Source organism: Stenotrophomonas sp. ZAC14D1_NAIMI4_1, assembly GCF_003086775.1.
Lineage (GTDB): Bacteria > Pseudomonadota > Gammaproteobacteria > Xanthomonadales > Xanthomonadaceae > Stenotrophomonas.
The window spans coordinates 584,407-1,039,833 of sequence record NZ_CP026001.1 but is presented as its reverse complement, the minus strand read 5'-3'; the positions used below and the strand labels follow the sequence as shown (position 1 = coordinate 1,039,833).

Sequence of the window (455,427 nt, the reverse complement as noted above, 5' to 3'; positions counted from 1 at the left end):
AGCCCTGCTGCTGTCTACCGCCGTCACCCTGGCCCTGGCCATGCCGTTGGCCCAGGCCCAGGAGAAGCTGCCGGACATCGGCTCGTCGGCCGGCGAGCTGCTGACCCCGGCACGGCAGGCCGAGTACGGCGCGATGATGCTGCGCGAGCTGCGCAACTACGGCTACCTGCTGGACGACCCGCTGGTCAACGACTGGCTGCAGACCATGGGTACCCGCCTGGGTTCCAACAGCGACCAGCCCCGCCAGCCCTATACGTTCTTCATCATGAAGGACCGCCAGATAAACGCCTTCGCGACCCTGGGCGGCTACATCGGGGTCAACGCCGGCCTGGTGCTGACCGCCGAGCGCGAGGACGAGGTGGCAGCGGTGCTGTCCCACGAAATCGCCCACGTCACCCAGCAGCACGTGCTGCGCGGGGTCGAGCGCGCCCAGCGCGACCAGATCCCGATCCTGCTGGGCATGCTGGCGGCAGTGGTTGCCGCCCAGGCCAGCAACAGCACCTCCTCCGGCAACGCGACCATGGCCGCGATCAGCTCGGGCATGGGCCTGATGCAGCAGCGGCAGATCAATTACACCCGCTCCAACGAATCGGAGGCCGACCGGCTGGGCATCCGCACCCTGTCCCGCAGCGGCTACGACGTGGACGCCATGGCCGGCTTCTTCGAGCGGATGTCGGCGGCCATGCGCGGCAACGACGGCGGCTACCAGGCCCCGGACTTCCTGCAGACCCACCCGGTCAACACCACCCGCATCAGCGAGGCCAAGGCGCGCGCCCAGCAGATGAAGAAGGACACGGTGCTGCTGACCACCAGCACCCCCACCGGCGAGCGCAAGGAGCGGGTGAACCCGGCCGACCCCAGCCTGGGCGAGCCGCTGCTGCGTGGCAGCAACCCGCTGCTGCCCAGCACCGTGCTGCGCCTGCCGATCGGCCAGCTCAGCCGCGGCGCCAGCGGTGATTTCGACTGGGCCCGCGAGCGCCTGCGGGTTCTCAGCGCCGACACCACGCCGGACCTGGAGCGCGAATACGCCGACCTGGCCCGGCGCCAGAAGGACGGCCTGACCGACGCCCAGCGCTATGGCCAGGCCCTGGCCGCCATGCGCGGCGGCCGCAGCGGCGCCAACCAGGCCCGTCAGGCCTTGGCCAGCCTGCTGCAGACCCATCCGGACAGCCTGTTCGTGGCCCTGGCCCTGGGTGAAGCCGAATCCCGTGCCGGCCAGCCGGTCCAGGCCAACGCGCGGTTCGAACAGATGCTGCGCGAGCACCCCAACAGCCGCCCGGTGGCGCTGACCTATGCCGAGATCCTGAATGAACAGGGCGGTCGCGAGGCCGGCCAGCGCGCGCAGGCGATGCTGCGGCCGCTGCTGTCGCAAAGCGGTAACGATCCGGTATTCCAGCAGCGTTACGCCCGCGCCAGCGAGCTGGCCGGGGACAGCGTGCGGGCCAGCGAGGCCTATGCCGAGGCGGCCTTCCTCGGTGGCCGCCCGGAGCAGGCGCTGATGCAGCTGCAGGCGCTCAAGCGCAATCCCGAGCTGGACTATGTCGGCCGCGCGCGGGTGGACGCCCGCATCGAGACGATCACCCCGACCGTACTGGAGCTGCGCCGCCAGGGTGTGCAGGACCCGGAGCTGGACCGGCGCTGAGCGCCGCATGACCGGGGCATGGCAATCAGCGCCGATCCCGGCCAGGTAGTCACAAACATGTCATCAAACCGTAGTCTACTGGCACCACTCCAGTAACCGAGCCCTACGGTGTCCTCGTGCAGAAACGCATCCTGATCGTCGATGACGAGCCCGCGATCCGCGAAATGGTCGCCTTCGCCCTCCGCAAGGGCGATTACGAACCTGTCCACGCCGGCGATGCCCGCGAGGCCCAGACCGCGATCGCCGACCGCGTCCCCGACCTGATCCTGCTGGACTGGATGCTGCCCGGCACCAGTGGCCTGGACCTGGCCCGCCGCTGGCGCAAGGAAACTCTGACCCGCGAAGTGCCGATCATCATGCTGACCGCGCGTGGCGAAGAGAATGATCGCGTCGGCGGCCTCGAAGCCGGTGTCGACGACTATGTGGTCAAGCCCTTCTCGGCACGCGAACTGCTGGCCCGCATCCGCGCGGTCATGCGCCGCGCCCGTGACGATGACGAGGACGGCAGCGTGGCGGTCGGCCCGATCCGCATCGACGGCGCCGCCCACCGCGTGTTCGCCAACGACCAGCCGGTGCCGATCGGCCCGACCGAATACCGCCTGCTGCACTTCTTCATGACCCATCCCGAGCGCGTCTACACCCGCGCCCAGCTGCTGGACCATGTGTGGGGCGGCAGCGTGTACGTGGAAGAACGCACCATCGACGTGCACATCCGCCGCCTGCGCAAGACGCTGGAACCGTTCAATGCCGAGAACATGGTGCAGACCGTGCGCGGCGCCGGTTACCGCTTCTCCACCGCAACCTGAGCCTCGTCGTGCCGGCACCGCGCACCTGCCGGTGCCGGTGTCGGCAACTCTGCTATAACCCTCGGTTCACCGCGTGAACCGCCGCCTCCAACGACGAGACCGCAATGCCCCGCCACATCCGCTCCGCCTGGTTGAAGACGCTGGCCTCCGTGGCAGCGGTATTGGTGCTGGCCGGCGTGGTCGGGTGGTTCAGTGGGCACCTGTGGCTGTGCATCGCGCTGGCCGCACTGGGCACGCTGACCTGGCATTACTGGCGCCTGCGCTGCGTGCTGCGCCGGCTGACCGCGCGCCAGCGCTGGGAAACCGCCGAGGAAGGGTCCGGCGTGTGGAACGAGCTGGACCGCCTGCTGTACCGCAACCAGGTGGAAATGCGCGTGCGCAAGCGCCGCCTGCTGGACATGCTGCGCAGTTACCGCGCCGCTGCTGCGGCCCTGCCCGATGCAGTGGTGGTGCTGGACCGCAACAGCCAGCGCGTGCAGTGGTTCAACGAAGCGGCCACCGCCCTGCTCGGCCTGCATCATCCCGGCGATCTGGGTGAAGCCCTGGTCGAACGCCTGCAGCCGATGCCGCTGGCGCACTGGCTGGCCGGCGGCCGCAATGCCGAACCGATCCTGGACGTGCCCTCGCCGGTGGATCCGGCAATCCGGCTGAACCTGCGCCTGATTCCGTATTCCTCCGATTACTGGCTGCTGATCGCCCGCGACGTCAGCAAGCTGCTGCGCCTGGAACAGGTGCGCCGCGACTTCGTCGCCAACGTGTCCCACGAACTGCGCACCCCGCTCACCGTGGTGCACGGCTACCTGGACATGATGGATCCGGAAGACTTCCCCGGCACCGGCCCGATGCTGGAAGAAATGCGCAAGCAGAGCCAGCGCATGGCCCAGCTGGTGGAAGACCTGCTGACCCTGTCGCGGCTGGAATCGCAGGAACACAGCGAAGCGGAGACCGTGGCGATGCAGCCGATGCTGGCCACCCTGCGCCGCGAAGCCGAAGCGCACAGCCAGGGCCGGCACCAGATCAGCATCGACGACCTGGCCGGCGTGGACCTGCTGGGCTCCACCAAAGAACTGCACAGCGCGTTTTCCAACCTGGTCACCAACGCGGTGCGCTACACCCCGGCCGATGGCCGCATCGCCGTGGAGTTCCGCCGCGAAGGCGACGGCGTCGTGCTGGCCGTGCGTGACAGCGGCTACGGCATTCCCGCCACCCACCTGCCGCGCCTGACCGAACGTTTCTACCGGGTGTCCAGCAGCCGCTCGCGCGAGAGCGGTGGCACCGGACTGGGCCTGTCCATCGTCAAGCACATCCTCGGCCTGCACCACGCACGGCTGGAGATCGAAAGCGAAGTGGGCAAGGGCTCGGTGTTCTCCTGTCATTTCGATGCCGACCACGTGCGCCCGCGCGAGTCCGCCCCCCTGACCTCCATCGAAGAATGAAGCCATGAGCAGCCTCGGATCCCTCCCCCTCCCCGTGAGCCCGGACAACGATCCACTGCGTGACCCGGCGCTCTACATCAACCGCGAACTGTCCCAGCTGGATTTCAACTTCCGCGTGCTGGCACAGGCGATGGATCCGCAGGTGCCGCTGCTGGAGCGCCTGCGCTTCATGTGCATCTCCTGCACCAACCTGGACGAGTTCTTCGAGATCCGCGCCGCCGCCGTGCGCCACGCGCAGGAATTCGGCCTGCCGCCGGCCCCGGACGGCATGAGCCCGCAGGCCATCCTCAACGCCATCCACGACCGCGCCGCCGAACTGGTGGACCAGCAGTACCGCTGCTGGAACGAGACGCTGCGCCCGGCGCTGGCCGAGGCCGGCATCGGCGTGCTCGGCCGCCATTCGTGGAACCACCGCCAGAAGCGCTGGCTGCGCGCGTACTTCCGCAACGAGATCATGCCGGTGCTGTCGCCGCTGGGCCTGGACCCGGTGCATCCGTTTCCGAAGATCCTCAACAAGTCGCTGAACATCGTCGTCGTGCTGAAGGGCACCGATGCGTTCGGCCGCGCCGGCCACCTGGCCATCGTGCGTGCGCCACGTTCGCTGCCGCGCATCATCCAGCTGCCGGAAAGCCTGGGCGGCGGGCAGAACTTCGTGTTCCTGTCCTCGGTGCTGTCGGCCTTCGTCGACGAGCTGTTCCCGGGCATGGAAGTCCAGGGCGCCTACCAGTTCCGCGTCACCCGCAATTCCGAGCTGGTGGTGGACGAGGAAGAAGTGGAGAACCTGGCCCTGGCCCTGCGCGATGAACTGGTCGACCGCGGCTACCGGCCGGCGGTGCGCCTGGAGATCGCCGAGGACACGCCGAAGGACATCGTGCGCACCCTGCTGCAGAACTTCGGCCTGACCGAAAACGCGGTGTACCGCATCGATGGCCCGGTCAACCTCAACCGCATCATCCAGCTGTACGACCTGGTGCCGCAGCCGGACCTGAAGTACCCGCCGATGAACCCGCGCACCCTGCGCGACAGCGACGGCATCTTCGAGATCACCCGCCGCCAGGACCTGCTGCTGCACCATCCCTTCGATGCCTTCACCGCCGTGCTGGACCTGATCAAGCAGGCGGCGGTGGACCCGAACGTGCTGGCCATCAAGCAGACCCTGTACCGCACCGGCAAGGATTCGCTGATCGTCGATGCGCTCATCCAGGCCGCACGCAACGGCAAGGACGTGACGGTGGTGGTCGAGCTGCGCGCGCGCTTCGACGAAGAAGCCAACCTGGGCCTGGCCGACCGCCTGCAGGAAGCCGGCGTGCAGGTGGTGTATGGCGTGGTCGGGTTCAAGACCCACGCCAAGATGCTGCTGATCGTGCGCCGCGAGGGCCGCAAGCTGCGCCGCTACGTGCACCTGGGCACCGGCAACTACCACAGCGGCACCGCCCGCGCATACACCGACATCAGCCTGATCACCGCCGATGCGGACATCGGCAATGACGTGCACCTGCTGTTCCAGCAGCTGTCCGGGCTGGCCTCGAAGATGAAGCTCAAGCGCCTGCTGCAGTCGCCCTTCACCCTGCACACCGGCATCCTCGCGCGCATTGAACGCGAGACGCGCATCGCCGCTGCCGGCCGCCCGGCGCGCATCATCGCCAAGATGAACGCACTGAACGAGCCGCAGGTGATCCGCGCGCTGTACGCCGCCTCGCAGGCCGGGGTGCAGATCGACCTGATCATCCGCGGCGCCTGTACCCTGCGCCCGGGCGTGCCGGGCGTCTCGGACAACATCCGCGTGCGCTCGATCGTCGGCCGCTTCCTGGAACACAGCCGCGTGTACTGGTTCGGCAACGACGGTGCGCCGGAGCTGTACTGCGCCAGCGCCGACTGGCTGGAACGCAACCTGCTGCGCCGGGTCGAGACCTGCTTCCCGATCCTCGACCCGGATCTGGCCAAGCGCGTGTACCGCGAAGTGCTGCAGAACTACCTGGACGACAACCTCAACGCCTGGGAGCTGGATGCCGAGGGCATCTACCACAAGCGCACCCCGGCCCACGACGAAGCGCCGCATTCGGCCCAGATGGCGTTGATGCAGGGCCTGTAAGCTGCCCCGGTGGGTCCCGACCGTTGGTCGGGACTCGATCGTCGCCGGCCAGCGGCCGGCACTACCGCACTCCCCCTACAAAATGTGAAGGCGATGCGGTGACGAGCACACCGCCCCTTCGGCTAACATTCGTCCATGCCGCATACCACCACGACTCCGCCCGCATTGCAGGATGGCGACCTGCTGGCCGCCATCGACCTTGGCTCCAACAGCTTCCACATGGTCATCGCGCGCTACACGCTCGGCCAGTTGCGGGTCATCGACCGCCTGCGCGAAACGGTACGCATGGCCGATGGCCTGGATGGCAAGGGCGGCCTGTCCACCGCCGCACGGCAGCGTGCGCTGGAATGCCTGGCCCGCTTCGGCCAGCGCATCCGCAACGTGCCCCCGCACCGCGTGCGCGCCCTGGCCACCAACACCGTGCGCCAGCTGCGTTCGCCGCAATCCTTCCTGGTGCCGGCTGAAACCGCGCTGGGCCACGCCATCGAAGTGGTCAGCGGCCGTGAAGAAGCGCGACTGATCTACCTCGGCGTGGCCCATGCACAGCCGCCCAAGGCCGACCAGCGCCGCCTGGTGATCGACATCGGTGGCGGCTCCACCGAATTCATCATCGGCAAGGGCATGCAGACGCTGGAGCGCGAAAGCCTGCAGGCCGGCTGCATTGCCAGCACGCGCCGCTTCTTCCCCGGCGGCAAGCTCAGCCGCAAGCGCTGGAAGGACGCACTGGCCGAGATCGGCCGTGAGTTCCAGCCGTTTGCCAGCAAGTACCGCGCGCTGGGCTGGCAGGAAGCCCTTGGCTCATCCGGCACGCACAAGGCCATCAGCGAAATCTGCGCCACGATGAAGCTGAGCAAGGGCGCGATCACCGCCGAGGCCCTGCCGCAGCTGCGCGACGAACTGCTGAAGGCCAAGAAGATCGACGACATCGTGCTGCCCGGCCTGTCCGCCGACCGCCGCCCGATCATCGCCGGTGGCATCCTGGTGCTGGAAGCCGCCTTCCAGGCCCTGGGCCTGGAGAAGCTGCTGGTCAGCAAGGCAGCCATGCGCGAAGGCATCCTGTATGACATCGTCGGCCGCGCCGGCGAGAACGACCCGCGCGACGAGTCGGTGGCGGCGCTGACCCAGCGCTATGGCATCGACACCGTGCAGGCCGACCGCGTGCAGGACACCGCCCTGTCCCTGCTGGAGCAGGTGCAGGAGCGCTGGAAACTGGATGCCGACGATGCCCGCATGCTCGGCTGGGCCGCGCGCCTGCACGAGCTGGGCCTGATGATCGCCCACAGCGGTTACCACGTGCACGGCAGCTATGTGCTGGAGAACTCCGACATCGCCGGTTTCTCGCGGCAGGAACAGCAGATGCTGGCCGCACTGGTGCGCAGCCATCGGCGCAGCGTGGGCAAGTCGGCCTTCGATGCCCTGCCCGAGCGCCTGCTGCTGACCGCGCGCCGCCTGACCGCCCTGCTGCGGCTGGCCGTGCTGCTCAACCGCGCGCATGAAGACGCGCCGCTGCCGGCGCTGGAACTGACCGCCGACGACACCCGCCTGTCGCTGATCGTGCCGCAGGCGTTCATCGACCCGCGGCCGCTGCTGCGCGCCGACCTGATCGGCGAGACCGAGGGCCTGGCCGGGCTGGGCATCCAGTTCCGCCCCTTCGTGGCCTGATCCGCGCTGCCGGGAGACCCCCGGCCAGCTGCCGCTGCCTGCCCTGACGACGGCCCCTGACGGGGCCGTCTTCGCGTGCGCGTTTGCGCATTCTAAAAAATGAACGGGCGTTCAGGCTCCGGCACTGTGCCGAATCTGGCCATTTCACCGTGACGCTAAGGCCTTGCTTTTATTAAATTTAGATGAAATTCAGTCGACAACTTTCGACATATTTTGCTGCAAGCCCTTTACATCCGGTTAACGAACGAGAATAAATCGAAGTCGTCGGCTCAATCGCTTTGATGCGAGCCGACATTTGCCGGGGCTCCTTTGGCCCTGCACCCGAAGCTTCTGAGAGAGAGAGACGCGATGACTTCACGCACCACCGTGCTGGGCAAGGCGATCCGCCACGCCCTGATCGTCGGCACCGCAACGATTGCGCTGCCTGCATTCGCCCAGGACGGCGCCCCTACGACCCTGGACCGCATCGAAATCACTGGCTCGCGCATCCGCCAGGTCGACGTGGAGAACGCGAACCCGGTGCTGGCCATCTCGCGCACCGATATCGAGCGCCAGGGCTTCAGCTCGGTGTCGGACATCCTGCAGAACGTCACCGCCATGGGCAGCCCTGCGATCAGCCGCGCCAATGTGCTCAGCGCGGGCGAAAATGCGGGTGGTACCTACATCGACATGCGCAACCTGGGCGCTCAGCGCACCCTGGTGCTGGTCAACGGCAAGCGCTTGGGCATCAGCACCTCCGGCTACCAGGACGTGTCGACCCTGCCGGTGTCGGCGGTGGAGCGCATCGAAGTCCTGAAGGATGGCGCCTCGGCCATCTACGGTTCGGACGCCATGGCCGGCGTGGTCAACATCATTACCCGCCATGACGCAAACGGCGTGACCGCCAACGTCTACCACGGCCAGTACAGCCAGGGTGACGGCGCCCGTGACCGCTTCGACGTGGTCGCCGGTTGGTCCAACGACCGTGCCTCGATCACCATTTCTGCGGAGCATTCCGAAGAAAAGGCCGTGTGGGCCAAGGACCGCGGGTTCAGCGCCTTCGGCAATACCGACCGCCACCCGACCGAAGCCTGGACCACGGTCAGCCAGTACGGCCAGATCACCGGCCTGAAGGGCCCGGGTTGTGCCGCTGCAGGTTGTGGCTACTCGCTCAACCGCGGCAGCGATCCGCTGAACCCGGCCAACTACCACATCACCAACGCCAGTGCCCCCGACGGCGACGTCAGCAACACCAACGAGCAGATGCACCTGAACTATCCGCTGAAGCGGGACTCGGTGTTCGTCGATGGCCGCGTGAACATCACCGATTCGATCCACTTCAGCACGCAGCTGGGCTACAACAAGCGTGATTCCAGCCGCCAGATCGCCGGCTATCCGCTGCAGTCGTCCACCGCTGGTATCGGTGCGATGTCGGTCAACAGCTACTTCAACCCGTTCGGCAGCCAGCACAACTATGCCACCCCGACCGCCGTGGCGTGGAACCACCGCACCTGGGAAGTGCCGCGCGTCAGCGACAGCTCGCTGAAGACCTATCGCGCCGTGGCCGCCTTCGGTGGCTCGTTCGATATCGGCGAACGCTACTTCGACTGGGAAGTGGGCTACCAGTACAACAAGAACGAGCTGCGCCAGCACGCTACCGGCAACCTGCACAAGCAGCGCGTCAAGGATGCCGTCGGCCCGTCGTACTACAACGCGGCCACCGGCAAGGTCGAATGCGGTACTGCCGCTGCACCGATCGCCAACTGCATGGTCTGGAATCCGCTGATCGCCGCAGGCGTGGTTGATCCTTACGGTCTGACCGGCAACCAGGCCCTGATCGACTACCTGATGCCGGCTGAGAATTCCACCGGCAAGACCGTTGGCAAGAACTTCTTCGCCTCCATCGCCGGCAGCATCGTCACTCTGCCGGCCGGTGACCTGGGCTTTGCGTTCGGCCTGGAAAACCGCAAGGAAACCGGTGAGTTCATTCCCGACGCGCTGGCCCAGACCGGCGCCACCACCAACCTGGCCGCTGGCCCGACCGGTGGCGGTTACAAGGTGAAGGAAGCCTACCTGGAGCTCAACGTCCCGGTCCTGGCGGACCTGCCGGGCGCCAAGGAACTGAGCTTCAACGCCGCCACGCGCTTCTCCGACTACGACACCTTCGGCAACACGCTGAACAGCAAGTTCGGCTTCAAGTGGCGTCCGATCGACCAGCTGCTGATCCGCGGCACCTGGGCGGAGGGCTTCCGCGCCCCGACCATCAACGATCTGTACGGCGGCGGTTCGGAAACCTTCACCACCGGCTACGCCGATCCCTGCGATACCGTCTACGGCCCGTCCAAGGACAGCGCAGCAGTACGCGCACGTTGCGCTCGCGACATCGCCAACGCCGATACCTACCGCCAGCTGAAGCAGGGCCTGGTACCGATCACCAGCAGCACTGACCAGACGCCGGTGCCGTTCACCAACGGCTCGAACCCGAACCTCCAGCCGGAGACCTCCAAGAGCAAGACGCTGGGCGTTGTGTGGAGCCCGCAGTTCATCCAGAACTTCAACGTCTCGCTGGACTGGTGGAAGATCCGCATCGACAACACCATCATCGCCGACAGCCCGAACCAGATCCTGATCGACTGCTACGAGCAGGGCATCGACGCCCGCTGCCTGCAGTTCACTCGTGATCCGGCGCTGGGCATCGTCAACAAGCTGACCTACGGCAATCGCAACGCCGGTTTCCTGGAAACCGAAGGTTACGACATGGACCTGACCCATCGTCTGGCAACCGACTCGATGGGTACCTTCTCCACCAACTGGTCGACCACCTACGTCAGCTCCAACGTATTCCGCTCGACCAACGACGGCAAAGTGGTGCCGACGCCGATCAACGGCATCGCCACCAACAGCGTCAGCGGTTTCCGCGTCCGCTCGAACCTGACCTTGGGCTGGGATCTGGGCGACTTCGGTATCAGCTGGACCGCGCGTTACTACTCCGGCGTGAAGGAACAGTGCCTGGATGTGGGCAAGCACGCAGACGAATGCTCCGATCCGGGCGTGCGCGCCCCCTGGTACCCGGGTTCGCGCAACTACAACGAGCGCGGCTCGGTCACCTTCCACGACGTGCAGTTCCGTTACAACCTGCCGTGGGATGCCACCGTTTCGGTCGGTGCCAACAATGTGTTCGAGAAGTACGGCCCGAACATGTACAGCAAGCCGAACTCGGTGTTCTCCTACTACGGTGGCTACGACATCGGCCGCTTTGTGTACATGAAGTACCAGCAGCGCTTCTGATCCATCGCGCCGCCGCATCTGTTGAACAACCACGGCCCTTCGGGGCCGTGGTTTTTTTTGTCGCTAATGAACAGAAGGCGGCCGCGCCAAGGCGATGGCGTGGCGTCTTCCGGCGCTCTCTCGTTCTGCACCGCAACGCACACAAGTTCTTGAACCTCCGCAGGTAACGCGGAATACGACAGCGCCGATGCAGCCACCGGTCGCTTTCTGCCTTTACGGAATTTGAACGCTGCGCGTTAGTGGCGTGCCGTCGCGATGAACGTCGTGGCGGCCGGACAAGCCCGCGCTTCGGGCGTCCGTTTCCGCACATCAGAGAGAGAAACCGCATGACGCCGAGCACCTCCCCGTTGGGTTGGGCGATCCGCTGCGCGCTGGCCACCGCCGGCACCGCGGCCGCCCTGCCCGCACTGGCGCAGGATTCCGCCGCCACGGCCGGACTGGCCCAGAATTCCACCGCCCCGACCACGCTGGACCGCATCGAGATCACCGGTTCGCGCATCCGCCAGGTCGATCTGGAAACCGCACAGCCCGTATTGACCATCAGCCGCGCCGACATCGAACGGCAGGGCTTCAACTCGGTGGCCGATATCCTGCAGAACCTGACCGCGATGGGCAGCCCCGCCGCCAGCCGCGCCAGCCCGTTGTCAGCGGGCGAGTCGGCCGGCGGCAGCTTCGTGGACATGCGCGGGCTGGGCGCGCAGCGCACCCTGGTGCTGGTCAACGGCAAGCGCATGGGCATGACCACCGGCGGCCTGCAGGACATTTCCACCCTGCCCGCCGCCGCCGTCGAACGCATGGAAGTGCTCAAGGATGGCGCATCGGCCATCTACGGGTCCGATGCGATGGCCGGCGTGGTCAACATCATCACCCGCCGCAACGTCGAAGGCATCAGCGCCAGCGTCTACCAGGGCCAGTACAGCCAGGGCGATGGTGCCCGCACGCAGTACGACGTGGTGGGCGGCTGGTCCAACGACCGCGCCTCGATCAGCTTCGCTGCCGAACACGTCGAGGAGAAAGGCGTCTGGGCGCGCGACCGCTGGTTCAGCGCCTACACCAACACCGACCGCCATCCTGCCGATGGCTGGACCACGGTGGGCCAGTGGGGCCGCATCACCGGCTTCAATGGCCCGGGTTGCAGCAGCAGCCGTGGCTGCAGCTACTCGCTGGATCGTGGCGTGGCGCCGGGTGGCCCCGGAAGCGTCCACCTGAGCGACGACACACCGTTCACCGGCGATGTCAGCAACAGCAACGAACAGATGCACGTGCAGACGCCGATCAAGCGTGACTCGATCTTCGTCGACGGCCGCGTCGCGCTGACCGACTCGCTGCACTTCAACACCCAGCTGGCCTACAACCGACGCGAGACGACCCGGCAGATCGCCGGCTATCCGTTCCAGTCCGGCGCCGCGGGCATCAACCCGATGTCGAAGGACAGCTGGTTCAATCCGTTTGGCAGCCACCACGGTTACCAGGCTCCCAGCGACGTGAACTGGAACCGGCGCCTCTGGGAAGTCCCGCGCGTGAGCGTCAGCGACCTCACCACCTGGCAGGGCGTAGCCGCCTTCGAGGGCAGCTTCGAGCTGGGCGCGCACGGCTTCGACTGGGAAGCGGGCTACCAGTACAACCGCAGCGAACTGACCCAGCGCGCGACCGGCAATCTGCACAAACAGCGCGTCGAAGACGCCACCGGCCCTTCGTTCTACAACGCTGCCACCGGCAAGGTCGAATGCGGCACACCCGGTGCGCCGATCGCAGGCTGCATACCGTGGAACCCACTGGTGCCCTATGGCCAGCACGACCCCAACGGCCTGACCGGCAATCCGGCACTGATGGACTGGCTGTTCCCCGAGGAGATCAGCCGCGGCCGCACCACCAGCCGCAACCTGTTCGCCACGTTGAGTGGCACCGTGCTGGCCCTGCCGGCCGGCGACCTCGGCATGGCCGTGGGTGTGGAGAGCCGCCGCGAGGATGGCCGTTTCATTCCCGACCCGCTGGCCCAGACCGGCGCCACCACCAACCTCGCTGCAGGGCCGACCGGCGGCGGCTACCGCGTGGACGAAGCGTACCTGGAGCTGAGCGTGCCGCTGCTGCGCGACCTGCCCGCGGCGCACGAACTCACCGTCAACGCGGCCACGCGCTATTCGGACTACAGCACCTTCGGCGATACCCTCAACAGCAAGTTCGGCTTCACCTGGAGGCCGATCGAACAGGTCCTGCTGCGCGGCACCTGGGCGCAGGGCTTCCGGTCGCCCACCATCGCCAACCTCTATGGCGGCGGCTCGCAGACCTTCACCACGGGCTTCCGCGACCCCTGCGATACCGTGTACGGCGCGGCGGCCAGCAGCCCGGAGGTGCGTGCGCGCTGCGCGGCCGACATCGCCAATGCCGACAGCTACCGCCAGCTGGGCCAGGGCAACGTGCCCATTGAAAGCAGCAGTGGCCAGACCCCGCTGCCGTTCACCAATGGCTCCAACCCCGACCTGCAGCCGGAAACCGCAACCAGCCGCACCCTGGGCGTGGTCTGGAGCCCGGGCTTCGCGCCCGGCCTGAACATCGCGCTGGACTGGTGGAAGATCCGCATCGACGACACCATCGTGGCCGACCATCCCAACGACATGCTGCGCGACTGCTATGAACTGGGCATCGCCGAGCGCTGCGCCGGCTTCACCCGCGACCCGGCGCTGGGCATCGTCAACCAGCTGAAGTACGGCGTGCGCAACAGCGGCTTCCGCGAAACGCAAGGCTATGACCTGGAACTGAGCCATCGCTGGGAAACCGACTGGGGCACCCTGCGCACCGACTGGAAGAGCACCTACGTGGTGTCGTCGCTGGAACGCAGCACCAATGACGCCGGCGTGGTGCCAACACCCGGCAACGGCCTGGCCGGCGCAGGCGGGATCGGCTTCCGCACCCGCTCCAACCTGTCGCTGGACTGGGAGCGTGGCAATTTCGGCATCAACTGGGGCGTGCGCTACTACTCGGCAGTGAAGGAACAGTGCTTCAGCCCGCGCCTGCATGCCGACGAATGCTCGCACCCGGGCCAGCAGGCCCCGTGGTACAGCGGCGTGCGCAACTACAACCGCCGCGGCTCGACCACCTTCCACGATGTGCAGGTGCGCTACAGCCTGCCGTGGGATGCCACGGTATCGCTGGGTGCGAACAACGTGTTCGAGAAGTACGGCCCGATCATGTACACCCAGCCGAGCGCGAACTTCTCCTACTACGGCGGCTACGACATCGGCCGCTTCATCTACATGAAGTACCAGCAGCGCTTCTGATCCACGGCACGGCCCTTCGGGGCCGTGCTTCTGCGTACGGCGCGGCCGTCATCCGACGGTCGCAAAGCGGTAACAGGCACTACATGGGCAGGCCCGAGCATGCCGGAAAACCGGAGGCCCGCCATGCGCCATGCCATTGTCACCGAGACCTATCCGCCGGAAGTCAACGGCGTCGCACTCACCGTGCAGGGCCTGGAACTGGGACTGCGTGCGGCCGGCCATGAGGTCGACCTGATCCGTCCACGACAGGCCAGTGAAGCACTGGAATCGGCGCCCGGCACGCTGCTGGTGCCGGGCGCCGCCCTGCCCCGCTACCCGGGCCTGCGCTTCGGCCTGCCCGCGCCGATCCGCCTGGGCCGCCACTGGCAGAAGCAGCGCCCTGACGCGGTGTACATCGCCACCGAAGGCCCGCTGGGCTGGTCGGCGCTGCGCACCGCCCGCCGCCTCGGCATTCCGGTGGCGACCGGCTTCCACACCCGCTTCGACGAGTACCTGCCCGACTACGGTGTGGCCTGGCTGCAGACGGCAGCGATGCGCTGGATGCGCCGCTTCCACAACCAGGCCGATGCCACCCTGGTGCCGACCCGCGAACTGCAGCACTTCCTCACCGACCAGGGCTTCGAGCGCGTGCGCCTGCTGGCGCGCGCGGTGGACAGCCAGCAGTTCGATCCCAGCCGGCGCGATCCCGCATTGCGCGAGGAATGGGGCGTGGACGGCAACGGACTGGTCGCCATCTACGTGGGCCGCATCGCCGCCGAGAAGAACCTCGGACTGGCGGTGAAGGCCTTCCGCCGCCTGCAGCAGGTGCGGCCGAAGGCACGCTTCGTGTGGGTCGGCGACGGCCCGGCACGGGAGAAGCTGGCCCACGAGAATCCCGATTTCATTTTCTGCGGCATCCAGCGCGGCGACGCCCTGGCCCGCCATTTCGCCAGCGGCGACCTGTTCCTGTTCCCCAGCCGCAGCGAGACGTTCGGCAACGTGACCCTTGAAAGCATGGCCTGCGGCCTGGCCACCGTGGCCTTCGACTACGGCGCTGCGCGCGAGTACCTGCGCAACGGCGAGAACGGGGCCGCCGTGGACACCGACGAACAGTTCATCGAAGCGGCCGTGCAGCTGGCCAGCGACGATGCGCTGCGCCGCGAGCTGGGCAGCAACGCCGCCCGCGCGATGAAGCGCCTGCACCCGCAGCAGGTGGTGGCCGAATTCGAAACGCTGCTGGCCGAACTGGCCCAGGCACGGAGGACCGGACATGCGCACAACGCCGCTTGAAGGACTGGCTGGCCGCGAAGCGCGGCTGTGCCGGCGGGCCAACCACTACTGCCGGCGCCGCCGCGTGCGTCGCCTGTTCTCGATCATCAGCCGCCTGGGTGATGGCGTCTTCTGGTACGTGCTGATGGGGGCGCTGGTACTCGTCGATGGTTTCGACGGCCTGCGCGCATCGGTGCACATGGCCGCCACCGGCCTGGCCGCACTGCTGCTCTACAAGGGCCTGAAGCGCTGGACCCGGCGCCCGCGGCCGTATGCGGCCGACCTGCGCATCCGCGCCTGGGTGGCACCGCTGGACGAGTTCAGCTTCCCCTCCGGCCACACCCTGCATGCGGTGTCCTTCACCATCGTGGCGCTGGCGTACTACCCGTGGCTGGCACCGCTGCTGGTGCCGTTCACCTTCGGTGTCGGCCTGTCGCGCGTGGTGCTGGGCCTGCACTACCCCAGCGACGTGCTGGCGGCCACTGGCATCGCCGCGCTGCTGGCCTCGGCCAGCCTGGCCTGGCTGCCGCTGCCGGTGTGACGCGGTTGCGCCCGCCGGCCATGCCCGGCGAGCCGATGCCCTAGAATGCCTGCATGACGACGCTGTTCATTTCCGATCTGCACCTGGACCCCAGCCGTCCAGCCATCACCGACCTGTTCCTGCGCTTCCTGCGCGAGGACGCGCCCGGCGCGGACGCGCTGTACATCCTCGGCGATCTGTTCGAAGCCTGGATTGGCGATGACACGCCCTCGCCGGCCGCCGATGCGGTGGCCGATGCGCTGAAGGTGCTGTCCGACAGCGGCGTGCCGGTGTTCTTCATGCGCGGCAACCGCGATTTCCTGCTGGGCGAGGACTATGCGCGCCGTGCGGGCCTGCGCATCCTGCCCGACCCCTGCGTGATCGAGCTGTACGGCCGCCCGGTGATGCTGCAGCACGGCGACCTGCTGTGCACCGACGACATCCCCTACCAGCAGTTCCGCGCGCAGACCCGCGACCCGGTGTTCCAGGCCCAGTTCCTGTCGCAGCCTTTGGCCGCACGCATTGCGTTCGCGCAGAAGGCGCGCGATGCCAGCCAGGCACGCCAGTCGGAAATGAAACAGGGTGACCGCGCGCAGTTCGAGACGGTGACCGACGTGGCCCCGGCCGAAGTCGAGGCCACCTTCGTGCGCCACGGCGTGGACACGATGATCCACGGCCACACCCACCGCCCGGCCATCCACACGCTGCAGGCCGGTGGCCGCAGCTGCACCCGCATCGTGCTGGGCGACTGGTACGAACAGGGTTCGGTGCTGCGCGTGGATGCCGACGGCTGGCGCCTGGATTCGCTCAAGCGCGAATGACGGATTGCCGGGTGCCAACCAAGGTTGGCATCTACCAGAGCGCGCAGGCCGGTAGACGCCGACCCTGGTCGGCGGGTGCCATCCGGTAACCGCCTCAGCGGAAGCCGGCCACCGTGTGCTTGGTGGTGACCAGCACGCGCTGGTTGTCGGCTGAACTGGCAATGCCCATCGGGATGCCGTTGTAGCTGATGTTCGGGTTGGACCAGTAGTTCAGGCGCGGGCAACCGCGGGTGCAGTCATAGGCCATGATCGTGCGCCAGCCGGTACCGGTGGCCGGCTCGTAGCGGTAGCCGTGGCCGAAGGCATACGGCGAGGTGCTCGGATCGTTGGCGATGTCATGCCGGGCACTCTGCAGGTGGCCGATCTCGTGCGCGAAGGAGTAGTACCCGGTCGCACAATCCCAGTACACCGCGGCGAACGCCGTGGCCGCCGTCGAGCCGATGCCCGATGCCAGGCCGCAGTAGCTGGAGTTGTTGATCAGCAGGACGCCGACATCGGCCGTCGTGCTGTTGCGGCTGGCATGGATGCTGTCCATGTAGCCGTCACTGGTCGTGCGGAAGCGGGCCAGGTCGGTGGTGAAGTTGCCCGACTCGGTATAGCTGGTGGTTTCATACCCGGCCAGCTGCATGGTGATGCCGACGTTGCTGTTGGCATACCCCTGGTTGGATTCGGCCACCGCCAACTGCACCAGCGATTGCATGTTGCCGCCGTAGGCCGCCACGGCGGCATTGGTGGCCACCACCAGCACGCGGATGGTCGCGGGCGTGCCCGACGATGCCTGGGCGATGCCGATGCGATCCTGGTCCGCCATCGGAATCTTCGGCAGCTGGTTGTAGTCGGCCGGGTGGTCGGCAGGCATCCGCGTTTCATCCACTGCCACCAGGATGTGGCGATCACCCAGCGGGCGCAGCCGGTACAGCTTGCCGTCCTTGCGGATCGAGCCGGTGAGCGTGTTGCCCGAGCGCACCACGATCAGTGAATTGCCCGGATCGTCCTGGCCATTGGAGGTCGCCTTCTGCAGGCGGTCCGACGGCGCGCGGATCTGCCCGTACCAGATGCTGCCACCGTCAGGCAGCGCCTCGACCCTGCTGCGGATCGCCTGCACCTGCTGCCCCAGCAGTTCGAATTCCAGCTGCGGCTGCGCGGTGGCGGCCGCGTCGATGCGCACTTCCTGTACGGTGGCAGTGGACGGCGTGGACAGCAGCCGGGCCAGTGCGGGATCGCTGCCGGCCGAAGCACGGCTGAGGATGGTCACCGGTTCAAACAACGGCGCGGCACTGGCCGCCGCCGCCACCGAAAGGCCCAACAACACGCCAACCGCCGTTCTACCCATCGATCTGGACATCATTCTGGTCGCTCCTGGAAGTGAGGTGGACAGCCTTGATGCATCACGACCCGGTTTGCCGGGTCTGGCCATTCGGCCTGTCCAGCCCATGTGAATTCAATAGAGGACAGGCGTCAGCATCCGGATCTGTGATCCACGGCCTCGACGTTCAGGCAGGTCAAAAACGCCAGTACACTTCGCCAACACATGGCGTTCGCGCCACCGTGACGCGGCCACGACGGGGAACGCACATGGCACCAGGACAGCACCAGGCAGATGCGGACGCCGATCCCGGCGTGCTGCGCATCGGCCTGTTCTTCGACGGCACCCGCAACAACGCGCACAACCTCGCGCGCGGCCGGCCGCAGTCGCCGCAGCCACGCCCTGCCCTGCTGCGCGCCGACGATGACTCGACTTACCAGAGCCGGCTGACCAGCAGCTACGACAACGGCACCACCAACATCACGCGGCTGTACCAGTTGTACCCGGACAGCCGGCGCACGCCCGGCGTCGGTGCGTCGCTGGCGATCTACATCGAGGGTGTAGGCACCCGCGATGACGCCGAGGACGACCTGATCGGCCTGGCCTTCGGCGTGGGTGCCAGCGGCGTGCGCGCCAAGGTCCAGCGCGCGCTGCAGGTGCTGCTGCCGGCGGCCCTGGCCGCGCTTGCCGCGCAGCGGCGTACCCCGCTGCACAGCGTGCAGGTGGACCTGTTCGGCTACTCGCGTGGCGCAGCGGCCGCACGCGATGTCGCCAACCAGCTGCACGGCTGGGATGGCGCGCGCTGGCGACAGCTGCTGCAGCAGGCGGGCCTCGTGTGCGCGGTGGATTTCGCGGTACAGCGCCCGGCGCTGCGCTTCATCGGCCTGTTCGACACCGTGGTGGCGGTCAGCGGTGGCCGTGCCGATGAGCGGCCACAGCTGGCCCTGCCTGCCGGCATCGCCGGCCGCGTGGTGCAGCTGGTGGCCCGCGATGAACACCGCCAGCACTATCCGCTGACCACGGTGGCACCGACGCACGCCGAGATCGTGCTGCCCGGCGCGCATGCCAACATCGGCGGCGGCTACGACCAGACCGAGGAAGGGCCGAAACTGCTGAGCCGGCCGCACCGGCAGCAGCTGCGACGCCCACCGGTGCCCGACTATCAGACACCCTCACTGGCGCAGCTGCAGGCGACCACGGTGTACGCCGAAGCGCAGGCCGATGCCGAACGCTGGCGGCAGCAGCTGGGCCTGGACGAGAAAGATGTGTGGGTGGATGTCTGGCACCAGTGGCAGCAGCAGCGCCGTGCCGGCAGCCGCAGCGTATTGCTGAGCCCCGTGCTGTACGTGACCGCAGCGGTGGTGCTGCGCCGGCCCATCGACTGGCGCTACCAGCTGATCGGCCTGCAGGTGATGCAGCGGCAGGCCAGCGAAGCCGGCGTGCAGTGGACGGCCGCGGCGGCCGACGTGGCGGACTGGGCGCTGCCTGCCAACCTGCAGCCGATCGCACGGCGCTTGCTGGAGGGACAGGCACTGACCCCCACCCAGGAAGCACTGCTGCGCCGCCGCTACCTGATGCAGTCGGCGCACTGGAACTTCGATGCACTGGGCGACACCGCGCTGACCTATGCGGCCGATGCCGGCGTGAGCGAGTTGCCGTACCGGCCCGGGCCCGGCCTGTTCTACATCAACCGGCCGACGGTGGACGGCAAGCGCGTGGTGTTGCCCAACGCGTGACGCGCATCCACGCATGGCGTGGATGGCGCCAGCGGCGTGATCAGCCCGCCTGTTCGATCAGGTTGGCCAACTCGTCGGCGTCGAAGCCTGCCAGCAGGCGCGCTTCCAGATTGAACGGACCGTGCAGGTAGCCGCCGGCATATTCCAGCAGCAGTTCCTTGAAGCGTGCGCGCGGCTCGACGCCGGCGCGTTCGCAGTACCAGCGGTACCAGCGCGATCCGGCAGCAACATGCGCGACTTCCTCGCGCAGGATCACTTCCAGCACATCGGCGGTTTCAGCGTCGCCGACATTGCGCAGCTTCTCGATCATGCCGGGCGTCACGTCCAGCCCACGCGCTTCCAGTACCCGCGGCACCAGCGCCATGCGCGCCAGGCCGTCATGCGCGGTCTTCTCGCACATCTCCCACAGGCCGTTGTGCGCGGGGAAATCGGCGTACTCGTGGCCATGCACCTGCAGCCGCTCGCGCAGCAGCAGGAAGTGCCGCGACTCATCGTCGGCGCAGCTCACCCAGTCGGCATGGAACGCTGCGGGCAGGCCGCGGAAGCGATACACCGCATCCCAGGCCAGGTCGATCGCGTTCAGTTCGATGTGGGCAATGGCGTGGATGAAGGCGGCGCGGCCTTCCACCCCGCCCAGCCCACGCCGCGGCACCTGCCGCGGGTGCACCAGCACCAGCCGCGCGGGGCGGCCGGGCATGCGGATCGCTTCAGGCGGCGGCGCGTCGGCGGCCACCTTCAGGCGCCCGGCGCGGAACGCCGCCGCGTAGGCCTGGGTCAGCGCCACCTTGCGCAGCGGGTCGGCTTCGGCCAGGCACTGCTGCGCAGCGCGCAGCAGGTCGCCACCGACGTCGGGGACATCGACCACGGCTGTGCCTCAGGCGCGGCGCTTGTGCTTGGCGTCGTCCGAACGCAGCTGCTGGATGCGCTCGAAGTAGCCCGGCTCGATGCCCGTCGGGTAATGGCCGTTGAAGCAGGACGAATCGAAATTGCGCAGCGCCGGATTACCCTCGCTCACCGCCGCTTCCATGTCCTCGATGTCCTGGTAGATCAGCCAGTCGCAGCCCAGGTGGGCTTCGATCTCTTCCACCGTGCGGTTGTGCGCCACCAGCTCCTCGGCCGCCGGCATGTCGATGCCGTAGATGTTCGGGAAGCGCACCGGCGGCGCGGCGCTGGCCAGGTAGACCTTGCGCGCGCCCGCATCGCGGGCCATCTGCACGATCTGCTGGCTGGTGGTGCCGCGCACGATCGAGTCGTCCACCAGCAGCACCACGCGGTTGCGGAACTCCAGGTGGATCGGGTTGAGCTTGCGGCGCACCGACTTCACCCGCTCACCCTGCCCCGGCATGATGAAGGTGCGGCCGATGTAGCGGTTCTTGATGAAGCCTTCGCGGTACTTCACGCCGAGCACGTTGGAGATTTCCAGCGCGGCATCGCGCGAGGTGTCCGGGATCGGGATGATGGTGTCGATGTCGTGGTCCGGGCGCAGGCGCAGGATCTTCTCGCCCAGCTTGATGCCCATGCGCATGCGCGCCTTGTGCACCGAGACGTTGTCGATCATCGAATCCGGGCGTGCGAAGTACACGTATTCGAAGATGCACGGGGTGTGCTCGGCCGGCTCGGCGCAGATTTCCGAGAACAGTTCGCCGCGTGCGGTGATCACCAGCGCTTCGCCCGGCTGCACGTCGCGCACGCGCTGGAAGCCCAGCACGTCCAGCGCCGCCGATTCGGACGCCACGATGTATTCGTCGCCTTCGGCGTGGCTGCGCTTGCCCAGCACCAGCGGGCGGATGCCATGCGGGTCGCGGAAGGCGACCAGGCCCAGGCCCAGCACCACGCTGACCACCGCATAGCCGCCCTTGCAGCGGCGGTGCACGCCGGCCACGGCACGGATCGCCGCTTCCGGGCTGAGCTGGCGCTGCTGTTCCAGTTCGTAGGCAAACACGTTCAGCAGCACTTCGCTGTCCGAATCGGTGTTGACGTTGCGGCGGTCCTGCTCGAACACCTGGCGGCGCAGGTCTTCGGTGTTGATCAGGTTGCCGTTGTGGGCCAGCGCGATGCCGTAGGGCGAATTGACGTAGAACGGCTGCGCTTCGTCCATGCCTTCCGAACCCGCGGTCGGGTAACGCACGTGGGCGATGCCGATGTTGCCTTCCAGGGTGGACATGGTGCGGGCGTCGAACACGTCGCGGACCAGGCCGGTGGCCTTCTGCACCCGCAGGCGGCTGCCGCTGGCGGTGGCGATGCCTGCCGCGTCCTGGCCGCGATGCTGGAGGACGGTCAAGCCGTCATACAACTGCCCGGCGACGTTCTGGTTGCCGACGATTCCGACGATGCCACACATGGTGCGAGGTCTCCGCTGGGCCGTGCCCAGTTACAAGGAAGGTGGCCGTACCTGGCCTGGGGTTCCGCCCGCAGCGGGCGCGGGCCGTGCCGGACGCTCGGGCGCCGGCTCGATGCTGCTGGGCAGTGCCGAAGCCGCGACGGGCTCCTGCTGTGCGTCCACGGGCCGCGGCCATCCGCCGCCCGCCACTACCTCGTTGAGTACGCCATTATCGCCTGTGATGACCGGCTTGCCCAACACCTGCACAGCAGATGGGGCGTTTTCCGGCAGGGGCAAGGGCAGATGGTCGGGCAGCAGACCATCCAGTGGCAGGCCCTCCCCCCAAGCCGGCAGCTGCGCCTGCATCCAGGCGACGGCCGGCTGCAGCAGAGGCCGCAGCTGCGACTGCTGCCACGACGGCTCGCCCGGCAACGCAGTGAAGCCCGCCAGCAGCAGGAGCACGCTGGCCAGCAGCAGCCCGCGCAGCAGGCCCAGCGCGCCGCCGAGCAGGCGATCCACGCCGCCCAGCAGGGTCAGCTTGATGGCAGCCTTGAGCAGCAGGCCCAGCAGGCCGACCACCACCACCGTTGCGATGAAGACGCCCAGGTAACCGGCCAGGTAGTGGCCACTGCCGGGCGGCTGCGGCGCGGCCCAGGCGTGTGCGGCCTCACTGCCGAAGGTGAAGGCCGCCCAGGCGGCAAGCAGCCAGGACAGCAGGGCGACGACGGTGCCGATGAAGCCACGCATCAGGCCGAACAGCACCGAGGCGGCAATCAGCACGCCCAGCACGATGTCGATCACGTCGCCCCCTCCTGCTTACGGCGGGCGATCGGCCGGATCATGGGTGTGGTCGGACCATGCCGGCCACGCCGACCTTGGCGGCGACCTGCGCCTTCAGCTGCTCGGCGTCGGCGCGGTTGGCCACCGGCCCGACGCGCACGCGATGCAGGGTGCCCTTCTCGGTGCGGACCTGCTCGACGAAGGCGCTGAAACCGGCAGCACGGACCTTGTCGCGCAGCGCATTGGCATCGTTGGCCTGGCCGAATGCACCCAGCTGCACGGCAAAGCCGATGCCGCTGGCAGCCGGGGCTGCCGGCGTGGCCGGGGCCTCGGGCTTGCTGGCCGTTGCTTCCGGCTTCGGCTGCGGCTTGGCCGGTTCAGGCTTGGGCTGCGGCTTGGGGGCTTCCGGCTTGGGGGCCGGCGGCGTGGCGGCGGCCGGGGTGCTGGCCGGCAGGCTTTCGCTGCGTACCGGGTTGGCGGCAGCCGACGGCGACGGTGCAGCAACCGGCGTGCTGGCGCTCGGCGCGGCCGGGGTGGCAGCCACGGCCGAAGACGGCGCGGTGCTGGCATCCAGGGTGATGACTTCTGCCTTGACGTCACCGCGGACCTTCACCGCCTGCAGGCGCGCGGCTTCGGCCTGCGCGCGGTCGGCATACGGCCCCACGCGCACGCGCCAGGCCGGGCGGCCATTGATGGAGGCGGTTTCGGTGAAGCCCGGCAGCTGCGAACGCTTCAGGTAGGCGATGACCGCATCGGCGTCGGCCTGGCTGCCGTAGGCACCGAAGGTGACGGCGTAGTTGCCGGCGGCGACGGCCGGCGAGGTATCCACGGTGGGCGGGGTCGCCGGCGCTGCGGCGTCCTCGACCGGCTTGGCCTGGCCGCTCTGCAGGCCGGTGGCGCCACCGGTCGGGGCGACCAGCGGCAGTTCACGGGTTTCGAACTGGCCATCGGCCGGCGCGTCGGGCGCGGCGATGGGCACATTGGCCACGCCGCTGTCCGGGGCAGGCCCCTTGACCAGCATCGGCAGGAAAATCACGGCCAAGGCCACCAGGACGATGGCACCAATCAGACGCTGTTTCAGGGGCGTATCCACGTGAGGCAGGCGACAGGCTGGAGATGGGTCGATTATACGGGTGCCGGGACGAACGGCGTCGGCGCTGGCTGAACGTGGATCAGGGGTGGTCCTGCAGCCACTGCAGCGCTGCCGCTGCGGTGTGGAACGAACCGAACACCAGCACCCGGTCGCCGCGCTCGGCCTGGGCCAACGCCTGCTGCAGCACCTGCTCGACGCTGTCGGCCAGCGCGGCCGTCGCGGCCGGGGTATCGGCCAGGCGGGCCTGCAGCTGCTGCGCGGTCTGCCCACGCGGGCCTTCCAGCCCGGCCAGGGTCCACTGCGCGACGCTGTCCTGCAGCGCCTGCACCACGCCTGCGGCGTCCTTGTCCTGCAGCGCCGCGTACACCGCCAGGGTGCGGCCGGGCGCCACTTCGGCGTTCAGCGCGCGGGCCAGCTGGCCCGCGGCCTGCGGGTTGTGGCCGACGTCCACGCGGATCTGCACGCCATCACGCTCGAAGGCCTGCATGCGGCCGGCGATGCGCGCGGCGGCGATGCCGGCGGCCCAGGCCGCACGCGGCACCGGCCGGTCCAGCGCGCGCAGTGCGGCGATGGCAGCACCGGCATTGGCCAGCTGGATCGGAGCGGCCAGCGACGGGGTCGGCAGTTCCATGCGCAGGCCGACATCGCGCCAGCGCCAGCGCTGGGCATCGATCGGCTCATAGAAATAGTCGCTGCCGCCGCGGATGGCGTTGGCACCCAGCCGATAGGCCCGGTCCAGCACGCTGGACGGCGGGTCGGTCTCGCCCAGGATCACCGGCTTCCAGCCGCGGATGATGCCGGCCTTCTCGGCGCCGATCGCCTCGCGGTCCTCGCCCAGCCACTCGGCATGGTCGATGTCCACGGTGGTGATGACCGAAACGTCGGCATCGATGATGTTGACCGCATCCAGGCGGCCGCCCAGGCCCACTTCGAGCACCGCCAGGTCCAGACCCGCATCGGCAAACAGCTGCAGCGCAGCCAGGGTGCCGTACTCGAAATAGGTCAGGGTGATTCCACCGCGCGCGGCTTCAACCGTATTGAACGCCGCGACCAGCGCGGCGTCCTCCACGTCCTGGCCATCGATGCGCACCCGCTCGTTGTAGCGCAGCAGGTGCGGCGAGGTGTACGCGCCGACCTTCCAGCCGGCCGCACGGCCGATGGCCTCGATGAACGCCACCGTGGAACCCTTGCCGTTGGTGCCACCGACCACAATGGTGCGCTTGGCCGGCGCGCCCAGGCCCATCGCGGTGGCCACGGCGCGCACGCGCTCCAGGCCCATGTCGATGGTCGCCGAGTGCTGGCGTTCGATGTAGTCCAGCCAGTCGGCCAGGGTGGTCGGGGTGTTCGTCACGGCAGGGGTTCCAGCAGAAGCAGGTGGTTCGGGATCAGAGCGCGCGGTGCTTGGCTTCGCCGAAGAACGGCGTGTGGTGGGCGCAGTCGTTCAGGCGCACCACCTCCAGGCTGTCCAGGTCGGCGCCTTCGAGCAGGTTCAGGGTGGTCGGGGCCTGGCGGAAGGTCCACAGGCGGGAAATCGGCAGGCCCAGCACCTTGCACAGAATCACCCGGTTGACCGCGTCATGGGCGACCACCAGCAGGGTGTCATGCTCGCCGAGGCCTTCGGCGGCACGGGCCAGGCCGCGCCAGCTGCGCTCGAGCACCAGGCGCAGCGATTCGCCGCCGGGCATCAGCACGGTATCGGGTTCCTCGCGCCAGGCCTTCAGGCGCGACGGGTCTTTTTCGTTGATCTCGCTGGCCAGCAGGCCTTCCCACTCACCGTGGGCGATTTCCTGCAGGTCCGATTCGGTCTGCAGCATGCCGGCGCGGTCGGCGCCGAGGGCGAGCTGGGCGGTCAGCTGGGCGCGCGACAGCGGCGACGCCACGGCACGGGTGATGTCCACCGAAGCGAGACGGGCGCCCAGGGCCTGGGCCTGGGCTTCGCCGATGGGCGAAAGCGGGATGTCGATCTGGCCCTGGTAGCGGCCTTCGGCGTTCCACGGCGTTTCGCCGTGACGGGCAAGCAGGATGCGCATGCGAACAAGGGGTCCTGGGGGGAGGAGGTTTCCGCGTTTCGTTCACATCCTGTGAAGTACGCGGAACAGGGATGATACCTGTTCGGCGGACCCGGCCGGTCGGGGCATGAAAAAACCCCGCGACCGGGGTCGCGGGGTTTCAGGTTGCAGACGGTTACCGCCAGCGTTGCCGGCCAGCGGCCGGCACTACCTTATTTAGCCAGGTTCAGTTCCTTCAGCAGCTGCGGCGCCGGCGCCACTTCCTGCATGATCCACTGCATGTAACGGCTGTCCACGGCGATCATGCGGGTCATCACCGGGTCGAACACCCAGTTGGAGCTGACCGATTCCCAGTTGCCGTCGAAGGCCAGGCCGACCAGCTTGCCGTGCGCGTCCAGCACCGGCGAACCGGAGTTGCCGCCGGTGATGTCCAGGTTGGACAGGAAGTTCACCGGCACCGAACCGATGCGCTTGTCTTCCAGGCCGCCGTAACGCTTGGCCTTGACCGCATCCAGCAGCGCCTTCGGCGAATCGAACGGGTCTTCGCCGGTTTCCTTGGCCGCCACGCCTTCCAGGGTGGTGAACGGGGTGTACTGCACGCCGTCCTTGCCATACCCCATGACGTTGCCGAAGGTGATGCGCAGCGACAGGTTGGCGTCCGGGTAGACGAACTCGCCCTTGCTCTTCTTGTAGTCGGCCACGGCCTGCAGGTACAGCGGACGCGCGGTCAGCGATTCGCCTTCGCGGATCTTGCGCTGTTCTTCCTGCTTCAGCAGCGCCGGCATGACGGCCACCGCGTACTGGATCGCCGGATCGGTGCTGGCTTCGAAGGCGGCGCGGTCGGCGTTGAACCACTTCAGGCGCGTGTCGAGGTTGCCCAGCTGGGTGCCCGACAGCTTGCCCACCAGCGACTTCACGGCGGCCTCGTTGCTGCCACCCAGCCAGGTGTTCAGCACTTCGTTGTCACGCTGCGCGGCCGGCAGGGCCACGTACTGGTCCAGCCAGTAGGTCTGCAGCTGCTGGTCCATCTTCGCCACGTAGCGGCGGTCCATCTGCTTCAGGCCACCTTCGATGGTGGTCAGGTCGCGCTGCTGGTAGCCCGCTTCGCGCTCGGCATCCGGCTTGGCGCGCTCGATCGACAGGCGGTACAGGGTGATGGCGGCGCTGACCGCCGAGGTGTTGTTGAACTGCGACACGAACAGGTCGCGCTCGCGCGTGGCCTTGCTGGTGTCCAGGTGCTGGAGCAGCTGCGCGTGCGCGGCGAGGGCCGGCTTGCCGGCGGTGCCCTGCTTCTTCAGCCAGGCCAGCACGGCCGCTTCCTCGGCCTGCTTCTGGCCAGCGGCATCGATGCGCTTGAAGCCTTCCAGCTGGCCCAGGTAGTTCTTGGCCACGTTGTTCATGCTGGCAGCGGTGGCGGCGTACTTCACCTTCACGTCCGGGTCGGCCTTGCCGGCCTCGTCGATCATCTTCAGCACCGCGTTGTAATGGCGGGCGATGGTCGGGTAGGTGAAGCTGGCGGTCTCGTTGAACTCACCGGCCAGGGCGTAGCGGTTGGTGCGGCCCGGGTAACCGGCCACCATCACGAAGTCGTCGGCGCCCAGCGGCTGGTCGGCGAACTTCAGGAAGTGCTTGGGCTGGTAGGGCACGTTGTCGGCCGAGAACGCCGCCGGCTTGCCGTCCTTGCCGACGTAGGCGCGGTAGAACGAGAAATCGCCGGTGTGGCGCGGCCACATCCAGTTGTCGATGTCGCCGCCGAACTTGCCGACGCTGCCCGGGGGCGCGTAGACCAGGCGCACGTCCTTGATTTCCATGTTGCGGAACAGGCGGTAGGTGTTGCCGCCGCTGAACGAGTACAGGCGGCAGCGGAAGCCGGCGTCGGCTTCACAGGCGGCCACCTGGGCCTTGTCGAAGGCATCCAGGGCGCGGCTGCGGGCCAGCGGATCCTTGCCGGCGGCGGCGATGGCGGCCTTGGCCTGGGCCGTGACGTCGGTGATCTGGTCGAGCACGAACACGCGGGCGTTCGGGCCGGCGCTCAGTTCGTCCTTTTGGGTCGGCGCGTTGAAGCCGTCCTTGATCAGGTTCTTCTGCGCGGTCGAATTGAGCTGGATGGCGCCGTAGGCACAGTGGTGGTTGGTGACCACCAGACCCTGCGGGGAGACGAAGCTGGCGGTGCAGCCACCCAGCGCAACCACCGCACCCATCGGGTCGCCGGTCAGGTCGGCCAGCTGTTCAGGGGACAGCTTCAGGCCGGCCTTCTGCAGCGGGCCGGCGATCTCCGGCAGCTGCTGCGGCACCCACATGCCTTCGGCGGCATGGGCGACCTGGACCAGCCCGAGGCTGGCGACGACGGAGAATGCAAGCAGGTTCGAGCGCATCGAGCGGCCCCTGGTGAAAGAACCGCCGAGTGTAGCCCAGCCCCCTGCCCCGCCCCGATGCCCGGAAGTCATGGGCCGCGCCACTGCTTCCGCCGGGCATGGCCCGGCGCTACCGGGGGGCCCAATGCACCCGCAGCGCAACATGGGAATTCCACGCAGCCCTCTATAATCCGCGTTTTCCCCCAGATGAGTTCCACCCGATGGCGCAGCAAACGATGAAGGCCCTGGTCAAGCGCGAAGCAGCCAAGGGCATCTGGCTCGAAGAGGTTCCGGTGCCGACCCCGGGCCCGAACGAGGTCCTGATCAAGCTGGAAAAGACCGCCATCTGCGGTACCGACCTGCACATCTACCTGTGGGACGACTGGAGCCAGCGCACCATCAAGCCGGGCCTGACCATCGGCCACGAGTTCGTGGGCCGCATCGCCGAACTCGGCTCGGCCGTCACCGGCTATGAAGTCGGCCAGCGCGTCTCGGCCGAAGGCCACATCGTCTGCGGCCACTGCCGCAACTGCCGCGGTGGCCGCCCGCACCTGTGCCCGAACACCGTCGGCATCGGCGTCAACGTCAACGGCGCCTTCGCCGAATACATGGTGATGCCGGCCAGCAACCTGTGGCCGATCCCCGACCAGATCCCCTCCGAGCTGGCCGCCTTCTTCGACCCGTACGGCAATGCCGCGCACTGCGCGCTGGAATTTGACGTCATCGGCGAGGACGTGCTGATCACCGGCGCAGGCCCGATCGGCATCATCGCCGCGGGCATCTGCAAGCACATCGGCGCACGCAACGTGGTCGTCACCGACGTCAACGACTTCCGCCTGAAGCTGGCCGCCGACATGGGGGCCACCCGCGTGGTCAACGTCGCCAACCAGTCGCTGAAGGACGTGATGAAGGAACTGCACATGGAGGGCTTCGACGTGGGCCTGGAAATGAGCGGCAACCCGCGCGCCTTCAACGACATGCTCGACTGCATGTACCACGGCGGCAAGATCGCCATGCTGGGCATCATGCCCAGGGGCGCCGGCTGCGACTGGGACAAGATCATCTTCAAGGGCCTGACCGTGCAGGGCATCTACGGCCGCAAGATGTACGAGACCTGGTACAAGATGACCCAGCTGGTGCTGTCCGGCTTCCCGCTGGGCAAGGTGATGACCCACCAGCTGCCGATCGACGATTTCCAGAAGGGCTTCGACCTGATGGAAGAAGGCAAGGCCGGCAAGGTCGTCCTGAGCTGGAACTGATCCGGCACACGGTAGCGCCGGGCCACGCCCGGCGTTGCAGGAATGAAAAAGGCGCCCATCGGGCGCCTTTTTCTTGGGCAACAGCAGCGCCGGATCAGTTACCGATCGCGACGGTGAACACGACGCGGTTGTCGGCCAGCTTGCCGTTGTTGTCGCGGCCTGCGCCATCGGTGCCGTGGTAGGCCACGCCCAGGTTGAACATGCCGAACTGACGGGATACGCCGACGTTGAAATCGGTGTAATCCTTGCCGTAATCCGTTTCAAGCGTGGTGCGGCCGACGTTGGCGCTCAGCGTGAAGTCCTGCGGCAGGCCCCACTCCCCGCCAACGGCGTAGTACCAGCTCTTGGTATCCGAACCGGAAAGGTCGTTGGTGTAGGCCACGGTAAGCTTGTACTGCTCAGCAAACGTGGTGGTCGTGATCAACTCGTTGTAGTTCAGTTCGCTGGCACCGGGATAGGTGTAGCGGTTGAGCAGCACGTCGAAGTTGACCTTGTCGCTGACGTCGATGCCGTAGCCGATCAGGTAGTCCAGCTCGACGTTCGGGTCGCCCGGCCCGAAATCGACACCCGATCCCCACACACCGGCGTAAAGGCCAACCGGGCTGGTATAGGTGAAGCCGGCCTGCAGGGTGGGATCTTCATCAGTCTGGGAGACGCCACGGAACACGTAGTCGGACACGCCGGTCACGTTCCAGCTGTACGGCGATGCGGCCTCATCCTGGGCACTGGCGGCGAAGGGGGCGAGACAGAGGGCGGCGGCGAGGGCGAGGCAGCTGCGGGCAGGCTTCATGTGCATCTCCGGATGGCGGTGGCGGGGGGAGGCGGGTGGCGCGGCCGGCGGCATCGCTACCGGTTCACGGTTTTTTAACCTGTTTGATATTGCGATGCAACATGTGCCGGCCATGGCGATGGCCCGCTGCGGACGGCTGCCGGCCACCGTTGCCCGGTAGAATCAGCGGTTTCCCGTGCTGAGCCGTGCCCACGCCATGACCGAGACCTCCTCTGCCCTGACCCGCCACTACGCCGAGGAACTGGACGCCATCCGCGCCCAGGGCCTGTTCAAGTCCGAGCGGATCATCACCAGCCCGCAGTCGGCCGAGATCACCCTCGACGATGGCCGCACCGTGCTCAACTTCTGCGCCAACAACTACCTGGGCCTGGCCGACCACCCGGACCTGATCCAGGCGGCCAAGGACGCCCTGGATACCCACGGCTTCGGCATGGCCTCGGTGCGCTTCATCTGCGGCACCCAGGACCTGCACAAGCAGCTGGAAAAGCAGATCGCCGACTTCTTCGGCAAGCAGGACACCATCCTGTATGCGGCCTGCTTCGATGCCAACGGCGGCCTGTTCGAGCCGCTGCTCGGCGAGAACGACGCGATCATTTCCGACGCACTGAACCATGCCTCGATCATCGATGGCGTGCGCCTGTGCAAGGCCAAGCGCTTCCGCTACGCCAACTGCGACATGGCCGATCTGGAAGCGCAGCTGCAGGCCGCTGACGCCGCCGGCTGCAAGACCAAGCTGATCACCACCGACGGCGTGTTCTCGATGGACGGCTTCATCGCCCCGCTGGACGAGATCACCGCGCTGGCGAAGAAGTACAACGCCCTGGTGCACATCGACGAATGCCACGCCACCGGCTTCCTCGGTGCCAGCGGCCGCGGCTCGGCCGAAGTGAAGGGCGTGCTGGAGAAGATCGACATCATCACCGGCACCCTGGGCAAGGCCATGGGCGGCGCCCTGGGCGGCTTCACCTGCGCCAGCGCCGAAGTGATCGAGCTGCTGCGCCAGCGCTCGCGCCCGTACCTGTTCTCCAACTCGCTGCCGCCGCACGTGGTCGCCGCCGGCATCAAGGCTTTCGAAATGCTGGCCGCCGCCGATGACCTGCGCGACACCCTGGTGGAAAACACCCGCTACTTCCGCGAGAAGATGGTTGCCGCCGGTTTCGACGTGAAGCCGGGTGTGCACCCGATCAGCCCGGTGATGCTGTACGACGCACCGCTGGCACAGAAGTTCGCCCAGCGCCTGCTGGAAGAAGGCATCTACGCGATCGGCTTCTTCTTCCCGGTCGTGCCCAAGGGCCAGGCACGCATCCGTACCCAGATCAGCGCCGCACACACGCGCGAACACCTGGACCGCGCCATCGATGCGTTCACCCGCATCGGCCTGGAACTGGGCGTGATCAAGAGCTGATCAGAACCGGGGGCGGATCGCCACAGGGTAGCGCCGGGCCATGCCCGGCGGTTTCCCGATGTCCGCGCTACGCGCTCGCCGGGCACGGCCCGGCGCTACCGGCGTGACGCGCAACGCGCGTCACTTCTTCTTTTTCTTCTTGTCCTTGGGCTCGTCCTTGCTGGCCACCACCACCGGCTTGGCGGCCGCGTCCTGCGCATTGCCCTTGGCCACGCGGATGCCGTTGGCCTTCATCCAGGCATCGAACTCATCGGCGGTCATCTTGTGGTCGCCGTCGCTCATCATGAAGCGGTAACTGCCGCGGCCGTCCAGTTCCGGGGTTTTCACTTCCACCACCGGCGTTTCCACCGGGACTTCGGCCTTGGCCACTTTCTTGTGGCCACTGCAGGCGGCCAGCAGCGCAAGCGGCAGCAACAGGCCGGCGCAGCGCAGGGTTCGGTCGAGGGTCGGGTACATGGGCACGCTCCGTTCAAGTAAATCGAAAACCAGGCGCCCCCTACGCCTGGAACGGTGGCCGGCGGCTGCCGGCCGTGGGCCGGACATCAGCCCGGTGCAGCGGCCCCCAGCCGCTGCTGGTCGCTGACCTCCAGCACCCGCCACTGGCCCTTGCCGAGATCGCCGAGCGCCAGCCCGCCGATCGCAACCCGGACCAGGCGCAGCACCTGCAGGTCGAAGGCCGCCAGCAGGCGGCGGATATGGCGGTTGCGTCCCTCTTCGAGGACCACCTCCAGCCATGCGGTCTTGTCGCCGCTGCGCAGCACGCGCACGGCCCGGGCGACCAGGAACTCGCCCTCGTCGTCGATGCCGGCCTGCAGCGCGGCCAGCGTGGCCTCGTCCGGCAGGCGGTCGATCTGTACGTGGTAGGTCTTGTCCGGCCCGGTCTGCGGGTCGGTGAGGCGCGCGGCCCACTGCGGGTCGTTGCTGAACAGCAGCAGGCCCTCGCTGGCCTTGTCCAGCCGCCCGACGGGTGCGATCCAGGGCAGCCCGGCGCCATCGAAGCAGCGGTAGACGGTATCGCGGCCGCGCTCGTCCTGCGCGGTGGTCACCACGCCGCGCGGCTTGTTGAGCATCAGGTACAGGCGCTTCGGCGCGCCCAGCGGCTGGCCGTCCACTTCAATCGGCGGTGCCGGCTGCGCGATCGGGAATTCGGGATCGCGGACGATGCGCCCGGACACCCGCACGCGGCCATCGGCGATCCAGCGTGCGGCTTCGGTACGCGAGCAGACGCCCGCCTTGGACAGCACGCGCGCCAGACCATGGCGGACACCGGCGGGTGCGGCAGCGGGCTTCGCACGCCCACGCGGGGCGTGGGAGCGGGCGGCGGGGGTGGCAGGAGGGCGGCGCGTGCGCAAGCCTCTGCTCCCCGCGCGGCTTACTTCTTTTCGCCCGGCTTGGTCTCAGCCGGTGCTTCGGTGGTGGCCGGGACGGCAGCGGCAGCCGGCGCCGGGCGCGCCTTGACCACGCGCACGCCACGCGCCTTCATCCAGGCGTCGAACTCTTCAGCGGTCATGCGCTTGCCGTTCTGGCTCATGTCGAAGCGCCACGGCGTGTTGTCGAACTCGGTCTGCGGCTTGTAGGCGGCCGGATCGTTGGGCTTCACCGCCGGTGCGCTGGGGATGGCCTTGGCGATGTTCTGGCAACCATCGATGCGCAGGCGCTGCAGCACCTGGTCCAGCGACTGCGAGGGATCGTAGCTGCTGCCCAGCACGCCGGCAGACATGCCCAGCTGGGTACCGCGGATGTACAGCTCATCGGCCACCGGCGCGATGGCCGTGGCCGGCAGGGGCAGCGGCGAGGCGCTGGTGTTGACCGAGCAATCGACCGCCGCGTGGGCGACGGGAACCAGGGCCAGCGCCAGGACGGCGGCCGATGCAGAGCGCAGCATGAGGGGCATCCACGAAAGGAAGTGACGCGGCGAGTTTAGCAATGCCGCGACAGCTTTCAAGCGCCACTTTCAATGAATACGGCAACTCATTGGTTTTGCGAGCAAAATACCGACGAACGGTTGCCGGCAGCGGGAGCGAGCCGCGTTCCAGGGCCCACAAACAACAAGACCCGGCCGAAGCCGGGTCCTGCTGTGTCTTACTGGCAGAGCGTCAGAACTTAGTTCTGGACGTTCAGCTCGGTACGACGGTTCTTGGCGCGACCTTCCGGGTTGTCCGAACCATCCGGGTTGGTGTTCGGGGCAATCGGACGGCTCTCGCCGTAGCCGATCGGGCCCTGCAGACGGCCAGCGTCCACACCGTTCTGGGTCAGGTAGTTGTACACGGCGGTGGCGCGACGCTCGGACAGCTTCTGGTTGTAAGCGTCGGTACCCTTCGAGTCGGTGTGACCGGCGACTTCAACGCGCAGGTCCGGGTAACGCTTCAGGATTTCCGAAGCTTCCGACAGGATGGCCACAGCGTCCGGACGCAGGTTCGACTTGTCGAAGTCGAAGTTCACGCCCTTCAGGTCGATCGACACCGGCACCGGGCAACCGTCCGGACCGATGGTCTGGCCCGGCTGCGAGTTCGGGCACTTGTCGTCGCAGTTGTTGACGCCGTCACCGTCGTCATCCAGGTCAGCGCAGCTCGGGGCAACCGGAGCCGGAGCCGGGGCAACAGCAGCCACCGGGGCCGGGCCCAGCGGGATCACGACGCCGACCGAAGCCAGCACGTCGCCGAACCAGTCTTCGTTCGGAGCAGCAACGCTCTGGTCGTCGAAGACAGCGCGGTAGGCCACTTCGGCGCGGACAGCAACGCGCTTTTCGAAGGTGGTCTGCAGGCCGAAGCCCAGCTTGGCAGCGGCATTGCCGTCCTTACGCTCACGCGGGCCGTTCAGGCTGTTGGCAGCGTACTCTTCTTCCGACTTCTGGTAGCCCAGGCCACCGACGATGTACGGGTTCCAGCCGCGGCCTTCCTTGATGAAGTGGCGACGCAGGTCGAACGAGATGCCGTACTGCGACCAGTTCAGATCCTGGTTGGCATCGAAATTCGGGTTCTGGTAGTTCAGCTCACCGTCCAGCGACCACTCCGGGCTGATGAACTTACCCAGGCCCAGGGTGACGAACGGAGCATCGTTGGTCAGGCGGTCGCTGTCCTGGAAGTTGAAGCCGGCCGAACCGGTCAGGTACCAGCGGTCATCGAACTCCTGCGCGGACGCAGCCTGGGCGAAAGCCAGACCACCCAGCAGCGCGGCAGTAAGGATCTTCTTGTTCATTGAGTACAGCTCCTATTTCGGGGGTATGAAACCGGTAGAGGCATGGGCCAGCACTACTGCGTCGATGTTCGACAGCCGATTCAGCACGCCACCGCCGCGAACATTATGCTCAGGCGGGTGAAGGTCATGTTAACAGTCCCGTAACATGTGAAGCGTCGCACCCGACCAGCCACCGGTCCGACATTGAAACCCTATACAGGATCATGAAAATCCGCAAGACCCCCGTGCGACAAGGGTTTGGAGGGGATTAAGGGGAGTAAGCGACGGGTTTGCCGGAGTGCTGCATCGGGAGATTCAGCGCGCGCCCATTGTCGTGAGGAACCAAATGAGGCGGGCACATACTTCGCTGGCCAAGGGGTGAATGCCCCGGCGTCGAGCGATTTTCTTCTTTCCCGCCCCGGCCTTTGCAGCGTCGTGAACCGCAGCTCCGGGTTAACGCCATTCACGTCACTGGCCGCGTTGCCGCTGTACACGTGCATTGCTCCGCATCTGTATCTATAACAACGGCCAAAGCAGGACTACGGTGGGAACAGATTCCCCCTCCCCCCGGAACCCCCATGCCCACCGCCCTCCCCCTGCGCCTGCTCCAGCTTGTCACCGGCCTGTTCCTGTATGGATTCGGCATCGCCCTGATGGTGCGTGCGGCCATCGGCGTGGCGCCGTGGGACGTGCTTTCACAGGGGATTACCCTGCATTCGCCGCTTTCGTTCGGCCTGGTCACCAACCTGGTCGGCCTGGTGGTGCTGCTGTTGTGGTGGCCGCTGCGGCAGAAGCCTGGCGTGGGCACCGTGCTCAATGTGCTGCTGATCGGTCCGTCCGCGCAGTTCGGCCTGTGGTTGCTGCCACCGGCAGCCGGCCTGGCCTGGCAGTTGCTGCTGTTCTGCGCCGGCCTGCTGCTGATCGCACTGGCCACCGGCCTGTACATCGGCGCACGCCTCGGCCCCGGCCCACGCGACGGGCTGATGACCGGCCTGCACGCGCGCACCGGCCGGCCGATCTGGCAGGTCCGCACCCTCATCGAAGGCAGTGCCCTGGCGGTGGGCTGGTGGCTGGGCGGCAACATCGGCCTGGGCACGTTGGCCTTCGCCGTGCTGATCGGCCCGCTGTGCGGCCTGACGTTGGGCTGGTTCGGCATCGGCCGCCCGGTGGGGGGTAGCGCCGGGCCACGCCCGGCGAGCGCGCAGCGCGGCCACGGATGACCGCGCCGCCGGGCATGGCCCGGCGCTACCCGACGCTGCGGCAGCCCTTGCCCCGGCCGAAGTTTCGCGGCACCCTGCGCGCTTCCGTACGCAAGCGTATCGACCATGTCGCCAGCCAACGAAACCGCCTATCCGCACCTGTTCTCCCCGCTGGACCTGGGCTTTACCCAGCTGCGCAACCGGGTGCTGATGGGCTCGATGCACACCGGCCTGGAAGATCGCGCGCGCGACTTCCCGCGCCTGGCCGCCTATTTCGCCGAACGCGCCGAAGGTGGCGTCGGCCTGATCGTCACCGGTGGCTTCGCCCCGAATGTGGTTGGCTGGCTGAAGCCGTTCGGCGGCAAGCTGTCGTGGCCCTGGAAAGTGCGCCCGCACAAGCAGCTCACCGCCGCCGCGCACCAGCACGGCGCAAAGATCTGCCTGCAGCTGCTGCATGCCGGCCGCTATGCCTATCACCCGCTGTCGGTGGCGCCGTCCAAGCTGAAGGCGCCGATCAACCCGTTCACTCCGCGCGCGCTGTCGGCCAGCGGCGTCGAACGCCATATCGCCGATTACGCCCGCAGCGCGAAGCTGGCCCGCGAGGCCGGCTACGACGGCGTCGAAGTGATGGGCTCGGAGGGTTACCTCATCAACGAGTTCATCGCCCCGCGCACCAACACGCGCACCGATGCCTGGGGCGGCGACGCGCGCCAGCGCATGCGCTTCGCGGTGGAGATCGTGCGCCGCATCCGTGAGGCCTGCGGCCCGGACTTCATCATCATCTACCGGCTCTCGCTGGTCGACCTGGTCGATGACGGCAGCAACTGGGAAGAAATCGTGCAGCAGGCACAGGCCATCGAAGCCGCCGGCGCGACGATCATCAATTCCGGCATCGGCTGGCACGAGGCGCGCATCCCGACCATCGCCACCTCGGTGCCACGCGCAGCCTTCGCCGGGGTCACCGCCAAGCTCAAGCCGCACGTGAAGGTGCCGCTGGTCGCCACCAACCGCATCAACATGCCCGAAGTGGCCGAGCGCATCCTGGCCGGTGGTGGCGCCGACATGGTGTCGCTGGCCCGCCCGCTGCTGGCCGACCCACAGTGGCCGAACAAGGCCCGTGCCGGCCGCGCCGAGGCGATCAACACGTGCATCGCCTGCAACCAGGCCTGCCTGGACCACGTGTTCGAGAACAAGCTGGCCAGCTGCCTGGTCAACCCGCGTGCCGCGCACGAGACCGAGCTGGTCTACCACCCCACCACCGCGCCGAAGAAGATCGCGGTGGTCGGCGCCGGCCCGGCCGGCCTGGCCTGCGCCACGGTGGCCGCCGAGCGTGGCCACCAGGTCACCCTGTTCGATGCCGGCGCGGAGATCGGCGGCCAGTTCAACGTGGCCAAGCGCATCCCGGGCAAGGAGGAATTCCACGAGACCCTGCGCTACTTCCGCCACAAGCTGCAGGAAACCGGCGTGCAGCTGCGCCTGGATACCCGCGCCGATGCGGCTGCGCTGGCCGGCTTCGACGAGGTGGTGCTGGCCACCGGCATCACCCCGCGCAAGGTCGATTTCCCCGGTGCCGACCACGCCAAGGTGGTCACCTACCTGGACGTGCTGCTGGGGCGGGTCGACGTCGGCCCCAACGCGGCGATCATCGGTGCCGGCGGCATCGGCTTCGATGTCGGCGAGTTCCTCAGCCATGCGGGCCCCTCGCCCTCGCTGGACCCGCAGCGCTGGATGGCCGAATGGGGCGTGGACCGCCATTTCGAGGCCCGCGGCGCGCTGGCCAGCCCGCAGGTGGAAGCCTCGCCGCGCCGGCTGTGGCTGCTGCAGCGAAGCGCCGGCAAGCCCGGTGCGCGCCTGGGCAAGACCACCGGCTGGATCCACCGCGCCACGCTGAAGGCCAAGGGCGTGCGCATGCTCGGCGGCGTGGAGTACCTGGGCGTGGATGACGATGGCCTGCGCATCCGTGTGGATGGCAGTGAGCAGCTGCTGCCGGTCGACCATGTGGTGGTCTGCGCCGGACAGGAACCGAACCGCGCACTGCAGGCCGAACTGCAGGCCGCCGGCATCGCCGCGCAGCTGATCGGCGGCGCCGATGTGGCTGCGGAACTGGATGCAAAACGTGCGATCGATCAGGGCAGCCGGGTGGCCGCTGCCCTGTAGTCCGGGCCTGAATGGGGGGCGGAATGTGATTTTCGTCCCTCCGCCCGAACCTGAATGTCAAGCAAGCCGATTCAGGATGCGTTGGGTAATCCCCCCCTACCTTGCGCCGACTTTCTGCTCACCAGCCAGTTCCCGGTGAGCCGGCGCGGCCCCCTCGATCGGATGATCGTTTCTTTTGGGGCCGCCCACGGGGCGGCCCCGATGGCCGCCTCCCCATGACGCCAAGTCGTATCCCGGCCCGCAGCCCCCGCTGCTGGAACCCCGGGCTGCGGCCCACACGGAGCAAGGAGTTATATGAAACTGGCCTGGATTCTCTGGCTGTCGCAGTTGTTGCCGCAGCCGGCCGCTGATTCATTGTGTTTGAGCACCACCGTTTACCTGGAAGCCCGCGACCAGACCCTGCGCGGCCAGCAGGCCGTCGCCGAAGTCGCATTGCGCCGCCTCGACAGCGGCCTGTGGGGCGATTCGATGTGCCAGGTGGTCACCGCGCGCAAGCAGTTCGCCCCGACCATCGTCTCCCCCGGCACCCAGCTGGGCAACGACGCGGCCTGGAGCGAAGCGATGAACGTGGCCTTCGACGCCGAGCGCAACTGGGCGCTGCCGGCCGGCGAACGCCGCGAGATCGTCCCCGGTGCCAGCCACTTCGCCGCGCTGTCCATTGCCAGCCCGAACTGGCGCAATGCCTACCAGGTGGCGACCATCGGCGACCACACCTTCTATAAGGTGCAGAACCTCAAGCCTCGCCAGTCGTAACGATCTGTTGCCGGCGGCAGCGTTGCCGCACGCCGGCAGGCTCTGGGATAGTGGGCGTTTCCCGCCACACCCGCCTGGAGTCCCCATGAAGCTGTACAGCAAGCCTGGTGCCTGTTCCACCGCCGACCACATCGCCCTGCAGTGGACCGGCCAGCCCTATGAAGTGGAACTGCTGGACAAGGACACCCTGAAGGGTCCGGACTTCCTCAAGATCAACCCGGCCGGCGCGGTGCCTGCGCTGGTCGATGGCGATTTCATCCTGCTGCAGAACGCAGCCATCATGGGCTACATCGCCGACAGCTTCCCGCAGGCCGGCCTGGGCGGCGATGGCAGCGCACAGCAGCGCGCCGAAGCCACCCGCTGGCTGTCCTTCGTCAATTCGGACGTGCACCCGGCGTTCTCGCCGCTGTTCGGGCCGGCCAAGTTCATCGCCGATGAAGGCCAGTTCGACGCCATCCGCGCCGCCGCGCGCAAGCGCCTGCGCGGCCTGTTCGAAACCGCCGACAAGCAGCTGGCCGACAAGCCGTGGCTGGCCGGCTTCCGCAGCTTCGCCGATCCCTACTTCTACATCACCCTGCGCTGGGCTGCGGCCGCCAAGGTCGACCTGGTCGGCCTGGACAACGTGGCTGCGTTCAAGACCCGCATGGAAGCCGACGCGGGCGTGCAGGCCGTGCTGAAGGCCGAAGGCCTGGCCTGAGGCCTGGACGGGGCCAGACGCGGGGTCGGATCCGTCTGCGCAGCAGACGGCTCTGACCCCGATGACCACGGGTCAATCAGTCGAGCAAGCTCGACTCTACGCATCTGCCGCGTTCGTCGCGCTCAGCCGATCTCGCGGATGACGGCACCCTTGCCGTCGCGCAGCTGGGTCGGCACCACCTCGATGCGCAGCCTTGACCCCACCGGGTACAGGCCGCGTTCGGCCGGCACGGCTGCCATCGCCTGCAGCCCCGCCTCATCCAGCAGCCAGCGCGCGCTGTCGCCTTCAACCTCTTCAACGCTGTCGCCATCGGCCGGGACGAACGTCCACTGCCGCTCACGGCTGACCAGCTCCAGCGGCTTGCCATGGCGCAGGCGCAGGCCGAGCAGCTCGGACACGCTTGGCACCTGGCCAGCGCCCAGCACCAGCGTGGTCACGCCCGCCTCCTGCCGCCACCCCAGGGTCTCGATGAACAGCATGCCGGTGGTCGAGCCTTCACGCTCACTGCCCTCCCGTGCCTGCGCGGCCAACGCGGGATCATCGAGCAGGTTGCCGCGGTGCAGGTCGGTGATCCACAGCGGCATCGCCGGCTGCAGGGCCTGCAGCACGCCGCGGGTCGACCAGCGCCGGATCGCCTCCATTTCTTCATCGGTCAAGCCGACCAGCTGCAGGAACTGCAGGTGCCCGTTGGCGGTATCGCGCGCCGGCAGCTGCGGATCGGCGATGAAGGCCAGATGGCAGAGCCGGGTGTCCGTCTCCAGCGCGATCGGGCCGTTGGCATCGAGATGGTGGCCATCTTCGAACACGTTGCCGCTGCCGAACACATAGCGCGCCAGGTTCTGCAGCAGGTTCAACGGCCACACCGGCGGCGTGCTGCCGGCATGCTCGCCGGCGCTGGCCGCCAGGCGGAAGGTCAGCTCGAAGCCGTAACCGCTGGTGTCGGCATCACTGCTTTCCTTCGCATACAGCTCGGAGAAGCCGTAGGTGATGTAGTGCCAGTGCGGCACGGGGGCGTCGGCCCAGTACACGCTGATGCCGTCCAGCGGATCCTGGCCACCCAGCGTGTAGGGCAATGCAGTGCCGTAGTGGCGCGGCTCCTGGCCGGCATACAGCGGTGCCAGCGCCGCATTGATGGCGTCCCAACCGGGCGTGTCGGTGGTGTCGTGTTCGTCCTGCACGCAGGCATCCTCGAGGGCAGTGGAATCCACCGCCCACTTTACCCGCCACGTCAGGCCTGCACGACCTCGCCCGCCGCCGGCGACAGCAGCACCTGGGTTTCCTGCCACCAGCGCTGGGCCAGTGCCGGGCTGCGTGCCTTCGCCACCGCGTCCAGCAGTTCCGGGCACAGCCGCTCCAGCGACAGCGCATCCTTGCAGCGCTCGATCTTCAGCTGCATGAAGTAGCCCTTCAGGCCCAGATGGCGGCGTACTGCCTCGCTCATCGCCTCGTACAACTGCTGGTACAGCGCCGGGTCCTGTTCGCGGCCGCTGCTGAGGGCACGCGCGGCCACCGGCTCGACCGCGCCGCCGACCACTTCGATCAGCTCAAGTGCCGCCAGTTGCTGCAGCGCATCCGGCGGCGCGCGCAGGCCTTCGAGCAGGCCACGCAGTTCGTTGTCATCGCGGCGGCCATCGACCATCAACAGGATTGAACGCAATCCCGCCGGCAGGCGCCGGCCGCGGTCTTCGATTTCCTGGCGGCCAGCGGCCGTCTTGGCGTGCAGCAGTGCCATGCATCCCCCCAATCCTTGATGCGCTTCATCTGCGCGCCCGGGCGGGCGCGCCCCCTTTGGTCGCCATCGTCAGCGCCGGCGCAGCTTCCCCGAAGCGCAGGCTCTGTTGCAGATCGATGACAGGCCGAGCTTAGCGCATGTCTGGCGGATGGGTAGCGCCAGGCCATGCCTGGCGGCTTTTCCGCGCTTCGCGCTCGCCGGGCATGGCCCGGCGCTACCAGACCGCTTACCGCCCCAGCGCGCGGCGGATTTCTTCCAACGCCCCGGGGTCATCCAGGGTCGACAGGTCGCCCGGGTCGCGCTGCTCGGCCAGCGCCTGCAGCGAGCGCCGCAGCAGCTTGCCCGAGCGGGTCTTGGGCAGCGCGTTGACCACGTGCACGTGTGCCGGCCGGGCCACCGCACCGAGCGAGGCGGTCACCGCCGCCATCATCTCGGCCACTACCGGCGCCGGGTCCTCGCCGTTGAGCCCCTGCTTGAGGGTCACGAACACCAGTGGCACCTGCCCCTTCAGCTCGTCCTTGACCCCGATCACCGCCGCTTCGGCCACGCGCGGGTGGCCGGAGATCGCTTCCTCGATCTCGCGCGTGCCCAGGCGGTGCCCGGCCACGTTGATCACATCATCGGTGCGGCCGAGGATGAAGGTGTAGCCGTCGTCATCGCGGATGGCCCAGTCCAGCGAGCTGTACAGCAGTTCCTTGAAGTGGCTGAAGTAGCTCTGCATGAAACGCGCATCGTCGTTCCACACCGTGCTCATGCAGCCCGGCGGCAGCGGCGGGGTCACCACCAGCACGCCCTTCTGCCCGGCCGCGACTTCCTCGCCGGTGTTCTCGTCGATCACCTTCATGCGATAGCCGAGGTTGGGGAAGCCCGGCGAACCGAAGCGAACGGGCTTCATGTCCAGCCCCGGCAACAACGTCAGCGCCGGCCAGCCGGTTTCGGTCTGCCAGTAGTTGTCGATGATCGGCTTGCCCAGCGCCTCGCTGATCCAGTGCGCGGTGGGTTCATCCAACGGCTCGCCCGCCAGGAACAGGTACTTCAGCGCGTCGAGGTCGTGGCGATGGATGAAGTCGGCATCGTGCTTCTTCAGCACGCGGATGGCGGTGGGCGAGGAGAACATCGTGCGCACGTTGTACTGCTCGCACAGCGCCCACCAGATGCCCGGGTCCGGGTTGGTCGGCAGCCCTTCATAGAGCAGCGAGGTGCAGCCACCGATCAGCGGCCCATACACGTTGTAGGAATGGCCGACGGCCCAGCCCACGTCCGAGGTGGAGAACATCACCTGGCCCGGCTGGCAGTCGAACACCGTCTGCATCGACTGCGCCATCGCCACGGCATAGCCGCCCACGTCGCGCTGCACGCCCTTGGGCTTGCCGGTGGTGCCGGAGGTATAGAGCAGGTAGCTGGGTTCGCTGGACTCGAGCCACTTCACCGGCACGTCCACTTCACCCACCTGCCCGCGCAGTGCGGCGTAGTCGACATCGCGGCCGGGCACGTGCGGCTCGGCCGGATCCAGGCCGCGCGAAACGATCAGCACGTGCGGCGGCGGGCTGGTCGCCTCGGCGCAGGCAGCGTCCACCATGGCCTTGTACGGGATGACCTTGCCACCGCGCATGCCGGCATCGGCGGCGATCAGCAGCTTCGGTTTGGCATCGTCAATGCGCAGCGCCAGGTTGTGCGCGGCGAAGCCACCGAACACCACCGAATGCACCGCGCCGATGCGCGCGCACGCCAGCATGGCGAACACGGCTTCGGCCATGTTGGGCATGTAGATGACCACGCGGTCACCATGGCCCACGCCCAGGCGCTGCAGCACCGCGGCGAAGTCGTTCACCTCGCGGTACAGCTGGCGGTAGGTGATTTCGCGGGTGACGTTGGTTTCGGTGGAGACCGCCACCAGCGCGAGCTGGTCGGGCCGATCAACGAGGTGGCGGTCGACGGCGTTGTAGCAGAGGTTGGTTTCGCCCCCGACATACCAGCGGCGGAACGGCGGATTGCTGTAGTCCAGCACCTGCTTCGGCGGCACATGCCAGTAGATGCGCTTGGCTTCCTCGCCCCAGAACGCCTCCGGCTCGTCGATCGAGCGGCGGTAGGTTTCCTCGTAATTCATGACGCAGCCCTCCCAGACAAAGTCATGCATTCGAGGATAGTCCCGCGCTGGCACGCGGGCCGCCCTACCTTGGTAGGGGGTGGGGTTTTTCATGCAGGGCTGCCGCCCTGCACCTGCAGAAGCAACGTCAACGTCAAAAGCGGGGCTGCTGAGGGATGGCGGGGTGGGTCCGGTCGAGGGGGACGCTGCAAGTACGTCCCTGTAAGCTCGGTCGCCGCATCCATGCGGCTCACGCCCCCTCAACCGGACCCACCCCGCCTTCGACAGTTCTCCGCGATCTGTCGGGACGGCGCTCTGCTCTGGTGGGTGCCGACCGTTGGTCGGCACGGGGTCGGATATCGATGTCTGACCGATGTGTCGACCAACGGTCGACACCTACCAGCAGCCTGTCGGAGTCGACACAGTAGAGCCACGCCATGCGTGGATGATTTGTTCGATATCTGACAGATGTGCCGACCAACGGTCGGCACCCACCAACAGCCGCGGAAATCTGTCGGGGGTGGGGCGGTGTGGGTGGGCAGGACCGCAGGCGCCATGGATGGCGCCTACGAGCCCCCATGGACGGGTTTACGGCGTGTCCTGCCCACCCACACCGCCCCGCCCAACCAGCAGAAAACAGCACCGCTTTTGACGTTGACGTTGACGTTGCTTCGGCAGGTGCAGGGCGCAGCCCTGCCGAACCCCTTAGAACGGAGCCGCAGACTCGAACGCCAGCGCGGCACCCGTCACCGGATGGGTGAACGCCAGCGCACACGCATGCAGGTACACCCGCTGCGCCGGCGTGGCCCCATACAGCACATCACCCACGATGGGATGACCAAGACTGGCCATGTGCAGCCGCAGCTGATGGCTGCGCCCGGTCACCGGCTCCAGCGCCACGCGCGTGCGCTGCGCCTGCACATCGCGGGCGAGCACGCGCCACCGCGTCAGCGCCGGCTTGCCACGTTCGTGGTCGACCTGCTGCTTCGGCCGGTTCGGCCAGTCCACGATCAACGGCAGGTCCACCGCGCCGGCCTCTGCCTCCAGCAGCCCCTGCACCACCGCCTCGTAGCGCTTGCTCACCTGGCGTTGCTCGAACTGCATCGACAGCGCCGCCTGCATCGCCTTGCCGCGCGCATGCAGCAGCAGGCCCGACGTCACCTGGTCCAGACGGTGCACGGTCAGCGCATCCGGGTACAGCGCCTGCAGACGCGCCACCACGCAGTCCTGGTTCTCCTCGCTGCGGCCGGGCACGGACAGCAGGCCGGCCGGCTTCTCGGCCACCAGCAGTGCGTCGTCGATGTAATGCAGGTGGATCATCAGGTTTCCTGGCCCTCAAACAGCAACGGGGAAGCCTGAGCTTCCCCGTTGCCTGGTACCGACCAACGGTCGGCACCTACCTTCTGGATCACGTACCGACCAACGGCCGGTACCTACCGGACAACGCCGGTATCAGCCCAGCAGGTGGGCGACGCCGGAGCGCTCTTCTTCCAGCTCGGCCAGGGTCTTGTCGATGTACTTCTGGCTGAAGTCGTCGATCGGCAGATCCTTGACCAGGGTGTACTTGCCGTTTTCGGTGGTCACGGCGAAGCCGAAGATCACGCCTTCCGGAATGCCGTAGGAACCGTCGGACGGCACGCCCATGGTGACCCACTTGCCGTTGCTGCCCAGCACCCAGTCACGCACGTGGTCGATGGCAGCGTTGGCGGCCGAAGCAGCCGAGGACGAGCCACGGGCTTCGATGATCGCCGCGCCGCGCTTGCCCACGGTCGGGATGAAGGTGTTGGCGTTCCATTCCTGGTCGTTGATCGCATCGGCGATGGAAGCACCATCGGCGGTGGCGAAACGGTAGTCCGGGTACATGGTCGGGCTGTGGTTGCCCCACACGACCAGCTTCTCCATGCCACCGACCGGCTTGCCGAGCTTGGTCGACAGCTGGCTCAGCGCGCGGTTGTGGTCCAGGCGCAGCATGGCGGTGAAGTTTTCCGGCTTCAGGTCCGGGGCCGACTTCATGGCGATGTAGGCATTGGTGTTGGCCGGGTTGCCGACCACCAGCACCTTCACGTCACGGCTGGCGACCTTGTTCAGCGCCGCGCCCTGGGCGGTGAAGATCTTGGCGTTTTCCAGCAGCAGGTCCTTGCGCTCCATGCCCGGGCCGCGCGGACGCGCGCCGACCAGCAGGGCGATGTCGGCATCCTTGAAGGCCACTTCGGCGTCGTCGGTGCCGACCATGCCGGCCAGCAGCGGGAAGGCGCAGTCTTCCAGCTCCATCATCACGCCCTTCAGGGCGGCCTGGGCCTTGTCGACCGGCAGTTCCAGCAGCTGCAGGATGACCGGCTGGTCCTTGCCCAGCATTTCGCCGGAGGCGATGCGGAACAGCAGGGCGTAACCGATCTGGCCGGCAGCGCCGGTCACGGCAACACGAACGGGTGCTTTCATGGGGGTTTCCTCTTGCTTGCAAGCGTTGGATGGAACGCCGCGGGCGTGGCACGCAGGCCTGGCGGGCGGCGGGGAACAGGGAAACGGCCACCGAAGGGTGGCCGTTTCGAAGGGGGATCAGGCGGCGAGGATCTTGTTCCACTCGGCGACGCGGTCGGCCTGTGCGGCCAGCGCGGCGTCGACGTCGCCTTCCAGGGTGATCGAATGGATCACGTCGCCCTGCTTGACCGAATCGACGATGGCCTGGCCTTCCAGGACCTTGCCGAAGACGGTGTGGCGGCCGTCCAGCCAGTCGGTCTTGATGTGGGTGATGAAGAACTGGCTGCCATTGGTGTTCGGGCCGGCGTTGGCCATCGACAGCGAGCCGACCTCGTGCTTCACGCCGTTCTTCTCGTCCTCGAACTTGTAGCCCGGGCCGCCGGTGCCACGACCCTGCGGGCAGCCGCCCTGGATCATGAAGTCGGCGATCACGCGGTGGAAGATCAGGCCGTCATAGAAGCCCTGCTTGACCAGGTTGACGAAGTTGGCAACCGTCAGCGGCGCCTTGTCGGCGAACAGCTCGACCTTGATCGGGCCCTGGGTGGTGTCGAAAGTGGCGATGAGGGACATGAAGATCCTTGATGCAGATGGGGTTGCGTCTAGCCACCTAGTTTACACCCGGCTCGTGGCAGCGGCGCCTTCGACCATGGGCCAACGGGACCGGTCCCGCCGGCCGGGGGGCGCCGTTCAGCCAGCCAGGGCAGGCCCCTGAATGGGCCTCTGCCCGGGCCTGAAATCAAGGTTTTCGCGAATCGTCAACTTCGACGTATAATGTTGGACTTCTTTTTCCAAATCCGGCGCCGACTGGCCCCCTTTCGTATGTCCATCGAAAACCTTCGCAACATCGCCATCGTCGCCCACGTCGACCATGGCAAGACCACCCTGGTCGACCAGCTGCTGAAGCAGTCCGGCACCCTGTCCGAGCGTACCGTCCTCGCCGAGCGCGTGATGGACAGCAACGACCAGGAAAAGGAACGCGGCATCACCATCCTGGCCAAGAACACCGCCATCACCTGGGAAGACAAGAAGACCGGCATCAAGAACCGGATCAACATCGTCGACACCCCGGGGCACGCCGACTTCGGCGGCGAGGTCGAGCGCGTGCTGTCGATGGTCGACACCGTGCTGATCCTGGTCGACGCCATGGACGGCCCGATGCCGCAGACCCGCTTCGTCACCCAGAAGGCCTTCGCGATGGGCTTCAAGCCGATCGTCGTGGTCAACAAGGTTGACCGTCCGGGCTCGCGTCCGGAGTGGGTCATCGACCAGGTCTTCGACCTGTTCGACAAGCTCGGCGCCACCAACGAGCAGCTGGACTTCCCGATCGTCTACGCCTCGGCCCTGAACGGCTACGCCGGCCTGGAAGACACCGTGCGCGACGGCGACATGACCCCGCTGTACGAAGCGATCATGCAGCACGCGCCGAAGCCGGAAGTCGATCCGGAAGGCGCCTTCCAGATGCGCATCAGCCAGCTGGACTACAACAACTTCGTGGGCGTCATCGGCATCGGCCGCATCCAGCGCGGCACCCTGAAGAAGAACATGCAGGTCGCGGTCATCGACCGTGAAGGCAAGAAGCGCAACGGCAAGGTCGCGCAGGTGCTGGGCTTCCTGGGCCTGGAGCGCATCGAGCAGGACACCGCCGAAGCCGGTGACATCGTCGCCATCTCCGGTATTCCGGAGCTGACCATCTCCGACACCCTGTGCCACCCGGATACCCCGGAAGCGCTGCCGGCACTGACCGTCGACGAGCCGACCATCTCGATGACCTTCCAGGTCAACAACTCGCCGTTCGCCGGCAACAAGGACCTGTCCGGCGGCAAGTTCCTGACCAGCCGCCAGATCAAGGACCGCCTGGACCGTGAAAAGGTCCACAACGTGGCCCTGAAGGTCGAACAGCTGGAAGACGCCGACAAGTTCCTGGTCTCCGGCCGTGGCGAACTGCACCTGTCGGTGCTGATCGAGAACATGCGTCGCGAAGGCTACGAGCTGGCCGTGTCGCGCCCGGAAGTCATCATCAAGGAAATCGACGGCCAGATGATGGAGCCGATCGAACAGCTGGTGGTGGACATCGAAGAAATCCACCAGGGCGGCGTGATGGAAAAGCTGGGCACCCGCAAGGGCCAGCTGAAGAACATGGAGCCGGACGGCAAGGGCCGCGTGCGCCTGGAATACTCGATCCCGGCCCGTGGCCTGATCGGTTTCCAGAACGAGTTCAAGACCCTGACCCAGGGTTCGGGCCTGCTGTTCCACGTGTTCGACCATTACGGTCCGAAGGAACAGGGCGCGATTGCCAAGCGCATCAACGGCGTGATGATCGCCAATGCGCCGGGCACCACGCCGGCCTACTCGCTTGGCCCGCTGCAGGAACGCGGCAAGCTGTTCGCCGCTGAAGGCGACAACGTGTATGAAGGCCAGCTGGTCGGTATCCACTCCAAGGACAACGACCTGACCGTCAACGCGATCAAGACCAAGCCGCTGACCAACATGCGCGCTTCGGGCAAGGACGATGCGATCCAGCTGACCCCGGCGATCAAGTACTCGCTGGAACAGGCCCTGGACTTCATCGAGGACGACGAGCTGGTCGAGATCACCCCGAAGGAGATCCGCCTGCGCAAGAAGTTCCTGACCGAAAGCGACCGCAAGAAGGCTTCGCGCGGCGGCTGAGCCTGACCCGTGAGCCAGAACGGCTACAACCCGGATCCGCACCGGCATCCGGGTCTCCACGTCATCGCCCTGCTCGAAGCGAGCAAGGCGATGCTGGCGTTGTTGGCTGCGACCGGGCTGGAAATGCTCGGTCCGCAGCCGCTTCGCGATGGGGTCAATGCCCTGATCCGGCGTTTCAGCCTGGACCCGGATCACGGCACCCTGCCCTCGCTGCTGAACATGATCAGTCCCGATGCGGTGCACCTGGCCGCAGCGGCGATGATCGGCTACGGCCTGCTGCACCTGGTCGAAGCCTGGGGCCTGTGGAAGGCCAAGGCCTGGGCCTCCTGGCTCGGCTGCCTGACGGCCTCGATCTACCTGCCCTTCGACATCTACGCGGTGCTCCGCCATCCTGGCTGGGCGTCCTGGAGCGTGCTGGCGATCAACCTGATCGTCGTCTACGTCCTCGCCCGCGACCTGCGCAAGCGCCGCCACTGAGCAGCCGCTACACTGACGATTGGAGCCGACCCAGCCGTCCGATGCGCCCGTTCCTGCCTTCCCTGCTGACCTGCCTGATCGCGGCCCTGCCCGCGCTGCTTGCCGTGGGCTGCAGTCCGGCCACACCCGCGGCGCACGCCGCCGCACCCGGCAGCAGCAACGTGCCCTTCCCCTATGCCGAAACCGACGTGGCGGACCTGCAGGCACGGATGGTCAGCGGTGAACTGGACAGCGCCACCCTCACCGCCGCCTACCTCAAGCGCATTGCCGCCCTGGACCGCACCGGGCCGCGCCTGCGCGCGGTGCTGGAGCTGAACCCCGATGCCCTGAAGGAAGCGGCCGAGCGCGACCGCGAGCGCCGTGCAGGCCGCCTGCGCGGCCCGCTGCATGGCATCCCGGTGCTGCTGAAGGACAACATCAACGCCGCGCCCATGGCCACCACGGCCGGCTCGCTGGCGCTGCAGGGCTTCAAGCCCGGCGACGCCTACCTGGTGCGCCGCCTGCGCGAGGCCGGCGCGGTGGTGCTGGGCAAGACCAACCTCAGCGAATGGGCCAACTTCCGCGGCAACGACTCGATCTCCGGCTGGAGCGCCCGCGGCGGCCAGACCCGCAACCCCTACCGCCTCAGCCATTCGCCCTGCGGCTCCAGCAGCGGCAGCGCCGTGGCCGTGGCCGCCAACCTGGCCAGCGTGGCGATCGGCACCGAAACCGACGGCAGCATCGTCTGCCCGGCGGCCATCAATGGCGTGGTCGGGCTGAAGCCCACCGTCGGCCTGGTCAGCCGCGAGGGCATCATCCCGATCTCCTTCAGCCAGGACACCGCCGGGCCGATGACCCGCAGCGTGGCCGATGCGGCCGCCGTGCTGACCGCCATCGCCGGCCGCGATGATGCCGACCCGGCCACTGCTACCATGCCTGGCCGCGCCGTCTACGATTACACCGCGCGGTTGGACCCGCAGGGCCTGCGCGGCAAGCGCCTGGGCCTGCTGCAGACGCCGCTGCTGAAGTACCGTGGCATGTCGCCGCTGATGGACCACGCCGTGGCCGAGCTGCGCCGCGCCGGTGCAGTGGTGGTGCCGGTGGCCATGCCCAACCAGGGCGCCTGGGACGAGGCCGAGCGCACCGTCCTGCTGTACGAGTTCAAGGCCGGGCTGGAGCGCTACTTCGCCACCTACCAGGCCCCGATGCGCAGCCTGGCCGAGCTGATCGCCTTCAACCAGGCCCATGCGAAGCAGGAACTGGGGCTGTTCGGCCAGCAGCTGCTGCAGGAGGCCGAGGCCACCGCCGGGCTGGCCGACCCCGCCTACATCCGTGCACGCAGCGACGCGAGGCGCCTGGCGGGCCCTGAGGGCATCGACGCGGTGCTGGCGGCACACCAGCTCGATGGCCTGATCGCCCCGACCACCGGCATCGCCTGGCCGCTGCGCAGCAGCGGTGACGATTTCCCGGGCGAGAGCTACAGCGCCGCCGCCGTGGCCGGCTACCCCAGCCTGAGCGTGCCGATGGGGCAGATCGACGGCCTGCCCGCCGGCCTGCTGTTCATGGGCACCGCCTGGAGCGAGCCGAAGCTGATCGAGATGGCCTACGCCTACGAACAGCGCACCCGCGCGCGGCAGCCGCCACGGTTTGCCACCGACGCCCTGATCGACGCAGGCGACCCGTAATCATCTGGTAGCGCCGGGCCATGCCCGGCGGACGGAACGTGCCGCTGCGCTCGCCGGGGATGGCCCGGCGCTACCGTTCGGGTTCCGGCTCCCCCGGCACGATCGCCGCCTCACCATCCTCCGCGCCCGGCGAACGCACGTCCGCCGTGCGCGCACGCGGCCCGCGCGGCATGTCCAGCTCATCCTCGTGCTGCAGGCGCGCACGCACCTGCGGCAGCGACTGCGGATGTTCGCGGGCGAGGAAATCCAGCATCCGTTCGCGCACCAGGCAGCGCAGGTCAAAGGCATCGCCGGAGCTGCGCGCACTCACCAGCAGGCGCACCTGGATCGCGCGTTCGCTGGTGTCGGTCACCTGGGTCACGCACACGCGGCCATCCCACAGCGCCTCGCCACGGCAGATGCGCTCCAGCTCGGCACGGATCGCCGCGATGGGCGCGCGGTAGTCCAGCCAGAAGAACGCGGTGCCGAGCAGGTCGGCGCTGCGTCGCGTCCAGTTCTGGAAGGGGTTTTCGATGAACCAGGTCAACGGCACCACCATCCGCCGCTCATCCCAGATACGCACCACCACGTAGCTGCTGCCGATCTCCTCGATGCGCCCCCACTCGCCCTCCACGATCACCACGTCATCGAGGCGGATCGGCTGGGTCACGGCGATCTGCAGGCCGGCGATCAGGTTGCCGAACACCGGCTTGGCCGCGATACCGGCCACCAGGCCGATCAACCCGGCCGACGCCAGCAGCGCCGAACCGATCTTCGCCACCATATCGAACTGCAGCAGCACCAGCGAGGCGCCGAGGACGATGATGCCGCCCATGATCACCCGGCTGAGCACACGGGTCTGGGTCTGGATGCGGCGCGCTTCCAGGTTGTCGGCCACGTCGATCGGGTTGCTGCGCAGGATGGCGCGCTCGATGGCACTGACACCGCGTACCAGCAGCCAGATGAAACACGCCACCAGGCTGATATGCAGCACCCGTTGCAGATTGCCCAGCAGCGGATCCTGCAATGGCGTCGCCTGCAGCGCGGGAATCAGCAGCAGCAGCGGCAATGCCGTGGCCAGTGGCAGGCCGAGCACACGACCGATGCGCGCACGGCGCCGATCACGCCCTTTCAGCCGGTGATAGATCCACAGGATCACCCAGGCACCGATGCCGCCGATCACCAGCGCCAGTCCCAACGGCCACGCATAGGCCTGCATGTGCTGCCAATGCACGCTTGCCACCTCCACTCGAACACGCGAATGGACAGGGTCGCGCATGGCGGATGACTGTTTTGTATGCAGGGTTGGCACCCTGCACCCGCAAACGTCAACGTCAACGTCAACGTCAAAGGCGGGTTTACTGAAGGATGGCGGGGTGGATCCGGTTGAGGGGGACGCCGTAAACCCATCCATGGGGGCTTGGTCGCGGCATCCATGCCGCTCACACCCCCTCAACCGGACCCACCCCGCCTTCGACAGTTTTCCGCGATCTGTCGGAACGGCGTTCTGCTTTCGTGGGTGCCGACCGTTGGTCGGCACGGGGTCGGAGAGAATTTTGAATATCGATATCTGACAGATGTGCCGACCAACGGTCGGCACCCACCAACAGCGGCGAACGGTAGATCCACGCCATGCGTGGATGAATTCATTCGATATCTGACAGATGTGCCGACCAACGGTCGGCACCCACCAACAGATCGCAGGGATCTGTCAGAGGTGGGGCGGTGTGGGTGGGCAGGACCGTTGGCGCCATGGATGGCGCCATCGAGCCCCCATGGGTGAGGGCGCTTTGCTTGCGAAGCACTGCTTCGCAAGCGCCCGAACGCACAGCCGCCAGCGGCTGGGCCGGACCCCGGAGGGGGGGTTACGGCGTGTCCTGACCACCCACACCGCCCCGCCAACCCACGGAATGCCCGCTTTTGCTGTTGAGGTTGCCGGCCAGCGGCCGGCACTACCGCAGGTGCAGGACTGCAAGCCCTGCGGAAAAAACCTACCTCGCCTGCTCCTGCTTGCGCACGATCGCCATCGCGATCTCCAGCGACTGCTCATAGTTCAACCGCGGGTCCACCGTCGAGCGATACGCACGCTCCAGGTCACGCTCGGTCAACTCGCGCGCACCACCGGTGCATTCGGTCACGTCCTCGCCGGTCAGCTCCAGGTGCACGCCACCCAGCCGCGTGCCCGCCGCAGCGTGCAGGTCGAAGGACATCTCCACTTCGCCCCGCACGTTGTCGAAGCGACGCGTCTTGAAGCCGTTGGCCGTGCTCTCGGTATTGCCGTGCATCGCATCGCACACCCACAGCACGCGACGACCATCGCGCTTCACCGCGTCCAGCAGTGGCGGCAGCTTCTCGGCAATCTGCGCCGCCCCCATGCGGTGGATGAAGCTCAGGCGGCCGGGTTCGTCATCCGGGTTCAGCACGTCGATCAACCGCAGCAATTGGTCCGGCTGCACCGACGGGCCCACCTTGATCGCGATCGGGTTGCGTACGCCACGCAGGTATTCCACGTGTGCGCCATCCAGCGCGGCAGTGCGCATGCCGATCCACGGGTAGTGCGTGCTCAGGTTCAACCAGCCCTGCTGGCGCGGCACCTGGCGGGTCAGGGCCTGCTCGTAGGGCAGCAGCAGCGCTTCGTGCGAGGTGTAGAAATCGATGCGGTTGAGGTTGTGCACGCGGGCCCCGGCCAGGGTCTCCATGAAGTGCACCGCGTCGCCGATCGAGGCCACCATCTTCTGGTACTCGGCGGCCAGCGGCGAATGCCGCACCCACTCCAGGTTCCAGTACTCGGGGTGGTGCAGGTCGGCGAAGCCACCATCGATCAATGCCCGAACGAAGTTCATCGTCATTGCCGAATGCGCGTGGGCCTGCAGCATCCGCTTCGGGTCCGGCAGGCGCGCAGCCTCGGTGAATGCCGGCGCGTTGATCACATCGCCGCGGTAGCTGGGCAGGGTCACGCCATCGCGGGTCTCGGTGTCGGCCGAACGCGGCTTGGCGTACTGGCCGGCGAAGCGGCCAACGCGGATCACCGGCTGGCGCAGGCCGTGCACCAGCACCAGGCTCATCTGCAGCAGCACCTTCAGGCGGTTGGAGATCGTGCCCGATTCGCAGTCGCTGAAATTCTCCGCGCAGTCACCGCCCTGCAGCAGGAAGCGCTTGCCCTCCTGCGCATCAGCCAGCTGCTGCTTCAGCGCCAGGATCTCCCACGAGGTCACCAGCGGCGGCAGCCGCTTCAGCTCATGCAGGGCCGCGTCCAGGGCAATCGGATCGGGATAGGTCGGCATCTGCAGGGCGGTCTTGCCACGCCAGCTCTCCGGCGACCAGCCAGCGCCAGCAGCGGTCGCAGCAGGATCAGAGACGGGCGGAACGGCGGACAGGCTCATTGCAGGATTCCGGGGGTGGGGGACGGTCATGGTCGCAGAGCAGGCCGCTGCCGCAAAGGCCCGGGCGACGCCTGCACATGGCTGAACGCCGGGGAAAGGTCAGCGCGAGCGGCCACAAACCGCATGCCCACAGCCCCCCGGACAGGCGCATGATTCGCTCCGCAGTGTTACGAAGTAACAATCCAGTCACCCCTATTGGCCCCTTCCACAGCCCATCCGCCATGAAGCCCTCCCTGCTCGCTACCGGCATCACTTTCGCCCTGGCCCTGGCCAGCCTGCCCAACCTCGCCCTGGCCGCCGATGCCGGCACCGACGCGGCGCCGGTGAAGGACCTCGATACGGTCACCGTCAGCGCCCAGCTCGACCAGGCGCGCAACGCGCTGTCGCCCGACATCGGCAGCAGCCAGTACCAGATCACCGCCGAGGACATCCAGAAGCAGCCACTGGGGGCGTCCGCGCCGCTCAGCCAGGTACTGCTGCAGGCGCCCGGCGTGGTCCAGGATTCCTACGGTGGCGTGCACGTGCGCGGCGACCACGCCAACCTGCAGTACCGCATCAACGGCGTGCTGCTGCCGGAATCGATCTCCGGCTTTGGCCAGACCCTGGATGCACGCACGATCAAGAGCATCCGGCTGATGGACGGTGCATTGCCGGCGCAGTTCGGCGAGCGCACCGCCGCAGTGGTCGACATCACCACCCGCAGTGGCGCCGAACTCGGCAATGGCGGCAGCGTCGGCATCACCACCGGCTCGTTCGGCAAGGTCAATCCGAATGCGTCCTGGTGGGGCTCGCAGGGGCGCTGGAGCTGGTTCCTGACCGGCAACTACGACCAGAACGAGGTCGGCCTGGAGAACCCGACCAGCTCGCGCAAGCCGGAGCATGACGATACCCACCAGGGCAAAGCCTTCGCCGACCTGACCTATCTGGTCAACGACACCACCCGCCTGAGCGTGTTCGCCGGCTTCGCCAACAACCGCTTCCAGATTCCGGTCAATCCGGGGCAGACGCCGCAGTTCGGCTACCTGGACACCACCACCTTCGATTCCAGCCAGCTGGATGAGACCCAGCGCGAAACTACCCGCTTCGGCATGCTGGTGCTGCAGGGCACGCTGGGCGAGACCGCCTACCAGGTCTCCGCCGGCCAGCGCTACAGCGATGTCGGCTTCAATCCCGACGTGGCCGGCGACATGGTGTTCAGTGGCGTCGCCTCGCAGGTCCAGCGCAGCAACCGCGCCAATACGCTGCAGGCGGATTTCTCCACGCCGCTGGGCGACAACCACACGCTGCGCTACGGCGTATACGGCAACCAGGAACGCGCGCGTGCCAGCAACAACAGCTGGGTGTTCCCGGTCGACGATGACGGCGCGCAGGCCAGCACCACGCCGCTGCAGATTGCCGACAACAGCGCGTTCAAGGCCACCACCCTGGCGGTCTACGTGCAGGACGAATGGAAGATCGGCGACGACTGGACGGTCAACTACGGCCTGCGCGGTGATCGCTACAAGGCCTTCGGCCAGACCGAGGGCCAGCTCAGCCCGCGCCTGGGCGTGGTCTGGACTGCCAGCGACAGCACCACCGTGCATGCCGGCTACTCGCGCTACTTCACCCCGCCGGCGAGCGAGCTGATCGCCACCAGCGACATCAGCCTGTATGACGGCACCACCAACGCACAGCCGTCCGGTGGCAACAACATCCCGCTGGCCGAGCGCAGCGACTACTACGACATCGGTGTCTCCCAGCAGGTCGGCGACCACCTGACCCTGGGCCTGGATGCCTACGACCGGCGCGTCTCGCGCCTGCAGGACGAAGGCCAGTTCGGCGCCGCCTACATCTACTCGACGTTCAACTACCGCCGCGGCCACATCCGTGGCCTGGAATTCAGCGCCGACTACAGCAACGGTCCCTTCAGCGCCTACTTCAATGCCGCCCTGAACAAGGCCATCGGCACCGACGTCATCACCAGCCAGTACAACCTCGACCCGGAAGCGCTGGCCTACGTGGCCGACCACTGGATCCACCTGGACCACGACCAGAAGCTGACCTCGTCGGGCGGTTTCAGCTATGCCTTCGCCGGCCACAACCGCGTCGGCGCGAACTACGTGTTCGGCAGCGGCCTGCGCTCGGATACCGACACCGTGCCCAACGGCGGCGAACTGCCGTCCTACCTGCAGGTGAACCTCAGCGCCGGCCACGACTTCAATGCCGACAGCGGGCATCCGCTGCACATGCAGGTAGCGTTGATCAATGCACTGGACCGCAGCTACCAGCTGCGTGACGGCGGCGGTGTGGGTGTGTTCGCCCCGCAGTGGGGCCCGCGCCGCGGTGCCTACCTGAGCCTGCAGCAGGACTTCTGATCGGGCGGGGGTCGGATCCCTTTCCGCAGGAAAGGGATCCGACCCCGCCGTGTTTTCAGCGCTTGACCTTGCGCAGCGACACCACCAGCGCCCACAGCGCCAGCAGGACGAACCACACGCCCGACCACATCGGCATGGTCATGCCCAGGAAGGTCCAGTCGATGTTGCCGCAGTTGCCGGTGCCGGTCAGCACGGTGCGGAACACTTCCAGCGGCCCCATGGTCTCGCTCAGGAACGCCAGCGGCGGGCCGCAGGTGGAACCCATCTCCGGCGGAAGCATCTGCACGTACACATGGCGTGCCGCGATGCCGAACCCGACAGCAGCGGCAATGAAGGCGAGGATGCCGTAGGTCGCGCGGCCCGGCCGGTTGGAGGGGCCGTGCAAGGCGCCGATCAGGAACAGCAGGCCCAGTGCAGCGAATGCCAGGCGCTGGAAGATGCACAGCGGACAAGGCTCCAGCCCCATCTTCAACTGCAGGAAGATGGCGAAGCCGAGCAGGCCCGCGCAGATCAGGAAGCCCAACAGGAACTGGGCGCGGAAGGGCCAGCGCAAAGGATTCATCGTGAACGCTCGAACGGATCAGGCGCCAAGCGTAACCGAGAGCGCCTCCCGTTCGAACCGCCACACGGCACGCCTGTCGGAACGGTGTGGGCCGGAGCGGAGCCCGGAAACGGAAACGCCGGGCATGGCCCGGCGCTACCAGAACGCAAAAGCCCGGCAGAAGCCGGGCTTTCGCTGTGTCGCGTTGGAGCGGTCCGATTACTCGGCCACTTCCTCAGCCACGGCCGGACGGTCGACCAGCTCGACGTAGGCCATCGGAGCGTTGTCGCCGGCGCGGAAGCCGCACTTCAGCAGACGCAGGTAGCCGCCCGGACGGTTCGCGTAGCGCGGGCCCAGGATGGTGAACAGGTTGCCCACGGCTTCGTTGTCACGCAGGCGGGCGAAGGCCAGACGGCGGTTGGCGACGGAGTCGACCTTGGCCAGGGTGATCAGCGGCTCGGCAACGCGGCGCAGTTCCTTGGCCTTCGGCAGGGTGGTCTTGATCAGCTCGTGCTTGAACAGCGAGGCGGCCATGTTCTTGAACATCGCTTCGCGGTGGGCGCTGGTGCGGTTGAACTTACGGCCAGACTTCATGTGACGCATGGTGATATTCCTTGGTTAATGATGAGACTGTGTGGATCGTTGTCGCCATCCTGGCGTTGCTGCGCGGACTGCGGTTGGTCCTGGCCATCCGTCCTGGACGACCTGCCCGCGAACCTGCGGTTCGTCGTGGCATGTATGTTGCGTTGAAGGCCCCACCGCGAACGGTGGAGCCTCCAGGCATTACCGATATCAGCCCAGCATGCCGTGGCTGGCGACGCCGGCCGGCGGCCAGTTCTCCAGCTTCATGCCGAGGGACAGGCCGCGCTGAGCCAGCACTTCCTTGATCTCGGTGAGCGACTTCTTGCCCAGGTTCGGGGTCTTCAGCAGCTCCACTTCGGTCTTCTGGATCAGATCGCCGATGTAGTAGATGCTTTCGGCCTTCAGGCAGTTGGCCGAACGCACGGTCAGCTCCAGATCGTCGATCGGGCGCAGCAGCACCGGATCCACGCCGTTGTTGGCCGGCTTGGCTGCACCGCGGTCGCGGTGGGTGAAGTCACCGAACACCGACAACTGGTCGCTGAGGATGTCGGCGGCGGTGCGCACGGCTTCCTCGGCGTCGATGGTGCCGTTGGTCTCGATATCGATGACCAGCTTGTCCAGGTCGGTACGCTGTTCGACACGAGCCGCTTCCACGGCATAGGCGACGCGGCGGACCGGCGAGAACGAGGCATCCAGGACCAGGCGGCCGATGGCACGGGTTTCTTCGTCCGGACGACGACGCGCGGCAGCCGGCTGGTAGCCGAAACCACGTTCGATCTTCAGACGCATGTTGATCGCCGTATCCTTGGTCAGGTGGCAGATCACATGATCGCTGTTCAGGATCTCCACATTGTGGTCGACCTTGATGTCAGCAGCAGTGACAACGCCCGGACCCTGCTTGGACAGGGACAGGGTGGCGCTGTCGCCGGAATGCATACGGATGGCCACGTCCTTCAGGTTCAGCAGGACTTCGAGCACGTCCTCCTGCAGACCTTCGACCGTGGTGTACTCGTGCAACACGCCGTCGATTTCGACTTCCGTGATGGCGAAGCCCGGGATGGACGACAGCAGCACGCGACGCAGGGCATTACCCAGCGTATGCCCGTAACCCCGCTCCAAAGGTTCGATAACGACCTTTGCACGGGTGTCGGTAAGGCGTTCGATCTGCGGACCGCGAGGACGCAGAACCTGGTTGGCGGTAACCGTCATGTTGCGGGTTCTCCTAGTGAACCCCCGGCCGTCGCCGGGGGCTCTCCAATGATGAATTACTTCGAATACAGCTCGACGATCAGCGCTTCGTTGATGTCCGCAGGCAGATCCGAACGATCCGGAACAGCCTTGAAGATGCCGGTGAACTTGCCGGAATCCACTTCAACCCACGACGGGCTCAGGTCATGCTGGGCGGCGACGGTCAGGGCTTCCTGGACGCGCAGCTGCTTGGCAGCCTTTTCAGACAGAGCGATGGCGTCGCCAGCCTTGACCTGGTACGAAGCCAGGTTGACCGACTTGCCATTCACGGTGACGCCGCGGTGCGACACCAGCTGACGGGCAGCCGGACGGGTCACGGCGAAGCCCATGCGGTAGACGACGTTGTCCAGGCGGGTTTCCAGCAGCTGCAGCAGGTTCTCGCCGGTGTTGCCCTTCTTGGTCGAGGCCTTCTTGTAGTAGTTGCGGAACTGACGCTCCAGCAGGCCGTAGATACGCTTGACCTTCTGCTTTTCACGCAGCTGGGTGGCGTAGTCGGACAGCTTGCCCTTACGGGCAGTGGCGCCGTGCTGGCCGGGCTTCTGCTCCAGCTTGCACTTGGAGTCCAGCGCACGCGCCGGGCTCTTCAGGGACAGGTCGGCGCCTTCGCGACGGGCGAGCTTACAGGTAGGACCGATATAACGAGCCATTTCTTATCGCTCCCTTTAGACGCGACGCTTCTTCGGCGGACGGCACCCGTTGTGCGGGATAGGCGTCACGTCGATGATGTTGGTGATCTTGTAGCCGACGTTGTTCAACGAACGCACGGCCGACTCACGGCCCGGACCCGGGCCCTTGATGCGGACTTCCAGCGACTTCACGCCGTAGTCCAGCGCAGCACGACCGGCCTTTTCGGCAGCCACCTGGGCAGCGAACGGGGTCGACTTGCGCGAACCGCGGAAGCCAGCGCCACCGGAGGTCGCCCACGACAGAGCGTTGCCCTGGCGGTCGGTGATGGTCACGATGGTGTTGTTGAACGAAGCGTGGACGTGGGCAACGCCGTCGGTGACGACGCGCTTGATCTTCTTCTTGGTCTTAGCAGCGGGCTTAGCCATTTATAGGTCCCTTACTTCCTGATCGCCTTGCGCGGGCCCTTGCGGGTGCGGGCGTTGGTACGGGTGCGCTGGCCACGCAGCGGCAGGCCGCGACGGTGACGCAGGCCGCGGTAGCAGCCCAGGTCCATCAGGCGCTTGATCGCGATGCCGATTTCACGGCGCAGATCGCCTTCCACGATGTACTTGCCGACTTCGGCGCGCAGGCGCTCGATTTCCGGCTCCGACAGATCGCGGATCTTGGTGGTCGAAGTAACGCCTGCGACTTCGCAGACCTTCTTCGAACGGGTACGGCCGATGCCGTAAATGCTTTGCAACCCGACCCAGACGTGCTTCTGGGCTGGCAGGTTGACGCCTGCAATACGCGCCATGACGCGGTTCTCCAGCTGAGTGATGGCCGACAGCGCGCCTCGGGCACGCCAATCCGGCAGGATGGATCAAAAAAGTGAACTAGCGATACTAACAAGGTTCCGGTTTACATGGAAGCCCGTGAAACATTGAAGTTTCATGGACCCGGCCTGGGGAGTGTGCCCAGGCTCCGGCGCCGGACAAGGTTGGACCTGGGTTTCCCCGGGGCCGCCCGCGCTACTCCAGCGCAGGACCACCTCGCCACACCCCCACCCGGAACCGCTGCGGGGGCCGCCCTTCGTTTGTGTGGCCAGAGTCCGCGAAGCGGAGGACCATCACGTCAGGAAGACGAAAGTATAACAGGCTTATCAGCCGCGGGCAAAACCGCCGCGGTTGCCGCCCTTCAGGTTGGCCTTCTTCAGCAGGCTCTCGTACTGGTGGGACATCAGGTGCGCCTGCACCTGGGCGATGAAGTCCATCACCACCACCACGACGATCAGCAGCGAAGTACCACCGAAGTAGAACGAGGCGTTCAGCTGCGTGCGCATCAGTTCCGGCAGCAGGCAGACGATCACCAGGTAAGCCGAACCGGCAGCGGTCAGGCGGGTCAGCACGCCGTCGATGTAATCGGCGGTGGCCTTGCCCGGACGGATGCCCGGAATCAGCGCGCCCGACTTCTTCAGGTTGTCGGCGGTTTCCTGCGAGTTGAACACCAGCGCGGTATAGAAGAACGCAAAACCGGTGATCAGCGCAGCGAACACGATCATGTGCAGCGGCTCGCCCGGGCCCAGTGCGTTGGCGACCTTCTGCAGGGTCTGGCCGACGGCGCTCTGGTTGGCGGCCTGGCCGGACCACATGGCCAGGGTGGCCGGGAAGGCCAGCAGGCTCGAGGCGAAGATCGCCGGGATGACGCCGGCCATGTTCAGCTTCAGCGGCAGGAACGAGGTCTGGTTCATGTACGCGTTGCGACCGCCCTGGCGGCGCGCGTAGTTGACCGTGATCCGGCGCTGGCCGCGCTCGACGAACACCACGAAGAAGGTGAAGGCGAGGACGACGATGGCGATCAGCAGCAGCTGGATGAACTGGATGTTGCCGTCGCGGTAGGCGTCGAAGGTGTGGATGACCGCACCCGGCAGGCCCGCCACGATACCGGCGAAGATGATCAGCGACACGCCGTTGCCGATGCCGCGCTCGGTGACCTGCTCACCGACCCACATCAGGAACATGGTGCCGGCGGTCAGCGCGACCACGGCGGTGAGCACGAAGCCCATGCCCGGTGCGTAGACGACCGCAGCGCCCGACGGTGCCACCTGGTTCTGCAGCGCCAGGGCGATCGAACCGCCCTGCACCACCGCCAGCAGCACGGCGCCGATGCGCGAATACTGGGTGATCTTGCGGCGGCCGGACTCACCTTCCTTCTGCATCGCCTTCAGGGCGGGGAAGATGTGGGTGGCCAGCTGCATCACGATCGATGCCGAGATGTACGGCATCACGTTGAGCGCGAAGATGCTCAAACGGTGCAGGGCGCCGCCCGAGAACATGTTGAACATGTCCACGATGCCGCCGCCCTGCTGTTGCATCATGGCAAGCATGGCATCGGGATTGACGCCCGGCACCGGCACATAACAGCCGATGCGATAGACGATCAAAGCCCCGACGACGAACAGCAAACGTTGGCGAAGTTCAGTGAACTTGCCCATTCCGCCCGCGAGGTTACCGATGCCAGCTTGCGCCATGATTTTCTTACTCCGTCACGCTGCCGCCGGCAGCTTCGATTGCAGCCTTGGCACCAGCCGTGGCAGCAATACCCTTCAGGGTGAACGCCTTGGTCACTTCGCCCTTGACGACGACCTTGGCCTTCTTTGCAGTGCTCGGGACCAGCTTGGCAGCACGCAGGGCAGCGAAGTCGATCTCGCCGGCCGGCAGCTTGTCCAGCGCGTACAGCAGCACTTCAGCGGTGTCCTTGGCGATCGGCGAACGGAAGCCGATCTTCGGCAGACGACGCTGCATGGGGGTCTGGCCGCCTTCGAAGCCAGCCTTGATCTTGCCGCCACCCTTACGGGCGAACGAACCCTTGTGGCCGCGGCCGGCAGTCTTGCCCAGGCCCGAGCCGATACCGCGACCGACGCGGGTGCGCTCGGTGCGGGCGCCCGGTGCCGGGCTCAGTTCATTGAGACGCAGAGTCATGATCGATTACTCCTCAACCTTGACGAGGTAGTGAACGGTGTTGATCAGACCGCGAACCTGCGGGCTGTCCTTCAGTTCACGGACATCGTTGAGCTTGTTCAGGCCCAGGGCACGCACCGACAGGCGGTGACGCGACTGGGTACCACGCAGGCCGCGCACCAGGCGCACCTTCACAGTCTTGTTGGACTCATTAGCCATGGTTGAGTTCCTCCACCTTCTTGCCGCGCTTGGCCGCGATGCGAGCCGGCGACTGCGCAGCAGACAGGCCCTTCACGGTGGCACGCACCAGGTTGATCGGGTTGCGCGAACCGGTGGCCTTGGCCAGCACGTTCTTCACGCCAACCGCTTCCAGCACGGCGCGCATGGCACCGCCGGCGATGACGCCGGTACCTTCGGAAGCCGGCTGCATGAACACGCGTGCTGCGCCGTGACCATCCTTGATGGTGTGCCACAGGGTACCGTTGTTCAGGTCAACGCTGACCAGGTTCTTGCGAGCCTGTTCCATCGACTTCTGGATGGCGACCGGCACTTCGCGCGCCTTGCCATAACCGAAACCGACCTTGCCTTCGCCGTCGCCGACCACGGTCAGGGCGGTGAAGGTGAACTGGCGGCCACCCTTGACGGTCTTGCTGACGCGGTTGACCGCGACCAGCTTTTCGATCATGCCGTCGTCGACTTTCTCTTCGCGGTTACGGTCGCGATCGCGACCCCGCTGCTGACGTTCTTCTGCCATCTTGATTCCTTGGTAGTTTGGGTATGTACGGCTCGAGGCCGCTTATGGTTGTGGAGTACCGCGTTGTTGCGGTGGGCCGCTACAGAAGAGCGACGCCGCCCCGCCTCACTCAGGCGGGCGAGCAGGCGGACAGGGGACCAGAAGTCCCCTGCCCTTATCCCTTAGAACTGCAGGCCGGCTTCGCGGGCGGCTTCTGCCAGGGCCTTGATGCGGCCGTGGTAGCGGTAGCCCGAACGATCGAAGGCAACCTTCTCGACGCCGGCGGCCTTGGCACGCTCAGCGACGATACGGCCGACCTTGGCGGCGGCATCGGCGTTCTTGCCGTTCTTCAGGCCTTCCATGATGTCGGTCTGGGTGGTGTTGGCTGCAGCCAGCACCTTGGAACCGTCAGCGGTGAAGACCTGGGCGTACAGGTGCTGGCCGGTGCGCAGCACCGACAGGCGGGCGACGCCGAGCTCACGGATGTGGGCGCGGGTCGACTTGGCGCGACGCAGGCGGGCGATGTTCTTGTTCATGATTTTTTTCCCTTGAAAGCGGAAGAGCCTGATTAGGCCTTCTTGGCTTCCTTACGGATGATGACTTCGTCGGAGTACTTCACGCCCTTGCCCTTGTACGGTTCCGGCTTGCGGAACGCACGGATCTTGGCGGCGACTTCACCGACGACCTGCTTGTCAGCGCCCTGAACCAGAATTTCGGTCTGGGTCGGGGTGGTGATGGTGATGCCTTCCGGCGCCACGAACACGATCGGGTGCGAGTAACCGAGCGACAGGCTCAGGTCCTTGCCCTGCATGGCAGCACGGTAACCCACGCCGACCAGCTCCAGCTTGCGCTCGAAGCCTTCGGAAACACCCTTGACCATGTTGGCCAGGATGGCGCGGACGGTGCCGGTCAGCGGGACCAGGTCAACGTTCTCGGCGCTCAGGGTGGCAACGCCGTTGTCGACGTTGATGGCAATGCCGGCCGGCTTCGGCAGCGACAGGGTGCCCTTCGGGCCCTTGACGGTGACGGAATCGGACTGGACGTTCAGTTCAACCTTACCCAGGGTGACGGGCTTCTTGGCTACGCGGGACATAGTATTACTCCTTTCGCCTTAGGCCACGAAGCACAGGACTTCGCCGCCGACGCCCAGCTGGCGCGCCTGCGCATCAGTCATGATGCCCTTGGAGGTGGAAATGATGGAGATACCCAGGCCATTCATGACCTTCGGCAGCTCGCTCTTGCCGCGGTACTGGCGCAGGCCCGAACGCGAGAAGCGCTTCAGGGTCGCGATGACCGGCTTGCCTTCGAAATACTTCAGCACGATTTCCAGCTCGGACTTGTTGTTTTCCAGCTGAGTCACGCGCAGGTCGGTGATGTAACCCTCGTCCTTCAGGACCTGGGCGATCGCAACCTTGATCTTGGACGACGGGGCTTTCACCGTCTGCTTGCCAACCGCGGCCGCATTCTTGATGCGGACCAGCAGGTCGGCGATGGGATCAGTCATGCTCATATGAGTACCTTTGAGTGCACCGATATCCGCTTTCGCGAAAATCTGTTGTCTCCTGGAAACGGGCCAGGTCCCTTGTTGCAGCAGGCCGATGGCCTGCCCTGCTACCCCGTTTGCACAGAGCAAGACGCGGGAGTATACGCCAAAAGAGCCCGGCTTGCGCCGGGCTCTTCGGTTTTTTTGCGTCGGGAAGGCTGAATGCCTCCCCTGCCCGGTTCAGGAACCCCCGAAGGGGCTCCTGATCACAGGGCCGGCTGGGATTACCAGCTGGCCTTGCGCAGACCCGGGACGTCGCCACGCATGGTGGCTTCGCGCAGCTTGTTACGGCCCAGGCCGAACTTGCTGTAGACGCCACGCGGACGACCCGACAGTTCGCAACGGTTGCGGTGGCGGCTCGGCGACGAATCGCGCGGCAGCTTGGCCAGCTTGGTTGCGGCGTCGATCTTCTCTTCGTAGGTCGCGTCCACGGAGGACACGATCTTCTTCAGAGCCGCACGCTTTTCAGCGTACTTCTTTGCCAGCTTTTCCCGCTTGATGTCGCGGTTGACCATGGAGGTCTTTGCCATTTCGGATTCCTCGACGGATCAGTTACGGAACGGGAACTTGAACGCTGCCAGCAGCGCCTTCGCTTCCGCATCGGTCTTCGCAGTGGTGGTGATGGCGATATCCATGCCGCGGATCGCGTCGACAGCGTCGAAGTCGATTTCCGGGAAGATGATCTGTTCCTTCACACCCATGTTGAAGTTGCCGCGACCGTCGAAGGAACGACCGGACACACCACGGAAGTCGCGCACGCGCGGCAGCGAGATGTTGATCAGGCGATCCAGGAACTCGTACATCTTGTGGCGACGCAGCGTGGTCTTGCAGCCGATCGGCCAACCATCACGGATCTTGAACGACGCAACCGACACACGCGACTTGGTGACAACCGGCTTCTGGCCGGAAATCTTGGTCATGTCGCCGACGGCGTTTTCCAGGATCTTCTTGTTGGTGGCCGCTTCGCCGACACCCATGTTCAGGGTGACCTTGACAAGCTTCGGCACTTCCATCGGATTGGTGTAACCGAACTGCTTCATCAGCGCCGGTACCACTTCTTCCTTGTAGAACTTTTCGAGACGGGAACTCATCTTCTCATTCCTCAGGCGTCAAGCGCCTCACCGCTGGAGCGGAACACACGCAGTTTGCGTCCATCCTCCAGCACCTTGAAGCCAACGCGTTCGCCCTTGCCCGAAGCCGGGTTCAGCACATTCACGTTGGAGATATGGATCGAAGCTTCGCGCTCGACCACGCCGCCGGCAACACCTGCCTGCGGGTTCGGCTTGGTGTGGCGCTTGACGATGTTCACGTTGCCGACGACCACACGGTCGCCGTCGACGCGGACGACTTCGCCCTGCTTGCCCTTGTCCTTGCCGGCGTTGACGACAACCTGGTCGCCCTTCTTGATACGGTTAGCCATGATTATCTCCTGTCGCTCACAGCACTTCGGGAGCGAGCGAGACGATCTTCATGAACTTCTCAGAGCGAAGTTCACGAGTCACCGGCCCGAAGATACGGGTGCCGATCGGCTCCTGCTTGTTGTTCAGCAGGACGGCAGCGTTGCCGTCGAAGCGGATCAGCGAACCGTCGGCGCGACGCACACCCTTGCGGGTACGCACCACGACGGCGTCATACACTTCACCCTTCTTGACCTTGCCGCGCGGAATCGCATCCTTCACGGTGACCTTGATGATGTCGCCGATGCCGGCGTAACGGCGCTTGGAACCACCCAGCACCTTGAAGCACATCACCTGCTTGGCACCCGAATTGTCCGCGACGTCAAGGTAGCTCTGCATCTGGATCATGATTCAGCTCCTTATTCAGCCGCGCGCGTGATGACTTCCACCACGCGCCAGTTCTTGGTCTTGGACATCGGAGCAATCTCGGTCACGCGGACGACATCGCCTTCCTTGCAGGCGTTGTCGGCATCGTGGGCGTGCAGCTTCGTCGAGCGCTTGATGTACTTGCCGTACAGCGCGTGCTTGACCTGACGCTCAACCAGGACGGTAACCGTCTTGTCCATCTTGTTGCTGACGACACGGCCTTCGACCGTGCGCAGCGCCTTGTTTTCGATATTGTCGCTCATAGCGGCCGTCCTTACTTCGTGCTGCCGAGCAGCGTCTTGACGCGAGCAATCTCACGACGGACGCGGCGGATATCGTGAGTCTTCGGCAGCTGGCCGGTGACCTGCTGCATACGGACAGAGAACTGTTCCTTACGCAGGTCGATCAGGTGGGCCTTCAGTTCGTCAGCCGACTTTTCACGGAGAGTTTTCAGTTCCATCAGCGCACCGTCCGGGTCACGAAAGTGGTGGTGACCGAGAGCTTGGCGGCGGCCAGGCGGAACGCCTCGCGTGCCACTTCCTCCGAGACACCCTCGATTTCATAGATCATGCGGCCGGGCTGGATCTGGGCCACCCAGTATTCCACGTTGCCCTTACCCGAACCCATTCGAACTTCGATGGGCTTCTTGGTGATGGGCTTGTCGGGGAACACACGGATCCACATCTTGCCGCCGCGCTTGACGTAGCGGCTGATCGAGCGGCGGGCCGCTTCGATCTGACGCGCGGTCAGCTGGCCGTGGGCGGTTGCCTTGAGGCCGTACTCGCCGAAGCTGACAGCGTTGGCGCTCCAGCTCAGGCCGTCGTTACGGCCCTTGTGCACCTTGCGGTACTTGGTTCGCTTGGGTTGCAACATTGTCGTTACCTCGCTTCACGAGCCGGGCGCTGACGGTCACCACGGTCGCCGCGATCGTGACGATCGTTGCGCGACGGGGTGTCGTCCTGCTTTTCCTGGCCAACCTGGGAGAAATCAAAGACCTCGCCCTTGTAGATCCAGACCTTGATGCCGATGATGCCGTAGGTCGTCTTGGCTTCAGCGAAGCCATAGTCGATGTCGGCACGCAGGGTGTGCAGCGGCACGCGGCCTTCGCGGTACCACTCCGAACGGGCGATTTCTGCACCGTTGAGGCGGCCACCCACGTTGACCTTGATGCCCAGGGCACCCAGGCGCATCGCGTTGCCGACCGAGCGCTTCATGGCGCGGCGGAACATGATGCGACGCTCCAGCTGCTGGGCGATCGACTCGGCAACGAGCTGAGCGTCCAGTTCCGGCTTGCGCACTTCGGTGACGTTGATGTGCGCCGGGACGCCCATCATCTCGCTCACTTCCTTGCGCAGCTTCTCGATGTCCTCACCGCGCTTGCCGATCACCACGCCCGGACGGGCGGTGTGGATCGTCACGCGAGCGGTCTTGGCCGGACGCTCGATCAGGATCTTGCTGATGCCGGCCTGAGCCAGCTTCTTGCGCAGCATTTCGCGCACTTTCAGGTCGGCTGCCAGGTAACCGGCGAACTCGGCCTTGTTGGCGTACCACTTGGAGTTCCAGTCCTTGGAAATGCCGAGGCGGATACCAATCGGATGAACTTTATGACCCATGGTCTTTTCCTTATCCGCTTACTTGGCGGCGCCCACAACCACAGTGATGTGGCTGGTGCGCTTGAGGATGCGGGTACCGCGGCCTTTCGCCCGCGCCATGAAACGCTTCAGGGTCGGACCTTCATCAACCATGATGGTCTGAACCTTCAGCTCGTCGACGTCGGCGCCCTGGTTGTTCTCGGCATTTGCAATAGCCGACTCCACCACCTTCTTGATCAGGTGGGCAGCCTTCTTGTCCGAGAACTTCAGCAGGTTGACCGCACGTTCGGCCGGCAGACCGCGCACCTGGTCAGCGACCAGACGAGCCTTCTGCGGGGAGATGCGCGCAGTGCGCAGGATGGCTTTCGCTTCCATTGTCATCTCTCCTTACTTACCCGACTTCTTGTCACCACCGTGACCCTTGAAGGTCCGGGTGATGGCAAATTCGCCGAGCTTGTGGCCGACCATGTTCTCGTTGACGAGAACCGGGATGTGGTTCTTGCCGTTATGCACGGCAATGGTGACGCCTACCATGTCAGGCAGGATCATCGAACGGCGCGACCAGGTCTTGATCGGCTTCTTGCTGCCCGCAGCGGCCTCCACCTTCTTGACGAGGTGGTGATCGACGAACGGGCCCTTCTTGAGTGAACGTGCCATGGTCGATTAGCCCCTACGATCGCGGACGATGAACTGCTGAGTGCGCTTGTTATGGCGCGTCTTGTAACCCTTGGTCGGGACACCCCACGGGGTGACCGGATGCGGATTACCCTGGCCGGCCTTGGCCTCACCACCACCGTGCGGGTGGTCAACCGGGTTCATGGCAGCACCACGAACGGTCGGGCGGACGCCGCGCCAACGCTTGGCACCGGCCTTGCCCAGCTTTTCCAGGCTGTGCTCGTCGTTGCCGACTTCACCGATGGTGGCGCAGCACTCGACCGGAACCTTACGCATTTCACCCGAGCGCAGGCGCAGGGTGGCGTAGATGCCTTCGCGGGCAACCAGCTGCACGGCCGCACCAGCGGCGCGGGCGATCTGAGCGCCCTTGCCGGGCTTCAGTTCGATGCAGTGGATGGTGGTACCGACCGGGATGTTGCGCAGCGGCAGGGTGTTGCCAGCCTTGATCGGGGCATCCGAACCAGCGATCACCTGATCACCAGCCTTCAGGCCCTTCGGGGCGATGATGTAGCGACGCTCGCCGTCGACGTAGCACAGCAGGGCGATGTGGGCGGTGCGGTTCGGATCGTATTCGATGCGTTCCACGCGCGCCGGGATGCCCAGCTTGTTGCGCTTGAAGTCGATGATGCGGTAGTGCTGCTTGGCACCACCACCGACGTGACGCACGGTGATGCGGCCATGGTGGTTACGACCACCCGAGCGGCTCTGCGACTCGACCAGTGCGGCGTGCGGAGCACCCTTGTGCAGGTCGGGGGTAACCACGCGCACGGCCGAACGGCGGCCGGGGGAAGTGGGCTTGAATTTCATCAATGGCATGGGATGTACCTCAGGCCTTGGCCGTTACATCGATCGACTGGCCGTCGGCCAGGCGAACGTAAGCCTTACGCCAATCGCCGCGGCGGCCAGCACGGTTACGGAAGGACTTGTTCTTGCCCTTGACGTTGACCACGTTGACAGCCTCGACCTTGACGCCGAACAGCTGCTCAACCGCGGCCTTTACATCGGCTTTGGTGGCTTCGTTCGAAACTTCGAAGGCATACTGGTTGGAGAGTTCCTGAATGCGAGCGGTCTTTTCGGAGACACGCGGGGCACGCAGCACGCTGAAGATTTTTTCGTTGCTGTTCATGCCAGCCACTCCTCGACCTTCTTGACCGCATCAGCGGTGATGACGACCGTGTCGGCACCGACCAGCGACACCGGGTCCAGACCCTGGACGTCACGCACCTGCACGTACGGCAGATTGCGGGCGGACAGGTACAGGTGCTCGGAGGCTTCTTCAGTGACGATCAGCGGGCGCTTGCCCACTTCCAGGCCGGCCAGCTTGGCGATCAGACCCTTCGTGTTGGTCACTTCGACATCGAAGGACTCCACGATGGTCAGACGGCCCTGACGGTTCAGCTCGGACAGGATCGCGCACATGGCGGCACGGTACTGCTTACGATTGACCTTCTGCTCGAAGCTGCGCGGCTTTGCCGCGAAGGTGACACCGCCGCCGACGAAGATCGGAGCCGTCAGTGCGCCATGACGCGCGCCGCCGCCCTTCTGCTTCTTCGACTTCTTGGTGGTACCTGCCACTTCGGAGCGAGTCTTCTGCGCCTTGGTGCCGGCGCGACCGGCGTTGCGGTAAGCAACGACGACCTGGTGGACCAGATCTTCGCTGAAATCGCGACCGAACACGGCGTCGGAGACCGAGACCTTGTTATTGCTACCCGTGATAACGAGTTCCATCGTCATCTCTCCTTATGCCTTGCTCGCCGGACGGACGATCACGTCGCCACCCGCCGCGCCCGGAACGGCGCCGCGAACCGCGATCAGACCGCGTTCGACGTCGACCTTGACAACTTCCAGGTTCTGGGTGCTCTGCTGCACGGAGCCCATGTGACCGGACATCTTCTTGCCCGGGAACACGCGACCCGGCGTCTGGCGCTGACCCAGCGAACCCGGCGCGCGATGCGACAGCGAGTTACCGTGGGTAGCGTCACCCATACGGAAGTTGTAGCGCTTGATGGTGCCCTGGAAGCCCTTACCCTTGGTGACACCCTGGACGTCGACGATCTGGCCGACTTCAAAGATGTCCGCCTTGACTTCGCCGCCAACGGCGAAATCGCCGAGCTGCGCGTCTTCAACGCGGAATTCCCACAGGCCACGACCCGCTTCCACCTTCGCCTTGGCGAAGTGGCCGGCTTCCGGCTTGTTGACCAGGGCAGCGCGACGAGCGCCGACGGTCACCTGCACGGCGCTGTAGCCGTCGGTTTCGACGGTCTTGATCTGCGCGATGCGGTTCGGGGTTGCTTCGATCAGGGTCACCGGGATGGAGCGGCCATCTTCGGTGAACACGCGGCTCATGCCAGCCTTGCGGCCCACGAAGCCCAACGAATACTTCTTCGTCATGGTCGTAGTCCTCAGGTCAGCTTGATCTGAACGTCGACGCCGGCAGCCAGTTCGAGCTTCATCAGCGCGTCCACGGTCTTGTCATTCGGGTCAACGATATCGAGCACGCGCTTGTGCGTGCGGGTCTCGTACTGGTCACGCGCGTCCTTGTCGACGTGCGGGGAAACGAGAATGGTGTAACGCTCGATCTTGGTCGGCAGCGGGATCGGGCCACGCACTTGCGCGCCGGTCCGCTTGGCCGTCTCAACGATCTCGCTGGCCGAACGGTCGATCAGACGATGATCGAACGCTTTCAGCCGGATCCGGATCTTTTGGTCCGCCATGGCGGTAGGTTCCTTCGTTAAAAGAGCGACAGACAAAGCCTCTGGGTTGCTTTGTCCCATGAAATCCCTGAATACGGACGGCCCGCACTCCTGCAGGCCGACAAGGTCAATCCGTAGACCTCAAAAACGTAGGCAGACCTAGAAACAGGCCTGCCCAGACGACGAAGCATAATGGCACGCAAGGCAGCTGTCAACAGTTTCCTGTTGACGCCGCCTGAATGGCATTGACCCTTCCTGGTCCGGGGAACACAAGGCACATCCTGTGCCTACTTTCCCGTTTGATACGCCCCGATGCCCTACCCAGGCAACATCGGGGCGCAGAGTGTAGCAGATTACTCGAGGATGCTGGCAACCACGCCGGCGCCGACGGTACGGCCACCTTCGCGGATTGCGAAGCGCAGGCCGGCGTCCATGGCGACCGGGTTGATCAGGGTGACAACCATCTTGATGTTGTCGCCCGGCATCACCATCTCGACGCCTTCCGGCAGCTCAACCGCACCGGTGATGTCGGTGGTACGGAAGTAGAACTGCGGACGGTAGCCCTTGAAGAACGGGGTGTGACGGCCGCCCTCGTCCTTCGACAGCACGTAGACTTCGGCGTCGAACTTGGTGTGCGGCTTGATCGAACCCGGCTTGGCCAGAACCTGGCCACGCTCGACGTCGTCACGCTTGGTGCCGCGCAGCAGCAGACCGGCGTTGTCGCCTGCCTGGCCCTGATCCAGCAGCTTGCGGAACATTTCGACGCCGGTCACGGTGGTCTTCTGCACCGGACGGATGCCGACGATTTCGATTTCTTCGCCGACCTTGATCACGCCGCGCTCGATACGACCGGTCACCACGGTGCCGCGGCCCGAGATCGAGAACACGTCTTCCACCGGCATCAGGAACGGCTTGTCGACGTCACGCTCCGGGGTCGGGATCCAGCTGTCGAGAGCTTCGACCAGCTTGATCACGGCCGGCACGCCGATGTCGCTCTGGTCGCCTTCCAGCGCCAGGCGGGCCGAACCCGAGATGATCGGGGTGTCGTCGCCCGGGAAGTCGTACTTGCTCAGCAGCTCGCGGACTTCCATTTCGACCAGTTCCAGCAGCTCGGCATCGTCAACCATGTCGGCCTTGTTCAGGAACACGACGATGTACGGCACGCCGACCTGACGCGACAGCAGGATGTGCTCGCGGGTCTGCGGCATCGGGCCGTCAGCGGCCGAGCAGACCAGGATCGCGCCGTCCATCTGGGCGGCACCGGTGATCATGTTCTTGACGTAGTCAGCATGGCCCGGGCAATCGACGTGGGCGTAGTGACGGGTGGTGGATTCGTATTCGACGTGCGCGGTCGAGATCGTGATACCACGAGCCTTCTCTTCCGGAGCGGCGTCGATCGCCGAGTAATCCTTGAACTCGCCGCCGAAGCGCTCGGCGCCGATCTTGGTCAGCGCGGCGGTCAGCGTGGTCTTGCCGTGATCGACGTGACCGATGGTGCCGACGTTGACGTGCGGCTTGGTGCGCTCGAACTTACCCTTTGCCATTGTTGTATCCCTTGATTGTCGTAAGTGTTTTCAGGAGAGGCTGAGCGAGGCTCAGCCCTTCTTCATGACGGCTTCGGCGATGTTGTTCGGCGCCGGCTCGTAATGGTCGAATTCCATGGTGAAGGTGGCGCGGCCCTGGGTCTGCGAACGCAGCGCAGTGGCGTAACCGAACATTTCACCCAGCGGGATCATCGCGTTGATGATCGAAGCGGAGCCGTCACCGGTGGTGTCGGAACCCTGCAGCACGCCGCGACGACGGCTCACGTCGCCCATCACGTCACCCTGGTAATCCTCCGGGGTCACGATCTCGACCTTCATGATCGGCTCCAGCAGCACCGGCTTGGCCTTGGCGAAGCCCTGCTTGAAGGCCATCGACGATGCCAGCTTGAACGCCATTTCCGAGGAGTCGACGTCGTGGTACGAACCGAAGACCAGCTTGACCTTCACGTCCACCACCGGGAAGCCAGCCAGCGGACCGCTGGTGATGGTTTCGCGCAGGCCCTTTTCGATCGAAGGAATGAATTCCTTCGGAATCACGCCGCCGGTGATGTCATTGACGAACAGGAAGTCGTCCTTGATCAGCGGAGCGATCTTCGCATCGGCGCGATCTTCAGCGGTGATCGGCGACAGCTCGATCACGACGTGACCGTACTGACCCTTACCACCGGACTGCTTGGCGTGCTTGTAGTCCGACTTGACGTCGGCCAGGGTGATGGTTTCGCGGTAGGCAACCTGCGGCGCGCCGACGTTGGCTTCAACGTTGAACTCGCGCTTCAGGCGGTCGACGATGATGTCCAGGTGCAGCTCACCCATGCCCGAGATGATGGTCTGGCCGGATTCTTCGTCGGTCTTGACGCGGAACGACGGATCTTCCTGCGCCAGGCGACCCAGGGCCAGACCCATCTTTTCCTGGTCCGACTTGGTCTTCGGCTCGACAGCCATCGAGATCACCGGTTCCGGGAACGTCATGCGCTCCAGGATGATCGGCTGGTCGATCGAGCACAGGGTGTCACCGGTGGTGGTGTCCTTCAGGCCCACGGCAGCGGCGATGTCACCGGCCAGAACTTCCTTGATTTCTTCGCGGTTGTTCGAATGCATCTGCAGGATGCGGCCGATGCGCTCCTTCTTGCCCTTCACCGAGTTCAGGACGGTGTCGCCACCGTTCAGGGTGCCCGAGTAGACACGGAAGAAGGTCAGCGCGCCGACGAACGGGTCGGTGATGATCTTGAAGGCCAGCGACGAGAACGGAGCCTTGTCGTCGGACTTGCGGGTCATGGCGACGTTTTCGTCATCCACGTCGGTACCGGTCACGTCCGGCACGTCGACCGGCGACGGCAGCAGCTGGATCACGCCGTCGAGCATGGCCTGCACGCCCTTGTTCTTGAACGCCGAACCGCAGTACATCGGGACGATTTCGGTGGCCAGGGTACGAGTACGCAGCGCGTTGATGATTTCGGCCTCGGCCAGCTCTTCGCCGCCCAGGTACTTTTCCATCAGCTCTTCGCTGGCTTCAGCCGCGGCTTCGATCATGAAGGTACGGGCTTCTTCAGCCTTTTCCTGCAGGTCGGCCGGGATGTCGCCGTATTCGAACTTCATGCCCTGCGAGGCTTCATCCCAATGGATGGCCTTCATCTTCAGCAGGTCGACGACGCCCTTGAAGCCGTCCTCGGCACCGATCGGCAGCTGCATCGGCACGGCGACAGCGCCGAGCTTGGCCTTCAGCTGGTCACGGACCTTGTAGAAGTTGGCGCCGGTGCGGTCCATCTTGTTGACGAACGCAATGCGCGGCACCTTGTAACGGTTGGCCTGGCGCCACACGGTTTCCGACTGCGGCTGCACGCCACCGACGGCACACAGCACGAACACCGCACCGTCGAGCACGCGCAGCGAACGCTCGACTTCGATGGTGAAGTCGACGTGCCCGGGGGTATCGATGATGTTGAAGCGGTGCTCCGGCAGGGACTTGTCCATGCCCTTCCAGAACGCGGTGGTGGCAGCGGACTGGATCGTGATGCCACGCTCCTGCTCCTGCTCCATCCAGTCCATGGTGGCGGCGCCGTCGTGCACTTCACCGATCTTGTGGCTCTTGCCGGTGTAGAACAGGATGCGCTCGGACGTGGTGGTCTTGCCGGCATCGATGTGAGCCATGATGCCGAAGTTACGGTAACGCTCGATGGGAGTGGAACGGGCCACGGGGAGCCTCTCAGATTTCTTGGATTTCGGATGGCCGAACGCCGCCTTGCGGCGGCCTTCGGATTGGCGCAGCCCTTCCGGGGCCGCGAGGCAGCACCGATGTGGTGCTGCCCTGCCTGTTTTACAAGGCCGTCAAACTCACCAGCGGTAGTGGGCGAAGGCCTTGTTGGCTTCGGCCATGCGGTGGGTTTCTTCGCGCTTCTTGATGGCGCCGCCACGGTTTTCCGAGGCGTCGATCAGTTCAGCAGCCAGCTTCTTCGGCATGGTGTTCTCACCACGCTTGCGCGCGGAGTCGATCAGCCAGCGCATGGCCAGAGCCATCTTGCGCGATGCACGCACTTCGACCGGCACCTGGTAGGTGGCACCACCGACACGGCGCGACTTGACTTCGACCGACGGAGCGACGTTGTCCAGAGCCTTCTGCACCAGCTCGATCGAGTTGGCGTTCTTCTCGGCGATGACGTCCATGGCACCGTACACGATCTTTTCAGCGACGGACTTCTTGCCGCTCAGCATGACCATGTTGATGAAACGGGCGATGGTTTCGCTTCCGTGCTTCGGATCCGGCAGGACGGAACGCTGCGGAGTATTACCCTTACGCGACATAGTGGTCTCTCCTTATGCCTTCGGACGCTTGGCGCCGTACTTGGAACGGGCCTGGCGACGCTTGGCAACGCCGGCGGCGTCGAGCGAGCCACGAACGGTGTGGTAACGCACACCCGGCAGATCCTTGACGCGACCGCCACGGATCAGGACCACGGAGTGCTCCTGCAGGTTGTGGCCTTCGCCGCCGATGTAGGAAATGACTTCTTCCTGGTTGGTCAGGCGGACCTTGGCAACCTTGCGGAGAGCCGAGTTCGGCTTCTTCGGGGTGGTGGTGTAAACGCGCGTGCAGACGCCACGGCGCTGCGGGCACTTGTCGAGCGCCGGCGAGGCACTCTTGTACGTAGTAGCTTGCCGCGGCTTGCGGACCAGCTGGTTGATCGTCGCCATCAGTAGGTTCTTCTGATTGGTGGCCGGAAATCCGGCCAGAGATGCGGAAATGTTAAAGCAGGCCAAAATTCTGGCCTGCTGAGACAGACGATTGTAGCAACCTGTCAGGAAAGCAGTCAAACGCCTCCTGTCAAGCCCGTTCCTGATCCTGGAACGTTACTGGGGAGCCTCCGTGCACCCCGTTCAGGTTGGCCGGGAGGATCGCGGACGATCCCCCCTGCCCTTTCCCAATGGCCGACCGGTGCAGTCGAGCAAGCTCGACTCTACCGGCCGGACCTGATACCTCATTCTTCGCCAGACGCCTGTTCAGCTTCGGCTTCAACGGCCGGAGCTTCGACGGCCGCCGGGGTGCCGGTCAGGGCCTGCATCTCCGAGTCGGTGAGACCCGAAGCGCCGCGGCGGCGGCTGCTGTGGTACGACAGACCGGTACCGGCCGGGATCAGACGGCCGACGATGACGTTTTCCTTCAGGCCGCGCAGGTTGTCCTTGGTGCCGCGGACGGCAGCTTCGGTCAGCACGCGGGTGGTTTCCTGGAACGAAGCGGCCGAGATGAACGATTCGGTCGCCAGCGATGCCTTGGTGATACCCAGCAGGACCGGATCGAAGTGCGCCGGCAGCTCGTTGCGGGTCGACAGGCGCGCATTCTCCTCGATTACGCGCTGGCGCTCCACCTGTTCGCCGTTCAGGAACTTGCTGCTGCCCTGGTCGGTGATCTCGACCTTGCGCAGCATCTGGCGGGTGATGACCTCGATGTGCTTGTCGTTGATCTTCACGCCCTGCAGGCGGTACACGTCCTGGATTTCCTTCACCAGGTAGGCAGCCAGCGGTTCGACACCCAGCAGGCGCAGGATGTCCTGCGGGCTCGGCTCGCCGTCCACGATGGTTTCACCCTTGGTGACATGCTCGCCTTCGAACACGATGACCTGGCGGTACTTCGGGATCAGCTCTTCGTGTTCCGAACCATCGGTGTCCTTGATGATCAGGCGCTGCTTGCCCTTGGTGTCCTTGCCGAAGCTGATGATGCCCGAACGCTCGGCCAGCACTGCCGGATCCTTCGGCTTGCGGGCTTCGAACAGATCGGCCACGCGCGGCAGACCACCGGTGATGTCGCGGGTCTTCGAGGCTTCCTGCGGGATCTTGGCGACCACGTCGCCCACGCCCACTGCGGCGCCGTCCTGCAGGTTGACGATCGAACGCGGCGGCAGCAGGTACTGCGCCGGCAGATCGGTGCCCGGGATGGACAGGTCGTTGCCCTTGGCGTCGACGATGCGCACGATCGGGCGCAGGTCCTTGGCCTGGGCACCACGACGCTTCGGATCGGTGATTTCGCGCGAGGCCAGGCCGGTCAGCTCATCGGTCTTCTCGATGACGGTGATGCCGTCGACGAAGTCGATGAAGCGGATGAAGCCGGCAACTTCCGACACGATCGGGTGGTTATGCGGATCCCAGTTGGCCACGGTCTGGCCAGCCTTGATCGCATCACCGTCCTTCGAGGTGATGGTCGCACCGTACGGCAGCTTGTAACGCTCACGCTCGCGGCCGTGGGCATCGAGCACCGAGATTTCGCCCGAACGCGACACTGCCACCAGCGAGCCGTTGGCGTGCTCGACCGACTTGAGGTTGCTGAACTTGACCGAGCCGGTGGTCTTGACGGTGATGTTGTCGACCGCAGCAGCTCGCGACGCCGCACCACCGATGTGGAACGTACGCATGGTCAGCTGGGTACCCGGCTCACCGATGGACTGGGCAGCGATGACGCCGACCGCTTCACCGATGTTGACCAGGTGGCCACGGGCCAGATCGCGGCCGTAGCAGCGACCGCAGACACCGAAGGCCGATTCGCACGAGATCGTCGAACGCACCTTGATGCTCTGCACGCCGGCATCTTCCAGCTTGGCCACCCAGGCTTCGTCGAGCAGGGTGTTGCGGGTGACGATCGGATCTTCGTCGTTGCCCGGCAGGAACACGTCCTCGGCAACCACGCGACCCAGCACGCGATCCTTCAGCGGCTCGACCACGTCGCCGCCTTCCACGATCGGGGTCATGATCAGGCCTTCGGTGGTACCGCAATCCACCTCGGTGATGACCACGTCCTGCGCGACGTCGACCAGACGACGGGTCAGGTAACCCGAGTTCGCGGTCTTCAGTGCGGTATCGGCCAGACCCTTACGGGCACCGTGGGTGGAGTTGAAGTACTCCTGCACGTTCAGGCCTTCGCGGAAGTTCGCCTTGATGGGCGTCTCGATGATCGAGCCATCCGGACGCGCCATCAGGCCACGCATACCGGCCAGCTGACGGATCTGCGCCTGCGAACCACGCGCACCGGAGTCGGCCATGATGTACAGCGAGTTCATCGACTTCTGGTCGATGGTCTCGCCCTTGGCATTGACGACCTTCTCGGTACCGATGGTGTCCATCATCGCCTTGGCGATGCGCTCATTGGTGCGCGACCAGATGTCGACCACCTTGTTGTAGCGCTCGCCGGCGGTGACCAGGCCCGACTGGTACTGCTCCTGGATTTCCAGCACTTCGGCTTCGGCCTCGGTGAGGATGCCCTTCTTCTCGTCCGGGATCAGCATGTCGTCGATGCCGATGGAGACGCCGGCGCGGGTCGCGTAAGCGAAGCCGGTGTACATCAGCTTGTCGGCGAACACGACCGTGTCCTTCAGGCCCAGCTGGCGGTAGCTGGAGTTGATCAGGCGGCTGATGTTCTTCTTGGTCAGCTCGGTGTTGGCCAGCGCGAACGGCAGGCCTTCCGGCAGGATTTCAGCCAGCAGGGCGCGACCGATCGTGGTGTCCACGATCGAGGTCTTGTTCTGCTTGTTGCCTTCTTCGTCGGTCACCACTTCGGTGATGCGGACCTTGACGCGTGCGTGCAGTTCCACCACGCGGTTGTCGTAGGCGCGCTTCACTTCGGCGATGTTGGCGAAGGCCATGCCCTCGCCCTTCTTGTTTTCCAGCGAGCGGGTCATGTAGTACAGACCCAGCACGACGTCCTGCGACGGCACGATGATCGGCTCGCCGTTGGCCGGCGACAGGATGTTGTTGGTCGACATCATCAGCGCACGCGCTTCCAGCTGGGCTTCCAGCGAGAGCGGCACGTGGACGGCCATCTGGTCACCGTCGAAGTCGGCGTTGAACGCGGTGCAGACCAGCGGGTGCAGCTGGATGGCCTTGCCTTCGATCAGCACCGGCTCGAACGCCTGGATGCCCAGGCGGTGCAGGGTCGGCGCACGGTTCAGCATGACCGGGTGTTCGCGGATGACCTCTTCCAGGATGTCCCAGACTTCGGCTTCTTCGCGCTCGACCAGCTTCTTGGCGGCCTTGATGGTGGTGGCCAGGCCACGACGCTGCAGCTTGGCGAAGACGAACGGCTTGAACAGCTCGAGCGCCATCTTCTTCGGCAGGCCGCACTGGTGCAGGCGCAGGTACGGACCGACCACGATGACCGAACGGCCCGAGTAGTCGACGCGCTTGCCCAGCAGGTTCTGGCGGAAGCGACCCTGCTTGCCCTTGATCATGTCGGCCAGCGACTTGAGCGGACGCTTGTTGGTGCCGGTGATGGCACGGCCGCGACGGCCGTTGTCCAGCAGCGCATCGACCGATTCCTGCAGCATGCGCTTTTCATTGCGCACGATGATGTCCGGCGCGCTCAGTTCGAGCAGGCGGCGCAGGCGGTTGTTGCGGTTGATGACGCGGCGGTACAGATCGTTCAGGTCGGAGGTCGCGAAGCGGCCGCCATCCAGCGGGACCAGCGGACGCAGGTCCGGCGGCAGCACCGGCAGCACGGTCATGACCATCCATTCCGGACGGTTGCCCGACTCCAGGAAGGCTTCGATCAGCTTGATGCGCTTGGTGAGGCGCTTGAGCTTGGTTTCCGAACCGGTTGCGGCGATTTCCTCGCGCAGGCGGGTCATTTCCGACTGCAGGTCGATGGTGCGCAGCAGTTCGTACACGGCCTCGGCGCCCATGGCGGCATCGAAGTCGTCACCGTGTTCCTGGCGGGCGGTCAGGTACTGTTCTTCGGTCAGCAGCTGGCGGCGCTCCAGGGCGGTCAGGCCCGGCTCGGTCACCACGTAGGCTTCGAAGTACAGCACGCGCTCGATGTCACGCAGGGTCATGTCCAGCATCAGGCCGATGCGCGACGGCAGCGACTTGAGGAACCAGATGTGCGCGACCGGCGAAGCCAGGTCGATGTGGCCCATGCGCTCGCGGCGCACCTTGGCCAGGGTCACTTCGGTGCCGCACTTCTCGCAGACCACGCCGCGGTGCTTCATGCGCTTGTACTTGCCGCACAGGCACTCGTAGTCCTTGACCGGCCCGAAGATGGCGGCGCAGAACAGGCCGTCACGCTCCGGCTTGAAGGTACGGTAGTTGATGGTTTCCGGCTTCTTCACTTCGCCGAAGGACCACGAACGGATCAGGTCCGGCGAGGCCAGCGCGATCTTGATCGCGTCGAAGTCCAGCGTCTGGCGCTGCTGGTTGAAGAGGTTGAGCAGGTCTTTCATGGTGTTCTCCAGAAGGAGGAATGCTGTGTCGATGGGCTTTCAGTTGACTGCCAGCGGCGCGGCGGCGGACCGCCGCGCCGGCATGGATCAGTTGTCTTCCAGTTCCATGTTGATGGCCAGCGAGCGGATTTCCTTCACGAGGACGTTGAAGGATTCCGGCATGCCCGCGACCATCTCGTGCTCACCGTCGACGATGTTCTTGTACATCTGGTTGCGGCCCTGCACGTCATCGGACTTCACCGTCAGCATTTCCTGCAGGGTGTAGGCCGCGCCGTAGGCTTCCAGCGCCCAGACTTCCATTTCACCGAAGCGCTGGCCGCCGAACTGCGCCTTGCCGCCCAGCGGCTGCTGGGTGACGAGCGAGTACGGACCGGTCGAACGGGCGTGCATCTTGTCGTCGACCAGGTGGTTCAGCTTCAGGTAGTGCATGTAACCCACGGTGGTGTGGCGATCGAACGCTTCACCGGTGCGGCCGTCATACAGCTGGGTCTGGCCACTGCTCGGCAGGTCGGCCAGTTCCAGCATGCGCTTGATTTCCGCTTCGGTGGCGCCGTCGAACACCGGGGTAGCCATCGGCACGCCGTCGGTGAGGTTACGGGCCAGGCGCAGCAGTTCCTCGTCGCTGAACTGCGACAGGTCGACACGGTTGGCCACGTTGGTGTCGTCGTGGTTGTAGATGTCGTCCAGGAACTTGCGCAGGTCGGCAACCGCAGCCTGGGCTTCCATCATCGCCTGGATCTTGCGACCCAGGCCCTTGGCTGCCCAGCCCAGGTGCACTTCCAGGATCTGGCCGATGTTCATGCGCGACGGCACGCCCAGCGGGTTCAGCACGATGTCCACGGTTTCACCCGAGGCCATGTAGGGCATGTCCTCGACCGGCACCACGTTGGAGACCACACCCTTGTTGCCGTGGCGGCCTGCCATCTTGTCGCCCGGCTGGATGCGGCGCTTCACGGCCAGGAAGACCTTGACCATCTTCAGCACGCCCGGGGCGAGGTCGTCGCCGGCGGTGATCTTGCCGCGCTTGTCGGCGAAGCGACGCTCGAATTCCTTCTCGTGCGCCTGGATCTGCTTCTGTGCGCGCTCGATGGCTTCCGAAGCGTCCTCGTCCTTCATGCGCAGGGCGAACCAGTCAGCCTTCTTCAGACCGTCCAGGTAAGCGTCGGAGATGACGTCGCCCTTCTTCAGGCCGGCACCACCGTTGACCACCTTGCCCACGATCTGCGAACGCAGACGCATGTAGATGGCGGCTTCCAGGATGCGGAACTGGTCGTCGAAGTCCTTCTTGACGCGCTTGATTTCAGACTCTTCGATCTGGCGGGCGCGCTTGTCCTTCTCGATGCCGTCGCGGGTGAAGACCTGCACGTCGATGACGGTGCCGTCCATGCCCGGCGGAACGCGCAGCGAGCTGTCCTTAACGTCCGAAGCCTTCTCGCCGAAGATCGCGCGCAGCAGCTTCTCTTCCGGGGTCAGCTGGCTTTCGCCCTTCGGGGTGACCTTGCCGACCATGATGTCGCCGGCACGGACTTCCGCACCGATGTACACCACGCCGCTTTCGTCCAGGCGGTTCAGCGCCTGCTCGGAAACGTTCGGGATGTCGGCGGAGATTTCCTCCGGCCCCAGCTTGGTGTCACGCGCGACGCAGGTCAGCTCTTCGATGTGGATCGTGGTGTAGCGATCCTCTTCCACCACGCGCTCGGAGAGCAGGATGGAGTCTTCGAAGTTGTAGCCGTTCCACGGCATGAACGCGATCAGCATGTTCTGGCCCAGGGCCAGTTCGCCGATGTCGGTGGACGGACCGTCGGCCAGCACGTCGCCGCGGGCGATGACGTCACCCACCTGGACCAGCGGGCGCTGGTTGATGCAGGTGTTCTGGTTCGAACGGGTGTACTTGACCAGGTTGTAGATGTCGACGCCGGCGTCGGTGGCACCGACGATTTCTTCCTCGACCACCTTGACCACGATGCGCGCGGCGTCGATCTGCACGATCTCGCCACCACGACGGGCGTTGACGGTCACACCGGAGTCACGCGCCACGGCGCGCTCGATGCCGGTACCGACCAGCGGCTTCTGCGCACGCAGGGTCGGCACGGCCTGACGCTGCATGTTCGCGCCCATCAGTGCGCGGTTTGCGTCATCGTGCTCCAGGAACGGAACCAGCGCGGCCGCGATCGACACGGTCTGCATCGGCGAGACGTCCATGAAGTGGACTTCCGCCGGCGGCTTCAGCAGCGATTCGCCCTGGAAACGGCAAGGAACGAACTGCTCGGTCAGCACGCTGTCGGCATTGGTCAGGGCGTTGGCCTGCGCAATGACGTACTCGTTTTCTTCAATGGCCGACAGGAACTCGACTTCGTCGTACACCTTGCCGTCCACGACCTTGCGGTACGGGGTCTCGAGGAAACCGTACTTGTTGGTGCGGGCGTACACGGCCAGCGAGTTGATCAGGCCGATGTTCGGGCCTTCCGGCGTTTCGATGGTGCAGACGCGGCCGTAATGGGTCGGGTGCACGTCGCGCACTTCGAAGCCGGCGCGCTCACGGGTCAGGCCGCCCGGGCCGAGGGCCGAGACGCGACGCTTGTGGGTCACTTCCGACAGCGGGTTGTTCTGATCCATGAACTGCGACAGCTGCGAGGAGCCGAAGAACTCCTTGATGGCAGCGGCGACCGGCTTGGCGTTGATCAGCTCCTGCGGGGTCAGACCTTCCGACTCGGCCATCGACAGGCGCTCCTTGACCGCGCGCTCGACGCGGACCAGGCCGACGCGGAACACGTTCTCGGCCATTTCGCCGACCGAACGCACGCGACGGTTGCCCAGGTGATCGATGTCATCGACCACGCCGCGACCGTTGCGGATCTCGGTCAGGACCTTGATCACGTCCAGGATGTCGGAGCTGTCGCCGTGGGCGCCGACCAGGCGCTTGGACTCTTCGTCGTTGCGCTCGCCGAAGTACTTGCTGTCATACAGCACGGCTTCGCCGGTGGTTTCCTTGCGGCCCACGCGACGGTTGAACTTCATGCGGCCGACCGCGGACAGGTCGTAGCGCTCGAAGGTGAAGAACAGGTTGTGGAACAGGTTCTGCGCGGCATCCTTGGTCGGCGGCTCGCCCGGACGCATCATGCGGTAGATTTCGACCAGGGCTTCCAGCTGGGTCTTGGTCGGATCGATGCGCAGGGTGTTGGACAGGTACGGGCCACGATCCAGGTCGTTCACCCACAGGGTGCCCACCGCATCGACGCCGGCCTTGCGGAAGTTCTGCAGCTGCTCGTCGCTGATCTCGTCGTTGGCCTGGGCCAGCAGTTCGCCGGTCGAGGCATCGACCACGTCGTGCGACAGGATGCGGCCGACGATGTAGTCGTCCGGCACGGCCAGGGCAGCGATGCCCGAGGCTTCCAGCTGCTTGATGTGGCGCGCGGTGATGCGCTTGCCGGCTTCCACGATGACCTTGTCGCCGTCGGCGAGGTCGAAGCCCAGGGTTTCGCCACGCAGGCGCTCCGGCACCAGCTCCAGCTGGACGCCTTCATCCGGGTTGATGTGGAAGGTGTTGATCTCGAAGAACTCGGCCAGCATCTCTTCGTTGCTGTAGCCAAGCGCGCGCAGCAGGATCGACACCGGCAGCTTGCGGCGACGGTCGATACGGGTGAACAGCGCGTCCTTCGGGTCGAACTCGAAGTCCAGCCAGGAACCGCGGTAAGGAATGATGCGGGCGCTGTACAGCAGCTTGCCCGAGCTGTGGGTCTTGCCACGGTCGTGGTCGAAGAACACGCCCGGCGAACGGTGCAGCTGCGAGACGATGACGCGCTCGGTGCCGTTGACGATGAAGGTGCCGTTCTCGGTCATCAGCGGGATTTCGCCCAGATAGACCTCCTGCTCCTTCACGTACTTGATGGCCTTGGTCGACGACTCGCGGTCGTAGATGACCAGGCGCACGGTCACGCGCAGCGGCGCGCCGTAGCTCATGCCACGCTGACGGCACTCACGCTCGTCGAAGACCGGCTCGCCCAGCTTGTAGCCGACGTATTCCAGGGCGGCATTGCCGCTGTAGCTGGCGATCGGGAAGACCGACTTCAGCGCAGCGTGCAGGCCGTAATCGGCGCGCTTGGCCGGATCGATGTTTTCCTGCAGGAAATCACGGTAGGAATCCACCTGGATGGCCAGCAGGAACGGCACTTCGAGGATCGAGCGCTGCTTGCCGAAATCCTTGCGGATACGCTTTTTTTCGGTGAACGAATAGGACGTCATGAGGTCTTCCACCTGTTTGTGCGGGTCGTGCGCCCACGACCCGAAGGGAACTTGAAATTGTCAGTTGGAAGTCGCTGGTATTGCCGGCACCAGCACGCCTTCTCTTGCTACTTCCAACTGCCAACTCGTCTGCATCTACTGCCCTGCCGCCGCGCGAGGCGCTGGCTGGCGAGGTTGTGACCGCAGCCCGTGTTGGGCTTTTTCTGCTTTTGAACCGGTAGAGTCGACTGTTAGTCGACTTCCTTCACAGCAGTCGACTAACAGTCGACTCTACAACACCGCAACAACGACCAAAGGCCGGGGGCTTACGCCCCCAGCCTTGGCTGCATCGCCGTGAATCGATGACGATGCAAGGGAAGTGCTTACTTGACTTCGACAGTCGCGCCAGCAGCTTCCAGGTCCTTCTTCATCTTCTCGGCTTCGTCCTTCGAAGCGTTGTCCTTCAGAACGCCGCCGGCTTCGGCCAGGTCCTTCGCTTCCTTCAGGCCCAGGCCGGTGATGGCGCGGACGGCCTTGATGACTTCGACCTTCTTGTCGCCAGCGGTCTTCAGGGTGACGACGAATTCGGTCTGCTCTTCAACAACGGCAGCCGGGCCAGCCACAGCAGCGGCGACCGGAGCAGCGGCGGAGACGCCGAACTTCTCTTCGATGGCCTTGACCAGCTCCATCACTTCCATCAGGGACTTCTCGGCGATGGCGTCGACGATCTGTTCGTTGGTAAGGGACATGATAATTACCTTTGGATGATTTTCTGGGATGAGGTTCCGCAAGGAACCACTAAATAGTCGAAACTCAGGCGGTCTCGGCGGCCGGTTCAGCAGCTTCAGCGGCTTCGCCACCGTTCTGCTTGTCACCGATAGCCTTGATGGCGCGGGCGAACATCGTGACCGGCTCGGCCAGGACGCGTGCCAGCATTGCCAGGGCCTGGTCGCGGGTCGGCAGCGATGCCAGAACCTCGACGTGGCTCGCCGGGAACACTTCACCACCGATGGCGACGACCTTAGCCTTCAGCTTGTCGTTGCCCTTGGCGGCTTCCTTGATCAGGCGACCGGCTGCGCCGGGCTCCTCGAGCGAGAACGCGTACAGCAGCGGACCAACCATCTGGTCCTGTGCGACTGCGAACTCGGTGCCTTCAACGGCACGCGAAGCCAGGGTGTTCTTGACAACCTTCAAGAAAACACCGGTTTCACGAGCCTGCTTGCGCATCGCGGTCATCTGGGCGACCGTGGTGCCAGCGTATTCGGCTGCGATCAAGGAGTGGGCCTTGGCGGCGACGTCTGCCAGCTCGGCGACTACTTCTTGCTTCTGGGACAGATTGAGAGCCATTGCACTCCTCCAATTGAACTCCGCTTACGGCTCCTGCCGTGTGCGGTCCTGTGCGGCATCCGTCCTGGACGCCGGGAACATCGGAATGATGTTCCGGGGGTGGGCCGTTCCAGACCTGGAGTGCAATCGGGGAAGATCCCAGACGTGCGTGAACCAGAAAAACTCCAGAAGGGCACCATCTACGCAGGTTGATTCCGAAGAATCGATTAAGCGGTCATTGCTGCTCCGGCGGCGACTCCCTGCCATATCGAGCTTCCGTGCCCGTCGCCGGTATTGCCACGACCGCGCCTGCGGTCTTTGACGGCTACCACCAGCGATGTACGGCTGGCGATGCCTTCAAATGTCACGGTCACGGTGCCCGAGGGTACCGTGACCGCTTGAAACAATTACTTCAGGGTCAGCGACGACTGGTCGACGGTGACGCCCGGGCCCATCGTCGAGCTGACCGAAACCTTCTGCAGGTAGGTGCCCTTCGAGGTGGCCGGCTTGGCCTTGATCAGGTCCAGCAGCAGCGCGGTCAGGTTCGACTTCAGCGCGTCTTCGGCGAAGTCGGCCTTGCCGATGGTGCAGTGGATGATACCGGCCTTGTCGGTGCGGTAACGGACCTGGCCCGACTTGGCGTTCTTCACGGCTTCACCCGGGTTCGGGGAAACGGTGCCGACCTTCGGGTTCGGCATCAGGCCGCGCGGGCCCAGCACGGTGCCCAGCTTACCGACGACGCGCATGGCGTCCGGGGTCGCGATGACGACGTCGTAGTTCAGATCGCCGGCCTGCATCTTCTCGGCCAGGTCGTCCATACCGACGGCTTCGGCGCCAGCGGCCAGGGCTTCGTCAGCCTTGGCACCGGCCGGAGCGAAGACAGCGACGCGGACCGACTTGCCGGTACCCGCCGGCAGCACGGTGGAGCCACGGACCTGCTGGTCGGACTTCTTCGCATCGACGCCCAGGCGCACAGCAACGTCGATCGACTCGACGAACTTGGCCTTGGTGGCGGTCTTCAGGATGTTGATCGCGTCTTCGAAGGCGTACGACTTGCCCGGGACAACGGCGGCCTTGATGGCCTTTTCGCGCTTGTTCTGTGCCATCTGATTAACCCTCCACCACGAGGCCCATGGAACGGGCAGAGCCAGCGATGGTACGCACGGCGGCGTCCAGATCGGCGGCAGTCAGATCCGGTTCCTTCGCCTTGGCGATCTCTTCCAGCTGCTTACGGGTGACCTTGCCGACCTTCTCGGTGTTCGGGCGCTTGGAGCCCGACGAGATGCCAGCGGCCTTCTTCAGCAGGGTGGTGGCCGGGGTGCTCTTGGTGATGAAGGTGAACGTACGGTCCGAGTAGGCCGTGATGATCACCGGAACCGGCAGACCCGGCTCGAGCTTCTGCGTGGCAGCGTTGAACGCCTTGCAGAATTCCATGATGTTCAGGCCGCGCTGACCCAGCGCAGGACCGACCGGCGGCGAGGGGTTGGCCTGACCGGCCTTCACCTGCAGCTTGATGTAACCGACAACTTTCTTTGCCATGAGTATGCTCTCCGGGTGCTAGCGCCTTGCGACAACAGGCTCCCCATCGGACCGGGAATCACGCGTCCCGGCATCGCGTTTTGAAATCATGCTGACGGCCACCTTGCGGCGGCCTCGTCCTGCTGGCTTCCCAGCGGGGAGCCGCGCACTATAACAGGTTTTTTCTTCACATGCCTGAAGCAGCACGTAAACGAATGAAACCGGGCTGAGCCCGGTTCCTGGTTCCGTAGCGTCGAGCTTGCTCGACTGATCTGCAAAGTCGAGCAAGCTCGACTCTACCGACAGGTCAGACGGCCTTTTCGACCTGGCCGAACTCGAGCTCGACCGGAGTGGCACGACCGAAGATCAGCACCGAGACGCGCAGACGGCTCTTCTCGTAGTTGACTTCTTCGACGACGCCATTGAAATCGTTGAACGGGCCGTCGGTGACGCGAACCATCTGGCCCGGCTCGAACAGCACCTTCGGACGCGGCTTCTCGACACCTTCCTGAACGCGATTCAGGATGGCTTCGGCCTCGGAATCGGCGATCGGCAGCGGACGATCGGCGGTGCCGCCGATGAAGCCCATGACGCGCGGGGTTTCCTTGACCAGGTGCCAGCTTTCGTTGTCGATGCGCGGGATGCCGGCTTCTTCGTGGGTCTCGATCTGGACCAGCACGTAACCCGGGAAGAACTTGCGCTCGGAACGACGCTTCTGGCCGGCACGCATCTCGACCACTTCTTCGGTCGGGACCAGGACATCGCCGAAGCGCTCTTCCATGCCATCACGGACGATGCGATCACGCAGGGCCTGCGCAACCGACTTCTCGAAGCCCGAATAGGCGTGAACGACGTACCAACGCTTCATGCAAATCTCCTTAGCGGGTCAGGAACAGCTGGACCAGCCGCTGAATGACGTAATCGAATCCACCCAGCAGCAAGCTGAGGATGATCACCACAACCATCACGACCCAGGTCATGCGGGTGGCTTCCTGGCGCGTCGGCCAGACCACCTTGCGCAGCTCGAAGCGCGACTCGGAGAGGAATTCGCGGGTATCACGACCCTTGCCGGTCAGCAGGAACACGCCGATACCACCGGCCAGACCCACGACGACGGCCAACGCACGCAGCTGACCCGTCCACGCGCCCAGCTGGGCAGCGCGACCAGAGTCAGCGGAGAACCAGAACCAGACGAACAGACCAGCCAGCACCAGCAGGGTGGCGAGGGCGTACTTGACGATATCCCCACCCTGGGTGGAGGTGTCCTTGGAGTGTTCGATCTTGCTATTCATCAGGCTATGTCTGCTTTAGCGGCCGAACCGCTGGATAAGGTGGGCAGATGGCACGCCAGGAGGGACTCGAACCCCCAACCTGCGGTTTTGGAGACCGCTGCTCTGCCAATTGAGCTACTGGCGTACAGATTGAAACTTGCCTTCCCTTAGACGGCGAAGGCGGACCGAGGTTCCCGGCCCGCCACTCGCGCGACCGGCAGCGCTATGCAACCGCCGGCTTTGCAGGCTTACTCGATGATGGTGGAGACCACACCGGCGCCGACAGTACGGCCACCTTCGCGGATTGCGAAGCGCAGGCCGGCGTCCATTGCGACCGGGTTGATCAGGGTGACAACCATCTTGATGTTGTCGCCCGGCATCACCATCTCGACGCCTTCCGGCAGCTCAACCGCACCGGTGATGTCGGTGGTACGGAAGTAGAACTGCGGACGGTAGCCCTTGAAGAACGGGGTGTGACGGCCGCCCTCGTCCTTCGACAGCACGTAGACTTCGGCGTCGAACTTGGTGTGCGGCTTGATCGAACCCGGCTTGGCCAGAACCTGGCCACGCTCGACGTCGTCACGCTTGGTGCCGCGCAGCAGCAGACCGGCGTTGTCACCTGCCTGACCCTGGTCCAGCAGCTTGCGGAACATTTCGACGCCGGTCACGGTGGTCTTCTGCACCGGACGGATGCCGACGATTTCGATTTCTTCGCCGACCTTGATCACGCCGCGCTCGATACGACCGGTCACCACGGTGCCGCGGCCCGAGATCGAGAACACGTCTTCCACCGGCATCAGGAACGGCTTGTCGACGTCACGCTCCGGGGTCGGGATCCAGCTGTCGAGAGCTTCGACCAGCTTGATCACGGCCGGCACGCCGATGTCGCTCTGGTCGCCTTCCAGCGCCAGGCGGGCCGAACCCGAGATGATCGGGGTGTCGTCGCCCGGGAAGTCGTACTTGCTCAGCAGCTCGCGGACTTCCATTTCGACCAGTTCCAGCAGCTCGGCATCGTCAACCATGTCGGCCTTGTTCAGGAACACGACGATGTACGGCACGCCGACCTGACGCGACAGCAGGATGTGCTCGCGGGTCTGCGGCATCGGGCCGTCAGCGGCCGAGCACACCAGGATCGCGCCGTCCATCTGGGCGGCACCGGTGATCATGTTCTTGACGTAGTCAGCGTGGCCCGGGCAATCGACGTGGGCGTAGTGACGGGTGGTGGATTCGTATTCGACGTGCGCGGTCGAGATCGTGATACCACGAGCCTTCTCTTCCGGAGCGGCGTCAATGGCCGAGTAGTCCTTGAACTCGCCACCGAAACGCTCGGCACCGATCTTGGTCAGTGCGGCGGTCAGCGTGGTCTTGCCGTGGTCGACGTGACCGATGGTGCCGACGTTGACGTGCGGCTTGGTGCGCTCGAACTTACCCTTGGCCATGGCTGCTTATCTCGAATTCGTCTGGTGTGGTGCTTAAGATGGTGCTCACAAAAGGAATCGAACCTTCGACCTCTTCCTTACCAAGGAAGTGCTCTACCGACTGAGCTATGTGAGCGAGTTTTGCATTATGGCATGAACTCGATAATATTCAAAGTTCATTCAATGGAGCGGGAGACGGGAATCGAACCCGCACCATCAGCTTGGAAGGCTGAGGTTCTACCATTGAACTACTCCCGCACCGGGAATGTGCCACAACGTGAATCTGGTGGAGGGAGGTGGATTCGAACCACCGAAGGCGTAAGCCAGCAGATTTACAGTCTGCCCCCGTTGGCCGCTTGGGTATCCCTCCTTACCACCCCATCCCGTTGCCGCCGAAGCGTTGCGGTGTGTGGTGGTGAGCCGCTTATTCTGCTGATGGGACGGGGGGCTGTCAACGCTTTTTTCCATTTTTTTCACACGTTGTCGCAAACCCATTGATACGCAACGTTATTGCCCTGGCAGCACCAGGGTCTCGTTGGCGAAAATTGCGACATGGGGTACGCCGTCGGCGCCGATCCAGCCCCGATACATGCCCTGCGTGTTGAACGGCGTGGCTGCTTTTCCGTCTGCGGACAGCACGATCGCCCCACCGTCGCCCCCCATCTTCGGGATGGTGTCGTTGATGACGCCCTTGCCAGCCTGCTCCGGCGTCTGTCCCTGGTAGCGCATGCGCGCGCAGATCTCGTGCGCGGCCGCGGTGCGGATGTAGTACTCGCCCCAACCGGTGCCCGACACCGCGCAACGCGCATCGGCCCAGGTACCGGCACCAATGATCGGCGAATCACCCACGCGCCCGTAGCGCTTGTTGGTCATGCCGCCGGTGGACGTGCCGGCCGCAAGATGGCCCTGCGCATCCAGTGCGACCGCACCGACGGTACCGAAGTGCTTTGCCGTCTCCAGATCGGCATGGGCCTGGCCGCTGGCCTCTTCCTTGAGCGCGCGCTGCAGCTGCTGCCAGCGCTTGTCGGTGCGGAAGTACGAGGGATCGACCAGGCTGACACCCTGCTCCACCGCGAATGCCTCGGCGCCCTGCCCGACCATCATCACGTGCGGCGATTTCTGCATGACCCGCTGCGCCAGCTGGATCGGGTTGCGCACGCGCTGCACGCCGGCCACCGCGCCGGCCGCCTGGGTGGCGCCATCCATCAGCGCGGCATCCAGTTCGTTGCGGCCGTCATGGGTGAATACCGCACCCTTGCCGGCATTGAAGGTCGGATCGTCCTCGAGCACGCTGATCGCGGCGGTCACTGCGGCCAGCGCGGGACGGCCGGCAGCCAGTTCGGCGTGGCCTTTCAACAGTGCAGCCTGAAGCGCGGCGCGCGCAGCCTTCTCTTCGGCCGGCGACAGATCCTTGCGCTCGACCCCTGCCCCGCCATGGATGACCAGCAGCGGTGAAGTGGACGGCGCTGCCTGCGCGAGCAGGGGCAGGGACAGCAGGGCGGACAGCGCCAGGCGCAGTTTCATCGGGTACGTCTCCAGGGAAATGGTTCGGTAGCGCCGGGCCATGCCCGGCGGAAGGTGCTTCGCGGCAAGGCCGCCGGCCCGCGGCCGGCACTACCGGCGGATGACTTCGATCTCGCCGTCGGTGATGTCGGCCATGGCCTGGTAGTCGACGTCGGCCTGGAAGTCATCCAGGCGCAGACGGCCCCCACTGGCGACCACGGTCACCGGCACCGCGTGGAACTGCAGCGGCTCGCCCTCCACCAGGCGGTCGGCGTCGCGGCCGGGACTGACCACCCAGACCTTGCCTTTGCCATCGGCGCTGTAGACCTGGGCCTGGCCGTCGGGCTCCACGCACAGGGCCGTGTCCTCGTCCACACCGATGCCGACCATGTCCGGATCACCACTCTCGCGGGCGGCGCGGGCAACGAACACGATCAGGCGGCCGAGGCGGTCGCGCTTGTCGAAGTGGGTGTCGGTGACCACGCGCTGCAGGTAGGGCATGTGCAGGAAGCCGCTGTCGAGGGTCACCGCACTGCCCATCGGGTCGGCCAGCGCGCCGGCCGAGGTGATGCTGCCGCCGTCCAGCGCGCCATAGGCATAGCCGCCGAGGATCGCCAGGCCGGCACTGGTGCCGGCAATCGGCTTGCCGGCCCGCACGTGTGCATTGAGGGCGCGATTGAGCGCCGTGCCCTTCCAGAAGCGGATGTAGCGCGACTGGTCGCCGCCGGCAATGAAGATGGCATCGGCGGCGGCCACCACGCGCAGCACCGCCGGATCGTCGGCACCGCGGCGGTTGTCGAACACCAGGGTCTGCACGGCGGTGGTACCGCCGATGTCGCGGTACAGGCGCTCCTGCAGTTCGTCGCGGCCCGATGCGCGCAGGATCAGCACGCGGCCGTTGCCGGCCTGGCGCAGCCACCACTGGAAGGCTTCGGGTACCCACTCGCCGCCCCCCATCAGCATCATCGCCGGCGCGCGCGGGCCGGGCCGGGGTGCATCCAGGTCGCCAATCTCGTAATAATCGAAGCCGGGGGACTGCAGGTCGCGGGGGTCCTGTGCTGATGCCAGCGGGGCCATCAGGGCCAGCACCATCCCCAGCAAGAGGCTTGAGCAGACGCGGCGGACAAGGGCGCTCATGGTTGATCTCCCTGAACAGAATCGGCTTGCAATCGTTTTCACTCTTTGCCAGATGAAAGACCTGTAGTCAAGAGCGTAAAAAAGGCGTTAAATGCGCGCGCCCATTCCGGATTGTGAATGGGGGACAGGGCCCCTCCTCTGCGGGCCGGCTTCATTCCCGAGATATTTCTCATGCGTAGACAGGCGATGGCGTGGTCGATCCAGCTGGCGTTGATGGGTGTTGCTGCCTCGGCAGCGGCCCAGAGCCCCGGCTCCTCTTCGGTGCAGCAACTTGATGCAGTCCAGGTAACCGGTTCGCGCATCCCGCGCGCGCAGGTGGAAGGCCCGGCACCGATCACGGTGATCAATGCCGAGGAGATCCGCTCCAGCGGCTTCACCACGGTGCCTGACGTGCTGCGTGCGATGACCCAGAACGGCGGCGAGACCCAGAGCCAGCAATCCTCCAGCGGCGCCGACTTCTCGCCGGGCGCACAGCAGGTCGACCTGCGCGGGCTGGGCCCGAACCACACCCTGGTGCTGGTCAACGGCCGCCGCATCGCCGATTTCCCGATGCCCTTCCAGGGCCGCAGCAACTTCACCGACGTGTCCAACATCCCGCTGGGCATGATCGACCGCATCGAAGTGCTGACCGGCAGCGCGTCGGCCATCTACGGCTCGGATGCGATCGCCGGCGTGGTCAACTTCATCCTGAAGAAGAAGGCCGACGGCACCACGGTCGACGTGCGCATGGGCACCACCAGCGAAGGCGGCGGCGAGTCGTTCGACATGAGCCTGTCCAGCGGCTTCAGCAAGGGCAACTTCAATGCGGTCTACAGCGTGGAGCTGCAGTCGCAGACGCCGCTGTGGGCCTACGAGCGCGACATCCAGGATTCGACCCAGGACGGGCCGACCGAAGGCTCGCGCATCGCGCGCCGCGCCTACCTGCGCACCGACTACAACGATGACTACCTGGACCCGGGCGCGGCCACCTGCGAAGCGCTGGCCGGGCAGAACCAGGGCAGCACCTACCATGCCTTCCGCCCGCGCTATGGCTACTACTGCGGCAGTGATGCGTCGATCGGCTACGGCACCATCCTCAGCAAGCGCCGCGGTGCCAACGGCTACGCCTCGCTGAGCTATGACTTCGACAACGGCCAGCAGTGGTTTGCCGACGTGCAGATGGGCTACCACACGCTGGCGCTGATGCGCGACGTCACTTCGTGGGGACGCATGGCGGCCGACGGCGACGAGTCGGGCTACTTCAACAACGAGGCCACCGGCGAGATCGAATTCTGGCAGCGCCAGTTCTCGCCCGAGGAAATGGGGGGCCTGCGCAACGCCATGGTGCGCAGCACGCAGAAGACCTTCAGCGTGACCACCGGCTTCAAGGGCAACCTGGCGGGCAACTGGGACTACGAAGCGGCGCTGAGCCATTCGCAGTACCAGTCGCGGATCAGCTGGCCGCAGATCATTGCCGCCAAGGCCAACGACCTGTTCCTGGGGCCGCAGCTGGGCGAGGACGATGATGGCTTCCCGATCTACAACGCCGACCCGTCGCGCCTGTACCGGCCGCTGACCCGCGCCGAGTACGAGTCGATCGCCGCGCGCACGACCTACACGCCGAAATCGCGCACCGAGACGGCCGCCCTCACCCTGACCAACGGCTCGCTGTTCGCGCTGCCCGGCGGCGACGCCGGTTTCGCCGCGACGGTGGAAGTGGGCCAGCAGGCCTATGCACTGAATCCCGACCCGCTGGCGACCGAGTACTACTACTACAGCTGGAAGGATTCGGACGGCAAGGGTTCGCGCAACCGCTGGGCGACCGCCGCCGAGCTGCGCCTGCCGCTGCACGACACGCTGAACCTGAGCGTGGCCGGCCGCTACGACCAGTACCGCTACTCGGGCCACACCATCGGCAAGGCGACCTGGAGCGGCGGCCTGGAATGGCGACCCGTGGACAGCCTGCTGGTGCGCGGCTCCTACGGCACCGCCTTCCGCGCGCCGGACCTGCACTACGTGTTCGCCGGCCCGGGCAACGACGAGACCACGGCAGAAGATCTGTACAGCTGCCGTGCCGACGACGCCGATGACTGCTCCGACTACGAGCGCAACGTGATCCGCAGCCGCAGCGGCAACCGCGAACTCGACCCGGAGACCAGCACCTCGTGGAGCGCAGGCTTCGTCTGGTCGCCGGCCGCCGGCCTGGACCTGTCGGTGGACTGGTTCGACATCGACATGCGCAAGCAGGTGCAGGACATGGACGTGCGCACGATCCTGGCCAGCGAAGCGAACTGCCGCCTGGGCGACGCCGACATCACCTCGCCCACCTGCGTGGACGCGCTGGCAAGGGTGACCCGCACTGCCGACGGCCGCCTGTACGGCGTGTACGTGAACCCGATCAACGTGGCGCGCGAGTCGACCTCGGGCATCGACGTGGGCCTGCGTTACCGCCTGCAGACCGGCGCTGGCGACTTCATCTTCAATGGCACCCATACGTGGGTGAAGAAGCATGATTTCCAGCGCTACCCGGGTGACCCCATCGAAGACCAGTTCGCGGTGAACAGCGCCTTCGACATCCCGCGCACCAAGACCAGCGTCAGCGTGACCTGGGAGAAGGACGCGTGGTCGGCGACCGTGTACGGCTCGCGCCTGGGCAAGCTGCCGAACTCGGACAGCTACGACCAGGTGTTCGACGAGGACAGCGGCGACAGCCCGTACATCAAGGCCACCTACCGCTACAACGCCTCGGTGCAGTACCGCTTCGACGACCACTCGCGCCTGTCGCTGTCGGTGGTCAACGTGTTCAACAAGATGCCGCCGAAGGACGCCACGTATACGGCCTACCCGTACTACGACGTGTCCTGGTTCGACAGCGTCGGCCGCACGATCAACCTGCAGTACACCCACAAGTTCGGCGGCAGCGCGCTGTAAGCGCAGGCGGCTCCGCAGCACGTGGACGACAGGGCCCGCCATTGGCGGGCCTTGTTGTCTGGGAACCTGGCTTTGGTAGATGCCCACCTTGGTGGGCACTGCTTTGCCGCGCGCCCACCAAGGTGGGCGACTACCAGAGCATAAGAAGCGATGGGAACCTGGCTCTGCGCGCCCGCCGGGTTTTCCACACGACGCGTGGAAAGCGATGGGAACTTGATGTGGACAAGTGGCCGCGAGCATTGCACCGCAGGCGTTTCCAGGCTTGGTGATTTTTTATCCACGCCTCCGGTTGTTTTCCACACCGTGCGTGGAAAGCGATGGGAACTTGATGTGGACAAGTGGGTGCGAGCGTTATGCCGCAGGCGTTTCCCAGCGTGGTGAAATTTTGTCCACGGCCGCGCGGGCCAGCTTCTGTAGAGCCGAGCCCATGCTCGGCTTCGGCGGGCATCAGCCGAGCATGGGCTCGGCGCTACAGTGGCAGGCTGGGTTTTCCACACCCCGCGTGGAAAGCGGTGGGGGTTTGGTGTGGACAAGTGCGTGCGAACATTGCGCTGCAGGCGTTTCGAAGCGTGGTCATTTTTTGTCCAACGCAGAAACCGATGCCGGAAACGCGAACGCCCCGCTCGAGGCGGGGCGCCCGGGGTCGATCCGTTGCCGCTGGATCAGACGTTGAAGCGGAAGTGCAGCACGTCGCCTTCCTGCACGCGGTATTCCTTGCCTTCCAGGCGCAGGCGACCGGCTTCCTTGGCACCTGCTTCGCCCTTGTACTTGATGAAGTCGTCATACGCGATGGTTTCGGCGCGGATGAAGCCCTTCTCGAAGTCGGTGTGGATGACCGCGGCGGCCTGCGGGGCGGTGGCGCCCTTGCGCACGGTCCACGCACGGACTTCCTTCACGCCAGCGGTGAAGTAGGTCTGCAGGCCCAGCAGGCTGTAGGCCGCATTGATCACGCGGTTCAGGCCCGGCTCGCTCAGGCCCAGGTCGGCCAGGAAGGTGTCGCGGTCTTCGTCGTCAAGCTGGGACAGCTCTTCTTCGATCGCGGCCGACACCGGCACCACCTGCGCGCCTTCGGCGGCGGCGTGGGCGCGCACGGCGTCCAGGTGCGGGTTGTTCTCGAAGCCGTCTTCCAGCACGTTGGCGATGTACATCACCGGCTTCAGGGTCAGCAGGAACAGGTCACGGACCAGCGCCTTTTCTTCCTCGTCCAGGCCAACCGAACGACCGGACTTGCCGTCGGCCAGGGCAGCCTGCAGCTTGGCCAGCACCGGCTTGCGCGCGGCCGCTTCCTTGTCGCCACCCTTGGCGGCGCGCTCGGCACGGTTCAGGGCCTTCTCGACGCTGTCCAGGTCGGCCAGGGCCAGCTCGGTATCGATGGTTTCGATGTCCGAGATCGGGTCGACCTTGTTGTTGACGTGGATGACGTCGGCATTCTCGAAGCAACGCACCACGTGGGTGATCGCATCGACTTCGCGGATGTGCGCCAGGAACTTGTTGCCCAGGCCTTCGCCGCTGGCTGCACCGGCCACCAGGCCGGCGATGTCGACGAACTCAACCGCGGTCGGGATGACCTTCTGCGGGTTGATGATCGCCGCCAGCTCACCCAGGCGCGGGTCCGGCACCGGCACGATGCCGACGTTCGGTTCGATGGTGCAGAACGGGAAGTTTGCCGCGGCGATGCCCGCCTTGGTCAGCGCGTTGAACAGGGTCGACTTGCCGACGTTGGGCAGGCCGACGATGCCGCATTTGATACCCATGGTGACAGCTCTCTGGGGTGAAAGTGATTGGGGAAACAGCGGCGTGGTCGCCGTTTTTCCAATCATTCTCCGTACCGACCAACGGTCGGTACCTACCGGTTATTTCGGGGTGTGCAGCCGCTTCATTGCTTCGTTGAAATCGCCCTGCACCGCCAGCGGCAGCACGTCGATGGCATCGTCGATGGCGCGTGCGATGAGCACGTCATCGTCCTTGGAGGGACGACCGAGCACCCAGCCCACTACGCGGTCCTTGTGGCCGGGATGGCCGATGCCCACGCGCAGGCGATGGAACTTGCCGTGCCCCAGCAGGCGCATGGTGTCGCGCAGGCCATTCTGGCCGCCATGGCCACCGTCGAACTTCAGCCGTACCGCACCGGGCGGCAGGTCCAGTTCGTCGTGTGCCAGCAGCGTTTCCTCCGGCTCGATCTTCCAGAACCGCTGCGCGGCGGTGACCGACTTGCCGCTGAGGTTCATGAAGGTGGCCGGCTTCAGCAGCCAGACGGTCTGCCCGGCGATCTCGACCTTGGCGGTCTCGCCGAACAGCTTGCTGTCCACGTTCCAGCGTGCACCGGCTTTTTCAGCCAGGGCCTCAACGAAATGAAACCCGGCATTGTGCCGGGTCCGGGCGTGTTCCGATCCGGGATTGCCCAGACCGACGATCAGTCGCAGTCCTGCCATGGTTCCTTCCAGAACGGTGCCTGCCCGGAAGCAGGCACCGCCACTGTATTACTCGGCAGCCGGTGCTTCAGCGTCGGCAGCGTCTTCCTTGCCGTGCTTGGCGGTGACGATGGCGTCGTCGTGGTCCTTGCCCAGCGCCAGGGCCGGGATTTCCACGCCCTTCGGCAGCTTGATGTTGGACAGGTACACCACGTCGCCAGCGTTCAGGCCGCCCAGGTCGACTTCGATCGACTCCGGCAGGTCCTTCGGCAGGCAGCTGATGGTCACTTCCTTCAGTTCGTGGGTGACCACGACGTCGGCAGCCTTGCCGGCCGGCGAGGTGTCTTCGTTGATGAAGTGCAGCGGGACCGAAGCGGTCAGGGCTTCGTTCTCGTTCACGCGCTGGAAGTCCAGGTGCATGATCAGCTGCTTGTACGGGTGGCGCTGCATGTCACGCAGCAGGACCTTCTGCACCTGGCCGTCCAGGTTCAGGTCCAGGATGGAGGCATAGAACCACTCGTTCTGCTGGGCCAGCCAGATTTCGTTGTGGTCCAGGCTGATGGCGACCGGCTCGGCGTTGCCGCCGTACACGATGGCCGGGATCACACCAGCGTGACGCAGGCGGCGGCTCGCACCCTTACGCTGCAGTTCACGCTTGGTGACCTTGATTTCATGGGTCTTCGACATTTTCGACTACTCAGGTTGTTGCCGCGCCTTGCGGCGTGGCGGTTGAAGATGCTTCCGCGACCAGAAGCACCCGGGGTGTGTCCCCGCCGTTTCCGGCAGGGACGAAAATCAATCGACGTACAGCGAGCTGACCGACTCGCCGAAGGCGATGCGGCGCATCGTTTCGGCCAGCATTTCCGCCACGCTCAGCTGGCGGATCTTGCTGCACACCCGCGCCGCGTCCTTCAGCGGGATGGTATCGGTCACCACCAGTTCGTCGAGCTGGGAATTGGTGATGTTGTCCACCGCCGGGCCCGACAGCACCGCGTGGGTGCAGTAGGCGGCGACCTTGAGCGCACCGCGCGCCTTGAGGGCAGCGGCAGCGGCGCACAGGGTGCCGGCGGTATCGACGATGTCATCGACCATGACGCAGGTCTTGCCTTCGACGTCACCGATGATGTTCATCACGGTGGAGACGTTGGCGCGCGGGCGGCGCTTGTCGATGATCGCCAGGTCGGCGTCATCCAGGCGCTTGGCCACCGCACGGGCGCGGACCACGCCGCCCACGTCCGGCGAAACGACGATCAGGTTCTCGGTGCCGTAGGCGCGCCAGATGTCGGCCAGCAGCAGCGGGGACGCATACACGTTGTCCACCGGGATATCGAAGAAGCCCTGGATCTGGTCGGCGTGCAGGTCGACGGTCAGCACGCGATCAGCGCCAGCGGTGCTGAACATCTTGGCCGCCAGCTTGGCGGTGATCGGCACGCGCGAGGAACGCATGCGGCGATCCTGGCGCGAGTAGCCGAAGTACGGCACCACGGCGGTCACGCTGGCCACCGATGCGCGCTTGAGCGCGTCGATCAGCACCAGCAGTTCCATCAGGTTCTCCGCGCTCGGCGCCGAGGTCGGCTGGATCACGAAGACGTCCTGCTTGCGGACGTTCTCTTCGATCTCGACCTGCACTTCACCGTCGGAGAAGTGCGAGACCAGCGCCTTGCCCGGGCGGACTCCCAGTTCCTTGCAGATGTTCTGCGCCAGACGTTTGTTGGCGTTGCCGGAAAAGACCAGCAGGTTCGGGGACTCTTGCATCATGATTGTCTCGGGCGGGGACGAGTGGCGGGGATCCGGTAGCGGCAAGGACCGCTGCGGCCCCTGCTGCTTACAACACCGCGACTGTTTCCACGTCCCGCGCAGTGATGCGCTGGATGGCGCGGACGCAGCCGCATTGGCAGGGGCGGGAGGATTCGAACCTCCGAATGCCAGGATCAAAACCTGGTGCCTTGGGCCTCTTGGCGACGCCCCTGCATTGATGAATCAGTGTTGCTCGAGTGCATCCAGCAGTGGCGAACGTGCAACGCCCGCGGCCACCCTTGCCCGCAACTCCTTCGGCAATTCCGCTCGCCCCTGCTCTGCGGCAGCCTGCGAATCGAACTCGACGAAACAACCACTTCCGGACCCGGTCAAACGTGCCTGGCCTATGCTGCTCAACGCGGCAAGCACCGCCTCTACGGCAGGCTCGCGACGGCGCAGCACCGGCTCGAACACGTTTCCGACCAGAGCGCCGGAAGCGAAGTCGCCTATTTTCGCCTTTGGGCAGTCGCGCGTCAAATCCGGGTCAGCGAACAGGGCCGGGGTCGGCACATGAACGCCCGGCTCGACGATGACGTACCAGGCCGGCGCCAGCGTGACCGGCTGCAGCCGCTCGCCCACGCCCTCGGCCCAGGCGTTGTGGCCGCGCACGAAGACCGGCACATCGGCGCCCAGGCGCAGGCCCAGCGCCGCCAGCGCGTCCTCGTCCAGGCCGGCCTGCCAGAGCCGGTTCAGGACCACCAGCACGGTGGCAGCGTCGGACGAGCCGCCACCGAAGCCACCACCCGCCGGAACGCGCTTTTCAACGATGATGTCAGCACCTTGGCCGACATTGGCAACGCTTTTAAGAAGCGAAGCCGCACGCACGGCGAGGTCGTCGGCTTCGGCAACGCCAGCCAGGCCGTCGCCCTGCCGCCGCACCTGGCCATCGGCGCGCAGGCGCAGGCCGATCCGGTCGCCCCAGTCCAGCAGGCGGAACACGGTCTGCAGCTCGTGGTAGCCATCGGCGCGACGGCCGGTGATGTGCAGGAACAGGTTCAGCTTGGCCGGGGCCGGCCACCAGGACCAGCCATCGGCGTCAATCTGCGCGGTCATGGCGCGTCGGTGCCCCACTGGTCGACCAGCAGGCGCACCTTGGCGTCCTCGCGGCTGGCCTCGATCCGCCGCGGCAGCGCCGGGCTTCCTTCCTGGGCCGGGTACCAGTCCAGGTACTGGATCAGCCAGCCGGCCTGCTGCATGCGCCGCGGGCGGCCCTCGGCATCCCGCTCCACGCTGCTTTCGCCGGACCCGCGCAGCACCAGGCCACGGGTCCAGTCGGACAGTTCATTGACCGGGATATCCCAGCCGGTGGCATCGAGCAGCAGCTGGCGCGCGTCATCGCCGGCGCGGGGGCCATCGCCCAGCCCGTCCAGGCGCGCCCCGCCCTGCACCGAATCACCCTGCAGGGTCCAGCTCTGGCGGGTGACCGGCGCACTCAGCTGGATGCGGTACTCGCTGCCCTGCTGGACCCAATCGATGCGGCCGCTGCCCCCGTTCTTTCCTTTGCTGACCGCGACGCGGCCCTGGAAGCTGTAATCGGGCTGGGCGCGCAGGGCCTGCACGCGGGCTTCCTCGGCGCGCTCGGCGGCCGGCGACACGGTGTAGACCACGTCCGGGGCCGGCGTCTTCTGCGTGCCCACGCTGGTACAGGCGCTCACCGCCAGGGTCACGGCCACCAGCAGCAGCGGCCGGATCATGGAAACACTCATGGATTGAATTTCTCGCGGGCGCGCAGCAGCGCGCGGTTTTCAGGGTCGAGCTTGGCCGCCTCCTCGAAGAAGTGGCGGGCCTCGTCGTGCTTGCCGAGCACCCACAGCACCTCGCCCACGTGGGCGGCGATCTCAGGGTCGCGGGACAGGGTCCAGGCCCGGCGCAGCTGCACCAGGGCTTCCTCGTTGCGGCCCAGGCGATACAGCACCCAGCCGTAGCTGTCGACGATGGCCGGGTTGTCCGGCTCGGCCACCCGCGCGCGGTCGATCAGTTCCAGGGCTTCCTGGTAGCGCTTGGTGCGGTCGGCCAGGGTGTAGCCCAGCGCGTTCAGCGCCGGCACGTTCTCCGGGTCGGTCACCAGCACCTTGCGCAGGTCGGCCTCGGCGCGGGCGATGTCGTCCCGGCGTTCCCAGGCCAGTGCACGGGCGTACAGCAGGGCGTTCTCGTCCGGGTAGGCGGCCAGGCCCCGGGCCAGCGCGTCCAGTTCGCCGGGCAGGTCATTGGCACGCTGGCGCAGCTCGGCTTCCAGCAGGTAGGCGTCGCGGCGCACGTCGTCATCCACGCTGGCATCGGACTGGATGGCGTGCACCTCGTCCAGCGCCAGCGACTGGCGGCCGGCCAGGCCCTGCGCATTGGCCGCGCGCAGGCGCGCCTCGCTCAGTTCGTCGCCGCCGGGAACGCTGTGGTACCAGTTGACCGCCTCGGGGTAGCGCTTGAGGTACTCGGCAATCTTGCCCAGCAGCAGGCGCTGCGCCGGATCAGGCTTGGCGGCCTGGCGCGACAGCTCGTTGTAGAGGCCCGACAGCGCCGCGGTGTCACCCTGCTTGGCCAGCAGCGAGGCACGCATGCCCCAGGTCTGCACGTTCTGCGGGCCCACGGCCAGCACCCGCTCGGCGGCGGCCGGCTGGCCCAGGCTGTCATAGGCGATGGCCACGGCGTTGCGCAGCTCGGGGTCCTGCCGGGTCTTCGGCTCAACGCCCTGCAACAGGGCCAGCGCCTGCGCGGTCTGACCGGCCTGCTGCAGCTGGCTGGCGCGCAGCAGGGCCACCCGCGGCTCGTCCGGGAAGCGCTTGACCACTTCGTCGATCATGCGCCGGGCCAGCTCGGGCTTTTCCATGCGCAGGGCCAGCCGGCCGAATTCCTGCCAGGCCTCGATCTTCGGCGGAATGGCGTTGGCATCGACCAGTTCGCCCAGCACCTGCGCCGGCACGGCCGGGTCGCGGCCACCGCCGATCAGGGCGGCCAGCGCGAACTTCCAGGCCGTTTCGTCGGGGTCGGCCAGCAGCGCCTGCAATTCGGTACGCGCGGCCTTCACGTTGCCCTGGCGCATCGCCAGTGCACCGGCGGCGCTGCGCATGGACAGCGAGCTGGGGGCGCGCTTCTCCCACAGGGCCAGGCCCTTGGCGGCGCTGGCGTCATCGTTGGCCAGCATGGAGATGCGGGTGGCCCGTTCGGCCAGCCCGGCATCGCCGGCGGTCTGCTCGGCCGCCTGCAGGTACCAGTGCGCGGCATCGGCCAGCTTGCCGGCCTGCAGGGCGAATTCACCGGCCATCACCGGTTCCAGGGCCAGTTCTTCGCTGGCCGGGACCCGCGCGGGGGCCTTGGCCGGCGCCGCCGCCAGCACCTGGCTGCAGGCCAGGGACAGCAGCAGAACACTGGGGATGCGAATCAATGCGGGCATCGTCGGCATCGGGGCCTTAAAATGTCGTCCAATGGCCAGCAGCTTATCGCAAGCAACTGAACAATGACCCTGTGGGTGCTCGGACTGAATCACCAGACCGCACCGGTGGAGCTGCGCGAACGCGCGGCCTTCGCCGGTGACGCGCTGCCGCGCGCGCTCGGTTCGCTGCGCGATACCCCGCAGATCGCCGAGGCGGTCCTGCTTTCCACCTGCAACCGCACCGAGCTGTACGCGGTGGCCGATTCGCCGCAGGCGCTGGACCAGTGGCTGCACAGCCAGGCCGGCGACCTGCAGGGCTACCTGTACAAGCATGCCGATGCCGATGCGGTGCGCCACCTGTTCCGGGTGGCCACCGGGCTCGATTCGATGGTGCTGGGCGAGCCGCAGATCCTGGGCCAGGTGAAGGACGCCTGGTCCACCGCGCGCGACCACGGCCTGCTCGGCCAGCGCCTGGACCGGCTGTTCCAGCAGACCTTCTCGGTGGCCAAGCGCGCACGTACCGATACCCAGGTGGGCGCCAACCCGGTGTCGGTCGCCTCTGCGGCCGTGCGCCTGGCGCAGAACGCGTTCGCCCGCCTGGATGATTCGACGGTGCTGCTGGTCGGCGCCGGCGAGACCATCGAGCTGGCTGCACGGCACCTGAGCGAAGGCAAGGTGCGCCGCCTGCTGATCGCCAACCGCACCCTGGCCCATGCGCAGGAACTGGCCACCCGCCATGGTGGCGTCGCCCTGCCGCTGACCGAACTGGAACGCCACCTGGCCGAAGCCGACGTGGTGTTCTCGGCCACTGCCGCACGCGAGCCGGTCATCCACCGCGAGATGGTGGCCAAGGCCCTGCGCGCGCGCCGGCACAAGCCGATGCTGCTGTTCGACCTGGCCGTGCCGCGCGACATCGAGGCCGAGGTCGGCACGCTCAACGATGCGTTCCTGTACACCGTGGACGACCTTGAGCGCGCAGTGGAAGACAACCGCCGCGGCCGCCGCGAAGCCGCCGCCGAGGCCGAAGCGATCATCGACCTGCAGGTGTCGCGTTTCGTCGAAACCCTGCAGGCCAGCGCCCACCAGGCCCCGCTGCGGCAGCTGCGCGCCTTCGGCGAGGCCACCCGCGCCGAACTGCTGGAACGTGCGCGGCAGCAGCTGGCCAATGGCAAGCCGGCCGACGAAGTGCTGGAACTGCTGGCCCATGGCCTGACCAACCGCCTGCTGCACCCGCCGACCGCCGCCCTGCGCGCGGCCGCGCTCAGTGGCGATGCCGACCTGACCCGCGCCGCCGAGCGCCTGTTCCCGGCCACGCCGGGCTACCGCCACCCACCCGTGAGACCCGATGACGCCGACCCTGCGCCGTAAGCTGGAAGCGCTGGCCGAGCGCCGCGAAGAACTGGAACGACTGCTCGCCGAACCCGACGTGGTCGCCGACAACACCCGTTTCCGCGATCTTTCGCGCGAATTCGCCCAACTTGAACCGGTCGCCACCGCACTGGCCGACGAAGCCCGCGCCAAGGCCGACCTGGCCGCCGCCGAAGGCATGCGTGCCGACCCTGACCTGCGTGAGCTGGCCGACGAGGAAATCGCCGCTGCCCAGGCCCGGCTGCAGGAACTGGAACAGGAACTGGCCCTGCTGCTGGTGCCGCGCGACCCGCGCGACGAGGGCAACCTGTTCCTGGAAGTGCGCGCCGGCACCGGCGGCGACGAAGCCGCGATCTTCGCCGGCGACCTGTTCCGCATGTACGCCCGCTATGCCGAGCGCCAGGGCTGGAAGGTGGAGATCGAATCGGACAACCCCGGCGAACATGGCGGCTACAAGGAAGTGGTGGCACGCGTGGTCGGCCGCGGCGCGTTCTCGCGCCTGAAGTTCGAATCGGGCACGCACCGCGTGCAGCGCGTGCCGGCCACCGAATCGCAGGGCCGCATCCACACCTCGGCCGCTACCGTGGCCATCATTCCCGAGGCCGACGAGGTGGATGACATCGTCATCAATCCGGCCGACCTGCGGGTGGACACCTTCCGTTCGTCCGGCGCCGGCGGCCAGCACGTCAACAAGACCGAATCGGCCATCCGCATCACCCACGTGCCGACCGGCGTGGTGGTGGAATGCCAGACCGAGCGCAGCCAGCACGCCAACCGCGACAAGGCGATGAAGCGCCTGAAGGCGCAGCTGCTGGATGCCGAGCGCCAGCGCCAGGACGCGGCGCAGGCCGAATCGCGGCGCCTGCAGGTGGGCAGCGGCGACCGCAGCCAGCGCATCCGCACCTACAACTTCCCGCAGGGACGGATCACCGACCACCGCGTGGAAGGCCTGACCCTGTACGACCTGCCCAACATCCTGTCCGGCGACCTCGACGCCCTGCTGCAGCGCCTGAGCCACGAGCACCAGGTGGATGCGCTGGCGCAGCTGTCGGCGGGCTGAGCCGATGTCGGCCTGGCAGCAACGGCAGCAACTGCAACAGGCGCTGGCACGCCAGCCCGGTGACTTCATCGCCTGGGTGATGCTGGCCGACCTGGAACTGGAAGCCGGCGACATCGCCGCCGGCGAACGCGCCGCGCGCCGCGCCCTGCAGCTGCGGCCGAACCATCCCGAGGCACTGGCCCGGCTGGGCCGGGTGGCCTGGATGGCCGGTGCCCACGCCGACGCGGCGACGCTGCTCGGCCAGGCCTCCGCGCTGGCACCGGAGCATCCGGGCATCGCCCTGTGGCTGGGCCATGCACTGGAAGATGCCGACGACGCCGAGGGCGCAGCGGCCGCCTACCGCCGCGCGCACGCGCTGCTGCCGGGCGAGCCGTACATCGCCGCGCAGCGCCTCGCCTGGCAGCGCCGCCTGTGTGACTGGCAGGACGTGGACGCGCTGGCCGCACAGGTACGCGCCGCGGTTGCCAGCGGCCAGGGCGTGGTCGAGCCCTTCGCTTTCCTCAGCGAGGATGCCAGCGCCGCCGAGCAGCTGGCCTGCGCGCGTGCGCGTGCCGCAGCGGTGGCCGCCGCCGTGCGCCCGCTGCCGGCCGTGCCCGTGCGTGCACGGGGCCCGCTGCGCATCGGCTTCCTCTCCAATGGATTCGGCGCGCACCCCACCGGCCTGCTGACCGTGGCACTGCTGGAACACCTGCAGGCGGACCCGGCGCTGCAGCTGCACCTGTTCGCGCTGAACCGCAATGACGGCAGCCGCATCCGCCAGCGCCTGCAGTCCGCGGCGCGGCTGCACGAGGTCGCCGGCCAACGCCATGCCGAGACCGCTGCGCAGATCCGTGCGCAGGACATCGACGTCCTGTTCGACCTGCGTGGCTGGGGCGGTGGCGGCACGCCGGAAGTGCTGGCCATGCGCCCTGCCCCGCTGCAGTTGAACTGGCTGGCCTACCCCGGCACGTCCGGCGCGCCGTGGCTGGATGCGGTGGTCGGCGATGCGTTTGCCCTGCCGCCGGCGCTGGAACCGCACTACAGCGAGCGCGTGCTGCGCCTGCCGCGCGCGTTCCAGCCGTCGGACAACACCCGCGTACTGCAGCCGGCGCCGACCCGGGCCGAGTGCGGCCTGCCCGAGCAGGGCGTGGTGTTCTGCTGCTTCAACAACAGCTACAAGCTGAACCCGCGCAGCGCCGGCCGTGCCTTCGCGGTGCTGCAGGCGGTGCCCGGCAGCGTGCTGTGGCTGCTGTCCGGCCCGGGCCAGGCCGATGCGCGCCTGCGTGCGGCCGCGCAGGCCGCCGGCGTGGACCCGGCACGGCTGGTGTTCATGGCGAAGCTGCCCCACCCGCAGTACCTGGCCCGCTACGCGCTGGCCGACCTGTTCCTGGACACGCATCCGTACAACGCGCACACCACCGCGTCGGATGCGCTGTGGGCCGGCTGCCCGGTACTGACCTGCCCCGGCGACACCTTCGCCGCGCGCGTGGCCGGCAGCCTCAACCATCATCTCGGCCTGGCGCACATGAACGTGGCCGATGATGCCGCTTTCATCGCCACCGCCAGCGCGCTGGGCAACGACCCGGCCACGTTGACCGCGCTGCGCGCCGAGCTGGCGCAGGCACGCGGGCGCAGCGGCGTGTTCGACATGGACGGCTTCGCCACCGATCTGTCCGCGTTGCTGCAGCGGCTGGCGGGCGAGCAGGGCTGGCTGGGCGCACAGTGAGCGACAGCACCGCCTTCGACCAGGTACTGCCCCTGCTGCAGGCCGCTCAACGCGAAACCATCGACGGGCTGCGACACAGCCCGGGCACGCCTGCCCTGCTGGAGCGCAAGCGGCAGCTGGATCGTGCGGTGGCCTGCCTGCAGCTGTGCGCACAGCACGCGATCGACGGGCGCGCGCAGGTGACGGTGCTGCCATGGGCAGGCGATGCGTTCGGCAGTTTTGGCGTGTTTGAACTGGACGAGGAAGGCCAGCCAGCCAATGGCCAGGTCATGCAGCTGGACGATGTACGGCTGGAACTGCTGCCGGGCGATCTGCTGGTACAGGGGACCGGCCGGCTGCCTGAGGAACCGGCGGAGTAAGGCCGGACGCCGGTCATCCCTCGTCGACACGCTCTGGGCGACCGCTGCGCTACGCTCGGGCTTCCTTCCAGCGTGGTGCAACGATGGGCAAGCTCAAGCGCAAGGAGTACGACGAACTGCTGCAGCCGCTGCAGCTGGAACTGACCGCGATGGCGCGCTGGGTGCAGCACAGCGGGCAACGCCTGCTGGTGCTGTTCGAGGGCCGCGATACCGCCGGCAAAGGCGGCGCGATCCAGGCGATCAGCCAACACCTCAACCCGCGCCAATGCCGTGTGGTGGCGCTGCCGAAGCCGACCGACCGTGAATCGACGCAATGGTATTTCCAGCGCTACGCCAGCCACCTGCCGGCGGCGGGCGAGATCGTGCTGATGGACCGCAGCTGGTACAACCGCGCTGGCGTGGAACGGGTGATGGGCTACTGCAGCGAGGCCGAGTACCAGCAGTTCCTGCACCAGGCGCCGGTGTTCGAGCAGTTGCTGGTGGACGACGGCATCCTGCTGTTCAAGTACTGGCTGTGCGTGGACCAGGCGCAGCAGGAAAAGCGTTTCGCCGAACGCCACAGCGATCCGCTGAAGGGCTGGAAACTGTCGCCGGTGGACCTGAAATCACGCAGCAAGTACAGCGCTTACACCGAGGCCCGCGAGGCGATGCTGCGGGCGACGCATCGCGAAGCGGCGCCGTGGACGCTGGTGGATTTCAACGACCAGCGGCTGGGGCGATTGTCGCTGGTGCGCAATCTGCTGGACCGGCTGCCGGATACGCGGGTGGATGAGCCGGTGCTGGATCTGCCGAAGCTGAAGGGCAAGCTGCATGTGGAGCACTACGACGTACTGCGGCCGATCGAGGATTTCCCGGTGCAGGATTAAGGGTGGTTCGGCAGGGCTGCGCCCTGCACCTGCAGAAGCATTCAAGCAACCGCAACGTCAAAAGCCAGAGCAGCATTCCGAGGGATGGCGGGGCACTGTGGGTGTGCGGGGACGCCGTAAACCCGTCCATGGGGGCTTGGTCGCCGCATCCATGCGGCTCACACCCCGCAAACCCACAGTGCCCCGCCTTCGACAGGTTCACGCAGCTGTTGGTGGGTGCCGACCGTTGGTCGGCACATCTGTCAGATATCGATATTTGGAATTGGATCGGAGCCCGGCTAGTAGATCCACGCCATGCGTGGATGAAATCTGTCAGATATCGAATGAATTCATCCACGCATGGCGTGGATCTACCCTGCCGACCAACGGTCGGCACCCACCAACAGCAGCGGGAATCGGCACCCACCAGAGCAGAACGCCGTTCCGACAGATCGCGGAAAACTGTCGAAGGCGGGGTGGGTCCGGTTGAGGGGGTGTGAGCGGCATGGATGCCGCGACCAAGCCCCCATGGATGGGTTTACGGCGTCCCCCTCAACCGGACCCACCCCGCCAACCCACGGAATGCAGGCCTTTGACGTTGACGTTGATTCTGCAGGTGCAGGGCTGCAAGCCCTGCAAACAAAAAAACCTACTTCGCAGCAGCGATCTGCTGTTCGATGTCAGCAGCGGTCACCGGCCCCAGGAACGTGTGCGCGACCTTGCCCTTCGGGTCGATCAGATGGGTCAACGGCAGGCCGCGCGGGATCGCGAAGTCGGCTGGCGGGTCGAACGGGTCGACCACCACGATCGGATAGGTCACCGGATGCTTGGCCAGGAACGCCTGCATCTCCGGCGTCTCGATGTCCTCGTAGGCCAAGCCCACCACCTCGACGTTGCTGCGCATCGCGTGCAACGCCGACAGCTCCGGCATCTCCTTGCGGCATGGCGCGCACCACGTCGCCCAGAAATTCACCACCACCCATTTGCCCCGGTGCGCGGCCAGGTCGTACTCGCTGCCGTCGATGGCCTTCATCTTCAACGCCGGGAACTCGGCCGTGGTGCGTTCGGCCGGGTTCTCGTCGGTACCTTCCGCAGCTGCCGGGGGCGCGGGCGCCGGTGCCTGGGCCGGCGGCGTGCTGCTGGACGGGGTCGGTTCCTGCGCGGGCTTGCAGGCAGCCAGGGCCAGCAGCAGGGCGAGCGGCAGGGCCTTCAACAAGGGCGTGCGGATCATGGTGTGTCTCCGGAATCAGGGTAGATGTCGCTGACACGGCGCTTGAGGCGCTCGCGCAGCGGCAGGCGAAGTTCGTCCAGGGCGGCCAGCGCAGCCTGGCCCAGGCTGTCATCGCGGTACGGCAGGTGCTGCTCGGACACCGGGATGCGCAACTGGGTGCATTCGTAGAGGTCGGCCAGGCTGACCTGGTCCAGGTCGCGCGCCAGCAGCCACTCGCCACGCTCGTCGCGGCGCAGCAGGCCGATGTCCTGCAGATTGCAGGCCAGATCCTGCAGCAGCGAATCGGTCAGCATCGGCTCCAGCCGCAGGATCTCATCGTCGGCCAGGCCGCGCCCCTTGCCGCGCGCGTAGTGGAAGCGCCCGAGCAGGCGCAGCAGGCCGTAGAACTCGAAGCCCTGCGGCAGGCGCAGCTCCACCGGCTGGTAGCGGAAGGCGGCCATCGACGAGGCCAGCGACGCGCCCAGCAGCACGGCCACCCAGCACAGGTAGATCCACAGCAGCAGGATCGGCACGAAGGCAACCGTGCCGTAGAGCTTCTGGTAGGACTGGAAGCTGCCCAGGTAGGCACCGATGCCCCACTTGATCAGCTCCAGCAGGACCGCCGCCAGCACCGCGCCAGGAATCGCATGCCGCCACTTCACCGTGTGGTGCGGTACCACGCGGAACATCAGCATGATGCAGACGAACTCGATCAGCACCGGCGCCAGCCGCAGCGACAGGTCGGCCAGCCAGCGTCCTTCCTGGGTGCCGAACAGCGGCATCGCGAACACCCGCGCCGACACTGCCAGCGAAGCGGCCGCGAGCATGGCGCCCAGGGTCAGCACGGTCCAGTAGACCAGGAAGCGGGTCAGCTTGGGCCGCGTGCTGCCCACCCGCCAGATCTGGTTGAAGGTTTCCTCGACGCTGTTGAGGGTGATCAGCAGCGAAACCACCAGGGCGATGAAGCCGGCGGCGGTGAGCTGGCCGGCACTGGCCGAGAACTGCCGCAGGTAGCCCTCCGCCGCGCGCGCGGCGCTGGGCACGAAGTTGGAGAACACGTAATCGCTGAGCTGGTCGCTCCAGCGGTCGAACACCGGGAATGCCGACAGCACCCCGAAGACCACGATCGCCAGCGGCACCAGCGCGAACACGGTGGTGTACGCCAGCGCCGCGGCCGCCTGGAACAGGCGGTCGTCGAGGAAGCGGCGCCAGAGGAAGCGACCGAAGCTGGCGGCCCGTGCGCGATCCCGCGCGCGCTCCATCCACAGGTTGAGCGTATCCAGAGGTTCCATCGGCGAAAGGGTACCCGATGCGGAATCGATGCAGGATAGCCATACTGGCATCCACACGATGAGGAGACCTGCACGCGATGGGCGAGATTCTGGTGCTTTACTACAGCCGGGGCGGTTCGGTGGCACGGCTGGCGCGCCAGATCGCGCGGGGCATCGGCGAAGTGCCGGGCATGACCGCGCGCCTGCGCACGGTGCCGCCGGTGGCCGCAGTGACCCAGACCGCGCAGCCGCCGGTACCCGATGACGGCGCGCCCTACGTGAGCGTGCAGGACCTGGCCGACTGCCAGGGCGTGCTGCTCGGCAGCCCGACGCGCTTCGGCAACATGGCCGCACCGGTCAAGCATTTCCTCGATGGCCTGGGCGCGGAGTGGGTCAACGGCACCCTGGCCGGCAAGCCTGCCGGTGTGTTCACCTCCACCGCCTCGATGCACGGCGGCCAGGAATCGACCCTGCTGTCGATGCAGGTGCCGCTGCTGCACCACGGCTGCCTGATCGTCGGTATTCCCTTCACCGAGCCGGCGCTGAGCCATACCACCAGCGGCGGCACGCCTTATGGCGCCAGCCATGTGGCCGGTGCAGCGGACGACCCACAGCCGACCGACGACGAGGCCGTCCTGGCCCGCGCGCTGGGCCGCCGGGTGGCCGACATCGCACAGCGGCTGGCCCGATGAATACCGCGCCGCGCACGGTCCTGCTGCTGGCCCTGCTGGGCCTGGCGGCGCTGTACGTGGGCTGGTTCATCAATGACAAGCACTGGCTGGCCACCCAACTGGTGTTCACCGCACCGCCACTGGCGCTGGCCATCGCCCTGCGCCTGGGCTGGCGCAAGGCCGGTTTCTGGGCCTCGGTGCTGGCCCTGGGCTGGTTCAGCCATGGCGTGATGAGTGCCTGGAGCCACCCGGAGACCCGCTGGCTGGCGCTGATCGAGACGGCCCTGGCCCTGCTGGTCATCTTCGCCGCCAGCCTGCCAGGGTTGCGCGCCCGCTTCAGCAAGCGACGCTGACGCTGCGGCCGCCGGGCCTTATCATCTGTGTTCCCGGCCCCGCGCCGCTGTACCTGTCCTGGTTTCGCGCATGCACATGATGGAAGAGCTCCTGGTCGTCACCACCGGTGGCACGATCGACAAGATCTACTTCGACGACAAGTCGGACTACCAGATCGGTGATCCGCAGATCGGCATGATCCTGCGGGAGCTCGGGGTGACCTTCCGCTTCAACGTGATTCCGATCCTGCGCAAGGATTCGCTGCACATCAACGACGACGACCGCGAGCTGATCCGCGCGACGATCGCCGCGCAGGCGACCCGGCACGTGCTGGTCACCCATGGCACTGATTCCATGGTGCAGACCGGCCAGGTGCTGGCGACGATTCCGGACAAGACCATCGTGATGACCGGTGCGCTGAGCCCGGCACGCTTCCGTGGCTCGGATGCGGAGTTCAACATCGGCTGCGCGATCGGTGCGGTGCAGTCGCTGCCGACCGGCGTGTACATCGCGATGAACGGCCGCATCTTCGATCCGCAGCATGTGCGGAAGAACGTGGCGGCGAACCGGTTCGAGTCGGTCTGACTTTTTACGGCGCGCTGTCGCGCGGCGGGATTCGGCGTTTCTGTTGCCGCTGGCTTGAGGGGGTGATCCCCCCGACGCAGGACACGCCGTGAACCCATCCATGGGGGCTCGATGGCGCCATCCTTGGCGCCAACGGTCCTGCGTCGGGGGGATCACCCCCTCCTGACAGGTCATCGCGCTCGGCCAGCAAGATCAAGGGCAGAGCGGAAGCCGGGACGTTCAAGATTCCGCCACCCCAGAAAAACACCCCGGCCGAAGCCGGGGCGTGCCCTTGGAGAGGGACTTGGGCTCAGTACTGGGCGTTGAGGCTGACGCCCGAGAAGGTGCTGTAACCCTTCACCCGGACATGCCAGGTGCCGGCGGCGGGGCTGTTGATGGTGCAGGTTTCGTTGTTGCCGCTCAGGTACGGGCGGCAGGTGTAGGTCGTGTCGGTCGGGGCGCTGCCCTGGCGCACGTACAGGTCGGCATCACCGCTGCCGCCGCTGATCGCTACGCGCAGCTGCGAGCGGCCGGCCGGCACCTGCACCGTGTAGCTGAGCGAAGCACCGCTGGAGGCCCCCAGGCCCGTCACCGGCACGTTGTTCTGCAGCACGCTGCCACCCGGGTTCGGGTTGCCGCCGCCGGTGCCGTTGATGGCCGCGGTGACCGCTGCATCGGCATCGATGATGCCTGCGCCGCAGCCGCCCGAGCAGGCGCCCGGCAAGGGACGTGCGGTGCTCTTGATGATGCTTTCCACCTGCGCCGGGCTCAGCGGCGAGGGGGCCACCGACTGCATCAGCGCGACCACGCCGGCCACGTGCGGCGCCGCCATCGAGGTGCCGTTGTAGGAGGCGTAGGTTGCGCTGGCCGGCACCGTGGTGCCGGTGTTGAGGGTGGAGAGGATGTTCGCGCCCGGTGCGGAGATGTCGATGCCGGTGCCGTAGTTGGAGAAGCTGGCCTTGGCGCCGGTCGAGGTGGTCGCAGCGACAGCCACGACGTTGGCGCAGTTGGCCGGTACCGAGGTGGAGACGTTGGCCGACTCGTTGCCGGCGGCCACCACCACGGTGGTGCCACGGCCGACCGCGCCGTTGATGGCGTTCTGGTAGGTGGTCGAGCAGCTGCCGCCGCCACCCAGCGACATGTTGATGACCTCCGCCGGGTTGGCGTTGGCCGGCACGCCGCTGACCGTGCCACCGGAGGCCCAGGTGATGGCGTCGACGATGTCCGAGGTGTAGCCGCCGCACTTGCCGAGCACGCGCACCGGCACGACCTTGGCGTTGTAGGCGGTACCGGCCACGCCGGTGCTGTTGTTGGTCACCGCGGCGATGGTGCCGGCCACATGGGTGCCGTGCCAGCTGGAGCTGGAGGCCGGATAGCCGGCGCCGCACTCGTTGGCGGCGTACCAGTCACCCTCGTCGTTCGGGTTGTTGTCGCGGCCGCCGCCATCGCGCGCCATCGCGGCATCGCTGATGAAGTCGTAGCCGGGCAGGATGTTGGCGTTCAGATCCGGGTGGCTGGTGATGCCGGTATCGATGACGGCCACGACCACGCCGGTGCCGGTGGCCTTGTCCCAGGCCGGGCGCACGTTGATCGAGGCGTTGGACGTGCCGAAGCCCCACTGCTCGCTCAGGCGGGCATCGTTCGGGGTCAGCGTGGCACGCATGATCTGGTCGACTTCCACGTACTCGACGTTCGGGTCGGCGGCGAGCTTGCGCATCAGCAGCTCGGATTCGGCCTGGTCCAGCGCGCGGTCGGAGCGCACCACGCTCGGACCGGTGGCCAGGCGGCGGATCTGCTGCAGGCCGAGCGCGCGCCCCTGGGCGCTGGGCAGGCCGGCGGCGGCCGTCTTCAGCGAGGAGGCCAGTGCGGTGGTGTTGGCCACCAGCTGGCTGCCGTCCTTGTACTTGACGATGAATTGCTGGTGCACCGGCGCGGACTTCAACCCGCTGAGCTGGACATCGCCAGCGAAGGCCGGGGCGGCCAGCAGCAGGGAGGTGACGACGGACGCACTGAGAACCACCCACGACCTGCGCAGACGCAGTTGCGAAACCTGGGACATCGGAATTTCCCTTTCTAGTGGTGTGAATGCCGGAATCGGCAGAAGCACCGGCCCGAGCGCGCGATGGAGGTGTGCACGCATGGCTCGAAGTCCGGTCAGTCAGCGGATTCCCCTGCGACCCGCCGTGCTGTTGACGCTAATGGCCCGAAACGGACTCCACAAGATTTTCAGCGTCTTTTCAGGAACATGAAATGTCTGATCTGAGACGTGATGGGTGTAGGGTTTGTGAAGGTGAAGGAACTTTCACCCGCCCTATACGGACATGAACGGGACTTTGGCTGTCCCACCATGTCTTTGCCGACATCGGCAGGCTGACTGCCGGGGATGGTTCCTGAAACGCAGAAAGCCCGTCACGGGGACGGGCTTTCCGGTAAAGCAGTCGAGCATGGCTCGACTCTACAGGGAGCGTAGCCGAGCGCGGGCTCGGCTCTACAGACCTGGTGCGGGCGGATCAGCCCAGCTTGACCAGCCAGTTGTGGCGGTCCGGCTGGCGGCCGTACTGGATGTCGGTCAGTTCCTTGCGCAGCGACATGGTCACTTCGCCGGCCGGAGCGTTGATGTCGCCCACCGAGAAGCCCTCGCCCTTGAGCTGGCCGATCGGGGTGACCACCGCTGCGGTACCGCAGGCGAACACTTCGGCGATGTCACCGGAGGCCACGCCGTTCTTCCACTCGTCGATGGTGACCTTGCGCTCTTCGACCTTCATGCCGCGGTCGCGGGCCAGCTGCAGGATGCTCTCGCGGGTGATGCCCTCGAGGATGCTGCCGGACAGTTCCGGGGTGACCAGGGTGCCGTCCTTGTAGACCAGGAAGACGTTCATGCCGCCCAGTTCTTCCAGGTACTTGCCTTCGACCGGATCGAGGAACAGCACCTGCGAGCAGCCCTGTGCCTGTGCCTTCTGCTGCGGCAGCAGCGAGGCTGCGTAGTTGCCACCGCACTTGGCCGCGCCGGTGCCGCCCTTGGCCGCACGTGCGTATTCGGTGGACAGCCAGATCGACACCGGGGCGACGCCCTTGGCGAAGTACGGGCCGGCCGGGCTGGCGATGACGTAGTAGCCGGCCTTGTGCGCGCCGCGCACGCCGAGGAAGGCTTCGTCGCCGATCATGAACGGACGGAAGTACAGGCTGGATTCGTCGGCCGACGGCACCCAGGCGCTGTCCAGCGCGATCAGCTGCTTCAGCGATTCGACGAAGATCTCCACCGGCAGTTCCGGCAGCGCCAGGCGCTGCGCCGAACGCTGCAGGCGGCGGCCATTGGCATCGGGGCGGAAGGTCCAGATCGAACCGTCGGCGTGGCGGTAGGCCTTGATGCCTTCGAAGATTTCCTGGCCGTAGTGCAGGACGGCCGCGGCCGGGTCCAGCTGCAGCGGGCCGTAGGCACGCACGTTGGCGTTGTGCCAGCCGGTGTCCTTGTCCCAGCGCACTTCCACCATGTGATCGGTGAAGTGCAGGCCGAAGCCCGGCTTCTCCAGGATCTGGGCGCGCTCTTCAGCGCTGCGCGGGTGGTCCGAACGGGTGACGGCGAAGCTGGGAATGGACTGGGACACCGGAGGATTCCTGTTCTGGTTGCGGGTAGTGCCGGGCCCGCCGGACAGCGGGCCATGGGTCAAAGCATGCCGGTTTCGAGCCGGGCGGCCTCGGACATCATGTGCTGGTTCCACGGCGGGTCGAACACCAGGTCGACGTCGGCCTGGGCCACGGTGGGGATCATCTCGAGCTTGCTGCGCACATCGTCGACCAGGATGTCGCCCATGCCGCAGCCAGGTGCGGTCAGGGTCATCTTCACGTCGATCTCGCGCTGGCCTTCGTCCAGGTGCTTGATCTCGACTTCGTAGACAAGGCCCAGTTCGACGATGTTGACCGGAATTTCCGGGTCGAAGCAGGTGCGCAGCTGCTGCCATACCAGCTGTTCCACCTGTTCATCGGTGGCATCGGCGGGCAGCTCCAGCGGGGCCGGCGCCTCCTTGCCGATGGCGTCGCCGTCCTTGCCGGCGATGCGGAACAGGTTGCCTTCGACGAACACCGAATAACTGCCGCCCAGTGCCTGGGTGATATAGCCATAGCTGCCGGCGGGCAGGGTCACGGTGTCGCCCTGCGGGACCATCACGGCCTCGCAATCGCGTTCGAAGTGGACAGGTTCGCTGCTACGGGAATACATGGGGACCGATATGGGGCCGCGGCCGAAGCCACGCAAGACGGCATTCTAGCCCAGCCGCCCTGCCCCCGCCGGTGCACTGCGGCAAACCACAGTATCCTGTGGGTGTCCTTCAGGGAGCTTCGATGTCCTCCAATGCCGCGCGTGCCAGGACCGTCACCTGGCTTTGGCCCTTCATGTTGCTGCTGGGCCTGGTTGTCGCCCCGATGGTCTGGGTGCTGGTGGCCTTGATGACCGGCCGCCAGGTCGGCTGGATGGCGGTGGTGACCGCCCTGGAACTCACGTTCATGCTGCGCCTGGGCACGCTGGGCCCGGGCCGGCTGCGCGTCGCGCTGGTGGTGCTGGGCACGGCGCTGGTGAGCGCGGTGGCCTACTGGTGCATCGCCAGCGTCTGGATGGGTGGCTCGATGGGGCTGAACCCGATGGATGCCGTGTTGCGGATGGGCCCGCACCTGGCCTGGACCCTGACCAGCCTGGCCAACGGCGCCATGGAATGGATCTGGCTGGCGGTGGGCGTGGTGGTCGGCGCCTGGCTGGCGCGCTGATCACACGGATGCCGGTAGCGCCGGGCATGGCCCGGCGCTACCGGTACAGCCTCAATGCCCGCCGTCGAGCGCCTTCAGTTCGCTCACCAGCGAGGCCGCGGCTTCGGCACCATCGCCGTACAGCATGCGCGTGTTGTCTGCGTAGAACAGCGCATTCTCGATGCCGGCAAAGCCGGTGCCCTTGCCGCGCTTGATCACCATCACGTTGCGGGCGTTGACCACATCCAGCACCGGCATGCCGTAGATCGGGCTGGCCGGGTCGGTGCGCGCCACCGGGTTGACCACATCATTGGCACCGATCACCAGCACCACGTCGGTGTTGGCGAACTCGGGGTTGATGTCGTCCATGTCGGCGATCAGGTCGTAGGGCACGCCGGCTTCGGCCAGCAGCACGTTCATGTGCCCGGGCATGCGCCCGGCCACCGGGTGGATGGCGAACTTCACCTTCACCCCGCGCTGGCCCAGCCGCTGCGCCAGTTCCCAGATCTTGTGCTGGGCCTGGGCGACGGCCATGCCGTAGCCCGGCACGATCACCACGCGCTCGGCGAAGGCCATCATCGCGGCCACGTCGGCTGCTTCGATCGGCTTCTGCGAACCGGTGATCGCCTGCGCTTCACCGCCGGCGCCGCCGCCGAAGTTGGAGAACAGCACGTTGCTGATCGGCCGGTTCATCGCCTTGGCCATCAGCCGGGTCAGCAGGATGCCGGCCGCGCCGACCATCATGCCGGCGATGATCAGTGCCTCGTTGCCCAGCACGTAGCCTTCGAAAGACACCGCCAGGCCGGTGAACGCGTTGTACAGCGAGATCACCACCGGCATGTCGGCACCGCCGATGGGCAGGGTCATCAGCACGCCCAGTGCCAGCGCCAGCACGAAGAAGGCGACGATGGACCAGGTGCTGAGCGTGCTGGCGGCGATGATCGCCAGGACCACCACGGCCAGCGCCACCAGCAGGTTCAGCGCCTGCTGGCCGGGCCAGGTCACGCGCTTGTCCAGGCGCCCGTCCAGCTTGGCCCAGGCGATGACCGAGCCGGACAGCGACACCGCACCGATGGCCGCGCCAACCACCGCCAGCAGCAGCACGGTGGCCGAAGGCTGGCGCGCGGCCAGGTCGGCCAGCGCCTGCGCACTCCAGTGGCTGGTATCGCGGTTGGCCAGGAAGGCATAGCGCAGCAGCTCCACTGCGCCGATGGCCGCAGCCGAGCCACCGCCCATGCCGTTGTAGAGGGCCACCATCTGCGGCATGTCGGTGATGGCGACCTTGCCGGCCGACCACCAGGCCAGGCCGGCGCCCAGCAGCAGCGCCACCAGGATCAGCGGCACGTTGTGCAGTTCGGGCAGGAAGAACGTGGCCACCGTGGCCAGCAGCATGCCCAGCCCGGCCCAGCGGATGCCACTGCGCGCGGTCAGCGGCGAGGCCATGCGCTGCAGGCCGAGCAGGAACAGGGTGGCGGCCACCAGGTAGCTGGCCTTGACCAGCCAATCGAGCAGTTCGACGGTGCTGATGTTCAAGCCTGCGGCTCCTTCGGTTCGTCCTTGCCGCCCTTGGGCGCGCTCGGCTTGAACATTTCCAGCATGCGCGCGGTGACCACGTAGCCACCGGCGGCGTTGCCGGCACCCAGCACCACGGCCAGGAAGCCCAGCGCCTTCTCCAGCGGTGTCTGTGCGTGGCCCAGCACCACCATCGCGCCGATCAGCACGATGCCGTGGATGAAGTTGGAACCCGACATCAGCGGGGTATGCAGGATGACCGGCACCCGCGAAATGATCACGTGACCGGCGATTGCGGCCAGCATGAAGATGTACAGCGCCACGAACCCGTCACTCATCGGCAACGCCTCCCGCTCTGTCTTCGTCGCCCCATCATAACCACGGGCTGAACCCCGCGCGCACCCCGGTCAACCAAAGCCGCGCTCACGCGTTGTCGATGGTGACCCCGAGCGAGGAACCGTACCCTGTGCTGGTGAGCAGCCCCCTCCCCCAGACCGACGATGCCGATGCCCTGCCGGCGTCGCTGGAAGCGTTCCTGGCCAGCGTCGGCCCGCGCGCCTTCCGTTTCGCCGAGGCCGGCCTGCGCCAGCGCGAGGATGCCCTGGACGCGGTGCAGGACGCCCTGCTGCGCATGCTGGACTACGCCGACAAGCCGGCCGCCGAATGGGCGCCGCTGTTCTGGAGCATCCTGCGCCGGCGGGTGATCGACCTGCAGCGCCGGCGCCGCTTCCGCCTGCCGTTCTGGCGCGACAACCACGATGCCGACGGCGCCGACATCGACTGGGCCGACCCCGGCCCGGACCCGGCGCAGGCACATGAGCAGCACCAGCAGTACCAGCAACTGGTGCAGGCGCTGCGCACGCTGCCCGCCCGCCAGCGCGAAGCCTTCACCCTGCGCGTCCTGCAGGACCTGGACGGGGCCACCACCGCCCGCGCCATGGGCTGCAGCGAAGGCGCGGTAAAGACCCATCTGGCACGCGCCCGACAGGCGCTGCAGGATTACCTGGAGAACCATCCGTGAACCGCTCCCTGCCTTCCGATGACGCCCTGCGCAACCTGCATGCGCAGTCGCTGCAGTCGCTGTCGCCGGCCACCCTGGCGCGGCTGCGCCAGGCCCGCCATGGCGCCCATGCGGCGCACCGGGGCCGCTGGCGCTGGTGGCTGGCCAGCGCGTGTTCGCTGGTGATGGCGCTGGGCATCGGCGTGCAGTTCACCGGCCCGGGCACGCACACGGGCCCGGCCCCGGCACCGACGCTTGCGGCGGTGGAAGACAACAGCGCGCTGTACGACGAGAATCCCGACATGTACCTGTGGCTGGGCGACACCGACCTGGCGATGGAGTGAGAACCATGCTGCGACGCCCCACCCTGCCCCTGCTGTTCGCCCTGGTCCTGCTGCCGGCTGCGCCGCTGCTGGCACAGACCACTGCGCCTGCCGCCACACCGGCCCCCGTGCTGCCCAACTGGGAACAGTTGAGCCCGGCCCAGCGCGAGGCGCTGCTGGCGCCGCTGCGCGACCGCTGGAACGGCGCCGATGCCGGACAACGCCAGCGCATGCTGTCGCACGGCCAGCGCTGGCAGTCGATGAGCCCGGAAGAACGCGACAAGGCTCGCCGTGGCCTGCGCCGTTTCGAGCACATGAGCCCGGAACAGCGCGAGCAGGCGCGCGCGCTGTTCGGCCAGATGCGCACGCTGAGCCCGGCCCAGCGCGATGCACTGCGCGAGCGCTGGTCGCAGATGACGCCGGAAGAACGCAAGGACTGGGTGCGCGAGAATCCGCCGCCGGCAAAGCCGCGGTAAAGGGGTAGCGCCGGGCCATGCCCGGCGGATCCTGCGCGGGCCGCTGCGCTCGCCGGGCATGGCCCGGCGCTACCGTTTCATGCCTGCCAGCGGGTCTTTGCCAGCAGTTCGTCTTCCCAATCAAACCCGAGCTGGCCACCCTGCACGAAAAGGGTGACGAAGTTGAGCAGGTTGCGCGCGTACATCTCGCTGGCCTGGGTGGCACCGCGGCTGGCCAGGTTCAAAGGGCCATCAATGGCCACGCCCTGGTGTTCGATGCACTGGCCCGGCTGGGTCAGGGCGCAGTTGCCGCCGCTCTCGGCGGCCAGGTCGACGATCACGCTGCCCACCGCCATGCCCTCGACCATTGCCGCGGTGACGATGGTGGGCGCCGGCCGGCCCGGCACCGCTGCGGTGCAGATCACCACGTCCACGCTGCGCAGGTGGTCGGCCAGGCGGCGCTGCTGCTCGGCGCGTTCCTCGTCGGTCAATGCACGCGCATAGCCGCCCTCGCCCGCCGCGCTGACCCCCAGGTCGAGGAAGCGCGCGCCCAGCGACTGGATCTGTTCGCGGGTTTCAGGCCGCACGTCGAAGCCTTCCACCTGCGCGCCCAGGCGGCGCACGGTGGCGATGGCCTGCAGGCCGGCCACGCCGGCGCCGATCACCAGCACCTTGGCCGGGCGCACGGTACCGGCCGCCGTCGTCAGCATCGGGAAGAAGCGCGGCGCACGCTCGGCGGCGATCAGCGCGGCCTTGTAGCCGGCCATGCCGGCCTGCGAACTGAGCACGTCCATGGCCTGCGCACGCGTGGTACGCGGCAGCTGCTGCAGCGGGAACAACAGCAGGCGGTCATCGCCGGCCAGCGCCGCCAGCGACGGGTCGCTGGCCGGAGTGAGCAGGCCGACCACGCTGGCACCGGGCTTGAGCTGGGCCAGCACCGCAGCCGGTGGCGCCTGCACGCACAGCAGGATGTCGATCTCGTTCCAGCGGCCAGCGTCGAAGGCACGCGCGCCCGCATCGTCGTAGGCCGCATCGGGGAAGCCTGCGGCCAGTCCGGCGCCGGCTTCGTACCAGACGGTGATGCCCAAGGCCCCGAGCTTGCGCGCCGTTTCCGGCGTCAGTGCCACGCGCCGTTCGCCCGGCACGGTCTCCTTCATCCCCAGCAACGCCACGGCCATGCAGGTCCCCGCTGATCGGTGAGTTTTCCCGATCCTAGCAGGCAGCCACCCCTCAGTGCAGGGTGGCGTTACCCGGGTCCAGGCGGTCGATCACGCCCTGCATGGCGCTGTCGAAGGCGCCATCGTCGACGTGGGCGCGCAGGCGGCCCAGCCGCACCATCACCGCCAGTTCTTCCGGCGACGCCACGCAGAAGCGCACGCCACGACGGTTGACGAACAGCAGGCGCGAGGAGATCGGGCTGATCCAGGACAGCTTGCCGGCCTGGACCTTGCCGTCCTTGTCGACGAAGTCCAGCCAGTTGCCGATTTCCATGCGGCGGAAGCGGTCGGCGTCGGCATTGTCGAAATCATCGGTCTCGACCTGCCCGGCCAGTTCCACCGCGCTGGCTTCGGGCACCGGTGCGGTCGGCAGCGCGACCTGCGGCAGTTCCGGCAGCGCGCGCTGCAGTTCCGGGCGCGATTCGGCGATGCCCTGCAGGGTGCCGTGCAGCGCATCGATGGCGGCCGAGGCCGCATCACCGTGCACGCCGACACTGGCAAACACCTTGGCCAGCACCGGCTGCCAGGCCTGCAGCCACGGCTTGCCGACGATGTGCCGGCGGGCCTCGGCCACTTCCTCCAGCAGGCCGTCGCCCAGGCTCAGCGCCTCGGCCACGGACGCCCCGTCCTCGCCCTCGCGCAGCAGCGCCAGGGTCAGGTGGTGCTGCCACGGCTGGCGCAGGAACTCGGCGATGGCCGGCGGCAGGGTGGCATCGCCGATGCGGCGGTCCAGCTCGGCGCCGGCACGGTTGCGGGCCATTTCCAGTTTTTCCTGGCCGCGCTGCGTTTCGGCGGCGCGGCGCTCGGCGATTTCCACGCGGCGGCGATGCTGCAGCAGGAAATCGCGGAATTCTTCTTCCAGGGTCAGGAAGATCGCCAGGTTCTCATTGAACTCGGCGACCAGGCGCTCGATGATCTCCTCGACCTTGGCCATCAGCATGCGCTCGGCCTGGCTTTCGCCGGTGTTGCCTTCGCAGGCCTCGGCCAGCGAATTGAGCAGCTTGCGGGCCGGATGGGTCTTCTGCACGAACATGCGGCGGTCGAGCATGGCGACCTTGACGAAGGGCACCACCAGGCGGCCGATCAGCTCGCGCGAGCGGCCTTCCAGTTCGCGTTCATCCAGCATCACGTCGAACAGCATGCCGACCAGGTCGATCGCATCCTCGTCCTGCGGGTCCAGCCGGGTCTGGCCGGGGTCCACGCCGAGGCGGGTGGCGTTGGACAGCACTTCGCTCTTCAGCCGCTGCGCCAGCGATTCACCGTCCTCGCCGATGGCCGCGCGCAGGGTCGCGCTGGGCGTGGCCTGCAGCAGCGACAGCACCGACATCATCTCGCGCTGGCTGAGCGGGCGGTGCTGGCCCACGGCCACCTGCGCGGCCGACGTCGCATCCTCGCGGACATGCCGGGTCTGCTGCAGCAGTTCGTGCAGTGCTTCCAGCAGCATGCCCTGCTGGCCGGAAAAGGCTTCGCCGGAACCACCGGGCGCACCGCCAGGCATTCCGTCTTCGCCGGCCAGGTGCTGCTGCATGTGGCCACGGCGCTCGGACCAGCGCGCGGCGAACCGCTGCGCCCAGGCCGGTGCGGCCTGCTCCTCATCGCTGAAATCGGTGTCGAAGCCCGGCGCCTGGCGCTGTTCGACCAGATCGTCCATCCCGTGCGGGGCCTGCTGCGCCGGGGCCGCCGACAGCGGCCGCCGCGGGGCGCCCATCTGCGGCATCACACCGGCTGCAGCCAACTGCTCGTCCAGCTTCTCGTAGATGCGACCCACCGGCGCGCGCATGTCGCGCTCGCACAGCTTGATCAGCACCAGGTGTACTTCCGGGGCCAGCTCGCACCCGGCGAACGCCTGGTGGATGGCCACGCCCAGATGCTCGGGGCTGACCGGATCGAGATCGGCGTCCAGCTCGATGCCGCCGGCCAGCCAGCCCAGGCGGCGCTCCAGGCGGGCCAGCACCGGCTTGAAATCGCGCAGCAGCACGGTGGCGAAGTTGCGCACCGCCAGCCGCGACTCCAGCACATGTTCAGGAATCAGGCTCAGGCCTTCCTCGGCCGGGCCGGACAGGGTGGCTTCGGCGGACAGCGGCTCGCCGGCGGCCAACGCGGCCCAGGCCTGGTCCAGGTGGGCGGCGAAGGCCGCCGTGATCTCGTCCCGGCGCCGACGCAGTTCACGCATGGCGTCCAGGAACAGCAACTGCGACGCGCCGGCATTGCCGGCACGGTCGAACAGGGCGTCGTCAAACCGCGCCAGCGCCGCGCCGAAGGCCTGGCACAGTGCGGGCAGGACAGCGTCCCGCGCAAGCTGGAGCTGGGCCGGGTCACGACCCGGCGATCCCATCCGAGTGGGCGCGCTCATCATTCGGGAAGGCTCCCCACCTTCTCTGGTACGACAGACATCATGGACATCGCGACGGCCGGTACACCCCATGTACCGGTACGTCGATGGTAGGCCGGCCAGCCCGTCACGGACAGTGAAACAGTCCTCACTTCAAACCTCACGACCGGCGGCCCGGCAAGACGGATATCCTAAGCCGTGCGGGGCCTGCGAGGCGAGGGGAAGCGCTCGCCGGTTGCCCGGCAGTGGCATGACGTTCATCACAGTTTGATATTCAGAGGGCAAACACGACGCAGACAGCGTCACCAACCGCCCCGACTATAATCTTCAGCCCGTGATGACCGGTTCAGACTCCATGCCCGACCCCGCTGCCCTGCTCGCCCTCGACGCCCGCCGTTCGGTGCCCTCGCGGCAGCTGGGCGAGCCCGGCCCGGACCCGGCCACCCTGCTGCGCATGCTGCAGTCGGCCGTCCGCGTACCCGACCACGGCAAACGCGTCCCGTTCCGCTTCCTGAAGATTGCCGGCGATGCCCGCCACGCGCTGGGTGACTTCCTGGTCGAACGCAGCCGGCAGCGCGATCCGCAGGCCGGCGAGGCGGTCCTGGAGAAGGACCGCCAGCGCTTCAGCCACGCCCCCCTGGTGATCGTGGTGGTGGCCAGCCCGCGCCCGGACCCGAAGGTGCCCGGGGAGGAACAGCTGATGACCGCCGGCTGCGTCTGCTTCGCCCTGCTGCAGGCCGCCCAGGCGCTGGGCTTCGGCGCGCAGTGGCTGACCGCGTGGATGGCCTTCGACCCCGCCGTGCATGCCCACCTGGGCCTGGCCGAGGGTGAAGGCATCGCCGGCTTCATCCATATCGGTACGCCGAAGGCCGAGGTACCCGAGCGCGAGCGCCCCGATGCGGCGGCCCTGCTGCAGGACTGGACCGGCCAGTGAGCGCCGTGAATGCCGTACCGCTGCCGCCGCCGCTGTACCTGGTGGATGCCAGCATCTATGTGTTCCGCGCCTGGCATTCGCTGCCGGACGAGTTCCAGGACAGCCAGGGCTGGCCGACCAATGCCGTGCACGGGTTCGCCCGCTTCCTGCTCGACCTGCTCGAGCGCGAGCGCCCCCGGCACATCGCCATCGCCTTCGACGAGGCGCTGGACAGCGGTTTCCGCCACCGCCTGTACGCGGCCTACAAGGCCAACCGCGACCCGGCGCCGGAAGCGCTGAAGCGCCAGTTCGTGCACTGCAAGGCGCTGTGCGCGGCGCTGGGCCTGGTGGTGCTGGCGCACCATGACTACGAGGCCGACGACCTGATCGGCAGTGCCCTGCACCAGCACCGGCACAGCCATCGCGGGCTGATCATTTCCGCCGACAAGGACCTGTCGCAGCTGCTGCTGGACCACGACGAACAGTGGGACTACGCACGCAACCAGCGCTGGGACGTGGCCGGGGTGAAGGCGCGGCACGGCGTGCATGCGCACCAGATCGCCGATTACCTGGCGCTGTGTGGCGATGCGGTGGACAACATTCCCGGCGTCAGCGGCGTCGGCGCCAAATCGGCCGCGGTACTGCTGGCCCATTTCGGCAGCATGGACGCGTTGTACGAACGCCTGGACGAAGTGCCCTTCCTGCGCCTGCGCGGTGCCGCACAGATGGCCGTGCGCCTGCGCGAGCAGCGCGATCACGCCCAGCTCTGGCGGCAGCTGACCACCATCGCGCTGGATGCGCCGCTGGAAGGCAGCCAGCCCGGCCTGCTGCGCCAGCCGGCCGACCCCGAACTGCTGGGCGGCCTGTGCCAGGCGCTGCGTTTCGGCCCGCTGACGCGCCGCCGCCTGTTCAGCGCCGCCGGCGTGAACGATCCCGGTTCGGCCTCTACGGCCGGCCCGGACAATCCCCTTCCCTCCTCCAGCGAGCCCGCATGAGCCAGAGAAACACCGAAGCCCCGCGCGTCGTCTACGAAGGCAAGTACCAGCGCATGGTCGTGCGCGGCAGCTGGGAATACAGCGAACGCACCCATGCCGGCGGCCTGGCGGCGATCATCATCGCCGTCACCCCCGAGGACAACGTGCTGTTCGTCGAGCAGTTCCGCGTGCCGCTGCAGTCGGCGACCATCGAGATGCCGGCCGGCCTGGTCGGCGACATCAACGCGGGCGAGTCCATCGAGGTCTCGGCCGTGCGCGAGCTGGAAGAAGAAACCGGCTGGACCGCCGAGCACGCCGAAGTGCTGATGATCGGCCCGACGTCTTCCGGCGCCAGCAGCGAGCAGATCGCCTTCGTCCGCGCCACCGGCCTGCGCCGCATCGGCGAAGGCGGCGGCGATGACAGCGAAGACATCACTGTGCATGAGATTCCGCGTGCACAGGCTGCCGCCTGGCTGGTGCAGAAGATGGGCGAAGGCTACGCGCTGGACGCCAAGCTCTGGGCCGGCCTGTGGATGATCGAGCACCACCTGGATGGACGCCCGCGTGGCTGACGCCGGCCTGTATGCAGTGCCGGCCCTGCTGGGCGCTGACGATCCTGCGATCTACACGATCCACCGCGCGCAGGGCGCATCACCGTTCCTGCTGCTGGCCGACCATGCCGGCCAGCAGGTGCCGCGCGCATTGAACGGCCTGGGCCTGCCGCAGGTAGAACTGGACCGCCACATCGGCTGGGACATCGGCATCGCCGGCACCACCCGTGCGCTGGCTGGGCTGCTGGATGCCTGGGCGATCGAACAGACCTATTCGCGGCTGCTGATCGACTGCAACCGGCCGCTGGCCTCGCCCACGCTGATCCCGGAAGTAAGTGACCACACTGTGGTGCCGGGCAACGCCGGACTGTCGACGGCACAGCGGCAGCAGCGCATCGACGCCATCCATGCGCCCTACCATGCGCGCATCGATGCCGAACTGGACGCGCGCCGCGATGGCGGCCGCCCCACCCTGCTGGTGATGATGCACAGCTTCACCCCGGCAATGAACGGCACGCCGCGGCCGTGGCACGCCGGCGTGCTGTACCACCAGGACACCCGCTTCGCCCAGGCGCTGCTGCAGGCACTGCGCGATGAGGGCGATCTGGTGGTGGGCGACAACGAGCCGTATTCGGTCAGCAGCACCAGCGACTACGCGGTGCCAGTGCATGGCGAAGGCCGTGGCCTGGTGCATGTGGAACTGGAGATCCGCCAGGACCTGATTGCCGATGTGGCCGGGCAGCAGGCCTGGGCCGAGCGCCTGGCGCGGATTTTCAGCGCGTTGCAGCCGGGGTTGCTGGCGGCCGGGTGACCTGCATCCACGCATGGCGTGGATCTACTACCGGGGTGACCGTCATCCACGCATGGCGTGAATCTACTGGGGTATCGCGAGTAGATCCACGCCATGCGTGGATGGTGTTGTTCAACGCAACACGGGCGCGTCCATCCACGCGAACGCCTTGAAGCCCTGCACCTGCACCGTCGCGCCGATGCCTTCGAATTCATCCTTGATGGCCTGCGCGCGGTTGCGATCCAGGCCCTGCCCCAGCAGCAGCGGCAACGCACGGCAGCGTGCCAGCGCTTCACCCACCGGTACCTCATGCAGGTGCGCCACGGCCTGCGCGGTGGCCTTCAGCTGATCGTCCGCGCAGGCCAGCAGCTGTAGATCGAACGAAGCAAAGATGCCTGCGCCAACACCGGCATCACGCGCCGCCGCCCGATCTGCAGCGGTCGCCTCACCCAGCGCCTCGTCGATGCCTTCCACTTCCTGGAACGCGTCGTACTCGTGGTAATGCACCAGTGCCTGCGCGTACTCGGCCAGGCTGGACAGGGGGCGCTGTCGCTTCTGCACCTCGAGCACGTCGGCGAAGGTCGCCGGTTCGAGGTAGGTAGACAGCCCCAGCGCGCGCGCATCGGCCGGCACCTCACTGTCATCGTCGAAGGCGGTTTCCTCGTCGGGTGGCAACCAGAAGCGTGCCTGCAGCAGGTCACCGTCAGTGGCATGCACCCAGCCGAAGGATTGATACACCGCATGGTCGTCGTTGCAGGCAGCGAACGCGTGCAGGGTCTGTTGCAGGTCGAGCAGTTCGATCATGCGTTGTTGGCCTGTCCATCGAGGGAACTGCAGTCTACTGGTGCCGGGCGCAGGCCCAGCGCGATGACCACGCCGAACAGGGCGAACAGCGCGGCGCCGTACTCGGCACGCACCAGCCCGGCCAGCGCGCCGGGCGAACCCGGAACGCCGGCGCCGGCATTGGCCACCATCACCAGCACCGCCAGGCCCAGCGCACCACCGATCTGCTGCGCGGTGGCGGCCATGCCCGAGGCCACGCCCTGCTGTGCGGCCGGCACGCCCTGCCCGGCCACGATCCACATCGATGTCCAGGTCATGCCCTGGCCGATGCTCAGCACCACCACGCCCGGCAACAGCGGCCAGAAGTTCGCGGCGTACGGCAGCGTTGCGGCCACCCAGGCGATGCCGACGGCACCGGCCAGCTGGCCGAGCACCAGCACCTTGCGTGCGCTCCAGCGCTTCAGCGCCCACTCGGCCAGCTGGATGCCCACGGTGCACACCGCGGTGGCCGGCAGGAACGCCAGACCGGCCTGCAGCGGACTCCAGCCGTAGCCATCCTGGAAATACAGCGCCATGAAGTAGTACTGCACGCCATAGCTGCTCATGAAGGCGAAGGTGAGGCCGAGCGCGGCACGCAGGCCGGGCAGGCGCAGCAGCGCGAACTGCATCAGCGGGTCGCGACTGCGCTGCTCGATCTGCACGAAGGCCACCAGCAGCAGCGCCGACAGCAGCAGGCACCCCAGCGTGGCCGGCGCGGTCCAGCCCCACTCCGGCCCCTGCACGAGGGTGGTCACCAGCAGGCTGCCACCGAGGGTGACGGTGATGCAGCCGGCCAGGTCGAACGAGCGACCCTGCGCGCGCGGGCCATCGGCCGGCAGCCATGCACCGGCGGCAACGGCGCAGGCGGTGGCCAGCGGCACGATCACCGCCAGCACGGCCGGCCAGCCGAACGCCTGGGTCAGCACGCCACCGAGCAGGGTGCCCAGCGCCAGGCCGACCGCGCTGGCCATGCTCCAGATCGCCAGCGCGCGGTTGCGCACGGGGCCTTCGGCATACAGCGTGTTGATCAGCGCCAGCGTGGCCGGGAACAGCAGCGCGGCACCGATGCCCTGCGCCGCGCGCGCGATGATCAGCAGGGTGGCGTTCGGCGCCAGCGCGCCCAGCAGCGAGGCCAGTGCGAACAGCAGCATGCCCAGCCGGTAGAAGCGGCGGCGGCCGATCAGGTCGGCGGCGCGGCCGCCCAGCAGCAGGCTGCCGCCGAAGGCCACGGTGTAGGCGCTGACCACCCACTGCAGCTGCTGCGCATTGATCTGCAGCGCGCGGCCCATGTCATGCAGGGCGACGAAGATGATGGTGGCGTCCAGGGCGATGATCAGCTGGGCGGTGGCCAGCAGTGTCAGCGCCCAGCGCGGGTACTTGAGTGGGGGCATCGGCGGCGGTGGATCGGTGGGGAGCGCAGTCTCATTGATGCGGCGCCATCAATAAACCCCCCGCGCGCCTATATCTGTCATGATTTTCGGCATGAATGGATCGTCATTGGACCTCAATGCCGTGCGCATGCTGGTGCAGGTGGCCGAGGCGCGCAGCTTCACCGTGGCCGCCGGGCAGCTGGGGCTGAGCCAGTCCGGGCTGTCGCGCGCGATCAGCCGGCTGGAGGCCACGCTGGGGGTGAAGCTGCTGCAGCGGAACACCCGCAACGTGGCGCTGACCCCGGATGGGCGCCAGTTCGTCGACCAGGTGGCGCCGCTGCTGTGCGGCTTCGAGGATGCCGAGCGCCAGCTGGCCGATCGCCCGTGCACGCCTTCGGGCACGCTGAAGATCAGTGCGCCGTCGATGTTCGGGCGCAAGGTGCTGGTGCCGCTGCTGGGGCCGTTGCTGCAGCAGCATCCGCAGCTGCAGGTGGAGGCCGTGCTCAGTGACCGCCTGGTCGACCTGGTCGAGGAAGGCTTCGATGCAGCGCTGCGCACCGGCGTCATCGCCGACCAGCGCATCGTGGCGCGGCCGTTGCGGCCGCTGCGCTGGGTGACCGTGGCCAGCCCGGCCTATCTGGCCCGCTGCGGCACGCCGGCCGACATCGCCGCGCTGCATGACCATGCCTGCCTGGCGGTGCGCAACCTGCGCAGTGGGCGCGTGGTTGACTGGCAGTTCCTGCAGGAAGGCCACCTGCGCGATTTCACGCCGGCCACGCGGATGGTGTTCGACAGCGGCGACCCGCTGGTGGAAGCGGCCATCGCCGGCATCGGCATCGTGCAGGTGATGGATTTCGCCGTGGCCGATGCGTTGGCCGATGGCCGCCTGCAGCACGTGCTGCAGCCGTATGAGGGCCGCAGCCGCGCCTTGTCGCTGATCTATCCGCCGTCGCGGCAGCATTCGCCGAAGCTGCAGGTGCTGGCCGACGCGCTGCTGGCCGGAGACTGGTAGATCCACGCCATGCGTGGATGGGGTTCCGGACCGGGGTCAGAGCCCTTTCCGCGGGAAAGGGATCCGACCCCTTGCCGGCCAGCGGCCGGCACTACCAGGCTGCAGTAGATCCACGCCATGCGTGGATGGGGTTCCGGACCGGGGTCAGAGCCCTTTCCGCGGGCAAGGGATCCGACCCCTTGCCGGCCAGCGGCCGGCATTACCGATCAGGCAAAACCATCGGTGGCGCGCACCAGCGCGTCCACGTTCTCCGCTTCAAACGCCGAGTGGCCCGAGGCCGGGGTGATTTCCAGCTTCGCCTTCGGCCAGGCCTTGGTCAGGTCCCAGGCGTTGGCCAGCGGGCAGACCACGTCGTAGCGGCCATGCACGATCACGCCGGGGATGTCGGCAATGCGGTGCGCGTCGCGCAGCAGCTGGTCTTCCACTTCGAAGAAGCCACCGTTGACGAAGTAGTGGTTCTCGATGCGGGCGAACGCCAGCGCGAAATGCGGGTCTTCGTGGCTGTTGATGAAGTCGTCATCCACGTGCAGGAAGCTGGTCGCGCCTTCCCACACCGCCCACGCCTTGGCCGCGTCCAGGCGGGTGGTTTCGTCTTCGCTGGTCAGGCGGCGGTGGAAGGCCGAGATCAGGTCGTGGCGCTCCACGGTCGGGATCGGCTTCAGGTAGTGCTCCCACGCATCGGGGAACAGGCGGTTGGCGCCTTCCTGGTAGAACCATTCCAGTTCCCAGCGGCGCAGCATGAAGATGCCGCGCAGGACCAGTTCGGTCACGCGCTGCGGATGCGTTTCGGCATAGGCCAGCGCCAAGGTCGAACCCCAGCTGCCACCGAACACCTGCCAGCGGTCCACCTTCAGGTGCTCGCGCAGCTTCTCGATATCGGCAACGAGATCCCAGGTGGTGTTGTCCACCAGGTCGGCGTGCGGGGTGGAACGGCCGGCGCCACGCTGGTCGAACAGGATGATGCGGTACTTGGACGGGTCGTGGAACTGGCGCATCTTGTCGCTGCAGCCGCCGCCCGGGCCACCGTGCAGCATCACCACCGGCTTGCCGTCCGGGTTGCCGCACTGTTCGAAGTACAGCGTGTGGCGGTCGTCCACCTGCAGGGTGCCGACGTCGTAGGGGGTGATGGCGGGATACAGCGTACGCATGCTTGCAGCTCCAGGGTGATGCCCTGCCGAGGCAGGAGAACCTCCATTCTAGGCCGGGCGCTGGCCCAGGGTGATGCGGTCGCGCTGCTCCAGGTCCCGTGCGGTCTGTACCTGCACGTAGCCGGCCAGTTCGAACAGCACGCGGATTGCTTCGCCCTGGTCCCAGCCGTGCTCGATCAGCAACCAGCCACCGGGCAGCAGATGGGCCTGCCCCCCGGCGACGATGCGGCGGATGTCATCCAGCCCATCGGCGCCCGAAGCCAGCGCGGTGGCCGGCTCGAAGCGCAGGTCGCCCTGCTGCAGGTGCGGGTCATCGCTGGCGATGTACGGCGGGTTGCTGGCAATCAGGTCGAAGCACTGGCCGTGCAGCGGCGCATACCAGTCGTGCCCGCCCTCGGCGAAGCGGACGTTGCCCAGTTCATGGCGGTCGGCATTGCGCGCGGCCATTGCCAAGGCGCCCGCGCTGGCATCGGTGGCCAATACCTGGGCCTGCGGGCGTTCGCTGGCCAGGGCCAGGGCGATCGCGCCGCTGCCGGTGCCGAGATCGGCCACCTGCAGGTCGTGCTCCAGCGGCAGGCGCTCCAGCGCCAGTTCCACCAGCAGCTCGGTTTCCGGGCGTGGAATCAGGGTGGAGGGGTCGACTTCCAGGTCCAGCGTCCAGAAGCCGCGGCGGCCGGTCAGATAGGCCACCGGCTCACCAGCGACGCGGCGTGCCAGCAGGGTTTCGAAGGCGGCCAGATCGCTGGCGGGCAGCGGATCGGTGGCGTGCGCGAACAGCCAGCTGCGCGGTCGCTGCAGCACGTGCAGCAGCAGCAGTTCGGCCTCGTGACGGGCATCGAGCCCGCCCAGGCGGGCGCTGGCCTCGGCCACGGCCTGGCGCAGGGAGGGTTCTGTTTTGAAGGACATGCCTCAATTGTAGAGTCGAGCTTGCTCGACTGCGCCGGCAAGGCAGTCGAGCGAAGCAGTCGAGCAAGCTCGACTCTACAAAAGCGGGAATCCATTCAGGTTCGGTGGGGCGGGATAAGGAGGGGCTATCGGGCCATCTTCACGGCCCGCAGCGATTTTCCTTGTCATACAACGACTTGCAGGATGGTGGCGGCGAGATTCATGGCAGGCTCATCGCATTTCAATAGACTCCATCTATCGAATAGATGAAATCAATGCATTGTTCTTATCGACAATGAATCGGTAACCTAGCTCCTGTCGATTCACCCACTCCCCTTCACCCAGAGGAAAAACGATGTCCCTCATCAACACCCAGATCCAGCCGTTCGAAGCCAACGCCTACCACAACGGCGAGTTCATCAAGGTTTCCGATGCCAGCCTGAAGGGCCAGTGGTCCGTCCTGATCTTCATGCCGGCCGCCTTCACCTTCAACTGCCCGACCGAGATCGAAGACGCCGCCGAGCACTACGCCGAGTTCAAGAAGGCCGGTGCCGAGGTCTACATCGTCACCACCGACACGCACTTCTCGCACAAGGTGTGGCACGAAACCTCGCCGGCCGTCGGCAAGGCCCAGTTCCCGCTGGTCGGCGACCCGACCCACAAGCTGACCCGCGCCTTCGGCGTGCACATTGAAGAAGAAGGCTTGGCCCTGCGCGGCACCTTCATCATCAACCCGGAAGGCGTGATCAAGACCCTGGAGATCCACTCCAACGAGATCGCCCGTGACGTGTCCGAGACCCTGCGCAAGCTGAAGGCTGCCCAGTTCACCGCCGCCAACCCGAACCAGGTCTGCCCGGCCAAGTGGAAGGAAGGCGAGAAGACCCTGACCCCGTCGCTGGACCTGGTCGGCAAGATCTGAAGCAGTACCGGCCTGCCGCGGCCCCACGCCGCGGCGCGCCCCTCATCCCCGTGCCGGTCCCCCCGCCGGCGTGGGGGTGAACCCAAGACAGCCGAGCAAGCAAGCCGCCGCTCGCCAGCCCCTTCCACAGCTGTCTCTGCTGCCTTGGGTTCACCCCTACCCCCTCGCTGGTCCGCTACCTTTTGCAGCGGTGCCACGCCCCCTGTTTGCCTGAAGCCAGGAGAAGACCATGTTGGACGCCAACCTGCAGTCGCAGCTGAAGACCTATCTGGAGCGCGTGACCCGCCCGATCCAGATCACCGCGCACGCTGATGACGGTGCCAAGTCGCAGGAAATGCTGGAACTGCTGCAGACCCTGGAAAGCCTGTCGGACAGGATCTCGCTGCAGGTCCTGCGCGACGGCCAGGGCCGCGTGCCGTCCTTCGACCTGGGCACCCCGGGCCAGGACATCCACCTGACCTTCGCCGGCCTGCCGATGGGCCACGAATTCACCTCGCTGGTGCTGGCCCTGCTGCAGGTGGGCGGCCACCCCTCCAAGGCCACCGCCGAGCTGATCGAGCAGGTGCAGAACCTGGAAGGCGACTACCGCTTCGAAACCTACTTCTCGCTGTCGTGCCAGAACTGCCCGGACGTGGTGCAGGCGCTGAACCTGGCCGCCGTGCTCAACCCGCGCATCCAGCACGTGGCCATCGACGGCGCGCTGTTCCAGGACGAAGTGGAGAAGCGCGAGATCATGTCCGTGCCCACCGTGTACCTCAACGGTGAAGTGTTCGACCAGGGCCGCATGACCCTCGAGCAGATCGTGGCCAAGCTGGACACCAACGCCGGCAAGCGCGAAGCGGAGAAGATCGCCGCCAAGGACGCCTTCGACGTGCTGGTGGTCGGCGGTGGCCCGGCCGGCGCTGCGGCCGCAATCTACGCCGCGCGCAAGGGCATCCGCACCGGCATCGCCGCCGAGCGTTTCGGTGGCCAGGTGCTGGACACCATGGCCATCGAGAACTTCATCTCGGTGAAGGAAACCGAGGGCCCGAAGCTGGCCACCGCGCTGGAACAGCACGTGCGCGAGTACGAGGTGGACATCATGGACCTGCAGCGCGCCAGCGCACTGGTGCCGGCCGGCGAAGACGGCCTGGTGCAGGTGCAGCTGGAAAACGGTGCGGTGCTGAAGTCGCGCTCGGTCATCCTGTCCACCGGCGCACGCTGGCGGCAGATGAACGTGCCGGGCGAAGACCAGTACCGCAACAAGGGCGTGGCCTACTGCCCGCACTGCGATGGCCCGCTGTTCAAGGGCAAGCGCGTGGCAGTGATCGGCGGCGGCAACTCCGGCGTGGAAGCGGCCATCGACCTTGCCGGCATCGTGTCGCATGTCACCTTGCTGGAGTTCGATTCCAGCCTGCGCGCCGATGAAGTGCTGCAGAAGAAGCTGCGCAGCCTGGGCAACGTGACCGTGCTGACCAGCGCGCAGACCACCGAAGTGCTCGGCGATGGCAGCCGCGTCACCGGCCTGGTCTACAAGGATCGCGTCGGTGGCGACGCGCACCGGGTGGAACTGGAAGGCATCTTCGTGCAGATCGGCCTGCTGCCCAACACCGAGTGGCTGAAGGACACCGTGGCACTGTCGCCGCGTGGCGAGATCGTCATTGATGACCGCGGGCAGACCAACCTGCCGGGCGTGTTCGCCGCAGGCGATTGCACCACGGTACCCTACAAGCAGATCATCATCGCCATGGGCGCCGGCTCCACCGCGGCACTGAGCGCCTTCGACCACCTGATCCGTTCGTCCGTGACCAAGGGCAGCGGCGCAGTGGCCGAGGCGGCCTGATCACGCGTTCCCAGGTCATCGGGGGCACCATTGCCTGCTGGGTAAGCCGGTCCGTTACCCCTGGGGTCTGAGGATGAACCTTCGCGATCTGAAATACCTGGTGGCCCTGGCCGATCACAAGCACTTCGGCCGGGCCGCCGCGTCCTGTTTCGTCAGCCAGCCCACGCTGTCCACCCAGATCCGCAAGCTGGAAGAAGAGCTGGGCGTGCCGCTGGTGGAACGCGCACCACGCAAGGTGATGCTGACCCCCGCCGGGCAGGAGGCGGCGATGCGTGCACGGGTGATCGTGTCCGAAGTGGAACAACTGAAGGAAGCGGCGCGACGCAGCCGCGATCCGGAAGCCGGTACGGTGCGCCTGGGGATCTTCCCGACCCTGGGCCCGTACCTGCTGCCGCATGTGATCCCGCGCATCCGCGACCGCTTCCCCGAGCTGGAACTGCTGCTGGTCGAGGAAAAGAGCGACGTGCTGCTGGAACGCCTGCGCGAGGGCAAGCTGGACGCCGCGCTGCTGGCGTTGCCGGTCATCGACGATCAGCTGCATGCCGAGTTCCTGTTCGAGGAACCCTTCCTGCTGGCCGTCTCCGGGCGCCACCCGCTGGCCCGCCGCGACCACCTGGACGTGCAGGAGCTGGCCACGCAGAAGCTGCTGCTGCTGGAAGACGGCCACTGCCTGCGTGACCAGGCGCTGGAAGTGTGCCGCCTGTTCGGTGCCAACGAGAAATCCGAATTCCGCGCCACCAGCCTGGAAACACTGCGGCAGATGGTCGCTGCCGACGTGGGCATCACCCTGCTGCCGAGCCTGTCGGTGCAGCCACCGGTGCCGCGCTCGAACAACATCCGCCTGCTCGACTTCACCGGCGAAGGACGCCCGAGCCGGCGCATCGCCATGGTCTGGCGGCGCAGCTCGGCCATGCATGGCTTCCTGCTGGAGCTGGCCGACCAGTTCAAGCGCCTGCCGCAGGCCCTGTTCACCCTGGATGCCGAGGGCGTGCCCGCCGGCGAAGCGCCGAACGTGTCCGGCCCGCTGCTGAACGGCTGAGCCGGGAGAACCGGCCCGCCGCTGCGGCGGGAGTCGATTCCGGCTGCATTTGTCCCCACAATACAGTCAGGCGGCGCCAGGTGGTGCCGCCTTTTGCATGGCTTTCAATCAAGGAGCACCACCATGAACACCGCCAGCGGCCTGCCGCCGTCCATCACTGTGTCGACCTTCGACATGGACCGCCTCGAGGCCATGCTTGATTCGCCTGCGCTGAGCCAGACGCCTGCCGCGCTCGCGCTTGCCGAAGAACTCAACCGGGCCACCGTGCTGGCGCCGGACCAGATTCCCGAAGGCATCGTCATGATGCATTCGCGCGTGGAGTGCGAAGATGAAGTGTCGGGCGAGACGCATGTCCTGACCCTGGTCTTCCCCCGCGAAGCCAACGTCGATGAAGGCAAGGTGTCCGTGCTGGCCCCGGTCGGCAGCGCCCTGCTTGGCCTGGCGATCGGCCAGAGCATCGATTGGAACGCGCCCGGCGGCCGCAAGCTGCGCCTGCGCGTGACTGCGGTCCACAACGACCGTCCCTGATTACCGCTGCGCATCGCGCGCGATTCGATTTCCCTGCACCAGGAGCCGTAATGAGTACCCCGTCCAAACTGTCCCAGCTGCGCGAACTGTCGGTGGTTGTCGCCGATACCGGTGACTACGACGCGATCAAGCGCCTGCAGCCGGTGGATTGCACCACCAACCCGACCCTGGTGAAGAAGGCGCTGGACCTGCCGGTCTATGCCGAGCTGATCGAACGCGAACTGGCCTGGGGCCGCCAGCAGGGCGGTGACCGCGAGGCGGTGGTGCACGCCGTGGCCGACCGCCTGACCATCGGCGTCGGCGCGCTGCTGAGCACCCTGGTGCCGGGCCGCGTGTCCACCGAAGTGGATGCCGACCAGGCCCACGACACCGCCGCCACCGTGGCCAAGGCCCGCCAGTTCATCCAGATGTACGCCGATGCCGGCGTGCCGCGCGAGAAGATCCTGATCAAGATCGCCGCGACCTGGGAAGGCGTGGAAGCCGCGCGCATCCTGCAGGCCGAAGGCATCGACTGCAACCTGACCCTGATCTTCAACCCGACCCAGGCCCTGGCGTGCAGCGAAGCCGGCGCGTTCCTGATCTCGCCGTTCGTCGGCCGCATCCTGGACTGGTACGTGGCCAACGGCCAGGCCCCGGCCAACATCGACGAAGACCCGGGCGTGAAGTTCGTGCGCGGCGTGTATGCCGAATTCAAGCGCCGCGGTTCGCCGACGGTGGTGATGGGCGCCTCGTTCCGTTCGACGGCGCAGATCGAAGCGCTGGCCGGCTGCGACCGCCTGACGATTTCGCCGGACCTGCTGGAGAAGCTGGACGCCGACCACGGCGAGCTGCCGCGCAAGCTGGTGGCCGGTGCGGCCGACGGCGTGGCCGTGGCCCCGATCGACGCGGCGAAGTTCGCGGCGGATCTGGCGGCGGACCCGATGGCGACCGAGAAGCTGGCGACGGGTATCGATGCGTTTGCCAAGGATCTGCAGGCGCTGCGCGAGCGGATCCGTTCGGAACTGTGATTGCGGCGAACGGCTGAGCCCCTCGTGGCGGGTCGGTTGGTCGCGAAGAGCAAAAGCCGCGCTGGGTCGGGCGGGTTGGGTTCGCGGGAGACGCCGTGAATCCATCCCTGGAGGCTTGGCCGCCGCATCCATGCGGCGGACACTCCCGCGAACCCAACCCGCCCGCCCTCTGACAGTTTCCGGTGGCCGCCCGCCACGGAAGAAAGAAGGAAGAGCAACAGCGGGTCGCGCGCTTCGCTTGCTCGCAGCCGAGCATGGCTCGGCTCTACAGGAAGCAGAAAAAGAAAAAGGACGCGGCGAAAGCCGCGTCCTTTTTCTTTTCCATCAGTTCGTCACCAACCAATGCTCTTGCCCACCGTCACCGGGAAACTGTCGAAGGCGGGACGGGGGCGGCTGGCAGGACCGCAGGCGCCATGGATGGCGCCTACGAGCCCCCATGGATGGGTTCACGGCGTGTCCTGCCAGCCGCCCCCGTCCCGCCCAACCATCAGCAACCCAGAGCCGCTTTGGCTTTTGACGTTGACGTTGACGTTGACGTTGCCCGCCGCAGGCGGACCACCGCGCGTCAGCGCGGCGCCTCCACATCCAGCCCGATCGGGCAGCTCACCCCGGTGCCACCAATACCGCAGTAGCCGTTCGGGTTCTTTGCCAGGTACTGCTGGTGGTAGTCCTCGGCGTAGTAGTACTCCGGTGCCGGGTACACGATCTCGGTGGTGATCGGCCCGTAACCGGCCGCGTCCAGCTGCGCCTGGTACGCCTCGCGGCTGGCCAGCGCGGCGGCATACTGCGCCTCGTCGGTGGCGTGGATCGCCGAACGGTACTGGGTGCCGGTGTCGTTGCCCTGGCGCATGCCCTGGGTCGGGTCGTGGCTTTCCCAGAACAGCTGCAGCAGCCGCTCCAGGCCCACCACCGCCGGATCGAACACCACCTGCACCACCTCGGTGTGGCCGGTCAGGCCCGAGCAGACCTCTTCGTAGGTCGGGTTCGGGGTAACGCCGCCGGCATAGCCCACCGACGTGCTATACACGCCCGGCTCGTTCCAGAACTTGCGCTCGGCGCCCCAGAAGCAGCCCAGCGCGAAGCGGACCTGCTGCAGGCCGGCGAAACGATCCTTCAGCGGGTGGCTGTTCACGAAGTGCTGGTTGCTGTGCAGCGGCAGCGGCTGGTCGCGGCCCGGCAGCGCCTCTTCCGGGCGCGGCAGGCGCTGCTTGAAGGCCCCGATGCCGAGGATGCCCTGGCTGATTCCCAACATGATGCGCTCCTACGCCGGCTGTCCGGCCCAATCGTCTGCGTCTGAAATGGGGTCGGACGGGCCCTGGCCCAAGTCCAGCGCGGCGATGATCTCCTCGGCCTGCGGCCGTGCCACGTCGGGGATGCCGACCCGCAGCACGCCGAACAGCGGCAGCTCGCCCATGCCGCCCAGCAGCTGCTCGCCGAACACGAAGGCCGGGATGCCGGCATCTTCCAGCGCGTGCTTGACCAGATGGGCGTCGAACAGATTGTCGGCCTTGTACACGATGTGCATGGGCGGCTCCTCGGGACAGGGGTCCAGCATACGCCCGCCCCGTCCCGGTAGCGCCGGGCCATGCCCGGCGGGTTGCCGCCGCGCTCGCCGGGCGTGGCCCGGCGCTACCGACCCGGACCCGGCAGCCCCGCCCCTGACGCGCTAAACTGTTGGTCTTTCTGCCTTTCTCTTTCGCCGACTCATGTCCGAGCACACCCCCGCCAGCCCCGAGACCCCCGCCGACAGCCACGAGAAGCGCGATTTCATCCGCCAGATCGTGCGCGAGGACCTGGCCAGCGGTAAGCACCAGGCGATCAAGACCCGCTTCCCGCCCGAGCCGAACGGCTACCTGCACATCGGCCACGCCAAGTCGATCTGCCTGAACTTCGGCCTGGCCGGTGAGTTCAGCGGTGTCTGCAACCTGCGCTTCGATGACACCAACCCGGCCAAGGAAGACCCCGAGTACGTGGCCGCCATCCAGGACGACGTGCGCTGGCTGGGCTTCACCTGGAACGAACTGCGCCACGCCTCGGATTACTTCCAGACCTATTACCTGGCCGCCGAGAAGCTGATCGAACAGGGCAAGGCCTACGTCTGCGACCTGTCGGCCGAGGAAGTGCGCGCCTACCGCGGCACCCTCACCGAGCCGGGCCGTCCGTCGCCGTGGCGCGACCGCAGCGTCGAGGAAAACCTGGACCTGTTCCGCCGCATGCGCGCCGGTGAGTTCCCCGATGGCGCGCGCACCGTGCGGGCCAAGATCGACATGGCCAGCGGCAACATCAACCTGCGCGATCCGGCCCTGTACCGCATCAAGCACGTCGAGCACCAGAACACCGGCAACGCGTGGCCGATCTACCCGATGTACGACTTCGCCCATGCGCTGGGCGATTCGATCGAAGGCATCACCCACTCGCTGTGCACGCTGGAATTCGAAGACCACCGCCCGCTGTACGACTGGTGCGTGGACAACGTCGATTTCGCCCATGACGATGCGCTGACCCAGCCGCTGGTCGACGCCGGCCTGCCGCGCGAAGCGGCCAAGCCGCGCCAGATCGAGTTCTCGCGCCTGAACATCAACTACACGGTGATGAGCAAGCGCAAGCTGATGGCGCTGGTCACCGAGCAGCTGGTGGACGGCTGGGAAGACCCGCGCATGCCGACCCTGCAGGGCCTGCGCCGTCGTGGCTACACCCCGGCCGCGATGCGCCTGTTCGCCGAACGCGTGGGCATCAGCAAGCAGAATTCGCTGATCGACTTCAGCGTGCTGGAAGGCGCGCTGCGCGAAGACCTGGACAGCGCCGCCGCGCGCCGCATGGCCGTCATCGATCCGGTGAAGCTGGTGCTGACCAACCTGGACGAAGGCCACGAAGAACAGCTGACCTTCAGCAACCACCCCAAGGACGAGAGCTTCGGCAGCCGCCAGGTGCCGTTCGCCCGCGAGGTGTGGATCGACCGCGAAGACTTCGCCGAAGTGCCGCCCAAGGGCTGGAAGCGCCTGGTGCCGGGTGGCGAAGTGCGCCTGCGTGGTGCCGGCATCATCCGCTGCGATGAAGTGGTCAAGGATGCCGACGGCACCATCACCGAGCTGCGCGGCTGGCTGGATCCGGAATCGCGCCCGGGCATGGAAGGCGCCAACCGCAAGGTCAAGGGCACCATCCACTGGGTCAGCGCCGTGCACGGCGTGCCGGCCGAGATCCGCCTGTACGACCGCCTGTTCTCGGTGCCGAACCCGGACGACGAGTCGGAAGGCAAGACCTACCGCGACTACCTCAACCCGGAATCGCGCCGCACCGTCACCGGCTATGTCGAGCCGGCCGCGGCCAGCGCCACCCCGGAGCAGTCGTTCCAGTTCGAGCGCACCGGCTACTTCGTCGCCGACCGCCGCGACCACACCGAGGCCAAGCCGGTGTTCAACCGCAGCGTGACCCTGCGCGACACCTGGTCGGCCTGAGGACCTGCGCGGGCGCCGGGAAGGCGCCCGCACACTGCCGGACATGATCACCGCCCTCTCCGCCCTGCTCTGGTTCATCTCGCAGCATCCGCTGCTGACGTTCTTCGCAGCGATGGTGCTGGCCGTGCTGGTCTCGTGGTGGCGGCGCTCATTCGGCTACGCCATCGTGGTGTTCCCGCTGGCGATGCTCAATGTCTTCCTCGGCAGCTTCCTCAACGCCACCTTCCTCAATGCGGTGGGCGAGCGCGGTGAAGCGGTGATCGTCCAGGCCGAGGAAACCAGCTCCACGCTCAACGAGCAGTACATCTGGCGCTATGAAGCGGTGCTGCACACCGCCGAGGGCCGCGATGTGGAGGTGGTGTTCCATACCAACACCGCCTCGCTGTGGCCGCTGGAAAACGCCATCCGCATTCCGGCGCGCGACCAGCCGTTCGTGGTGAAGTACACGCCGGGTTTCCCGCGCAACTTCGTCATCCTCACCAACGAATCACCGCACGGCATCGCCCAGGCCCGCGCACGTGCGCGCGAGCGCGTGGACGTGGCGGCGCGCAAGCTGCATTTCAGCCCGGGCAATGCCGATTTCCGCGCGGACTATCGCCGCGAGCTGGAAACCTGGCTGCGCGACCATGGCAACGATCCGCAGCAGCAATCCGACGCACGGCGGTATCGCGCCGAACTCGACGCTCTGTAACGCCAGCCCTGCCCGGCGGCTGCGCCCCACCCTGCAAACCAGGTGCCCCGATGACCACGACCGCGTCTCCCCTCCTGCCGCTGCTGCACCAGGTCCTGCTGGGCCGTGACATCGCCTGTACCGTCGATGGCCACGAACTGGTGCTGGACAGCGGCCTGCGCCTGAGCCCGCACGCGATAGGTGCCGATCCGCGCGACAACGGCGGCTGGCAGATCTCCTCGGTGATCGAGGCGCGCCATCCGGCGCTGTTCGCCGATGGCCTGTTCGAGTACCAGCACGCCGCCGGCGACAGCCAGGAGGAAGCCACGCTGTCCGGCTTCGAGAACTGGGTGCGGGTGGACCTGGCCACCCTGCAGGCCGCCATCGGCGCCGACGACGCGCCGGAACTGCAGATGCTGACCCTGCGCTACGGCGCCGAGGAAACCGGAACGCCGCTGGCACGCGCGGTGGTGCTGGGCCCGCTGGCGCACTACCGCAGCGAACCGGCCAACGACGCCGCTGCCTGCAGCGAGGGCGACCACGGCTCCTGCCCGTGCTGCCTGTTCACCCAGAGCGTGGACGCCTTCAACGAACTGCTGAAGACCCGCCAGTTCCTCGGCATCCGCCTGTTCGCCTCGCGCGATGCGGACGGCCAGTGCGAGGCCGATTGCCGGGTGAACGGCCATGACTTCCCCGCCGCCCTGCCCTTGCTGCGTGCCTACGCCGCGCGCTGGCCGCAGGCCGGGCTGGAGTTCCGCAAGCAGTACGTGGTGGTCCGCACCGACCTGGACGACTGAGCAGACACCCGCGGTGCACCCGGCTGCCGCTACACTGCGCGCCGGTTACCGAACCCGCTGCACCTCTTCCCTTCCACACGAGGCACCCCCGCGATGCTGTACGCGCAAGTCCACCTGACCCTTCCCGCCTGGATCCACGACCAGATCGACCTGGATCGTCGCTATCCCGGCGATGAGGCCAAGGTCGCGCTGGCCATCGAGCTGTCGCGGCTGAACATCGAACACGCCAGTGGCGGCCCGTTCGGCGCGGTGGTGTTCGGGCCGGAAGACAAGGTGATCGCCGCCGGCGTGAACCGGGTGATGCCGCATGCGACCTCGCTGGCGCATGCCGAAAACATGGCCTACATGTTGGCCCAGCAGCGCCTGCAGACCCCGCGCCTGAACGCCGTGCTGTCGCCGATCACCCTGGCCACCAGCTCGCAGCCGTGCTGCCAGTGCTACGGCGCCACCGTGTGGGCCGGCATCGACCGCCTGCTGATCGGCGCCAGTTCGGCCGATGTGGAAGCACTGACCCCATTTGATGAAGGCCCGCTGCCCGCCGACTGGGTGGGTGAGCTCAACAAGCGCGGCATTGAAGTCGTGCAGGGCCTGAACCGTGATGACGCCCGCAGCGTGCTGCGCGCCTATGGAGAGAGTGATGGCGCCCGTTACTGAGGCCGGCATCGGCCTGCTGTGCCTGTGCCGCCAGGGCTTCGAGCCCGAACTGGCCGGCGAACTGCAGTTCCGCGCCGGTGAAGCCGGTTTCGCCGGCTATTCGCGCACCCAGCGCAATGATGGCTACGTGTTGTTCATGTGCGACGAAGCCGCTGCGCTGGCACCGCGCCTGCGCTGGCGCGAACTGATCTTCGCCCGGCAGAAGCTGGTGGTGCTGGCCGAGCTGCCGCAGCTGGATCCGGCCGACCGCATCACCCCGATGCTGGAGGTGCTGGCCGATGCGCCGCGCTTCGGCGACCTGTGGGTGGAGCACCCCGATTCGGATGCCGGCAAGCCGCTGTCCGGGCTGGCCCGCGCCTTCGGCAATGCACTGCGCCCGGCGCTGCGCAAGGCCGGCAAGCTGACCGACAAGCCCAATGCGCGCCTGCCGCGCCTGCACGTGGTATTCGTCGACGGTACCCATGCCTTCGTGTGCGTGGCCGACCCGGCCGACAGCGCACCGTGGGCACTGGGCATTCCGCGCCTGAAGCTGCTGCCCGAAGCGCCCTCGCGCTCGGCGCTGAAGCTGGACGAAGCGCTGCTGACCCTGCTGACCCCGGAAGAACGCGAGGCACTGGCAAAGCCCGGCATGCGTGCCGCCGACCTCGGTGCCGCACCGGGTGGCTGGACCTGGGTGCTGACCCGCCAGCACATGCACGTGCTGAGCATCGACAACGGCCCGCTGCGCCAGCACGTGCTGGACACCGGCCTGGTCGAGCACCTGCGTGCCGATGGTTTCCACTGGCACCCGGATCAGCCGTTGGACTGGATGGTCTGCGACATGGTCGAGCAGCCGCGGCGCGTGGCCGAACGCATGGCCACCTGGTTCCGCGAAGGCTGGTGCAGGCACGCGATCTTCAACCTGAAGCTGCCGATGAAGAAGCGCTGGGACGAAACCCGCCTGTGCCTGGACCTGTTCCAGGAGCAGGCCGGCAAGCCGCTGGTGGTGCGTGCCAAGCAGCTCTACCACGACCGCGAAGAGATCACCGTACTGGCCTCGCCGCTGCGCTGAGGCGCGACGCCTGCCGGGCCTGGCCCGGCGCTACCAGGAATACGCCCGCATGCACTTCCGACTGATTCCACTCCTGATGGCCCTGCTGCCGGCCGTTGCATCGGCGCAGGTGGCCCTGCCTGCGCCGGCACAGAGTGCGCCGCTGCGCGACGACAGCGGCGTGGTGCGCCAGCAGTCGCTGGCCAGTGGCCGCGTCACCGGCAGCGTCGACATCGCCGTGCCGCTGGGCGAAACGCCGGTGACCGTGCGCTCGGTCAGCCCGGCCAGCGTGGTCGGCCAGTACCGCATCCACTTCGCCGCACTGGACGTGGACGGCGATGGCTTCATCAGCCGCGAAGAAGCACAGGCCAACCCCGCGCTGGCCGATGAATTCAATTCGCTGGATGTGAAACGCCGCGGCAAGCTGGACCGCACCGATCTGGCCGGTTGGCTGATCGACTGATCCGCCTTCGCGATGTTCATCCACGCATGGCGTGGATCTACTGACTTAATTCCAAATGTCCATCCACGCATGGCGTGGATCTACAGTGGTAGCGCCGGGCCACGCCCGGCGGCATCGGTGAACCGCGCGGCGCGCTCGCCGGGCATGGCCCGGCGCTACCCGCTTACACGCCAGCGGCGCGCTTCCAGAATGCCTGCACCAGCGGCGGCCACTTGCCGACGCAGCCCAGCGCGCGGCCGCGGGCCAGGGTCAGGTGCATCTCGTCGTTGGAGAACAGGCGGTTGATCGCATCGAAGCTGTAGGCGGCGATGTGATTGTCACTGCGACGCTCGCGCGCCCAGCGCTGCAGGCGCTGCGGCGACAGGCGCGGCTGGCCACGGCGCTCGGCCGACGGCGCCAGCCACTGCTGAAGGGCGGCGACATCGCGCAACCCCAGGTTCACGCCCTGCCCGGCCAGCGGGTGCACCACGTGGGCAGCATCGCCCAGCGCCAGCACGCGGCCGGCCACGTAGTGGCGGGCCAGCTGACGTCGCAGCGGGAACGCTGCACGCGGCGAGGCCAGGCGCAGCTCACCCAGGCGCGCGGCGAAGGCACGGGTCAGTTCACGGTTGAAGGCCGCTTCGTCCAGCGCCAGCACGCGTGCAGCCTCGTCCTCGGGCAGGGTCCAGACGATCGAGCTGCGGCGCTCGGCCACCGGCAGCAGGGCCAGCGGCCCGCCCGGCAGGAAGCGCTGCCAGGCCGTGGCCTGGTTCGGCAGCTCGCTGTCCACATAGGCCACCACGCCACGCTGGTGGTAATCGTGGCGCTCGACCTCGATCCCGGCCAGCTGGCGCAGGGTCGATTCGGCGCCATCAGCAGCCACGGCCAGTGCGGCATCCAGGCGACGGCCATCGTCCAGGCGCAGGCGCACGCCCTCGTCGTCCTGCTCCAGCGCTTCCACCCGTGCCGGGCAGTGCAGCTGCACGCCGGCCGCCGGCAGCGCCGCCCACAGGCGGTCCTGCAGCAGTCCGTTCTCGACGATGTAGCCCAGCTCGCGACGGCCGAAGCGATCGGCATCGAACAGCAGGTCCTCGCCACCGGCCGCATCCCACACCTGCATGCGCCGGTACGGCCAGGCACGGGCCTGGGCGATCGATGGCCACACGCCGAGGCGCTGCAGCAGCTGTACGTTGTCGGCCGCGAAGGCGAACACGCGCAGGTCCGGCTGCGCGGCCTGCCACGGCGGCGGCTCGCGGCCTTCGACCAGGGCGACCGACAGGCCGGCATCGGCCAGCGCCAGCGCACAGGCGGCACCGACCACGCCACCACCGACGATGGCCACGTCCAGGCGCATGCGGCGGCTCATGCGGCCTCCCCACGGCACAGGCGCGGTACATCACCGCGGAAGCCCATCGCACCGCCGACCAGCATCGACTGCACCGAGGCACGCTGTGCGGCCACCAGGCCCAGGCTGCGCAGCGGCCGCAGCAGCGGCGCCGGGTTGCTGGTCAGCCGCGCCAGGCCACCGGAGAACGCCACCGTCTGCCGGCGGTCCTCCTCGCGGCGGGCCACGTAGGCCTGCAGCAGGGCATCGCTGCCGGCATCGGCGGCGCCGTCTTCCAGCAGCTCGGCCAGGGTCAGCGCATCACGCAGGCCCAGGTTGAAGCCCTGCGCTCCCAGCGGATGGATGGTCTGCGCCGCATTGCCCAGCAGCACCGTGCGCTGTCCGGCCAGCGCGCGCGCCAGCACCTGGATGAGCGGGTAGGCACTGCGCGGGCCGGATTCGAGCAGGCGGCCGGCACGCCAGCCGAGCGCGTTCTGCAGGCGCTGCAGCCAGGCGGCATCGTCCAGCGCCATCACCGCCTCGGCCTGGTCGCGGGCCACGCCGTGCACGCAGCCGAAATGGCGGTCGCCGCGCGGCAGCAGGGCCGTCGGCCCGGTATCGGTGAAGCGCTCCCAGGCACTGCCATCGGGCGCGCGCTGGCTGCGCACGCGTGCGACGAACAGGGTCTGCTGGAAGTCATGGCGGTCGACCTCGATGCCCAGCGCGCCGCGCACGCCACTGGCGGTGCCATCGGCGCCGACCACCAGCCGTGCCTGCAGGACGCGCTCGCCGCTCTCGTCGGCCACGCGCACCTGGCGGTGGCCGTCGACCACCTCGCCCAGGCCAAGGAAGCGCATCGGCCGGTAACGGTGCAGGTGCGGCAGTTCCTGCAGGCGCGCTTCCAGCGCCTGGCCGAAATCGCGCGCCACCACCACCTGGCCGAACCAGGGCCGGTCGTAATCGGCCGCATCGAGCTGCACGCGGCCGAAATCGCCGGCCCGGCTGACATGGATGCGCCGGATCGGGCCGGGCGCCATCGCCAGCTTCTGCATCACCCCCAGCGCGGTCAACGCGTTGACGGTGGCGGCGGCGAAACTGAGGTTGCGCTGGTCGAACACCGCCGGCAGTTCGCCGGCCGGGCTGGCCTCGAGCAGGCCCACGTCCAGGCCCAGCCGGTCCAGGGCGATGGCCAGGCTGGCTCCCACCAGACCGCCACCGACGATCAGCACGTCATGTCGTTCACTCATGAGCCAATGATACGCGCTCGCTGCCGAACCCTGCGCCGACCCGCGCGGCGGGCTAGAATGAAAGCTGAATCCGCTCCGGGCCCGCTGCCATGTCCGACACCGCCAACCGCGCCTTCGTCCTTTCCGTGCTTGTGCTGTTGCTGGCGGCGACCCGGGTCAACCACTTCGCGGCCATCCCCGATGCGTCGTGGGCGGTGTTCTTCATCGGTGGTTTCTACCTGGCGCGCTGGACGCGCTGGGCGTTCCCGCTGCTGATGGTCTTCGCCGTACTGGTGGACTGGATCGTGATCCGCAGCAGCGGGCTGGATTTCTGGCAGCACTACTGCGTGTCGCCCGGTTACTGGCTGCTGCTGCCGGCGTACTTCTCGCTGTGGGCCGGTGGCCTGCTGCTGGGCCGCAACTACCACGGCGCGCACTGGTCGACGCTGGGCAAGGGCGTGCTGCTGCTGGTGGCCTCGGTGGCGCTGTGCCACCTGCTGGCGCAGGGCGGCTTCTACTGGACCACCCGCAACGTGGCCGAGCCGACCGTGGCCGGCTGGGCGCAGAACTACGCACAGTGGTTCGGCCCCTACCTGCGCACCACCGCCCTCTACGTGGCGCTGGCCGCGGCCCTGCAGCTGGCGGTCGAGCAGGTGCTGAAGCTGCAGCAGGCCCGCCGCGACATCCACCACTGAGCGATCGCATGGGCCACCGTCTTTCGCGCATCTATACCCGCACCGGCGATGACGGCAGCACCGGCCTCGGCGATGGCAGCCGGGTCGGCAAGGACGACCTGCGCGTGGCCTCGTACGGCACGGTGGACGAAGCCAATGCTGCCCTTGGCCTGCTGCTGGCCGCCGCACTCCCCGAAGACGTGCGCGCGCTGGTGGTCCATCTGCAGCACCAGTTGTTCGACCTGGGCGCCGAACTCTGCGTACCCGGCCACGCCGCCATCCACGCCGCCGACATCTCGGCGCTGGAACAGCAGCTGGACCACTACAACGCCGACCTGCCGATGCTGAAGGAATTCATCCTGCCGGCCGGCGGCGAAGCGGCCGCGCGCTGCCACCTGGCGCGCACCATCGTGCGCCGTGCCGAGCGTGAGACCGTCGCCCTGGCGCGGGTGGAAAGCGTGCGCAGCGAGGCGCTGCAATACCTCAACCGGCTGTCGGACCTGCTGTTCGTGCTGTCGCGGGTGCTGGCCCGCGCCGACGGCCACGGCGAGGCCCTGTGGCAGCCGCAGCACCGGCAGCGCTGATCCCCGATGCTGGTCTATACCCACCCCTCCTGCCTGCTGCACGATCCCGGCCCCGGCCATCCCGAATGCCCGCAGCGGCTGCAGGTGGTGCTCGATGCCCTGCACCAGGCCTTCCCCGGCCAGCTGGAATGGCGGCAGGCACCGCCCGCCAAGTTCGGTGAACTGAGCCGGGTACACGACAGCGCCCTGCTCGACTTCGTGCTGCAGCCGCAGACCACGCCGCTGCGCCAGCTGGACATGGACACCTGGACCTCGCCCGGCTCGGCCAGTGCCGCCGTGCACGCCGCCGGCGCCGGCGTTGCCGCGGTCGATGCGGTGATGCTGGGCGATGACCCATTGGCCTTCTGCGCGGTGCGCCCGCCCGGCCACCACGCCACCAGCAGTACGGCGATGGGCTTCTGCCTGCTCAACAACATCGCCGTGGCCGCCGCCTACGCCCGCGACCGGCACGGGCTGGAACGCATCGCGGTGGTGGACTTCGACGTCCACCACGGCAACGGCACCCAGGACATCTTCCAGCACGACGCCCGGGTGTCGTACTACAGCACCCACCAGGCCGGGCTGTTCCCCAATTCGGGCCTGCGCCGCGACCGTGGCGCCGGCAACCTGATGAACATCCTGCTGCCGCCGGGCAGTGGCGGTTTCCGCTTCCGCAACGTCTGGGCCGACGAGATGCTGCCGGCCATCGACGATTTCCGCCCGCAGCTGCTGCTGATCTCGGCCGGCTTCGACGCGCACCTGCGCGACCCGCAGGCCGACCTGATGCTGGAAACCGACGATTTCGCCTGGGTCACCGCCGAACTGCATGCACTGGCCCGCCGCCATGCAGCCGGCCGGGTGGTGTCCATGCTCGAGGGCGGCTACGACCTGCAGGCCCTGTCCGAATGCACCGTGGCCCATGTCCAGGCCCTGCTGGACGGGGCCGCCGGACCTCGGGCTGGATGAACCCGAACCGCCAGCAGGGGGGCGCCTTCATTGCCCCTATGCAGCGGATGGGGCAATCTACCGTCCGTTTTCGCCCGAATCCGAACCGCGTGCGCCGAGCCCTCCGCCTGCTTCCCCTGCCCCTGAGCATCGCCGTCTGCCTTCCCGCGATGGCCGATGACAAGCCGCTCAACTGGGGCCTGTGCCCGGCAACCGAGGTCATTCCCGCCTTCACCGATGCCCCCACCCCGGTGCCCGGGCAGGACAAGGCCGCCGCCAGCGCCGAGCGCGAGCAGCAGCCCACCGACATCGAGGGTGACCAGCTGCTGGGCACCACCACCGTGCCGCAGTACCAGGGCAACGTGGCGCTGCGCCGTGGCGACCAGTTCGTCGGTACCGACAAGCTCAGCTTCGACACCGAGAGCGGCAACTACATCGCCGACGGCAATGTCCGCTACCAGGACGCGTCGATCCGCATGATCGCCAAGCGTGCCGAAGGCAACCAGGAAAGCGACACCCACAAGATCACCGACATCCAGTACCAGCTGGTGTCGCGCCGTGGCAACGGCGATGCCGAATCGGTCGACCTGCAGGGCGCCGTCGGCCAGATGCACCGTTCGACCTACACCACCTGCGATCCCTCGCAGCCGGTGTGGAAGCTGTCGGCGCCGGAAATCGAAGTGGACAACGACGAAGGCTTCGGCACCGCGCGCAATGCCGTGCTGCGCATCGGCAAGGTGCCGGTGCTGTGGGCGCCGTACTTCAAGTTCCCGATCGATGACCGCCGCAAGACCGGCCTGCTGTTCCCGCAGCTGGGCATGTCCGGCCGCAACGGCTTCGACTACGCCCAGCCGATCTACCTGAACCTGGCGCCGAACTACGACGACACGCTGACACCGCGCTACATGAGCCGGCGCGGCCTGATGCTCGACAACGAGTTCCGCTACCTCTACAACGGCGGCCGCGGCGAGCTGCTGACCGCCTACATGCCCAACGACGAGCTGCGCGACCGCGACCGCGGCCGGGTGATGTTCAACGGTTACCACAACGTGGACAGCCACTGGCAGGCGCGCGCCAACCTGGCCTGGGTCAGTGACGAGCGCTATGTCGAGGACTTCGCCAACCGCCTGGTCGGCGTGACCGCGTCCAACCTGCAGAGCACCATCGGCCTGTACGGCACCGGCAAGGACTGGACCGCCGGCATCATGGCCGACCGCTGGCAGCTGACCGATTACACGCTGGACGAGCGCGCCCTGGCCTACAACCGCCAGCCGCGGCTGTATTTCAACTGGGACAAGTCGCTGCTGCCGTGGCTGGAGACCGGCGTCTACTCCGAAGCCGTGCGCTTCACCCACGACGACGTCAACTTCAAGTACGACGCCAGCGCCGGCGAAGACCTGCAGTACACCCGCAACGGCCAGACCCAGCGGATCTACGGCGGTTCGCGCCTGGACGTCAAGCCGTACGTGTCGTTCCCGATCAGCGGCGCGGCCTGGTACGTCACCCCGACGCTGGCCTACCGCTACACCGCCTACCAGCTTGACCGCGGCCTGGCCGACAGCATCCGCAGCAACGTGCTGGCCTCGCAGAACGTCGATACGAGCACGCTGACCGCCGATCAGCTGCGCGGCAACACCTCGCCGACCCGCGCCCTGCCGATCGCCAGCCTCGATGCCGGCCTGTTCTTCGACCGTGACACCACGATCGGCGGCAAGTCCTTCCTGCAGACCCTGGAGCCGCGCCTGTTCTACCTGCGCACGCCCTACCGCAACCAGGACGACCTGCCGATCTTCGATACCCGTGACTTCACCTTCAGCTGGGGCCAGCTGTTCCGCGATTCGCGCTATACCGGCGCCGACCGCCAGAACGACGCCAACCAGCTGACCGTGGCGCTGAGCACCCGCTTCATCGACCAGACCACGGGCAGGGAACGCTTCTCGGCCTCGATCGGCCAGATCCAGTACTTCGACGAGTCGCGGGTGACCGTGACCCCGGGCGGCGCCCCGGTGGAAAAGGGCAAGTCGGCCTGGATCGCCGATTCGAACTACATGATCAACGACCGCTGGACCCTGGGCGCCACCTACCAGTGGGACCCCAAGTACAAGCGCGAGGATCTGGCCAGCGTCCGTGCCCGTTACCTGATGCCCAACGACGGCGTGGTCAACCTGAGCTACCGCTACCGCATCAACGCCGGTGCGGCGGCCAACGCCACCAAGGAACAGCGCACCCTGCTGGAACAGGCCGACCTGTCGTTCCTGTACCCGCTGAACGAGCGCTGGAGCCTGGTGGGCCGCTATTACTACTCCATCCAGGACAGCAAGCCGCTGGAAATCATCGGTGGCGTGCAGTGGGACAGCTGCTGCCTGGCGGTCCGCGCCGTGGCCCGCCGCTACGTGCGCAACCGCGAAGGTGAACTGAACAATTCCATCCAGCTCGAGTTCGTGCTCAAGGGCCTGAGCTCGCTGGGCCAGGACACGGACCGCACTCTGCGCCGTGCTATCCTCGGCTACAACCGCGACGACCTCTATCTCGTGCCGCCCAGCAACACCGGGGCGACCCGGGACGACTACGATCCAAACCAGATCCCATGACCAAGAGCTTCCCCGTCCTACTCGCTTCGCTGCTGGCCGTGTCCAGCGTGTCCGCCCCCCTCCAGGTCATTGCCCAGGAGGCCCAGCCGCTGGACCGCATTGCAGCCATCGTCGATGAGGACGTGGTCCTGCAGAGTGAACTGCAGCGCGCGATCATCAACATCAAGGCCCAGTACGCCGGCCGCGAGAACCAGCTGCCGCCCGATGACGTGCTCAGCCGCCAGGTCCTCGAGCGCCTGGTGCTGGTCAAGCTGCAGGTCGCCCGCGCCCAGAGCAGCGGCATCCGCATCAGCGACCAGGAACTGAACCAGGCGATGAACTCGATCGCCCAGCAGAACGGTTCCAACCTGGACGCCCTGCGCCAGCGCCTGGCCAGCGACGGCATTGATTTCGCCGATTTCCGCTCTTCGGTGCGTGACGAGATCACCGTGCAGCGCCTGCGCCAGAGCTTTGCGCAGAGCCGCATCAGCGTCAGCGAGGGCGAGGTCGATGCTGCCCTGAAGCAGCAGGCCACCGCCGGCAACCAGTACCACCTGGCACACATCCTGGTGGCCCTGCCCGACGGCGCCACCGCCGAGCAGATCGCCACCGGCCAGAAGAAGGCCGACGGCGTGAAGGCGCTGCTGGACAAGGGCGAGCTGGACTTCAACGCTGCCGCCGTGCGCTATTCCGACAGCCCCAACGCGCTGGAAGGCGGCGACCTGGGCTGGCGTACCCTGGATGAAATCCCGGCTGCATTCGCCCAGATGATGGAGCAGATGAAGCCCGGCGACGTGGTCGGCCCGATCCGCGGCCCGAGCGGCTTCCAGCTGCTGAAGGTGGTGGAAGTGCGTGATGCCAACGCCGCCGCCGGCAACCACACCGTGACCGAGTACCACGGCCGCCACATCCTGGTGCGCGTGGACGACAACCAGACCGACGCGGCCGCCAAGGCCAAGATCGATACCCTGCGTGCCCGCATTGCCGGTGGTGCCGATTTCCAGGCCGTTGCCAAGGAATCCTCGGAAGACACCAACAGCAAGGGCCAGGGCGGCGATCTGGGCTGGTTCCCGGCCGATGCCTTCGGTCCGGCGTTCGGCCAGCAGGTCGAGGGCATCCAGGATGGCGGCGTCAGCCAGCCGTTCCGTACCGATGCCGGCTGGCATATCGTGCAGCGCGTTGCCACGCGCCAGACCGACGTGACCAGCGACAACCAGCGTGCCCAGGTCCGCGAGACCATCGGCCGCCGCAAGCTGGAAGACGAGTACAACCGTTTCCTGCAGGAACTGCGTGGCGAAGCCTACGTCAGCTTCCGCAGTGGCGACCGCGCGGAAAACACCGCCACGCCGCAGCAGCCCTGACCGATGCGCCCCGAGCTCGCTCTGGTACCGGGCGAGCCGGCGGGGATCGGCCCGGAGCTGTGCGTCCGCCTTGTCCAGCAGCCGCGTGATGATTGCCGGCTGCTGGCCTTCGCCGACCCGGATACCCTGCGCGCGGCTGCGGCCGCGCTGAAGCTGCCCCTGCAGCTGCTGCCCGAGGATGCCGAGGCCCGCCTGCCGGGCGATCTGCGCCTGCGTCCGCTGGCCAATGCCACCCCCAGCCATTTCGGCCAGACCGACCCCGCCAATGCGGGCGCGGTGATCGGCGCGTTGCTGGCCGCCGGCCAGGCCTGCCTCTCCGGCGAACTGCATGGCGTGGTCACCGGCCCGGTGCACAAGGCGGTCATCAACCAGGGTGGTATTGCCTACAGCGGCACCACCGAACTGCTGGCCGACCAGGCCGGGGTGAAGGTGGTGATGATGCTGGCCAACGACATCGTGCGCGTGGCCCTGGCCACCACCCACCTGCCGTTGCGCGAGGTGGCCGATGCCATCACCACGCCCAGCCTGGAACACACCCTGCGTACCGTGCATGCCGCACTGCGCCGCGAGTTCGGCCTGCCCGCGCCCCGTATCGCCGTGCTCGGCCTGAACCCGCATGCCGGCGAAGACGGCCACCTCGGCCGCGAGGAACTGGACCTGGTCATTCCCCTGCTGCAGCGCCTGCGCGCAGAGGGCATGGACCTGGTCGGGCCGCTGCCGGCCGATACCGCCTTCCTGCCGGCCAAGCTGGCCGGTTTCGACACCGTGCTGGCCATGTACCACGACCAGGGCCTGCCGGTGCTGAAGTATTCCGGCTTCGAACAGGCCGTGAACCTGACCCTGGGCCTGCCCTACCCGCGCGTGGCCGTCGACCACGGCACGGCGCTGGAGCTGGCCGGACGTGGCATCGCCGACCCCTCCAGCCTGCAGGCCGCAACGGCGCTGTGTGCGCGGCTGGCCCGGCAACGTACACTGGGCGCATGAATTCCCCGCATTCCCCCTCCGGCCCGGTGTTCACCGCCCCGGCCAAGAAGCAGCTTGGCCAGCATTTCCTGGCCGACCGCCACTACATCGACAAGATCGTGATGGCGGTCAATCCCAAGGACGGTGACCGCCTGGTCGAGATCGGCCCCGGCCAGGGCGCGATCACCCTGCCCCTGCTGCGCGTTCATCCGAAGCTGACGGTGATCGAGTTCGACCGCGACCTGATCGCGCCGCTGACCGCCGCCGCCGAACCGCTGGGCGATCTGACCATCGTCCAGGGCGACGTGCTGCGCGTGGATTTCACCGCGCTGGCCGCCGGCGAGCCGATCCGCCTGGTCGGCAACCTGCCCTACAACATCTCCTCGCCCATCCTGTTCCACGCGCTGGAGCACGCCGCGGTCGTCCGCGACATGCACTTCATGCTGCAGAAGGAAGTGGTGGACCGCATGGCCGCCGGCCCGGGCAGCAAGGTCTATGGCCGCCTCAGCGTGATGCTGCAGGCCTACTGCCAGGTCACCTCGCTGTTCGTGGTGCCGCCGGGCGCGTTCCGGCCGCCGCCGAAGGTCGATTCGGCCGTGGTGCGGCTGGTGCCGCGCGATCCGGCCAGCATCACCATCGCCGACCACAAGCGCTTTGCCGAGGTGGTCAAGGCCGCCTTCGGTCAACGCCGCAAGACCCTGCGCAATGCACTCAACAACGTCGTGACGGCCGAGCAGTTCGTGGCCGCCGGCGTGCGCCCCGATGCCCGTGCCGAACAGCTGGATGTGGCTGAATTCATCGCTTTGGCCAATGCCACCTGATTACACTGCCGGTATGGAAGACGCTGACGTTTACGCCATTACTGTCGAGGTTGCTCCACGCTTCCTCGACGATCAATCCGCGCCGGAGGACGGCCGGTATGCGTTCGCCTACACGATCCGCATCCACAACCAGGGGCGCGTTGCCGCACGCCTGGTCGCCCGCCACTGGCGCATCACCGATGCCAACGGTCGCGTCGAGCATGTCGATGGCGATGGGGTGATCGGCGAACAGCCGCGCCTGCGCCCGGGTGAAGACTTCCGTTACACCTCCGGTGTCATGCTCGGGACCGACCACGGGACCATGCAGGGTCACTACGACATGGTTGCCGATGACGGCACCGAATTCGCCGCGCCGGTCGCACCTTTCGTGCTGGCCGTGCCGCGTACCCTGCACTGACACGGAGGCCGGACGATGAGTGTATGGGCGATCGGCGACCTGCAGGGCTGCTACGACGTTACCCAGCGACTGCTGGAAAAGATCCGCTTCGACCCGGCGCAGGACACCCTGTGGTTCTGTGGCGACCTGGTGAACCGCGGCGGGCAGTCGCTGGAAACCCTGCGCCTGGTGCATTCGCTGCGCGAGCACAGCGTGGTGGTGCTGGGCAACCATGATCTTTCGCTGCTGGCTGTCGGTGCACGCACCGAAGAAGAGCAGCGCAAGGTCAACCCGGACCTGCTGCGCATCGTGCAGGCCGAGGACCGCGACGAACTGCTGGACTGGCTGCGCCTGCAGAAGCTGGTGCACGTGGACCGCGAGCTGGGCTGGATGATGGTGCATGCCGGCCTGGCGCCGAAGTGGACCACGCAGATGGCAGAGAAGCACGCCGCCGAGGTGGAAGTGCAGCTGCATGGCGCCGGCTACCGCAAGCTGTTCCGCAACATGTATGGCGACAAGCCGAGCTGGGCACCGAACCTGTCCGGCTACGACCGCTCGCGCGCGATCATCAACGTGCTCACCCGCATGCGCTACTGCACCCCGCGCGGGCGCATCGGCATCGAGGACAAGGGCACGCCGGGCACCCAGGAACAGGGGCTGTACCCCTGGTTCGAAGTGCCGGGCCGGGTCGAGCGCGACCTGAAGGTGGTCTGTGGCCACTGGTCGGCGCTGGGCCTGACCATCACCCAGGGCGTGCACGCCATCGACACCGGTGCGGTGTGGGGCGGCAAGCTCACCGCCATCCAGCTCGATACCGATGAACTGCGCGTGGTCCAGGTGCCCGGCCGTGATGTGCCGGCACCGGTGGCCAATGCACGCCCGCCGGCACGACCGGCGCATGAGCGGCCGGCCGCGGCTGCGCCGGGCAAGGAAAAAGAACCGGCTGCAGCACCCGCCAGCCGGGGCCGTCGTCGCCGCCGTCGCGGTGGCGGTAACGGTGGTGGCAGCGGCGGCGCCGGCCCTGGCAACGGAGCCCCGCCAACGGCATGAGCCAAGGACGATGCGCACCATGGACGGTGCTGCTGCTCGCACTGGCCTGTACCAGTGGTTGCCAGCCCGCGTCCCCGCCCCCGCCGCACGCCGATGCCCACGCCCCGGCCCTGGCTCCCCCACCGCCGCAGGCACCATCGCAGCCGCTCGTCGCCGCTGCACGCGCGCAGGTTGGCGTCACTACGCGCTATGACCCCGCTTACCAGGTGCTGGCCTATCCCGGCGGTGACGTGCCGGCCGATCGTGGCGTCTGCACCGATGTAGTGGTGCGCGCCCTGCGCAGCCAAGGCCTGGACCTGCAGGCGCGCGTGCATGAAGACATGCGCAGCGACTTCAGCGCGTACCCGGCGATCTGGGGCCTGGCACGGCCCGACAGCAACATCGACCACCGCCGCGTGCCCAACCTGATGCGCTGGTTCGAGCGGCAGGGCTGGCAGCAGCCGATCAGCGCCCTGCCCACCCACTACCACGCTGGCGACATCGTGGCCTGGAAGCTCACGGGCAATGGCCTGCTGCACGTCGGCATCGTGTCCGACCGCCGCCTGGCCGACGGCACCCCGTTGATCCTGCACAACATCGCCCGCGGCACCCGCGAGGAAGACCTGCTCTTCCAGCACGACATCATCGGCCACTACCGGATGCCCGGGACGTAACGTCGAGGCGGTTCCTGTAGAGCCGAGCCCATGCTCGGCTGCGGCATTGATGAGTCGAGCAGGGCTCGACTCTACATACGCACGTAGTGCGCGAAGCGGAACGCGTAGGCGTGGCGCGCATCGGCCGGATGCGGCTCACTGCTGGTTTCCCGCCAGACGCCCGGATCCACCTCGGGGAAATGGGTGTCGGCCGGCACCTCGGCATCCACCCAGGTGAGGTACAGATCGCTGGCCTGGTCCAGCAGCTGGCGGAAAATCTCGCCGCCGCCGATGATGCACAGCTCGCTGGCACCCTCGGCCGCCGCGATGGCCCTTGCTTCATCCAGCGAGGCCACCGCGCGCATGCCCTCGAACGGCACCTGGCCGCTGCGGGTCAGCACCAGGTTGGTCCGCCCCGGCAGCACGCGGCCGATCGACTCGGCGGTCCGGCGTCCCATCAGGATCGGTTTGCCCAGGGTGAGCGCCTTGAAGTGCTTGAAGTCGTCCGGCAGGTGCCAGGGCATGGCGTTGCCCTGGCCGATGCCACGATTGCGGTCCAGTGCCACGATCATCGAGAGCTTCATCGCACTCACACCGCCACCGGGGCCTTGATGGCCGGGTGCGGGTCGTAGCCGTCGATGCGGATGTCGTCAAACTGGAAGCCGAACAGATCGGTCACCTCCGGGTTCAGCCACAGCTTGGGCAGCGCGCGCGGTTCACGCGACAACTGCTCGCGCGCCTGCTCGTAGTGGTTCGAATACAGGTGCGCATCGCCCAGGGTGTGCACGAAGTCGCCCACGCCCAGGCCGGTGGCCTGCGCCACCATGTGGGTCAGCAGCGCGTAGCTGGCGATGTTGAACGGCACGCCCAGGAAGATGTCACCGCTGCGCTGGTACAGCTGGCAGCTGAGCTTGCCGTCCACCACGTAGAACTGGAACAGGTTGTGGCACGGCATCAGCGCCATCTGCGAAAGCTCGCCCACGTTCCAGGCGCTGACCACCAGCCGGCGCGAATCGGGGTTGCGCTTGATCTCGTCCACCAGCCACTGCATCTGGTCGATCTCGCGGCCATCGGCGGTGGCCCAGCTGCGCCACTGCTTGCCGTAGACCGGTCCGAGGTCGCCGTTCTCGTCGGCCCACTCGTCCCAGATGCGCACCTGGTTGTCCTTCAGGTAGCCGATGTTGGTATCGCCCTTCAGGAACCACAGCAGCTCGTGGATGATCGAGCGCAGGTGCAGCTTCTTGGTGGTGACCAGCGGGAAGCCTTCGTTGAGGTCGAAGCGCATCTGCCAGCCGAACACGCTGCGGGTACCGGTACCGGTGCGGTCACTCTTCTCCGCACCGTGCTCAAGCACATGCGAGAGCAGGTCCAGGTAGGGCTTCATGCCTTGCCCTCCGCGGCCACCAGCGGCTGCGGCTGCAGCACCGGCGCGCGGCGCGACAACGCCAGCAGCACCAGGCCGAAGGCGATGAGCGGCACGCACAGGATCTGGCCCTTGGTCAGCCAGCCGAAGGCCATGTAGATGCCGTTGTCCGGCATGCGCACGAACTCCACCGCGAAGCGGAAGATGCCGTACAGCAGCGCGAACAGGCCACCGATCAGGTAGCGGTGGCGCGGCTTGGCCGATACCACCCACAGCACCACGAACATCACCAGGCCTTCCAGTGCCGCTTCATACAGCTGCGAGGGATGGCGGGCGTACGGGTTCAGCGCGCCGCTGGCGAACTGCGCCTGCAGGGTGGCGGTGTCGAGCTGGTTCAGCGGTGCCGGCAGGCCGGACGGGAAGACCACGCCCCAGCTGCCATCGGTGTACTTGCCCCACAGCTCGGCGCCGATGAAGTTGCCGATGCGGCCGAAGCCCAGACCCAGCGGCACCAGCGGGGCCATGAAATCCATGGTGTCGAAGAAGTGCAGCGCGTGCTTGCGCGACCACCACCAGCAGGCCGCGATGACGCCCAGCAGGCCACCGTGGAAGCTCATGCCGCCATCCCACACCTTGAACAGCAGCAGCGGGTTGTGCAGGAAATCGCCCAGCGCATAGAACAGCATGTAGCCGATGCGCCCGCCCAGGACCACGCCGAGCATCGCGTAGAACAGCAGGTCGGAGAACCCGTTGGCATCGACGCCCGGCAGGCGGCCTTCGGCGATGCGCTTGCGGCCCAGCAGCCAGGCTGCAGTGAAGCCCAGCAGGTACATGATGCCGTACCAGTGCACCTTGATCGGCCCCAGCGAAAGGGCGATGGGGTCGATGTCGTGGAAATAGATCATGGAAGCTGCCTTGCGGGAGTACGGGTATTTTACGGCTCAACCCAGGATCTGCGGGGTGTCGGGCAGGCCGTCATCATCGGACCGCGTGGCGGCCGGAAAGTGCCCTTCCACCAGCGCGGAGACCTCGTCGATGGCGCTGCGCAGCGCCTCGACCGGGTTGGCCCCGCGCAGGCCCTCGCGCAGATGGGTGCAGATCCGCTGCCACTGCGCTGGGCTGACCCGGCCGTGCAGGCCGCGGTCGGCCACGATCTCGATGGCGTGGTCGGCCAGCAGCAGGTAAATCAGCACGCCGTTGTTGTGGTGGGTGTCCCAGGTGCGCAGCTGGGCGAAGGCCTGCTCGGCCGCCTGCCGCGGGGTCACGCCCCGCCACAGCGCGTGCAGCGGCAGGTCCGCCTCCACCGCGAACATCACCTGGCCGCCATGGCGTGCCTCGCCGGCGGCAATGGCCTCGGTGATGGCCCGCAGGGTGTCCGGCGGGAAAGCCCGCCGCACCGAGGGTGCCAGGAGATGGCGGCACAGGCGCCGGATCATCACCAGCCCCCCGAGGCGCCACCGCCACCGGAGCGGCCACCACCGCCGCCCCAGCCGCCGCCGCCACCAAAACCGCCACCACCGCCAAAGCCACCGCCCCCACCCCAGCTGCCGCCGCCCCAGCCGCCACCCCCGGCAAAACGCCCGGGATGGCCGGACAGCATCGCCACCACCAGACCGACAATGCCGGCCAGGCCGCTGGCCAGCACGGTGGAGGTGAAGATGAAAGCGGCCAGCGCCGCGCCACCGCCGCCCAGCAGGCCGCGCAGCGGGCGTGGCACCCGTGAGAACACCCCGCGCAGGATGCTGCCGGCGAACACGCCGATGAACAGCGCCAGGATCCAGGTGTCGCCACCACCCGGCTCGCGGCCACGATGGCCACTGACCGGCGCCGGCAGCGGCTCGCCGTCGACCAGCTTGACCAGCACGGCCGTGGCGTCGGTGATGCCGCCAGCGTAATCGCCGCTGCGGAAGCGCGGCACCAGGTATTCCTGGATGACCCGGTTGGCGATGGCATCGGGAATGGCGCCTTCCAGGCCGTAGCCCGGTTCGATGCGAACGCGGCGATCGTCCTTGGCCACCACCAGCAGCACGCCGTCATCCACGCCCTTGCGGCCGATCTGCCACTGGTCGAAGACGCGGGTGGTGTACTGGGCGATGTCCTCCGGCTGCGTGCTGGGCACCACCAGCACCTGCAGCTGGCTGCCTTTGCGCTGCTGCAGCGCCAGCGCCTGCTGTACCAGCGCCTGCTTCTGCGTGGCATCGAGGGTGCCGGTGGTGTCGACCACCGGCGAATCGAGCGCGGGAATCGGCGCCAGCTGCTGCGCCTGCGACGCCAGCGGCAGCCACAGCAGGAGCGCCAGCAGCACGGTGGCCAGGCGCATGACTCAGTGCGCCGGCTGCGGTGCCGGCTGCTGCGGCGCGTTGCCGAAATCGACCGCCGGCGCGTTGGAGATCTGCGCTTCGTTGTCGACGCTGAAGTTGGGCTTGGGCTGGTAGCCGAAGATCTTCGCGGTGACCAGCTGCGGGAACGAGCGGATGTAGGTGTTGTAGTCCTGCACCTGCTGGATGTAACGACCGCGGGCGACGGTGATGCGGTTTTCAGTGCCTTCCAGCTGGGCCTGCAGGTCGCGGAAGTTGGCATCGGACTTCAGCACCGGGTAGTTCTCGGTGACCACCAGCAGGCGCGACAGCGCGCTGCCCAGTTCGCCCTGTGCCTGCTGGAACTGCTTGAGCGAGGCTTCGTCATCGGCGTTGACGTTGATCTGGCCGACGCGCGAGCGGGCGTTGGTGACTTCAGTCAGCACGCGCTCTTCCTGGCTGGCGAAACCTTTGACGGTCTGCACCAGGTTGGGCACCAGGTCGGCGCGGCGCTTGTACTGGTTGAGCACTTCGGACCAGCTGGCCTTGACCGCTTCATCCTTCTGCTGGATGGCGTTGTAGCCGCAGCCGGAGAGCAGTGAGGCCAGCAGCAACAGGGGCAGGACGCGGGTGAACAGGCGCATGGCGGGAGTTCCGGGTGGACTGGCTGCCGAGCATGCCATGGTTCGCGTTAACGCCAGCGTGGAGGTCGGGGTTGGTCGGCCAACGGGCTGGGCCCCCTCCGCGGTGGGTGTGGGTGTGGGTGTGCTGGTTATGCGGGTTTGGTCGGGAGGGTGGGTTGGCTGGGGGACGCCGTGAATCCGTCCATGGAGGCTCGTGAGCGCCATCCATGGCGCTCGCGCCCCCAGCCAACCCACCCTCCCGACCATGGACGGTTTCCTGGCACCGCGGGAAAGATCAAAAAGAGCAAAAAGCAAAAGCCCATGCTCCAGGCATTCGTGCCGACCAACGGTCGGCACCCACCAACAGCCGAGTGGACCTGTCGGGGGTGGGGCGGTGTGGGCTTGCAGGACCGCAGGCGCCATGGATGGCGCCTACGAGCCCCCATGGACGGGTTTACGGCGTGTCCTGCAAGCCCACACCGCCCCGCCCAACCAGCAGAAAACCAGCACCGCTTTTGACGTTGACGTTGATTCTGCGGGTGCAGGGCTGCAAGCCCTGCCGGAACCCCACACCCCTCAGCAGGCCTCAGCCACCGGCGCGCGCGTCCGCCCCAGCCACGCCAGCAGCAACCCCGCCGTCGCCAGCAGACCACCGGCCACCGGAATCGCCGCATAGCCCAGCCCCGCGCTGATCACCGCACCACCCAGCGCGGCACCCACCGCATTGCCCAGGTTGAACGCACCCACGTTGATCGACGACGCCAGGCCCGGCGCCTCGCTGGCGGCCTGCATCACCCGGATCTGCAGCGGCGGCACGATGGCGAAGGTCGCCGCACCGAACAGCAGTACACCCAGTGCCGCAGTGGCGTGATGCATGAAGGCCAGCGGCAGCACGAACATCAGCACGGCCAGCGCCGCCAGCAGGATGCGCGTGGCACCGTCCAACGACCAGTCGGCCAAGCGCCCACCGATGCCGTTGCCGACGGTGAAGCCGATGCCGATCAGCGCCAGCGACATTGCGATGAACGCATTCGATGCACCCGTCAGCTCGGTCAGCACCGGCGCCACGTAGGTGTAGAGCGTGAACATGGCACCGGCGCCCAGCACCGTGGTCGCCATCGCCAGCAGCACCTGCGGCTGCAGGATCGCCTTCAGCTCGCGGCGCACGTCCGGCCGCGCGCCCGGCGCCGAGGCCGGCAGGGCCAGCGCAAGCGCGGTGATCGCCACCACGCCCAGCACCGCGGTGCCGGCAAACGCCAGGCGCCAGCCCAGCTGCTGGCCGACCCAGGTGGCCAGCGGCACGCCGCCGATGTTGGCGATGGTCAGGCCCATGAACATGGTCGCCACCGCAGCCGCCTGCTTTTCCTTCGGCACCAGGCTGGCCGCCACTACCGCACCGATGCCGAAGAAGGCACCGTGGTTGAGGCTGGTGACCAGGCGCGACAGCAACAGCAGGCCGTAATTGGGCGCCAGCGCGGACAGCAGGTTGCCGACGATGAAGATCGACATCAGCAGCATCAGCGCGGTGCGCCTTGAGAAGCGGCCCATCAGCAGGGTCATGATCGGCGCGCCGACCATCACGCCCACAGCGTACGCGGTGATCAGCATGCCGGCGGTGGGGATGCTGACACCCACGCCACTGGCGATGACGGGCAGCAGGCCCATCGGGGTGAACTCGGTGGTGCCGATGCCGAAGGCACCGACGGCCAGCGCAAGCAGGGCGGCTCTGGAATTCATGGGGTTCCTGTGGGGAGGAAACGGGAAGCTGCGTAGCCTGCGCGCTTTGCCGCCGCCGATTAAGCCTCGCCGCGGGAAAACAGTGTTGACCCCGGTTCACAGGTGGTGGCCGCATTCCGCCGGGCATGGCCCCACAACGCAGAACCCCCGGCAGTGCCGGGGGTCCTGGGTGGATCGTTTACCAGTTGCCGGCGCCCGGCACGTGGTGGTCGCGTGCGCGGCGGCGCATCAGCAGGTTCAGCCACTCCACCAGCACCGAGAAGCCCATCGCGGCGTAGATGTAGGGCTTGGGCACGTGCACGTCCAGGCCGTCCAGGATCAGCACCGCGCCGATCAGCAGGATGAAGGCCAGGGCCAGCATCTTCACCGTCGGGTTGGCATCGATGAAGCGGCCCAGCGGGTTGGCGGCCAGCAGCATCACCAGCACCGACAGCAGGATGGCGGCGACCATCACCGGGATGTGATCGGCGATGCCGACGGCGGTGATCACCGAATCCAGCGAGAACACGATGTCGATGACCGCGATCTGCGCGATGACGTAGCCGAACACGGCCGAGGCCTTGGTGGTGGTGGGGTCTTCATCCTCGCCACCGGTGATCAGCTCCTTGATCTCCATGTAGCCCTTGATGATCAGGAACAGGCCACCGACGATCAGCACCAGGTCGCGGATGGAGATGCCCATGCCGGCCACGGTGAACAGGTTGGCGGCCATGTGCGCCAGGTAGGCCAGCGATACCAGCAGGCCGATGCGGGTGATGCAGGCCACGGCGATGCCGAGCTTGCGGGCGAACGGGCGGCGCTCTTCCGGCAGCTTGCTGACGGCGATGGAGATGAACACCAGGTTGTCGATGCCGAGCACGATTTCCAGGGCGCTGAGGGTAAACAGGGTTACCCAGGCATTGGGGTCGGCGAGGAACTCAAAGGACATGGAAACTCTTCAGGACAGTGGGGGAATGGGGGTTCAGGCGTAAGCGCCGGCCAGCAGGTGGGGCACCACGACCAGCGCCCAGCACAGCAGCACGTTCATCATCAGCACGAAGACGGCCGCCGAGCCCATGTCCTTGGCGCGGCCGGCCAGCTCGTGGATCTCGGCGCCGTAGCGCTCGATGACCGCTTCGATGGCCGAATTGGCCAGTTCCATCGCCAGCACCAGCAGCATCGAGCCGATCATCAGCGCGCGCTCGACCGGGGTCTGGCCCAGCCACAGCGCCAGCGGGGTCAGCAGCACCAGCAGGTAGACCTCCAGCCGGAACGAGGACTCGTGCAGCCAGGCAGCACGCAGGCCCTGCCAGGACCAGCGGGCGGCCTGGAAGATGCGGCGCGGGCCGCGGGGCATGTGGCCGAACTGATCAGCCACGGGTGGAACATCCAGCAACAGGGGCGCGGCGCAGCGACCGCTCAGACGCACGGCAGGCAATCATGGGTGCACAGGAATGGGCAGACAGCCCCCATTTTGCCACAAGGGCGGCGGCGGCACCCCGCGCGGGCCGGCCAACGACCCGCCATCGGCAAGCGCAGCACCGCAGCGAACTCCTATGATGGGTGTCCCCTGCCCTTGCTGGAGCCCCTGATGTCCGTCGCCCGTACCTGCCTGCTGTCGCTTGGATTGCTGACCCTGGCCCCGCTGGCCCAGGCGTTGAGCCCGCCGGCCCCGCCGCGCGTACCCGAACAGGTGTCCAACGTGGCCTGGGAAGGCGACATGGCCAGCTTCCTCAAGGCCGACCAGAGCAACCCGCCGCCGCGCGGTGGCATCGAATTCATCGGCAGCTCCTCGATCCGCTTCTGGGAGAGCCTGGCCCAGGACTTCCCCGGCCAGCCGGTGTTCAACCGTGGCTTCGGAGGTTCGGAAGTGCGCGACAGCACCTGGTATGCCGGCCAGGTCGTGGTGCCGTATGCGCCGTGCAAGGTGTTCTTCTATGCCGGCGACAACGACCTCAACAGCGGCCGCAGCGCCACCCAGGTCCGCGATGACGTGGTGGCCTTCGTGCAGCGCGTGCATCGCGACCTGCCGAAGACCAAGGTGGAATACCTGTCGATCAAGCCCAGCCCGTCACGCGCGCACCTGCTGCCGGCGATCAACCAGGCCAACGCAATGATCAAGGCCGCCCTGGCCAAGCTGCCCAACACCGGCTACACCGACATCTACACCCCGATGCTGGGTGCCGATGGCCAGCCGGATGCGAAGCTGTTCCGCGAGGACATGCTGCACATGACCCCGGCCGGCTACGCGATCTGGACCAAGGCGGTGGCGCCGAAGGTGAAGTGCGATTGAGCAGGGCGTGACCCGGAATTCATCCACGCATGGCGTGGATCTACTGGTAGCGCCGGGCCATGCCCGGCGGCGCGGGTCAGCGGAAGATGACCGTCGCTTCGGTGCCCTTGCCCGGCTCGCTGGCCAGGGCGACCTTCCAGCCGAAGCGGTCGCACAGCCGGCGCACGATCGACAGGCCCAGGCCGGTGCCCTGCGGGCGGTCCGGCTCGGCGCGGTAGAACGGCTCGAACGCGCGGGCCAGCGCTTCGGCCGACATGCCGATGCCGGTATCCCGCACCACCACCCGGTCAGGCTCGACCTGCACGTCGATGCGGCCTTCGTCGGTGTAGTTGCAGGCGTTGCGCACCAGGTTGCTGACCACCACCTGCAGCACGCGCGGCGGGGCATGCAGCTGCACCGGGCCGGCACTGTGCAGGTGCACCGCCACCGGGCGGTTGCCCAGCAGTTCGTTGGCGTTGTCCACCTCGTAGCGGACGATGTCGTTGACATCGAACAGCTCGATCTGCGGTTCGATGTCGGCCTCGCGGGCCAGGATCAGGAACGCATCGATCACCGCTTCCATGTCCCGCCCGGCGCGCTGGATGCGCTGCAGGCTGCGGCGCAGGCGCGGTTCCAGGCTGTCATCGCCCAGCGCCATGTCGCTGGCCACGCGGATCACGGTGAGCGGCGTGCGCAGCTCGTGGCTGGCATCGCGGGTGAAGTTGCGTTCGCGGGCCACGTGGTCGGTGACCCGGTTGGCCAGTGAATGCAGCGCGGCCGCCAGTTGGCGGGTCTCGCCCTGCATGTCGGCGGGCAGCTTGTCCGGCTCCAGGTCGGCTGCTTCGGGGTGGCCAGGGTCCCAACGCGACACCCGGCGCGCCAGCCAGTTCACCGGCGACACCAGCCGCTTGGACGCACGGTAGGTCACCCAACTGGCGCCATACACCGCCAGCAGGGTCAGCAGCACCGGCACGATGCCGAACCAGAAGGCCAGCATTTCCGCGCGCGAGCGCAGGAACACCAGGTACAGGCGGCCTTCGGCCCGGGCATCGACCAGCACCAGCTGGTCATCGTCGGGCAGTTCGTGGAAACCGGGTTCAAGCGTGCGCAGGTTGGCCGGCAGCGACAGGCTGGAGCGCCCGCGCTCGAGCAGGTAGCCACGGATGTTCTGGGTATTGGGCGGCGGCTGCGCGGGCGAGGCCTCGTGCAGCGTCCAGTAGTAGGCCGCCTCTTCGCGCAGGGCGGCGCCCACCAGGCTGTGCTTGATCACCAGCGAGACCAGCCAGGCACCGAGCAGGATGCCCACGCTGGCCAGCACTGCCTGCAGGATGAAAGCGATACGGATCTTGCGCGGCAGGCCGTGCGGCATTGCGGGGTCCCGGTTGAAGCGCTGCGATTATAGGCAGCGCGACGTGCCGGCGACGTGCACGGGGGATGACCCCGCGTACGGCCGACGGCCCGTTCCCTGCCCCGCGACCCGGCCGGAGCCGGGGCGGGCCTGTTCCTGCGCCGGCACCCTTCAGGCCATCGGCTGGGCGATGTCGGCGATGCGGTAACCGGCACTCTGCACGGTGTGCAGCAGCGGACGGTCGAACGGCTTGTCGATGATCTTGCGCAGGTTGTACAGGTGGCTGCGCAGGGTGTCCGAATCCGGCAGCCCGTTGCCCCAGATCTCGCGCTCGATTTCCTGGCGGGTGACCACGCGGGGCGATTCCCGCATCAGGATGGTCAGCAGGCGCAGGCCGATGGGCGAGAGCTGCAGTTCGGTACCGGCGCGGGTGGCCCGCATGCTGACCGGATCGAGCACCAGGTCGGCGACCTTGAGCACTTCCGAACCCACCTGGCGACGTTCGCGGCGGATCAGCGCGCGCAGGCGGGCTTCCAGTTCCTGGATGGCGAACGGCTTGGTCAGGTAGTCATCGGCACCAAAACCCAGGCCGGTGAGCTTGTCGTCCAGCGTATCGCGCGCGGTCAGCATCAGCACCGGGGTCGACTTGCGTGCATCGTTGCGCAGGCGGCGGCACACTTCGATGCCATCCAGGCGCGGCAGCATCAGGTCCAGCACGACCACGTCGTAGCTGTTTTCAGCCGCCAGACGGTAGCCGTCCAGGCCATCCTGCGCATAGTCCACCTCGAAGCCACGGCCTTCCAGGTATTCGCCGATCATCTCGGAGATGTTGCGGTTGTCCTCGACCACCAGCACCAAGCCGGAAGTCTCCTTCGTCTGACGCATGTGAGTCCCTCTTTCTTCAGCTTTGTGAAACATGCCCGATCGACGGTGGACGCGATGTGAAGTTCCGTCAAGTCGCTGAAAAAAGATTCACAGCAGCGGCTTGAGCAGCGGCCAGACGTTGTCCAGCACCTTCGGCTGGGCCTGCGCGGTGGGGTGCAGGCCGTCGGCCTGCATCAGCCCCGGCTGCAGGGCCACGCCTTCCAGCAGGAACGGCAGCAGCGGCACCTGGTACTTGTCGGCCAGGGCGCGGTAGGCGGCGGCCAGGCGCTGGCGGTAGGCCGGGCCGTAGTTGGGCGGCACGTCGATGCCCAGCAGCAGCACCTTGGCCCCGGCAGCGCGGCTGGCCAGCAGCATCTTTTCCAGGTTGCCCTGCACCTGCGCCGGGGTCAGCCCACGCAGCGCGTCGTTGCCGCCCAGGGCAATGACCACCACGGTCGGCTTCTCCTTCGCCAGCAGGCCCGGCAGGCGGGTCAGCGCGCCAGCGGTGGTTTCCCCGCTCATGCTGGCGTTGACGATGCGCGGCGGGGTTTTCGACTGCTGCCTGACCCGCTTGTCCAGCAGGCTGACCCAGCCTGCGTCGGCCGGGATATTGTGGGCAGCACTGAGGCTGTCGCCGAGCACCAGCACCGTGCCGGCCGGACCTTTGGCACACGCCAGCCCGGACCACAGCAGCAACCCTAGCAGCAGCACCATCATCGTGCCGGCTTGCCGGCTCCACCCTGTAATGCGCATTGGAGTCTCCTCATCGACAGCCTGTCCCCCCGCAGCGCGTCCGTCGCCATCGCCGTCGACCAGGTCGGCAAATCCGTGCATGGCCCGGAGGGTGAAGTCCACATACTGGACAACATCACCCTCACGGTACATGAAGGCACCAGCGTGGCGATTGTCGGGGCCTCCGGTTCCGGCAAGACCACCCTGCTCGGCCTGCTGGCCGGGCTGGACCTGCCCAGCCGCGGCGGCATCACCCTGGCCGGGCAATCGCTGGGCGCGCTGGACGAGGAGGCCCGGGCGCAGCTGCGTGCGCGCGAAGTGGGCTTCGTGTTCCAGAGCTTCCACCTGCTGCCGGCGCTGACGGCGGCCGAAAACGTCGCACTGCCGCTGGAACTGGCCGGCCGCGAGGACCGCGCGCGGGTCGATGAAGTGCTGGCCCAGGTCGGCCTGTCGCACCGCGCCCGCCATTACCCACGGCAGCTGTCCGGTGGCGAACAGCAGCGCGTCGCCCTGGCCCGCGCCTTCGTCACCCGCCCGCGCATCCTGTTCGCCGATGAACCCACCGGTTCGCTGGACCAGGCCACCGGCCAGCACATCAGCGATCTGCTGTTCGAACTCAATGCCGGCAGCGGCACCACCCTGGTGCTGGTCACCCACGACCTGCGCCTGGCGCAGCGCTGCCAGTACATCCATCGCATCGACAATGGCCGCCTGCAGGCGGTCGAGTACGGGGCACAGGCATGAACCTGCTGCGGCACGCCTGGCGCGCGCTGCGCCGCGAAGCCCTGGCCGGTGACCTGCTGACGGTGTTCGCCGCACTGGTGCTGGGCGTGGCGGTGATGACCGCCGTGGGCACCCTGGTCAACCGGGTCAACCTGGCCCTGACCGGCAGCGCGGCCGAGATGCTGGGCGGCGACCTCGGCGTGGCCGGGCGCAGCGATCCGCCGGCGGTCTTTGCAGAGGAAGCGCAGCGGCGCGGGCTGGCGCACACGCGCATCGCCGGCTTCGGCAGCGTGCTGTTCAACGGCGATGCCAGCCAGATGGCCAGCATCAAGGCAGTGCAGGCCGGCTATCCGCTGCGCGGCACGCTGCGGGTGCGGGCCACGCCGGGCGGCGCGCTGATCGCCGATGCCGGCATGCCGCCGCAGGGCCAGACCTATGCCGACCCGCGCCTGTTGCAGGCACTGGGGCTGAAGGTGGGTGATGCGCTGGAATTCGGTGCGGGCACGCTGCGCGTGGCCGGCATCATCGAGGCCGAGCCGGACACCGGCGGCGACCTGCTGACCCTGTCCCCCACCCTGCTGATGAACCGCGCCGACGTGGACGGCACCGGCCTGCTCGGGCCCGGCAGCCGCATCAACTACCGGTTGATGGTGGCCGGTGCGCCCGCCCAGGTGGCCGCGTACCGGCAGTGGCTGCTGCCGCAGGTAAAGGGCATGCGCCTGCTCAGCGTGGACGACACCCAGCGTGGCGTGCGCCAGGCGTTTGATCTGGCCGGCCGCTTCCTCGGCCTCAGCGCGCTGCTGGCGGTGCTGCTGGCCGGCGTGGCTACGGCGCTGGCGGCCAACCGCTTCGCCCTGCGTCGCATCGACCAGGTGGCGATCCTGCGCTGCCTGGGTGCGCGCCAGCGCGACATCCTGGCCGGCCTGGCGCTGCAGCTGCTGATGCTGGCGGTGCCGGCCTGCGTGCTCGGCATCGGCCTGGGCATGGCCGCGCAGGAAGGCCTGGTGCAGGTGCTGGGCAGCCTGGTGCCGCAGCGCCTGCCGCTGCCCGAGGCCACCCCGGCGCTGACCGGCGCGGGCATCGGCCTGCTGCTGTTGTTCGGCTTCGGCCTGCCGCCGCTGCTGCGCCTGCGCGGGGTGCCGCCGATGCGCGTGCTCAACCGCTCCTTCGCCGCCCTGCCGCCAGCCTCGCTGCTGGCCTATGTGGCCGCGCTGGGGGCCAGCCTGCTGCTGGCGGTGCAGGTCACTGGCGATCTGAAGCTGGCCCTGTGGGTGCTGGGCGGCCTGGCGGCGCTGGCGCTGGCCGCCGGCGTGGTCGGCTTCCTGCTGCTGCAGCTGCTGCGCGGCCTGCAGCACCGCCTGCATGGCAACTGGCGGCTGGGCCTGGCCGCGCTGACCCGGCGCCGGATGCTGGCGGTGATGCAGCTGGTCGGGCTGTCGCTGTCGCTGTGCGCGCTGCTGCTGCTGGCCGTGACCGGCCCCGGCCTGCTGCAGCAATGGCGCGAGCGCCTGCCGGAGAACACGCCCAACTACTTCCTGATCAACATCCAGCCCGAACAGCGCGACGGCGTGCTGGCCGCGCTGCAGGGGCTGGGCGCGGCCGATGCCAGCGTTGAACCGATGGCCACCGGCCGCCTGATCGCGATCAACGGCAAGCCGCCGCTGCGCGTGGACCGCACCCCGGAACAGGACGGCACGCCGGCACAGGGCGACGCCCAGCGCGACGATGATGACGAGAACCGGCCGTTGAACTTCAGCTGGCGCAGCACCTTCCCGCCGGCCAACACGCTGGTCAACGGCACGTTCTGGAAGGCCGACAGCACCGCGCCGGAAGCCTCGGTGGAGATCGGCTGGGCCAAGCGCTACGGCGTGTATCCCGGCGACCGCATCACCATTGCCGTGGGCGAGCAGGAACGCGAGTTCACCGTGACCAGCGTGCGCAAGGCGGACTGGAACACCTTCCGCCCGAACTTCTTCGTGCTGCTCAACCCCAACGCGGTGGGCGATACGCCGCACAACCTGCTGTCGGCGTTCCATCTGCCGGCCGGCAAGGCGGCAGGCCTGGGTGCGCTGGTGCGCGAGCAACCCAACCTGTCGCTGCTGGACGTGGACGCGGTGATCTCGCAGGTGCGCGAGGTGATGAACCGCGTCGCGCAGGCGGTGCAGCTGGTGATGGTGTTCAGCCTGCTGGCCGGCGTGCTGGTGCTGCTGGCAGCGCTGCAGGCCACGGCCGGCGAGCGCCGCTACGACAGCGCGGTGCTGCGCACGCTGGGGGCCACGCGGCGGCAGCTGCGCGGTGCGGTGCTGGTGGAGTTCGGCGCGCTGGGTGCGCTGGCCGCGCTGCTGGCCGTGGGTGCGGCCGCCGGCATCGGCGTGGCGGTGTCGCAGAAGGTGTTCGAACTGCCGCTGCTGCCGCCCTGGCCTGGGCTGCTGCTGGGTGGGCTGGTCGGCATCGGCCTGAGCCTGCTGGCCGGCTGGTGGGGCACGCGGGCGATCCTGCACACCCCGCCGGCGCTGGCCCTGCGCGAGGCCTGACGCCGCCGTGACACGCTGCGGGTGGGGCCGGCTGTATGCTGCGCGCCCCACCTGATGAGATCGCCCGGATGCCCGGCACGTCGTTCGCCGCTTACCTGTACCCGGTGTTGCTGCTGCTCGGCAGCAACATCTTCATGACCTTCGCCTGGTACGGCCACCTGAAGTACAAGAGCGCGCCGCTGATGATGGTCATCATGGTCAGCTGGGGCATCGCCTTCTTCGAGTACTGCCTGCAGGTGCCGGGCAACCGGCTGGGCAGCGCGGTGTATTCGGCGCCGCAGCTGAAAGGCATGCAGGAAGTGATCACCCTGGTGGTGTTCGCGGTGTTCTCCGCGTTCTACCTGGGCCAGCCGTTGAAGTGGAACCACTACGCCGCGTTCGGGCTGATCGTGCTGGCGGCGTTCCTGATGTTCAAGGAATAAGCGCATCCACGCATGGCGTGGATCTACTGGCGGATGACGGCATCCACGCATGGCGTGGATCTACTGACGGATGACGGCATCCACGCATGGCGTGGATCTACTGGCGGATGACGGCATCCACGCATGGCGTGGATCTACTGACGGATGACGGCATCCACGCGTGGCGTGGATCTACTGGCGATCCGCCGGTAGATACACGCCCTGCGTGGATGCGGTTGCGGCCCGACGTTACTGGGCCTTTTCCACGTACTTGGCGAACACTTCGTCGATCTGCTTGTCCTTCACCTTCTTGCCCGACTGGATGTCGTCGGCCTGGGTGAACAGCGGGATGATCATCGCCATGCCATCCAGCTTGGTCTTCAGGTGTACGCCCGGGGCCTGGGTCAGGAAGCCGTCCCAGCGCTGGCGCACCTTGGCCCAGTAGCCGGCCGTCGCCTTCCAGTAGTCGCGCGCCGGGGTGAAGTCGACCTCGGTGGTCTTGATGTAGTCGTTGAAGCCGAACTCGCGGGCGATCTCCACCTGGCTGCCGTCGGCGTTGCGCTGCACCTTGGTGTTGAACTGCTCGTGGGTCCAGCCGTTCGGCGTGAGCGTGTGGCGGTTGACCACGGCCAGCGCGTTGTAGTCGCTGCGCTTGGTGTATTCGCGGCGCGGCAGGGGGCGCCAGCTGATGTCGCTGGTCCAGGTCGGCACGTTGTTGTCGTAGGTCCAGGTGCCGGTGCCGCAGTAGCGCGGGGCATCGCTCACTTCGTAGACGCACTGGGTCCAGGCGCCCGTGTTGGTGGCCGCTGCGATCGTGCGCACCTGCCAGGTCTGGTCGGCGCTGAACTCGAACCGGTTGGGGGCTTCATACACCCAGTCCTGGCGCCAGTGCTTGGTCACGTGGCCGCTCTTGGCGTCCACCAGCAGGTGCTGCAGGACAACGCGGCGCGGGCTGTCTTCAACCACGATCACCACTTCGTTGCCGGCACTGCGCATGGCTGGCGCACGCTCGTAGCCCGGCTTCAGCAGCACGGTTTCGTCGAAGGCGAAATCCACGGTGTACTCGCCCTGCATGGCCAGGATGCTGGCGTGGTCACGGGCGATATCGGAGGGCTGCGCGCTGGCTGCACCGCTTGCGGCGATCAGCACCATCACGCTGGCTGTCTGCAACTTCATCTGGAATTCCTTCGGGGTGTCACGTTCGAGGGGTGGCCATCCATGGCCGCATTCGATCCTTCAGGTTCGGGTTACAGGCGCACCAGCGGCAGCTCGCCCGGAATGCGGGCTGCGGGCCTGCGCGCGGCATCGGCGCAGCAGCAGTCATCGATGGACAGCTCGCCCTCGGCACCTTCCAGCCGCGCGATGCGGCGCGCCGTCGCGGCGCCCAGCGAGGACAGCGTGGACAGGCTGGCGGCCAGGGTGCGGCCTTCGTCGGCGGCATGCAGGCGCAGCGCGCACAGGCGCCAACGCTGGCCCCCGAGGTGGCCGGCCAGGCGCCGCCACAGGCGCTCGCCGACGCTGCCTTCGGCATCATGTTCCGGGCCCGGCGGCAGCGACGCCACCAGCCGGTCCCACGCCAGGAAATCGCTGTCCGGCAGCAGGTACAGCCGCCACACGCAGCGGCCGCGGCCGTCGAGGAAACACAGGCTTTCGCGCACCCCTTCACTGTCCACGCCCTGGCAGGCGTGCACCGAAACGGCCTGGCGCCAACCGCCCAGTTCGCTGCTGTCAGCGTGGTACAGGCACAGCACGGTGCCCAGCGCGGCCAGCTGCGCCGGCGTGGGCCAGGCCTGCAGCGCGTGGTGCGGCAGGAAGGACGACAGGCGACGTGCAGACAGGGCTCGGCTCATGGGATTCACCAGGAAACGGCAAGGCTGGCCGACAGGGTGCGGCCGGGGCTGGTATAGCGGTCCAGGACGGTGCTGCTGGCCGACAGGGTCGAACCCACGTTGGACCAGTCGATGTAGCGTTTGTCACCCAGGTTGAACACACCGACGTTGACGGTGGCACCCGGCGCGAAGTTCCAGTGCGCCATCAGGTCAGCCACGCCGTAGCCGGCCGGGCGGTAGGCGGTCGCGGTTGCAACGCGGTCCTTGCGCTTGACGAAGGTGCCGGCCAGTTCGACGCCCCAGGTGTCGGTGTCGTACATCAGGCCGACGGTGCCGCGCAGCGGGTCGATGGAATCCAGCGGCGTGTCTTCGGTCTTGTTGTCACCGCGCGACCAGGCCACTGCACTGCGCAGTGCCCAGCCCTGCAGCGCCGGGCTGACCTGGCCGAAATCCACGCCGGCCTTCAGTTCGGCACCGTAGATGCGCGCGTCGGCGATGTTGCGCGACTGGAACACCATCAGGCCCTGGTCGTTGGTGCCGACCAGCGACTGCGACTCGATGAAATCCTTGTAGTCGTTGTAGTAGCCGCTGAGGCTGACATACGCCACCGGCGCGACGAACCGCAGGCCCAGCTCCACGCCATCACTGGTTTCCGGCTTGAGGTCCGGGTTGGGAATGGCGGTGTAGCCGAAGGCGAAGTTGGTGAAGCCGAGATTGACGTCGTTGTACGGCGGCGAGCGGAAGCCGCGCGAATAGCCGGCAAACAGCGACCACGCATCGGTGAAGCGGTAGACCAGGCCGAACTTCGGCGACACGCTGGTCTTGCTCAGCTTGGACACGGGTACGCCGGGATTGTCTTCGGCGAAGATGCTGTCCACTTCCGGCTTCAGTTCGTAGCGGTCCACGCGCACGCCGGGCACCAGCGAGAGCCTGCCGTCGGCCAGGCGCATTTCATCCTGCGCGTACAGGCCCAGCTCGGTGGTCTTGCTGATCGGGAAATCGCGTACCGGGAATACATCCGGCAGCAGCGTGCTGGTGACCTGGCCGTTGGCCAGCATCTGGTAACCGTCGCGCTTCTGGCGGATGTCGGTGCGCGCGCCGTCCAAGCCGTAGGTCAGCGCGTGTTCGACGCTGCCGGTGCTGAACGCCTTGTTGAACTGCGCCTGCAGGCCCCACGCACGCTGGTCGAAGTTGAACTCGCGATGACGGCGGCTGCGGTTGGCGCGGCCTTCATCGGTGATCTGGGTGGTTTCGCTGTGCTGGGTGTACAGCTGCCAATGCAGGCTGTCGGCGAAGCCCTTGTCCAGCGCATCCATTTCATGGGCGAAGGACACCCGCGTGCGGTTCTGCGTGTCGCGCGCCTTCATGCTGGTCGTGGTGGTGTGGTCGATGGAAGAAAACACGTTGGTATCGGTGTTGTCTTCGTTGCCTTCCACGGTCAGCCGGAAACGCTGGTCTTCGCTGGGCGCATACACCAGCTTGGCCAGGCCGCTGCGACCGTCGCGATCCTGCGGGTTGGCGGCGGTGCGGGTGTTGTCGAGGCTGCGGATGTCACCCTGGTTGCCGGTTTCCTGGCCCTGGCGATGGTTGATGTTGACCATGCCGCTCCAGTGTTCGCCGCCCCAGGCACCGGTGACGCCGCCCAGCAGGCCCTTCCACTCGCCGTCATAGCCGAACTTCAGGCCGGCGTAGCTGCCCTTGCCGTCCTTCAGGTAGTCGGCCGGGTCTTTGGTGACGAAGGCCACCACGCCGCCGAGGGCATCCGAGCCGTACAGGGAACTGGCCGGCCCGCGCACGATCTCCACGCGCTTGAGCGTGTCCAGATCGGTGAAGTTGCGGTTGGCGTTGGAGAACGAGCCGATGTTGAAGCTGGTCGGCATGGCGATGCCATCGGTCTGGATGCGCACGCGGTTGCCGTCCAGGCCACGGATGCGGATGCTGCCCAGGCCGAAGCGGGTGGCGCTGCGGCCGGCCGACAGACCGGGTTCGTAGCGGATCAGGTCCTTGATGTCGTGCACCAGCTGCCGGTCCATCTGCTCGCGGTCGATCACATCGACGGTGGCGGCCACGTCGCTGACCGCACGTTCGGTGCGGGTGGCGGTGACCTGCACCCGATCAAATTCGCGCGCTTCGGGCGCGGCATCGGCAGCAGCATGGGCGGACAGCGGCAAGGCCATCCACAGGGCAACGGACAGGGCAGTCGGGCGGGTCATCGGCGGTGATCGATCAGGCAGGGGGAGCCCCCGGCCACCGGCACGCCAGGCGTGCACGGACAGCCGAGGGGGAGAGAGCGGGAGCGGACGGGTCGCCCACCCTGCCGGCGCTGCCGGCAGGAGGGAGGGAGGCGGGCGACCAGACCGCGTTACTTGGTCAGGATCAGCTTGTCGTTGCTGGTGTGGCGCAGCCGGTAGAAACGGTCGCCGTGCTGGATCAGGATTTCGCGGCGGCCCTTCAGCAGGGCTTCGCTGTCGATCACTTCTTCCGGCGGAACGACACGCACCGGGCGGTCGCGCAGGGTCAGCGTTTCGGGGCGCAGCAGTACAGGTTGAGCATTCATGAGCATCTGGACTCGTGCGAGGGACGAGTTAGATGATAATGATTCTCAGTTGACAATCAACAACCATTCTCACTTCCATTGATGGGATTTATGATCGAATTCACGATTTCGATAGATCTCATCAATGGAAGGCGCGGATCGACGGACCGATCCGCGCGCCGTGGTGGTCAGGCGAAGACCGCTTCCACCCGCGCCCAGCCGGCATCGTCCACCTGCTGCAGCACGTCCAGCGCCTGCAGGTTCTGCAGCAGCTGGCTGACCCGGCTGGCGCCAAGGATCACGCTGGAGACATTGGGATTACGCAGGCACCAGGCGATGGCGAGGCTGGCCGGGGCATGGCCCAGCTCGGCGGCGACTTCGCTGAAGCGGCGCACCTGGGCCAGGCGCACGGCTGCGTTCTGGCCCAGCACCAGGTCCTGCAGCCAACCCATGCCCTCGCGGCCAAGCCGTGCGTCGGCCGGAATGCCCTGGTCATACTTGCCACTGAGCAGGCCCGAGGCCAGCGGCGAGAAGATGGTGGTGCCCAGCCCGGCGCTGGCGTACAGCGGGGCGTATTCCACTTCCACCCGCTCGCGGTGCAGCAGGTTGTACTGCGGCTGTTCCATCGACGGTGCCTGCCAGTTGTGGCGGGCGGCGATGTCCACCGCTTCCTCGATCTGCGTGGCCGACCACTCGGAGGTGCCCCAGTACAGCACCTTGCCCTGCCGGACCAGGGTGTCCATGGCATGCACGGTCTCGGCGATCGGCGCGTCCGGATCCGGGCGGTGGCAGTAATAAAGGTCCAGATAGTCCACGCGCAGGCGCTTGAGCGCGGCATGGCAGGCGTCGGTCACATGCTTGCGCGACAGGCCGCGCTGGGTCGGGCGCGGGTCCTTGGCGCTGCCGAAGAACACCTTGCTGGACACGCAGTAGCCGTCGCGCGGCAGGCGCAGGTCGGCAATCACATCGCCCATCACCTGCTCGGCGCGGCCGTTGGCATAGCCCTCGGCGTTGTCGAAGAAGTTGATGCCGTGATCCCAGGCGGCAGCGATCAGGTTGCGGGCCTCGTCACGCGGCACCTGGTCGCCGAAGGTCACCCAGGCGCCGAAGGACAGGGCGGACACCGGCAGGCCGGTAGAGCCGAGGCGACGATAGAGCATGCGATTCTCCTGTTGCAGGCCCGCATACGGGCCGGGATCGAACCCCATTCTACCCGGCCCCGGCGGCGGCAACCCCTTGCCGTTGCTGGCTTGTTCGCTGCCGATGGGCTCGCGCACGCTGCTTTTCCTTGCCCCAGCCCCGGCCCTGCACTAGGCTTCCCGTTTTTCGCGCGCCCCCGGGGGGAGCTCTCATGGTCGAAGGTTTGGGCAGGATCGGCTTCGGCCTTTTCGGGTTGGCGGTGCTGATCGGCATCACCTGGCTGTTTTCCAATAACAAGCGCGCGGTGGACTGGAAGCTGGTCATCACCGGCATCACCCTGCAGATCGCCTTCGCGGCGCTGGTGATCCTGGTGCCCGGCGGGCGCGACGTGTTCGATGCCCTGGGCAAGGGCTTCGTCAAGATCCTCAGCTTCGTCAACGAGGGCTCGGGCTTCATCTTCGGCTCGTTGATGGACACCAAGAACTACGGCTTCATCTTCGCCTTCCAGGTGCTGCCGACCATCATCTTCTTCTCGGCGCTGATGGGCGTGATGTACCACCTGAACGTCATGCAGGGCATCGTCCGCGTGATGGCGTGGTCGATCACCAAGGTGATGCGCGTGTCGGGTGCGGAAACCACCAGCGTCTGCGCCAGCGTCTTCATCGGCCAGACCGAGGCGCCGCTGACCGTGCGCCCGTACATCGCCAGGATGACCCAGTCCGAGCTGCTGACCATGATGATCGGCGGCATGGCCCACATCGCCGGCGGCGTGCTGGCGGCCTACGTGGGCATGCTGGGCGGCGGTGACCCGGTGCAGCAGGCCTTCTATGCCAAGCATCTGCTGGCTGCCAGCATCATGGCGGCCCCGGCCACCCTGGTCGTGGCCAAGCTGCTGATCCCGGAAACCGGCACCCCGCTCACCCGCGGCACGGTGAAGATGGAAGTGGAGAAGACCTCCAGCAACATCATCGACGCGGCTGCGGCCGGCGCCGGTGACGGCCTGAAGCTGGCGCTGAACATCGGCGCGATGCTGCTGGCCTTCATCGCCCTGATCGCCCTGCTGAACGCCCCGCTGACCTGGATCGGTGATGTCACCGGCCTGGCCGCCGCCATCGGCAAGCCGACCAACCTGTCGACCATCTTCGGCTACGTGCTGGCCCCGATCGCCTGGGTCATCGGCACCCCGTGGGCCGATGCCACCACCGTCGGTTCGCTGATCGGCCAGAAGGTCGTCATCAACGAATTCGTGGCCTACACCGAGCTGTCGCAGATCGTGAACGGCCAGGTCGCCGGCGTGTCGCTGTCCGACGAAGGCCGCCTGATCGCGACCTACGCCCTGTGCGGCTTCGCCAACTTCAGCTCGATCGCCATCCAGATCGGCGGCATCGGTGGCCTGGCCCCGGAACGTCGCCACGACCTGGCCAAGTTCGGCCTGCGCGCCGTGCTGGGCGGTACCATTGCCACCTTCATGACGGCCACCATCGCCGGCGTGCTGACGCACTTCAGTTGAACCCTTGTTTGAGAAGACATCCCCTATGAGCAGCAGTGTCGTTGTCGTCGGTTCCTTCAATGTCGATCACGTGTGGCGGTGCGAAGCGCTGCCGGCGCCGGGCGCGACCATTGCCGGCCGCTACAGCACCGGCCCGGGTGGCAAGGGCTTCAACCAGGCCGTGGCCGCCTGCCGTGCCGGCGCCGAGACGACGTTCGTGTGCGCGCTGGGCGATGACGCCGGTGGCGCGACGGCGCGTGACCTGGCCGCGCAGGACGGCTTCGCGCTGATCGCCGAGGCCAGCAGCGAGCCGACCGGCACCGCCGGCATCTACGTCGATGCCCGTGGCCGCAACACCATCGTCATCGGCCCGGGCGCCAACGCCGCGCTGAGCACCGGGTTCCTGGAGCAGCAGCAGGCCCTGCTGGCCGGTGCCAAGGTGGTGCTGGTGCAGCTGGAATCGCCGGTGCAGACGATTGAAGCGGCCCTGGCAGCAGCGCGCGAAGCCGGTGTCACCACCGTGCTGAACGCCGCCCCGGCCGACGCGCCGTCCAGCATCGGCCTGCTGAAGCTGGCCGATGTGCTGACCCCGAACGAGACCGAGTTCGCCTCCCTGCTCGGCCGCCATGTCGGTGAGCGCGTGGATGCCGACGACGTGGCCGCGCTGGACGGCGCCAGCCTGCACGCGCTGTGCCGCAAGCTGGTCGGCAACGGCACCGTGGTGGTCACCCTGGGTGCGGTGGGCGTGTTCGTTTCGCACGCCGACGAGAACCTGCGTGGCGACACCCAGCCGTACTACCGCGTGGGTGCCGAACAGGTGCAGGCGATCGACACCACCGGTGCCGGTGATGCCTTCAACGGCGCCCTGGCGGCCTCGATCGCCCAGGTGCCGGACGCGCCGTTCGCCCGCCACGTGCGTTTCGCCAACCAGTTCGCCGGCCGTTCCACCGAAAAGGAAGGCGCCGCTGCGGCGATGCCGCGCTTCACCCCGGCCGACGCTGAAGGCATCCGCTAGGCCACAAAGCAATTTCTGCTAGAAAAGCTCGCCCAGCCAAACTTAGAATTGCGAGCACTGGCACTGGCACTGGACCATTAAACAATAACTAGAGCGTTCATATGAAAGAGCAATGGAAAGTGCTCGTAGCTAAAGGCCAGTCATTTGGCGGCTGGGGTCGCCTGTTACTGAACTTCCTCTGGTTCTTGTTCATTGTTGTTTTCGTGGGGCAACTTGGCCCAGTACTGGTCATAGCTGCTGAAATTTGGAACGGCGGCTCCCTCTGCATTGCCCTGGACAAAAGGGCAGGCAACGGCGAGCTGATCCTCTGTTCGACCGCAATTCTGGCGGGCGCAACCTACTTCATCGTGAAGGAATACAACTCGATTCACGAATTGAGATCGGGTAGAGAGAAAAAGTCTATCGTCGTGCTGCTCGCAATCTTCTTTTGCTTGTGGGGCGTAATACTTGCGTCAACGCTTTTGATGCAGCAATCGTTCAATACGCCGCTCCAACGATGGGTTCACTGGACTGTCTATTGCTGCTCACTTCTTCTAGCTTTCATTCTGTGGGCAATTGAGTATCAGGCCGGCAGCGCACAGGAGGTGATTAGACAAATGGAAGAAGCTGCCATTGACATGACCGAGCAATCCGCTGCAGACAGGATCAGAAAGGTGGCACTGTGAGTACGGAAGCGAACGCGCGCACCTATCCTTGCGTCACCTATGCTCAACCTGGAGCTGTGTTTTACGCATGCTCGATACCTGCAAAAGACATCATTTATAGACTGGAAATCCGACGCCGCAGTGCAGACGGAATTAACGGAATCCAACGCGAAGAGGATCCACGGCGAATTTCTGATATCAAAAACTACTTGATATCACCCTCAGCCGTTTTGCCGACACCCGTGGTAGTCGCTGCGAACAGTGAAGACATCTCAGTAACCGATGGCAGCCTCACAATGTTGCGTGAAGGAGGCTCTGTAGGGCATATCCTGGATGGCCAGCATCGCATCCTAGGACTCCGAAACTCCAGCCCATCAGTTATCGAGAGCTTTGACCTGCTACTTGTGTTTGTTTTTGACATTGATCCCTACGCGCAAGCTACGATCTTTTCCACAATTAACAGCACGCAAAAGCAGGTGTCAAAATCGCTGATGTACGACCTCTTCTCGCTCGCGCCCGGGAGGAGCATTGGCAAGACTTGCCATGAGATCGTCAAATCACTCAACGAAGATCAGTCATCTCCATTCTTCAGACGTATAAAGATGCTTGGAAAGAGGAATGACGATCGCGAAACACTGTCTCAAGCAGCTTTCGTGGACTCGGTATCCAAGCTAATAACAGATCAGTCCGGAATATTCCGAGAGTACTTCGAAAGCAATGAAGATTGGGTAATCAGAAAGGTGGTACTAAATGCCTTCAATGCAATATCAAAGGCACAAGACAATGAACCAACAGCCTACCCGAGGGACTACTTCTTCAAGACAACTGGATTTGGCGGATTTATTCAAGCTCTTGGCCAAATATCAAAACAAGGCCAAGACCGCGAGGATCTGAGCGAAAAATATTTTTACACCATAATGTCAAATTTTTTTGCACACGATCCACGCCCTCCAGCAGGCGTGGGCAACTCGGCGATGATAGAGATCAGAAAACGAATTCTGCACGCTGCGGGGCTCAGCTAGGCTTCGATAAGCGACTACAAGCGGCTGCCGACGCGCACTTGACAACGGCTCCTTGGCCCACTCGATGGCTCAGGCGCGGGAGGCCCCGCTCGCCGGCCACGTGCGTTTCCCCAACCAATTCGCTGTCCGTTCCACAGAAAAGGAAGGCGCCGCAGAGACCATGGCGCGCTTCACCCCCGCCGACGTGTAGAGATCCACGCCGTGCGGGATAACGTGATCCGCGCCATGCGTGGATGGGAACCCCGGGCGGGCTAATGCCCGGGGTTTTTCGTTCCCAGGCCACACCCAGCCGCCCACCATGACCCGGCCGTGGGGGCGGCGGAACCGACCATCAAGCATCTGCTGATGCCGGTGTGGCATGAGGTCGGTCCAGATTGGCCTGAACAGGGCCCCTGCCGGCACCTTCGCGCCGCGCCCGGCGGCCTACAATGGGCGCATGCAGATCGGCCCGTACACCATTGCCCCCAACGTCGTGCTGGCGCCCATGGCCGGCGTCACCGACAAGCCCTTCCGCCTGCTGTGCAAACGGCTGGGTGCGGGTCTGGCCGCCTCGGAAATGACCATCAGCGACCCGCGCTTCTGGACCACGCGCAAGTCGATCCATCGCATGGACCACGAGGGCGAGCCGGCGCCGATCAGCGTGCAGATTGCCGGCACCGAGCCGCAGCAGCTGGCCGAGGCCGCGCGCTACAACGTCGACCATGGCGCGCAGATCATCGACATCAACATGGGCTGCCCGGCCAAGAAGGTGTGCAACGCCTGGGCCGGTTCGGCGCTGATGCGCGACGAGCAGCTGGTGGCGCGCATCCTTGAAGCCGTGGTCAACGCGGTGGACGTACCGGTCACGCTGAAGATCCGCACCGGCTGGGACTGCGACCACCGCAACGGGCCGGTGATCGCGCGCATCGCCGAGGACAGCGGCATCGCCGCGCTGGCCGTGCATGGCCGGACCCGCGACCAGCATTACACCGGCCAGGCCGAGTACGCCACGATCGGCGAGATCAAGGCCGCGCTGCGCATCCCGGTCATCGCCAACGGCGATATCGATTCGCCGCAGAAGGCTGCCCACGTGCTGCAGCAGACCGGCGTGGACGCGGTGATGATCGGCCGTTCCGCGCAGGGCCGGCCGTGGATCTTCCGCGAGGTGGCGCACTACCTGGCCACCGGCCAGGAACTGCCGCCGCCGTCGCTGGAGGAAGTGCGCGACATCCTGCTGGGCCACCTGCACGCGCTGCATGCCTTCTATGGTGAACCGCAGGGCGTGCGCATCGCCCGCAAGCACCTGGGCTGGTACGCCAAGGACCGCCCAGAGAACGCTGCCTTCCGCGCGGTGGTCAACCGCGCCGAGGACCCGGCCAGCCAGATCGCGCTGACCAGCGAGTACTTCAACCGCCTGATCGCCGGGGAACCGGCGATGCCTTCGGCCGCCTGACCGACCGGCCACCTCGTAACCTGCCCGACTGCCTTGATCCGTAGAGTCGAGCTTGCTCGACTCTACGCACCCTTCCCATCGATCCTGCTCGACGCCCCAAGAGTCCGCCACCATGACGCCGCCGATCTCTTCCCCGACCTACCTGCACGGCTTTTCCGGTACCGAACAGCAGCGCCTGATGACCCAGGCACGCCTGCTGGAATCGAGCATCTTCAGCCAGATCGACTACACCGGTGCGCGCCACCTGCTGGAAGTCGGCAGCGGCGTCGGCGCGCAGACCGGGATCCTGCTGCGCCGCTTCCCCGAGCTGCACGTGACCGGCGTGGACCTGAGCGAGGCGCAGCTGGCCACGGCGCGCGAGAACCTGGCGCGCACCCCGTGGTGCAGCGACCGCTACACCCTGCAGCAGGCCGATGCCGGCGAGCTGCCGTTCGAGGCCCGCAGCTTCGATTCGGCGTTCCTGTGCTGGGTGCTGGAACACGTGCCCTCCCCCGCCCGCGTGCTGAGCGAAGTGCGCCGCGTGCTGGCCCCGGGTTCGCCGGTCTACATCACCGAGGTGATGAACGCCTCGTTCCTGCTGGACCCGTACTCGCCGCACATCTGGCGCTACTGGATGGCCTTCAATGATTTCCAGCACGACCACGGTGGCGACCCGTTCGTCGGCGCCAAGCTGGGCAACCTGCTGCTGGCCGGCGGCTTCCGCGACGTGCATACCGAAATCAAGACCATCCACCTGGACAACCGCGAACCGGCACGCCGCAAGACCATGATCGCGTTCTGGGAGCAGCTGCTGCTGTCGGCCGCCGACCAGCTGCTGCAGGCCGGCGCCGTGGACGAGGAGACCGTGGACGGCATGCGCCGCGAGTTCCGCCTGGTGCAGAACGATCCGAACGCGGTGTTCTTCTATTCGTTCGTGCAGGGCCGCGCGACGGTGTATTGAGGCGCGGCCCGCGCGCGGCGCGGGTTCACGGATCGATGTGCAGGGTCGCTGTCGGCGGCGCCTGCCAGATCCGCTGCCACATCGCGGCCAGCCGCTGCCCGGCGTCGGCGCGCGCGGCGGGGCTGCTGTAGTCCATGCGCTGCTGCTGCGGCACGATCGCCCGCCACTGCCCGTCCACCTGCTCGGCCACCGCGAAATTGAAGGTGTAGTCCGGTTCCAGGCCCATGCGCAGGTCGCTCAGCACCAGCTGGCCATCCACCACCTGCGCACGCATGAAGCCGCGGTTGAACCACTGCAGCCGCTGCACCGCCGGGATCGCGGAGGCTTCGCGCAGCGCCTGCACGTTGGACGGGTAGCCTTCAAACCGCATCGGCCCCTGGTCGGCCACCAGCGAACGGTCACCCACCACGTAACCACTGGGTGTCATCGCCACCACCCGCCACAGCAGCGTGTTGAACGGCATCGGCACCGAGAAGCGCGGTGCATCGCCCAGGCCCATGGCGGCCAGGCTCTGCTGCGCGGCGCGGTCGACCTGTGCCTTGGCCACCAGGCCCCAGCCCAGGTAGGCGGTGCTGACCAGCAGCGATACCCCGAGCACCTTGCCCGCCCACGGCCGCGCACGCGCGAACCAGGCCACCACGCAGCCCAGCAGCAGCCACACGGTGTAGGCCGGGTCGATGATGAAGACGCTGGAGCCCATCGTCGGATGCGGCCGCAGCGGCCACCACAGCTGGGTGCCGTAGACGGTGAACGCGTCCAGCAGCGGATGGGTGACCAGCGCCAGCTGGATGGCCCAGAACCAGCGGACCGGCGCCTGCGCCACGCGGCCGTTGCCGAAGCGCTTGAACAGCCACCAGATCAGTGCCGCCACCCACGGCAGCACCAGCAGCGAATGGCTGAAGCTGCGGTGGTCGACCATGTTGGCCACCGGATCGGCCGCGGCGAAGCCCAGCCACAGGGCATCAAGGTCGGGCAGCGTGCCGAGCGCGGCACCGGCCAGCAGGGCCGCGCGGCGGTGGCCGGGCGGAGCGATGGCGGCAGCGACGGCACCACCGAGAACGATCTGGGTCAACGAGTCCATGGGCCGATGCTAGCGCGACGGCCGCGGTTTTGTGGAGGCGACTGTTGGTGGGGTCGGCTGTTGGTAGAGTCGACGGTTGGTAGAGTCGACTGTTAGTCGACTGTCAGTCGACTGCCGTGCATGGCGCGGGCGGAAGGCAGGAGCAGTCGACTAACAGTCGACTCTACAGAACCCGCCCGCCACACAACCGCGCGGGCATCACGCCGCCTGCGCCATGCGCGCGCCGGGCAGTTCCACCAGGGTCTGGCCGTGGTGGTCCAGCAGCCGCAGCGCGCCGTCGTGGTCTTCGGCCAGGGCGGTCAGGCTTTCCACCCAGTCGCCATCGTTGGCATAGACCAGGCCATCGCGCTCGACCAGCGCCGCGCGGTGGATGTGGCCGCAGATGATGCCGTCCAGCCCACGCCGGCGCACGTCCTCCAGGCCGGCCTGGACGAAGCGTTCGATGTAGCGCTCGGCGGTGCCGCTGCGCTTCTTCAGGAACTCGGACAGCGACCAGTAGCGCATGCCCAGCCGGCGCCGCACCGCGTTCAACGCCTGGTTTCCGGTGAGGATGCGGTAGTACAGCCAGTCACCGAAGCGTTCCTGCAGGCCACCGAAGTGGGTCACGCCATCGTAGTCGTCGCCGTGCGCCACCAGCAGCCGGCGCCCGTCCGCCGTCACGTGGATGGCACGGCGGCGCACCTGCATCGCCGGCAGCATCAGCCCGCAGACATGGCGCAGCGAGGCATCGTGGTTGCCGGGAATGTAGATGATCTCGGTGCCGGCGCGACGCAGTGCATGCAGCGCCTGGATGACCTCGCTGTGCGAGGCGCGCCAGTTGGCGCGGCGGTGCGCCATCCACCACAGGTCGATGATGTCGCCCACCAGGTACAGGCGCTCGCAGCGCAGCTGGCCGAGGAAGGTGGCCAGCTCGGCCGCATGGCAGTGGCGCGACCCGAGGTGCACATCGGAGACGAACACTGCGCGCCGGTGCGGCGACAGGTTCGCCAGCGCGCTCATGCCGGCATCCCCGCGTCGCGCAGGTAGCGTTTGCGCTTGTGCGGCCGGATCGCCTGCAGGTCCACTTCGATCAGGCCATCGATCGAATCGCTGAAATCCGGGTCGACGCCAAAAGCGAGGAAGCGCGCGCCACCGGGTTCGCACAGGTCGGTGTACTGCCGGTACAGCGTCGGTATGCCGGTGCCGAGCGCGGCCAGATTGGCTTTGAGCACGTCGAAGGCGGCGCCGGCATCGAGTTCACCGAAGCTGGGCGGTGCAGCGAAGTACTGGAACGGCTGGTTGGATTCGACCAGGCCGCTGCGGCCGCCGTAATAGCGCTGGTAGTAGGCCACCAGCTGTTCGCGTGCTTCGCGCGGCAGCGCGGCACTGATCGACACCGCGCCGAACAGGTAGCGGATGCCCGGCTGGCACTGCAGGTAGGCGCCGATGCCCTGCCACAGGTAATCCAGGCTGCGGCTGCCCCAGTAATCGGGCGCCACGAAGCTGCGGCCCAGTTCCAGGCCTTCGGCGATGCGGGTGATGGCATCGTCGGAATAGCGGAACAGCGAGGCGCTGTAGAGACCGGCCAGGCCACGGCGGGCCAGTGCCTGCGCGCCGCGCATGATGCGGTAGGCACCGGCGATGCGCTGCGCGCTGCCGTCCCAGATCACGATGTGCTGGTACTGCAGGTCGTAGTCGTCCAAGTCGCGGCTGCGGCCAGTGCCCTCGCCCACCTGGCGGAAGGTCAGCTCGCGCAGCCGGCCCAGTTCGCGCAGCAGGGCCGAATCGGCCGTGCAGCTGGCCAGCAGGATCTGCTTGCCGTCGCCGGTCTGGCCCAGCACGGTGGCCCGGGCGATATCGGCGGCCACCTGCGCCGGCGGCACCGGGGCAGCCAGCGGCTCGGGGCCGGCCGGCACGCTGCCGGCGCTGCTGTCGGCCGGGCCCAGCGCGTACAGCGCCCGGCGCACGGCCAGCAGCTGCGCGCCGGGGTCGCCCTGGCCCAGCTGCATCGGCTGGCCGATGCGCAGGCGCAGCGGGCGCCCGCGGCGGGCGAACATCTCACGGGCCAGCAGGGCGGTGCCGGCCGGCTTGAACAGGGTCGAGGCGCCGTAGAACAGCGCCGAGTTGCGTGCCTCCACCCGCACCGGCAGCACCGGTGCAGCGGCCGCGCGGGCGAAACGCACGAAGCCGCGCTGCCAGCGCCCATCGCGGATGCCCTGCAGCGACAACCGGGACACCTCGCCGGCCGGGAACACGATGACGCACTGCTCGGCGTCCAGCGCCTGTTCCACCGCGTGCAGGCTGCCACGCTGGACCTTGCCGCCGAGGATGCGCACCGGCAGCAGCAGATCCTGCAGGGGGCCGATGGCGCCCAGCAGATCGTTGGCGACGATGCGGACGTCGCGCCGCACCCGGCCGACCGCGTCCAGCAGGGCCAGTGCGTCCAGCGCGCCGGAGGGATGGTTGGCCACGATCAGCAGGCGGCCGGTGGCCGGGATACGGGCCAGATCCCGCGCATCGACCTGGTAGTCGCTTTCGAGGAACTCCAGCCCGGCGGCGACGAAATCGAAGCCGCGCAGGTTGGCGCTGCGCTGCAGGAAGGCCTCCACCCGGTCCAGCCGCGACCAGCGGCCGACGCTGCGCAACAGGGGCCGCGCCAGCCGCCCACGGGGGCCGTGGAACCAATCGGGGAAACGTTGCTGCAAGCGCTGCTCGAGTTCCTGCATGGCGTGGTCACTGATGCCCGGCGGCCGGATTGGCCGAGAGCCTGCGCCCGCCACGCGGCAGGCAGATGGCGGTTTGGCGGCAGAACGATGACGGCCCCGGCCGGGCGCCCGGATGGGCCCGCCGGGGCCCGGCGCCCACCCGGCAATGGTCACGCCAGTGGAACACTGCCTGCGCACCATGGCCCCCCAGGGCCCGCCAGGCCTTGTCGCGGTGGGCACAACACCTTAACCACCGGCAACCCATACGGGTTCACAATGCACAGGCGGCGCACCCCGTGTATGATGCGCGCCCATCTTTCCATCCGAATCAAGGGATATACCGCCTGATGTCCAGCTATCTCTTCACCTCCGAGTCGGTCTCCGAAGGCCATCCGGACAAGGTTGCCGACCAGATCTCCGATGCGGTGCTGGACGCGATCCTGACCCAGGACCAGCGCGCCCGCGTGGCCTGCGAGACCATGGTCAAGACCGGTGTTGCCATCGTGGCCGGTGAAATCACCACCAGCGCCTGGATCGACCTGGAAGCGCTGACCCGCAAGGTCATCACGGACATCGGCTACGACAGCTCCGACGTCGGCTTCGACGGCGCCACCTGCGGCGTGCTGAACCTGATCGGCAAGCAGTCGCCGCATATCGCCCAGGGCGTGGACCGCAAGAAGCCGGAAGAAATGGGCGCTGGCGACCAGGGCCTGATGTTCGGCTACGCCACCAACGAGACCGACAGCTTCATGCCGGCCGCGATCCACCTGTCGCACCGCCTGGTCGAACAGCAGGCCAAGATCCGCAAGAAGCGCAACTCGCCGCTGTCCTGGCTGCGCCCGGACGCCAAGAGCCAGGTCACCCTGCGCTATGAAAACGGCGTGGTTTCGGCCATCGACGCCGTGGTCCTGTCGACCCAGCACGCCCCGGGCATCAAGCAGAAGGACCTCATCGAGGCCGTCCGCGAAGAGATCATCAAGCCGGTGCTGCCGGCCAAGTGGCTGCACAAGGGCACCAAGTTCCACATCAACCCGACCGGCAAGTTCGAGATCGGTGGCCCGGTGGGCGACTGCGGCCTGACCGGCCGCAAGATCATCGTCGACACCTACGGCGGCTGGGCCCGTCACGGTGGTGGCGCCTTCTCCGGCAAGGACCCGTCCAAGGTCGACCGTTCGGCTGCCTACGCTGCCCGCTACGTCGCCAAGAACGTGGTTGCCGCCGGCCTGGCCGATCGTTGCGAAGTGCAGGTTTCCTACGCCATCGGCGTGGCTGAGCCGACCTCGATCTCGGTCACCACCTTCGGCACCGGCAAGATCAGCGACGACAAGATCGAGAAGCTGATCCGCAAGCACTTCGACCTGCGCCCGTACGGCATCATCAAGATGCTGGACCTGGTCCACCCGATGTACCAGCAGACCGCGGCCTACGGCCACTTCGGCCGCAAGCCGAAGGAGTTCAGCTACCTCAACGGCGAAGGCGAGACCGTCAACGCCACGGCCTTCTCCTGGGAGAAGACCGACCGCGCCGCCGCCCTGCGCGCCGATGCGAAGCTGAAGTAAAGCCTGCGGGTAGAGCCGACGGGTAGAGCCGACTGTTAGTCGGCTCACGTTGAAGAAGGGCCGCGCAAGCGGCCCTTCTGCTTCATGGTAGAGCCGGCCGCTGGCCGGCTTTTTCATGGCCTGTGGAGTGCAGCCCGCCAGCCGTCTTGCAAAGCAGTCCCTGCCACGCCAGCATGCAGCCCTCTATCAAGGAAGATGGCGCATGATTTCCCGACTGCTCGACCGCTGGTTCAAGGACAAGCCCACCCCCGAGGCATTTGCCGCGAAAGTCATCCAGACCGCGCGCCGGCTGGGCATCGACAAGCCGCTGGACTACCAGGCCGATCAGTTCCGCATCGTCTATGACGGCGGTTCGTTCTTCAACCTGCACAACGCCTACTCGGCCTACCTGGACGTGGAACGCGGCCGCCAGCGCGAGGTGCTGGAACGTTTCACCAGCATCCTGGGCATGGCAGACGAGGAACCGCTGCCGTTTGCCGAGATCCGCGACCGTCTGCGCCCGGTGATCCGCAACCGCAACCTGCTCGACCAGATCATCCTGCAGGAGATGGAAGAAAACGGCCTCGACGCGCGGGTGTCCCTGCAGTACCGCCCGCTCACCGGCGAATGCGTGGAACTGCTGGCCGTGGACTACGACCAGCACACCGCGACCCAGACCCGCGACCTGCCCGAGGACTGGGGCATCACCCTCGACCAGGCATTGGCGATCGCGCGCGACAACCTGCGCGCACTGGACGATGCGCCCTTCATCGAGATCGCCCCGGGGCTGTTCCGCTCCGCCTGGAGCGATGCCTATGACAGCAGCCGCGTGCTGCTGCCCGAACTGCTGCACCGCCTTCCCCTGGCAGGCCCGCCGGTGTTCATGATGCCGACCCGCGACGTGCTGCTGGTGGCCGGTGAACGTGATGAAGAAGCGCAGCAGGCGATGATTGCCCAGGCCAGCGAGGCCATGGACGATGGCCGGGTGATCAGCGGCGACATGCATCACTACGTGGAAGGCCAGCTGCAGCCCTTCACCCCGGCCAGCGAAGCACTGCAGCAGGCACTGCGCGCCCTGCGCCTGCAGCTGCACGCGGGGCTGTACGCCACCCAGAAGGAACAGCTGGACAAGGTGCATGAGCTGCACGCGCACGACGTGTTCGTGGCCAACTTCATCGTCGACGGCAGCAACCATATCTCCATCGGCTGCTGGTCCGAAGGCGTGGAAACCTCACTGCCGCAGACCGACTTCATCGCGCTGGTGGTGGAAGAGAGCGATACGCAGATGGTGGAGTGGCACGTGGCGATGCGCGAATTCGGCCACCTGCTGGAAGCCGATACCCGGCACATCCACCCGCCGCGCTACCTGACCCGCGGCTTCCCCGACGCGGACCTGCGCACGCGCGTGCAGCCCGCCTGACGCGTCCCGTGCCATGGGCGCGGCCGGGCACGCCCGGCCCGCGCCCGATACAATCGGCGCATGTCGACCGAACTGAAAACCCACCAGCTGTCCATGACCGTGCTGATGTCGCCGGACATGGCCAATTTCTCCGGCAAGGTCCACGGTGGCGCCATCCTGCGCCTGCTCGACCAGGTTGCCTACGCCTGCGCCAGCCGCTACGCGGGCAGCTACGTGGTTACCCTGTCGGTGGACCAGGTGATGTTCCGGCAGCCCATCGCGGTGGGCGAACTGGTCACCTTCCTGGCCTCGGTGAACTACACCGGCACCTCGTCGATGGAAATCGGCATCAAGGTGGTGGCCGAGGACATCCTCAAGCGCAGCGTGCGCCACGCCAACAGCTGCTTCTTCACCATGGTGGCCGTGGACGAGGAAGGCCGGCCGACGGCGGTGCCGCCGCTGCAGCCGGCCAGTTCGGATGAGAAACGCCGGCAGGCCGCCGCGCAGATCCGCCGCCAGCTGCGGCAGGAAATGGAACAGCGGCACCTGGAACTGCTGGCCTCGAACCCGCCGTCGCCGGAAGACTGACCGCGAACCCGGTAGTGCCGGCCGCTGGCCGGCAACCTCGCGCGCTGCCAGGCATCATGAGGGTGCCGGCCAGCGGCCGGCACTACTCTTCCTGTTCGGGCAGATAGGGCGACAGGAAAGACTCGATGTTCAACAGTGGATCGGCCTGCGCGAGTGCGGCCGACGCGTCCACCGACGACACCATGAACATGTAGTAGTCGTACCCGAAGTGAACTTCGGCGCTCTCGCCCACCAGCTTGCACCAGATGACGTTGCGCAGCGCATCGCGCGCCACCCGCTCGATGCCGTCCAGATCCAGCAGCTGGCCCTCGTGGTAGCCGCGTGAGTCACGCCGTTCAAGCGACTGGATGCTCAGTGACTCGACACCGATACCGACGCAGAAACGCCTGATAGCGTCCAGATAGGCATCCTCGACAACGAGGTAATCCTCGAGGCTCACCCGCTTGCCGACATCGCCGAAGTCCGTCCACTCTTCAGGCGATGAGCAGAGGTAGCCCTCGGGCATCCGCTGCCAGTACTTGGTGATACGCCAGGAATGCTTCATGGGGCGAGAGGATAACGGAACCGATATCGCGGTAGTGCCGGCCGCTGGCCGGCTATCTCGCACGTGCTGCCAGACATCATGAGGTTGCCGGCCAGCGGCCGGCACTACCCTTTCGAGCTCGCCGGGCATGGCCCGGCGCTACCGTGAATTGCCGGTTGGGTAGCGCCGGGCCATGCCCGGCGGATGCATCTCAGCCGGTGTTCTGCACGCCCTGCGAAACGCCGTTCACGCACGCCACCAGGGCGCGCAGCAGATCGTCATCCTCGCGCCCGCTGGCCCGCCAGCGCTGCAGCAGGTCCACCTGCAGCACGCTGATCGGATCCACGTAGGGATTGCGCAGGCGGATCGACAGCGCCAGCCGCGCGTCGTGGTCCAGCAGCGTCTGCTGGCCCATCAGCGCCAGCAGCCAGTGCCGGGTCAGCTCAAGCTCCTTCTGCACCTGCGGGAAGAAGCGCCTGTGCAGGTCGCCGGACAACTGCGAGAACTGTTCGGCAATGGTGATATCGCCCTTCGACAGCACCATCGCGATGTCGTCGAGGAAGGTGCGGAAGAACGGCCAGTCACGCGCCATCGCGCGCAGCGTCTGTTCGTGGCCGGCATCGACCGCGGCCTGCAGGCCACTGCCCACGCCGTACCAGCCGGGAATGACCGCACGCGCCTGGCTCCAGGCGAACACCCAGGGGATCGCGCGCAGGTTGCCCAGCGCCGCGTCCTGGCCCAGCCGGCGCGACGGCCGCGAGCCCAGCGTCATCCGCTCGATCACATCGATCGGCGTGGCCGTGCGGAAGTAGTCCATGAAGCCGGGCTGCCCAACGAAGGCACGATACACCTCGCTGCTGGCCGCAGACACCACATCCATCACCGGCCGCCAGTCGTCCTCGCGCGGCTCGGGGGCGCGTGGCCGCAGGCTGGCGCGCAGCACCGCGCCGGTGGCCTGTTCCAGCGAGCGCAGCGCCAGCGCGCGGATGCCGTACTTGCGATGGATCACCTCGCCCTGCTCGGTCACCCGCAGGCGCCCATCGATGCTGCCGCGCGGCGATGCATCCACGGCGTGGGTGGTCTTGCCGCCACCACGGCTGATCGAACCACCACGGCCATGGAAGAACGTCAGGCGGATGCCAGCCTCGGCGGCCACCTCCAGCAGTTCCACCTGCGCACGCTGCAGGCCCCAGCGCGATGCCGCGATGCCGCCATCCTTGCTGCTGTCCGAGTAGCCGAGCATCACCATCTGCACGTCGTCGCGTGCACGCAGGTGCGCGCGGTACACCGGGTCGTCCAACAGGTCGCGCAGCGTGGCAGTGCCGCGCTTGAGGTCATCCACGGTTTCAAACAGCGGTGCGATGTCGAGCGGCACCGCGCCATCGGCATCGACCAAGCCACCCCGCCGCGCCAGCGCCAGCACCGCCAGCACGTCGCCGCGGTCATGCGCCATGGAAATGATGTAGCTGCCCAGTGCATCCCCGCCATGCCGCGCACGCGCATCGGCCAGCGCCGCGAACACCGCATCCAGGCGCTGGTTGCCTTCGTCATCACTGCCGGGCAGTGCAGTTTCACCACTGGCATGCGGGCCCAGCAGGCGCGCACGGCCCAGCGCATCCAGTGCCTGCCATGCGTCATCGCCGCCCAGCACCGCGGCCAGTGCACGTGCATGCACGCTCGATTCCTGGCGCACGTCCAGCCGCGCCAGGTGGAAGCCGAAGGTCTTCACCCGCCACAGCAAGCGCTGCACCGCGAAGCCACCGGCGTGTTCGCCACGGTTGGCGCGCAGGCTGTCGAGGATCAGCTGCAGGTCGTCGATCAGTTCATCCGGGCCGGCATAAGCCCCTTCGCCATCGTCCAGCGTGGCCTGCAGGCGCGCGCGCATGCGGTCGTTGAGCAGGCGGTACGGCATGTCGGCGTGGCGCGGGCGCGACTGCACCTGTGGCAGCAGCTGCTGGTAGTGCGCCACGCGCGCCTGCAGTGCGTCGCTCACGCCCACCCGTTCGGTGGACTGGCTGAGCAGGCTGGCCAGCTGCAGCAGTTCCTTCTGGTAGCGCCCCAGCACGGCCTGCCGCTGTGCATCCAGCGTGTTGCGGATGGTGCTGGCATCCACGTTCGGGTTGCCGTCCATGTCCCCGCCCACCCAGGTACCGAAGCGCAGCAGGCGCGGCAGCGGCAGTTCCTCGCCATAGGTATCGCGCAGCGCCTGCTGCAGCGATTCGTACAGCACCGGAATCACCCGGTACAGCACCTGCACCAGGTAGAAGCCAACGTGCTCGCGTTCGTCGTCGACCGTGGGCCGCACCGGCGAGGAATCGGTGGTCTGCCACGACGCCGTGAGCGCCATGCGGAAACGCGCGGCATCGGCAGCAGCCTCGCCCGGCGTGCGCTGGCCATCCAGGTTGTCCACCAGGCTGGCCACCATCAACTGTTCTTTTTCCAGCAGCGCGCGGCGCACCGCTTCGGTGGGGTGCGCGGTGAACACCGGTTCGATGTCGATGCGCGGCAGCCACTGCGCCAGCTCGTCCAGGCCCACGCCCTGCGCCTTCAGGTGCTGCAGCGCATCCTGCAGGCCATCGGGCTGCGCAGCGGCAGTGCCCGCACGCTGGTAGTCGCGGCGGCGGCGGATGCGGTGCACGCGCTCGGCGATGTTGACTACCTGGAAGTACGTACTGAACGCACGCACCATGGTTTCGGCCTGCTGCGGCGTGCGCCCGGCCAGGCCATCGGCCAGCTCGGACAGCGGTGCCTGGTTCTCGCGCCGCGCGATGGCGCGGGTGCGCACGTCCTCGACATCATCGAGGAACGCGGCGGAAACCTGTTCGACCAGCAGGTCGCCGACCAGTGCGCCCAGCCGGCGCACATCATCGCGAAGCGGAAGATCGGGGGAAGCGAATTCGATGCTGCTGCGGTACTCGTTCATCGGCGACGCACGAACCTCGGGGCATGATCCGTCGCCAAGCCTACCCCAGTTCGAAGCCGTTGCTGCGTTGCAGAAATGGTTTCATCTGGTAGTGCCGGCCGCTGGCCGGCAACCTCAGGCTGCGTGGGTCCATGAGGTTGCCGGCCAGCGGCCGGCACTACCAGGTACGGTCAGCGCTTCTTCTTCGCCTTGCCCTGCTCGGCCGGGCCGATGGTCTGTTCCAGCCAGCGCTCGCTCTCGGCCAGCATGGTCATGATCGACTCGCGTGCGCGGTAGGCATGCGATTCGTTCGGCAGCATCACCAGCCGTGCCGTGCCGCCCAGGCCCTTCACCGCGGCGAACATGCGCTCGCTCTGCAGCGGGAACGTGCCGGAGTTGTTGTCGTCCACGCCGTGGATGAAGAGGATCGGATCCTTGATCCTGTCGGCGTAATTGAACGGCGCCATCTTCTGGTACACGTCCTGCGCCTGCCAGTAATTGCGCTCCTCGGCCTGGAAACCGAACGGGGTGAGCGTGCGGTTGTAGGCGCCGCTGCGGGCGATGCCGGCCTTGAACAGGCGGGTGTGCGCCAGCAGGTTGGCGGTCATGAACGCACCGTAGGAATGGCCACCGATGGCGATGTGCTCGCGGTCGGTCACGCCACGGCGCACCACTTCATCCACGGCGGCCTGTGCATTGGCCACCAGCTGTTCGATGTAGGTGTCGTTGGGCTCCTTGTCGCCCTCGCCGATGATCGGCATGGTCGGGCTGGCCAGCACTACGTAGCCCTTGGCCAGGAACGCCTGCGGCCCCCAGTAGCTGATCGCGTTGAAGCGGTACGGCGAGTCGGTCACCTGGCTGGCGGCCGCGGCGCTCTTGAACTCACCCGGGTAGGCCCACATCAGCAGCGGCCGCGGGCCATCGCGCTTGGGGTCGTAACCCGGCGGCAGCAGCAGCGTTGCGGTCAGGTCCACGCCATCGGCACGCTTGTAGCGGATCTGCTCCTTCTGCACGCCCTTCAGCTGCGGCAGCGGGTGTGCGAAGTGGGTCAGCGCGCGCGGTGCGGCATCGACCTGCGCCAGCGACTGCACGTAGAAGTTGCTCGGCGCGTCCGGGCTTTCGCGGGTCAGCAACAGCGATTCGCCTTCCTGGTCCAGCAGCGCGACCGGTGCCGAATACACCGGCGCCTGCGAATGGAACAGGCGGGTGGCCTTGCGGCTTTCGATGTCGAAGCGGTCGACGAACGGACGATCGCCTTCCGGCGAGGCACCCTGCCCATACAAGAAGATGCTGCGGCCATCGGCGGTGGTCTGCAGGCGGCTGCGGCCGTTGACGTCGCGCACCACGCCGGCGCGGCCCGGATCGTTGTAGCGGTCCTGCGCATCGCGGTCCCACAGCAGCTGCGGCGACTGCGCCGCATCGTCCGGGGCGATCCGCCAGGTCTTGGTGTTGCGCGTCTTCCACCACGATTCACTGAGCAGGGCCAGGTCGCCACGGCCCCAGGTGATGCCGGCAAAGCGGCTGCCCAGCTGGGCCAGGGTCACCGGCGGCTTCTCGAACGGCGCGGCCTGCATGAACACCGCATCGCGCACCTTCGCGTCGCGGTTCGGATCACCACCGTCCTGCGCTTCGGCCCAGACCAGGGTGGCCGGCGCATCGGCGCGCCAGCTGATGTCGCGCACGCCGGTCACTTCGGCATCATTGCCGGTCGGCAGGCCCTCCACCAGCGGGCGCGAGGCCACGCTGTGGGCCAGCTGGCCGTTGCGGTCGAGCACCTCGATGCGGCGCGGGAAGCTGCCCACCGGCACCACGTACGAATACGGGCGCTGCACGCGCTGGCTGAGCAGGTAGTTGCCATCCGGCGACACGCTCAGGCCCAGGTAGATGCCCGCCATGCCGATGGCACGCGCCTGCCCGTCCAGGCTGACCTGCATCGGCTGGGCGTTGGCGTAGTAGTCGAACAGCTTCGCATCGGCCTGGTTCTTCAGCAGATCCTGGTAGGTGCGGATGGACACCACGCCGGTGCTCTTGCCCGTCTGCTGCACGGCCGGGCCGGTGGGGATGCCATCGGCCGGCGGCGGGTCGCCCGCGTTGGCCACGCGGGTCATCACGATCAGGCCGCGGCTGTCGGGCAGCCACTGGTAGCCATCGCCGAACACGGTGTTCAGGTCGGTGCGGACGCGGCGTGCGCTGGCGCTGGCCACATCAACCAGCCACAGCTCGTTGGCACCGCTGGCGGCGTCGACCTGGTTGAAGGCCAGCCACTTCTGGTCGGGCGACCAGGCCAGGCCTGCAATCGACAGCTGCGGCGGCAGGCCGCTGATCTGCAGTTCCTTGCCGTCGGCCACGTTCATCAGCCACAGCTTCTCGCCGAAGCTGAAGCGGCTGTCGGAGAACGTGCGCGGGTTGATGCGGATGCCGGCCAGCTTCAGTTCCGGCTGGGCCACCACCTGGATCGACGGCAGCGACGGCATCTGCATCAGCGCGGCCACGTCGCGGCGCGGCGACAGGAACAGGCTGGGCGCACGCGGCGCATCAACCACCGCCTGCAGCGCGGCCGACGGCAGTTCATAGCCGGTCTCGCCCTTGGCCGCCGCCACCTGCGGGCTGTCGGCGGACCAGGCCTGCGGGACCACCGCCAGCAGGGCCATGGACAGGACCAGGCCGGTCCAGCGCCGGCTGCGGCGCGCGTGCTTGCTCATCGATCTTCCTGTTTTGTATGCGTGAAGACCCTCGACCTTAACAGGCACCGACCCGCGCCCCATCTGCCGATGGTTGGGTCGCTCCGGTTCCGCCCCGGGGCCGCGATATACTGGGCGTTCTCCCCTGCCGAGGGGCGCTGCGACCGGAACCCATGAGGCCCGGCCAGGCTCGGTAAGGTGGCTTTGTAACAACGGCGCCCGGCTAGATGCGAGTACCCGCTCGCCCACAACCGGAGCTACTGCATGAACGCTGTTGCCAAGACCTTCTCCACCGAAGGTGACTACAAGATCCGCGACATCACCCTGGCCGACTGGGGTCGCAAGGAACTGGACATCGCCGAGCACGAGATGCCGGGCCTGATGTCGATCCGCCGCAAGCACGCCACCAGCCTGCCGCTGAAGGGCGTGCGCGTGACCGGCTCGCTGCACATGACCATCCAGACCGCGGTTCTGATCGAGACCCTGAAGGACATCGGCGCCGACGTGCGCTGGGCCTCCTGCAACATCTTCTCGACCCAGGACCACGCCGCTGCGGCCATCGCCGCCACCGGCACCCCGGTGTTCGCCTGGAAGGGCGAAACCCTGGAAGAGTACTGGGACTGCACCCTGGACGCGCTGACCTTCACCCTGGCCGACGGCACCCTGACCGGCCCGGAGCTGGTGGTGGACGACGGCGGTGACGTGACCCTGCTGATCCACAAGGGCTACGAGCTGGAAAACGGCAGCGACTGGGTCAACACCGCCTCCTCCTCGCACGAAGAACAGGTCATCAAGAACCTGCTCAAGCGCGTGGCCACCGAGCGCCCGGGCTACTGGGGCCGCGTGGTGAAGGACTGGAAGGGCGTCTCCGAAGAGACCACCACCGGCGTGCACCGCCTGTACCAGCTGGCCCAGGCCGGCACCCTGCTGATCCCGGCGATCAACGTCAACGACTCGGTCACCAAGAGCAAGTTCGACAACCTGTACGGCTGCCGCGAGTCGCTGGCAGATGGCCTGAAGCGCGCGATGGACGTGATGCTGGCCGGCAAGGTGGCCGTGGTCTGCGGCTACGGCGACGTGGGCAAGGGCTGCGCCGCGTCGCTGCGTGCCTACGGCGCGCGCGTCATCGTCACCGAGATCGACCCGATCTGCGCCCTGCAGGCGGCGATGGAAGGCTATGAAGTCAACACCATCGAATCGACCCTGGGCCGTGCCGACCTGTACGTCACCACCACCGGCAACAAGGACATCATCCGCATCGAGCACCTGAGCGCGATGAAGGACCAGGCCATCGTCTGCAACATCGGCCACTTCGACAACGAGATCCAGGTCGATGCGCTGGTGGGCTTCAAGGGCGTGCAGCACGTCAACATCAAGCCGCAGGTGGACAAGTACATCTTCCCGAACGGCAATGCGATCTTCCTGCTGGCCGAAGGCCGCCTGGTGAACCTGGGCTGCGCCACCGGCCACCCGAGCTTCGTCATGTCCAACTCGTTCGCCAACCAGACCCTGGCCCAGATCGACCTGTGGGCCAACAAGGACAGCTACGAGAAGAAGGTCTACCTGCTGCCCAAGCACCTGGACGAAGAAGTGGCCCGCCTGCACCTGGAAAAGATCGGCGTGAAGCTGACCACCCTGACCCAGGAACAGGCCGACTACATCGGCGTGCCGGTGGAAGGCCCGTTCAAGCCGGACCACTACCGCTACTGATGCCATGCGGGGTGCCGGCCAGCGGCCGGCACTACCCGTGCACGCAGCACACGGAACGGGCGCCTTCGGGCGCCCGTTCTGCGTTGGCATTCGGTCATGCACCACGCATCCACGCATGGCGTGGATCTACTGGGGCCGGCAGTAGATCCACGCCATGCGTGGATGCGCTCCGGCAGGAGCCTCGGTCAAGGCAATGCGTCCCGCGCGCGCTACGATGCCCCCATGACCCCCGCCATCAACCTGCTCAAGCGCGAAAAGATCGCCCACACCGTGCGCAGCTACGTGCACGACGCGCATGCCGAATCCTACGGCGGCGAAGCCGTGGAGAAACTCGGCCTGGACCCGGCCCAGGTGTTCAAGACGCTGCTGGCCAGCACCGAAACCCACGAACTGCTGGTGGCGATCGTGCCGGTGGCCGGGCAGCTGGACCTGAAGGCGCTGGCCGAAGCCGCCGGCTGCAAGAAGTGCGAGATGGCCGCGGCCGATGCTGCCCAGCGCGCCACCGGCTACCTGGTCGGTGGCATCAGTCCGCTCGGGCAGAAGAAGCGCCTGCGCAGCTTCCTCGATGCCAGCGCGCAGTCACTGCCGGCGATGCACGTCAGCGCCGGTCGCCGCGGCCTGGAAGTGGAACTGGCGCCGGCCGACCTGTTGCGGCTCACCGCAGGGCACTACGCGCCCATCGGGAAGGCCCGCTGATGTCCGCCGCAGATGTCCTGCTGCAGGACCTGCTCAGTGGCGATGCCACGCGCATCCATGCCTCGGCAAGCCGGGTCGCGGTGACCTTCGATCACGCGCTGCTTGGTGCACTAGCGCCGCATGCGGACCGTATCGAACGTGCCTGCGCCGGGGTCACACTCGGCGGCGCACTGCTGGCCAACCAGGTGCATCCGCAGGCGGCACTGCAGCGCCTGCGTTACTGGCAGGCGCAGGCCGGCTGCCTGTGCGCGCTCACGCCGACGTATCTGTTCTTCGACCCGCGCAGGCTGATCGAACAGGGGCAGATGCGGTTGCTCTCGGTGGGCGAAGCCGAGGACGGTTTGGCCGAATGCCACCACGTCGCCTGCACGCAGTGCGGCCAGCACTGGGAAGCGACCGACCGCGAATACCATTACCCATGGTGGGAGTGGAAAGCCGCCTGACGGAAGAGCATCCACGCATGGCGTGGATCTACCGGGGCCGGAGACTTACGGCCGCCAGTTGGCGTTGTTCTCCCAGAACTGCACGGCGCGCTGGTAGGCCTCGCGGTCCAGCGGAACGCCGGAACCACCCTCCTCCACGCCCAGCGCATTGCGCATCATGGTGATCGGCGCCATCGGCACTTCTTCCGGCTCGGCGGTGTAGATGCATCCGACGATGCCCCAGTCCGCGTCGATCGGTGAGCCTTCCTTCGCCAGCTGTTCGGCGCTGTACAGGATCACCACCAGGTAATTCGCGCGCGGCGATTCCACGCCCTCGAACCAGCGCACCAGCACCGGCAGTTCCTCGCGGTTGCGCGCCTCGTAGCCGCTGTGCAGCAGGTGGCGGTTGGCCTCGGTGACCGGCACGGTCAGGCAGCGCGTGCCGGTCCAGTTCTCGTAAACGAACAGTTTGCAGAACGGCGCATAGCCGTCGAGCATCTTCAGCGGCGCATGCGCATTGAGGTGCGCCTGGAACTGCTCGGCGCTGATGTCCTGGATGGTGTTGGCGCGCGGCACGCGCGGGAACAGGCGGGGACGGGCGAATTCAGTGAGGACGATGGACATGGCGTGCACGGGCGGGAACAGGTCATCAGGGTAACGGTCGATGCGCTTGAAGTCTGCTTCACATTTGACGGCCACAGTGCGCGTACATCTCCCGGAGAGTCCTGCATGAACCGCTTCCACCGCCCTCTGCTGTCCGGCCTGTTGGCCCTCCTTCTCCCCGCTGCCTTGTCCCTCCCTTCCATATCTGCCGCATCACCGCGGGTGCTGCTCGTGGTCAGCAGCGAAGGCCGGGACCAGGGCAAGACCCGGCCGGGTTTCGAGATGGACGAATTCGCGCAGGCCTGGCTCATCCTCAAGCAGAACGGCTTCGACATCGACGTGGCAAGTCCGCGAGGTGGCGCCGTCGAGGCTGACAAGTACAACCCCTCCGAGGCTTTCAATGCCGCCGTCCTTGCCGATCCGCAGGCCATGGGCAAGTTGGCCGCAACCGTGCCCACCGCACAACTGCGTGCCAGCGACTACCAGGGCGTCCTGGTGATCGGCGGCAAGGGTGCCATGTTCGATCTTCCCGTCGATACGGCCCTGCACGCCACGATTGCCGGAATCTGGCAGCAGGGCGGGTTGGTCGCGGCGGTGTGCCATGGCCCGGCGGCGCTGGCAGGTGTTCGCCTTGCCGATGGCCGGGCAATGGTGGATGGCCGCGCCATGACCGGCTTCACAGAAGAGGAAGAAGCGCTGTTTGGCAAACGCTGGGCGAAGGAATTCGCGTTCCAGCTTGAACCGCGCATGCGCGAGCTGGGGGCACGCTGGCAGGAGGCACCGTTGATGATGCCGAAAGTGGTGGTCGATGGACGCCTGCTGACGGGCCAGAACCCGTTCTCGACCGCCGCGCTGGCCGATGCCTTCGTGCGCGCCAGCGGACGCGTGCCACTGGCGCGCCAGGCATGGCGCGACGAGCGCAGCATGGCGCTGGTGGAGCAGCACCTGCAGCAGCGCGATGGACGTGCGGCACGAGAACTGGCGCAGCGCCCCTCCGACCATCACGTTGAGTTGATCGGCATGCTGGGCTTCTACCAGCTGAAGGGCGCCAAGGATGCCAGCGCGATCACCGACGCGCTGTCCATCATGCAGTTGGCCAGCCCGCATATGGACGAACCGAGGCTGCAGGTCGCGATGGCAGAAGCCCACTGGCGCCTGGGCCGGACCGAACTGGCCCGTTCGCAGGTACTGGCTGTGCTGGAAAAGCAGCCCGGACTGGACGAAGCTAGCGCTCTCCTGGCCCGCATGCAGCCCTGACCATGGACGCCGAGCGTCTGCGCCTGCTGTTGATTGAAGACAACCTGCCGTTGGCATCGGCCATCATCGATATGCTGCAGGCGCATGGCCATCTGGTCGATTTCGCCGCTGACGGACACCTCGGGCTGCAGTTGGCGCTGGCATCACCGCCGGATGTACTGCTGCTCGATATCGGGTTGCCCGGCATCGATGGCACGACCGTCTGCCATCGGTTGCGCGAACGCAGCGATCGGCACGTCCCGGTGCTGATGCTGACCGCACGAGATGCGATCGGCGACAAGCTGCAGGGCTTCGCTGCGGGCGCAGATGACTATCTGGTCAAGCCCTTCGACGACGCCGAACTGCTCGCCCGCTGTCTCGCCCTCGCCCGCCGCCATCGCGTGGGTCAACCGAACCTCCTGCAGGTTGGACCGCTGAGCATCGACCGCCGCAGCGGCCAAGCCTGGCGTGCCGGAATACTGCTGGAACTGGCACAGGTTCCGCAGAGCATCCTGCTCGTACTGGCCGAGGCCTGGCCGCGAACGGTCACGCGCAGCGAGCTCGTTCAACGCCTGTGGGGTGATGAGGCGCCGCCTTCCGATCCGCTGCGATCGCACCTGTATCTGTTGCGGCAGGTACTGGACAAGCCGTTCGAAGGCGAGATGCTGCGCACCGTTCACGGTGTCGGCTTCCGTCTGGAAGCCTCGCCATGAGGCCGCGGCCAACCCAGCGCCTGCGCCGTCGACTGGTGATCACATTCACCGCCTTCGCGCTGTTCACCGCCATGGTGTTCGGCACCTATTCGCTGGTATTCATGTACGTGGTGGAAGACAGCATCTTCAACGCCCAGCTGGACCGTGAAGCGCGGGCCCAGCTTGCCCGCCACGCGCGCGAAGGGGACTGGGGGACGCCTGCCGACGCCGCCATCCAGCTGCATTACTCACCCTCGACCTTCCCCGACGATCTGCGCAGCGAGTTCGCAAAGGAACCCTGGCGCTCGGAGTTCGCAGGCGTCGATGGGCGACACTACCATCTCAAGCGGATCGATCCTCCGGCCGGCACCCCGCCTGCGTGGCTTGTGTCGGAAGTCAGCGCACAACTGGTGGTCCGACCGATCCGTGACCGGGTTGTAATGCTGCTGGCCGGTACGGCACTGCTGGTCTTGATCGCGGCGATTGCTCTTGGCATGTGGCTCGCCCATCGCAGCACGCGCTCGCTCTACGTGCTGGTCGAAGAGGTTGAAGCGCTGCAACCGGAACCCGGCCACGGCATGCACCTGGCAGCGCGTTTCGACGATGACGAGATTGGCGTACTCGCGCGTGCGCTCGATGGATTGTCCGCACGCGTCGCCGCCTTCGTCGCCCGCGAACAGGCGTTCACGCGCGATGCCAGCCACGAGCTGCGTACCCCCCTGAGCGTCATCTCCAGTGCGGCAGGCCAACTATCCAGCGAGCCAGCACTGTCCGAGCGTGGCCGCCAGCATGTGCAGCACATCCGCCTGTCGGCACTGCAGCTGCAGCAGGCGATCGCGGCGCTGCTGGCGCTGGCACGGGAAGAAACCGCCAGCCACGGTGCTCCGCCGGTCAAGCTGGTACCGCTGCTGGAACGGGTGATCATCGAGCAGTCTCCGTTGCTGGCCGAGCGGCCTGTCGAGGTAAGGCTGGACGTGCCCAACGGGGCCACGCTGCGTGCGCCCGAGGCTGCCCTGCGCGTAGTCCTGGCCAATCTGGTCGGCAATGCGTTCGCGCATACCGCGCAGGGAGAGGTCCTGATTGCATGGCAGGACGGTCACCTGCTGGTGCACAACACGGCGGGTACATCGCCCTTTCTGGGCAACTGGCCCGAACCGCGGCCCTTCGACAAACGAGATGGTAGTGAGGGCAACGGTCTGGGCCTGGACATCATGCGGCGACTCTGCAGCCACTACGGGCTCGAGCTGGTCATGCAGCATGGCGGCGATGGGGTAGTGGCCCGTTTGAGGGGGCAGTCCGCCGAGCTGTAGCATCAGCTACAACGCCATCCGCTCGCGCAACTCGCGCGCCTGCCGGCGTGAGACTTCCACCTCGCTGCCATCATCCAGCGCCAGGTCGTAGCCATCGCCCACGCTGGGGCTGACCGCGCGGATCCGCCGCAGGTTCACCAGCGTGTTGCGGTTGGCACGGAAGAACAGCTCCACCGGCAGGCGTGCTTCCAGCGCGCTCAGGCTGCGTGCCAGCAGCGCGTTCTGGTCGCGGAACCACAGGCGGGTGTAGTTGCCATCCACCACCAGCCGGCGGATCTCGCCCACGGCGACGAACCAGCACCGCTCGCCATCACGCACGAACACCTGGTCCTGCGCGCTCAAACTGCCACCTGCGGTCACCGGCGGCGCGGCAGGCACATCGCGCTGGCGCACGCGTTCCAGCGCTTCATGCAGGCGCGGCGCTTCCACCGGCTTGACCAGATAGTCCAGTGCATTGGTCTGGAAGGCGCGCACCGCATACGCATCGTAGGCGGTGACGAACACCACGGCCGGCGCCTGTTCCAGGCCATCAAGCACGTCGAAGCCGGTGCCGGACGGCATCTGCACATCCAGCAGCACCAGGTCGGGTTTCAGCCGTGCGATCGCCTCGCGCGCGGCCGGCACGTCATCGGCTTCGCCCACGCACTGCACCCACGGCAGCGCCGCCAGCAGCGTGCGCAGTTCCTGCCGCGCCAGGCGCGCGTCATCGACGATCAGGACACTCAGGTTCGTGCGCATTGCGGGATCTCCAGAAGGGCCTGCATGCGGCCGTCCAACGGTTGCAGATGGAAGCGGCCACCGCGGCCCAGCTGCGAACGCAGGTAGGCCAGGCCGACGCCATGCCCGGCGGTTGCGGCGGCATTGCCTGCGGCGGCCACACCCAGCGGATTGTCGACCTGCAGCCGCAGCAGGCCGCCGCTGCACTGCGCGCTGATACGTACCTCGCCACCGCCGGGACACACAGCGATGCCGTGCTTGATCGCATTTTCCACCAGCAGCTGCAGCGCCATCACCGGCAGGCGCGCCTGAGCGGCTTCGCCACTCACTTCGAAGTGCACCTGCAGGCGCTGTTCGTAGTGCACGGCTTCAACAGCCAGATAATCCTGCACCACGGCCAGTTCATCGGCCAGCACGGCCTCCTCGCTGCGTGCGTGCTCCAGCGCATGGCGCAGCGTGCGCGACAGATCGGTGACCATCTGCCGTGCGCGCTCGGGATCTTCGAGGATCAGCGCGCGCAGGTTGTTCAATGCGTTGAACATGAAGTGCGGGTTCAAGCGCGCGCGCAGCGCATCGCGCTCCAGCGCACTGCGTTCGGCTTCGGCACGCAGGCGCGCAAGTTCGGCCTGGCGCGCACTGCGCACGCCGTGCAGGCCGGCCCACAACGCGGTCCACAGCCCCAGCATCAGCACGGTGTTGAGCCAGTAGAGCAGGCGCGCCACCGGGCGGAAATCACCCGATCGGCCAGCAAAATCCACCCAACCCAGTGCCAGCGCCGGCTGCAGCACCGCCGTCAGCAGCAGTTGCGCCAGTGCTGCACCCAGCAACACCGCCAACGCCAGCCGCAGCACCAGCGCGCCCAGGTCCAGCCGCCACCAGTGGCGCCGCAGGGCCAGCGCGCGCACGCTGCCGCTGATGGCATACAACAGCACGCCCAGGCCGACGCTGATGAGCGTGCTCCCACTGCTGCTGCCGCCACCGAACGCGCCGGTCATGGCCAGGCTGACCACGCAGAACAGCGCCCAGCCGAGGGTGTTGATCAACCAGAAGCGCAGCGTGGAGGTCGATTCGGGCATGGCAATGGCCGGCGGGGACGGAAGGATCAGCGGTGGCTGTCGAGGAACGCCTGCACCTGCCCACGCAGCCATTGCGGATCATCCCACATCAGGAAGTGGTGGCCGGTCGCGCTCAGTTCGATGCGTACACCCGGCAGCGCGGCGTACTGCGACTGGAAGATCGCACGCGCCGACGCTTCGGTCGCACCCATTGCCTGGTAGGACGCCCAGGCGCCCAGCACCAGCGTGGGTGACTGGATACCGGCCACGTCGCTGCGCAGGTCGGTCACCAGCAGCGAGTACATCGCATCGGCGGTGGTGGCGCGATCGCTGTCGCGGCCCCAGCGCTTCAGTTGGGGCAGGCGCGCGGCACTGTTGGTCAGCGGGGCCAGCGCCGCTTCGGCCTGCGCCTGGTAGCTGGCCGGGTCCGCAGCCAGCATGGCCGTGCGCATCTGTTCGGCCAGCGGCTGCACGCTCTGTGCGGTCGCCTGCGGGTTCTGCATGCCCGCGTAGAACGGCAGCGCGTCGACGATGACCAGCGGCCCCAATGCGTCCGGTTCCTTCACCGCCATCTGCAGGGTCAGCACGCCGCCCAGGCTGTGGCCGATCACTGCCGGATGGTCCAGCTTCTGCTCATGCACATAGGCCAGCAGCTGGTCGCGCATGGCCGACAGGAAATCCGCCGGGCGCGGCGCGGCGGCGCGGGTACCGGCAAAGCCCGGCAGCTGCACCAGGTGGCACTGCACGCCCTTCAATGCCAGGCAGGTCTCACGCCAGACCTCGGCGCTGCTGTTCAAACCGGGGATCATCAACAACGGGCGGCCGTGGCCGACCACCTCGACCTGCAGCTTGCCGGTGCCGGTCGGCGCTGCCTCGGCAGCATGGGCGGCGCCCGAGCCGAGCACGGCCATCGCCATGCCCAGCATGGCCAGCCGGGCCAGGGCCTTCATCGCGTAGTACATCGCCAGGATCATCTTCATCGTGTGTTCCTTCCAGGGGCGGGTGCGTGGGGTGTGCGGCCAGCGTGGCCGCGATGGGCGCCGCCGGGGTGCAGTTCCGGAGCAACGGCCGCCACGCCGGGTGAACGGTCGCCACGCCCTGCCGCCTCTTCACGCCCTCATGCTTCACATCCATCTTGATGGAGAGATATACTCAACCGCACCCGCTGCCACCGCCCGTGCCATGACCGCCATCAGCTTCGAGTTCTACCCACCCAAGACCGATGAGCAGCGTGGCCAGCTGGACCGTACCGCCGCCCGCCTGAAGGCGTATGCCCCCGAGTACGTGTCCTGCACCTTCGGTGCCGGCGGCTCCACCCTCAGCTACACCTCCGAGACGGTGCGCCACCTCAACCAGCACCATCGCTTCGATGCGGCGCCGCACCTGTCCTGCGTCGGCGGCACCCGGCAGGAGATCCGCGAGCTGCTCAAGCTGTACCGCGCCATCGGCTGCCGGCGGCTGGTCGCGCTGCGCGGTGACCTGCCCTCGGGCATGGGCTTTCCGGGCGACATGCGCTACGCGGCCGAACTGATCGCCTTCATCCGCGCCGAGCATGGCGATGCATTCCGCATCGAGGTCGGCGCCTACCCGGAAACCCATCCGCAGGCGCCGGATGCACTGACCGACCTGAAGCACTTCAAGGCCAAGATCGATGCCGGCGCCGATGCGGCCATCACCCAGTACTTCTACAACGCCGACGCCTACTTCCACTTCGTCGACGAAGTGCAGCGGCTGGGCGTGCAGGTGCCGATCACCCCGGGCATCATGCCGATCGCCAACTTCAGCCAGCTGCGTCGCTTTTCCGAACAGTGCGGTGCCGAGATCCCGCGCTGGATCAGCCGCAGGATGCTGGCCTATGGCGACGACAGCGAATCGGTGCGTGCGTTTGGCGCCGAAGTGGTGGCCAGGCTGTGCCAGCGCCTGGTGGAAGGCGGCGCGCCAGGGCTGCACTTCTACACGCTGAACCTGGCCAAGCCGACGGTGTCGGTGTTGAAGCTGCTGAACGGCTGAAGGCACACTGCGCTGTCGCTTTCAACGCTACCCTGTCGGCATGAAAGCTGTCCTGTCCCTGCTGCTGGTGCTGCTGTCCGCGGCCAGCATCGATGCCCACGCCCAATCCACGCGCCTGAACCGCTGCACCGATGCGCAGGGCCAGAGCGTCTATACCGACCGCCCGTGTGACAGCGTAGGCGCACAGTCGCGGCGTCCGCCGCCGCCACCGGCCGGCAGCACCCTGCAGCGCGACAGCCTGGGGGCCAGCTGCCCGCGCCGCCTGAGCGAACTGGTGCAGGCCCTGCATGACGCGGTGAACACCCAGGACGTCAACCGGTTGTCCACGCTGTACCTGTGGAGCGCGGTGTCCGACGCCGGCGCGCAGCGCATCCTCGGCCAGCTGGAATCGGTGGTGCGACGCCCGCTGGTGGACGTGGTGCCGGTGTACCCACGGCAGGATGATGAGGTGCAACCGGATGAGGGCCAGAGCCCTGCTGCGCAGGAATCCGACCCGGAGCCGGCGGCGCCGCGGCATCCGGTCGGCCTGCGCCTGGAACAGACCCTGCCGGGCAGTGCGGCGCGCGCGGCGACGGTGCTGGGGCTGCGGCGACAGTACGGGTGTTTCTGGATCACGTTGTAGGGCCGCATCCACGCATGGCGTGGATCTACTGACAGCGGGCGGCCGACCCTGTGGTAGCGCCGGGCCATGCCCGGCGGAAGGCCAGAAGCGCCGCGCTACGCGCTCGCGGGGCATGGCCCCGCGCTACCGGGGTCAGGCTGGCCACAGCCCGCGGATCGCGGCGATGCCCTGCCCGCCGTGGCGACGGGCCTGGCTGACCTGGCCTGCATCCAGCCCGCCCAGCGCGTAGATCGGCAGCGACACCTGCGCCCGCAACGCGGCGAACGCCTCCCAGCCCAGCGGCGTGGCTCCGGGGTGGCTGGCCGTGGCCTGCACCGGGCCGAGGACCGCGAAATCGCAGCCCAGCCGCTGCGCTGCCTGCAGCTGCGCCAGGTCATGGCAGGAGGCCGCCACCAGCTGGCCCTCCGGCAGCGGTCGTTCCTGCAGGGCCAGCAGCTGTTCGCTGCCCAGGTGCACGCCGATGCCGAGCGCGCGGGCCAGTTCGATATCGCGGTTGAGCAGCCATTGCACGCCCTGCCGGTGCGCCTGCAGGGCCTGCTCGATCAGCACCTGCCGCTGCGGGTGCGCGGCCGGCAGGCGCAGCTGGATGCGCTGCTGGCCCGTGGCCACCGCCTGCTGCAGCTGGTCCTGCCAACGCTGCACGCCGCCCTCGCCTTCTTCCGGCGCCGGGGTGATCAGGTAGCGGTCGGGCTGGCGCAGCGCGGCCACCACGGGCAGGTCGGCCGGCGGCATTGAATAGCGGCCCAGCTTGTCCGGCGCCACCCAGGTGATGGCCTGGCCCTCGCGCCCGCGCGGGGTGCCCTTCCAGCTGCGGATGTGCCGCACCTCCAGGGTCAGGTGCTTGTCCGGGTAGTGCTGCGGCACGTCCATGATCCACTCGCCGATCTCGGCCTCGATGCCGAGCTCTTCGCGCAGCTCACGCACCAGCGCCTGCTCGGAACTCTCGCCGGCCTCGCGCTTGCCGCCGGGGAATTCCCACAGGCCGGCCATGTCGCGGTTCTCGGTACGGCGGTTGAGCAGCATGCGGCCACGGACGTCGGTGATGACGCCGGCCACGACATGGATCGATCGTTTCGGGGAAGGCATGGGGACAGGATGCCGAATCGACAGGGCGCCGCGCAATGGCGGCCGCCGGCCCGGCGCGGCCATCGCCCCGGCCACAACGAAGAAGCCCCGCATTCGCGGGGCTTCCTGGGGTCAGCTCAGCTGGCCGTGGCAGTGCTTGTACTTCTTGCCACTGCCGCAGGGGCACGGATCGTTGCGGCCGATCTTCGGCTCGTCACGCTGCAGCGGGCTCCCGCCCTGCTGGGCGGCTTCCACCTGTGCCGCTTCTTCGTCGGCGCTGTAGCTGCCGGCGTCCTGGTGCTGGAACTGCGACTGGCTCAGGCGGGCTTCCACCTGCTGCCGCTCGGCCGCTTCCAGCGCCTGCACTTCCTCGTCGCTGCGGATGCGCACGCGTGCCAGCAGGGTCACCACTTCGCGCTTGACGTTCTCCAGCATGTCCGAGAACAACTCGAAGGCTTCCTTCTTGTACTCCTGCTTGGGCTGCTTCTGCGCGTAACCACGCAGGTAGATGCCCTGGCGCAGGTAGTCCATGCGGGCCAGGTGTTCCTTCCAGCTCTGGTCGAGCACGGTCAGCATGACGTGCTTTTCCAGCGCGCGCATGGTTTCCTCGCCCACGCCGGCTTCCTTCTCGGCGAAGTGCTGGTTGACGCGCTCCAGCACCTTCGCAGCGATGCCTTCGGCGTCCAGTTCCTCGTGCGACTTGACCATGTCCACCAGCGACATCTGCAGGCCGAAGTCCGACTCCAGGGTCGCTTCCAGGCCACGCAGGTCCCACTGCTCGTCCACCGAGTTCGGCGGCACGAAGCGGGCGACCACGTCGAAGATCACGTCGTCACGGATGCCGTCGACGTTGTCCTTCACCGATTCGGCGTCCAGCAGCTCGTCGCGCTGGGCGTAGATCACCTTGCGCTGGTCGTTGTTGACGTCGTCGAAGTCCAGCAGGTTCTTGCGGATGTCGAAGTTGTGGGCCTCGACCTTGCGCTGCGCCTTTTCGATCTGGCGGCTGACCAGGCGGTCCTCGATGACGTCGTCTTCCTTCATGCCCATCATGCGCATGGCCTTCTGCACCCAGTCGGAGGCGAAGATGCGCATCAGGTTGTCTTCCAGCGACAGGTAGAAGCGGGACGAACCCGGGTCACCCTGGCGGCCGGAACGGCCACGCAGCTGGTTGTCGATACGGCGCGATTCGTGGCGCTCGGTGCCCACGATGTGCAGGCCGCCGGCGGCCTTCACCGCGTCATGGCGCTTCTGCCATTCGGCCTTGACCGCCGCCTTCTGCTCGTCGGTCGCGCCCTCGCCCAGCTCGTGGATTTCCGCTTCCAGCGAACCGCCCAGCACGATGTCGGTACCGCGGCCGGCCATGTTGGTGGCGATGGTCACGGCAGCCGGGCGACCGGCGTTGGCAACGATGGTCGCTTCGCGGTCATGCTGCTTGGCGTTGAGCACTTCGTGCTTCACGCCGGCCTTGCTCAGGTGCTCGGACAGCATTTCCGAGGTTTCGATCGAGGTGGTACCCACCAGCACCGGCTGGCCGCGCTTGGCACACTCTTCGATGTCGGCCAGCACCGCATTGAACTTGCCCTTGCGGTTGAGGAACACCTGGTCCGGGCTGTCCTTGCGGATGGTCGGGCGGTTGGTCGGGATGACCACCACTTCCAGGCCGTAGATGCTCTGGAATTCGAACGCTTCGGTATCGGCCGTACCGGTCATGCCGGACAGCTTCTTGTACATGCGGAACAGGTTCTGGAAGGTGATGCTCGCCAGCGTCTGGTTCTCGCGCTGGACCGGCACGCCTTCCTTCGCTTCCACCGCCTGGTGCAGGCCGTCGGACCAGCGGCGGCCGGCCAGGGTACGGCCGGTGAATTCGTCGACGATGACCACTTCGCCGTCGCGCACGATGTAATCCACGTCACGCTGGTAGATGGCGTGCGCGCGCAGGGCGGCGTTGAGGTGGTGGACCACGGTCAGGTTCTGCGGCGCGTACAGGCCTTCGGTCTCGCCGTCGAGGATGCCGGCTTCCACCAGCAGCTGCTCGGCGTGCTCCATGCCCGCTTCGGACAGGTGCACCTGCTTGCCCTTCTCGTCGACCCAGAAGTCGCCCTCGCCGTCTTCCACTTCCTGCTTGACCAGGTTCGGCACGACGCGGTTGACGCGGATGTACAGCTCCGGGGAATCATCGGCCGGGCCGGAGATGATCAGCGGGGTACGCGCTTCGTCAATCAGGATGGAGTCGACTTCGTCGACGATGGCGTAGTGCAGGCCGCGCTGGTAGCGGTCGGCCTTGGACAGCGCCATGTTGTCGCGCAGGTAGTCGAAACCGAATTCGTTGTTGGTGCCGTAGGTGATGTCCGAGGCATAGGCCTCGCGCTTGTCGCTGTGCGGCATGCCCGGGTAGACCACGCCCACGCTCAGGCCCAGCCAGTTGTACAGCTTGCCCATCTGCGCGGCATCGCGGCGGGCCAGGTAGTCGTTGACGGTGACCACGTGCACGCCCTTGCCTTCCAGCGCGTTCAGGTACACCGGCAGGGTCGCGACCAGGGTCTTGCCTTCACCGGTGCGCATTTCTGCGATCTTGCCCAGGTGAAGCACCATGCCGCCGATCAGCTGCACGTCGTAGTGGCGCATGCCCAGCACGCGGCGGCCGGCTTCGCGGCAGACCGCGAACGCTTCGGGCAGCACCTTGTCCAGGGCTTCACCCCCGGCGATGCGCTGCTTGAACTCCGGCGTCTTGGCCTGCAGCTGCTCGTCGGAAAGCTTCTCGATCTCCGGCTCCAGCGCATTGATCTTGGCGACGATGCGGTTGAGCTGGCGCAGCTGTCGTTCGTTACGACTGCCAAATACGCGGGTAAGCAGGCTGTTGATCATTGAAGGAACCGGGTTGGATGGACACAGCGGCCCGGCCTCCCCCCCGGGGATCCGATCGCCGCAAACGAAACAGGGCGCCTGGCGCCCTGTCGATGGCAACACCCATTGTAGCTTGGGACGGACACGAGGGGTTTCAACCCCGTGGGGTAGTGCCGGCCGCTGGCCGGCAACCTCGTTCGGTCACCCAAGGAATTGCCGGCCAGCGGCCGGCACTACCCAAAGCGGGTTCAACCGCGGCTGATGCGGCCGACCGGGGTATTGCCGCCGTCGCCGAGGAACTTGCGCGGGTTGACCACGTTGCCGTTCTCCCACACCTCGAAGTGCACGTGGGCACCGGTGGAGCGGCCGGTGGAACCGGCCTTGGCCACCTCCTGGCCGGCACGGACCAGGTCACCTACCTTCACCACCAGGCGCGAATTGTGCGCGTAGCGGGTGACATAGCCGTTGCCATGGTCGACGTCGACCACGTTGCCGTAGCCGCCCTTCACGCCGGAGAAGCTGACCACGCCATCGGCCACGGACATCACCGGGTCGCCGACGCGGGCGTGGAAGTCCATGCCCTTGTGGGTGGCGGCACCGCGGCCGAACGGGTCGGCACGGGTGCCGAAGCCGGAGGTGACGTAGCTGTTGCGGATCGGCATGCGCGAGGGCACGGCGTTCTGCTGCAGCTGGTGGTCGAACATCAGCGATTCCATCACCGACAATTGGCGGCCTGAAGCAGCGAAGCGCTGCTCCAGCACCTGTAAGTCGGCGTTGACGTCCTTGACCGGGATGTCCGCGGTCGGGCCGCCGGCATCGCCGTCACCCAGGCCGGGGGTCTCGTTGAAGTCGAACTCGCCGTCTTCCAGCTTGCCCATCTGGGTCAGGCGCTCGCCGAGGGCGTTCAGGCGGGTGGCCTGTGCCTGCAGCTCGCCCAGCCGGGCGGCCAGTGCGTTGACCTGGGTCTGCGCATCGCGCTGGACCTTGGCCAGTTCAGCTTCCTGGCGGTCGACCTTGGCCTGCAGGCGCGAGTCGTTCAGCGCGCTGGCGCCAAAGCCACCGGCAAGGCCGATAATGCAGCCTACCCCGAGCACGCTGCCCAGCAGGGCGCGGGGGCGGTCCTCGAAATAGAACCGCAAACGCGCGATCGGCGATTTGGCCTGCCCTTCACGCGTTTTGATTACGATCTTTTTGAATGCCATCAGTGAGTTTTCATGTCTGAGCCGAAATCCAGCGTTCGTCCCGCGACCAGGCCGAAACCGGCACTGGATGCAGTGATGGCGGACAAAAGCGGGAACCCTCTGCGTCGTGCCCTGTGGCTCGATGCGCTGGACCGTCAGTTGCGCCCCCAGTTACCGCCCGCGTTGCGCAACCGTTGCCGGCTGGCCAATGTGGACGGGGAACACCTCATTTTTCTCGTCGAATCACCGGTCTGGCATGCCAAGTTGCGGCTTGCCGAAGCCCAGTTGCTCGACGCGGCCCGGTCCATCGGGCTGAAGGCCACCAAGGTGACCATCAAGACTGCGTCTCCCACTCCCACGCGCTCCCCAGCGCACGACAACCGGAATGGCCCCCACGCAGTTTCAGCCGCCACGCACAAAGGGCTACGCGACGCCTTGGCGGCCCTGCAGGATGCCCCGGTCAAACCGAAGCAAGGGTCCTGAGGACAACGGAGCATCCTGCTCCGATCCCCGTCGCGCGTGTCACCGCAGCGTGAAACATTTTCGGGGGCCGGGTCGCATCCTAGCCGCCCCGGGTGGTCGAGTCGTTAGATTGTTGTTAAATAATCGTTATATTCAGGCTTCCAGACGGTCTGGTTCACAAAACCGTGATCCGGAGCCGACAGTCGCTTTACCCGCTGCGCCATTCAGCCAGCGGCGCCCGGAAACGACAACGCCGCCCTGGAAGGCGGCGTTTTCCTGTTTTATTTCAACAACCTGGAACGATCAGGCGTAGGCCGGGACGGCGTACACCACCGGATCTTCGGCGGTCGGCGACTCATAGGTCACCCACTCCCAGGCGGTGGCGTCGGCCATCAGCGCCCGCACCAGCTTGTTGTTGAGCGCGTGGCCGGACTTGAAGCCCTCGTAGGCACCCAGCACCTGGCCACCGGCCAGGTACAGGTCGCCGATCGCATCGAGGATCTTGTGGCGCACGAATTCGTCGGCGTAACGCAGGCCGTCTTCGTTGAGCACGCGGAACTCGTCGAGCACGATGGCGTTGTCCATCGAACCGCCCAGGCCGAGGTTGCGCTCGCGCATGTACTCCAGGTCGCGCATGAAGCCGAAGGTGCGCGCGCGGGAGATTTCCTTGGTGTAGGCCATCGTCGAGAACTCGATTTCCTGGCGCGACTGCTTGGCCGGGATCATCGGGTGGTCGAACTGGATGGTGAAGCCCAGCTTGTACCCCTCATACGGGGTGAAGCGGGCCACCTTGTCGCCCTCGGTCACCTCCACGGTCTTCAGCACGCGGATGAAACGCTTGGGCGCGTCCTGCTCCACGATGCCTGCCGACTGCAGCAGGAACACGAACGGGCCGGACGAACCGTCCATGATCGGCAGCTCGGCCGAGGACAGTTCGACGATGATGTTGTCCACACCCAGGCCGGCCAATGCCGACATCAGGTGTTCGACGGTCTGGATCTTGGCGTCGTTGCAGGTCAGGCCGGTGCACAGGGTCACTTCGGTGACCAGTTCGGCCTTGGCCGGCACTTCCACCACCGGGTCCAGGTCCACGCGCCGGAACACGATGCCATGGTTGACCGGTGCCGGGCGCAGGGTCATGTAGACCTTGTCACCGCTGTGCAGGCCAACGCCGGTGGCGCGGATCGTGTTCTTGAGGGTGCGTTGCTGGATCATGGGGGTAGACCGGAAGTGACACGCTAGATTAACACGCACGGTCCCATACCCCGGCTGAAACGCCTCTGCAGGCTGCCGGTGGGACACGCGTCAAGCAAGGCGGCCGGGCCCATCCTGGCCCGGCGCCCGCATTATCAGGACATGGTGGCGCAACCCGGGGGGGACAAGCCCCGGGCAGCTCCGCTTAGTCCGCCTGGCGGCGCAGGAAGGCCGGGATGTCCAGGTAATCGTTGGGCAGTTCAGCCGAAGCCGGGGCCGAGGAAGCCGGCGCCGACGGGGTCGAAGCGGCCACGCTGTCGCTGCTGGCACGACGCAGGCCCAGGCCCATGCCGCCGACGGCCTTGGACACGGCGTCGCCACCGTTGTCGAAGTCGCCGAACTCCGGCTGGCCGGTGGTCGCGTTGCGCACCAGCTTGATCGGTGCACGCTCGCCCGGGCGCTGGCTCTTGCTGGCCGAGACACGGTTCAGGCCGGTGGCCACCACGGTCACGCGCACTTCGTCCTGCATGTCCGGGTCGAGCACGGTACCCACCACCACGGTGGCGTCTTCGGAAGCGAAGCCATCGATGGTGCGGCCGATCTCGTCGAACTCGGCCATGGTGAAGTCGGCGCCGGCGGTGATGTTGACCAGGATGCCGTTGGCACCGGCCAGGTTGACGTCGTCCAGCAGCGGGTTCTGGATGGCGGCTTCGGCGGCGGCCTGGGCGCGGTCATCGCCGCGGGCGGTGCCGGTACCCATCATCGCCAGGCCCATTTCGGACATGACGGTGCGCACGTCGGCGAAGTCGACGTTGATCAGGCCCGGACGCACGATCAGGTCGGCGATGCCCTGCACGGCGCCCTGCAGCACGTCGTTGGCGGCACGGAAGGCCTGGATCATGGTGGCGTTGCGGCCCAGCACGGTGATCAGCTTTTCGTTCGGGATGGTGATCAGCGAGTCGCAGTGCTGGCTCAGTTCCTCGATGCCCTTCAGCGCCACCTGCATGCGGCGACGGCCTTCGAACGGGAACGGCTTGGTGACCACGGCCACGGTCAGGATGCCCATTTCCTTGGCCAGCTGCGCCACCACCGGTGCAGCACCGGTGCCGGTGCCGCCGCCCATGCCGGCGGTGATGAACACCATGTCCGCACCCTGCAGCGCGTCCATGATGCGCTCACGGTCTTCCAGCGCGGCCTGGCGGCCGACTTCCGGGTTCGCGCCTGCGCCCAGGCCCTTGGTCACGTTGGTACCCAGCTGCAGCTGCAGCTTGGCACCGCAATTCTTGATGGCCTGCGAGTCGGTGTTGGCGGTGATGAATTCCACGCCATCCACTGCCGAGTTGACCATGTGCGCCACGGCATTGCCGCCGCCGCCGCCCACGCCAACCACCTTGATCACCGCATTGGGTGCCATCTTTTCGATCAGTTCAAAATGCGCCATGTCCGTGTCCTCGTTGTATCCGCTTGTCGGTGGCATGGGCGTTCAGGCCTCCTGCCTTTGCGCGTCATGTTGCCGGTGCGGCTGTGTGGGTTGTGTGTTGCGTTGTTGCGTCGTGTTGCCGGTAATGCAACCGGGCGGACCCGGGTGGTGCAGGTTCCGCGTCAGAATTCGCCGCGGAACCAGGTCTTGAGTTTCTTGAACATGCTGCCCGCGCGTCCGGTCGGCAGCGACGGCCGGCGCGGATGCTCGTTCTGGCTGCCCATCAGCAGCAGGCCCACGCCGGTGGCATGCACCGGGTTGCCCACCACTTCGCCCAGGCCGGTGACGTGCTGCGGAATGCCCACGCGTACCGGCATCTGCAGCATTTCCTCGGCCAGTTCGACCACGCCTTCCATCTTCGAGGCGCCACCGGTCAGCACCAGGCCGGCGCGCACCAGTTCCTCGAAGCCGGAGCGGCGCAGTTCGGCCTGCACCATCTCGAAGATTTCCTCGTAGCGGCCCTGCACTGCCTGCGCCAGCGAATGGCGCGGCATGCGGCGCGGCGGGCGGTCGCCCACCGACGGCACCTGGATGCTTTCCTCGGCGGTGGCCAGCTGGGCCAGGGCGCAGGCGTAGCGCACCTTGATCTGCTCGGCTTCCGGGGTCGGCGTGCGCAGCATGTGCGCGATGTCGTTGGTCACGTGGTCGCCGGCGATCGGCAGCGAGGCGGTGTGGCAGATCGCGCCCTGCACGAACACGGCGATGTCGGTGGTGCCGGCGCCCATGTCCACCAGCACCACGCCCAGCTCCTTTTCGTCGGCGGTCAGCACCGCCACGCTGGAGGCGAGCGAGGACAGCACCAGGTCGTCCACCTGCAGGCCGCAGCGCTGCACGCACTTGCTGATGTTGGCTGCAGCGGACTGCGCGCAGACCACCAGGTGGGCGTGCACTTCCAGGCGCACGCCGGTCATGCCGACCGGGTTGCGGATGCCTTCCTGCGAGTCGTCCAGCACGTACTCGCGCGGGATCGCATGCAGGATCTTCTGGTCAGCCGGGATCGCCACCGCCTTGGCCGCATCGAGCACGCGATCCAGGTCGCCCCAGGTCACTTCGCCGTCGCGGATCGGCACGATGCCGGGCGAGTTCTTGCACTGCACGTGGTTGCCGGAAATGGAGGCGTACACCGAGCGGATCTCGCAGCCGGCCATCAGCTCGGCTTCTTCCACCGCGCGCTGGATCGACTGCACGGTCGATTCGATGTCCACCACCACGCCGCGCTTGAGGCCGCGCGACTCGTGCGAGCCGATGCCGATCACTTCGATCGGATTGCCCGGCGAATACTCGCCCACCAGCGCCACCACCTTGGAGGTGCCGATATCCAGGCCGACGATCAGCGATTTGTCACCCTTGCGATTCATGTCCTTTCCTGCGTTCTTCTGGCCGGGGTCGCGGGTGCGCCGGCCGGCGTGGCCGGCGTTCCCCAGCTCAGGGTGAAACCATTGGTGTATCGGAGGTCGGCGCGCTCGATCGGCGCAGCCTGGTTGGCCAGCTGCGGCAGCACGCGCACGAAGCGCTGCAGGCGCGAGCGGGCATCGTCACGGCCGACCACCACTTCGGTGCCATTGCTCAGCAGCAGCGACCAGCTGCCGCGCGCGTCCATGGTCAGGCGGCGCACGTCCACGCCGGCCGGTGCGAACAGCGCGCGTGCATCGTTGTACAGCTTCACCACTTCTTCGGTCTGGCTGTCCGGGCCATCCAGCTCGGGCAGCTGCAGGTCGGCCAGCTTCTTCGGCGTGGGGAACAGCTTGCCCTGCTCGGACAGCAGGCGGCCTTCGCCCCAGCGCGCGAACGGCTTGTGCTCGATCAGGGTCACTTCCAGCACGTCCGGCCACTGCTTTCGCACGCGCGCGCTTTCCACCCATGGCAGTTTTTCCAGGGCGTCCTGCGCGTCCTGCAGCTTGACCGCGAAGAAGCCGGCATGCGCGTACGGCAGCAGCACCTGCTGCAGTTGTTCCGGCGGTACCCGCTTGAACTCACCGTGCACGCGCAGCTTCGCCAGCGGCCAGCGCTCGGCGCCGACCCAGCCATTGACCACGGCCACCACCGGCAGTGCAACCACCGACAGGGCCAACAGCCAGACGAAGATGCGCAGCAGCGCGTTCATGCGTGCGTTGCCTCCAGGGTCTGTTCCAGCACGCGCCACACCAGTTCCTCGAAACCGATGCCAGCCTGCGCTGCAGCCTTGGGCACCAGCGAGTGGCTGGTCATGCCCGGCGCGGTGTTCACTTCCAGCAGGAAGAAGCGGCCACTGGCGCGGTCGCGCATCACGTCGACGCGACCCCAGCCACGGCAGCCGGCAGCACGGAACGCGGCCAGGGCGATGCGGCGGATCTCGTCTTCGTCGGCGCCGTCCAGGCCCGGGCACAGGTACTGGGTGTCCTCGGCGATGTACTTGGCGTTGTAGTCGTACCACTGGCCCTTTGGCACGATGCGGATCGACGGCAGCGCGACATCGCCCAGGATGGCCACGGTCAGCTCGTCGCCCACCACCATCTGTTCCATCAGCAGCTGGCCGTCGTAGCGCGCAGCCAGGGCCACCGCCTCGTCCAGGCCGGCCTCGTCGGTCACCCTGCTGATGCCCACGCTGGAACCTTCGTTGGCCGGCTTGACCACCACCGGCAGGCCGAGTTCGGCCGCGTTGGCGTGCACGTTCTCCGCGGTCACCTTGCGGTACTGCGGGGTCGGCAGGCCCAGCGACAGCCACACCTGCTTGGTGCGGATCTTGTCCATGCTCAGCGCCGAACCCAGCACGTCGGAACCGGTGTACGGCACGCCGAAGGCGTCCATCAGGCCCTGCACGATGCCGTCCTCACCGCCACCGTTGTGGCCGTGCAGGATGTTGAACACGCGGTCGATGCCGCCGGCGGCCAGCGCCGTGGCCAGCGCCGGGATGCCATCCACGGCAACCGCATCGACGCCGCGCGACTGCAGCGCTTCAAGTACGTTGCGGCCCGAATCCAGCGACACCTCGCGTTCGCTGGAACTGCCGCCCAGCAGCACCGCGACGCGGCCGAACACGGCCGGGTCGGTGGCGCGCAGCGGCGGGAAGGTCAGTGCGCTCACGCCTGGCCCTCCGCCTTGAAGCCTTCCACGGCGATGTGGCTGGCGACGGCGCCGATGTCGCCCGCCCCCATCATCAGCAGCAGGTCACCGTCCTGCAGCACGTCCGGCAGCACCGTTGCCAGCTCGGCCGCCTTGCCCACCACCACCGGTTCGCTGCGGCCACGCGCACGGATGGCGCGGGCCAGGGCGTGCGAATCGGCACCGGCAATCGGCTCTTCGCCGGCCGGGTAGACCTCGCTCAGCACCAGCGCATCGACGCTGGACAGCACGGCGGCAAACTTGTCGAACTGGTCACGGGTACGGCTGTAGCGGTGCGGCTGGAACGCCACCACCAGGCGCTTGTCGGTCCAGCCACCGCGGGCGGCGGCGAACACCGCTTCCAGCTCGCTGGGGTGGTGGCCGTAGTCGTCGATGATGCGCACCTTGGCGCCGCTGGCGGTGGTCACTTCGCCCAGGTCGTTGAAGCGGCGACCGACGCCGGCGAAGCTTTCCAGTGCACGCGCGATCGCGTCCGGGGCCACGCCCAGCTGCCAGCCGACCGCAGCGGCGGCCAGCGCGTTCAGCACGTTGTGCTTGCCCGGCAGGGCCAGCACCACTTCCTGGCTGGTGCCCTGCGGCAGGCGCAGGGTGAAGCGCATGCGCGAGCCTTCCTGCACCACGTTTTCGGCGCGCACGTCGGCCTGCGGGCTCATGCCGTAGCTCATCACGTGGCGCGGGGTCTTGGCCGCCAGTGCGGCCACTTCCGGGTCGTCGATGCACAGCACGGCCAGGCCGTAGAACGGCAGGCGCTGCAGGAACTCGGCGAACGCCGCCTGCACGCGGGCGAAATCGTTGCCGTAGTTTTCCAGGTGGTCGGCATCGATGTTCGTGATGATCGACATCAGCGGGTTCAGGCGCAGGAAGCTGCCGTCGCTTTCGTCGGCCTCGGCCACCAGCCACTGGCCACCACCGAGCTTGGCGTTGGCACCGGCGGCCAGCAGCTGGCCACCGATCACGAACGTCGGGTCCAGGCCACCTTCGCTCAGCACCGCAGCGGTCAGGCTGGTGGTGGTGGTCTTGCCGTGCGTGCCGGCCACGGCGATGCCACGGCGGAAGCGCATCAGCTCGGCCAGCATGGCCGCACGCGGCATGATCGGAATGCGCTGGCTGCGCGCTTCCATCAGTTCCGGGTTGTCTTCGCGGATGGCGCTGGACACCACCACGCAGTCGGTGCCCAGCACGTTGGCCGCCGAGTGGCCGCGCATGATGCGCGCACCCAGGCCGGCCAGGCGGCGGGTGGCCGCGTTGTCGGCGTTGTCCGAACCGGACACTTCATAGCCCAGCGTCAGCATCACTTCGGCGATGCCGCTCATGCCGGTACCGCCGATGCCGACGAAATGCACGCGCGGGAACGCGCGCACCAGGTCGTTGGTGTCGTGCAGGCGGCGGATCATGCGCGGCCTCGCGCGTGGCAGGCGCAGTGGCGGGCCTTCTTCATACAGCTTCCTCAAGAATGATATCGGCGATGCGCTCGGCGGCATCGACCTTGGCCAGGGCACGCGCGGCTTGCGCCATCTGCATGCGGCGGGCGGGATTTTCGGACAGTTCGCGCAGCAGTGCGGCAATGCCGTCGGCCAGCGTTCCATCCTGCTTCAGCAACACGGCCGCGTCGCGCTCGACCAGGTACTCCGCATTGCGGGTCTGGTGATCGTCGACGGCGGCGGGGAACGGCACCAGCACGCTGCCCACGCCCACCGCGCACAGCTCGGCCAGGGTGGACGCGCCCGCGCGGCACACCACCAGGTCAGCCCAGGCGAAGGCCTCGGCCATGTCGGCGATGAACGGGGTGATTTCAGCCTGCACGCCGGCCTTGGCATACGCCTCGACCGCTTCGGCATGCAGCTTCTCGCCGCTCTGGTGGCGCACCTGCACCGGCACGGCACTGCCCAGTGCAGCAATGGCCTGCGGCACGCCGGTGTTGAGTGCGCGCGCGCCCTGGCTGCCGCCCACCACCAGCAGCCGCAGCGGGCCCTGGCGATCGGCGAAGCGCTGTTCCGGCGGCGCGATGGCGGCGATTTCCGCGCGCACCGGGTTGCCCACGAACTCCTCGCCCTTGGCGAAGGTGCCCGGGAAACCGGTCAGCAGGCGGCGCGCGTAGCGGGCCAGGATGCGGTTGGTCATGCCCGGCGCACGGTTCTGTTCGTGTACCAGCAGCGGCAGGCCATGCAGGCGCGTGGCCATGCCACCGGGGCCGGAGGCGAAGCCACCGAAGGCGACCACGGCACGCGGCTGGCGCTTGCGGATGATCATGCCGGCCGCGCGCAGGGCGCGCATCAGCCGCCACGGCGCGCCCAGCAGGGCCAGCTTGCCCTTGCCGCGCAGGCCAGTGATGGCCAGCGTGTCGATCGGAATGTCGTGCTGCGGCACCAGGCGCGTTTCCATCGCACCGTCGGCCCCCATCCAGGTGACCGGCACGCCGCGCTGGCGCAGCACGCGGGCCACGGCCAGGCCGGGGAAGATGTGGCCACCGGTACCGCCGGCCAGGATCATCACCGGGCGGGCCTGGGTGGCCTGGGTGGAGGCGGTGCTCATGACAGCCTCCCGAAGGTCGGTTCGATGCGCGACTGCAGACGGCTGGTGCCACGTGCGGCGGCCGGTGCAGCGGCAGCCACCGGTTCGGCGCCCATCGGCGCGCTGGCGGCGGCCGGCGCGGCCGGCTCCGGCACGGGCGCGGCCACGGCGTCTTCGCCACCACCGATGCGCACGGCCTGGCGGCGCTCGGCGCGCTTCAGTTCATACGACACGCGCAGCAGCAGGCCCATCGCCACGCAGGTCATCAGCACCGACGAACCGCCCGACGAGATCAGCGGCAGGGTCAGGCCCTTGGTCGGCAGGATGCCCAGGTTCACGCCGATCGAGACGAAGGTCTGCATGCTGATCCACAGGCCGATGCCGAAGGCGATGTAGCCGGAGAAGTGGCGCTTCATTTCCACGCAGCGCATGCCCAGCCAGAAGGTGCGGCCGACCAGCAGCGCGTACAGGGCTACGATCACGCAGGTGCCCAGGAAGCCGAACTCCTCGGCGGTGACCGAGAAGATGAAGTCGGTATGCGCCTCGGGCAGGTAGTACAGCTTCTGCACCGAGTTGCCCAGGCCCACGCCGGTCCACTCGCCACGGCCCACGGCCATCAGCGCGTTGGACAGCTGGTAGCCGTCGCCCTGCTGGTCGGCCCACGGGTCCAGGAAGGAGGTGATGCGGCGCATGCGGTACGGCTCGATGATCGCCAGCGCGCTCATGCCGACCAGGCCGATGATCACCGGCATCGACATGCGCGGCATGTTGACGCCACCCAGCACCAGCATGCCGGCGGTGATCGCCAGCAGCAGGGTGGACGAACCGAAGTCCGGCTGCAGCAGCAGCAGCACCACCAGCGCACCGGCCACGCCCAGCGGCTTGAGCATCGCCGGCCAGGTTGCATTGACCTCGTCGCGGAAACGCACCAGGTAGCTGGACAGCCAGACGATGTAGAGGACCTTCACCGCTTCGACCGTCTGGAACTTGGAGATGCCCAGGTTGATCCAGCGGCGCGCGCCGTTGACGGTGCTGCCCAGGCCCGGCGTGAACACCGCCAGCAGCAGCACGAAGCAGCCCAGCAGCAGCAGCTGGTTGTACTGCTCGATCGACTTCAGCTCGGTGCGGGCGGCCACGACCGCCAGCACGATGCCCACTGCCAGGAAGATCAGGTGGCGGTTGAGGTAGTAGAACGGGCTGCTCATCAGCGCGATCGAGCTGGACGCCACCATGACCACGCCAATGCCCGTGAGCGCGATGATCGCGCCCAGCAGCCACTTGTCGTAGCTGCCTTCGATGGCTTCGAGGCGTGTTGCCTGGCGGGACAGGTCGTTCATTCTCAGCGCACCTTCAGGGTGGCAAGGCCGATCAGCACGAGCACGACCGAGATGATCCAGAAGCGCACGATCACGCGCGGCTCCGGCCAGCCCTTCAGCTCGAAGTGGTGGTGGATCGGCGCCATGCGGAACACGCGCTTGCCGGTCAGCTTGAACGAGGCCACCTGGATCATCACCGACAGGGTTTCGATGACGAACACGCCGCCCATGATCACCAGCACCAGCTCCTGGCGGGTGATGACCGCGATCGTGCCCAGCACCGCGCCCAGCGCCAGCGCGCCGATGTCGCCCATGAAGACCATGGCCGGGTAGGTGTTGAACCACAGGAAGCCCAGGCCCGCCCCGGCGATGGCCGCGCAGATGATGACCAGTTCACCGGCACCGGGGATCTGCGGGATCTGCAGGTAGTTGGCGAACACCACGTTGCCCGAGGCATAGGCGAACACGCCCAGGCCGCAGGCCACCAGCACGGTCGGCATGATCGCCAGGCCGTCCAGGCCGTCGGTCAGGTTGACCGCGTTGGAGAAGCCGACGATCCAGAAGTAGGCGATGGCCACGAAGCTGATGCCGGCCAGCGGCAGCGCGATCGACTTGAACATCGGGATGTAGAACGTCAGCGCCGCCGGCACGTCGGCGGTCTGCAGCAGGAAGATGCCCGCAGCCAGGCCGAAGATCGACTGCAGCAGGTACTTCCAGCGCGAGGCCAGGCCGTTCGGGTCACGGCGCACGATCTTGATCCAGTCGTCGTACCAGCCGATGGCGCCGAAGCACAGCATCACCGCCAGCACCAGCCACACGTAGCGGTTGCGCAGGTCGGCCCACATCAGCACCGACAGGGTGACGGTGAGCAGGATCAGCGAACCGCCCATGGTGGGCGTGCCGGCCTTGACGAAGTGGGTCTGCGGGCCGTCGGTACGGATCGGCTGGCCGCCCTTGAACTGGGCAAGCCGGCGGATCACCGCCGGGCCGAGCCACAGCGACAGGAACAGGGCCGTCAGCGCGGCAAGGATGGCGCGGAACGTCTGGTAGTTGAACAGCCCGAACAGGCTCTCCAACTGCTGCAACCATCGAGCCAGTTCATACAACATGCGGGGAATCCTCTCCTTGCGCCAGCAGCGCTTTGACAATCGTGTCCATGGCGCTGCCACGGGAACCCTTGACCAGGCAGCGCACGCCAGCGTGCAGCGCGTCCTTCAGCGCCTGCGACAGCGCGTCATGGGTGGGGAAATGACGGCCGCCTTCGCCGAAGGCGGTGGCGGCGGCGGCACTGAGCGGGCCCAGTGCGTACAGGCGCTTGAGACCGGCGGCGCGCGCACGCAGGCCGGCCTGCGCGTGCAGGGCTTCGGCATCCGGGCCCAGCTCGCGCATGTCGCCCAGCACCAGCCAGCCCTCTTCCGGGGCGGCGGCCAGGGCATCGATGGCGGCGGCCAGCGAACCGGGGTTGGCGTTGTAGCTGTCGTCAACCAGCACCGCACCGTTGTGCAGCTGATGGGCGATCTGGCGGCCGGGCACCGGCTGCGCGGCGGCCAGGCCCGACGCCACCAGGGCCAGGTCGATGCCCGCGGCCAGGGCCAGGCTGGCTGCGGCCAGCGCATTGCTGACGTTGTGCCGGCCCGGCAGGCCCAGCGCCACGCGGGCCTCGCCCATCGGAGTCGCCAGGGTGAACTGACTGCCCTGCGCACCACCGCGGATGTCGCGCGCGGTGACGTCGGCGCTGTGGTCCAGGCCGTAGCGCAGCACCTTGCAGCGCGCCGGGGTGCCGACGAAATGCTGTTCGAACCAGCGGCCGTAGGCATCATCGACATTGATGACGGCCACGCCATCGGCCGGCAGCGCGGCGTAGATCGCGCCCTTGGTCATCGCCACACCGAGCAGGCTGCCCATGCGTTCCAGATGGGCCGGGGCGATGTTGTTGACCAGCGCATAGCGCGGGCGGGCGATGTCGGTCAGGTAGGCGATGTCGCCCGGCTTGCCGGCACCCATCTCGTAGACGGCGTAGTCGGCATCTTCCGGTGCATCGATCACCGCCAGCGGCAGGCCGATCTCGTTGTTGCGGTTGCCCGGGTTGGCGTAGACCACTTTGTGCGCGTGCGTGGCCACCTGCTGCAGGATCGCCAGCAGCAGGCTCTTCACGCTGGTCTTGCCGTTGCTGCCGGTGATCGCGAACACCTCGGTGTCGCGGTCGCGCTGCATGCCGGCGGCAATCTTCGCCAGGGCCAGTTCGCTGTCGGCCACCAGCACCTGCGGCACGTCCAGCGGCAGCAGGCGCTCGACCAGCAGCGCGCTGGCACCACGCGCCTGCGCATCGGCGGCGAAATCATGGCCGTCGAAACGCTCGCCGCGCAGGGCCACGTACAGGGTGCCCGCGCCCAGGCTGCGGGTGTCATTGCTGACCGCATCGATGGCCACGTCGTCGCCGTGGATCTCGCCACCGGCCCAGTGCGCGATCAGCGAAAGCAGGGTGCGCTTCATGCGATGCCCTCCCCTGCCTGAGCAGGGCCCTCTTCCGCGTCCTGCGGCCGGGCCACTAGCGCATCCATGCGCGTCGCAAGTACACCGGCCTTGGCAGCCAGCGCGGCGGCCGACACTTCGGTGTCGTCGAAGTCGTGGCGCACGCCGTTGACTTCCTGATAGGGCTCGTGGCCCTTGCCGGCGATCAGGATGATGTCGCCCGCACCGGCACGCTTCACCGCCAGGCCGATCGCACGCGCGCGGCTGCGCTGCACGGTCACGGCGGAGGCATCGGTGAAGCCCGCGAGGATGTCGGCGACGATCACATCGCCATCCTCGCCACGCGGGTTGTCGTCGGTGACGATGACCTGGTTGGCCAGGCGCTCGGCAATGGCGGCCATCTGCGGGCGCTTGCCGGTATCGCGCTCGCCACCGCAGCCGAACACGCAGTACAGCGTGCCCTGCAGGTGGCCGTGCAGGCTGTCCAGTGCCTGTTCCAGCGCGTCGGGGGTGTGGGCGTAGTCGACCACCACGGTCGGCAGGCCATCTTCGCCGCCCAGGCGGTTCATGCGGCCACGGATCGGCTGCAGCGCCGACAGCACGTCGGCGATGCGCTCGACCGGTTCGCCCAGCGCATGCAGGCTGCCGGCCACGGCCAGCAGGTTGTCCACGTTGAAGCGGCCCAGCAGCGGCGACTGCACCGCAGCGCGCGCGCCATCGATGACCAGCTCGAAGCCGATGCCGCGACCGTCCAGCTGCAGGTTTTCCGCACGCACGCGGGCATCGGCGGCACCGCGCGAGCTCAGGCCGATGGCCTGCACGCTGGCCGGCAGGCCGGCAAACAGCTGGCGACCGAAGGCATCGTCCAGGTTCACCACCGCCGCCTTCAGGCCCGGGCGGTGGAACAGGCGCGCCTTGGCCGCGCCGTAGCTGGCCATGTCACCGTGGTAGTCCAGGTGGTCGCGGGTGAGGTTGGTGAACACCGCCACGTCGTAGTGCACGGCATCCACGCGGCCCTGGTCCAGCGCGTGCGAGCTGACTTCCATCGCCACCGCGCGCGCACCGTCGTTGCGCAGCTGCGCCAGAAGCGCATGCATCTGCAGCACCAGCGGGGTGGTGAAGCCGGTCGGCTCGATCGAACCATAAAGTCCGGCGCCCAACGTGCCGATACTTCCACTGGGCGTGCCGAGAAGGTGCCAGGCCTGGGCCAGCAGCTGCACGGTGGAGGTTTTGCCGTTGGTGCCGGTCACGCCCACCATCGTCATCGCGCGCGAGGGCGCACCATGGAACTGGTCGGCCATGGCGCCGAGGCGTGCGCGCAGGCCCGGCACGGCGATGGCATCGGCCGGTGCCGGCAGCTCGGCCGGAGCCGGCGGCTCGAACAGGATGGCGCTGGCACCGGCCGCACGCGCCTGTTCGACAAAGCCCAGGCCATGCGCGCCGAAACCGGCGATGGCGACGAAGGCGTTGCCGGGGCGCACGGCACGGCTGTCCAGCACCAGGCCGGTCAGGACGGGATCATTGCCCGCCAGGGCAACGTCCGGAAGCAACTGCGAAAGCAACATCGAAGGACTCATTGCGTGCCTCCCGCGGGCGGGGCCGGCACATGGTTCTGCGCGCTGGGCAGCGCGGCGTCGAATTCGGCGGCGGCATCGGCCGGCAGCGCAGCCTCGGCCGGCGGCGCCGGCAGGATGGAGGCCGAATGCCCCATCTTTCCCGACTGCTGGGCGGCCAGCCACGACTGCAGGTCGTCCAGCGGGACGTCCATCAGGCGCAGGGTGCCTTCCATCACGTTGTGGTACACCGGCGCCGAGACAAGGCCGCCATAGAACTTGCCGCCCTGCGGGTCGTTGATGACGATGACCGTGGCGAAGCGCGGGTTGGTGGCCGGCACCACGCCGGCGAACAGCGAGTTGTAGTGGCCACGCTCGTAGCCACCCGGGCCGGCCTTGCGCGCGGTGCCGGTCTTGCCGGCCACGTGGTAGCCGAGCACGGCCGCCTGCTTGGCGCCGCCCTGGGTCACCACCGTTTCCATCATCGACACGACCTGCTTGGCCACGCTCTCGTCGATGATCTGCTTGCCTTCGTTGCGCTGGCCCTTCACGAAGGTCGGGGCGATCAGCTTGCCGCCGTTGGCCAGCGCCGAGTAGGCGGTAGCGATCTGCAGCGGCGTCACGTTCAGGCCATAGCCGTAGGACATGGTGGTCTTGGTGGCGCCATCCCAGTTGCCCGGGCGGCGCACCACGCCACCGGATTCACCGGGAAAACCGCTGTGCGGCACCGAGCCGTAACCGAAGCGGCGCACGCCGTCATAGAAGGTCTGGTCGGTCATCTTCGCAGCGATCTTGGCCGCGCCGATGTTCGAGCTGCGGGTGATCACGCCGGTCACGTTGAGCACGCCGTTGTTGCGCGGCACGTCGCGGATGGTGAAGCGGGCCACCTGCATGTAGCCCGGGTTCGTATCGATGATGGTGTCCTTGGTCACCGCACCGGACTGCAGCGCGGTGGCGATGGTCAGCGGCTTCATCGTCGAACCCGGCTCGACCAGGTCGGTCACGGCGCGGTTGCGGCGCGTATCGGGCACGGCACCGTTGAGCGAATTCGGGTTGTAGGTCGGCAGGTTGACCATGGCCAGGATTTCGCCCGTGGCCACGTCCATGATCACCATCGAGCCACCGGCAGCCTTGTTGGCCACCAGCGCACTGCGCAGTTCCTTGAAGGCCAGGTACTGGATGCGGCGGTCGATGCTGAGGGTCAGGTCCTTGCCCGGCTCGGCGGCGCGCAGCAGGTCGCTCTCCACCGTCTCGCCCTTGCGGTTGCGGATCACCCGCTTGGCGCCGGCCTTGCCGCGCAGCCATTCGTCGAAGGCCAGTTCCAGCCCTTCCTGGCCGCGGTCATCGATATTGGTGAAGCCCAGCACGTGCGCCATCGCCTCACCCTGCGGGTAGAAGCGGCGGAACTCGCGCTGCGCGGCCACGCCCGGAATCTTCAGCGCGACCACTTTCTCTGCCTCGTCCGGATTGATCCGGCGGCGCAGGTACATGAATTCCTTGTCCGACTTCTGCGACAGGCGGCTGCTCAGCTCGTCCACCGACATGCCCACGGCCTGGGCCAGTTCGGGGATGCGGTCCGGCGCGCGCAGCAGGTCCTGCGGGTTCACCCAGATCGAAGCGACCGGGGTGGACACCGCCAGCGGCTCGCCGTTGCGGTCGGTGATCATGCCGCGCGAGGTCTTGATCGGCAGTTCGCGCAGGTAGCGCGCCTCGCCCTGGCGCTGGTAGAAATCGCTGTTGATGATCTGCACGTACGCCGCGCGACCAACCAGCGACACCGAGCACAGGCCGAGCGCCAGCGCGACCCAGCGCAGGCGCTGGCGCAGGTTGAAGGCGTTGCGTGGGCGGTTGCGGCCGGTCTTGCTCATGGGCGCACCACCACCACGTCGGCGGCTTCGGGGAACTTCATGCCCAGCTTCTCGCGGGCCACGCGGTCGACGCGGTTGGCTTCGGCCAAAGTGGCCTGTTCCAGCTGCAGGCGGCCGAATTCCAGGTTGATGTCATCACGCGTGCGCTCGGCACGCGACAGCTCGATGAACGTCTGCCGATGACGGTGACGCACGAACACGACGCCGATCGCCGAGGCCACGGTGCAGGCCAACAGGATGATCAGCAGCAGCCGGCTCATGCATCGGCCTCCCGCTTCTGTGCCACGCGCAGCACGGCGCTGCGGGCACGCGGGTTGGCGGCCAGCTCTTCATCGGTGGCCTTGATGGCACCGCCGATCAGATCCAGGGTCGGCACGAACGCCACGGCCTCGGGCAGGCGGCGGTTGGCCGGCGGCGCCTTGGCCAGGCGGTTCATGTACTGCTTGACGATGCGGTCTTCCAGCGAGTGGAAGCTGATCACCGCCAGGCGGCCACCGGGCTTGAGCCGTTCCACGGCCGCATCGAGCCCGGCTTCCAGATCGGCCAGCTCGCGGTTGATGTGGATGCGGATGGCCTGGAAGCTGCGCGTGGCCGGGTGGATCTTGTCCTTGCCACGCGGCATCACCGAAGCGATCAGCTCGGCCAGTTCGGCGGTGCGGGTAAACGGCTGCTTCTCGCGGCGGGCGACGATGGCACGGGCGATGCGGCGGCTCTGCCGCTCTTCGCCGTAGGTCCACAGCACATCGGCAATCTCGCGGTCTTCGACGCGGTTGATCCACTGCGCCGCGCTTTCGCCGCTGTCCGGGTCCATGCGCATGTCCAGCGGGCCGTCCTTGCCGAAGCTGAAACCCCGCTCGGCCACGTCCAGCTGCGGCGAGGACACGCCGAGGTCGAACAGCACGCCATCCAGGCCTTCGGCCGTCGCTTCCCACTGCAGCAGCTGGGCGAAGCTGCCACGGAAAATGGACACGCGCGGGTCCGGCGCGAAATCGCGCTCGGCTACGGCGATGGCTTCCGGATCCTTGTCCATGACCAGCAGGCGCCCCTCCGGGCCCAACTGGGTGAGCACGCCACGTGCATGACCGCCACGACCGAACGTGCCATCCAGATAACGTCCGTTTTCGATCACCCTCAGGCCGTCAATGACCTGGGTGTACAGGACCGGCAGGTGCACCGCCGGCGACTGCGACACCGGAAGGTGACCGGTCTGCGCTTCTGGGCGCATCCGGGCACCCCGGCTCACAACTTCAGGTCGAGCAACCCATCACCCAGATCCTCGTCAGACAATGTCTGCTGGATCAGGGCCCGATGCGCCTGCTCGCTCCACAATTCGAACTTGTCGCCCATACCGAGCAATACCGCCTTTTTTTCAATGCCCACCGCACCGCGGTGGCTGGCGGGAATGCTGATACGACCGTTGCCGTCCAGCTCGAGATGGGCGGCCGAACCGACCAGCTTCTGCTGCAACAGGCGCACGACACGCTGGGTGTTGGGCTTGGACATCACGTCGTCGCGGACCCGTTCCCATTCCGATTCGGCATACAGCCACAGGCAGCCGGCTTCGAACGGGTTGTAGGTAAGAACGAGACGGTTGTTGCTGGCACGCGCGACGAGGTCGCGGTAGGCGGTGGGAACCGCCATGCGTCCTTTATCGTCAACTGTGATGGCCGTCTCGCCCTGGAACACGACGCGTGCACCTTTCCTTCGCCCGGTGAAACATTGAACCACGAAAACCCACAAAACACCCGGATTTCCCTCTGATGCCCACCTTAGCAGCGGCCCTAGGGTTGTCAACAACTTTTCAGCGGGGAAATCGCCAGCCACATCAATGGCTTGCAGCAATGTTTAGAGAATTGTTCAAGGCTTATCCACAAGTTGCTGATCCGTCTCAATTTTTGAGATTGAACAGAAGTTCAGGGGTGTGGAGAGCGCGTGAAACATGGGCTGCGCATTCATCAAAAACGGGCTGAAAGCGGCGTCGCTCTGCGCAAACCGGGCACAATGACGCCATGTGCCTGCTTGCTCTTGGCTGGTTGCATCACCCGCGCTGGCGACTGGTGATGACCGGCAACCGCGATGAGTTCCACGCCCGCCCGACGGCGGCCCTGGCCCCCTGGCAGGACGAGCCGTCCATCATCGGCGGGCGCGACCTGCGTTCGGGCGGTGGCTGGGCCGGCGTCGGCGGTGCCGGCCGCATGGCCGTGGTCACCAACGTGCGTGACCCGCTGGCCGCCCAGGCCGGCCCTTCGCGCGGCGCGCTGGTGGCCGATTTCCTGCGCGGCCGCGACCCGGCCGCCGTGCACATGGACCGCCTGGCCGGCATCGCCGCGGCGTATGCCCCGTTCAACCTGTTGTTGGCCGATAGCGACAGCCTCGAGTACCTGGGCAACCATCCGGCCGAGCGCCAGACCCTGGGCCCGGGCGTGCACGGCATGTCCAACGGCGCACTGGACGCGCCCTGGCCGAAGACCCGCAGGTTGATGGACGCCCTCTCGGCGTGGCTGGAAGCAGATGGAGACCTGGCCCCGCTCTGGGCCGCCCTCGCCGACGAGCACCGCCCCGCCGACAGCGAGCTGCCCGACACCGGCATCGGCCTGGAGCGCGAGCGCTGGCTGAGCCCGGCCTTCATCCGCGGCGACGACTACGGCACGCGCGCCAGCACGGTGCTGCTGATCGATGCCGCGGGCCGTGGGCAGATGCACGAACGTCGCTTCGGCGCGCAGGGCGTGTTCCTGGGCGAAAGCCGCGTCGACTTCTGAATTGATCGCGCTTGCCCGGTAGATCCACGCCATGCGTGGATGGAATTGCCGATACGAGAAATGGAGGCGGAGCCGGCCGATAAGCCGGGTTCTGTCGTGGACAGTCATTCCTCTAGGCGTTACGTCACCGCAACGCTCAAGCAACCTACCCGGATCCAACGCGGGCCGCGCCAATGGATCCCTATTTGGTCTTGCTCCAGGTGGGGTTTGCCGTGCCGGTCTGTTACCAGACTCGCGGTGCGCTCTTACCGCACCATTTCACCCTTACCGGCCTTCCGAAGAAGACGTAGGCGGTATCTTTCTGTTGCACTTTCCGTCGGCTTGCGCCGCCCAGGCGTTACCTGGCACCTTGCCCTATGGAGCCCGGACTTTCCTCGGCACCCCCGAAGGGATGACGCGACTGTCTGGCCGGCTCCGCCAACGCGCATTCTAGCGCACGCACGCCTTTTCTGCCGTGCTGATCGCGGCGCCTGGTTCATCCATCCACGCATGGCGTGGATCTACTGGCGGATGCGTCAGTAGAGCCACGCCATGCGTGGCTGCGGCCATCCATCAACTGCCGTACAACGCCTTGCGCGGGGCTCCGGTCAGTTCGGCGGCCAGCTTGGCGGCGGTCGACGGCGGCAGGTGCTCGCTCAGCTTGGCATAGACGTGGCGGCCGTGCGCCAGCTGCGCCTCGGCATCGTCGCCGGCGCCCTGCACCATCACCACGAATTCGCCCTTGCGCTGGTTCTCGTCGGCTTCGACCTTGGCCAGCAGGCCGGCCAGATCGCCGTCCAGCACGGTCTCGAACAGCTTGGTCAGCTCGCGCGCCAGCACCGCCGGGCGCTCGGCGCCGAAGATCGCCGACATGTCCGCCAGCGATTCAACGATGCGGTGCGACGATTCGTAGAACACCATCGTGCGCACCTCGCCGGCCAGCGCCTGCAGGCGGTCGCGGCGGCCACTGGCCTTGGCGGGCAGGAAGCCCTCGAAGCTGAAGCGATCGCTGGGCAGGCCGGCCACGCTGAGCGCGGCGATGGCCGCACAGGCGCCGGGAATGGGGCTGACCTTGATGCCAGCCGCACGCGCGGCGCGCACCAGGCGGAAACCCGGGTCGCTGACCAGCGGCGTGCCGGCATCGCTGACCAGGGCCAGCGACTCGCCGGCCTGCAGGCGCGCCACCAGGCGCTGCGACAGCGCCTCTTCGTTGTGTTCGTGCAGGGCCACCAGCGGCTGCTGGATGCCGAAATGGGACAGCAGCTGGCCGCTGCGGCGGGTGTCTTCGGCACAGATGGCCGCCACCGAGCGCAGCACCTCCTGCGCGCGCGGGCTCAGATCGGCCAGGTTGCCGATCGGCGTGGCGACGACATACAGGGTTGGCACACTCATTTCAGCGGTACTCACGGGGCAAGGGTAGAATCCTAGCGTGTACCTGGCCAAGGCCGCTGCCCTCATCGCATGGACCCGATCATGAACAAGCCCGCCGCACGCATCTCCGCCCTGTCGTTGTCGCTGATGCTTCTGGCCGGTTGTGCCACCACCAGTCTTACCAGCGCCCCCGAATCGCCGGCCCAGAGCCAGGCGCTGGCGCTGATCGAACAAGGCAAGCCGCGCGACGCTGCCCTGCAGCTGGAAGCGCAGGCCGCCACCCTGCGCGGCGGTGCCCGCAGCAACACCCTGGCCGATGCGGCCTGGGCCTGGCACCTGGCCGGTGACAGCGCCCGCGCGCGCAGCCTGCTGGGCCAGCTGACCGCGCGCCAGCTGTCCGGCGCCAGCCTGCAGCGCTTCCAGCTGGCCAGCGCCGAGCTGGCCCTGGCCGACCAGCAGCCTGCACAGGTTCTGGTCCTGCTGAAGGACCCGGGCGACAACGTGCACCCCAGCCTGCGCACGCGCTGGCACCTGGCCCGCGCCGCCGCGCTGCAGGCCAGTGGTGACGGCTTCGCCGCTGCCGGTGAGCGCGCCCGCGCCCACGCCGGCCTGGCGGGCACCGCCCGCAGCGAGAACCAGACCGCCATCGCCGGCCTGCTCGGCACGCTGGACGACGCCAACCTGCGCAGCCGTGCCGCCGCGCTGCCGGCCAACGACCCGCTGTACAACTTCGCTGGCCGCGCGCTGATCGCCCGTGGCCTGCCGCTGCCGCGCCCGTTCGACCGCGAGGGCGCGGCCCAGTTCGATACCAGCAAGCGCCCGCCGGCCATGAGCGACGGCTACCGCCCGCCGGCGAAGATGGCCGTGCTGCTGCCGCTGAGCGGCCGCCTGGCCACCGCCGCACAGCCGGTGCGCGATGGCCTGCTGACCGCCTATTACGGTGAAAGCCGCCGCCGCCCGGACATCAACTTCTTCGATACCGCCGGTACGCCTGCCGGCGCGCTGGCGGCCTATGACAAGGCCGTGGCCTCCGGCGCCGACTTCGTGGTCGGCCCGCTGGGCCGCGACGAGGTGGATGCGGTGTATGGCCGCCAGCCGCTGCAGGTGCCGGTGCTGGCGCTGAACCGTGGCAAGGATGCGCCGCCGGCCGGCAGCGCAGGCTTCTCGCTGGCACCGGAAGACGATGGCATCGTGGCCGCCGAGTACCTGCGTGGCCGCGAGCGCAACCGCGCCCTGGTGATCAGCAGCAACGACGACACCGGCCGCCGCGCCGCTGCCGCCTTCGCCCAGCGTTTTGCCCAGCGCGGTGGCCAGGTGGCCGCCACGGTGGCCGTGGCTGAAGCCGTGGGCGATGTCAGCGCGCAGGTGCGCAATGCCGGCCAGATCGATGCGGTGTTCCTGGCGGTGCGTGCGCCGCAGGCACGGCTGCTGGCGCCGCAGCTGGCGCTGGCCGGTGCCGGTGGCGCCACCCGCGTCGGCACCAGCCAGCTGACCACCGGCAGCGGCAAGGCCGAGGAAGACGTGGCGCTGGACGGCATCATCTACCCGAACGAAGCCTGGAACGTGCGCAGCGTGTCCGGCGTGCCGTCGGCCGCACAGGTGGGCCAGACCCTGCCCAGTGCGCGCGGTGCCGCTGGCCGCCTGTTCGCCTTCGGTGCCGATGCGTGGAAGATCAGCGCCTATCTGGAAAAGCTGTCGAACGAAGGCGGCCTGGATGGCGCCACCGGTACGCTGTACCTGGACAGCAACGGCAACATCCTGCGCCAGCCGGCGTGGTCCACCTTCAGCGGTGGCCGCCCGATGCCGATCGTCGGTGGTCGCTGAGCACCTGCAACGGGGCTCGGCGGTGGAAGCCGCCGCCGAGCAGCACCTGCAACAGGCCGGGTTGCAGCCGCGCGCACGCAACGTGCGTTACCGCGGTGGCGAACTGGACCTGGTGATGGACGACGCGGGCACCGTGGTGTTCGTGGAGGTGCGTTACCGCGCGCGTTCGGATTTCGGCGGCGGCGCCGCCTCGGTGGATGCACGCAAATGCCGGCGCCTGGCGCACGCCGCGCTGCTGTATCTGCAGGATCACCCTGCCCTGGCCGATGCGCCCTGCCGGTTTGATGTGGTGGACGCCAGTGGCGATCCGCCGCAGCTGCGTTGGCTGCGTGATGCGTTCCGGCTGGATGATTGCTGATGGCTGCCCATTGCCGGCCAGCGGCCGGCACTACCCCGAGCGATTGCCGGCCAGCGGCCGGCACTACCACGGTGTGTGACTGATGCCGTCGATCATCACCCATGCCGCCGTGCCGCTGGCGCTGTGGTGCGCCGCTGACCGCGGCCGCATTCCGCCGCGCCTGCTGGCCGCTGGCGTGATCGCCGCCATGCTGCCCGATGCCGACGTGCTGGCCTTCGCCCTGCACATTCCCTATGCCGATGCGTTCGGCCACCGCGGCGCCAGCCATTCGCTGCTGTTTGCGCTGGTCGTGGCGGCCTTGGCGACGCTGTTGCTGAGCTTTGGTAGTCGCCGACCTTGGTCGGCGGTTCTGTGCCAACCAAGGTTGGCATCTACCACGGCGCGGCCAACCGCGGCATCGACCGTGCAGGCCGCGGTCTTCGTCCTGGTCTGCGCGGCCAGCCATCCGCTGCTGGATGCGATGACCTCGGGCGGGCTGGGCGTTGCCCTGGCCTGGCCGTGGAGCGAGCACCGCTTCTTCGCACCGTGGCGACCGATCCGCGTATCACCGTTTGCCCCGCAGTTCTTCAGCGCGCGTGGCCTGGCCACGTTGCTGTCCGAACTGCGCTGGGTGTGGCTGCCGCTGGCCACCGCCGTGGTCGCCTGGAAACTGATCCACCCTGCCCCTGCCGTTCCCCGGGAACCCTCATGAGTACTGCCCTGCCCGCCCCCCTCGTTGCCGAACTGTCCGCCCTGCTGGGCGCGGAGGGCTGGCGCATGGATGACACCGCGCTGGAGGCCAACGCGCAGGACAATTCCTGGCGCCGGCAGCGCCCGGAAGCCGTGGCCCTGCCGGCCGATATCGGGCAGGTGCAGGCCCTGGTGCGTGCGTGCCGCGCGCATGGCGTGGCGCTGGTGGCGCGCGGCGCGGGCACCGGCACCACCGGCGCGGCGGTGCCGCAGCCGGGCAGCATCGTGCTCTCGTTCACCCGCATGGACCGCATCATTGACATCCGTGCCGGTGACCGCTGCGCCGTGGTGCAGCCGGGCGTCCTGAACGGCACGCTGCAGCAGGCACTGGCACCGCATGGCCTGTTCTGGGCACCGGACCCCTCCAGTGCGGATATCTGCAGCATCGGTGGCAACCTGGCCTGCAACGCCGGCGGCCCGCGCGCGGTGAAGTACGGGACCAGCCGCGACAACGTGCTGGGGCTGGTGGCGGTCACCGGCGCCGGCGAAGTGATCCGCTGCGGCGGCGCCTACACCAAGGACGCCACCGGCTACGACCTGACCCATCTGCTGGTGGGCAGCGAAGGCACGCTGGCACTCATCGTGGAGGCCACCCTGAAGCTGACGCCGCTGCCGGTCAGCCAGGCCGGCCTGCGCGTGCTGTACCGCGATGCCGACGCCGCCGCTGCCGCCGTATCGCGGCTGATGTCGCAGCCGGTCGTGCCCACCCGCCTGGAATTCATGGATGCACGCAGCCTGGAGCTGCTGCGGTTGAATGGCGCCGATGTTCCCGAGGCCGGCGCGATGCTGCTGGTCGAAGCCGATGGCGACCACGACACTCTGCCCTACCTGCTGCAGGCGCTGGCCAGCGCCGCCGAAGGCGAGGGCATGATCGAACTGGACGTGGCGATGGAAGGCCGCGCGCGCGACCAGCTGTGGGCCGCCCGCAAGGCGCTGTCGCCCGCGCTGCGCAGTGTTGCCCCGGGCAAGATCAACGAAGACGTGGTGGTGCCGGTATCGCGCATTCCCGATCTGGTGGCCGGCGTGCAGGCACTGGCGCGCGACTACACGCTCACCATCGTCACCTTCGGCCACGCCGGCAACGGCAACCTGCACGTCAACATCCTCTACCACCCTGAGGATGCCGAGGAGAACGCACGCGCGCAGGCCGCGCTGCCGAAGATCTTCGAGCTGACGCTGGCACTGGGCGGCACACTGTCCGGCGAACATGGCATTGGCATCGCCAAGCGCGATTTCATGGCCCAGGCGTTCACCGCGGAGACGCTGGCGGCGATGCGTGCGATCAAGGCGGCGCTGGACCCGGATGGGATTCTCAACCCGGGCAAGGTGCTGCCGGCGGCATAAATGCCGCTGTAGAGTCGAGCTTGCTCGACTGTCGTCGGCCGCAGTCGAGCAAGCTCGACTCTACGAATAGCAGTTTGTCGCAATCGGCATGCGTTGACGCTCTTCGCCGAGACGCTGCAACGATTCGTATTTTTTCTACTTTGCAACTTTCCTCATTGGGCGCCAGGCGCTTGCGGCCAATCATGGGCGCGCCACCGACAACGGGTGGCACGGGACTCCAATCCCGTTCTGATCTGAAGGTTGTATACGTTTGTCTGCCGGCGTCGCGCATCCCGTGTGCGTGGCGTCGGCAGGCACTCTGTCCGCGCATCTATGGCGGGCGGTGCGTGGAGGGTTTCGGCCCGCCGGCTTCATTCAGATCACCGGTATTGGAGCCACGCATCGTCCGCCACCCTCGCGTTCCCGCGCGGGTGGCATCCCGGTTTCATGCACAAGGACGCCAAGATGACCGCAATCGAATATCCCTGTCTGTTCGCCACGCTGGGCGAAGCCGCCAAGCAGTTGCCCGATGATCTGGCACGCGCACTGGAACGCACGCTTGCCGCCACCCCTGCGGCGAATGACTCTGAGTACACGCCTGGCAGCATCACCGTACTGGACTGCCTGCAGCGCATCCGCCAGGGCGAAGCCGCCGATGGCCAGCCATGGCCGAGCGATGGCCATACACCCGGCCAATGCATGGCGCTGGCGGGCATTGATCGTGCCAATGCCGGGCAGACCTTCCTGCTGGAACTGCTGCACGCCATCGAACGCACCCGCGTGGATGGCGATGAAAACCCACAGATGGGCGATGCCGCGCGCGAGGGGATTCTGTTTGCCTGCCGCGCGTTGGCCGAGTACGTGGGCGTGCAGGTACGCGCGGCGTAGCGGGCGCCATCCTGCACCTGCACCTGCACCGCGACGCGGTAGCGCCGGGCCAAGCCCGGCGTGTCCCTGTATCAGGCGAAGTGCTGGTATCCGCCGCTGGCGGGTTCACCATCGACCTGCACGCCCTGCCCTTCGGTGATGCGGCCGACGCGGGTCAGCGGCACATCCAGCGATTCGGACAGGTACAGCAGCGCATCGCGCTGGTCGGCTGCAGCGGTGAAGCACAGTTCGTAATCGTCGCCGCCACGCAGCGCGCACTCACGCGCACCGTCGCGGCCCAGCAGGCCACGCAGTTCGGGCGAGATCGGCAGCACGTCGGCATCGATCTGTGCAGCAACGCCACTGCGCGCCGCGATATGGCCCAGATCGGCCACCAGGCCATCGGACAGATCCACGGCGGCATGCGCGAAGGCACGCAGGCGCAGGCCGAGGGTGACCCGCGGGGTGGGACGCAGCAGGCGCAGGCGCAGGGTTTCGTAGTCACCCAGCAGGGTGGCGGTGGCCACGTCCAGCGCGCCCTGCTGCCAGAGCTTCAGTGCACCGGCGGCGTCACCGATCGTGCCGCTCACCCAGACATCGTCACCCACCTGGGCGCGGTCGCGGCGCAGCGCCTGGCCGCGGCCAACCTGGCCCATCGCGGTCACCGTCAACGACAGCGGGCCGCGCGTGGTGTCGCCCCCCACGAGGGCCATGTCGTGCTGGTCGGCCAGGGCGAAGAAGCCTTCGGCGAAGGCGTCGATCCACTCTTCGCTGGTGTCCGGCAGGGACAGTGCCAGCGTGCACCACGCCGGGCGTGCGCCCATCGCGGCCAGGTCAGACAGATTGACCGCCAGGGTCTTCCAGCCGATGTCGTAGGCAGGGGTTTCCGCCGGGAAATGCACGCCGCTGTTGAGCGTATCGGCGGTGACGACCAGTTGTTCGTTGGCACGCGGCTGCAGCAGCGCGGCGTCATCGCCGATGCCGAGCAGGATGTCGTCGCGCTCGCTGGTGCGCGCGCGGATACGGTCGATGAGGGCGAATTCGGCCAGGGACATGGGGCGCTCCGGCGGGTTGCATGGATGGGCGGCGGGCGCGAATGCGGGCGGATCGTGCCGATCGGATGGAACCGCCGGGGTAGAGTCGACTGTCAGTCGACTGCTCTCCCGTCCGACACTACGACTGCTGATCGAAAGGCAGTCGACTGACAGTCGACTCTACCGAAGCAGATTCCCGCGCCGTTCAACGAACGATTCGGGACGCAGGGGGTCAGTGACCCGATTCGACCTTGCGCCATTCCACGGCGGCACGATCCAGCACGCCGTTGACGTAGGTGTGGCCATGCTCGGAACCGAAGCGCTTGGCCGATTCGATGGCTTCGTTGATGACCACGCGGTACGGCACGTCCAGGCGGAAGCGCAGCTCGTAGCCGGCCAGGCGCAGCACGGCGCGTTCGATGGCATCCACTTCTTCAATGCCACGGTCCAGGTACGGGCCGAGGGCTTCGTCGATGTCGCGGCGGTTGTCCAGCACGCCATGCACCAGCGCTTCGAAATAAGCCAGATCGGCGATTTCGCGGGCCTGTTCGTGGGCGAACTGGGCGATCAGCGACTGCGCGTTGCCGCCGGAGATCTGCCAGGCGTACAGCGCCTGCACGGCACGACGGCGGGCGCGCGAACGCAGCACCGGGTCGATGCCATCACGGCGGACGGGTTTACCGGAGGGCTTGCCCTGGGTGTTCTTGTTCATGGCAGTTGCTCCAGCAGGTTGACCATTTCCAATGCAGCGATTGCGACTTCTTCACCCTTGTTGCCATGGCTGCCACCGGCGCGGGCCTCGGCATCCTCGGCGCGTTCCACGGCCAGCACGCCGTTCAGCACCGGCACGCCGAAATCCAGCTGCACGCGCATCAGGCCTTCGGCGCAGCGGTCGGCCACGTGTTCGTAGTGGCGGGTATCGCCACGGATGACGCAGCCCAGGGTGAGGATGGCGGCGTGTTCATGGGCAGCGGCCAGGCGCGCGGCGACCAGCGGCAGTTCCCAGGCACCCGGCACGCGGATCACGTCGATGTTGGCTTCGGCAATGCCGTTGCCGGCCAGGCTCTGGCGGGCGCCAGCAACCAGGGTATCGGTGATGCGGGCGTTCCAGCGGCTGGCCAGGATGGCAAAGCGCGCCGACTCGGGGGTGCGAAGATCGCCTTCGTAGTGGCTCATATGCGGCTTGGGGGTTCGATTAGGGGGTGATTCTACCGCATGGTGTGCCGACCAACGGTCGGCACCTGCCAGGGGGCCGGGAGGATGTGCCGACCAACGGTCGGCACCCACCGTGGGTGCCGACCGTTGGTCGGCACGCCAAGCTGGCTTACAGGGTGACCGTCTCCACCACTTCCAGGCCGTAGCCGGCCAGGCCCACCTGGCGGCGGGGGGTACCCAGCACGCGCAGCTTGCCCAGGCCCAGGTCGGACAGGATCTGCGAGCCGGCACCGTTGCGGCGCCACTGGCCCACGTCCTTGTCCTTGCCCGGCACCACCGGCGCCGGCTGCTGGCGCAGGCGGGCCAGCAGGGCTTCGCCATCGCGCGGGGCCGACAGCACCACCATCACGCCCGCCCCTTCGGCGGCAATCGCACGCAGGGCATCGGTGGCGGCCACGCCGAAATCATCGCGGCGCCAGTGCAGCAGGTCGGCCAATGGGTTTTCCACCTGCACGCGCACCAGGGTCGGGGTGTCGGCCGCCGGGGTGCCACGCACCAGGGCGAAATGCAGGTCGTGGGCGATGCGGTCGCGGTAGGTGACCAGCTTGAACGGGCCGAATTCAGTGTCGATCTCGCGCTCGTCCACGCGTTCGACGGTCTTTTCGGTGGCCAGGCGGTAGGCGATGAGGTCGGCGATGGAACCCATCTTCAGGCCGTGCTCGCGGGCGAACACTTCCAGTTCCGGGCGGCGCGCCATGCTGCCGTCCGGGTTGAGGATCTCCACCAGCACGCCGGCCGGTTCCAGCCCGGCCAGCATGGCCAGGTCCACGCCGGCTTCGGTGTGGCCGGCACGGGTCAGCACGCCACCCGGCTGGGCGATCAGAGGGAAGATGTGGCCCGGCTGGTGCAGGTCGGCCGGCTTGGCGTTCGGCTTCACCGCAGTACGGATGGTGTGGGCGCGGTCGTGGGCGGAAATGCCCGTGGTCACGCCTTCGGCCGCCTCGATGCTGACGGTGAAATTGGTCTGGAACTGCGCGGTATTGGCCTGCACCATCGGCGCCAGGCCGAGGTCGGCGGCGCGGGTGCGGGTCAGCGGCAGGCACACCAGGCCACGGCCATGGGTGACCATGAAGTTGATGTCCGACGGCTTGACCAGCTCGGCGGCCATGATCAGGTCGCCTTCGTTCTCGCGGTCTTCGTCATCGACGATGACGACCATGCGGCCCTGGCGAATGTCTTCCAGGATGTCCGGGATCGGGGCGAAATTCATGCGCGTGCTCCTTCGCCCAACAGGCGTTCAACGTAACGGGCGACCAGGTCGATTTCCAGGTTCACCGCACTGCCCTCGCCGGTAGCGGAAAAGGCGGTGTTGGCCACGGTGTGCGGGATGAGGGCGACTTCAAAGCCTTCCTCGTCCACTTCGTTGACGGTGAGGCTGACGCCGTCCACGCAGATCGAGCCCTTCTTGGCGATGTAGCGGCGCAGGGCGGCCGGTGCGGCGAAACGCCAGCGCTGGGCACGTGCATCTTCGTGGATGGACAGGACCTGGCCGAGGCCATCGACGTGGCCGCTGACCAGGTGGCCGCCGAGGCGGTCGGTCGGGCGCATGGCGCGTTCGAGGTTGATGACCGCCCCCTCACCCAGCTGGCCCAGCGTGGTCAGGCCCAGGGTCTCGGTGGAGGCATCGGCCTGGAAGCTGCCGGCGTCGTATGCGATGACGGTGAGGCAGACGCCGTTGATGGCGATGCTCTCGCCCATCTGCACGTTGTCGAACGGCAGATTTCCGACGTTGAAGGTGAAGCGGACATCGCCGCCGATGGATTCGCGTGCGGCCAGACGGCCGACGCCTTCGATGATTCCAGTAAACAAGAAACGTTCTCCGCGGAAAGTGAGCGAAAAACGCCGCAAGGCAAACAGGCGGGCGCAGGGCCGCAAAGGCCCTGTGGCACCGTCTTCTTTCATCCGGACTATGACCGTCGGCTCCGGCATTGGACCGGATCTGCTGACCCCCGGCCGTGGGCCGGGGCGCTCGCGGGCTCGTGCTTGCGCACCTACCGCCGGTGGGGAATCGCACCCCGCCCTGAAGACGTTTGTGTACCGGCGAACCGGCCGGCCCAGTGTACCAGCCTGGGCTGAACGGGGTCGGACGCCTGCCGCCAGCTGTGACGTCCGTCGCTCGCAATTCGTAAAACTTTCATTAAACTCAAACCTCGGACGACATGAGGTCGCCACGGACCACCAACAGTGGTGGCCCGCCAATGGACTGCAATTCACAGGAATTTCCATGCGCAAGATCCTGATCGTGGCCGCACTGCTGGCCGCCGCCCCGTTCTCGGCCTCGGCCGACGGCCTCAGCTATACCTACGTCGAAGGCGGCTGGAGCCAGGTCAATACCAAGGATGATGGCTTCGACGACCCGAAGGTCGACGGCGGCTACGTGCGCGGTTCGTTCGCTCTGGCCGAGCAGGTGCATGTGTTCGGTGGCTGGAGCTACGGCAGCAAGACCTACCATTACTCGAACGCCAAACTGAAGCTGGAACTGAACCAGCCGGAGCTGGGCATCGGTTACCACATGCCCTTCAGCGACCGCGTGGACTACACCGCCGACATCGCCTGGGTCCGCCAGCAGGCTGAGGTCAAGGCGGACTTCGACGGTTTCGGTCGTATCACCGACAAGGACCACACCAATCTCGTGCGCGCCACGATGGGCCTGCGTGGCAAGCCCTCGGCCATGACCGAAGCCTGGATCAAGGCCGGTTACATGGATGGCGGCAACAACTTTGAAGGCACCTGGGTCGGCACCCTCGGTGGCCAGATCAACTTCACCAAGACCTGGGGTCTGGTGGGCGAGATCTCCGGCTACCGCGACGTCACCCAGTTCTCGGCCGGCGTGCGCGCCAGCTTCTGATTGCTCGATCCTCGTCGTGTAATCGAACGGGCCCCGCAAGGGGCCCGTTTTTTTTGCGACTGTCTTTTCAGACAAATTGCATGGCGTCCTGCGGGCTGCTGCCGCAGGCTGCTGTCCTTTCCCCTTCTGGATGGACGATGCTGGCCTACCGCCTCCCCCTGCTGCTGTGCCTGCCATTCGCCGCGCAGGCAACCGCTTCGGAAAAGCTGAGCCCCGAGCAGGCCTTTGACCTGTACGCGCAGGCTCTGCTGGAAGGTGATGCCCGCGCCGCTGAAGCGTTGACCCGCGCACTGCCCGCCGACGCCCTGTGGAATGCCACTGCCCTCCTGCGCCTGCCACGCCTCCTGCAGGACACGCACGAACAGGTATTCGACCAGTGGGAAGATGAAGTCGTCCCCGCCGTACTGGCCGAGGCGGTGGTGACCCAGATCGGCAGAACGTACGCCAGCAGCCACTGCCGGGCCGTGCCCGGGCAGACCATTGCCGAAGCTGCACCGGCCGGGCAGGCGCAGATCACGTTTACCTGCCAGGTCCCGGTATGGAATACCGGAAGCGGCCTGCTGGCCGACCCGGCCATCCAGCAGAAACTGCAGGACGACGAGGTGTTTGCTGCGTATCTGATCGCCTCGGAGCTGCGCATGGCGGAGCAGCAGACGATCACCGGCACCGCGCTGCTGGAAGGAAGCGCCGGGACGGGCTACTTCCCCGACGGCGACACGATCCGATTCCTTGCCCCGGTGCTGCTCTCGATCTTTCCGGAAACGCTGGCCGACACATTGCTGGAAAAGTAGCCGCGTGGCGGCATGGCGTGCACGCCCCTGCCATCGAATCTGCGTGCAGATGCGCTAGTCTTTCGCGCCTCTGCACTACCCACTGGAAACGGAACACCGTCATGAAGACTCCCCTGCGCACCCTGCTCGCCAGCGCCCTGCTGTGCGCCCCTGTGTTCGCCACCGCCGCGCCGGCGCTGACGCCCGAGCAATCACTGGACCTGTACGCACGCGTGCTGATTGAAGACGATGCCGCTGCCGCGCGCACGCTCAATGATGCCCTGCGCAGCGCCCACGACGGCAAGGACGCGGTCACGCCCACGCCGGGCGCACTGGCCAAGGCCCTGGCCGAACCGTGGATGGCGCTGCAGGCCAGTACCGGCGGCACGCCCGATGCCGCCGCGACCGAAGCGCTTTATGCAAAGGTGCTGAAGGCATCGACCTGCCGCGCCACCGGCAGCACCATCGAAGACAACGAGTACGTGGACGGCCAGAAGATCGCCTCGGTCGATTTCAGCTGCAAGGTGGTGGATCTGGAAAGCGTGCGCCCGCTGTTCGCCGCCAGCATGACCAGTGACGACCCTGCCGCCCGCAGCCGCTTCATCGATGCCTACACGCAGGCACTGAAGAGCGGCACGCAGCGCACGGTGACGGGCAGCCAGAAGCTGTACTCCGGCGCAGAGCAGGCGTACTGGTTCAGTGGCAGCTTCGATGAGCTGGTCACCCCGGTGCTGGAAGCACTCGCGCCGTTCCAGCTGTGGATGGAAGATGCCCAAGCCGCCAGCGCACCGAAGGTGACCGGCGTGCCCAGCTGCGACCTGTTGCTGCAGCAGCACCGCAGCTGCGTGGCGAAGATCGCGCCGGATCAGATCAGTGGCGTGGACGCGATGGCCGAAGAACTGAAGGCCAAGGCGCAGGTGCAATCGGCCGATGAAATGACGCAGGAGTGCAAGGCTCTGCGCCCGATCGCACAGATGATGTGGACCGACGAGTGCGCGTAAGGCGGTAACAGCGCGGACGCATCCATCCACGCCAGGCGTGGATGGATGTCACCGCATCAAGCGCGCAGCAGCAACCGCAGGTCGTCGCCCACCTGGCGCTGGTCGACCACGCGCAGGCGTCGCTGCTGGTCCATCGCCTCGATGCCCAAGCCGGCCAGCAGCGGGCGGCCGGTATCACCCAGCAGCGTCGGTGCCTGGTACAGCAACAGCTCATCGACCCAGCCGCCGCGCAGCAGCGCACCCGCCAGGGTGGCACCGGCTTCGGTATGCACTTCGTTGATGCCACGCTCGGCCAGCAGCGCCAGCACCGCCCCCAGATCCAGGCGGCCATCCACGCTCGGCACGCTGGCAAATTCGGCGTCGGCCGCATCCGGCGCGCTCACCGCGGCATCGTGCACGTACAACGTCGGCGCTCCACCCTCGCGCACGCGGCTGCATTCCAGCGAGCGCAGGCGCGAATCGAGCACGACGCGCAGCGGTGGCATCACCTCGGTATCGGCCAGGCGCACGGTCAGCATCGGGTCATCAGCCAGCACCGTGTCGGCGCCGGTCAGGATCGCACCAGCACGCGCACGCCAGTGCTGCACGTCTTCGCGCGCGGCCGGGCCGGTGATCCACTTGGAGCTACCATCGGCCATCGCGGTGCGACCGTCGAGGCTGGCGGCCAGCTTCACCCGCAACCACGGCCGATTGCGCTCCACACGCGACAGGAAACCCTTGTTGATCTCCCGCGCCTGCATCGCCATCAGTCCTTCGGCCACCTCGATGCCCGCCTCGCGCAGCAGGTTGAAGCCACCGCCATCGACCTTCGGGAACGGATCGCGCAGCGCCGCGACCACGCGCGACACACCCGCGTCGATCAATGCCAGCGCACACGGCGGCGTGCGCCCGTAGTGCGCGCACGGTTCAAGGGTGACGTAGGCGGTGGCGCCGCGCGCCTCGCTTCCTGCCTCGCGCAGCGCGAACACTTCGGCGTGCGGTCCACCGGCACGCTGGTGCCAGCCCTGCCCGACCACGCGTTCGCCATGGGCGATCACGCAGCCGACCATGGGATTGGGGCGGGTGGTGTAGGCCGCACGCTCGGCCAGACGCAATGCGTTGGCCATGTGCAGGTGGTCAAGGACGGTGAACGGAGTGCTCATGCGGCCATGGTAACGCCATCAGTGCCAACCAACGGTTGGCACCCACCGCCCATCAGGGCGTCAGCCTTTCTTCTTCTTCGTCAGGGCGATGACATCGCCCAGCAGCTGCAGCTGTTCGGTGCTGGCCGGCAGCTCACGTTCGAGCTTCTCGATTTCTTCGCGGAAATCGGCCACGTCCTCGAAGCTGCGGTAGACCGAGGCGAAGCGCACGTAGCCGACGTGGTCGAGCTTGCGCAGTTCGTTCATCACGAACTCGCCGACCTTGATCGAGGGCACTTCGCGTTCGCCGCTGATGCGCAGCTGGTGGACCACGGCGCGCACCGCTGCTTCGATCTTCTCTTCGGGCACGGCGCGCTTCTGCAGCGCGCGGTCGAAGCCGGCGCGCACCTTGCGCTGGTCGAAGGCCTCGCGGGTGCCATCACTCTTGACGATGGCCGGCAGCTTCAGCTCGACCGTTTCCAGGGTGCTGAAGCGTTCGTTGCAGGCCTCGCACTCACGCCGACGACGGATCGTCGCGCCGTCTTCGGAGACGCGCGAGTCGATGACCCGGGTATCGGCATGCTGGCAGAAGGGGCAATACATGGAACGCCTGGCTCAGGAAAGAACGTCATGCCATCGTCATGGCAGCGTCGCAAAGGTACCTGAGAAGCGCTTTTGCAGCAAATCCGGGCGGCGCTCAGCCTTGTGCGGCAAGGGGTTGCCGCCAGCGCAGCCAGGCCAGATGCGCCGCCGGCAGCAGCAGCGGCGGGCCCAACAGCAGCAGGCCGAAGCCCTCCATGCGTTCAGTGAGGCCGACCACCAGACCCAGTGCGGCGGCGGGCACCGCAGCCAGCGCGCCCAGCGCCAGCAACGCCCACCACAGCCGGCCCACCGCCTGCAGGCCAGGCCGGCCCTGCAGCAGGAAACCGGCGCCGATGTGCAACCAGGCAACGATGCCCAGCGCCCCGGCGGTGCCCCAGCACACCAGCAGCAGCCGGCTCAGCAGGCGGGTTTCCTGCATCAGGCCGGAGTACACGCCCACCAGGGCCACCGTGCCGCCCAGCAGCACGCCGGGCAGGCCGAACAGCAGGGCCTGCACGAGGTGCAGGCGCTTGTGCCAACGCTCATTCATGCGCTCATCCATGCGCGGTGCTCTCCTTCGATGCCGGGGTCAGAGCCCTTCCCTGCGGGAAGGGATCCGACCCCGCTCCCCGGTCAGCCGTAGACCGGGTACTTGCGGCACTGCGCGCTGACGGCGTCGCGCACGCGGGCGATGACGGCGTCATCGGCCGGGGCGTCGAGCACGTCGGCGATCCAGTTGGCCAGGTCCACGCAGTCCTGTTCGACATAGCCACGGGTGGTGACCGCCGGGGTGCCCAGGCGCAGGCCCGAGGTCACGAACGGCGAACGCGGGTCGTTCGGCACCGAGTTCTTGTTGACGGTGATGTGGGCCTTGCCCAGCGCGGCTTCCGCATCCTTGCCGGACACGTCCTTGCCGATCATGTCCACCAGCATCAGGTGGTTCTGGGTGCCGCCGGAGACGATCTTGTAGCCGCGCGCGATGAGCGTGTTGGCCATCGCCTGGGCGTTCTTCACCACCTGCTGCTGGTAAGCGGTGAAGCCCGGTTCCAGCGCTTCCTTGAACGCCACGGCCTTGGCGGCGATGACGTGCATCAGCGGGCCACCCTGGATGCCGGGGAACACCACCGACTGCAGCTTCTTGACCAGGTCTTCGTCGGCGCCCTTGGCGACGATGATGCCGCCGCGCGGGCCGCGCAGGGTCTTGTGGGTGGTCGAGGTGACCACGTGGGCGTGTTCCAGCGGGCTCGGGTAGACGCCGGCGGCGACCAGGCCGGCCACGTGGGCCATGTCCACGAACAGGTAGGCACCGACCTTGTCGGCGATGGCGCGGAAGCGCGCCCAGTCGATCACCTGCGAGTAGGCCGAGAAACCGGCCACGACCATCTTCGGCTTGTGCTCCAGGGCCAGGCGCTCGACTTCGTCGTAATCGATCAGGCCCTGGTCGTTCACACCGTACTGCACGGCGTTGAACAGCTTGCCCGAGGCGTTGACCTTGGCACCGTGGGTGAGGTGGCCGCCGTGGGCCAGGCTCATGCCGAGAATGGTGTCGCCCGGCTGCAGCAGGGCGAAGTACACGGCCTGGTTGGCCTGCGAACCGCTGTGCGGCTGCACGTTGGCGTAGTCCGCGCCGAACAGCTGCTTCAGGCGGTCGATCGCCAGCTGCTCGGCGATGTCCACGTATTCGCAGCCACCGTAGTAGCGCTTGCCCGGGTAGCCTTCGGCGTACTTGTTGGTCAGCTGGCTGCCCTGGGCCTCCATCACGGCCGGGCTGGTGTAGTTCTCGCTGGCGATCAGCTCGACGTGGTCTTCCTGACGCTGGGTTTCGGCGGCGATGGCCTTGGCCAGTTCGGGATCGTAGGTTTCGATGCGGACGTCACGCGGGAACATCGGTTACTCCGGCAGGCAGGGAAAAAGGGGAATGGCACAGCCCCTGATTGTAGCCCCGTGGCGGCCCGCCGGGGCCGGAATGGACGCGGGGCCGGATCCCCTGGCGGAGATCCGGCCCCGTATGGTTTTGCCTGTGGGCCTGGGGTCGGATCCCTTTCCTGTGGAAAGGGATCCGACCCCGACAGCAACCTGCTTAACGGCTGAGCACGTACTGGGCGATGACGCCGGTGGCGATGGCCACCAGAAGCATGTTGCCGCGGTCATCGCGGATCCAGTGGTGACCATACGGCGGGCGACGCAGGTGGTAGCGCGGGTAATCGTTCACCACGTAGATCGGGCCACGGTAGTAATCGCGGTAGCGGTGGCCGACCTGCCAGCCGTAGCCCGGGCCCGGGCGATAGCCGGGGCGGTAGACCACGCGCGGCGGCGGCGGCGCCGGATGGTAGTAGCGACGGTCATGGTCGCGGCGCCAGTCACGGCGTGCATCGCGGCGGTCGCGCTCGTAGTCGCGGCGCGCCTCGCGCACATCGTGGCGGTACTCGCGGCGATCGTCGCGGCGGTCTTCCCGCCATTCGCGGCGGTCACGGTGGTCGTTGTCGGCGAACGCCGGGGTGACGGCGCCCAGGGCCAGTACAGAGGCCATGGCCCCGGCCACGATGAAGTTGATGCGCATGACAGACCTCTGCTGGGTGGGTGGTAATGTCCATATTGCGCAGGCGATCTGAACCGTTTCCGGCTGGAAACGCTTCCCGTTGACGTATTGCACTCTGTATTCAGCCTTCGGCCAGCCCCGCGGGGCGCCGACAGGCGCGGCCGGGAACCGGTTCCGGCTATAATTGGGGGTATTCCATTCAGTCTGTGCCCGCTGTCGTCCGGGATCTTCCCGCTGACGGACGGGTGCAGGGCCGCGCCCCTACGGAGACCTCATGTCCTCGCAATACATCTACACCATGAACCGCGTGTCCAAGGTGGTCCCGCCCAAGCGGCAGATCATCAAGGACATCTCGCTGTCCTTCTTCCCGGGCGCGAAGATCGGCCTGCTGGGCCTGAACGGCGCCGGCAAGTCCACCGTGCTGAAGATCATGGCCGGCGTGGACACCGATTTCGAGGGCGAAGCCCGCCCGCAGGCCGGCATCAAGGTCGGCTACCTGGCGCAGGAACCGGAGCTGGACCCGACCAAGACCGTGCGTGAAGCAGTCGAGGAAGGCGTGGGCGAAGTGCTGCAGGCACAGGCTGCGCTGGACGCGGTCTACACGGCCTATGCCGAGGAAGGCGCCGACTTCGACGCCCTGGCCAAGGAACAGGAGCGCCTGGAGGCGATCCTCGCCGCTGGCGACGCGCATACCCTGGAAAACCAGCTGGACGTGGCCGCCGATGCGCTGCGCCTGCCGCCGTGGGATGCCGTGGTCGGCAAGCTGTCCGGTGGTGAAAAGCGCCGCGTGGCGCTGTGCCGCCTGCTGCTGCAGAAGCCGGACATGCTGCTGCTCGACGAACCGACCAACCACCTCGACGCCGAGTCGGTGGAATGGCTGGAACAGTTCCTGGCGCGTTACACCGGCACCGTCGTGGCGGTCACCCATGATCGCTACTTCCTGGACAACGCCGCCGAGTGGATCCTGGAACTGGACCGCGGCCGCGGCATTCCGTGGAAGGGCAACTACACCGACTGGCTGACCCAGAAGGACGAGCGCCTGAAGCAGGAAGACAACCAGGAAAAGGCTCGCCAGAAGGCAATCCAGAAGGAACTGGAGTGGTCGCGCCAGAACGCCAAGGGTGGCCGTACCAAGGGCAAGGCCCGTCTGGCCCGCCTGGAAGAGCTGCAGTCGGTCGATTACCAGAAGCGCAACGAGACCAATGAAATCTTCATCCCGCCGGGCGAGCGCCTGGGCAACGCGGTGATGGAGTTCAAGAACGTCTCCAAGAAGTTCGGCGACCGTCTGCTGTTCGACAACCTGAGCTTCCTGGTGCCGGCCGGCGCCATCGTCGGCATCATCGGCCCGAACGGTGCCGGTAAGTCGACCCTGTTCAAGATGATCACCGGCCAGGAAAAGCCGGACACCGGCGAGATCGTGGTCGGCCCGACCGTGAAGCTGTCCTACGTGGACCAGAGCCGCGACGCGCTGGAAGGCAACCACAACGTCTTCCAGGAAATCGCTGGCGGCCTGGACATCCTCAACATCAACGGTATCGAGATCCAGTCGCGCGCCTACATCGGCCGCTTCAACTTCAAGGGCCAGGACCAGCAGAAGATGGTCGGTTCGCTGTCCGGTGGTGAGCGTGGCCGCCTGCACATGGCCAAGACCCTGCTGCAGGGTGGCAACGTGCTGCTGCTCGATGAACCGTCCAACGACCTGGACATCGAAACCCTGCGTGCGCTGGAAGATGCGCTGCTGGAGTTCCCGGGCAACACCTTCGTCATTTCGCATGACCGCTGGTTCCTGGATCGCATCGCGACCCACATCCTGGCGTTCGAAGGCGACTCGCACGTGGAGTTCTTCCAGGGCAACTACCGCGAGTACGAAGAAGACAAGCGCCGCCGCATGGGCGACGACGCTGCGCCGAAGCGCCTGCGCTTCAAGGCGCTGAAATAAGGCAACCAGAAAGGCCGCGCTCGCGCGGCCTTTCTCTTTCGGTAGGTCACCACCGTTGATGGTGACTAAAGGCGTACCGACCAACGGTCGGTACCCACGTTCTGCATTTGGGTAGGTCACCACCGTTGGTGGTGACTCCTTATTGTTGTGAGAACCCCCATGTCCCTGTTCGAGCGCCTGTTCCAGCTGCAGCAGCACGGCACCACCGTGCGTACCGAGCTGCTGGCCGGTGTCACCACCTTCCTGACGATGTCCTACATCGTCTTCGTCAACCCGGAAATCCTGGGCACTACGGGCATGGATGCCGGCGCGGTGTTCGTGGCCACCTGCCTGGCTGCGGCACTGGGCTCGGCGGTGATGGCACTGGCGGCCAACTTCCCGGTGGGCATGGCCCCGGGCATGGGCCTGAACGCCTTCTTCGCCTTCACCGTGGTGGGTGCTGCGGGCCTGCCGTGGCAGCAGGCACTGGGCGCGGTGTTCATTTCCGGGCTGGTGTTCCTGGTGCTGTCGCTGACCGGCGTGCGCGCGTGGCTGGTGGCCGGCATCCCTTCATCGCTGCGCTCGGCCATCGTCGCCGGCATCGGCCTGTTCCTGGCAATCATCGCGCTGCAGAAATCCGGGGTGATCGTCGGCAACGAAGACACCCTGGTGGCCCTGGGCCCGCTGAACACCGCACCGCCGCTGCTGGCGCTGGGCGGCTTCCTGCTGATTGCCGTGCTGGAAGCGCGTCGCGTGCGCGGTGCGATCCTGATCGGCATCCTCGCCGTCACCGGCGCCGGCTGGGCACTGGGCGATGTGCAGTACCACGGCCTGGTCTCGCTGCCGCCGAGCCTGGCACCGACCTTCCTGCAGCTGGACCTGCCCGGCCTGCTGCACCACGACGGGGGCGCGCCGATCGCGGTGCTGCTGCAGGTGGTGCTGGTGTTCGTGCTGGTGGAAGTGTTCGATGCCACCGGCACGCTGTACGGCGTGGTGGGTCGCGCCGGCCTGCTGAAGCTGCCGGGTGCGCAGAAGCGCTTCGGCCGGGCGCTGCTGGCGGACAGCACCGCCATCGTGGCCGGTTCGCTGCTGGGCACCAGCAGCACCACCGCCTTCGCCGAGAGCGCCTCGGGCGTGCAGGTGGGTGCCCGCACCGGGCTGACCGCACTGGTGGTGTCGGCGCTGTTCCTGGCCGCACTGCTGTTCTCGCCGCTGGCGGCGATGGTGCCCGCCTATGCCACCTCGCCTGCCCTGCTGTTCGTGGCCGGCCTGATGCTGCGCGAACTGGTGGAAGTGGACTGGAGCGACCTGACCGAATCGGTGCCAGCCGCGCTGTGTGCGTTGGCGATGCCGTTCACCTATTCCATTGCCAACGGCCTGGCGTTCGGCTTCATCGCCTATGCCGCATTGAAGGCCGGTACCGGCCGCTGGCGTGAAGTGCACCCGGCGGTGTGGCTGGTGGCGACGCTGTTCGTGCTGCGTTACGCGTTGGAGTAACAGATCGCGGTTGCCGGCCAGCGGCCGGCACTACCGCAGACGGGCCATGCCCGGCGGCAGGTCAATTGTAGGTAATCGTGAACGTGGCGGTGCCGTTGGCTTCGCCCGGCCCCACCGTGCCGGCCTGGGTCTGGATGTAGCGCGCGCGCAGCGGCAGCGACATCGTCGAGCTGCCGGTCACCGTATCACCCAGCATCAGGCTGTCGCCGAAGCGGATCGTCTGCTCGTTGCTGCCATTGCGGCGCACGATCTGGATGCCGATGCGCGTGGCGCTGTTGCTGCCACTGGTGACGGCCAGCGTCCCGGGCTGGTTGCCACTGGCCGACGTGGCATCGAGCTGGATGCCGATGGTGCTCTGGTACTGCGCCACGTTGCTGCCCTGGCAGCGCAGGTTGATGTTGAAATCGCGATCCACGGCACGCGAGCCCACGCCGGTGAAGCTGTCGTTGGGCACGCTGCCGAAATCGACCACGATGTTGCGGCTGCCCGCATCCACTTCGCAGGTGGGGCTGACAACGGTGGTGCCCGACCCCTTGAAGGACGACGTCAGCACAGGGCGGCCAGCGCCATCACCGTCGAAGTAGTAATTGGTGAAGCGCCCGTTGGGCGCGATGATCCCCGACCCCGTCACCGCGGCAGTCTTGATCAGCTCGATCTTGAACTGGCCCGCGACCAGCGAGATGGTCGATCCGGCAGAGTAGGAGATCTGATGCGGGTAATAGGTCTGGATGGCGCCCGAGTCGCGGTACAGGCGGATGCCTACACCCTCCACGCCGGTCTGGTAGACATTGGAGTACCCGGGGGACAGCCGCTGCTGCGCGGCGTTGAAGTAGACGCCGACCGAGCGCCCACCCGCCCACCAGTCACAGCTGGCCACGCTGTTCCTTGCGATGATCGGCACGCTCAACTGCTTGATCACACCGCCCACGGGCGTGGTTGGCAGAATGACCACCTGCCCCATGTCCATTTCCACGTCCTGGGCAATGAAGCCTCGCGTATCGATTGAACACGCGGCCAGCGCCTGCCCCGACAGGCCCGTGCCGGCAGCCAGCAGCGCCATCACCAGGGTGCCACGGCGGAACGACATCAACGGCATAGGGCCTCCACGGTAGTCAGTCCGGCCGGGCCGGCGTCGGCGCTGGCGGGCGCCGTGTAATCGATCGTGCAGCGGGCATCCGCGTCGTCGCCCCACTCAACCTGCAGCTGGCCGCTGTCATCGGCGGTACGCACGTACACGCGGCCCCCCTGCCCGACCATGCCCACCGGCTGGCCCTGCGCATCCTTCACCTGTGCACCGAAGGGCAGCGTGCTGCCATCGGCGCCATGCGCCTGGATCAACAGCGCGCGACCCTGCCGGGTTTCGAAGCGCAGCAGGCTGATCGCACCGGCGTACGGGGCGATCGACTGGCTGCTGCCTTCCAGCTCGACGTCCAGCGACATGCCCTGCGGGTCGAGGGTGATCGTGTTGAGGCGGTACGGCGAAACATAGGGCACAACGGCATAGCCACGGCCATCGATGCGCAGGCCCGGCGCATTGGCCACGCGGGCGTCACGGGCACCGGCGGCCTGCACCAGCACCAGCGTGTCACCGCGCTGCGGCGAAAGGGTTACGCCACCGCCATGCACCACCAGGCTGCCCGTCGCGCCGACCGCCAACTGGCGGAATGCGCTGGAGTACCCGTAGGACGCGCTCGTCGCTGCATAGCGGCTGCGGTACTCGGCGTTGGCGATACCGGTGGTGCCACCCTCGCGGCTGTCCGACAGCGCGACGCCGTAGCTGAGTTCGTTGTCACTGCCGGCAGAGCCGGTGATGCCGATGCGGCTGGAGTCATAGCCCGAACGATCACGCACGCCCACGTCGGCGCTGAACGACATCGGCTGGCGGCGGCCCTGCCCCAGCGGCACGCTCATCGACAGCAGATACTGGGTGTCGGCAGTGCCGGCGAGTCCTTCTTCGGTACGGATGGCGGACACGCCGAAGTTCAACGAGCGCCAGGCGTTGTTGTAGCCCACCTGGTACTGCTTGCTGGTGCCGGGGCGGTCATAGAAGTCGCGCAGCGCACCGGTGACGTACAGCGAACCACCGCGCAGGCCAAGCGGCTGGTTGAGGGTCACCTGGAACTGGCTGCGCTGGCGGCCACGCACGCTGGGGTCGTTGCCGCGGCTGATGTCGTCGCGCACCATCAGTGCGTCCTGGAGGCTGTAGAACCCCCCGGTGGAATAGCGGTACGCGGCCAGGGTCAGGTTGGTGTTGGTCTCGCCGATCAGGTTGCTGTAGCTCAGGCGCACGCTGGCGCCGGATCGCTCACCCAGCGTATCCAGGCGTGTCCGCGCATGGGTAACATCGGCGGCGAACGCACCCACCGGGGTCGATACGCCCGCACCGTAGAGCAGCGAAACGTAGCCGGTGCTCAACGCACTGCCACCGTAGACCGTCACCCGGTTGTCGATGCCACGCTGCCAGGTACCCTGCAGCAGCCACGGATCATCGCGGAGCAGGTCGTTGCGCACCTGGCCAGCAGTGACTGCATAGCGCGAGACACCCGCGCGCAGCATCTGCGGCACCGAGCCGAACGGCACGCTGAAGGTGCGGCGGCGGCCATCGGCTTCGATGACCGACACTTCCAGGTCACCGCCGTAGCCGGTGGGGTACAGATCGTCGATGACGAAGCTGCCGGGCGACACGGTGGTGGAATAGATCAGCTGCTGGCTCTGCCGCACTTCCACCCGCGCGTTGGTTTCAGCGATGCCGCGCACGACCGGCGCGTAGCCGCGCAGCGAGTCGGGCAGCATGCGGTCATCGGTGGCCAGGCTGGCACCACGGTAGGCGATGGAGTCAAAGAGTTCGCCACTGGTGAACGCCTCGCCGACGGTCAGCATGCCGCGCACCTGCGCGATGCCTCGCTGGGCATAGGTGGCGATGCTCTGCCAATGGCGCCCGTTGCCATCGCTCCAGGTCAGGTTGGAATCATGCCGCAGCTGCCAGCCGCCCAGGTTGATGCCGGAGTTCAGGCCCAGATAGGCGGTGCGGTTGCGGCCACCGCCTTCGGTACGCGTCTGGCTGTCGACGGCATTGAAGGTGTAGCCGAGGAAGCCGGCGTTGATGCCACGGTCCCACAGCGCAGGATTGACGTAGCCGCGCGCGTGGCGGCGCAGGAACACCTGCGGGATGCTCAGGTCGTAGCGCAGGCTGCCACTGTCGAACGTGCCGAAGGCATTGGCCATGCGCTGCTGCACCGGCACGCAGGCATCGGCGGCCGTGGGCACGGCAGGGTCCTGCTGGGCCAGGACGGCCTCGCTGTCCACGCCGAATTCCTCCAGCATGGGCAGGCCCAGGCAGGCGTCGACCTTGCCTTGGGCATCGGCCTTGAACTCGACGTCACGACGCCCCTGCCAGGCACCGTTGACGTACACATCCACGCGGTAGCTGCCCGCGACCGTCGGATTGCCGTTGGCGAAGGCGGCAAGATCGACCTGGCCGGCCTTGCCGGACAGGAAACTGGAATTGAACTGGGCCTGCTCCGGGGGCGCGGCGGTCGCTGCGGTGCTCTGCGCCATCAATGCCTGCTCGCCCAGGTTTGCAGGCGCGGCCACAGCCCATCCAGGGCTTGCGGCCCCAGCGGCCAGCAGGCATACGGCCTGCCGGATCGACAATGTCAATCTGTTTCCAATCACACTGACATTCCTTGACGACGGCCGTGGTGCAGCCATGACGGGGCGCGCTGCCTGCATGCAGCCGTTCGATCAGTTCCCGCGGGCGAGATCGACGGTGCGCTCTACGCGCCCGCCAAAATCATTGATGGTGACGAAGCGCACCTGCGTGGTCGCTGCAGGCACGGTGAATTCGATGCTCTGGCCGGGTGCGGCCATTTTTCCCTTGTCCTCGACCACCTCGTCGCGGGTGCCTGCCAACGCATGCACTTCGGCCAGGGTGACGTGGTACGCACTCGGGTTTTCCACGCGCAGGCGGTCGCCCGAGCGGCTCCAGCGCAGCAGCGCGGGCGCTTCGTTGGCGGTACCGGGAAGGCCCTGCGGGCGGTAGAAGAGCTTGAGCCGCGAGCGGAATGCCACCTGCAGCATGTTCTGGTCGGCATCGCCCGTGCGGGCCGGCGAAGGCGGCACGTCCAGCACGTTGAACCAGAACACCGTTTCGCGGTCGGTCGGCAGCTTGGCACCGGTGAACATCACGCGCAGCGCCTGGCTGCGGCCCGGCTCGACGCGGCTGATCGGCGGCGTCAGCACGAACGGCGCATCGCTGCTGTCGGCGGTCTGGTTGGCATCGCCACTGTCGATCCAGGCCTGGACCAGGGACGGCGAATCGCCCACGTTGTCCACCTGCACGGTGACTTCGCGCGCCTGCCCGGGATAGATCACCCGCGTACCGTTGATGACCACGCCAGCCAGCGCCGTCTGGCACAGGGCGAGTGAGAACGCGGCCGTCAGCAGCGTCCGGGAAAGAAAGGCTTTCATCGGAGGAACTACCCGTGGGTGAAGGCAATGCCCCTGCCCGGTGCTGGCACCGGACAGGGACCAGGCAGCAACGATCAGTTGTAGATGATCGTGTACTTGACGCTGGTGCTGACTTCGCCAGCCGACGCTGCGCCGGTTGCGTAGTACTCGGCGTAGTAGTTCAGGTCGGCGGTGCCGGCGGTGCCGGTGTTCACCCACTGCGAGTTGGTCTGGGCCAGGCCGGAGCTGGCGGCCTTGATCGGCAGCACGTCGAAGTTGCTGCCCAGCAGCTGGACCTGCACGTTGCCTGCGCCATTGGCGGAGGTCGGGGTCTGGTTCAGCAGGCGGCCGGTCGCGAAATCAACGGTGGAACCCGGTTCGAAGTAGGTGGCGACGTTGCTGTTGGTGCCGCACTTGCTCAGGTTGATGGCGAACTGGGTGCGGCCGTTGGTGGCACCGACGGTGGCCAGCGAAGCCTTCGACACGGTCGGCAGGTTGACGGTGAAGTCCTTGCCGGCCGGGGTGGTGATCTGGCAGGTGACGTCGGTGACCTTGCCCTTGAAGGTGATCGTGCCATCGGCGGCGTTGGCGGCCAGCGGTGCGGCAGCAAGCAGGAGGACGGCGAACAGATTGATCTTGCGCATTTGCTTTCTAACCCTACTGAGGAATGTGGACGTAGAGGAGGAAGCAAGGAGCACTGCCGGGCATCAGACCCATCCTTGCGTCTCACCTGTGGCCGGACCCGCGATGACGCCATCCTTGGGGCCCGAGCCGACAGTATAGATCACAAATGTGATGCAGTTCACGCAATGAACGTGTCGCATCGCACATTGACGCCAAATATTTGGCGTGCTACCCGCCATGCCGCTGGCGCGTATCGAACGCACGTCACACTCCTGCGCAGCGGGGCTTTACGCGCGTGTCACAGCGCGAGGAGGAGGCTGTTTTCAAGGCAAAAATGCAATGTTTGACGCGCATCACTATTGCTCAGTGACGCGCCTTCCAGATCGAAACTCTGACCCTTAAAGACTGTTCCGGGCTGTCGTTAACAGACACATACCGAACCAGAGAACGTCATGAAGACCTCGATCCTGCTCTGCGTGGCCCTGATGGGCGTCAGTTCGCTGGCACATGCCGACGGCGGCACGATCCGCTTCAGCGGTCGCATCGTTGATCCGGGGTGCTCGGCGCGCGTGGACCAGCAGCAGCTGCGCCTGGAAGGCTGCCCGCTGTCGGCCAAGGGCGCGACGGTGGCATTGGTGGCGATGGAGGAGGGCCAGGGCGCGGTGCTGCGCGACGGCAAGCGCCAGGGCCAGCAGCTGGCCGTGGCTGCCCGCAGCCTGCGCGCGGGCGATCTGGTGTTTTCGGAAAGCTACCGCCTGGAAGCCCCGAAGCAGCAGCCGCTGCAGGGGGCTTATCTGGTGCGCGTCGACTACCCCTGAGCGTCGCCGCCCAGCGCAACCGGCCCCGGGCGATCAGCCCTGGGGCACTTCCGGCGGCAGTTCGAACACCTGGCGCAGGTAGCTGAGGTAGCCGGGGTCATCGCACATGCTCTTGCCGGGCGAATCGCTGAGCTTGGCCACAGGCTGGCCATTGCAGCGGACCATCTTGATGACGATGTTGAGCGGGGTCGGGCCCAGGTCGTTGGTCAGGTGCGTACCCACGCCGAACGCCACCTGGCAGCGGCCGCGGAAGTAGTCGTAAAGGCGCATCACCTTGGTGATGTCCAGGCCATCGCTGAAGACCAGCACCTTGCTGCGCGGATCGACGCGGCGCTGCTGGAAGTGGGCGAGCATGCGGTCGCCCCAGTCGAACGGGTCGCCCGAATCGTGGCGCACGCCGTCGAACAGCTTGCAGAAGTACATATCGAAATCGCGCAGGAACGCATCCAGGCCGACCACGTCGGACAGCGCGATGCCGAGGTCGCCGCGGTACTCGCGTGCCCACGATTCCAGCGCCGCCACCTGCGAATCCCGCAGGCGCGGGCCCAGGGCCTGGAAGGCCTGCAGGTATTCGTGAGCCATGGTGCCGTGCGGGGTCATGCCGTACAGGCGGGCGAAGTGCACGTTGCTGGTGCCGACCAGCTGCGGGCCGAGCGCATCGCGCAGCAGCGGCAGCAGGCGCGCATGCCAGTCGCGCGAGTAGCGGCGGCGGCTGCCGTAATCAGCGATGCGGCACTGTTCGAAGCCGGGGGTATCGCGCAGCAGCGCGGCTTTGGCCTGCAGGCGGCGTTCGCCCTCGGCGAAATCAGCCGTGGTGGTGTTGCGGAACCAGACCTCATTGATGATCGCCAGCAGCGGCACTTCGAACAGGATCGTGTGCAGCCACGGACCGGTGATGTCCAGGTCGATCTCGCCGGGCACGGTCTTGGACGGCTGCAGCTGGATGTACTTGCGATCGAGGTGGAACAGGCCAAGGAAATCGGCGAAGTCGGGCTTCACGAAGCGCAGGCCACGCATGTAGTCCAGCTCTTCGCTGGTGAAGCGCAGGCTGCACAGGTGGTCGATTTCTTCGTTGATCTGGTCGATGTAGCTCGCCAGGTCGATACCGGGGGTGCGGCACTTGAACCGGTACTGGACCAGGGCGCCGGGGTGCTGGTGCAGCACCGCCTGCATCATGGTGAACTTGTACAGGTCGGTGTCGAGCAGGGACTGGATGATGGCCATGGGCCAATTATGCGCCCGTTCGGGTGAATCGCGTTTCCCGGGCTCGGCTGCGGGTAGATCCACGCCATGCGTGGATGCCCTGCCCCGCCGTCAGAGCGACTTGCGCAGCAGCCTCGGCACCAGCATCAGCGCATGGGCCCAGATCGCGCCCCACACCATCACCCGCACCGGCGCCGAGCGCTGCTTCGCCTCGAACTTGCTGAAGTAGCGCCACAGCCCACGGTGCTTGTGCCATTCGACGAAGAACGGCCGCGAGCGACTGGATACCCCACGCACGTGGGTCACCCGCAGATCGTTGGCGATGGCGACCACGCCGCCGGCATCGCGTACGCGGCGGCACAGGTCGAGGTCTTCGGCGTGCAGGCGGTAGCCGGCATCCCAGCCACCGATACGGTCGAACAGCGCACGCGACATCAGCAGCAGCGCGCCGGACAGTGCCGGCACCCGCTGCAGCGCCTGCGCCGGGTCGCGCGGAATCGCCAGCCGCCCGCCGCGGCCAGGCGAACGCAGCATGGCCAGGAAGTCGGGATCGCGCCGGCGCACGGCCTCGTCGGCGAAGCCGTGCTCGTCCACCTGCTCCACGCCCAGCAGGCAATCCCCCAGTACCAGCGCGCGATCGCGCAGCGCCGCCAGGGTGTCCTCCTCCACCAGCAGGTCGGGATTGATGAATGCCAGCCACGGGCTGCTGGAATCGGCCACGCCCTGGTTGTTGGCGGCGGCAAAGCCGGGGTTGTCCGGGTTGCCGATGAAGCGTACCCGCGGGTCGTGGCTGGCATGGCGCTGCACGATTTCCAGCGTGTCATCCTGCGAACCGTTGTCCACCACCCGGATCTGGGCGACGTCCTGCGCCTGGCGCAGCCGCGACAGGCAGGCATCGATGGTGCTGCCGCTCTGGTAGGTGACGACGATGGCGGCAATGGCAGGGTTCAAGCAGGCGACTCCGGCGGCGTGGGCATGGCGAACAGGTCGCCCTGGTCACGCGGCATTATCGCCTGCCGCAACCGTTGCTGCAGGTCATCGCGCAGCGCATGCAGCGGATCGTGCATGAGGAAATCGGCCAGCCGCGGCATCCAGCCCGGCCAACGCGCGGCCAGGGCCTCCAGGTCGCCCTCGCGGCTCGCGGCCTCGCCGGCACGGCTGACGAAGGCGTTCTCGCACAGCACGTTGCGCCAGCCCAGCCCGGCCATGCGCAGGCTGAGATCGACCAGCGCAGCGTTCCAGCCAAGGTAGCTGTCGGTGTCGAGGCCACCGGCACGGCGGCGCGCGTTGCCGCGCACCAGCACCGCATGGGTCACCGCCGAGGGCAGTTCCGGGTGCAGGTTGGGCAGGGATGCACAGGTGTGGGCCAGCAGCGCGGGATCGGCCGGTTCCGGATTGATCTCGCCCAGCCGCGGCCACGCGGCGGTTTCACCTGCGTTGCACCAGGGCGTGGCGGTGGCGATGGCGGCATCGCGGGCGAAGGCGGCCTGCAGCTGCTGCAGCCAGCCCGGCGCAGGCACGCTGTCCGGGGCCAGCACGGCCACGTCCAGCCCCTCGCAGGCGCGCAGCATTTCATCGAGGTGGGCGACTTCGCCGAGCGGGCGCGCGCGGCGGGTGTATTCGGCCTGCAGCGGCGTCTGTGCCAGCCAATGCTCGACCACGGCCTGAGCGCGCGGCCCCGCCTGGGCGTCATCGGCCAGCCACACGGCGGTACCCGCTGCGGTGCCGGCATCAAGCGCGGCCAGGCAGCGGTCGAGCGCGGCATCGTCCACGCCCAGCGGCAACAACACGATCGCCCCCATCCCGCCTCCGTGGTTGTCGGTGGCGGTAGCGTAGCACCGGCAGGGCTGCGCCCTGCACCTGCGGTAGTGCCGGCCGCTGGCCGGCAACCTCAAGATCAAAAGCTGGCATTCCGTGGGATGGCGGGGTGGGTCCGGTTGAGGGGGACGCCGTAAACCCGTCCATGGGGGCTTGGTCGCGGCATCCATGCCGCTCACACCCCCTCAACCGGACCCACCCCGCCTTCGACAGTTTCCTGCGGCTGTTGGAACCTGCTGCTGTTGGTGGGTGCCGACCGTTGGTCGGCACGGATGAATTCATTCGATATCTGACAGAAAAATCGTGTCGACCAAGGTCGACACCTACCAACAGCCGCCGTTACCAGTAGATCCACGCCATGCGTGGATGAATTCATTCGATATCTGACAGATGTGCCGACCAACGGTCGGCACCCACCATCAGCCGCCGGCCAACTGTCGAAGGTGGGGCGGTGTCGGATTGCGGGGTGTCCGCCGCATGGATGCGGCGGCCAAGCCTACAGGGACGTACTTGCGGCGTCCCCGCAATCCGACACCGCCCCGCCACCCCACGGAATGCCGCTCTTGATCTTGCTTTGGCCTCTGCAGGTGCAGGGCTGCAAGCCCTGCCACAAAAAACCCCTACTTCTTGCGCTCGCGGGTGGGGAACGGCTCCATCGCGCGGAAGCGGTTGCTGTACTCGTCGGTCAGCGTGCGTGCTTCCTGCCCGTTGCGGACGATGGTCGGGGTCAGCAGCACGATCACTTCCGAACGCTTGTTCAACCGAGTCTTGTTGCCGAACAGACCGCCGACGATCGGCAGACGGCTCAGGCCCGGCACACCGCTGGAACCCTCCTCGTCGGAATTGGTGATCAGGCCGGCCAGCATGATCGTGTCGCCGCTCTGCAACGCCGCCTCAGTGGAAATCTTGCGGGTGTTGATCGGCGGGTTGCAGGTGGTCTTGGTCGGGTCGCAACCGGTCGGGATGGCACCGGCCGAGCTGACCTCCTGCACGATGTCCAGGAACACCACCCCATCGCGGGTGATGCGCGGGCGCACTTTGAGGATCACACCCGTGTCCAGATACTGCACCGTGCTGTAAGTGCTGTCGCTGATACCGGTGTTGACCGACACCGAGTTGATCGGAATCTTGGTGCCGACATTCAACTGCGCCTCGGCGTTGTTGCGCACGAAGATGGACGGGGTCTGCAGCAGGCGCAGGTTGGTCACCTTGTCCAGTGCACTGACCACCGCCGCGGCGTTCTTGCCGAGGAACGTCCAACCGGTCTCGCTGCCGGTGATGGCGCCGGCGAAGCTGCCCCAGATGTTGCGGCCCAGCGCGCTGGGCAGGGTGGCGCCGCCGGTGGAGCCGCTGAAATCCTGGCCCTGCACGGCGTTTTCAAAGAACCAGTTGACGCCGTACTTCAGGTCGCCGGTCAGATCGACTTCGGCCACCTGCGCTTCGATGTGCACCTGCAGCGGCATCACGTCCAGCTTCTCGATCACTTCGCGGATCGAGCGCCAGGCCTGCGGCGTGGCGCGCACCAGCAGTGCATTGGTTTCTTCCACCGCCGACACACCGACGGTGTCGCCTTCCACGTCCAGGCTGACGCTGATGTTGCCTTCCTGGCGCTGCGGCAGGTTCATCGTGCTGGTCATGCCGCCGTTGGCGTTGGACGTACCCGTACCGTTGTTGCTGCCGACATCGACGATGTCGCTGTTGCTGCTGTTGCCGCCACGGCTGTCCAGCTGCATCGGCATGGCGCCCGGGGCCAGCCCGGGCACCGAGCCGCGGTTGTTGCGGCTGTTGCTGCTGGCGAAGGCTTCGGCCAGGCGCTGGGCGAGGTCACGCGCCTTGATGTAGCGCAGCTCGTAGGAGAACAGCCGTGCGCTGCCACCGGCGGTGTCGATGCGGTCCAGCCACTGCTGGATCTGGTCCAGGTAGCGCACCTGCGGGGTGATCACCAGCACGGCGTTGGCGTTTTCCAGTGGCAGGAAGCGGAACATGCCGGCGCTGGGGGTCTTGCTGTCTTCGCCGAACACCTTCTCCAGATCGCTGGCGACCTGCTCGGCCTTGCCCGACTGGATCGGGAACACGCCCACCGACATGCCCGACAGCCAGTCGACGTCGAAGATCTCGACGGTGTGCAGGTAGTTTTCCAGCTCGGCGCGGGTGCCACCGAGGGTGATGACGTTGCGGCCGGTGTCGACGTTGACGATGGCGTTCGGCCGCGCATACGGCTCCAGCACCTTCTTCATCTCGCTGGCGGAAATGAACTGCAGCGGCACCACCCGCACTTCGAAGCCGCGGGCGCTGGAGGCCGGCGCGGTGCTGGGTGCGACGGTACCGGCCAGCGCCTGGTCGGCGGCGACGATGTTGTAGCGGCCACCGCTGTAGACCATGCGGGCGTTGTTCCAGCCCAGCACCATTTCCAGCAGGTTCAAGGCCTGTGCCGGCGACACCGGCTTGGGCGTGGCCAGGGTGACCGTGCCCTGCACGCCCGGGGCGATGACGTAGTTCTGCCCGAGCATGTCGCCGAGGATCGCCTTGACCACGGCGTGCACCGACTCGCCTTCGAAGTTGAAGGTGGCGCTGCCGCCGCTGGCCGAGTGCAGGGCCGGTGACGGCGCACGCGCCGCCTCGCGGTTGATCATCGTGCCGCTGCCACGGCGGATCACCGCCTGCGGTGTGCCGGCGGCGGCGTCACCTTCGACCACCTGCGGATCGGCGGAGGCGGCACCGGCCTCCGGCGGCGGCGTGGTGGCACTGCGATGGACATGCGGGCCGGACACGGTGGCGCAGCCAACCAGCAGCGTCAGGGCGAGGGACCAGGGCAGAAAACGCAGGTTCATGCATTCACTCTATCGGTTGGTGCCATCGCCCGGGGGCGGCGACGGTTGTTGCTGCTGTTGCTGCAGCTGACGGCGACGGGCCTGGATGCGTTCGCGGATGGCCTGCATCTGCGCTTCGCTGGGGCCGTTGTTGGCGGGGGCGGCCGGTGAAGGCGCGTTTGCCGAGGCGGCGGCGGCGCTGGCGACATCGGGGCCGGGCCGCGCATTGGATGCGGCAGCGGCGGCGGGGGGCGGTGGAGGCGGCGGCACGACACCGGCCGGCGGGACCGCACCATTGGCGCCACGCAGCACGGTCGGCGGTTCGCCCCCCTGCCCGTTGAAGGTGGCCAGTTCCAGCACCTGGCTGCCACTGGGGCCGATCACCGTGGCCTGGCGTGGTTCCAGCGCGACCAGCTGCCAGCCATCCACGGCTTCACCGTTCAGGCGCAGCCGCAGCGATCGATTCTGATCGGTGGTGAAGGTCGCCATGCTGAAGCTGTCGGTGAGCAGCACGCCGGTCAGGCGCAAGGCAGCACTGGCCGCCGGTTCGCTGCCGCCCAGCAGATAGGGCCGGGGCCGACGGTCTTCGGCGAACAGCGGGCGTTCGCCGATGGCGCTGAAGCTGTCGGCAGCGGACATGCGCTCGGCCGCCATCGGCGGCAGGGCGGGCAGTACGGCCTGCGCGGCGGCATCGCTGTCGGCGGCCGGCAGGCGGCTGCCCAGGCCGAAGCCGGTGGCCAGCCAGATCGCGCCGGCCCAGCCGGCCAGGGCCAGCAGGAAACCGGTGCGCAGCGTGATCGGGTCACGTTTCATCGGTGCCCTCCGCTTCCACCGGCGGCTCGGCCGGTGCAGCGCCGGCATCGGCAGCTGGCGTCGGCGTCGGTGCCGGCGCCGCGGATGCCGCTGCCGCTGGCGCGGCGGCATCACCACTGGCCGCGGGCAGCAGGTAGCCGGCCAGCTCGAACGACACATCCAGGCCCAGGCCCGATTCATTCGCCGATTGCTGGAAGCGCTGCGCGATCAGGTTGAGGTTGTCGACGAACAGGCGCGGGCTGCCCGTTTCCAGGCTGTGCAGCACGGTGGCCAGTTCGGCCACGCCACAGCGCAGGCGCACCTGCATGGCCACGCGCACGAACTCGGCGTCGCGGCGGTTGTCGGTGAGCGGCGTGCGGTTGCTGATGGTGCAGCTGCGGTTGCCCGGGCTGGCGTTGGCCACCGCGTCCTGCACGCGCGCGCCGAGGGCCGCGGCGGCCGCTTCGGCGGTCGCTTCGCGCAGGAACCCGGGGCGCTGCTGCAGGGCCTCGCGGGTCTGCTGCAGGCGCTGTTCGATCTGCGGCTCCTGCTGCAGCTGTGCCTGCACCCGCTGCTGGCGCTCGCGCAGTGCAGCCACGTCGGCATTGACGGCCAGCAGCGGCTGGGTGAACCACGGGTGCACCAGCAGCAGGTAGGCCAGGCCCAGCACCGCTACAAGCAGTGCCAGCGCCAGCCAGCGGTCACGGCGCGGGTTTGGCATCGGCATCGGCCGCCTCCCTGGCTGGGGCGGCGGGCGCGGCGGGCGTGGCCACCGGCAACGGCTGCAGTTCGGCGGTCAGGGTGAAGCGGTCACGGCCACTGCCGGCACCATCGGCCTGCAGCACGCCCGTCAGGTTGACCTTGCGCCACTGCGGCGCATCCTGCAGCAGCTGCACCAGCTGCGAGGCTTCGCTGCTGAGGCCTATCAGCTGCAGGTTGTTGTTTTCGATGGCCAGTTTTTCCAGGTAGGTGCCATTGGGCAGGCGCTGGGTCAGTTCGTTCCACAGCTCCACCGTGCTGGCGCGCTGGGCACGCTGTTTTTCGAGGAACGCGGCACCGTCCAGCAGCGCCTGCAGCTCGCTGCGTTCGCTGGCCACGCCACGCGCACTGCGGGCGCTGCGCTCTACTTCAGCGCGCAGCGCGTCGGCCGCCTCGCGGCGGTTGTCCAGCACCTGGGTGGCGGCCAGCACCAGCATCACCAGCGCGGCCAGGCCGAGCAGCAGGTTCCAGCGCCGTGTCGGGTCATGCCGTGGCTGGCGCTGGGCCTGCGGCAGCAGGTTGACCTGCAGCGGCTGGCCCTGCGCGTCGAGGGCGTCGACACCGGAGAGCGCATCGGCCCAGGCACCTACCTGGCCGCGCCAGGCATCGAGCTGGCGCAGCGGCCAGGCCACCAGTTCAACCTGCAGCAGGCCTTCGCCGGCACTGCCGCGTTCGCGTACGTCATAGCTGACCTGGCTGGATTCGAACGGCGTCTGCCGGTCGATCTCGTAGCCGACCACCGCGCGCAGGCGGTCGCCAGCGGCCATGGGCAGGCGCAGGTTGCGGCGCAGGACCTGCGCGTCGGCCAGCAGCCAGACCCGCGGCAGGCGGCGCAGGCGCGCGTCCAGTACCCGGTCCAGATCGGCCGGCTGGGTCGGCCATGGCAGGCTCGCCACCGGCTCCAGGCCCTGCCCGGCTTCGCGCCAGACCTGCAGCAGGTCACCCTGCCGCTGCAGCAGCAGGCGGGTCTGCGACCAGCCCAGCGCCCACTGCCAACGCGCCGGCACCCAGGCCAGCAGGGACTGCCGCCACCAGCGCAGGAAACGGCCCGCACCTGGGCCGATCCGCCCCTGTACCTGCCGCAGGCTGTCCTGCCATGCTGTCATCTTGCTGCCATTCCCTGCTCCCAGCGAAGCACCGTGTAGGTTCGTCCGGGCACACCGCCCGATCCATTGCGTACCACCGCCTGCAGAACCGACAAGCGACCGCTGCCGTCGATGGCACGGGACTCGATACTATAGGTGCCGCTGCCGCTGGCAAGCATTGACGGCATCGCTCCGGAACCTTCGTCACGCTCCAGCTGGGCGCGCTGCGCCAACACCTGTTCGGCATCCAGGCCCAACGCGGTCAACACCGGTGCACCTGCGACGCGCGGATCGGGACGCGCCTGCCGGCTGTAGAGCGTCAGGTACGGCAGCATCGCCGAGTACAGCGACGCACGCATGCCGAGCACGCGCTGCAGTTCACCCAGGGTCTCGAAACGCCTGTTGCGCGGGCCGTACGGCAGGCCCGCAGCGGCGTAATCGGGTGCCTCGGCACCGCCGCCCGGCTGCAGCAGGCTGTCTTCGTCGCGCCAGTCGATGATGGCGCCGGCCAGCTGCCGGGCCTGCTCGGGCGATTCGCCCATCGCCTGCAGGAACGCATCCAGCAGCGTCGCGTCGGCCAGGTTCAGGTTGATCTTGCCGTTCTCGTCCACCACCCGGATCTCGACGGGCACATCATCGTACTGCCAGCGGTAGGTACGCCCGTCCGCCTGCCAGGCCGGCCGCTGCGGGTCCGGGCGCAGGCGCAGCAGCGCGTACTCCATGCCGGCACGGGCGCGTTCCTGGCCGCGCGCATCATCGTCGAGCACCCGCTGCTGCAGGTGCTCCACGCGTGCGGTCAGCGCGAAGGCACCGACCAGCGCGGTCATCAGCGCGATCAGCCACAGCACCAGCACCAGGGCGGCCCCGCGCCGTGCGTTCATCGCGCGCCTCCCTGGCCGCCGGCGCGCGGTGCGACCACCAGCGGCGGCCACGCCGCGCCACGCTGCGGCACGACCTGCACTTCCACCAGCAGCGGCAGCCGCCGGGTGTCGTCCCAGCGCGGCAGCCAGTCGCTCATCTGCCCGTTGGCAGGATCAACGCCGCGGTAGCGCAGCGTCACGTCCTTCAAGCCGTCGGCGAGCACTTCGGGCGGGCGCGGCGGGGTTTCCGGCAGGCGTTCGCCTTCCTGCAGCAGCACCATGTCCAGCAGCAGCCGGCGCTGCCCGGGGGCGCCGTCCACCTGCAGGGTATGCAGGTACGGGCCACCGCGGCCGAGATAGCCGGGCAGATCAGCGACGAACTGCATGCCTTCGCCATCGCCCTGGAAATACACCGGTTCGCGGGTGGGATCGGGTACCTCGATCGGGCTGCGCATTGCACCGCCCAGCTGCCGCCGCAGCAGCGCCTGCACCGCGCGCATGCGCTCGCTGTCGGCGGCGATCTGTTCGCCACGCTGGCTGACCGCCATCGCCGCGCGCACGCTGGCGAACGCCAATGCGAGGCCACCGGCCAGCAGCACGGTGGCCAGCATCACTTCGACCAGGGTGAAACCGGCGGCGCGACGCTTCATCGTGCGCTCTCCAGGTCCGGCGGCAACAGGCGCAGGGTGCGCCACTGCAGTCGCTCGCGTTCGCCATCCCCCCAGCGCACCTGCAGCTGCAGTTCGGCCAGCCACGGCGCACCCGGCGACTGCGTCGGCGCGACATCGCCGGCACGCGGCTCGCTCCAGGGCTGCACCTGCAGCTGCCAGTGGTAACGGCCCTGTTCCCACTCACCGCTCTGGCTGCCGGCCTGCAGCGGCGCGTCGACACCGGCGCTGGCCAGCAGCGACTGCGCGTGCAGTACCGCGCGGGTGCGCAGCTCGGCCTCACGCACCTGGCGCGCGCCGCCGGACAGGCTGCCCAGCAGCAGGGTCAGGGCCAGGCCCAGCAGGGCGAAGGCCACGATCACTTCGAGCAGGGTGAAGCCACGCACCGACTGTTTCATTGCGCCCGCCATGGACCGGAACGGACCTCGCCGGTCAGCCAGCCGACATCGATGCGCCATTCGGCGGCACCGCGCTGCAGGCGGATGCGGCCGCCACTGGAGCCGCCATCGGGATGGAACTCGATCACGCCCTGCCCCGGCGCATCGCTGAGCTGCGCGGCGCCTTCAAACACCACCTGCACCGGTTCGGGCACCGTGCCCTGGCGCTGGTTGGCACCCTGCCAGCGATGCTCGGCCGGCTCGATCACGAAGCGCTGCGGCTCACCGCGTGCGATCGCCTGCGCACGCACCATGCGCAGCTGGTTGGCGATGTCCTTGCCGGCGCTGCGCAGCTGCATGCCGGCAAAGCCACGCGACAGGCCGGCGGCCGTGATCAGGCCGATGGCCGCGATAAGCGCGATCACCAGCAGCATCTCCAGCAGCGACATGCCGGTGGCGCGCCTGCCGTGCAGGCGCGGGCTGGGCAGCCGGCGCGGCAGGGACAGCCTCATGCGGGTTTACGGCTCGTAACGGATGTCAGCATCGACGCTGCTGCCGCCGGTCTTGCCGTCCTTGCCCAGGCTCACCAGGTCGTAGGCCTGGCCTTCGCCCGGCGCGCGGTATTCCAGCGCATGGCCCCACGGATCGTTGAGATCGGCGGCCTTGGCATACGGGCCCAGCCAGCCACCGACGCCGGCCGGTGCGGTCACCAGGTCATTGAGCGAACCGGGCAGCTTGCCGGTGTCGATCTGGTAGTTGTCGATCTTCGAGGCCACGGTCTGCACCTGGGCCTTGGCGATGTTCGCCTTGCCGCGGTCGGCGCCGCCGAGCACGCGGCTGGCGACCAGGGTCAGCACCGCACCGATCAGCACGATGACGATGATGATTTCCAGCAGGCTCATGCCGCTCTGGTGGCGTGCGCTGGCGAAGGACATGCGGATCGGTCGACGGGAAGCAAGCATGGTCGGTCCTTTCAGTTGCGGTGAGTCGGGGTTGCAGGGAAGGCCATCGTCAGCCGATGGCGTTGGTGAGGTCGTACAGCGGCACCAGCACGGCGACGATGACCGCGCCGACCACCGATGCCAGCACCAGGGTGATGGCCGGCACCATCGCCGCCAGCAGGCGGTCGATGCGGCGGGCGCTGTCCTGTTCAAACGTGTCGGCGGCCTTGAGCAGCATGGTATCGAGGGCGCCGGATTCCTCGCCGACCTGGATCATCTGCAGGGCCAGGCGCGGGAAGCGCTTGCCGCGCGACAGTGCCAGCGACAGGCCGGCACCGTTCTTCACTTCGTCGGCAGCGGTGTCCAGATCGGCGGCCAGCGCGCGGTTGCCCAGCACGTTGCGGGCGATGCCCAGTGCGCCCAGCAGCGGTACGCCGTTGCGCAGCAGCGTGCCCAGGGTTCGGGCCAGGCGTGCGGTTTCCAGTTCGCCCAGCAGGCGGCCGATGCCGCGCCGCTGCAGCAGCCAACCATCCAGCGCCAGGCGGAACGCCGGTTGCCGCAGCTGCCGTTCCAGCAGCAGGGTGAACACGCCCGGCACCACCAGCAGCAGGATCCACCAGTCGCGCACGAACAGGCCCAGCTGCAGCACCGCGTTGGTGAACCACGGCAGGGCCACGTCCAGGCTTTCGTACATCTGCGCGAACTGCGGCACCACGTAGCCGAGCAGGAACAGCAGGGCGCCACCGACCACCACCAGCAGGATGGCCGGGTAGACCAGTGCGTTGATGACCTTGCCCTGCAGCGCGCGGCTGCGTTCGAGGTAATCGGCCAGGCGCTGCAGGGTTTCGTGCAGGCTGCCTCCGGCCTCGCCGGCGCGCACCATGTTCACGTACAGGCGCGAGAACAGGCCGTGCTGGCGCTCCAGCGCCGTCGACAGCGGCGCACCGCCGCGCACCACGTCGCGTATGTCGGTGATCGCGCGCCGCGAACGTTCGTCCTCGGGCAGGCCGAGCAGGATCGACAAAGCGCGGTCCAGCGGCTGGCCGGCACCGAGCAGGGTCGACAGCTGCTGGGTGAACTGCAGCAGCGCCGCGCCCTGCAGGGGCCGCGGGCGGAACAGGCTGGCTAGGCTGCTGCCCCCTGCCGCGCCGCCTTCGGCCAGGCGCGTTTCCATCGGCAGATGGCCCTGGTCCTGCAGGCGTGCGATCAGCTCGGCCTCGCTGGCCGCTTCCATCTGCCCGTCGAAGACTTCACCGTGCGGGTTCAGTGCCTTGTAGCGGTACGTGGGCATGTCAGCGTCGATCTCCCGCGCGCATCAACCCTCCTCGGTCACGCGCAGGACTTCCTCGATGGTCGTCTGCCCGCTCAGGGCCTTGGACAGGCCGTCTTCGTACATGGTGCGCATGCCGGCCTCGCGGGCGATGCGTTCGATCTCGCCCATGCCGTCGCGCCGCATCACCGCGCGCCGCAGCGCGTCGTTCATCACCAGGAATTCCATGATGGTGGTGCGGCCCAGGTAACCGGTCGGTGCCAGTGCCGAGGGCTTCGGGCGGAACAGGTGGATCGGCCCCTGCGGCTGCAGGCGGCGCAGTTCGAATCGTTCGATCTCCTCCGGCGAGGCTTCGTAGCGCTCGGCGTGGGTGGGTTCCAGCCGGCGCACCAGGCGCTGGGCGAGGATGCCGTTGATGGTGGACGTGAGCAGGTAATCCTCCACGCCCATGTCGAGCAGGCGGGTGATGCCGCCGGCTGCGTTGTTGGTGTGCAGCGTGGACAGCACCAGGTGGCCGGTCAGCGCCGACTGGATGGCGATGCGCGCGGTTTCCAGATCGCGCATTTCGCCGATCATGATGATGTCCGGGTCCTGGCGGACGATGCTGCGCAGCGCGTTGGCGAAATCCAGGCCGATCTGCGGTTTGGCCTGGATCTGGTTGATGCCTTCGATCTGGTACTCGACCGGATCCTCGACCGTGATGATCTTGACGTCGGCGGTGTTGAGCTGGCTCAGCGCGGTGTACAGCGTGGTGGTCTTGCCCGAGCCGGTCGGGCCGGTGACCAGCAGGATGCCGTGCGGCTGCTCGAGCACCTTGCGGAACTGCGGCAGGAACGCATCGGTGAAGCCGAGCCGGTGGAAATCGAACACCACGGTCTCGCGATCGAGCAGTCGCATCACCACGCTTTCGCCGTGCGCGGTCGGCACGGTGCTCACGCGCAGGTCCAGTTCCTTGCCCTGCACGCGCAGCATGATGCGGCCGTCCTGCGGCAGGCGGCGCTCGGCGATGTTGAGCCGGGCCATGATCTTGATGCGGCTGATGACCGCGGCGGTGAGGTTGGCCGGCGGGCTTTCGCCTTCCACCAGCACGCCATCGACGCGGTAGCGCACCTTCAGCCGGCTTTCAAACGGTTCGACGTGGATGTCCGAGGCGCGCAGTTCCACCGCACGCTGGATGACCAGGTTGACCAGGCGGATGACCGGGGCTTCGGAAGCGAGGTCGCGCAGGTGTTCGATGTCATCGACCGCGCCGCCTTCGCCATCTGCGGTTTCCACGATCGCACCCATCGCGCTGCGGCCCTGGCCGAACCAGCGCTCGACCAGGTCGTCGATCTCCGCGCGCATGCCCAGCACCGGGCTGACCGGTACGCCCAGCGCCAGCTGCACGGCCTGCTGCGGATAGGCATCGTGGGCATCGGCCAGCCACAGGCGTACGCCGTGTTCATCCAGCGCCAGCGGGCACACGTGGAACTGCTTCAGGAAACGCAGCGACAACGGCAGGCCTTCGGCCAGCGACTGCGGCGGTGCTTCGGGCAGCTGTTTGCCTTCCAGCAGCGGCAGGCCCAGGACATCGGCACTGGCCTGCGCCTGGTCACGCTCGGAGACCAGCCCCAGCCGCACCAGCAGGCCCAGCAGGCTGCCACCGGCTTCGGCGTGCAGCGGCCGTGCGCGGGCCAGGTCCCCTTCCTTGAGGCGCCCGCGCGCCAGCAGCGCATCGAGGATGCGGCCTTCGGCGTCGTCGATGGCAGTGGCAGCGAGCGCGTTCACATGACTCTCCTGTCGATCCTCCCGACTTTAGCAGTTCAGCCCGGACTTCCGCTGCCTTGTGCGCGCAGGACCATGAAAGACGACGCCCGTCACCTTCCGGTAACGGGCGTCGCCAATTCACTTACGACATTCCGTGCAAGCGTGGCCCTTACTGGGTGGCCAGGATGGTCACGCCGCTGAAGGCCGCTTCGCCCACCACCTTCACGTAGTAGGTGCCTGCCACCGGCTTGGCAACACGCACGGTCTCGGTGTTGCCCGGGCGGCTGGACTTGGCATCGTTGTCGGTGGCGGTCGGCACGCGGCCCTGCGCCACGTACACCGACACGTTGCCGGTGCCACCGTAGGTCAGCACGCTCAGCTGCTTGCCGGCGACGGCTTCGAAGGTATAGACCGTCTCGCTGCCGGTGGCGCCGGCCACGCCGCTGAGGGCGACCTTGTTGGTCAGCGGGATGCCTTCAGGCTCGCAGTTCTCGGTGCACGGCTCGGCCAGGGCCTTGGCCAGCGCGGCCTTGGCGTCGACGATGCCGGTGCCGATCGGCGTGGAGGCCGGGATGGTGACCGGGAACGGACGCGCGGTTTCCTTCAGCAGCGCACGCAGGGCCGCCGGGGCCAGCGGATCCTTGCCGTTGGCGATGAGCGCACTCTGCACCAGGGCGGCAACACCGGCCACGTGCGGCGATGCCATCGAAGTACCGCCCATGCCCATGTAGCTGTAGGTGCCGGAATCCGGCGTGGTGGCCGCATTCGAACCGGACTGCCAGATGAAGCCACCCGGGTTGCCGTCCACGCTGCCACCGCCGCCCGGGCCGGACAGATCCACGCGCGTGCCGTAGTTGGAGTAGTAGGTGATGCCACCGGTGATGCGGGTCGCACCCACGGTCACCACGCCTTCGCAGCTGGCCGGGCGGTAGTTGGCGGCATTGTCGGTTTCGTTGCCGGCGGCCACCACCACGGTCGTGCCACGCGAGATCGCGCCGCTGATCGCATCCTGGTAGGCGCCTGCGCACGCACCACTGCCACCCAGGCTCATGTTGATGATTTCAGCCGGGTTGGTATTGGCCGGAATGCCGGCGACGGTGCCACCCGACGCCCAGGTGATCGCATCGGTGATGTCGGAGAGGTAGCCACCGCACTTGCCGAGCACGCGCACCGGCAGGACCTTGGCCTTGTGTGCGACACCGGCCATGCCGACGCCGTTGTTGGTCTGCTCGGCGACAGTGCCGGCCACGTGGGTACCGTGCCAGGAGCTGTCTTCCGGCTGCGAGCCGTTGTAGCACTCGTTGGCGTTCTCCACCCAGTCACCGTAGTCCTGCGCGCCCGGCACGCGGTCGTCGGTGGCACGGCGCGAGGTCTCGGCGTCGCTGATGAAGTCGTAGCCTTCCAGCAGGTTGCCGACCAGGTCCGGATGCTGCGGCAGGATGCCGGTGTCGAGCACGGCGACGACCACGCCCTCGCCCTGCGAAACGTCCCAGGCCGACGGTGCGTTGATGCCGCCGGTGGGGTTGCTCAGGTGCCACTGGTACTGCGCGTAGAGCGGATCGTTCGGCACCAGGGCCGGCTTCACGTCGCCCGCGCGCAGTTCGGTGCGGCGCAGCTTGACGTCGGCTTCGGCGTACTGGACCGACGGGTCGGCCTTGAGTTCCTTCAGCACGCGCTGCAGTTCGGCCGGGGCCAGGCGGCCCTTCAGGCGGATCACGTCGGCACCGATGCCGAGCTTGCGCACCACCTGCGGGCCCAACGTGCTTGCACGGCTGGTGCCACCGGACAGGCTGGCGCGGGTGAGTGCGGACTGCACCGTGGACAGCTTGGCCGAGCGGTCGCTGGCAGCAGCGGTACCGGCGCGATACTTCACGATGATGCGCTCGGCGCCCGCTTCGGTGGTGCTGGCCTGGCGCACCGGCTCGCGGGTCGGCAGGCCAGCGGCGTGGACCGCGCCTGCGGCGGTCATCGACAGCATGGCGGCAGCAAGCACGTTGATGCGAAGGTTCTGCTTATTGATCACGTCACATTCCTCTTCTGGGTCATGGTTGGATCCAACACTGCGGCCATCAATCCTTGACGGTTCCCGGCTGGCCGAGCCGGGTTTGCCGAGACCTCCCCTCAGGCCCTGTTGCAGAAGCAGCGCCGGCAGCATGGCCGCCGGCGCGGTGTTGCCTTACCAACCGAAGCCGGCACCGACGCCGACCGAGGCGTCATCACTGCTGAACGCACCGCCGAGGGTGACCGTGGCGCGATCGCTGATGGCACGCTGGTAGCCCAGCGACATCGCCGATTCGCCGCCCTGGAAACCGATGCCGACGCCGACCCGGTTCTGGGTGCGGATGCCGGCGGCACTGGTGGCCATGTTGAGCATGGCCGCGCTCATCGCGCCCTGGCGGTCGATGCGGCGGTCCATGTTGCGCAGGCGCCCGTCCACTTCGCCCTTGAACACGTCGAAGCTGTCGGCGACTGCCTGCACGCGGCTGTCGGTGTAGCTGTTGGCGGTGGTGATGCCGCGGTCCAGCTGGCCCTTGTTGACCGCGTCGGTGGCGGCGGTACCGGCTGCCACGTTGGTCACCTGGCGTTCGTTGCCTTCGCTGCCCACCGAGACCGTGTTGGCGCGATCGGCGACCGAACCCTGGCCCAGCGCGACGGCATTGGCAGCGGTGGCAGACGCGCCCTGGCCGATGGCCGTGGACGACGCCCCGCTGGCCACGGCACCCTCGCCCATGGCGACGGCGTTGGCACCGACGGCCGGCTGCGCGGCAGTAGCACCCTCCACGCTGGGCTTGGCCACCACGTTGGACCGCGAGGCCACTGCATCGGCCTCGGCCACCGTGGCCACCTGGGCGGTAGTGGCCTGCACGCTGGCGCTGCGCAGGCTGGCCGTGGCGGTACGGCTGGTGCCACCGGCAGTGCGCTGGTCAAGCTCGGTCACCTTGCGGTCCAGTGCGCCCAGCGCATCGCCGACGTTGTTGTAGGTGCTGCCCTGGATGACGTAGTTCGGCGCGATGAACACCCCCTGCATGCCGACGCTGGCGCCGCCGCCGAGGATGCTGGCGGCATCGCTGAGCGACTGGAACAGCTGGCCGCCGTTGATGGCCTGGTGGCTGCCCGAGGCGATGCTGCCGGCGCCGACGTTGTCGATGACCGTACCGTCGATGCCGGACAGGGTCAGGCGGTCGTGGCTGGCATCGTCGTAGCCGATGGCGTTGGCGGTGCTGCTTTCGACGGTGGAGATGCGCGAATCGAAATCACCCACGCGGGTCTCGACCGCACCCACGCGCTGGTTGGTGACGTTGAGCTGCGAACCGGTGACGGCATCGCTGCTGCCGGCGGCAATGCGGCCATCGGCCACGTTGACGATGCGGCGGGTGGCCGGACCATCGGTGCCGTTGCCGCCACCGACCGAGACCACGTTGGCGTCCACCGCACGCGCGCCGGCACCCAGGGCCACCGAGTTGTTGCCGGTGACCGCACTGCCGGCACCCAGCGCCAGCGATGCGTTGCCGACGGCCCTGGCGCTGCTGCCCACCGCATTGCTGCGGTTGCCGCTGGCGGTGGCGTTGGAGCCCACGGCCACCGCATCGGTACCGCTGGCGGTAGCCACGCCGCTGCCGTTGGCCTTGAAGCGCTGGCCGACCGCATCGGCGGTGGCGGCCACGGCATCAAGCTGGCCCTTGTTCACCGCATCGGTGGTTTCCGTACCGGCAGCCACGTTGGTGATCTGCCGCTGCGCGGCCGTGTTGCCCACCGACACCGTGTTGGCGCGGTCGGCCTGCGAGCCGGTACCAAGGGCGACGCTGTTGGCTGCACTGGCGGTGCTGTTGGCACCCAGCGCAGTCGCATCGGCAGCGCTGGCCCAGGCGTTCCAGCCGATGGCGCTGGCGTAATCGCTGGTTGCCCAGGCACCGGCACCGAAGGCCGCCGCGCCGGTGCCGCTGGCACGCGCCGTGATCAGACCGGAGAAGGTGCTGCCGCCGATGGCCACGCTTTCATCACCGCTGGCGTCGCTGGACTGGCCCAGCGCCACCGCGTTGGCACCGGCCGCAGTAGCACCGAAGCCCACCGCCGTGGTGTTGGCGCCGGTGGCGGCCGAGCCGTAGCCCAGTGCGGTGCCAAGGCGGCCGCTGGCTTCGCTGTAACCACCGACAGCGGTGGTGCCATCGGCGCTGGCCGAGGCGCGGAAGCCGCTGGCCAGCGACTGTGCGCCGCTGGCGATGGCTTCGGCACCGTTGGCCGTGCTGTAGACGCCCGTGGCCTGCGCGGCGTTGCCGGTGGCGGTGCTGCCGATCTCGCTGGCGACCGCAGCGCTGCCATACGCGGCACTGTTCTCGCCGGTGGCCTGCGCCGCGTTGCCGACGGCCGCGGCATTGACGCCGGTGGCCAGGCTGTTGAAGCCGACGGCCGTGGCATTTTCAGCCAGGGCGGTGGCGCCGCTGCCCAGCGCGGAGGCGCCGTTGCCGATGGCGTTGGATGCTTCACCCGCAGCCAGTGCGTTGTCGCCTTCCACGTAGGCACCGGCATCGCTGTCGGCGCTGCCGCTGGCCTGGAAGTACCTGCTGGTGGTCTCGGCGGTGGCGGCAACGGCATCCAGCTGGTTCTTGTTCACCGCGTCGGTGCCTTCGGTACCCGCTGCCACATGGGTCACCTGGCGTTCGCCGCCCTCGCTGCCGACGGCCACGGTGTTGTCACGGTCGGCCTGGGAAGCAGCACCCAGCGCAACACTGTTGATGCCGTTGGCGGTGGCACCCGCACCGAGCGCGGTGGACTGCACGGCGCCGGCCCAGGAGTTCCAGCCGATGGCGGTGGCGTAGTCGTCGGTCGCCCACGCGCCGGCACCGAAGGCCGCCGCGCCGTAACCGCTGGCACGCGCCGGGATCAGGCCGAAGAAGGTGCTGCCGCCGATGGCCACGCTTTCATCGCCGGTGGCTTCGCTGGAATCGCCCATGGCCACCGAACTGGCACCGCTGGCGGTGGCGAACACGCCGGCAGCGGTGCTGTTGGCGCCACTGGCCAGGGTGCCATACCCCAGGGCCGAGCCGAGGCGGCCGCTGGCTTCGCTGTAGCCGCCCACTGCGGTCGTGCCATCGGCCGAGGCCGCCGCACGGAAGCCGCTGGCCAGCGACTGCGCGCCGCTGGCGTTGGCTTCGGCGCCGTTGGCCGTGCTGTAGACCGCCGTGGCCTGTGCGCCGGCACCGGTGGCGGTGCTGCTGGTTTCGCTGGCGACGGCACCGCTGCCCAGGGCAGCGCTGTCTTCGCCAGTGGCCTGGGCGTTGTTGCCGATCGCCGCAGCGTTGCCGCCGGTGGCCAGGCTGTTGAAGCCGACCGCAGTGGCATTGGCGGCCACCGCCGTGGCACCACTGCCGAGCGCGGTGGCACCGTCGCCGATGGCGTTGGCGGCCTCACCGGCAGCCAGTGCGTTGTCACCTTCCACGTAGGCGCCGGCGTCGCTGTCGTCGCTGCCGCTGGCCTGGAAGTACTTGCTGGTGTTCTCCGCGGTGGCGGCGACTGCATCCAGCTGGTCCTTGTTCACCGCATCGGTGCCTTCGGTGCCGGCGGCGACGTTGGTGATCTGGCGGGTATTGCCAGCGCCGCCGACGGAGACCGTGTTGTCACGGTCTGCAATCGAGTCGGCACCCAGGGCCACGCTGTTGGCACCCTGTGCTTCGGCCGCGTTGCCCAGCGCCGTGGCGTTGGTGCCCCGCGCCCAGGCACCGCCACCCACTGCGGTGGAGTAATCACCCGACGCTTCGGTAGCGAGCAGGCCGAACAGCGAACCGCCGATGGCCACGCTGTTCACGCCGGTGGCCAGGCTGCCCTGGCCGGTGGCCGTGGCGTAGGCACCGGACGCTTCCGAATCGCCGCCCAGGGCCACGCTGTTGGAACCGGAGGCGTTGGCGAAGTTGCCGAAGGCCGTGGCGTTGAACGCCGATGCGCTGGCATAGCCGCCGATGGCGGTGCTGTAGCCGCCGGTGGCTTCGGCACCGATGCCGAACGCCGCCGAGGCCGTGCCACTGGCCACGGTCTCGCTGCCCACCGCGGTGGCCGCTTCGCCGCTGGCGCTGCTGAAGTAACCCACCGCCACGGCTTCCTCGCCGCTGGCTTCGGACAGCACGCCCGTGGCGGTGCTGCCGGCGCCACTGGACACGGCTGCTGCACCGAAGGCGGCACTCTGCTCGCCGCTGGCTTCGCTTTCCGCACCCTGCGCGGTGGCGTACTCGCCGGTGGCCTGCGCGTTGGCGCCGATGGCGCTGGCGTTGTCGGCACTGGCCAGGGCATTGAAGCCGATCGCCTGTGCGTTGGTGCCGATGGCGTTGGCGCCGCTGCCCAGTGCGATGGCGCCGTCACCGATGGCGTTGGCGGCCTCACCGGCGGCCAGTGCGTTGTCGCCTTCCACGTAGGCGCCGGCATCGCTGTCGTCGCTGCCGCTGGCCTGGAAGAACTTGTTGCCGGTGCCTGCGCTGGCGGCCACGGCATCCAGCTGGGCCTTGTTCACCGCATCGGTGGCCTGGGTGCCGGCGGCGACGTTGGTGATCTGGCGTTCGCTGCCGGCGCTGCCGACCGACACGCTGCGGTCGCGGTCAGCCACCGAGCCTGCGCCGAGGGCCACGGCATTGTTGCCGTTGGCGGTGCTGCCGGCACCGATGGCGATGGCGCTTTCGCCATCGGCCACGGTATTGGTGCCCACCGCGATGCTGTTGATGCTGTTGCCCAGTGCCTGGAAGCCCAGTGCCAGGCTGTAATCGCCATAGCTGAAGGCGCCGCGGCCGACCGCGGTGGAGCTGACGCCATTGGCCCAGCTGTTGTAGCCGATGGAGGTCGCGCCATTCGCACTGGCCCAGGCCGCCGGGCCGAAGGCCGACGCGTTGGTGCCGGTGGCCCACGCGCCGGCACCGAAGGCGGTGGCACCTTCTTCGCTGGCGGTGCTGTAACCGCCGACGGCGGTGCTGTCGTCGGCCTTGGCGAAGGCGCTGTCGCCGATGGCGACGGCATAGCTGCCGTTGGCGCGCGACTTGCCGCCAGCAGCGAAGCTGTTGTCGCCGGTGGCCTGCGCCGCCGTGCCGAACGCGCTGCTGCTGGCGCCGGTGGCCAGCGCGGCATTGCCCACGGCAGTGGAGCCGGCCGAGGCGGTGGTGCCGACCAGCACCGGATTGCCTTCGTCATCCAGCAGCGGCTGGTTGTACTCGTCGTAGGCCTGGCCGAGGCCACCGATGGCAACCGCACCGTCGCCATTGGCGAAGGTGTTGCGGCCCAGGGCGACGGTATCGGCGCCGATGGCACCCGCGCCCGCGCCCTGTGCGAGCGCGCCTGCGCCGATCGCATTGCTGGCCGAACCGGCCGCCACCGCACCTTCGCCTTCGGCGTAGGCACCGGCATCGCTGCCCTCCTCGCCCTGCGCCTGGAAGAAGCGCGCGGTGGTGTCTGCCGTGCTGGCCACCGCATCGAGCTGGCCCTTGTTCACCGCATCGGTGTCTTCGGTACCGGCGGCCACGTGGGTGACCTGCCGTTCGTTGCCGTCGCTGCCGACGGCCACGCTGTTGTCGCGCACCGCTTCGGAGTTGGCACCGAGGGCGACGCTGTTGGCGCCCCGCGCGGTGGCGTAGTAGCCCACGGCGGTGCTCTGCGCGCCGCTGGCCCAGGTCTGTGCACCCAGCGCACTGGCGTTCTCGCCGGGCGCATAGGCGAAGTAGCCCACGGCCACCGACTCGGCACCGGAGGCTTCGGTCAGGCTGCCGTTGGCGACGGCGTAATCGCCGCTGGCGATGGCACCGGCACCGACGGCGGTGGCGGCTTCGCCGCTGGCCTGGGTCTGCACGAAGAAGCCCAGGCCGGGGATCAGGTCGGCCGGGCCACCGACGGCCACGCTGCTGGTGCCGGTGGCGTTGCTCTGCGTGCCCACGGCGGTGGAGTAATCACCGACCGCGTTGGCCACTGCACCGAACGCGGAGGACTGTGCGCCGGCCGCATAGGCACCGACGCCATACGAAGATGCCGCGAAGCCACTGGCTTCGGCACTGGCGCCGACGGCGGTACCACCGACACCGGCACTGGTCGCACCGGTTTCCACCGGCACGCCACCGCTGGTGATCAGCGGGTTGCCTGCTTCATCGACGGCGGCACCACCCACGGCCACGCTGCCCGGGCCGGCGGCCTGTGCGTTGTTGCCGAAGGCGGCGCTGTTCTGGCCGCTGGCCAGCGCGTTGTTGCCCACCGCGGTGGCGTTCTGGGCGACGGCGGTCGCGCCGGCACCGACTGCGGTGGTGCCGTTGCCGATGGCATTGGCGGCCTCACCGGCGGCCAGTGCGTCATCGCCGTCGGCCAGTGCACCGGCATCGCTGTTGCTGCTGCCGGTGGCCTGGAAGCGCTTGGCGGTGGTGTCGGCCACCGCAGCCACGTCCTTCAGCTGGCCGACATTCACCGCGTCGGTGTCTTCGGTACCTGCGGCGACATGGGTCACCTGGCGTTCGTTGCCGTCGCTGCCGACGGCCACGGTGTTGTCGCGGTCGGCCTGCGAGGCCGCACCGAGGGCGACGCTGTTGCTGCCATTGGCGGTGGCACTGGCGCCGAGCGCGGTGGACTGCGCGCCATCGGCCCAGGCGTTCCAGCCGATGGCCGTTGCATAGTCTTCGGTGGCCCATGCGCCGGCACCATAGGCCGATGCACCGTAGCCGCTGGCGCGCGAGGTGATCAAGCCGAAGTAGGTGCTGCCGCCGATGGCGACGCTTTCGTCGCCGGTCGCTTCGCTGGCTTCACCCACGGCGACCGCACCGGCACCGGTCGCGGTGGCGAACACGCCGGCGGCAGTGCTGTTGGCGCCGCTGGCGACGGTGCCGTAGCCCAGTGCCGAACCCAGCCGGCCACTGGCTTCGCTGTAACCGCCGACGGCGGTTGCACCGTCGGCCGAGGCCGCTGCGCGGAAGCCGCTGGACAACGACTGTGCGCCACTGGCGACGGCTTCGGCACCGTTGGCGGTGCTGTAGACCGCGGTTGCCTGTGCGCCGGCGCCGGTGGCGGTGGTGCTGGTTTCACTGGCCACCGCACCGCTGCCCAGTGCGGCGCTGTCGCTGCCGCTGGCCTGCGCGTTGGTGCCGACGGCCGAAGCATTCTCGCCGGTGGCCAGGCTGTTGTAGCCGAGTGCGGTCGCCTGCGCCGCGATGGCGGTCGCACCGCCGCCGAGCGCGGTGGCGCCATCGCCGATGGCATTGGCCGCTTCACCGGCCGCCAGCGCGCTGTCGCCTTCTGCCAGGGCGCCGGCATCGCTGTCCTCGCTGCCGCTGGCCTGGAAGTATTTGCGGGTGTTTTCTGCGGTCGCAGCGACCTCGTCCAGCTGGTCCTTGTTCACCGCGTCGGTGCCTTCGGTACCGGCAGCGACGTTGGTGATCTGGCGGGTGTTGCCAGCGCCACCGACGGAGACGCTGTTGTCACGCTCGGCAATCGAATCGGCACCCAGTGCCACGCTGTTGGCGCCCTGAGCTTCTGCGGCGTTGCCCAATGCGGTGGCATTGGTGCCCGGTGCCCAGGCGCCACCACCCACCGCAGTGGAATAGTCGCCCGACGCTTCGGTCGGCAGCAGGCCGAACAGTGCGCCACCCACGGCGACCGAGTTGGTGCCGGTGGCCAGGCTGCCCTGGCCGGTGGCGGTGCTGTACGCGCCGCTGGCTTCGGCATCGCCGCCGACGGCCACGCTGTTGGAGCCGGTGGCGTTGGCCGCATTGCCGACCGCCGTTGCGTTGAAGGCCGAAGCGTTGGACAGGCCGCCCAGTGCGGTGCTGTAACCGCCGCTGGCTTCGGCACCGACGCCGAAGCTGGCCGACGCGGTGCCGCTGGCGGTGCTGCCTGCGCCGACGCTGGTGCTGCCACTGCCCGAGGCCTGCGCCTGCGCGCCAACGGCGGTGGCGCTGTCAGCGGTCGCCTGCGCGTTGTGGCCCAGCGCCGTGGTGTCGTCGCCATCGGCGGTTGCCGAAGCGCCGGCGGCCAGTGCGCCTTCGCCATCGATCTGCGCCGCATCGCTGTCATCACCGGCGCCGTCAGCCTTGAAGTAGCGGCTGCCTTGCGCGGCGGCGGCGGCCAGCGCGGCCTGGGTGGCCTGCGCCTGGGCGTCGAGCTGGGCGCGGTTGACCGCATCGGTGGCCGCCGTGCCTGCGGCGACGTTGGTGATCTGTCGTTCGTTGCCCGTTGCGCCGACCGACACCGTGTTGGCGCGGTTGGCGTTGGAGCCGGCGCCCAGCGCGACGCTGTTGGCGGCGCTGGCGGTGCTGCCGGTGCCCACGGCCACGGCGTTGCGGCCGCTGGCATTGGCGCTGCCGTCAACCACGCACTGGTCGATCAGGCTGCTGCTGAGGGTCACGCAGTTGGCGTTGCCACCCACTTCCACCGACTGCGCGGCGGCGAGGCCTGAGCCTCCCAGTCCCATGGCCAGGGCAAGGGCCGCGGCAAGCGTCACCGGCCGTACGTGGCCGGCATCGCGACGCTGGTCGACGACCCCGCCGCGCGTGTCGGAAGAGGCCAGTTCCGAGGCCACCACCAACTGACCCAACGCTTTGTTCCAGACCTTGCGATAAATCCGATTCATCGGTACGGCTCCTGATTTTTTGGACTGGTTTTGGGCAAAGCAACGCCAGCGCCGGACCTTCTGGTCCAACGTCCCCTGGGGGCGTTATTCGCGTGATTTACTGCGGGTATTGCCGAACGCCGCGCAGCGACAGAAAACCGAGCGCAAGCGACGTGCGGTTACTGCGGTATGAACAGATTTGAAACAGGGCCCAAGTGTTAACGGGAACTTTCCGGGTCGTCAAGACTTTGACGCAGAAAATGCAATTGCCGTGAACCAGTTCACTTTTCCGCCTATTTATTCGGCGATTTTGTTATTTGCATGTGACGAAATGTCGGCGCCATGTAAATGCATGTAAATGATGGATGCGGCAGGATTTTCTGCCCATATACAGAAAAACCCGACAGTCGCCTGCCGGGTTTTCCGTACTTCATCGCACTGCAGCCTGCGCGGCGGATACGCCGTCAGCCGCACCACACCCGCGCGTTGCGGAACATGCGCATCCACGGCGAGTCACCCTGCCACTCGGCCGGGGCCCAGCTCAGGTTGAGCGCGCGCGGGGTGCGTTCCGGGTGCGGCATCATGATGGTGACGCGGCCGTCGGTGCTGGTCAGGCCGGTGATGCCGTCCGGCGAACCGTTCGGGTTCAGCGGGTACTGGCTGGCGACGTTGCCGTTGCCATCGACGTAGCGCAGCGCCACGCGGGCGGTCGCCTGGTCCACGGTGTTGTCGAACACGGCCTGGCCTTCGCCATGCGCCACCGCCACCTGCAGGCGCGAACCGGCCATGCCACGCAGCAGGATCGACGGCGATTCCACCACTTCCAGCAGCGCGGTACGGGCTTCGAACTGCTCGCTGGCGTTGCGGCGGAACTGCGGCCAGTGCTCGGCACCGGGGATGATGTCCTTCAGCTGGCTCATCATCTGGCAGCCGTTGCACACGCCCAGGGCGAAGCTGTCTTCGCGGGCGAAGAATGCGGCGAAGGCATCGCGCAGCGCGCTGCGCTCGAGGATCGAGGTCGCCCAGCCGCGGCCGGCACCGAGCACGTCGCCGTAGCTGAAGCCACCGCAGGCCACCAGGCCGGCGAAGTCCTGCAGCGCCACGCGGCCTTCGATCAGGTCGCTCATGTGCACGTCGAAAGCGCTGAAGCCGGCACGTTCGAAGGCGTTGGCCATTTCGATCTGGCCGTTGACGCCCTGTTCGCGCAGGACGGCCACGCGCGGACGCGCCCCGGTGCTGATGAACGGTGCGGCCACGTCCTCGTTGAGGTCGAAGCTGAGCCTGGGCTTCAGGCCCGGCGCGTTGAAGGCGCGGGCGACGTCACGCTCGGCATCGGCATTGGCCGGGTTGTCACGGCGCTTCTGCATGGCATGGGTGACCGACCACCAGGCATCGAACAACGCTTCCCAGCGCCACTCGGCCAGGTTTTCGCCGCCCAGCGACACGCGCACCACCGGTGCAGTGGTCGGCTTGGCGATGCGCTGCGCGCATTCGATCAGTGCATGGCGCTCGACCAGGTCGGCGAAGGCCGCACGGTCTTCGCGGGCGATCTGCACCACCGCGCCCAGCTCTTCGTTGAACAGGCTGCGGAACGGATCATCGCCCCAGGCATCGAGGGTGATGTCCAGGCCCAGGCGCGAGGTGAAGGCCATTTCGCACAGCGCTGCGAAGGCACCGCCATCGCTGCGGTCGTGGTAGGCCAGCAGCAGGCCGGCCTGGCGCGCATCACGGATCAGTTCGAAGAAGCCACGCAGGCGCTGCGGGTCATCCAGGTCCGGCGCGGCACCGGCAAACGCCGGCAGGTCGCCATGGTCGGCATGCACCTGGGCCAGGATCGAACCGCCCAGGCGCTGCTTGCCGGCACCGAGGCCGATCAGCCACAGCTCGCTGTCCACGTCGCGGTCGAGCAGCGGGGTCAGCTGCTGGCGCACGTCGGCCACCGGCGCGAACGCCGAGATGACCAGCGACACCGGCGACACGCTCTTGTGGGCTTCGCCCTGGTCGTGCCACTGCGCCTGCATGGACAGCGAGTCCTTGCCGACCGGGATGCTGATGTCCAGCTGCGGGCACAGTTCCATGCCCACGGCCTTCACCGCGTCGTACAGCAGCGCGTCTTCGCCCGGGTGGCCGGCAGCGGCCATCCAGTTCGCCGACAGCTTGATTTCATCCAGTGCGTCGACCGGCGCCGCGCACAGGTTGGTCAGCGCTTCGCCGACCGCCATGCGTGCCGAGGCGGCGGCGTCGAGCAGGGCCAGCGGGGTGCGCTCGCCCAGCGACATGGCTTCGCCCGCCACGCCGTCGAAGTCGGCCAGGGTGATGGCCACGTCGGCCACCGGCAGCTGCCACGGACCGACCATCTGCTCGCGCGCGGTCAGGCCGCCGACGCTGCGGTCGCCGATGGTGACCAGGAAGTTCTTCGAGGCCACGGTCGGATGCGCGAGCACGCGCAGGCCGGCTTCCTGCAGGTCCAGGCCAGCGGTCTTCAGCGCGGGCCAGCGCGGTGCCGGCGGGTGCGCGGTGTCGCGGTGCATCTTCGGCGGCTTGCCGAACAGCACGTCCATCGGCAGGTCGATCGGTGCATCGGCCGGGGTGTGGCCCGGCACGGCGCCGTAGGCCACCACCAGGTGTTCCTCCGCGGTAGCCACGCCGACGGCGGCGAACGGGCAGCGCTCGCGGGCACACAGCGCGGCGAACTCGGCCAGGCGCTCCTGGGCCACGCCCAGCACGTAACGTTCCTGCGACTCGTTGCACCACAGCTGCATCGGCGACAGCGAGGGGTCATCGGTGGGCACCTTGCCCAGGTCAATGATGCCGCCGACGCTGGAGTCGTGCAGCAGTTCGGGGATGGCATTGGACAGGCCACCGGCACCGACGTCGTGGAAGAACTTGATCGGGTTGTTGGCGCCCATCGCCACGCAGCGGTCGATGACCTCCTGGCAGCGGCGTTCCATTTCCGGGTTGTCGCGCTGCACGCTGGCGAAGTCGAGGTCCTCGGCGCTTTCGCCGGAGGCCACCGAACTGGCGGCACCACCGCCCAGGCCGATCAGCATCGCCGGGCCACCCAGCACGATGACCGCATCACCAGCCTGCAGCGGGATCTTGTCGACCTGGATGCGATCGATCGCACCCAGGCCGCCGGCCAGCATGATCGGCTTGTCGTAGGCGCGGACCAGGTCGGCGCCCTCGGGCAGCTCGAAGCTGCGGAAATAGCCGAGCAGGTTCGGGCGGCCGAACTCGTTGTTGAACGCAGCGCCGCCGAGCGGGCCGTCGGTCATGATTTCCAGCGCCGGCGCCATGCGCGGGTTCAGCGCGCGCGGTGCTTCCCACGGCTGCGGCAGCTCGGGAATGCGCAGGTGCGAGACCGAGAAACCACTCAGGCCGGCCTTCGGCTTACCGCCACGACCGGTTGCGCCTTCGTCGCGGATCTCGCCACCGTTGCCGGTCGAGGCGCCCGGGAACGGCGCGATCGCGGTCGGGTGGTTGTGCGTTTCCACCTTGATCTGGAAGGCGCTGGGCACCTGCGGTTCGCGGCGGTACTCGCCGCTGGCCGGATCGGGTCGGTAGCGCGAGGCCGGGTGGCCTTCGATCACCGCGGCATTGTCGCTGTACGCGCTGAGCGTGTGCTGCGGGGTCTGCTGGTGGGTGTTCTTGATCATCCGGAACAGCGAACGGTCCTGTTCCTGGCCGTCGATGGTCCAGCTGGCGTTGAAGATCTTGTGGCGGCAGTGCTCGGAGTTGGCCTGCGCGAACATCATCAGTTCGACGTCGGACGGCGAGCGGCCCAGCGCGGTGAAGCGTTCGCGCAGGTAGTCGATCTCGTCCTGGGCCATGGCCAGGCCGAGGCGCTGGTTGGCGGCCTCCAGCTGGTCCACCGGCACGCGTTCCAGTTCACCCCGGGCCGGCGTGGTGAACAGGGCCTGGCCCTGCTGCACTGTCTCCAGTACCGACTGCGTCATCGGGTCATGCAGGGCCTTGACCAGCGCCTGCTGGGCGGCGGCATCGGTCGGCCAGCCCTGCACATCGATGCGCAGGCCGCGCTCGACCCGGCTGACCGGCTGGCCGGCACCGCGGACCAGTTCGGTGGCCTTGCTGGACCAGGGCGACAGGGTGCCCAGGCGGGGCACGACGATGCGGCTTACGGCGCCGTCGGCGACGGCCTCGGCCTGCGGCTGGGCTTCCAGGATGCGGCACAGGGTGGCCACGTCGGGGGTGGCCGTGCCTTCGGGCTGGACAAAGTAGACGTGCCAGGCACCGCTGATGCGCAGGGAGGGAGCGATGGACTGCAGGCGGGATTCAAGGCGTTCGCGGCGGAACAGCGACAGGGCGGGCGCGCCCTCGAGGACCATCATGTCCGGGGAACCGTAGTTGGGAAACGGGCCCGACATTGTACCGGAACCGGGGGGAGGGTCTTTGGCCGGGCGGCGCCCGGCACCCGCAGAGGCCAGGGCAACGGCCAGAGCCAGAGCCAGAGCCAGAGCAACAGCCAGAGCAACAGCGGTCCTGGACTGCTGCGGGTTGGGCGGGGCGGTGTGGGCTTGCAGGACACGCCGTAAACCCGTCCATGGGGGCTCGTAGGCGCCATCCATGGCGCCTGCGGTCCTGCAAGCCCACACCGCCCCACCCCTGTCAGTTGCACGCGGCTGTTGGTAGGTGCCGACCGTTGGTCGACACGGCCATGCGTGGATGCCGCCTGGTCGTGCCGGCCGCTGGCCGGCAACAGGGAAACAGATCAAAAGCAGGAAATCAGGCATCGAGAGCGCAGCGACCGGCGTCTGCTTTTGAATTTTTCTTTTGTCTTTCGTGGCTGGCGCGCGCAGGAACCTGTCCGAGGCCGGGCGGGTGGGTTGCGCAGGGGCGCAGGCGCCATGGATGGCGCCTACGAGCTTACATGGACGTACTTGCAGCGTCCCCTGCGCAGCCCACCCGCCCGGCCAACCCACAAAATTCACAGAACGCCCCAGCCACGAGGGGCCCCGCCGATGGCAGCCAACCGCGCGCCAGCGCCGCTCTTCGCCGGAATACCCGAATCCCGGAACCATGCGCTCGCTCACGGATTGCCTGATCAATTGATGACAACGTTGTCCCCACTTGGCCCCGGACTCTCTCCCCGGCCAGCCAGGTACCCCGTCCGCCCCCACCGTCGCCCTTCCCCGGGCGATGTCCGGACCTGCGTCACGCGCGGTGCCATCCGGCCCGCGCGCCACCGGAAGTCGGAGACACACCATGTACGACAAGCTTGTGCAGAGTGCCGATGTACGCAGTGCCGAACGCTCCTCCCGCTCCCTCCGCCCGCGCCGCCTGGCCTGGCTGCTGGCCCTGGCCGCCGGGGCAGCCGCCCTGCCCGGCCTGGCCCAGGCCGCCAGCTGTGCCGGCGTGGCGCAGTGGGACCAGGCCAAGATCTACCGGGCCGGCGACACCCTGCAGAAGGGAGGGGTCCTGTACCGGGCGAACCAGGACATCTGGAACGCACCGCCGGACCACCCGGCCGGGGCGCCCTACTACACCAATCTCGGTGCCTGTGACGGCAGCGGCGCCAACCAGCCGCCGGTGGTCAGCCTGACCTCGCCCGCCAACGGCGCCACCTTCAGCGCCGGCAGCACGATCACCGTGAACGCCAATGCCAGCGACCCGGACGGCAGCGTCAGCAAGGTCGAGTTCTTCCGCGATGGCAGCTCGATCGGGGTGGACACCAGCGCGCCGTACAGCGCCAGCTGGGCCAACGCCAGCGCCGGCAGCCACACCCTGCGCGCGGTGGCCACCGACAACAACAACGCCACCACCAGCACCCCCACCATCACCATCACCGTCAACGCGGCCAGCGGCGATACCACCGCACCCAGCGTGCCCGGCGGCCTGGCGGTGGGCACCCGCACTGCCAGCAGCATCGCGCTCAGCTGGAGCCCGTCCACCGACAACACCGGTGGCAGCGGCCTGGCCGGCTACGACGTGTACCGCGACGGCAGCCTGGTCGGCTCGCCATCCAGCGCCAGCTATGTCGATGGCGGGCTGACCGCTTCGACCACCTACAGCTACCGCATCCGTGCCCGCGACAATGCCGGCAACGCGTCGGCGCAGGGCAGCGCGGTCAGCGCCACCACCCTGGCCGGCAGCGGCGGCGGCACCGGCAAGCGGGTCATCGGCTACTTCACCCAATGGGGCATCTACGGCCGCAACTACCGGGTGAAGAACATCGACAGCAGCGGTTCGGCCGCGCGCCTGACCCACATCAACTACGCCTTCGGCAACGTGCGCAACAACCGCTGCGAAGTAGGCATCACCCAGCCGTCGGACCCGAACACCGGTGCCGGTGGCGATGCGTTCGCCGATTACAGCAAGGCCTTCGCTGCCGGTGAGAGCGTCAGCGGCAGCGCCGATACCTGGGACCAGCCGCTGCGCGGCAACTGGAACCAGCTCAAGCAGCTGAAGGCCAAGTACCCGGACCTGAAGGTGCTGATCTCGCTGGGTGGCTGGACCTGGTCGCGCGGCTTCTCCAGCGCCGCACGCCCGGAAAACCGCCAGGCCTTCGTCGCTTCCTGCATCGATGCCTACATCAAGGGCAACCTGCCGGTGACCGATGGTGCCGGTGGCGCAGCCGCGGCACTGGGCGTGTTCGATGGCATCGACATCGACTGGGAGTACCCGGTGGCGTGTGGCATCGAATGCGGCAAGCCGGAGGACAACGCCAACTTCACCGCGCTGATGGCCGAGTTCCGCCGCCAGCTCGATGCGGTGCGCCCGGGCCTGCTGCTGACCGTGGCCGTGGGTGCGGGCGTCGACAAGGTCCGCGTCACCGACCCGGCCGCGTACCACCCGTACCTGGACTACATCAACGTGATGACCTACGACTTCCACGGCGCGTGGGATGCGAAGACCAATCACCAGTCCGCGTTGTTCGACTCGCCCAATGATCCGTCCACCGGCGACCAGAAGCTCTACAACAGCAACGACGCCATCGAGGCCTTCATCAGCCGCGGCGTGCCGGCGGCCAAGCTCAACCTCGGCATCGGTTACTACGGCCGTGGCTGGACCGGCGTGGCCAGCGGCAACAACGGCATGTACCAGACCGCCGGCGGTGCTGCGCCGGGCACCTACGAGGCCGGCATCGAAGACTGGAAGGTGCTGAAGAACCTGGCCTGGCCCGGTTACACCGACAACACCGCCGGTGCCACGTGGATCTACAACGGCAGCACGCTGTGGAGCTTCGACACCCCGGCCAACATCACCCGCAAGATGGGCTACGTGAAAACGCAGGGCCTGGGCGGTGCGTTCGTCTGGGAGTTCAGTGGCGACGATGCACAGGGCACGCTGACCAAGGCGGTCAGTGATGGCCTGAAATGAAAAAAGCCGGGGACGCATCGCGTCCCCGGCCCTTTCTGCATGATGCATCCGCCGGGCATGGCCCGGCGCTACCCGCCCATCCACGGTAGCGCCGGGCCATGCCCGGCGGCGTTCCGATCAGCGGCTGCCACCTGCGGTGCTGGCGGCGGCGCGCTTCTCCAGCGCCGCACGCAGCTGCGCCGGCGGCAGGTAACCGCCCAGCTGGGTGCCGTCGGGGGCGAAGATCGCGGGCGTGCCGTTGACGCCCAGGCGCTGGCCCAGCGTGTACTGCATGGCCACCGGGTTGGTGCAGTTCCTGGCCGGCACGCTGCCGCCGCGCTTGGCATTGGTCAGCGCCTGGCGGCGATCCGCCGCGCACCAGACCGAGATCATGTCGGTGTAGTCCTTGCTGCCCAGGCCCATGCGCGGGAAGGCCAGGTACTCGACGGTGATGCCGTTGCGGTTGAGCTCGGCGATGTCCTGGTGCAGCTTGCGGCAGTAGCCGCACTCGATATCGGTGAACACGCTGATGGTGTACTTGGCGTTGGGCGCGGCGAACACGATGCGGTCGCCATGGTTGGCCTTGGCCAGCAGCTGGCGGCGGTAGCCCAGCAGGCCTTCGCTGTTGGCCGGGGCCTTCTCGCGGGTGTCATACGGCTGCGACTGGAACAGGTAACGGCCGTCATCGGAGACGTACAGCAGCTGGCCGGAAACGACAACTTCGCGGAAACCGGGGAACGGTGCCGCGCCGACATAATCGACTTCGAAGCCCGGGTTGAGCGCGGTCAGTGCGGCACGTACGGCCTGTTCGGGCGAACCCGCAGGCGCGGCCGGACCGGCCTTGGCAGCAGCGGCAGGTGCCTTGGCGGCCGGCGGCGCCGGCTGGGCGCAGGCGGTCAGGCTGACCGCACTGAACAATGCAGCGATGGCAAATCGGAACATGGGCAATCCGCTGGGAATCAGACCCCGGATTCTGACACAGGCCTACGTGACGGGCCGCGACCGTGCGCACGTACCGCCCCGCTGCCGCCGTTGGCCGTTCAGCCGCGCGGATGGTGCCGGGCGTGCAGCTTCTGCAGGTGTTCGCGCGCGACCAGGGTGTAGATCTGGGTGGTCGACAGTGAACTGTGGCCCAGCAGCATCTGCAGCGCGCGCAGGTCGGCGCCACGGTTCAACAGATGGGTGGCGAAGCTGTGGCGCAGGCCGTGCGGGCTGATCCGCGCCGGGTCGATGCCGGCCACCTGCGCATGGCGCTTGACCAGGTGCCAGAACGCCTGCCGGGTCAGCGCATGCAGGCTGGGCTCGATGAACAGCGGCGTCTGCCCATCGGCCAGCGCGTGCACCTTGCCCTTGCCGACCAGCTGCGGCCGCGACTGCTGCAGGTAACGCTCCAGCCAGTGCTGCGATTCCTCGCCCAGCGGCACCAGGCGTTCCTTGCTGCCCTTGCCGGTCACCCGCAGCACGCCCTGGCGCAGGTTGACCGCGGTGGCCGGCAGCAGCACCAGCTCGCTCACGCGCAGGCCGGCGGCATACATCAGTTCCAGCATGGCGCGGTCGCGCAGCCCCAGCGGGCTGTCGATGTCCGGCGCGGCGAGCAAGGCATCGATCTGGCTTTCGGCCAGCGCCTTGGGCAGCAGGCGGGGCAGCTTGGGCGGATCCAGCAGCGTGCTGGGGTCTTCGCTGCGCTCGCCACGGCGCACGCCATCGGCGAAGAACGCGCGCAGCGCCGACAGCAGGCGCGCATTGCTGCGCGGCGACCAGCCATGGCGGGTGCGCCAGGCCAGGTAATCGAACAGGCCCGGGCGCTCGATGCCGGCCAGGCCGCCCTCGCGGCCATCCATCCAGCGCGCCAGGCCTTCCAGGTCACGCCGGTAGCTGTCCAGGGTGGCGCGCGCCAGCCCGTTCTCGGCCCAGATCGCATCGAGGAAACGCTGGATGCGCACGCTGTCGGCGGCGCGCAGTTCCGGCAGCTGGGTGACCAGCTGGCGGCGTTCGGCAGGGGTGGAAATGACGGCCATGCGTGCAGGATACGAGGACCACTGCGGGCGCGGCCAGCTTTGCGTATGCTCGGCGCATGTCCCAGCCCGCCACCGACACGGCCCCTGCGGCCGCCACTGGAACGCCCCGCCCGCGTGCGCTGCTGCCGTGGCGCGTGCTGGCGATGGTCTACGACGCCTTGCCCGTGCTGGCCCTGTGGATGCTGGCCGGCACGCTGTTCACCCTGGCCTACACCTTCAGTGGCCATGCCCAGCGCGAGAACATCGCGCCGTTCAGTGCGTGGCAGTGGCTGCTGTGGGCCGTGTGCTGGGCGGTGACCGGGTGGTACGCCACGGCCAGCTGGCGCCGCGGCGGGCAGACGCTGGGCATGCGGCCGTGGCGGCTGAAACTGGAATCGCGCGATGGCACGCCGCTGCGCCGCCGCCAGCTGTGGCTGCGCTTCGCGGTGGCCACGCTGTCACTGCTGCTGGGCGGGCTGGGCTTCTGGTGGGCGTGGCTGGATCGCCAGCGCCTGACCTGGCATGACCGCGCCAGCGGCACGCGCCTAGTGCGGATGCCCAAGCGCTGAGAGCGTGTGCCGGGCGCGGCCCGGCGCTACCTACATAGCGTCGAGCTTGCTCGACGCTACGGGTCAGCCTTCCGGCAGGATCACCGCTGGCTGCGCCCACAGCTCGAAGAACTGCAACGAGAACGCCGTGGCCTTGACGTCGTCGGGCACCGGGATCTTGCCGTTCAATGCCGCGCGGGTCGTGCCGAAGTCCTGCCACAGCTTCAGGCTGGCCTTCTTCAGGCGCTTCTGCTCGCCGGCATCGCTGGCCGCCAGGTACTGCGCATACAGTTCGCGCATCGGCTTGCCCTTGGCCTCGAAGGCGGCGGGCAGTTCCGGCAGGGTGGCCGGGGTGAATTCGACCGTCGCCTCCGGCGTCTGGTAGCCCTCCGGGCCGAAGGCCGCGCGCAGATCGTCTTCGGCATCCAGGTACTCGAAGAAGCCGGGCACGTTGTAGAGCTTGGTGCGGTAATCAGACGAGGTGTCCGGGCTGTTGGACATCACCACGTCCGGCAGTTCGCCCAGCAGGCCGATATCCCAGCGGCGCGGAATGAACAGGCCGGTCGCCTTCACGTACGGGCCATCGATCACCACGTCATTCAGCTCGACCTTGGAGGCCAGGCCGCCGGAGTTGGTTTTGCTGGTGACGTACTGCTCGGTCACGATCACGTACTCGCCCAGCGTCGGGTTGATCAGGCCGCCGATGCCGCCGGCGTAGACCACCATGCGCACGGTGCCGATCTTCTCGCTCTGCAGCCGGTACTGGCCAGGCTCCAGGCTGATGGGCACGGCCGTGTGCGGTGGAATGACGTGCGCCTGCGCGTCGATGGACAGGGTGACCGGAGCGTCGGTCGGGTTGTCGATCTCGAAATCGATCGGGCGCGAACAGCCCACCAGCAGCAACAGGGCGGCAACAGCAGGAACCAGGCGATTGAAGAGCATGTTCATCCTTGAAGGTATTCATCCTTGGTGTGGAGCGTGCGGGCGCCGCATGCGCCCGCGCGGTGAAGCAAGGCGGCGCTACCTGCGCCGGAACAGCCAGCCGGAGACCGCCAGCATGACGATGGGCGGCAAGGCGTAGGCAATGCGGTAATCGAATTTCAGCGCACCGGCCATGCGCCCGAAGAACAGCTGCAGCAGCCAGAAGCCCAGCGCGAACAGGATGCCCAGGAACAGGCGCTTGCCCATGCCGCCGCTGCGCAGCGAACCGAATGCGAACGGCACGGCGGCCAGGCACAGCGCCAGCACGTTGAGCGGGTAGAACCAGCGGCTCCAGTAGACATCCTCGAAATCACGGGCATCGAGGTTGTTGCGTTCGCGGTACTCGATGCTGGTGCGCAGCTCGGACACGCTCAGGTTGCGCGGCTTGGCGATGCCGGTCGCCAGCGCGCCCGCGTCCAGCTTGGAATCCCAGACCTCGCGCGCGGCTTCCTCGCGGGTCGCGCCACGCTCGGCGAAGGTGTCGCGCTTGACCCCGGTCAGCACCCAGCCGTCCTTGTCGTGCTCGGCGGTGGCCGCATGGGTGAGCGAGACGATGTTGCCATCCCCGGCGATGCGGTACAGGCGCACGTCACGCAGGATCAGCCGCGTGCCCTTGTCACCGACCAGCTGCTCTTCGCCGGTGGCGGCATTGAGGAAGGTGTCACCCTCGCGCGCCCACAATCCCGAATAGCGGGCCGTGGTCACATCGGTGCCCCACTTGGCGCTCATCTTCAGCGCATCGGCACGGCTCTGGCCCCACGGGCCAATGGTCTCGGCACTGATCACCATCACGCCGGTCAGCAGCGACAGCGCGATCGCCACCGAGACGCTGAGACGTTTGCGCGACAGGCCCAGCGCGCGCAGCGCGGTCAGCTCGGAGGTGGCGGCCAGCTGGCCCAGCCCCATCAGCGCGCCGATCACCGCGGCCGTCGGGAAGAAGGTGTAGGCACGGCGGGGCACGGTATACAGCACCCACGCCGCAGCATGGCCCAGCGAATAGCCGTTCTTGCCGATGTCCTTGAACTCACCGGAGAAGGCCATCACTACGTCCAGGCCGGTCAGCACCGCCCAGGTGAGCAGCACGGTGGTGAACACCGCACGGCCCAGGTAGACATCGAAACGCATCGGGCGCAGCTTCATGCGCGGGCTCCCTTCGGGCGGGCCAGGCGGCCATCGCGCGCGTACATCCAGATGGCGAACGCCAGCAGCGGCAGGGTCAGCCACCACAGCCCCAGCGCGCCGGGAATGCGGCCGTCGGCAATCCAGCCGGCGCCGATGAAGGTCAGGTTGGTGCCCACCATGTAGGCCAGCAGGGCCAGCATCATGCGGCCGTAGCGCTGCTGGCGCGGCGAGCTGCGGCCCAGTGGCACGGTCAGCAGGGCGAAGGCTAGGGCGATCAGCGGCGGGGCGATGCGGCGGTGCAGCTGGGCCTTGGCCTCAGGCCGGTCGTCACCCAGCAGCTGCAGGGTCGGCATCAGCTCGGGGTCATCCTCGGCCTTGGCCTGGGCGCCGTCGGGCAGGGCCACGTCATTGCGGGCGAAGGTGGCCAGCCGGTAATCCAGCGCGCCGGCCAGCGGGCCTTCCACCTGGTGGCCATCGTCCAGCTCCAGGAAGCGCTGCTGCTTGCCTTCGAAGAACATGCGGCCACCGGCGGCGGACACCACTTCCAGGCGGTCATCCTTCTGCCGCTGCAGGAACACCCGGCCCAGCGTGGTGCCATCAGGCGAGATCGAGGACAGGTAGACCACCCCGCCATTGGGCAGCGGGGTGAACCGGCCCGGCTCCAGGCCGGCCATCAGCACGCTGCGGTTGGCGTCCTGGATCATCTGCTCGGCGGTGCGGCCGGCCCAGGGGCCCAGCCACAGCGAGCAGGCGCCGACCAGCAGCACCACCGGCACCACCAGCATCAGCAGTGGCCGCAGCAGGCGCTTGGGGCCAACACCGATGGCCGTCAGCACCGCCATCTCCGAATCGCGGTAGAGGCGGCCAATGGCCAGCAGCAGGCCCAGCATCAGCGCCAGCGGCAGGATCAGCGGCATGTAGGCGATGAACTGCAGGCCCAGCTGCGAGAACAGCAGCTTGGCCGGCAGCCGTCCGTCGGCGATGTTGCCGAGGATGTCCACCAGCACGCCGCCCACGCTGACCACCAGCAGGACGATCAGGGTAGCCAGGAAACTCTGGACGAAATCGCCCAGCAGGTATCGGTCGAGCTTCAGCATGGGGCGGTGGTTTAAACTCTGGGGTTCGTTCGCGGTGCCGCCCAGTCTACTGTCTGGGCGTAAACGGCCTGCGATTGTACGGACTCGCCAATGGAATCTGCTCAATGGCCCTCGAATTCACCCTGAACCACCTCGCTCCGGCCGCCGCCAGCGTCGACTGCCTGGTCGTCGGCGCCTATGCCGACCACTCCCTGACCCCGGCCGCCCAGGCCCTGGACGCCGCCAGCGGTGGCCGCCTGGCCGCCCTGGCCCAGCGCGGCGACCTGTCCGGCAAGACCGGCGCCACCACCCTGCTGCATGACCTGCCGGGCGTCAGCGCCCCGCGCGTGCTGGTGGTCGGCCTGGGCGAAGCCGCCCGTTTCGGCGTGCCGCAGTACCTGAAGGCCGTCGGCGACGCCGTGCGCGCGCTGAAGGCCGGCGCCGCCCGCAGCGCGCTGTTCACCCTGTCCGAAGTGGCCGTCAAGGACCGCGACGCCGCCTGGGCGATCCGCCAGGCCGTGATCGCCGCCGACCACGCCGCCTACCGCTACACCGCCACCCTGGGCAAGAAGAAGGCCGACGACGCCGGCCTGGCCCAGCTGGCCATTGCCGGTGACGACGCCCAGGCCCTGGCCCAGGGCCAGGCCATCGCCGCCGGTGTCGAGTTCGCCCGCGAGCTGGGCAACCTGCCGCCGAACTACTGCACCCCGGCCTACCTGGCTGAAGTGGGCGTGAAGTTCGCCGGCGAGCATGACGGCGCCGAGGCCGAGATCCTCGACGAGCACCAGATGGAAGCGCTGGGCATGGGCTCGCTGCTGGCCGTGGCCCGTGGCTCGGCCAACCGCCCGCGCCTGGTCGTGCTGAAGTGGACCGGTGCGGCCGACGCCAAGCCGTACGTGCTGGTCGGCAAGGGCATCACCTTCGATACCGGTGGCGTCAACCTGAAGACCCAGGGCGGCATCGAGGAGATGAAGTACGACATGTGCGGTGGCGCCAACGTCATCGGCACCTTCGTCGCCGCCGTGAAGGCCAGGCTGCCGCTGAACCTGGTGGTGGTCGTGCCGGCCGTGGAAAACGCCATCGACGGCAATGCCTACCGCCCGTCCGACGTGATCACCTCGATGTCGGGCAAGACCATCGAAGTGGGCAACACCGACGCCGAAGGCCGCCTGATCCTGTGCGACGCGCTGACCTACGCGCAGCGTTTCGAGCCGCAGGCCCTGGTCGACGTGGCCACCCTGACCGGCGCCTGCATGGTTGCCCTGGGCCACCAGACCGCCGGCCTGATGAGCAAGCACGACGACCTGGCCAACGAGCTGCTGGCCGCCGGCGAGCACGTGTTCGACCGCGCCTGGCGCCTGCCGCTGTGGGACGAATACCAGCCGATGCTGGATTCGAGCTTCGCCGACGTCTACAACATCGGCGGCCGCTGGGCCGGCGCCATCACCGCCGGCTGCTTCCTGTCGCGCTTTGCCGAAGGCCAGCGCTGGGCCCATCTGGACATCGCCGGCGTGGCCAGCGATGAAGGCAAGCGTGGCATGGCCACCGGCCGCCCGGTCGGCCTGCTGAGCCAGTGGCTGCTGGACCAGGTCGCCCGCGCCTGATGCCGTACCTGCCCCTGGCCGGCGCCTGCCGGCCGGGGCATCCTCCGGCCTGCCCGCCCGGCATGCCGGGCCCCTGCCCGACCCGGACCCTGCCATGCCCCGCGCTGATTTCTACCTGATCGCCAAGCCCCGTTTCCTGACCGAGCCGCTGCGCCTGGTCTGCGAACTGGCGCGCAAGGCCAACGATGCCGGGCTGCCCGCCCTGGTGCTGGCCCGCGACCAGGCCCAGGCCGAAGAGCTGGACGAACTGCTCTGGTCGTTCGACGAGGATGCCTACATCCCGCACCAGATCGTCGGCGAGGACGTGGACGAGGAAGAGGCCGTGGTGCTCATTTCCATCCCCGGGGACGAGGCGCCGATGCGCCCGCTGGTGATCAACCTGCGCGACGAACCCTGGCTGGGCCAGTGCGAGCGCGTGCTGGAAGTGGTGCCGGCCGACCCGGAAGCGCGCGAACCGCTGCGCGAACGCTGGCGCCAGTACAAGACCGCCGGCTACGACCTGAACAAGCACGACATGTGAGCGCGGCGTGGCCCCCTTGATGGGCCGCCCCGCTGCCCTGATCCTTCAACGATTACCTCCTGGTTCCCCCGCATGACCCAACTCGCCTCCAGCTACGACCCGAAGTCCTTCGAGACCGACCTCTACGAGGCCTGGGAGAAGGCCGGCCACTTCAAGCCGTCCGGCAAGGGCGAGCCCTACACCATCCTGCTGCCGCCGCCGAACGTGACCGGCACCCTGCACATGGGCCATGCCTTCCAGCAGACCCTGATGGATGCGCTGGTGCGCTACCACCGCATGCGCGGCTACGACACGCTGTGGCAGGTGGGTACCGACCATGCCGGCATCGCCACCGAAATGGTGGTCAGCCGCAACCTGGCGCTGGAAGGCAAGGGCGAGACCCGCGATTCGCTGGGCCGCGAAGGCTTCATCGGCAAGGTGTGGGAGTGGAAGCAGCAGTCCGGTGACATCATCGAGCGGCAGATGCGCCGCCTGGGCACCTCGGCCGACTGGTCGCGCAGCACCTTCACCATGGACCCGCAGCCGTCCGAAGCGGTGATCGAAGCCTTCGTGCGCTGGCACGAACAGGGCCTGATCTACCGCGGCCAGCGCCTGGTCAACTGGGACCCGGTGCTGAAGACCGCGATCTCGGACCTGGAAGTGGAGAGCGCCGAGGAAGACGGCTTCCTGTGGTCGATCGCCTACACGCTGGATGAAGGCCTGAGCTACGAGCACGTCGAGCGCGATGCCGACGGCGTGGAAACCCTGCGCGAAACCCGCGATTACCTGGTCGTGGCCACCACCCGCCCGGAAACCCTGCTGGGCGATACCGCGGTGATGGTGCACCCGGAAGACGAGCGCTACGCGCACCTGATCGGCAGGAGCGTGGTGCTGCCGCTGACCGGCCGCCGCGTGCCGGTGATCGCCGACGACTACGTCGACCGCGCGTTCGGTACCGGCGTGGTCAAGGTCACCCCGGCGCACGATTTCAACGATTACCAGGTGGGCGTGCGCCACAGCCTGCCGATGATCAACCTGTTCACCCCGGTGGCGGCGCTGAATGAAAACGCGCCCGAACGCTTCCAGGGCATGGACCGCTATGAAGCGCGCAAGGCCGTGCTGGGCGAACTGGAAGACCTGGGCGTGCTGGTCGAAACCAAGGCGCACAAGCTGCAGGTGCCGCGCGGCGACCGTACCGGCCAGGTGATCGAGCCCTATCTGACCGACCAGTGGTTCGTGAGGATGGACGAGCTGGCGCGTCGTGGCCTGGAGCTGGTCGAGAACGGCAGCATCGCCTTCGTGCCGCCGAACTGGATCAACACCTATCGCCACTGGATGAACAACATCCAGGATTGGTGCATCAGTCGCCAGCTGTGGTGGGGCCACCGCATTCCGGCCTGGTTCGATGCCGCCACCGGCAGCTGCTACGTCGGCCGCAGCGAAGACGAAGTGCGCGCGAAGCACAACCTGGGCAGCGATGTGGTGCTGAGCCAGGAAAGCGACGTGCTGGAAACCTGGTTCTCCTCGCAGATCTGGCCGTTCTCCACCCTGGGCTGGCCGAACGCGCAGGCCATGGCCGAGCGTGGCTTCGACCGCTACCTGCCGTCGTCGGTGCTGGTCACCGGCTTCGACATCATCTTCTTCTGGGTGGCGCGCATGATCATGGCCACCGACAACCTGACCGGGAAGATCCCGTTCAAGGACGTCTACTTCACCGGCCTGATCCGCGACGGCCAGGGCCAGAAGATGTCCAAGAGCAAGGGCAACGTGCTCGACCCGCTGGACATCATCGACGGCATCGCCATCGACGACCTGGTGGCCAAGCGCACCGGCGGCCTGATGCAGCCGAAGATGGTGGAGAAGATCGAGAAGGCCACCCGCAAGGAATTCCCGGACGGCATCGCCGCCCACGGTGCCGACGCGCTGCGCTTCACCATCGCCGCGCTGGCCACCCATGGCCGCGACATCAAGTTCGACATGAACCGCGCCGAGGGCTACAAGAACTTCTGCAACAAGCTGTGGAACGCCAGCCGCTTCACCCTGATGAACACCGAGGGTGCTGCGTTCAATGGCGTGCCGAGCCCGCGCACCGATGCCGAGCGCTGGATCCTGGCGCGCCTGGCCGCGGTCTCCGCCGAGGCGCAGGGTCACTACGCAAACTACCGCTTCGACCTGCTGGCGCAGTGCCTGTATGAGTTCGCCTGGAACGAGTTCTGCGACTGGTTCCTGGAACTGAGCAAGCCGGCACTGAACGGTGGCGACGCCGCCGACGCGGACAGCACTCGCCACACCCTGCTGTACGTGCTGGAAGCGCTGCTGCGCCTGCTGCACCCGCTCACCCCGTTCATCACCGAACAGCTGTGGCAGCAGCTGGCCCCGCGCCTGGGCCTGGCCGAAACCACCCTGTCGCTGCGCCCGTACCCGACCGCCGACGAATTCGCCGGCGATTTCGCCCAGGCCGAGGCCGACGTGGAATGGCTGAAGGCCGTGATCAGTGCCGTGCGCCGCGTGCGCAGTGAACTGAACGTGGCCCCGTCCAAGCTGGTGCCGCTGCGCCTGCAGGCCGGCCTGGAGCTGGACCGCGTGCGCATCGAACGCTTCAGCGCTTCGCTGTCGTTCCTGCTGAAGCTGGACAGCATCCAGTGGCTGGCCGAAGGCGAAAGCGCGCCGCCGGCCGCCGCCGCGATCGTCGGCGAGCTGAAGCTGCTGGTGCCGCTGGAAGGCCTGGTGGATCTGGATGCCGAGCGCGCGCGCCTGGACAAGGAGATCAAGCGCGTGGAAAGCGAGAAGGAAAAGAGCGAGGCCAAGCTGGCCAAGTTCACCGACAAGGTGCCGCCGGCCGTGGTCGAGCAGGAGCGCGTGCGCCTGGTCGACTGGAACACCCAGCTGGCCGGCCTGCAGGAACAGCGCGCGAAGCTGTAACGGCTGCGGTCCGGGTGCCAACCAAGGTTGGCATCTACCAACGCGGTATCGGAAACGCCGGGCACTGCCCGGCGTTTCCATTTCTGCCCCATGGCATCATCGGGCGATGCCGCTTTCCATCTTCCTGCTGGTCCTCGCCGCTGCTGCCCTGCATGCCAGCTGGAACGCGATCGTCAAGCGCGGGCCGGACAAGTTCCTCGGCACCGTGCTGGTCACCGGCAGCGCTGCACTGCTGTCGGCTGCCGCCCTGCCCTTCCTGCCCATCCCTGCGGCGGACAGCTGGCCGTGGCTGGCCGCGTCGGTGCTGCTGCAGGTGACCTACTACGGCCTGGTCGCACGCTGCTACCAGCAGGTGGACATGAGCCTGGCCTACCCGCTGATGCGTGGCTGCGCGCCGATCCTGGTCGCGCTGGCCGGCAGCCTGTTCGGCCAGTCGCTGCCCGCGGTCGCGTGGCTGGGCGTGGTGCTGGTCAGTACCGGCATCCTGTGCATGGCGCTGGGCGCGCGTGGCGGCCAGCTCGGCCTGCCACTGCTGACGGCGATGATGATCGCCACCTACACGCTGGTCGATGCGCACGGCGCACGCCAGTCGGGCAGCGCGCTGGGCTATACGCTGTGGCTGTTCCTGCTGTCAGGTATTCCACTGCCGCTGTGGGCGCTTTACACGCGGCGTGGTGCGGTGCTGGAGTATGCGCGCCAGCATTGGCCGCTGGGCCTGGCCGGTGGCGTCGGCACCACCGCTTCCTATGCAATGGCGCTGTGGGCGATGACCCAGGTACCGGTGGCGATGGTATCGGCGCTGCGCGAATCGTCGATCCTGTTCGCCCTGCTGATCTCGGTGTTCGTGCTGCGCGAACGCGTGCCGCGCGTACGCTGGCTGGCGGCGGGATTGATCATCGGCGGCGTACTGGCGCTGCGGATGGCATAAACCACCATCGGTAGTGCCGGCCGCTGGCCGGCAATCCTTCTGCGTTACAGCGGCGGCATCGTCTGCAGGTCGTCGTTGACCAGCTCGATCGCCATCACCAGCGCATCCTCGCGGCCGTTGGCGGCCGGGTAGTAGCGCGGGCGGCGCCCGATCTCGTTGAACCCTTCGCTGTGGTACAGCGCCAGCGCCGAGGTGTTGGACGGACGCACTTCGAGGAACACGCGCTGCGCGCCCCGGTCACCGGCGAGGCGCACCAGCGCCCGCATCAGTTGCCGGCCCAGGCCGCGCGACTGCTCCAGCGGATCGATGCAGATGTTCAGCACATGGGCTTCGTCGGCGGCGAGGCTCAGCACGCCATAACCGATCAGCAGGCCATCACGTTCCATGGCCAGGCCCGGGTAGCCGGCGCGCAGGCAGTCCAGGAAAATGCCGCGCGTCCACGGATACGGATAGCCACGCACCTCGATGGCCATCACTGCATTGAGGTCGCTTTCGCGCAGGGCGCGCATCGACACCGGGCCCGGCCGGGCGACCGCACTCACGGTGCGCCCCGCTTGCGCAGCGCGCGCAGCTGCGGCCACAGCGCGCGCTTGGCTGCCGGGTCGCGACGCAGCTGTTCCAGTGGCCAACTGTCCATCAGGGCCTGCGTGGCCGGATCATTCGGATTGCAGCCGGAGGCCCGCAGCAGCGCGATCTGCAGTCGATCAGGCAGGCGCACCGACGGCTGCCGCGCGTTGCCGCTGGGCTGCGGCCGCGAGGCGGCCGGCGCGGTATCGGGTGCGGCCACCGGCGTGGTCCGCGACGGCGGCGCCCCACGCTCGTACTGCACCGGTGCGCGCTCGGCCGGCGCGTCGGCCTGGCGTGGCGGTTGCCGCGGCGCTTCGCTGCGCACCGGCGCTGACGCCGCTTCGGCCTCGGCCACGCTCAACTGCAGGGCGGCGTCCAGCTCGGCGGCCAGCTGGCCGTCGTGGTAGACGGTATAGCCCATGGCCTGCAGCCAGGCCTGCTGGGCCGGGGACCACAACACGGGCAGGTCCTGGCTCACGCCGCCTCTGGCTTCTTGCGCAGGCGCTGCAGGGCCCACATCACCGGGCCGGACAGCGCGTAAAGGATGCCCACCACGAACAGCACGCGTGGCAGGTCGATGACCGCGATGGCGATGGCGATCGGCACCAGCGCCAGCACCAGGAACGGTACGCGGTCGGAACGGGTGCCCTTGGCGGCACCGCCCTTGAAGCTCCAGAAGCGGATGCGGCTGACCATCAGCAGGGCCGCGACCACGGTGACGGCCAGCGCGACGAAGCGCAGCTCGTTGCCGTTCCAGCCCAGGCTGCCATCGGCGAAGGCCCAGACGAAGGACATCATCAGCCCGGCCGCGGCCGGACTGGCCAGGCCGACGAACCAGCGCTTGTCGACCACGGCCACCTGGGTGTTGAAGCGTGCCAGGCGCAGCGCCGCGCAGGCGGCATACAGGAAGGCCACCGCCCAGCCGAGACGGCCGAGCAGTTCGCCGTCGTACTTCAGCTCGGACAGCGACCAGTGGTACATCACCAGCGCCGGGGCCATGCCGAAGCTGACGAGGTCGGCCAGCGAGTCGTACTGCACGCCGAACTCGCTGCTGGTGCCGGTGAGGCGGGCAACACGGCCATCCAGGCCATCCATCACCGCCGCCACGAACACCGCGATGCTGGCATTGACGAAATCGCCATTGGCCGCCGCGATGATGGCGTAGAAGCCGGAGAACAGCCCGGCGGTGGTGAACAGGTTGGGCAGCAGGTAAATCGTGCGCGAACGCGGCGGCGGTGTGATCGGGTCCATGGAATCCAGTTTAATCGACTTGCCAGCGGTCGGCGGCAATGCTGCAATCGGCGTTCTACGCCCATTCCGCGGAGTTTGCCATGCGTGCCTTGTCCTGCCTGGGATGCCTGCTGCTGTTGGCCAGTGCCAACGCGGTGGCCGGGCCCGTCTACAAGTGGAAGGATGCCAAGGGCGTGACCCAGTATTCGGAGACGCCGCCGGCCGGGGCGAAATACGAAACCCGGGAGCAGGCCCGCGGCACGCAGCCGGCCGCACCGGCCGCCGCCGAGGCCGCGCCGGTACCGGAGCAGTGCAGCACTGCCCGGGCCAATGTGACCCTGCTGGCGGGTACCGGTCCGGTGATGCAGGACACCGACGGGGATGGCAAGGCCGATACCGCGTTGACGCCGGAGCAGCGCAGCGCGCAGAAGGGCTTGGCCGAAGCGGCCATCAAGGCCTACTGCCCGCCGGAGGGTTAAGGGGTTCGGCAGGGCTTGCAGCCCTGCACCTGCTGCAATCAACGTCAAAAGCCACAGCGGCATTCCGAGGGATGGCGGGGCACTGTGGGTGTGCGGGGACGCCGTAAACCCATCCATGGGGGCTTGGTCGCCGCATCCATGCGGCTCACACCCCGCAAACCCACAGCGCCCCGCCTTCGACAGGTTCACGCGGCTGTTGGTGGGTGCCGACCGTTGGTCGGCAGGGGCCCCGATTTCATTATGAAAATCGATACCTGACAGATGTGCCGACCAACGGTCGGCACCCACCATCAGCAGCAGGTTCCGACAGATCGCGGAAAACTGTCGAAGGCGGGGTGGGTCCGGTTGAGGGGGCGTGAGCCGCATGGATGCGGCGACCGAGCCTACATGGACGTATTCACGGCGTCCCCCTCAGCCGGACCCACCCCGCCATCCCCCAGGAACCCGGCTTTTGACGTTGCTCCGGCTTCGGACGTTGATTCTGCGGGTGCAGGGCTGCAAGCCCTGCCAGTACAAACCCCCGGCCGGGCTGGCAGAATAGGCGTCTCTGCCGTTATCCGAAGCCGACGATGCGCCTCTCCCAGTTCCACCTGCACACCACCAAGGAAACCCCCAGCGACGCCGAGCTCACCAGCCACCGGTTGATGCTGCGGGCGGGCATGATCCGCAAGCTGGCATCGGGCCTGTACACCTGGTCGCCGCTGGGCCTGCGCGTGCTGCGCAAGGTCGAGCGCATCGTGCGCGAGGAAATGGACCGCGCCGGCGCCGTCGAATTCCAGATTCCGACCATCCAGCCGAAGGAACTGTGGGAGCAGACCGGCCGCTGGGAAAAGTTCGGCCCGCAGCTGCTGAAGATCAAGGACCGCAAGGAACAGACCTTCTGCTACAGCCCCACCGCCGAAGAAGCCGCCTGCGATTTCGCACGCAGCGAGCTGTCCAGCTACAAGCAGCTGCCGGTCAACTTCTACCAGATCCAGACCAAGTTCCGCGACGAGATCCGCCCGCGTTTCGGCGTGATGCGCGCGCGCGAATTCCTGATGAAGGATGCGTATTCGTTCCACCTGCACGATGACTGCCTGGTGCGCGAATACGAAAACATGAAGGCGGCCTACAGCCGCATCTTCACCCGCCTGGGCCTCGATTTCCGCATGGTGCAGGCCGATTCCGGCGCCATCGGCGGCGATGCCTCGCAGGAATTCCACGTGATCGCCGATTCGGGCGAGGACGCGCTGGTGTTCTCCACCGGCTCGGATTATGCCGCCAACATGGAAGCGGCCGTGGCCGCCGATCCGGCACCGCGCGCGGCTGCCGCTGAAGCCATGCGCAAGGTGGACACGCCCACGCAGAAGACCTGCGAGGACGTCGCTGCCCTGCTCGGCCTCGACCTGACCCGTACCGTGAAGTCGGTGGCGCTGATGACCGAAGGCGGCTTCGTGCTGGCCCTGGTGCGCGGCGACCACGACGTCAACGAGATCAAGCTGGGCAAGGTCGCCGGCCTGGAAGACCAGCGCTTCGCCAGCGAGGCGGAAATCGCCGAGTACCTGGGCAGCGTGCCGGGCTTCCTCGGCCCCGTCGCCCCGGCCAAGGCCATCCGCGTGGTCGCCGACCGTGAAGTGGCGGCCATGGCCGACTTCGTCGTCGGCGCCAATGAAGCCGGTTTCCACCTGGCCGGCGTCAACTGGGGCCGCGACCTGGCCGAGCCGGAAGTGGCCGACATCCGCAACGTGCAGGCCGGTGACCGCGCCGTGGACGGCGGCGAACTGAAGATCGCCCGCGGCATCGAGGTCGGCCACGTCTTCCAGCTGGGCCGCAAGTACGCCGAAGCGCTCGACGCCACCGTGCTGGACGAGAACGGCAAGGCCGCGGTGATGGCGATGGGCTGCTACGGCATCGGTATTTCCCGCGTGGTCGCGGCGGCGATCGAACAGAACCACGATGACGCCGGCATCATCTGGCCCGACGCGATGGCGCCGTGGCAGGTGGTGGTGTGCGTGATCAACCCGAAGGGCGACGCCGGCGTGGCCGATGCGGCCGCCGGCCTGCTGCAGGAACTGCGCGATGCAGGCCTGGATGCGGCGCTGGATGACCGCGGCCTGCGCCCGGGTGCCATGTTCGCCGACATGGAACTGATCGGCGTGCCGCACCGGGTGGTGGTCAGCGAACGCGGCCTGGCCGCTGGCACCTTCGAATACCGTTCGCGCCGTGCCAGCGAGGCGGAGAGCCTGGACAAAACCACCCTGCTGCAGCGCCTGCAGGGTTGATTGGAAAGACCGGGGCCTGCCCCGGTCTTTTTTTGCCTGTTTTGTGCGCACCAGCAAAATGCCGGCGGACATAATCCGGTCAAAATGGACGGATTGGGGCCACCCGGCCGCCATGTCGCGACTGCCGGTATTTGTGCTGGGATTAATTCGTCATTATTCTGTCCCGCGACGCCACGGACCGGCTCGTCCCTGTCCCTAATTCAGTTTCCGGAGTAATCGTAAATGAGCATCGACCTGAGCGGCCTGTCGGCACGCGAGCTGGGCGCCCTGATCCGCACCGCCAAGAAGCAGCAGACCATCGTGGCCAAGCGTCGCCCGATCACCAAGGTACGTGCCCAGCTGAGCAAGCTGGCCAAGGCCGAGGGTTACACCATCGAGGAACTGTTCGGTGACGCGCCGGCCGCCCCGCGTGCGCGCAAGGCCACCAAGGCCACCAAGGCCCCGGCGAAGACCGCGGGCCGCAAGCTCGGCAAGGTTGCGCCGAAGTACCGCAACCCGGCCAACCCGAAGGAAACCTGGACCGGCCGTGGCAAGCAGCCGCGCTGGATGGCCGAACTGACCGCCAAGGGCGGCAAGAAGCCGGAAGATTTCCTGATCAAGAAGGCCTGAGGCCCACGGTCGGAATGAAATGAAAAACGCCGGCGCAAGCCGGCGTTTTTCATTCCCCGGCGTGTGGACCAACGGTCCACACCTACAGGGTTTTTCTCGCCGGCATCAGCAGGTTGCCGAACAGCAGGCCGGCCACCAGTGCCATCACCACGTTGAGCACGGTGAGGAACACGCTCTGCCCGGCGCCCACGTCCTGCTGCTGCACCAGGGTCAGCACGCCGCGAAGGCTGGTGCTGCCGGGCACCATCATGATGATGCCCGGCAGGCGGATGATCGCGCCCGGGCGCCCGACCAGGCGGCCGAACAGATTGCCACCGGCGGTGAGCAGCATGGCGGAAAGGAAAATGCCGGCCGGTGCGCCCCAGGCGTGGCCACCGAATTTGGAAATGGCATAACCGGCCACCGATGCCGCCATCACCCACGGATAATCGCGGCGATTGGCCTTGAACAGCATGGCGAAGGCGAAGGCGGCGGTCAGCAGCGAGCCCCATTCCACCCACGGCCCCTGCGGCCGCGAGGCGCGGATCACCGGCTCCAGGCCCAGTACGTCGGCCAGGGTCACCGCGATCATCGCGCCCACGCTGAGTTTCATGATGGTGGTCAGCGCGCCGGCAAAGCGTGCCGTGCCCGATACCCAGTGCTGGCTGGCCAGTTCATTGACCGCGTTGGTCAGCGACATGCCGGGCAGCAGCACCACCAGCGAGGCGATGATGACGGTATTGAGGTTGAGCGCGCCAACGAAGGCGGCCACCAGGGTGGCGACCATGCCGGCCAGCAGCGCGGCCAGCGCCTCGGCGGCCTCGCGGGTGGCCGGGCGACGGTCGGTGACCATGCCCAGCAGGCCGATCATCAGGCCGATGACACCGGCGGTGGCGATGTCCAGCCACGGCAGCTTCCACATGCCGGCCACGCCGGCCGCACCCAGGCTGAAGGACAGGATGGTGCGCAGCTTGCCGCGCCGGCCGGGGTCCTTGTCCAGCTGGCGCAGCGCGGTGTGGCCCTGGGCGATGCTCATGCGGCCGTTGGACACTTCCTCGGCGATACGGTCGGCCACGCTCAGCTTGTGCAGGTCGTTCTCGCCCGGCGCCAGGCGGATCACCCGGGTGATGTCGCTGGAGCCGATGGCCTGCGCCGGGTCGCTGAAGCTGAGGATGATGCCGGTGGGGTTGGACCACGGTTCACAATCGAGGTCCAGCTGCACCGCCAGGGCCACTACGGCCGTTTCCAGGCGCTGGGCGGTGGTGCCATAACTGTGCAGGCGCCCGGCGATCTCGGAAACAAACGCCACGCGCTGTGCGTAGGTGGCCTGGGGCGTGGGGATCGTGTGAGCGTCTGCAGACATGCGCCGTAGTATTACCTACGCGGGCCCCGGCAGGAGAAATTCATCCCGGTTCGACGCGGCGCGCAGGACGAAACGGTTATGCTGCGAGCCGAATGGCCCCCATGACCCCGAACCACGCCCCCCGGCTTGAACAGGACGCCCACGATCCCGGGCTGATCCGCCTGTCCGGGCATTGGACCCTGAAGACCGCGCTGGACGCGGCAGAGGTCCTGCGTGGCATTCCCGACACTGTGACCGGCATCGACGCCACCGGCATCGAACAGCTGGACTCGGCGGGCGTGCTGCAGGTGCTGCGCGTGGCCCATCGTGCCGACCTGGGCGAACAGGCGCTGCAGTTCCGCCCGGACCACCAGGCGCTGGTGTGCACCATCGAGGAAGTGGCCGACGACCGCCCCAGGCCCAAGCGCGATTTCGGCGTGCTGGCCGCGCTCGAACGCCTCGGCGTCAGCGTCCATGCCACCGGCCACAACATCAAGGCGCTGTGCAGCTTCCTCGGCGAGAACCTGGTGAAGGCCGCGCGGCTGGTGAAGGAACCGCGACGCTTCCGCCTGACCGCCACCGTGCACCAGATGGAACAGGTGGGCCTGGACGCGGTGCCCCTGGTAGCGCTGCTGTCCTACCTGGTCGGCGCGGTCATCGCCTTCCTCGGCTCGACCATCCTGCGTGACTTCGGCGCGGAGATCTACGTGGTCGAACTGGTCAACATCGCCTTCCTGCGCGAGTTTGCCGTGCTGCTGACCGCCATCGTGCTGGCCGGCCGCACCGCCAGTGCGTTCACCGCGCAGATCGGCGCGATGAAGGCGCGCGAAGAAATCGATGCGATGCGCACGCTCGGCCTGGACCCGGTCGACCTGCTGGTGCTGCCGCGCCTGCTGGCCCTGCTGGTGACCCTGCCGCTGCTGACCTTCATCGCGATGATCGCCGGCCTGGCCGGCGGCATCACCGTCGGCGCGTTCGACCTGGACATTCCGCCGCAGATGTACATCGCGCGCATGCACGAAACGATGGAAGTGCGGCACATGCTGGTGGGCCTGTCCAAGGCGCCGGTGTTCGCGCTGATCATCGGCCTGATCGGCTGCCTGGAAGGCCTGAAGGTGGAAGGCACGGCGCAGTCGGTGGGCGAGCGCACCACCTCCAGCGTGGTGCAGACCATCTCGCTGGTCATCATCATCGACGCCTTCGCGGCGTTGTGGTTCATGCACATGGACTGGTGACATGAACACACACGACATCGATACCGACACCGCGATGCACGACGACCAGGGCCACGACCTGGCCATCCGCGTGCGCGGGCTGGTCAACCGCTTCGGCAGCCAGACCGTGCACGAAGGCCTGGACCTGGATGTGCGCCGGGGCGAGATCCTCGGCGTGGTCGGCGGCTCGGGCACCGGCAAGTCGGTGCTGATGCGCTCGATCCTGGGCCTGCGCGTGCCCGACGAAGGGCAGATCGAGGTGCTCGGCCGTGATGCACGCGCCGACGATGCCGAAAGCCGCCTGCACATCGAGCGCAATACCGGCGTGCTGTTCCAGGATGGCGCCCTGTTCTCCTCGCTGACCGTAGGCGAGAACGTGCAGGTGCCGCTGAAGGAACACCACCGCGAGCTGCCCGAGCGCTGGCATTACGAACTGGCGCTGCTGAAGGTGAAGCTGGCCGGCCTGCCTGCCGATGCCATCAACAAGCTGCCCTCGCAGCTGTCCGGCGGCATGCGCAAGCGCGCCGGCCTGGCCCGTGCGCTGGCGCTGGACCCGCCGCTGCTGTTCCTGGACGAACCCACCGCCGGCCTGGACCCGATCGGCGCGGCCGCCTTCGACCGCCTGATCAAGACCCTGCAGGAAGCGCTGGGGCTGACCGTGTTCCTGATCACCCACGACCTGGACACGCTGTATGCAATCTGCGACCGGGTGGCGGTGATCGCCGACCGCAAGGTGGTGGCCAACGCGCCGCTGCCGGAAATCGAGAAACTGGACCATCCCTGGATCCAGGAATATTTCCACGGACCCCGTGCGCGTGCCGCGCGCGGCGAACAGATCAAGAGTGCCTGAGCCATGGAAACCAAAGCCAACTACGTGCTGATCGGCGCGTTCACCCTGATCACCGGCCTGGCCCTGCTGGCCTTCGGACTGTGGGCGGCCAAGTACTCCTCCGACCGCACCTGGCAGGAATACCGCGTGGTGTTCCGCGAGGCGGTCACCGGCCTGTCGGTGGGCAGCCCGGTGCAGTACAACGGCATCGCGGTGGGCTCGATCACCGAGCTGAACCTGGTGCCCGATGACCCGCGCCAGGTGGTCGCGCGCATCCGCCTGAACTCCAATACCCCGGTCAAGACCGATACCCGCGCCAAGCTGGCCATCACCAGCCTGACCGGCCCGTCGATCATCCAGCTCAGTGGCGGCACGCCGCAGGCACCGACGCTGACCACCGTCAACAAGGATCCGGCGCCGATCATCCCGACCACGCCGTCGGCCCTGCAGAACATCACCGATGTGGCCAACCGCATCGTCGAGCGCATGGACCAGATCCTGAGCGACCGCAACGTCGCCTCGATCAACGCCACCCTGGCCAACCTGGAAACCATCAGCGGCGGCCTGGCCGACCGTGACCAGGGCACCCAGGCGCTGCTGCTGAGCGCGCGCGATGCCGCACGCAGCCTGGACACCACGCTGAAGACCACCAACGGCACCATCGAGCGCCTGGACAAGAACCTGGTGCAGCAGCTGCCGGGCATTATCGACAAGCTCGACGCCACCCTCGGCAAGCTCGATTCGGCCGCAGGCAATGCCGATTCGATCCTGGGCGAGAACCGTGCGGCCATCAACAGCTTCGCCAACGATGGCCTGGGCCAGCTGGGCCCGACGCTGAACGAACTGCGCGGCCTGATCCGCGACCTGCGCCGGGTCAGCGACCGCCTCGAGAACAACCCCGCGCGCTACCTGCTGGGCCGCGACGCACCGAAGGAGTTCGAACCCAAATGAGCACGATGACCCTTCCGCGCCTGCTGCTGGCCGCCTCGGCCGTCGCCCTGCTGGGTGGCTGCTCGATTCTTGGCAGCGGCGACAAGAGCCCGGTCACCCTGTATTCGCCCGCGGTGCAGGTGAAGGTGGATCCAAGCTGGCCGCAGGCCGACTGGCAGCTGGTGGTGTCCAAGCCCAGCGCCGCGCGCATGGTCGACAGCCCGCGCATCAACGTGCGGCCGACGCCGTCCGAGCTGGAGATCTACAAGGGCGCCAGCTGGGCACAGCCGGCCACCGACATCATCGAAGACACCCTGCTGCGCGGCTTCGAGGATTCCGGCCGCCTGCGTGGCGTGGCGCGCACCGCCGCCGGCATCCGCGCCGATTACAAGCTGGCCACGGATATCCGCCGCTTCGAGTCGGACTACCAGGGCCAGGCGACGCCGACGGTGGTGATCGAAGTGAACGCCAAGCTGATCCACACCACCGACCAGCGCGTGGTGGCTGACCGCACGTTCCGCCAGGCGCAGCCAGTGGGCAGTACCGACGTGCCGGCCGTGGCCGCCGCTTTCGAGCGTGGCCTGCAGCAGCTGGCGCAGGACGTGGTGGGCTGGACGCTGGTCAACGGACAGAACGACGCAGCGTCGATGAAGCGCTGAACCCTGGCAGCGCCGGGCCATGCCCGGCGGCACCCCAGCAGGTGCGTGCGATAATCAGACGCCACGGCCCATTCCCACGCTGATGCCCGCCTCCGTCTCCATCGCCGTCTGCACCTACAACGGTGAGCGCTTCCTGCAGGCGCAGCTCGACAGCCTGCTGGCGCAGACCCACCGGCCGCAGCAGATCGTGATCCGCGACGACGTTTCCTCCGACGGCACGCTGGCGCTGCTGCAGGCCTTCGTACCGCGTGCGGAAGCCGCAGGCATCGCCGTGGACCTGCAGGTGAACCCGCAGAACGTCGGCTACCGGCGCAACTTCGATGGCGCACTGCGTGCCTGCACCGGCGAGATCATTTTCCTGTGCGACCAGGACGACGTCTGGCATGCCGACAAGCTCGCCCGCTTCTGCGCCGCGTTCGATGCACGGCCTGGCCTGCGTGTCCTGCACTGCAATGCGCGATTGATCGATGAAGCGGGCCAGCCGATGCCACAGACCCTGTTCGCCGCACTGCGTTACGGGGCCAGGCAGCAGGCGCGGATGCATGCAGGCGATGGCCTGCGCGTGCTGCTCAAGCGCAAGCGGATCACCGGCGCGGCAATGGCATTGCACCGGTCGGTGCTGGACGACGCGCTTCCCCTGCCGACGTCGGACTGGGTGCATGACGCCTGGATCGGCACGCTGGCCGCCATGCGCGGCGAGATCGACAGCCTTGCCGAGCCACTCATCGACTACCGGCTGCACAGCAACAACCAGCTGGGCCTGGGCGGCAACGATGCCACCCCGCGCGCGGTGCAACGCAAGCGCCAGCTGGACAGCGAACGAGTGGAATGCGGTCTGTTGCTGGAGCGCGCCCGCGCCCGCGGCCTTCCCGCCGGCCCGATGGCCTGGGTCGAGCGCAAGCAGCGCCATATCACCGTGCGCGCCCAGCTGCCGGCTTCGCGCCTGCAGCGCATCCCGGCGGTGATCAGTGAACTGCTGCGTGGCAACTATGGCCACTTTGGCCGTGGCCTGCTGTCGGCCTGCATCGATCTGCTGCGCGCCTGACCTGTCGGTGCACGATCAGCGCGGCTGGATCCAGCGGAATGTCAGGTTGATGCGTTCGCCCTGCACCCGTGCCATCTTCGGCAGCGCGTGCTGGTAGAAGCGCTGGGTGCTGCCGCCCATCAGCAGCAGGTCGCCATGGCCCAGCAGGAATTCAGCCTTGCGCGTGGTGTCCTCGCGCCGCCGCAGCAGGAACCGGCGCGCCGCGCCCAGGCTGAGCGAGGCGATGAGCGGAGATGGCCCCAGTTCCGGTTCGTCATCGCTGTGCCAGCCCATGTAGTCGCCACCGCTGCGGTAGCGGTTGACCAGCACGCTGTTGAAGGCGCCGATGCCCTGCCCCTGCAGCCTTTCGCGCAGCAGCTGCAGCCGCGGCGGCCACGGCTGCGGCACGAACTCAGCCCCCGAATAGCGGTAGCGTGCCTGCGGGTCACCGATCCAGCAGCTCAGCCGTGGCGAATCCACCCAGCGGCCGAACATGCGGATGCGATGCACCTCCCAGGGCAGTTCCGACTGCAGGGCCGACAGTAGTGCATCGGCGGCGGCGGCCGGCAGCCAGCCGGGCAGGTGCTGGACGTCGGCGTCGGGCAGGTCAGGGGCAAACAGCATCGCGCTCGTCCTCATGCGCGGGGCGGCAGACGCGCCCCGCGCACGGCCACTCAGGCACGCCGGAACGGCACGCCGGTCTTGTCCTTCAGCTCTTCATCGCCGACACCGGGCGCCGCTTCCACCAGCAGCAGGCCGTCGTCGGTCACGTCGAACACGGCCAGGTCGGTGATGATGCGGTCGACCACGCCGACGCCGGTCAGCGGCAGCGAGCATTCAGCCAGGAGCTTGTGCTCGCCGTTCTTCGCGGTGTGCTCCATCAGCACCACCACGCGCTGCACGCCGGCCACCAGGTCCATGGCGCCGCCCATGCCCTTGACCATCTTGCCGGGCACCATCCAGTTGGCCAGGTCACCCTTGTCGGTCACCTGCATGGCGCCGAGGATGGCCAGGTTGACGTGGCCGCCGCGGATCATCGCGAAGCTGTCATGGCTGCCGAAGTAGCTGGCACCGGCACGCGCGGTGACGGTCTGCTTGCCGGCGTTGATCAGGTCCGCGTCCACTTCGGCGTCGGTCGGGAACGGGCCGATGCCAAGCAGGCCGTTCTCCGACTGCAGCCACACGTCCACGCCTTCGGGGATGTGGTTGGCCACCAGGGTCGGCAGGCCGATGCCCAGGTTCACGTAGGCGCCATCGGTCAGTTCGCGGGCGGCGCGGGCCGCCATCTCGTCACGGGTCCACGCCATGTCAGTTGCCCTCCGCGCGGATGGTGCGCTGTTCGATGCGTTTCTCGGGGTGCGGGTTGTGCACGATGCGGTGCACGTAGATGCCCGGCAGGTGCACCTGGTCCGGATCGATGGCGCCCACCGGCACCACCTCTTCCACTTCCACGATGCAGACCTTGCCGGCCATCGCGCAGGCCGGGTTGAAGTTGCGCGCGGTCTTGCGGAACACCAGGTTGCCCGCCTCGTCGGCCTTCCAGGCCTTGACCAGGGCGACGTCGGCGCGCAGCGCGGTTTCCATCACGTAGTGCTTGCCGTCGAACTCGCGGATTTCCTTGCCATCGGCCACCACGGTGCCGTAGCCGGTGGCGGTGAAGAACGCCGGGATGCCCGCGCCGCCGGCGCGCAGGCGCTCGGCCAGGGTGCCCTGCGGGTTGAACTCCAGCTCCAGCTCACCGGCCAGGAACTGCCGTTCGAATTCCTTGTTCTCGCCCACGTAGGACGAAATCATCTTCTTGATCTGCCGCGTCTCCAGCAGCTGGCCGAGGCCGAAGCCATCCACGCCGGCATTGTTGGAGATCACGGTCAGGCCCTTGGCACCGCTGTCGCGCAGCGCGGCGATCAGCGCCTCGGGAATGCCGCACAGGCCGAAGCCGCCCACGGCCAGGGTCTGGCCATCGGCGATGACGCCCTGCAGGGCCTCCGCCGCCGAAGCAAAGCGCTTGCTGCGCTTGCCGCCGGTCGTTGCCGGGTTGTTCATCTACGCCCTCACCTCGTTGATGTAATCGCACCATTCTAGGCCAGCGCGCCGGCCGGTCACGTGGCGTTGCGGCATGGAAACGATTCCCATACAGGGCTGGCGGTACAATCACGGGCTGTGCCCACAATGGACCCGATCGATGCCCCTGCCCGCCTTCAAGGCCTATGACATCCGCGGCCGCGTGCCGGAAGAACTGAACGAAGACCTCGCCCGCCGCATCGGCGTGGCCCTGGCCGCTCAGCTCGCGCCGGGCCCGGTGGTCCTGGGACATGACGTCCGCCTGACCAGCCCGGCCCTGCAGGACGCGCTCGCCTCCGGCCTGCGCGGCGTCGGCCGCGAAGTGATCGACATCGGCCTGTGCGGCACCGAAGAAGTCTATTTCCAGACCGACCACCTGGGCGCCGCGGGCGGCGTGATGGTGACCGCCAGCCACAACCCGATGGACTACAACGGGATGAAGCTGGTCAAGGAAAACGCACGGCCGATCAGCTCCGACACCGGCCTGTTCGCGATCTCCGACGCCGTGGCCGCCGATACCGGCAGCGCGCAGCCGGCGAGTGCAGCGCAGACCGCGCGCCACGACAAGAGCGCCTACATCGACCACCTGCTCAGCTACGTGGACGCCAGCAAGCTCAAGCCGCTGAAGCTGGTGGTCAACGCCGGCAACGGCGGTGCCGGCGCCATCGTCGACCTGCTGGCGCCGCACCTGCCGCTGGAATTCATCCGCATCTGCCATGAACCCGATGGCAACTTCCCCAACGGCATCCCCAACCCGCTGCTGCCGGAAAACCGCGCCGCCACCGCCGAGGCCGTGCGCGAACACGGTGCCGACTTCGGCATCGCCTGGGACGGCGATTTCGACCGCTGCTTCTTCTTCGACCACACCGGCCGCTTCATCGAGGGCTACTACCTGGTCGGCCTGCTGGCCAAGGCCATCCTCGCCCGCCAGCCGGGCGGCAAGGTCGTGCACGACCCGCGCCTGGTCTGGAACACGGTGGAAATGGTCGAAGCGGCCGGCGGCGTGCCGGTGCTGTGCAAGAGCGGCCACGCCTTCATCAAGGAAAAGATGCGCGCCGAAGATGCCGTGTATGGCGGCGAGATGAGCGCCCACCACTATTTCCGCGAGTTCGCCTACGCCGACTCCGGCATGATCCCGTGGCTGCTGATCGCCCAGCTGGTGTCCGAAAGCGGCCGCTCGCTGGCCGACTGGGTGGAGGACCGCATGGCCGCCTATCCCTGCAGCGGCGAGATCAACTTCAAGGTGGCCGATGCCAAGGCCGCCGTCGCGCGCGTGATGGAGCACTTCGCCGCACAGGCGCCGGCGCTGGACCACACCGATGGCATCAGCGCCGATTTCGGCGACTGGCGCTTCAACCTGCGCAGCTCCAACACCGAGCCGCTACTGCGCCTGAATGTCGAAGCCCGCGGTGATGCAGCGCTGATGCAGGCGCGCACCGACGAAATCTCCCACCTCCTCCAGCAGTAACCAAGGAAGACCATGAGCATCATCCAGCCCGTCATTCTCTCCGGTGGCTCCGGAACCCGCCTGTGGCCGCTGTCGCGTGAGTCCTACCCGAAGCAGTTCCTGCCGCTGGCCGGTGACCTGACCATGCTGCAGGCAACCTGGCAGCGGGTCGCGCCCATCGCCAGCCGTGGCCCGCTGGTGATCGCCAACGAGGAACACCGCTTCGTCGCCGCCGAACAGCTGCACCAGGTCGGCGCCGAACCGGCGGCGATCATCCTCGAGCCGATGGGCCGCAACACCGCGCCGGCCATCGCCGTGGCAGCGCTGGAAGCGACCCGTGACGGCGCCGATGCGCTGCTGCTGGTGCTGCCTTCGGACCACGTGATCACCGATGAAGCGACCTTCCGCAGCGTCGTCCAGGCCGCCGCCAGTGCGGCCGAGTCGGGCAAGCTGGTGACCTTCGGCATCGTGCCCACGGGCCCGGAAACCGGCTATGGCTACATCAAGGCCGCCGATGGCCAGGGCCTGCGCGCGGTCGAACGCTTCGTCGAGAAGCCCGACCTGGACACCGCCACCGGTTACGTGGCCAGCGGCCAGTACTACTGGAACAGCGGCATGTTCCTGTTCAAGGCCTCGCGCTACCTGCAGGAACTGGAACGCTTCCAGCCGGAGATGCTGGCCGGCAGCCGCAGCGCCTGGCAGCAGGCCCGCCGCGATGCCGACTTCACCCGCCTGGACAAGGACGCCTTCGCCGCCGTCACCTCCGATTCCATCGACTATGCGGTGATGGAAAAGACCGCCGATGCGGTGGTGATCCCGCTCGATGCGGGCTGGAACGATGTCGGTTCGTGGACCGCGCTGCGCGATGTCTCGCAGCAGGATGGCGACGGCAACGCGCACCAGGGGGATGTGATCGCCATCGACTGCCGCAACACCTACGCCTATGGCCAGCGCCTGGTGGCGATGGTCGGCCTGGATGATGTGATCGTGGTGGAGACCGACGATGCGGTGCTGGTCGGCAAGGCCGACCGCATGCAGGAGGTCAAGACGGTGGTGTCGCAGCTGAAGACCGAAGGTCGCAGCGAAGCGACCTGGCACCGCAAGGTCTACCGTCCGTGGGGTGCCTACGATTCGATCGACAATGGTGACCGCTTCCAGGTGAAGCGGATCACGGTCAAGCCGGGCGGCACGCTGAGCCTGCAGATGCACCACCATCGCGCCGAGCACTGGATCGTGGTCAGCGGCACCGCCGAGGTCACCCGCGGCGACGAGGTGCTCCTGCTGAGCGAGAACCAGAGCACCTACATCCCGCTGGGCGTGACCCACCGCCTGCGCAATCCGGGCAAGCTGCCGCTGGAACTGATCGAAGTGCAGTCGGGCAGCTACCTGGGCGAAGACGATATCGTCCGCTTCGAGGACACCTACGGGCGCAGCTGAGCAGCGCCCGCATCAGGCAGAGTGCAGGCCCCGCCTACGGAGCACCGGCGCCACCTTCGGGCGCCGGTCCTGCGCGGTGTCCCGGCAGGACCTGGCGCAGCAGGGGATCATCCAGGCGCTGCTTCAGGTTTTCCGCATCGGGATAAGGCAGCACGAAGCCGTCGCCCTGCGGTGCCCGCAGGTCCTCACCGGCCAGATGGCGTTGCACGTTGTCCTGCTGCAACCGCGCGTCGGCGGTGAACTGCTGCAGCTTGCCGGCGTCCTTGCTGGCCCGGCCCAGCAGCGGCCAGGCCACCACGATTGCGAACAGGACCACGACCGTGCGGGTGGCAAGGCGCAGCCGCGCCCCCGGGCGGGCCTCGCCCCACAACCGGATGGCGAACCACGCACTGGCAAACAGCCCGGGAACGAACAGTTCGGTATAGCGGGACATCGGCGCCCGCATGTCGTGGCCACGGCCATAGGCGATGGCCAGCGCCTGCAGCGCGGACCAGACGCACAGCCCGGCCATCACCAGATCGGCAGGCGACGCCCTGCGGCGGACCAGCATCCGGCCGATCATGACCAGTGCGGGCAGCCAGATGACCGGCGCGAATGCGCCCGAACGCATCGGCCATGCCAGCACGCGCACGGCCGCACCGGCGAATTCGCCGACACTCTGCGCCCGCAGGACCGCGTGGGCCTCGATCACCGGTACCCACGCATAGGCGGCGATGGCGACGACCGCCAGCAGCGCGGTCGCGCACAGCGCCGGAGCGCGACGCCCCGGCAGGCAGAGACAAGCCATGATGCAGGTCGCGCCCGTCGCCACGGCGGTCAGCAGGCCTGACGCCATGGTGGCGCAGGCAAACACGCTCAACGCCACCGCGCCAGCCAGGGCGGCAATGCTCTGGTGATGGCGGGCCACCAGCGCAATGGCCACGATGCTGGACAGGATCAGGAAGTAGAACTGCGACTGGAAGCCGACCAGGAAGTTCTCCCACGCGAACGGCAGTACCGACAGCAGCACCGCCAGCGGCGGCAACCAGCGATGCGCCGCGACACCCGCATCGCGCAGCGCGTGCCAGGTCAGCAGCCCGGGGATGAAGCAGAAAACGACAGCGGCGATCCGCGCTTCGTGGACGTTGTTCCACTCGCCGGTGGCCGCATACGACAGCAGCGTGACCAGCCGCGTGGGCAGGATGCGGTGTTCGTTGTGCGGCGAGACCAGCATCTGCCACTGCAGTGAACCCTGCAGCCATGGCTTGAGTGCACTCGCCCACTCGCCGTCCCACTGGTCCATGTAGGGCATCGGCGTAGCGAAGTACTGCACGTACAGCAGCCTCGCCAGCAGGGCCAGGGCAGCTACGCCCATCGCGAGTGTGAGCGGCGACATTCCACGCGGTGCGCGGAGGGTGGAACGGGGCAGATCCATGGAGCGTCCTTGCAGGTGCGAGCGCAGCGATATCCACGCGCTGCGCGGAATGATCCTGCCGCGCATGGTAGTCCAGAAGCACGGACGCCGCCCACGCGCGGTGGCGGTGCGCAGGGTGACGCCACGCAGCGCGGCATCCGCAGACGCAGAAGCCCGGCCAGGGCCGGGCTTCTGTCTGCCACGAGGTGCGGGCGCCGATCAGAGTTCGGCGATGACCCGCTGCAGGCCTTCCTGCCACGTCGGCAGCGTGATGCTGAAATCCTGCTGCAGCCGGCGGTTGTCCAGCACCGACCAGGCCGGACGCTTGGCCGGTGTCGGATATTCGGAACTGGGAATGGCGACCACCTCCGGCACCTTGGCCAGCACGCCGCGGGCCAGCGCTTCGGCGAAGATCGCCTCGGCAAAGCCATGCCAGCTGGTCTGGCCACTGGCGGTCAGGTGCCAGGTGCCCGACAGCTGCCCCGGGTGCTGCAACGCCTGCGCAGTGACATCGGCGATCAGCGCGGCCGGGGTCGGCGTGCCGATCTGGTCGGCCACTACCCGCAGCTGGTCGCGCTCGGCGCCCACCCGCAGCATCGTGCGCAGGAAATTGGCACCGTGCGAGGCATACACCCACGCCGTGCGGAAGATCAGGTGACGGCCACCGGCGGCGCGCACGGCATCTTCGCCGTCCCGCTTGCTGGTGCCGTACACGCCCAGCGGCGCGGTCGCTTCGTCTTCGCCGTAGGGCGCATTGCCCTGGCCATCGAATACGTAGTCGGTGGAGTAATGCACGAACGGCACGCCATGCGCCGCGCACCAGCGCGCGATCACGCCCGGCGCCTGCGCATTGGCCGCAAACGCGGCGTCCACTTCCTGCTCGGCGCGGTCCACGGCCGTGTAGGCCGCAGCATTGACCACCACCGACGGCTGCAGGCGATCCAGCAGTGCCGGCAGGCTGTCGGGCTGGCCGAAGTCGGCCACCTCGCACGCACGGCCATCGGGCAACTGGCCGCTGCGGGTCGTGGCCACCACCGGCCCCAGCGGGGCCAGCGCGCGCAGCAGCTCCTGGCCGACCTGGCCGTTGCCGCCGAAGACCAGCACGGTCATGGCGCGCCCTGTGCAGCGACGTAGACCGGCAGGCGGTCTTCGGCGATGTCCTTCAGGAAGGGCGCGTTCTCGTCCTTGGCCGACAGGGTCGGCGCACTCACCGGCCAGTCCACGGCGATGTCGGCATCATTCCAGCGCACGCCGGCATCGAAGTCCTTCAGGTAGACCTCGGTGCACAGGTAGCTGAACACCGCACGCTCGGACAGCACGGCAAAACCGTGGGCGAACCCTTCCGGTATCCAGAACTGCTTCTTGTTCTCCGCGCTCAGCACCACCGCTTCCCACTGGCCGAACGTCGGCGAGCCACGGCGGATGTCGACGGCCACGTCATAGACCTCGCCTTCCAGCACGCTGACCAGCTTGCCCTGCGGGCGCGGCCACTGGTAATGCAGGCCACGCAGCACGCCCTGTGCCGAGGTGGACACGTTGCTCTGCACGAAACGGTCCGGCAGGCCCAGCGCAGCGAAGCGCTCGGCATTCCAGGTTTCGAAGAAATAACCACGCGCGTCGCCGAACACGGCCGGCTCGATCACCACGCAGCCGGGCAACTTGGTTTCAATCACTTTCACGGAACGACTCCACGCAGGGCAAGTGTGTGCAGGTATTGGCCGTAGCCATTCTTGATCAGCGGGGCGGCCAGCGCCTCCAGCTGTTCGGCGTTGATCCAGCCCTGGCCGAAGGCGATTTCCTCGGGGCAGCACACCTGCAGGCCCTGGCGGGTCTGGATGGTCTCGATGAAATTGGAGGCTTCCAGCAGGGACTGGTGGGTACCGGTATCGAGCCAGGCATAACCACGGCCGAGCGCTTCCAGATGCAGCTGGCCCTCGGCCAGGTAGCGCTTGTTGAGATCGGTGATCTCCAGCTCGCCACGCGGCGACGGCTTCAGTTCGGCGGCATGGTCGCTTGCATTGCCGTCGTAGAAGTACAGGCCGGTCACCGCATAGTTGGAACGCGGCTTCTCCGGCTTCTCCACCAGGTCGATGACCTTGCCGGTCTGGTCGAACTCGGCCACGCCGTAGCGCTCCGGATCGTTCACCCAGTAGCCGAACACGGTCGAGCCGTCCACGCGCTGGTCGGCACGCTTGAGCACCTCGCGCAGGCCGTGGCCGTGGAAGATGTTGTCACCCAGCACCAGGCAGCTCGGCTTGCCGGCCACGAAATCACGGCCGATCAGGTAGGCCTGCGCCAGCCCGTCCGGGCTCGGCTGCACGGCGTACTGGATGTCCATGCCCCACTGCGAACCGTCGCCCAGCAGCTGCTGGAACAACGCCTGTTCGTGCGGGGTGTTGATGATCAGCACTTCGCGGATGCCCGCCAGCATCAGCACGCTGAGCGGGTAATAGATCATCGGCTTGTCGTACACCGGCAGCAGCTGCTTGCTAACGCCCTTGGTGATCGGATAGAGCCGGGTGCCGGAACCGCCGGCGAGGATGATGCCCTTGCGCTGGGTCATGTCGTCTCCTGGGTTCAGGCCGCAGTGCCGATGCGCTGCAGGCGGTAGCTGCCGTCCAGCACGCCGTTGACCCATTCCTGGTTGTCCAGGTACCAGTCGACGGTGAAGGCGATGCCCTGTTCGAAGGTGTAGGCCGGCTCCCAGCCCAGGTCGTTCTTCAGCTTCGACGCATCGATCGCGTAGCGGCGGTCATGGCCCGGGCGATCAGCCACGTAGGTGATCTGGCTGCTGCGCGGCTGGCCATCCTCGCGCGGGCGGCGTGCATCGAGCAGCGCGCAGATCGCCTGCACCACTTCGATGTTCTGCTTTTCCGAATTGCCGCCGACGTTGTAGGTCTCGCCGACCTGGCCCTTGGCCAGCACCGTGCGGATCGCTTCGCAGTGGTCGGTGACGAACAGCCAGTCACGTACCTGCTTGCCATCGCCGTACACCGGCAGCGGCTCGCCGGCCAGCGCCTTGGCGATCACCAGCGGAATGAGCTTTTCAGGGAAGTGGTACGGGCCGTAGTTGTTGGAGCAGTTGGTGGTCAGCACCGGCAGCCCGTAGGTGTGGTGGAACGCACGCACCAGGTGGTCCGAGGCGGCCTTGGACGCCGAGTACGGCGAGTTGGGCGCGTACGGGGTGGTCTCGCTGAACTTGCCGGTCTCGCCGAGGGTGCCGTACACCTCGTCGGTGGACACATGCAGGAAGCGGAAGGCCGCGCCCTGCTCGGCCGGCAGCCCCTTCCAATGGTCGCGCACGGCTTCCAGCAGGCCCAGTGTGCCCACCACGTTGGTCTGGATGAAGGCGCCCGGGCCGTCGATGGAACGGTCGACGTGGCTTTCGGCGGCGAAGTTCAGCACCGCGTCGGGCTGGTGCTCGGCCAGCAGGCGGGCAACCAGGCTGCTGTCACCGATGTCACCCTGCACGAACACGTGGTTCGGGTTGCCCTCCAGGCTGGACAGGGTCTTCAGGTTGCCGGCATAGGTCAGCACGTCGAGATTGACGACCTTGATGCCGCGGGCGACTGCTTCGAGAACGAAGTTACCGCCAATGAATCCGGCGCCGCCGGTGACAAGCCATGTGGCCACTACCTGTTCTCCTGTTATCGAAATCATTCGTGGGAGCGCTCTGCGGCGCCCCGGCACAGCGCGACAGCATACAGCGCCACTGCCTTCACGACTGCGTGCAGGACGTGAACAACGAGGGTCCGGCGAGGCATTTTTTGCGGCAACGCAGCAAACCATACGCATTCGCATGGTTACCCCAAGCCAGCTAGAATCGGGATCCCACCCCCGAACCGGTTGCTGTGCGAGGACCGGACGTTTCCCGTTACTGTGAGCCGGCCAGCGGCCGGCACTACAAGGATCGAGTACCAGATGAAAATCCTCGTCGCGTACAAGCGCGTGGTGGACTACAACGTCCGCATTCAGGTCAAGCCGGACGGCTCCGGCGTGGTCACCGACGGCGTCAAGCTGTCCCCCAACCCCTTCGATGAAATCGCCCTGGAAGAAGCCCTGCGCCTGCGCGACAAGGGCATCGCGACCGAAGTGGTCGTCGCCACCATCGCCCCGGCTGATGCCCAGGCGCACCTGCGCAATGGCCTGGCCATGGGCGCAAACCGTGCCATCCACGTCGTTACCGACCAGGCCATCCAGCCGCTGACCGCGGCCCGCACCCTGCTCAAGCTGGTCGAGAAGGAACAGCCGGACCTGGTGATCCTCGGCAAGCAGGCCATCGACGACGATGCCAACCAGACCGGCCAGATGCTGGCCACGCTGTGGGGCCGCCCGCAGGCGACCTTCGCCAGCAAGCTGGACATCGCAGACGGCAAGGCCACGGTCACCCGCGAGGTCGATGCCGGCCTGGAAACGCTGGAAGTGGACCTGCCGGCCGTGGTCACCACCGACCTGCGCCTGAACGAGCCGCGCTTCATCAAGCTGCCGGACATCATGAAGGCCAAGGCCAAGCCGCTGGAAACCCTGCAGCTGGCCGACCTCGGTGTTGAAGCCGCCGATACCTTCAAGACCACCCAGTACGCCGCGCCGTCCAAGCGCAGCAAGGGCGTGATGGTCAAGGACGCGGCCGAACTGGTTGCCGCACTCAAGCAGAAGGGGCTGCTGTAATGAGCAAGATTCTCGTCATCGCCGAACACCACGACGGCAAGCTCAACGCCGCCACCGCCAAGACCGTCAGCGCCGCCGCCGCCATCAGCGGTGCCAGCATCGACGTGCTGGTGCTGGCTGCCGACCCGGCCGCTGTCGCCACCGAAGCGGCGAAGATCGCTGGCGTCGCCAAGGTCCTGACCGTGGCCAACGCCGCCAACGCGCAGGCCATCGCCCAGGTGCTGGCACCGCAGATCGCGCAGCTGGCCAAGGGCTACAGCCACGTGTTCGGCCCGTCCACCACCTTCGGCAAGGACCTGATGCCGTGCGTTGCCGCCCTGCTGGGCGTCAACCAGGTGTCCGACCTGATGGCCGTGGAAGGCAGCCACACCTTCAAGCGCCCGATCTACGCCGGCAACGCCATCATCACCGTCGAAGCGCCGGCCGACCAGATCGTGGTCGCCACCGTGCGCGCCGCATCGTGGCCGGAAGCCGCCCAGGGTGGCAGCGCCGCCGTGGAAGCAGCCAGCGTCGATGCCGCCCTGCCGGCGCACACCCGCTTCGTCGGCCTGGCCGCCGGTGCCAGCGACCGCCCTGACCTGCAGAGCGCCAAGCGCGTGGTCTCCGGTGGCCGTGGCGTCGGTTCGGAAGAGAACTTCAAGGTCATCTTCCAGCTGGCCGACAAGCTCGGTGCCGCCGTCGGTGCCTCGCGCGCCGCGGTCGATGCCGGCTACGTGCCCAGCGACCTGCAGGTCGGCCAGACCGGCAAGATCATCGCGCCGGAACTGTACGTGGCCGTCGGCATCAGCGGTGCCATCCAGCACCTGACCGGCATCAAGGATGCCGGCACGATCGTGGCCATCAACAAGGACGCGGATTCGCCGATCTTCGAGATCGCCGACATCGGCCTGGTCGGGGATCTGTTCGCGATCCTGCCGGAGCTGGAAAAGGCCCTGTAATGGCCAACCGTCGCCCTCCGGTGCCGGTTCAGCCGGCACGCGGGGGGCGTGCGGGCCTCTGGGTCGCCGCCATTGCAGTGATCTATGTGGCGGCACTGTGGTACCTCGATCGCGACAGGAACATCTTGTCGCAATTGGCCAAAATGGCGGCGCCGCTGTCGGCCTGCGCCGTCCTCGTCCTGCTCAGCTATGCGTGCCGGTACCAGCGCTGGCGCAGCGTACTGGCGGCACAGGGGCATCCCGTGCACGCCTGGTGGCAGGGACTGCTCGCCTACCTCGCTGGTTTCGCGTTCACGGCATCACCTGGCAAGGCCGGTGAACTGCTGCGCATCCGCTATTTCAACTGGCAGGGCATCCCGCCCCGGGCCACGTTGACGACATTCATCTTCGAACGGGCCTGCGACCTGCTGGTCATCACCCTGCTGTCGATCGCAGCAGCCACCCTGGTTCCGGCGTTCGGCCTGCTGGCGCTGGTCATCCTGGTGCTGCTGCTGGCATTGCTCGCACTTGGCTGCTGGCCACCGTTGGCGCGGTTCGCACGTGGGCTCGCCGCGCGCCTGCCCGGCGCGCCGGTGCGGCGGGCAGCAGGCTTCCTGATCGACGGGGGAACCGCACTGGGCCCCCTGCTGCGGGTCCGCCTGCTGCTGGGCAGCCTGGGCTGGGGCAGCGTGGCCTGGCTGCTGACAGCGGCGGCGTTCGCATGGCTGTGCCACAGCGCGGGCATCACCTTGCCGGCGCACCTGCTGCTGGGCATCTACCCGATGGCGATGCTGATCGGCGCCCTGTCCTTCGTGCCCGGCGGCGTCGGCACGACCGAAGCGGCCATCGTGCTGATGCTGGTGGCCTGCGGCGTCGGCGCGGACGCCGCACTGGCCATCGCCATCGGCATCCGCCTGGCCAGCCTGTGGCTGGCGGTGCTGGTGGGCATGCTGGCCATGGCAACGCTGGAATCGCGCGCACTGTCGCCTGCAACCGGGCGCTGATGCGTGTACTGACCCGGTCACCACCTTCATTTATCATCCATTCGGTCAACGGCGAAATACAAGGTTCAGCAATGCAACATTCCGATGCAGTCCACCCCGGAGCATTCACGCCGTGACGGCCTCCAACCGCCCGCTCTGCGTCGACCTTGACGGCACCCTGCTGCGCTCGGACATCCTTTACGAGTCCCTGCTGGCCCTGCTTTCGAACAACCCGCTGTACATTTTCCTGGTGCCCTTCTGGCTGCTGCGTGGCAAGGCCTACGTGAAGCGCCAGCTGGCCTCGCGCGTGCAGTTGCCGGCCGAAACGCTGCCGTACGACGAGCGCGTGCTGGAGATCCTGCGCACCACCACGCAGCGCCCGCGCGTGCTGTGCACCGCGTCGGACCGGCTGCTGGTGCAGCCCATCGCCGACCACCTCGGCCTGTTCGAGGACGTGATGGCCAGCGATGGCCAGACCAACCTGTCCGGCAGCAACAAGGGCCAGGCGCTGGCCGCGCGCTTCGGCGAACGCGGCTTCGACTACATGGGCAACGGCCAGGTCGACCTGAAAGTGTGGGCGCATGCCGGTGGCGCGATCGTGGTCAACAACGGTGCCGGGCTCGCCAGCGCGGCGGCGAAGCAGACCGAGGTGCTGGCCCACCTGCCTTCGCAGAACGGCGGCCTGATCACCTGGATCAAGGCCCTGCGCATCTACCAGTGGCTGAAGAACCTGCTGGTGCTGGTGCCGCTGCTGACGGCGCACCGGTTCTTCGACATCGCCTCGATCATCGACGCGGGCACGGCGTTCCTCGCCTTCGGCCTGTGTGCATCGGGCGTCTACCTGCTCAACGACCTGCTCGACCTGACCCCGGACCGCATGCATCCGCGCAAGCGCAAGCGTCCGTTCGCGGCCGGCACGCTGCCGTTGCTGCATGGCCTGCTGGTCGCGCCGCTGATCACCCTGGCCGGCTTCGCGCTGGCCCTGGCCTGCAGCCCGGCCTTCGCCGGCGTGCTGCTGTGCTACTACGTGATGACGCTGAGCTATTCGCTCAAGCTCAAGCGCATCGTGATGATCGACGTGGTGCTGTTGGCCGCGCTGTACACCGTGCGCATCATCGGCGGCGCGGTGGCGATCAATTCCGAACTGTCGTTCTGGCTGCTGGCCTTCTCGATGTTCGTGTTCCTCAGCCTGGCCATGCTCAAGCGCTATACCGAACTGGCATCGGCGCTGGCCAGCGGCAAGGAAATGGCGATCGGCCGTGGCTATTCCGTGGCCGACCTGCCCCTGGTGCAGTCGCTGGGTGCCGCCGCCGGCTACATCGGCGTGATGGTGTTCGCCCTGTACATCAACAGCCCGGAAAGCCTTGAGCTCTACAGCAACCCCAAGCTGCTGTGGCTGCTGTGCCCGATCCTGCTGTACTGGATCAGCCGGATGTGGATCGTCTCCCACCGCGGTGACATGCATGACGATCCCATCGTGTTCGCGGCCATGGACCGTGGCAGCCAGATCGTCATCGGGCTGTGCGTGCTGATCGTGCTGATCGCCATATGAGTGCAGCGCCCGGCCAGTCCTGGGGACGCTACCCGCGGGTCGAGCAGCGCATCATCCCGGTGCTCGATCGCGCGTCGGAACTGCCGTTGCCGCCGGAAGGCGGCACGGTGCTTCCGCATGGCAATGGCCGCAGCTACGGCGACAGCTGCCTCAACCCGGACGCGTCGCTGCTGGCCAGCCGCGGCCTGGACCGCTTCATCGGCTTCGACCCGGCCACCGGCATCGTGCGCTGCGAGGCCGGGGTCACCCTGGCCGAGATCCTCGACATCGCCCTGCCCAGTGGCTGGTTCCTGCCGGTCACGCCCGGTACCCGCTACGCCACCGTGGGCGGGGCCATCGGCAACGACGTCCACGGCAAGAACCACCATCGCGCCGGCACCTTCGGCCACCACGTGCGCTGCCTGGAACTGCTGCGCAGCGATGGCGCGCGCCAGCAGCTCACCCCCGCCGATGACAGCGGCCTGTTCGCCGCCACCGTCGGCGGTCTCGGCCTGACCGGATTCATCACCTGGGTCGAACTGCAGCTGCGGCGCGTACCCGGGCCGTGGATCGAAACCGAGTCGATCCGCTTCGACAACCTGGACGCCTTCTTCGAGCTGTCGCGCGAATCGGCCAGCGACTTCGAATACACCGTCGCCTGGATCGACTGCCTGGCCAGCGGGCCGAACCTCGGCCGCGGCCACTTCCTGCGTGGCGACCATGCGCCGGGCGATGCACGGGCCGCCACGCCCAGCGCGGCTCCGCGCCGCAGCATGCCCATCGTGCCGCCGGTATCGCTGGTCAATCCGCTCACCCTGCGCCCGTTCAACACGCTGTACTACTGGCGCCAGCCCGCGCGGCGTGCCCGCCACCTGGCGCATTACCAGAGCTACTTCTACCCGCTGGACGGCATCAACCACTGGAACCGCATGTATGGCCCGCGCGGTTTCCTGCAGCACCAGTGCGTCCTGCCGCCCGCCGTCGCCCGCGATGCCACCGCCGCCCTGCTGGCGGAGATCGCGCGCAGCGGACGCGGCTCGTTCCTGGCGGTGCTGAAGGAGTTCGGCGACCGGCCCTCGCCGGGCCTGCTGTCGTTCCCGCGCCCGGGTACCACCCTGGCCCTGGATTTCCCCAACGACGGCCCGGAACTGCTGAAGATGCTCGACCGCCTGGATCGCATCGTCAGCGAGGCCGGTGGCGCCGTCTATCCGGCCAAGGACGCGCGCATGTCCGGCGCGCTGTTCCGCCAGGCCTACCCCGCCTGGGAAGAATTCTCCCGCTTCATCGACCCCCGATTCTCATCCGGCTTCTGGCGCCGGGTGATGGAGTAAGCATGCAGAAGATCCTGATCATCGGCGCCACCTCGGCCATCGCCGAATCCGTCGCGCGCCTGTACGCCGGGCGTGCCGCCGCGCTCTACCTGGTGGGCCGCAGTGCCGGCAAGCTGGATGCCATCGCCGCCGACCTGCGCGTGCGTGGCGCCCCGCACGTGCATACAGGCGTGCTGGACGTGAACGACCTGTCCGCACATGGCGCGCTGCTGGACGATGCCTGGTCGGCCCTGGGTGGCGTGGATACCGTGCTCATCGCCCACGGCACGCTGCCGGACCAGGCCGCCTGCGATGCGTCGGTGGAGCTGTCGCTGCGCGAGTTCGCCACCAACGGTACGTCCACGATTGCGCTGGCGGCCGCCCTGGCCCAGCGCCTGCAGTCCGGCGCCAGCCTGGCGGTGATCTCCTCGGTGGCCGGCGATCGTGGCCGCGCCAGCAACTACCTCTATGGCAGCGCCAAGGCGGCCGTGACCGCCTACCTGAGCGGCCTGGGCCAGCGCCTGCGCCCGGCCGGCGTCAACGTGCTGGTCATCAAGCCGGGCTTCGTCGATACGCCGATGACGGCCGCCTTCAAGAAGGGCGCGCTGTGGGCGACGCCGGACAAGGTGGCCGCCGGCATCCTCAAGGCCATCGGCAAGCGCAAGGCCGTGGCCTACCTGCCCGGTTTCTGGTGGGCGATCATGATGATCATCAAGAACATTCCCGAATTCGTCTTCCGCAGGATCAAGCTCTGACATGACCGACAAGCACGCCAAGATCGTCATCACCGGGGCCGCCGGGCTGGTCGGGCAGAACCTGATCGTCGAGCTCAAGCAGCAGGGGTATACCCAGCTGGTGGCCATCGACAAGCACGCGCACAACCTGGACATCCTGCAGAAGCTGCACCCGGATGTGCGCGTGGTGCTGGCCGACCTGGCCGAGCCGGGCGCCTGGGCCGGCGAGTTCAACGGCGCCGCCTGCGTGGTGCAGCTGCATGCACAGATCACCGGCAAGACCACCGACCTGTTCGTGCGCAACAACATCACCGCCACCGGCCATGTGCTGAAGGCAACCCAAGGCGCGGCCGTGCCCTACATGGTGCACATCAGTTCGTCGGTGGTGAACTCGGTGGCCAAGGATGACTACACCAACACCAAGCGCGAGCAGGAAGAGATGGTGGTGGCCAGCGGCCAGCGCCACTGCGTGCTGCGTCCCACGCTGATGTTCGGCTGGTTCGACCCCAAGCACCTGGGCTGGCTGTCGCGCTTCATGGCCCGCACGCCGGTGTTCCCGATCCCGGGCGATGGCAGGTTCATGCGCCAGCCGCTGTACGAACGCGACTTCTGCCGCTGCATTGCCAAGTGCATCGAAACCGAACCGGATGGCGAGGTCTTCGACATCGTCGGTGACACCCGCGTGGACTACGTGGACATCATCCGCACCATCAAGCGGGTGAAGAAGCTGCACACCGTCATCGTGCATATCCCGATCGGCTTCTTCGGCTTCCTGCTGAAGGTCTACAGCCTGTTCAGCAGCAAGCCGCCCTTCACCGCCGACCAGCTGAAGGCACTCAGTGCCGGCGATGATTTCAAGGGCATCGACACCGAGGCCGTGTTCGGCGTGAAGCAGACGCCGTTCGAAGAGGCCATCCGCGAAAGCTACACCGACCCGCGCTACGCGAAGATCGTACTGGAGCGTTGACGCGTGCGAGCAGGACGCTGGTACCTGGGCCAGGGACTGGCCGCCGCATGCCTTCTGGTGGCGCTGCTGCTGTGGATCCGGCCGCCGGTACCCGGGCTACCGCAGGGCGCTGGCGGTCCCGACGGCGGCTGCGCGGCGTCGGCATCGCCGTTCCTGCGTACCGGTACGGACATCCACCATGCCGCCGTCACCTACTGCGCAGGCGGTGACGCCACGCGCGGTTCCATCAGCCTGCGCCTGCCGGCCGACCCCGCGGCACGACCGCAGCTTGCGGTCGCCGGCTACATCGACGGGGAGGCCGTGCGCCTGCGCATCGCCCCGGAAGATGGCGGGGAATCGCTCTACGTGATCCAGCAGGCGGGCGAGCAATGGCAGCCGCTGAACATCCGCGCGCCAGAGAGCTGGTCGGGACGCCCCCTGCGCGTGGAGCTGGATGACCAGGGAACGGGATTCCGGCAGTGGGCCGGCATCGGCCTGCTGCGCGAGCCCGGACACCTGGACAGCACCATCACGGCGCTGCTGCTGGCCAGCCTCCTGCTGGGCGTCTTCGCGCTGCCACCGACGACAGGCGACGGCGCGGTCATGCCGTGCAGGAAAGCCCGCGTCCGCCGCACCGTGTCACTGGTGTTCCTGGCTGCGTCGGTGGCACTGCTGGGCGCACGCTTGTACCAGGGCGATGTCGCAGGCGTCTGGCACCATCCCGACCAGGCCATTCCGGTCAAAGTCATGGTGGCCATGCACGAGCATGGCGACCTGAACACCGATTGGGCGCGCGCGGACCTGCCTGAGTTCCATGCGTTCCGCTACAACTTCTCCGGCTACATCCAGGCGGCCTACCTGGCCATCCACGCGGTGGCACCGGCGGCATTCGACAACGAGCTTGACCTGCTGCACTGCCTGCTCGAGTTCTCGCGCTGGTCGGCCGCGCTTACCCTGGTGCTGTGCTTCCTGCTGCTGCTGCGCACGCTGGGCGCGGGCTATGCATTGGCCGGCGTGCTTCTGGTCGCAACCGCTCCCCAGTTCCTGCAGGATGCGCATTACGCCCGGCCGGAGCCATGGAGCACCCTGCTGGCGACGCTGGCGTTCGCGCTGGCCTGCCTGGCGCCCCGGCAACGGCGGGGCCAGTACGCGCTTCTGGCCGCGCTGGGCATGATCGCCGGCCTGCTGACGACCGTGAAGTTCACCTACGCCGTTTTCACCCTGTACTGCGTCGCGGTGGCCTGGCAACCGGCACGGCAGGCACCCGGACTGGCGCGGCAACTGCAGCAGCTGGGCATGTCCGGCGGCGTATCGCTGGCGGGGTTCGTCTTCGGCATCTGCCTGGGCTCACCGGCCATCGTGGCCGACCTGCCCGGCTTCCTGGCGGGCATCCAGGCGCTGGACCACCAGTACGGCGGCGGCCATCCCCCGTTCGGGCCGATGACGCACGGGCTCGTCGCGCAATGGCACTGGATCACCGGTTACTACCTGGCCACCCTCGGCCTGCCCTTGGTGGTGCTGCATGTGCTGGGCTACTTCCGCGCCTCGCTGGCGCCGGCCAAGGCCGGCTTCCTGGCGGTCTTTGCCATTACGTTTGGCGCCTTCCTGGTCCAGTCGGTGTTCTTCGAGCGCAATCTGACGGCGTTGGTACCGGCCTTCATGATGATTGCCGTGGCGGGCGCCGCCAACATCGAGCGGTTCGCCGCAGCCCGCCTCGCGCTGCAGCGCCCCTTGGCCCGCACGCTGCTGCACCTGGCCTGCGTGGGTCTGCTGGTGCTGGCAGGCGCCTGGGGCATGTCGGTCAGCGCCCGGCTGGTGCCCTATTTCGACCGCATCCAGCTGCAGCAGATGCTGGATGAACGCACCGACCGGCTGCAGGGCATCGCTGCGGAAATGGGCGCCGTACGCACCGAGGTCATCACGTTCCCCCAGGTATTGGGCATGGACCTCCCGCCACCCTCGACGGACTGTGTGCTGTTCATCGGCACCTCGTTCAACGACGACTGGTCAAGGCGCTATTATTCCCAGATGGATCAGTCATTTATCCGGATTGGCAGAATCGCCTCGGATTTCGACGACGTCCCGACCGGTACCCTGCACATCTACCACAGCCCGGCGTACGAATTGTTCGCCACGCGCCCGGCGTGCCGTCTCACGGCGCTCCCCACTTCCTTCCATTGATTACGATTGCCATGACCCAGAAGCGATTTGCCATCATCGGCGCAGGCCCCATGGGCCTGATGGCCGCCGTGAAACTCCTCGACCAGGGCCATTCGGTCACGATCTACGAACGTGACGACCGCATTGGCGGCATGTCGGCCAATTTCGATTTCGATGGGCTGTCGATCGAACGCTACTACCACTTCATCTGCAAGACCGATTACCCCCTGTTCGCGCTGCTCGAGCGCTATGGCCTGTCCAAGGCGCTGCGCTGGACCGACACCAAGATGGGCTATTTCTACAAGGGAAAGCTCTACAAGTGGGGCAACCCGTTCGCACTGCTGGCCTTCCCCCACCTCGGGCCGATCAGCAAGTTCCGCTATGCGCTGCACGTGATGTACACCAAGGGCATCAAGGACTGGACGGCGCTGGACAAGGAAGAGGCCGGCGCATGGATCCGCCGCTGGGTCGGCCAGAAAGCCTATGACGTGATGTGGAAGGATGCCTTCCGCCTGAAGTTCTTCGAGTTCAAGGACAACCTGTCGGCCAGCTGGATCGGCACGCGCATCAAGCGCGTGGCCCTGTCCCGCCGCAACCTGATGAACGAGAGCATGGGCTACCTGGAAGGCGGCTCGATGACCCTGCTCGAGCGCATGGTGCAGGACATCCAGGCCCGTGGCGGCCGCATCGAACTGTCCCGTGGCATCGATGAAGTGGTTTCCGAGAACGGCAAGGTCACCGGCGTCTCGATCGGTGGCGCGTTCACGGCCTACGATGCGGTGATCTCCACCGCGCCGATCCAGTACGTGCCGGCCCTGGTGCCGGGCCTGCCGGCCGACTTCCGCGACAAGGTCGCGGCGGTGCAGAACATTCCCGTCGCCTGCGTGATCCTCAAGCTCAAGCATGCGGTGAGCGAAAACTTCTGGATGAACATCAGCGATCCGGGCATCGAGATCCCGGGCGTGATCGAGTACAGCAACCTCAACCCGGGCCACGATCCGGACCAGAAGATCCTGTACGCGCCGTACTACATGCCCAAGACCCACCCGAAGTGGCAGCAGTCCAACGCCGAGCTGATCGAGGAAGTGCTGGGCTACCTGGCGCGCATCAACCCGGCCTTCAAGCGTGACTGGGTGCTGGCGTCGCACTGCCATCGCTATGAGTTCGCGCAGACGATCTGCCCGCCGGGCTTCCAGGAGATGCTGCCGTCGATGCGCACGCCGGTGGAGGGCTTCTTCATGGCCGACACCGCCTACTACTACCCGGAAGACCGCTCGATCAACGAGAGCATCAACACCGCCCAGGCACTGGTGGACGAGGCACTGCGCTGATGAATCCGAGGCCAGGCGCCGTGCGCGCCCGCTTGTCGCAGTGGTTCCATCCGCAGCACCCGGCGTTCCTGCTGGCGATCCTGCTGGTGCCGATGATGGCCGTGCGCGCCTACCTCGTGCTCCGCTTCGGCAGCAGCAGCCCGTTCTGGGACCAGTGGGATGCCGAGTTCGACAACCTGCTGCTGCCCTACCTGCGGGGCGAACTCGGGCTGGGCCACTTCTTCGCGGCCCACAACGAGCATCGCATCCTGTTCACCCGGCTGATCTCGCTGGGCCTGTTCTCCGCCAACGGCAACCAGTTCGATGCCAAGGTGGAGATGCTGTTCAACATCCTCCCGCATGCGGCAGCCCTGGGTGCGATGGCATTCGTTGGCATGCGCACGCTGCCGGCAACGGCACGCCCCTTCCTCGTGCTGGGCGTGTTCGCACTCACCGCCGCGCCGTTTGGATGGGAAAACCTGATCGCCGGCTTCCAGAACCAGTTCTTCATCCTGGCGCTGCTTTCGGTGGTGACGGTCTGGCTGGCATCGGCCGACGTGCTTGACCGCCGACGCCTGCTGGCCATGGTGGCCTGTGCCGTCCTTGCGCTGTTCACGATGGCCACGGGCGTGCTTGCGGCAGCCGCCGCAGCGGGGCTGCTGATCTACCGCCTGCTGGGCCGCGACATCAACACGCGCACCGGTTGGCTGGGCGTGGTGCTGATGATGGCCATTGCCGGCGCGGGCCTGCTGGCCATGCCGGCGGCACCCCATGGCGCGGCGTTCCACGCAGAGTCCATGGCGCAGTTCATCGAAGCGCTGAAGCAGACCCTGAGCTGGCCGATGCGTCCAAACTGGGCCAGTGTCCTGGTGCTGTGGGCACCGACGATCACGCTCACGGTCGTGTTGCTCAAGCGCCTGCTGTCACGCCAACCTGCAACCCGTGGCGAGCGCTTTGCCTTCGCCATCGCCGGCTGGGTCCTGGTCCAGGCGGTCGCGATGGCCTACTCGCGCGGCGTCGAAGTGCACAACGGGGTGACCTCGCGCTACACCGACCTGCTGGCCATCGGCGTCATCAACAACCTGTGGCTCGTCCTCCATGCGGCCTTCCGGCATGGGCGCGCGCTCCCGCAGTGGGCAAAGGCCACCGTGCCTGCCGTCTTCATCGGCTGGCTGGCGCTGTCGTCGTACCCCATCTTCATGGCATCCCAGGCCAGCATGGCGCACCGCGCGGTGATCGGTTCGGACCAGGAACGCATCCTGGCCGCGTACCTTGCCGACGGCAATGTCGACGCCCTCCGGAATGCGCCTGGCCTGCTGCCCTACCCGGATGCCGATCGCCAGGCGCGGCTGCTCGACAGCACCGAGGGCGCCTCGATGATGCCCGCGGAGATCAGGCGTCCGCTGGCCTTCAGCCCCACGGCATGCACTGGCATCAGCCACCCGGGTGCCTACTTCGCCCTGGGCAACAGGCCACAGGCGCTGGGCACCTATGAGCCGGCGTCCGGCGATGCCAATACCACCGAGTGCAGCAGCGAGCCGGTCGCCTTCGAGGGTGGCCGCGTGGTCTATTTCCAGGGCGGCTACGGCCCGCCGCTGGTGTCTGCCACGCTGGTCGGCAAGCAGCACACCATCGAGCTGGTGAAGCGCGGCGTGGCCGGCGAGCGCTGGCAGGGGCATGTCCTCACGCTGCCGGCGGATGAGTACCGCCTGCGCATCGTCGACAACGACCCCCATGGCTGGGTCGCCGTGACGCCTCCCACACCGGTCGGCGCGCTCACCGCACTGCGGATGTGGGCCGAGGAGCGCCGGGGCCCCGCGCTGTTCCTCGCGCTGGTGCTGACCCTGATGCTGCTCACCGTCGCGGTGGTCCGATCAACCGATCGCAGTGGGGAGGCGCTCGCATGAGCCGCCAGTTCCTGCTGTTCGTCATCTGTGGCGGCACCGCGGCGGCGGTCAACGTGGGCAGCCGCATCCTGTTCAGCCTCGCCGTACCGTTCGAGGTTGCCGTGTGCCTGGCCTACGGGCTGGGCATGCTGACGGCCTTCATCCTCAACCGCGTGCTGGTCTTCAAGGGCTCGGACCGTCCGATCGGCCAGCAGGTGGCGTGGTTTGTCGGCATCAACGTCATCAGCCTGCTGCAGACGCTGGCCATCAGCGTCCTCCTCAAGCGCTGGCTGCTGCCGGCACTGGAATGGCCGCTGGACATCCCGCTCAGCGCCCATCTGGTCGGCGTCGCCGTCCCGATCGTCACCGCCTACCTGGGGCACAAGCACTTCACGTTCGCGCGCAGCAAGGGCAGCTGAACCTGAACGTTCACGCTGCGGCCCCCTCGGCCGCACAGTAAACTAGGGGGTCGATCCCTTTGTCACCGATGAATGGAAGCCTATCCCAGCTCCCCGCTGCACCTCCTGCGCAGCCTGCGCCATAACCGCGGGCTGGTCCTGGCCCTCGCCGCCCGCGAGATTGCCGCCCGTTACCGGGGGTCGCTGCTGGGCCTTGCCTGGGCCCTGGTCCAGCCGATCTTCATGCTGGCCATCTACACCTTCGTTTTCAGCGAGGTGTTCAAGGCACGCTGGCCCGGCGGCAGCGGCTCGCGCACCGAGTTCGCCCTGGTCCTGTTCAGTGGCCTGCTGGTGTTCAACCTGTTCTCCGAAGTATTCAACCGCGCGCCCACCCTCATCGTGGGCAACGCGAACTACGTGAAGAAGGTTGTCTTCCCGCTCGAAGTGCTGCCCTGGGTAAGCGTGCTCACCGCCATGTTCAGCCTGGCGGTGAACCTGGTGGTGTGGCTGCTGTTCTACCTGGTCTCGACCGGCCTGCCGCCGGTGACCGCCCTGCTCGCCCCGGTGGTCATGCTGCCGATGGTGCTGTTCATGACCGGCGTGGCCTGGCTGCTGTCGGCACTGGGCGTATTCCTGCGCGACACCGCACAGATCACGGCCATCATCACCACGGCGGTGATGTTCCTGACCCCCATCTTCTATCCGATCGACGCGATCCCGGCCTCGCTGCGCCCGTTCCTCAACATCAACCCGCTGGCGCCGATCGTCGCGCAGATGCGTGATGTCCTGATCTGGGGCAAGGGCCTGGACCCGGTGCTGTACCCCGTCTGCCTGCTGGTTTCGGCACTGGTGTTCGTCGCTGGCTTCGCCTTCTTCCAGCGCACGCGCAGGGGGTTTGCCGATGTGCTCTGACATCGCGATCCAGGTGCGCGACCTGGGCAAGTGTTTCAACATCTACGAAAAGCCGGCGCATCGCCTGATGCAGATGCTCTGGCGTGGCCGCCGGCAGTACTACCGCGAATTCTGGGCACTGCGCGAAGTCGGCTTCACGATCCGCCGCGGCGAGACGGTCGGCATCATCGGCCGCAACGGTGCCGGCAAATCCACCTTGCTGCAGATGATCTGCGGCACCCTCACCCCGACCGAGGGCGAGATCACGGTCAATGGCCGGGTCGCCGCGCTGCTGGAGCTCGGTGCAGGCTTCAATCCGGAATTTTCCGGCCGCGAGAACGTCTACCTGGCGGCTTCGCTGTATGGCGTCGATCGCGAGACGGTGTCCAAGCGCTTCGATGCCATCGCGGCATTTGCCGATATCGGCGCCTTCATCGAACAGCCGGTGAAGACCTACTCCAGCGGCATGTATGTGCGCCTGGCGTTTGCGGTGATCGCGCACGTGGATGCGGACATCCTCATCATCGATGAGGCATTGAGCGTGGGTGATGCCTACTTCCAGCAGAAGTGCATGCGCTTCCTGGCGGGGTTCCAGCGCCAGGGCGGCACCCTGCTGTTCGTCAGCCATGACATGGGCGCGGTCAACGCGCTGTGCGCGTCCGCCGTGCTGCTGCGCCGCCAGGAAGGCCACTACCTGTGCGATGTGGGCAGTGCGCGCGAGATCTCGGCCATCTACCTGCGCGACCTGTATGCCGACCGCATGGACGCCCCCGAAGTGTCCGCGCCGCAGGCGGCCCGGGCCGGCAACTACCAGGCCAGCAACGTGCAGTCCACGCATTTCCACGCGGGCAGCTTCCGCCCGGATGCCGAGGGATTCGGCGCCGGCGGCGCGTCCATCGAGGACGTGGTGTTCACCGATGTGGATGGCAACGCGCTCACCGAGTTCACCTCCGGCGATGACGTTCGGCTGTGCATTTCCGCGCGTGCCGGCAAGGCCCTGGCCTACCCGGCGGTCGGCTTCATGCTGAAGGACCGCAAGGGCCAGTTCGTCGTTGCCGAAAGTTCGGACAGCTACCTGCGCGAAGAAGCGATTTCGGTCGATGCCGGCAGCGCGTTCACGGTCACGTTCCAGATGCGCCTGCCGCGCCTGATACGTGGCGAATACAGCCTGGATGTAGCCCTCGCCGAAGGCCCCGGCGATGATCACGTGCAGCATCACTGGCTGCACGATGTGATCGTCCTGACGGCCCTCAACTCCCAACTCGTCCATGGCATCTCCGGCGCCGAACCGCTGGATGTCTCGTTCCGCACGTCGCACACCACATGACCACGATCAACGGGCGCCATGGCGTCTTCGAAACCCTTCCGGGCGACTCCGTCGTCGCCGATTCGCTCCGCTGGTATGGCGAATGGGCCGAGACCGAGCTGGACCTGCTGCGCCGCTTCGTCCCGTCCGGCGGTGTCGTGGCCGACGTCGGCTCGTTCATCGGCACCCATGCCATCGCACTGGCCCGTGCCACCGGCCCGCTGGGACGCGTGCTGGCCTTCGAGCCGCGCCGCGACACCTTCGCCGTGCTTGGCCGCAACATCCAGCGCAATGCGCTGGAGGCGATCATCGAGGCCCGCAACGTTGGCGTTTCCAGCCAGCCAGGCAGCATCCGCCTGCTGGATCCGGAGGAAGGCAGCCAGAACCTGGGAAGCCTGGCCCTGGTCGACCATCACGAGGGTTACGAAGTCGCGTTGATCACCCTGGACATGCTGGAACTGCCGCGCCTGGACCTGATCAAGATCGACGTCGAGGGCATGGAAGCCGACGTGATCCATGGCGCGCGGGACACGCTGCAGCGCTGCCGGCCGGTGGTGTTCGCTGAATGCAATTCGGTCAGTGGCGCCGCATCGACGCTGGCCGCGTCCGAACAGCTGGGCTATCGCGCGTTCGGTGCGATCTATCCGGCGTACAACCCGGACAACATCAACCGCTGCCCGGACAACTTCTTCGGCAGCAATGCCGAGTGCGCGCTGTTCCTGGTACCGGAAGAACGCGTGGACGACCTGCCCCTGCAGGACATGCGGCCGATCAACATCCTGGAAGACGTGGTGGCCCTGCTGCTCGAGAAGCCGCAGTACCTGCCGGAGATGCTGCCGGATGCGCCGAAGGTGGAAGCCGTGCGCCGCCAGGCAATGCACGCCATCCCCGAAGAAGCGCAGGTCCGCCCGCCGCTGCACGTGGTGGTTCCCTTCTATCGCAACGAACAGCTCGTCGCCCCGCTGATGCGCGGGCTGCGCAACGTCGCCAGCGAGCTGGCTGCCGCACGCGCCTCGGTCTGGTTCTACAACGACAGCCCTGGCCACGACGGCCTGGCGCGGGCCCTGGATGATGCACTGCAGGCCGGCCTGGAGGGCGTACCGCTGCAGGGCATCGCCAACGAGGACAACCTGGGCTTCATCGGCACCTGCAACCGCGCGTTCGCCCGCGCGATCGCAGAGGGTGCCGACGTGCTGCTGCTCAATTCGGATACCGAAGTGATGCCCGGTGCGATCAGCGAAATGCTGGCCGTCGCCGGCCTCGATCCCATGTTCGGTTTCGTCTGCCCCCGCAGCAACAATGCCACCCTGGCCAGCCTGCCCCACTCGCTGGAGCACCAGGATGTCAGCGCCGCCGAAGCCTTTGCCCGCTTCGCGCCGCTGGCACGAAGGCTGCCACGCTGCACCCTGGCGCCGACCGCCATCGGCTTCGCGCTCTGGATCCGTGGCACGCTGCTGGCCGAGTTCGGCGTGTTCGACACCGCGTATGGCAAGGGCTACAACGAAGAAAACGACCTGATCATGCGCGCCAACCGCGCGGGTTATCGCGCGGTGCTGGCCAACCATGCCTTCGTGTGGCACCAGGGCGAGCAGTCCTTCGCCACCACCCAGCAGCAGCGCAGCGAGCGCGACGCACACAACGGGGCGTTGCTGCGCGCGCGCTATCCGGAATACCCGAAGCTGGTCGAACGCTACTACCACTCGCCCGAGTACCGTGCCGAGACGCTGCTGGAAGCGCTTGAACCGGCCGATGCGCCGCGGATGATCGCGTTCGATTTCTCCTCGTTCGGTGCCTTCCACAACGGCACGTTCGAGTCGGGGGTGAAGCTGGTCGCCGCGGCACTGCGCTCCTGGCCCGACGACGTGCGCATCGGCGTGATCATGAGCCGGCAGGCCTGGGACTTCCACGGCATGCCGCGCCTGGCGGGCCTGACCCGCCTTGAGCCCGGCCAGAGCAACGGGCAGGCGGCAGCCGTCGTGCGCATTGGCCAGCCCTACCAGGTGGACGTGCTCACCCGGCTGTTCAGCACCGCGCCGGTGGTGGGCATTTTCATGCTCGACACCATCTCCAGCGACTGCGGCTACCTGGCGCTGGACATGGACGAGGACATCTGGCGCTTCGCGCTGGAGAACATGAGCGTGCTGTTCACCAATTCCGCTTTCACCCTGGACCGCATCCGCCAGCGCTACGCCATCGGCCCGCACGTGATGCAGAGCGTGTCGCGGCACTCGCTGGATCCGGCGGACTATGCCGCGTACGACCCTGCAGCGGCCGCCGGAAGCCATGTCCTGGTGATCGGCAACCACTACGCCCACAAGTTCGTGAAGGAAACGGCGGACGCACTGGCCAGTGCACTGCCGGGCCGCAGGATCATCGCCATCGGCTACCCGCAGGAAGGCGAGCGTTCGAAGGACATCGAGGCATTCCAGGCCGGTCACATCGACGACGAGACGTTCCGTGCGTTCTATCGCGATGCCGAGCTGGTGGTGTTCCCGAGCCACTATGAGGGCTTCGGTTTCCCCGTCCTGCATGCACTGGCGCACCACCGCCCGGTGTTCGTGCGCGATACCGGGCTGAACCGGGAACTGGCCGGGCAGATTGCCACGTCAGCCAACATCCACCGCTATGACACCACCGGCGAACTGGTCGCTCGCCTCGGCACCGGCATCCCGGCCTGGAGCGAGGAGCGGCGCGAAGGCGAAGCAGACGGGTGGCGGCGTTCGGCGCTGGAGGTCTATGACACCCTGGACGAGGCCATGCGCCGCGTCGATGCGCAGCAGATCGCAACGACCCTGCGCCGCCTGGACGGACTGGCGGCGACGTTGCCGCCGCCCTCGCTGCGCACGTCCGGCCAGCGCGCCGGCGTCCGCCTGGGGCACCTGATCGACCGCGCGTTGCGCGTGCCCGGCATGTCCAGGCTGGCACGCGGACTGGCCCGGCTGTACCGCGGCGCGCGCGGGCGCTGAGGCGCGCGGGCGCAGAGGCCGGATGCCAGCGGTGGCGCGCTGGCGTCGGCCACCTTGCCGTGTGAAGAATGCTTCCCAGGGGGCATCACCCGGTGTGGTAGGTTTCAGGCGCTGCCGTCATGTCAGCGCCCCTTCCCCTTCCACGGATAGACCTGGTTCATGGCCCTTGCTGAAAAGCTGCTGCCGAATCCGGACAAGAACATTCCCTTTCTCGACGCGGTACGCGGGATCGCCGTGCTCTTCGTCCTCGTGCGCCATGCCTGGGGCTTTTCCTGGTCGCCATCGGCCAGCATCGCCGGCGTGGAGCTGTCACGCATCATCGTGATGATGTCCTCGGGCGTGGACCTGTTCTTCGTCCTCAGCGGTGTCCTGCTCTCCACCCGGTTCCTGCGCGCCGATGCGAGTGGCAAGCCGGCACCGGACTACCTGCCCTACCTCAAGGCACGCGTGCTGCGGATCGGCCCACCCTATTGGCTGGTGCTGTTCCTGGTGGTCCTGTTCTACACCCCGGCATTCATTCCCCAGGAAAAGGTCTGGAGCGCTGCCGGCGCGGTCATCTTCATCTGCCACGTGACGTTCGGCCAGTCGCTGTTCCCGTTTTCCTTCGGCGCTTACACCGTGGGAACGCCGTTCTGGACGCTGACCATCGAGATGCTCTTCTATCTCGTGCTGCCGCTGGTGGTCCGTGCCTTCTACCGCGGGCGCTGGTGGCAGGGCATCGTCGTCGCCTTCCTGCTCAGCGGTACGTGGCTCTACCTGTGCCGCTACCATCTCGATGGCTTCGTTGATTTCCTGCAGCGGCATACCTTTGGCTTCAGCTGGTCACAGGAAGGCATCCGCTTCTTCCTCAGCCACCAGATCCTGGGCTACCTGCCGCACTTCGCGATCGGCATCGGCATCAGTGCGCTGCTGCTGAAGCCGCGCACGCACCCCCTGCTGAGCGAAACCGCCGGCCTGCTCTATGCGCTGCTGGGCGCCGTGCTGCTGCTTGCCTTCATGTTCAAGCTCGGCGGCCTGTCGCTGGCCTACGGCTTCCAGGATCCCACGGCCTACTTCCGCACGGACGACCGGCCTGCGCGGCTGTTCTACTACCTGGAATCGATGCCGTTTGCTGTCGCCTATGGCCTCATCATCCTCGGCCTTTCACTCGGCAGCAGCATGTTCAAGCGCAGCTTCTCCAGCATCCCGGGCCTGGCCCTGTTCGGCGTGCTCGGCTATTCGATCTACCTGATCCACATGCCGCTGCTGTACACCATGAACAACCACTACTGGATCGCGGCGGAGACGCGTCCCTGGTGGCACCTGGCGAAGTTCATGACCGGCGGAACCGCCGTCATCCTGCTGCTCTCGCTGATCCTGTTCCTGACCGTCGAGAAGCCCTCGATGATCTGGTCCGCACGCGCCAGCCAACGCGTGCGGCCCCCCGCGCGGCCCAGCACCGGAGGGCACTGAGCCGCGGCGGCCGTCCGGCAGCGTCAGATCGTTGCCGGATAGTTCCCGAAGCCGGGGCGCGCCACCGAAGCGAACTCGGCCGACAGCGACTCTGCCACGCCGCCGCGATCGAACAGGTTCAACACCGACGGCTCGGTGCCGAACACGGCGCGGACCTGCGCGCCCAGGTCGCCGGACGCCAGCTTCATGGGCAGGCGGAAACCGCGGAACGATGCCACCACGTCGCCCTGTGCCGCGTCGGGTGAGAACTGGACGATGACCTGGCTCTCATCCGTGCGGTCGCGCGCAACCCAGCCCACATCGATGCCATAACCGAACTGCTGGCCTGCACTGACCACCAGCTTGCGGATCGCATCCTCATGCGCTCGGGCCAGCACGCCGGACTGCACGAACGCATCCACCTGCCGGCGGAACAACGGGTAGCGCAGATCGATGATCGCCTCGTTGGCAGGCACCGTGGTCGCATTGAGCGACACGATGCCGGCATCCAGGTTGGAACCACGGCCGTGGTGGAACACGTAGGTGCCCGGCGCCAGCACGATGCGGTAACCGGCGGCGAGGCTGCGCAGGCTCCAGTCCGTCTCCTCGCAGTAACCGCGGCCGAAACACGGGTCCATGATGCCGACCTCGCGCACGACATCGGTGGAAATCAGGATGCAGAACGAGATGCCCGCCGGAATATCCATGGCGGCATCGCCGAAATGCCCCGCCAGGCCGGCATGCACCCAGTCAACCACGCCCTGGTCATGCAGGAAGCGGTTGGGATCTTCATTCGGCAGCGAATAGATCGAAACGTTGTTGGACCAGGCGGTGACCGAACCCACACCGGGCTGCCGGGAAACCTCCAGCATCTGCCCCATCAGGTCGCGCGGGTACAGCACGTCCGAATTGCTGATCACCACGTAGTCGTAGCCGCGCTTGACCGCAGTCAGCATGCCCAGGCTCACGTTGCGCGGAATGCCGAGGTTGCGCGGCGTCCGGTAATACATGACGTCGCGCTCGCGGCAGAACGCAGCCAGCTCCTCGCTCCAGCCCGGCTCCGGGCTGGCATCGTCCAGCACCAGCACATCGATCTGCGCGTGCGTCTGGTCCATGCGGATCGCACTTTCGATGGCGGCAGGCACGAAGGCCCGTCCGTTGTAGACGGTGATGCAATGCAGGATGCGTGGCCGGGTCATCAGAGGAACCGCCGCAGCTTGCCGCTGAAGATCGCTGCAATCTGCACCGCGCGCGACGAACGCACGCGCTCGAACCGCTCCTTCAGCTCGGCATGCTCGGCAACCAGGGCAGGCGGCACCACCGGCACGACCCGCTGCGTGGCCTGCTCGACCTTGATGCGCTCCAGTTCGGAACGTGCGCTGATCAGCTCACGGCTCATCGACGTCAGGCGCGACGTCAGGTCCATCACGCGGGCGTTGGCGACTTCGAAGTCGATCAGCGCCTGCTCCAGGGAAATTCCATCCAGGTCAGTGGTATTCATGCGTTCAATATTCCATTAGTGGCGCGGTGCGCCAGCCAGGATCTGGCGGTAGGCGTGGACGAGGTCAGTGGCCGTTGCGTCCCAGGTCAATGGGGCACCACTTGCAAGGATGTGGCGGATGTTGCGAGCGCCCTGCTGCGGGTCCGCCAGCAGCTGCTGGCAGTAGTCGGCCATGTGCGCCGGGTCCCAGTCACGCGGCAGGTCAGGCGAATCGATCAGCTCGCGGAGCGGCCCGAAGTTGACGTGCGCGGTGGGCGTGCCCATGGCTGCCGCTTCGAAGGGCACCAGGCCGAATCCCTCGGCGGAGGTTGGGTACAGCACGATGGCCGCATGGCGCAGCAGCCAGTTGCGCGCGGCGCTGCTGACGTCGGGCAGCACCAGCAGCGCGTCCTCGTCGGATGTCCGCCGTGCCAGGGCCTCTTCCTGCCGCGACGAGCCCTTGGCTACCACGGCACCCGCCAGCACCAGCCCGACGGCATGGCCACGCTCGCGCAGGGTGTTCCAGGTACGGATGGCCAGGTCACGGTTCTTGTGCGAATAGCTCGCGCCGAGCACCAGCAGGAACGGCATCGCAGCCATGCCACGGGCGACCAGCTCGGCCGGAATCTGCTCCACATCGGTATCGGCGAGGTGGTCGCCGCCATTCTTGGCAATGTGGACGCGCTGGAGGTCGATCGGCAGCCGCTCCTCGACCACGGAATCGCGGGTGTCTGCCGAAATGGCCACGATCGCATCGGCGTTGCGCGCGGCCGTCTCGATGTTGCTGCGGTACTGCAGCCAACGCTCGCCGCTGTCGTGGTAGTTGCCGATCCGGTAGGCGATCAGATCCTGCAGGGTCACCACCGTGCGCCTGGCCAGCTGGCGCCAGCGATCCCAGGGAATCAGGCTGTCGGGCTGGAAGGGACGATGCAGGATATCCACTTCGTCGGCGCCCTCGAAGCGCAGGTCCGCCGCATTGCACAGGGTCACCTTCGGCTGCAGCATCAGGTCGGCGGCGTACACCGGCAGATGACCGTGCGGCACGGCCAGGATCACCCGGCTGACATCCTCGCGGCGCAGCAGCGCGCGCACCAGCGCCAGAGTCTGCACCTGGGTGCCCATCTCCATCGGCCCCAGGCAGGAGCCGTCGATCAGGATCCGCAGTCCCTGTACCTTCGACCTGGCTACATCCAGGGCGATGGCCAGCGGCGATTTTTCCGATGCACGCAGCTGGTCATGCAGGGCCGGGAAACTGGCATCGGCCGCATGCAGCGATGCGCGCGATCCCGCATCTTCGGTGGCTTCCACCGGAGCACCCGTCGCCGTCCACTGCGCGGTGACGTAGGTGCCGGCGTCGAGCACATGGCGGAAGCCGCGGCGTGCGCTGCGCAGGCCGAACTCGGCCAGCGACAGCGAGACGAGATTGTCGCGCTGGTCGTCCAGCCCGCCCAGCGCGCGCAGCACGGATGCGTTCACCAGTACGGCCGGTCCCACCGGAACCTGCAGCGACACCGGCCCGCTGTCCGGCAGGGTCTGCCGGAGGCGCGCACACACGCCCACCTCATCCATGCCACCGATGCCATAGGGCGTGGGCGAATTGCGGTAGGGGAAACTCAGCATGCCGGCGGCATTGGACAGGAACGATACCGATGCAATGCGCGGGTCGTCGCGCATCCAGGCCAGCGCCCGCTGCAGCACCGCCGGCGGCACCGCGACGGGTGAGCCGGCCACGAGCACCGCTTCAAGGCCAGGGCGCTGTTCGAGCACGCTGGACAGGGCCGCCGACAGCGTCCACGCCGACAGCAGCTGTGCCTTGGCACCCTTGAAGCACTGCTCGGCGGTCACGTTGTCCCAGGCGGCGATGAAGCAGCCGTTGCTGTCCTGCACCTTCTCCAGCGAGCGTACCGAATCGAGCCAGTCCCGCGGCGACCCCGTGATTGCCGCCAGCGTGACGACAGCGCAGGGCTCATCCATGGACGACGACTGGCTCATGCGTACCCCCGCTCGATCAACCACTGGCCGACACGGCGCGCACCTTCATCGAAGGAAACCTGCGCACGCACGCCCAGCGACGCCGCCAGCGGCGATGCATCGGCAACGGCCCAGCGCACGTCGCCGTCGCGGAACTTGCCGCAGACCACGGGCGCCGGAGCGTCGTGCATGGCGGCGATCGCACGGGCAGCATCGGCGATGGTGGTAACCACGCCACTGCCAACGTCGAGGGTGCGCACGCCTGACGGCGGGCTGCGCAGGCCTGCCACCAGGGCTGCCACCACGTCATCGATGTAGACGAAATCGCGCCCGATCAAGCCGTCTTCGTAGATGTCCAGCGCCTGGCCCTTGCGTGCCAGCCGGTGGAACAGCGTGATGATGCCGGTGTAGGCGTTGAAGGGCGACTGGCCCGGGCCGTACACGTTCTGCAGGCGGAAGACCGACAGCGGGACCTGCATCGCACCACACCACGCGGCGAGGATGTGCTCCTGCGCCAGCTTGGTGCCGCCGTACACGCTGGTCGGGGCCGGGAACACGGCGTCTGCGCGATGCGGCAGCGGCTGCGCCGGACCCGTCGCCGAAGGGGATGCCGCGTCCCACTCCGCCCGCGCCAGGACGGCATGCGAACGCGGCGGCGGATAGAACGTCGTGCCATCGGCATCCAGCCATGCGCCTTCGCCATACACCGCGCGGCTGGAGGCCAGCAGCACATGGTCAGGCACCAGGTTGCGGGCCGAGAACGCATCGATCATCGCCGTGGTTCCCACGACGTTGACGTGCGCGTGGCGCGACGCCTCGGTCAGCGACTGCCCGGTGCCGGTCTCGGCAGCAAGGTGCACCACGATGGACGGGTGCCAGCGGTCGAGCACCTTTTCCCAGGTCGCGGCCTCGGTGACGTCGCCGACGATCAGCTCCACGTCCGCGTCCAGTGCATCAGGCCGGCGCGATTCCGCGTGGATCTGGGGGTGCAGGTTGTCCACCGCCACGATGGGAAGACCAAACGCCTTGAGCTGCGCGGAGAGCGCACACCCGATGAAGCCTGCGCCGCCCGTGACGATTACTGCCTTCTGCATTGTCATGAATTCCTTGTTCGTTCTAGTGGCCGTTGCCACGCAACATCTTTCAGTCGCGGGAAAGCAGCAGATCTACCTGGCCCGACGGGCCGGCAGTGGCGCAGTGGCGAAGGATCTCGCCGTTGTTCAGTTCCTGCAGGGAGCCATCGCCTATCACCAGCAGGCGCAGGCCGAACGCCCGATAGGCATCCAGCGCCTGCAGGGGGTCGATGTGCTCGGCACTCAGCAGCGCCGGGCTGAATTCCACGACGATGCGTATGCCCGGTGATCGTGCGATCACGCCGGCCATGCCACGCAGCACCTGCAGCTCGTACCCCTGCACGTCGATCTTGACGACGTCGGCCTGCAGCTCCGGATACAGGGCATCCAGGCTGATGCAGGGCACCAGCATGTCCACGGCATCGTCTTCCACGCCACGGGTATCGCCCAGGTTGTTGGGCGAGCTGCGCAGCCCGATGACACCGCGTGCCTCACCCAGCGCGCAGGCATGCACGCGGACCCGGTCACCGTGCGGCCAGACGTTGAGCCGAAGCAGATCGCTCATCTTCGGCTGCGGTTCGAATGCCAGCGTGCGCAGGGCCGGATAGCGCTGCGACAGCAGGCAGGAGAAGTAGCCCACGTTTGCGCCGACATCGATGAACATACCCTCGGCGCGGTTCCTTGCTGCGTCCAGCAGCACCTTGCCGACCTCGGCGTCCCAGTGCCCGCTGTTGCGGGCATGCTCGCGCATCACCTGGTCTTCCATTGGAAACCACAGGTCACCGGCATCGGTGGAGATCCGTTGAACGCGCCAATCCTGTATGCCTGCCGGCATGCCAGGTGCACTGGTGTCTCTGTACCCACGCTCGGGTGCGTTCATCTTCTGCTCCAGGCTGCAGTCTCCATCAAGCCACGCCCGCAGGCGGGCGCTTACATCGCCAGTGCGTTCTCCAGGTCCACCTGCAGGTCACCCAGGTCTTCCACGCCCACGCTCAGGCGCACCAGTGCATCGCTGATGCCCAGCTGCTCGCGGCGTGCCACCGGGATCGAGGCATGGGTCATCACCGCCGGGTGGTTGACCAGGCTTTCCACGCCACCCAGCGACTCGGCCAGGGTGAACAGTTCGGTCTTCTCGCAGAAGCGCTTGGCCGCGTCGAAACCGCCCTTCAGCACGATCGAGACGATGCCGCCGTAGCCGGACATCTGCTTGCCAGCCAGTTCATGCTGCGGGTGCGAGGGCAGGCCCGGGTAGATCACCTTGTCCACGGCCGGGTGCTTTTCCAGCCACTGGGCCAGGGCCAGCGCATTGGCGCAGTGCGCCTTCATGCGCAGCGGCAGGGTCTTCAGGCCACGCAGGGCCAGGAAGCTGTCGAACGGCCCCTGCACGCCACCCACCGAGTTCTGCAGGAAGGCCATCTGCTCGGCCAGCTCGGCATTGTCGCCGGCCACGACCATGCCACCGACCATGTCCGAGTGGCCGTTGAGGTACTTGGTGGCCGAGTGCAGCACCAGGTCCGCGCCCAGCTCCAGCGGACGCTGCAGCATCGGCGAGGCGAAGGTGTTGTCGACCACCACGATCAGGCCATGGCGCTTGGCGATGGCGGCGACCGCGGCGATGTCCACGATCTTCAGCATCGGGTTGGTCGGGGTCTCGATCCAGACCATCTTCGTCTTCGGCGTGATCGCCGCTTCGAAGGCCGCCAGGTCGGTCAGGTCGACGAAGCTGAAATCCAGCGCGGCGGTGCGGCGGCGCACGCGTTCGAACAGGCGGAAGCTGCCGCCGTAGATGTCGTCCATGGCCACCACGTGGCTGCCGGCGTCCAGCAGTTCGATCACGGTGGAGCTGGCGGCCATGCCCGAGGCGAAGGCGAAACCACGCGTGCCACCTTCCAGCGACGCAACGCAGCGCTCGTAGGCGAAGCGGGTCGGGTTGTGCGTACGCGAGTACTCGAAGCCCTGGTGTTCACCCGGGCTGGACTGGGCGTAGGTCGAGGTAGCGTAGATCGGCGGCATCACCGCGCCGGTGCTCGGGTCGGGCGACTGGCCGCCATGGATGGCCAGCGTGGCCAGCGCCAGCGCGCGGTCGGGCGAAGAAGGGTTGGACATGTGTCGTTTCCTGATTGGCGCCGACATACGGCGCCGCCAAAGCATCAAAAGTCTATCAGCGCAGTCTTAACGAGCTTTGACGCGGATAAACCGGGAATAAGCAGGGATCAGCGGCGATCTGCCGCTTACTGAACGCGACGGCGCAGGTAGTTCAGCAGGTCGATGCGGGTGATCAGGCCGAGGAAGGCGGCGCCGTCCATGACAATGGCCACCTGGCCGCGGTCGAACACCGGCAGCAGTGCCTCGATCGGCGACTTCACGTCCAGGCGGTCCAGCTTGCTGACCATGGCCGTGGCCACCGGGTCGCGGAAGCGCGCTTCATCGCCGTAGACATGCAGCAGCACGTCGCTTTCATCGACGATGCCGACCAGCTGGTCGCCGTCCATCACCGGCAGCTGCGACACGTCGTACAGCTTCATGCGCTGGTAGGCGGTGGTCAGCAGGTCGTTCGGGCCGATCACCACGGTGTCGCGCTGGCCGTACGGGCGCAGGATCAGGTCGCGCAGGTCGCCGTGCTGCGGGCGTTCCAGGAAACCGTTGTCCAGCATCCAGTAGTCGTTGTACATCTTCGACAGATACTTGTTGCCGGTGTCGGGCACCAGCACCAGCACCTTCTTCGGCGTGGTCTGTTCCCTGCAGTACTTCAGGCCGGCGGCCAGCAGCGTGCCGGTGGACGAACCACCGAGGATGCCTTCCTTGCCCAGCAGCTCGCGGGCGGTGTGGAAGCTCTCCGCATCGGTGATGGGATACGCCTTCTTGACGCGGCTGAAATCCGAGATCGACGGCAGGAAGTCCTCGCCGATGCCTTCCACCAGCCAGCTGCCCGACTTGTCGTTCAGGTTGCCGTCGTTGATGTACTCGGCCAGGATCGAGCCGACCGGATCGGCCAGCACCAGCTCGGTCTTCGGCGACAGCTTGGCGAAGGCGCGCGACAGGCCGGTCATGGTGCCCGAGCTGCCGCAGCCGAACACGATGGCGTCGAGGTCGCCGCCCATCTGCTCGAGGATTTCCGGACCGGTGCCGAATTCGTGCGCGGCCGGGTTGTCCGGGTTGCCGAACTGGTTGATGAAGTACGCGCCCGGGGTCTGGTCAGCGATGGTCTTGGCCAGGTCCTGGTAGTACTCCGGGTGGCCCTTGGCCACGTCCGAACGGGTCAGGCGCACTTCGGCACCCATCGCCTTCAGGTTGAAGATCTTTTCGCGGCTCATCTTGTCGGGGACGACAAGGATCAGCTTGTAGCCCTTCTGCTGCGCCACCAGCGCCAGGCCCAGGCCGGTATTGCCGGCGGTGCCTTCGACCAGGGTCGCGCCGGGCTTGAGGTCGCCGCGCTGTTCCGCTGCTTCGATCATCGACAGACCGATGCGGTCCTTGATCGATCCGCCCGGGTTGGCGCTTTCGAGCTTCAGGTAAAGCTCGCAGACGCCGGTATCCAGGCGCTGGGCCTTGACGATGGGAGTCTGGCCGATGAGTTCGAGGACGGAGGAATGGATGGGCATTCGGAAACTTCGGTTCGCGCCACGCAGGGCCGGACAGATGATTATCCGCCGGATAGTCGTGAAAGTCAGGAGTGGGGCGTGCCGACCAACGGTCGGCACCCACCAGGGTACGGTCGGCACCCACCAGCTGAGCCTTTGTAGAGCCGAGCCCATGCTCGGCTGGGCGCCCAAGGGGATGCGGACGGCCCCGGATCGACGAGGAGACCAGTACCGCCCGCATCGGTGGACTGAAGGTATGCGCAGGGTTGCAGGCCGTGCCTGCAGGCCAAGGCACCACCGCCTGTGGTGCCTTGGCGCGGCCGCCGTTGCCGGCAACCGCGGGGCCATCGTTGGCCAGGTCACGCCGTTCCCGGCGCGACCGGAGCGTCAGTGCGTGGGGGACGTCGTTGCGAGCGGTGTTTCGTACATACGCAGAAGGCGTTGCTTGGCCAGCAGCTTCTCGCGCTTCATGCGACCCAGGGTGACATCATCGATCGGGAGTACACCCAGCTCCGCGTCCATGCACTTCTTGTTCAACTTGCGGTGCTGGTCATGGAGTGCCCGGAACTCCGGATCACGCGCGCGACGGGCGTCGATCTCGCTCTGGGGCTGATCTTCAAACATGATGGACCTCCTTCGACAGATACACGAACGCCCCGGCCGCAAGGCACGGGGCGTTGTTCATGGAGGAGCGCCGGTCGATTGCCACATGGGTGCCCACAACGACCTGCGGCACTGGCCTGCGCACGTCGGTCTGCTGCGGTTCGCGCCCTGCTTTCATCGGCCCGGCCCTCCCATCGTCCGGTCCGCGGCATTGCGTCCCGGACGATTGACCCTACGCCTGCTCCGGGCCGGGTACAAGACCCCCGCGACAAAAAGACCGAACCCCGCCGGGGCGGGGTTCAGGCTGAATACTCAACGCAACGAAAAACAAACAGATTCAAGCAATTACGGCGCGACGATGACCTCGGCCGAGCGGGCCTTGGTGGACGCTGCCTTCTTGCCGCTGACCTGGATGCGGCTGCTGGCGACACCGGCCGAAACCAGGGCATCGCGCAGCGCTTCGGCGCGCTTCTGGCCGACGCCATTGGCGCTGTCATAGGCCTCGATGCGGACCCGGCCCTTCTTGCCGATGTTCAGGTACTCCGCCAGCGCCTTGGCCTGGTTCTTCGCACCGCCGGACAGGCTGGCCGCACCGGCGCCGAAGGCGTCGCCGCCCAGGGTGAAGACTTCGCCACGGGCATCGAACTTCGACCCCGGCAGCTTCTGCCCGGACACCAGCTCGGCTTCCTCGCGGGCCAGCTTGGCCGCGTTCTGCTGGGCCGAGCTGAGGCGCTGCTGCTGCTTGCCGGCCACGCTGGTCAGGGCGTTCTCGGCGTCCTGGCGGGCCAGGGTCTCGGCTTCGGCGGCCTGGCGCAGGCGCTCGGCTTCCTCGGCCTGCATCTGCGCCTGCATGCGCAGCTGTTCCGCTTCCTGGCGGGCACGGGCAGCATCGCGGCGGCTGGCTTCGATCAGCAGGTCGCTGCGGGTGCGGTCCAGGCGGTCCACCTCGCGGGCGGCCAGGGCGGCGCGCACGCTGGTCTCGGCGATCTCGACCCGGCGTTCGGCCAGGTAGGTGGCCAGTTCCTGGTCGCGGCGCTTGGCCTTGTCCAGGGTGGTGATGGCCTGCTGGGCCTGCATGCGTTCGAACGCGGCCAGCTCGGCGGTGTCGGGATTGGCCTGGATGTTCATCAGGCGCTGGGTCAGCTGGCCGACCATCGGGTTGTCGGCGGCGGTGGCCAGGGCCGGCAGCGCCAGCGCGGTGGCCAGGGCCAGGGCGGAGATCGGCTTCATCGGCGGTCCTCCCCGGTCGACAGCTGGCGCTGCAGCTGGTTGACCTCGTTGCGGCGCAGCTGCAGCTGGGCGGTGGCGGTGGCTTCCTCGCTGCGGGCACGGGCCAGGTCGGCATCGGCGGCGGCGCGCAGGGCCAGCGCCGGGGCGTTCTTGCGTTCGCGGCGGTCGCCGGCGGCACGCTGGGCCTGCTCCAGGCCCTGGCGGGCCAGACCGATCAGATCGGGGGCGTACTGGTCGGCGTCGGCCTGGGTGGCCTTGTCCACCGCCTGCCGGGCCTGGGCCAGTTCCTGTGCGCCATCCTGCGCCCAGACGGGGGCAGAGAGTGCGAATGCAAACGCCATCACATACAGGCTGTGGCGCATTCGTGCGAAGCTAAGTCGTTTCATTGGGGAGGCCGTACCGGTTGTCGGTTCACGGCCATTGTCGTCAAGCCGACACCGTGCTTGCAACGGGCGTCGGCAGTTTCGTTGGGGAAAATTCGCAATGGATATCGGCTACTTCCTGAAGCTGATGACCGAAAAGAACGCTTCGGACATGTTCTTGACCACCGGTGCGCCGGTCTACATCAAGATCGAGGGCAAGCTGTACCCGCTGGGCAATACTGGCCTGCCGCCGGGAATGGTGAAGAAAATCGCCTATTCGCTGATGGACGAGGGCCAGGTGCCCCAGTTCGAACGCGAGCTGGAACTCAACATGGCCATCGCTCTGGCCGATGCCGGGCGCTTCCGTGTCAACGTGTTCAAGCAGCGGGGCGAGGTCGGCATGGTCATCCGCGCCATCCGCAGCCGGATTCCGAGCATCGAAGAGCTCAACCTGCCGCAGGTGCTGAAGGACGTCATCATGACCCCGCGTGGCCTGGTGCTGGTGGTGGGGTCCACCGGCTCGGGCAAGTCCACCTCGCTGGCATCGATGATCGACCACCGCAACAGTACGACCACTGGGCACATCCTCACCATCGAGGACCCGATCGAGTACCTGCACAAGCACAAGATGTCGATCGTCAACCAGCGCGAGGTCGGGCTGGACACCCATGCCTTCCACAACGCGCTGAAGAACGCGATGCGCGAGGCGCCGGACGTGATCCTGATCGGCGAGATCCTGGATGCGGAAACCATGGAGGCGGCCATCGCCTTCGCCGAGACTGGCCACCTGTGCCTGGCCACCCTGCACTCCAACAACGCCGACCAGACCATCGAGCGCATCCTCAACTTCTTCCCGGAAAGCGCGCACAAGAACGTGCTGATGAACCTGGCGCTGAACCTGCGTGCGGTGATCAGCCAGCGCCTGGTGAAGAACAAGGAGGGCCGTCGCCTGCCGGCCACCGAGGTGCTGATCAACACGCCGATGATCCGCGACCTGCTGCGCCGCGGCCAGGTGCACGAGATCAAGGCCGCGATGGAGGCCTCGCTGGAAGAAGGCATGGAGAGCTTCGACCAGTGCCTGTTCCGGCTGGCCAAGAACGGGGTGATCGAGCAGGAGGAAGCGCTGCGCGCCGCCGACTCGCGCGACGGCCTGGCCTTGAAGTTCCGCCTGTCCGAAGGCAGCAGCGGCGAGCACGATCCGTACGCGGATTTCTCCTCGCCGACCCAGGCCAGCATCACCCACGGCTTCTGAGCCGCCCGGACGCCGGGCATGGCCCGGCGCTACGGGTATCACCGGGCCATGCCTGTTGCCCAGGTGCCACCGGGCCATGCACGTTCCCCAAGGTAGCGCCGGGCCATGCCCGGCGGAATCCTGAAGGGTTAAGGGGCTGTCTCATCCAATGAGACCCGCTGTCCGTAGGTTTCCTCAATGGAAACCATCCGCAAGCTGGCCATCCTGGCCGACGCCGCCAAGTACGACGCCTCCTGCGCCTCCAGCGGCGCGGGCAAGCGGGATTCGCGCGCCAGCGGCGGTATCGGCAGCACCGAAGGCATGGGCATCTGCCACAGCTACACGCCCGATGGCCGTTGTGTGTCGCTGCTGAAGATCCTGCTGACCAACTTCTGCGTCTACGACTGCGCCTACTGCGTGAACCGCGTGTCCAGCAACGTGCCGCGGGCGCGCTTCAGCGTGGACGAAGTGGTCGCGCTGACCCTGGACTTCTACAAGCGCAACTACATCGAGGGCCTGTTCCTTTCCAGCGGCATCATCCGCAATGCCGACTACACCATGGAACAGATGGTGGAAGTGGCGCGGCAGCTGCGCGAGGAACACCGCTACGCCGGTTACATCCACCTCAAGACCATTCCCGAGGCCTCGCCCGAGCTGCTGGCCAGTGCCGGGCGCTATGCCGACCGGCTGTCGATCAACGTGGAACTGCCGACCGAGGCCGGCCTGAGCGCGCTGGCGCCGGAAAAGACCGTGCAGTCGATCCGTGGTGCAATGGGCGAGCTGCGCTGGCGCATCGAGGAGGCCAAGGAGGCACGCAAGGCGCCGGCCGTGGTCGCGCCGCTGGCCACCCGCAGCGCGCGCCCTCGCCCGCCGCGCTTCGCCCCGGCCGGGCAGAGCACGCAGATGATCGTCGGCGCCGACGGGGCCAACGACCAGCAGATCCTGGCCAGCGCCGATGCCCTGTATGGCAACTACCGCATGCGCCGGGTCTATTACTCGGCCTTCAGCCCCATTCCCGATGCCAGCCGCCAGCTGCCCCTGCAGCCGCCACCCCTGCAGCGCGAGCACCGCCTGTACCAGGCCGACTGGCTGCTGCGTTTCTACGGTTATGGCGTGGAGGAGATCACCGACACCACCCAGGACGGCATGCTGGACCTGGACATCGACCCGAAGATGGCCTGGGCGATCCGCCACCCCGAGCGTTTCCCGGTGGACCTGAACCGCGCGCCGAAGGAACTGCTGCTGCGCGTGCCCGGGCTGGGCGTGCGCAACGTGAAGCGGGTACTGATGGCCCGGCGGCATGGCCGCCTGCGGGTAGCCGACGTGGCCCGGCTGAAGGCACCGATGAGCAAGCTGCTGCCGTTCGTGCTGCTGGCCGACCACCATCCGCGCAAGGCACTGGATGATCCGGCGGCATTGCGCGCGCAGCTGGCCCCGCCACCGCGCCAGGGTTCGTTGTTCGATGCACCGCCCGCCGCCTGACGCGCAGCGCTGGTCACTGCGGGTGGACCCGCCGTGGTCGCTGGAGGCCTGGCGCGAGGCCGCGCGCGAGGCCCTGCTGCGCGGCGTGGCACCGGCGCAGCTGGACTGGCTGGAAGGCAGCGATGCCTCGCTGCTGGATGCGCCTTCCGTGCAGAGTGCCGCCCTGCCCGCCGACGCCAGCGCCCCCAACGTGCCACGCGACTTCATGGAGCTGGCGGCGACCTGCCTGTGCCACCGCGAGCCGCAGCGCCTGGCCCTGCTGTACCGGCTGCTGTGGCGCATCGCCCATGGCGAACGCAGCGTGCTGTCCAATCCAGCCGATGCCGACGTGCTGCGGGCAATGGCCCTGACCCAGGCGGTGCGCCGCGACACCCACAAGATGAAGGCCTTCGTGCGCTTCCGCGAGGTGCCCGGCCAGGCTGATGCCTTCATTGCCTGGTTCGAGCCGGACCACAACATTGTCGAGCGGGTCGCGCCGTTCTTCGCGCGCCGCTTCGCTGGCATGCGCTGGGCCATCCTCACCCCCGGCCGCAGCGTGCACTGGGATGGCCAGGCGCTGGCGTTCGGGGCCGGCGCCCGCCGCGAAGATGCACCGGCCGAGGATGCGCGCGAATCGCTGTGGCAGACCTACTACGCCAGCATCTTCAACCCGGCCCGGTTGAACACCCGGATGATGCTGCAGGAGATGCCGGCGCGGTACTGGCGGCACCTGCCGGAAGCACAGCTGCTGCCCGGGCTGGTGCGCGACGCCGCCGATCGCGTGCAGGAAATGCACGACCGGCCCGCGCAGGCACCGCAGCGGAAGATTCCGCAGCGGCCGGCGCAGGCACCGCCTGCCTCCAGCGCCGACAGCCTGGAGGCACTGCGCGCCCAGGCCGCTGGCTGCCGGCAGTGCCCGCTGTGGGAGCCGGCCACCCAGGTGGTGTTTGGCCAGGGCCCGGCCGATGCGCGGGTGATGGTGATCGGCGAGCAACCCGGCGATACCGAGGACCTGTGTGGCCGGCCCTTTGCCGGGCCGGCCGGCCAGCTGCTGGACCGTGCCCTGGCCGAAATCGGCATCGACCGCGCCACGCTGTACCTGACCAATGCGGTCAAGCATTTCCACCACGAGCGGCGCGGCAAGGTCCGCCTGCACAAGCGGCCGGAAAGCCGCCATGTGCGCGCCTGCCAACCGTGGCTGCTGGGCGAGATCGCGCGGGTGCGGCCGCAGCTCATCGTCTGCCTGGGCGCCACGGCCGCCGCGTCGGTGTTCGGCGCGGGTTTCCAGCTGTCACGCGACCGCGGGCGCTGGCACACGCTGGAAGACGGCACCCTCGGCTACGCCACCGTGCACCCGGCGTGGGTATTGCGGCAGGGCGATGACGTGCGGCGCGAGGCGGCCTACCGGCTGTTCCGCGATGACCTGCGCCGTGTGCGGGCCGACGACGCGGAATCCGCCGGGAATGGCCTGGCGCTGCCACCGACGTCCGACCGGTAGCGCCGGGCCACGCGCGGCGAGCGAAGCGGCTTGTCAGGCGGCGTCGGGCTGGTTTTCCGGGCGGGCGCGGTCGAAGGCGTCCAGTGCGAGGCAGGCGGCCTCGATGCGGCGCAGGGTCGGGTACGGGGCCAGGTCCAGACCGAAGCGGTGCGCGTTGTACAGCTGCGGCAGCAGGCAGATGTCGGCCAGGCCAGGGCGGTCGCCGTGGCAGAACACGCCGGTATCCGCACTGCCCGCGAGCATCGACTCCATCGCCGCAAAGCCGTCGGCCATCCAGTGCAGGGTCCACTGCGTGCGCGCGTCGGCCGGTGCTTCCAGGCGGCGTTCGAGGTACTGCATCACCCGCAGGTTGTTGATCGGATGGATGTCGCAGGCCACCAGCTGGGCCAGTGCCCGCACCCGCGCGCGGCCGACCGCATCGGCCGGCAGCAGCGGCACCTGCGGGAAGCGCTCGTCGAGGTACTCGAGGATCGCCAGCGACTGGGTGAACGTGTGTCCCTCATGCAGCAGCGCCGGCACCAGCTGCTGCGGGTTGAGCGCGGCATAGGCGTCGGCATGCTGCTCGCCACCATCGCGCACCAGGTGCACCGGCCGGCCCTCCCAAGCCAGGCCTTTCAGGAACAGGCCGATGCGCACGCGGTAGGCGGCGCTGGATCGCCAGTAGGTGTACAGCACGAGGCCGTCGTCAACCAGGATGTCCATCGCCGCCTCCATGCTCAGGGCCTGGCCGCCTGTTCGATGCGCTGTTCGATCGCACCGAAGATGCTGTTGCCGGCGGCGTCGAGCATCTCGATGCGCACCACGTCACCGAAGGACATGAAGGGCGTGCTCGGCTTGCCGTCGCGCAGGGTTTCCACGGTGCGCTGCTCGGCGAAGCAGGAGGCACCCTTGCTGGTGTCCTCGTTGGCGATGGTGCCCGAGCCGACGATGGTGCCGGCGCCCAGCGGACGGGTTTTCGCCGCATGCGCGACCAGCTGGGCGAAGTTGAACTGCATGTCCACGCCCGCTTCCGGCGCACCGAACCACTGGCCATTGATGTGGGTCAGCAGCGGCAGGTGCACCTTGCTGTCCTGCCAGGCGGTGCCCAGCTCATCGGGGGTGACGAACACCGGCGACAAGGCCGAGCGCGGCTTGGACTGCAGGAAACCGAAGCCCTTGGCCAGTTCGCCGGGGATCAGGTTGCGCAGCGAGACGTCGTTGACCAGGCCGACCAGCTGGATGTGGCCAGCGGCCTGTTCCGGGGTGGCGGCCATCGGCACGTCGTCGGTGATGACCACGATCTCGGCTTCCAGGTCGATGCCGTACTCCTCGCTGACCACCTTGACCGCATCGCGCGGGCCATGGAAGCCGGCGCTGGTGGCCTGGTACATCAGCGGATCGGTGTAGAAGCTTTCCGGCACCTCGGCGCCACGGGCGCGGCGCACGCGCTCGACGTGCGGCAGGTAGGCGCTGCCATCAACGAATTCGTAGGCACGCGGCATCGGCGCGGCCAGCGCCTGCGGGTCGAGGTCGAAGACGCCATCGGCGTCGCCGGCGTTCAGCGATTCGTACAGGGCGTTCAGGCGCGGGGCGATGTGGCTCCAGTCCTCCAGGGCCTGCTGCAGGGTGGCGGCAATGCCGGTGGCGCGCACGCCGTGGCGCAGGTCACGCGAGACGACGATCAGGGTGCCGTCGCGGCCGCCTTCCTTCAAAGAACCAAGCTTCATGGGTGGGTGTCCGGAGTCGTGGGCAAACAAGTTTCAAGTGTAATCAAATGTGCGGTGTAGCCAAGCTGCAGCGCGGCATCGGCCCACCCTACCGTAGTGGGGGGTTCGGCAGGGCTTGCAGCCCTGCACCTGCAGAAGCAACGTCAACGTCAAAAGCGGGCGATCCGTGGTTTGGCGGGGCGGTGTCGGATTGCGGGGACGCCGCAAGTACGTCCCTGTAGGCTTGGCCGCCGCATCCATGCGGCGGACACCCCGCAATCCGACACCGCCCCACCTTCGACAGGTTCACGCGGCTGTTGGTGGGTGTCGACCGTTGGTCGACACATCTGTCAGATATCGAATAAATCATCCACGCATGGCGTGGATCTACTGCCGGACGCCGTTCCAGTAGATCCACGCCATGCGTGGATGAATCTGTCAGATATCGAATTCCACATTGGGTGCCGACCAACGGTCGGCACCCACCAAAGCAGAACGCCGTTCCGACAGATCGCAGGAACCTGTCGAAGGCGGGGTGGGTCCGGTTGAGGGGGTGTGAGCGCCATGGATGGCGCGACCAAGCCCCCATGGGTGAGGGCGCTTTGCTTGCGAAGCACTGCTTCGCAAGCGCCCGAACGCACAGCCGCCAGCGGCTGGGCCGGCCTGGGGGTTTACGGCGTCCCCCTCAACCGGACCCGCCCCGCCAACCCACGGAATGCAGGCTTTTGAAGTTGACGTTGATCTGAGGCGGGTGCAGGGCTGCAAGCCCTGCAGACACCCCCCCTACCTGAACAGGGGTTTTTGCGTGGAGTCTTGAAGATCGTTTAGACTTACAGGGTCTGCAGCGGCCGTCCGTTTCCCTCCGGGATCGCCGGCGACCTGGGTCCGCCCTCTTCGCCCGCCCCCACTCCGACGCCGTTCGTCACGCATTCCAGCCTGCGCTCCGTGCCGGCTGCACCCAATTCTCGCAGCGCGGTTCACGGGAACGCTCCGAGTCAGCCGATCAGTTTGATCTGCCCCCGTCTGTCCGTTCGGACAGGCGTTTCTTGTACTTGGAGCAATCTCAATGTCTTTTGAATCCCTGGGCCTCGCGCCTTTCCTGCTGCGCGCGCTCGCCGAGCAGGGCTACGAAAACCCGACCCCGATCCAGCAGCAGGCGATCCCGCTGGCGCTGGCCGGTCGCGACCTGCTGGCCGGCGCACAGACCGGTACCGGCAAGACCGCCGCCTTCGGCCTGCCGCTGCTGCAGCACCTGGGCACCGCCTCGCAGGAAGTGCGCAGCGGCCCGCGCAAGCCGCGCGCGCTGATCCTGGCCCCGACCCGCGAACTGGCCACCCAGGTGCATGACAGCCTGCGCGGCTACAGCAAGTACCTGCGCATCCCCAGCGCCTGCATCTACGGCGGCGTCGGCATGGGCAACCAGCTGGACATCCTGCGCCGTGGCGTGGACCTGCTGGTCGCCTGCCCGGGCCGCCTGATCGATCACCTGGAGCGTCGCAGCGTCGACCTGTCGGGCATCGAAGTGCTGATCCTGGACGAAGCCGACCGCATGCTCGACATGGGCTTCCTGCCGTCGATCAAGCGCATCCTCGCCAAGCTGCCGAAGCAGAACCGCCAGACCCTGCTGTTCTCGGCCACCTTCGAGGACAACATCCGCCAGCTCGCTCTGGAGTTCATGCGCAACCCGGAACAGATCCAGGTGACGCCGAAGAACACCGTGGCCGAAACCATCACCCACCGCGTGCACCCGGTCGATGGCAGCCGCAAGCGCGACCTGCTGCTGCACCTGCTGGCGCAGGACAGCCGCGAGCAGACCCTGGTCTTCGCGCGTACCAAGCACGGCAGCGACAAGCTGGCCACGTTCCTGGAAAAGTCCGGCATCAAGACCGCGGCGATCCACGGCAACAAGAGCCAGGGCCAGCGCCTGCGTGCCCTGGGTGACTTCAAGGCCGGTCGCGTGACCGTGCTGGTGGCCACCGACATCGCCGCGCGCGGCATCGACATCAACGAACTGCCGAAGGTGATCAACTTCGATCTGCCGATGGTGGCCGAGGATTACGTGCACCGCATCGGCCGTACCGGCCGCAACGGTTCCACCGGCCAGGCGATTTCGCTGGTGGCACAGGATGAAGTGAAGCTGCTGCGCGCGATCACCCGCCTGCTGGGCCGCGACATGGACATCCGCGACGTGCCGGGCTTCGAGCTGCAGACGCCGATCCGCTGGGGCAACAGTGCACCGGGCAAGGCCGAGCACGATACCGGCGAGCGCGCACCGCGCAAGAGCCATGCGCGTCGTCCGCACGGTGATGCGCCGCGCCACGCGCACGCAGGCCCGAAGAAGGCCGGCGGCGGCCGTCGCGAGGGCGGTGGCAACGGCCAGCAGCGCGCCGGTGCGGGCGCCGGCCAGGGCCAGCGTCGTGGCGGTGGCGGCAATGGTGGCGGCCGTGGCCGCAGCCAGGGCGGCAACGGCGGCGGTCGCGCCGGCTGATTGCCCACGCCTGCAATGCACGAAGGGACGCAGCGCAAGCTGCGTCCCTTTTTTGTTGGCGCAGGCCGCAGCGCGCTTGCTGAATGATTGGATACCGGCCGCGCCATCGGCGGCGCAGAACGTTCACGGCGTGTGAAATATGGATAGACTCGGCCAGCGACACGACGTCGCAGCCGGGGCGCGTCCCTGCATGTCCCGGTCTGGATCGCTGCATGACAAGGACCCGCATGATGCGCAAGATTTTCCTGGCCTCGACGTTGCTGCTCGCCGCTCCGCTGACCGCCCTTGCCGACGACGGCATGAGCTACACCTACGTGGAAGGCGGCTGGAACCAGCTGCAGATGAACTCCAGCATCCTCAACGACCCGAAGGCCAATGGCGGCTACGTGCGAGGTTCCTTCGCCATCGCCGAACAGGTCAACGTGTTCGGTGGCTGGTCGCGCGTGAGCGACACCACCCGTTACGCCTTCTCCAGCGTCAAGACCACGCTCGAGCAGCCCCACCTGGGCATCGGCTACCACATGCCGATGAGCGAGCGCGTGGACTTCACCGCCGACATCGCGTGGAACCGTCGCACGGGCAAGGGCGAAATCCATTCCGATGGCCTGACCTACTCCACCAAGACCTCCGTCAACACCGCCGTGGGCAACTTCGGCGTGCGTGGCAAGCCTTCGGCAAAGACCGAAGCGTGGCTCAAGGCCGGCTACATGGACGGCAGCGACCACTTCAAAGGCACCTGGACCGGCACCGTCGGTGGCCAGGTCAGCTTCAACCGCACCTGGGGCGTGGTTGCCGAAGGCCAGTTCTACGATGACTTCGCCGAGTACCGCGTCGGCGTCCGCGCCAGCTTCTGATTGAAGCCTGCGTTTTCCTGGCACCTGCACGACCCCGTACTGCGGTACGGGGTTGCGCGGCCCTGCACCCTCGCACCCCATAAGGACTTGAACGATGCGCAAGATGCTCCTGGCAACCGGCCTGCTGCTTGCAACGCCACTGCTGGCCTCGGCCAGCGACGAGCTCAGCTACACGTACGTGGAAGGCGGCTGGAACCGGCTGCAGCTGGACGCCGGCAGCGCCGGTGACATCACGGCCGATGGTGGCTACGTGCGGGGTTCGTTCGCGGTCGCGCCGCAGTTCCACGTGATCGTCGGCGCATCGCGGGTCAGCGGAAGCGAGCACGCGGGCGCTGCGCGGGTGAAGACCACACTCGACGTTCCGTACCTGGGCGTGGGATACCACGCGCCGATCAGCGACGGTCTGGACTTCACCAGCGAGTTCGCCTGGAACCACCGTTCGGCGAAATCGGACTACCGCCTCGACGACGCACGGTTCCGCGAGACCTCCCGGTTCAACGAGGTGCTGGGCATGGTGGGCGTGCGCAACCGGTTCACCGAGACGCTCGAAGGCTGGCTGAAAGGCGGTTACGCCAACGGCGGCGATGGGCAGGACGCGCGCTGGTATGGCGTGGTGGGCGGGCAGGTGAGCTTCACCGATACCTGGGGCGTTGTACTGGAAGGCCAGTTCGACAAGGACGTATCCGAGTACAGGGTGGGCGTGCGCGCCAGCTTCTAACGGTTGTTCCCGCTGCGCGGGGGTGGTTACCGAGGGACGGCGCTGAGGCGCCGTCTTTTTTTGGCTGGCTACCTGGATGGTTCTGGAGCCTGCGGTGGGTTGTGCGGGGGCGTTGGGGAGCGGGGGCGGCGCAAAACACGCCGTAAACCCATCCATGGGGCTCGGTCGGCGCATCCATGCGCCTCACGGTTTTGCGCCGCCCCCGCTCCCCAACGCTTCAGACATTTCCAGCGCCTTCCTTCTCCCGCGGGGTAGCCGGAGGAAGAAAGATCAAATTCAAATTCAAATTCAAGAGCAAAAGCCGAAGCCGATGCTTCTGCTTTTGCCCTTGCTCCCGCCTTGGGTGTGATGCGTCCGCGCCCGCAGGAAACTGTCTGGGGAGGACGGATGGGTTGCGCAGGACCGCAGGCGCCATGGATGGCGCCTACGAGCCTACACGGACGTACTTGCGGCGTGTCCTGCGCGGCCCATCCGTCCTCCCGCCCCCAGCATCAACAAGGCGCCAATCGCCTCAACCCCGCGCCTTGGCCGGATTCACCAGATTCCCGAAGAAGATCGCGTTGATCAGCAGGCGATCCGTGCCATGCCAGTACTTGCGATGCGCCGGGTCATCGGCAAACAACACCACGTTGCCCTGCCCCTGCGCCGACACCAGCAGCCATGCGCTGCCCGCCACCCGCGCCCGGTTGCGCTCGGACAGGTAACCATTCACCCGCGGCGTCGCATCGATACGCACCACGGTCGAGAACGGGTTCGCGCTCGGCTGCAGCGTCACCGTGTTTTCCTTGTTGATCGCCAGCTGCCGACGCGGCACGCCGAAGGCCAGCGGATGGCTGGTATCGACGTCGGCGCTGAGGATGTTGCCGCTCACCCGCTCGATCGCGGCGATGTCACGCTGGTCACCGAATGCGCGACGGTCAGCGTCACCCGCCTCCTCATCCTTGCCCAGCGTCTCGCCCTCGGCCAGCTTCTGCTCCACCGCCCACTTCGATGCGCTGCCGTAGGTCACCAGCGAGCCCCCCGCCTGTACCCAGCGCTTCAGCGCGGCCACGGCAGTGGCGTCGATGCCGGTGTAGGTGCCACCGGACAGCACGATCGTGGTGTAGCGGTCCAGCGGAACCTTGCCCAGCTGCTGCGGGTCCAGCTTGCTGGCCGGCAGGTGCAGTTGCTGGTCCAGCAGGAACCAGGCCGATCCGATCTCGGTGGCAGCCACGCCCTCGCCCATCACCAGCGCCACGGCCGGCTTGCGCAGTGCCTTGACGCCATCGCTGCCGAGGTCGATGCCTTCACTGCTGCGGCCGCTGGACAGGGCATGTACCTGCACACCGGCATCGCGCGCGGCGCCGCTCACCGCTTCGAGCAGGGCCGCACCCTGCAACGGCTGGCCGGCCACCGGAATGATCAGGGTGCCCGCGGCAAAGTCGACCTGGCCCTGTGCGGTGGCACTGCTGAACGGCTTGAATGCCGCGCGTGCGTTCAGCCCCTTGGCCTGCAGCGCGGCCAGCGCATGGCCAGCATTGTAGTCGCGCCAGTCGATGGCATAGGCGAAGCCTGCCTGGCCGCCGTTCACCGCGCCCTGCAGCGGCGGCAGCGCGGTTACGCTGGCGCCGCCATCGATGCGGCTGCGGCTGCCAGCGAACGCCACGCCGTAGGCCGGTGCAATGGCATAGCTGGTGCTGCCGTAGAACACGTCGCCCTTGATGGACGGGGTCTCGGCGAAGATCGAATGGACCAGGCGGAACTGCGCCTGCTGCACCGGCACCACGTATGCGCTGCCGGCGTCGAAGCGCTGGCCGTCGACCGTCACCGTGCGATCCAGTGCATGCACGTCGATGCGATGCAGCAGCAACAACTCCAGCAGGCGGCGGGTCAGTGCCGGGTCATGCGCATCGCCGAACACGAAGCTCTTCACCGGCTGCTGCGCGGCCTGCTTCAGGGCGCTCTGGAAGAAGCTCTTCTGCAGATCGAACAGGCCACTGCGCTCGGTCACCGCACCACGCACGGTGCCCAGGCCGGTGGCCACCTGGTTGCGGATGGTGAACGGGAAGGTCAGCAGGCCGTTCACCGATTCCTGTACGCGGCCACGCGAGCTGGCCTGTTCGACGGTGACGCCGACCGCACCGTGGAAGTCCGGATAGGTCGAGCCGTACACCGGCGAGAAGTTGTCGAAGTTTTCGCCGGTGTAGTACAGCGAGCCCAACGCATCCAGCGACTGTGCGTGGTACTTGGCCAGGGTCTTGTTGAACTCGTAGGACGCCGCCGGAATCAGCGGGCTGTGCATGCTCTTCGGCGAGGGCTCGAAGTAGTACGTGCTGTCCTTGCCCATCTCGTGGAAATCGATCTGCACGTTCGGGTACCACTGGTGGAACACGTCGATCTTGGGCCGCGAATCCTGCTGGGTCAGCGCCAGCCAGTCGCGGTTGAGATCGGTGAAGTAGTGGTTGGTGCGCCCCTGCGGAAACGGCTCGACGTGTTCCTTGTCGGCCGGGTCGGCCGACGCCGGGTCGGACGCCCAGGCGTTGTGCCAGTTCGCCGCGCGGTCGCGGCCATCGGGATTCTGCGCCGGGTCGAACAGCACCACCGACTGCTGCAGCCACTGCTGGGTTTCGGCACTGCGGTTGGCCACCAGGTAGTAGGCGGTCAGCATCGCCGCTTCACCGCTGGAGGTTTCGTTGCCATGCACGCTGTAGCCCAGCCAGACCACCACCGGGCTGTCGCCGGCCGCGCTGCGCGGCTGCGCCGGGTCGACCAGGGTGGCGTGCTGCTGGCGGATCTGTTCGATGCGCGCCTGGTTGTCGGCGGCGGTGACGGTGGCGATCAGCAGTGGGCGGCCTTCGTAGCTGCGGCCGATCTGCTGCACGCGGATCTTGTCCGAGTGCTTGGCAAGTTCCTGGAAGTAGGCCACCAGCTGGTCATGCCGGGTGTAGCGGCTGCCGATCGGGTAGCCGAGGAACTGCTCGGGGGTGGGAATGGCGGCATCGAACGCAGCAGCGTCGGTAGCCTGCGGGAAGAAGTACGCACTCTGGGCCTGCGCCGGCAGCGGCGAGGACAAGGCGGTGGCGGCGGCAAGAAGCAGCGGAAGAACGGCACGGCGGTGGAAGGACACGGTGACTCCCCAGGAAACAGGACAGCGGCAACGCGGCCGGCCACACGGGGTGGCCGGCTGCGGCGATGGCATCAGAAGCGGTAATCGAAGCCGAGGGTGAAGTAGCGGCCGCGCAGGTCGTACTGGCTGAAGTCGTACGGCGCGCGGATGCCCGGGAACGAGGCGTCGTACGGCGGCGTCTTGTCAGCCAGGTTCTGCACCTTGGCGTAGACGGTCAGCTTGTCGATGCCGGCGTAGGCCAGGTACAGGTCGAACTGGTTGTACGCGTCGACGCGGTCCTGCACGGCCGCGGCGGCGGTGCTGGCCTTCTGGTCGTAGCCGCTGGTGTAGTACCAGGTGATGGCGGTGGTGAAATCGCGGTAGGTCCAGTCCAGCGTGGTGGTCGCCTTGTTCTTCGGCAGGGTGGCGCCGAGGTTGCTGCCGGCGTAATCCACCAGCGGGCCGCCCACCACGGTGGGGCGACGGTAGTCGCGCACGTGGGTGTAGGCCGAGGACAGGGTGAAGTCGCCCAGCGCGGCCGTCGGAATGCGCTGGCGCAGCTCGACGTCAATGCCCGAGGTCTTCAGCTCGCTCAGGTTCTGGTAGCGGTTGAACACGGCCTGCAGCTTGCCGCGCTCGTCGCGCTGCACGGCACCGGCCACGTTGTCGTTGACCAGGGTCTGGGTGTTGTTGGTGCCGACCAGGTTGTCCAGCTGGATGCGGTAATAGTCGACGCTGAGGCTGGTGTTGGCCCAGGGCGAGAGCACCACGCCGAAGTTCACGCTCTTGGTGCGCTCAGGCTTCAGCTCGCTGTTGCCGACGGTGAAGAAGGTCGGGTTCTGCCGCGAACCCGGCACGTCCGGATCACGCGGGTCGACCACGCTGCCGTAGGCGATGCTGGTGCTGTTGGAATTCTCCGACAGCGACGGCGCGCGGAAGCCCTTCGACGCCGAGGCACGCACCAGCAGGAAATCCAGCGGCTGCCAGCGCAGGCCGAGCTTGGGCGAAAACGCGTCGCCGAAGTCGTCGTAGTGGTCGGCACGCGCGGCGGCGGACAGTTCAAGGCCCGAGGCCAGCGGCACGTTCACTTCGGCATAGGCGGCGCTGACCTTGCGCTCGCCGTGTACTTCGGCAATGGCCGGGCGCACCTGCAGGCCGGCGTCGATCTGCCAGGGATTGTTGGAATCGAGCTTCTCGCGGCGCCACTCGGCACCGGCGGCAAAGCCGATGTCGCCCGCCCAGGTGCGGCCCAGAGTGCCGGAGATCTTCGCATCCACGCCCTGCAGTACCGATTCGGCTGGGCGCAGGGTGGAGATGTTGATGGCATCGATCACCGACTGCGGGGTGGCCGACGGGTTGAGCAGGTTGTAGCTGCCGCTGGCCAGCGCATCGGCCAGCGCCCAGCGGTTGGCGAAGCCGCCGGACACCGTTTCGCGCTCGCTGCTGCGTGCGCCGAACACGGCCACTTCCCAATCCCAGGCGGCGGTGCTGCCGCGCAGGCCGACCACGCCGCGATAGGCGGTGGAGCGGTTGGTCTTGATGGTGCCGCCGAGGTCGAAGAAGGTGTATTCGATCGGCACGGCGCGGCCGTACGGGTTGTACGGGCTGCTAGCCGGTAGGTTGGACGACACCGGTTCGGCCAGGCCGGTTTCGGCGTTCAGGGCAAAGCGGCCGCTTTCCAGGGTGAAGAACGGGCTGCTGCCGAACCACGCGGCGCTCTTGATCTGGCTATAGAGCACTTCGCCGAAGGCCTCCACGTTCTCGCCGAGGCGGAAGGTACCGTTGGCGTAGGCCTGGTAGCGCTTGGTCGACGGAATGAGAGTGGTGTACGGCGCCTGGTTGAAGCCGCAGGTATCACCGGCCAGGCCGTCGATGGGCGCGCTGGCGACGCGGGTGGTGCCAGTGGGGCAGTTGCCGTCGGCATCGAGCATCGGCACCGAGACGCCGTTGACGAGGTAGCGCGCGCCCTTGGCCGACCAGCCGTTCCAGCGGCCGCCGGGCTGGTCGCTGTAGATGCCGCTCCTGGTCAGGTTGCGCTCGTCCTGGTCCAGGCGTTCGCGGTTGTAGCCCTGCAGGCTGAAGAGGATGTTGTAGCCATCGCTGTCCAGGTCACCGAGGCCGCCGACGAACTTCAGGTTCTGCTCGTGCAGGCCGCCCTGGTCGGCGCCGCCGAAGCTGCCGCCGATCTCGGCGCCTTCGAAGTTCTGCCGGGTGATGATGTTGACCACGCCGGCCACCGCATCGGAGCCATACACGGCCGAAGCACCGTCCTTGAGCACTTCGATGCGCTCGACCGCCACCAGCGGCAGCGCGTTGAGGTCGACGAAGGTGTCGGACAGGCCACCTGCCGGGAAGCCGTAGTTGGCCAGGCGGCGGCCGTTGAGCAGCACCAGCGTGTTCTTCTGCGAGAGCCCGCGCAGGCCGATGCCGGCCGAGCCGGACGCCCAGCCGTTGTTGGTGGTTTCGTTGCTGGCATTGCCGGTGTTGGCCGAGATGGAACGCAGCACGTCGGCGACGGTGGCCTTGCCGGTCTGTTCCAGCTGCTGGCGGCCGATCACCTGCACCGGGTTGGACGCCTCGGTATCGGTGCGCTTGATGTTGGAACCGGTGACGCGCACGGCAGCCAGGGTGCTGGCTTCGCCACTGGCGTCGGCGGAGGTTTCGGCGGCGGCAGACAAAGGCGCGGCCAGAGCGACGGCCAGGGCCGCCACGAGCAGGGTGTGCTGGGGCATGACGATGTGGGGGGTGGTAGTGGACGACGGAAGTTCCGCAGTAATCCATGCCAGGTCAGGCGCGACCAATAACATCTCTTCATACGGATATAAGAAAAGCTATCATCTCTTCATCCGGATGGAAAGAATTCCTTTACGGAAACCCAACATCCGGGACGATCGCGACGACGGGGCCGGCGTACAATCGCGCCATGGAAATCTTCAAAGTCTTCATGCTCGAGGCGGCCCACCGCCTGCCCAACGTGCCGCCGGGCCACAAATGCGCGCGCCTGCACGGCCATTCGTTCCGGGTGGAACTGAAGGTGGAAGGCGAGCCGGGTGCACAGACCGGCTGGATCATGGATTTCGGCGACGTCAAAGCCGCCTTCCAGCCGATCTACGACCGCCTGGACCACCACTACCTCAACGACATCCCCGGCCTGGAAAACCCGACCAGCGAGAACCTGGCGGTGTGGATCTGGAACGAGCTGAAGCCGGTGCTGCCCGCGCTGAGCGAGATCACCGTGCACGAAACCTGCACCTCCGGCTGCCGCTACCGCGGCCCGACCGCCTGATCAAGCCATTGATCCATAAGGCTTTCTGAAGGCGCCTCGAGCGCCTTCATGATTTTTGTTGCATTGCGGCATGATCGGCGTATGCTGCATTGCATCAACCGCTTTCGATGCCGCCATGGCCAACGCCTTCGCCGATCGTTTCAGTGATGCCACCCGCCAGCTGGCGGCTGCGGCAACGCGTGCGAACCGACTGGCGCTGGAAAATGCCGAGAGCATGTTCGGCGTGCAGCTGAAGGCGATGGAACGCAACCTGACCGCGACCGGCGGCTGGCTGGGCGAACTGGCCCGCAGCGAAGATCCGGCCGGGTTGCTGCCCAAGGGCGCACAGCTGTGGCAGGACAACCTGCAGCGGCTGGGCCAGGCCCAGCAGGACGTGGTCGATCTGGGCCTGCAGGCCGGTCGCGCCTGGTCCGACCTGGTGCAGGGCCAGGCACATACAACGGCGGACGCCACCGGCAACAGCCACTGACGTCCCGCCCACGCTCATTGCATGGGTCCCTCCCCCCATGCAATCCGGACCCGGCAGATCCCTCCCTCTGCCGGGTCTTTTTTTGCCTGCGATTCCGGTGAAGCGCATCCACGCATGGCGTGGATCTACCGGTCAGGTGCGATCTGGTGAAGCGCGTCCACGCATGGCGTGGATCTACCGGGCATGGCCGGGTGACGCCCCAGAGACCGGTAGCGCCGGGCCATGCCCGGCGAGCGCAGCGGCGCGGTCAGGGCGCCGCGTGGTCGGCGCGCGGCAGGGCGAACACGAACAGCGCCCCCGCCTCGCTCGGCCGCAGTTCGATGCGGCGCCCGTGCAGCTGCACGATGCGCTGCACGATCAGCAGGCCCAGCCCACCGTTCTCGCCACGTCGCGCCCCCAGTGCCGCCGGCGCCTGGAACAGCTGCGCGCGCAGCGCCGGCGCCACGCCCGGGCCATCATCGGCCACGCTCACTTCGACGCTGCCTTCAATGGCGCGCAGCTGCACGCGCACCTCTCCGCCCTCGGGCGCATGCCGCAGCGCGTTGTCGAGCAGGTTGGTCAGCACCCGCTCGACCAGGCCGAGATCGGCGCGCACCAACGGCAGGCCCGGCGGGAAATCCGCGTGCAGGTGCTGGCCGCGCGCCTGCGCCGCCAGCTCGAACTTCTGCAGCACGTCCTGCAGCAGCTCCGGCAGCGCGAACACCTCCCATTCCAGGCGTACCTCGCCGTGCTCCAGCCGCGCCAGTTCGAACAGCGCGCGGGCCAGGCGGCCCACTTTCGCGCTCTGCGCCAGGGCGATGCCGAGGTAGCGGCGGCGTTCGTCCGGCGACAACGTGGCTTCCTTCAGCGCCAGCGTTTCCAGGTAGCCATGCAGCGACGACAGCGGCGTGCGCAGGTCGTGGGAGATGTTGGCCACCAGTTCGCGGCGCTGCAGGTCCTGCTGGCGCAGCTGCTGCCATTGTTCGCCCAGCCGTTGCGCCATCTGCGCGTGGGCATGCTCGAGGATCTTCAGTTCATCGCGCTCGCCGCTGCGCAGTGGCACCGGCGCCGGCAACGGCGTGGGTGCATCGATGTCGAAGGCCTGGATGCGCCGGGTCAGCCGGCGCAGCGGCCGGGTGACCCAGTAGAAGGCCACCAGCCCGGCCAGCAGGCCCAGCCCGCCCACCAGCAGCACCGACCACAGGGTGGTGTTCCACTGGTTGCTGGCGGCCAGATCGTCGGCCAGCATCTGCCGGTGCTCGCCTACCAGCACCACGTACACGTAGCCGGCCTGGCGACCCTGCACCACCAGCGGGGCCACGCTGAACACCTTGCGGCCGCCGGTGCTGCGCGGGTCATCGCCGAGGATCGGCAGTGGCGCACCGGCCAGCAGGTGGCGCAGCGGCGCCAGGTCGACACGGTCGCGCAGCAGGTGGCCGCTGGGCGCATCATGGCCGAGGATGCGGCCCTGGTCGTCCAGCAGGTAGACCTCCACGCTGGGATTGACCGCCATCAACTGGCCGAACAGCGCGCGCACCGCGGTATCGCGCATGCCGCTGGTGTCCATCAGCTCGCTGCGCTGGGCGATGTGTTCGGCCAGGCCCAGCGACAGCCGCTGCACCACTTCCTGTTCGTGGCGGGTACTGGCACGCATCTGCAGGGCCAGCAGGGCCATGCAGCACATCAGCATCAGCGCGGCGATCACCGCTGCCAGCTTCTGCCACAGGTTTGGCGTGATCATGCCGCCGCCCCGGCCGGATCGACCAGCTTGTAGCCGCGACCCCACACCGTCAGCAGCCGGCGCGGGTTTGCCGGGTCGCCCTCGATCTTGCTGCGCAGGCGGTTGATGTGGGTGTTCACCGTGTGCTCGTAGCCATCGTGCTGGTAGCCCCAGACCTGGTTGAGCAGTTCCATCCGCGCGAACACCTGGTCGCGGTGGCGGGCGAAGAACAGCAGCAGGTCGAACTCACGCGGGGTCAGCTCCAGCGCGCTGCCATCGACCGAGGCGGTGCGCGCCACCGGGTCCAGCTGCAGGCCACCCACTTCCACGGCACCGGCATCGATGCGCGCGTTCTGCGCCATGGCTTCGGCACGGCGCAGCAGCGCACGCACGCGGGCCACCAGTTCGGGCATCGAGAAGGGCTTGGCCAGGTAATCGTCCGCACCCAGTTCCAGGCCGACGATGCGCTGGGTTTCACTGCCGCGTGCGCTGATGATGATGATCGGCACGTAGCGCGCCATCGCCCGGGCACGCTGGCAGATCTGCAGGCCGTCCACGCCGGGCAGCATCACGTCCAGCACCAGCGCGTCCCACGGGCCGTCCTGTTCCAGCAGGCGCAGGCCGGCATCGCCGGTGGCGGCGTGGGCGACGTCGTAGCCCTCGTCGGCCAGGTGCATGCGCAGCAGGTCGGCGATGTGGGCATCGTCTTCAACGATCAGGACGCGTTTTGCGGACATCGGCAACTCAGGGCCAGTGTGGAGGCTGCCCGCATTGTGGCGCGGCTTGGCCACCGATACCTCACGAAAAATTGAATCCTGCGTGAGGATTCGTTGACCCGGGCAGGCGCAGCATGGCCCCGTCGCCCCTTCCCGGAGTCCGCCATGCCCCTCACCCGCCGCCACCTGCTGGGCCTGGGTGGTCTTGCCACCGCCGCTGGCGTGCTCGGCCTGGGCGCGTGCAGCCGCCCCGCCACGGCCGCCGCCGAGAACCGCCCGGCACGACAGTTCCCGCTGATGCGCAGCGACGCCGAATGGCGCCGGCTGCTGACCCCGGCGCAGTACGCGGTGCTGCGCCAGCAGGCCACCGAACGCGCCGGCAGCAGCCCGCTGGATCGGGAACACCGGCAGGGCACGTTCACCTGCGCCGGCTGCCAGCAGCCGCTGTTTTCCTCGTCCACCAAGTTTGAAAGCGGCACCGGCTGGCCCAGCTTCTGGGCACCGCTGCACGGCGCCGTCGGCGAGGACCGCGACACCACCTTCGGCATGTTGCGGGTGGAAGCGCACTGCAGCCGCTGCGGCGGCCACCTCGGCCATGTCTTCAACGATGGCCCGCGCCCGACCGGCCTGCGCTACTGCATGAACGGTGCCGCCCTGCTGTTCCAGCCCGGTGCGGCCCGGCAGGACAGCGACGGTGGCTGGCGCGTGCCGCTCGGTTCTTCCCCTGTTTCTGGAGCCTGATGATGCTGCTGTTGCTGCTGGCCTACCTGGGCGGCGTACTGACCCTGCTCAGCCCCTGCATCCTGCCGGTGCTGCCCTTCGTGTTCGCACGCGCCAACCGGCCGTTCCTGCGCAGCACGCTGCCGCTGCTGCTGGGCATGGCGCTGACCTTCGCCGTGGTCGCCAGCCTGGCCGCCGTGGGCAGCCAATGGGTGGCCCAGGCCAACCAGATCGGCCGCTGGGTGGCCCTGGTGCTGATGGCCGTGTTCGCTCTGGCACTGCTCTGGCCGCGCCTGGCCGACCACCTGCTGGCGCCGTTCCAGCGCGTGGGTGCACGGCTGAGCGCGCGCGCCGATGCCGCCGATGATGCCGGCCGTGGCGGGGCGTGGACCTCGCTGCTGATCGGCATCGCCACCGGCCTGTTGTGGGCACCGTGCGCCGGGCCGATCCTGGGCCTGGTGCTGACCGGTGCGGCACTGCACGGCGCCAGCGTGGGCACCAGTGGGCTGCTGCTGGCCTACGCGCTGGGTGCGGCGACGGCGCTCGCGCTGGCGGTGTGGATCGGTGGCCGCGTGTTCAATGCCCTGCAGGCGCGGCTCGGCCTGGGCGACGTGCTGCGCAAGGCATTGGGCGTGGCCGCGCTGCTGGCGGTGGTGGCCATCGGCCTGGGCTGGGATACCGGCCTGCTGACCCGCCTGTCCTCGGTCAGCACCGCACGCATCGAGCAGGGCCTGCTGGACGCCGTACCCGGTGCCCAGCCGGCCGCGCCACCGATGATGATGATGGCCGGTGCCAACGCCGCCAATGCGCCGCTGCCGGTGGAAGGCACCCTGCCCGCCCTGGACGGCGCCACCGGCTGGCTCAACAGCCCGCCGCTGCAGGCCGAACAGCTGCGCGGCAAGGTCGTGCTGATCGATTTCTGGACCTATTCCTGCATCAACTGCCTGCGCGCGATGCCGTTCGTGCACGAATGGGAGCGCCGCTACCGCGACCATGGCCTGGTGGTGGTGGGCGTGCACACGCCGGAATTCGCCTTCGAACGCGACCCGCGCAACGTGATGAAGGCGGTGCAGCAGCTGAAGGTCGAGTACCCGGTGGCGCTGGACAACCAGTATTCGATCTGGCGCGCGTTCAACAACCAGTACTGGCCGGCGCAGTACTTCGTTGATGCGCAGGGCAACATCCGCGCCCACCAGTTCGGTGAAGGCAACTACGCGCATTCGGAACAGGTGATCCGCCGCCTGCTGGCCGAAGCCGGCCAGACCGACCTGCCGCCACCGGCCGACCCGGCCGCCGCCGACCTGCAGGGCGTGGCCACGCAGGCCGACATGGGCAACCTGCGCTCGCCGGAAACCTACCTGGGCCATGCCCGCGCCGAGCACTTCGCCTCGCCCGGCGGGCAGCGCACCGATGCGGCCTTCGACTACACGCTGCCGGCCAGCCTTGCGCTGAACCAGTGGGGCCTGTCCGGGCACTGGACCATCACCAACGAAGCCGCGCAGCTGCAGCAGGGCGGCGGCCGCATCGCCTTCCAGTTCCACGCCCGCGACCTGCACCTGGTGCTTGCGCCGAAGCAGGACGGCACGCCCGTGCGCTTCCGCGTCTGGCTGGATGGCAAGCCCCTGCCCGCCGCCGATGCCGGCAGTGATGTGGGCGCCGATGGCAGTGGCGTGGTCAACGAGAACCGTCTGTACCAGCTGGTGCGCCAGCGCGGCACGGTCGGCCCGCACCGCTTCGAGATCGAGTTCCTCGACGCGGGCGTGCAGGCCTATGCCTTCACCTTTGGTTGAGAGCAGGAGGGCACGATGAAATTCTCCTTTGAACAGGGCATTGCGGCGGGTATTGCCGGGCTGGTCGCCACGGCGCTGGTGGCCGGCGTGCTGCTGGTGGATCACGGTGCGATGGCCGCACCGGCCACGGCCAGCGCGCCGGTGCAGGCGCTGCCGGCACCGGCCGGCGACGCCGCCTTCAGCGATGACGCCACCCACGCCAGCGTGGTGTTTGCCGGTGGCTGCTTCTGGGGCGTGCAGGGTGTGTTCCAGCACGTCAAGGGCGTGAGCAATGCCGTGGCGGGCTATGCGGGCGGCAGTGCCGCCGATGCACGCTATGAGCGGGTCAGCAGCGGCCGCACCGGCCACGCCGAAGCGGTGAAGGTCGACTACGATCCGCGCCAGGTCAGCTATGGCCAGCTGCTGCAGGTGTTCTTCTCGGTGGCGCACGACCCCACCCAGCTGAACTACCAGGGCCCCGACCACGGCAGCCAGTACCGCTCGGCGATCTTCAGCGATGATGCGCGGCAGCTGGCCGCCAGCCGCGCCTACATCAGCCAGCTGGGCCAGGCCGGCAGCTACCGCGGCCCGATCGTCACCCAGGTCGCCAGCGGCCAGCGCTTCTACCCCGCCGAGAGCTACCACCAGAACTACATGGCCAACTACCCGCAGGCGGCCTACATCCGCTATTACGACGCACCGAAGCTGGCCGCGCTGGGCAGGCAGTTCCCCGCGCTGTACCGGCGCCAGGCCTCGCTGGTGCCGATGCGCTGACGTACCCGGGAGTGCCGGCCGCTGGCCGGCATCCTCGCAATCGCGATGACACGGTTGCCGGCCAGCGGCCGGCACTATTTCTACAAAAAAAAGACGCACGGCCCTGCGGCCATGCGTTTGAAATGGATCGGCCAGGCCCCGATCAGGCCCCACCGACGGCACCATGCTAGGCTCGGCGGCATCATGGGTACAGCTCCAGATGCAGGCCAGTCCAATGGATACAGATCCACGCGCCACCCCGGCCCCACCGCGCTACCAGCGCCTGTCCGATGAACTGGCCGAAGCGATCCACGGCGGCCGCCTGCCGGTGGGCAGCCGCCTGCCCTCGCTGCGGCAGATGGCGGCGCAGCGCCAGCTGAGCCTGAACACCGTCATCGCCGCCTATCGGCAGCTGGAAGATGCAGGGCTGGTGGTGCCACGGCCGAAGGCCGGCTTCGAGGTGGCGCCACGCCTGTCGGTGCCGCAGCGATCACTGCGCGATGCCCCCTCGGCCCCCACCGCACCGCTGCAGCAGGCGCTGATGGCCCGCGTGCTCGAGGCGCAGCGACGCCCCGGGGTGATCGATCTCGCCTTCGCCGGGCCACGTGGGCGGCAGTTCTATCCCGGCGCGCAGCTGGCCCGGCACACCGCACAGGTGCTGCGCCACGGCCAGCAGACGGTGGAAACCTATGCGCGCCCGAATGGCTCGCCGCGCCTGCTGGCACAGATCGAACGGCGCGGCCCGCGGATGGGCCTGCACACCCACGCCGACCGCCTGCTGTTGACCCACGGCGCGATGGAAGCGCTGCAGCTGGCCCTGCGCGCGGTGACCGAACCGGGCGCGGCCGTCGGCATCGAGGCCCCCTCCTACTTCAACCTGTACCCGTTGCTGGCCAACCTCGGCCTGCAGGCCATCGAGCTGCCCACCCACCCGCAGCACGGGTTGGACGTCGATGCGCTGGAAGCGCTGTTGGAGCACACGCCGCTGGCCGCGCTGGTGGTGATGCCCACGGTGCACAACCCGCTGGGCTGCACCATGCCGACGGCGGCCAAGCAGCGCCTGGCCGAACTGGTCAACGCACACCAGCTGCCGCTGATCGAGGATGCGGTGTATGCCGAGCTGCAGTTCTGCGAACCGCCTGCGCCGCTGCTGAAGGCATTCGATCGCGATGGCTGGGTGATGGTGGTGGGGGGCTTCTCCAAGACGCTGGCACCGGATTACCGCATCGGCTGGCTCGATGGTGGTCGCTTCGCCGAGCGCATCGCCCTGTTGAAGTTCCAGTCCACCGGCGGTGAACCGCAGCTGCTGGGTGATGCAGTGGCCGCCTATCTGGAAGCGGGCAGCTACGAGCACCACCTGCACCGCATGCGCCGGCTGTACCGCGAACAGGTGGGTCGCCTGCGGCAGCTGGTGGCCGAGCACTTCCCCGCCGGCACCCGCGCCACCGAACCGCAGGGGGGCTTCCTGCTGTGGCTGGAGCTGCCTGGCGTGGACACGCGTGAACTGTTCGAGCGTGCGCTGGCCGAGGACATCGTGTTCATGCCCGGCCAGGTGTATTCGCGTGGCGCGCGCTACCGGCATTGCCTGCGGCTGTCGTGCTGCCAGGCGCTGGATGCACGCTTCATCAGCGCGGTGGAACGGCTGGGCGCGATCGCGCGGGAGCTGGCAGCGCGGTAGTGCCGGCCGCTGGCCGGCAATCGCGGTGCCGTTCGTATCGGATTGCCGGGTAGAGTCGACCGTTGGTCGACTGCTCCTGATCAGACCCCGCGCTGCGCGCGATAGTCGACTGACAGTCGACTCTACCGCTGCTCCGCTCCCAGGTGTGCGCCCAGGGTTTGGCCATCCGCGCCCGGCAGGTACGGCAGGCGGCCCCAGCACGGCATCGGCAGGCGCTGCTGGAGGGTGGCGATGTTTTCATCCTGGCGCTGCATGGCCGGATCGATGTGGTTGCCGATCCAGCCAAGGCACTCCACGCCGCTGGCCTGCAGCGACTGCGCGGTCAGCCGTGCATGGTTCACGCAGCCCAGGCGCATGCCCACCACCAGCAGCACCGGCAGGCGCAGCGCGCGCACCAGGTCGAGCTGGTCCAGCGTGGCCGACACCGGCGCCAGCCAGCCGCCCACGCCTTCCACCACCACCACATCGGCCTGCGCACGCAGGCGCTCGAAGGCGGCCACGATCGGCGCCAGCTGCACCTCCACGCCGTCCTCGGCCGCAGCCAGTTCAGGTGCCAGCGGCTGCCGCAGCGCATAGGGGTTCAGATCGGCGTAGTCCGGCACCGGCCAGCTGGCCGCCTGCAGCGCCAGCGCATCCTCGTTGCGCAGGCCGTGGCCCAGGTCCTGGCTGCCGCTTGCGACCGGCTTCATGCCCACCGCGCGCAGTCCGCGCCGGCGCAGTGCATGCAGCAGCGCGGTGCTGCTGGCGGTCTTGCCGATCTCGGTATCGGTGCCGGTGACGAACACCGCCGGCGGCATCAGGGTGGGCAGGGGCATCGATGGCTCCAGGCATGCAACAGAGCGTGCATTATCGCTGGTCCCGTACGCTTGCTAGACTGCAGGCATGTTCGCCAACGCCTCGCTCACCGGCAGCAAGCCGGAACAATACGCCCAGCTGCTGGAACAGGCCCGAGGCCTGGTCTACGGCGAGTCCGACCGCATCGCCAACGCGGCCAACCTCTCCGCACTGGTCTACCACTCCCTTCCCGACCTGAACTGGGTGGGTTTCTACCTGTACGACGGCAAGGAGCTGGTGGTCGGCCCGTTCCAGGGCCTGCCGGCCTGCGTGCGCATCCCGCTGGACAAGGGCGTGTGCGGTGCCGCTGCCAGCCAGCGCGTCACCCAGCGCGTGGAAGACGTCGATGCCTTCCCGGGCCACATCGCCTGTGATTCGGCCTCGCGCTCGGAACTGGTGGTGCCGCTGCTGCGCGGTGATGAGCTGATCGGCGTGTTCGACATCGACAGCCCGAAGGTGGGCCGCTTCGATGCCGAGGACCAGGCCGGGCTGGAAGCCATCGCCCGCGTGTTCGTCGAGGCCCTGGGATGAGCGCACCCAAGCTGCGCAACATCGGCCCGAAGAGTGCGGCGTGGCTGCGCCAGGTCGGCCTGCGCAGCCGCGAGGACCTGGCTGCGCTCGGCGCGGTCGGGGCCTTCGTCAAGGTCAAGCGCGCCGGCTTCAAGCCCAGCTTGAACCTGCTTTATTCGCTGGAAGGCGCGCTGCTGGATTGCCACTGGCAGGAACTGGGCGAAGCACAGCGCGAGGCGCTGGTGCAGGATTACGAGGCACGCATCGCCGCGCATCCGTTGAAGGCCGCCGGCCCGGCATCGGGCCCGGTGCATGAGCAGCGCTTCGACAACGAGGATGACGGCGAAGAGCGCTTTGCCGAGAGCGCGGACGAGGATTAGAGCGTCCGCATTGCTGGGAATGCCGGCCAGCGGCCGGCACTACCACGGCGGTGCGGGCGTGCGGGATCGGTAGCGCCGGGCCATGCCCGGCGGTCGCGGTTACGGCTGCTGCAGTTCCAGCAGCTCGCCCACCAGGCCTACTTCACCGCGTTCCAGCCACACCCGCAGGCGCGTGCCGTGGTCGATGCGCAGCGCCCAGCACAGTGACAGCGGCAACCCGCAGACCTGTGACAGCACCATGCGCAGCGGGCCGCCATGGCTGACCACCACGGTGGGCAGCGGATCCTCATCGTCCAGCAGGCGATCCAGCGCGCGCGCAATGCGCCGTTCGAAGTGGCCCCAGCTTTCGCCATTGGGCGGCGGGTAGGCATGCGGATCGGCGTGGAAGGCCGCCAGCGCATCCTCCGGCAGGTCGAACAGCGATTGTCCGTCCCAATCGCCGAAATCCAGTTCTTCCCATTCCTCGTCCGCGTCCACGTCCAGCCCGCGCGGGGTGGCCAGGGCCATCGCCGTATGCAGCGAGCGCAGGCGCGGCGAGCTGATCACCCGCTGCCAGTCGTGCCCGGCATAGGCGTCGACCAGTTCCTGCGGCAGGCGGGCCAGCTGCGGCGGATCGCTGCGGCCATCGAGGAACTCGTCGCGGCCGTTGCCGGCATGGCGGACCAGGTCGAGGATCATGCGTGCGTCCTCTGCAGGCAACGCGGGAACAGCGGAAAACAGCGGGACATCGGCAACGGCACCACGGGAGCGAGGGGATATTCTACGGGCACAGCCAAGGCAGTCGAGCAAGCTCGACTCTACGGGCCGCCGGCGATGCCGTAGACTGCGCCCACTTCCAGGTGACCTGCGGCCGCGGCCGGCAGGTTGAAACGGGAAGCCGGTGACGCGTGGCAACACGCCAGGCCGGCGCTGCCCCCGCAACGGTAAGCACGTCTGTTCCAGGCAATACCGCCACTGTGCCACCGGCATGGGAAGGCGCCTGGACGGTGGCCTCGCGCCACCTGGCGGCAAGCCCGGAGACCGGCCCGGAAGCCTCAGGTCGCGATGCGGTGGGCATGGCGCTGGATGATCGCGGCATCTGCCGCGGCTTCGGCGCGTGCCTGCCTTCGTGGCTCCTCCCCTTCGCCACGCGGGCGTGCGTGGCACCCGGAGTCCTCCCGATGAAGCTGCAGTTCCGAATGCTGTCCCTGGCCGTGCTGGCCGCCCTGCCCGCCCTGGCCCATGCCCAGGCGAGCGATGACACCGCTGCGCTGGATCAGGTGCTGGTGACCGCCACGCGCACCCCCATCGCCCTGCAGGACAGCATCGCACCGGCGCAGGTGATCGACCGCGCACAGATCGAATCCAGCCAGGCCACCTCGCTGCAGGAACTGCTGGCCGGCCGCGCCGGCATCAACCTGACCAACAGCGGTGGCCTCGGCAAGCAGAGCTCGCTGTTCCTGCGCGGCACCAATTCCTCGCACACCGTGGTGCTGGTCGATGGCGTGCGCATCAACAGTGCCGACCTTGGCCTGGCGATGTACCAGGACCTGCCGCTGGCGCAGATCGAGCGCGTGGAAATCGTGCGCGGGCCGCAGTCCAGCCTGTACGGCGCCGATGCCATCGGTGGCGTCATCCAGATCTTCACCCGCCGCAACCAGGGCGGGTTTGCGCCGCACTTCCAGCTGGGCGGCGGCAGCAATGGCCTGCGCGAAGCCAGCGGTGGCATCGGTGGCAGCGGCGAGCGCGGCTGGTTCGGCGCCGATATCGCCTACCAGCACACCGACGGCATCAATGCCTGCCGCGGCTCGGCCACGCTGTTCACCGGCTGCTTCGCCGATGAGCCCGACCGCGATGGCTACCGCAACCTGTCCAAGAGCCTGCGCGGTGGCTACACCTTCAACGAGCAGTGGAGCGTGGAAGGCAGCGCCCTGCGTGCCGAAGGCGAGAACCACTACGACGGCTACTACAACTACTCGGAAACGCTGCAACAGGTGATGTCCGGCAAGGTGCGCTACACCCCGTCCGAGCGCCTGGCCTTCACCGCCAGCGTCGGCCGCAGCGACAACGAGTCGGACAACTACGGCGACCTCGGTGTGTCCGGCAGCGCGCAGACGCACCGCGACAACGCCTCGCTGCAGGCCGATATCGGCCTGGCCGAGGGCCAGCTGCTGAGTACCGGCGTGGACTGGAGCGAGGACAACCTGGATGGCAGCAGCGCCGGCTATCTCGTGGACAGCCGCCGCAACACCGGCGTGTTCGTGCAGTACCAGGGCCGTTTCGGCCGCCACCAGCTGCAGGTGAGCGCGCGCAACGACGACAACGCGCAGTTCGGCGACCACGCCACCGGCAGCCTTGGCTGGGCGATGGACCTGGGCCACGGTCTGCGCGTGAATGCCAGTTATGGCACAGCGTTCAAGGCACCGACCTTCAGCGACCTGTACGACCCGTGGAGCGGCGTACCGACGCTGGATCCGGAGACGTCGAAGAGCGCCAACATCGGCCTGTCGCAGCACGGCCAGGGCTGGCACTGGGGCGTGGACGTGTACGAGACCCGCATCGATGACCTGATCACCTACGACGCGGCGACCTTCATGATGCAGCAAATCGAGAAGGCGCGTATCCGCGGTGCCGAACTGACCGCAGGCGTGGTGCTGGCCGGCTTCGACATCAATGGCCAGCTGAGCTACACCGACCCGCGCAACCGCACCGCTGGCAGCGCGCAGTTCGACAACTGGCTGCCGCGCCGCGCGCAGCAGACCGCGCGCCTGGACGTGGACCGCCGCTTCGGCGACGTCCGCGCCGGACTGACCGTGCAGGGCGCCGGCAAGCGCTTCGACGACGCCAGCAACACGGTGAAGGTGCGCGGCTACGGCACGCTGGACCTGCGCGCGGAGTACGCGCTGACGCCGTCGTGGTCGCTGCTGGCCCGCGCAGCCAATGTGTTCGACCGCCGCTACGAGACCGTGGCGTGGTTCAACCAGCCGGGCCGCGAGTACCAGCTGAGCGTGCGGTACCAGCCGAAGTAACCACGCCGGCCATGGTAGTGCCGGCCGCTGGCCGGCAGCGTCATGGTCTATGGCAGCGTGCAACGGGTTGCCGGCCAGCGGCCGGCACTACCCAGTGCGTCAGTGCTGCAGGCCGGGGAGGTCACGCAGGTCGTCGATGACCGCCACGGCATGTGCCGTTTCCAGATCCAGGCCGCGCGGATAGCCGTAGCGCACCAGCGCGATCGGCATGCCGGCGTCTTCGGCGGCACGGTAATCGGTGAGCGAATCACCCACCATCAGGCAGGCGTCCACCGCCTGGCCGAAGTGCGCGGCGATGTGCCGCAGCGGCTCGCCACTGGGCTTGCGCTGCGGCAGCGAATCACCGCCCAGCACCAGTGAAAACGCATCCGCAATGCCCAGGTGCTGCAGCAACGGCGGCACCAGCGCGGCCGGCTTGTTGGTGCAGATGGCCAGCGGCACGCCGCGCGCGCGCAGCAACGCCAGGGCTTCCGGCACGCCATCGAACAGGCGCGGGCTGCGCAGCAGGCATTCGCGGTAATGCACCATGAAGGTCGGCATCACCTCGGCCAGGTCCACGTCGCGACCGGCGGCGTGCACCGCCTGCTCGACCAGCCGCCGCACGCCATCACCGATCCAGCCCAGCACGGTGGTTTCCGGCACGCGCGCCACGCCGATGTCTTCCAGCGTGCGGTTCAGTGCTTCGGCAATGTCAGCCGCGCTGTCCACCAGCGTGCCGTCCAGATCAAACACAACCAACGGATAGGGATACGACAAGGGACGGTTACCTGTACGACGTGGGCCGTCCATTGTACGCCCCGGCATTTCCGCATCCGCCTCAGCCGATCCGGCGGGCGCGGGTGGCAAGGAACGTGGGCAGGTAGCGGTCGATCAGGAAACGCGGGCGCGGCTGCCAGTCTTCCATGAAGCGCTCGACCACGAAGCCGGCATCGAGCTGGCCACCGATCAGGTCGCCCAGGCTGTGGCCGAAGGTCAGTGCTTCACCACGGGCCAGCTTGGCCTCGCGCTCTTCGGCCGGCAGGTCTTCCAGGTCCGAATACGGAATGGCGTACCGCGGGCGGATCAGGCCCTGTTCCTGCAGCTGCGGATCGCGCGCGCCCACGAACACCACCGGGTTGTAGAAGCTGGCCAGCAGCAGGCCATCCCGCGCCAGCACGCGCTGGCACTCGGCCCAGATTGGGCGCACATCCGGCACGTACAGGTTGGAAATGGGGTGGAACACCACATCGAAGCTGCCATCGGCGAAGGCATGCAGGTCACGCATGTCGCCCTGCACGGTGCGCAGTGACAGCCCATCGCGCTCGGCCACGCGGCGGTCCTGCGCCAGCTGCCCGTCGGACAGATCGAACACGGTGACCACCGCGCCAGCGGCGGCCAGCACCGGCGCCTGCTGGCCACCGGCCGATGCCAGGCAGAGGATGCGGCGGCCGCGTACATCGCCCAGCCAGTCCAGCGGCAGCGGGCGGGGCGTCAGGTGGACCTGCCAGCGTCCCTGGCGTGCGGCAGCGATGGTTTCGGCATCGACCGGGCGCGACCAGTCGCTGGCCTCGCGTGCCTGGCGGTCCCACGCCGCGCGGTTGTGCTCGAGCAATCCCTGTCCATGGTTCATGTGTCCTCCTTGACCGGTGGGCGCCAATCCAGATCCTGGAATGCCGGGCTGGTGAAACACTCGGCCAGGAAATCCAGGAACCGCCGCATGATAGCGGGCTGCTGTCGACGCGATGCGTACACGGCATGAATGCCCAGCTCGTCCAGCGCATAGGCCGGCAGCAGCTGCACCAGTTCCCCCGAACGCAGCAGCGGTGCCACCTGGTAGGTCGGCAGCATGGCAATGCCGGCACCGGCGCGCACCGCTTCCAGCAGCAGGGAGGCTTCGTTGGCGCTGATGTTGCCGCCCACCGCCACCGACAGCGAGCGGCCGTCGCGATGCAGCTGCCACAGGCTCTTGCCGACGTAGTGGTGGGTGAGGCAGTTGTGCGCGGGCAGCTGCTCCGGTGCGCTGGGCGTGCCGTGTGCCTGCAGGTAGGCAGGCGTGGCGCACAGCACCGAACGGCAGGTGGCCAGCCGTCGCGCGATCAGGCTGGGATCGATCTGGCGGGCGATGCGCACGGCCAGGTCCACGCGCTCCTCCACCAGGTTGACCATGCGGTCGACCAGCAGCAGCTCGATGCGCGCGGCCGGGTGGCGCTGCACGAAGGCCGCCACTGCGCGTGCCAGGTGGCTCTGCCCGAACGACACGCTGGCGGTGATGCGCAGGGTGCCGTGCGGCTCGGGATCGTCACTGGCCAGTTCGCCCTGCAGTTCCTCGCCGATGGCCAGCATCTGCCGGAAGCGCGCCAGCGCGGCTTCACCGGCGCCGGTCAGGCTGATCCGCCGCGTGGTCCGGTGCAGCAGGCGTGCGCCCAGCCAGCCCTCCACCTCGGCCAGGTAGCGGCTGACCATCGCGCGGGACATGTCCAGCACCTCGGCGGCGGCGGTCAGGCTGCCACGCTCGGCCACTTCGACGAACACGGTCATGGCGGTCAATCGGTCCATCTGCTCGATCCATGCAACAAACAAGCGCGTTATACGCTGTTTTTCGAGCAACTGCAGCGGCCTACAGTGGCCTCGTTCCCACCCCATTCCGCCCCAAGGAGTCCTGACATGAAGATCGCCCTCGTCGGTGCCACCGGCAACATCGGCCGCCAGATCGCCCGCCACGCCCTCGCCCACGGCCACCAGGTCACGGCCGTGGTCCGCAGTGAAAAAGACCTGCCGGCCGAGCTGGCCGGTGCCCAGCTGGCCATCGCGGCGCTGGACGACACCGCCGCCCTGGCCGCCGTGATCGCTGGCCACGACGTGCTGGCCAGCGCCTACGGCCCGCGCCCGGGTGATGACATCGGCCAGATCGCCAGCGTGGCCGACCAGCTGGTCGCCGCCGCACGCCAGGCCAAGGTGCCGCGCGTGGTGGTGGTCGGTGGCGCCGGCAGCCTGGAGATCGCGCCGGGCGTGCAGCTGGTCGACACCCCGGACTTCCCCGCCGCCTACAAGCCGTATGCACTTGCCGCGCGCGAAGCGCTGAAGCGCCTGCAGGCGGTGGAGGACCTGGACTGGACCTTCTTCTCGCCGGCCGCGGAAATCGGCCCGGGCGAAGAGCGCGGCCAGTACCGCGTGCAGGCCAAGACCTTCCTGGCCGATGCCAGCGGCCACAGCCGCATCAGCTACGCCGATTACGGTGCGGCGTTCGTGGCCGAGCTGGAAGCGGGCAAGTACCCGAAGCAGATCATCACTGCGGCGTATTGATCGATACGTTTCCCCTGTAGAGCCGAGCCTGCGCTCGGCTTGAGGCAACCACTGCAGCCGACCATGGGCTCGGCTCTACACGAGGAATCGTTGATGCGTACTGCTGCCCTGCTGCTTCCCCTCGCGCTGGCCGCGGGTTTCACCGGTGCACCGCTGCGTGCCACCGCGGCGGCGCCTGCCACCACCCCTGCGGCGCACTCACAACTGCACCTGCAGACCTTCCATCCCGGGCCGCAGGCGCTGTTTTCCGTGTCCTCGGTGCTGATCGAAGGCCGCCATGAGGCGATCCTCGTCGATGCGCAGTTTGCCGCCCGCGATGCGGCTGCGCTGGCCGACAGGATCCGCGCCAGCGGCAAGCGGCTGACCACGATCTACATCAGCCACGGCGATCCGGACTACTACTTCGGCCTGGCCACGCTGCAGGATGCGTTCCCGCAGGCATGCATCGTCGCCACGGCGCAGACCGTTGCCCACATCACGCAGACCCAGGCCGGCAAGCTGGCCTACTGGGGCCCGAAGATGGGTGCCGATGTGCCTGCGCGCATCGTGCTGCCGCAGGTGCTGGACGACGACGCGCTGCAGCTGGAAGGCCAGCGCCTGCCGCTGATCGGGCTGGACGGACCGACACCCGACCGCACGGTGCTGTGGGTGCCGTCGCTGCGTGCGATCGTCGGTGGCATTCCGGTGGTGGCCGGTGAGCACGTGTGGATGGCCGATACGCAGACGCCGCAGTCGCATGCTGATTGGCTGCAGACGCTGCAGCACCTGCAGGCGCTGAAGCCGAAGGTGGTGGTGCCGGGCCATTACGCGCCGGGTGCGGCGCTGGATGCGAGCGCGCTGCGTTTCACTGCAGGCTACATCCGTGCGTTCGATGCGGAGGCGGCCAAGGCGAAGGACAGTGCGGCGCTGGTGAAGGCGATGCAGGCGCGCTATCCGGCGCTGGCGGGCGTGGCGTCGCTGGAGCTGAGTGCGAAGGTGGCCAAGGGCGAGATGCAGTGGCCGTGAGGTAGGTGGTTTCTTTTTGCAGGGCTGCGCCCTGCACCCGCTCAATGCAACGGCAACGGCAACGGCAACAGCTGGGTATCCGTGGGTTGGCGGGGTGGGTCCGGTTGCGGGGGACGCCGTGAATCCGTCCATGGAGGCTCGGTCGCGCCATCCATGGCGCTCACGCCCCCGCAACCGGACCCACCCCGCCTTCGACAGTTTCCCGCTGCTGTTGGAACCTGCTGCTGATGGAACCTGCTGCTGTTGGAACCTGCTGCTGTTGGTGGGTGCCGACCGTTGGTCGGCACGGGGTTGATCAGTGCCCGAACAGTTCGCCCTGCACCACCGGTTCTTTATCGCGGAATCCACCCAGGCCGACGCCAACGAGGCGGTAGCGGGTGTCGGCAGGCAGGTCGACGCGGGCGCGCAGGGACAGGGCGATGTCGCGCAGTTCCTGCATCGATTCCGGTGGACGGTCCGGAGTGAAGCTGCGGGTGAGGATGCGGAACTGGGCGGTCTTCAGTTTCAGCACGACGGTGTGGCCGATGCGTTCGGTCTTGCGCGTGGCATTCCAGGTCTTCTCGGCCAGCTGCACGATGGCCTCGCCCAGGTCTTCCAGCAGCAGGTCTTCGGCAAAGGTGTCCTCGGAGGAGATCGACTGCACCTGCTGGTCCGGTTCCACCGGCCGTTCGTCGATGCCGCGGGCGCGGTTGTACAGGCTGCGGCCGAAGCTGCCGAAGTTTTCTTCCAGGTCCGGCAGCGTCCAGTTGCGCAGGTCACCGCAGGTGACGATGCCGCGCTCGGCCAGCTTGCCTTCCATCACCTTGCCCACGCCCGGCACGCTTTTCACCGGCAGCGTCAGCAGGAACGCGTCCACGCGCTGCGGCGGGATGACGAACTGGCCGTCAGGCTTGCGCCAGTCCGAGGCGATCTTGGCCAGGAACTTGTTCGGCGCGATGCCGGCTGAAGCAGTCAGGTTCGTCTCTTCGCGGATCTGCGCGCGGATGGTGCGGGCGATCTCGGTGGCCAGTTCGATGCCGCTCTTCGGCGCGGTCACGTCCAGGTAGGCCTCGTCCAGCGACAGCGGCTCGACCAGGTCGGTATGGCGCAGGAAGATCTCGCGCACCTGGCGTGACACGGCTTTGTAACGCGCGAAATCCGGCGGCACGAAGATCGCATCCGGGCACAGGCGCTCGGCGCGCAGGGCGGGCATTGCCGAGCGCACGCCGAACACACGGGCCTCGTAGGAGGCCGCGCACACCACCGAGCGTGCGCCGCGCCAGGCCACGACCACCGGCTTGCCGCGCAGTGACGGATCGTCGCGCTGCTCCACCGACGCGTAGAAGGCGTCCATGTCGACGTGGATGATCTTGCGCAGTGCGTTCATGGTTGGCGGACATCATACCCGCACCGTACCGCTCCAGACGGCCAAGTATGGTCTTTGTGCATCAACGGGATGCGTGATTCCCGGGGAAAACACTACGCACGCGTACGGTGCGGCGGTTTGATTCCCGTTGCAACCGTCGTGCATCCTCGGGGACTTGTTGCCTTGTTTTCGCTTCCAGGAATGCGCTTTCCATGACTCGTCTCCACGCGTTCAACCGTGACCAGCTGCTGGCCAGCGCCCGCGGTGAACTGTTCGGCGCCGCCGCCGGCCGTCTGCCCAACGACCCGATGCTGATGTTCGACCGCATCACCGAAATCCGCGAGGACGGCGGACCGCATGGCAAGGGCATGGTACGTGCCGAACTGGATATCCGCCCGGACCTGTGGTTCTTCGGCTGCCACTTCATCGGCGACCCGGTGATGCCCGGCTGCCTGGGCCTGGATGCCATGTGGCAGCTGACCGGCTTCTACCTGACCTGGCTGGGTGCACCCGGCAAGGGCCGCGCCCTGGGCTGCGGCGAGGTGAAGTTCACCGGCCAGGTGCTGCCGGAAGCCAAGCGGGTGCGCTACGAGATCGACATCACCCGCGTCATCAACCGCAAGCTGGTGATGGCCCAGGCCGATGCCCGCATGTACGTGGACGACCGCGAGATCTACAACGCCCGCGACCTGCGCGTGGGCCTGTTCACTGAAACCGGGAGCTTCTGATGCGTCGCGTCGTCATCACCGGCATGGGCATCACCTCGTGCCTGGGCAATGATCTGGATACCGTTTCCTCGGCGCTGCGGGAAGGCCGCGCCGGCATCACCGCGCTGCCCGACCACGCCGAAGCCGGCCTGCGCAGCCAGATCGGTGGCCGCGTCGACCTCGACCTGGATGCGCAGATCGACCGCAAGCAGAAGCGCTTCATGAGCGATGCGGCGGCCTTCGCCTACATCGCCATGCGCGATGCGATCGCCGATGCCGGCCTGTCGCCGGAACAGGTGAGCGCGCTGCGTACCGGCCTGATCGCCGGTTCCGGCGGTGGTTCCAGCGAATGGCAGGTGGGTGCCGTGGACCTGCTGCGCGCCCGTGGCGTGCGCAAGGTCGGCCCGTACATGGTGCCGCGCACGATGTGCTCCACCGTGTCGGCCTGCCTGGCCACCGCCTTCCAGATCAAGGGCGTCAGCTACTCGCTGTCGGCTGCCTGCGCGACCTCGGCGCACTGCATCGGCGCGGCCGCGGACATGATCCGCCACGGCGCGCAGGACATCATGTTCGCCGGTGGTGGCGAAGACCTGCACTGGTCGATGAGCGTGATGTTCGATGCGATGGGCGCACTGTCGACCAGCTTCAACGACACCCCGGCCAGCGCCTCGCGCCCGTATGACAAGGACCGCGACGGCTTCGTCATCGCCGGTGGCGGCGGCATGCTGGTGCTGGAGGACTACGACCACGCCGTCGCCCGCGGCGCGCGCATCCATGCCGAGCTGATCGGTTATGGCGTGACCTCCGACGGTGCCGACATGGTCGCCCCGTCCGGCGAAGGTGCCGTGCGCTGCATGAAGATGGCGCTGCAGAACGTCGATCGCCCGCTGGACTACCTCAACACCCACGGCACCTCGACCCCGCTGGGCGACGTGACCGAGCTGGGCGCGATCCGCGAAGTGTTCGGCGATGCCGTGCCGCCGCTGTCGTCGACCAAGGCGCTGTCGGGCCACTCGCTGGGCGCCGCCAGCGTGCACGAGGCGATCTACTGCCTGCTGATGATGCGCGATGGTTTCGTGGCCGGTTCGGCCAACATCACCGAGCTGGACCCGGCGGTGGAAGGTTTCCCGATCCTGCGCGAAAGCCGCGAGCAGAAGCTGGATACGGTGATGTCCAACAGCTTCGGCTTTGGTGGCACCAACGCAGCGCTGGTGTTCGGCCGGGTGTGATTGAAAGGCGTGCCGACCAACGGTCGGCACCCACCAGAGGGGTGGTCGGCACCCACCAGAGCGGTAGCGCCGGGCCATGCCCGGCGGGAGCGGTGAAGCGTGCCGACCAACGGTCGGCACCCACCGTCAGGTTGGCAGCAGCGGCACCAGCAGGGCGTGGGCATCCACCAGCGAGCCGACGATGCGGTGGCCCAGCGCACGCAGTTCTTCATCCGGATGCACCAGGTCGGGCACCTGGATCACGGTCATGCCCGCCGCAACGGCGGCGCGCGTGCCGGCCGGTGAATCCTCCAGCGCCAGGCAGCGCTCCGGGTCCTTGCCCAGCCGCTGCGCGGCCAGCAGGTAGATGTCCGGCGCCGGCTTCGGGTGGGCGACGTCGCCGCTGGTGATGACCGCATCGAAATACGGCAGCAGTCCGGCGGCGGCCAGCTTGCGGTTGGCACGCGGCTGCCGCGTGGTGGTCGCCACGGCGCGCGGAATGCCGTGCGTCTTCAGCAGTTCCAGCAGCTCCACGATGCCCGGCCGCAGCGGCAGGCCGGTCTGCGTGCGTGCTTCGTACAGGTCGTGGCAGCGCGCGGCCATCGCCGCGATCACCGCGTCCGACACCCCCTGCCCGCGCAGCAGCGCCTGGCTGTCTCGGTCACCCAGGCCAACCATGCGCACGAAGAACGTTTCATCCAGGGGCAGCCCGGATTCGGCGGCCGCCTGGCTCCAGCACGCGATCGACACCCGCTCGCTGTCGATCATCAGGCCGTCCATGTCGAAGATGACGGCATCCGGAAGGAACGGCAGCGCTGCGAGTGAAGTCATGGAGCGAACAGGGTGTCCAGGTCGGTGGGGGTCAACATCCGCCATTGGCCTTCGTCCAGCCCCTGCAGGTCCAGGCCGCCGACGCGGCTGCGGTGCAGGGCCTGCACGTGGTTGCCGACGGCGGCGAACATGCGGCGTACCTGATGGTAGCGGCCTTCGTGCAGCACCAGGCGCGCCTTGCGCGGGCCCAGCACCTCGAGTTCAGCCGGCAGCAGGGGCGTCTTCTCCGCTTCCAGCATCAGCGTGCCGCTGGCGAACTGCGCCACTTCGTCGCCACGCAGGTCTTCGGCCAGTTCCACTTCGTAGACCTTGGGCAGCTTCGACTTGGGCGAGATGATCCGGTGCAGCAGGCCGCCATCGTCGGTCAGCAGCAGCAGGCCACTGGTCTCGCGGTCCAGGCGGCCGACCGTGGACAGCACCGGGTCGCGGTCGCGGAAGCGCGGCGGCAGCAGGTCGTAGATCAGGCGGCCGGTGTCCTTGGTCGAGCAGGTGTAGCCGGCCGGCTTGTACAGGGCCAGCGACAGGCCCACCGGCGGGTCCAGCGGCTCGCCGTCGACCCGGATCGCCTCGTGCGGCACCTGGTCATCGGCGTACAGCACTTCGCCTTCGGCATCGGTGACACGGCCCTCGCGGAACATCCACTGCACCTGCTTGCGGCTGCCATAGCCGAGGTTGGCGATCAGCTTGACCAGCTTCACTTGCCCTTCCCCTTCGCCTTCACCGCTTCCACCAGCTTGAAGCCATCGCGCTCGGCCACCACGCGCACCGCGCCGAAGCTCTCGTTGAGCGTGTACTCGTAAGGCAGGTGGCGGTTGGCCACCACGTACAAGCGGCCACCCGGACGCAGCGCCTGCGCGGCCACGGCGATGAAGCGCTGGCCGATGTCGGGGCGGTCGGCACGCGAGGGCGTGTGGAACGGCGGGTTGCTGATGATGACGTCGTAGCCCGGCTCGATGCCGGCGGTGACGTCGCGCCACAGGAAGCGCAGCGGCAGCGCGCGCGGCGGCGGTGCCAGGTTCAGTTCGGCCAGGGCCAGCGCACGCTGCTCGGCTTCATACAGGTCCAGCGCGGTGATCTTCGGGCAGCGTTCCAGCAGCTCGCGCGACAGGTAGCCATAACCCGCACCGAGATCGGCGGCACGACCGGCCAGATCCGCCGGCAGGTGTTCGGCCAGCAGCGCGGAGGCCGGGTCGATGCGGTCCCAGGCAAACACGCCCGGGCGGCTGAGGAAGCGGCCGCCGACGATCGGACGCACCGCGTCCAGCGCGCTCCAGCGCTTGGCCAGGCCGGCATCGTGCTGGCCCTGCAGCGGGGCGGTCCAGTACACGCGACAGTGGTTCTTGGTCAGGCAGCCGCCCAGGCCGGTCAACTGCTTGAGGTCGCCTTCGCCGGAACGGGCGCCCTCGTTGTTGGACTGGCAGGCGACGATGCGGCCGCCCTCGGCCACCAGGGCCAGGGCACGGGCGAACAGCGCGCGGGCCTCTTCACGCTGGCGCGGCGGCAGCACCAGCACCAGCGGGTAGCGGCCCTTGCCAGCGGCATCGTCGATCTGGCCGCTGACGGTCCAGCCGGCGGCCTGCTGCAACGGCTCGGCAAACGGGGCGAAGCTCTGCTCGCAATGCACTTCGCGGTTGCCGGCGATCTCGCGCAGCGGCCAGCCATCGCGGGAACGGAGGAAGGCCACCGGGCCGTCGGGCCAGTGCAGGGTGCCGTTGCTGAACGGCAGGAGCAGGGTCTGCAGGGGGGCGTCGTTGCTGGAGGCCATCGGCGCGGGTACTTCAAGCGTAGGGCCGTCCATTGTACCGGCTTGGCCGTGCCGGCCCCGGCGGGCCGCTTTGCGAAACTTCAACGGGCTGTTGATGTGCCGACAACATCGAAGCGTTCAGGGTAAGGGCTCACCCCCAGCAACCCCAGGAGAACCTGCATGCGCGCCTTGTTCGTCGGTGGAGTGGTCGACAACAGTGAAATGGACCTGGAAGGCAGCCATCCGCCCGTGCATTACCCCGAGGACACCGGCGGTGGGCATTCGCGCTACCGCCTGCACCAGGTCGGCCATGGCGCCGATGGCAGCGTGGCCTACGCGGTATACGGCGCACCGGACCTGGCCGACGAGGAAGTGGCCCGGGTGGCCGACGAGCGTGCGTATGCGCGCCGGTTCGAAGCGACGCCGACCGTGTTCGAGCATTGAGATGCCGCGTGGCGCCGGGCATGTCCCGGCGCTACCGGTTCACGCCTGTGACGGGAGCTTGGGCGGCAGGCGGCTGACGCTGGCGATCTCGTCCAGCCAGACATGGTGCTGCTGCACCGGGCTGTCGTAGTCGTCCAGGCGCAACTGGCCGTTGCTGCCTTCATCGCCCGCTTCATTGCGGTACTGCTGCAGCGTCGGGCGCACGGCGACGGTGCCCAGCAGGCGGCGGCCATCGTGCAGGGTCACCTGCACCTGCCATTCGCCATCAAGCTGCGGCAGCAGGGCTTCCAGGCGCGCGATCTGCGCCGGGTCGGTATGGATGCGGGGAGCAATACGGGACATCGGTGAACCTCCTTGCTGGCAGGTTCGCCGATCCGCCGTGAATGCTCAGTGCAATGCGCTGCCCGCGCGCAGGGGCTGCACGCTGCGCACCGCCGAGACCAGCTGGGCTACCGAGTACGGCTTGGCCACGTGCTCCTGGAAACCGGACGCCAGCGCGCGGCGGCGGTCATCGGCGCGTGCCAGCGCGGTCACCGCGACGGCCGGCAGCTCCGCCGCCTCCACGCCCATGTCCTCGCGCAGCGTCCGCACCAGGCCATAGCCGTCCATGCCCGGCATGCCGATGTCGGTGAGCATCACGTGGTACTGCAGGTGGCCGCTGTCGGCCAGCAGCGCCAGCGCTTCACCAGCGGAACTGACCGCCGAGACACTGGCGCCCTGCTCCTCCAGCATGCGCCGCAGGTACTCCAGCACTTCGGGCTGGTCTTCAACGGCCAGCACATGCAGGCCACGCAGCGGATACGGCTCGACCACCATCGGTTCCAGGATCGGCCCGCTGAACACTTCGCGCAGCGGCCGACGGTCGGCATCGGGGATGTACTGCGGCAGGCGCACGGTGAACGTGGAGCCATGGCCATGGCCCTCGCTGGCCGCGCTGACCGTGCCGCCATGCAGTTCCACCAGCTGCTGCACGATGGCCAGGCCCAGGCCCAGGCCGCCATGGCGACGGGTGGTGGTGCCATCGGCCTGGCGGAAGCGGCTGAACAGGTGGTGCAGGAATTCAGGCGCGATGCCGTCGCCGGTATCGCGCAGGGTGATCGTCCAGTAGCCGCCATCGGCGCGCAGCTGCGCCTCGATGCGGCCTTCGGCGGGGGTGAACTTGATGGCGTTGGACAGCAGGTTCCAGAGCACCTGCTGCAGGCGCGTGGCATCGCCCAGCACCAGGCAGGGCTGTTCGGGCAGCTGCAGGGTGACGTCCAGCGCCTTGCCCTCGGCCACCGGTTCCTGTGCGCCGAGCGCTTCGCCCAGCTGCAGGCGCAGGTCCAGCACCTCCACTTCCAGCTGCACCTTGCCCAGCAGCATGCTGCTCAGGTCCAGCATGTCCGAGATCAGGCGCTTCTGTGCCGTTGCGCTGCTGGCGATCACGTTCAGGCCCTTGAACAGCGGGCTGGTGTTGTCCACGCGCTGCAGCAGCAGTTCGCTCCAGCCAAGGATGGTGGTCAGCGGCGTGCGCAGCTCGTGCGACAGCGTGGCGAGGAATTCGTCCTTCAGCCGCGCCATGTTTTCCGCGGCACTGCGCGCGGCACGCTCGGACTGCAGCAGCTCCTCGCGTGCCAGCTCGATCTCGCGGCGCTCGGTCACGTCGGGGCTGCTGCCGGCCAGGCCGATGAAGCGGCCCATGCGCGAGAAGCGCGGCCGCGCGTTCATCTCCAGCCAGCGCCACTGGCCATCGGCACGCCGCGCGCGCACCAGCGCATGCATCGAGCGCTGTGCCTTCAGCGCTTCCTGCAGCTCGTACTCGAACACCGAGGCGTCGTCCGGATGCACCAGGCCGCGCCAGACATCTTCCGGCACGCGGGTTTCGTCGCCACCGAAGAATTCACTGAAGGCACTGTTGACGAAACGGGCATGGCCGCGCTCGTCCAGCACCCAGACCGGCATCGGCAGGCCGTCGGCCAGCGCACTGAAGCGCGCCTCGCTCTCGCCCAGCTCCACTTCGATCTGCTTGCGCGCGGTCACGTCGAAGAACAGGATGCCGACCTTGTCCTCGCCCGGCTCGCCCACGCGCACCGCGTCCACGGCGAACGAACGGCCCAGCGCGCGCGCGTCCATCTCGAACTGCGCCGGCTGCCCGGTGCGCGCGACTTCGCCATAGATGCGGAACCAGTCGCTTTCGTGCTGCGGTTCCAGCGTGCTCATGCGCTTGCCCTGCGCGCCCTTCAGGCCGGTATGGCGCTCGAAGGCCTCGTTGACCTCCAGGAAGCGGTAGTCCACCGCCAGGTCGCCTTCGAACAGCACCTGGATCACGCAGAAGCCGGCATTGATGTGCTCGAGCACGCGATGATGCAGGTCGGGTTCGGGCGCCGGCGCCATCAAGGGCGGGCGCTCGGCGAGGGGCGGCAGTGTGGACAAGGGCGTGGGAGGCGGACCGGGTGGAGGTACAGCATCTTCCAGAGCGCGTATTCACAGCGTCAAGCGCCGTCAGTCACGCTTGACGACCATGAATTGGCGACAACTAGTGACGCATTTGACGCAATCGGCCATTGCTGGCGGCCATGCGCAGGATCACACTCGGCCTGTAGCCCAGACCGTCCCGATCACGGGACGCAGGAGACCGTCATGAACCGTTCGCTCTGCGCCGCCCTGCTGATGGCCGGCGCCCTGGCCGTGGGCAGCGCCACCGCTGCGCCGCGCACTGTCACCGATCCGCAGGCACCGCGGGCCCTGCAGGCCAATGGCCCGGTCAGCGTGAAGTGGGACGATCCGGCCACCTTCACCGAGATCCGCCAGAGCACCAACCGCTTCGAGGCGCAGCGGGGTGACTGGGTGCAGCAGCTGGCCCGCTACCTGCAGACCGCAGCGGCCAAGCCGCTGCAGCCCGGGCAGACCCTCGATGTGACCCTGGTGGACATCAAGCGCGCCGGCGACTACGAGCCGTGGCACGGCCCGCGTGGCGACGACATCCGGATCATGCGCGACATCTACCCGCCGCGCATCACCCTGCGGTACACGCTGAAGGACGCCAGCGGCGGCATCATCAATGAAGGCGAAGCCAAGCTGAGCGACAGCGGCTACCTGCACAACATCGGGGTGCGCAGCGACAACGATCCGCTGCGTTTCGAGAAGCGCCTGATCGATGACTGGGTGAAGCGCCAGCTGGCCACGCAGGCGACCGCCGCGCGTTGATCAAAGGCCGCTGGGCGTGCATTCCGGTAGTGCCGGCCGCTGGCCGGCATCACCTCACCCCTGGTAGACCCGCGCCACGCGCTTGACCGCGCACGGCAGCTGGTAAGCGCTGACGCCGCAGCGCGGGGCGAGTTCGGCCAGGGTCGGCGCCGTACCCCACAGCTCCACCACGCTGCCGATACCGGCCTGCGCATGTGCGGTCAGGTCCACGGTCAGCATGTCCATCGAGACGCGGCCGATCAGCCCGCCGGGCTGGCCGTCAATCAGCACCGGGGTGCCGTTCGGCGCGAACTGCGGGTAGCCGTCGGCATAGCCCAGCGCGACCACGCCCACGCGGGTACGCGCCTTGGCCACGAAGCGTGCGCCGTACCCCACCGGTTCGCCGGCGTCGATCCAGCGCTCGGCGATCACCTTCGACTGCATGGTCATCACCGGGCGCAGGCGCTCGGTCAGCGCGGTGTCGTCCGGCAACGGGTTGGCCCCGTACAGCATCAGGCCCGGCCGCACCCAGTCGCTGCGCACGTCCGGCCAGCCCAGCAGCGCCGGCGAGTTGCACACGCTGGTCTCGCCCTGCAGGCCTTCGATGGCGGCCTTGAAGGTCGCGGCCTGTTCGTGGGTGCGCTCGCTGTCCAGCTCATCGGCGCGCGCCAGGTGGGTCATCATCACGATGCGCTCGACCTGCGGCAGCGCCGACAGCCGTGCGTGCGCGGCGCGGAAGCCGGCCACGTCCAGCCCCAGCCGGTGCATGCCGCTGTCCAGCTTCAGCCACACCGTCAGCGGGCGCGGGCTGTCGAAGGCGGCCAGCGCCTCCAGCTGCCACGCCGAGCCCACCGAGAACCACAGGTCGTGCTCGGCCACCAGCGGCAGTTCGCTGGCCTCGAAGATGCCTTCCAGCAGCAGGATCGGCGCACGGATGCCGGCCTGGCGCAGTTCCAGCGCTTCCTCGATCGTGGCCACGGCAAAGCCATCCGCCTCGCCTTCCAGCGCCTGTGCACAGCGCACGGCGCCATGGCCGTAGGCATCGGCCTTGACCACCGCCAGCGCCTTGCCGCCGCCCAGCTCGCGGGCCAGCCGGTAGTTGCTGCGCAGCGCGCCCAGGTCGATCAGCGCGCGGGCAGGACGCATGCGCGGCTCTCCTGCTGCGGGGCGTGGCCGTACTGGCCGTAGCGGAAGATATCCAGGCCCTCGGTGCTGATCTGCGGCTGGCGCGCGCTCATCAGGTCGGCCAGGTAGCGGCCCGAGCCGCAGGCCATGGTCCAACCCAGGGTGCCGTGGCCGGTGTTGAGGTACAGGTTGCGGAACGGGGTGGCGCCGATGACCGGCGTGCCGTCCGGGGTGGCCGGGCGCAGGCCGGTCCAGAAGTCGGCCTTGGCCAGGTCGCCGCCCTTCGGGTACAGGTCGCGCACCACCAGTTCCAGGGTTTCGCGACGGCGCTGCGACAGCGACAGGTCGAAACCGGCTACTTCGGCCATGCCGCCGACGCGGATGCGGTTGTCGAAGCGGGTGACGGCCACCTTGTAGCTCTCGTCCAGGATGGTCGAGGTCGGCGCCATCGCCGGGTCGGTGATCGGCAGGGTCAGCGAATAGCCCTTCAGCGGGTACACCGGCAGGCGCATGCCCAGCGGCGCCACCATCTGCGGCGAATAGCTGCCCAGCGCGACGACGAAGCGGTCGGCGGTTTCCAGCCGGCCGCCGATGCGCACGCCGGTGATGCGGTCGCCATCGAACTCCAGGCCACTGATGTCCTGGTCGTAGCGGAATTCAACGCCTGCGTCGGCCGCCATCTGCGCCAGGCGGCGGGTGAACAGCTGGCAATCGCCGGTCTGGTCACGCGGCAGGCGCAGCGCACCCACCAGGCCATCGACGTGGGCCAGGGCCGGTTCGGCCTGGATGATGCCGGCGCGGTCCAGTACTTCGTAGGGCACGCCGTACTGGGCCAGGATCTCGATGTCCTGCGCCGAGGCGTCCAGCTGCTGCTGGGTGCGGAACAGCTGGGTGGTGCCCAGGTCGCGGCCTTCGAACTCGATGCCGATCTGCGCGCGCAGCTCGTTCAGGCAGTCGCGGCTGTATTCGGACATGCGCACCATGCGCGCCTTGTTGATGGCGTAGCGCTCGTGGGTGCAGTTGCGCAGCATCTGCCACAGCCAGCGGTACTGGGCCAGGTCCATGCCCGGCTTGATGGCCAGCGGCGCATGCTTCTCGAACAGCCAGCCGATCGCCTTCTTCGGCACGCCCGGGGCCGCCCACGGCGAGGTGTAGCCGAACGACAGCTGCCCGGCATTGGCAAAGCTGGTTTCCAGCGCGGGGCCGGGCTGGCGGTCGATGACCGTGACTTCAAAGCCGGCCTGCCGCAGGTACCAGGCACTGGTGGTGCCGATCACGCCGCTGCCGAGAACGAGGACTCGCATGGAAACTCTCCAACCCGATGATTCCCTGCGTTTGAGCACGCCGGGAGCATAATCGGGGAAGTATATTCTCCCGTTCCTAGACGATTTGCCTGATTTCAGGATCGCAGGCAGGATGTTTTCCTGTGATTCACCCCCAGAGGTTGACGGCCATGGCCACACGCCCCCGCGAGCTGGACAAGATCGACCGCAAGATCCTGCGCATCCTGCAGGCCGAGGGCCGCATTTCCTTCACCGAACTGGGTGAACGGGTCGGCCTGTCGACCACCCCCTGCACCGAACGCGTGCGCCGGCTGGAACGCGAAGGAATCATCACCGGCTACCACGCGCACCTGGACCCGGCCGCGCTGAAGGCCAGCCTGCTGGTGTTCGTGGAGATCAGCCTGGCCTACAAGTCCGGCGACATCTTCGAAGAATTCCGCCGCGCGGCGCTGAAGCTGCCCAACGTGCTGGAGTGCCACCTGGTCTCGGGCGATTTCGATTACCTGCTGAAGGCGCGCATCAGCGAGATGGCCAGCTACCGCAAGCTGCTGGGCAGCACCCTGCTGACCCTGCCGCATGTGCGCGAATCGAAGAGCTACATCGTGATGGAGGAAGTGAAGGAAACCTGGGCCCTGCCGATCGCGGATTGAGCGCGGCGGCGGCCGGACCAGAGCCCGCATCGCGGGCCCTGACCCACGCGTCGGTCAACGCTGCTGCGGGTGCTTCTGCGACCCCTGCTGGCGCTGCTCCTGCTGCTTGCCGCCCTTCTGCGGCTGCTGCGCATCCATCTGCTGCTGTTGCTGCTGCGGGCTGCGGCTCTGGCTCTGCTGCTCCTTGCCGGGATGACGGTTCTGCTGGTTTTTCATGATCGCGATCCAATGGACGAAGGACATGCAACGGCGGTTGCCGGTGCAGGGCCACGGTGGTCCCGGAGCGGTTAATCGCAGGCGAAAAAACAGTGATCGGCAAGGCGTCGTTTTCGTGGGTTCAGGCCCGGGCGCGCGCGCCTCACGGTTTGATCTGCTGCCCGTCAGCGGCCGGTACGCTGTCGTAGTAACGGCCGGTGCGCGAATCGAACACGCGGTTGGGGCCAGCCGGCTTCACCCCGGGCACGATGCGGCCGTTGCGGTCATACACCTTGTCCGGCGCCCGCGTGGCCGGTGCGGGTGTCACCTGTGCCGGGCCGGTTGAACGGATCGGCTGTGCCTGCTGGCGCGGCACCTGCACCGGCAGCGCCGGGTTGGCCGGTGGCGGCGGCGACTGCGGCGCGACCGGGGGCGGGTTCACGCTGTTCGCGCTGCGCGTAGCGGTCGGGCTGGAGGACGTCGGCACCTGCGCCTGCGCGGCCAGGGGCAGCAGGACGGACAACAGAAGGACGAGACGCGGTTTCATGGCACGCTCCATCGTGTGAGAGGTCCACCATGCGCCGGGGGCCGTGTGCCGGCCATGAATGGCCATCACACTTGCAACGGCGGGCCCTCACCCCCACGTTTGCCGGCATCCCCAGGCCACTGACCCCACGGAGAGCCGGCATGAGCGCTTTCGACCTGACGCCCCCCACCGCCCCCCAGGCCGACGCCCTGGTGGCCGGCCTGAGTACCGAAGAGCGCCGCGTGCTGCTGCAGCACGGTACCGAAGCCCCGTTCTGCGGCGTGTTCCTGGACAACAAGCGCGAGGGCGTCTACTGCTGCCGCATGTGCGGGCTGCCGTTGTTCCGCTCCAGCACCAAGTTCGATTCGGGCACCGGCTGGCCCAGCTTCTTCGCGCCCTACGACCCGGCGCACGTCACCGAGATCCGCGATACCAGCCACGGCATGGTCCGCACCGAGATCACCTGCGCCCGCTGCGGCAGCCACCTGGGCCACGTGTTCCCGGACGGCCCGCCGCCCACCTTCGAGCGCCACTGCCTGAACTCCGTCTCACTTTCCTTTGCCGGCAACGGCGAGCCGTGGCCCAATCCGCTGCAGCGTGAAGGCGCCGAGGCCGGCACGGCGGGCTGATCACCCCCGCTGACCGACTTCACAGAATCCGCTCTTCAGAAACACCGGTGTCAGGCCGACAAGGAGATATCCCCTCTCCTTGCGTCGCGCCATGCTCATCATCGTTGGATTCCTGGTCGTCATCATCAGCGTCCTCGGCGGCTACCTGGGCGCCCACGGCCGCCTGGGTGCCCTCTGGCAGCCTTACGAACTGGTCATCATCGGCGGCGCCGCACTCGGCGCCTTCCTGGTCGGCACCCCGGCCAAGACGGTCAAGCAGACCCTGCAGGCCATGGTGGGCGTGTTCAAGGGCCCGCGCTACAAGCAGCAGGACTACATCGACGTCCTCAGCCTGCTGTACGAACTGCTCAACAAGGCCCGTCGCGAAGGCTTCATGGCGCTGGAAGACCACGTCGAGCGCCCGGCCGAAAGCGCACTGTTCGCCAACTACCCCAAGGTGCAGGCCGACCACCACCTGATCGACTTCATCACCGATTGCCTGCGCCTGATGATCGGCAGCAACATCGAGCCGCACGAGCTGGAACCGCTGCTGGAGCTGGAGCTGGAAAAGCACCACGCCGAGGCGATGGCCCCCTCGCAGGTGATGAACAAGGTGGCCGACGGCCTGCCCGGTTTCGGTATCGTGGCGGCCGTGCTGGGCATCGTCATCACCATGGGCTCGATCGGCGGCGACATCGTCGAGGTCGGCGGCCACGTGGCCGGCGCGCTGGTGGGCACCTTCCTCGGCATCCTGATGGGCTACGGCTTCGTCGGCCCGATGGCCTCGGCGATGGAAGCCCGCGCCGAGCAGGACAGCCGCATCTACGAATCGGTGAAGACCGCCCTGCTGGCCTGCCTGCGCGGCTACAACCCGAAGATCGCGCTGGAATTCGCCCGCAAGACCCTGCCGTCGAACGTGCGCCCGGCGTTCTCCGATTTCGAGCAGCACCTGAAGACGGTCAAGTAAGCCATGGCCGAGAACAAGCCCACCGTCATCGTCCGCCGGGTCAAGAAGGGCGGCCATGCCGCCCATCACGGCGGTTCGTGGAAAGTGGCCTACGCCGACTTCGTGACCGCGATGATGGCCTTCTTCCTGGTGCTGTGGCTGATGGCCAGCACCAGCAAGCCCGAGCGCGCGGCGATCTCCGAGTACTTCCGCAACCCCAGCCCGCTGGCCGGGCAGAGCCCCACGCCCGCACCGGGCATGGCCGGGCCCGGTGGCGCCAGCACCTCGATGATCAAGCTGGGCGGCGCCACCGATGTGTCCCGCGGCAACAGCAACGACCCCTTCCAGAACCAGAAGGAAGCCGTGCCGCAGCCGGTGGACCAGCAGCAGCGCGACAAGCAGCAGCTGGAAGCGCTGATGAAGGAACTGCAGGAGGCGATCAGCCGCAGCCAGGCGCTGGAGCCGTTCAAGGACCAGCTGCTGCTGGACCTGACCCCGGAAGGCCTGCGCATCCAGATCGTGGACAAGCAGAACCGGCCGATGTTCGACCTCGGCAGCGCTACGCTGAAGCCGTATACGCAGCAGATCCTGCACGAGCTGTCCGAGTACCTGAACCACGTGCCGAACCGGATCAGCCTCACCGGCCATACCGATATCACCGCGTATTCGGCCGCGCGCGGCTATGGCAACTGGGAACTGAGCGCCGACCGCGCCAATGCCGCACGCCGTGCGCTGGTGGACGGCGGCATGGAGGACAGCAAGATCACCCGTGTGGTCGGCCTGTCCTCCTCGGTGCTGTTCGACAAAACGGACCCGCAGAACCCGATCAACCGCCGCATCAGCATCGTGGTGATGACCAAGGCCGCCGAAGAAGCCGCCCTGGCCGGCGCCGGCCCGCAGGTGGGGCTGTCGGCAGCCGTGGCCGACCCCGATGTGCAGGCCGCGCAGGGCGAAGCCGCCACGCCGGCCGTGGCGCCCTGACGCTACGCCGGGGCGCTGCAATCCGGTAGCGCCGGGCCATGCCCGGCGAGCGCGCAGCGCGGCACCCAGTACAATGGCGGTCTTTCCCTTTCCAGGTGACCCCACCCATGTCCCAGAACTCCAAGGCCAAGCGCGACAAGCGCAAGAAGCAGCAGGCCAAGCGTCCGTTCCTGCGCCTGAATGCCCAGCAGCAGGTGCAGAACCACGCCGTGCTGACCAACGAAGACGGCCAGGCCGTGGCTGCCATCGGCCTGCAGGGCCGCGAGTGGCTGCTGGCCATCGGCGGCCAGACCATGGGCAACGCCGACAACCCGGTGCCGATGCTGGCCATGCTCAAGCACCTGTCCAACGTGCAGGAAAAGGAAGGCCGCAAGGTCAACCTCGAGTATTCCGAGCTGATGCAGAAGCTGCTGGACACCCTGGCGGCCGAAGCCGGCCAGACCGCTGACGAGTACCTGGACAAGCTGGTGTCCGAGTTCGAGACCGTGGAAGCCGAGGAAGGCGAAGACGCCGCTGAAGCCGCTGAAGGCGACGTGGTTGAAGCCGCTGCCGACGCCGAGGCCGCTCCGGCCGACGCTGCCGACACCGACGGCAAGCCGCAGGCCTGAACCGGCCGCGGCGGTGGCGGTCTACGTCGATGACGCGGTGCATCCCTGGCGCGGACAGCGCTGGGCGCACCTGATGGCCGACACCCTGGCCGAGCTGCACGCGATGGCGGCGCAGCTCGGCATTCCGCCACGGGCCTTCCAGAACAAGGCCAGCGGCGCTCACTACGATGTCACCGCGGACCTGCGCGCGCAGGCGATCGCACTCGGCGCCCGCGCCATTTCCCGGCATACCGACCGCGACCTGGTGAAGGCCGTGATCGCCAACGCACGGGCGCAATACCGGCCGTAGTTCGCTCGGCCCCGTGGCACTGACTGGGTAGAGTCGACTGTTAGTCGACTGCTCTCCCGTGCGACCGCAAAAAACCCCGCGCTACGCGCGAAAGTCGACTAACAGTCGACTCTACCCCGCCGGGTCACGCCCAACGGGTCGGATCGTCGATCAGCCGGGCCATGCCCGGCGGGTCGGATCATCGCTCAGAACGGGTCGCTGCCCAGCCGCACTTCCACGTTCAGCAGCGAACACAGCGCCAGCAGCGCGTCATCGTCGCGGGTCAACGCCATCCAGCCGGTGAAGCCGTCGCTGCCCGCGTCCACGCTCCACAACGTGTAGTTGTGCTCGCGCAGGCGGTCGAAGGCCGTGGACATCAGCTGCACGCCGTCCAGGTCGGCGGCGAAATCCTCGTCGTCCAGGTCACCGCCCCAGTCCAGCTGCAGGTTGAAGCGCGCCGACAGCTCGTTCACCGCCGACTGCAGCGATTCCAGGTCGTCACGCTCCACCTCGAAACCGGACTGCCAGGCGATGGCCGTGAACAGCGCCGGCACCCAGTCGCTGTCCGCTTCCAGCGGCTGCCCATCCTCGGACAAGTGCTCGCGCCAGCGGTTGAACTGCTGCAGCGCCAGCTCCTCGTCGCCCGGGTTGATGAGAACCAGCAGGTTCCAGACCCGCGCCTCGAAGTCGTCTTCGTCGAAATCGTGGGCGTCTTCTTCGAAGTCGAAATAATCGCTGTTGTCAGGCATGGCGGGCACTCCTTGGGGCAGGCCGGCATTCTACGGTTTATCCTGTGCCGCTGAAGCCGGCCTTGTTGGCCGTCACTGTGAATGAAGCGATGAGCGATACCCCTCCCGACCACCTGGCGATCAACCCGGCCAGCCCCTTCCATGATGCCCAGGCCCTGGAGCGCGGCGTGGGCGTGCGTTTCAACGACATCGAGCGCGACAACGTCGAGGAATACTCGATCAGCGAAGGCTGGATCCGCGTGCAGGCCGGCAGGGCCCGCGACCGCCGCGGCAACCCGATGACCATGAAGGTCAACGGCAAGGTCGAGGCGTATTTCCTGGACCAGAAGCCGGAATAAGCGCCGCGCACGGATCCCGGGGTCAGAGCCCTTTCCGGCGGAAAGGGATCTGACCCCAGCCGCCGCCTCAATCGCGCTTGCGCGATTCCAGCAGGTCCAGGTTGCGGATCAGGCGCCGCGAGATCTCATCGGAGATCACCCCGCGCCGGGTCAGGCGGAACAGCTCCTCGCGCTCGGCGTTCAGGCCGGCACTGCGCAGCTGGCGGTAGCCCTGTTCCATCCGGTTGACCTTCTCCGGGTCCACGTCGGGGCCGTCGCTGTCCTTTTCCAGATGGCGCTGGTACAGCAGGCTGACCCGCGAGGCAGCATCGTTGTACAGCTGCACGTTCTCGGTGTTCTGGTTCATCACCAGCTGCTGGCGCATGCGCTCCACGCCGGCCAGCGCGGCCTTGGAGGACAGCTTGCGGGCCAGGTCCTCTTCCTTGCGTTCGCCCGAATCGGCCGGCAGCTGCAGGCCCTTCAGCAGCTGCGGCAGCGCCACGCTGGCGCCGACCAGCGAGAACAGGATGACCGCCGCCGCCAGGAAGATGACCAGGTCACGCGCCGGGAAGGCGCTGCCATCGGGCAGGAACAGCGGCAGGGTCAGCACGCCGGCCAGGGTGATGGCACCGCGCACGCCGGCCACCGAGGTCGCCACCACGATGCGCCAGTTCGGCGCCTCGCCCCGCTCCAGGCCACGGCGGCGCGCACGCAGCAGGTTCCAGCGCAGCGACAGCCACACCCACAGCAGGCGCAGCGCGATCAGCGTGGCGTTGATGACCAGCACGTACACCAGCAGCCACCAGGCGCTCTGGTGGCCGGTCTCGTTCATGGTGGTGGTGGCGCGCTCGACGATGCCCGGCAACTGCTCGCCCAGCAGCACGAACATGATGCCGTTGAAGCTGAACTGCAGCATGTTCCAGACCCCGGCGCGCTGCACGCGCATGCTGCCCGACACGCGGCCGGTCAGCTCGACGTAGCTCATCGCGATGCCGGCGGCGACCGCAGCAAGAATGCCCGAGGCATGGATCTCTTCGGCCAGCAGGTAGGCCGCGAACGGGATCAGCAGGTTGACCAGCATCGCCGCGCCGGGCTCTTCGCCGAAGCGGCGCCACAGCCAGCGCTGGAACGTGGACACGCCCAGGGTGACCGCCACGCCCACCGCCAGGCCGGCCACCGCCACCCACAGGAAGGTCAGCGAGGCAGTGGCCAGCGAGAAGCTGCCGGTCATCACCGCGGCCACGGCGAAGCGGAAGCAGACCAGGCCGGACGCATCGTTGAGCAGCGATTCGCCTTCCAGGATGTGCATCAGGCGCTTGGGAATGGGCGCCTTGGCAGCGATCGCCCCCACTGCCACCGGGTCGGTGGGCGAGACGATGGCGGCCAGCGCGAAGCACACGGCCAGCGGCATCACCGGAATCATCCAGTGGATCAGCAGGCCGGCGCCGACGACGGTGAACACCACCAGGCCGAAGGCCAGTTCGAGAATCGCGCCTTTATCGCGGAACAGGCCCTGCTTGGGAATGCGCCAGCCATCAAGGAACAGCAGCGGCGGCAGGAACAGCAGGAAGAACACTTCCGGTTCCAGCGCATGGCCACGGTTGAACACGCCGGCAATGACCGCGCCCAGCGCGATCTGCACCAGCGGCAGGGGCAACGAGAATGGCAGGACGCGAACCAGGTAACCGCTGGCGACAACGGCTACCAGCATCGCCAGGACGACTTCGATGGTGTGCATGCTTCTTCCAGGAAGCGGCGCGTGGGGCCGGAAAAAACCGGTGTGCGCCGGAGACTGGAAAAAAAGTTAACACAGCAGGCCGTCGCTGCGGCCCGCTGTGTGAATGCGCGTCAGGGCAGCGACAGCAAACGCTGCTGGATCCAGCCGGTGATGTCCCGCTGCATGTCCGCCGACAGCGTGTGGCCAACCGGGTAGCCACGCAGCTGGTGGGCCACGCCCAGCGCCTGCAGGCGCTGCGCGGCCGACTCGGCCAGTGCATACGGCAGCTTGTCATCGGCATGGCCGTGCACCAGCAATCCGTCCAGCCCGGCAACGGCGATATCGGCCGGCACGTGCGGCGCGATCTCCGGCAGGATGCGCCCGCACAGCACGCCGAACGACTTCACCCGCTGCGGCTGGGTCAGGGCGACGCTGGCACTCATGATGCCGCCCTGGCTGAAGCCGGCCAGCACGGTCTGCCGCGCGCCGACACCCAGCCGCTGCTGCTGCGCTGCCAGCCACTCGCCCAGCAGCAGGCGCGACTGCTCGGCCTGGGCCGGGTCGATCACCGGCCCCTGCGCGCCGAAGCGCACGGTGAACCAGCCGAACGCCTGCGGCCCGAACACCAGCGGTGCGCGCGGCAGCAGCACGTGCAGGCGTGGGTCCAGCGCCTGCGCCAGGCCGGCCAGCGACTGCTCGTTGCTGCCCACGCCATGCAGCAGCACGACCAGCCCCTGGGCCGCGCCCTGCGCGGGCCGCTCCAGCATCGGCAGCACCGCGCTCATGCGGCCACCGCGGCGGCGCGGCCATCGAAGCGATAGATGTCCATCGCCAGCATGCCGGCGTCGATGCCGACATCGATGCGCTGCGCGCCGAAGCCGCCCTCGCCCGCCGCACCCATCGCGAAGTACAGCGGCAGCAGGTGCTCATCGGTGGGATGCGCGCGCTCGGCGAACGGCGCCTGGCGGCGGTAGTCGAACAGCGCGTCGCGGTCATCGGCGGCCAGGCGCTGCTCCACCCATTCGATGAAGGGGCGCACGTACGGCGCTTCCTTGCCGTCCTGGTAATCGCGCCAGTCATGCAGGTTGTGGGTGATGCTGCCCGAACCGATCAGCAGCACGCCCTGCTCGCGCAGCGGCGCCAGCGCGCGGCCCAGCGCGTACTGGTGCTGCGGGCCGAGCATCGGCTGGATCGACACCGGCACCACCGGAATGTCGGCCTGCGGGCGCAGCAGACGCAGCGGCACCCACGCACCGTGGTCGAGGCCGCGCTGCGGATCAATGGCCACCGGCAGGCCAGCGGCGGCGATGCGTCCGGCCACTTCCTCGGCCAGCGCCGGATCACCCGGGGCCGGGTACTGCAGTTCGAACAGCTCGCGCGGGAAGCCACCGAAATCGTGGATGGTGGGCGGCTGCGGATGCGTACCGACCAGCGGCTGGCGGGCCAGCCAGTGCGCCGAGGCGATGACGATCGCGCGCGGCGTCGGCAGGTCGCGGGCCAGCTCGGCCAGGCGCACGCCGACCTGGCCCGGATGCAGGGCGGTCATCGGCGAACCATGGGAGATGTACAGCGAAGGCAGGCGGGACATGGGAACCTCCAGGAATTCTTTCAGGGGGCGATCAGCGCGAACGCAGGGTCCAGCGGCCATCGCCCAGCAGGAACAGCACGACCAGGGCCAATGCCCAGAACGCCGGGTATTCCCAGCCTCCGCCACTGTTGGCGAAGCTGAAACCGTTGGCGCCGTGCACGCTGGCGATGGTGCCCAGCAGCAGCGGCACGCCCAGCAGGCCGATCCAGCGCGCGTAGATGCCCAGCAGCAGGGCGGTGGCCAGGCCGAGTTCGGCAACAATCGTGAAATAGCCCAGCGCACCGGGCAGGCCCAGCGACTGGAAATAGGCCGCCGTGCCAGCCGGGGTGAACACCAGCAGCTTGGTCAGGCCGTGGGCCAGGAACAGGCCGCCCAGCGCCAGCCGCAGCAGGGTGGCGGCATAGGGAGCGAGCGGTGACAACGAAGGGGAAGGGGCAGACATGGCGGGCACCTCGGAAGGAGTGAGCACAGCTTATTGCGCTCACCACCGTCGATAAATACGATGATCCGACCGTATTTGTTTCAAAAGGCGAAACAATGGACACCCTGGATGCGATGCGTGTGTTCGTGGCGGTGGTCGAGCGCAACGGCTTCAGTGCCGCCGCGCAGGCCTTGGACATGTCCACGGCCGGGGTGACCCGGCAGGTGGCCGCGCTGGAAAAGCGCCTGTCCACCCGCCTGCTCCACCGCACCACGCGGCGGGTCAGCCCCACCAGCGCGGGCGCGGCCTACTACGCGCAGTGCATGCGCCTGCTGGCCGAGTTCGATGCGCTGGAAGCGAGCATCGGCGCCCAGGCGCTGGAGCCCTCGGGAATGCTGCGCATCAACGCGCCGGTCAGCTGGGGCATCGCCCGCCTCGGCCCGCTGCTGGCCGGCTACCGCCAGCGCTTCCCGCAGGTGGAGCTGGACCTGGCGCTGTCCGACCGCCTGGTGGACATGGTGGAAGAAGGCTATGACGTGGCCATCCGCATCACCCGCGAACCGAGCCCGGCGCTGATCGCGCGGCGGCTGGGCCAGGCCCGAATCACGCTGTGTGCTGCGCCGTCCTATCTGGCCGCACGTGGCACGCCGCGCACCCCGCAGGATCTGGAACAGCACGACTGCCTCGGCTACAGCTACTGGGCCTCGGGCAACCAGTGGCCGCTGCAGGGGCCCGGCGGCGAAACGCGGGTGACGGTGAACAGCATCCTGCAGGCCAACAACGGCGATGTGCTGCGCGAAGCGGCCATCGCCGGGATGGGCGTGATCCTGCAGCCGGATTTCCTGCTGGAGGACGCGCTGGCCGACGGCCGCCTGGTACGCGTGCTGCCCGAGTGGGACGTGCCCGCCATCGGCATCTTCGCCGTGTACACCAGCCGCAGCCACCTGGCGCCGAAAGTACGCAGCTTCATCGATTACCTGGTGGATGCCGGGGTGTAGCGATGCGTGGCGTCCGCCGGCCAGCGGCCGGCACGACCGTCATGTTCCGGCCTGGTAGTGCCGGCCGCTGGCCGGCAGATACGAATCCCGATCAGGCGACGACTTCATCCAGCGAATCGATGATCTTTTCCAGCGGCGCCGGCCGCCCCAGCAGGTAGCCCTGCACCTGGTCGCAGCCGTGCGCGGCCAGCCAGTTCAGCTGCCCCGGTGTTTCCACGCCCTCGGCGATGATGGTCAGCCCCATGCTGTGGCCCAGCGACAGCAGCGCGCGGCAGATCGAGGCGTTGCGCGGATTGGTTTCCACATCGGCGACGAAGCTGCGGTCGATCTTCAGGATGTCCAGCGGCAGGTGCTGCAGGTAGGACATGCTGGAATAGCCGGTGCCGAAATCATCCAGCGACACGCAGATGCCCTGCTCGTGCAGGCGCTGCATGGTCTGCATCGCCTGCGCCGGCTTGCGCATCAGGCTGCTCTCGGTCAGCTCCACGTGCAGTGCGCCGCGGGCCAGGCCGAACTCCTTCTGCGCGCGGGTGAACTCGGCCACCAGATCGCTGTTGAAGAACTGCACCGCCGAGACATTCACCGCGATCGACAGCTCGCCCCAGCCCGCGTCCACCAGGCGCCGCTGCGCCTGTGCGGCCGCGCGGATCACCCAGCGCCCCAGCGCCAGGATCAGCCCCGTGTCCTCGCACAGCTGGATGAACTCGCTGGGCGGAATGAAGCTGCCGTCGGCCTGCGGCCATCGCAGCAGGGCCTCCAGTGCCGCCGGGCTGCCATCGCTGGCATGGCGGATCGGCTGGAAATACAGCTGGAATTCGTTGTCGATGGCGGCATGGATGCGCGCGGCCAGGCGCAGGCGGTCGGCCAGGCGGGTGGTCACCGCGGTGTCGAACCACGCCACCACGTTGCCTTCGGCGCGCGCGGCATGCGCGGCCTGCGCGGCCATGCCGATCACCTGTTCGGCGCCGTGGCCATCGCCCACCGCATGCACGGCCACGCCGATGCGCGGCTCGAACTGGTGCAGGGAATCCTTGCCGCGCATCGGCGCCGAGACGATCTGCAGCAGGTCGTCCAGCGCACGCTGTGCGGTGTGCTCGCCGCCGATGGCCAGCACGAAATCTTCGGCCGGCTGGAAGGCCAGCGTGCCGAAGCGCGCGCCCAGCCCGCCCAGGCGCAGGGCCATCGACTGCAGCACCGCATCGCCGATCTCGCGGCCCAGCGTATCGGCCACCAGCTGCAGGCCACGCAGCTGCACGTAGGCGATGGTGTAGGCGCCTTCCTGCGCGTCCAGCTGCTCGGTCAGCGCGCGCACGGTCAGCAGGCCGGTATCCGGGTTGTGCCGCGCGCGGTAGGCCAGGTCGCGCTCGTAGGCCAGCCTCTCGCTGACATCCTCGGCCAGCACCAGGCAGGCCGGCTGGCCGTCGAAATCCAGCTTGGACAGGTGCGTGCGCACTTCAAACACGCTGCCGTCGCGGCGCCGGTGCATGCGCACGGTGGCATCCTGCATTTCGCCCACGCGGGCCCGCGCGATCGCGCCCTTCACCTCGTCCCAGCCTTCGCGCGGGCGGATGTCGAGGATGCTCATCGCCAGGAATTCCTCGCGGCTGTAGCCGTACTGCAGCACCGCCGCGTGGTTGACCTCGAGGAAGCGCAGGGTGTCCGGGTCGAACACCCAGAACGGTGCCGGGTTGCGGTCGAACAACAGGCGGAAGCGGCGCTCGGCCTGGCTCATCTGTTCGCGCGCGCGGTAGCGCTCGGTCTGGTCGGTCAGCGCGCCGATCATGCGGCGCTGGCGGTCGGCCACTTCCACCCGCTGGCCGCGCGCCGCCACCCAGCGCACCTGGCCACCGGGCAGCACCAGGCGGAATTCCTCGTCCAGCACTTCATCGCCGGCAAACGCCTGGTTGAATGCGCGCTGCAGGCGCTCGCTGTCCTCGTGGTGCACGCGGTTGAAGAACTCGGCCACCGGCATGGCGTCGGTGTGCAGGCCGAAAATCTCGCGGGCCAGCGGCGACCAGTGCAGCAGCGCCGCATCCTCATCCACGTGCCAGGTGCAGACCCGTCCGGCGTGGTGGGCCAGGCCCAGCTCGGCGTGGCCGGTACGCAGCTCCTCGGCCATCGACTGATGGCTGCGGGTACTGCGGCGTATCGCATACAGCAGCACCAGCAGCACCCCGGTGTAGGCCAGCATGATGGCCACCGCCGCCTGCAGGTACGGCCACCACGGCGCCAGCACGTCCTGGTCGGCCAGCCCCACCTGCACCGCCAGCGGGCTGCGTTCCAGCGTGCTGATGGTGGAAATCCGCGCAATGCCATCCACCACGCCAGGGATGCTGCCCAGTTCGACCACCGCCTGGTGGCCGACAAGATCGCGGCTGGGCAGCACGTAGCGATGGCCCACGGTGGAGGCCGGCTCGGGCACCCGCGCGAGCATGAACCCCTGGCCGTCGCTGATCGACACCAGGCCGCGCGGGCCGACGTCCAGGCCGCCGACGATGCGCTGCAGCTCCTCGCAGCGCAGGCGCGCGAGCAACCAGCGGTCGCCCGCCATCGGCAGGGCCAGCGGCACCACCCAGCTGCCATCGATGGCCTGCTGCGGCGGGCCGAGATACAGCGCGCTGCCCTGCCCGCGCCGCTGCGGGTCGATCCACAGCGGCAGCTGCAGGTCGCCCTTGCCGGCAGTCAGCGCGCGGCCGTAGGTATCGAGCACGACGATGCTGTGCAGTTCGGCGTGGCGGCCCAGTACACCGTCGATGGACGCATCCAGCAGCGCGGGCGCCTGCGCCGGCACGCGGCGGAACAGTTCGGCGGCATCGGCGGCGATACCGCTCATGGCCCGTTCCAGGTTGCGCAGTTCCATCGCCAGCAGCCGCTCGGTGCCCACGGCCATGGCCCGGCTCTGCCGCTGCGCGGCTTCCAGCCGGCGCTGGTAATCGTTGGCCAGCATCACCCCCAGCACCACCGCCAGCAGCACGCCCACGGCAATGCCGCCCCAGGTGATGGCACGCAGTGGCCGGGCCAGGGCGCGCTTCAACGCTGGCATCGGTCGATGTTCCCTGTGCAGACGACTGGCTTCATGCGCGAACGATTCCTCCACATCCCCGACCAGAGCGGCCGCAGATCGGCATTCTTGACGCCTGGGTCTGTCCGGCACGCCATCTTCCCCATGGCTGCGCCGGTATCCAGCCTGCAGCATGCACCACGCCGATGACGGCGTGAAGATCGGCGGCGCGTGTTCAGCCAGATCGGGCACAGCACGGCCCCCGCAGCAGGGCATCCAGCACGCGCGCAGGGGATTAGACTTGGGGTTTTCCCGCCGCAAGAGAAGTCCATGTCCAAGCTGCGCCGTCCCACCCTGGCGCTGGCCATCGTCGCCAGCCTGTCCCTGGCCGCCTGCGACCGCCCGGCCGAACCGGCCGCCGGCACCCCCGCACCGGCCGATGCCACCCCTGCCCCGGCCAAGCCGATGCTGGGCAGCTTCGGCTTCGATGCCAGCGGCATGGACCGCAGCATCGCCGCCGGCGACGACTTCTTCGGCTTCGCCAACGGCACCTGGGTGAAGAACACCGAGATTCCGGCCGACCGCTCGCGCTTTGGCAGCTTCAACGTCATCGCCGAAAAGACCCAGGCCGATACCCGCGCGATCCTCGAGGGTGCGGCCGGCAATGCGCAGGCCAGCGGCGATGACAAGCTGATCGGCGATTACTACGCCGCGTTCATGGATGAGGCCGGCATCGAGAAGCGCGGCCTGGCCCCGGTGCAGCCGCAGCTGGCAGCGATCAGCGGCATCACCGACAAGGCGGGCCTGGCACGCGCGCTGGGCGGCGACATGCGTGCCGACGTCGACCTGCTCAATGCCACCAACTTCTACACCGACCGCCTGTTCGGCCTGTGGGTGTCGGTGGACATGCTGCAGCCGGACCGCAACGCGCCGTACCTGGTGCAGGGCGGCCTGGGCATGCCCGACCGTGATTTCTACCTGGGCGATGGCCGCATGGCCGAACTGCGCAAGCAGTACCAGGCCTACATCGCGCAGGTGCTGCAGCTGGCCGGCGTGGCCGATCCGGCCGGCAAGGCGCAGCGCATCCTCGCGCTGGAAACGAAGATCGCCCAGGCCCACGCCAGCCAGGAAGAAACCAACAACGTGACCCTGGGTGCCAACCCGTGGACCCAGGCGGACTTCAACGCCAAGGCACCGGGCATGGACTGGGCGGCGTTCCTGGACGCGGCCAAGCTGGGCCAGCAGCAGGACTTCATCGTGTGGCAGCCCAAGGCCGTGGCCGGCCTGTCGCGGCTGGTGGCCACCGAGCCGCTGGACGCTTGGAAGGACTACATGGCCTTCCACGCGCTCGACCGCGCCGCCGCCTACCTGCCGAAGACGTTCGCCGATGCCCGCTTCGCCTTCCATGGCACTGCACTGAGCGGCACCCCGCAGCAGAGCGACCGCTGGAAGCGTGCGGTGGACGATGCCAACCACGCCGTCGGCGAAGCCATCGGCAAGCGTTACGTGGAAAAGCACTTCGACGCCAAGACCAAGGAACGCGCGGACGAAATGGCGAAGAACATCATCGCCGCCTTCGCCAAGCGCATCGACGCCCTGGCCTGGATGTCGCCGCAGACCAAGGCACACGCCAAGGCCAAGGTGGCCGGCCTGACCGTGGGCATGGGCTACCCGGACACCTGGCGCGACTACACCGGCCTGGAGATCCGTCGTGACGACCCGCTGGGCAATGCGCAGCGCGCCGAGCAGTTCGAGTACGCACGCAACGTCGCCAAGCTGGGCAAGCCGGTCGACCACAACGAGTGGGCGATGCTGCCGCAGACCATCAACGCGATGAACGTGCCGCTGGAGAACCGCCTGGTGTTCCCGGCCGCGATCCTGCAGCCGCCGTTCTTCGATGGCGCCGCCGACGACGCGGTGAATTACGGCGCCATCGGCGCAGTGATCGGCCACGAGATCAGCCATGGCTTCGACAACGCCGGCGCGCTGTTCGATGAAACCGGCAAGCTGCACAACTGGTGGACGGCCGAAGACCTCAAGCAGTTCAACGCGGCCGGTGATGCACTGGCCGCGCAGTTCAGCAGCTACGAGCCGTTCCCCGGCGTGCACGTCAACGGCAAGCTGACCCTGGGCGAGAACATCGCCGACGTGGCCGGCCTGGGCACCGCCTACGACGCTTACCAGATGTCGCTGCAGGGCAAGCCGGGCCAGACCCTGGAAGGCTTCACCCCCGACCAGCGTTTCTTCCTCGGCTTCGCCCAGGCATGGCGCAGCAAGAGCCGCGAACAGGCCCTGCGCAATGGCCTGCTGACCGACGTGCACGCCCCCGGCCAGTACCGTGCGCTGACCGTGCGCAACATCGATGCGTGGTACCCGGCCTTTGAAGTGAAGGAAGGCCAGAAGCTGTACCTGGCCCCGGACAAGCGGGTCAAGGTGTGGTGATGTAACGCGAACGGGCGCCGCAAGGCGCCCGTTTTTTCATGGGATGCGGCGTGCCATCCACGCAGGGTGTGGATCTACTGCCGGCGCAGCCCCATCACGACCACGGTTGCCATCGCTGCCAGCCCGGCCGCGACCCACAGGTTGGCCTGCAATCCCAGGCCATCGACCAGCAGCCCGCCCGCCCACGCGCCCAGCGCGATGCCGATGTTGAACACGCCCACATACAGCGCGGTGGCAATCTCCACCGCCCGTGGTACAGCCTTCATCATCCACGTCATCAAGCCCACCGATACCCCGCCATAGGCCAGGCCCCACAACAGCAGCACCGCCACGCCACCGGCCGGCGTATCACCCACCCACAGCAACAGCAGCGGCGTCAGCAGCAGCCCCAGCGCGATGGCCAGCAGCAGGCCGCGTGGGCGCCGCGCCGCCAGCGGGCCAACGATGAAATTGCCAAGGATGCCTGCCATGCCATAGGCAAACAGCAGCCCGCCGATCCACGCTGCCTCGACATGCGCCAACGTGACCAGCAGCGGCCGCACATAGGTGAAGGCAACGAAGTGCGCGGCCACCAGCAGCAGGGTCAGCAGCAGCCCCATCCGCAGCCCCCGGTTGCCCAGCTGCTGCAGGAACTGGCGCGCGCGCACCGAACCTTCCACCGGCAACGCCGGCACCACCCGCAGATGCATCAGCAGGACCAGGCCGCTGAACACCGCCATGGCCACGAACGCCCAACGCCATCCCAGCGCCTCGCCGATCATCGCGCCCAGCGGCACGCCCAGCACCGAGGCGGCGGCCACGCCACCGAAGATGATGGAAGTGGCCAGGCCGATGCGCGCTGGCGGCACCAGCCGCGCCGCCAGTCCGCCGGCGATGGCCCAGATGCCACCCATGCAGAAGCCCACCAGCACGCGCGCGGCCAGCAGCCAGCCAATGCCCGGCGCCAGCGCCGAAGCCAGGTTGGCCACCAGCAGCAGGCCCAGCAGCGCGCACAGGATGCGACGGCGATCGAGGCCGCCAGCGGCAACAACCACCAGCGGTGCGAACAGGGCCGCCAGCAGCGCGGGCAACGAGATCATCAGGCCGGCGGTGCCTGCGGACGCACCGAAGTGATCGGCGATGAGGGTCAACAGGCCGACAGGCAGCATCTCGGTGGTGACCACCGAGAACGTGGCCAGGCCGGCTGCGGCGACGGCCCACCAGCGGTGTGTCGGCACGGCGGGGGACAGCGACGATGTGGCGGTGTTCATTGCACGGTTCCTTCAGCGGCAGCAGGCGAGTGGGTGCAACGCAAGGGGCGCTGCGCAAGCACGGCCAGCAGCAGCACCGCAGCGCCCGCGCACAGCGCAACGACGAAGCCGGCGCGCACGCCACCGGCATCGACCACCTGCCCGGACAACGCGGCGCCCATCGCCACGCCGACATTCAGGCCAGCCAGCAGCCAGGTCATGCCTTCGGTCAGGCACGCGGCAGGCAAGCGCTGTTCGACCAGCGACATCGCCACGATCATCGTCGGCGCGAAGCACACGCCGGCCAGCAGGACCGCCATCGCCAGCGCAGGCACGTTGCCGGCCCAGAGCAGCGGCAAGGTGCTGGATGCAGTGGCCAGCGCACCCAGCAGCAACAGGCGGTGCAGTGGCGCCTGCAGCGTCAGCGCGCCAAACACGAGACCCGCCACGCAGCTGCCTGCGGCATACGCGGACAGCACCAGGCTGGCCGCCATCGCCTGCCCACGCTGCTCGGCGAAGGCCACGCTGCCGATGTCGACGGTACCGACGATCACGCCCATGGCCAGCATCAGCAGTACCAGCAGCGCGATACCGGGCCGCCGCAGCGGTGACATGGGCCTGGCGGCACCGGCCTGCAGCGGCTGTGGCGCGGGTTCAGTGCCACGCTGCAGCACCAGCGCGGCGACACCCGCCAGCAGCAACACGGCGGCAGCCAGTACCCCGGCCTGCGGCCAGACGGCGACAGACAGGCCAACCGACAGCGGCGGCCCGGCGATGAACGTGACCTCGTCGAACACCGTTTCAAGCGAGTACGCGGTCTGCAGCTGTGCACGCCCCCGATGGATCGCGCTCCAGCGCGCGCGCACCATCGCCGAAATGCTGGGCATGCAGCCGGCCAGGGTGGCGCTGGCGAACAGGGTCCAGGTGGGCGCGTGCAGCACGGTGCTGGCCAGCAGGCACAGCAGGCCCAGCGCGCTGAGCGCGGCGGCCAGCGGCAGCACCCTGCCCTGCCCATGACGGTCGACCCGGCGCGATATCTGCGGGGACAGCAGCGCATAGGTGAGCACGAAGGTGGCCGACACCGCACCGGCCAGGGCATAGCTGCCGCGCAGTTGCACGATGAGCGTGATGATGCCGATGCCTGTCATCGGCAGGGGCAACCGGGCCAGCAGCCCGGCCAGGGCCAGGCCGACGGTGCCAGGGGCAGCGAACAGATCGCGATAGGGGGTGGCCAAGCAGGTTCTCCAGGGCAGTGGCTTGCCTGGCGCCCGCGGCGCCATGACAATACATACAGAGCGTATGAATAAGAGGCTACATTCATACGCGCCGTATGTAAACAATCATGCACGCCGTATGTAAAGGAGCTGCCGATGGTCCGCCGCACCCGCGCCGAGATGGAAGAAACCCGTGCCAGCCTGCTGGCCACCGCCCGCCGGGTGTTCAGCGAACACGGCTACGCGGCCACCTCGATGGACGACCTGACCGCCCAGGCCGGGCTGACCCGGGGCGCGCTGTACCACCACTTCGGCGACAAGAAGGGCCTGCTGGCGGCGGTGGTCGCCGAACTCGACGCCGAGACGGACGTGCGGCTGCAGGCGATCAGCGAGGCGGCCGACGAAGCGTGGGAGGGGTTCGTGCAGCGCTGCCGCGCCTACCTGGACATGGCCCTGGAACCGGACATCCAGCGCATCGTGCTGCGTGATGCGCGCGCGGTGCTGGGCGGTGCATCGCCGGATTCACAGCGCCACTGCGTGAACTCGATGCAGCGGTTGATCGAACAGTTGATCGCGCAGGGCGTGGTTGCCGCAGTGGACGCTCAGGCGCTGGCGTCGCTCATCTACGGCAGTCTTGCCGAAGCCGCGTTCTGGATTGCCGAAGGCGAGGACGGTGATGCGCGGTTGCGCCAGGCGGGCGCGGCGCTGGAGGTGTTGTTGCGGGGTTTGAAGGCAGGGTGAGATCCATCCACGCATGGCGTGGATCTACCGCAGAATCCGCTCTGGTAGATGCCAACCTTGTTGGCACCTACCGGAGCATTTCGGGCCACTCGCGCAGCACGTCCACCGGCACGCCCACGCGTGCACAGGCGCGCGTGGACAGGCCATCGGGCAGTGCGCGGCGGAACAGCGGCGCCATGCCCTGCATCAGCCTGGCCGAGGCCGCCGCCTGCGTGCGCTGCCCCGCGGTGCGTTCCAGCATCGCCTCGGCCCAATCGGGCAGCAGCGCGGCCCCGGCCCCCAGGAACACCGCACGTGACAGGCCCGGAATCGGCACCGGCAGATTGACCGTCGACAGCACCGCCAGCACTTCGCGCGAACGCGCATCGGCCAGCAGCTCCGGTTGCCGCGCGCAGAAGTAGGCCGCCACTTCCGCCTCGCTGCGCGGCACGTCCACCGCACCCAGGGCCTCTGCAACGCAGCGGTACTCGTCGTAGTAGCGGTCGGCGATCGCCTCCGGCACGTCGCGCCCGTAGCGGCGATAGCCCTGCAGGAAGCCGAACGCCTCGGTCACGTGCACCCACGTCAGCAGCTGCGGATCGTCGGCGGCATAGGCCTCGCCCTGCGCCGTGCGGCCGCGGATCTGCGCATGGATGCGACGCACCTTGGCCACCAGCTTTTCCACTTCCCCTGCGGGCGCGTAGCTGGTGCCCGCGACGAAGGCCGTGGTCCGGCGCAGGCGGCCGACCAGGTCCTGGCGGAAGTTGGAGTGATCGTAGACGCCGGCCAGCGCGCGCGGGTGCAGGGTCTGCAGCATCAACGCGCACAGGCCGCCGGCCAGCATCGAGGGCAGCTCGGCGTGCATGCGCCAGGTCACGCTGTCAGGGCCGAACCAGCCCGGGTCGCCCAGCGGATGGTCGTAGTCGATGCCGCTCTGGCCGCGCGGGAAGGCATCAAGCACCCAGCGCCGGATCGGCGCGGTGACGGGGCGGGAAAGGCGGTGCAGCAGCGGCGGCATCTTCGGTCCAGGCGGTGGTGGAATCGGCCGCGGTCTGCGCGGTCAGCCTCGATTCTGGGCGATCACGGCGGATGCGGCGAGCCCGGCGGGTCAGCCGGAGTTTCATGTGCGGCCGCAGCACATTTCACCCTGCGACATCTTGAAGCAGGCGCCGAGCGCGATGGTGCGCCGCAGCAACATTCACCCATTCAGACAAAACCCTTACGCCCCTAGGCATTTCACCCATTGCACGGCCCGCTGGAAGTGCTAGAACTGAATCCGCCACACCGTCCAATGCTGATCGACGCACGTTCCACAAGGGAGCCAGCCATGATTGCTTTGTTCAAGGGTTTGGGACTACTGCTTCGCGACAACGAGCTCTACCACAGCCCGTTCGACAAACAGGTCGCGCACTGGCGCAACCTGAGCGAGCAGCAGATCCGCGATGAAGTGGCGGTGCTGGCCCAGGCCAAGTGCCAATGGCTGATTGCCTCGATCATCGGCTGGCAGGCGGCGTCCCTGCTCATCCTCGGCCTGATCGCCAACTACCTCTGGCGCGACGATTACCACATCACCTTCACCCGCGTGGTCGTGGTGTTCGGTTCGTGGGTGTCGATCCTGTTCGTGATCTGGTTCATGGCCAACATGTTCGACCAGCAGGCCGGTTTCGAGCGCTGGATGAAGGCATTCAACAGCCGCGCGCGCATCACGTCCAAGGCCGACAGCGTCGAGTGCGTGGCCGAGGCGCTGGACCTGGCCGAGCACTACCCGGAAGTGCTGGACTACAAGCAGGCCGTCACCTCCAGGCGCGAGCTGCGCCACGAGGACATCCGCATCATGACCGAGATCGGGCGCATGCGGCAGCACTCCGAACTGGTCGGCCGGCTCAACCATGTCGGCGAGACCGAACACCACCACGATCTGACCCTGCAGCCAGCCTACTGATACCGGCGCACCGATCCAGGGAAGTGGGGGGAGCCACAATGCCACCGTGCACAGTCACGGTGGCATTGTTCTTTCTACATGCCGCGGAACAGGCTCATGAACGGCTGGCTGACCACCAGCGTCTCCGGCCGCTGGCGCAGGCGCAGCACGCCGCGGCCGGTGTCATCGCGGCTGACCGCCGCCACCGCCTTCATGTTGACGATGGTCGAACGGTGCACCTGGCGGAAGTGCTGCGGGTCGAGCACTTCCAGCAGTTCGCGCAGCGGCGTGCGCAACAGGCTTTCGCCAGCACTGGTGACCACCGTGGTGTACTTGTTGTCGGCGCGGAAATAGACCACGTCCTCGAGCATGATCAACTGCGTGTCACGGCCGTTGCTGGCGGTGATCCAGGCCAGCGGCGGGCGGTCGGCCGCCCCCTGTGAGGGGCCCAGGCGCTGCAGCAGGCGTTCCAGCACCGCGTCGTCCTGGCGGGTGTTGGGCAGGCGCGAAAGGATGCGTTCGCGGGTGGCCAGCAGGCGCTCGTCGCTGACCGGCTTCAGCAGGTAATCCATCGCGCCCTGCTCGAACGCATCGATGGCGTACTGGTCGTAGGCGGTGACGAACACCACCTGCGTGCGCGGGCTCAGTTCGGACAGCGCGCGGGCCACTTCGATGCCGCTGATGCCGGGCATGCGGATATCCAGGAAGGCAATGTCCGGCTGCTTCTCGGCCAGCTGTTCCAGCGCACTGGCGCCGTCCTCGCATTCGGCCACCAGCTTCAGTTCCGGCCACAACCGGCCCAGTTGTTCCACCAGCGACTGCCGCAGCAGTTCCTCGTCTTCGGCGATCAGGGCTTCAAGCGGCATGGCTGCGTTCCTTGGCCGGCTGCGGCAGGGTCATGGTGGCGGCCACGCCGCTGGGGAAATTGGCGACGATCGCCACGCCCGCCTGCTCGCCACAGGTCAGGCGCAGGCGCTCGCGCAGGTTCTTCAGGCCGATGCCGGTGCCACTGGTGCCCTGGCCGAAGCCCAGGCCATCGTCGGCCACGGTCACCGTCACGTGGTCGTCGAAGCCACGCGCCAGGATCCAGATCGTGCCGCCGCCGGGCTTGGGTTCCAGGCCATGCTTGATCGCGTTTTCCACCAGCGTCTGCAGCGCCATCGCGGGCATGTGCACGCCGTGCAGCTCGTTGGGCACCTGCACTTCCACCGCCAGCCGCGCGCCCATGCGGATACGCAGAATTTCCAGGTAGGCGCGGGTGCGCTCCAGCTCCACGCCCAGCGTGGACACCGATTCATCCACCTGCGGCAGGGAGCTGCGCAGGTACTGGATGAGGTGGCCGAGCATCTGTTCGGCACGGCCCGGATCGGTGCGCGTGAGCACCTGCGCGTTGGCCAGGGTGTTGTAGAGGAAGTGCGGTTCCACCTGCGCGTGCAGCAGGTTCAGGCGGGCCACCGACAGTTCCTTTTCCACCTGGGTCTGTTCGGCGGCGGCCTGCTCGTCGCGGCGCTGGTCGGCCACCCGGCGGGTGATCGCACGGGTGACCGCTTCGGCGTTCTCGAAGTTGCTGCCCTCATCCAGCGCCAGCAGATCGGCCCACCAGCCGGCATCGGGTTCGAACAGCAGGGTGACCGTGCTGGTGCCCTGCCCCGGGGTGACCGTGGCCTGCACGCTGTTGCGCTTGATGGCCAGCCGCGCCGGCAGGTTCCAGCGCGACGGCTGGCGGCCATTCCACGGATCGACGCGGCGCACGTAGGCGCGCACCTGCAGGCTGCCGGCGGCGCTTTCCACGTCTTCCACCCGCGGCAGTTCGGCCACGGCGGCCTCGACCAGGGCAAAGGCCGGGCCGGCATCCAGCGGTACCTCGATCTGGCGGCGCTGGTGGCCGGACAGGGTGCTGCCGTCCAGCCGCCCCGCGATCAGCCATACCCGGCGCACGTGGGTGATGGCACTACCCAGTGCGCTGATCATCAGGAACATCGCCAGCAGGCCGAAAATCCAGCCCGGGCCGTCGTTCATGCCGCTGAAGATGCCGCTCCAGACCATGCCGGCCACCAGCAGTGCCACGGCCCAGGCCAACAGGTGACGGAGGATGAGAGTGAAGCTGGCGATCACGGCGGCGCCTTGGAGGAAGGGGGTGAGCCGAGCATAGGCCGGCCCACCGGGCAAACAAGCGGCCTGCGACGAAGCCCCGGAAAGCGGGGATGGAAGCGGTTCTGGTAGTGCCGGCCGCTGGCCGGCTTCCCGTTATCTCCGCAAGCCTCGCAGGAATGCCGGCCAGCGGCCGGCACTACCGGTCCTTCTTATCTGCGCTGGTCGGCGCTGCTGTCACGCACGGCGCGGAACGACTCGTCGGTGCTCCAGTTCGGCCAGCTGCGCGCGTTGGCCAGCTGGTTGCCCAGCGTGTAGAGCACTTCCAGGTCGCGCGCGGCACCGGCAAACACCCAGTCCGGCTGCCACTCGTCGCCCTGCTGGTGGTAGCGCTTGGCGGTGTAATCCTCCGAAGCCTTCCTGCCGGCGGCCACGCCACCGTTCACCCAGTCCCGGCCGGCCGACCAGGACAGCGCCGGCACGCCGCGCTTGGCGAACGAGAAGTGGTCGGAACGGAAGAACAGGCCCGCTTCCGGCTTCGGGTCGGGGGTGTAGCGGATGTCCCAGCCCTTGGCGACGTCCTTCAGCTGGTCCAGCAGTTCGAAGCGCGCGGTGCCGTAGATGCCGAAATCACGCGACGGACCGAACGGTGCCATGCCATCCATGTTGATCGCCGCCACCGTGGTTTCCAGCGGGTACAGCGGGTGGGTGGCGTAGTACTCCGAACCCAGCAGGCCCTTTTCCTCGGCGGTCACCGCCAGGAACAGCAGCGAGCGCTGCGGGCGCGGGCCCTTGGCGAAGCCCCGGGCCAGCTCGATCAGCGAGGCGGTGCCGCTGGCGTTGTCCAGCGCGCCGTTGAAGATGCGGTCGCCGCGTGCATCCGGTTCGCCCACGCCGATGTGGTCCCAGTGCGCGCTGTAGATGATCGTCTCGTCCGGGTGGCTGCTGCCCTCCAGGCGTGCGGCCACGTTGTGCGAAGTGATCACCTCGGTCTTCACTGCGTACTTCGCATCCAGGCTGGCGCCGGTCAGCGCCACCGGGGTGAAGTCGCGCTGCTGCGCCTTCTTCTTCAGCGCCTCGAAATCCTGCCCGGCCGCGCGGAACAGCTCGACGGCCAGGTCACGCTGGATCCAGCCTTCCAGCAGCGGGTGGGTTTCGGCCGGGTTGTCGCGCACCACGTCGAACATGGTGTTGGTGTTGGAGCCGGCCACGGTGGCCCAGCCGTAGGAGGCCGGTGCGGTCTCGTGCACGATCAGCACGCCGAGTGCGCCCTGGCGTGCGCCCTCTTCGTACTTGTACGGCCAGCGCCCGTACCAGGTCATGCCCTTGCCGTCGAAGTCGCCCTTGCCGGTCTCGAAATCAGGATCGTTGATCAGCACGACGGCGATCTTGCCCTTCAGGTCCACGCCCTTGAAGTCATCCCAGTTGCGCTCCGGCGCCTTCACGCCGTAGCCGAGGAAGACCAGCGGCGCCTTGCTGATGTCGACGTCGGTGGCGCCGTTCATGGCCGCGCGCACGGCGATCTGCTTGCCCTGGTCGAGGGTGAGGGTCTTGCCGCCCTGGTGCAGGGCCAGCTGCGGGGTGCCGACGATGTCGCCCTTGCGCAGCGGTACCGCCTGGGTCCACAGGCGCTTGCCATCCTGCAGGTCACCGCCCGGCTGCAGGCCGGCGGCGGCAAACTGCTTGCTGAGGTAGGCAATGGTCTTCTCTTCGCCCGCGGTGGCCGGCGAGCGGCCTTCGTAGGCGTCGGAGGCCAGTTCCTTGACGTCGGCGGAGATCCGCGCGCCGTCGAACTTCGGCGTGGCGGCCATCAGTGCGCTCGACACCGACAGGGCCAGGACGCCCAGTACTGCTCGTTTCATTGCTCTCTCCAGCAGGAAAATCCTTCCGGAGTGTAATGGGATTCGGCAGGGCTGCGCCCTGCACCTGCAGAGGCCAGAGCCGAAGCAACAGCAACAGCGGGCTATCCGTGGGATAGGCGGGGTGGGTCCGGTTGCGGGGGACGCTGCAAGTACGTCCATGTAAGCTCGGTCGCCGCTTGCTCGTGTGCGCTGTCCTGCGCACACGGCAAGACCGGGGTTGGCCGTCCTGCCCAACCCGCCCGAGGCATGCCTCGGGCCCATGCGGCTCACGCCCCCGCAACCGGACCCACCCCGCCTTCGACAGATTCCCTGCGGCTGCCGGTGGGTGCCGACCGTTGGTCGGCACTCAACAAGAAGGAGTCAGATCCCTTTTCCGGTGGAAAAGGGCTCTGACCCCGACGCTTGGGCACGCGCCAGCAGCAGCGCGCGCTCGCGGGCGTTGCCGGTCATCGCGGCGGCCTGATGGAAGGCGCTGGCGGCATCATCATGCCGGCCCAGCTGCTGCAGCAGGTCGCCACGCACCACCTGCAAGGGCGCATAGCCCTGCAACCGTGCATCGACCAGCAACGGTTGCAGCAGCGCCCAGGCCGCAAACGCGCCATCGCTGCGCGACACCGCCACCATCCGGTTGAGGGCCACGACCGGCGACGGCATCACCTGCAGCAACTGTGCATACAGTGCGGCGATGCGCGCCCAGTCGGTATCGTCGGCGCGGCGCGCAGTGGCATGGCAGGCCGCGATTCGGGCCTGCAGCACATAGGCGTCGTCGCCACCGCCGGCCTCCAGCGCACGCTGCAGCACCTGCTGCCCGCGCTCAATCTGCAGCCAGTCCCAACGCGCGCGGTTCTGCACGTCCAGCAATACCGGCTGGCCCTGTGCATCGACGCGCGCTGCGGCACGCGAGGCCTGCAGTTCCATCAGTGCCAACAGCCCCAGCACCGGCGGTGCAGGCAGCCGATGGGCCAGGATGCGGGCCAGTCGCAACGCCTCCTCGCACAGCGCCGGGCGCATCCAGTCATCGCCGGCGCTGGCCGCGTAGCCTTCGTTGAAGACCAGGTAGATCGCTTCCAGCACCGACGCCAGCCGCTCGGGCAACGCCTCGGCGCGCGGCACTTCATAAGGCACCTGCTTCTGTACCAGGGTGCGCTTGGCGCGCACGATGCGCTGGGCGATGGTGGGCTCGGGCTGCAGGAAGGCGCGGGCAATCTCGGTGGTGGTCAGCCCGCCCAGCAGGCGCAGGGTCAGCGCCACCCGTGCATCGGCCGGCAGCACCGGATGGCAGGCCACGAACATCAACCGCAGCAGGTCATCGCCGAGGTCGTCTTCCAGGGCCTGGGTATCATCGGGCGCAGGCAACGCCGCCGGGTGCAGTTCATCGCCCCATTGCGCATGCTGCTGCGCCACGCGCTGGTGCTGGCGCAGCACATCGATGGCACGGTTGCGCGCAGTGGTCATCAGCCAGGCTCCGGGATTGTCCGGGATGCCCTGCGCCGGCCAGCGCTCCAGCGCGGCCAGCCAGGTGTCCTGTGCCAGCTCCTCGGCACGGCCGACATCACCGCCGAGCAGCCGCGCAAGGCGCGCGATCAATACCGGCGATTCCATCCGCCAGAGGGTTTCCAGGCGCTGGCTCAGGGCGGGCTCGGTCATGCGCCGATCACAGCACGCAGGCCGTGCCCGCACAAGCGCAAGCACTCATGCCTGGACAATCGGCTTGAAGCCGCCCCAGAACATGCGCCTGGTATCGAACGGCATGTCCTTGGGGCCGATGCTGGCCAGGCGCGGGTCGGCCATCACCTTGGCGTTGATACGGTCGCGCGCAGCGCGCGAGCGGAACACCACGAACGCGACGATGACCGTTTCCCCCGGCTTGGCCTTCACCGCGCGCGGGAACGAGGTGGACTTCCCGGGTTCGACATCATCGGCCACGCATTCCATGTACTGCAGCGCGCCGTGATCCTTCCAGACCGTGCCGGCCTTGCGGGCAAGGCGGCGGTAGTCGGCCACCTTGTCCTGCGGGCACGGCAGCACGTAAGCATCCACGTAAGCCATGGTTTTCCTCCTCGAGGCGCGCCGTCAGCCCGGCTCGCCCTCCATGTGTGCGATTTCCCACAGGTGGCCATCCAGGTCCTGGAAGCCGCGCTGGTACATGAAACCGTAATCGCGCGCCGGTTGCGGTTCGCTGCCACCGGCGGCCACCGCCTTGTCCACCATCACGTCCACCGCCTTGCGGCTGTCGGCCGACAGGCAGGTGATCACCTCGGTCTGCGCATGCGCATCGGCGATGCCCTTGTTGGTGAACTGCTGGAAGAACGGCTTGACCAGCAGCATCACGAAGATGCTCTCGCTGATGACCATGCAGGCGGCATCTTCGTTGGTGTACGCCGGGTTGAAGCTGTAGCCCAGCGCGCTGAAGAAGTCCTTGGACTGTTGCAGGTCCTGCACGGGCAGGTTGACGAAGATCATCTGCGGTTGCGGTGCGCTCATCGTTGCGGTTCCTGTGCGGGTGGTGGGTGATGGGGGGTGGAATGGATCAGGGCTGCTTCATGCAGTTGACCATCCACGGCTTGCCGTAGCGGTCGATCAGCATGCCCCAGCGATGGGCCCAGAAGGTTTCGGCAATGGGCATCTGCACCTGCCCGCCCTCGGCCAGCGCGGCAAACACGCGCTCGGCTTCCTCGATGCTGCCGACGTCGACATTGATCGTGGTCGACCCGCCCTCGCCGCCACCCGGGCCATCAGCCGCCATCAGGATCGCGCCGTCGATCTCCAGCTGGCTGTGCGCCACATGGTCGAGGGTCTCGGCGGGCATTTCATTGCAGCCCGGCGAGCCGTCGGAAGGCGGCATGTCGCGGTACTTCATTTCCGAGGTGACCTGGCCACCGAGGGCCTTGGCATAGAAGGCCATCGCATCGTGGGCCTGGCCGCTGAAGCCAAGGAAGGGAATCAGTTTCATGGCAGTGCTCCGTTGGGTGGAAGCGCCGGGGCATTCCCGGCGAAGGGTCGGGTCAATCCGATCAATCTGCGAGCTGTTCCCGCAGACGCTGTTCCTGCTGCTGTAATTCGGGAGTGAAGGCTTCGCCGAAATCCTCGGCGGTGATCAGCGGGCGCAGCTCGAGGGTGCCGCCGGCGCCGAACGGGGCGCGGCTGGCCCATTCGACGGCCTCGTCCAGCGAGCGCACGTTCCACAGCCAGAAGCCGGCGATCTGCTCGCTGGGCGGCCCGAACGGCCCGGCCTGCACCTGCGGGGCGGCGGCGCCAAAATGAATGCGGCGGCCGCGTGCGGTGGCGTGCAGGCCTTCGCCGGCGAGCATGATGCCGGCGGCGACGAGTTGTTCGTTGTAGGCGCCCATTTCGGCCAGTTCCGCTTCGCTGGGCAGGCGGCCGGCTTCGGAATCGGCGTTGGCTTTGACGATGACCATGACTTTCATGTGGGTCTCCCGTGGGCGGCGTTCTGCGTGCCCTTCATCTGGTACGACGAACCGGGGGGACGGGAATCGACAGGCCTCCTGGAAATTTTTTTCCTGCGCGGAAGGCGCGCCTGCGGCGGGGGATCGGCGAACGGCGGAGCCCCTCCGTGGTGGGTCATCTGCTGGGATTACTGGGGTGGGCCGGTCGGGGTGGGGGCGCGGGACACGCCGTGAACCCATCCATGGGGGCTCGTAGGCGCCATCCATGGCGCCTGCGGTCCCGCGCCCCCACCCCGACCGGCCCCGGACAGGTTCACGCGGCTGACCCACCCCGGAAGATCAAAAGAAAAAAGCAAAAGCAGAAGCAACGGCCAAAGCGGTGCGCTGGCGGCCTCGGCTGTGCGAGCGAAGCGACCCGCTTTTGCTCTTTTCTGTTGATTTTCCGTGGTGGGCGCGCGGGAACGTGTCCGTGGCCGGGAGGGTGGGTTGGCTGGGGGCGTGAGCCGCATGGATGCGGCGACCGAGCCTACAGGGACGTATTCACGGCGTCCCCCAGCCAACCCACCCTCCCGGCCAACCCTCAGTTTCCCCAGCTTTCAGCAACCCACCACGGAGGGGCCCCGCCGTTCGCCGATCCCCCGCCGCAGGCGGCCTTTCGCGCTGCAGCATGCCCGCAGGCAAACCTGCGCCATCATGGAACCCCGCCCCCGCCAGGACCGTGGCCATGCAGCAGTACCTGCTCCTCATCTACATCGAACCCGCCCTGCTGCAGGCCCTGCCCAGCGAAGAATTCAATGCCCTGATGCGCGACTGCCTCGCCCACGCCGATCAGCTGCAGGCCGAAAGCACCCTGCTCGCCGCGCAGAAGCTGCAACCCGTCGACACCGCCCAGACCCTGCGCGTGCGCGATGGCCACAGCCGCGTGCTCGATGGCCCCTTCGCCGAAACCCGCGAACTGCTGGCCGGCTTCAACCTCATCCGCGCACGCGACCGCGACGAAGCCATGCGCATCGCCCGCGATTTCCCGTGGGCGCGCTTCGGCAGCATCGAGGTGCGGCCACTGGAAGACATGGACGCCGAGCGCGAACGCTGCGGCGCACCGGCGGCGGCTATGGCAGCAGCCGCACCCTGATCTCGCGCCTGCCGATGCCTTCATTGCCGCTGTAGTCGCGCGCACTGCCACGGATGATGTACTCGCCCGGCGGCAAGGCAGCCGGCTGCCAGCGCCCGGTTTCCATCAGCCCGTCGCGCACGGTGTTGGTGGCCAGGTAACGGAACCGCGTGACCGCACTGCCATGCACGGTGATGCCACTGTCCGGCGCATAGGCCACCTTCACCGCCTGCTTCTGCGGCGGCATGCGGTTGAACACGATGTTCCAGCGCGGCTGCTCGTAGCCCTGCAGCGGCTGCCCGGCGGCGTCGAGGATCTGGTAGCCCACCTGGTACGGCCCCAGGCGGCGGCGCGGCAGGTTGTTGTCCACCTGGTCCCACGCTTCCACCACGATCTGCACGCCACGCCCCTGCCGGGCCAGCATCACCACGCCATCGCTGCCGGCGGCCAGCGGCTGATCGTTGTCATCCAGCAGGCCGACATCGGTGATGCGCGGTGCGAAGTGATCGGCGTAACCGGTGAAGCCCAGCGCCACCGCATTGGTCTCGAAACCGCTGGTGCCCACCTGCAGGTGCACGTGCGCCTGGCTGTTGATGCTGCCCAGGCGGTCGCCCACGTGGATGCGCGTGCCACGGCGCACGCGGATGCGCTCCAGCTTGCCGTCCTCGCTGTACAGCGGCTGCCAGCGCGCGTCGAACGGCTGGCCGGCGGGCGTGCGGCCCACCCGCATGTGGATGTAGTTCAAGCGCCCCACCGCCAGCCCTTCGGCCTGGCCACCCAGGCTCCAGGCCGCGATCGGACTGCTGATCTTGCCGTCGGCGATGGCCAGCACGGTCTGGCCGACGTCGCCGCGCACGTCGAAGCCGCCGTGCAGGTGGTGGCGGCTTTCGCCAGTGAAGGTGCCGCGCACTTCGCCCAGCGTGCCGACCACTTCATGCCAGCCCTCCTGCGGGGCCAGCGGCCAGCGACCGCCGGTGTCGGGCAACACGGCATCCGCGGCCGGGCCCACCAGCGCGGGTGCAGGCAGCGCGCCCACCGCCAGCGGGCGCACGCGGTGCATGCGATAGCCGGCGGCGTCGGCCACCAGCAGGCTGCCGTCGTCTTCCACGGCCAGCCCGCTGGGCCGGGCCAGGCGTGGCAGGCGGTCGTTGCCGAGCAGCGTGATCTGGTGGCCCTGCGGGGTCACCTGCACCAGGCGCCCGGCAAAATCACCCACGTACAGCACGCCATCGTGGGTCGTGGCCAGCGACAGGGGGCCGTTGATCACACCGCCGTTGCCGACCACGGTGCTGACCGTGCCATCGGCGCCGACGCGGCGCACCGCGTTGTTGAAGAAGTCGGCCACCAGCAGCGCACCGTGCGCATCGAAGGCCAGCGCCACCGGTGTGTCGAAGCGGGCCTCGCCAGCCACCGCATCGGCGAAGCCGGGGCGATCGCCACCGGCCACGGTACGCACGTTGCCATCGGTGCCGATCACCCGGATGCGGTCGTTCCAGGTATCGGCCACGAACACCTGGCCCTGCGCGTCCACGGCAATACCCATCGGGCCATCGAAGCGCGCCTGCGCCGCCGGGCCATCAGCGAAGCCCTGGGTGCCACCGGCCACGGTCGTCACCTGGCCATCGGTGCCGATGCGGCGGATCGCGTGGTTGCCGGTGTCGGCCACGTACAGGTTGCCGTGCGCATCGGCGGCAATGCCCGACGGCGTATTGAAGCGGGCCTGCAGACCCGGCCCATCGGCCAGGCCCTCGCCCTGCCCGGCCACCGTTTCAACGCGACCATCGGCCAGAAGGCGGCGGATGCGGTTGTTGTCGCCGGCATCGGTGAAGTACACGCTGCCATCGGCGCTGCGCAGCAGTGCATAGGGTTCGGCGAAACGCGCCTGGGCCGAGGCGCCGTCGCGGTCGCCTGGGTGGCCATCACCGGCCAGTGGCTCGATCTGCGCAGTCCAGGCCAGCGGCGTGGGTTGCGGGCCAACGGGCGCGTCCGGTGCCTGTGCGGGGCGTTCCCACCAGGTCGCGGCCAGCGCAGCTGCCGTTGCCACCACCACCACACCCACTGCCATCCATTGCCGCCGTGCCATCGCTCGCGTTCGCCCTGCCCTGAAAGAGGCCACGACGATAGACGTTCGACCGGGATATCGCCATGCCCGCAGGTCATGCCAGCCGCACCAACGCTTGCCCCGCACCCGCGCGCGGGTTCAAATCTGCAGGTACCCAAGGAAGGACATCGCCATGCCCTGCACGCACACCCTGCGCCGCCCTTTTCTGATTGCAGTGCTTGCACTGTACGCGGTCTCTCCGCTCTCCGCTGCCCCAGCGGCGCCACCGTCCGAACGCAGTGCCGATGCGGAGCTGTCTGATTATGAAGACGCATGGCTGGTCGCGCAGGCGGACGCCGGCAGCGGCAACCTGCTCGGCGCGATGCTTGCCGTGGAGCGCTTGATGGACGACCCGCGCCTGGATCGCTTGCCGCCCGCGCAGCAGGCGCTCAACGCGCAGATGGCCGGTACAGTGGCGGGCATGCAGGGCCAGCCGGAGCTCTCCCGTCGTTACCTGCAGCGAGGCCTGGCCGCGCAGCCCGACGATGCCGGTACGCTTGTCGCGCTGGTGGCCCTGGACATCAGCGAGAACAAGGCCGCGCAGGCCGTCGACCGTCTGGTCCAGGCCAGCATCCATTCCAGCCACCCCCTGGCGATCAACGAAGATGCAGTGGGCTACCTGCTGTACATGCTGCGCGATGCACCCGCACAGCGCCTGGCGGTGCTGCAGGCCCTGTTCGACAACAGCTGGAAGAGCTACGGCAGCGAACCCACCGAGCTGTGGCACGCGCTGGCGGAGCTGCAGATCGAACACGGCAAGGGCGGGCAGGTGCCCGCCACGCTGGCACGCATCGACACCCCGTTGGAACTGATCGCCCTGCGCAGCGACAAGCGCTTCGATCGCTACGTCGACCGGGGCGATGCGCGCTTCAACGTTGAAAATGCCGCGCAGCGGCAACTGGACAGGCTGCGGGTGGCCAGCCTGCTGGATCGTGCCATCAACGCACAGCTGAGTGCATTCGCGGATGCGCAACTGCTGGCCGGTGAACACAAACAGATCGTGCAGCTCACCGAGCCGATGGCACGGATGATCGAAGCGGGCAACCGTTTCTCGGACGAGGAAGCAGAGTGGCTGGCGTGGCTGCTGAACACTCGCATGATGGCCCTGCGCCGGCTCGGCCATATCGACCAGGCCCTGGAAGCCGCGCGCCTGGCCCAGCAGGTCGGCACGCTCACCCAGGAACACGCCGAGCACACGCTCAATCTGGCGTCCATGCTTTCGATCACCGGCCATAAGGAAGAGAGCCAACAGGTACTGGCCAGCGTCGACGACCTCAGCCCGTACGGCCAGGCAGTACGTGCCTATCTGCAGTTCACTTCAGCGCTGGATCGCGCGGACACAGCCACCGCCGACCAGGCCCGCGCGACGATCATCGGCCTACGCGACGAGGCCGCGCTCATCCATCGCGAAATGCTCATCGATGACGGTGATCTGGATGGGGCTGCCGCCGTTCTGATCGCGCAGCTGGAGTCGACCGAGGAACGCAGCAGCACCCTCCTCAGCCTGCAGGACATGCGCGTCTACCCCTCGCTGCCGGCCGAAGCACAGAGCGATGAACGCTGGCGCGCACTGAAGAAGCGCGCCGATGTACAGGCGGCAATCGCGCGGGTAGGCCGCATCGAGCAGTACGCACTGTCCAGTGGCGACACCTCGCGCTGAGGCCCGGGCTGCGGCCCGGCCACCACCACGCTTCGCGTCGAGCCGGGCTACTTCGCCGGCACTTCGCTGCGGATGCCCATCGCTTCCCGATAGCGCGCGTACAGCGCCATCACCTTGTCCACGTAGGCCAGGGTTTCGGCATACGGCGGCACGCCCTTGTAGCGGGTCACCGCACCGATGCCGGCGTTGTAGGCGGCCGCCGACAGCGCGCGATCGCCGTTGTAGCGCCGCAGCAGCGCACGCATGTAGCGGGCACCGCCGTCGATGGACTGCTGCGGCGAGAACGGATCACGCACGCCGTACTCCAGCGCGGTATCGGGCATCAGCTGCATCACCCCCTGCGCGCCCTTGCTGGAGACGGCCAGCGCATCGAAGTTGCTCTCGGCATGGGCGATCGCGCGCAGCCAGGCGTCGTCGACACCGGTAGCCTTGGCGGCCGCCTTGAACTGCTTGGCATGCTGGGCCAGCTGCGGCTTGCCGACCCTGCCCAGGCCTTCGTGGGCCGGCTCACCGGGCGGGGTGGCGACGGTGAATTTCAGGAACACGCGCGAACCGGGCAGGTTGCGGGTGGAATAGACCAGCGCTCCGTCCTGCTCGCGTTCGTACAGCACGCCGCTGAACACGCCCATGTTGCCCCACAGGTTGGGGGCCTGGATGGCGTTGTCGTCGATCTCCTTCGGCGTACAGCGCGAGCCCGGCTCCGGCGCGGTGGCCAGGCTGACCGTGTTGCCCTGCACGCAGCGGTAGACCGTACGGGCGCTGGCCAGGCCCGGCAGCAGCAACAGCGCAATGAGGACAAGGCGGAGGGTCATGGCGGCCGGATGATCCGGCCGCGCCCGCGAAATTCTGGTGAATCCCGGTAGAGTCGACCGTTGGTCGACTGCTCTCCCGATCAGAACGCGAAAACCCCGCGCTGCGCGCGATAGTCGACCAACGGTCGACTCTACCCCGCCCGCCTCCGCAGCCAATACCCCGCGCCCAGCAGCACGAACCAGACCGGGCTGGCCACCAGGGCCTGGCGGGTGTCGGCCTGCAGGCTCAGCAGCACCAGCACGCCGGCGAAGAACACCAGGCACGCCCAGCACATGGTGACGCCGCCGGGCATCTTGAAGATCGACGCCGCATGGCGTTCCGGGTAGCGGCGGCGGTAGACCATGTAGGCCACCAGGATCAGCGACCAGACGAAGATGAAGAGCACCGTCGCCAATGTCGTCACCAGGGTGAAGGCGGTCACCAGGTTCGGGATCAGGTAGATCAGCAGGGTGCCGCCCAGCAGGCACAGGCACGAGAACAGCAGGCCGCGGGCCGGCACCGCCGCGCGCGACAGGCGCGACAGGCCGCGCGGGGCGTGGCCCTCTTCGGCCAGGCCGTACAGCATGCGGCTGGTGGAGAAGATGCCGCTGTTGGCCGACGAGGTGGCCGAAGTCAGCACCACGAAGTTGATCAGGCTGGCCGCGGCGGGAATGCCGGCCAGCACGAACAGCTGCACGAACGGGCTCTTGTCCGGCACCACCTGGCGCCAGGGCGTCACCGCCATGATCGCCACCAGGGCCAGCACGTAGAAGATGATGATGCGCACCGGGATCGAGTTGATCGCCTTGGGCAGGTTGCGCTCCGGGTCAGCGGTTTCGGCGGCGGTGGTGCCCACCAGCTCGATGCCGACGAAGGCGAACACCGCGATCTGGAAACCGGCGAAGAAGCCGACCAGGCCCATCGGGAACATGCCGCCGTCATTCCACAGGTTGGACAGCGAAGCGGTATGCCCGCTGGGCGAGGTGAAGCCCCACGCGACCAGGCCGGCACCGGTGATGATCAGCGCGCAGATGGCCACGATCTTGATCAGCGCGAACCAGAATTCCATTTCGCCGAACAGCTTGACCGTCACCAGGTTCAGGCCCAGCAGCAGCATCACGCACAGCAGTGCGGGTATCCATGCCTGCAGTTCAGGGAACCAGAACTGCGCATAGGCGGCGATGGCGATGACATCGGCGATGGCGGTGACGATCCAGCAGAACCAGTACGTCCACCCGCAGAAGAACCCGGCCCAGGGGCCGAGCAGATCGGTGGAAAAATCGATGAAGGATTTGTACTGCAGGTTGGACAGCAGCAGCTCGCCCATCGCCCGCATCACGAAGAACAGCATCGCGCCGATGATGAGGTAGACGAACAGGATGGACGGGCCGGCCAGGCTGATGGTCTTGCCCGACCCCATGAACAGGCCGGTACCGATGGCACCGCCGATGGCGATCAGTTGCAGGTGGCGGTTGGACAGGCTGCGGCGCAGGTGTTCGGGGGGCGTGGCGGGCTCGGTCATGGGCGCGGGAAGGGGCGGGTGAAGTTCCCGACGTTAGTCCTCTGCGGCGCCGAGCGCCAGCGTCCCGCTGGGTGGACGCGTCAAATCTCAGCGCTTTCATCCCAATACGTCCCCTTGGTGGCCCCGCCCATTTCCCCCGGCGCTGCAACATGCTCAGATAGCGCATCCGACCAAGGACCGGCCCGCCATGCGCAGCGCCCTGCCCCGCCCGCTGGAAACCCTGCCATGAGCCGCCTGGGCGTCATCATCGGGGCGACCCTGCTGGCGATCCTGATGGCCATCGTGCCGATCGCCGCGATGGTCTATGCCACCTGGAACAGCGCCGTCGGCCTGGAACAGCGGCGCCTGCACGAGATCGCCGAACGCGCCCTGCGTCGCGCCGACGTCTCCTACCAGGAATCGCTGGCCGTGCTGAAGTCCGCCGAAGCGTCGCGCCTGCCCCCGTGCAGCGCCGCGCACGTGCGGCGCCTGCAGACGCTGGTGATGACCACGCCCTCGGTCGACCAGATGGGTTATTTCGAGGCGGGCAAGCTGCGGTGCACCTCGTGGGGTGCGTTCGAGGGGGATGTCGCCCAGCCCACCCCGGACCATGTCACCAGCGATGGGGCCGGCATCAAGGTGGACGTGCGCCCGCAGGCCACCGAGCAGCGCAAGGTGCTGTCCATCCTGTACGGCTCCTACGACACGCTGGTCGACCCGCGCCGTTTCGTCGATGTCATCGCCGACCCGCAGGTGCGCCTGGCCCTGGCCAGCCCCGACGGTCGCCTGCTGTCCAAGCAGAGCGGCATCGACGAGGCCCTGCTGGCGCGGCTGCTGCGCGAGCCTGGCGAGGGCCTCGACAACGACATCCTGTACGCCACCGCCCGCAACAACGAGTGGCTGGCCATCGCCACCGGGCCGCGCACCGCGCTGGCGGCCACCTTCCGCCAGCAGGCCTGGCTGTTCGTGCCGGTGGGGCTGCTGCTGGCCGGCATCGGCACCGGCGTGGTGATCTGGCTGTCGCGCCGCCGCCTCTCGCTGCGTGGCGAGCTGGCCATCGCCATCCGCCGCCGCGAGCTGTACCTGCACTACCAGCCCATCATCGAGCTGGAGACCGGCATCTGCGTCGGCGCCGAAGCCCTGGTGCGCTGGCAGCGCCCCGACGGCACCCAGGTGCGGCCGGACATCTTCGTGCCGCTGGCCGAGGAACACGGTCTGATCACCGCGCTCACCGACTTGGTGATCGAGAACGTGGTGTCGGACATGCGGGACCTGCTGGTGCAGGACCGCAGCGCACACATCGCCATCAACCTCGCGGCCGAGGACATCATCAGCGGCCGCGCGTTGAAGTCGATCACCCAGCGCATGGCCGGCAGCGGCATCCTGCCGCAGCAGATCTGGCTGGAAGCCACCGAACGCGGCTTCCTTGATGCTGACCGTGCACGCACCATGCTGGCCGCTGCGCGCCGCGCCGGCCACAGCATCGCCATCGACGATTTCGGCGTCGGCTATTCCAGCCTGCAGTACCTGGAACAGCTGCCGCTGGATGCGCTGAAGATCGACAAGTCGTTCGTCGATGCCATCGGCACCGAGAGCGCCACCAGTCCGGTCACCCCGCACATCATCGACATGGCCAGGGAACTGGGCCTGTGGGTGGTGGCCGAAGGCGTGGAAACCGAACCGCAGCTGGCCTACCTGCACAGCCAGCAGGTGCAGTTCGGGCAGGGCTGGCTGTTCTCGCGCCCGTTGCCGCGCGATGCGTTCATCGCCTTCCACCACCAGCGCCAGCAACGCTACGGCGCCGCGCGCGAGGACATGCAGAACCCACGCAGCGTGCCGATCGAACAGGCCGGCGCGGAAGAATGACGGCCAACGGCGGAGCCCCTCGCGGCGGGGCGGCGTGCGCAATGATCGCGCGCTTGGCCGGGGCGGTGGCACATTGCTGCGGCGTCACACCACGGAATCAACAGAAAGAGCAAAGGCAAACGCGGTTCGCTGCGCTCAGTAGATCCACGCCATGCGTGGATGACGCCGCCCTGGTAGTGCCGGCCGCTGGCCGGCAACCCCACGCAACCGCCGCTACGCCCAGGCCTTCGGCCTCACCCACAACCACGCCGCGCACACGGCCAGCAACAGCAGCGGCAACCACGCCAGCTGCCCTGCGCCGACCGACTGCAGCACCACGCCACCCGCCACGCCGCCTGCGGCAATCGCCAGGTTCCAGCCGGTCACCAGCATCGACTGCGCCAGGTCGGCCGCGGCACCGGCACGGCGGGCCACGGCGGTCTGGAACAGCGTCGGCACCGCGCCAAACGCCACGCCCCACAGCACGCTGGCCAGCAGCAGCACCTGCGGCACGCCCGGCCACAGCAGCAGCGCCGCCACCGCCAGCACGAAACCGGCCACCGCCGCCCACACCAGCGCGCGCAGGTGGCGATCCACGCCCCAGCCCGCAATGCCGATGCCGGCAACGGCGGCCACGCCAAAGGCCAGCAGCACGCGGTCCAGCCAGTGCTGCGCGTTGGCCAGGATCGCCAGCGGCTCGATGTAGGTGTACAGCACGTTGTGCGCCAGCACGTACAGCGCCATCACCAGCAGGGTGCTGCGCACGCCGGGCAGGCGCCACACCGTGCCCAGCGGCACCCGCTGGCCGCCGCCCGCCGCCGGCAGCGAAGGCACCGCCCAGCGCACCCAGCCCAGCAGCAGCACCGCCAGCAGCGCCATCAGGCCGAACGCCCAGCGCCAGCCGATCTGCTGGCCCAGCAGCGTGCCCGCCGGCACGCCCAGCGACAACGCCAGCGGCGAACCCACCATCGCCACCGCAATCGCCCGCCCCTGCAGCGCGGGCACCACCATACGCGCGGCATAGCCCGCCACCAGCGACCACAACAGGCCCGCACCCACGCCTGCCAGGAAGCGCACCACCAGCAGCAGCGTGTAGTTGCTGGTCAGCGCCGTCAGTGCGTTGACCAGCACGAAGCCGGCAATCGCCGCCAGCAGCAACGGCCGGCGGGGCAGCCGCTGGGTCAGCGCCGTCATGGGCAACGCCGCCAGCACCGACCCCAGTGCATACACGCTCACCAGCTGGCCCACGGCCGCATCGCTCACGCCCAGGCTCTGTCCCATCGGCCGCAGCACGCCCGCCGGCAGGGTCTCGGTCAGCAGGGTGATGAAGCTGCCCCCGGCCAGGGCTAGCAGGCCGTTCCACGGCAACCGCGTTGCTTCACCTGCGGGCGACGATGCGTCGATGGCATGGCCGCTCATTGCGCCGCCTCCAGATCGCGGTACACCGCATCGCGCAGGTCATCGACGAACGCACCGTGCATGCCCTCGTACAGGGTGTTGGTGAGCGCCACCACGCTGAGGCCACGCGCCGGGTCGACGAACCAGCTGTGGCCGTAGGCACCGCCCCAGCGCCACGTGCCCACGCCCTGCGGCGTGCCTGAGGCGGCCGGGTCGCGCAACACCGCAAAGCCGAGGCCGAAGCCCCAGCCCGGCGGATCGGCCGGCCCCTGCCCGCCCACCTGCGGGCGGCCCATCTCGGCCACCAGCGTTGGCGGCAGCACGGTAGACGCCTGCACATCGCGCAGGGCCTCCAGCACGGTCATCACGTCATCGGCGCTGCCGATCAGGCCAGCGCCCGCCGAGGCATAGCGGCTGGCATCGGTAGCGCGTGCCAGGCTGTACTCGATGCCCACGGTGCCATCGAACGGCGCGACGATCTCGCCCTCCTGCAGGCGATGCGGCTGCGGCACATCACTGGCATAGGCGGTGGCCAGCCGCGCGCCCTGCGCGGTGCTGAAGCCGGTATCGCGCAGGCCCAGCGGCTGCGCCAGCAGGCGATCGAACAGCTGCTGCAGCGTCTGCCCGCTCGCCGCTTCGGCCACGGCACCGGCCACATCCACGCCCAGCGAATACAGCCACTGGCTGCCCGGTGCGAACAGCAGCGGTACCTGGCCGATGCGCTGCACGTTGTCCTGCAGGCTAAGCGGATTCGCGTCCATGCCATCGCTGACGCCGGCACGCGCATACGGCCCTGCGGCGTCGGCTTCGAGGAAGCGGTAGCCCAGGCCACTGCTATGGCTCAGCAGCTGCCGCAGGCTGATCGGCGGCACGCTGCCATCGGCCAGCGCCGGGCGGAACGTCGGCAGCCAACGCTGCACCGGCGCATCCAGATCGAGCACGCCGTCGGCCACCAGGCGCAGGATCACCGTGGTCAGCAGCGGCTTGCTCACCGATGCCAGGCGGAACAGCTGGTCGCGCTGCATGGGCGTACCCGCCTCGCGGTCGGCCAGGCCGCTGGCGCTGGCATGGCGCAGCACGCCGTGTTCGCGCACCAGCACCACCGCACCCACCAGGCGCTGCGGGCCTGCTGCAGCACGTGGGCCACGCCGGGCAGTGTGGGCGTGGAGGCATCGACAGGAAGAGCATTCATGGGGCAATCCTTGGGGGGAGGGCCGCCACCTTAGGCAGCGCGCGCCGCTGCAAAAAGCGGGGCGGCGCTCCGCGCTTCGCGGACCGGCAGGTCCGCAATCGGCGCCCTGCACGGACAGCGCGGGCCGGCTGCCAGCGCAGCGGTGTTGAACCGCAGTGTTGCAACGGCCACCTAGCCGCACGCTGCAACTGGCCCTACCCTGCGGTTTTCCCGCTGCGCCGCCCATGTCCGTCCTCGACAACCTCGCCAACCTGCAGACCTTCGTGCATGCCGCCGACACCCGCAGCTTCGTCGAGACCGGCCGCCTGCAGGGCATCTCCGCCTCGGCTGCCGGCAAGTGCGTGGCACGGCTGGAGCACGCGCTGGGCGTACGCCTGTTCCACCGCAGCACGCGCAGCATCACCCTCACCGCAGAAGGCCAGCTGTTCCTGGCGCGCTGCCGCCGCATCCTCGCCGAGCGCGATGCTGCACGCACCGAACTGGCCCAGCCGCACGCCGCACCCAGTGGCACGCTGCGCATCAGCCTGCCGCTGGTCGGTGACCTGACCCTGCCGTTGCTCGCCGATTTCATGGCCGCCTATCCGGACATCCGCCTCGATCTGGATTTCAGCGACCGCCTGGTCGATGTCATCGAGGAAGGCTTCGATGCCGTGCTGCGCGTCGGCGAGCCCAGCGATTCGCGGATGAATGCCCGGCGCCTGGGCGTGTTTCCACGGCGCATCGTCGCCTCACCGTCCTACCTGCAGCGGCGCGGCGTGCCCAAGGCCCCCGCCGACCTGCTGCAGCACACCCTGCTGCACTACAAATTCCCCAGCAGCGGCAAGCTAGAGCCGTGGCCGGTCCAGTGGCCGGACGAACAGGCTGCGCAGGACCTGCCGGTGCACATGGTCGCCAATACCATCGAAGCGCGGGTGGAGCTGGCCCTGCGCGATATCGGCCTGGCCTTCGTGCCGGTGCACTCGGTCCGCGATGCCCTCGCCGAGGGCCGCCTGGTCACCGTGCTCGATGAGCACGTGCATTCCTGCGGCACCTTCCACCTGCTGTGGCCCTCCGGCCGCCACGTGCTGCCGAAGCTGCGGGTGTTCATCGATTTCATCAGCGTGCGGCTGGATACCGTCCCGTAGCCCGGTAGATCCACGCCATGCGTGGATGACGGGGGCATCGCCACGACGATTCAGTAGATCCACGCCATGCGTGGATGAAGGGGCATCGCCACCGCGACCATTCAGCCACCAGCGTTATAATCCCCCCTCATTCCTCCAAGAGGCTCGCGACCGATGCGCCAGTGATGCCGCCGTCTTTCCACTAGACGGCCCGACTCTTCCCGCCCCTGTGCGCAGGGGAGAACCAGGCATCCCATGGAGGTCGCATGACCACGCATTCCCTCGCGCTCGATCGCGTGTCCTATCGGTTGGCCGATGGCCGATCGCTGTTTTCCGAACTGTCGTTTTCCTTTGAACCGGTGGCCACCGGCCTCGTCGGCGCCAATGGCACCGGCAAGAGCGTGCTCGCGCGCCTGCTGGCCGGGCAACTGCTGCCCGACAACGGCCAGGTACGCAGCAGCGGCCGGGTCTTCCTGCTGCCCACGCCCGGCTACCCGCCACGCGGCTCGGTCGGCGAACTGGCCGGCGTCGGTGATGCACTGGCAGCGCTGGCGCGCATCGAAGCCGGCAGCATCGACGAAGCGGACTTCGCCTGCGTCGGCGACCGCTGGGACCTGCGCGAACGCCTGCAGCAGCAATGGCATGCCCTCGGCCTGCCCGATGACCTGCAGCCCACCCAGCCAGCCGCACGCCTCAGTGGCGGCCAGGCCATGCGCGTGGCCCTGTCCGGCGCATGGGCCAGCGGTGCCGACTGGCTCATCCTCGACGAGCCCAGCAATCATCTGGATGCGCGCAACCGCCAGCAGCTGTACCAGCAGCTGCAGCGCTGGCCAGGCGGGCTGCTGGTCATCAGCCACGACCGCGAACTGCTGGCCAACATGCAGCAGATCGTGGAACTGGATGGACGCGGGCTGCACCGCTATGGCGGGCCCTGGCAGCACTATGCCGACGCGCGCGCGGCCGAGCGCGATGCCGCCGCCGCGCAGCTCGACCATGCCCGCGCGCAGCACCGCCAGCAGCAACGCAGCGCGCGCGAACAGCACGAACGCCAGCAGCAGCGGCAAGCGCGCGGCAACCGCGATGCCAAGCAGGCCAACCAGGCACCGATCCTGCTGGGCGGGCAGAAACAGCGTGCGGAGGCCACCCAGGGCCGCGCGCAGCAGATCCACGCCGACCGCCTGCAGGCCAGCGCGCAGCAGCTGCGCAGTGCGGCGGCAGCCGTGCAGGCCGCCCCCGAACTTGCCCTGTTTGCCAGCGATGGCGAGCGTGGCAGCGCGCGCCTGCTGCAGGCACACGATCTCGTGCTGCCGCACGGTTGCAGCGCACCGCTGCAGCTGGAGATCCGCCGTGGCCAGCGCATCGCCGTGGTGGGCGACAACGGCAGCGGCAAATCCACCCTGCTGCGCGTACTGGCCGGGCAGCTGCAGGCGCGTGCGGGCGAGGTGCAGCGGCATGCACCGCTGGCCCTGCTCGACCAGCAACTGCTGGCCCTGGCTGGCGAGCGCAGCATCCTCGACACCGTGCAGGCGGCCAACGCGGCCGCCGACCCGGCCGAGCTGCGCACACGGCTGGCCCTGCTCGGGCTGGATGCACACCGCATCCAGCGCCCCGCCAGCAGCCTCAGCGACGGCGAGCGGGTGAAGGGTGCCCTGGCCAGCGTGCTCTACGCGCAACCGGCACCGCAGCTGTTGCTGCTGGACGAGCCCGGCAACGCGCTGGACCTGACGGCACTACAGGCACTGGAATCGCTGCTGGGTGCGTGGGAAGGCGGACTGGTGATGGTCAGCCATGACACCCACCTGCTGCGCGCGTTGCGGCCAACGCAGGTGCTGCAGGTCGACGGCGATGGCTGGCAGTGGCGCGACGCGTTGTAGAGCCACGCCACGCGTGGCTGCTTCTGCCCTCAGCGCTTCCACACCGGAAACGCCTGCGGCAACTGCTGCCACAACAACGGCCCCGCGCGCAGTTCGCTGTCGTTGAGCAGGCACGCATCCAACGCCGCGCGCACCGCACGCTCATCCATGTGCACGCCAATCACCACCAGCTCCTGCCTGCGGTCGCCCCAGAGCGGGTGCCAGAGGCGGGCCATCGCCGCGTGTGCCTCGCCATCCGGGAATTCCTCCCGCTCCGGCAGCGGCGCGCTCCAGCAGTCGGCCTGCTGCCGCGCCCAGCCCAGGTCGCTGTACGGCAGCGGTGTCGGTGGCAACAGCGGCGTGGTGTCCTCATTGCCGGCACGCACGCGCTCGCGCGCCGCGTACCAGAAGCCAGCCGCCTGCGTACGCGTCGCCGCACCTACGCTGCTCAGTTCGCCCACCCAGTCCATGCGGTTGGCCAGCCAGAACCAGCCCTTGCTGCGGATGACCCCGGGCATGCCCTCTTGCAGCGCGCGTGCGAAACGCCCCGGGTGGAACGGCCGGCGCGAGCGATAGACGAAGCTGCCGATGCCATACTCCTCGGTCTCCGGCGTGTGCTCGCCGCGCAGTTCCTTCACCCAGCCCGGCGCACGCTGCGCGCGCTCGAAGTCGAAGCGTCCAGTGTCCAGCAGCTCGCGCAGGGGCACATCGCCAAATGAAGACAGCAGCAGCTTCGCATCGCGGTTCAGGCCGCGCAGCACTGCCAGCGTGTCCTGCAGCACGTCCTCATCGGCCTGGTCGACCTTGCTCACCACGATCACATCGGCAAACTCCACCTGCTCGCACAGCAGGTCCACCACGCCGCGGTCATCGTCCGGGCCGGCCTGCTGGCCATGCTCGGCCAGGCGCAGGGTCGATCCGAAATCAGCGAGGAACGCACTGCCATCGACCACGGTCACCATCGTGTCCAGGCGCGCGATGTCGCTCAGGCTGAAGCCCTGTTCGTCGCGTACGGCGAAGGTGGCAGCCACCGGCATGGGCTCGCCGATGCCAGTGGATTCGATCAGCAGGTAGTCATAGCGCCCGGCATCGGCCAGGCGGCGTACTTCCTGCAGCAGGTCGTCGCGCAGGGTGCAGCAGATGCAGCCGTTGCTGAACTCCACCAGCGTTTCCTCGGTGCGGCGCAGCTCGGCACCACCGTCGCGCAGCAGCTGCGCATCGATGTTGACCTCGCTCATGTCGTTGACGATGACCGCCACGCGCAGGCCATCGCGGTTGCGCAGGATCTGGTTGAGCAACGTGGTCTTGCCGGCCCCCAGGAAGCCGGACAGCACGGTGACCGGCAGGCGGCGGTCGGCGCGGGAAACAGGGTTCATGCGGGGCGAGGGGCTGCGGATGGAAATGTTACTATATAACATTAAGCGGTCACGACGCAGCCGGCGGACTGCCGGCCAGCGGCCGGCACTACCGGGTCATTTGCCGTAGCGGCGCAGCAGTTCCACCAGTACTTCGGCTTCCGCCGCCCGCTGCTGCGGGTCTTCGGCAGCCACCACGTGTTCCTGCAGGTGCTCGTGCAGCAGCTCCATCAGCAGGCTGTGCGCCGCGCCACGCACGGCGGCCACCTGCACCAGCACGTCCGCGCAGTCGCCCGCCGCGCCCTCCGGGCGGTCCAATGCCTGCTCCAGCGCCGCCACCTGGCCGCCGATGCGGCGCACCCGGGTCAGCAGTTGTTTCCGGTTCTTGTGTACATGTGCCATGGACGTATCGTATACCCTATGGGGGTATCCTTCCACTCATGAATGCCCCCATGCACCTGGACGCCCTCGCCGCCTCCCGCCGCCACGACCATCGCTTCGACGACGGCAATCCACTGGCCGAACGCAATACCCGCCGTGCCATGTGGCTCACCGTCAGCATGATGTTCATCGAGATCTTCGGCGGCTGGTGGTTCAACTCCATGGCCGTGTTGGCCGATGGCTGGCACATGAGCTCGCACGCACTGGCGCTCGGCCTTTCGGTGTTCGCCTACCGCTGCGCACGGCGCTATGCGCACGACCCGCGCTTTGCCTTCGGCACGTGGAAGATCGAGATCCTGGCCGGCTACACCAGTGCCATTGCCCTGCTCGGCGTGGCCGCGCTGATGGCCGTGCAGTCGCTGCAGCGCCTGTGGGTGCCTGCGCCCATCCATTACGACGAGGCCATCCTCATCGCCGTGGTCGGCCTGGGAGTGAACCTGCTGTGCGCGTGGTGGCTGCATGACAGCCCGGGCCATGCCCACCACCATCACGGCCACGGGCATGGCCACGCGCATGGACGCGACCACGACCATGACCACCACGATCACGCGCACGGTCATGCCCATGGCCACGACCTCAACCTGCGCTCGGCCTACATGCATGTGCTGGCCGACGCCGCGACCTCGGTGCTGGCCATCGTTGCGCTGCTTGGCGGCAAGCTGTGGGGCGCCGCCTGGCTGGACCCGGTGATGGGCCTGGTGGGCGCCGTGCTGGTGACGGTCTGGGCCGTCGGCCTGCTGCGCGACAGTGGCCGCGTGCTGCTGGATGCGCAGATGGACGCGCCGGTGGTCGCGGAAGTACGCGAAGTGATCGAACAGGGGCCCTGGCCGGCACGCCTGGCCGATCTGCATGTGTGGCAGGTGGGCCGTGGCAAGTACGCCGTGGCTGCCAGCGTGGTCACCAGCGATGTCGATCTGGATGCCGACTTGCTGCGCCAGGCGCTCGCCGTGCACGAAGAACTGGTACACGTGACGCTGGAAATCCATCGCACAGCGTGACGCTGCGGTTCTTTCCTGTAGAGCCGCCTACAGCTTGAACAGCATCCGCAACAGGTAGAGCTTCAACGGCAGCGCGCTCAACAGCGCGCCGCCGATGCCCAGCCACGCATGGCGCTCATCCCGCGCCCGCGCCGCCACGGCCAGCCCCAACCCAACCACTGCCGAGGCCAGCACCCCCACGCTCAGCCCGGCCGCCGGTGCGCTGCCGCCAAAGGCCAGCGCCGCCAGCCAACCCGCGCCCCACCCGGCCAGCAGCCCCAGCCAGCTTGCCAACCCGCACCACGGTGCCTTGCCCTGTGCCATCGCAGCTCCCCGGTTCTTGCCGATTATCGGTACGGGCAGGCCCTGCCCTCGCCCTACACTAGCTGCACCTGCCCCGTCGGGACATCCCATGCGCGCGCTCCGCCTGCTGCTGCCCGGCACCCTCCTGCTGCTGGGCGCCTGTTCCGGCGATACCCAGCTGCCGTTCTCCTCCGATCCCCTGCAGGGCTGCTTCACCACCAGCACGCGCAAACCCGCCGAGTTCCGCATCGACAAGGAAGGCGGGCAGTACTTTGTCTCCTTCGAGCGCGACGGCCACTGGCAGCGCGAGCCCAACGCACTGACCCAGGCCAGCCGCACCGACATCGCCCGCTACTTCCGCGACGATGCCGAACAGATCGACAGCGCCCTGATCCGCCGCGCTGGCGGCTTCGGCCTGTTCCACACCAAGCGGGGCGCCTCGCTGAAGGCCAAGGCGGGCGACAGCGACTACATGGCCCTGCTGCTGATCGGTGCCGGGCCGGTGTATGCGGTGAAGTGCGAATGATCTGCAACTTTCCTGATGGTATTGCGCTGCTGCAGACCCGAGGCTGGCCGCTTTTGGGGCCACGCCATGCTGCTGTCGCTGCTCTTTGCCGTCGTGCCGGTCACCACCACCGGCGCCTATGACGAGGTGCACCAGACCGACGATGGCCGCACGCTGGTACTGCGTACGATTGACTGGGAAACGGACGACGGGCAGCGCACGCGGGTCACCGTGCACTGGCAGCTGCTGGACGACGGCAGCATGCAGTATGAGTACTCGCGGCAGCCACCCGCGACCCAGGCCGTGCATCGCCGCGCCTGCGCGCTGCAGGGCGGTAGTCCTTCCGAAGGTGCCAGTTTTCTCGCTAGCCCGGGCACCACGCACGGCTTTGGCTGCAGCAGTTCCCCCTGACAGAGACCCGGCCTGTCCCTGCAGGGCTCACGGCCGGTCGGGTACCATGCCCTCCCCCGCCCAGCCCCGGTATCCGCCGTGACCCATTACACCGGCCCCCTGCTCACCCGCGACAGCGCCGATGCCCTGCGCCGCGCGCACGACAAGGGTGCCGCCGACTGGCAGGGCTCGCTCGACCTGGGCCGCAGCCAGGATACCGTCGGCCTGGACGCCGAGGGCTTCAATTTCCGCGGCCGGCCGTACCCGTGGCCGGGCAAGCTGAAGGACCGCACGCTGTACTACTGGGATGGCGAGGACTTCGCGCCGATCTCGCGCTTCAGTGGTTCGCTCATCAAGCTGGTGCCCACCGAGTGGGGCGCACCCACCTTCGAGATCGATGGCATCAAGATGCTGCCGACCTCCAAGCTGTCGCCGTTCGAGGATGCCCGCCGCAAGGTCGAACTGGTCGCCCCGGCAGGTAAATCCATCCTCGATACCTGCGGTGGCCTGGGCTACTTTGCCGCCTGTGCGCTGGAAGCCGGCGTCGGCCAGATCCGCTCGTTCGAAAAGAACGCCGACGTGATGTGGCTGCGCACGCTCAACCCGTGGTCGCCCGACCCGGAGTCGGCCGCCGCCGGTGGCCGCCTGCAGTTCGGCCAGGGGGATGTCTCGCAGCAGATCGAACAGGTGGCCAGCAACAGCGTCGATGCCATCCTGCACGACCCGCCGCGCTTCGGCATCGCTGGCGAACTGTATTCGCAGGCGTTCTACGACCACCTCGCGCGCGTCATCCGCAAGGGAGGCCGCCTGTTCCATTACACCGGTGCGCCGAACAAGCTGACCAGCGGCCGCGACGTACCGCGCGAAGTCGCCAAGCGCCTGGAAAAAGCAGGCTTCAAGGCCGAACTGGCGCTGGACGGCGTGCTGGCCGTCAAGCGCTGACGGCTAGCGGCCGGCCGTCATTCGTAATCGACCCTGGCCAGCGTCTTCACCCATTGCGGCACTGCCGGCTCGTTGCCGTAGTACGCCTTCGGCTTCTTCTCGGCCATCGCCCAGCGGTGCAGCCAGCTGGGGCCATAGCGGCCATCGTAGCCCTCGGTGCCACGCGCATAGGCCGGGTCGCGCAGCGCCTCTTCCAGCGAAATGAAGCGATAGCCGCGGCGCTTGGTGGCGGCCACCAGTTCGGCAAACGTTGCTGCATTGAGCTCGTTGGCATGCATCAGCCACACCTGCGGCAGGGCATATCCCAGCAACGCCTGCGACTGCTGCTCGTAGTAGTCCAGCTTGTTCAGCATGTACGGCACGTAGCCCTTGCGCAGGCGCGCCAAGGTGGCCGCTCGCTCGGGTGAATCCGGCTGTTCGTTCATCACGTTGGCGTAAGCGAACGCCCAGACCCATTCGCCGTTGTCGACGGTCACCGGTGCAATGCGGTACCCGTGCTCGGCGAAGAACGTGTCCATCACCGCACGGTCCTGCGGCGTGCGGCCCGCCCGCAGGTACGGATGGCGCATCCACTGCGGCACCTGGCCGCGCTCGGCCAGCAGCGGCTTCAGTACGTCCTCGCCGCGCAGGAAATCCTGCTGGAACGCGGCCACGCCCTTGGCGTTCAGATCCATGTGCGACCAGGTGTGGTTGCCCAGCACGTAGCCGGCATCGCGCCAGTCGCGCAGCATCTGCACCCGCGCCGGCTGCACCACGCCATCCACTTCCAGCTTGTTGCCGTTGACAAAGCCCACCACCGGCACGCCCGCCTGATGCAGCTGCGCCATCAGCGCCTCATGACGCGCCTGCAGATCAGGCGGCACGATCTCGTCCAGGCGTGCCCACGGCAGGTCGTCGATGGTCACCGCGATACGGCGATCCACATCAGCGGCCTGCGCCACCAGCGAAAGCAGCAACAACGGCACGGCACGCAGCAACGAACGCATCAGTACATCCGGTTTCCGGCGGGAACCGACACTCTACCTGCGCTCACCGCGCCACAGCCACACCCCCATCACCAGCGCGACCAGCAGCGTCGCCGCCAGCACCATCGCCAACCGCCCGGGGTTGTGCAGCAGGCCCGCGCTGCTGCCCATGAACAGCGCGAAGGCCTGCTGCGGCACCTGCGCAAGGGGCACGTCCGCATTGGCCGGGTCCAGCGCGCAGACCACCGGCGCCAGCTTCACCATGCGTGCCCAGGCAGTTTCGGCCCGATACAGCGCCCAACCAGCCAGGCCCAGCGCACCCGCGTGCAGCAGCAGGTAAGCGATGGCGACCCTGCGCACCCGGCCCGCTGCGTGGCGCACTGCAGACACGCCGGCCAGCACGGCCGCCAGCAAGGCCAGCAACACACCCGCAATGGGAATCCAGCGCAGTTCCACCCAGGGCTGCAGCGCCCGGCCCCGCTCCACCATCGCCATCACCACGGCACTGCGCGACGCCAGGTCCGGGTGCGCGCAGGCGCCCGCTGCGGGTTCCAGCAGGTACTGCACACGGAAGTGGAAGCCACCCTCGGCCAGCGCCAGTGCACACAGGGCCAGCACCGGCAGCAGGAACAACGGCGGGCCCAGGCCGCGGGCAACAGCGAGGCGCTTCATCCAGCAATGTACTTCGGCGGCACGTGCGCGGTCAGCCACACGCCGTTTGCCGACTGGTGGAACACATGGCCATCGCCGTGCATGCGCCCGGCATCGATGCTGAGCACCACCGGCGTACCCCGCCGCGCACCCACCTGCAAGGCGGTGTCGCGGTCGAGGGACAGGTGCACGTGCTGGCGTTCTCCGGGGCGCAGGCCCTCGGTGGCAATGGCTTCCAGGAAGCGCGGCACCGTGCCGTGGTACAGCCACGGCGGAGGCACGAGCGGCGCAAGCCCAAGGTCCACCGCAATCGAGTGGCCCTGGCTGGCGCGGATACGCAGGCCATCGTCGCTGATGGCAAAGCGTCGCTTGTCGTTCTCCTGCACCAGCCGATCCAGGCGCGCACGGTCCAGCGGCAGCCCATGCCGGCCCAGCCGCTGCAACAGGTCATCAATTTCGGCCCAGCCCTGCGCATCCAGCTGCAGGCCGATCTTCTGCGGTTCGTGCCGCAGCACCAGGCTCAGGAATCTGCTGGCCCGGTCAAGGGAAATATCCTTTTCCATGGGCATAGCCTGACGCACTGCAGCGGCGAATGCCAGCGCCCATCCGCCGCATCACTCCACCGCCGACAGCGGCAGCGTCCGCCACAGCCAAATCCCCACCACCATCGCTGCCAGCAGCAGCGCGCTTACCACCATCGCCAGGGCATCCGGCAACTGTGGCACCGGCAGGCCAGCGCTGGCCAGCATCTGCGGCACGGTGCGATGTGCCCCGCGCGTTGTATCCTCTTCCAGGGCGGTGGGACCGACCATGCATGCCGCCGGCAGGCCGGTCACCATGCCCGTCCACACCTGTTCGTACAGCCGCAGCAGCTGCATCGCCAAGGCCAGCACCAGCAGATGCAGGCCGAACAGGCCCCACGTGCCCCACGACGGCTCGCCCCGCGTCCGGCGCAGCAGGTTCACGCTCACCGCAAGCGCACCCAGCAACGATGACAGCAGTGCGCTCACCACCACCCAGCACACAGGCTGCCAATCATCCAGCGCGCCGGCGCGTGCCAGCAGCAGCTCGGCCACGCGCAGGCGCGCCACCGGGTCGTGGCCGCCGCATGCTGGCAGCAGCGGCATCGCGAAGGGCTCCAGCAGCAGTTGCGTGCGGTGATGGAAGTGCCTCACCGCCAGTCCCAGCGACGCCAGCGCCAGGCCATGCAGCAGGAACAGCATCAGTCCAGCGCCACAGAGGCGTCGGAGGCGGGCAGTCATGAAGGCCACGCGGCGTATCCCAACAAAGGTTCGGCATCCTAACGAAGCAGCACGGCGCTGTCGGCTGGCAGAAGCGACACCGGCGTCCATCTCGGCCATCATGTACGTCCTGCACAGGATGGCAGTACGCACCACGCAATGAGCGACTCACAGATCTACGCGCTATACCTGCTTGCCTGCCTGGTCACCTGCGGCATTCCCTTCGCACTGGCCGCGTATGGCTTCATCAAGGTGGTCGATGCGCGGCTGGCCAAGCTGCCGCCCCGCGTGCTGGTCTCGCCGCTCGGGCCACACAGCCCCACGCGCCGGCAACGCAAACGGTACTGGCGCGCCATGCGCAGGAATCCGGAATCGCTGACCTACAAGGTTCAGGCAAAAGCGCCACGGTGGTGGTCGCTCGTGGGCGCAGCCCTGTTCATCACCATCATCGCTGTGTGGGCGTGGCTGATGCCCAACCCGGCGCGCTTCAATGTAATGGTGCGCAACACCTTCGGGTACACCGCCAACGTGGCCGAGGTGCGCATCGTGCAGCATCAGCACGGCGAACTGCTGCTGCGCTGGGCGCCTGTGGTCGCGCGCACCCCGCAGTACATCGTCCTGCCGCGCTATTCACGTGGGCCCATGTCCTACATCAACGGCTACCACGCCGATGTCCTGCCTCCGCTGGTGCGCCAACAGGGTGATGTGCTGCAGGTCGCCATGCCCATCCGCGCCGATCCCGCCGTGCTGCGGCGCGAACTGGCCAGGGCCAGTGGCCTGCCCGAGCAGGACATCCACATGCAGCAGCGCACGTTGGTGCCCTGGCGGGAAGACGGCTGGGAACCCTGGCCGATGGAGGAGGACGAGCCCGCGCGCTAGCCCCGTGGCAGCTTGGCGGCCCACATGTTGTCCACCAGGTTCGGATAGCACCGGCCGTTCTCCTCGGCCCGCTGCCGCGCCGCCGCCTTCTGCGCGTCGGACAGCGGCTGCTTCTTCTGCCCCTTCGGGTTGGGCTTCTTCCAGGGGGGCGTGCGTGCGGTGGGCATGGTGGCAGTGTGGCGCAGTCCCGCACCAACGGTTGTGAACGACGGTGATTGTCAGCAAGGCGCGTCTGGCATCAGCTCGCCGCCGATCCACGCCTCCCCGGCCGCGAACGCACGCATCAGGCGCCGCTCTCTGCCCCACACGGCATACTCGAGCCGTACACCGTCGATGACTTCAGGCAATGGCGGCATCACGGCCGGTGCGTAGTCCGCCGTGGGCAGGCGGACGAGCCTGTGCCATTGGTTCCCCAGCAGCATCCAGCGTTCGAGGTACGCGATGGATGCCCCACCCTTAGCGGGAAGCGACCAACGGAAGTGCAGGACGCCCTGTGCCCTGCCCTCCAGAACCTCCATCTGTGGTGCCGCACCGCGACGCCTCCACAGCCGGGCGCCATGATGAAGCCCTTGGCCTCCTGCCCAGAAACCGCCACCGCCTGCAACAATGAGCAACAGCACGGCGAGATAGGGATGGGCGCCGGAAACCAAGACCAAACACGCGGCGAGCGCGGCACCCAGCAACATCAGGGCTACCGCCACAAGAAACTCCGCCATGCTCCACTCCGTCGGCGGCAGCGGCCACCCGGCCATTGGCGCGGTGTACGCCGCGGGTGCAGGCTCATCGGGCTGATGCAGCGCGTACAGGACTTTTCGGGGACCACCCCACGGCGCAACATGGAACTGCATCGCAGACGCACGCGGGAGCATCATCAGGTGCTGAACGTGGGTTCCGAATATGGGGCCGAAGCGCTCCGGCAGCTCCAGCTGCACCACGTAATTACTTCCATCCTTCCCAATGCGGGCGAACCACACTTCTGCCGCCCAGGCAGTGTGCAACGCCTGCACTGAGGTCGACGGAAGCTCTGCCCGGAGCCCCTGCCCGCGCCAAAGGGCTTGCAGGTAGGGGCCAAATATCCGAAGCACCATGCGTGCCTGTGCAATCGTCACAGCCGCGCCCGCAAGGGCCAATATCCCAAGGCCGATTCGAAACGGTGCCTCGATTGGGAAGAGGTATATGGCGGCAGCAGGAAGGAGCGCGAGGATCACCCCCATCAAGCTGGTGAAGACCACGTTTCCAACCATCACCCCACGGCGGGCACGCACAGCCTCCCACAACTGCTCCCGCGCAAAAGGCGTCAGCGGCTCGCGTGTAAAAGGCGTGGCTTGTGGGTCTGCGGGCATAACGCGTCCTTGCGTCTGAATGCCCGCATGCTGAGCGCCACACCCCTCCCGGTCAAGTCGGCTGCGGCGCTTCCGCAGGTTTTACTTCTTCAGGAAGTTCAGCAGCGCCAGATTGAAATCATCAGCATGGCTGGTGTTGCAGCCATGCGGCGCATCCTTCAGCAGCACCAGCTCGCTGCCGGCCAGCGCCGCATGCGTGCGCTTTCCTGAGCCTTCGAACGGCACGGTCGCATCTGCGTCGCCGTGCAGGATCAGCGCAGGCACGGTCACGCGCTTCAGGTCGGCCCGGAAATCGGTGGTGGCGAAGGCCTTCATGCACCCCAAGGCCGCCGTCTGGTCGGACTGGTGGCACAGCGCAATCGCTGCCTGGCGCTCCTCTTCGGTCACCTTCAGCTTACCGTTGGCACTGAAGAAATCGCGGGTGAAGCCGTCGAAGAATTCCTCGCGGTCCTTCTCCAGGCCCTGGCGCATTTCGTCGGCCTTTGCCTGCGGCAACGGGCCATCCGGATTGTCGTCCGTCTTCAGCAGGTAAGGCGGCACGGCTGAAGCGAAGACCACGCTGTGCAGGCGGTCCTCACCGTGGTTGCTGATGTAGCGCGCAACTTCACCACCGCCCATCGAAAAGCCGACCAGGCTGACATCCTTCAGGTCACGCTCTTCGATGAGGGCTGCCAGATCAGCGGCAAGAGTGTCGTAGTCGTAGCCTTCGGTGGGCTTCTCCGAGCGGCCAAAACCGCGGCGGTCGTAGCTGATCACGCGATAGCCGGCGTCGCGCAGGATCGGCACCTGTGCCTTCCAGGCCTCGGCCGAGAGCGGCCAGCCGTGGATGAGGATGACCGGGCGGCCGGTACCGCCGGTGTCTTCGATATGGAGGCGGACGGAAGAAGCAGTCATGGGAGCTCCCAGGGGAAGGAAGGCCCAAGCCTAGGGAGCCGGAGCGTCAGGCCCCGTGAGAGATTTGGCAGGCGCGCTGACGCGGCCTACACGTGCGTCGCCGACCGGGTGGCGAGGTGCATCCATGCCTGCTTGTCGCGTTCACCCGGATTCCCAGCCAAAGCCGGCACTGCCGATTGTCGCTATCTGCACCCTCGTGCGCGGCGATCTGCGTATCTGCCCACACTTCGAACGGTTTCAAAAAGGCCCTCCCTGCGACCTTGCCGGACAGTGACCGCCTGCCCCCCGCTGACTCCCCCTCATCATGGCAATGGACGCCATCCATGCACTGGCACGCGCCATTGCACTCAGCAGCCAACATCCTCGCCAGCTCACGCTTCATGGCCTGCATGAAGCGTGGGTGGTCGAGCGCTTCGAAGGCACCGAATCGGTCTGCGGCGACAACCGCCTGCAGATCGACTGCCTGGCGACTGACGCCTTCCTCGACCTCGCGCCCTGGCTGGAACAGCCGCTGACCCTGCAGCTGCGCCAGGCCGACGGCGCGCTGCGGCAGTGGCATGGCCTGTGCACCGAGGCCGCCCAGCTCGGCAGCGATGGCGGCCTGGCCCGCTACCGCCTGATCCTCGAACCCTGGACCGCCCTGCTACGCCTGCGCCGCAATGCGGTGATCTTCCAGGACCAGGACACCCGCGCCATCTGCGAGCAGATCTTCGGCGACTACCCGCAGGCGGTATTCCGCTTCGACGTGCAGGCCGAGCTGCCCGTGCGTGCGATCACCACCCAGTACCGCGAAACCGACTGGGCCTTCGTCACCCGGCTGCTGGCCGAAGCCGGCCTGGCCTGGCGCATCGAGCAGGCGCAGGGCGATGAGGCCGCGCACACCCTGGTGGTGTTCGAGCCGAGTGCGGAGCTGCCGGACAGCGGCACGTTCCGCTTCCACCGTGCCGACATGGCCGAGGCCAGCGACGGCATCACCGCCTTCGCCGAGCGCCAGCAGCTGGTGCCCAACGCCAGCACCGTGGCCAGCTGGCACAGCGAGCAGGTCAACGCCGTGGCCGCGCAGTCCAGCGCCGATGCCGGCACCCTGCCCGCGCTGGAGGTCTACGTGCAGCCGCGCGCCGGCCGCTTCGCCCAGCCCGGCTGGGCCGACGCCGAGGCGCAGGCGCGGCTGGATGCGCTGCGCGTGGGCCAGGTGCTCTACAGCGGCAGCGGCAGCGAGCGCCAGCTCGGTGCAGGTGCCACCTTTGCCCTGTCCCAGCACCCGCAGCATGCCGGCCAGAGCTTCCAGCTGCTGGCCGTGCAGCACGTGGCGGTGAACAACCTGGACCAGGGCATCGCCGAACTGCTGGGCAACACCGCGCTGGAACGCGGTGC

At 67.6% G+C, this 455,427-nt stretch carries 411 protein-coding genes, 5 tRNA genes, 1 other RNA gene, 2 pseudogenes and 3 riboswitches (1 of these 422 only partly in view); of the genes and pseudogenes, 168 read left to right on the top strand and 251 right to left on the bottom strand.

The annotated features are described in order from the left end of the window. The 10 genes from C1927_RS04695 to lpxH all read left to right on the top strand — a co-directional run. Positions 1-1,642 carry the 3' portion of a M48 family metalloprotease gene (locus C1927_RS04695; RefSeq protein ID WP_174208670.1) on the top strand. The gene continues 59 nt to the left of window position 1, outside the view, so the window shows 1,642 of its 1,701 coding nt (coding positions 60-1,701); its start codon lies off the left edge, out of view; it ends in the stop codon at positions 1,640-1,642. Between the two features lie 116 nt (positions 1,643-1,758). Further along, complete coding sequence (gene phoB / locus C1927_RS04690; RefSeq protein ID WP_079220798.1) at positions 1,759-2,448, top strand: phosphate regulon transcriptional regulator PhoB; 690 nt, start codon at positions 1,759-1,761, stop codon at positions 2,446-2,448. 104 nt (positions 2,449-2,552) lie between these two features. Continuing rightward, positions 2,553-3,884 (top strand): phosphate regulon sensor histidine kinase PhoR, encoded by a 1,332-nt coding sequence (gene phoR / locus C1927_RS04685; RefSeq protein WP_108746043.1) that lies wholly within the window; start codon positions 2,553-2,555, stop codon positions 3,882-3,884. A 4-nt stretch (positions 3,885-3,888) separates the two neighbouring features. After that, positions 3,889-5,976, top strand: a complete 2,088-nt coding sequence (gene ppk1 / locus C1927_RS04680) for a polyphosphate kinase 1 (RefSeq protein ID WP_108746042.1) — start codon at positions 3,889-3,891, stop codon at positions 5,974-5,976. Positions 5,977-6,111: 135 nt separating this feature from the next. Further along, entirely contained in the window at positions 6,112-7,638 is a 1,527-nt protein-coding gene (ppx, locus tag C1927_RS04675) for an exopolyphosphatase (protein ID WP_108746041.1), read from the top strand. A gap of 348 nt (positions 7,639-7,986) precedes the next feature. Then, positions 7,987-10,905, top strand: coding sequence for a TonB-dependent receptor (locus C1927_RS04670; RefSeq protein WP_108746040.1), 2,919 nt, complete (start codon positions 7,987-7,989; stop codon positions 10,903-10,905). Between the two features lie 326 nt (positions 10,906-11,231). Then, on the top strand, positions 11,232-14,183 hold the full coding sequence (locus C1927_RS04665; protein ID WP_108746039.1) for a TonB-dependent receptor: 2,952 nt from the start codon (positions 11,232-11,234) through the stop codon (positions 14,181-14,183). A 123-nt stretch (positions 14,184-14,306) separates the two neighbouring features. Then, positions 14,307-15,452, top strand: coding sequence for a glycosyltransferase family 1 protein (locus tag C1927_RS04660; protein WP_079220792.1), 1,146 nt, complete (start codon positions 14,307-14,309; stop codon positions 15,450-15,452). Next, on the top strand, positions 15,433-15,972 hold the full coding sequence (locus C1927_RS04655; protein WP_079220791.1) for a phosphatase PAP2 family protein: 540 nt from the start codon (positions 15,433-15,435) through the stop codon (positions 15,970-15,972). The genes C1927_RS04660 and C1927_RS04655 overlap by 20 nt, the downstream gene beginning before the upstream one ends. Before the next feature lie 53 nt (positions 15,973-16,025). Further along, complete coding sequence (lpxH, locus tag C1927_RS04650; protein WP_108746038.1) at positions 16,026-16,772, top strand: UDP-2,3-diacylglucosamine diphosphatase; 747 nt, start codon at positions 16,026-16,028, stop codon at positions 16,770-16,772. 94 nt (positions 16,773-16,866) lie between these two features. On the opposite strand, the gene C1927_RS04645 is transcribed toward lpxH, so the two are convergent. Further along, positions 16,867-18,120, bottom strand: a complete 1,254-nt coding sequence (locus C1927_RS04645) for a zinc-dependent metalloprotease (RefSeq protein ID WP_108746037.1) — start codon at positions 18,118-18,120, stop codon at positions 16,867-16,869. A 227-nt stretch (positions 18,121-18,347) separates the two neighbouring features. Here C1927_RS04645 and C1927_RS04640 point away from each other — a divergent pair, with 227 nt between their 5' ends. After that, on the top strand, positions 18,348-19,814 hold the full coding sequence (locus C1927_RS04640; protein ID WP_108746036.1) for a DUF2235 domain-containing protein: 1,467 nt from the start codon (positions 18,348-18,350) through the stop codon (positions 19,812-19,814). Between the two features lie 40 nt (positions 19,815-19,854). Here the strand turns inward: C1927_RS04640 and C1927_RS04635 are convergent, their stop codons facing one another. From C1927_RS04635 to C1927_RS04605, 7 genes are all read right to left on the bottom strand, one after another. Next, a complete protein-coding gene (locus C1927_RS04635; RefSeq protein ID WP_079220787.1) occupies positions 19,855-20,679 on the bottom strand; it encodes a ferritin-like domain-containing protein in 825 nt (274 codons plus the stop codon). A 9-nt stretch (positions 20,680-20,688) separates the two neighbouring features. Then, on the bottom strand, positions 20,689-22,155 hold the full coding sequence (purF, locus tag C1927_RS04630) for an amidophosphoribosyltransferase (RefSeq protein ID WP_079220786.1): 1,467 nt from the start codon (positions 22,153-22,155) through the stop codon (positions 20,689-20,691). A 30-nt stretch (positions 22,156-22,185) separates the two neighbouring features. Further along, entirely contained in the window at positions 22,186-22,935 is a 750-nt protein-coding gene (locus tag C1927_RS04625) for a CvpA family protein (RefSeq protein WP_108746035.1), read from the bottom strand. A gap of 37 nt (positions 22,936-22,972) precedes the next feature. Further along, positions 22,973-24,007, bottom strand: a complete 1,035-nt coding sequence (locus C1927_RS04620; protein WP_108746034.1) for an SPOR domain-containing protein — start codon at positions 24,005-24,007, stop codon at positions 22,973-22,975. A 79-nt stretch (positions 24,008-24,086) separates the two neighbouring features. Beyond that, entirely contained in the window at positions 24,087-25,358 is a 1,272-nt protein-coding gene (folC, locus tag C1927_RS04615; RefSeq protein ID WP_108746033.1) for a bifunctional tetrahydrofolate synthase/dihydrofolate synthase, read from the bottom strand. A gap of 34 nt (positions 25,359-25,392) precedes the next feature. Then, positions 25,393-26,037 carry a histidine phosphatase family protein gene (locus C1927_RS04610; protein ID WP_108746032.1) on the bottom strand — a complete coding sequence of 215 codons (645 nt, stop codon included), beginning with the start codon at positions 26,035-26,037 and terminating at the stop codon, positions 25,393-25,395. Between the two features lie 191 nt (positions 26,038-26,228). After that, on the bottom strand, positions 26,229-28,391 hold the full coding sequence (locus C1927_RS04605) for a S46 family peptidase (protein WP_108746031.1): 2,163 nt from the start codon (positions 28,389-28,391) through the stop codon (positions 26,229-26,231). 215 nt (positions 28,392-28,606) lie between these two features. Between C1927_RS04605 and tdh the strand changes: the two genes are divergently transcribed. Then, positions 28,607-29,629: an L-threonine 3-dehydrogenase gene (tdh, locus tag C1927_RS04600; RefSeq protein WP_079225101.1), complete on the top strand. Its 1,023-nt coding sequence runs from the start codon at positions 28,607-28,609 to the stop codon at positions 29,627-29,629. Between the two features lie 94 nt (positions 29,630-29,723). Here tdh and C1927_RS04595 read toward each other — a convergent pair whose 3' ends face one another. Continuing rightward, positions 29,724-30,419 carry a TorF family putative porin gene (locus tag C1927_RS04595; protein ID WP_079220780.1) on the bottom strand — a complete coding sequence of 232 codons (696 nt, stop codon included), beginning with the start codon at positions 30,417-30,419 and terminating at the stop codon, positions 29,724-29,726. Between the two features lie 196 nt (positions 30,420-30,615). Between C1927_RS04595 and kbl the strand changes: the two genes are divergently transcribed. Next, a complete protein-coding gene (kbl, locus tag C1927_RS04590) occupies positions 30,616-31,824 on the top strand; it encodes a glycine C-acetyltransferase (RefSeq protein ID WP_079220779.1) in 1,209 nt (402 codons plus the stop codon). A gap of 120 nt (positions 31,825-31,944) precedes the next feature. On the opposite strand, the gene C1927_RS04585 is transcribed toward kbl, so the two are convergent. The 4 genes from C1927_RS04585 to C1927_RS04570 form a co-directional block, all read right to left on the bottom strand. Next, a complete protein-coding gene (locus tag C1927_RS04585; protein WP_108746030.1) occupies positions 31,945-32,280 on the bottom strand; it encodes a hypothetical protein in 336 nt (111 codons plus the stop codon). Between the two features lie 86 nt (positions 32,281-32,366). Beyond that, entirely contained in the window at positions 32,367-33,176 is an 810-nt protein-coding gene (locus C1927_RS04580; protein ID WP_079220777.1) for a pseudouridine synthase, read from the bottom strand. 20 nt (positions 33,177-33,196) lie between these two features. Further along, on the bottom strand, positions 33,197-33,709 hold the full coding sequence (locus C1927_RS04575) for a hypothetical protein (RefSeq protein ID WP_079220776.1): 513 nt from the start codon (positions 33,707-33,709) through the stop codon (positions 33,197-33,199). Positions 33,710-33,927: 218 nt separating this feature from the next. Continuing rightward, positions 33,928-35,022: an OmpA family protein gene (locus C1927_RS04570; RefSeq protein ID WP_079220775.1), complete on the bottom strand. Its 1,095-nt coding sequence runs from the start codon at positions 35,020-35,022 to the stop codon at positions 33,928-33,930. 557 nt (positions 35,023-35,579) lie between these two features. On the opposite strand from C1927_RS04570, the gene C1927_RS04565 reads away from it, so the two are divergent. From C1927_RS04565 to C1927_RS04550, 4 genes are all read left to right on the top strand, one after another. Then, the gene (locus C1927_RS04565; protein WP_108746028.1) at positions 35,580-36,221 is read left to right on the top strand and encodes a hypothetical protein; all 642 of its coding nucleotides are present in this window, start codon (positions 35,580-35,582) and stop codon (positions 36,219-36,221) included. 105 nt (positions 36,222-36,326) lie between these two features. Continuing rightward, positions 36,327-38,357 (top strand): NADPH-dependent 2,4-dienoyl-CoA reductase, encoded by a 2,031-nt coding sequence (locus C1927_RS04560; RefSeq protein WP_108746027.1) that lies wholly within the window; start codon positions 36,327-36,329, stop codon positions 38,355-38,357. A 294-nt stretch (positions 38,358-38,651) separates the two neighbouring features. Next, positions 38,652-39,110: a cell wall hydrolase gene (locus C1927_RS04555; RefSeq protein ID WP_004154513.1), complete on the top strand. Its 459-nt coding sequence runs from the start codon at positions 38,652-38,654 to the stop codon at positions 39,108-39,110. A gap of 85 nt (positions 39,111-39,195) precedes the next feature. Then, positions 39,196-39,807, top strand: a complete 612-nt coding sequence (locus tag C1927_RS04550; RefSeq protein WP_108746026.1) for a glutathione S-transferase N-terminal domain-containing protein — start codon at positions 39,196-39,198, stop codon at positions 39,805-39,807. A gap of 122 nt (positions 39,808-39,929) precedes the next feature. Here the strand turns inward: C1927_RS04550 and C1927_RS04545 are convergent, their stop codons facing one another. The 6 genes from C1927_RS04545 to C1927_RS04520 all read right to left on the bottom strand — a co-directional run bounded on the left by C1927_RS04545 (position 39,930) and on the right by C1927_RS04520 (position 46,673). Then, the gene (locus tag C1927_RS04545) at positions 39,930-40,985 is read right to left on the bottom strand and encodes a suppressor of fused domain protein (RefSeq protein WP_108747769.1); all 1,056 of its coding nucleotides are present in this window, start codon (positions 40,983-40,985) and stop codon (positions 39,930-39,932) included. Between the two features lie 50 nt (positions 40,986-41,035). After that, positions 41,036-41,539 (bottom strand): hypothetical protein, encoded by a 504-nt coding sequence (locus C1927_RS04540; protein ID WP_079220773.1) that lies wholly within the window; start codon positions 41,537-41,539, stop codon positions 41,036-41,038. A 226-nt stretch (positions 41,540-41,765) separates the two neighbouring features. After that, a complete protein-coding gene (gene prpE / locus C1927_RS04535; RefSeq protein ID WP_108746025.1) occupies positions 41,766-43,646 on the bottom strand; it encodes a propionate--CoA ligase in 1,881 nt (626 codons plus the stop codon). A 684-nt stretch (positions 43,647-44,330) separates the two neighbouring features. Beyond that, on the bottom strand, positions 44,331-44,945 hold the full coding sequence (locus C1927_RS04530; RefSeq protein WP_108746024.1) for an RluA family pseudouridine synthase: 615 nt from the start codon (positions 44,943-44,945) through the stop codon (positions 44,331-44,333). Positions 44,946-45,077: 132 nt separating this feature from the next. Then, the gene (locus C1927_RS04525) at positions 45,078-46,064 is read right to left on the bottom strand and encodes a malate dehydrogenase (protein WP_079220770.1); all 987 of its coding nucleotides are present in this window, start codon (positions 46,062-46,064) and stop codon (positions 45,078-45,080) included. Positions 46,065-46,181: 117 nt separating this feature from the next. Further along, the gene (locus tag C1927_RS04520; protein ID WP_079220769.1) at positions 46,182-46,673 is read right to left on the bottom strand and encodes a peptidylprolyl isomerase; all 492 of its coding nucleotides are present in this window, start codon (positions 46,671-46,673) and stop codon (positions 46,182-46,184) included. A gap of 249 nt (positions 46,674-46,922) precedes the next feature. Here C1927_RS04520 and typA point away from each other — a divergent pair, with 249 nt between their 5' ends. Genes typA through C1927_RS04505 form a run of 3 tightly spaced genes read left to right on the top strand, consistent with a single transcriptional unit; the run spans position 46,923 to position 50,911 of the window. Continuing rightward, entirely contained in the window at positions 46,923-48,770 is a 1,848-nt protein-coding gene (typA, locus tag C1927_RS04515; RefSeq protein ID WP_049456418.1) for a translational GTPase TypA, read from the top strand. A 9-nt stretch (positions 48,771-48,779) separates the two neighbouring features. Next, positions 48,780-49,247, top strand: a complete 468-nt coding sequence (locus C1927_RS04510) for a DUF2127 domain-containing protein (RefSeq protein ID WP_079220768.1) — start codon at positions 48,780-48,782, stop codon at positions 49,245-49,247. A 41-nt stretch (positions 49,248-49,288) separates the two neighbouring features. After that, entirely contained in the window at positions 49,289-50,911 is a 1,623-nt protein-coding gene (locus C1927_RS04505) for an amidase (RefSeq protein WP_108746023.1), read from the top strand. Between the two features lie 70 nt (positions 50,912-50,981). On the opposite strand, the gene C1927_RS04500 is transcribed toward C1927_RS04505, so the two are convergent. Together C1927_RS04500 and C1927_RS04495 are read right to left on the bottom strand one after the other, a co-directional pair. Then, positions 50,982-52,169 (bottom strand): mechanosensitive ion channel family protein, encoded by a 1,188-nt coding sequence (locus C1927_RS04500; protein WP_174208669.1) that lies wholly within the window; start codon positions 52,167-52,169, stop codon positions 50,982-50,984. Between the two features lie 712 nt (positions 52,170-52,881). Next, on the bottom strand, positions 52,882-54,273 hold the full coding sequence (locus tag C1927_RS04495; protein WP_079220766.1) for a 3-deoxy-7-phosphoheptulonate synthase class II: 1,392 nt from the start codon (positions 54,271-54,273) through the stop codon (positions 52,882-52,884). A 221-nt stretch (positions 54,274-54,494) separates the two neighbouring features. Between C1927_RS04495 and C1927_RS04490 the strand changes: the two genes are divergently transcribed. After that, positions 54,495-56,627 carry a TonB-dependent receptor gene (locus C1927_RS04490; protein ID WP_108746022.1) on the top strand — a complete coding sequence of 711 codons (2,133 nt, stop codon included), beginning with the start codon at positions 54,495-54,497 and terminating at the stop codon, positions 56,625-56,627. Between the two features lie 55 nt (positions 56,628-56,682). Here C1927_RS04490 and C1927_RS04485 read toward each other — a convergent pair whose 3' ends face one another. From C1927_RS04485 to C1927_RS04250, 47 genes are all read right to left on the bottom strand, one after another. Then, positions 56,683-57,189: a disulfide bond formation protein B gene (locus C1927_RS04485; protein ID WP_079220764.1), complete on the bottom strand. Its 507-nt coding sequence runs from the start codon at positions 57,187-57,189 to the stop codon at positions 56,683-56,685. A gap of 198 nt (positions 57,190-57,387) precedes the next feature. After that, on the bottom strand, positions 57,388-57,771 hold the full coding sequence (gene rplQ, locus C1927_RS04480; protein ID WP_079220763.1) for a 50S ribosomal protein L17: 384 nt from the start codon (positions 57,769-57,771) through the stop codon (positions 57,388-57,390). Between the two features lie 189 nt (positions 57,772-57,960). Next, complete coding sequence (rpoA, locus tag C1927_RS04475; RefSeq protein ID WP_079220762.1) at positions 57,961-58,959, bottom strand: DNA-directed RNA polymerase subunit alpha; 999 nt, start codon at positions 58,957-58,959, stop codon at positions 57,961-57,963. Between the two features lie 56 nt (positions 58,960-59,015). Continuing rightward, positions 59,016-59,645: a 30S ribosomal protein S4 gene (rpsD, locus tag C1927_RS04470; protein ID WP_004145446.1), complete on the bottom strand. Its 630-nt coding sequence runs from the start codon at positions 59,643-59,645 to the stop codon at positions 59,016-59,018. A 15-nt stretch (positions 59,646-59,660) separates the two neighbouring features. Then, positions 59,661-60,050 (bottom strand): 30S ribosomal protein S11, encoded by a 390-nt coding sequence (rpsK, locus tag C1927_RS04465; protein ID WP_004145443.1) that lies wholly within the window; start codon positions 60,048-60,050, stop codon positions 59,661-59,663. A gap of 11 nt (positions 60,051-60,061) precedes the next feature. Then, positions 60,062-60,418, bottom strand: coding sequence for a 30S ribosomal protein S13 (gene rpsM, locus C1927_RS04460; RefSeq protein ID WP_025879318.1), 357 nt, complete (start codon positions 60,416-60,418; stop codon positions 60,062-60,064). A gap of 345 nt (positions 60,419-60,763) precedes the next feature. Then, a complete protein-coding gene (gene secY / locus C1927_RS04455; protein WP_108746021.1) occupies positions 60,764-62,131 on the bottom strand; it encodes a preprotein translocase subunit SecY in 1,368 nt (455 codons plus the stop codon). A 7-nt stretch (positions 62,132-62,138) separates the two neighbouring features. Continuing rightward, positions 62,139-62,582, bottom strand: coding sequence for a 50S ribosomal protein L15 (gene rplO, locus C1927_RS04450; RefSeq protein WP_004154498.1), 444 nt, complete (start codon positions 62,580-62,582; stop codon positions 62,139-62,141). Positions 62,583-62,588: 6 nt separating this feature from the next. Next, positions 62,589-62,780, bottom strand: a complete 192-nt coding sequence (gene rpmD / locus C1927_RS04445; RefSeq protein ID WP_004154497.1) for a 50S ribosomal protein L30 — start codon at positions 62,778-62,780, stop codon at positions 62,589-62,591. Further along, complete coding sequence (gene rpsE / locus C1927_RS04440) at positions 62,773-63,315, bottom strand: 30S ribosomal protein S5 (RefSeq protein ID WP_004145411.1); 543 nt, start codon at positions 63,313-63,315, stop codon at positions 62,773-62,775. Before rpsE ends, rpmD begins: the two co-directional genes overlap by 8 nt. A 161-nt stretch (positions 63,316-63,476) precedes the next feature. Further along, complete coding sequence (rplR, locus tag C1927_RS04435) at positions 63,477-63,830, bottom strand: 50S ribosomal protein L18 (RefSeq protein WP_079220760.1); 354 nt, start codon at positions 63,828-63,830, stop codon at positions 63,477-63,479. Positions 63,831-63,862: 32 nt separating this feature from the next. Further along, positions 63,863-64,387 (bottom strand): 50S ribosomal protein L6, encoded by a 525-nt coding sequence (rplF, locus tag C1927_RS04430; protein WP_079220759.1) that lies wholly within the window; start codon positions 64,385-64,387, stop codon positions 63,863-63,865. An 18-nt stretch (positions 64,388-64,405) separates the two neighbouring features. Continuing rightward, a complete protein-coding gene (rpsH, locus tag C1927_RS04425; protein WP_005408210.1) occupies positions 64,406-64,804 on the bottom strand; it encodes a 30S ribosomal protein S8 in 399 nt (132 codons plus the stop codon). Positions 64,805-65,061: 257 nt separating this feature from the next. After that, a complete protein-coding gene (gene rpsN, locus C1927_RS04420) occupies positions 65,062-65,367 on the bottom strand; it encodes a 30S ribosomal protein S14 (protein WP_079220758.1) in 306 nt (101 codons plus the stop codon). Positions 65,368-65,385: 18 nt separating this feature from the next. Next, positions 65,386-65,928, bottom strand: coding sequence for a 50S ribosomal protein L5 (rplE, locus tag C1927_RS04415; protein ID WP_079220757.1), 543 nt, complete (start codon positions 65,926-65,928; stop codon positions 65,386-65,388). Between the two features lie 11 nt (positions 65,929-65,939). Continuing rightward, positions 65,940-66,257, bottom strand: a complete 318-nt coding sequence (rplX, locus tag C1927_RS04410; RefSeq protein WP_079220756.1) for a 50S ribosomal protein L24 — start codon at positions 66,255-66,257, stop codon at positions 65,940-65,942. A 16-nt stretch (positions 66,258-66,273) separates the two neighbouring features. Then, positions 66,274-66,642 carry a 50S ribosomal protein L14 gene (gene rplN, locus C1927_RS04405; protein ID WP_010483978.1) on the bottom strand — a complete coding sequence of 123 codons (369 nt, stop codon included), beginning with the start codon at positions 66,640-66,642 and terminating at the stop codon, positions 66,274-66,276. A gap of 11 nt (positions 66,643-66,653) precedes the next feature. After that, positions 66,654-66,923, bottom strand: coding sequence for a 30S ribosomal protein S17 (rpsQ, locus tag C1927_RS04400; RefSeq protein WP_079220755.1), 270 nt, complete (start codon positions 66,921-66,923; stop codon positions 66,654-66,656). A gap of 11 nt (positions 66,924-66,934) precedes the next feature. Then, on the bottom strand, positions 66,935-67,120 hold the full coding sequence (rpmC, locus tag C1927_RS04395) for a 50S ribosomal protein L29 (protein WP_004145353.1): 186 nt from the start codon (positions 67,118-67,120) through the stop codon (positions 66,935-66,937). Further along, positions 67,120-67,533 carry a 50S ribosomal protein L16 gene (gene rplP, locus C1927_RS04390; RefSeq protein WP_004154486.1) on the bottom strand — a complete coding sequence of 138 codons (414 nt, stop codon included), beginning with the start codon at positions 67,531-67,533 and terminating at the stop codon, positions 67,120-67,122. The genes rpmC and rplP overlap by 1 nt, the downstream gene beginning before the upstream one ends. 5 nt (positions 67,534-67,538) lie before the next feature. After that, positions 67,539-68,273, bottom strand: coding sequence for a 30S ribosomal protein S3 (gene rpsC / locus C1927_RS04385; protein WP_004145350.1), 735 nt, complete (start codon positions 68,271-68,273; stop codon positions 67,539-67,541). Between the two features lie 18 nt (positions 68,274-68,291). Beyond that, a complete protein-coding gene (gene rplV / locus C1927_RS04380; protein ID WP_004145348.1) occupies positions 68,292-68,627 on the bottom strand; it encodes a 50S ribosomal protein L22 in 336 nt (111 codons plus the stop codon). Between the two features lie 12 nt (positions 68,628-68,639). Continuing rightward, positions 68,640-68,909 (bottom strand): 30S ribosomal protein S19, encoded by a 270-nt coding sequence (gene rpsS, locus C1927_RS04375; RefSeq protein WP_004154485.1) that lies wholly within the window; start codon positions 68,907-68,909, stop codon positions 68,640-68,642. A 6-nt stretch (positions 68,910-68,915) separates the two neighbouring features. Then, complete coding sequence (gene rplB, locus C1927_RS04370; protein WP_004145339.1) at positions 68,916-69,743, bottom strand: 50S ribosomal protein L2; 828 nt, start codon at positions 69,741-69,743, stop codon at positions 68,916-68,918. Positions 69,744-69,753: 10 nt separating this feature from the next. After that, complete coding sequence (gene rplW / locus C1927_RS04365; RefSeq protein WP_079220754.1) at positions 69,754-70,053, bottom strand: 50S ribosomal protein L23; 300 nt, start codon at positions 70,051-70,053, stop codon at positions 69,754-69,756. Then, entirely contained in the window at positions 70,050-70,655 is a 606-nt protein-coding gene (gene rplD, locus C1927_RS04360; RefSeq protein WP_004145337.1) for a 50S ribosomal protein L4, read from the bottom strand. The genes rplW and rplD overlap by 4 nt, the downstream gene beginning before the upstream one ends. 12 nt (positions 70,656-70,667) lie before the next feature. Beyond that, a complete protein-coding gene (gene rplC / locus C1927_RS04355; RefSeq protein ID WP_059066096.1) occupies positions 70,668-71,318 on the bottom strand; it encodes a 50S ribosomal protein L3 in 651 nt (216 codons plus the stop codon). A gap of 11 nt (positions 71,319-71,329) precedes the next feature. Next, positions 71,330-71,641 carry a 30S ribosomal protein S10 gene (gene rpsJ / locus C1927_RS04350; RefSeq protein WP_010341589.1) on the bottom strand — a complete coding sequence of 104 codons (312 nt, stop codon included), beginning with the start codon at positions 71,639-71,641 and terminating at the stop codon, positions 71,330-71,332. Positions 71,642-71,973: 332 nt separating this feature from the next. Continuing rightward, complete coding sequence (gene tuf / locus C1927_RS04345) at positions 71,974-73,164, bottom strand: elongation factor Tu (RefSeq protein WP_079220753.1); 1,191 nt, start codon at positions 73,162-73,164, stop codon at positions 71,974-71,976. A gap of 51 nt (positions 73,165-73,215) precedes the next feature. After that, a complete protein-coding gene (fusA, locus tag C1927_RS04340; protein ID WP_079220752.1) occupies positions 73,216-75,357 on the bottom strand; it encodes an elongation factor G in 2,142 nt (713 codons plus the stop codon). Positions 75,358-75,495: 138 nt separating this feature from the next. After that, positions 75,496-75,963, bottom strand: coding sequence for a 30S ribosomal protein S7 (gene rpsG, locus C1927_RS04335; protein WP_079220751.1), 468 nt, complete (start codon positions 75,961-75,963; stop codon positions 75,496-75,498). Between the two features lie 12 nt (positions 75,964-75,975). Continuing rightward, entirely contained in the window at positions 75,976-76,350 is a 375-nt protein-coding gene (gene rpsL / locus C1927_RS04330) for a 30S ribosomal protein S12 (RefSeq protein ID WP_004145320.1), read from the bottom strand. Positions 76,351-76,634: 284 nt separating this feature from the next. Continuing rightward, positions 76,635-80,858, bottom strand: coding sequence for a DNA-directed RNA polymerase subunit beta' (gene rpoC, locus C1927_RS04325; RefSeq protein WP_079220750.1), 4,224 nt, complete (start codon positions 80,856-80,858; stop codon positions 76,635-76,637). Positions 80,859-80,945: 87 nt separating this feature from the next. Next, entirely contained in the window at positions 80,946-85,100 is a 4,155-nt protein-coding gene (rpoB, locus tag C1927_RS04320) for a DNA-directed RNA polymerase subunit beta (protein WP_079220749.1), read from the bottom strand. A gap of 362 nt (positions 85,101-85,462) precedes the next feature. After that, positions 85,463-85,828, bottom strand: coding sequence for a 50S ribosomal protein L7/L12 (gene rplL / locus C1927_RS04315; RefSeq protein WP_025879347.1), 366 nt, complete (start codon positions 85,826-85,828; stop codon positions 85,463-85,465). Positions 85,829-85,892: 64 nt separating this feature from the next. Further along, positions 85,893-86,426, bottom strand: a complete 534-nt coding sequence (gene rplJ / locus C1927_RS04310) for a 50S ribosomal protein L10 (RefSeq protein WP_079220748.1) — start codon at positions 86,424-86,426, stop codon at positions 85,893-85,895. 386 nt (positions 86,427-86,812) lie between these two features. Next, positions 86,813-87,511 (bottom strand): 50S ribosomal protein L1, encoded by a 699-nt coding sequence (rplA, locus tag C1927_RS04300; protein WP_079220747.1) that lies wholly within the window; start codon positions 87,509-87,511, stop codon positions 86,813-86,815. A 4-nt stretch (positions 87,512-87,515) separates the two neighbouring features. Next, a complete protein-coding gene (gene rplK, locus C1927_RS04295; protein ID WP_004145248.1) occupies positions 87,516-87,944 on the bottom strand; it encodes a 50S ribosomal protein L11 in 429 nt (142 codons plus the stop codon). A gap of 286 nt (positions 87,945-88,230) precedes the next feature. Next, complete coding sequence (gene nusG, locus C1927_RS04290) at positions 88,231-88,791, bottom strand: transcription termination/antitermination protein NusG (RefSeq protein WP_004154362.1); 561 nt, start codon at positions 88,789-88,791, stop codon at positions 88,231-88,233. Positions 88,792-88,801: 10 nt separating this feature from the next. Beyond that, a complete protein-coding gene (gene secE, locus C1927_RS04285) occupies positions 88,802-89,215 on the bottom strand; it encodes a preprotein translocase subunit SecE (RefSeq protein WP_079220746.1) in 414 nt (137 codons plus the stop codon). A gap of 48 nt (positions 89,216-89,263) precedes the next feature. Next, positions 89,264-89,339 (bottom strand) — tRNA-Trp (locus tag C1927_RS04280). 103 nt (positions 89,340-89,442) lie between these two features. After that, a complete protein-coding gene (gene tuf / locus C1927_RS04275) occupies positions 89,443-90,633 on the bottom strand; it encodes an elongation factor Tu (RefSeq protein ID WP_108746020.1) in 1,191 nt (396 codons plus the stop codon). A gap of 39 nt (positions 90,634-90,672) precedes the next feature. After that, positions 90,673-90,748 (bottom strand) — tRNA-Thr (locus C1927_RS04270). A 48-nt stretch (positions 90,749-90,796) separates the two neighbouring features. Beyond that, a tRNA-Gly gene (locus C1927_RS04265) sits at positions 90,797-90,870 on the bottom strand. A gap of 26 nt (positions 90,871-90,896) precedes the next feature. Next, positions 90,897-90,982: transfer RNA gene (locus tag C1927_RS04260), tRNA-Tyr, on the bottom strand. A gap of 137 nt (positions 90,983-91,119) precedes the next feature. Then, positions 91,120-92,136 carry an isoaspartyl peptidase/L-asparaginase gene (locus tag C1927_RS04255; protein ID WP_079220744.1) on the bottom strand — a complete coding sequence of 339 codons (1,017 nt, stop codon included), beginning with the start codon at positions 92,134-92,136 and terminating at the stop codon, positions 91,120-91,122. A 90-nt stretch (positions 92,137-92,226) separates the two neighbouring features. Then, complete coding sequence (locus C1927_RS04250; protein WP_254051580.1) at positions 92,227-93,207, bottom strand: cyanophycinase; 981 nt, start codon at positions 93,205-93,207, stop codon at positions 92,227-92,229. Positions 93,208-93,423: 216 nt separating this feature from the next. Between C1927_RS04250 and C1927_RS04245 the strand changes: the two genes are divergently transcribed. Then, positions 93,424-96,162: a TonB-dependent receptor gene (locus tag C1927_RS04245; RefSeq protein ID WP_108746018.1), complete on the top strand. Its 2,739-nt coding sequence runs from the start codon at positions 93,424-93,426 to the stop codon at positions 96,160-96,162. A 662-nt stretch (positions 96,163-96,824) separates the two neighbouring features. Here the strand turns inward: C1927_RS04245 and ychF are convergent. From ychF to C1927_RS04205, 8 genes are all read right to left on the bottom strand, one after another. Then, on the bottom strand, positions 96,825-97,916 hold the full coding sequence (ychF, locus tag C1927_RS04240) for a redox-regulated ATPase YchF (protein ID WP_079220741.1): 1,092 nt from the start codon (positions 97,914-97,916) through the stop codon (positions 96,825-96,827). Between the two features lie 99 nt (positions 97,917-98,015). Beyond that, positions 98,016-98,594, bottom strand: coding sequence for an aminoacyl-tRNA hydrolase (gene pth, locus C1927_RS04235; protein ID WP_079220740.1), 579 nt, complete (start codon positions 98,592-98,594; stop codon positions 98,016-98,018). Between the two features lie 48 nt (positions 98,595-98,642). Further along, the gene (locus C1927_RS04230) at positions 98,643-99,260 is read right to left on the bottom strand and encodes a 50S ribosomal protein L25/general stress protein Ctc (RefSeq protein WP_108746017.1); all 618 of its coding nucleotides are present in this window, start codon (positions 99,258-99,260) and stop codon (positions 98,643-98,645) included. A 108-nt stretch (positions 99,261-99,368) separates the two neighbouring features. After that, complete coding sequence (locus C1927_RS04225; RefSeq protein WP_025879147.1) at positions 99,369-100,328, bottom strand: ribose-phosphate diphosphokinase; 960 nt, start codon at positions 100,326-100,328, stop codon at positions 99,369-99,371. Positions 100,329-100,465: 137 nt separating this feature from the next. Next, a tRNA-Gln gene (locus C1927_RS04220) sits at positions 100,466-100,542 on the bottom strand. An 11-nt stretch (positions 100,543-100,553) separates the two neighbouring features. Next, positions 100,554-101,423 carry a 4-(cytidine 5'-diphospho)-2-C-methyl-D-erythritol kinase gene (gene ispE, locus C1927_RS04215; RefSeq protein WP_108746016.1) on the bottom strand — a complete coding sequence of 290 codons (870 nt, stop codon included), beginning with the start codon at positions 101,421-101,423 and terminating at the stop codon, positions 100,554-100,556. After that, complete coding sequence (gene lolB, locus C1927_RS04210) at positions 101,420-102,076, bottom strand: lipoprotein insertase outer membrane protein LolB (RefSeq protein ID WP_079220737.1); 657 nt, start codon at positions 102,074-102,076, stop codon at positions 101,420-101,422. Before lolB ends, ispE begins: the two co-directional genes overlap by 4 nt. Beyond that, a complete protein-coding gene (locus tag C1927_RS04205; protein WP_174208668.1) occupies positions 102,073-103,758 on the bottom strand; it encodes a tetratricopeptide repeat protein in 1,686 nt (561 codons plus the stop codon). The genes lolB and C1927_RS04205 overlap by 4 nt, the downstream gene beginning before the upstream one ends. A gap of 63 nt (positions 103,759-103,821) precedes the next feature. Between C1927_RS04205 and hemA the strand changes: the two genes are divergently transcribed. The 5 genes from hemA (at position 103,822) to ppk2 (ending at position 109,095) form a co-directional block, all read left to right on the top strand. Continuing rightward, complete coding sequence (gene hemA / locus C1927_RS04200) at positions 103,822-105,105, top strand: glutamyl-tRNA reductase (RefSeq protein WP_108746014.1); 1,284 nt, start codon at positions 103,822-103,824, stop codon at positions 105,103-105,105. Further along, a complete protein-coding gene (gene prfA, locus C1927_RS04195; protein WP_108746013.1) occupies positions 105,083-106,165 on the top strand; it encodes a peptide chain release factor 1 in 1,083 nt (360 codons plus the stop codon). The genes hemA and prfA overlap by 23 nt, the downstream gene beginning before the upstream one ends. A 4-nt stretch (positions 106,166-106,169) precedes the next feature. Next, positions 106,170-107,870: a tetratricopeptide repeat protein gene (locus C1927_RS04190; RefSeq protein WP_108746012.1), complete on the top strand. Its 1,701-nt coding sequence runs from the start codon at positions 106,170-106,172 to the stop codon at positions 107,868-107,870. Then, on the top strand, positions 107,867-108,229 hold the full coding sequence (locus C1927_RS04185; protein ID WP_108746011.1) for a hypothetical protein: 363 nt from the start codon (positions 107,867-107,869) through the stop codon (positions 108,227-108,229). Before C1927_RS04190 ends, C1927_RS04185 begins: the two co-directional genes overlap by 4 nt. 83 nt (positions 108,230-108,312) lie before the next feature. Next, positions 108,313-109,095 carry a polyphosphate kinase 2 gene (gene ppk2, locus C1927_RS04180; RefSeq protein WP_108746010.1) on the top strand — a complete coding sequence of 261 codons (783 nt, stop codon included), beginning with the start codon at positions 108,313-108,315 and terminating at the stop codon, positions 109,093-109,095. Positions 109,096-109,723: 628 nt separating this feature from the next. On the opposite strand, the gene C1927_RS04175 is transcribed toward ppk2, so the two are convergent. Further along, positions 109,724-110,305, bottom strand: coding sequence for a TlpA disulfide reductase family protein (locus C1927_RS04175; protein WP_079220730.1), 582 nt, complete (start codon positions 110,303-110,305; stop codon positions 109,724-109,726). Further along, positions 110,302-111,576 carry a YihY family inner membrane protein gene (locus C1927_RS04170; protein WP_079220729.1) on the bottom strand — a complete coding sequence of 425 codons (1,275 nt, stop codon included), beginning with the start codon at positions 111,574-111,576 and terminating at the stop codon, positions 110,302-110,304. Before C1927_RS04170 ends, C1927_RS04175 begins: the two co-directional genes overlap by 4 nt. Positions 111,577-111,653: 77 nt before the next feature. Here C1927_RS04170 and wrbA point away from each other — a divergent pair, with 77 nt between their 5' ends. From wrbA to C1927_RS04155, 3 genes are all read left to right on the top strand, one after another. Further along, positions 111,654-112,247, top strand: coding sequence for an NAD(P)H:quinone oxidoreductase (wrbA, locus tag C1927_RS04165; protein ID WP_079220728.1), 594 nt, complete (start codon positions 111,654-111,656; stop codon positions 112,245-112,247). Next, positions 112,244-112,579 carry a DUF2069 domain-containing protein gene (locus C1927_RS04160; protein ID WP_079220727.1) on the top strand — a complete coding sequence of 112 codons (336 nt, stop codon included), beginning with the start codon at positions 112,244-112,246 and terminating at the stop codon, positions 112,577-112,579. The genes wrbA and C1927_RS04160 overlap by 4 nt, the downstream gene beginning before the upstream one ends. 79 nt (positions 112,580-112,658) lie before the next feature. Beyond that, the gene (locus tag C1927_RS04155) at positions 112,659-113,144 is read left to right on the top strand and encodes an asparaginase domain-containing protein (RefSeq protein WP_079220726.1); all 486 of its coding nucleotides are present in this window, start codon (positions 112,659-112,661) and stop codon (positions 113,142-113,144) included. 289 nt (positions 113,145-113,433) lie between these two features. Here C1927_RS04155 and C1927_RS04150 read toward each other — a convergent pair whose 3' ends face one another. From C1927_RS04150 to sufT, 3 genes are all read right to left on the bottom strand, one after another. Beyond that, complete coding sequence (locus C1927_RS04150; protein ID WP_108746009.1) at positions 113,434-115,182, bottom strand: S8 family peptidase; 1,749 nt, start codon at positions 115,180-115,182, stop codon at positions 113,434-113,436. Positions 115,183-115,633: 451 nt separating this feature from the next. Then, complete coding sequence (locus C1927_RS04145; RefSeq protein ID WP_079220724.1) at positions 115,634-116,728, bottom strand: branched-chain amino acid aminotransferase; 1,095 nt, start codon at positions 116,726-116,728, stop codon at positions 115,634-115,636. Between the two features lie 59 nt (positions 116,729-116,787). Continuing rightward, complete coding sequence (sufT, locus tag C1927_RS04140; RefSeq protein WP_079220723.1) at positions 116,788-117,339, bottom strand: putative Fe-S cluster assembly protein SufT; 552 nt, start codon at positions 117,337-117,339, stop codon at positions 116,788-116,790. A gap of 122 nt (positions 117,340-117,461) precedes the next feature. On the opposite strand from sufT, the gene C1927_RS04135 reads away from it, so the two are divergent. Further along, the gene (locus C1927_RS04135; protein ID WP_079220722.1) at positions 117,462-117,881 is read left to right on the top strand and encodes a hypothetical protein; all 420 of its coding nucleotides are present in this window, start codon (positions 117,462-117,464) and stop codon (positions 117,879-117,881) included. Positions 117,882-117,932: 51 nt separating this feature from the next. Here C1927_RS04135 and C1927_RS04130 read toward each other — a convergent pair whose 3' ends face one another. Beyond that, positions 117,933-119,393: an NAD(P)(+) transhydrogenase (Re/Si-specific) subunit beta gene (locus tag C1927_RS04130; RefSeq protein ID WP_108746008.1), complete on the bottom strand. Its 1,461-nt coding sequence runs from the start codon at positions 119,391-119,393 to the stop codon at positions 117,933-117,935. Then, positions 119,390-119,710, bottom strand: a complete 321-nt coding sequence (locus C1927_RS04125) for an NAD(P) transhydrogenase subunit alpha (RefSeq protein WP_005408173.1) — start codon at positions 119,708-119,710, stop codon at positions 119,390-119,392. The genes C1927_RS04130 and C1927_RS04125 overlap by 4 nt, the downstream gene beginning before the upstream one ends. A 98-nt stretch (positions 119,711-119,808) precedes the next feature. On the opposite strand from C1927_RS04125, the gene C1927_RS04120 reads away from it, so the two are divergent. The 3 genes from C1927_RS04120 to C1927_RS04110 are packed head-to-tail and all read left to right on the top strand — an operon-like array spanning position 119,809 to position 121,171. Further along, positions 119,809-120,393 carry an RNA polymerase sigma factor gene (locus C1927_RS04120; RefSeq protein ID WP_108746007.1) on the top strand — a complete coding sequence of 195 codons (585 nt, stop codon included), beginning with the start codon at positions 119,809-119,811 and terminating at the stop codon, positions 120,391-120,393. After that, complete coding sequence (locus C1927_RS04115; protein ID WP_079220719.1) at positions 120,390-120,716, top strand: hypothetical protein; 327 nt, start codon at positions 120,390-120,392, stop codon at positions 120,714-120,716. Before C1927_RS04120 ends, C1927_RS04115 begins: the two co-directional genes overlap by 4 nt. A 5-nt stretch (positions 120,717-120,721) precedes the next feature. After that, positions 120,722-121,171 carry a DUF3106 domain-containing protein gene (locus tag C1927_RS04110; protein WP_108746006.1) on the top strand — a complete coding sequence of 150 codons (450 nt, stop codon included), beginning with the start codon at positions 120,722-120,724 and terminating at the stop codon, positions 121,169-121,171. A 77-nt stretch (positions 121,172-121,248) separates the two neighbouring features. On the opposite strand, the gene C1927_RS04105 is transcribed toward C1927_RS04110, so the two are convergent. Together C1927_RS04105 and C1927_RS04100 are read right to left on the bottom strand one after the other, a co-directional pair. Beyond that, positions 121,249-122,328 carry an NAD(P) transhydrogenase subunit alpha gene (locus tag C1927_RS04105; RefSeq protein ID WP_079220717.1) on the bottom strand — a complete coding sequence of 360 codons (1,080 nt, stop codon included), beginning with the start codon at positions 122,326-122,328 and terminating at the stop codon, positions 121,249-121,251. A 52-nt stretch (positions 122,329-122,380) separates the two neighbouring features. Then, positions 122,381-124,723 (bottom strand): DUF1631 domain-containing protein, encoded by a 2,343-nt coding sequence (locus tag C1927_RS04100; protein WP_108746005.1) that lies wholly within the window; start codon positions 124,721-124,723, stop codon positions 122,381-122,383. A 331-nt stretch (positions 124,724-125,054) separates the two neighbouring features. Between C1927_RS04100 and C1927_RS04095 the strand changes: the two genes are divergently transcribed. Genes C1927_RS04095 through C1927_RS04080 form a run of 4 tightly spaced genes read left to right on the top strand, consistent with a single transcriptional unit; the run spans position 125,055 to position 127,948 of the window. Further along, positions 125,055-125,633, top strand: a complete 579-nt coding sequence (locus C1927_RS04095) for a nitroreductase (RefSeq protein WP_079220715.1) — start codon at positions 125,055-125,057, stop codon at positions 125,631-125,633. Continuing rightward, the gene (locus C1927_RS04090) at positions 125,618-126,607 is read left to right on the top strand and encodes a 5'-3' exonuclease H3TH domain-containing protein (RefSeq protein WP_174208719.1); all 990 of its coding nucleotides are present in this window, start codon (positions 125,618-125,620) and stop codon (positions 126,605-126,607) included. The genes C1927_RS04095 and C1927_RS04090 overlap by 16 nt, the downstream gene beginning before the upstream one ends. Beyond that, the gene (locus tag C1927_RS04085) at positions 126,604-127,158 is read left to right on the top strand and encodes an NUDIX hydrolase (protein WP_079220713.1); all 555 of its coding nucleotides are present in this window, start codon (positions 126,604-126,606) and stop codon (positions 127,156-127,158) included. The genes C1927_RS04090 and C1927_RS04085 overlap by 4 nt, the downstream gene beginning before the upstream one ends. Beyond that, a complete protein-coding gene (locus C1927_RS04080) occupies positions 127,151-127,948 on the top strand; it encodes an N-formylglutamate amidohydrolase (RefSeq protein ID WP_108747766.1) in 798 nt (265 codons plus the stop codon). Before C1927_RS04085 ends, C1927_RS04080 begins: the two co-directional genes overlap by 8 nt. A 111-nt stretch (positions 127,949-128,059) precedes the next feature. Here C1927_RS04080 and C1927_RS04075 read toward each other — a convergent pair whose 3' ends face one another. Beyond that, complete coding sequence (locus C1927_RS04075) at positions 128,060-128,731, bottom strand: hypothetical protein (protein ID WP_108746004.1); 672 nt, start codon at positions 128,729-128,731, stop codon at positions 128,060-128,062. Continuing rightward, complete coding sequence (locus C1927_RS04070) at positions 128,728-130,140, bottom strand: MFS transporter (RefSeq protein WP_108746003.1); 1,413 nt, start codon at positions 130,138-130,140, stop codon at positions 128,728-128,730. Before C1927_RS04070 ends, C1927_RS04075 begins: the two co-directional genes overlap by 4 nt. A 91-nt stretch (positions 130,141-130,231) precedes the next feature. Between C1927_RS04070 and C1927_RS04065 the strand changes: the two genes are divergently transcribed. After that, the gene (locus C1927_RS04065; protein WP_237772010.1) at positions 130,232-131,131 is read left to right on the top strand and encodes a LysR family transcriptional regulator; all 900 of its coding nucleotides are present in this window, start codon (positions 130,232-130,234) and stop codon (positions 131,129-131,131) included. 206 nt (positions 131,132-131,337) lie between these two features. Here C1927_RS04065 and pip read toward each other — a convergent pair whose 3' ends face one another. Both pip and prmC read right to left on the bottom strand, forming a co-directional pair. Then, complete coding sequence (gene pip / locus C1927_RS04060; RefSeq protein ID WP_108746002.1) at positions 131,338-132,279, bottom strand: prolyl aminopeptidase; 942 nt, start codon at positions 132,277-132,279, stop codon at positions 131,338-131,340. A 48-nt stretch (positions 132,280-132,327) separates the two neighbouring features. After that, the gene (gene prmC / locus C1927_RS04055; protein WP_108746001.1) at positions 132,328-133,185 is read right to left on the bottom strand and encodes a peptide chain release factor N(5)-glutamine methyltransferase; all 858 of its coding nucleotides are present in this window, start codon (positions 133,183-133,185) and stop codon (positions 132,328-132,330) included. Positions 133,186-133,519: 334 nt separating this feature from the next. Here prmC and ahpC point away from each other — a divergent pair, with 334 nt between their 5' ends. The 5 genes from ahpC to C1927_RS04030 all read left to right on the top strand — a co-directional run bounded on the left by ahpC (position 133,520) and on the right by C1927_RS04030 (position 138,479). Further along, on the top strand, positions 133,520-134,083 hold the full coding sequence (gene ahpC, locus C1927_RS04050; RefSeq protein ID WP_079220707.1) for an alkyl hydroperoxide reductase subunit C: 564 nt from the start codon (positions 133,520-133,522) through the stop codon (positions 134,081-134,083). Between the two features lie 229 nt (positions 134,084-134,312). After that, the gene (gene ahpF / locus C1927_RS04045) at positions 134,313-135,905 is read left to right on the top strand and encodes an alkyl hydroperoxide reductase subunit F (RefSeq protein WP_108746000.1); all 1,593 of its coding nucleotides are present in this window, start codon (positions 134,313-134,315) and stop codon (positions 135,903-135,905) included. Positions 135,906-135,978: 73 nt separating this feature from the next. Then, positions 135,979-136,944, top strand: coding sequence for a LysR substrate-binding domain-containing protein (locus C1927_RS04040; RefSeq protein ID WP_079220705.1), 966 nt, complete (start codon positions 135,979-135,981; stop codon positions 136,942-136,944). A 123-nt stretch (positions 136,945-137,067) separates the two neighbouring features. Next, the gene (gene rnk, locus C1927_RS04035; protein WP_079220704.1) at positions 137,068-137,472 is read left to right on the top strand and encodes a nucleoside diphosphate kinase regulator; all 405 of its coding nucleotides are present in this window, start codon (positions 137,068-137,070) and stop codon (positions 137,470-137,472) included. A gap of 50 nt (positions 137,473-137,522) precedes the next feature. Further along, positions 137,523-138,479 (top strand): transaldolase, encoded by a 957-nt coding sequence (locus C1927_RS04030; protein ID WP_108745999.1) that lies wholly within the window; start codon positions 137,523-137,525, stop codon positions 138,477-138,479. Between the two features lie 565 nt (positions 138,480-139,044). Here the strand turns inward: C1927_RS04030 and msrA (C1927_RS04025) are convergent. Together msrA (C1927_RS04025) and C1927_RS04020 are read right to left on the bottom strand one after the other, a co-directional pair. Then, a complete protein-coding gene (gene msrA / locus C1927_RS04025; RefSeq protein ID WP_108747765.1) occupies positions 139,045-139,710 on the bottom strand; it encodes a peptide-methionine (S)-S-oxide reductase MsrA in 666 nt (221 codons plus the stop codon). Between the two features lie 30 nt (positions 139,711-139,740). Beyond that, on the bottom strand, positions 139,741-140,004 hold the full coding sequence (locus tag C1927_RS04020) for a DUF2007 domain-containing protein (protein WP_079220701.1): 264 nt from the start codon (positions 140,002-140,004) through the stop codon (positions 139,741-139,743). Between the two features lie 181 nt (positions 140,005-140,185). Between C1927_RS04020 and C1927_RS04015 the strand changes: the two genes are divergently transcribed. The 6 genes from C1927_RS04015 (at position 140,186) to C1927_RS03990 (ending at position 145,548) form a co-directional block, all read left to right on the top strand. Continuing rightward, complete coding sequence (locus C1927_RS04015) at positions 140,186-141,934, top strand: glutamine--tRNA ligase/YqeY domain fusion protein (protein WP_079220700.1); 1,749 nt, start codon at positions 140,186-140,188, stop codon at positions 141,932-141,934. 43 nt (positions 141,935-141,977) lie between these two features. Continuing rightward, the gene (locus C1927_RS04010; RefSeq protein ID WP_108745998.1) at positions 141,978-142,625 is read left to right on the top strand and encodes a hypothetical protein; all 648 of its coding nucleotides are present in this window, start codon (positions 141,978-141,980) and stop codon (positions 142,623-142,625) included. A gap of 50 nt (positions 142,626-142,675) precedes the next feature. Beyond that, positions 142,676-143,401 carry a DUF6348 family protein gene (locus tag C1927_RS04005; RefSeq protein ID WP_079220698.1) on the top strand — a complete coding sequence of 242 codons (726 nt, stop codon included), beginning with the start codon at positions 142,676-142,678 and terminating at the stop codon, positions 143,399-143,401. Between the two features lie 93 nt (positions 143,402-143,494). Then, the gene (locus tag C1927_RS04000; RefSeq protein ID WP_079220697.1) at positions 143,495-144,055 is read left to right on the top strand and encodes a nucleoside deaminase; all 561 of its coding nucleotides are present in this window, start codon (positions 143,495-143,497) and stop codon (positions 144,053-144,055) included. After that, positions 144,039-145,106 carry a 23S rRNA (cytidine(2498)-2'-O)-methyltransferase RlmM gene (gene rlmM / locus C1927_RS03995; protein WP_079220696.1) on the top strand — a complete coding sequence of 356 codons (1,068 nt, stop codon included), beginning with the start codon at positions 144,039-144,041 and terminating at the stop codon, positions 145,104-145,106. The genes C1927_RS04000 and rlmM overlap by 17 nt, the downstream gene beginning before the upstream one ends. A 49-nt stretch (positions 145,107-145,155) precedes the next feature. After that, entirely contained in the window at positions 145,156-145,548 is a 393-nt protein-coding gene (locus tag C1927_RS03990) for a hypothetical protein (protein WP_079220695.1), read from the top strand. 163 nt (positions 145,549-145,711) lie between these two features. Here C1927_RS03990 and C1927_RS03985 read toward each other — a convergent pair whose 3' ends face one another. After that, complete coding sequence (locus C1927_RS03985; RefSeq protein WP_079220694.1) at positions 145,712-146,893, bottom strand: UbiH/UbiF family hydroxylase; 1,182 nt, start codon at positions 146,891-146,893, stop codon at positions 145,712-145,714. Then, entirely contained in the window at positions 146,890-148,098 is a 1,209-nt protein-coding gene (ubiH, locus tag C1927_RS03980) for a 2-octaprenyl-6-methoxyphenyl hydroxylase (RefSeq protein WP_108745997.1), read from the bottom strand. The genes C1927_RS03985 and ubiH overlap by 4 nt, the downstream gene beginning before the upstream one ends. 89 nt (positions 148,099-148,187) lie before the next feature. Between ubiH and C1927_RS03975 the strand changes: the two genes are divergently transcribed. The 10 genes from C1927_RS03975 (at position 148,188) to C1927_RS03930 (ending at position 158,053) form a co-directional block, all read left to right on the top strand. Further along, complete coding sequence (locus tag C1927_RS03975) at positions 148,188-148,772, top strand: hypothetical protein (protein ID WP_079220692.1); 585 nt, start codon at positions 148,188-148,190, stop codon at positions 148,770-148,772. 8 nt (positions 148,773-148,780) lie between these two features. Next, positions 148,781-149,335 (top strand): cob(I)yrinic acid a,c-diamide adenosyltransferase, encoded by a 555-nt coding sequence (locus C1927_RS03970; RefSeq protein WP_079220691.1) that lies wholly within the window; start codon positions 148,781-148,783, stop codon positions 149,333-149,335. A gap of 6 nt (positions 149,336-149,341) precedes the next feature. After that, a complete protein-coding gene (locus tag C1927_RS03965) occupies positions 149,342-150,280 on the top strand; it encodes a histone deacetylase family protein (protein ID WP_108745996.1) in 939 nt (312 codons plus the stop codon). Between the two features lie 89 nt (positions 150,281-150,369). Then, positions 150,370-152,850: an LPS-assembly protein LptD gene (gene lptD, locus C1927_RS03960; protein WP_108745995.1), complete on the top strand. Its 2,481-nt coding sequence runs from the start codon at positions 150,370-150,372 to the stop codon at positions 152,848-152,850. Further along, entirely contained in the window at positions 152,847-154,190 is a 1,344-nt protein-coding gene (locus C1927_RS03955; protein ID WP_108745994.1) for a peptidylprolyl isomerase, read from the top strand. The genes lptD and C1927_RS03955 overlap by 4 nt, the downstream gene beginning before the upstream one ends. Before the next feature lie 3 nt (positions 154,191-154,193). Further along, positions 154,194-155,174 carry a 4-hydroxythreonine-4-phosphate dehydrogenase PdxA gene (pdxA, locus tag C1927_RS03950; protein ID WP_079220687.1) on the top strand — a complete coding sequence of 327 codons (981 nt, stop codon included), beginning with the start codon at positions 154,194-154,196 and terminating at the stop codon, positions 155,172-155,174. Then, on the top strand, positions 155,171-155,974 hold the full coding sequence (gene rsmA, locus C1927_RS03945) for a 16S rRNA (adenine(1518)-N(6)/adenine(1519)-N(6))-dimethyltransferase RsmA (RefSeq protein ID WP_079220686.1): 804 nt from the start codon (positions 155,171-155,173) through the stop codon (positions 155,972-155,974). Before pdxA ends, rsmA begins: the two co-directional genes overlap by 4 nt. Before the next feature lie 13 nt (positions 155,975-155,987). Then, entirely contained in the window at positions 155,988-156,371 is a 384-nt protein-coding gene (apaG, locus tag C1927_RS03940; RefSeq protein ID WP_079220685.1) for a Co2+/Mg2+ efflux protein ApaG, read from the top strand. Between the two features lie 15 nt (positions 156,372-156,386). Next, on the top strand, positions 156,387-157,400 hold the full coding sequence (locus C1927_RS03935; RefSeq protein WP_079220684.1) for a symmetrical bis(5'-nucleosyl)-tetraphosphatase: 1,014 nt from the start codon (positions 156,387-156,389) through the stop codon (positions 157,398-157,400). Next, complete coding sequence (locus C1927_RS03930) at positions 157,397-158,053, top strand: DUF1287 domain-containing protein (RefSeq protein ID WP_108745993.1); 657 nt, start codon at positions 157,397-157,399, stop codon at positions 158,051-158,053. Before C1927_RS03935 ends, C1927_RS03930 begins: the two co-directional genes overlap by 4 nt. Positions 158,054-158,124: 71 nt before the next feature. Here the strand turns inward: C1927_RS03930 and C1927_RS03925 are convergent, their stop codons facing one another. The 9 genes from C1927_RS03925 to C1927_RS03885 all read right to left on the bottom strand — a co-directional run bounded on the left by C1927_RS03925 (position 158,125) and on the right by C1927_RS03885 (position 165,409). Then, positions 158,125-158,616, bottom strand: coding sequence for a dihydrofolate reductase (locus C1927_RS03925; RefSeq protein ID WP_108745992.1), 492 nt, complete (start codon positions 158,614-158,616; stop codon positions 158,125-158,127). A gap of 5 nt (positions 158,617-158,621) precedes the next feature. Beyond that, positions 158,622-159,416, bottom strand: coding sequence for a thymidylate synthase (locus C1927_RS03920; protein ID WP_079220679.1), 795 nt, complete (start codon positions 159,414-159,416; stop codon positions 158,622-158,624). Next, positions 159,413-160,300 (bottom strand): prolipoprotein diacylglyceryl transferase, encoded by an 888-nt coding sequence (lgt, locus tag C1927_RS03915; RefSeq protein ID WP_108745991.1) that lies wholly within the window; start codon positions 160,298-160,300, stop codon positions 159,413-159,415. The genes C1927_RS03920 and lgt overlap by 4 nt, the downstream gene beginning before the upstream one ends. A 36-nt stretch (positions 160,301-160,336) precedes the next feature. Beyond that, positions 160,337-160,831 carry a TPM domain-containing protein gene (locus tag C1927_RS03910; protein WP_108745990.1) on the bottom strand — a complete coding sequence of 165 codons (495 nt, stop codon included), beginning with the start codon at positions 160,829-160,831 and terminating at the stop codon, positions 160,337-160,339. Further along, positions 160,831-161,715, bottom strand: coding sequence for a TPM domain-containing protein (locus tag C1927_RS03905; protein ID WP_079220676.1), 885 nt, complete (start codon positions 161,713-161,715; stop codon positions 160,831-160,833). Before C1927_RS03905 ends, C1927_RS03910 begins: the two co-directional genes overlap by 1 nt. 3 nt (positions 161,716-161,718) lie before the next feature. Then, on the bottom strand, positions 161,719-162,336 hold the full coding sequence (locus C1927_RS03900) for a LemA family protein (protein ID WP_079220675.1): 618 nt from the start codon (positions 162,334-162,336) through the stop codon (positions 161,719-161,721). A gap of 555 nt (positions 162,337-162,891) precedes the next feature. Continuing rightward, positions 162,892-164,052 (bottom strand): MFS transporter, encoded by a 1,161-nt coding sequence (locus tag C1927_RS03895; protein WP_108745989.1) that lies wholly within the window; start codon positions 164,050-164,052, stop codon positions 162,892-162,894. Between the two features lie 178 nt (positions 164,053-164,230). Next, positions 164,231-164,980, bottom strand: coding sequence for a TerC family protein (locus tag C1927_RS03890; RefSeq protein ID WP_079220673.1), 750 nt, complete (start codon positions 164,978-164,980; stop codon positions 164,231-164,233). 33 nt (positions 164,981-165,013) lie between these two features. Continuing rightward, on the bottom strand, positions 165,014-165,409 hold the full coding sequence (locus tag C1927_RS03885) for a diacylglycerol kinase (RefSeq protein ID WP_079220672.1): 396 nt from the start codon (positions 165,407-165,409) through the stop codon (positions 165,014-165,016). A 213-nt stretch (positions 165,410-165,622) separates the two neighbouring features. On the opposite strand from C1927_RS03885, the gene C1927_RS03880 reads away from it, so the two are divergent. Next, positions 165,623-166,324, top strand: a complete 702-nt coding sequence (locus C1927_RS03880; protein WP_079220671.1) for an SGNH/GDSL hydrolase family protein — start codon at positions 165,623-165,625, stop codon at positions 166,322-166,324. Positions 166,325-166,400: 76 nt separating this feature from the next. Here C1927_RS03880 and C1927_RS03875 read toward each other — a convergent pair whose 3' ends face one another. The 3 genes from C1927_RS03875 to C1927_RS03865 form a co-directional block, all read right to left on the bottom strand. Further along, positions 166,401-167,672: a HAMP domain-containing sensor histidine kinase gene (locus C1927_RS03875; RefSeq protein ID WP_079220670.1), complete on the bottom strand. Its 1,272-nt coding sequence runs from the start codon at positions 167,670-167,672 to the stop codon at positions 166,401-166,403. A gap of 150 nt (positions 167,673-167,822) precedes the next feature. Beyond that, complete coding sequence (locus C1927_RS03870; protein WP_002811889.1) at positions 167,823-168,536, bottom strand: response regulator transcription factor; 714 nt, start codon at positions 168,534-168,536, stop codon at positions 167,823-167,825. An 87-nt stretch (positions 168,537-168,623) separates the two neighbouring features. Further along, the gene (locus C1927_RS03865) at positions 168,624-169,268 is read right to left on the bottom strand and encodes an arylesterase (protein ID WP_108745987.1); all 645 of its coding nucleotides are present in this window, start codon (positions 169,266-169,268) and stop codon (positions 168,624-168,626) included. Between the two features lie 75 nt (positions 169,269-169,343). On the opposite strand from C1927_RS03865, the gene C1927_RS03860 reads away from it, so the two are divergent. From C1927_RS03860 to C1927_RS03850, 3 genes are all read left to right on the top strand, one after another. Then, positions 169,344-169,991, top strand: coding sequence for an ATP-binding cassette domain-containing protein (locus tag C1927_RS03860; protein ID WP_079220668.1), 648 nt, complete (start codon positions 169,344-169,346; stop codon positions 169,989-169,991). Further along, positions 169,988-172,504, top strand: coding sequence for an FtsX-like permease family protein (locus C1927_RS03855; RefSeq protein WP_108745986.1), 2,517 nt, complete (start codon positions 169,988-169,990; stop codon positions 172,502-172,504). Before C1927_RS03860 ends, C1927_RS03855 begins: the two co-directional genes overlap by 4 nt. Positions 172,505-172,572: 68 nt before the next feature. Next, entirely contained in the window at positions 172,573-172,926 is a 354-nt protein-coding gene (locus C1927_RS03850; protein ID WP_079220666.1) for a DMT family protein, read from the top strand. Positions 172,927-173,154: 228 nt separating this feature from the next. On the opposite strand, the gene C1927_RS03845 is transcribed toward C1927_RS03850, so the two are convergent. From C1927_RS03845 to C1927_RS03825, 5 genes are all read right to left on the bottom strand, one after another. Beyond that, on the bottom strand, positions 173,155-174,081 hold the full coding sequence (locus C1927_RS03845; RefSeq protein ID WP_079220665.1) for a DUF6607 family protein: 927 nt from the start codon (positions 174,079-174,081) through the stop codon (positions 173,155-173,157). Positions 174,082-174,152: 71 nt separating this feature from the next. Next, the gene (locus C1927_RS03840) at positions 174,153-174,755 is read right to left on the bottom strand and encodes a Hemin transport protein (protein WP_108745985.1); all 603 of its coding nucleotides are present in this window, start codon (positions 174,753-174,755) and stop codon (positions 174,153-174,155) included. Between the two features lie 5 nt (positions 174,756-174,760). Then, positions 174,761-176,947: a TonB-dependent hemoglobin/transferrin/lactoferrin family receptor gene (locus C1927_RS03835; RefSeq protein ID WP_301553986.1), complete on the bottom strand. Its 2,187-nt coding sequence runs from the start codon at positions 176,945-176,947 to the stop codon at positions 174,761-174,763. Between the two features lie 149 nt (positions 176,948-177,096). Continuing rightward, positions 177,097-177,291 (bottom strand): hemin uptake protein HemP, encoded by a 195-nt coding sequence (locus C1927_RS03830; protein WP_005412278.1) that lies wholly within the window; start codon positions 177,289-177,291, stop codon positions 177,097-177,099. 167 nt (positions 177,292-177,458) lie between these two features. Beyond that, a complete protein-coding gene (locus C1927_RS03825; RefSeq protein ID WP_108747763.1) occupies positions 177,459-178,430 on the bottom strand; it encodes an aldo/keto reductase in 972 nt (323 codons plus the stop codon). A gap of 191 nt (positions 178,431-178,621) precedes the next feature. Between C1927_RS03825 and C1927_RS03820 the strand changes: the two genes are divergently transcribed. The 6 genes from C1927_RS03820 (at position 178,622) to C1927_RS03795 (ending at position 184,952) form a co-directional block, all read left to right on the top strand. Next, positions 178,622-179,920, top strand: coding sequence for a nucleoside transporter C-terminal domain-containing protein (locus C1927_RS03820; protein WP_108745984.1), 1,299 nt, complete (start codon positions 178,622-178,624; stop codon positions 179,918-179,920). A gap of 25 nt (positions 179,921-179,945) precedes the next feature. Beyond that, a complete protein-coding gene (locus C1927_RS03815) occupies positions 179,946-180,914 on the top strand; it encodes a ribokinase (RefSeq protein WP_108745983.1) in 969 nt (322 codons plus the stop codon). 101 nt (positions 180,915-181,015) lie between these two features. Next, the gene (locus C1927_RS03810; RefSeq protein WP_108745982.1) at positions 181,016-181,579 is read left to right on the top strand and encodes a hypothetical protein; all 564 of its coding nucleotides are present in this window, start codon (positions 181,016-181,018) and stop codon (positions 181,577-181,579) included. Next, a complete protein-coding gene (locus C1927_RS03805) occupies positions 181,576-182,580 on the top strand; it encodes a DGQHR domain-containing protein (RefSeq protein ID WP_159095293.1) in 1,005 nt (334 codons plus the stop codon). The genes C1927_RS03810 and C1927_RS03805 overlap by 4 nt, the downstream gene beginning before the upstream one ends. 436 nt (positions 182,581-183,016) lie before the next feature. Beyond that, positions 183,017-184,012: a tRNA dihydrouridine synthase DusB gene (dusB, locus tag C1927_RS03800; protein WP_108747762.1), complete on the top strand. Its 996-nt coding sequence runs from the start codon at positions 183,017-183,019 to the stop codon at positions 184,010-184,012. 112 nt (positions 184,013-184,124) lie between these two features. Beyond that, positions 184,125-184,952: a class I SAM-dependent methyltransferase gene (locus C1927_RS03795; RefSeq protein ID WP_108745980.1), complete on the top strand. Its 828-nt coding sequence runs from the start codon at positions 184,125-184,127 to the stop codon at positions 184,950-184,952. A 25-nt stretch (positions 184,953-184,977) separates the two neighbouring features. On the opposite strand, the gene C1927_RS03790 is transcribed toward C1927_RS03795, so the two are convergent. The 3 genes from C1927_RS03790 to C1927_RS03780 form a co-directional block, all read right to left on the bottom strand. Next, a complete protein-coding gene (locus C1927_RS03790) occupies positions 184,978-186,033 on the bottom strand; it encodes a metal-dependent hydrolase (RefSeq protein WP_108745979.1) in 1,056 nt (351 codons plus the stop codon). Between the two features lie 198 nt (positions 186,034-186,231). Next, a complete protein-coding gene (locus C1927_RS03785; RefSeq protein ID WP_108745978.1) occupies positions 186,232-187,032 on the bottom strand; it encodes a UDP-2,3-diacylglucosamine diphosphatase in 801 nt (266 codons plus the stop codon). Next, a complete protein-coding gene (locus C1927_RS03780) occupies positions 187,029-188,738 on the bottom strand; it encodes a lysophospholipid acyltransferase family protein (RefSeq protein WP_108745977.1) in 1,710 nt (569 codons plus the stop codon). Before C1927_RS03780 ends, C1927_RS03785 begins: the two co-directional genes overlap by 4 nt. Positions 188,739-189,064: 326 nt before the next feature. On the opposite strand from C1927_RS03780, the gene metK reads away from it, so the two are divergent. From metK to C1927_RS03765, 3 genes are all read left to right on the top strand, one after another. Then, entirely contained in the window at positions 189,065-190,276 is a 1,212-nt protein-coding gene (gene metK / locus C1927_RS03775) for a methionine adenosyltransferase (protein WP_079220656.1), read from the top strand. A 202-nt stretch (positions 190,277-190,478) separates the two neighbouring features. Then, the gene (locus tag C1927_RS03770; RefSeq protein ID WP_079220655.1) at positions 190,479-191,675 is read left to right on the top strand and encodes a hypothetical protein; all 1,197 of its coding nucleotides are present in this window, start codon (positions 190,479-190,481) and stop codon (positions 191,673-191,675) included. A 60-nt stretch (positions 191,676-191,735) separates the two neighbouring features. Next, positions 191,736-192,242 carry an acyl-CoA thioesterase gene (locus C1927_RS03765; RefSeq protein ID WP_079220654.1) on the top strand — a complete coding sequence of 169 codons (507 nt, stop codon included), beginning with the start codon at positions 191,736-191,738 and terminating at the stop codon, positions 192,240-192,242. An 82-nt stretch (positions 192,243-192,324) separates the two neighbouring features. On the opposite strand, the gene C1927_RS03760 is transcribed toward C1927_RS03765, so the two are convergent. The 3 genes from C1927_RS03760 to C1927_RS03745 all read right to left on the bottom strand — a co-directional run bounded on the left by C1927_RS03760 (position 192,325) and on the right by C1927_RS03745 (position 198,369). Further along, the gene (locus C1927_RS03760; protein ID WP_079220653.1) at positions 192,325-192,786 is read right to left on the bottom strand and encodes a hypothetical protein; all 462 of its coding nucleotides are present in this window, start codon (positions 192,784-192,786) and stop codon (positions 192,325-192,327) included. Between the two features lie 190 nt (positions 192,787-192,976). Further along, positions 192,977-195,688 (bottom strand): phosphoenolpyruvate carboxylase, encoded by a 2,712-nt coding sequence (gene ppc / locus C1927_RS03755; RefSeq protein ID WP_108745975.1) that lies wholly within the window; start codon positions 195,686-195,688, stop codon positions 192,977-192,979. 170 nt (positions 195,689-195,858) lie between these two features. Then, a complete protein-coding gene (locus tag C1927_RS03745; protein WP_108745973.1) occupies positions 195,859-198,369 on the bottom strand; it encodes a prolyl oligopeptidase family serine peptidase in 2,511 nt (836 codons plus the stop codon). 123 nt (positions 198,370-198,492) lie between these two features. Continuing rightward, positions 198,493-198,576, top strand: a riboswitch (S-adenosyl-L-homocysteine riboswitch). 36 nt (positions 198,577-198,612) lie between these two features. Here C1927_RS03745 and ahcY point away from each other — a divergent pair. From ahcY to C1927_RS03730, 3 genes are all read left to right on the top strand, one after another. Next, on the top strand, positions 198,613-200,058 hold the full coding sequence (ahcY, locus tag C1927_RS03740; RefSeq protein ID WP_108745972.1) for an adenosylhomocysteinase: 1,446 nt from the start codon (positions 198,613-198,615) through the stop codon (positions 200,056-200,058). A 222-nt stretch (positions 200,059-200,280) separates the two neighbouring features. Beyond that, positions 200,281-200,754, top strand: a complete 474-nt coding sequence (gene ybaK, locus C1927_RS03735) for a Cys-tRNA(Pro) deacylase (RefSeq protein WP_079220649.1) — start codon at positions 200,281-200,283, stop codon at positions 200,752-200,754. Beyond that, positions 200,754-201,197 carry a hypothetical protein gene (locus tag C1927_RS03730; protein WP_108745971.1) on the top strand — a complete coding sequence of 148 codons (444 nt, stop codon included), beginning with the start codon at positions 200,754-200,756 and terminating at the stop codon, positions 201,195-201,197. Before ybaK ends, C1927_RS03730 begins: the two co-directional genes overlap by 1 nt. A 45-nt stretch (positions 201,198-201,242) precedes the next feature. Here the strand turns inward: C1927_RS03730 and C1927_RS03725 are convergent, their stop codons facing one another. Beyond that, positions 201,243-201,800: a DUF3228 family protein gene (locus C1927_RS03725; RefSeq protein WP_108747761.1), complete on the bottom strand. Its 558-nt coding sequence runs from the start codon at positions 201,798-201,800 to the stop codon at positions 201,243-201,245. Between C1927_RS03725 and C1927_RS03720 the strand changes: the two genes are divergently transcribed. The 3 genes from C1927_RS03720 (at position 201,687) to C1927_RS03710 (ending at position 205,017) form a co-directional block, all read left to right on the top strand. Then, positions 201,687-203,036, top strand: a complete 1,350-nt coding sequence (locus C1927_RS03720) for a type 1 glutamine amidotransferase domain-containing protein (protein WP_254051537.1) — start codon at positions 201,687-201,689, stop codon at positions 203,034-203,036. The genes C1927_RS03725 and C1927_RS03720 overlap by 114 nt on opposite strands. Before the next feature lie 17 nt (positions 203,037-203,053). Beyond that, positions 203,054-203,728, top strand: coding sequence for a response regulator transcription factor (locus tag C1927_RS03715; protein WP_216821180.1), 675 nt, complete (start codon positions 203,054-203,056; stop codon positions 203,726-203,728). Positions 203,729-203,799: 71 nt separating this feature from the next. Then, the gene (locus tag C1927_RS03710; RefSeq protein ID WP_159095292.1) at positions 203,800-205,017 is read left to right on the top strand and encodes a HAMP domain-containing sensor histidine kinase; all 1,218 of its coding nucleotides are present in this window, start codon (positions 203,800-203,802) and stop codon (positions 205,015-205,017) included. A gap of 6 nt (positions 205,018-205,023) precedes the next feature. Here the strand turns inward: C1927_RS03710 and C1927_RS03705 are convergent, their stop codons facing one another. Genes C1927_RS03705 through C1927_RS03695 form a run of 3 tightly spaced genes read right to left on the bottom strand, consistent with a single transcriptional unit; the run spans position 205,024 to position 207,769 of the window. Further along, positions 205,024-205,755 carry a LytTR family DNA-binding domain-containing protein gene (locus C1927_RS03705; protein ID WP_108745967.1) on the bottom strand — a complete coding sequence of 244 codons (732 nt, stop codon included), beginning with the start codon at positions 205,753-205,755 and terminating at the stop codon, positions 205,024-205,026. After that, entirely contained in the window at positions 205,740-206,810 is a 1,071-nt protein-coding gene (locus C1927_RS03700; protein ID WP_108745966.1) for a histidine kinase, read from the bottom strand. The genes C1927_RS03705 and C1927_RS03700 overlap by 16 nt, the downstream gene beginning before the upstream one ends. Positions 206,811-206,836: 26 nt before the next feature. Further along, on the bottom strand, positions 206,837-207,769 hold the full coding sequence (locus C1927_RS03695; protein WP_108745965.1) for an alpha/beta hydrolase: 933 nt from the start codon (positions 207,767-207,769) through the stop codon (positions 206,837-206,839). A 202-nt stretch (positions 207,770-207,971) separates the two neighbouring features. Between C1927_RS03695 and metF the strand changes: the two genes are divergently transcribed. Together metF and C1927_RS03685 are read left to right on the top strand one after the other, a co-directional pair. Continuing rightward, positions 207,972-208,799, top strand: coding sequence for a methylenetetrahydrofolate reductase [NAD(P)H] (gene metF, locus C1927_RS03690; protein WP_108745964.1), 828 nt, complete (start codon positions 207,972-207,974; stop codon positions 208,797-208,799). A 40-nt stretch (positions 208,800-208,839) separates the two neighbouring features. After that, positions 208,840-209,421, top strand: a complete 582-nt coding sequence (locus C1927_RS03685) for a DUF4124 domain-containing protein (protein ID WP_108745963.1) — start codon at positions 208,840-208,842, stop codon at positions 209,419-209,421. Positions 209,422-209,553: 132 nt separating this feature from the next. Here C1927_RS03685 and C1927_RS03680 read toward each other — a convergent pair whose 3' ends face one another. The 3 genes from C1927_RS03680 to C1927_RS03670 all read right to left on the bottom strand — a co-directional run bounded on the left by C1927_RS03680 (position 209,554) and on the right by C1927_RS03670 (position 214,532). Then, a complete protein-coding gene (locus tag C1927_RS03680) occupies positions 209,554-210,507 on the bottom strand; it encodes a Nudix family hydrolase (RefSeq protein ID WP_108745962.1) in 954 nt (317 codons plus the stop codon). 111 nt (positions 210,508-210,618) lie between these two features. Continuing rightward, positions 210,619-213,351 carry a preprotein translocase subunit SecA gene (gene secA / locus C1927_RS03675; RefSeq protein WP_079220639.1) on the bottom strand — a complete coding sequence of 911 codons (2,733 nt, stop codon included), beginning with the start codon at positions 213,349-213,351 and terminating at the stop codon, positions 210,619-210,621. A gap of 227 nt (positions 213,352-213,578) precedes the next feature. Beyond that, complete coding sequence (locus tag C1927_RS03670) at positions 213,579-214,532, bottom strand: M23 family metallopeptidase (RefSeq protein ID WP_079220638.1); 954 nt, start codon at positions 214,530-214,532, stop codon at positions 213,579-213,581. Positions 214,533-214,544: 12 nt separating this feature from the next. On the opposite strand from C1927_RS03670, the gene C1927_RS03665 reads away from it, so the two are divergent. Beyond that, entirely contained in the window at positions 214,545-214,994 is a 450-nt protein-coding gene (locus C1927_RS03665) for a DUF721 domain-containing protein (RefSeq protein WP_079220637.1), read from the top strand. 282 nt (positions 214,995-215,276) lie between these two features. Here C1927_RS03665 and lpxC read toward each other — a convergent pair whose 3' ends face one another. The 15 genes from lpxC to mraZ all read right to left on the bottom strand — a co-directional run bounded on the left by lpxC (position 215,277) and on the right by mraZ (position 232,155). Beyond that, complete coding sequence (gene lpxC / locus C1927_RS03660; RefSeq protein WP_079220636.1) at positions 215,277-216,188, bottom strand: UDP-3-O-acyl-N-acetylglucosamine deacetylase; 912 nt, start codon at positions 216,186-216,188, stop codon at positions 215,277-215,279. A 184-nt stretch (positions 216,189-216,372) separates the two neighbouring features. Beyond that, positions 216,373-217,608 (bottom strand): cell division protein FtsZ, encoded by a 1,236-nt coding sequence (gene ftsZ, locus C1927_RS03655; RefSeq protein ID WP_079220635.1) that lies wholly within the window; start codon positions 217,606-217,608, stop codon positions 216,373-216,375. 161 nt (positions 217,609-217,769) lie between these two features. Continuing rightward, positions 217,770-219,005, bottom strand: coding sequence for a cell division protein FtsA (gene ftsA / locus C1927_RS03650; protein ID WP_079220634.1), 1,236 nt, complete (start codon positions 219,003-219,005; stop codon positions 217,770-217,772). Beyond that, positions 219,002-219,751: a cell division protein FtsQ/DivIB gene (locus C1927_RS03645; RefSeq protein WP_079220633.1), complete on the bottom strand. Its 750-nt coding sequence runs from the start codon at positions 219,749-219,751 to the stop codon at positions 219,002-219,004. Before C1927_RS03645 ends, ftsA begins: the two co-directional genes overlap by 4 nt. Next, positions 219,748-220,710: a D-alanine--D-alanine ligase gene (locus C1927_RS03640; protein WP_079220632.1), complete on the bottom strand. Its 963-nt coding sequence runs from the start codon at positions 220,708-220,710 to the stop codon at positions 219,748-219,750. Before C1927_RS03640 ends, C1927_RS03645 begins: the two co-directional genes overlap by 4 nt. Next, the gene (gene murC, locus C1927_RS03635) at positions 220,707-222,143 is read right to left on the bottom strand and encodes a UDP-N-acetylmuramate--L-alanine ligase (RefSeq protein WP_079220631.1); all 1,437 of its coding nucleotides are present in this window, start codon (positions 222,141-222,143) and stop codon (positions 220,707-220,709) included. The genes C1927_RS03640 and murC overlap by 4 nt, the downstream gene beginning before the upstream one ends. Before the next feature lie 40 nt (positions 222,144-222,183). Then, entirely contained in the window at positions 222,184-223,281 is a 1,098-nt protein-coding gene (gene murG, locus C1927_RS03630; protein WP_079220630.1) for an undecaprenyldiphospho-muramoylpentapeptide beta-N-acetylglucosaminyltransferase, read from the bottom strand. Next, complete coding sequence (gene ftsW / locus C1927_RS03625) at positions 223,278-224,597, bottom strand: putative lipid II flippase FtsW (protein WP_079220629.1); 1,320 nt, start codon at positions 224,595-224,597, stop codon at positions 223,278-223,280. The genes murG and ftsW overlap by 4 nt, the downstream gene beginning before the upstream one ends. Before the next feature lie 2 nt (positions 224,598-224,599). Beyond that, on the bottom strand, positions 224,600-225,685 hold the full coding sequence (mraY, locus tag C1927_RS03620; protein WP_079220628.1) for a phospho-N-acetylmuramoyl-pentapeptide-transferase: 1,086 nt from the start codon (positions 225,683-225,685) through the stop codon (positions 224,600-224,602). Further along, positions 225,675-227,069, bottom strand: coding sequence for a UDP-N-acetylmuramoyl-tripeptide--D-alanyl-D-alanine ligase (murF, locus tag C1927_RS03615; RefSeq protein WP_108745960.1), 1,395 nt, complete (start codon positions 227,067-227,069; stop codon positions 225,675-225,677). Before murF ends, mraY begins: the two co-directional genes overlap by 11 nt. Beyond that, a complete protein-coding gene (locus C1927_RS03610) occupies positions 227,066-228,625 on the bottom strand; it encodes a UDP-N-acetylmuramoyl-L-alanyl-D-glutamate--2,6-diaminopimelate ligase (protein ID WP_254051536.1) in 1,560 nt (519 codons plus the stop codon). The genes murF and C1927_RS03610 overlap by 4 nt, the downstream gene beginning before the upstream one ends. Next, positions 228,622-230,469: a penicillin-binding protein 2 gene (locus C1927_RS03605; protein WP_108745959.1), complete on the bottom strand. Its 1,848-nt coding sequence runs from the start codon at positions 230,467-230,469 to the stop codon at positions 228,622-228,624. Before C1927_RS03605 ends, C1927_RS03610 begins: the two co-directional genes overlap by 4 nt. Further along, on the bottom strand, positions 230,466-230,729 hold the full coding sequence (ftsL, locus tag C1927_RS03600) for a cell division protein FtsL (RefSeq protein WP_079220624.1): 264 nt from the start codon (positions 230,727-230,729) through the stop codon (positions 230,466-230,468). The genes C1927_RS03605 and ftsL overlap by 4 nt, the downstream gene beginning before the upstream one ends. Continuing rightward, the gene (gene rsmH, locus C1927_RS03595) at positions 230,726-231,694 is read right to left on the bottom strand and encodes a 16S rRNA (cytosine(1402)-N(4))-methyltransferase RsmH (protein ID WP_108745958.1); all 969 of its coding nucleotides are present in this window, start codon (positions 231,692-231,694) and stop codon (positions 230,726-230,728) included. Before rsmH ends, ftsL begins: the two co-directional genes overlap by 4 nt. A 14-nt stretch (positions 231,695-231,708) precedes the next feature. Next, positions 231,709-232,155 carry a division/cell wall cluster transcriptional repressor MraZ gene (mraZ, locus tag C1927_RS03590; RefSeq protein WP_004143635.1) on the bottom strand — a complete coding sequence of 149 codons (447 nt, stop codon included), beginning with the start codon at positions 232,153-232,155 and terminating at the stop codon, positions 231,709-231,711. A 323-nt stretch (positions 232,156-232,478) separates the two neighbouring features. On the opposite strand from mraZ, the gene C1927_RS03585 reads away from it, so the two are divergent. Then, positions 232,479-233,228 (top strand): NRDE family protein, encoded by a 750-nt coding sequence (locus C1927_RS03585; protein ID WP_108745957.1) that lies wholly within the window; start codon positions 232,479-232,481, stop codon positions 233,226-233,228. Positions 233,229-233,292: 64 nt separating this feature from the next. Here the strand turns inward: C1927_RS03585 and rnpB are convergent. Continuing rightward, positions 233,293-233,644: RNase P RNA component class A (rnpB, locus tag C1927_RS03580), an RNA gene on the bottom strand. 136 nt (positions 233,645-233,780) lie between these two features. Further along, the gene (rsmI, locus tag C1927_RS03575; RefSeq protein WP_079220621.1) at positions 233,781-234,599 is read right to left on the bottom strand and encodes a 16S rRNA (cytidine(1402)-2'-O)-methyltransferase; all 819 of its coding nucleotides are present in this window, start codon (positions 234,597-234,599) and stop codon (positions 233,781-233,783) included. A gap of 81 nt (positions 234,600-234,680) precedes the next feature. Between rsmI and C1927_RS03570 the strand changes: the two genes are divergently transcribed. The 5 genes from C1927_RS03570 to C1927_RS03550 all read left to right on the top strand — a co-directional run bounded on the left by C1927_RS03570 (position 234,681) and on the right by C1927_RS03550 (position 239,700). Next, positions 234,681-236,402 (top strand): penicillin-binding protein activator, encoded by a 1,722-nt coding sequence (locus C1927_RS03570; RefSeq protein WP_079225089.1) that lies wholly within the window; start codon positions 234,681-234,683, stop codon positions 236,400-236,402. Next, positions 236,392-236,760, top strand: coding sequence for a YraN family protein (locus tag C1927_RS03565; RefSeq protein WP_174208667.1), 369 nt, complete (start codon positions 236,392-236,394; stop codon positions 236,758-236,760). Before C1927_RS03570 ends, C1927_RS03565 begins: the two co-directional genes overlap by 11 nt. An 82-nt stretch (positions 236,761-236,842) precedes the next feature. Beyond that, positions 236,843-237,451, top strand: a complete 609-nt coding sequence (locus C1927_RS03560; protein ID WP_108745956.1) for a metal-dependent hydrolase — start codon at positions 236,843-236,845, stop codon at positions 237,449-237,451. After that, positions 237,448-238,833, top strand: a complete 1,386-nt coding sequence (locus C1927_RS03555; protein ID WP_108745955.1) for an FAD-linked oxidase C-terminal domain-containing protein — start codon at positions 237,448-237,450, stop codon at positions 238,831-238,833. The genes C1927_RS03560 and C1927_RS03555 overlap by 4 nt, the downstream gene beginning before the upstream one ends. 444 nt (positions 238,834-239,277) lie before the next feature. After that, positions 239,278-239,700 (top strand): hypothetical protein, encoded by a 423-nt coding sequence (locus C1927_RS03550; protein ID WP_108747760.1) that lies wholly within the window; start codon positions 239,278-239,280, stop codon positions 239,698-239,700. Positions 239,701-239,771: 71 nt separating this feature from the next. On the opposite strand, the gene thiL is transcribed toward C1927_RS03550, so the two are convergent. From thiL to C1927_RS03525, 5 genes are all read right to left on the bottom strand, one after another. Further along, positions 239,772-240,728, bottom strand: coding sequence for a thiamine-phosphate kinase (thiL, locus tag C1927_RS03545; protein WP_174208718.1), 957 nt, complete (start codon positions 240,726-240,728; stop codon positions 239,772-239,774). Between the two features lie 217 nt (positions 240,729-240,945). After that, complete coding sequence (gene nusB / locus C1927_RS03540) at positions 240,946-241,425, bottom strand: transcription antitermination factor NusB (protein ID WP_079220616.1); 480 nt, start codon at positions 241,423-241,425, stop codon at positions 240,946-240,948. After that, positions 241,422-241,889, bottom strand: a complete 468-nt coding sequence (ribH, locus tag C1927_RS03535; RefSeq protein WP_079220615.1) for a 6,7-dimethyl-8-ribityllumazine synthase — start codon at positions 241,887-241,889, stop codon at positions 241,422-241,424. The genes nusB and ribH overlap by 4 nt, the downstream gene beginning before the upstream one ends. A gap of 148 nt (positions 241,890-242,037) precedes the next feature. Continuing rightward, positions 242,038-243,138 (bottom strand): 3,4-dihydroxy-2-butanone-4-phosphate synthase, encoded by a 1,101-nt coding sequence (ribB, locus tag C1927_RS03530; protein ID WP_108745954.1) that lies wholly within the window; start codon positions 243,136-243,138, stop codon positions 242,038-242,040. Then, positions 243,135-243,737 (bottom strand): riboflavin synthase, encoded by a 603-nt coding sequence (locus C1927_RS03525; RefSeq protein WP_108745953.1) that lies wholly within the window; start codon positions 243,735-243,737, stop codon positions 243,135-243,137. The genes ribB and C1927_RS03525 overlap by 4 nt, the downstream gene beginning before the upstream one ends. A 77-nt stretch (positions 243,738-243,814) precedes the next feature. Beyond that, positions 243,815-243,960: riboswitch (FMN riboswitch) on the bottom strand. Between the two features lie 192 nt (positions 243,961-244,152). Between C1927_RS03525 and C1927_RS03520 the strand changes: the two genes are divergently transcribed. The 3 genes from C1927_RS03520 (at position 244,153) to C1927_RS03510 (ending at position 246,547) form a co-directional block, all read left to right on the top strand. Next, entirely contained in the window at positions 244,153-244,776 is a 624-nt protein-coding gene (locus tag C1927_RS03520; RefSeq protein WP_079220612.1) for an outer membrane beta-barrel protein, read from the top strand. A 137-nt stretch (positions 244,777-244,913) separates the two neighbouring features. Then, positions 244,914-245,567, top strand: a complete 654-nt coding sequence (locus C1927_RS03515) for a hypothetical protein (protein ID WP_108745952.1) — start codon at positions 244,914-244,916, stop codon at positions 245,565-245,567. Positions 245,568-245,668: 101 nt separating this feature from the next. Continuing rightward, the gene (locus C1927_RS03510; RefSeq protein WP_108745951.1) at positions 245,669-246,547 is read left to right on the top strand and encodes a hypothetical protein; all 879 of its coding nucleotides are present in this window, start codon (positions 245,669-245,671) and stop codon (positions 246,545-246,547) included. 56 nt (positions 246,548-246,603) lie between these two features. Here C1927_RS03510 and ribD read toward each other — a convergent pair whose 3' ends face one another. The 5 genes from ribD to C1927_RS03485 all read right to left on the bottom strand — a co-directional run bounded on the left by ribD (position 246,604) and on the right by C1927_RS03485 (position 250,810). Next, positions 246,604-247,689 carry a bifunctional diaminohydroxyphosphoribosylaminopyrimidine deaminase/5-amino-6-(5-phosphoribosylamino)uracil reductase RibD gene (gene ribD, locus C1927_RS03505; protein ID WP_108745950.1) on the bottom strand — a complete coding sequence of 362 codons (1,086 nt, stop codon included), beginning with the start codon at positions 247,687-247,689 and terminating at the stop codon, positions 246,604-246,606. A 60-nt stretch (positions 247,690-247,749) separates the two neighbouring features. Continuing rightward, positions 247,750-248,271: a transcriptional regulator NrdR gene (gene nrdR / locus C1927_RS03500; protein ID WP_079220607.1), complete on the bottom strand. Its 522-nt coding sequence runs from the start codon at positions 248,269-248,271 to the stop codon at positions 247,750-247,752. Positions 248,272-248,365: 94 nt separating this feature from the next. Beyond that, the gene (locus tag C1927_RS03495) at positions 248,366-248,800 is read right to left on the bottom strand and encodes a hypothetical protein (RefSeq protein WP_159095291.1); all 435 of its coding nucleotides are present in this window, start codon (positions 248,798-248,800) and stop codon (positions 248,366-248,368) included. Positions 248,801-248,883: 83 nt separating this feature from the next. Beyond that, entirely contained in the window at positions 248,884-250,137 is a 1,254-nt protein-coding gene (gene glyA, locus C1927_RS03490; RefSeq protein ID WP_079220605.1) for a serine hydroxymethyltransferase, read from the bottom strand. Positions 250,138-250,330: 193 nt separating this feature from the next. Next, on the bottom strand, positions 250,331-250,810 hold the full coding sequence (locus C1927_RS03485) for an RcnB family protein (RefSeq protein ID WP_079220604.1): 480 nt from the start codon (positions 250,808-250,810) through the stop codon (positions 250,331-250,333). Between the two features lie 253 nt (positions 250,811-251,063). Here C1927_RS03485 and ettA point away from each other — a divergent pair, with 253 nt between their 5' ends. Next, entirely contained in the window at positions 251,064-252,728 is a 1,665-nt protein-coding gene (ettA, locus tag C1927_RS03480; protein ID WP_079220603.1) for an energy-dependent translational throttle protein EttA, read from the top strand. A 159-nt stretch (positions 252,729-252,887) separates the two neighbouring features. Beyond that, a complete protein-coding gene (locus C1927_RS03475) occupies positions 252,888-254,204 on the top strand; it encodes an NCS2 family permease (protein WP_108745948.1) in 1,317 nt (438 codons plus the stop codon). Between the two features lie 61 nt (positions 254,205-254,265). Here C1927_RS03475 and C1927_RS03470 read toward each other — a convergent pair whose 3' ends face one another. The 4 genes from C1927_RS03470 to C1927_RS03455 all read right to left on the bottom strand — a co-directional run bounded on the left by C1927_RS03470 (position 254,266) and on the right by C1927_RS03455 (position 259,297). After that, on the bottom strand, positions 254,266-255,300 hold the full coding sequence (locus C1927_RS03470; protein WP_108745947.1) for a fimbrial protein: 1,035 nt from the start codon (positions 255,298-255,300) through the stop codon (positions 254,266-254,268). Next, on the bottom strand, positions 255,291-257,915 hold the full coding sequence (locus tag C1927_RS03465; protein WP_343125697.1) for a fimbria/pilus outer membrane usher protein: 2,625 nt from the start codon (positions 257,913-257,915) through the stop codon (positions 255,291-255,293). The genes C1927_RS03470 and C1927_RS03465 overlap by 10 nt, the downstream gene beginning before the upstream one ends. A 33-nt stretch (positions 257,916-257,948) precedes the next feature. Further along, positions 257,949-258,674, bottom strand: coding sequence for a fimbria/pilus periplasmic chaperone (locus C1927_RS03460; protein ID WP_108745945.1), 726 nt, complete (start codon positions 258,672-258,674; stop codon positions 257,949-257,951). A gap of 74 nt (positions 258,675-258,748) precedes the next feature. Then, positions 258,749-259,297 (bottom strand): fimbrial protein, encoded by a 549-nt coding sequence (locus tag C1927_RS03455; protein ID WP_079220598.1) that lies wholly within the window; start codon positions 259,295-259,297, stop codon positions 258,749-258,751. 432 nt (positions 259,298-259,729) lie between these two features. Here C1927_RS03455 and C1927_RS03450 point away from each other — a divergent pair, with 432 nt between their 5' ends. Then, on the top strand, positions 259,730-260,095 hold the full coding sequence (locus C1927_RS03450; protein ID WP_079220597.1) for a type 1 fimbrial protein: 366 nt from the start codon (positions 259,730-259,732) through the stop codon (positions 260,093-260,095). 33 nt (positions 260,096-260,128) lie between these two features. Here the strand turns inward: C1927_RS03450 and pncB are convergent, their stop codons facing one another. From pncB to purL, 17 genes are all read right to left on the bottom strand, one after another. Beyond that, complete coding sequence (gene pncB / locus C1927_RS03445; RefSeq protein WP_079220596.1) at positions 260,129-261,319, bottom strand: nicotinate phosphoribosyltransferase; 1,191 nt, start codon at positions 261,317-261,319, stop codon at positions 260,129-260,131. Between the two features lie 90 nt (positions 261,320-261,409). Further along, positions 261,410-262,249, bottom strand: a complete 840-nt coding sequence (locus C1927_RS03440; RefSeq protein ID WP_079220595.1) for a glycosyltransferase family 2 protein — start codon at positions 262,247-262,249, stop codon at positions 261,410-261,412. After that, positions 262,246-263,100, bottom strand: coding sequence for a glycosyltransferase (locus C1927_RS03435; protein ID WP_079220594.1), 855 nt, complete (start codon positions 263,098-263,100; stop codon positions 262,246-262,248). Before C1927_RS03435 ends, C1927_RS03440 begins: the two co-directional genes overlap by 4 nt. A 636-nt stretch (positions 263,101-263,736) precedes the next feature. Beyond that, positions 263,737-265,947 (bottom strand): type II secretion system secretin GspD, encoded by a 2,211-nt coding sequence (gene gspD, locus C1927_RS03430; protein ID WP_079220593.1) that lies wholly within the window; start codon positions 265,945-265,947, stop codon positions 263,737-263,739. A gap of 9 nt (positions 265,948-265,956) precedes the next feature. Continuing rightward, complete coding sequence (locus tag C1927_RS03425; protein ID WP_079220592.1) at positions 265,957-266,739, bottom strand: general secretion pathway protein GspN; 783 nt, start codon at positions 266,737-266,739, stop codon at positions 265,957-265,959. Then, a complete protein-coding gene (gene gspM / locus C1927_RS03420; RefSeq protein ID WP_079220591.1) occupies positions 266,729-267,445 on the bottom strand; it encodes a type II secretion system protein GspM in 717 nt (238 codons plus the stop codon). The genes C1927_RS03425 and gspM overlap by 11 nt, the downstream gene beginning before the upstream one ends. Then, on the bottom strand, positions 267,420-268,583 hold the full coding sequence (locus tag C1927_RS03415; RefSeq protein ID WP_079220590.1) for a PilN domain-containing protein: 1,164 nt from the start codon (positions 268,581-268,583) through the stop codon (positions 267,420-267,422). Before C1927_RS03415 ends, gspM begins: the two co-directional genes overlap by 26 nt. Further along, a complete protein-coding gene (locus C1927_RS03410) occupies positions 268,580-269,443 on the bottom strand; it encodes a type II secretion system protein GspK (protein ID WP_079220589.1) in 864 nt (287 codons plus the stop codon). The genes C1927_RS03415 and C1927_RS03410 overlap by 4 nt, the downstream gene beginning before the upstream one ends. Continuing rightward, positions 269,440-270,072: a type II secretion system protein J gene (locus tag C1927_RS03405; RefSeq protein WP_108745944.1), complete on the bottom strand. Its 633-nt coding sequence runs from the start codon at positions 270,070-270,072 to the stop codon at positions 269,440-269,442. The genes C1927_RS03410 and C1927_RS03405 overlap by 4 nt, the downstream gene beginning before the upstream one ends. Continuing rightward, positions 270,069-270,488 carry a prepilin-type N-terminal cleavage/methylation domain-containing protein gene (locus C1927_RS03400; protein ID WP_079220587.1) on the bottom strand — a complete coding sequence of 140 codons (420 nt, stop codon included), beginning with the start codon at positions 270,486-270,488 and terminating at the stop codon, positions 270,069-270,071. Before C1927_RS03400 ends, C1927_RS03405 begins: the two co-directional genes overlap by 4 nt. Further along, positions 270,485-270,979 carry a GspH/FimT family pseudopilin gene (locus C1927_RS03395; protein WP_108745943.1) on the bottom strand — a complete coding sequence of 165 codons (495 nt, stop codon included), beginning with the start codon at positions 270,977-270,979 and terminating at the stop codon, positions 270,485-270,487. Before C1927_RS03395 ends, C1927_RS03400 begins: the two co-directional genes overlap by 4 nt. A gap of 6 nt (positions 270,980-270,985) precedes the next feature. After that, positions 270,986-271,429: a type II secretion system major pseudopilin GspG gene (gene gspG / locus C1927_RS03390; RefSeq protein WP_108745942.1), complete on the bottom strand. Its 444-nt coding sequence runs from the start codon at positions 271,427-271,429 to the stop codon at positions 270,986-270,988. A gap of 49 nt (positions 271,430-271,478) precedes the next feature. After that, positions 271,479-272,699 carry a type II secretion system F family protein gene (locus C1927_RS03385; protein WP_079220584.1) on the bottom strand — a complete coding sequence of 407 codons (1,221 nt, stop codon included), beginning with the start codon at positions 272,697-272,699 and terminating at the stop codon, positions 271,479-271,481. A 24-nt stretch (positions 272,700-272,723) separates the two neighbouring features. Next, complete coding sequence (gene gspE, locus C1927_RS03380; RefSeq protein ID WP_079220583.1) at positions 272,724-274,445, bottom strand: type II secretion system ATPase GspE; 1,722 nt, start codon at positions 274,443-274,445, stop codon at positions 272,724-272,726. 148 nt (positions 274,446-274,593) lie between these two features. After that, positions 274,594-276,447: a S8 family peptidase gene (locus C1927_RS03375; protein ID WP_079220582.1), complete on the bottom strand. Its 1,854-nt coding sequence runs from the start codon at positions 276,445-276,447 to the stop codon at positions 274,594-274,596. A 153-nt stretch (positions 276,448-276,600) separates the two neighbouring features. Beyond that, positions 276,601-285,000 (bottom strand): ESPR-type extended signal peptide-containing protein, encoded by an 8,400-nt coding sequence (locus C1927_RS03370; RefSeq protein WP_108745941.1) that lies wholly within the window; start codon positions 284,998-285,000, stop codon positions 276,601-276,603. 443 nt (positions 285,001-285,443) lie between these two features. Continuing rightward, positions 285,444-289,328 carry a phosphoribosylformylglycinamidine synthase gene (purL, locus tag C1927_RS03365; RefSeq protein ID WP_108745940.1) on the bottom strand — a complete coding sequence of 1,295 codons (3,885 nt, stop codon included), beginning with the start codon at positions 289,326-289,328 and terminating at the stop codon, positions 285,444-285,446. Between the two features lie 874 nt (positions 289,329-290,202). Here purL and C1927_RS03360 point away from each other — a divergent pair. After that, a complete protein-coding gene (locus C1927_RS03360; RefSeq protein WP_108745939.1) occupies positions 290,203-292,317 on the top strand; it encodes a glycosyl hydrolase family 18 protein in 2,115 nt (704 codons plus the stop codon). Positions 292,318-292,434: 117 nt separating this feature from the next. Here C1927_RS03360 and C1927_RS03355 read toward each other — a convergent pair whose 3' ends face one another. Together C1927_RS03355 and xerD are read right to left on the bottom strand one after the other, a co-directional pair. Continuing rightward, the gene (locus C1927_RS03355; RefSeq protein ID WP_079220577.1) at positions 292,435-293,238 is read right to left on the bottom strand and encodes a DsbC family protein; all 804 of its coding nucleotides are present in this window, start codon (positions 293,236-293,238) and stop codon (positions 292,435-292,437) included. Between the two features lie 98 nt (positions 293,239-293,336). Beyond that, entirely contained in the window at positions 293,337-294,314 is a 978-nt protein-coding gene (xerD, locus tag C1927_RS03350) for a site-specific tyrosine recombinase XerD (RefSeq protein WP_108745938.1), read from the bottom strand. A gap of 56 nt (positions 294,315-294,370) precedes the next feature. Between xerD and C1927_RS03345 the strand changes: the two genes are divergently transcribed. Further along, the gene (locus C1927_RS03345) at positions 294,371-294,862 is read left to right on the top strand and encodes an RDD family protein (RefSeq protein ID WP_079220575.1); all 492 of its coding nucleotides are present in this window, start codon (positions 294,371-294,373) and stop codon (positions 294,860-294,862) included. 63 nt (positions 294,863-294,925) lie between these two features. Here C1927_RS03345 and C1927_RS03340 read toward each other — a convergent pair whose 3' ends face one another. From C1927_RS03340 to lptF, 3 genes are all read right to left on the bottom strand, one after another. Next, the gene (locus C1927_RS03340; protein WP_108747759.1) at positions 294,926-295,783 is read right to left on the bottom strand and encodes a hypothetical protein; all 858 of its coding nucleotides are present in this window, start codon (positions 295,781-295,783) and stop codon (positions 294,926-294,928) included. Between the two features lie 78 nt (positions 295,784-295,861). After that, positions 295,862-296,962, bottom strand: coding sequence for an LPS export ABC transporter permease LptG (lptG, locus tag C1927_RS03335; RefSeq protein WP_108745937.1), 1,101 nt, complete (start codon positions 296,960-296,962; stop codon positions 295,862-295,864). Continuing rightward, positions 296,959-298,041, bottom strand: coding sequence for an LPS export ABC transporter permease LptF (lptF, locus tag C1927_RS03330; RefSeq protein WP_079220573.1), 1,083 nt, complete (start codon positions 298,039-298,041; stop codon positions 296,959-296,961). Before lptF ends, lptG begins: the two co-directional genes overlap by 4 nt. A gap of 104 nt (positions 298,042-298,145) precedes the next feature. Between lptF and C1927_RS03325 the strand changes: the two genes are divergently transcribed. The 4 genes from C1927_RS03325 (at position 298,146) to C1927_RS03310 (ending at position 303,973) form a co-directional block, all read left to right on the top strand. Further along, positions 298,146-299,624, top strand: a complete 1,479-nt coding sequence (locus tag C1927_RS03325; RefSeq protein ID WP_079220572.1) for a leucyl aminopeptidase — start codon at positions 298,146-298,148, stop codon at positions 299,622-299,624. Between the two features lie 94 nt (positions 299,625-299,718). Further along, the gene (locus tag C1927_RS03320) at positions 299,719-300,144 is read left to right on the top strand and encodes a DNA polymerase III subunit chi (protein ID WP_108745936.1); all 426 of its coding nucleotides are present in this window, start codon (positions 299,719-299,721) and stop codon (positions 300,142-300,144) included. 72 nt (positions 300,145-300,216) lie between these two features. Further along, entirely contained in the window at positions 300,217-303,045 is a 2,829-nt protein-coding gene (locus C1927_RS03315; protein ID WP_108745935.1) for a valine--tRNA ligase, read from the top strand. Between the two features lie 106 nt (positions 303,046-303,151). Beyond that, entirely contained in the window at positions 303,152-303,973 is an 822-nt protein-coding gene (locus tag C1927_RS03310; protein WP_108745934.1) for an EamA family transporter, read from the top strand. Between the two features lie 44 nt (positions 303,974-304,017). Here C1927_RS03310 and rimI read toward each other — a convergent pair whose 3' ends face one another. Genes rimI through pssA form a run of 3 tightly spaced genes read right to left on the bottom strand, consistent with a single transcriptional unit; the run spans position 304,018 to position 305,791 of the window. Continuing rightward, complete coding sequence (rimI, locus tag C1927_RS03305; RefSeq protein WP_108747758.1) at positions 304,018-304,515, bottom strand: ribosomal protein S18-alanine N-acetyltransferase; 498 nt, start codon at positions 304,513-304,515, stop codon at positions 304,018-304,020. Next, on the bottom strand, positions 304,512-304,961 hold the full coding sequence (locus C1927_RS03300; protein ID WP_174208717.1) for a hypothetical protein: 450 nt from the start codon (positions 304,959-304,961) through the stop codon (positions 304,512-304,514). Before C1927_RS03300 ends, rimI begins: the two co-directional genes overlap by 4 nt. Positions 304,962-305,014: 53 nt before the next feature. After that, on the bottom strand, positions 305,015-305,791 hold the full coding sequence (pssA, locus tag C1927_RS03295) for a CDP-diacylglycerol--serine O-phosphatidyltransferase (RefSeq protein ID WP_079220566.1): 777 nt from the start codon (positions 305,789-305,791) through the stop codon (positions 305,015-305,017). Positions 305,792-305,871: 80 nt separating this feature from the next. Here pssA and C1927_RS03290 point away from each other — a divergent pair, with 80 nt between their 5' ends. The 3 genes and pseudogenes from C1927_RS03290 to C1927_RS03275 form a co-directional block, all read left to right on the top strand. After that, on the top strand, positions 305,872-306,249 hold the full coding sequence (locus C1927_RS03290) for a DUF4124 domain-containing protein (protein ID WP_079225082.1): 378 nt from the start codon (positions 305,872-305,874) through the stop codon (positions 306,247-306,249). Between the two features lie 569 nt (positions 306,250-306,818). After that, positions 306,819-308,510, top strand: a complete 1,692-nt coding sequence (locus C1927_RS03280) for a proline--tRNA ligase (RefSeq protein ID WP_108745932.1) — start codon at positions 306,819-306,821, stop codon at positions 308,508-308,510. Positions 308,511-308,732: 222 nt separating this feature from the next. After that, positions 308,733-309,113, top strand: a pseudogene (locus C1927_RS03275) (H-NS histone family protein); the annotation flags it as partial. A gap of 88 nt (positions 309,114-309,201) precedes the next feature. Here the strand turns inward: C1927_RS03275 and C1927_RS03270 are convergent. Further along, complete coding sequence (locus C1927_RS03270) at positions 309,202-310,461, bottom strand: threonine/serine exporter family protein (protein WP_108745931.1); 1,260 nt, start codon at positions 310,459-310,461, stop codon at positions 309,202-309,204. A 92-nt stretch (positions 310,462-310,553) separates the two neighbouring features. Between C1927_RS03270 and C1927_RS03265 the strand changes: the two genes are divergently transcribed. From C1927_RS03265 to C1927_RS03245, 5 genes are all read left to right on the top strand, one after another. After that, on the top strand, positions 310,554-311,675 hold the full coding sequence (locus C1927_RS03265; RefSeq protein ID WP_174208666.1) for an ABC transporter permease: 1,122 nt from the start codon (positions 310,554-310,556) through the stop codon (positions 311,673-311,675). Between the two features lies 1 nt (position 311,676). Continuing rightward, positions 311,677-312,504, top strand: a complete 828-nt coding sequence (locus C1927_RS03260; protein WP_079220562.1) for an ABC transporter ATP-binding protein — start codon at positions 311,677-311,679, stop codon at positions 312,502-312,504. A 3-nt stretch (positions 312,505-312,507) separates the two neighbouring features. Then, positions 312,508-313,434, top strand: coding sequence for an MlaD family protein (locus C1927_RS03255; RefSeq protein WP_079220561.1), 927 nt, complete (start codon positions 312,508-312,510; stop codon positions 313,432-313,434). Beyond that, entirely contained in the window at positions 313,431-314,072 is a 642-nt protein-coding gene (locus C1927_RS03250) for an ABC-type transport auxiliary lipoprotein family protein (protein WP_079220560.1), read from the top strand. Before C1927_RS03255 ends, C1927_RS03250 begins: the two co-directional genes overlap by 4 nt. Before the next feature lie 82 nt (positions 314,073-314,154). Continuing rightward, the gene (locus C1927_RS03245) at positions 314,155-315,117 is read left to right on the top strand and encodes a glycosyltransferase family 2 protein (protein ID WP_108745929.1); all 963 of its coding nucleotides are present in this window, start codon (positions 314,155-314,157) and stop codon (positions 315,115-315,117) included. 15 nt (positions 315,118-315,132) lie between these two features. Here C1927_RS03245 and C1927_RS03240 read toward each other — a convergent pair whose 3' ends face one another. Genes C1927_RS03240 through C1927_RS03230 form a run of 3 tightly spaced genes read right to left on the bottom strand, consistent with a single transcriptional unit; the run spans position 315,133 to position 317,139 of the window. Beyond that, positions 315,133-315,720 (bottom strand): alpha-ketoglutarate-dependent dioxygenase AlkB, encoded by a 588-nt coding sequence (locus tag C1927_RS03240; protein ID WP_108745928.1) that lies wholly within the window; start codon positions 315,718-315,720, stop codon positions 315,133-315,135. Between the two features lie 50 nt (positions 315,721-315,770). Continuing rightward, positions 315,771-316,403, bottom strand: a complete 633-nt coding sequence (locus C1927_RS03235) for a CoA transferase subunit B (protein ID WP_079220557.1) — start codon at positions 316,401-316,403, stop codon at positions 315,771-315,773. Position 316,404: 1 nt separating this feature from the next. Next, positions 316,405-317,139, bottom strand: coding sequence for a CoA transferase subunit A (locus tag C1927_RS03230; RefSeq protein ID WP_079220556.1), 735 nt, complete (start codon positions 317,137-317,139; stop codon positions 316,405-316,407). A 139-nt stretch (positions 317,140-317,278) separates the two neighbouring features. Here C1927_RS03230 and C1927_RS03225 point away from each other — a divergent pair, with 139 nt between their 5' ends. Then, positions 317,279-318,625, top strand: a complete 1,347-nt coding sequence (locus C1927_RS03225) for a phosphomannomutase (protein WP_079220555.1) — start codon at positions 317,279-317,281, stop codon at positions 318,623-318,625. 12 nt (positions 318,626-318,637) lie between these two features. Further along, entirely contained in the window at positions 318,638-320,041 is a 1,404-nt protein-coding gene (locus C1927_RS03220) for a mannose-1-phosphate guanylyltransferase/mannose-6-phosphate isomerase (RefSeq protein ID WP_079220554.1), read from the top strand. A gap of 34 nt (positions 320,042-320,075) precedes the next feature. Here C1927_RS03220 and C1927_RS03215 read toward each other — a convergent pair whose 3' ends face one another. From C1927_RS03215 to rfbB, 5 genes are all read right to left on the bottom strand, one after another. Beyond that, positions 320,076-321,416, bottom strand: coding sequence for a hypothetical protein (locus tag C1927_RS03215; RefSeq protein WP_159096636.1), 1,341 nt, complete (start codon positions 321,414-321,416; stop codon positions 320,076-320,078). Between the two features lie 237 nt (positions 321,417-321,653). Beyond that, positions 321,654-322,544, bottom strand: coding sequence for a dTDP-4-dehydrorhamnose reductase (gene rfbD, locus C1927_RS03210; protein WP_079220552.1), 891 nt, complete (start codon positions 322,542-322,544; stop codon positions 321,654-321,656). Beyond that, positions 322,541-323,113 carry a dTDP-4-dehydrorhamnose 3,5-epimerase gene (gene rfbC / locus C1927_RS03205; RefSeq protein ID WP_079220551.1) on the bottom strand — a complete coding sequence of 191 codons (573 nt, stop codon included), beginning with the start codon at positions 323,111-323,113 and terminating at the stop codon, positions 322,541-322,543. The genes rfbD and rfbC overlap by 4 nt, the downstream gene beginning before the upstream one ends. Beyond that, complete coding sequence (gene rfbA, locus C1927_RS03200) at positions 323,110-323,997, bottom strand: glucose-1-phosphate thymidylyltransferase RfbA (protein ID WP_079220550.1); 888 nt, start codon at positions 323,995-323,997, stop codon at positions 323,110-323,112. Before rfbA ends, rfbC begins: the two co-directional genes overlap by 4 nt. 14 nt (positions 323,998-324,011) lie before the next feature. Then, positions 324,012-325,067, bottom strand: coding sequence for a dTDP-glucose 4,6-dehydratase (gene rfbB, locus C1927_RS03195; RefSeq protein ID WP_108745927.1), 1,056 nt, complete (start codon positions 325,065-325,067; stop codon positions 324,012-324,014). 288 nt (positions 325,068-325,355) lie between these two features. On the opposite strand from rfbB, the gene C1927_RS03190 reads away from it, so the two are divergent. The 15 genes from C1927_RS03190 to C1927_RS03120 all read left to right on the top strand — a co-directional run bounded on the left by C1927_RS03190 (position 325,356) and on the right by C1927_RS03120 (position 344,892). Next, entirely contained in the window at positions 325,356-326,102 is a 747-nt protein-coding gene (locus C1927_RS03190; RefSeq protein WP_032976362.1) for an electron transfer flavoprotein subunit beta/FixA family protein, read from the top strand. Further along, complete coding sequence (locus tag C1927_RS03185) at positions 326,102-327,040, top strand: electron transfer flavoprotein subunit alpha/FixB family protein (protein ID WP_079220548.1); 939 nt, start codon at positions 326,102-326,104, stop codon at positions 327,038-327,040. Before C1927_RS03190 ends, C1927_RS03185 begins: the two co-directional genes overlap by 1 nt. Further along, complete coding sequence (locus C1927_RS03180; protein ID WP_079220547.1) at positions 327,040-328,023, top strand: lysylphosphatidylglycerol synthase transmembrane domain-containing protein; 984 nt, start codon at positions 327,040-327,042, stop codon at positions 328,021-328,023. The genes C1927_RS03185 and C1927_RS03180 overlap by 1 nt, the downstream gene beginning before the upstream one ends. A gap of 112 nt (positions 328,024-328,135) precedes the next feature. Then, positions 328,136-329,554, top strand: a complete 1,419-nt coding sequence (locus C1927_RS03175) for a UbiA family prenyltransferase (protein ID WP_108745926.1) — start codon at positions 328,136-328,138, stop codon at positions 329,552-329,554. Beyond that, a complete protein-coding gene (locus C1927_RS03170) occupies positions 329,551-330,864 on the top strand; it encodes an FAD-binding oxidoreductase (protein ID WP_108745925.1) in 1,314 nt (437 codons plus the stop codon). Before C1927_RS03175 ends, C1927_RS03170 begins: the two co-directional genes overlap by 4 nt. Positions 330,865-330,866: 2 nt before the next feature. Further along, positions 330,867-331,598: an SDR family oxidoreductase gene (locus tag C1927_RS03165; RefSeq protein WP_108745924.1), complete on the top strand. Its 732-nt coding sequence runs from the start codon at positions 330,867-330,869 to the stop codon at positions 331,596-331,598. A 1-nt stretch (position 331,599) separates the two neighbouring features. Continuing rightward, entirely contained in the window at positions 331,600-332,544 is a 945-nt protein-coding gene (locus tag C1927_RS03160) for an NAD-dependent epimerase/dehydratase family protein (protein ID WP_079220543.1), read from the top strand. 3 nt (positions 332,545-332,547) lie between these two features. Next, complete coding sequence (locus tag C1927_RS03155) at positions 332,548-334,704, top strand: hypothetical protein (protein ID WP_159095290.1); 2,157 nt, start codon at positions 332,548-332,550, stop codon at positions 334,702-334,704. 11 nt (positions 334,705-334,715) lie between these two features. After that, on the top strand, positions 334,716-336,014 hold the full coding sequence (locus C1927_RS03150) for an NAD(P)/FAD-dependent oxidoreductase (RefSeq protein ID WP_108745922.1): 1,299 nt from the start codon (positions 334,716-334,718) through the stop codon (positions 336,012-336,014). Then, positions 336,014-337,900, top strand: a complete 1,887-nt coding sequence (locus C1927_RS03145) for a hypothetical protein (protein ID WP_159095289.1) — start codon at positions 336,014-336,016, stop codon at positions 337,898-337,900. Before C1927_RS03150 ends, C1927_RS03145 begins: the two co-directional genes overlap by 1 nt. After that, a complete protein-coding gene (locus C1927_RS03140) occupies positions 337,897-338,298 on the top strand; it encodes a GtrA family protein (protein WP_108745920.1) in 402 nt (133 codons plus the stop codon). The genes C1927_RS03145 and C1927_RS03140 overlap by 4 nt, the downstream gene beginning before the upstream one ends. Before the next feature lie 72 nt (positions 338,299-338,370). After that, entirely contained in the window at positions 338,371-339,189 is an 819-nt protein-coding gene (locus tag C1927_RS03135; RefSeq protein WP_108745919.1) for an ABC transporter permease, read from the top strand. Further along, the gene (locus C1927_RS03130) at positions 339,179-340,495 is read left to right on the top strand and encodes an ABC transporter ATP-binding protein (protein ID WP_108745918.1); all 1,317 of its coding nucleotides are present in this window, start codon (positions 339,179-339,181) and stop codon (positions 340,493-340,495) included. The genes C1927_RS03135 and C1927_RS03130 overlap by 11 nt, the downstream gene beginning before the upstream one ends. Beyond that, a complete protein-coding gene (locus tag C1927_RS03125) occupies positions 340,492-343,440 on the top strand; it encodes an FkbM family methyltransferase (protein WP_108745917.1) in 2,949 nt (982 codons plus the stop codon). Before C1927_RS03130 ends, C1927_RS03125 begins: the two co-directional genes overlap by 4 nt. Before the next feature lie 159 nt (positions 343,441-343,599). Next, positions 343,600-344,892, top strand: coding sequence for an acyltransferase (locus tag C1927_RS03120; RefSeq protein WP_108745916.1), 1,293 nt, complete (start codon positions 343,600-343,602; stop codon positions 344,890-344,892). Positions 344,893-344,915: 23 nt separating this feature from the next. On the opposite strand, the gene C1927_RS03115 is transcribed toward C1927_RS03120, so the two are convergent. The 10 genes from C1927_RS03115 to C1927_RS03070 all read right to left on the bottom strand — a co-directional run bounded on the left by C1927_RS03115 (position 344,916) and on the right by C1927_RS03070 (position 355,171). Next, positions 344,916-346,070, bottom strand: coding sequence for a glycosyltransferase family 2 protein (locus C1927_RS03115; protein ID WP_079220534.1), 1,155 nt, complete (start codon positions 346,068-346,070; stop codon positions 344,916-344,918). Beyond that, positions 346,070-346,372, bottom strand: a complete 303-nt coding sequence (locus C1927_RS03110; RefSeq protein ID WP_079220533.1) for a hypothetical protein — start codon at positions 346,370-346,372, stop codon at positions 346,070-346,072. Before C1927_RS03110 ends, C1927_RS03115 begins: the two co-directional genes overlap by 1 nt. Before the next feature lie 15 nt (positions 346,373-346,387). Further along, complete coding sequence (locus C1927_RS03105; protein WP_254051534.1) at positions 346,388-348,343, bottom strand: glycosyltransferase; 1,956 nt, start codon at positions 348,341-348,343, stop codon at positions 346,388-346,390. Then, positions 348,340-349,416, bottom strand: a complete 1,077-nt coding sequence (locus C1927_RS03100) for an NAD(P)-dependent oxidoreductase (RefSeq protein ID WP_108745914.1) — start codon at positions 349,414-349,416, stop codon at positions 348,340-348,342. The genes C1927_RS03105 and C1927_RS03100 overlap by 4 nt, the downstream gene beginning before the upstream one ends. A 49-nt stretch (positions 349,417-349,465) precedes the next feature. Next, on the bottom strand, positions 349,466-350,146 hold the full coding sequence (locus C1927_RS03095; RefSeq protein WP_254051533.1) for an FkbM family methyltransferase: 681 nt from the start codon (positions 350,144-350,146) through the stop codon (positions 349,466-349,468). 179 nt (positions 350,147-350,325) lie between these two features. After that, positions 350,326-351,501, bottom strand: coding sequence for a cystathionine gamma-synthase (locus C1927_RS03090; RefSeq protein WP_079220529.1), 1,176 nt, complete (start codon positions 351,499-351,501; stop codon positions 350,326-350,328). Between the two features lie 125 nt (positions 351,502-351,626). Continuing rightward, on the bottom strand, positions 351,627-352,997 hold the full coding sequence (locus tag C1927_RS03085; protein ID WP_079220528.1) for a pyridoxal-phosphate dependent enzyme: 1,371 nt from the start codon (positions 352,995-352,997) through the stop codon (positions 351,627-351,629). Between the two features lie 366 nt (positions 352,998-353,363). Next, on the bottom strand, positions 353,364-353,600 hold the full coding sequence (locus C1927_RS03080) for a YdcH family protein (RefSeq protein ID WP_079220527.1): 237 nt from the start codon (positions 353,598-353,600) through the stop codon (positions 353,364-353,366). A 324-nt stretch (positions 353,601-353,924) separates the two neighbouring features. Next, positions 353,925-354,809: an OmpA family protein gene (locus C1927_RS03075; protein ID WP_108745912.1), complete on the bottom strand. Its 885-nt coding sequence runs from the start codon at positions 354,807-354,809 to the stop codon at positions 353,925-353,927. Next, positions 354,806-355,171 (bottom strand): DUF4398 domain-containing protein, encoded by a 366-nt coding sequence (locus C1927_RS03070; protein WP_079220525.1) that lies wholly within the window; start codon positions 355,169-355,171, stop codon positions 354,806-354,808. The genes C1927_RS03075 and C1927_RS03070 overlap by 4 nt, the downstream gene beginning before the upstream one ends. Positions 355,172-355,292: 121 nt before the next feature. Between C1927_RS03070 and C1927_RS03065 the strand changes: the two genes are divergently transcribed. From C1927_RS03065 to C1927_RS03055, 3 genes are all read left to right on the top strand, one after another. Further along, positions 355,293-356,423: a PilT/PilU family type 4a pilus ATPase gene (locus C1927_RS03065; RefSeq protein ID WP_079220524.1), complete on the top strand. Its 1,131-nt coding sequence runs from the start codon at positions 355,293-355,295 to the stop codon at positions 356,421-356,423. Positions 356,424-356,600: 177 nt separating this feature from the next. Next, complete coding sequence (locus C1927_RS03060; protein WP_079220523.1) at positions 356,601-357,884, top strand: putative DNA modification/repair radical SAM protein; 1,284 nt, start codon at positions 356,601-356,603, stop codon at positions 357,882-357,884. After that, complete coding sequence (locus tag C1927_RS03055; protein ID WP_108745911.1) at positions 357,865-359,361, top strand: UdgX family uracil-DNA binding protein; 1,497 nt, start codon at positions 357,865-357,867, stop codon at positions 359,359-359,361. The genes C1927_RS03060 and C1927_RS03055 overlap by 20 nt, the downstream gene beginning before the upstream one ends. Positions 359,362-359,394: 33 nt before the next feature. On the opposite strand, the gene maiA is transcribed toward C1927_RS03055, so the two are convergent. Together maiA and C1927_RS03045 are read right to left on the bottom strand one after the other, a co-directional pair. Then, entirely contained in the window at positions 359,395-360,063 is a 669-nt protein-coding gene (maiA, locus tag C1927_RS03050) for a maleylacetoacetate isomerase (RefSeq protein WP_108747757.1), read from the bottom strand. Positions 360,064-360,077: 14 nt separating this feature from the next. After that, positions 360,078-361,067 carry a fumarylacetoacetate hydrolase family protein gene (locus C1927_RS03045; protein ID WP_079220521.1) on the bottom strand — a complete coding sequence of 330 codons (990 nt, stop codon included), beginning with the start codon at positions 361,065-361,067 and terminating at the stop codon, positions 360,078-360,080. A 1,045-nt stretch (positions 361,068-362,112) separates the two neighbouring features. Here C1927_RS03045 and C1927_RS03035 point away from each other — a divergent pair. The 3 genes from C1927_RS03035 (at position 362,113) to C1927_RS03025 (ending at position 365,106) form a co-directional block, all read left to right on the top strand. Continuing rightward, on the top strand, positions 362,113-363,534 hold the full coding sequence (locus tag C1927_RS03035; RefSeq protein WP_079220520.1) for a DEAD/DEAH box helicase: 1,422 nt from the start codon (positions 362,113-362,115) through the stop codon (positions 363,532-363,534). A 230-nt stretch (positions 363,535-363,764) separates the two neighbouring features. After that, a complete protein-coding gene (locus C1927_RS03030) occupies positions 363,765-364,388 on the top strand; it encodes a hypothetical protein (RefSeq protein ID WP_079225079.1) in 624 nt (207 codons plus the stop codon). 94 nt (positions 364,389-364,482) lie between these two features. After that, positions 364,483-365,106: a hypothetical protein gene (locus C1927_RS03025; protein WP_079220519.1), complete on the top strand. Its 624-nt coding sequence runs from the start codon at positions 364,483-364,485 to the stop codon at positions 365,104-365,106. A 511-nt stretch (positions 365,107-365,617) separates the two neighbouring features. Here C1927_RS03025 and C1927_RS03020 read toward each other — a convergent pair. Next, complete coding sequence (locus tag C1927_RS03020) at positions 365,618-368,212, bottom strand: M14 family zinc carboxypeptidase (protein WP_108745910.1); 2,595 nt, start codon at positions 368,210-368,212, stop codon at positions 365,618-365,620. 71 nt (positions 368,213-368,283) lie between these two features. Further along, complete coding sequence (locus C1927_RS03015) at positions 368,284-370,923, bottom strand: TonB-dependent receptor (protein ID WP_108745909.1); 2,640 nt, start codon at positions 370,921-370,923, stop codon at positions 368,284-368,286. Positions 370,924-371,114: 191 nt separating this feature from the next. On the opposite strand from C1927_RS03015, the gene queD reads away from it, so the two are divergent. Both queD and C1927_RS03005 read left to right on the top strand, forming a co-directional pair. Further along, positions 371,115-371,477, top strand: a complete 363-nt coding sequence (gene queD, locus C1927_RS03010; protein ID WP_108745908.1) for a 6-carboxytetrahydropterin synthase QueD — start codon at positions 371,115-371,117, stop codon at positions 371,475-371,477. Between the two features lie 115 nt (positions 371,478-371,592). Then, positions 371,593-371,946 carry a phasin family protein gene (locus tag C1927_RS03005; protein ID WP_108747756.1) on the top strand — a complete coding sequence of 118 codons (354 nt, stop codon included), beginning with the start codon at positions 371,593-371,595 and terminating at the stop codon, positions 371,944-371,946. 247 nt (positions 371,947-372,193) lie between these two features. Here C1927_RS03005 and C1927_RS03000 read toward each other — a convergent pair whose 3' ends face one another. Beyond that, positions 372,194-373,666, bottom strand: coding sequence for a HAMP domain-containing sensor histidine kinase (locus C1927_RS03000; protein WP_079220515.1), 1,473 nt, complete (start codon positions 373,664-373,666; stop codon positions 372,194-372,196). Beyond that, positions 373,663-374,382 carry a response regulator transcription factor gene (locus C1927_RS02995; RefSeq protein ID WP_079220514.1) on the bottom strand — a complete coding sequence of 240 codons (720 nt, stop codon included), beginning with the start codon at positions 374,380-374,382 and terminating at the stop codon, positions 373,663-373,665. Before C1927_RS02995 ends, C1927_RS03000 begins: the two co-directional genes overlap by 4 nt. Before the next feature lie 144 nt (positions 374,383-374,526). Here C1927_RS02995 and msrB (C1927_RS02990) point away from each other — a divergent pair, with 144 nt between their 5' ends. From msrB (C1927_RS02990) to C1927_RS02975, 4 genes are all read left to right on the top strand, one after another. Then, complete coding sequence (msrB, locus tag C1927_RS02990; protein ID WP_108745907.1) at positions 374,527-375,102, top strand: peptide-methionine (R)-S-oxide reductase MsrB; 576 nt, start codon at positions 374,527-374,529, stop codon at positions 375,100-375,102. Positions 375,103-375,104: 2 nt separating this feature from the next. After that, complete coding sequence (locus C1927_RS02985) at positions 375,105-376,871, top strand: cytochrome c biogenesis protein CcdA (RefSeq protein WP_108745906.1); 1,767 nt, start codon at positions 375,105-375,107, stop codon at positions 376,869-376,871. 15 nt (positions 376,872-376,886) lie between these two features. Next, a complete protein-coding gene (gene msrA, locus C1927_RS02980) occupies positions 376,887-377,624 on the top strand; it encodes a peptide-methionine (S)-S-oxide reductase MsrA (protein WP_108745905.1) in 738 nt (245 codons plus the stop codon). 214 nt (positions 377,625-377,838) lie between these two features. Beyond that, positions 377,839-379,281, top strand: a complete 1,443-nt coding sequence (locus tag C1927_RS02975; protein ID WP_108745904.1) for a PLP-dependent aminotransferase family protein — start codon at positions 377,839-377,841, stop codon at positions 379,279-379,281. 122 nt (positions 379,282-379,403) lie between these two features. Here C1927_RS02975 and bioD read toward each other — a convergent pair whose 3' ends face one another. Next, on the bottom strand, positions 379,404-380,081 hold the full coding sequence (bioD, locus tag C1927_RS02970; RefSeq protein WP_174208716.1) for a dethiobiotin synthase: 678 nt from the start codon (positions 380,079-380,081) through the stop codon (positions 379,404-379,406). A gap of 82 nt (positions 380,082-380,163) precedes the next feature. On the opposite strand from bioD, the gene C1927_RS02965 reads away from it, so the two are divergent. Both C1927_RS02965 and C1927_RS02960 read left to right on the top strand, forming a co-directional pair. Further along, entirely contained in the window at positions 380,164-380,646 is a 483-nt protein-coding gene (locus C1927_RS02965; protein WP_079220508.1) for a GAF domain-containing protein, read from the top strand. Then, positions 380,643-381,005 carry a TfoX/Sxy family protein gene (locus C1927_RS02960; protein WP_079220507.1) on the top strand — a complete coding sequence of 121 codons (363 nt, stop codon included), beginning with the start codon at positions 380,643-380,645 and terminating at the stop codon, positions 381,003-381,005. The genes C1927_RS02965 and C1927_RS02960 overlap by 4 nt, the downstream gene beginning before the upstream one ends. A gap of 99 nt (positions 381,006-381,104) precedes the next feature. Here C1927_RS02960 and C1927_RS02955 read toward each other — a convergent pair whose 3' ends face one another. Then, entirely contained in the window at positions 381,105-381,683 is a 579-nt protein-coding gene (locus tag C1927_RS02955; RefSeq protein ID WP_108745902.1) for a histidine phosphatase family protein, read from the bottom strand. Between the two features lie 142 nt (positions 381,684-381,825). Next, positions 381,826-382,049, top strand: a riboswitch (cobalamin riboswitch). A gap of 116 nt (positions 382,050-382,165) precedes the next feature. Between C1927_RS02955 and btuB the strand changes: the two genes are divergently transcribed. Next, complete coding sequence (btuB, locus tag C1927_RS02950; protein ID WP_108745901.1) at positions 382,166-384,013, top strand: TonB-dependent vitamin B12 receptor; 1,848 nt, start codon at positions 382,166-382,168, stop codon at positions 384,011-384,013. A gap of 99 nt (positions 384,014-384,112) precedes the next feature. On the opposite strand, the gene gph is transcribed toward btuB, so the two are convergent. From gph to C1927_RS02935, 3 genes are all read right to left on the bottom strand, one after another. Next, entirely contained in the window at positions 384,113-384,769 is a 657-nt protein-coding gene (gene gph / locus C1927_RS02945; RefSeq protein ID WP_108745900.1) for a phosphoglycolate phosphatase, read from the bottom strand. A 61-nt stretch (positions 384,770-384,830) separates the two neighbouring features. Further along, a complete protein-coding gene (locus tag C1927_RS02940; RefSeq protein ID WP_079220503.1) occupies positions 384,831-385,622 on the bottom strand; it encodes a class I SAM-dependent methyltransferase in 792 nt (263 codons plus the stop codon). After that, positions 385,619-386,548, bottom strand: a complete 930-nt coding sequence (locus C1927_RS02935; protein WP_079220502.1) for a LysR family transcriptional regulator — start codon at positions 386,546-386,548, stop codon at positions 385,619-385,621. The genes C1927_RS02940 and C1927_RS02935 overlap by 4 nt, the downstream gene beginning before the upstream one ends. Positions 386,549-386,656: 108 nt before the next feature. On the opposite strand from C1927_RS02935, the gene C1927_RS02930 reads away from it, so the two are divergent. Both C1927_RS02930 and C1927_RS02925 read left to right on the top strand, forming a co-directional pair. After that, positions 386,657-387,295 carry an NAD(P)H-binding protein gene (locus tag C1927_RS02930; RefSeq protein ID WP_108745899.1) on the top strand — a complete coding sequence of 213 codons (639 nt, stop codon included), beginning with the start codon at positions 386,657-386,659 and terminating at the stop codon, positions 387,293-387,295. A 93-nt stretch (positions 387,296-387,388) separates the two neighbouring features. Beyond that, positions 387,389-388,300, top strand: coding sequence for an MBL fold metallo-hydrolase (locus C1927_RS02925; protein WP_108745898.1), 912 nt, complete (start codon positions 387,389-387,391; stop codon positions 388,298-388,300). A 295-nt stretch (positions 388,301-388,595) separates the two neighbouring features. Here C1927_RS02925 and dinB read toward each other — a convergent pair whose 3' ends face one another. After that, entirely contained in the window at positions 388,596-389,666 is a 1,071-nt protein-coding gene (gene dinB, locus C1927_RS02915; protein ID WP_079220499.1) for a DNA polymerase IV, read from the bottom strand. A gap of 191 nt (positions 389,667-389,857) precedes the next feature. Between dinB and fabA the strand changes: the two genes are divergently transcribed. Then, positions 389,858-390,373, top strand: coding sequence for a 3-hydroxyacyl-[acyl-carrier-protein] dehydratase FabA (gene fabA, locus C1927_RS02910; protein ID WP_108745897.1), 516 nt, complete (start codon positions 389,858-389,860; stop codon positions 390,371-390,373). After that, complete coding sequence (gene fabB, locus C1927_RS02905; RefSeq protein ID WP_079220497.1) at positions 390,373-391,581, top strand: beta-ketoacyl-ACP synthase I; 1,209 nt, start codon at positions 390,373-390,375, stop codon at positions 391,579-391,581. The genes fabA and fabB overlap by 1 nt, the downstream gene beginning before the upstream one ends. Positions 391,582-391,707: 126 nt before the next feature. Here fabB and C1927_RS02900 read toward each other — a convergent pair whose 3' ends face one another. From C1927_RS02900 to C1927_RS02890, 3 genes are read right to left on the bottom strand one after another with little or no spacing between them, the layout of a single operon-like run. Continuing rightward, the gene (locus C1927_RS02900) at positions 391,708-392,391 is read right to left on the bottom strand and encodes an HAD family phosphatase (RefSeq protein WP_108745896.1); all 684 of its coding nucleotides are present in this window, start codon (positions 392,389-392,391) and stop codon (positions 391,708-391,710) included. Then, positions 392,388-393,089 carry a pseudouridine synthase gene (locus tag C1927_RS02895; RefSeq protein ID WP_079220495.1) on the bottom strand — a complete coding sequence of 234 codons (702 nt, stop codon included), beginning with the start codon at positions 393,087-393,089 and terminating at the stop codon, positions 392,388-392,390. The genes C1927_RS02900 and C1927_RS02895 overlap by 4 nt, the downstream gene beginning before the upstream one ends. Continuing rightward, positions 393,086-394,156 (bottom strand): class I SAM-dependent methyltransferase, encoded by a 1,071-nt coding sequence (locus C1927_RS02890; protein ID WP_079220494.1) that lies wholly within the window; start codon positions 394,154-394,156, stop codon positions 393,086-393,088. Before C1927_RS02890 ends, C1927_RS02895 begins: the two co-directional genes overlap by 4 nt. A 159-nt stretch (positions 394,157-394,315) precedes the next feature. On the opposite strand from C1927_RS02890, the gene C1927_RS02885 reads away from it, so the two are divergent. After that, the gene (locus tag C1927_RS02885; protein ID WP_079220493.1) at positions 394,316-394,579 is read left to right on the top strand and encodes a hypothetical protein; all 264 of its coding nucleotides are present in this window, start codon (positions 394,316-394,318) and stop codon (positions 394,577-394,579) included. A 39-nt stretch (positions 394,580-394,618) separates the two neighbouring features. Here C1927_RS02885 and C1927_RS02880 read toward each other — a convergent pair whose 3' ends face one another. Both C1927_RS02880 and C1927_RS02875 read right to left on the bottom strand, forming a co-directional pair. After that, positions 394,619-394,921 (bottom strand): DUF3247 family protein, encoded by a 303-nt coding sequence (locus C1927_RS02880; RefSeq protein WP_079220492.1) that lies wholly within the window; start codon positions 394,919-394,921, stop codon positions 394,619-394,621. 45 nt (positions 394,922-394,966) lie between these two features. After that, entirely contained in the window at positions 394,967-396,952 is a 1,986-nt protein-coding gene (locus C1927_RS02875; protein WP_237772003.1) for an ATP-binding protein, read from the bottom strand. Between the two features lie 246 nt (positions 396,953-397,198). Here C1927_RS02875 and C1927_RS02870 point away from each other — a divergent pair, with 246 nt between their 5' ends. Then, positions 397,199-397,765 carry a DUF3016 domain-containing protein gene (locus C1927_RS02870; protein ID WP_079220490.1) on the top strand — a complete coding sequence of 189 codons (567 nt, stop codon included), beginning with the start codon at positions 397,199-397,201 and terminating at the stop codon, positions 397,763-397,765. Positions 397,766-397,819: 54 nt separating this feature from the next. On the opposite strand, the gene alr is transcribed toward C1927_RS02870, so the two are convergent. Both alr and C1927_RS02860 read right to left on the bottom strand, forming a co-directional pair. Beyond that, complete coding sequence (alr, locus tag C1927_RS02865; protein WP_108745895.1) at positions 397,820-398,890, bottom strand: alanine racemase; 1,071 nt, start codon at positions 398,888-398,890, stop codon at positions 397,820-397,822. Then, positions 398,869-400,173 carry a D-amino acid dehydrogenase gene (locus C1927_RS02860; protein WP_079220488.1) on the bottom strand — a complete coding sequence of 435 codons (1,305 nt, stop codon included), beginning with the start codon at positions 400,171-400,173 and terminating at the stop codon, positions 398,869-398,871. The genes alr and C1927_RS02860 overlap by 22 nt, the downstream gene beginning before the upstream one ends. 149 nt (positions 400,174-400,322) lie before the next feature. On the opposite strand from C1927_RS02860, the gene C1927_RS02855 reads away from it, so the two are divergent. Further along, positions 400,323-400,802: a winged helix-turn-helix transcriptional regulator gene (locus C1927_RS02855; RefSeq protein ID WP_108747755.1), complete on the top strand. Its 480-nt coding sequence runs from the start codon at positions 400,323-400,325 to the stop codon at positions 400,800-400,802. 54 nt (positions 400,803-400,856) lie between these two features. On the opposite strand, the gene C1927_RS02850 is transcribed toward C1927_RS02855, so the two are convergent. Together C1927_RS02850 and C1927_RS02845 are read right to left on the bottom strand one after the other, a co-directional pair. Next, positions 400,857-401,045, bottom strand: coding sequence for a lana protein (locus C1927_RS02850; protein ID WP_079220487.1), 189 nt, complete (start codon positions 401,043-401,045; stop codon positions 400,857-400,859). Between the two features lie 115 nt (positions 401,046-401,160). Further along, positions 401,161-401,544, bottom strand: coding sequence for a classical arabinogalactan protein 4 (locus C1927_RS02845; RefSeq protein WP_079220486.1), 384 nt, complete (start codon positions 401,542-401,544; stop codon positions 401,161-401,163). 140 nt (positions 401,545-401,684) lie between these two features. Here C1927_RS02845 and msrB (C1927_RS02840) point away from each other — a divergent pair, with 140 nt between their 5' ends. The 5 genes from msrB (C1927_RS02840) to C1927_RS02820 all read left to right on the top strand — a co-directional run bounded on the left by msrB (C1927_RS02840) (position 401,685) and on the right by C1927_RS02820 (position 404,955). Beyond that, positions 401,685-402,152 carry a peptide-methionine (R)-S-oxide reductase MsrB gene (gene msrB, locus C1927_RS02840; RefSeq protein ID WP_108745894.1) on the top strand — a complete coding sequence of 156 codons (468 nt, stop codon included), beginning with the start codon at positions 401,685-401,687 and terminating at the stop codon, positions 402,150-402,152. A gap of 91 nt (positions 402,153-402,243) precedes the next feature. Beyond that, positions 402,244-403,098, top strand: coding sequence for a flagellar motor stator protein MotA (gene motA, locus C1927_RS02835; RefSeq protein WP_079220484.1), 855 nt, complete (start codon positions 402,244-402,246; stop codon positions 403,096-403,098). A 3-nt stretch (positions 403,099-403,101) separates the two neighbouring features. Then, a complete protein-coding gene (gene motB, locus C1927_RS02830; protein WP_079220483.1) occupies positions 403,102-404,058 on the top strand; it encodes a flagellar motor protein MotB in 957 nt (318 codons plus the stop codon). Positions 404,059-404,165: 107 nt separating this feature from the next. After that, complete coding sequence (locus C1927_RS02825) at positions 404,166-404,666, top strand: hypothetical protein (RefSeq protein WP_108745893.1); 501 nt, start codon at positions 404,166-404,168, stop codon at positions 404,664-404,666. A 13-nt stretch (positions 404,667-404,679) separates the two neighbouring features. Continuing rightward, positions 404,680-404,955: a DUF4031 domain-containing protein gene (locus C1927_RS02820; RefSeq protein ID WP_108745892.1), complete on the top strand. Its 276-nt coding sequence runs from the start codon at positions 404,680-404,682 to the stop codon at positions 404,953-404,955. Positions 404,956-405,140: 185 nt separating this feature from the next. On the opposite strand, the gene C1927_RS02815 is transcribed toward C1927_RS02820, so the two are convergent. Further along, entirely contained in the window at positions 405,141-405,683 is a 543-nt protein-coding gene (locus C1927_RS02815; RefSeq protein ID WP_079220480.1) for a hypothetical protein, read from the bottom strand. 89 nt (positions 405,684-405,772) lie between these two features. Here C1927_RS02815 and C1927_RS02810 point away from each other — a divergent pair, with 89 nt between their 5' ends. Then, entirely contained in the window at positions 405,773-406,021 is a 249-nt protein-coding gene (locus tag C1927_RS02810) for a DUF3297 family protein (RefSeq protein ID WP_108745891.1), read from the top strand. Between the two features lie 67 nt (positions 406,022-406,088). Here C1927_RS02810 and C1927_RS02805 read toward each other — a convergent pair whose 3' ends face one another. The 4 genes from C1927_RS02805 to C1927_RS02790 form a co-directional block, all read right to left on the bottom strand. Next, positions 406,089-407,738, bottom strand: coding sequence for a Na+/H+ antiporter (locus C1927_RS02805; RefSeq protein ID WP_108745890.1), 1,650 nt, complete (start codon positions 407,736-407,738; stop codon positions 406,089-406,091). A 110-nt stretch (positions 407,739-407,848) separates the two neighbouring features. After that, positions 407,849-408,502 carry a phospholipase gene (locus tag C1927_RS02800; RefSeq protein WP_108745889.1) on the bottom strand — a complete coding sequence of 218 codons (654 nt, stop codon included), beginning with the start codon at positions 408,500-408,502 and terminating at the stop codon, positions 407,849-407,851. Beyond that, positions 408,499-409,305 carry a class III extradiol ring-cleavage dioxygenase gene (locus C1927_RS02795; RefSeq protein WP_108745888.1) on the bottom strand — a complete coding sequence of 269 codons (807 nt, stop codon included), beginning with the start codon at positions 409,303-409,305 and terminating at the stop codon, positions 408,499-408,501. The genes C1927_RS02800 and C1927_RS02795 overlap by 4 nt, the downstream gene beginning before the upstream one ends. 31 nt (positions 409,306-409,336) lie before the next feature. Continuing rightward, positions 409,337-409,747, bottom strand: coding sequence for a DoxX family protein (locus C1927_RS02790; RefSeq protein ID WP_108745887.1), 411 nt, complete (start codon positions 409,745-409,747; stop codon positions 409,337-409,339). A 95-nt stretch (positions 409,748-409,842) separates the two neighbouring features. Here C1927_RS02790 and C1927_RS02785 point away from each other — a divergent pair, with 95 nt between their 5' ends. Further along, on the top strand, positions 409,843-410,724 hold the full coding sequence (locus C1927_RS02785; protein ID WP_108745886.1) for a LysR family transcriptional regulator: 882 nt from the start codon (positions 409,843-409,845) through the stop codon (positions 410,722-410,724). 91 nt (positions 410,725-410,815) lie between these two features. Here the strand turns inward: C1927_RS02785 and C1927_RS02780 are convergent, their stop codons facing one another. Further along, positions 410,816-413,767: an EAL domain-containing protein gene (locus C1927_RS02780; protein WP_254051532.1), complete on the bottom strand. Its 2,952-nt coding sequence runs from the start codon at positions 413,765-413,767 to the stop codon at positions 410,816-410,818. A gap of 288 nt (positions 413,768-414,055) precedes the next feature. Between C1927_RS02780 and C1927_RS02775 the strand changes: the two genes are divergently transcribed. Next, the gene (locus C1927_RS02775) at positions 414,056-416,167 is read left to right on the top strand and encodes a M13 family metallopeptidase (RefSeq protein WP_079220473.1); all 2,112 of its coding nucleotides are present in this window, start codon (positions 414,056-414,058) and stop codon (positions 416,165-416,167) included. A 74-nt stretch (positions 416,168-416,241) separates the two neighbouring features. Here C1927_RS02775 and C1927_RS02770 read toward each other — a convergent pair whose 3' ends face one another. After that, a complete protein-coding gene (locus C1927_RS02770) occupies positions 416,242-417,417 on the bottom strand; it encodes an MFS transporter (RefSeq protein WP_108745885.1) in 1,176 nt (391 codons plus the stop codon). Beyond that, positions 417,414-418,631 (bottom strand): MFS transporter, encoded by a 1,218-nt coding sequence (locus tag C1927_RS02765; RefSeq protein ID WP_108745884.1) that lies wholly within the window; start codon positions 418,629-418,631, stop codon positions 417,414-417,416. The genes C1927_RS02770 and C1927_RS02765 overlap by 4 nt, the downstream gene beginning before the upstream one ends. Positions 418,632-418,766: 135 nt before the next feature. Between C1927_RS02765 and C1927_RS02760 the strand changes: the two genes are divergently transcribed. Beyond that, entirely contained in the window at positions 418,767-419,351 is a 585-nt protein-coding gene (locus C1927_RS02760; protein ID WP_108745883.1) for a TetR family transcriptional regulator, read from the top strand. Positions 419,352-419,418: 67 nt separating this feature from the next. Here the strand turns inward: C1927_RS02760 and C1927_RS02755 are convergent, their stop codons facing one another. Next, positions 419,419-420,348: an oxygenase MpaB family protein gene (locus tag C1927_RS02755; RefSeq protein WP_108745882.1), complete on the bottom strand. Its 930-nt coding sequence runs from the start codon at positions 420,346-420,348 to the stop codon at positions 419,419-419,421. A 309-nt stretch (positions 420,349-420,657) separates the two neighbouring features. On the opposite strand from C1927_RS02755, the gene C1927_RS02750 reads away from it, so the two are divergent. Next, the gene (locus C1927_RS02750) at positions 420,658-421,272 is read left to right on the top strand and encodes a hypothetical protein (protein ID WP_079220468.1); all 615 of its coding nucleotides are present in this window, start codon (positions 420,658-420,660) and stop codon (positions 421,270-421,272) included. Between the two features lie 74 nt (positions 421,273-421,346). On the opposite strand, the gene C1927_RS02745 is transcribed toward C1927_RS02750, so the two are convergent. The 8 genes from C1927_RS02745 to C1927_RS02710 all read right to left on the bottom strand — a co-directional run bounded on the left by C1927_RS02745 (position 421,347) and on the right by C1927_RS02710 (position 428,632). Beyond that, the gene (locus tag C1927_RS02745; RefSeq protein WP_079220467.1) at positions 421,347-422,117 is read right to left on the bottom strand and encodes a LytTR family DNA-binding domain-containing protein; all 771 of its coding nucleotides are present in this window, start codon (positions 422,115-422,117) and stop codon (positions 421,347-421,349) included. Further along, positions 422,107-423,366, bottom strand: a complete 1,260-nt coding sequence (locus C1927_RS02740) for a histidine kinase (RefSeq protein ID WP_079220466.1) — start codon at positions 423,364-423,366, stop codon at positions 422,107-422,109. Before C1927_RS02740 ends, C1927_RS02745 begins: the two co-directional genes overlap by 11 nt. 188 nt (positions 423,367-423,554) lie before the next feature. Next, positions 423,555-425,204 carry a M28 family metallopeptidase gene (locus C1927_RS02735; protein WP_108745881.1) on the bottom strand — a complete coding sequence of 550 codons (1,650 nt, stop codon included), beginning with the start codon at positions 425,202-425,204 and terminating at the stop codon, positions 423,555-423,557. Positions 425,205-425,564: 360 nt separating this feature from the next. Continuing rightward, the gene (locus tag C1927_RS02730) at positions 425,565-426,851 is read right to left on the bottom strand and encodes a sigma-70 family RNA polymerase sigma factor (protein WP_108745880.1); all 1,287 of its coding nucleotides are present in this window, start codon (positions 426,849-426,851) and stop codon (positions 425,565-425,567) included. A 45-nt stretch (positions 426,852-426,896) separates the two neighbouring features. Then, complete coding sequence (locus tag C1927_RS02725; RefSeq protein ID WP_108745879.1) at positions 426,897-427,253, bottom strand: DUF1428 domain-containing protein; 357 nt, start codon at positions 427,251-427,253, stop codon at positions 426,897-426,899. A 24-nt stretch (positions 427,254-427,277) separates the two neighbouring features. Then, positions 427,278-427,688 (bottom strand): VOC family protein, encoded by a 411-nt coding sequence (locus tag C1927_RS02720; protein ID WP_079220462.1) that lies wholly within the window; start codon positions 427,686-427,688, stop codon positions 427,278-427,280. 46 nt (positions 427,689-427,734) lie between these two features. Continuing rightward, positions 427,735-428,157: a VOC family protein gene (locus C1927_RS02715; protein WP_079220461.1), complete on the bottom strand. Its 423-nt coding sequence runs from the start codon at positions 428,155-428,157 to the stop codon at positions 427,735-427,737. 61 nt (positions 428,158-428,218) lie between these two features. Next, positions 428,219-428,632 (bottom strand): YciI family protein, encoded by a 414-nt coding sequence (locus tag C1927_RS02710; protein WP_108745878.1) that lies wholly within the window; start codon positions 428,630-428,632, stop codon positions 428,219-428,221. Between the two features lie 703 nt (positions 428,633-429,335). Here C1927_RS02710 and C1927_RS02705 point away from each other — a divergent pair. Further along, positions 429,336-429,743 (top strand): YciI family protein, encoded by a 408-nt coding sequence (locus C1927_RS02705; protein WP_108745877.1) that lies wholly within the window; start codon positions 429,336-429,338, stop codon positions 429,741-429,743. Here the strand turns inward: C1927_RS02705 and C1927_RS02700 are convergent. Further along, a complete protein-coding gene (locus C1927_RS02700) occupies positions 429,721-431,805 on the bottom strand; it encodes an NHL repeat-containing protein (RefSeq protein WP_108745876.1) in 2,085 nt (694 codons plus the stop codon). The two genes, C1927_RS02705 and C1927_RS02700, sit on opposite strands and share 23 nt — an antisense overlap. Positions 431,806-431,998: 193 nt before the next feature. Here C1927_RS02700 and C1927_RS02695 point away from each other — a divergent pair, with 193 nt between their 5' ends. After that, positions 431,999-433,483 (top strand): hypothetical protein, encoded by a 1,485-nt coding sequence (locus tag C1927_RS02695; RefSeq protein WP_254051531.1) that lies wholly within the window; start codon positions 431,999-432,001, stop codon positions 433,481-433,483. Positions 433,484-433,530: 47 nt separating this feature from the next. Here C1927_RS02695 and C1927_RS02690 read toward each other — a convergent pair whose 3' ends face one another. After that, positions 433,531-434,295, bottom strand: a complete 765-nt coding sequence (locus C1927_RS02690; protein WP_108745874.1) for a lytic transglycosylase domain-containing protein — start codon at positions 434,293-434,295, stop codon at positions 433,531-433,533. A 131-nt stretch (positions 434,296-434,426) separates the two neighbouring features. Beyond that, positions 434,427-435,797, bottom strand: a complete 1,371-nt coding sequence (cycA, locus tag C1927_RS02685; RefSeq protein ID WP_108745873.1) for a D-serine/D-alanine/glycine transporter — start codon at positions 435,795-435,797, stop codon at positions 434,427-434,429. 225 nt (positions 435,798-436,022) lie between these two features. Here cycA and C1927_RS02680 point away from each other — a divergent pair, with 225 nt between their 5' ends. Further along, entirely contained in the window at positions 436,023-437,642 is a 1,620-nt protein-coding gene (locus tag C1927_RS02680; RefSeq protein ID WP_108745872.1) for an EAL domain-containing protein, read from the top strand. Between the two features lie 213 nt (positions 437,643-437,855). Here C1927_RS02680 and C1927_RS02675 read toward each other — a convergent pair whose 3' ends face one another. Both C1927_RS02675 and C1927_RS02670 read right to left on the bottom strand, forming a co-directional pair. Continuing rightward, entirely contained in the window at positions 437,856-439,040 is a 1,185-nt protein-coding gene (locus C1927_RS02675; protein WP_079220454.1) for an MFS transporter, read from the bottom strand. Then, positions 439,037-440,211: pseudogene (locus C1927_RS02670) on the bottom strand (serine hydrolase domain-containing protein). Before C1927_RS02670 ends, C1927_RS02675 begins: the two are co-directional and overlap by 4 nt. A gap of 224 nt (positions 440,212-440,435) precedes the next feature. Between C1927_RS02670 and C1927_RS02665 the strand changes: the two are divergent. Next, positions 440,436-441,335, top strand: coding sequence for a LysR family transcriptional regulator (locus C1927_RS02665; RefSeq protein ID WP_079220452.1), 900 nt, complete (start codon positions 440,436-440,438; stop codon positions 441,333-441,335). 245 nt (positions 441,336-441,580) lie between these two features. Continuing rightward, a complete protein-coding gene (locus C1927_RS02660) occupies positions 441,581-443,188 on the top strand; it encodes an ATP-binding cassette domain-containing protein (RefSeq protein WP_108745871.1) in 1,608 nt (535 codons plus the stop codon). A 29-nt stretch (positions 443,189-443,217) separates the two neighbouring features. Here the strand turns inward: C1927_RS02660 and C1927_RS02655 are convergent, their stop codons facing one another. Then, positions 443,218-444,543: a GTP-binding protein gene (locus C1927_RS02655; RefSeq protein WP_108745870.1), complete on the bottom strand. Its 1,326-nt coding sequence runs from the start codon at positions 444,541-444,543 to the stop codon at positions 443,218-443,220. 96 nt (positions 444,544-444,639) lie between these two features. Further along, positions 444,640-444,924 (bottom strand): metal-sensing transcriptional repressor, encoded by a 285-nt coding sequence (locus C1927_RS02650; RefSeq protein ID WP_079220449.1) that lies wholly within the window; start codon positions 444,922-444,924, stop codon positions 444,640-444,642. A 50-nt stretch (positions 444,925-444,974) separates the two neighbouring features. On the opposite strand from C1927_RS02650, the gene dmeF reads away from it, so the two are divergent. Then, positions 444,975-445,961 carry a CDF family Co(II)/Ni(II) efflux transporter DmeF gene (gene dmeF / locus C1927_RS02645; RefSeq protein ID WP_079220448.1) on the top strand — a complete coding sequence of 329 codons (987 nt, stop codon included), beginning with the start codon at positions 444,975-444,977 and terminating at the stop codon, positions 445,959-445,961. A gap of 27 nt (positions 445,962-445,988) precedes the next feature. Here dmeF and C1927_RS02640 read toward each other — a convergent pair whose 3' ends face one another. Continuing rightward, a complete protein-coding gene (locus C1927_RS02640) occupies positions 445,989-446,264 on the bottom strand; it encodes a hypothetical protein (protein WP_079220447.1) in 276 nt (91 codons plus the stop codon). Positions 446,265-446,352: 88 nt separating this feature from the next. Here C1927_RS02640 and C1927_RS02635 point away from each other — a divergent pair, with 88 nt between their 5' ends. From C1927_RS02635 to C1927_RS02625, 3 genes are all read left to right on the top strand, one after another. Continuing rightward, positions 446,353-446,769 carry a hypothetical protein gene (locus C1927_RS02635; protein WP_108745869.1) on the top strand — a complete coding sequence of 139 codons (417 nt, stop codon included), beginning with the start codon at positions 446,353-446,355 and terminating at the stop codon, positions 446,767-446,769. A gap of 66 nt (positions 446,770-446,835) precedes the next feature. Then, positions 446,836-447,159, top strand: a complete 324-nt coding sequence (locus C1927_RS02630) for a hypothetical protein (protein ID WP_108745868.1) — start codon at positions 446,836-446,838, stop codon at positions 447,157-447,159. A 78-nt stretch (positions 447,160-447,237) separates the two neighbouring features. Beyond that, positions 447,238-448,080, top strand: coding sequence for an MnmC family methyltransferase (locus tag C1927_RS02625; RefSeq protein WP_108745867.1), 843 nt, complete (start codon positions 447,238-447,240; stop codon positions 448,078-448,080). Positions 448,081-448,097: 17 nt separating this feature from the next. On the opposite strand, the gene C1927_RS02620 is transcribed toward C1927_RS02625, so the two are convergent. The 4 genes from C1927_RS02620 to C1927_RS02610 are packed head-to-tail and all read right to left on the bottom strand — an operon-like array spanning position 448,098 to position 451,057. Next, entirely contained in the window at positions 448,098-449,066 is a 969-nt protein-coding gene (locus C1927_RS02620; protein ID WP_108745866.1) for a polysaccharide deacetylase family protein, read from the bottom strand. 33 nt (positions 449,067-449,099) lie between these two features. After that, entirely contained in the window at positions 449,100-449,717 is a 618-nt protein-coding gene (locus tag C1927_RS21310) for a hypothetical protein (RefSeq protein WP_159095288.1), read from the bottom strand. Continuing rightward, positions 449,714-450,259 carry an RNA 2'-phosphotransferase gene (locus C1927_RS02615; protein WP_108745865.1) on the bottom strand — a complete coding sequence of 182 codons (546 nt, stop codon included), beginning with the start codon at positions 450,257-450,259 and terminating at the stop codon, positions 449,714-449,716. The genes C1927_RS21310 and C1927_RS02615 overlap by 4 nt, the downstream gene beginning before the upstream one ends. A 51-nt stretch (positions 450,260-450,310) precedes the next feature. Continuing rightward, on the bottom strand, positions 450,311-451,057 hold the full coding sequence (locus tag C1927_RS02610; RefSeq protein ID WP_159095287.1) for a hypothetical protein: 747 nt from the start codon (positions 451,055-451,057) through the stop codon (positions 450,311-450,313). 39 nt (positions 451,058-451,096) lie between these two features. Between C1927_RS02610 and C1927_RS02605 the strand changes: the two genes are divergently transcribed. After that, complete coding sequence (locus C1927_RS02605; RefSeq protein WP_108745863.1) at positions 451,097-451,816, top strand: hypothetical protein; 720 nt, start codon at positions 451,097-451,099, stop codon at positions 451,814-451,816. On the opposite strand, the gene C1927_RS21515 is transcribed toward C1927_RS02605, so the two are convergent. From C1927_RS21515 to C1927_RS02595, 3 genes are all read right to left on the bottom strand, one after another. Then, entirely contained in the window at positions 451,813-451,983 is a 171-nt protein-coding gene (locus C1927_RS21515) for a hypothetical protein (protein WP_174208665.1), read from the bottom strand. The genes C1927_RS02605 and C1927_RS21515 overlap by 4 nt on opposite strands. Positions 451,984-452,034: 51 nt before the next feature. After that, entirely contained in the window at positions 452,035-453,159 is a 1,125-nt protein-coding gene (locus C1927_RS02600; protein ID WP_108745862.1) for a hypothetical protein, read from the bottom strand. A gap of 81 nt (positions 453,160-453,240) precedes the next feature. Continuing rightward, positions 453,241-454,053, bottom strand: a complete 813-nt coding sequence (locus tag C1927_RS02595) for an alpha/beta hydrolase (RefSeq protein ID WP_108745861.1) — start codon at positions 454,051-454,053, stop codon at positions 453,241-453,243. A 310-nt stretch (positions 454,054-454,363) separates the two neighbouring features. Between C1927_RS02595 and C1927_RS02590 the strand changes: the two genes are divergently transcribed. Continuing rightward, a partial coding sequence (locus C1927_RS02590) for a type VI secretion system Vgr family protein (protein ID WP_254051530.1) occupies positions 454,364-455,427 on the top strand: 1,064 nt, incomplete at its 3' end.

Excerpts from the sequence above, each read along its gene's own strand:
- phoR (WP_108746043.1), top strand. The coding sequence starts at position 2,553 with ATGCCCCGCCACATCCGCTCCGCCTGGTTGAAGACGCTGGCCTCCGTG.
- ppk1 (WP_108746042.1), top strand. The coding sequence starts at position 3,889 with ATGAGCAGCCTCGGATCCCTCCCCCTCCCCGTGAGCCCGGACAACGAT.
- ppx (WP_108746041.1), top strand. The coding sequence starts at position 6,112 with ATGCCGCATACCACCACGACTCCGCCCGCATTGCAGGATGGCGACCTG.
- C1927_RS04670 (WP_108746040.1), top strand. The coding sequence starts at position 7,987 with ATGACTTCACGCACCACCGTGCTGGGCAAGGCGATCCGCCACGCCCTG.
- C1927_RS04665 (WP_108746039.1), top strand. The coding sequence starts at position 11,232 with ATGACGCCGAGCACCTCCCCGTTGGGTTGGGCGATCCGCTGCGCGCTG.
- C1927_RS04660 (WP_079220792.1), top strand. The coding sequence starts at position 14,307 with ATGCGCCATGCCATTGTCACCGAGACCTATCCGCCGGAAGTCAACGGC.
- C1927_RS04655 (WP_079220791.1), top strand. The coding sequence starts at position 15,433 with ATGCGCACAACGCCGCTTGAAGGACTGGCTGGCCGCGAAGCGCGGCTG.
- lpxH (WP_108746038.1), top strand. The coding sequence starts at position 16,026 with ATGACGACGCTGTTCATTTCCGATCTGCACCTGGACCCCAGCCGTCCA.
- C1927_RS04645 (WP_108746037.1), bottom strand. The coding sequence starts at position 18,120 with ATGATGTCCAGATCGATGGGTAGAACGGCGGTTGGCGTGTTGTTGGGC.
- C1927_RS04640 (WP_108746036.1), top strand. The coding sequence starts at position 18,348 with ATGGCACCAGGACAGCACCAGGCAGATGCGGACGCCGATCCCGGCGTG.
- purF (WP_079220786.1), bottom strand. The coding sequence starts at position 22,155 with ATGTGTGGCATCGTCGGAATCGTCGGCAACCAGAACGTCGCCGGGCAG.
- C1927_RS04610 (WP_108746032.1), bottom strand. The coding sequence starts at position 26,037 with ATGCGCATCCTGCTTGCCCGTCACGGCGAAACGCCGTGGAACGCCGAA.
- C1927_RS04605 (WP_108746031.1), bottom strand. The coding sequence starts at position 28,391 with ATGCGCTCGAACCTGCTTGCATTCTCCGTCGTCGCCAGCCTCGGGCTG.
- tdh (WP_079225101.1), top strand. The coding sequence starts at position 28,607 with ATGAAGGCCCTGGTCAAGCGCGAAGCAGCCAAGGGCATCTGGCTCGAA.
- C1927_RS04595 (WP_079220780.1), bottom strand. The coding sequence starts at position 30,419 with ATGAAGCCTGCCCGCAGCTGCCTCGCCCTCGCCGCCGCCCTCTGTCTC.
- kbl (WP_079220779.1), top strand. The coding sequence starts at position 30,616 with ATGACCGAGACCTCCTCTGCCCTGACCCGCCACTACGCCGAGGAACTG.
- C1927_RS04585 (WP_108746030.1), bottom strand. The coding sequence starts at position 32,280 with ATGTACCCGACCCTCGACCGAACCCTGCGCTGCGCCGGCCTGTTGCTG.
- C1927_RS04575 (WP_079220776.1), bottom strand. The coding sequence starts at position 33,709 with ATGCTGCGCTCTGCATCGGCCGCCGTCCTGGCGCTGGCCCTGGTTCCC.
- C1927_RS04570 (WP_079220775.1), bottom strand. The coding sequence starts at position 35,022 with ATGAACAAGAAGATCCTTACTGCCGCGCTGCTGGGTGGTCTGGCTTTC.
- C1927_RS04565 (WP_108746028.1), top strand. The coding sequence starts at position 35,580 with ATGCCCACCGCCCTCCCCCTGCGCCTGCTCCAGCTTGTCACCGGCCTG.
- C1927_RS04560 (WP_108746027.1), top strand. The coding sequence starts at position 36,327 with ATGTCGCCAGCCAACGAAACCGCCTATCCGCACCTGTTCTCCCCGCTG.
- C1927_RS04555 (WP_004154513.1), top strand. The coding sequence starts at position 38,652 with ATGAAACTGGCCTGGATTCTCTGGCTGTCGCAGTTGTTGCCGCAGCCG.
- C1927_RS04550 (WP_108746026.1), top strand. The coding sequence starts at position 39,196 with ATGAAGCTGTACAGCAAGCCTGGTGCCTGTTCCACCGCCGACCACATC.
- C1927_RS04540 (WP_079220773.1), bottom strand. The coding sequence starts at position 41,539 with ATGGCACTGCTGCACGCCAAGACGGCCGCTGGCCGCCAGGAAATCGAA.
- prpE (WP_108746025.1), bottom strand. The coding sequence starts at position 43,646 with ATGAATTACGAGGAAACCTACCGCCGCTCGATCGACGAGCCGGAGGCG.
- C1927_RS04530 (WP_108746024.1), bottom strand. The coding sequence starts at position 44,945 with ATGATCCACCTGCATTACATCGACGACGCACTGCTGGTGGCCGAGAAG.
- C1927_RS04525 (WP_079220770.1), bottom strand. The coding sequence starts at position 46,064 with ATGAAAGCACCCGTTCGTGTTGCCGTGACCGGCGCTGCCGGCCAGATC.
- C1927_RS04520 (WP_079220769.1), bottom strand. The coding sequence starts at position 46,673 with ATGTCCCTCATCGCCACTTTCGACACCACCCAGGGCCCGATCAAGGTC.
- typA (WP_049456418.1), top strand. The coding sequence starts at position 46,923 with ATGTCCATCGAAAACCTTCGCAACATCGCCATCGTCGCCCACGTCGAC.
- C1927_RS04505 (WP_108746023.1), top strand. The coding sequence starts at position 49,289 with ATGCGCCCGTTCCTGCCTTCCCTGCTGACCTGCCTGATCGCGGCCCTG.
- C1927_RS04500 (WP_174208669.1), bottom strand. The coding sequence starts at position 52,169 with ATGCGCGACCCTGTCCATTCGCGTGTTCGAGTGGAGGTGGCAAGCGTG.
- C1927_RS04495 (WP_079220766.1), bottom strand. The coding sequence starts at position 54,273 with ATGAGCCTGTCCGCCGTTCCGCCCGTCTCTGATCCTGCTGCGACCGCT.
- C1927_RS04490 (WP_108746022.1), top strand. The coding sequence starts at position 54,495 with ATGAAGCCCTCCCTGCTCGCTACCGGCATCACTTTCGCCCTGGCCCTG.
- C1927_RS04485 (WP_079220764.1), bottom strand. The coding sequence starts at position 57,189 with ATGAATCCTTTGCGCTGGCCCTTCCGCGCCCAGTTCCTGTTGGGCTTC.
- rplQ (WP_079220763.1), bottom strand. The coding sequence starts at position 57,771 with ATGCGTCACATGAAGTCTGGCCGTAAGTTCAACCGCACCAGCGCCCAC.
- rpoA (WP_079220762.1), bottom strand. The coding sequence starts at position 58,959 with ATGACGGTTACCGCCAACCAGGTTCTGCGTCCTCGCGGTCCGCAGATC.
- rpsD (WP_004145446.1), bottom strand. The coding sequence starts at position 59,645 with ATGGCTCGTTATATCGGTCCTACCTGTAAGCTCGCCCGTCGCGAAGGC.
- rpsK (WP_004145443.1), bottom strand. The coding sequence starts at position 60,050 with ATGGCTAAGCCCGCTGCTAAGACCAAGAAGAAGATCAAGCGCGTCGTC.
- rpsM (WP_025879318.1), bottom strand. The coding sequence starts at position 60,418 with ATGGCGCGTATTGCAGGCGTCAACCTGCCAGCCCAGAAGCACGTCTGG.
- secY (WP_108746021.1), bottom strand. The coding sequence starts at position 62,131 with ATGGCGCAAGCTGGCATCGGTAACCTCGCGGGCGGAATGGGCAAGTTC.
- rplO (WP_004154498.1), bottom strand. The coding sequence starts at position 62,582 with ATGACTCTGCGTCTCAATGAACTGAGCCCGGCACCGGGCGCCCGCACC.
- rpmD (WP_004154497.1), bottom strand. The coding sequence starts at position 62,780 with ATGGCTAATGAGTCCAACAAGACTGTGAAGGTGCGCCTGGTGCGCGGC.
- rpsE (WP_004145411.1), bottom strand. The coding sequence starts at position 63,315 with ATGGCAGAAGAACGTCAGCAGCGGGGTCGCGATCGCGACCGTAACCGC.
- rplR (WP_079220760.1), bottom strand. The coding sequence starts at position 63,830 with ATGAACAAGAACATCGCCCGCCTGCGTCGCGCCAAGTCGACCCGCGCC.
- rplF (WP_079220759.1), bottom strand. The coding sequence starts at position 64,387 with ATGTCCCGCGTAGCCAAGAAGCCCGTCACCCTGGGTAAGGTTGAACTG.
- rpsH (WP_005408210.1), bottom strand. The coding sequence starts at position 64,804 with ATGAGCATGACTGATCCCATCGCCGACCTGCTGGTCCGCATCAAGAAT.
- rpsN (WP_079220758.1), bottom strand. The coding sequence starts at position 65,367 with ATGGCAAAGACCTCCATGGTCAACCGCGACATCAAGCGGGAAAAGCTG.
- rplE (WP_079220757.1), bottom strand. The coding sequence starts at position 65,928 with ATGAGTTCCCGTCTCGAAAAGTTCTACAAGGAAGAAGTGGTACCGGCG.
- rplX (WP_079220756.1), bottom strand. The coding sequence starts at position 66,257 with ATGGCTAACCGTATCAAGAAGGGCGACCAGGTTGTCGTCAACGCCGGC.
- rplN (WP_010483978.1), bottom strand. The coding sequence starts at position 66,642 with ATGATCCAGATGCAGAGCTACCTTGACGTCGCGGACAATTCGGGTGCC.
- rpsQ (WP_079220755.1), bottom strand. The coding sequence starts at position 66,923 with ATGAGCGACAATATCGAAAACAAGGCGCTGCGCACGGTCGAAGGCCGT.
- rpmC (WP_004145353.1), bottom strand. The coding sequence starts at position 67,120 with ATGGAACTGAAAACTCTCCGTGAAAAGTCGGCTGACGAACTGAAGGCC.
- rplP (WP_004154486.1), bottom strand. The coding sequence starts at position 67,533 with ATGTTGCAACCCAAGCGAACCAAGTACCGCAAGGTGCACAAGGGCCGT.
- rpsC (WP_004145350.1), bottom strand. The coding sequence starts at position 68,273 with ATGGGTCATAAAGTTCATCCGATTGGTATCCGCCTCGGCATTTCCAAG.
- rplV (WP_004145348.1), bottom strand. The coding sequence starts at position 68,627 with ATGGAAGCGAAAGCCATCCTGCGCACTGCGCGCATCTCCCCGCAGAAG.
- rpsS (WP_004154485.1), bottom strand. The coding sequence starts at position 68,909 with ATGGCACGTTCACTCAAGAAGGGCCCGTTCGTCGATCACCACCTCGTC.
- rplB (WP_004145339.1), bottom strand. The coding sequence starts at position 69,743 with ATGCCATTGATGAAATTCAAGCCCACTTCCCCCGGCCGCCGTTCGGCC.
- rplW (WP_079220754.1), bottom strand. The coding sequence starts at position 70,053 with ATGAACAGCAACGAAAAAATCTTCAGCGTGCTGCGTGCCCCGCGTGTC.
- rplD (WP_004145337.1), bottom strand. The coding sequence starts at position 70,655 with ATGGAACTCGTTATCACGGGTAGCAATAACAAGGTCTCGGTCTCCGAC.
- rplC (WP_059066096.1), bottom strand. The coding sequence starts at position 71,318 with ATGACGAAGAAGTATTCGTTGGGCTTCGTGGGCCGCAAGGCTGGCATG.
- rpsJ (WP_010341589.1), bottom strand. The coding sequence starts at position 71,641 with ATGGCGGACCAAAAGATCCGGATCCGGCTGAAAGCGTTCGATCATCGT.
- tuf (WP_079220753.1), bottom strand. The coding sequence starts at position 73,164 with ATGGCAAAGGGTAAGTTCGAGCGCACCAAGCCGCACGTCAACGTCGGC.
- rpsG (WP_079220751.1), bottom strand. The coding sequence starts at position 75,963 with ATGTCGCGTAAGGGTAATACTCCGCAGCGTTCCGTCCTGCCGGATCCG.
- rpsL (WP_004145320.1), bottom strand. The coding sequence starts at position 76,350 with ATGGCGACGATCAACCAGCTGGTCCGCAAGCCGCGGCAAGCTACTACG.
- rpoC (WP_079220750.1), bottom strand. The coding sequence starts at position 80,858 with ATGAAAGACCTGCTCAACCTCTTCAACCAGCAGCGCCAGACGCTGGAC.
- rpoB (WP_079220749.1), bottom strand. The coding sequence starts at position 85,100 with ATGACGTCCTATTCGTTCACCGAAAAAAAGCGTATCCGCAAGGATTTC.
- rplL (WP_025879347.1), bottom strand. The coding sequence starts at position 85,828 with ATGTCCCTTACCAACGAACAGATCGTCGACGCCATCGCCGAGAAGTCC.
- rplJ (WP_079220748.1), bottom strand. The coding sequence starts at position 86,426 with ATGGCTCTCAATCTGTCCCAGAAGCAAGAAGTAGTCGCCGAGCTGGCA.
- rplA (WP_079220747.1), bottom strand. The coding sequence starts at position 87,511 with ATGGCACAGAACAAGCGCGAAAAGGCCATCAAGGCCGCCGTTGTCCCG.
- rplK (WP_004145248.1), bottom strand. The coding sequence starts at position 87,944 with ATGGCAAAGAAAGTTGTCGGTTACATCAAGCTGCAGGTGAAGGCCGGT.
- nusG (WP_004154362.1), bottom strand. The coding sequence starts at position 88,791 with ATGAAGCGTTGGTACGTCGTTCACGCCTATTCGGGCTTCGAGAAGTCG.
- secE (WP_079220746.1), bottom strand. The coding sequence starts at position 89,215 with ATGAATAGCAAGATCGAACACTCCAAGGACACCTCCACCCAGGGTGGG.
- tuf (WP_108746020.1), bottom strand. The coding sequence starts at position 90,633 with ATGGCCAAGGGTAAGTTCGAGCGCACCAAGCCGCACGTCAACGTCGGC.
- C1927_RS04255 (WP_079220744.1), bottom strand. The coding sequence starts at position 92,136 with ATGAAACTGCGCCTGGCGCTGTCCGCCCTGCTGTCCCTGCCCCTGCTC.
- C1927_RS04250 (WP_254051580.1), bottom strand. The coding sequence starts at position 93,207 with ATGGTGCTGGCCCTGATGGCCCCGCTGGCATCAGCACAGGACCCCCGC.
- C1927_RS04245 (WP_108746018.1), top strand. The coding sequence starts at position 93,424 with ATGCGTAGACAGGCGATGGCGTGGTCGATCCAGCTGGCGTTGATGGGT.
- ychF (WP_079220741.1), bottom strand. The coding sequence starts at position 97,916 with ATGGGTATCAAATGCGGCATCGTCGGCCTGCCCAACGTCGGCAAGTCG.
- pth (WP_079220740.1), bottom strand. The coding sequence starts at position 98,594 with ATGGCAGGACTGCGACTGATCGTCGGTCTGGGCAATCCCGGATCGGAA.
- C1927_RS04230 (WP_108746017.1), bottom strand. The coding sequence starts at position 99,260 with ATGTCGAAGACCCATGAAATCAAGGTCACCAAGCGTGAACTGCAGCGT.
- C1927_RS04225 (WP_025879147.1), bottom strand. The coding sequence starts at position 100,328 with ATGCAAGAGTCCCCGAACCTGCTGGTCTTTTCCGGCAACGCCAACAAA.
- ispE (WP_108746016.1), bottom strand. The coding sequence starts at position 101,423 with ATGACCGCGCAGATTGACGCCGATGGCTGGTCCTGGTGGCCGGCCCCG.
- lolB (WP_079220737.1), bottom strand. The coding sequence starts at position 102,076 with ATGAGTGTTTCCATGATCCGGCCGCTGCTGCTGGTGGCCGTGACCCTG.
- C1927_RS04205 (WP_174208668.1), bottom strand. The coding sequence starts at position 103,758 with ATGCCCGCATTGATTCGCATCCCCAGTGTTCTGCTGCTGTCCCTGGCC.
- hemA (WP_108746014.1), top strand. The coding sequence starts at position 103,822 with ATGACCCTGTGGGTGCTCGGACTGAATCACCAGACCGCACCGGTGGAG.
- prfA (WP_108746013.1), top strand. The coding sequence starts at position 105,083 with ATGACGCCGACCCTGCGCCGTAAGCTGGAAGCGCTGGCCGAGCGCCGC.
- C1927_RS04190 (WP_108746012.1), top strand. The coding sequence starts at position 106,170 with ATGTCGGCCTGGCAGCAACGGCAGCAACTGCAACAGGCGCTGGCACGC.
- ppk2 (WP_108746010.1), top strand. The coding sequence starts at position 108,313 with ATGGGCAAGCTCAAGCGCAAGGAGTACGACGAACTGCTGCAGCCGCTG.
- C1927_RS04175 (WP_079220730.1), bottom strand. The coding sequence starts at position 110,305 with ATGATCCGCACGCCCTTGTTGAAGGCCCTGCCGCTCGCCCTGCTGCTG.
- C1927_RS04170 (WP_079220729.1), bottom strand. The coding sequence starts at position 111,576 with ATGGAACCTCTGGATACGCTCAACCTGTGGATGGAGCGCGCGCGGGAT.
- wrbA (WP_079220728.1), top strand. The coding sequence starts at position 111,654 with ATGGGCGAGATTCTGGTGCTTTACTACAGCCGGGGCGGTTCGGTGGCA.
- C1927_RS04160 (WP_079220727.1), top strand. The coding sequence starts at position 112,244 with ATGAATACCGCGCCGCGCACGGTCCTGCTGCTGGCCCTGCTGGGCCTG.
- C1927_RS04155 (WP_079220726.1), top strand. The coding sequence starts at position 112,659 with ATGGAAGAGCTCCTGGTCGTCACCACCGGTGGCACGATCGACAAGATC.
- C1927_RS04150 (WP_108746009.1), bottom strand. The coding sequence starts at position 115,182 with ATGTCCCAGGTTTCGCAACTGCGTCTGCGCAGGTCGTGGGTGGTTCTC.
- sufT (WP_079220723.1), bottom strand. The coding sequence starts at position 117,339 with ATGTATTCCCGTAGCAGCGAACCTGTCCACTTCGAACGCGATTGCGAG.
- C1927_RS04135 (WP_079220722.1), top strand. The coding sequence starts at position 117,462 with ATGTCCTCCAATGCCGCGCGTGCCAGGACCGTCACCTGGCTTTGGCCC.
- C1927_RS04125 (WP_005408173.1), bottom strand. The coding sequence starts at position 119,710 with ATGAGTGACGGGTTCGTGGCGCTGTACATCTTCATGCTGGCCGCAATC.
- C1927_RS04120 (WP_108746007.1), top strand. The coding sequence starts at position 119,809 with ATGGTGACCCCGAGCGAGGAACCGTACCCTGTGCTGGTGAGCAGCCCC.
- C1927_RS04110 (WP_108746006.1), top strand. The coding sequence starts at position 120,722 with ATGCTGCGACGCCCCACCCTGCCCCTGCTGTTCGCCCTGGTCCTGCTG.
- C1927_RS04105 (WP_079220717.1), bottom strand. The coding sequence starts at position 122,328 with ATGGCCGTGGCGTTGCTGGGGATGAAGGAGACCGTGCCGGGCGAACGG.
- C1927_RS04100 (WP_108746005.1), bottom strand. The coding sequence starts at position 124,723 with ATGATGAGCGCGCCCACTCGGATGGGATCGCCGGGTCGTGACCCGGCC.
- C1927_RS04095 (WP_079220715.1), top strand. The coding sequence starts at position 125,055 with ATGCCCGACCCCGCTGCCCTGCTCGCCCTCGACGCCCGCCGTTCGGTG.
- C1927_RS04085 (WP_079220713.1), top strand. The coding sequence starts at position 126,604 with ATGAGCCAGAGAAACACCGAAGCCCCGCGCGTCGTCTACGAAGGCAAG.
- C1927_RS04075 (WP_108746004.1), bottom strand. The coding sequence starts at position 128,731 with ATGATCGAACTGCTCGACCTGCAACAGACCCTGCACGCGTTCGCTGCC.
- C1927_RS04070 (WP_108746003.1), bottom strand. The coding sequence starts at position 130,140 with ATGCCCCCACTCAAGTACCCGCGCTGGGCGCTGACACTGCTGGCCACC.
- C1927_RS04065 (WP_237772010.1), top strand. The coding sequence starts at position 130,232 with ATGAATGGATCGTCATTGGACCTCAATGCCGTGCGCATGCTGGTGCAG.
- pip (WP_108746002.1), bottom strand. The coding sequence starts at position 132,279 with ATGCGTACGCTGTATCCCGCCATCACCCCCTACGACGTCGGCACCCTG.
- prmC (WP_108746001.1), bottom strand. The coding sequence starts at position 133,185 with ATGTCCTTCAAAACAGAACCCTCCCTGCGCCAGGCCGTGGCCGAGGCC.
- ahpC (WP_079220707.1), top strand. The coding sequence starts at position 133,520 with ATGTCCCTCATCAACACCCAGATCCAGCCGTTCGAAGCCAACGCCTAC.
- ahpF (WP_108746000.1), top strand. The coding sequence starts at position 134,313 with ATGTTGGACGCCAACCTGCAGTCGCAGCTGAAGACCTATCTGGAGCGC.
- C1927_RS04040 (WP_079220705.1), top strand. The coding sequence starts at position 135,979 with ATGAACCTTCGCGATCTGAAATACCTGGTGGCCCTGGCCGATCACAAG.
- rnk (WP_079220704.1), top strand. The coding sequence starts at position 137,068 with ATGAACACCGCCAGCGGCCTGCCGCCGTCCATCACTGTGTCGACCTTC.
- C1927_RS04030 (WP_108745999.1), top strand. The coding sequence starts at position 137,523 with ATGAGTACCCCGTCCAAACTGTCCCAGCTGCGCGAACTGTCGGTGGTT.
- C1927_RS04020 (WP_079220701.1), bottom strand. The coding sequence starts at position 140,004 with ATGCACATCGTGTACAAGGCCGACAATCTGTTCGACGCCCATCTGGTC.
- C1927_RS04015 (WP_079220700.1), top strand. The coding sequence starts at position 140,186 with ATGTCCGAGCACACCCCCGCCAGCCCCGAGACCCCCGCCGACAGCCAC.
- C1927_RS04010 (WP_108745998.1), top strand. The coding sequence starts at position 141,978 with ATGATCACCGCCCTCTCCGCCCTGCTCTGGTTCATCTCGCAGCATCCG.
- C1927_RS04005 (WP_079220698.1), top strand. The coding sequence starts at position 142,676 with ATGACCACGACCGCGTCTCCCCTCCTGCCGCTGCTGCACCAGGTCCTG.
- C1927_RS04000 (WP_079220697.1), top strand. The coding sequence starts at position 143,495 with ATGCTGTACGCGCAAGTCCACCTGACCCTTCCCGCCTGGATCCACGAC.
- rlmM (WP_079220696.1), top strand. The coding sequence starts at position 144,039 with ATGGCGCCCGTTACTGAGGCCGGCATCGGCCTGCTGTGCCTGTGCCGC.
- C1927_RS03990 (WP_079220695.1), top strand. The coding sequence starts at position 145,156 with ATGCACTTCCGACTGATTCCACTCCTGATGGCCCTGCTGCCGGCCGTT.
- C1927_RS03985 (WP_079220694.1), bottom strand. The coding sequence starts at position 146,893 with ATGAGCCGCCGCATGCGCCTGGACGTGGCCATCGTCGGTGGTGGCGTG.
- ubiH (WP_108745997.1), bottom strand. The coding sequence starts at position 148,098 with ATGAGTGAACGACATGACGTGCTGATCGTCGGTGGCGGTCTGGTGGGA.
- C1927_RS03975 (WP_079220692.1), top strand. The coding sequence starts at position 148,188 with ATGTCCGACACCGCCAACCGCGCCTTCGTCCTTTCCGTGCTTGTGCTG.
- C1927_RS03970 (WP_079220691.1), top strand. The coding sequence starts at position 148,781 with ATGGGCCACCGTCTTTCGCGCATCTATACCCGCACCGGCGATGACGGC.
- C1927_RS03965 (WP_108745996.1), top strand. The coding sequence starts at position 149,342 with ATGCTGGTCTATACCCACCCCTCCTGCCTGCTGCACGATCCCGGCCCC.
- C1927_RS03955 (WP_108745994.1), top strand. The coding sequence starts at position 152,847 with ATGACCAAGAGCTTCCCCGTCCTACTCGCTTCGCTGCTGGCCGTGTCC.
- pdxA (WP_079220687.1), top strand. The coding sequence starts at position 154,194 with ATGCGCCCCGAGCTCGCTCTGGTACCGGGCGAGCCGGCGGGGATCGGC.
- rsmA (WP_079220686.1), top strand. The coding sequence starts at position 155,171 with ATGAATTCCCCGCATTCCCCCTCCGGCCCGGTGTTCACCGCCCCGGCC.
- apaG (WP_079220685.1), top strand. The coding sequence starts at position 155,988 with ATGGAAGACGCTGACGTTTACGCCATTACTGTCGAGGTTGCTCCACGC.
- C1927_RS03935 (WP_079220684.1), top strand. The coding sequence starts at position 156,387 with ATGAGTGTATGGGCGATCGGCGACCTGCAGGGCTGCTACGACGTTACC.
- C1927_RS03930 (WP_108745993.1), top strand. The coding sequence starts at position 157,397 with ATGAGCCAAGGACGATGCGCACCATGGACGGTGCTGCTGCTCGCACTG.
- C1927_RS03925 (WP_108745992.1), bottom strand. The coding sequence starts at position 158,616 with ATGAAGCTCTCGATGATCGTGGCACTGGACCGCAATCGTGGCATCGGC.
- C1927_RS03920 (WP_079220679.1), bottom strand. The coding sequence starts at position 159,416 with ATGAAGCCCTACCTGGACCTGCTCTCGCATGTGCTTGAGCACGGTGCG.
- lgt (WP_108745991.1), bottom strand. The coding sequence starts at position 160,300 with ATGATCTATTTCCACGACATCGACCCCATCGCCCTTTCGCTGGGGCCG.
- C1927_RS03910 (WP_108745990.1), bottom strand. The coding sequence starts at position 160,831 with ATGATCCGGCGCCTGTGCCGCCATCTCCTGGCACCCTCGGTGCGGCGG.
- C1927_RS03905 (WP_079220676.1), bottom strand. The coding sequence starts at position 161,715 with ATGCGCCTGGCCACCGTGCTGCTGGCGCTCCTGCTGTGGCTGCCGCTG.
- C1927_RS03900 (WP_079220675.1), bottom strand. The coding sequence starts at position 162,336 with ATGCGCCTGTTCACCCGCGTCCTGCCCCTGTTGCTGCTGGCCTCACTG.
- C1927_RS03895 (WP_108745989.1), bottom strand. The coding sequence starts at position 164,052 with ATGAATTCCAGAGCCGCCCTGCTTGCGCTGGCCGTCGGTGCCTTCGGC.
- C1927_RS03890 (WP_079220673.1), bottom strand. The coding sequence starts at position 164,980 with ATGTCCTTTGAGTTCCTCGCCGACCCCAATGCCTGGGTAACCCTGTTT.
- C1927_RS03880 (WP_079220671.1), top strand. The coding sequence starts at position 165,623 with ATGTCCGTCGCCCGTACCTGCCTGCTGTCGCTTGGATTGCTGACCCTG.
- C1927_RS03875 (WP_079220670.1), bottom strand. The coding sequence starts at position 167,672 with ATGCCGCACGGCCTGCCGCGCAAGATCCGTATCGCTTTCATCCTGCAG.
- C1927_RS03870 (WP_002811889.1), bottom strand. The coding sequence starts at position 168,536 with ATGCGTCAGACGAAGGAGACTTCCGGCTTGGTGCTGGTGGTCGAGGAC.
- C1927_RS03865 (WP_108745987.1), bottom strand. The coding sequence starts at position 169,268 with ATGCGCATTACAGGGTGGAGCCGGCAAGCCGGCACGATGATGGTGCTG.
- C1927_RS03855 (WP_108745986.1), top strand. The coding sequence starts at position 169,988 with ATGAACCTGCTGCGGCACGCCTGGCGCGCGCTGCGCCGCGAAGCCCTG.
- C1927_RS03850 (WP_079220666.1), top strand. The coding sequence starts at position 172,573 with ATGCCCGGCACGTCGTTCGCCGCTTACCTGTACCCGGTGTTGCTGCTG.
- C1927_RS03845 (WP_079220665.1), bottom strand. The coding sequence starts at position 174,081 with ATGAAGTTGCAGACAGCCAGCGTGATGGTGCTGATCGCCGCAAGCGGT.
- C1927_RS03840 (WP_108745985.1), bottom strand. The coding sequence starts at position 174,755 with ATGAGCCGAGCCCTGTCTGCACGTCGCCTGTCGTCCTTCCTGCCGCAC.
- C1927_RS03835 (WP_301553986.1), bottom strand. The coding sequence starts at position 176,947 with ATGACCCGCCCGACTGCCCTGTCCGTTGCCCTGTGGATGGCCTTGCCG.
- C1927_RS03830 (WP_005412278.1), bottom strand. The coding sequence starts at position 177,291 with ATGAATGCTCAACCTGTACTGCTGCGCCCCGAAACGCTGACCCTGCGC.
- C1927_RS03825 (WP_108747763.1), bottom strand. The coding sequence starts at position 178,430 with ATGCTCTATCGTCGCCTCGGCTCTACCGGCCTGCCGGTGTCCGCCCTG.
- C1927_RS03820 (WP_108745984.1), top strand. The coding sequence starts at position 178,622 with ATGGTCGAAGGTTTGGGCAGGATCGGCTTCGGCCTTTTCGGGTTGGCG.
- C1927_RS03815 (WP_108745983.1), top strand. The coding sequence starts at position 179,946 with ATGAGCAGCAGTGTCGTTGTCGTCGGTTCCTTCAATGTCGATCACGTG.
- C1927_RS03810 (WP_108745982.1), top strand. The coding sequence starts at position 181,016 with ATGAAAGAGCAATGGAAAGTGCTCGTAGCTAAAGGCCAGTCATTTGGC.
- dusB (WP_108747762.1), top strand. The coding sequence starts at position 183,017 with ATGCAGATCGGCCCGTACACCATTGCCCCCAACGTCGTGCTGGCGCCC.
- C1927_RS03795 (WP_108745980.1), top strand. The coding sequence starts at position 184,125 with ATGACGCCGCCGATCTCTTCCCCGACCTACCTGCACGGCTTTTCCGGT.
- C1927_RS03790 (WP_108745979.1), bottom strand. The coding sequence starts at position 186,033 with ATGGACTCGTTGACCCAGATCGTTCTCGGTGGTGCCGTCGCTGCCGCC.
- C1927_RS03785 (WP_108745978.1), bottom strand. The coding sequence starts at position 187,032 with ATGAGCGCGCTGGCGAACCTGTCGCCGCACCGGCGCGCAGTGTTCGTC.
- C1927_RS03780 (WP_108745977.1), bottom strand. The coding sequence starts at position 188,738 with ATGCAGGAACTCGAGCAGCGCTTGCAGCAACGTTTCCCCGATTGGTTC.
- metK (WP_079220656.1), top strand. The coding sequence starts at position 189,065 with ATGTCCAGCTATCTCTTCACCTCCGAGTCGGTCTCCGAAGGCCATCCG.
- C1927_RS03770 (WP_079220655.1), top strand. The coding sequence starts at position 190,479 with ATGATTTCCCGACTGCTCGACCGCTGGTTCAAGGACAAGCCCACCCCC.
- C1927_RS03765 (WP_079220654.1), top strand. The coding sequence starts at position 191,736 with ATGTCGACCGAACTGAAAACCCACCAGCTGTCCATGACCGTGCTGATG.
- C1927_RS03760 (WP_079220653.1), bottom strand. The coding sequence starts at position 192,786 with ATGAAGCATTCCTGGCGTATCACCAAGTACTGGCAGCGGATGCCCGAG.
- ppc (WP_108745975.1), bottom strand. The coding sequence starts at position 195,688 with ATGAACGAGTACCGCAGCAGCATCGAATTCGCTTCCCCCGATCTTCCG.
- C1927_RS03745 (WP_108745973.1), bottom strand. The coding sequence starts at position 198,369 with ATGAGCAAGCACGCGCGCCGCAGCCGGCGCTGGACCGGCCTGGTCCTG.
- ahcY (WP_108745972.1), top strand. The coding sequence starts at position 198,613 with ATGAACGCTGTTGCCAAGACCTTCTCCACCGAAGGTGACTACAAGATC.
- ybaK (WP_079220649.1), top strand. The coding sequence starts at position 200,281 with ATGACCCCCGCCATCAACCTGCTCAAGCGCGAAAAGATCGCCCACACC.
- C1927_RS03730 (WP_108745971.1), top strand. The coding sequence starts at position 200,754 with ATGTCCGCCGCAGATGTCCTGCTGCAGGACCTGCTCAGTGGCGATGCC.
- C1927_RS03720 (WP_254051537.1), top strand. The coding sequence starts at position 201,687 with ATGCGCATTGAGGTGCGCCTGGAACTGCTCGGCGCTGATGTCCTGGAT.
- C1927_RS03725 (WP_108747761.1), bottom strand. The coding sequence starts at position 201,800 with ATGTCCATCGTCCTCACTGAATTCGCCCGTCCCCGCCTGTTCCCGCGC.
- C1927_RS03710 (WP_159095292.1), top strand. The coding sequence starts at position 203,800 with ATGGTGTTCGGCACCTATTCGCTGGTATTCATGTACGTGGTGGAAGAC.
- C1927_RS03705 (WP_108745967.1), bottom strand. The coding sequence starts at position 205,755 with ATGCGCACGAACCTGAGTGTCCTGATCGTCGATGACGCGCGCCTGGCG.
- C1927_RS03700 (WP_108745966.1), bottom strand. The coding sequence starts at position 206,810 with ATGCCCGAATCGACCTCCACGCTGCGCTTCTGGTTGATCAACACCCTC.
- C1927_RS03695 (WP_108745965.1), bottom strand. The coding sequence starts at position 207,769 with ATGAAGATGATCCTGGCGATGTACTACGCGATGAAGGCCCTGGCCCGG.
- metF (WP_108745964.1), top strand. The coding sequence starts at position 207,972 with ATGACCGCCATCAGCTTCGAGTTCTACCCACCCAAGACCGATGAGCAG.
- C1927_RS03685 (WP_108745963.1), top strand. The coding sequence starts at position 208,840 with ATGAAAGCTGTCCTGTCCCTGCTGCTGGTGCTGCTGTCCGCGGCCAGC.
- C1927_RS03680 (WP_108745962.1), bottom strand. The coding sequence starts at position 210,507 with ATGCCTTCCCCGAAACGATCGATCCATGTCGTGGCCGGCGTCATCACC.
- secA (WP_079220639.1), bottom strand. The coding sequence starts at position 213,351 with ATGATCAACAGCCTGCTTACCCGCGTATTTGGCAGTCGTAACGAACGA.
- C1927_RS03670 (WP_079220638.1), bottom strand. The coding sequence starts at position 214,532 with ATGGCATTCAAAAAGATCGTAATCAAAACGCGTGAAGGGCAGGCCAAA.
- C1927_RS03665 (WP_079220637.1), top strand. The coding sequence starts at position 214,545 with ATGTCTGAGCCGAAATCCAGCGTTCGTCCCGCGACCAGGCCGAAACCG.
- lpxC (WP_079220636.1), bottom strand. The coding sequence starts at position 216,188 with ATGATCCAGCAACGCACCCTCAAGAACACGATCCGCGCCACCGGCGTT.
- ftsZ (WP_079220635.1), bottom strand. The coding sequence starts at position 217,608 with ATGGCGCATTTTGAACTGATCGAAAAGATGGCACCCAATGCGGTGATC.
- ftsA (WP_079220634.1), bottom strand. The coding sequence starts at position 219,005 with ATGAATCGCAAGGGTGACAAATCGCTGATCGTCGGCCTGGATATCGGC.
- C1927_RS03645 (WP_079220633.1), bottom strand. The coding sequence starts at position 219,751 with ATGAACGCGCTGCTGCGCATCTTCGTCTGGCTGTTGGCCCTGTCGGTG.
- murC (WP_079220631.1), bottom strand. The coding sequence starts at position 222,143 with ATGATCCGCCGCCTGCACGACACCAACGACCTGGTGCGCGCGTTCCCG.
- murG (WP_079220630.1), bottom strand. The coding sequence starts at position 223,281 with ATGAGCACCGCCTCCACCCAGGCCACCCAGGCCCGCCCGGTGATGATC.
- ftsW (WP_079220629.1), bottom strand. The coding sequence starts at position 224,597 with ATGAACGACCTGTCCCGCCAGGCAACACGCCTCGAAGCCATCGAAGGC.
- mraY (WP_079220628.1), bottom strand. The coding sequence starts at position 225,685 with ATGTTGTATGAACTGGCTCGATGGTTGCAGCAGTTGGAGAGCCTGTTC.
- murF (WP_108745960.1), bottom strand. The coding sequence starts at position 227,069 with ATGAAGCGCACCCTGCTTTCGCTGATCGCGCACTGGGCCGGTGGCGAG.
- C1927_RS03610 (WP_254051536.1), bottom strand. The coding sequence starts at position 228,625 with ATGAGTCCTTCGATGTTGCTTTCGCAGTTGCTTCCGGACGTTGCCCTG.
- C1927_RS03605 (WP_108745959.1), bottom strand. The coding sequence starts at position 230,469 with ATGAGCAAGACCGGCCGCAACCGCCCACGCAACGCCTTCAACCTGCGC.
- ftsL (WP_079220624.1), bottom strand. The coding sequence starts at position 230,729 with ATGAGCCGGCTGCTGCTGATCATCCTGTTGGCCTGCACCGTGGCCTCG.
- rsmH (WP_108745958.1), bottom strand. The coding sequence starts at position 231,694 with ATGCGCCCAGAAGCGCAGACCGGTCACCTTCCGGTGTCGCAGTCGCCG.
- C1927_RS03585 (WP_108745957.1), top strand. The coding sequence starts at position 232,479 with ATGTGCCTGCTTGCTCTTGGCTGGTTGCATCACCCGCGCTGGCGACTG.
- rsmI (WP_079220621.1), bottom strand. The coding sequence starts at position 234,599 with ATGAGTGTGCCAACCCTGTATGTCGTCGCCACGCCGATCGGCAACCTG.
- C1927_RS03570 (WP_079225089.1), top strand. The coding sequence starts at position 234,681 with ATGAACAAGCCCGCCGCACGCATCTCCGCCCTGTCGTTGTCGCTGATG.
- C1927_RS03560 (WP_108745956.1), top strand. The coding sequence starts at position 236,843 with ATGCCGTCGATCATCACCCATGCCGCCGTGCCGCTGGCGCTGTGGTGC.
- C1927_RS03555 (WP_108745955.1), top strand. The coding sequence starts at position 237,448 with ATGAGTACTGCCCTGCCCGCCCCCCTCGTTGCCGAACTGTCCGCCCTG.
- C1927_RS03550 (WP_108747760.1), top strand. The coding sequence starts at position 239,278 with ATGACCGCAATCGAATATCCCTGTCTGTTCGCCACGCTGGGCGAAGCC.
- nusB (WP_079220616.1), bottom strand. The coding sequence starts at position 241,425 with ATGAACAAGAACACCCAGGGCAAGCCCTCCGGTAAACCCGTCCGCCGT.
- ribH (WP_079220615.1), bottom strand. The coding sequence starts at position 241,889 with ATGAGCCACTACGAAGGCGATCTTCGCACCCCCGAGTCGGCGCGCTTT.
- ribB (WP_108745954.1), bottom strand. The coding sequence starts at position 243,138 with ATGAATTTCGCCCCGATCCCGGACATCCTGGAAGACATTCGCCAGGGC.
- C1927_RS03520 (WP_079220612.1), top strand. The coding sequence starts at position 244,153 with ATGCGCAAGATCCTGATCGTGGCCGCACTGCTGGCCGCCGCCCCGTTC.
- C1927_RS03515 (WP_108745952.1), top strand. The coding sequence starts at position 244,914 with ATGCTGGCCTACCGCCTCCCCCTGCTGCTGTGCCTGCCATTCGCCGCG.
- C1927_RS03510 (WP_108745951.1), top strand. The coding sequence starts at position 245,669 with ATGAAGACTCCCCTGCGCACCCTGCTCGCCAGCGCCCTGCTGTGCGCC.
- ribD (WP_108745950.1), bottom strand. The coding sequence starts at position 247,689 with ATGAGCACTCCGTTCACCGTCCTTGACCACCTGCACATGGCCAACGCA.
- nrdR (WP_079220607.1), bottom strand. The coding sequence starts at position 248,271 with ATGTATTGCCCCTTCTGCCAGCATGCCGATACCCGGGTCATCGACTCG.
- C1927_RS03495 (WP_159095291.1), bottom strand. The coding sequence starts at position 248,800 with ATGAATGAGCGTTGGCACAAGCGCCTGCACCTCGTGCAGGCCCTGCTG.
- glyA (WP_079220605.1), bottom strand. The coding sequence starts at position 250,137 with ATGTTCCCGCGTGACGTCCGCATCGAAACCTACGATCCCGAACTGGCC.
- C1927_RS03485 (WP_079220604.1), bottom strand. The coding sequence starts at position 250,810 with ATGCGCATCAACTTCATCGTGGCCGGGGCCATGGCCTCTGTACTGGCC.
- ettA (WP_079220603.1), top strand. The coding sequence starts at position 251,064 with ATGTCCTCGCAATACATCTACACCATGAACCGCGTGTCCAAGGTGGTC.
- C1927_RS03475 (WP_108745948.1), top strand. The coding sequence starts at position 252,888 with ATGTCCCTGTTCGAGCGCCTGTTCCAGCTGCAGCAGCACGGCACCACC.
- C1927_RS03470 (WP_108745947.1), bottom strand. The coding sequence starts at position 255,300 with ATGCCGTTGATGTCGTTCCGCCGTGGCACCCTGGTGATGGCGCTGCTG.
- C1927_RS03465 (WP_343125697.1), bottom strand. The coding sequence starts at position 257,915 with ATGGCTGCACCACGGCCGTCGTCAAGGAATGTCAGTGTGATTGGAAAC.
- C1927_RS03460 (WP_108745945.1), bottom strand. The coding sequence starts at position 258,674 with ATGAAAGCCTTTCTTTCCCGGACGCTGCTGACGGCCGCGTTCTCACTC.
- C1927_RS03455 (WP_079220598.1), bottom strand. The coding sequence starts at position 259,297 with ATGCGCAAGATCAATCTGTTCGCCGTCCTCCTGCTTGCTGCCGCACCG.
- C1927_RS03450 (WP_079220597.1), top strand. The coding sequence starts at position 259,730 with ATGAAGACCTCGATCCTGCTCTGCGTGGCCCTGATGGGCGTCAGTTCG.
- pncB (WP_079220596.1), bottom strand. The coding sequence starts at position 261,319 with ATGGCCATCATCCAGTCCCTGCTCGACACCGACCTGTACAAGTTCACC.
- C1927_RS03435 (WP_079220594.1), bottom strand. The coding sequence starts at position 263,100 with ATGGGGGCGATCGTGTTGTTGCCGCTGGGCGTGGACGATGCCGCGCTC.
- gspD (WP_079220593.1), bottom strand. The coding sequence starts at position 265,947 with ATGAACCTGCGTTTTCTGCCCTGGTCCCTCGCCCTGACGCTGCTGGTT.
- C1927_RS03425 (WP_079220592.1), bottom strand. The coding sequence starts at position 266,739 with ATGAAACGTGACCCGATCACGCTGCGCACCGGTTTCCTGCTGGCCCTG.
- gspM (WP_079220591.1), bottom strand. The coding sequence starts at position 267,445 with ATGCCGATGCCAAACCCGCGCCGTGACCGCTGGCTGGCGCTGGCACTG.
- C1927_RS03415 (WP_079220590.1), bottom strand. The coding sequence starts at position 268,583 with ATGACAGCATGGCAGGACAGCCTGCGGCAGGTACAGGGGCGGATCGGC.
- C1927_RS03410 (WP_079220589.1), bottom strand. The coding sequence starts at position 269,443 with ATGAACGCACGGCGCGGGGCCGCCCTGGTGCTGGTGCTGTGGCTGATC.
- C1927_RS03405 (WP_108745944.1), bottom strand. The coding sequence starts at position 270,072 with ATGAAGCGTCGCGCCGCCGGTTTCACCCTGGTCGAAGTGATGCTGGCC.
- C1927_RS03400 (WP_079220587.1), bottom strand. The coding sequence starts at position 270,488 with ATGAAACAGTCGGTGCGTGGCTTCACCCTGCTCGAAGTGATCGTGGCC.
- C1927_RS03395 (WP_108745943.1), bottom strand. The coding sequence starts at position 270,979 with ATGAGGCTGTCCCTGCCGCGCCGGCTGCCCAGCCCGCGCCTGCACGGC.
- gspG (WP_108745942.1), bottom strand. The coding sequence starts at position 271,429 with ATGCTTGCTTCCCGTCGACCGATCCGCATGTCCTTCGCCAGCGCACGC.
- C1927_RS03385 (WP_079220584.1), bottom strand. The coding sequence starts at position 272,699 with ATGCCCACGTACCGCTACAAGGCACTGAACCCGCACGGTGAAGTCTTC.
- C1927_RS03370 (WP_108745941.1), bottom strand. The coding sequence starts at position 285,000 with ATGAATCGGATTTATCGCAAGGTCTGGAACAAAGCGTTGGGTCAGTTG.
- purL (WP_108745940.1), bottom strand. The coding sequence starts at position 289,328 with ATGATGGTCCTCGAGGGCGCGCCCGCCCTGTCGCTGTTCCGCCGCGAA.
- C1927_RS03360 (WP_108745939.1), top strand. The coding sequence starts at position 290,203 with ATGTACGACAAGCTTGTGCAGAGTGCCGATGTACGCAGTGCCGAACGC.
- C1927_RS03355 (WP_079220577.1), bottom strand. The coding sequence starts at position 293,238 with ATGTTCCGATTTGCCATCGCTGCATTGTTCAGTGCGGTCAGCCTGACC.
- xerD (WP_108745938.1), bottom strand. The coding sequence starts at position 294,314 with ATGGCCGTCATTTCCACCCCTGCCGAACGCCGCCAGCTGGTCACCCAG.
- C1927_RS03345 (WP_079220575.1), top strand. The coding sequence starts at position 294,371 with ATGTCCCAGCCCGCCACCGACACGGCCCCTGCGGCCGCCACTGGAACG.
- C1927_RS03340 (WP_108747759.1), bottom strand. The coding sequence starts at position 295,783 with ATGCTCTTCAATCGCCTGGTTCCTGCTGTTGCCGCCCTGTTGCTGCTG.
- lptG (WP_108745937.1), bottom strand. The coding sequence starts at position 296,962 with ATGAAGCTGCGCCCGATGCGTTTCGATGTCTACCTGGGCCGTGCGGTG.
- lptF (WP_079220573.1), bottom strand. The coding sequence starts at position 298,041 with ATGCTGAAGCTCGACCGATACCTGCTGGGCGATTTCGTCCAGAGTTTC.
- C1927_RS03325 (WP_079220572.1), top strand. The coding sequence starts at position 298,146 with ATGGCCCTCGAATTCACCCTGAACCACCTCGCTCCGGCCGCCGCCAGC.
- C1927_RS03320 (WP_108745936.1), top strand. The coding sequence starts at position 299,719 with ATGCCCCGCGCTGATTTCTACCTGATCGCCAAGCCCCGTTTCCTGACC.
- C1927_RS03315 (WP_108745935.1), top strand. The coding sequence starts at position 300,217 with ATGACCCAACTCGCCTCCAGCTACGACCCGAAGTCCTTCGAGACCGAC.
- C1927_RS03310 (WP_108745934.1), top strand. The coding sequence starts at position 303,152 with ATGCCGCTTTCCATCTTCCTGCTGGTCCTCGCCGCTGCTGCCCTGCAT.
- C1927_RS03300 (WP_174208717.1), bottom strand. The coding sequence starts at position 304,961 with ATGGGCTATACCGTCTACCACGACGGCCAGCTGGCCGCCGAGCTGGAC.
- pssA (WP_079220566.1), bottom strand. The coding sequence starts at position 305,791 with ATGGACCCGATCACACCGCCGCCGCGTTCGCGCACGATTTACCTGCTG.
- C1927_RS03290 (WP_079225082.1), top strand. The coding sequence starts at position 305,872 with ATGCGTGCCTTGTCCTGCCTGGGATGCCTGCTGCTGTTGGCCAGTGCC.
- C1927_RS03280 (WP_108745932.1), top strand. The coding sequence starts at position 306,819 with ATGCGCCTCTCCCAGTTCCACCTGCACACCACCAAGGAAACCCCCAGC.
- C1927_RS03270 (WP_108745931.1), bottom strand. The coding sequence starts at position 310,461 with ATGTCTGCAGACGCTCACACGATCCCCACGCCCCAGGCCACCTACGCA.
- C1927_RS03265 (WP_174208666.1), top strand. The coding sequence starts at position 310,554 with ATGGCCCCCATGACCCCGAACCACGCCCCCCGGCTTGAACAGGACGCC.
- C1927_RS03260 (WP_079220562.1), top strand. The coding sequence starts at position 311,677 with ATGAACACACACGACATCGATACCGACACCGCGATGCACGACGACCAG.
- C1927_RS03255 (WP_079220561.1), top strand. The coding sequence starts at position 312,508 with ATGGAAACCAAAGCCAACTACGTGCTGATCGGCGCGTTCACCCTGATC.
- C1927_RS03250 (WP_079220560.1), top strand. The coding sequence starts at position 313,431 with ATGAGCACGATGACCCTTCCGCGCCTGCTGCTGGCCGCCTCGGCCGTC.
- C1927_RS03245 (WP_108745929.1), top strand. The coding sequence starts at position 314,155 with ATGCCCGCCTCCGTCTCCATCGCCGTCTGCACCTACAACGGTGAGCGC.
- C1927_RS03240 (WP_108745928.1), bottom strand. The coding sequence starts at position 315,720 with ATGCTGTTTGCCCCTGACCTGCCCGACGCCGACGTCCAGCACCTGCCC.
- C1927_RS03235 (WP_079220557.1), bottom strand. The coding sequence starts at position 316,403 with ATGGCGTGGACCCGTGACGAGATGGCGGCCCGCGCCGCCCGCGAACTG.
- C1927_RS03230 (WP_079220556.1), bottom strand. The coding sequence starts at position 317,139 with ATGAACAACCCGGCAACGACCGGCGGCAAGCGCAGCAAGCGCTTTGCT.
- C1927_RS03225 (WP_079220555.1), top strand. The coding sequence starts at position 317,279 with ATGCCCCTGCCCGCCTTCAAGGCCTATGACATCCGCGGCCGCGTGCCG.
- C1927_RS03220 (WP_079220554.1), top strand. The coding sequence starts at position 318,638 with ATGAGCATCATCCAGCCCGTCATTCTCTCCGGTGGCTCCGGAACCCGC.
- C1927_RS03215 (WP_159096636.1), bottom strand. The coding sequence starts at position 321,416 with ATGTCGCCGCTCACACTCGCGATGGGCGTAGCTGCCCTGGCCCTGCTG.
- rfbD (WP_079220552.1), bottom strand. The coding sequence starts at position 322,544 with ATGACCGTGCTGGTCTTCGGCGGCAACGGCCAGGTCGGCCAGGAGCTG.
- rfbA (WP_079220550.1), bottom strand. The coding sequence starts at position 323,997 with ATGACCCAGCGCAAGGGCATCATCCTCGCCGGCGGTTCCGGCACCCGG.
- C1927_RS03190 (WP_032976362.1), top strand. The coding sequence starts at position 325,356 with ATGAAAATCCTCGTCGCGTACAAGCGCGTGGTGGACTACAACGTCCGC.
- C1927_RS03185 (WP_079220548.1), top strand. The coding sequence starts at position 326,102 with ATGAGCAAGATTCTCGTCATCGCCGAACACCACGACGGCAAGCTCAAC.
- C1927_RS03180 (WP_079220547.1), top strand. The coding sequence starts at position 327,040 with ATGGCCAACCGTCGCCCTCCGGTGCCGGTTCAGCCGGCACGCGGGGGG.
- C1927_RS03170 (WP_108745925.1), top strand. The coding sequence starts at position 329,551 with ATGAGTGCAGCGCCCGGCCAGTCCTGGGGACGCTACCCGCGGGTCGAG.
- C1927_RS03165 (WP_108745924.1), top strand. The coding sequence starts at position 330,867 with ATGCAGAAGATCCTGATCATCGGCGCCACCTCGGCCATCGCCGAATCC.
- C1927_RS03160 (WP_079220543.1), top strand. The coding sequence starts at position 331,600 with ATGACCGACAAGCACGCCAAGATCGTCATCACCGGGGCCGCCGGGCTG.
- C1927_RS03150 (WP_108745922.1), top strand. The coding sequence starts at position 334,716 with ATGACCCAGAAGCGATTTGCCATCATCGGCGCAGGCCCCATGGGCCTG.
- C1927_RS03145 (WP_159095289.1), top strand. The coding sequence starts at position 336,014 with ATGAATCCGAGGCCAGGCGCCGTGCGCGCCCGCTTGTCGCAGTGGTTC.
- C1927_RS03140 (WP_108745920.1), top strand. The coding sequence starts at position 337,897 with ATGAGCCGCCAGTTCCTGCTGTTCGTCATCTGTGGCGGCACCGCGGCG.
- C1927_RS03135 (WP_108745919.1), top strand. The coding sequence starts at position 338,371 with ATGGAAGCCTATCCCAGCTCCCCGCTGCACCTCCTGCGCAGCCTGCGC.
- C1927_RS03130 (WP_108745918.1), top strand. The coding sequence starts at position 339,179 with ATGTGCTCTGACATCGCGATCCAGGTGCGCGACCTGGGCAAGTGTTTC.
- C1927_RS03125 (WP_108745917.1), top strand. The coding sequence starts at position 340,492 with ATGACCACGATCAACGGGCGCCATGGCGTCTTCGAAACCCTTCCGGGC.
- C1927_RS03120 (WP_108745916.1), top strand. The coding sequence starts at position 343,600 with ATGGCCCTTGCTGAAAAGCTGCTGCCGAATCCGGACAAGAACATTCCC.
- C1927_RS03115 (WP_079220534.1), bottom strand. The coding sequence starts at position 346,070 with ATGACCCGGCCACGCATCCTGCATTGCATCACCGTCTACAACGGACGG.
- C1927_RS03110 (WP_079220533.1), bottom strand. The coding sequence starts at position 346,372 with ATGAATACCACTGACCTGGATGGAATTTCCCTGGAGCAGGCGCTGATC.
- C1927_RS03105 (WP_254051534.1), bottom strand. The coding sequence starts at position 348,343 with ATGAGCCAGTCGTCGTCCATGGATGAGCCCTGCGCTGTCGTCACGCTG.
- C1927_RS03100 (WP_108745914.1), bottom strand. The coding sequence starts at position 349,416 with ATGCAGAAGGCAGTAATCGTCACGGGCGGCGCAGGCTTCATCGGGTGT.
- C1927_RS03095 (WP_254051533.1), bottom strand. The coding sequence starts at position 350,146 with ATGCGCGAGCATGCCCGCAACAGCGGGCACTGGGACGCCGAGGTCGGC.
- C1927_RS03090 (WP_079220529.1), bottom strand. The coding sequence starts at position 351,501 with ATGTCCAACCCTTCTTCGCCCGACCGCGCGCTGGCGCTGGCCACGCTG.
- C1927_RS03085 (WP_079220528.1), bottom strand. The coding sequence starts at position 352,997 with ATGCCCATCCATTCCTCCGTCCTCGAACTCATCGGCCAGACTCCCATC.
- C1927_RS03080 (WP_079220527.1), bottom strand. The coding sequence starts at position 353,600 with ATGTTTGAAGATCAGCCCCAGAGCGAGATCGACGCCCGTCGCGCGCGT.
- C1927_RS03075 (WP_108745912.1), bottom strand. The coding sequence starts at position 354,809 with ATGAAGCCGATCTCCGCCCTGGCCCTGGCCACCGCGCTGGCGCTGCCG.
- C1927_RS03070 (WP_079220525.1), bottom strand. The coding sequence starts at position 355,171 with ATGCGCCACAGCCTGTATGTGATGGCGTTTGCATTCGCACTCTCTGCC.
- C1927_RS03065 (WP_079220524.1), top strand. The coding sequence starts at position 355,293 with ATGGATATCGGCTACTTCCTGAAGCTGATGACCGAAAAGAACGCTTCG.
- C1927_RS03060 (WP_079220523.1), top strand. The coding sequence starts at position 356,601 with ATGGAAACCATCCGCAAGCTGGCCATCCTGGCCGACGCCGCCAAGTAC.
- C1927_RS03055 (WP_108745911.1), top strand. The coding sequence starts at position 357,865 with ATGCACCGCCCGCCGCCTGACGCGCAGCGCTGGTCACTGCGGGTGGAC.
- maiA (WP_108747757.1), bottom strand. The coding sequence starts at position 360,063 with ATGGACATCCTGGTTGACGACGGCCTCGTGCTGTACACCTACTGGCGA.
- C1927_RS03045 (WP_079220521.1), bottom strand. The coding sequence starts at position 361,067 with ATGAAGCTTGGTTCTTTGAAGGAAGGCGGCCGCGACGGCACCCTGATC.
- C1927_RS03035 (WP_079220520.1), top strand. The coding sequence starts at position 362,113 with ATGTCTTTTGAATCCCTGGGCCTCGCGCCTTTCCTGCTGCGCGCGCTC.
- C1927_RS03030 (WP_079225079.1), top strand. The coding sequence starts at position 363,765 with ATGCGCAAGATTTTCCTGGCCTCGACGTTGCTGCTCGCCGCTCCGCTG.
- C1927_RS03025 (WP_079220519.1), top strand. The coding sequence starts at position 364,483 with ATGCGCAAGATGCTCCTGGCAACCGGCCTGCTGCTTGCAACGCCACTG.
- C1927_RS03015 (WP_108745909.1), bottom strand. The coding sequence starts at position 370,923 with ATGCCCCAGCACACCCTGCTCGTGGCGGCCCTGGCCGTCGCTCTGGCC.
- queD (WP_108745908.1), top strand. The coding sequence starts at position 371,115 with ATGGAAATCTTCAAAGTCTTCATGCTCGAGGCGGCCCACCGCCTGCCC.
- C1927_RS03005 (WP_108747756.1), top strand. The coding sequence starts at position 371,593 with ATGGCCAACGCCTTCGCCGATCGTTTCAGTGATGCCACCCGCCAGCTG.
- C1927_RS03000 (WP_079220515.1), bottom strand. The coding sequence starts at position 373,666 with ATGATCACGCCAAACCTGTGGCAGAAGCTGGCAGCGGTGATCGCCGCG.
- C1927_RS02995 (WP_079220514.1), bottom strand. The coding sequence starts at position 374,382 with ATGTCCGCAAAACGCGTCCTGATCGTTGAAGACGATGCCCACATCGCC.
- msrB (WP_108745907.1), top strand. The coding sequence starts at position 374,527 with ATGCCCCTCACCCGCCGCCACCTGCTGGGCCTGGGTGGTCTTGCCACC.
- C1927_RS02985 (WP_108745906.1), top strand. The coding sequence starts at position 375,105 with ATGCTGCTGTTGCTGCTGGCCTACCTGGGCGGCGTACTGACCCTGCTC.
- msrA (WP_108745905.1), top strand. The coding sequence starts at position 376,887 with ATGAAATTCTCCTTTGAACAGGGCATTGCGGCGGGTATTGCCGGGCTG.
- C1927_RS02975 (WP_108745904.1), top strand. The coding sequence starts at position 377,839 with ATGGATACAGATCCACGCGCCACCCCGGCCCCACCGCGCTACCAGCGC.
- C1927_RS02965 (WP_079220508.1), top strand. The coding sequence starts at position 380,164 with ATGTTCGCCAACGCCTCGCTCACCGGCAGCAAGCCGGAACAATACGCC.
- C1927_RS02960 (WP_079220507.1), top strand. The coding sequence starts at position 380,643 with ATGAGCGCACCCAAGCTGCGCAACATCGGCCCGAAGAGTGCGGCGTGG.
- C1927_RS02955 (WP_108745902.1), bottom strand. The coding sequence starts at position 381,683 with ATGATCCTCGACCTGGTCCGCCATGCCGGCAACGGCCGCGACGAGTTC.
- btuB (WP_108745901.1), top strand. The coding sequence starts at position 382,166 with ATGAAGCTGCAGTTCCGAATGCTGTCCCTGGCCGTGCTGGCCGCCCTG.
- C1927_RS02940 (WP_079220503.1), bottom strand. The coding sequence starts at position 385,622 with ATGAACCATGGACAGGGATTGCTCGAGCACAACCGCGCGGCGTGGGAC.
- C1927_RS02935 (WP_079220502.1), bottom strand. The coding sequence starts at position 386,548 with ATGGACCGATTGACCGCCATGACCGTGTTCGTCGAAGTGGCCGAGCGT.
- C1927_RS02930 (WP_108745899.1), top strand. The coding sequence starts at position 386,657 with ATGAAGATCGCCCTCGTCGGTGCCACCGGCAACATCGGCCGCCAGATC.
- C1927_RS02925 (WP_108745898.1), top strand. The coding sequence starts at position 387,389 with ATGCGTACTGCTGCCCTGCTGCTTCCCCTCGCGCTGGCCGCGGGTTTC.
- dinB (WP_079220499.1), bottom strand. The coding sequence starts at position 389,666 with ATGAACGCACTGCGCAAGATCATCCACGTCGACATGGACGCCTTCTAC.
- fabA (WP_108745897.1), top strand. The coding sequence starts at position 389,858 with ATGACTCGTCTCCACGCGTTCAACCGTGACCAGCTGCTGGCCAGCGCC.
- fabB (WP_079220497.1), top strand. The coding sequence starts at position 390,373 with ATGCGTCGCGTCGTCATCACCGGCATGGGCATCACCTCGTGCCTGGGC.
- C1927_RS02900 (WP_108745896.1), bottom strand. The coding sequence starts at position 392,391 with ATGACTTCACTCGCAGCGCTGCCGTTCCTTCCGGATGCCGTCATCTTC.
- C1927_RS02890 (WP_079220494.1), bottom strand. The coding sequence starts at position 394,156 with ATGGCCTCCAGCAACGACGCCCCCCTGCAGACCCTGCTCCTGCCGTTC.
- C1927_RS02885 (WP_079220493.1), top strand. The coding sequence starts at position 394,316 with ATGCGCGCCTTGTTCGTCGGTGGAGTGGTCGACAACAGTGAAATGGAC.
- C1927_RS02880 (WP_079220492.1), bottom strand. The coding sequence starts at position 394,921 with ATGTCCCGTATTGCTCCCCGCATCCATACCGACCCGGCGCAGATCGCG.
- C1927_RS02875 (WP_237772003.1), bottom strand. The coding sequence starts at position 396,952 with ATGGCGCCGGCGCCCGAACCCGACCTGCATCATCGCGTGCTCGAGCAC.
- C1927_RS02870 (WP_079220490.1), top strand. The coding sequence starts at position 397,199 with ATGAACCGTTCGCTCTGCGCCGCCCTGCTGATGGCCGGCGCCCTGGCC.
- alr (WP_108745895.1), bottom strand. The coding sequence starts at position 398,890 with ATGCGTCCTGCCCGCGCGCTGATCGACCTGGGCGCGCTGCGCAGCAAC.
- C1927_RS02860 (WP_079220488.1), bottom strand. The coding sequence starts at position 400,173 with ATGCGAGTCCTCGTTCTCGGCAGCGGCGTGATCGGCACCACCAGTGCC.
- C1927_RS02855 (WP_108747755.1), top strand. The coding sequence starts at position 400,323 with ATGGCCACACGCCCCCGCGAGCTGGACAAGATCGACCGCAAGATCCTG.
- C1927_RS02850 (WP_079220487.1), bottom strand. The coding sequence starts at position 401,045 with ATGTCCTTCGTCCATTGGATCGCGATCATGAAAAACCAGCAGAACCGT.
- C1927_RS02845 (WP_079220486.1), bottom strand. The coding sequence starts at position 401,544 with ATGAAACCGCGTCTCGTCCTTCTGTTGTCCGTCCTGCTGCCCCTGGCC.
- msrB (WP_108745894.1), top strand. The coding sequence starts at position 401,685 with ATGAGCGCTTTCGACCTGACGCCCCCCACCGCCCCCCAGGCCGACGCC.
- motA (WP_079220484.1), top strand. The coding sequence starts at position 402,244 with ATGCTCATCATCGTTGGATTCCTGGTCGTCATCATCAGCGTCCTCGGC.
- motB (WP_079220483.1), top strand. The coding sequence starts at position 403,102 with ATGGCCGAGAACAAGCCCACCGTCATCGTCCGCCGGGTCAAGAAGGGC.
- C1927_RS02825 (WP_108745893.1), top strand. The coding sequence starts at position 404,166 with ATGTCCCAGAACTCCAAGGCCAAGCGCGACAAGCGCAAGAAGCAGCAG.
- C1927_RS02815 (WP_079220480.1), bottom strand. The coding sequence starts at position 405,683 with ATGCCTGACAACAGCGATTATTTCGACTTCGAAGAAGACGCCCACGAT.
- C1927_RS02810 (WP_108745891.1), top strand. The coding sequence starts at position 405,773 with ATGAGCGATACCCCTCCCGACCACCTGGCGATCAACCCGGCCAGCCCC.
- C1927_RS02805 (WP_108745890.1), bottom strand. The coding sequence starts at position 407,738 with ATGCACACCATCGAAGTCGTCCTGGCGATGCTGGTAGCCGTTGTCGCC.
- C1927_RS02800 (WP_108745889.1), bottom strand. The coding sequence starts at position 408,502 with ATGAGCGCGGTGCTGCCGATGCTGGAGCGGCCCGCGCAGGGCGCGGCC.
- C1927_RS02795 (WP_108745888.1), bottom strand. The coding sequence starts at position 409,305 with ATGTCCCGCCTGCCTTCGCTGTACATCTCCCATGGTTCGCCGATGACC.
- C1927_RS02790 (WP_108745887.1), bottom strand. The coding sequence starts at position 409,747 with ATGTCTGCCCCTTCCCCTTCGTTGTCACCGCTCGCTCCCTATGCCGCC.
- C1927_RS02785 (WP_108745886.1), top strand. The coding sequence starts at position 409,843 with ATGGACACCCTGGATGCGATGCGTGTGTTCGTGGCGGTGGTCGAGCGC.
- C1927_RS02780 (WP_254051532.1), bottom strand. The coding sequence starts at position 413,767 with ATGCCAGCGTTGAAGCGCGCCCTGGCCCGGCCACTGCGTGCCATCACC.
- C1927_RS02775 (WP_079220473.1), top strand. The coding sequence starts at position 414,056 with ATGTCCAAGCTGCGCCGTCCCACCCTGGCGCTGGCCATCGTCGCCAGC.
- C1927_RS02770 (WP_108745885.1), bottom strand. The coding sequence starts at position 417,417 with ATGAACACCGCCACATCGTCGCTGTCCCCCGCCGTGCCGACACACCGC.
- C1927_RS02760 (WP_108745883.1), top strand. The coding sequence starts at position 418,767 with ATGGTCCGCCGCACCCGCGCCGAGATGGAAGAAACCCGTGCCAGCCTG.
- C1927_RS02755 (WP_108745882.1), bottom strand. The coding sequence starts at position 420,348 with ATGCCGCCGCTGCTGCACCGCCTTTCCCGCCCCGTCACCGCGCCGATC.
- C1927_RS02750 (WP_079220468.1), top strand. The coding sequence starts at position 420,658 with ATGATTGCTTTGTTCAAGGGTTTGGGACTACTGCTTCGCGACAACGAG.
- C1927_RS02745 (WP_079220467.1), bottom strand. The coding sequence starts at position 422,117 with ATGCCGCTTGAAGCCCTGATCGCCGAAGACGAGGAACTGCTGCGGCAG.
- C1927_RS02735 (WP_108745881.1), bottom strand. The coding sequence starts at position 425,204 with ATGAAACGAGCAGTACTGGGCGTCCTGGCCCTGTCGGTGTCGAGCGCA.
- C1927_RS02730 (WP_108745880.1), bottom strand. The coding sequence starts at position 426,851 with ATGACCGAGCCCGCCCTGAGCCAGCGCCTGGAAACCCTCTGGCGGATG.
- C1927_RS02725 (WP_108745879.1), bottom strand. The coding sequence starts at position 427,253 with ATGGCTTACGTGGATGCTTACGTGCTGCCGTGCCCGCAGGACAAGGTG.
- C1927_RS02720 (WP_079220462.1), bottom strand. The coding sequence starts at position 427,688 with ATGAGCGCACCGCAACCGCAGATGATCTTCGTCAACCTGCCCGTGCAG.
- C1927_RS02715 (WP_079220461.1), bottom strand. The coding sequence starts at position 428,157 with ATGAAACTGATTCCCTTCCTTGGCTTCAGCGGCCAGGCCCACGATGCG.
- C1927_RS02710 (WP_108745878.1), bottom strand. The coding sequence starts at position 428,632 with ATGAAAGTCATGGTCATCGTCAAAGCCAACGCCGATTCCGAAGCCGGC.
- C1927_RS02705 (WP_108745877.1), top strand. The coding sequence starts at position 429,336 with ATGCAGCAGTACCTGCTCCTCATCTACATCGAACCCGCCCTGCTGCAG.
- C1927_RS02700 (WP_108745876.1), bottom strand. The coding sequence starts at position 431,805 with ATGGCACGGCGGCAATGGATGGCAGTGGGTGTGGTGGTGGTGGCAACG.
- C1927_RS02690 (WP_108745874.1), bottom strand. The coding sequence starts at position 434,295 with ATGACCCTCCGCCTTGTCCTCATTGCGCTGTTGCTGCTGCCGGGCCTG.
- cycA (WP_108745873.1), bottom strand. The coding sequence starts at position 435,797 with ATGACCGAGCCCGCCACGCCCCCCGAACACCTGCGCCGCAGCCTGTCC.
- C1927_RS02680 (WP_108745872.1), top strand. The coding sequence starts at position 436,023 with ATGAGCCGCCTGGGCGTCATCATCGGGGCGACCCTGCTGGCGATCCTG.
- C1927_RS02675 (WP_079220454.1), bottom strand. The coding sequence starts at position 439,040 with ATGAGCGGCCATGCCATCGACGCATCGTCGCCCGCAGGTGAAGCAACG.
- C1927_RS02665 (WP_079220452.1), top strand. The coding sequence starts at position 440,436 with ATGTCCGTCCTCGACAACCTCGCCAACCTGCAGACCTTCGTGCATGCC.
- C1927_RS02660 (WP_108745871.1), top strand. The coding sequence starts at position 441,581 with ATGACCACGCATTCCCTCGCGCTCGATCGCGTGTCCTATCGGTTGGCC.
- C1927_RS02655 (WP_108745870.1), bottom strand. The coding sequence starts at position 444,543 with ATGAACCCTGTTTCCCGCGCCGACCGCCGCCTGCCGGTCACCGTGCTG.
- C1927_RS02650 (WP_079220449.1), bottom strand. The coding sequence starts at position 444,924 with ATGGCACATGTACACAAGAACCGGAAACAACTGCTGACCCGGGTGCGC.
- dmeF (WP_079220448.1), top strand. The coding sequence starts at position 444,975 with ATGCACCTGGACGCCCTCGCCGCCTCCCGCCGCCACGACCATCGCTTC.
- C1927_RS02640 (WP_079220447.1), bottom strand. The coding sequence starts at position 446,264 with ATGGCACAGGGCAAGGCACCGTGGTGCGGGTTGGCAAGCTGGCTGGGG.
- C1927_RS02635 (WP_108745869.1), top strand. The coding sequence starts at position 446,353 with ATGCGCGCGCTCCGCCTGCTGCTGCCCGGCACCCTCCTGCTGCTGGGC.
- C1927_RS02630 (WP_108745868.1), top strand. The coding sequence starts at position 446,836 with ATGCTGCTGTCGCTGCTCTTTGCCGTCGTGCCGGTCACCACCACCGGC.
- C1927_RS02620 (WP_108745866.1), bottom strand. The coding sequence starts at position 449,066 with ATGCGTTCGTTGCTGCGTGCCGTGCCGTTGTTGCTGCTTTCGCTGGTG.
- C1927_RS21310 (WP_159095288.1), bottom strand. The coding sequence starts at position 449,717 with ATGAAGCGCCTCGCTGTTGCCCGCGGCCTGGGCCCGCCGTTGTTCCTG.
- C1927_RS02615 (WP_108745865.1), bottom strand. The coding sequence starts at position 450,259 with ATGGAAAAGGATATTTCCCTTGACCGGGCCAGCAGATTCCTGAGCCTG.
- C1927_RS02610 (WP_159095287.1), bottom strand. The coding sequence starts at position 451,057 with ATGGCCGAGATGGACGCCGGTGTCGCTTCTGCCAGCCGACAGCGCCGT.
- C1927_RS02605 (WP_108745863.1), top strand. The coding sequence starts at position 451,097 with ATGAGCGACTCACAGATCTACGCGCTATACCTGCTTGCCTGCCTGGTC.
- C1927_RS21515 (WP_174208665.1), bottom strand. The coding sequence starts at position 451,983 with ATGCCCACCGCACGCACGCCCCCCTGGAAGAAGCCCAACCCGAAGGGG.
- C1927_RS02600 (WP_108745862.1), bottom strand. The coding sequence starts at position 453,159 with ATGCCCGCAGACCCACAAGCCACGCCTTTTACACGCGAGCCGCTGACG.
- C1927_RS02595 (WP_108745861.1), bottom strand. The coding sequence starts at position 454,053 with ATGACTGCTTCTTCCGTCCGCCTCCATATCGAAGACACCGGCGGTACC.